The organism is Marinobacter bohaiensis (assembly GCF_003258515.1).
Taxonomy (GTDB): domain Bacteria; phylum Pseudomonadota; class Gammaproteobacteria; order Pseudomonadales; family Oleiphilaceae; genus Marinobacter_A; species Marinobacter_A bohaiensis.
Window position 1 is genome coordinate 114,438 of record NZ_QGEH01000002.1, and the last position, 338,239, is coordinate 452,676.

At 64.8% G+C, this 338,239-nt stretch carries 307 protein-coding genes, 1 tRNA gene and 1 riboswitch (1 of these 309 running past the window's edge); of the genes, 132 read left to right on the forward strand and 176 right to left on the reverse strand.

Features of this window, described 5'->3' with window-relative positions; all coding sequences use genetic code 11:
- The 6 genes from DKK67_RS13280 to cysZ form a co-directional block, all read right to left on the reverse strand.
- Positions 1-531, reverse strand: partial view of a D-amino acid dehydrogenase gene (locus tag DKK67_RS13280; RefSeq protein WP_111496984.1) — the beginning only. It extends 741 nt beyond the left edge of the window; only the first 531 of its 1,272 coding nucleotides appear in the window; its start codon is at positions 529-531; the stop codon falls past the left edge of the window.
- A gap of 233 nt (positions 532-764) precedes the next feature.
- On the reverse strand, positions 765-971 hold the full coding sequence (locus tag DKK67_RS13285; protein ID WP_111496985.1) for a cold-shock protein: 207 nt from the start codon (positions 969-971) through the stop codon (positions 765-767).
- A gap of 230 nt (positions 972-1,201) precedes the next feature.
- Positions 1,202-1,576 carry a fluoride efflux transporter CrcB gene (gene crcB / locus DKK67_RS13290; RefSeq protein WP_111496986.1) on the reverse strand — a complete coding sequence of 125 codons (375 nt, stop codon included), beginning with the start codon at positions 1,574-1,576 and terminating at the stop codon, positions 1,202-1,204.
- A gap of 159 nt (positions 1,577-1,735) precedes the next feature.
- Complete coding sequence (locus DKK67_RS13295) at positions 1,736-4,186, reverse strand: acyl-CoA dehydrogenase (RefSeq protein ID WP_111496987.1); 2,451 nt, start codon at positions 4,184-4,186, stop codon at positions 1,736-1,738.
- Positions 4,187-4,353: 167 nt separating this feature from the next.
- Positions 4,354-7,209 (reverse strand): RNA polymerase-associated protein RapA, encoded by a 2,856-nt coding sequence (rapA, locus tag DKK67_RS13300; RefSeq protein ID WP_111496988.1) that lies wholly within the window; start codon positions 7,207-7,209, stop codon positions 4,354-4,356.
- A gap of 61 nt (positions 7,210-7,270) precedes the next feature.
- Positions 7,271-8,017, reverse strand: coding sequence for a sulfate transporter CysZ (gene cysZ / locus DKK67_RS13305; RefSeq protein ID WP_111496989.1), 747 nt, complete (start codon positions 8,015-8,017; stop codon positions 7,271-7,273).
- 192 nt (positions 8,018-8,209) lie between these two features.
- On the opposite strand from cysZ, the gene DKK67_RS13310 reads away from it, so the two are divergent.
- Positions 8,210-8,584 carry a VanZ family protein gene (locus DKK67_RS13310; RefSeq protein WP_111496990.1) on the forward strand — a complete coding sequence of 125 codons (375 nt, stop codon included), beginning with the start codon at positions 8,210-8,212 and terminating at the stop codon, positions 8,582-8,584.
- A 526-nt stretch (positions 8,585-9,110) separates the two neighbouring features.
- Here DKK67_RS13310 and DKK67_RS13315 read toward each other — a convergent pair.
- Positions 9,111-9,773, reverse strand: a complete 663-nt coding sequence (locus tag DKK67_RS13315) for a class I SAM-dependent methyltransferase (protein WP_111496991.1) — start codon at positions 9,771-9,773, stop codon at positions 9,111-9,113.
- A gap of 110 nt (positions 9,774-9,883) precedes the next feature.
- On the opposite strand from DKK67_RS13315, the gene mnmH reads away from it, so the two are divergent.
- From mnmH to DKK67_RS13340, 5 genes are all read left to right on the forward strand, one after another.
- On the forward strand, positions 9,884-10,987 hold the full coding sequence (mnmH, locus tag DKK67_RS13320; protein WP_111496992.1) for a tRNA 2-selenouridine(34) synthase MnmH: 1,104 nt from the start codon (positions 9,884-9,886) through the stop codon (positions 10,985-10,987).
- Positions 10,988-11,194: 207 nt separating this feature from the next.
- Positions 11,195-12,034: a mechanosensitive ion channel family protein gene (locus DKK67_RS13325; protein WP_111496993.1), complete on the forward strand. Its 840-nt coding sequence runs from the start codon at positions 11,195-11,197 to the stop codon at positions 12,032-12,034.
- A 167-nt stretch (positions 12,035-12,201) separates the two neighbouring features.
- Complete coding sequence (locus tag DKK67_RS13330) at positions 12,202-12,708, forward strand: aminoacyl-tRNA deacylase (protein WP_111496994.1); 507 nt, start codon at positions 12,202-12,204, stop codon at positions 12,706-12,708.
- A 93-nt stretch (positions 12,709-12,801) separates the two neighbouring features.
- The gene (locus tag DKK67_RS13335) at positions 12,802-14,088 is read left to right on the forward strand and encodes an FAD-dependent monooxygenase (protein WP_111496995.1); all 1,287 of its coding nucleotides are present in this window, start codon (positions 12,802-12,804) and stop codon (positions 14,086-14,088) included.
- Positions 14,089-14,132: 44 nt separating this feature from the next.
- Positions 14,133-14,498 (forward strand): histidine triad nucleotide-binding protein, encoded by a 366-nt coding sequence (locus tag DKK67_RS13340; RefSeq protein ID WP_111496996.1) that lies wholly within the window; start codon positions 14,133-14,135, stop codon positions 14,496-14,498.
- A 54-nt stretch (positions 14,499-14,552) separates the two neighbouring features.
- On the opposite strand, the gene DKK67_RS13345 is transcribed toward DKK67_RS13340, so the two are convergent.
- The gene (locus DKK67_RS13345; protein ID WP_228160632.1) at positions 14,553-14,978 is read right to left on the reverse strand and encodes a GFA family protein; all 426 of its coding nucleotides are present in this window, start codon (positions 14,976-14,978) and stop codon (positions 14,553-14,555) included.
- Positions 14,979-15,338: 360 nt separating this feature from the next.
- Here DKK67_RS13345 and DKK67_RS13350 point away from each other — a divergent pair, with 360 nt between their 5' ends.
- The gene (locus DKK67_RS13350; RefSeq protein ID WP_111496997.1) at positions 15,339-16,598 is read left to right on the forward strand and encodes a maltoporin; all 1,260 of its coding nucleotides are present in this window, start codon (positions 15,339-15,341) and stop codon (positions 16,596-16,598) included.
- Positions 16,599-16,651: 53 nt separating this feature from the next.
- On the opposite strand, the gene DKK67_RS13355 is transcribed toward DKK67_RS13350, so the two are convergent.
- Positions 16,652-17,275, reverse strand: a complete 624-nt coding sequence (locus DKK67_RS13355; protein WP_111496998.1) for a LysE family translocator — start codon at positions 17,273-17,275, stop codon at positions 16,652-16,654.
- A gap of 35 nt (positions 17,276-17,310) precedes the next feature.
- The gene (locus tag DKK67_RS13360) at positions 17,311-17,934 is read right to left on the reverse strand and encodes a LysE family translocator (RefSeq protein ID WP_111496999.1); all 624 of its coding nucleotides are present in this window, start codon (positions 17,932-17,934) and stop codon (positions 17,311-17,313) included.
- Positions 17,935-18,211: 277 nt separating this feature from the next.
- Here DKK67_RS13360 and DKK67_RS13365 point away from each other — a divergent pair, with 277 nt between their 5' ends.
- The gene (locus DKK67_RS13365; RefSeq protein ID WP_111497000.1) at positions 18,212-20,068 is read left to right on the forward strand and encodes a sensor domain-containing diguanylate cyclase; all 1,857 of its coding nucleotides are present in this window, start codon (positions 18,212-18,214) and stop codon (positions 20,066-20,068) included.
- A 75-nt stretch (positions 20,069-20,143) separates the two neighbouring features.
- Here the strand turns inward: DKK67_RS13365 and DKK67_RS21740 are convergent, their stop codons facing one another.
- The 8 genes from DKK67_RS21740 to DKK67_RS13400 form a co-directional block, all read right to left on the reverse strand.
- On the reverse strand, positions 20,144-20,815 hold the full coding sequence (locus DKK67_RS21740) for a hypothetical protein (RefSeq protein WP_204355825.1): 672 nt from the start codon (positions 20,813-20,815) through the stop codon (positions 20,144-20,146).
- 8 nt (positions 20,816-20,823) lie between these two features.
- Positions 20,824-21,819, reverse strand: a complete 996-nt coding sequence (locus tag DKK67_RS13375) for a 5'/3'-nucleotidase SurE (RefSeq protein WP_111497001.1) — start codon at positions 21,817-21,819, stop codon at positions 20,824-20,826.
- A 118-nt stretch (positions 21,820-21,937) separates the two neighbouring features.
- The gene (locus tag DKK67_RS13380) at positions 21,938-23,137 is read right to left on the reverse strand and encodes a hypothetical protein (protein ID WP_111497002.1); all 1,200 of its coding nucleotides are present in this window, start codon (positions 23,135-23,137) and stop codon (positions 21,938-21,940) included.
- A complete protein-coding gene (locus tag DKK67_RS13385) occupies positions 23,134-23,976 on the reverse strand; it encodes a hypothetical protein (RefSeq protein WP_111497003.1) in 843 nt (280 codons plus the stop codon). The genes DKK67_RS13380 and DKK67_RS13385 overlap by 4 nt, the downstream gene beginning before the upstream one ends.
- Positions 23,977-24,067: 91 nt before the next feature.
- The gene (locus DKK67_RS21745) at positions 24,068-24,535 is read right to left on the reverse strand and encodes a DNA-3-methyladenine glycosylase family protein (RefSeq protein WP_204355826.1); all 468 of its coding nucleotides are present in this window, start codon (positions 24,533-24,535) and stop codon (positions 24,068-24,070) included.
- A 12-nt stretch (positions 24,536-24,547) separates the two neighbouring features.
- Complete coding sequence (locus DKK67_RS21750) at positions 24,548-24,979, reverse strand: AlkA N-terminal domain-containing protein (RefSeq protein ID WP_204355827.1); 432 nt, start codon at positions 24,977-24,979, stop codon at positions 24,548-24,550.
- Positions 24,969-26,081, reverse strand: coding sequence for a bifunctional DNA-binding transcriptional regulator/O6-methylguanine-DNA methyltransferase Ada (gene ada / locus DKK67_RS13395; protein ID WP_111497004.1), 1,113 nt, complete (start codon positions 26,079-26,081; stop codon positions 24,969-24,971). Before ada ends, DKK67_RS21750 begins: the two co-directional genes overlap by 11 nt.
- A gap of 97 nt (positions 26,082-26,178) precedes the next feature.
- Positions 26,179-28,152 (reverse strand): methyl-accepting chemotaxis protein, encoded by a 1,974-nt coding sequence (locus tag DKK67_RS13400; protein ID WP_162628837.1) that lies wholly within the window; start codon positions 28,150-28,152, stop codon positions 26,179-26,181.
- A gap of 305 nt (positions 28,153-28,457) precedes the next feature.
- Between DKK67_RS13400 and DKK67_RS13405 the strand changes: the two genes are divergently transcribed.
- Both DKK67_RS13405 and DKK67_RS13410 read left to right on the forward strand, forming a co-directional pair.
- Entirely contained in the window at positions 28,458-28,859 is a 402-nt protein-coding gene (locus tag DKK67_RS13405; RefSeq protein WP_111497006.1) for a PA2779 family protein, read from the forward strand.
- Between the two features lie 36 nt (positions 28,860-28,895).
- A complete protein-coding gene (locus DKK67_RS13410) occupies positions 28,896-29,840 on the forward strand; it encodes a PA2778 family cysteine peptidase (RefSeq protein WP_228160633.1) in 945 nt (314 codons plus the stop codon).
- A gap of 27 nt (positions 29,841-29,867) precedes the next feature.
- Here the strand turns inward: DKK67_RS13410 and DKK67_RS13415 are convergent, their stop codons facing one another.
- The 6 genes from DKK67_RS13415 to DKK67_RS13440 form a co-directional block, all read right to left on the reverse strand.
- A complete protein-coding gene (locus DKK67_RS13415; protein WP_111497007.1) occupies positions 29,868-30,737 on the reverse strand; it encodes a DUF2059 domain-containing protein in 870 nt (289 codons plus the stop codon).
- A gap of 151 nt (positions 30,738-30,888) precedes the next feature.
- On the reverse strand, positions 30,889-31,611 hold the full coding sequence (phoU, locus tag DKK67_RS13420) for a phosphate signaling complex protein PhoU (protein WP_111497008.1): 723 nt from the start codon (positions 31,609-31,611) through the stop codon (positions 30,889-30,891).
- Positions 31,612-31,634: 23 nt separating this feature from the next.
- Positions 31,635-32,519, reverse strand: coding sequence for a phosphate ABC transporter ATP-binding protein PstB (pstB, locus tag DKK67_RS13425; RefSeq protein WP_111497009.1), 885 nt, complete (start codon positions 32,517-32,519; stop codon positions 31,635-31,637).
- 15 nt (positions 32,520-32,534) lie between these two features.
- Positions 32,535-33,809 (reverse strand): phosphate ABC transporter permease PstA, encoded by a 1,275-nt coding sequence (gene pstA, locus DKK67_RS13430; protein ID WP_111497010.1) that lies wholly within the window; start codon positions 33,807-33,809, stop codon positions 32,535-32,537.
- Complete coding sequence (pstC, locus tag DKK67_RS13435; RefSeq protein WP_111497011.1) at positions 33,802-35,190, reverse strand: phosphate ABC transporter permease subunit PstC; 1,389 nt, start codon at positions 35,188-35,190, stop codon at positions 33,802-33,804. Before pstC ends, pstA begins: the two co-directional genes overlap by 8 nt.
- 210 nt (positions 35,191-35,400) lie before the next feature.
- Positions 35,401-36,447 (reverse strand): substrate-binding domain-containing protein, encoded by a 1,047-nt coding sequence (locus DKK67_RS13440; RefSeq protein ID WP_111497012.1) that lies wholly within the window; start codon positions 36,445-36,447, stop codon positions 35,401-35,403.
- Positions 36,448-36,776: 329 nt separating this feature from the next.
- Here DKK67_RS13440 and DKK67_RS13445 point away from each other — a divergent pair, with 329 nt between their 5' ends.
- The 4 genes from DKK67_RS13445 to DKK67_RS13460 all read left to right on the forward strand — a co-directional run bounded on the left by DKK67_RS13445 (position 36,777) and on the right by DKK67_RS13460 (position 40,735).
- Positions 36,777-37,328: a TRAP transporter small permease subunit gene (locus tag DKK67_RS13445; protein ID WP_111497013.1), complete on the forward strand. Its 552-nt coding sequence runs from the start codon at positions 36,777-36,779 to the stop codon at positions 37,326-37,328.
- A gap of 29 nt (positions 37,329-37,357) precedes the next feature.
- Positions 37,358-38,710: a TRAP transporter large permease gene (locus DKK67_RS13450; RefSeq protein ID WP_111497261.1), complete on the forward strand. Its 1,353-nt coding sequence runs from the start codon at positions 37,358-37,360 to the stop codon at positions 38,708-38,710.
- An 81-nt stretch (positions 38,711-38,791) separates the two neighbouring features.
- Complete coding sequence (locus tag DKK67_RS13455; protein WP_111497014.1) at positions 38,792-39,193, forward strand: acyl-CoA thioesterase; 402 nt, start codon at positions 38,792-38,794, stop codon at positions 39,191-39,193.
- 144 nt (positions 39,194-39,337) lie between these two features.
- The gene (locus DKK67_RS13460; protein ID WP_111497015.1) at positions 39,338-40,735 is read left to right on the forward strand and encodes an aldehyde dehydrogenase; all 1,398 of its coding nucleotides are present in this window, start codon (positions 39,338-39,340) and stop codon (positions 40,733-40,735) included.
- 111 nt (positions 40,736-40,846) lie between these two features.
- Here DKK67_RS13460 and DKK67_RS13465 read toward each other — a convergent pair whose 3' ends face one another.
- The 3 genes from DKK67_RS13465 to DKK67_RS13475 form a co-directional block, all read right to left on the reverse strand.
- The gene (locus DKK67_RS13465) at positions 40,847-41,998 is read right to left on the reverse strand and encodes a TRAP transporter substrate-binding protein (RefSeq protein WP_111497016.1); all 1,152 of its coding nucleotides are present in this window, start codon (positions 41,996-41,998) and stop codon (positions 40,847-40,849) included.
- 192 nt (positions 41,999-42,190) lie between these two features.
- A complete protein-coding gene (gene uvrD, locus DKK67_RS13470) occupies positions 42,191-44,356 on the reverse strand; it encodes a DNA helicase II (RefSeq protein WP_111497017.1) in 2,166 nt (721 codons plus the stop codon).
- 155 nt (positions 44,357-44,511) lie between these two features.
- The gene (locus DKK67_RS13475; protein ID WP_111497018.1) at positions 44,512-45,966 is read right to left on the reverse strand and encodes an NAD-dependent succinate-semialdehyde dehydrogenase; all 1,455 of its coding nucleotides are present in this window, start codon (positions 45,964-45,966) and stop codon (positions 44,512-44,514) included.
- A 233-nt stretch (positions 45,967-46,199) separates the two neighbouring features.
- On the opposite strand from DKK67_RS13475, the gene DKK67_RS13480 reads away from it, so the two are divergent.
- Positions 46,200-47,225, forward strand: coding sequence for a histone deacetylase family protein (locus tag DKK67_RS13480; protein WP_111497019.1), 1,026 nt, complete (start codon positions 46,200-46,202; stop codon positions 47,223-47,225).
- A 244-nt stretch (positions 47,226-47,469) separates the two neighbouring features.
- Entirely contained in the window at positions 47,470-47,685 is a 216-nt protein-coding gene (locus tag DKK67_RS13485) for a PA3496 family putative envelope integrity protein (RefSeq protein WP_111497020.1), read from the forward strand.
- 46 nt (positions 47,686-47,731) lie between these two features.
- Here DKK67_RS13485 and thiI read toward each other — a convergent pair whose 3' ends face one another.
- Complete coding sequence (gene thiI, locus DKK67_RS13490) at positions 47,732-49,180, reverse strand: tRNA uracil 4-sulfurtransferase ThiI (RefSeq protein WP_111497021.1); 1,449 nt, start codon at positions 49,178-49,180, stop codon at positions 47,732-47,734.
- Positions 49,181-49,381: 201 nt separating this feature from the next.
- On the opposite strand from thiI, the gene ppnN reads away from it, so the two are divergent.
- Positions 49,382-50,755: a nucleotide 5'-monophosphate nucleosidase PpnN gene (gene ppnN / locus DKK67_RS13495; RefSeq protein WP_111497022.1), complete on the forward strand. Its 1,374-nt coding sequence runs from the start codon at positions 49,382-49,384 to the stop codon at positions 50,753-50,755.
- Positions 50,756-50,912: 157 nt separating this feature from the next.
- Here the strand turns inward: ppnN and DKK67_RS13500 are convergent, their stop codons facing one another.
- On the reverse strand, positions 50,913-51,239 hold the full coding sequence (locus tag DKK67_RS13500; protein ID WP_111497023.1) for a c-type cytochrome: 327 nt from the start codon (positions 51,237-51,239) through the stop codon (positions 50,913-50,915).
- 347 nt (positions 51,240-51,586) lie between these two features.
- Here DKK67_RS13500 and DKK67_RS13505 point away from each other — a divergent pair, with 347 nt between their 5' ends.
- Positions 51,587-52,693 (forward strand): enoyl-CoA hydratase/isomerase family protein, encoded by a 1,107-nt coding sequence (locus DKK67_RS13505; protein ID WP_111497024.1) that lies wholly within the window; start codon positions 51,587-51,589, stop codon positions 52,691-52,693.
- Between the two features lie 7 nt (positions 52,694-52,700).
- On the opposite strand, the gene DKK67_RS13510 is transcribed toward DKK67_RS13505, so the two are convergent.
- Both DKK67_RS13510 and DKK67_RS13515 read right to left on the reverse strand, forming a co-directional pair.
- A complete protein-coding gene (locus DKK67_RS13510) occupies positions 52,701-54,851 on the reverse strand; it encodes a tRNA(Met) cytidine acetyltransferase TmcA (protein ID WP_228160634.1) in 2,151 nt (716 codons plus the stop codon).
- 4 nt (positions 54,852-54,855) lie between these two features.
- Positions 54,856-55,239, reverse strand: coding sequence for a DUF2237 family protein (locus DKK67_RS13515; protein ID WP_111497025.1), 384 nt, complete (start codon positions 55,237-55,239; stop codon positions 54,856-54,858).
- Between the two features lie 54 nt (positions 55,240-55,293).
- Between DKK67_RS13515 and DKK67_RS13520 the strand changes: the two genes are divergently transcribed.
- From DKK67_RS13520 to DKK67_RS13530, 3 genes are all read left to right on the forward strand, one after another.
- On the forward strand, positions 55,294-57,603 hold the full coding sequence (locus tag DKK67_RS13520; protein ID WP_407657839.1) for an ATP-dependent helicase: 2,310 nt from the start codon (positions 55,294-55,296) through the stop codon (positions 57,601-57,603).
- Between the two features lie 205 nt (positions 57,604-57,808).
- A complete protein-coding gene (locus tag DKK67_RS13525; RefSeq protein ID WP_111497027.1) occupies positions 57,809-58,996 on the forward strand; it encodes an OmpA family protein in 1,188 nt (395 codons plus the stop codon).
- A 64-nt stretch (positions 58,997-59,060) separates the two neighbouring features.
- On the forward strand, positions 59,061-59,546 hold the full coding sequence (locus DKK67_RS13530; protein ID WP_111497028.1) for a DUF4124 domain-containing protein: 486 nt from the start codon (positions 59,061-59,063) through the stop codon (positions 59,544-59,546).
- Here the strand turns inward: DKK67_RS13530 and DKK67_RS13535 are convergent.
- The 4 genes from DKK67_RS13535 to DKK67_RS13550 are packed head-to-tail and all read right to left on the reverse strand — an operon-like array spanning position 59,531 to position 63,567.
- Complete coding sequence (locus DKK67_RS13535; RefSeq protein WP_228160635.1) at positions 59,531-60,775, reverse strand: methyltransferase; 1,245 nt, start codon at positions 60,773-60,775, stop codon at positions 59,531-59,533. The genes DKK67_RS13530 and DKK67_RS13535 overlap by 16 nt on opposite strands.
- Positions 60,772-61,059, reverse strand: a complete 288-nt coding sequence (locus tag DKK67_RS13540) for a SelT/SelW/SelH family protein (protein ID WP_111497263.1) — start codon at positions 61,057-61,059, stop codon at positions 60,772-60,774. The genes DKK67_RS13535 and DKK67_RS13540 overlap by 4 nt, the downstream gene beginning before the upstream one ends.
- Before the next feature lie 35 nt (positions 61,060-61,094).
- Complete coding sequence (locus DKK67_RS13545; RefSeq protein ID WP_162628838.1) at positions 61,095-63,011, reverse strand: putative bifunctional diguanylate cyclase/phosphodiesterase; 1,917 nt, start codon at positions 63,009-63,011, stop codon at positions 61,095-61,097.
- Positions 63,004-63,567, reverse strand: a complete 564-nt coding sequence (locus DKK67_RS13550; RefSeq protein ID WP_162628839.1) for a heme NO-binding domain-containing protein — start codon at positions 63,565-63,567, stop codon at positions 63,004-63,006. The genes DKK67_RS13545 and DKK67_RS13550 overlap by 8 nt, the downstream gene beginning before the upstream one ends.
- A 185-nt stretch (positions 63,568-63,752) precedes the next feature.
- A riboswitch (cobalamin riboswitch) is annotated at positions 63,753-63,966 on the forward strand.
- 152 nt (positions 63,967-64,118) lie between these two features.
- On the opposite strand from DKK67_RS13550, the gene DKK67_RS13555 reads away from it, so the two are divergent.
- From DKK67_RS13555 to DKK67_RS13570, 4 genes are read left to right on the forward strand one after another with little or no spacing between them, the layout of a single operon-like run.
- Complete coding sequence (locus DKK67_RS13555) at positions 64,119-65,189, forward strand: ABC transporter substrate-binding protein (protein ID WP_111497032.1); 1,071 nt, start codon at positions 64,119-64,121, stop codon at positions 65,187-65,189.
- Positions 65,186-66,253 (forward strand): FecCD family ABC transporter permease, encoded by a 1,068-nt coding sequence (locus DKK67_RS13560; RefSeq protein ID WP_111497033.1) that lies wholly within the window; start codon positions 65,186-65,188, stop codon positions 66,251-66,253. The genes DKK67_RS13555 and DKK67_RS13560 overlap by 4 nt, the downstream gene beginning before the upstream one ends.
- Positions 66,250-67,014, forward strand: coding sequence for an ABC transporter ATP-binding protein (locus DKK67_RS13565; RefSeq protein WP_111497034.1), 765 nt, complete (start codon positions 66,250-66,252; stop codon positions 67,012-67,014). The genes DKK67_RS13560 and DKK67_RS13565 overlap by 4 nt, the downstream gene beginning before the upstream one ends.
- Before the next feature lie 13 nt (positions 67,015-67,027).
- Complete coding sequence (locus tag DKK67_RS13570; RefSeq protein WP_111497035.1) at positions 67,028-67,444, forward strand: pseudoazurin; 417 nt, start codon at positions 67,028-67,030, stop codon at positions 67,442-67,444.
- 61 nt (positions 67,445-67,505) lie between these two features.
- Here DKK67_RS13570 and DKK67_RS13575 read toward each other — a convergent pair whose 3' ends face one another.
- Positions 67,506-69,995 carry an ExeM/NucH family extracellular endonuclease gene (locus DKK67_RS13575; RefSeq protein WP_111497036.1) on the reverse strand — a complete coding sequence of 830 codons (2,490 nt, stop codon included), beginning with the start codon at positions 69,993-69,995 and terminating at the stop codon, positions 67,506-67,508.
- A gap of 138 nt (positions 69,996-70,133) precedes the next feature.
- Positions 70,134-70,949 (reverse strand): polyphosphate kinase 2 family protein, encoded by an 816-nt coding sequence (locus DKK67_RS13580; RefSeq protein WP_111497037.1) that lies wholly within the window; start codon positions 70,947-70,949, stop codon positions 70,134-70,136.
- A gap of 125 nt (positions 70,950-71,074) precedes the next feature.
- On the opposite strand from DKK67_RS13580, the gene DKK67_RS13585 reads away from it, so the two are divergent.
- Positions 71,075-71,887 (forward strand): TatD family hydrolase, encoded by an 813-nt coding sequence (locus DKK67_RS13585; RefSeq protein WP_111497038.1) that lies wholly within the window; start codon positions 71,075-71,077, stop codon positions 71,885-71,887.
- A 148-nt stretch (positions 71,888-72,035) separates the two neighbouring features.
- Positions 72,036-73,244, forward strand: coding sequence for an HD-GYP domain-containing protein (locus DKK67_RS13590; RefSeq protein ID WP_111497039.1), 1,209 nt, complete (start codon positions 72,036-72,038; stop codon positions 73,242-73,244).
- 3 nt (positions 73,245-73,247) lie between these two features.
- Here DKK67_RS13590 and choV read toward each other — a convergent pair whose 3' ends face one another.
- The 18 genes from choV to DKK67_RS13680 all read right to left on the reverse strand — a co-directional run bounded on the left by choV (position 73,248) and on the right by DKK67_RS13680 (position 97,493).
- A complete protein-coding gene (gene choV / locus DKK67_RS13595) occupies positions 73,248-74,429 on the reverse strand; it encodes a choline ABC transporter ATP-binding protein (protein WP_111497040.1) in 1,182 nt (393 codons plus the stop codon).
- A complete protein-coding gene (choW, locus tag DKK67_RS13600; RefSeq protein WP_111497041.1) occupies positions 74,426-75,274 on the reverse strand; it encodes a choline ABC transporter permease subunit in 849 nt (282 codons plus the stop codon). The genes choV and choW overlap by 4 nt, the downstream gene beginning before the upstream one ends.
- Before the next feature lie 73 nt (positions 75,275-75,347).
- Positions 75,348-76,277 carry a choline ABC transporter substrate-binding protein gene (locus DKK67_RS13605; protein WP_111497042.1) on the reverse strand — a complete coding sequence of 310 codons (930 nt, stop codon included), beginning with the start codon at positions 76,275-76,277 and terminating at the stop codon, positions 75,348-75,350.
- Positions 76,278-76,393: 116 nt separating this feature from the next.
- Entirely contained in the window at positions 76,394-78,061 is a 1,668-nt protein-coding gene (gene betA, locus DKK67_RS13610) for a choline dehydrogenase (RefSeq protein ID WP_228160636.1), read from the reverse strand.
- Positions 78,062-78,285: 224 nt separating this feature from the next.
- A complete protein-coding gene (betB, locus tag DKK67_RS13615) occupies positions 78,286-79,749 on the reverse strand; it encodes a betaine-aldehyde dehydrogenase (protein ID WP_111497044.1) in 1,464 nt (487 codons plus the stop codon).
- Positions 79,746-80,345 carry a transcriptional regulator BetI gene (gene betI, locus DKK67_RS13620; RefSeq protein WP_111497045.1) on the reverse strand — a complete coding sequence of 200 codons (600 nt, stop codon included), beginning with the start codon at positions 80,343-80,345 and terminating at the stop codon, positions 79,746-79,748. The genes betB and betI overlap by 4 nt, the downstream gene beginning before the upstream one ends.
- Positions 80,346-80,708: 363 nt before the next feature.
- The gene (locus tag DKK67_RS13625; RefSeq protein WP_111497046.1) at positions 80,709-81,617 is read right to left on the reverse strand and encodes a lysine exporter LysO family protein; all 909 of its coding nucleotides are present in this window, start codon (positions 81,615-81,617) and stop codon (positions 80,709-80,711) included.
- Positions 81,618-81,757: 140 nt separating this feature from the next.
- Positions 81,758-82,072, reverse strand: coding sequence for a DUF2288 domain-containing protein (locus DKK67_RS13630; protein ID WP_111497047.1), 315 nt, complete (start codon positions 82,070-82,072; stop codon positions 81,758-81,760).
- Between the two features lie 26 nt (positions 82,073-82,098).
- Positions 82,099-82,656 (reverse strand): hypothetical protein, encoded by a 558-nt coding sequence (locus DKK67_RS13635; RefSeq protein WP_111497048.1) that lies wholly within the window; start codon positions 82,654-82,656, stop codon positions 82,099-82,101.
- 161 nt (positions 82,657-82,817) lie between these two features.
- On the reverse strand, positions 82,818-83,198 hold the full coding sequence (locus tag DKK67_RS13640; protein ID WP_111497049.1) for a response regulator: 381 nt from the start codon (positions 83,196-83,198) through the stop codon (positions 82,818-82,820).
- A complete protein-coding gene (locus DKK67_RS13645; RefSeq protein WP_111497050.1) occupies positions 83,191-85,800 on the reverse strand; it encodes a GAF domain-containing protein in 2,610 nt (869 codons plus the stop codon). Before DKK67_RS13645 ends, DKK67_RS13640 begins: the two co-directional genes overlap by 8 nt.
- On the reverse strand, positions 85,787-86,974 hold the full coding sequence (locus tag DKK67_RS13650; protein ID WP_111497051.1) for an HDOD domain-containing protein: 1,188 nt from the start codon (positions 86,972-86,974) through the stop codon (positions 85,787-85,789). Before DKK67_RS13650 ends, DKK67_RS13645 begins: the two co-directional genes overlap by 14 nt.
- Entirely contained in the window at positions 86,974-88,698 is a 1,725-nt protein-coding gene (locus DKK67_RS13655) for a diguanylate cyclase (RefSeq protein ID WP_162628840.1), read from the reverse strand. Before DKK67_RS13655 ends, DKK67_RS13650 begins: the two co-directional genes overlap by 1 nt.
- A gap of 210 nt (positions 88,699-88,908) precedes the next feature.
- Positions 88,909-91,677, reverse strand: a complete 2,769-nt coding sequence (gene acnA, locus DKK67_RS13660) for an aconitate hydratase AcnA (protein WP_111497053.1) — start codon at positions 91,675-91,677, stop codon at positions 88,909-88,911.
- Between the two features lie 207 nt (positions 91,678-91,884).
- The gene (locus tag DKK67_RS13665) at positions 91,885-93,801 is read right to left on the reverse strand and encodes a methyl-accepting chemotaxis protein (RefSeq protein ID WP_111497054.1); all 1,917 of its coding nucleotides are present in this window, start codon (positions 93,799-93,801) and stop codon (positions 91,885-91,887) included.
- A 185-nt stretch (positions 93,802-93,986) separates the two neighbouring features.
- Positions 93,987-94,751, reverse strand: coding sequence for a c-type cytochrome (locus DKK67_RS13670; RefSeq protein ID WP_111497055.1), 765 nt, complete (start codon positions 94,749-94,751; stop codon positions 93,987-93,989).
- 70 nt (positions 94,752-94,821) lie between these two features.
- Entirely contained in the window at positions 94,822-95,502 is a 681-nt protein-coding gene (locus DKK67_RS13675) for a copper resistance protein B (protein ID WP_228160658.1), read from the reverse strand.
- 50 nt (positions 95,503-95,552) lie between these two features.
- On the reverse strand, positions 95,553-97,493 hold the full coding sequence (locus tag DKK67_RS13680; protein WP_111497057.1) for a copper resistance system multicopper oxidase: 1,941 nt from the start codon (positions 97,491-97,493) through the stop codon (positions 95,553-95,555).
- Positions 97,494-97,666: 173 nt separating this feature from the next.
- Here DKK67_RS13680 and DKK67_RS13685 point away from each other — a divergent pair, with 173 nt between their 5' ends.
- Positions 97,667-98,332: a response regulator transcription factor gene (locus DKK67_RS13685; protein ID WP_111497058.1), complete on the forward strand. Its 666-nt coding sequence runs from the start codon at positions 97,667-97,669 to the stop codon at positions 98,330-98,332.
- On the forward strand, positions 98,319-99,665 hold the full coding sequence (locus DKK67_RS13690; RefSeq protein ID WP_111497059.1) for an ATP-binding protein: 1,347 nt from the start codon (positions 98,319-98,321) through the stop codon (positions 99,663-99,665). Before DKK67_RS13685 ends, DKK67_RS13690 begins: the two co-directional genes overlap by 14 nt.
- Positions 99,666-99,677: 12 nt before the next feature.
- On the opposite strand, the gene DKK67_RS13695 is transcribed toward DKK67_RS13690, so the two are convergent.
- Positions 99,678-101,483: an ABC transporter ATP-binding protein gene (locus DKK67_RS13695; protein WP_111497264.1), complete on the reverse strand. Its 1,806-nt coding sequence runs from the start codon at positions 101,481-101,483 to the stop codon at positions 99,678-99,680.
- 218 nt (positions 101,484-101,701) lie between these two features.
- On the opposite strand from DKK67_RS13695, the gene DKK67_RS13700 reads away from it, so the two are divergent.
- Positions 101,702-103,144: a DUF4013 domain-containing protein gene (locus DKK67_RS13700; RefSeq protein ID WP_228160637.1), complete on the forward strand. Its 1,443-nt coding sequence runs from the start codon at positions 101,702-101,704 to the stop codon at positions 103,142-103,144.
- Between the two features lie 14 nt (positions 103,145-103,158).
- Here DKK67_RS13700 and DKK67_RS13705 read toward each other — a convergent pair whose 3' ends face one another.
- Positions 103,159-104,616, reverse strand: a complete 1,458-nt coding sequence (locus DKK67_RS13705) for a rhomboid family intramembrane serine protease (RefSeq protein ID WP_111497060.1) — start codon at positions 104,614-104,616, stop codon at positions 103,159-103,161.
- 216 nt (positions 104,617-104,832) lie between these two features.
- On the opposite strand from DKK67_RS13705, the gene DKK67_RS21835 reads away from it, so the two are divergent.
- Both DKK67_RS21835 and DKK67_RS13715 read left to right on the forward strand, forming a co-directional pair.
- Complete coding sequence (locus tag DKK67_RS21835; RefSeq protein WP_228160638.1) at positions 104,833-105,576, forward strand: OmpA family protein; 744 nt, start codon at positions 104,833-104,835, stop codon at positions 105,574-105,576.
- A 105-nt stretch (positions 105,577-105,681) separates the two neighbouring features.
- On the forward strand, positions 105,682-106,131 hold the full coding sequence (locus DKK67_RS13715) for a copper resistance protein NlpE (protein WP_111497061.1): 450 nt from the start codon (positions 105,682-105,684) through the stop codon (positions 106,129-106,131).
- Here DKK67_RS13715 and DKK67_RS13720 read toward each other — a convergent pair.
- From DKK67_RS13720 to DKK67_RS13745, 6 genes are all read right to left on the reverse strand, one after another.
- Positions 106,093-106,494, reverse strand: coding sequence for an MAPEG family protein (locus tag DKK67_RS13720; RefSeq protein WP_111497062.1), 402 nt, complete (start codon positions 106,492-106,494; stop codon positions 106,093-106,095). The genes DKK67_RS13715 and DKK67_RS13720 overlap by 39 nt on opposite strands.
- A gap of 16 nt (positions 106,495-106,510) precedes the next feature.
- The gene (locus tag DKK67_RS13725) at positions 106,511-106,753 is read right to left on the reverse strand and encodes a GlsB/YeaQ/YmgE family stress response membrane protein (protein WP_111497063.1); all 243 of its coding nucleotides are present in this window, start codon (positions 106,751-106,753) and stop codon (positions 106,511-106,513) included.
- 198 nt (positions 106,754-106,951) lie between these two features.
- Positions 106,952-107,674 (reverse strand): lysophospholipid acyltransferase family protein, encoded by a 723-nt coding sequence (locus tag DKK67_RS13730; protein ID WP_111497064.1) that lies wholly within the window; start codon positions 107,672-107,674, stop codon positions 106,952-106,954.
- A gap of 119 nt (positions 107,675-107,793) precedes the next feature.
- On the reverse strand, positions 107,794-108,084 hold the full coding sequence (locus DKK67_RS13735) for a DUF6316 family protein (protein WP_111497065.1): 291 nt from the start codon (positions 108,082-108,084) through the stop codon (positions 107,794-107,796).
- 106 nt (positions 108,085-108,190) lie between these two features.
- Positions 108,191-108,796: a class GN sortase gene (locus DKK67_RS13740; protein WP_204355837.1), complete on the reverse strand. Its 606-nt coding sequence runs from the start codon at positions 108,794-108,796 to the stop codon at positions 108,191-108,193.
- The gene (locus DKK67_RS13745) at positions 108,796-110,904 is read right to left on the reverse strand and encodes a marine proteobacterial sortase target protein (protein ID WP_228160639.1); all 2,109 of its coding nucleotides are present in this window, start codon (positions 110,902-110,904) and stop codon (positions 108,796-108,798) included. Before DKK67_RS13745 ends, DKK67_RS13740 begins: the two co-directional genes overlap by 1 nt.
- 228 nt (positions 110,905-111,132) lie before the next feature.
- Between DKK67_RS13745 and pdsR the strand changes: the two genes are divergently transcribed.
- Together pdsR and DKK67_RS13755 are read left to right on the forward strand one after the other, a co-directional pair.
- On the forward strand, positions 111,133-111,834 hold the full coding sequence (pdsR, locus tag DKK67_RS13750) for a proteobacterial dedicated sortase system response regulator (RefSeq protein WP_111497067.1): 702 nt from the start codon (positions 111,133-111,135) through the stop codon (positions 111,832-111,834).
- 21 nt (positions 111,835-111,855) lie between these two features.
- Positions 111,856-113,889 carry an ATP-binding protein gene (locus tag DKK67_RS13755; RefSeq protein WP_228160640.1) on the forward strand — a complete coding sequence of 678 codons (2,034 nt, stop codon included), beginning with the start codon at positions 111,856-111,858 and terminating at the stop codon, positions 113,887-113,889.
- 1 nt (position 113,890) lies between these two features.
- Here the strand turns inward: DKK67_RS13755 and rhtB are convergent, their stop codons facing one another.
- Positions 113,891-114,517 (reverse strand): homoserine/homoserine lactone efflux protein, encoded by a 627-nt coding sequence (gene rhtB / locus DKK67_RS13760; RefSeq protein ID WP_111497068.1) that lies wholly within the window; start codon positions 114,515-114,517, stop codon positions 113,891-113,893.
- Positions 114,518-114,658: 141 nt separating this feature from the next.
- On the opposite strand from rhtB, the gene DKK67_RS13765 reads away from it, so the two are divergent.
- Positions 114,659-115,102 (forward strand): DUF4124 domain-containing protein, encoded by a 444-nt coding sequence (locus DKK67_RS13765; protein ID WP_111497069.1) that lies wholly within the window; start codon positions 114,659-114,661, stop codon positions 115,100-115,102.
- 28 nt (positions 115,103-115,130) lie between these two features.
- Here DKK67_RS13765 and DKK67_RS13770 read toward each other — a convergent pair whose 3' ends face one another.
- Positions 115,131-115,721: a DVUA0089 family protein gene (locus DKK67_RS13770; RefSeq protein ID WP_111497070.1), complete on the reverse strand. Its 591-nt coding sequence runs from the start codon at positions 115,719-115,721 to the stop codon at positions 115,131-115,133.
- A gap of 354 nt (positions 115,722-116,075) precedes the next feature.
- Between DKK67_RS13770 and DKK67_RS13775 the strand changes: the two genes are divergently transcribed.
- Positions 116,076-117,383: a DUF3422 family protein gene (locus DKK67_RS13775; protein ID WP_111497071.1), complete on the forward strand. Its 1,308-nt coding sequence runs from the start codon at positions 116,076-116,078 to the stop codon at positions 117,381-117,383.
- A 24-nt stretch (positions 117,384-117,407) separates the two neighbouring features.
- On the opposite strand, the gene DKK67_RS13780 is transcribed toward DKK67_RS13775, so the two are convergent.
- Complete coding sequence (locus DKK67_RS13780; protein WP_111497072.1) at positions 117,408-118,712, reverse strand: MFS transporter; 1,305 nt, start codon at positions 118,710-118,712, stop codon at positions 117,408-117,410.
- Between the two features lie 229 nt (positions 118,713-118,941).
- On the opposite strand from DKK67_RS13780, the gene DKK67_RS13785 reads away from it, so the two are divergent.
- A complete protein-coding gene (locus DKK67_RS13785; protein WP_111497073.1) occupies positions 118,942-119,346 on the forward strand; it encodes a DUF4332 domain-containing protein in 405 nt (134 codons plus the stop codon).
- On the opposite strand, the gene DKK67_RS13790 is transcribed toward DKK67_RS13785, so the two are convergent.
- A complete protein-coding gene (locus tag DKK67_RS13790) occupies positions 119,340-120,452 on the reverse strand; it encodes a right-handed parallel beta-helix repeat-containing protein (RefSeq protein ID WP_204355828.1) in 1,113 nt (370 codons plus the stop codon). The genes DKK67_RS13785 and DKK67_RS13790 overlap by 7 nt on opposite strands.
- Before the next feature lie 223 nt (positions 120,453-120,675).
- Between DKK67_RS13790 and nfi the strand changes: the two genes are divergently transcribed.
- The 7 genes from nfi to nirD all read left to right on the forward strand — a co-directional run bounded on the left by nfi (position 120,676) and on the right by nirD (position 129,478).
- Positions 120,676-121,392 carry a deoxyribonuclease V gene (gene nfi, locus DKK67_RS13795; protein WP_407657858.1) on the forward strand — a complete coding sequence of 239 codons (717 nt, stop codon included), beginning with the start codon at positions 120,676-120,678 and terminating at the stop codon, positions 121,390-121,392.
- A 285-nt stretch (positions 121,393-121,677) separates the two neighbouring features.
- On the forward strand, positions 121,678-123,045 hold the full coding sequence (locus tag DKK67_RS13800; protein ID WP_111497076.1) for a CmpA/NrtA family ABC transporter substrate-binding protein: 1,368 nt from the start codon (positions 121,678-121,680) through the stop codon (positions 123,043-123,045).
- Between the two features lie 21 nt (positions 123,046-123,066).
- Positions 123,067-124,044 (forward strand): ABC transporter permease, encoded by a 978-nt coding sequence (locus tag DKK67_RS13805; protein ID WP_111497077.1) that lies wholly within the window; start codon positions 123,067-123,069, stop codon positions 124,042-124,044.
- Between the two features lie 66 nt (positions 124,045-124,110).
- On the forward strand, positions 124,111-125,028 hold the full coding sequence (locus DKK67_RS13810) for an ABC transporter ATP-binding protein (protein WP_407657842.1): 918 nt from the start codon (positions 124,111-124,113) through the stop codon (positions 125,026-125,028).
- 275 nt (positions 125,029-125,303) lie between these two features.
- Positions 125,304-126,518, forward strand: a complete 1,215-nt coding sequence (locus tag DKK67_RS13815) for an NAD(P)/FAD-dependent oxidoreductase (RefSeq protein WP_111497078.1) — start codon at positions 125,304-125,306, stop codon at positions 126,516-126,518.
- 29 nt (positions 126,519-126,547) lie between these two features.
- Positions 126,548-129,067, forward strand: a complete 2,520-nt coding sequence (gene nirB / locus DKK67_RS13820) for a nitrite reductase large subunit NirB (protein ID WP_111497079.1) — start codon at positions 126,548-126,550, stop codon at positions 129,065-129,067.
- 45 nt (positions 129,068-129,112) lie between these two features.
- The gene (gene nirD, locus DKK67_RS13825) at positions 129,113-129,478 is read left to right on the forward strand and encodes a nitrite reductase small subunit NirD (RefSeq protein WP_111497080.1); all 366 of its coding nucleotides are present in this window, start codon (positions 129,113-129,115) and stop codon (positions 129,476-129,478) included.
- 61 nt (positions 129,479-129,539) lie between these two features.
- Here nirD and DKK67_RS13830 read toward each other — a convergent pair whose 3' ends face one another.
- The 4 genes from DKK67_RS13830 to DKK67_RS13845 all read right to left on the reverse strand — a co-directional run bounded on the left by DKK67_RS13830 (position 129,540) and on the right by DKK67_RS13845 (position 135,558).
- Complete coding sequence (locus DKK67_RS13830; protein WP_111497081.1) at positions 129,540-132,689, reverse strand: efflux RND transporter permease subunit; 3,150 nt, start codon at positions 132,687-132,689, stop codon at positions 129,540-129,542.
- Positions 132,689-133,759, reverse strand: coding sequence for an efflux RND transporter periplasmic adaptor subunit (locus tag DKK67_RS13835; RefSeq protein ID WP_111497082.1), 1,071 nt, complete (start codon positions 133,757-133,759; stop codon positions 132,689-132,691). The genes DKK67_RS13830 and DKK67_RS13835 overlap by 1 nt, the downstream gene beginning before the upstream one ends.
- Positions 133,760-133,954: 195 nt before the next feature.
- A complete protein-coding gene (locus DKK67_RS13840) occupies positions 133,955-134,356 on the reverse strand; it encodes an NINE protein (RefSeq protein WP_111497083.1) in 402 nt (133 codons plus the stop codon).
- 95 nt (positions 134,357-134,451) lie between these two features.
- A complete protein-coding gene (locus DKK67_RS13845; RefSeq protein ID WP_111497084.1) occupies positions 134,452-135,558 on the reverse strand; it encodes a helix-turn-helix transcriptional regulator in 1,107 nt (368 codons plus the stop codon).
- Positions 135,559-135,864: 306 nt separating this feature from the next.
- Between DKK67_RS13845 and DKK67_RS13850 the strand changes: the two genes are divergently transcribed.
- Both DKK67_RS13850 and DKK67_RS13855 read left to right on the forward strand, forming a co-directional pair.
- Positions 135,865-136,755 carry a metal-dependent hydrolase gene (locus DKK67_RS13850; protein WP_111497085.1) on the forward strand — a complete coding sequence of 297 codons (891 nt, stop codon included), beginning with the start codon at positions 135,865-135,867 and terminating at the stop codon, positions 136,753-136,755.
- Between the two features lie 385 nt (positions 136,756-137,140).
- A complete protein-coding gene (locus tag DKK67_RS13855; protein ID WP_111497086.1) occupies positions 137,141-137,716 on the forward strand; it encodes a DJ-1/PfpI family protein in 576 nt (191 codons plus the stop codon).
- Positions 137,717-137,752: 36 nt separating this feature from the next.
- On the opposite strand, the gene DKK67_RS13860 is transcribed toward DKK67_RS13855, so the two are convergent.
- Complete coding sequence (locus DKK67_RS13860; protein WP_111497087.1) at positions 137,753-138,568, reverse strand: SDR family NAD(P)-dependent oxidoreductase; 816 nt, start codon at positions 138,566-138,568, stop codon at positions 137,753-137,755.
- Between the two features lie 204 nt (positions 138,569-138,772).
- Here DKK67_RS13860 and DKK67_RS13865 point away from each other — a divergent pair, with 204 nt between their 5' ends.
- The gene (locus DKK67_RS13865; RefSeq protein WP_111497088.1) at positions 138,773-139,204 is read left to right on the forward strand and encodes an NUDIX hydrolase; all 432 of its coding nucleotides are present in this window, start codon (positions 138,773-138,775) and stop codon (positions 139,202-139,204) included.
- 52 nt (positions 139,205-139,256) lie between these two features.
- Positions 139,257-140,636 carry an MATE family efflux transporter gene (locus DKK67_RS13870; protein WP_111497089.1) on the forward strand — a complete coding sequence of 460 codons (1,380 nt, stop codon included), beginning with the start codon at positions 139,257-139,259 and terminating at the stop codon, positions 140,634-140,636.
- Here DKK67_RS13870 and DKK67_RS13875 read toward each other — a convergent pair.
- From DKK67_RS13875 to DKK67_RS13920, 10 genes are all read right to left on the reverse strand, one after another.
- Positions 140,615-141,394, reverse strand: a complete 780-nt coding sequence (locus DKK67_RS13875) for an ABC transporter ATP-binding protein (RefSeq protein WP_111497090.1) — start codon at positions 141,392-141,394, stop codon at positions 140,615-140,617. The two genes, DKK67_RS13870 and DKK67_RS13875, sit on opposite strands and share 22 nt — an antisense overlap.
- Positions 141,391-142,473, reverse strand: coding sequence for a FecCD family ABC transporter permease (locus DKK67_RS13880; protein ID WP_111497091.1), 1,083 nt, complete (start codon positions 142,471-142,473; stop codon positions 141,391-141,393). The genes DKK67_RS13875 and DKK67_RS13880 overlap by 4 nt, the downstream gene beginning before the upstream one ends.
- A complete protein-coding gene (locus tag DKK67_RS13885; RefSeq protein WP_111497092.1) occupies positions 142,470-143,627 on the reverse strand; it encodes an ABC transporter substrate-binding protein in 1,158 nt (385 codons plus the stop codon). The genes DKK67_RS13880 and DKK67_RS13885 overlap by 4 nt, the downstream gene beginning before the upstream one ends.
- Positions 143,627-145,600 (reverse strand): TonB-dependent receptor domain-containing protein, encoded by a 1,974-nt coding sequence (locus tag DKK67_RS13890; RefSeq protein WP_111497093.1) that lies wholly within the window; start codon positions 145,598-145,600, stop codon positions 143,627-143,629. Before DKK67_RS13890 ends, DKK67_RS13885 begins: the two co-directional genes overlap by 1 nt.
- An 86-nt stretch (positions 145,601-145,686) precedes the next feature.
- Positions 145,687-147,045, reverse strand: a complete 1,359-nt coding sequence (locus DKK67_RS13895; RefSeq protein ID WP_111497094.1) for a sensor histidine kinase — start codon at positions 147,043-147,045, stop codon at positions 145,687-145,689.
- A complete protein-coding gene (locus DKK67_RS13900) occupies positions 147,042-147,746 on the reverse strand; it encodes a response regulator transcription factor (RefSeq protein WP_111497095.1) in 705 nt (234 codons plus the stop codon). Before DKK67_RS13900 ends, DKK67_RS13895 begins: the two co-directional genes overlap by 4 nt.
- A gap of 199 nt (positions 147,747-147,945) precedes the next feature.
- Complete coding sequence (locus tag DKK67_RS13905) at positions 147,946-148,518, reverse strand: ATP-dependent zinc protease family protein (RefSeq protein WP_111497096.1); 573 nt, start codon at positions 148,516-148,518, stop codon at positions 147,946-147,948.
- Positions 148,519-148,656: 138 nt separating this feature from the next.
- A complete protein-coding gene (locus DKK67_RS13910; protein ID WP_111497097.1) occupies positions 148,657-149,709 on the reverse strand; it encodes an AraC family transcriptional regulator in 1,053 nt (350 codons plus the stop codon).
- A 130-nt stretch (positions 149,710-149,839) separates the two neighbouring features.
- Positions 149,840-150,754, reverse strand: a complete 915-nt coding sequence (locus DKK67_RS13915) for an alpha/beta fold hydrolase (RefSeq protein WP_111497098.1) — start codon at positions 150,752-150,754, stop codon at positions 149,840-149,842.
- Positions 150,755-150,859: 105 nt separating this feature from the next.
- Positions 150,860-152,569: an ExeM/NucH family extracellular endonuclease gene (locus DKK67_RS13920; RefSeq protein ID WP_111497099.1), complete on the reverse strand. Its 1,710-nt coding sequence runs from the start codon at positions 152,567-152,569 to the stop codon at positions 150,860-150,862.
- 179 nt (positions 152,570-152,748) lie between these two features.
- On the opposite strand from DKK67_RS13920, the gene DKK67_RS13925 reads away from it, so the two are divergent.
- Positions 152,749-153,156: a hypothetical protein gene (locus DKK67_RS13925; RefSeq protein ID WP_111497100.1), complete on the forward strand. Its 408-nt coding sequence runs from the start codon at positions 152,749-152,751 to the stop codon at positions 153,154-153,156.
- 30 nt (positions 153,157-153,186) lie between these two features.
- Here the strand turns inward: DKK67_RS13925 and DKK67_RS13930 are convergent, their stop codons facing one another.
- On the reverse strand, positions 153,187-154,050 hold the full coding sequence (locus DKK67_RS13930) for a helix-turn-helix transcriptional regulator (protein ID WP_111497269.1): 864 nt from the start codon (positions 154,048-154,050) through the stop codon (positions 153,187-153,189).
- A gap of 342 nt (positions 154,051-154,392) precedes the next feature.
- On the opposite strand from DKK67_RS13930, the gene DKK67_RS13935 reads away from it, so the two are divergent.
- Positions 154,393-155,715, forward strand: a complete 1,323-nt coding sequence (locus tag DKK67_RS13935; RefSeq protein ID WP_111497101.1) for an MFS transporter — start codon at positions 154,393-154,395, stop codon at positions 155,713-155,715.
- Between the two features lie 12 nt (positions 155,716-155,727).
- Here DKK67_RS13935 and DKK67_RS13940 read toward each other — a convergent pair whose 3' ends face one another.
- Positions 155,728-155,931, reverse strand: a complete 204-nt coding sequence (locus DKK67_RS13940; protein WP_111497102.1) for a DUF3565 domain-containing protein — start codon at positions 155,929-155,931, stop codon at positions 155,728-155,730.
- 213 nt (positions 155,932-156,144) lie between these two features.
- Between DKK67_RS13940 and slyA the strand changes: the two genes are divergently transcribed.
- From slyA to DKK67_RS13970, 6 genes are all read left to right on the forward strand, one after another.
- Positions 156,145-156,576: a transcriptional regulator SlyA gene (slyA, locus tag DKK67_RS13945; RefSeq protein ID WP_111497103.1), complete on the forward strand. Its 432-nt coding sequence runs from the start codon at positions 156,145-156,147 to the stop codon at positions 156,574-156,576.
- A gap of 46 nt (positions 156,577-156,622) precedes the next feature.
- The gene (locus tag DKK67_RS13950; protein WP_111497270.1) at positions 156,623-158,014 is read left to right on the forward strand and encodes a DHA2 family efflux MFS transporter permease subunit; all 1,392 of its coding nucleotides are present in this window, start codon (positions 156,623-156,625) and stop codon (positions 158,012-158,014) included.
- Between the two features lie 180 nt (positions 158,015-158,194).
- Positions 158,195-159,784: a pyridoxal phosphate-dependent decarboxylase family protein gene (locus DKK67_RS13955; protein WP_111497104.1), complete on the forward strand. Its 1,590-nt coding sequence runs from the start codon at positions 158,195-158,197 to the stop codon at positions 159,782-159,784.
- A complete protein-coding gene (locus DKK67_RS13960) occupies positions 159,777-161,105 on the forward strand; it encodes a lysine N(6)-hydroxylase/L-ornithine N(5)-oxygenase family protein (RefSeq protein WP_111497105.1) in 1,329 nt (442 codons plus the stop codon). The genes DKK67_RS13955 and DKK67_RS13960 overlap by 8 nt, the downstream gene beginning before the upstream one ends.
- A 1-nt stretch (position 161,106) precedes the next feature.
- Entirely contained in the window at positions 161,107-162,315 is a 1,209-nt protein-coding gene (locus DKK67_RS13965) for an MFS transporter (protein WP_111497106.1), read from the forward strand.
- Positions 162,312-164,729 (forward strand): GNAT family N-acetyltransferase, encoded by a 2,418-nt coding sequence (locus tag DKK67_RS13970; protein WP_111497107.1) that lies wholly within the window; start codon positions 162,312-162,314, stop codon positions 164,727-164,729. Before DKK67_RS13965 ends, DKK67_RS13970 begins: the two co-directional genes overlap by 4 nt.
- 214 nt (positions 164,730-164,943) lie before the next feature.
- Here DKK67_RS13970 and fhuB read toward each other — a convergent pair whose 3' ends face one another.
- The 4 genes from fhuB to DKK67_RS13990 are packed head-to-tail and all read right to left on the reverse strand — an operon-like array spanning position 164,944 to position 169,441.
- On the reverse strand, positions 164,944-166,971 hold the full coding sequence (gene fhuB / locus DKK67_RS13975) for a Fe(3+)-hydroxamate ABC transporter permease FhuB (RefSeq protein ID WP_204355829.1): 2,028 nt from the start codon (positions 166,969-166,971) through the stop codon (positions 164,944-164,946).
- On the reverse strand, positions 166,971-167,900 hold the full coding sequence (locus tag DKK67_RS13980; protein ID WP_111497108.1) for an ABC transporter substrate-binding protein: 930 nt from the start codon (positions 167,898-167,900) through the stop codon (positions 166,971-166,973). The genes fhuB and DKK67_RS13980 overlap by 1 nt, the downstream gene beginning before the upstream one ends.
- Before the next feature lie 16 nt (positions 167,901-167,916).
- The gene (locus tag DKK67_RS13985; RefSeq protein WP_111497109.1) at positions 167,917-168,684 is read right to left on the reverse strand and encodes an ABC transporter ATP-binding protein; all 768 of its coding nucleotides are present in this window, start codon (positions 168,682-168,684) and stop codon (positions 167,917-167,919) included.
- Positions 168,677-169,441: a siderophore ferric iron reductase gene (locus tag DKK67_RS13990; RefSeq protein WP_111497110.1), complete on the reverse strand. Its 765-nt coding sequence runs from the start codon at positions 169,439-169,441 to the stop codon at positions 168,677-168,679. The genes DKK67_RS13985 and DKK67_RS13990 overlap by 8 nt, the downstream gene beginning before the upstream one ends.
- Before the next feature lie 368 nt (positions 169,442-169,809).
- Between DKK67_RS13990 and DKK67_RS13995 the strand changes: the two genes are divergently transcribed.
- From DKK67_RS13995 to DKK67_RS14010, 4 genes are all read left to right on the forward strand, one after another.
- Positions 169,810-170,400 (forward strand): TMEM165/GDT1 family protein, encoded by a 591-nt coding sequence (locus DKK67_RS13995; RefSeq protein ID WP_111497111.1) that lies wholly within the window; start codon positions 169,810-169,812, stop codon positions 170,398-170,400.
- Positions 170,401-170,678: 278 nt separating this feature from the next.
- Positions 170,679-171,593: a L,D-transpeptidase family protein gene (locus DKK67_RS14000; protein WP_228160662.1), complete on the forward strand. Its 915-nt coding sequence runs from the start codon at positions 170,679-170,681 to the stop codon at positions 171,591-171,593.
- A 286-nt stretch (positions 171,594-171,879) separates the two neighbouring features.
- Positions 171,880-173,325: an NfeD family protein gene (locus tag DKK67_RS14005; protein ID WP_111497113.1), complete on the forward strand. Its 1,446-nt coding sequence runs from the start codon at positions 171,880-171,882 to the stop codon at positions 173,323-173,325.
- Between the two features lie 39 nt (positions 173,326-173,364).
- Positions 173,365-174,144 (forward strand): slipin family protein, encoded by a 780-nt coding sequence (locus DKK67_RS14010; RefSeq protein ID WP_111497114.1) that lies wholly within the window; start codon positions 173,365-173,367, stop codon positions 174,142-174,144.
- Positions 174,145-174,212: 68 nt separating this feature from the next.
- Here the strand turns inward: DKK67_RS14010 and DKK67_RS14015 are convergent, their stop codons facing one another.
- From DKK67_RS14015 to DKK67_RS14035, 5 genes are all read right to left on the reverse strand, one after another.
- On the reverse strand, positions 174,213-174,491 hold the full coding sequence (locus tag DKK67_RS14015; RefSeq protein ID WP_111497115.1) for an Lpp/OprI family alanine-zipper lipoprotein: 279 nt from the start codon (positions 174,489-174,491) through the stop codon (positions 174,213-174,215).
- Positions 174,492-174,697: 206 nt separating this feature from the next.
- Positions 174,698-175,255, reverse strand: coding sequence for a L,D-transpeptidase family protein (locus tag DKK67_RS14020; RefSeq protein WP_111497116.1), 558 nt, complete (start codon positions 175,253-175,255; stop codon positions 174,698-174,700).
- Positions 175,256-175,405: 150 nt separating this feature from the next.
- A complete protein-coding gene (locus tag DKK67_RS14025; protein ID WP_111497117.1) occupies positions 175,406-176,401 on the reverse strand; it encodes a CobW family GTP-binding protein in 996 nt (331 codons plus the stop codon).
- A 79-nt stretch (positions 176,402-176,480) separates the two neighbouring features.
- Positions 176,481-178,214, reverse strand: a complete 1,734-nt coding sequence (locus DKK67_RS14030) for a potassium/proton antiporter (protein ID WP_111497118.1) — start codon at positions 178,212-178,214, stop codon at positions 176,481-176,483.
- A 72-nt stretch (positions 178,215-178,286) separates the two neighbouring features.
- Entirely contained in the window at positions 178,287-180,965 is a 2,679-nt protein-coding gene (locus tag DKK67_RS14035) for a diguanylate cyclase (protein WP_162628841.1), read from the reverse strand.
- Positions 180,966-181,165: 200 nt separating this feature from the next.
- On the opposite strand from DKK67_RS14035, the gene DKK67_RS14040 reads away from it, so the two are divergent.
- The 7 genes from DKK67_RS14040 (at position 181,166) to DKK67_RS14070 (ending at position 187,568) form a co-directional block, all read left to right on the forward strand.
- Positions 181,166-181,236, forward strand: a tRNA-Gly gene (locus tag DKK67_RS14040).
- 426 nt (positions 181,237-181,662) lie between these two features.
- Positions 181,663-182,709, forward strand: coding sequence for an oxamate carbamoyltransferase subunit AllG family protein (locus DKK67_RS14045; RefSeq protein ID WP_162628842.1), 1,047 nt, complete (start codon positions 181,663-181,665; stop codon positions 182,707-182,709).
- A 198-nt stretch (positions 182,710-182,907) separates the two neighbouring features.
- Positions 182,908-184,059 (forward strand): ABC transporter substrate-binding protein, encoded by a 1,152-nt coding sequence (locus DKK67_RS14050; RefSeq protein ID WP_111497121.1) that lies wholly within the window; start codon positions 182,908-182,910, stop codon positions 184,057-184,059.
- Positions 184,060-184,135: 76 nt separating this feature from the next.
- Entirely contained in the window at positions 184,136-185,008 is an 873-nt protein-coding gene (locus DKK67_RS14055) for a branched-chain amino acid ABC transporter permease (protein ID WP_111497122.1), read from the forward strand.
- Between the two features lies 1 nt (position 185,009).
- A complete protein-coding gene (locus tag DKK67_RS14060) occupies positions 185,010-186,056 on the forward strand; it encodes a branched-chain amino acid ABC transporter permease (protein WP_111497123.1) in 1,047 nt (348 codons plus the stop codon).
- Positions 186,053-186,862, forward strand: a complete 810-nt coding sequence (locus DKK67_RS14065) for an ABC transporter ATP-binding protein (RefSeq protein ID WP_111497124.1) — start codon at positions 186,053-186,055, stop codon at positions 186,860-186,862. The genes DKK67_RS14060 and DKK67_RS14065 overlap by 4 nt, the downstream gene beginning before the upstream one ends.
- A complete protein-coding gene (locus DKK67_RS14070; protein WP_111497125.1) occupies positions 186,849-187,568 on the forward strand; it encodes an ABC transporter ATP-binding protein in 720 nt (239 codons plus the stop codon). The genes DKK67_RS14065 and DKK67_RS14070 overlap by 14 nt, the downstream gene beginning before the upstream one ends.
- A gap of 39 nt (positions 187,569-187,607) precedes the next feature.
- On the opposite strand, the gene DKK67_RS14075 is transcribed toward DKK67_RS14070, so the two are convergent.
- The 4 genes from DKK67_RS14075 to DKK67_RS14090 all read right to left on the reverse strand — a co-directional run bounded on the left by DKK67_RS14075 (position 187,608) and on the right by DKK67_RS14090 (position 192,489).
- Positions 187,608-188,108 (reverse strand): MarR family winged helix-turn-helix transcriptional regulator, encoded by a 501-nt coding sequence (locus tag DKK67_RS14075; RefSeq protein ID WP_111497126.1) that lies wholly within the window; start codon positions 188,106-188,108, stop codon positions 187,608-187,610.
- A gap of 97 nt (positions 188,109-188,205) precedes the next feature.
- Entirely contained in the window at positions 188,206-189,342 is a 1,137-nt protein-coding gene (locus tag DKK67_RS14080; protein ID WP_111497127.1) for a xanthine dehydrogenase family Fe-S subunit, read from the reverse strand.
- The gene (locus DKK67_RS14085; protein WP_111497128.1) at positions 189,332-190,147 is read right to left on the reverse strand and encodes an FAD binding domain-containing protein; all 816 of its coding nucleotides are present in this window, start codon (positions 190,145-190,147) and stop codon (positions 189,332-189,334) included. Before DKK67_RS14085 ends, DKK67_RS14080 begins: the two co-directional genes overlap by 11 nt.
- The gene (locus DKK67_RS14090; RefSeq protein WP_228160641.1) at positions 190,144-192,489 is read right to left on the reverse strand and encodes a xanthine dehydrogenase family protein molybdopterin-binding subunit; all 2,346 of its coding nucleotides are present in this window, start codon (positions 192,487-192,489) and stop codon (positions 190,144-190,146) included. The genes DKK67_RS14085 and DKK67_RS14090 overlap by 4 nt, the downstream gene beginning before the upstream one ends.
- A gap of 289 nt (positions 192,490-192,778) precedes the next feature.
- Here DKK67_RS14090 and DKK67_RS14095 point away from each other — a divergent pair, with 289 nt between their 5' ends.
- Both DKK67_RS14095 and DKK67_RS14100 read left to right on the forward strand, forming a co-directional pair.
- Positions 192,779-194,041, forward strand: a complete 1,263-nt coding sequence (locus tag DKK67_RS14095; RefSeq protein WP_111497130.1) for an amidohydrolase/deacetylase family metallohydrolase — start codon at positions 192,779-192,781, stop codon at positions 194,039-194,041.
- 3 nt (positions 194,042-194,044) lie between these two features.
- Positions 194,045-195,031 carry an XdhC family protein gene (locus DKK67_RS14100; RefSeq protein ID WP_111497131.1) on the forward strand — a complete coding sequence of 329 codons (987 nt, stop codon included), beginning with the start codon at positions 194,045-194,047 and terminating at the stop codon, positions 195,029-195,031.
- Here the strand turns inward: DKK67_RS14100 and DKK67_RS14105 are convergent.
- Positions 195,018-195,959, reverse strand: coding sequence for a sterol desaturase family protein (locus tag DKK67_RS14105; RefSeq protein ID WP_111497132.1), 942 nt, complete (start codon positions 195,957-195,959; stop codon positions 195,018-195,020). The genes DKK67_RS14100 and DKK67_RS14105 overlap by 14 nt on opposite strands.
- Positions 195,960-196,053: 94 nt before the next feature.
- Positions 196,054-197,361, reverse strand: a complete 1,308-nt coding sequence (locus DKK67_RS14110; protein ID WP_111497133.1) for an NAD(P)/FAD-dependent oxidoreductase — start codon at positions 197,359-197,361, stop codon at positions 196,054-196,056.
- Positions 197,362-197,672: 311 nt separating this feature from the next.
- Between DKK67_RS14110 and DKK67_RS14115 the strand changes: the two genes are divergently transcribed.
- A complete protein-coding gene (locus DKK67_RS14115) occupies positions 197,673-198,296 on the forward strand; it encodes a YbhB/YbcL family Raf kinase inhibitor-like protein (RefSeq protein WP_111497134.1) in 624 nt (207 codons plus the stop codon).
- A gap of 49 nt (positions 198,297-198,345) precedes the next feature.
- On the opposite strand, the gene DKK67_RS14120 is transcribed toward DKK67_RS14115, so the two are convergent.
- The 5 genes from DKK67_RS14120 to DKK67_RS14140 form a co-directional block, all read right to left on the reverse strand.
- The gene (locus DKK67_RS14120) at positions 198,346-201,180 is read right to left on the reverse strand and encodes a BACON domain-containing protein (RefSeq protein ID WP_162628843.1); all 2,835 of its coding nucleotides are present in this window, start codon (positions 201,178-201,180) and stop codon (positions 198,346-198,348) included.
- 311 nt (positions 201,181-201,491) lie between these two features.
- On the reverse strand, positions 201,492-202,202 hold the full coding sequence (locus DKK67_RS14125) for an amino acid ABC transporter ATP-binding protein (RefSeq protein WP_111497272.1): 711 nt from the start codon (positions 202,200-202,202) through the stop codon (positions 201,492-201,494).
- A gap of 95 nt (positions 202,203-202,297) precedes the next feature.
- On the reverse strand, positions 202,298-203,383 hold the full coding sequence (locus DKK67_RS14130) for an amino acid ABC transporter permease (RefSeq protein ID WP_111497136.1): 1,086 nt from the start codon (positions 203,381-203,383) through the stop codon (positions 202,298-202,300).
- Positions 203,383-204,570 carry an amino acid ABC transporter permease gene (locus DKK67_RS14135; protein WP_111497137.1) on the reverse strand — a complete coding sequence of 396 codons (1,188 nt, stop codon included), beginning with the start codon at positions 204,568-204,570 and terminating at the stop codon, positions 203,383-203,385. The genes DKK67_RS14130 and DKK67_RS14135 overlap by 1 nt, the downstream gene beginning before the upstream one ends.
- Before the next feature lie 235 nt (positions 204,571-204,805).
- Positions 204,806-205,831, reverse strand: a complete 1,026-nt coding sequence (locus DKK67_RS14140; RefSeq protein WP_111497138.1) for an amino acid ABC transporter substrate-binding protein — start codon at positions 205,829-205,831, stop codon at positions 204,806-204,808.
- Between the two features lie 591 nt (positions 205,832-206,422).
- On the opposite strand from DKK67_RS14140, the gene DKK67_RS14145 reads away from it, so the two are divergent.
- From DKK67_RS14145 to DKK67_RS14175, 7 genes are all read left to right on the forward strand, one after another.
- Entirely contained in the window at positions 206,423-207,385 is a 963-nt protein-coding gene (locus tag DKK67_RS14145) for a radical SAM protein (RefSeq protein ID WP_111497139.1), read from the forward strand.
- A 62-nt stretch (positions 207,386-207,447) separates the two neighbouring features.
- Complete coding sequence (locus DKK67_RS14150) at positions 207,448-208,851, forward strand: sodium:solute symporter family transporter (RefSeq protein WP_111497140.1); 1,404 nt, start codon at positions 207,448-207,450, stop codon at positions 208,849-208,851.
- 3 nt (positions 208,852-208,854) lie between these two features.
- Positions 208,855-209,811: a hypothetical protein gene (locus DKK67_RS14155; protein ID WP_111497141.1), complete on the forward strand. Its 957-nt coding sequence runs from the start codon at positions 208,855-208,857 to the stop codon at positions 209,809-209,811.
- A 245-nt stretch (positions 209,812-210,056) separates the two neighbouring features.
- Positions 210,057-210,578, forward strand: a complete 522-nt coding sequence (gene ectA, locus DKK67_RS14160; protein ID WP_111497142.1) for a diaminobutyrate acetyltransferase — start codon at positions 210,057-210,059, stop codon at positions 210,576-210,578.
- A gap of 128 nt (positions 210,579-210,706) precedes the next feature.
- Positions 210,707-211,975 carry a diaminobutyrate--2-oxoglutarate transaminase gene (gene ectB / locus DKK67_RS14165; RefSeq protein ID WP_111497143.1) on the forward strand — a complete coding sequence of 423 codons (1,269 nt, stop codon included), beginning with the start codon at positions 210,707-210,709 and terminating at the stop codon, positions 211,973-211,975.
- Between the two features lie 116 nt (positions 211,976-212,091).
- The gene (locus DKK67_RS14170; RefSeq protein WP_111497144.1) at positions 212,092-213,534 is read left to right on the forward strand and encodes an aspartate kinase; all 1,443 of its coding nucleotides are present in this window, start codon (positions 212,092-212,094) and stop codon (positions 213,532-213,534) included.
- Between the two features lie 271 nt (positions 213,535-213,805).
- On the forward strand, positions 213,806-214,882 hold the full coding sequence (locus tag DKK67_RS14175; RefSeq protein WP_228160642.1) for a sigma-70 family RNA polymerase sigma factor: 1,077 nt from the start codon (positions 213,806-213,808) through the stop codon (positions 214,880-214,882).
- Positions 214,883-214,916: 34 nt separating this feature from the next.
- Here DKK67_RS14175 and DKK67_RS14180 read toward each other — a convergent pair whose 3' ends face one another.
- The 4 genes from DKK67_RS14180 to pdxH form a co-directional block, all read right to left on the reverse strand.
- Positions 214,917-215,369, reverse strand: a complete 453-nt coding sequence (locus DKK67_RS14180; protein ID WP_111497145.1) for a DUF3429 domain-containing protein — start codon at positions 215,367-215,369, stop codon at positions 214,917-214,919.
- Positions 215,366-215,671 (reverse strand): DUF6482 family protein, encoded by a 306-nt coding sequence (locus DKK67_RS14185; protein ID WP_111497146.1) that lies wholly within the window; start codon positions 215,669-215,671, stop codon positions 215,366-215,368. The genes DKK67_RS14180 and DKK67_RS14185 overlap by 4 nt, the downstream gene beginning before the upstream one ends.
- Before the next feature lie 87 nt (positions 215,672-215,758).
- Positions 215,759-216,376, reverse strand: a complete 618-nt coding sequence (locus DKK67_RS14190) for a DNA-3-methyladenine glycosylase I (RefSeq protein ID WP_111497147.1) — start codon at positions 216,374-216,376, stop codon at positions 215,759-215,761.
- 52 nt (positions 216,377-216,428) lie between these two features.
- Positions 216,429-217,064 (reverse strand): pyridoxamine 5'-phosphate oxidase, encoded by a 636-nt coding sequence (pdxH, locus tag DKK67_RS14195; RefSeq protein WP_111497148.1) that lies wholly within the window; start codon positions 217,062-217,064, stop codon positions 216,429-216,431.
- Between the two features lie 514 nt (positions 217,065-217,578).
- Between pdxH and proV the strand changes: the two genes are divergently transcribed.
- The 5 genes from proV (at position 217,579) to yfbR (ending at position 224,673) form a co-directional block, all read left to right on the forward strand.
- Positions 217,579-218,769, forward strand: coding sequence for a glycine betaine/L-proline ABC transporter ATP-binding protein ProV (gene proV / locus DKK67_RS14200; RefSeq protein WP_111497149.1), 1,191 nt, complete (start codon positions 217,579-217,581; stop codon positions 218,767-218,769).
- A gap of 2 nt (positions 218,770-218,771) precedes the next feature.
- Entirely contained in the window at positions 218,772-219,902 is a 1,131-nt protein-coding gene (gene proW, locus DKK67_RS14205) for a glycine betaine/L-proline ABC transporter permease ProW (RefSeq protein WP_111497150.1), read from the forward strand.
- A gap of 48 nt (positions 219,903-219,950) precedes the next feature.
- Entirely contained in the window at positions 219,951-220,940 is a 990-nt protein-coding gene (gene proX, locus DKK67_RS14210; protein WP_111497151.1) for a glycine betaine/L-proline ABC transporter substrate-binding protein ProX, read from the forward strand.
- A gap of 183 nt (positions 220,941-221,123) precedes the next feature.
- Complete coding sequence (locus DKK67_RS14215; RefSeq protein ID WP_111497152.1) at positions 221,124-224,060, forward strand: DUF748 domain-containing protein; 2,937 nt, start codon at positions 221,124-221,126, stop codon at positions 224,058-224,060.
- A 16-nt stretch (positions 224,061-224,076) separates the two neighbouring features.
- The gene (gene yfbR, locus DKK67_RS14220) at positions 224,077-224,673 is read left to right on the forward strand and encodes a 5'-deoxynucleotidase (RefSeq protein WP_111497153.1); all 597 of its coding nucleotides are present in this window, start codon (positions 224,077-224,079) and stop codon (positions 224,671-224,673) included.
- Positions 224,674-224,818: 145 nt separating this feature from the next.
- Here the strand turns inward: yfbR and queE are convergent, their stop codons facing one another.
- Both queE and queC read right to left on the reverse strand, forming a co-directional pair.
- Positions 224,819-225,475, reverse strand: coding sequence for a 7-carboxy-7-deazaguanine synthase (gene queE / locus DKK67_RS14225; protein ID WP_111497154.1), 657 nt, complete (start codon positions 225,473-225,475; stop codon positions 224,819-224,821).
- Complete coding sequence (queC, locus tag DKK67_RS14230; RefSeq protein WP_111497155.1) at positions 225,475-226,140, reverse strand: 7-cyano-7-deazaguanine synthase QueC; 666 nt, start codon at positions 226,138-226,140, stop codon at positions 225,475-225,477. Before queC ends, queE begins: the two co-directional genes overlap by 1 nt.
- Before the next feature lie 178 nt (positions 226,141-226,318).
- On the opposite strand from queC, the gene DKK67_RS14235 reads away from it, so the two are divergent.
- Positions 226,319-226,852, forward strand: coding sequence for a 3'-5' exonuclease (locus tag DKK67_RS14235; protein ID WP_111497156.1), 534 nt, complete (start codon positions 226,319-226,321; stop codon positions 226,850-226,852).
- A gap of 10 nt (positions 226,853-226,862) precedes the next feature.
- On the opposite strand, the gene DKK67_RS14240 is transcribed toward DKK67_RS14235, so the two are convergent.
- Positions 226,863-227,099 carry a hypothetical protein gene (locus tag DKK67_RS14240; RefSeq protein ID WP_162628844.1) on the reverse strand — a complete coding sequence of 79 codons (237 nt, stop codon included), beginning with the start codon at positions 227,097-227,099 and terminating at the stop codon, positions 226,863-226,865.
- Positions 227,100-228,100: 1,001 nt separating this feature from the next.
- On the opposite strand from DKK67_RS14240, the gene DKK67_RS14245 reads away from it, so the two are divergent.
- A complete protein-coding gene (locus DKK67_RS14245; RefSeq protein WP_111497158.1) occupies positions 228,101-228,370 on the forward strand; it encodes a hypothetical protein in 270 nt (89 codons plus the stop codon).
- Between the two features lie 27 nt (positions 228,371-228,397).
- Here DKK67_RS14245 and DKK67_RS14250 read toward each other — a convergent pair whose 3' ends face one another.
- The 3 genes from DKK67_RS14250 to DKK67_RS14260 form a co-directional block, all read right to left on the reverse strand.
- The gene (locus DKK67_RS14250; RefSeq protein WP_111497159.1) at positions 228,398-228,811 is read right to left on the reverse strand and encodes a response regulator; all 414 of its coding nucleotides are present in this window, start codon (positions 228,809-228,811) and stop codon (positions 228,398-228,400) included.
- A gap of 34 nt (positions 228,812-228,845) precedes the next feature.
- The gene (locus DKK67_RS14255) at positions 228,846-229,274 is read right to left on the reverse strand and encodes a hypothetical protein (protein WP_228276920.1); all 429 of its coding nucleotides are present in this window, start codon (positions 229,272-229,274) and stop codon (positions 228,846-228,848) included.
- A 208-nt stretch (positions 229,275-229,482) separates the two neighbouring features.
- Positions 229,483-232,875: a 7TM diverse intracellular signaling domain-containing protein gene (locus DKK67_RS14260; RefSeq protein ID WP_407657845.1), complete on the reverse strand. Its 3,393-nt coding sequence runs from the start codon at positions 232,873-232,875 to the stop codon at positions 229,483-229,485.
- 318 nt (positions 232,876-233,193) lie between these two features.
- Here DKK67_RS14260 and DKK67_RS14265 point away from each other — a divergent pair, with 318 nt between their 5' ends.
- Entirely contained in the window at positions 233,194-234,183 is a 990-nt protein-coding gene (locus tag DKK67_RS14265; protein ID WP_111497162.1) for a hypothetical protein, read from the forward strand.
- 12 nt (positions 234,184-234,195) lie between these two features.
- Here DKK67_RS14265 and DKK67_RS14270 read toward each other — a convergent pair whose 3' ends face one another.
- A complete protein-coding gene (locus DKK67_RS14270; RefSeq protein ID WP_228160643.1) occupies positions 234,196-234,477 on the reverse strand; it encodes a hypothetical protein in 282 nt (93 codons plus the stop codon).
- 278 nt (positions 234,478-234,755) lie between these two features.
- Between DKK67_RS14270 and DKK67_RS14275 the strand changes: the two genes are divergently transcribed.
- Positions 234,756-235,100 carry a hypothetical protein gene (locus tag DKK67_RS14275; protein WP_111497163.1) on the forward strand — a complete coding sequence of 115 codons (345 nt, stop codon included), beginning with the start codon at positions 234,756-234,758 and terminating at the stop codon, positions 235,098-235,100.
- Between the two features lie 8 nt (positions 235,101-235,108).
- Here the strand turns inward: DKK67_RS14275 and DKK67_RS14280 are convergent, their stop codons facing one another.
- Positions 235,109-236,395, reverse strand: a complete 1,287-nt coding sequence (locus DKK67_RS14280; RefSeq protein ID WP_111497164.1) for a serine hydrolase domain-containing protein — start codon at positions 236,393-236,395, stop codon at positions 235,109-235,111.
- 221 nt (positions 236,396-236,616) lie between these two features.
- Here DKK67_RS14280 and DKK67_RS14285 point away from each other — a divergent pair, with 221 nt between their 5' ends.
- Positions 236,617-237,435: a M90 family metallopeptidase gene (locus DKK67_RS14285; RefSeq protein WP_162628845.1), complete on the forward strand. Its 819-nt coding sequence runs from the start codon at positions 236,617-236,619 to the stop codon at positions 237,433-237,435.
- Here the strand turns inward: DKK67_RS14285 and DKK67_RS14290 are convergent.
- The 3 genes from DKK67_RS14290 to DKK67_RS14300 form a co-directional block, all read right to left on the reverse strand.
- Positions 237,399-238,964: a sensor domain-containing diguanylate cyclase gene (locus DKK67_RS14290; protein WP_111497166.1), complete on the reverse strand. Its 1,566-nt coding sequence runs from the start codon at positions 238,962-238,964 to the stop codon at positions 237,399-237,401. The two genes, DKK67_RS14285 and DKK67_RS14290, sit on opposite strands and share 37 nt — an antisense overlap.
- A gap of 221 nt (positions 238,965-239,185) precedes the next feature.
- Positions 239,186-240,214 (reverse strand): CNNM domain-containing protein, encoded by a 1,029-nt coding sequence (locus DKK67_RS14295; protein WP_111497167.1) that lies wholly within the window; start codon positions 240,212-240,214, stop codon positions 239,186-239,188.
- A gap of 78 nt (positions 240,215-240,292) precedes the next feature.
- Complete coding sequence (locus tag DKK67_RS14300) at positions 240,293-240,652, reverse strand: DUF6164 family protein (protein WP_111497168.1); 360 nt, start codon at positions 240,650-240,652, stop codon at positions 240,293-240,295.
- Between the two features lie 106 nt (positions 240,653-240,758).
- On the opposite strand from DKK67_RS14300, the gene DKK67_RS14305 reads away from it, so the two are divergent.
- The 6 genes from DKK67_RS14305 (at position 240,759) to DKK67_RS14330 (ending at position 248,400) form a co-directional block, all read left to right on the forward strand.
- Positions 240,759-241,307: a DUF1415 domain-containing protein gene (locus tag DKK67_RS14305; RefSeq protein ID WP_111497169.1), complete on the forward strand. Its 549-nt coding sequence runs from the start codon at positions 240,759-240,761 to the stop codon at positions 241,305-241,307.
- A 167-nt stretch (positions 241,308-241,474) separates the two neighbouring features.
- Positions 241,475-242,854 (forward strand): DUF2868 domain-containing protein, encoded by a 1,380-nt coding sequence (locus DKK67_RS14310; RefSeq protein ID WP_111497170.1) that lies wholly within the window; start codon positions 241,475-241,477, stop codon positions 242,852-242,854.
- Entirely contained in the window at positions 242,847-244,262 is a 1,416-nt protein-coding gene (locus tag DKK67_RS14315) for a GTPase/DUF3482 domain-containing protein (RefSeq protein WP_111497171.1), read from the forward strand. The genes DKK67_RS14310 and DKK67_RS14315 overlap by 8 nt, the downstream gene beginning before the upstream one ends.
- A gap of 107 nt (positions 244,263-244,369) precedes the next feature.
- Positions 244,370-244,771 carry an ectoine synthase gene (locus DKK67_RS14320; protein ID WP_111497172.1) on the forward strand — a complete coding sequence of 134 codons (402 nt, stop codon included), beginning with the start codon at positions 244,370-244,372 and terminating at the stop codon, positions 244,769-244,771.
- 249 nt (positions 244,772-245,020) lie between these two features.
- On the forward strand, positions 245,021-247,102 hold the full coding sequence (locus DKK67_RS14325) for a TonB-dependent siderophore receptor (protein WP_111497173.1): 2,082 nt from the start codon (positions 245,021-245,023) through the stop codon (positions 247,100-247,102).
- A gap of 107 nt (positions 247,103-247,209) precedes the next feature.
- Positions 247,210-248,400, forward strand: coding sequence for an MFS transporter (locus tag DKK67_RS14330; protein WP_111497174.1), 1,191 nt, complete (start codon positions 247,210-247,212; stop codon positions 248,398-248,400).
- A gap of 164 nt (positions 248,401-248,564) precedes the next feature.
- Here the strand turns inward: DKK67_RS14330 and DKK67_RS14335 are convergent, their stop codons facing one another.
- Both DKK67_RS14335 and DKK67_RS14340 read right to left on the reverse strand, forming a co-directional pair.
- On the reverse strand, positions 248,565-249,350 hold the full coding sequence (locus DKK67_RS14335) for a TerC family protein (protein WP_111497175.1): 786 nt from the start codon (positions 249,348-249,350) through the stop codon (positions 248,565-248,567).
- 22 nt (positions 249,351-249,372) lie between these two features.
- On the reverse strand, positions 249,373-250,296 hold the full coding sequence (locus DKK67_RS14340; RefSeq protein WP_228160644.1) for a DUF4124 domain-containing protein: 924 nt from the start codon (positions 250,294-250,296) through the stop codon (positions 249,373-249,375).
- 157 nt (positions 250,297-250,453) lie between these two features.
- Here DKK67_RS14340 and DKK67_RS14345 point away from each other — a divergent pair, with 157 nt between their 5' ends.
- Both DKK67_RS14345 and DKK67_RS14350 read left to right on the forward strand, forming a co-directional pair.
- On the forward strand, positions 250,454-250,846 hold the full coding sequence (locus tag DKK67_RS14345) for a nucleoside-diphosphate sugar epimerase/dehydratase (protein WP_111497177.1): 393 nt from the start codon (positions 250,454-250,456) through the stop codon (positions 250,844-250,846).
- Positions 250,847-250,869: 23 nt separating this feature from the next.
- Positions 250,870-251,403, forward strand: coding sequence for an MOSC domain-containing protein (locus DKK67_RS14350; protein ID WP_111497178.1), 534 nt, complete (start codon positions 250,870-250,872; stop codon positions 251,401-251,403).
- On the opposite strand, the gene cra is transcribed toward DKK67_RS14350, so the two are convergent.
- Positions 251,353-252,339, reverse strand: coding sequence for a catabolite repressor/activator (cra, locus tag DKK67_RS14355; RefSeq protein WP_111497179.1), 987 nt, complete (start codon positions 252,337-252,339; stop codon positions 251,353-251,355). The genes DKK67_RS14350 and cra overlap by 51 nt on opposite strands.
- Positions 252,340-252,529: 190 nt before the next feature.
- Between cra and ptsP the strand changes: the two genes are divergently transcribed.
- Genes ptsP through DKK67_RS14370 form a run of 3 tightly spaced genes read left to right on the forward strand, consistent with a single transcriptional unit; the run spans position 252,530 to position 258,071 of the window.
- Positions 252,530-255,379: a phosphoenolpyruvate--protein phosphotransferase gene (gene ptsP / locus DKK67_RS14360; RefSeq protein WP_111497180.1), complete on the forward strand. Its 2,850-nt coding sequence runs from the start codon at positions 252,530-252,532 to the stop codon at positions 255,377-255,379.
- Positions 255,364-256,329: a 1-phosphofructokinase gene (gene pfkB, locus DKK67_RS14365; protein ID WP_111497181.1), complete on the forward strand. Its 966-nt coding sequence runs from the start codon at positions 255,364-255,366 to the stop codon at positions 256,327-256,329. Before ptsP ends, pfkB begins: the two co-directional genes overlap by 16 nt.
- Positions 256,326-258,071, forward strand: coding sequence for a PTS fructose-like transporter subunit IIB (locus tag DKK67_RS14370; RefSeq protein ID WP_111497182.1), 1,746 nt, complete (start codon positions 256,326-256,328; stop codon positions 258,069-258,071). The genes pfkB and DKK67_RS14370 overlap by 4 nt, the downstream gene beginning before the upstream one ends.
- Positions 258,072-258,130: 59 nt before the next feature.
- On the opposite strand, the gene DKK67_RS14375 is transcribed toward DKK67_RS14370, so the two are convergent.
- Positions 258,131-258,334: a DUF3185 family protein gene (locus DKK67_RS14375; RefSeq protein WP_111497183.1), complete on the reverse strand. Its 204-nt coding sequence runs from the start codon at positions 258,332-258,334 to the stop codon at positions 258,131-258,133.
- A 101-nt stretch (positions 258,335-258,435) separates the two neighbouring features.
- Positions 258,436-259,398, reverse strand: a complete 963-nt coding sequence (locus DKK67_RS14380; RefSeq protein WP_111497184.1) for a LysR family transcriptional regulator — start codon at positions 259,396-259,398, stop codon at positions 258,436-258,438.
- A gap of 133 nt (positions 259,399-259,531) precedes the next feature.
- On the opposite strand from DKK67_RS14380, the gene DKK67_RS14385 reads away from it, so the two are divergent.
- The gene (locus DKK67_RS14385) at positions 259,532-260,434 is read left to right on the forward strand and encodes a DMT family transporter (protein ID WP_111497185.1); all 903 of its coding nucleotides are present in this window, start codon (positions 259,532-259,534) and stop codon (positions 260,432-260,434) included.
- A gap of 283 nt (positions 260,435-260,717) precedes the next feature.
- On the forward strand, positions 260,718-261,767 hold the full coding sequence (locus DKK67_RS14390) for an acyltransferase family protein (protein WP_111497186.1): 1,050 nt from the start codon (positions 260,718-260,720) through the stop codon (positions 261,765-261,767).
- Between the two features lie 12 nt (positions 261,768-261,779).
- Here DKK67_RS14390 and DKK67_RS14395 read toward each other — a convergent pair whose 3' ends face one another.
- A complete protein-coding gene (locus DKK67_RS14395; protein WP_111497187.1) occupies positions 261,780-262,373 on the reverse strand; it encodes an exopolysaccharide biosynthesis protein in 594 nt (197 codons plus the stop codon).
- A gap of 16 nt (positions 262,374-262,389) precedes the next feature.
- The gene (trxC, locus tag DKK67_RS14400; protein ID WP_111497188.1) at positions 262,390-262,836 is read right to left on the reverse strand and encodes a thioredoxin TrxC; all 447 of its coding nucleotides are present in this window, start codon (positions 262,834-262,836) and stop codon (positions 262,390-262,392) included.
- 238 nt (positions 262,837-263,074) lie between these two features.
- On the opposite strand from trxC, the gene DKK67_RS14405 reads away from it, so the two are divergent.
- Positions 263,075-264,562, forward strand: coding sequence for a flavin-containing monooxygenase (locus tag DKK67_RS14405; RefSeq protein ID WP_111497189.1), 1,488 nt, complete (start codon positions 263,075-263,077; stop codon positions 264,560-264,562).
- 63 nt (positions 264,563-264,625) lie between these two features.
- Complete coding sequence (locus DKK67_RS14410) at positions 264,626-265,879, forward strand: methyl-accepting chemotaxis protein (protein WP_228160645.1); 1,254 nt, start codon at positions 264,626-264,628, stop codon at positions 265,877-265,879.
- Between the two features lie 6 nt (positions 265,880-265,885).
- Here DKK67_RS14410 and DKK67_RS14415 read toward each other — a convergent pair whose 3' ends face one another.
- Both DKK67_RS14415 and DKK67_RS14420 read right to left on the reverse strand, forming a co-directional pair.
- Positions 265,886-266,314, reverse strand: coding sequence for a potassium channel family protein (locus DKK67_RS14415; protein ID WP_111497275.1), 429 nt, complete (start codon positions 266,312-266,314; stop codon positions 265,886-265,888).
- 89 nt (positions 266,315-266,403) lie between these two features.
- On the reverse strand, positions 266,404-267,372 hold the full coding sequence (locus DKK67_RS14420) for an MBL fold metallo-hydrolase (protein ID WP_111497191.1): 969 nt from the start codon (positions 267,370-267,372) through the stop codon (positions 266,404-266,406).
- Between the two features lie 246 nt (positions 267,373-267,618).
- Between DKK67_RS14420 and DKK67_RS14425 the strand changes: the two genes are divergently transcribed.
- The 3 genes from DKK67_RS14425 (at position 267,619) to DKK67_RS14435 (ending at position 273,185) form a co-directional block, all read left to right on the forward strand.
- Positions 267,619-268,989, forward strand: a complete 1,371-nt coding sequence (locus DKK67_RS14425) for a sodium:solute symporter family transporter (RefSeq protein WP_111497192.1) — start codon at positions 267,619-267,621, stop codon at positions 268,987-268,989.
- Between the two features lie 302 nt (positions 268,990-269,291).
- Complete coding sequence (locus DKK67_RS14430) at positions 269,292-270,977, forward strand: extracellular catalytic domain type 1 short-chain-length polyhydroxyalkanoate depolymerase (RefSeq protein ID WP_111497193.1); 1,686 nt, start codon at positions 269,292-269,294, stop codon at positions 270,975-270,977.
- An 81-nt stretch (positions 270,978-271,058) separates the two neighbouring features.
- A complete protein-coding gene (locus DKK67_RS14435) occupies positions 271,059-273,185 on the forward strand; it encodes a 3-hydroxybutyrate oligomer hydrolase family protein (protein WP_111497276.1) in 2,127 nt (708 codons plus the stop codon).
- A 12-nt stretch (positions 273,186-273,197) separates the two neighbouring features.
- Here DKK67_RS14435 and DKK67_RS14440 read toward each other — a convergent pair whose 3' ends face one another.
- Positions 273,198-273,527: a hypothetical protein gene (locus DKK67_RS14440; RefSeq protein ID WP_111497194.1), complete on the reverse strand. Its 330-nt coding sequence runs from the start codon at positions 273,525-273,527 to the stop codon at positions 273,198-273,200.
- Entirely contained in the window at positions 273,521-274,063 is a 543-nt protein-coding gene (locus tag DKK67_RS14445) for a shikimate kinase (protein ID WP_111497195.1), read from the reverse strand. The genes DKK67_RS14440 and DKK67_RS14445 overlap by 7 nt, the downstream gene beginning before the upstream one ends.
- Before the next feature lie 400 nt (positions 274,064-274,463).
- Between DKK67_RS14445 and DKK67_RS14450 the strand changes: the two genes are divergently transcribed.
- Genes DKK67_RS14450 through DKK67_RS14470 form a run of 5 tightly spaced genes read left to right on the forward strand, consistent with a single transcriptional unit; the run spans position 274,464 to position 277,773 of the window.
- The gene (locus DKK67_RS14450; RefSeq protein WP_162628846.1) at positions 274,464-275,624 is read left to right on the forward strand and encodes an amine dehydrogenase large subunit; all 1,161 of its coding nucleotides are present in this window, start codon (positions 274,464-274,466) and stop codon (positions 275,622-275,624) included.
- Positions 275,621-276,151: a MauE/DoxX family redox-associated membrane protein gene (locus DKK67_RS14455; protein ID WP_111497197.1), complete on the forward strand. Its 531-nt coding sequence runs from the start codon at positions 275,621-275,623 to the stop codon at positions 276,149-276,151. The genes DKK67_RS14450 and DKK67_RS14455 overlap by 4 nt, the downstream gene beginning before the upstream one ends.
- Before the next feature lie 8 nt (positions 276,152-276,159).
- Positions 276,160-276,765, forward strand: a complete 606-nt coding sequence (gene mauD, locus DKK67_RS14460; protein ID WP_111497198.1) for a methylamine dehydrogenase accessory protein MauD — start codon at positions 276,160-276,162, stop codon at positions 276,763-276,765.
- 5 nt (positions 276,766-276,770) lie between these two features.
- Positions 276,771-277,319: a methylamine dehydrogenase light chain gene (locus DKK67_RS14465; protein ID WP_111497199.1), complete on the forward strand. Its 549-nt coding sequence runs from the start codon at positions 276,771-276,773 to the stop codon at positions 277,317-277,319.
- A complete protein-coding gene (locus DKK67_RS14470; RefSeq protein WP_162628847.1) occupies positions 277,309-277,773 on the forward strand; it encodes a c-type cytochrome in 465 nt (154 codons plus the stop codon). Before DKK67_RS14465 ends, DKK67_RS14470 begins: the two co-directional genes overlap by 11 nt.
- Before the next feature lie 7 nt (positions 277,774-277,780).
- Here the strand turns inward: DKK67_RS14470 and DKK67_RS14475 are convergent, their stop codons facing one another.
- The 8 genes from DKK67_RS14475 to DKK67_RS14510 all read right to left on the reverse strand — a co-directional run bounded on the left by DKK67_RS14475 (position 277,781) and on the right by DKK67_RS14510 (position 284,751).
- Positions 277,781-278,761, reverse strand: a complete 981-nt coding sequence (locus tag DKK67_RS14475) for a hypothetical protein (RefSeq protein ID WP_111497201.1) — start codon at positions 278,759-278,761, stop codon at positions 277,781-277,783.
- A 2-nt stretch (positions 278,762-278,763) separates the two neighbouring features.
- Positions 278,764-279,594 carry a YbaY family lipoprotein gene (locus tag DKK67_RS14480; RefSeq protein ID WP_111497202.1) on the reverse strand — a complete coding sequence of 277 codons (831 nt, stop codon included), beginning with the start codon at positions 279,592-279,594 and terminating at the stop codon, positions 278,764-278,766.
- A 94-nt stretch (positions 279,595-279,688) separates the two neighbouring features.
- Positions 279,689-280,102, reverse strand: coding sequence for an alternative ribosome rescue aminoacyl-tRNA hydrolase ArfB (gene arfB, locus DKK67_RS14485; RefSeq protein WP_111497203.1), 414 nt, complete (start codon positions 280,100-280,102; stop codon positions 279,689-279,691).
- A gap of 84 nt (positions 280,103-280,186) precedes the next feature.
- Entirely contained in the window at positions 280,187-280,894 is a 708-nt protein-coding gene (mtgA, locus tag DKK67_RS14490) for a monofunctional biosynthetic peptidoglycan transglycosylase (protein WP_111497204.1), read from the reverse strand.
- Positions 280,895-281,018: 124 nt separating this feature from the next.
- Positions 281,019-282,050, reverse strand: coding sequence for a DUF2955 domain-containing protein (locus DKK67_RS14495; RefSeq protein WP_228160665.1), 1,032 nt, complete (start codon positions 282,048-282,050; stop codon positions 281,019-281,021).
- A gap of 35 nt (positions 282,051-282,085) precedes the next feature.
- On the reverse strand, positions 282,086-283,150 hold the full coding sequence (locus DKK67_RS14500; protein ID WP_111497206.1) for an HlyD family secretion protein: 1,065 nt from the start codon (positions 283,148-283,150) through the stop codon (positions 282,086-282,088).
- The gene (locus tag DKK67_RS14505; protein ID WP_111497207.1) at positions 283,147-283,671 is read right to left on the reverse strand and encodes a MarR family transcriptional regulator; all 525 of its coding nucleotides are present in this window, start codon (positions 283,669-283,671) and stop codon (positions 283,147-283,149) included. The genes DKK67_RS14500 and DKK67_RS14505 overlap by 4 nt, the downstream gene beginning before the upstream one ends.
- Before the next feature lie 156 nt (positions 283,672-283,827).
- A complete protein-coding gene (locus DKK67_RS14510) occupies positions 283,828-284,751 on the reverse strand; it encodes a LysR family transcriptional regulator (protein WP_111497208.1) in 924 nt (307 codons plus the stop codon).
- Positions 284,752-284,894: 143 nt separating this feature from the next.
- Between DKK67_RS14510 and DKK67_RS14515 the strand changes: the two genes are divergently transcribed.
- The 5 genes from DKK67_RS14515 (at position 284,895) to DKK67_RS14535 (ending at position 290,949) form a co-directional block, all read left to right on the forward strand.
- Positions 284,895-286,883, forward strand: a complete 1,989-nt coding sequence (locus tag DKK67_RS14515) for a ligand-gated channel protein (RefSeq protein ID WP_111497209.1) — start codon at positions 284,895-284,897, stop codon at positions 286,881-286,883.
- A gap of 107 nt (positions 286,884-286,990) precedes the next feature.
- A complete protein-coding gene (locus DKK67_RS14520; protein WP_111497210.1) occupies positions 286,991-287,938 on the forward strand; it encodes an ABC transporter substrate-binding protein in 948 nt (315 codons plus the stop codon).
- A gap of 93 nt (positions 287,939-288,031) precedes the next feature.
- Positions 288,032-288,976: a FecCD family ABC transporter permease gene (locus tag DKK67_RS14525; RefSeq protein ID WP_265735512.1), complete on the forward strand. Its 945-nt coding sequence runs from the start codon at positions 288,032-288,034 to the stop codon at positions 288,974-288,976.
- Between the two features lie 18 nt (positions 288,977-288,994).
- Positions 288,995-290,089 (forward strand): FecCD family ABC transporter permease, encoded by a 1,095-nt coding sequence (locus DKK67_RS14530; protein ID WP_228160646.1) that lies wholly within the window; start codon positions 288,995-288,997, stop codon positions 290,087-290,089.
- The gene (locus tag DKK67_RS14535) at positions 290,086-290,949 is read left to right on the forward strand and encodes an ABC transporter ATP-binding protein (protein WP_111497212.1); all 864 of its coding nucleotides are present in this window, start codon (positions 290,086-290,088) and stop codon (positions 290,947-290,949) included. The genes DKK67_RS14530 and DKK67_RS14535 overlap by 4 nt, the downstream gene beginning before the upstream one ends.
- Positions 290,950-290,986: 37 nt before the next feature.
- Here DKK67_RS14535 and DKK67_RS14540 read toward each other — a convergent pair whose 3' ends face one another.
- The 5 genes from DKK67_RS14540 to DKK67_RS14560 all read right to left on the reverse strand — a co-directional run bounded on the left by DKK67_RS14540 (position 290,987) and on the right by DKK67_RS14560 (position 294,063).
- Positions 290,987-291,844: an ABC transporter substrate-binding protein gene (locus tag DKK67_RS14540; protein ID WP_111497213.1), complete on the reverse strand. Its 858-nt coding sequence runs from the start codon at positions 291,842-291,844 to the stop codon at positions 290,987-290,989.
- Between the two features lie 147 nt (positions 291,845-291,991).
- Positions 291,992-292,531 carry a DUF2058 domain-containing protein gene (locus DKK67_RS14545; RefSeq protein WP_111497214.1) on the reverse strand — a complete coding sequence of 180 codons (540 nt, stop codon included), beginning with the start codon at positions 292,529-292,531 and terminating at the stop codon, positions 291,992-291,994.
- Positions 292,532-292,601: 70 nt separating this feature from the next.
- On the reverse strand, positions 292,602-292,964 hold the full coding sequence (locus DKK67_RS14550) for a thiol-disulfide oxidoreductase DCC family protein (protein ID WP_111497215.1): 363 nt from the start codon (positions 292,962-292,964) through the stop codon (positions 292,602-292,604).
- A 20-nt stretch (positions 292,965-292,984) separates the two neighbouring features.
- On the reverse strand, positions 292,985-293,665 hold the full coding sequence (locus DKK67_RS14555) for a DUF4336 domain-containing protein (RefSeq protein WP_111497216.1): 681 nt from the start codon (positions 293,663-293,665) through the stop codon (positions 292,985-292,987).
- A gap of 20 nt (positions 293,666-293,685) precedes the next feature.
- Positions 293,686-294,063, reverse strand: a complete 378-nt coding sequence (locus tag DKK67_RS14560; RefSeq protein WP_111497217.1) for a SpoIIAA family protein — start codon at positions 294,061-294,063, stop codon at positions 293,686-293,688.
- A 185-nt stretch (positions 294,064-294,248) separates the two neighbouring features.
- Here DKK67_RS14560 and DKK67_RS14565 point away from each other — a divergent pair, with 185 nt between their 5' ends.
- On the forward strand, positions 294,249-295,352 hold the full coding sequence (locus DKK67_RS14565) for a GGDEF domain-containing protein (RefSeq protein ID WP_111497218.1): 1,104 nt from the start codon (positions 294,249-294,251) through the stop codon (positions 295,350-295,352).
- 60 nt (positions 295,353-295,412) lie between these two features.
- The gene (locus DKK67_RS14570) at positions 295,413-296,291 is read left to right on the forward strand and encodes a complex I NDUFA9 subunit family protein (RefSeq protein WP_111497219.1); all 879 of its coding nucleotides are present in this window, start codon (positions 295,413-295,415) and stop codon (positions 296,289-296,291) included.
- 111 nt (positions 296,292-296,402) lie between these two features.
- Here the strand turns inward: DKK67_RS14570 and DKK67_RS14575 are convergent, their stop codons facing one another.
- Positions 296,403-296,729 carry a thioredoxin family protein gene (locus tag DKK67_RS14575; RefSeq protein ID WP_111497220.1) on the reverse strand — a complete coding sequence of 109 codons (327 nt, stop codon included), beginning with the start codon at positions 296,727-296,729 and terminating at the stop codon, positions 296,403-296,405.
- A gap of 164 nt (positions 296,730-296,893) precedes the next feature.
- Between DKK67_RS14575 and DKK67_RS14580 the strand changes: the two genes are divergently transcribed.
- Positions 296,894-297,844, forward strand: coding sequence for a LysR family transcriptional regulator (locus tag DKK67_RS14580; RefSeq protein WP_111497221.1), 951 nt, complete (start codon positions 296,894-296,896; stop codon positions 297,842-297,844).
- Positions 297,845-297,889: 45 nt separating this feature from the next.
- Here the strand turns inward: DKK67_RS14580 and DKK67_RS14585 are convergent, their stop codons facing one another.
- Positions 297,890-298,972, reverse strand: coding sequence for a lipid A deacylase LpxR family protein (locus tag DKK67_RS14585; RefSeq protein ID WP_111497222.1), 1,083 nt, complete (start codon positions 298,970-298,972; stop codon positions 297,890-297,892).
- Between the two features lie 309 nt (positions 298,973-299,281).
- On the opposite strand from DKK67_RS14585, the gene DKK67_RS21620 reads away from it, so the two are divergent.
- On the forward strand, positions 299,282-299,434 hold the full coding sequence (locus DKK67_RS21620) for a hypothetical protein (protein WP_162628848.1): 153 nt from the start codon (positions 299,282-299,284) through the stop codon (positions 299,432-299,434).
- 111 nt (positions 299,435-299,545) lie between these two features.
- Here DKK67_RS21620 and DKK67_RS14590 read toward each other — a convergent pair whose 3' ends face one another.
- Together DKK67_RS14590 and DKK67_RS14595 are read right to left on the reverse strand one after the other, a co-directional pair.
- Positions 299,546-299,749, reverse strand: a complete 204-nt coding sequence (locus tag DKK67_RS14590; RefSeq protein ID WP_228160647.1) for a hypothetical protein — start codon at positions 299,747-299,749, stop codon at positions 299,546-299,548.
- Between the two features lie 25 nt (positions 299,750-299,774).
- On the reverse strand, positions 299,775-300,572 hold the full coding sequence (locus DKK67_RS14595) for an AraC family transcriptional regulator (RefSeq protein ID WP_111497223.1): 798 nt from the start codon (positions 300,570-300,572) through the stop codon (positions 299,775-299,777).
- Positions 300,573-300,644: 72 nt separating this feature from the next.
- Here DKK67_RS14595 and DKK67_RS14600 point away from each other — a divergent pair, with 72 nt between their 5' ends.
- Entirely contained in the window at positions 300,645-302,045 is a 1,401-nt protein-coding gene (locus DKK67_RS14600) for an SLC13 family permease (RefSeq protein ID WP_111497224.1), read from the forward strand.
- Between the two features lie 6 nt (positions 302,046-302,051).
- On the opposite strand, the gene DKK67_RS14605 is transcribed toward DKK67_RS14600, so the two are convergent.
- The 10 genes from DKK67_RS14605 to DKK67_RS14650 all read right to left on the reverse strand — a co-directional run bounded on the left by DKK67_RS14605 (position 302,052) and on the right by DKK67_RS14650 (position 312,792).
- Complete coding sequence (locus DKK67_RS14605) at positions 302,052-302,576, reverse strand: C40 family peptidase (RefSeq protein WP_228160648.1); 525 nt, start codon at positions 302,574-302,576, stop codon at positions 302,052-302,054.
- Positions 302,577-302,700: 124 nt separating this feature from the next.
- Positions 302,701-304,269 (reverse strand): bifunctional GNAT family N-acetyltransferase/carbon-nitrogen hydrolase family protein, encoded by a 1,569-nt coding sequence (locus DKK67_RS14610; RefSeq protein WP_111497226.1) that lies wholly within the window; start codon positions 304,267-304,269, stop codon positions 302,701-302,703.
- Positions 304,270-304,480: 211 nt separating this feature from the next.
- Positions 304,481-305,092, reverse strand: a complete 612-nt coding sequence (locus DKK67_RS14615) for a Yip1 family protein (protein ID WP_111497227.1) — start codon at positions 305,090-305,092, stop codon at positions 304,481-304,483.
- A gap of 221 nt (positions 305,093-305,313) precedes the next feature.
- Positions 305,314-306,204: a heme o synthase gene (cyoE, locus tag DKK67_RS14620; RefSeq protein WP_204355831.1), complete on the reverse strand. Its 891-nt coding sequence runs from the start codon at positions 306,202-306,204 to the stop codon at positions 305,314-305,316.
- Positions 306,204-306,536 carry a cytochrome o ubiquinol oxidase subunit IV gene (gene cyoD / locus DKK67_RS14625; protein WP_111497228.1) on the reverse strand — a complete coding sequence of 111 codons (333 nt, stop codon included), beginning with the start codon at positions 306,534-306,536 and terminating at the stop codon, positions 306,204-306,206. The genes cyoE and cyoD overlap by 1 nt, the downstream gene beginning before the upstream one ends.
- Positions 306,536-307,162 carry a cytochrome o ubiquinol oxidase subunit III gene (locus tag DKK67_RS14630; RefSeq protein ID WP_111497229.1) on the reverse strand — a complete coding sequence of 209 codons (627 nt, stop codon included), beginning with the start codon at positions 307,160-307,162 and terminating at the stop codon, positions 306,536-306,538. The genes cyoD and DKK67_RS14630 overlap by 1 nt, the downstream gene beginning before the upstream one ends.
- Before the next feature lie 2 nt (positions 307,163-307,164).
- Entirely contained in the window at positions 307,165-309,156 is a 1,992-nt protein-coding gene (gene cyoB, locus DKK67_RS14635) for a cytochrome o ubiquinol oxidase subunit I (RefSeq protein ID WP_111497230.1), read from the reverse strand.
- Positions 309,157-309,160: 4 nt separating this feature from the next.
- Positions 309,161-310,114, reverse strand: coding sequence for a ubiquinol oxidase subunit II (gene cyoA, locus DKK67_RS14640; RefSeq protein ID WP_111497231.1), 954 nt, complete (start codon positions 310,112-310,114; stop codon positions 309,161-309,163).
- A gap of 632 nt (positions 310,115-310,746) precedes the next feature.
- Entirely contained in the window at positions 310,747-310,926 is a 180-nt protein-coding gene (locus DKK67_RS14645; RefSeq protein WP_111497232.1) for a hypothetical protein, read from the reverse strand.
- Between the two features lie 192 nt (positions 310,927-311,118).
- Entirely contained in the window at positions 311,119-312,792 is a 1,674-nt protein-coding gene (locus DKK67_RS14650; RefSeq protein ID WP_228160649.1) for a sensor domain-containing diguanylate cyclase, read from the reverse strand.
- A 361-nt stretch (positions 312,793-313,153) separates the two neighbouring features.
- Here DKK67_RS14650 and DKK67_RS14655 point away from each other — a divergent pair, with 361 nt between their 5' ends.
- The 4 genes from DKK67_RS14655 to DKK67_RS14670 all read left to right on the forward strand — a co-directional run bounded on the left by DKK67_RS14655 (position 313,154) and on the right by DKK67_RS14670 (position 317,210).
- Positions 313,154-314,461, forward strand: a complete 1,308-nt coding sequence (locus DKK67_RS14655) for a hypothetical protein (RefSeq protein ID WP_111497233.1) — start codon at positions 313,154-313,156, stop codon at positions 314,459-314,461.
- A gap of 177 nt (positions 314,462-314,638) precedes the next feature.
- A complete protein-coding gene (locus tag DKK67_RS14660; RefSeq protein ID WP_111497234.1) occupies positions 314,639-315,823 on the forward strand; it encodes a PilT/PilU family type 4a pilus ATPase in 1,185 nt (394 codons plus the stop codon).
- A gap of 69 nt (positions 315,824-315,892) precedes the next feature.
- Positions 315,893-316,471: a MarR family winged helix-turn-helix transcriptional regulator gene (locus DKK67_RS14665; RefSeq protein ID WP_228160650.1), complete on the forward strand. Its 579-nt coding sequence runs from the start codon at positions 315,893-315,895 to the stop codon at positions 316,469-316,471.
- Entirely contained in the window at positions 316,464-317,210 is a 747-nt protein-coding gene (locus tag DKK67_RS14670; RefSeq protein ID WP_111497235.1) for a siderophore-interacting protein, read from the forward strand. Before DKK67_RS14665 ends, DKK67_RS14670 begins: the two co-directional genes overlap by 8 nt.
- Before the next feature lie 26 nt (positions 317,211-317,236).
- Here DKK67_RS14670 and DKK67_RS14675 read toward each other — a convergent pair whose 3' ends face one another.
- Positions 317,237-317,809, reverse strand: a complete 573-nt coding sequence (locus DKK67_RS14675) for a phosphoribosyltransferase (RefSeq protein WP_111497236.1) — start codon at positions 317,807-317,809, stop codon at positions 317,237-317,239.
- 89 nt (positions 317,810-317,898) lie between these two features.
- Between DKK67_RS14675 and DKK67_RS14680 the strand changes: the two genes are divergently transcribed.
- Positions 317,899-318,510, forward strand: coding sequence for a phosphoribosyltransferase (locus tag DKK67_RS14680; protein WP_111497237.1), 612 nt, complete (start codon positions 317,899-317,901; stop codon positions 318,508-318,510).
- Between the two features lie 44 nt (positions 318,511-318,554).
- Here the strand turns inward: DKK67_RS14680 and DKK67_RS14685 are convergent, their stop codons facing one another.
- Positions 318,555-318,962: a rhodanese-like domain-containing protein gene (locus DKK67_RS14685; RefSeq protein WP_111497238.1), complete on the reverse strand. Its 408-nt coding sequence runs from the start codon at positions 318,960-318,962 to the stop codon at positions 318,555-318,557.
- A 195-nt stretch (positions 318,963-319,157) separates the two neighbouring features.
- On the opposite strand from DKK67_RS14685, the gene DKK67_RS14690 reads away from it, so the two are divergent.
- On the forward strand, positions 319,158-319,571 hold the full coding sequence (locus DKK67_RS14690) for a MarR family winged helix-turn-helix transcriptional regulator (RefSeq protein ID WP_111497239.1): 414 nt from the start codon (positions 319,158-319,160) through the stop codon (positions 319,569-319,571).
- 46 nt (positions 319,572-319,617) lie between these two features.
- The gene (locus DKK67_RS14695; RefSeq protein WP_111497240.1) at positions 319,618-320,499 is read left to right on the forward strand and encodes an alpha/beta hydrolase family protein; all 882 of its coding nucleotides are present in this window, start codon (positions 319,618-319,620) and stop codon (positions 320,497-320,499) included.
- A gap of 49 nt (positions 320,500-320,548) precedes the next feature.
- Here DKK67_RS14695 and DKK67_RS14700 read toward each other — a convergent pair whose 3' ends face one another.
- Positions 320,549-320,851, reverse strand: coding sequence for an antibiotic biosynthesis monooxygenase (locus DKK67_RS14700; protein ID WP_111497241.1), 303 nt, complete (start codon positions 320,849-320,851; stop codon positions 320,549-320,551).
- Positions 320,852-321,145: 294 nt separating this feature from the next.
- On the opposite strand from DKK67_RS14700, the gene DKK67_RS14705 reads away from it, so the two are divergent.
- Positions 321,146-321,454 carry a hypothetical protein gene (locus tag DKK67_RS14705; protein ID WP_111497242.1) on the forward strand — a complete coding sequence of 103 codons (309 nt, stop codon included), beginning with the start codon at positions 321,146-321,148 and terminating at the stop codon, positions 321,452-321,454.
- 61 nt (positions 321,455-321,515) lie between these two features.
- Here the strand turns inward: DKK67_RS14705 and DKK67_RS14710 are convergent, their stop codons facing one another.
- The 8 genes from DKK67_RS14710 to DKK67_RS14745 form a co-directional block, all read right to left on the reverse strand.
- Positions 321,516-321,947, reverse strand: coding sequence for a GNAT family N-acetyltransferase (locus DKK67_RS14710; protein ID WP_111497243.1), 432 nt, complete (start codon positions 321,945-321,947; stop codon positions 321,516-321,518).
- 25 nt (positions 321,948-321,972) lie between these two features.
- The gene (locus DKK67_RS14715) at positions 321,973-322,338 is read right to left on the reverse strand and encodes a VOC family protein (RefSeq protein ID WP_111497244.1); all 366 of its coding nucleotides are present in this window, start codon (positions 322,336-322,338) and stop codon (positions 321,973-321,975) included.
- Between the two features lie 61 nt (positions 322,339-322,399).
- On the reverse strand, positions 322,400-323,800 hold the full coding sequence (locus tag DKK67_RS14720) for an ABC transporter ATP-binding protein (RefSeq protein ID WP_111497245.1): 1,401 nt from the start codon (positions 323,798-323,800) through the stop codon (positions 322,400-322,402).
- Positions 323,797-324,681, reverse strand: coding sequence for an ABC transporter permease (locus tag DKK67_RS14725; RefSeq protein ID WP_228160651.1), 885 nt, complete (start codon positions 324,679-324,681; stop codon positions 323,797-323,799). The genes DKK67_RS14720 and DKK67_RS14725 overlap by 4 nt, the downstream gene beginning before the upstream one ends.
- A complete protein-coding gene (locus tag DKK67_RS14730) occupies positions 324,678-325,616 on the reverse strand; it encodes an ABC transporter permease (protein WP_111497247.1) in 939 nt (312 codons plus the stop codon). The genes DKK67_RS14725 and DKK67_RS14730 overlap by 4 nt, the downstream gene beginning before the upstream one ends.
- Positions 325,613-327,169 (reverse strand): ABC transporter substrate-binding protein, encoded by a 1,557-nt coding sequence (locus DKK67_RS14735; RefSeq protein WP_204355832.1) that lies wholly within the window; start codon positions 327,167-327,169, stop codon positions 325,613-325,615. The genes DKK67_RS14730 and DKK67_RS14735 overlap by 4 nt, the downstream gene beginning before the upstream one ends.
- 261 nt (positions 327,170-327,430) lie before the next feature.
- Positions 327,431-328,999 carry a phospholipase D family protein gene (locus DKK67_RS14740; RefSeq protein WP_228160652.1) on the reverse strand — a complete coding sequence of 523 codons (1,569 nt, stop codon included), beginning with the start codon at positions 328,997-328,999 and terminating at the stop codon, positions 327,431-327,433.
- A 128-nt stretch (positions 329,000-329,127) separates the two neighbouring features.
- Positions 329,128-329,847, reverse strand: a complete 720-nt coding sequence (locus tag DKK67_RS14745; RefSeq protein ID WP_111497249.1) for an ArsR/SmtB family transcription factor — start codon at positions 329,845-329,847, stop codon at positions 329,128-329,130.
- A gap of 80 nt (positions 329,848-329,927) precedes the next feature.
- Between DKK67_RS14745 and DKK67_RS14750 the strand changes: the two genes are divergently transcribed.
- Complete coding sequence (locus DKK67_RS14750; RefSeq protein ID WP_111497250.1) at positions 329,928-330,275, forward strand: NIPSNAP family protein; 348 nt, start codon at positions 329,928-329,930, stop codon at positions 330,273-330,275.
- Complete coding sequence (locus DKK67_RS14755; RefSeq protein WP_111497251.1) at positions 330,272-330,622, forward strand: antibiotic biosynthesis monooxygenase family protein; 351 nt, start codon at positions 330,272-330,274, stop codon at positions 330,620-330,622. Before DKK67_RS14750 ends, DKK67_RS14755 begins: the two co-directional genes overlap by 4 nt.
- A 49-nt stretch (positions 330,623-330,671) precedes the next feature.
- On the opposite strand, the gene DKK67_RS14760 is transcribed toward DKK67_RS14755, so the two are convergent.
- A complete protein-coding gene (locus tag DKK67_RS14760; protein WP_111497252.1) occupies positions 330,672-331,637 on the reverse strand; it encodes a calcium/sodium antiporter in 966 nt (321 codons plus the stop codon).
- Positions 331,638-331,748: 111 nt separating this feature from the next.
- On the opposite strand from DKK67_RS14760, the gene DKK67_RS14765 reads away from it, so the two are divergent.
- Together DKK67_RS14765 and DKK67_RS14770 are read left to right on the forward strand one after the other, a co-directional pair.
- A complete protein-coding gene (locus tag DKK67_RS14765; RefSeq protein WP_228160653.1) occupies positions 331,749-332,426 on the forward strand; it encodes a nucleotidyltransferase domain-containing protein in 678 nt (225 codons plus the stop codon).
- A complete protein-coding gene (locus DKK67_RS14770) occupies positions 332,404-332,832 on the forward strand; it encodes a hypothetical protein (protein ID WP_165857225.1) in 429 nt (142 codons plus the stop codon). Before DKK67_RS14765 ends, DKK67_RS14770 begins: the two co-directional genes overlap by 23 nt.
- A gap of 65 nt (positions 332,833-332,897) precedes the next feature.
- On the opposite strand, the gene DKK67_RS14775 is transcribed toward DKK67_RS14770, so the two are convergent.
- The 7 genes from DKK67_RS14775 to DKK67_RS14795 all read right to left on the reverse strand — a co-directional run bounded on the left by DKK67_RS14775 (position 332,898) and on the right by DKK67_RS14795 (position 338,097).
- On the reverse strand, positions 332,898-333,638 hold the full coding sequence (locus DKK67_RS14775; protein WP_111497253.1) for an NUDIX hydrolase: 741 nt from the start codon (positions 333,636-333,638) through the stop codon (positions 332,898-332,900).
- Between the two features lie 140 nt (positions 333,639-333,778).
- Positions 333,779-334,567 (reverse strand): DUF2071 domain-containing protein, encoded by a 789-nt coding sequence (locus tag DKK67_RS14780; protein WP_228160654.1) that lies wholly within the window; start codon positions 334,565-334,567, stop codon positions 333,779-333,781.
- Positions 334,568-335,022: 455 nt separating this feature from the next.
- The gene (locus tag DKK67_RS21625) at positions 335,023-335,691 is read right to left on the reverse strand and encodes a hypothetical protein (protein WP_162628849.1); all 669 of its coding nucleotides are present in this window, start codon (positions 335,689-335,691) and stop codon (positions 335,023-335,025) included.
- Positions 335,692-335,735: 44 nt separating this feature from the next.
- Positions 335,736-336,236: a hypothetical protein gene (locus tag DKK67_RS21630; protein WP_162628850.1), complete on the reverse strand. Its 501-nt coding sequence runs from the start codon at positions 336,234-336,236 to the stop codon at positions 335,736-335,738.
- Positions 336,237-336,333: 97 nt separating this feature from the next.
- On the reverse strand, positions 336,334-336,786 hold the full coding sequence (locus DKK67_RS14785) for a DUF7832 domain-containing protein (RefSeq protein ID WP_111497285.1): 453 nt from the start codon (positions 336,784-336,786) through the stop codon (positions 336,334-336,336).
- 96 nt (positions 336,787-336,882) lie between these two features.
- On the reverse strand, positions 336,883-337,164 hold the full coding sequence (locus tag DKK67_RS14790) for a DUF7660 family protein (RefSeq protein WP_111497255.1): 282 nt from the start codon (positions 337,162-337,164) through the stop codon (positions 336,883-336,885).
- A gap of 93 nt (positions 337,165-337,257) precedes the next feature.
- Positions 337,258-338,097 carry a hypothetical protein gene (locus tag DKK67_RS14795; RefSeq protein ID WP_111497256.1) on the reverse strand — a complete coding sequence of 280 codons (840 nt, stop codon included), beginning with the start codon at positions 338,095-338,097 and terminating at the stop codon, positions 337,258-337,260.
- Positions 338,098-338,239: the final 142 nt, after the last annotated feature.

A 338,239-nucleotide genomic window follows, 5' to 3' on the forward strand; every position in this document is an offset into this window, starting at 1 on the left:
CTCGTATTCGCGCACCTGCTCCGGGCTGAGCAGCTGGTTCTCGATGCCCAGCTCGTCCAGCAGGGCGGCGGTATCCAGGTACTCGGTCATGGTATCCGGGCGACTGGCCAGGTGCATCAGGCCGGCGTGGGCACCGTCGAACGCCAGGTCCAGCTCGTTTTCCAGGGCCAGGAAACAGTCCCGGCTGTGGATACCGAGCCGCAACATGGCGCGCTTGTTAAGCCCGAACACGCCGGGGGCATAAGCGTAGCGCAGGGTGGAGACCAGGAAGCGGAAGGTGTCGAGGGACGGCGGCATGCGCATCTTCAGCGGGCCCTGTTTGTCCAGCAGCCAGGGCAGCGCCTTGCGCACCATCGCCGCCGACGCCCACGGATAGACCACCCCGTAGGAGCGCTGGGCCGCGTTGCCCTTACTGGTTTCCTCGCCGGCCTGGTCGAGACGTTCCAGCACGGTCACCTGATGGCCACGCTTGCAGAGGGACCATGCGGTGGTCACGCCGACCACCCCGGCTCCGATAACGACGATGTGCATCACTGCCTCCCTGTTGTGGGCGCCCCGTCCCGAGTGGCAGGACGCCGGTACCAGTCTCTATCTCAGTGGCTGGGAGGAAAAAGGTCAACCCGTGGGGATGGGTATTTGCCGCGACAGATCAGTTGCTTGCAGCGCGACGGGCCGGAAAACAGGCACAAAAAAAGGCAGCCCGAGGGCTACCTTTTCCGGATTCATCCGACGATGAGGTGCATCGCCGGACTGATCGCGGCGGCTTAGAGCGGAGTAACGTTCTCAGCCTGCGGACCTTTCTGGCCCTGAGTCACGGTGAACTCAACCTGCTGGCCTTCAGCCAGGGTCTTGAAGCCGCTGCCGTTGATGGCGCTGTAGTGAACGAAAACGTCCGGGCCGCTTTCGCGAGTAATGAAGCCGAAGCCTTTGGTTTCGTTAAAGAATTTAACGGTACCGGTCTCTGTAGACATGGTTTTCCTGTCCTTCAATTCAAATTCAAAAATTGCCCGTAGGCGGTCATCGGAAAAGCAAACTCGTGTAATCAAAAACAGGACGATGCACTACTTAACTACAGAGGGATACGTCTTATTTATGAAACGCTTTGCTGAAACTTTCCTACGGGACCCACTGTATACCCGATTGGTGACTTTGCCAACAGAATTTTTCATGGTAAGTACAACTACGAAATGGTCCGCGTCAATCACCCTCTCAGCGCGTGAAAACAGTATATTCCCAGCGCCGTCATGGACAGCGATCCGACCACATGCAGGGCGACTCCACCGAAGGCCGCCAGCCACTTCCCGGCCTGGATCGCACCGTACATTTCCACCGAAAACGTTGAGAAAGTGGTCAGCGCCCCGCACAGTCCGGTGACCGCAAACAGCCGCCATTCCGGACCCAGATGCGGCGCCTGGCTGAAATAGCTGATCAGGTAGCCAATCAGCCAGCCCCCGCACAGATTGGCCACCAGCGTCCCCACCGGAATGACATGCCCGCTGGTATTGAGCCAGAGGCTGAGCAGCCAGCGCAGGTTGGCGCCGATAACGGCCCCCAGGCTGACGGCGAGGATGGACATGGCAACAGGCACCGGCTGGACTCCTTCTGGCTCATTCACACGACGGCGCCGGCGGCGAGGCACCGGCCCATAAAAAACCCGCTGGCCCGGGAAGCCGGACGCAACGGGTTCGAGTCTACCAGAGCTCGCCTACGATGAGCGGGCCCGGCTTTGGGCGGATCAAGCGGCGTTGTGCTCGATCACGCTGTCTTTCTGCTGGGCAAAGGCGTCGAAGGCGAAATCGTCCACCGTGAGCATTTCCAGCACGCGCGCCTCGTAGTCGCTCATGAAGTCGGCGTCTTCCTGCGACAAGATGCCGGCCTCTCTGGCGGCCTCGAAACGCTGCTCCGGGTGCAGGGCTTCCATGGGCAGTTCGCCCTTGGCGTAGGCCTTGTTCACCGTGCGGTAGATGCCATCCGCCCGCTCGTAGGACGCCAGCAGGTCGTTGTACTCGGCGACCGGATTGTTGACGCCGCCTTCCACCTGGGTGGTCCAGGCCGGACGCAGCAGTTTCTCACGCAACGGCGTGGCGGTGCTGATCGCCCGCGCCAGGGTACGGGTCACGTCGTCGTGCGGCATCGACCAACGCCGGCCCAGCGGCAGCGTGATCGCCCGCAGCGCCCAGGCCACCGGTCGGTTGGGCAGGTTTTCAAGCACCTCGTGCAGAGCTTTCTCGGTGCGGTGCAACAGCGTATCGAGGCTGTACTGCACCAGCTCCTTCTCGCCCTCCACCGGCTGGGTCTCGTTCCAGTTCTTCAGCACCATGGAGGCCAGGTACAGGTTGGAGAGCATGTCCCCCAGCCGCGCCGAGATCAGCTCGCGCATCTTGAGCTCCGAGCCCAGCGTGGTCATGGCGGCGTCCGCGCACAGACCGAAGGCGGCACTGAAGCGCGCCACCGCCTGGGCGTGACGACGGGTGACCACATCGAACGGCACTTCCGGACGCCCCACACCGAGGGCCTGAGTGAAGGCCCGGGCGGCGTTGCCGAAGATCAGGCCGGCGTGACCGAAGAAGGCGCGGTCGAAGGCATCGAGATCGTCGTTGTCCTTGGCCGCCAGTTCCTCAAGCACATAGGGATGGCAGCGGATCGCACCCTGACCGAAGATCATCAGGCTGCGGGTCATGATGTTGGCGCCTTCCACCGTGATGGAGACCGCCGCCCCGCTGTAGCCGATACCCAGGTAGTTGCGCGGCCCCAGGGTCACCGTCTTGCCGCCGTGCACGTCCATGGCATCGGTCAGGCACTGGCGCTGCATCTCGGTCAGCTGGGACTTGAGGATCGCCGACGGCACCGCCGGTTTCTCGCCCTTGTCCACCATGTTGGCGGTCTGGTAGACCGACGACTGGGTGATGTAGGTCATGGCGGCGATGCGGGCCAGCGGCTCCTGCACGCCCTCCATGTCCGCCACCGGGGTGTTGAACTGGCGACGGATGCGGGTGAAACCGCCGGCTACGCCCAGCGCGCCGGCGGCAGCGCCGGCCGCGCCCGATGGCAGGGTGATGCAGCGGCCCACGGACAGGCACTCGACCAGCATGCGCCAGCCCTCGCCCGCCATTTCCGGGCCGCCGATGATGTAGTCCAGCGGGATGAACACGTCCTTGCCCTTGATCGGGCCGTTCATGAACGGCGAGCCGATCGGGCAGTGGCGACGGCCGATTTCCATGCCCTTGGTGTCGCGTGGGATCAGGGCGCAGGTGATGCCCAGGTCCTTCTCGTCACCCAGCAGGTTATCCGGGTCGAACATGCGGAAGGCCAGGCCCACCACGGTGGCAATCGGCGCCAGGGTAATCCAGCGCTTCTCGAAGTTCAGGCGCAGCCCCAACACTTCCTTGCCCTCGAACTCGCCTTTGCAGACGATGCCGGTATCCGGCAGGGAGGTGGCGTCGGAGCCGGCACGCGGGCCGGTCAGGCCGAAGCAGGGAATGTCACGGCCATCAGCCAGGCGCGGCAGGTAGTGGTTCTTCTGCTCATCGGTACCGTACTTGAGCAGCAGCTCGCCGGGCCCCAGGGAATTGGGCACGCCGACGGACACCATCAGGGATTCGTTGGTGGCCAGGCGCTGCAGCACCGCGGACTGGGCCTTGGCGGAAAATTCCAGGCCGCCGTAGGACTTGGGAATGATCATCCCGAAGAACTTCTTCTTCTTCAGGAAATCCCAGACCTCTTCCGGCAGGTCGGCGCGCTCGACCGCTACATCCCAGGCGTTACACAGGCTGATGGCCTTGACGCACTGGTTGTCGATGAACGCCTGTTCCTCGTCGGTCAGGCCATTGTTGCGATCAACCAGCAGCTTCTGCCAGTCCGGGCGACCGGTGAAGATTTCACCGTCCCAGCCGACGGTGCCGGCTTCCAGGGCCACCTTCTCGGTCTCGGACACCTTCGGCGCCACTTTCTTGAACATCGAGAAGATGCGCGGCGTCAGCCAGGAACTGCGGAACCCGGGCAGACCGCAGGCGGCGGTCGCGATCGCGCCGACGAACAGGACCAGTGCCAGCCAGCCGGAAGCGAAAATCAGCGACACCAACCCGAATCCGGCCATCACCCCGATTGCCGGCTTGGCGCCCGCCTCTTTGCGCAGCACCGCCAGCAGACCGGCGATGGATAACAGGAGCAGGATCAAAGTCGTCATAGGCACTCTCAGTCTTCCATGTCATTGAAGTAGGTGGGTTACATCAGCAACCCGACTTAGCGATACGCTTAACCTACCGCAATGGATGGCTCCCGGCCAGTGACCCGATCACCGTCTGTCAATGCGCCTTTCGGCGAACCGCGCATGAGGCGCGGCCCGCCGCCCCGTCAGGACGACACGATCACCCGCAGACCACTCAGGGCCATGCGCGCCTTGTCGATGGCCGCTTTGCCGGCCGCCATCTGGGACTCAAAGAAACGCACCTCATCTTCACGGATCGCCGGGTTGACCTGGCGCAGGGCTTCCAGACGATCAATCTCCGGCTGCAACAACTCGCGCAAACGGCTGACCGCCGACTGCTGGGCCTCACCCAGACGCTCCGCCGCCATGCCTTCGGCGTGGTCGATCATGGTTTCCACCTCGGCGCGGATCTGCGGTACGACGGCCTGAGCGGTACGCCGGCGAATGTTGGAGCACAGCTCGTTGAGGCGATCGTGCGGTAGTGCGCCGGACAGGTTCTTGCCATTGAGGTCCACCAGCAGGCGCAGCGGTGCCAGCGGCAGGACGCGGTCCAGCTGCAGGCTGTCCGGGGCCGGGCAATGCAGTGTGAACAGGGTTTCCAGCAACAGCGTGCCCGGCGGCAGGCCTTTCACGGACAGACTGGCCAGGGCGGCGTTACCCAGCTCGGACTCGGTCATCAGTTCCATCACGCCGCGCACCATCGGATGCTCCCAGCTCAGGAACGCCAGGTCTTCCCGCTCCAGCGCCTGCTGCCGGTCGAAGGTAACGGTGATGCCGTCCTTGGGCAGCTCCGGGAACTGGCCGGTGAGCATGTGATCCGACGGTTTGAGCACGTCCGAGGTCTCGGTGTGGTCCTCGGTCTCGACGCCGAAGATGTCGAAGGCTTCGGTCATGTACCCGGTCAGGCCGTCGCCCTGCTCTTCCGCCTCGATGGCGTCGATCAGTGCCTGGGCCTGGTCCGGCCGGCACGAGTTCATCTCGATCAGGGCGTCGCGACCGTCCTGCAGACGCTGGCGCAGGGCGCCGGCGGCTTCGCGGGTGCGCTCGATGAGCGCGTCAATCGGCGCGGACGGGTCGTTGAGGGCGGCGTCCAGGTCATCGGCCACTTCCTCTTTCACCGCCACGCCCACGGCGCTGCTCTGCCCCAGCGCGTTGAGCCCTTCGTGGTACCAGCGGAACAGGGTTTCCTGCACGGTGCCGGCGAGATACGGCACGTGGATGTCAATTACGTCGCCCTGGCCGATGCGGTCCAGCCGGCCGATGCGCTGCTCCAGCAGGTCCGGGTTGGCGGGCAGGTCGAACAGCACCAGGTGGTGGGCGAACTGGAAGTTGCGGCCCTCGCTGCCGATTTCCGAACAGATCAGCGCCTGGGCGCCCTGCTCGGTTTCGGTGAAGTAAGCGGCGGCGCGGTCCCGCTCCACCAGGCTCAGCCCCTCATGGAACGCGGTACTGCGGATGCCGGCGCGCAGCTGCAGGTAGTGCTCCAGGGCCGTGGCGGTGGCCGCATGGGCGCAGATCACCACGACTTTCTCTTTCTTCAGCTTGGTCAGTTTCTTCTCGAGCCAGACCACCCGCGGGTCGTCCGCGAGCCAGGCTTCTTCGTCCAGACCCGCTTCCGGGGTCAGGCCGTCAGTGCCGGTTCTGAAGTCGCTGTAGGCCTCGGGACAGGGCAGCGGCTCGCCGTGGACGCGGCGCTCGGGGAAGCCCTGGATCGCCGCACGGGTGTTGCGGAACAGGACACGTCCGGTGCCGTGACGGTCCAGCAGGGTCTCGATCAGGGCCTGGCCGCCGTCGCCTTTCGCCAGCAGGACGTCCAGGTCATCGCCGAGCCACTGCGCCAGCGTCTGGCGTTGCTCGGCGTCGGGCTCGCCACCCTGGTTCTGCAGGGCCTGGACCAGTTGGTTGACCTCGGCGTACCGCGCTTCCTCGGCCTGGAACTCGGCCAGGTCGTGATAGCGGGCGGGATCCAGCAGACGCAGGCGGGCGAAATGGCCGGCCACGCCCATCTGCTCCGGGGTCGCGGTCAGCAACAGCAGACCCCGGGTTTCCTGCGCCAGGGCCTCGATGGCCTGGTACTCGGGGCTGGCCGCCTCCGGGGTCCAGCCCAGATGATGGGCTTCGTCGACCACCATCAGGTCCCAGCCGGCGCGGATGGCGTCGCGACGGGCCTTGTCGCTGCGGGTGAGGAAACCCTGGCTGCACAGGACCAGCTGGGACTGCTCGAACGGGTTCTCGTTCTCTTCCTCGTCGTCCGCTGACTCGCCCAGAATCGCCAGGATCTGGTCGGCAGCGTCGTCCAGCTCATAGTTCGAGTCGTCGACAATGGAAAAGCGCAGGTTGAAGCGCCGCAGCATCTCCACCAGCCACTGGTGCACCAGTGAATCCGGCACCACCACCAGCACGCGCTTGGCCAGACCGTTTTGCAGCTGCGAGTGCAGGATCAGGCCCGCCTCGATGGTTTTGCCCAGGCCCACCTCATCGGCCAGCAGGACCCGTGGCGCGTAGCGGCGGGCCACCTCGCCGGCAATGTAGAGCTGGTGCGGCAAGTGGCTGGTGCGGGCGCCGATCAGGCCCCGCGCCGGCGACTGACGCAGGCGCTCGGCGTGCTCCACCGTCGCCATGCGCAGACGGAAGGCGCCGTTGCGATCAAAGCGACCGGCAAACAGGCGCTGGCGGGGATCGGTGAAGCGCACGTGGCTGCCGAGCTTGACCTCCGAGACTTCCTGCAGGTCGCCGTTGGCGTCTTCAGCGTGGTACATCAGCACGCCGTCGAGGTCTTCCACGGCGCGGACGGTGAGCGATTCGCCGTCGAAGGTCTCGATCTCATCGCCCAGTTGGTAACGCACCCGAGCCAGGGGCGCGCTGTCGGTGGCGTAGGTACGTTCTTCGTCGACCGCCGGGAAACCCAGCGTGACGCGACGGCCGGAGATGTCCGTCACGATACCCAGACCCAGGTTGGCGTCGCTGTGGCTGACCCAGCGCTGACCAATGACAAATTCCATGCTTTGATTCACCTTGAAACACTTGGACTTGAAACGGGGGGAGACCGGGTCCGCGGACCGATCAGGCGTTGGCGGAACGCTCGCGGACCCAGAATGCCGTCGCACCGCACACGGCGGCGGGCACGACGAAGAGATTCAGCACCGGCACCATCGCCGCGAGGGCGACCGGCAGACCGAAACCGAAAGCAGACAGGCGCCGGGCACCAAGCGACCGACGCAGGTCGCCGAAGCTGACCCGGTGATTGTCCGCGGGGTAATCCACGTACTGCAGCGCCATCATCCAGCTGTTGAACAGGAACCAGAGCACGGCGGACACCAGGTTCACCACCGGGATCAGGCCCAGCAACAGCAGGAAGACGGCACGCGGCAGGTAGTAGAGGATTTTCTGGACCTCCCGCCACAGCGCGCGCGGGATATCCTTGATGATCTGCGCCCAGCCGCCCTCGGTGGTCACTTCCTGGCCGGTGAGCTGCTTTTCGGTCAGCTCGGCCAGGTAGCCGTAGAAAGGCGACCCGATCAGGTTGGCGAGAATCACGAAACCATAGGCCAGCATCAGCAGAATGACGACGCCGTAAAGCAGCCAGAACAGCCAGTCCAGGGCCTGCAGCCACTGCCAGTCCGGCAGCCAGCTCATGGCGGCGGCGATCATCACGCCGAAACCTTCAGCGAGGAAATAGAACAGCAGGCCGAACAGCAGGATGTTGAGGATCAGGGGAATGATGACGAACAGGCGCAGCCCCGGCTGGCGGATCAACCGGAAACCTTCCGCAAGGTAGCCCAGGCCGTGAAAGAAATTGCCCTTCAGCATGTCCGCATCCTCCGGTTTCCTGGCGCAACGATCGCCAATCGCGTTTCAACGCGCGTGGTACCGCCTGGGGCACAACGCGGCCCGACGGGACCGCAGCCGGCGTGCCGACTGGCGCAAATCGGGCGCAGAGCATACCATGAGCCGCCTGCTGACGATAATCGCAAATGACGCCTGCCCGACCGGGAACCGACAATGACCGACCTGCTTCGCAAGCTGACTCAACAGACCCGATTGTGGCGCGTTGCCCTGCTGGTTTCCATGACGGCGATCCTGTGGCTGGCGACCTCCGACCTGGACCAGCCGATCCAGGTATCCTCCTGGGACAAGCTCAACCACGTCACTGCTTTCGTCGAGCTCACCCTGCTGCTGCGCCTGGGGTGGCCGCGCCTCGGGGTCGCCACCAGCGTTGCGGTCCTGCTTGGTTACGGCCTGTTCATCGAGCTATGTCAGGCCCCACTGCCCTATCGCAGCTTCTCGCTGCTGGATCTGGTGGCGGATGGGGTCGGCATCGCCGCCGGACTGGCACTCTGGTTCCTGACGGTTCGCCGACTCTCGGATAACACTTAAGAAATCGCCCTCTCTCCGTGTGAGATATTTCTCACAGCGCTGTAGGTAAATTCGATTTCGTGCCGTGCGAAGCCCACGAGAACGCCTCTGAGAATTTTCCAGACCTTTGTTTAAAAAGAAAATTTCAAGATGGCAATGTTCCCGCCATGGGAAAGCAAGAAAGCCGTCACATATCGGCAATGTGCAAATTGCTATAGTGGAGTTGTCAGGATGACAGGGACAGGAAGACACACGGAGTAGTTCCTCACAGGAGCGTGAGGGGAAGCAGGGATTAAACGGATTTCCCGCTTTAGGGACTCGTTTTATCTGGATCGCCGGCTAGGACGCTGGCGCCACGGAGCTGGCAAGGGACTTCAAAACGCGACAGGGTTTGACGCGCGCAGGGACGCGGATACCCGTTCCGACCAAGGGCAACGCAAGTTGCCCTTTTTTTGTGCCCGGTTTTTACTCGCGTGCCCGGCGCTCATCCGGACATACGGTCACGATCACGATCACGATCACGATCACGATCACGGCCGATGATCGATCACTCAGGCCCCGCCCGATAGATACGCACCCGGTTGAACTCCTCGAACTCGTGGAGGTCGGGCCAGGTCCGGCCCTCTCCGACCGTCTGCAGAACGTAGCGGTCGTCCCCCAGATCCTTCACCCGGGAATCCGCCAGCAACACGCTGGGCGCGGCGGCCCGGAATTCGGCCAGTAGCGGCCGGTTTTCCGGGTCGTAGAGCACATCGGCCGCCGTCACCACATCGAATGCACCGACACGGCCGTGCCAGTCGTCGCACAGGGTTACCGCCACGTCGTTCAGGCGGGCGTTGGCCGCCACAGCCGCCAGGGCATCGGCATCGATGTCGCACGCGACCACCTCGCTCGCGCCCGCACGGGCGGCGGCAATCGCCACAACCCCCGAACCGGAACCGAAATCGATCACCCGCCGGCCGGCCACCGTGTCCGGATGATCCAGGAGGTACTGGGCCAGCACCTGACCGCTGGCCCAGCAAAAGGACCAGTAGGCCGGCTCGGCCACCACCGCCTGGGCTTCGTCGTGACTGAGCGGCCCTTCCAGCACCGCCGGATCGAACAGGTATAGAGGCAGCGTCGGGCAGCCGGACGGGGCGGTCCGGGCCACGCGTCCGCGGGCCAGGGTGCGCTGCATGCGCTGGTTGAGCAGGGCGTCGGTTTTGAGCATGCCGCATTCTAGCCCGCCGCGAGCGGCCCGGCCACAACGGGGACTGAAGCCGGCGCGGCCTTTCGTTATACTCCAGACACACTTCGCAATCGCCGCAGACCGACAACCCTATGGCCCGCCCCGACACCCAGGATTACCTCGACATCTTCCTCAACGACATCCCGCTGATGGACGTCCGCGCCCCCGTGGAATTCCACAAGGGCTCGTTCCCCCAGGCCATCAACGCGCCGCTGATGAACGACGACGAGCGCCATCGGGTCGGCATCCGCTACAAGGAACAGGGCCAGCAGGCGGCCATCGAGCTGGGCCACCAGTTGGTGCGCGACGACATCAAGCAGCAACGCGTGGAAGACTGGGTCCGCTTCACCCGACAGCATCCGCAAGGCTACCTGTTCTGCTTCCGCGGCGGCCTGCGCTCGCAGCTCACCCAGCGCTGGATTCACGAGGCGGGCATCGACTTCCCGTTGGTCAAGGGCGGCTACAAGGCACTGCGCCGTTTCCTGATCGACACCCAGGAGCAGCTCCTGGAAGGCGGTCTGCCGCTGCACATCATCAGCGGCCGCACCGGCACCGGCAAGACACGCGTGCTTCTGGAAACCCCCAACCCGGTGGACCTGGAAGGCATGGCCGAACACCGGGGGTCCAGCTTCGGCCGCACCCTGACGCCACAGCCCGGCCAGATCGATTTCGAGAACCGCGTGGCCATCGCGCTGCTCAAAGCCCACCACAAGGTGGGCGGGCCGATCTACCTGGAAGACGAAAGCCGCCTGATCGGCCGCTGCGCCCTGCCCCACAACCTGCGCGAGCGCATGTCCGAGGCGCCGTTGCTGGTACTGGAGCGCCCGTTGGACGAGCGCACGGAGATCATCCGCCAGGACTATGTCACCGACATGCTGGCCGGCTTCGTCGCCCGGGACGGCGAAGACGCCGGCTGGTTCAACTTCCGCGACTTCCTGCTCAGCGCCCTGGACCGCATCCGCAAGCGCCTGGGGGGCGAACGCCACCAGCGCCTGCGCCAGATCATGATCGACGCCCTGGACCAACAGCAGGCCCACGGTGATCCGGGCGGTCACGACGAATGGATCCAGGTGCTGCTGCGGGACTACTACGACCCCATGTACGATTACCAGCTGAGTCACAAGTCCGGCCGTATCGCTGTGCGTGGGTGCGTGGACACCCTCCTGGAGTGGACCTATCGCCAGACGGCAGCCTGATAGACTGACTATATTCATCCAATCCCGCTAACGAACGTACCTCTGGTCGGCTGTCGTCGGCAGGACGATTTTTGCCAGCCGTCTTAGCGGTTTGCCATATTTCTGCTATAAAAACCCGGGTAATCCCAGTCGTTGCGGCGATCAGTGCGCCGCCCCGCACCGGCCCCGGTCGACATCCTGGATTCAAGAACGCAACAAGGAGTTCACATGGAAAACCTCTTCTCCGGCGACGGACAGCTCGCTGAACTGGCCCAGATGGCCTATGGCATGGTGATGGCCTATGCGCCCAAGGTGCTGCTGGCGATTGTGACGCTGATTATCGGCCTCTGGCTGATCAACCGCTTTGTCGGCGTCCTCGACAAGAAGCTGGGCGCCAAGGACCCGACCCTCAACAAGTTCCTGTGCGGCCTGATCAGTGCCATCCTCAAGATCATGCTGATCATCTCCGCCGCGTCGATGATCGGCATCGCCACCACCTCGTTCATCGCCGTGGTCGGTGCCGCCGGCCTGGCCATCGGTCTGGCCCTGCAGGGGAGCCTGGCCAACTTCGCCGGCGGTGTACTGATCCTGATTTTCAAGCCGTTCAAAGTGGGCGACGTGATCGAGGCCCAGGGCTTCTTCGGCAGCGTGGTGGAAATCCAGATCCTCTACACCATCATCAACACCTTCGATAACCGCCGCATCATCATTCCCAACGGCGACCTGTCCAACTCCAGCCTGATCAACGTCAACGCCTACGAGCGCCGTCGTGCCGACATGGTGTTCGGCATTGGCTACGGCGACGACATCGACAAGGCCAAGGCCATCCTCAAACGCCTGGTGGAAGCCGACGAGCGCGCCTACATGGACCCGGCTCCGGCCATCTTCGTGGGTGGCCTGGGCGACAGTTCGGTGGACATCAATGTCCGCGTCTGGACCGACACGCCCAACGTCTGGCCGCTGATCTGGGATATGCAGGAAAAGGTCAAGAAAGCGTTCGACGCCGAAGGCGTCACCATTCCGTTCCCGCAGCGCGACGTGCACCTTCACGAGGTGAAAGCCGGCTGATACCTGTCGATCCGGTCGCCCCGGCCGGATCGCTTTTCCTCCCGTCTCCTCTCTCGCCGGTTCAACTTCTTCGCACCCTGAACTATGCTTGCCAGTGACAACAGGTGGCGCCTGGCCGGTCAACGGTGAGGGCGTTCGTGCTGACGTTGCTGGTTGGAGGTCGTCCCATGCCGGTTCAGCAATTGAAGGAATTTCTCGAAGCGAAGGCGGTGCCGTATGACTGCCTCACCCACCCCGCCGCTTTCTCGGCCCAGGAACTGGCACACCACGCGCATGTGTCCGGTGACGACGTGGTCAAGACAGTCATTATCGAACTCGACGGCAAGATGGCCATGCTGGTCATGCCCGCCACCTGGCGGGTGCGTTGGGACCGCCTGTCCCACGTGCTGGACACAGACTTCGTTCAGCTCGCCGACGAGGACGAGTTCAAGGATCGCTTTGCCCACTGCGAGGTGGGCGCCATGCCGCCCTTCGGCAACCTGTACGGGATGTCGGTCTATTGCAGCGAGGCGCTGACCGGCCAGGCCAACCTGGTGTTCGCCGCCGGCAGTCACTCCGAATCGATCCGTCTGGCCACCGAGGATTTCCTGCGGCTGGTCAGTCCCATGGTCATCAACGAGGGTTTCCGGCGCCCGGACTCGCCGCGTCCAGCCTGGTTGCGCAAGGTTTCCTGAGGCGACACCCGCGCCGGTCGGGCGATCGCAACAGCGGTTTGCGGTGCCTGCGAACGGCCTCTAATATGGGGCCATTCGATTCAGGAAGCGGATATGACGCAGACTTTCGACGTGATCATCGTCGGCGCCGGCATGGTGGGCGCCGCCCTGGCCAATGGTCTGGGCCGGGCCGGTTTGACGGTGGCCCTGCTGGACCGCCAGACACCTCCGGCCTTCCATGCCGACGAGACACCGGACCTGCGGGTCTCGGCCCTCAGCGCCGGCAGTGAAGCCTACCTGGAACGGCTCGGCGCCTGGTCGCGGATCCATGCCATGCGCCTGACGCCCTACGCGCGCCTCTCGGTATGGGACGCCACCGAACACCCGTTGAGCCGCCTGCTGCCGCCCGGCCGTTTGCGCACCACCTTCGACGCCGCGCCGCTGGGCCGGAATCACCTGGGCCATATCGTCGAGAACCGCGTAACCCAGGCAGCCCTCTGGGATCAGGCTGGCAGCACGAATACCATCACCCGGCTGACCCCGGTCGATATCGACTCCGTCAGCGAAAGCGGGGAAGGCGTTCACCTGCACCTGGCCGACGGGACCCAACTGCAGGGCCAGCTTCTGGTGGGCGCCGACGGCGCCCAGTCTGCCATCCGCCAGATGGCCGGCATCGGCGTCACCCGCGACCAGTACGGCCAACAGGCCCTGGTGGCCAGTGTGCGCTACGCCGGCGCCCCACAGGACATCACCTGGCAGGCGTTCCATCCCAGCGGGCCGCGTGCGTTCCTGCCGCTGCACGCCGACGGCGATCACAGCTGGGCGTCGCTGGTCTGGTACGACAGTCCAGCGCGCATTGCCGAACTGAGACAACTTCCCGATGACGCGTTCCTGGCCGAAGTCACCCGCGCCTTCCCCGCCGACCTGCCGCCGCTGCAGGCGCTGGCCGGTCGCGGCAGCTTTCCGCTGGCCCGGCAACACGCCAAGACCTACGCCAGCGGCCGCACGGTACTGGTGGGCGATGCGGCCCACACGATCAACCCGCTGGCCGGCCAGGGCGTGAATCTCGGCTTCCAGGACGCCGAAGCCCTGCAACAGCTGCTCGTGGAAGCACGGCGGGCCGGCCTGCCACTCTCCGATACGGCGCTGCTGCAACGCTACGAAGCCCGGCGCCGGCCGGCCAACCAGCGCATGATGCTGGCCATGGACCTGTTCTATCACGCCTTCAGCAACCGGCTGCCGCCGCTGCACCTGGCCCGCAACCTGGGCCTGGCGCTGGCCAATAGCCTGCCGTTCGCCCGGCACCAGGTGGCCCGCTACGCCATGGGCATCGACGACCGGCTGCCCGCGGCCCTGCAACCGCTTATCGACCGGGTCCCGCGCCCGGCCCTGTTACGCTAACCCGGATTCCGAATCAACGGACGAGCCAATCCAGAGGAGCCATCATGGCGGAAACCATTTTCGACAAGATCATCAACCGGGAGATTCCCGCCGACATCGTCTATGAGGACGACATCAGCCTCGCGTTCAGGGACATCAACCCTCAGGCGCCGGTGCACCTGCTGATCATCCCCAAGACGCCCATCGCCACCATCAACGATCTGCAGGACGACCAGAAAGAGCTGGTCGGGCATCTGTTCACCGTGGCCCGGGACCTGGCCAAAGAGATGGGCTTCGACGAGAGCGGCTACCGGGTGGTCATGAACTGCGGGGAGCAGGCGGGACAATCGGTGTTCCACATCCACCTGCACCTGCTGGCAGGCAAGCCGCTGGGCTGGCCGCCGTATACGGACAAGATGAAACAGGTCTGAGCCAGCGCGTCCAGCCTGCGCGAGAGCCGGCGACCCGGACCGGCTCCGTTCCCTTCATTCCGGTAGGCCGTAGCGTTCCAGCACCTCGGCCTCAGTCATCATCGGCGTCTGGTTGGCGAAGTCGTAGTAGCCCGGCTTGGCGTCGATGAAGATCTGACCGCACATCACGAAATTATCCGCGCCGGACTGGAAGAATCCCGCCGGCACCGCATACTCGTTATTGCCCTTGAACTTGTAGAACAGGTGGGTCCCGCAGTGGCGGCAGAAGCCCCGCTCGGCCCAGTCCGACGAGTCGTACACCGTAATCGAGTCCTGCCCGGTCAGCAGGATGTCCTGGCCACAGTGCACCGCCAATAGAGGACTGCCGCCCCAGCGCCGGCACATGCCGCAATGGCAGACCTCCAGCTTGTCGCGGCGCTCGGCGCGAATCGAGACCGCGCCACACAGGCATTGTCCTTCCATCATTTCTGTCGCTTCCATGACCGGCTCCTCCCGTTACTCAACTGACACCGCCAGATCCAACTATAGCCGCTTCTCCATGGGAGAGCCCCAGGATCGGACCCGGTTGCCTCGCCTGGCTGGGCAAATGCGCGTTAAGCGATGAGAATGATCAACATTATTTAGAAATAAATCCTATTTAGTTGGCAATAGCGCTTTAAAACCAACCGATTTATATGTAGTTTTACTAACACCCTGCCATTACGCCGGAGGCATACGCCCCGCGCAACCGGTCAAGGGATGAGGAGCCGGCCGGGACAGGCTCAAGGAGAAACAAGCCCGTTTCCAGGGTATCCCGACGCGCTCCGGGTGAATTCCAAAAACAAAACCAGGACGACAATCATGCGCAACAACAAGAATCCTCTGTTCCGCCGTCAGTCGCTTTCGGCAGCCGTCGCCGCGCTGCTGGTGTCCAGCACCGCTTCCGCCGTCGACTTCCATGGCTATTTCCGTTCCGGTATCGGTTCCACCGTGGGTGGTGGCGACCAGGCCTGCTTCCAGGCTCAGGGCGCCGGCGCCAAGTACCGTCTCGGTAACGAGTGCGAAACCTACGCCGAAGTCCAACTGGGCGACGAAGTCTGGAGCGAGGGTGATACCAGCTTCTACGTCGACTCGATGATCGCCTACGTCACCGACCAGGAAAACGACGGCGAATTCAGCTCCGATGACGACGCCAATATCGGCGTGCGCCAGTTCAACGTGCGCGGCACCAACGTCATCAAGTCGCTGCCCGGCTCCACCCTGTGGATCGGTAAGCGTTACTACAAGCGCCACGACATCCACATCAACGACTTCTACTACTGGGACGTATCCGGCCCTGGCGCCGGCCTGGAAGACATCGATGTGGGCACCGGTAAGCTGCACGTGGCCTGGACCCGCTCCACCAACGACGAGACCGGCACCAATGTGGACGACGATGACGAGGTCACCAACGACATCATCGACGTGCGCTGGACCGACATTCCGGTCAACCCCAACGGCAACCTGGAAGTCGGCTTCGACTACGGCAGCGCCAACCTGACTGACGAACAGGAAGACGCCGGCGTCGAGGACGACCAGAACGGCTACCTGGTCACCGCCGAACACCACCAGACCGAATTCCTGGGTGGTTTCAACAAGTTCACCGTGCAGTACGCCACCGACTCCATGATCGGCGGCCCGGGCAAGGCCAACAGCAGCGCCGTCAATGAGGGCGACATGCTGCGGGTTATTGATCACGGTGTGATCCCGCTGGGCAGCAAGATGGACATGTTCTACGCCGCCATCTATCAGGATGTCAGCCTGGACGACGACACCGGCGCGCGCTGGCTGTCAGCCGGTGTCCGCCCGACCTATTACTGGAGCCAGTTGATGAGCACCGCCGTGGAGGTGGGGCTGGACCAGGTGTCGCCGGAAGCCTCGGGAGAGGACGACTACGACCTGCAGAAGATCACCCTGTCCCAGCAGTGGGAACCGGACGCGACCTTCTTCGCCCGGCCGCAGCTGCGTCTGTTCGCGACCTACGCCCACTGGAGCGACAACTACAACGCCGCCAGCGAGTCCATCGAGGACAGCGAAACCGACGGCCTGACCTTCGGCGCCCAGGCCGAAGTCTGGTGGTAACGCCAGCCTAGGCAACGATGCGGGCGGGCTGCCCCTTCCTCGGTCCGCCCGCATCACACTGGACGCGACGCCGTTTTGCTCCCCAACAACAGCGCTGCCCCAATCAGACACAGACCAGCGATCCGATCCAGCCGGCGTCGGGCCACCCCAGTCAACCGCTGCGCCAGCAAAGCCGCACTGCTGCCATAGAGAGCAAGAAAGGCGGCATCCATGGCCAGGTAAGTCACGCTGAGCAGCAGGAATTGCGGCCAGAACGCCAGCTCCGAGTCGATGAACTGCGGGAACAGCGCGGCGAAGAACAGGATCGCCTTGGGATTGGCGGCCGACGTTACAAACCCCTGCCACCACAGCTGGCGCCCGCTCGCGAAAGCCCCCCGCGTTATGCCGCCGGTTCCGGCCCGGCGAAAGGTACGCACACCCAACCACAACAGATAGGCCACCCCGGCCCATTGCAGGGCCGCAAAAACAGAGCCTGACGCCAGCACCAGCGCACCAACACCCAGCCCGGCCGCCAGCATCTGCAACAGATTGGCGGACAGATCACCCGCCGCGGTCAGCAGCGATCGTCGGAAGCCGTTACCGATGCTGTTCGACAACATCAGCAGCTGGCTCGGCCCAGGCGTACACATCAGCACCAGGACCGTGGCCACATAGACACTCCATGTCTCCAGCGTCATCTTCGAATCCTCCCTGATTCTCGAATGTTATGGCGCTACCGATTCTGCGACGCCAGTAATCCCGCCCCCGCACAGGCCAGTGCTCCGGCGCAGCCGCGGTTGAAAAGACGCTGCCGGAGTGGTTGGGTGAACCAGCTCTGCAGCAGTTTTCCACAGACGCCGTATCCGGCGATGACCAGCCACTCCATCAACAGGAATACCGCACCAAGTACCGCGAACTGAGCCGGCACCGGGGCTGAGGTATCGACAAACTGGGGAAAGAAAGCGGTAAAAATCAGGATGGCCTTGGGGTTGCCGGCAGCGATCAGAAATTCCCGTCGTGCACCGTCCAGCTGCCCCACAGGGCGAGCCGGTTCGGCATCCGGCATTGCGGCCACCTCCGAAGTCCACATCTGGTAGGCCAGCCAGAACAGGTAGAGCGCGCCGGCTACCTTCAGCGCCAGGAAAAACAGTTCCGAGGTATACAGGATCACCGCCAGTCCGTAGGCGGCCAGCGCGATCATCAAGACGAACGCCACCAAGCGCCCCAGCCCGGCCAGCACAGCGTACCGCAGACCGTACCTTTGACCGTGGGTCATCGCCATCAGATTATTGGGGCCGGGAAACGCATTCAGGGCGAAGCACGCGGGGATGAAGAGCCAAAGCGTTGAAAATTCCATGTTCCACTCCCTGGTCGATGGATAAAGGTTGGTTGTGGTCTCTCAGTGGCGCTCGCTCAGCGCCAGGCGGACCAGTGCAGCAAGCTGTATTCAAACATCGCGTCCCTTCCTGTCGGTGATCTCGCGCCGGCACCGCAATGAATAACATTACAAATTATTCACCACTTCATCCAGAATCGTGTAATCTGCTTGGGCGTCCCTGCGCCCATCGTGATCCGGCACCGGACGACGCAACCATGGATCCAGCTTATCAGTTAGCGGATGTCGGTGCCGTTCCATGTCGATCAGCAATCCTTCTCGATCCAGCCTTTTTACTGGCCCGGTATGGTTCGCCAATGCCGCCCTTTATCTGCTGGTTTGCCTGCTGGCCCTGTTGCCGCGATGGAGTACGGCCCAGCCTGTAATCGATGTCACCGACCATGAGAACGGCCGTCAACGCACCGGCCAGGCCGCCATCTGGCACGACCCCGGCGCCCGGGCCACCCTCGACGACGCGCTGACCGCCCTGCGCCAGCAGCGCTTCACGGCCTTGGACAGTGCCGGCTCCACCGGCATGAAACCCGGCGCTTTCTGGTCCCACTTCCGCCTGCGCAACACCACCGATCGTCCCCTGACGCTGAACCTGGAATACGTGGATCACCAGCTCATCGAGCTGACCGCCTTCGCCCGCAGCGACGGCACGCCCTACGTCCCGATCGCCGACCTGTCGATGCACCGGCCATTCAACCAGCGGCCGGTGGTCCACAACCGGTTCGTGGTGCCGGTCGACCTGGCGCCGGGCGAGACCCGCGACCTGCTGCTGCGCCTGAGCTCCGACGAGCTGGGCTTCGTCTTCCCCAGCCTGCGCATCTGGTCGCGGGACAACCTCGTGGCCGCCCATACCACCGAATCCAGCGCCATCGCCTTCCTGTTCGGGGGATTCTTCCTGATGGGCCTGTTCGCCTTCTGCGGCGGCGTGGCCACCGGCGAGCGTACTTTCTTCGCCTACGCGGTCTATTCCCTGTCCAAGATCACCTGCTGGGCGACGATCCTGGGCTACACCCACCAGTACCTGATTCGCGATGATTTCCAGTGGCACTACATGTCCATCAGCGGGGCCGTCACCATTCTATGCGGTCTCACGTTCGCCCGGATTTTCCTCGCCACCCGCGAACACACCCCGCGCCTGGACCGCCTGCTCCAGCTGATGATGGCCAACGCGGGCCTGCTGCTGATCGCCGCGCTGTTCCAGATCAAGGTCCTCGCGCTGGCCACCATCACCCTGGCCCTGTTGCTGTACCCGGTGATGATCCTGGTGGGTCTGGTTCGCTGGCGCCAGGGTTCCCTGGAGGCCGCCATCTTCGCCGTCGCCTGGTCGCTGCTGGTCGTCGGCCTGGTGGTGCAGGCCTGCCGCGACCTGGGGCTGGTGGAACACAACCTGTTCAACTATTACTGGCCGCCGGTGGCGTCCTTCACCGAGATGCTGACCATCATGGCCGCCATGGGCTTCCGGGTGCGGCGACTGCGCCAGGAGAGGCGCCAGTACCGGCGCCAGCTCGAACAGTCCAAGGCCGACCTGGAGGCCCAGGTGCAGGCGCGGACCCGGGAACTGGAAGACGCCATCCAGACCGCTGAGCGTGAGGCTCGCACCGATGCCCTGACCGGCACCCGCAACCGTCGCAGCTTCCTTGGCGACTGCCGACAGGCGATTGAGCTGGCCCGGCGCCAGGGACGCCCGATCAGCCTGCTGATGTTCGACATCGATCACTTCAAAACCATCAACGATACCCACGGTCACTCGCTGGGCGACGAATCCCTGCGCGCGTTTACCCGCGCCATCGTCGAGCAGATCCGGGAGTCCGACGTATTCGGCCGGTTGGGGGGCGAGGAGTTCGGTCTGCTGATCAGCGAACATCCCGACGACGCCCTGGTCACCGCAGAGCGCCTGCGCACGCGCATCGGCCGGATCCGGGTGCTCAACGGCAAGCGCACGATCCGCTTCACCTCCAGCATCGGCGTCGCGCACATGACGCCGGACAGCGACATCGACAGCCTGCTAAAACAGGCCGACCAGGCCCTCTACCAGGCCAAGCGTGACGGGCGTGACAACGTGGTGGGTCTGGACTGGGGCGGCGAGCCGCAGGCGGTCTCCTGACGACCACGGCCACCCCGGCAACGGGAAGATCAACGCAGTGACCCGCCGCGGCTGAAGCCGCCGCGGGTCGTGGGATCAGCGGATCCAGTAACCGGACAGGTCGGACGCCGGCAGGTACACCGCCAGGGCGTCGTCGTCCGTATACAGCGGCTCGGCCTCCAGGTAGCCCCGTGCCAGGCTGCCACCACAGTCATCGCCGGTGATCGCCACCGCCAGCACCTGGCCGTCCAGGGCCGGGCTCACGGTGCCCACGGTTTCGCAGCCGTTCGCCGCCAGGCTGAACTGGCCGTCGCTGGCCAGGGTCAGCGGATACAGGGCGCCGTCGATGCGCAGCTGGTAGTCGCCCGCCAGGTCGGATACCGCCGGGGCGGTGGCGTCGTTGACCGCGTCCAGCCGCACCGACACGCCGTCGATGTCGCAGGTCAGGTGGTCACCGCCGGTGTCGCATTCCGCGCCGGCAAAGCTCACCGCACCGCTGCCGGTGTCGAACGTGCCGCTGTACTCGGTGCGCCGGTCCTGCTCATCCAGCCCGACAAACGTCAGGTTGTCGTTGCCGATCAAAGTCACCGTGGCCAGGTTGGGCTGGCCGTCCGCATCCTGATAGACGCCGCTGTACTGGCCGACGACGCTGTCCAGCGCCACGCTGTCGTCGTCACTGTCGGATCCGCCGCAGGCCGCCAGGGCCAGTGTCGCGCCGAGCATCGTCAGGCCCCGCAGATACGGGAATCGCTTGGTGTCCGTCATCATGGCCCCCATCACTCGCTCAGTGCGTTGAGTTTCTGGGCGGTCAGCGCCACCTTGGCGCGACTGGCCTGCACGTGGGCATCGATGGTGCTGATGGTGACGTAGCCTTCCTGCACCCGTTTGCCTTCGGCATTGGCGCTGTCGTCATCAACCAGTCCGCCCGTGAACGAAATCCCGGACGCGCCCGCATAGGCGGCCCGCGCCTGGGCCAGGGCCTCGGCTTCGGTCAGGGAGCTGTCGGCCGCCATGATGCTGGCTGCCACATAGCTCATCATCAGGTCGTTCTCGGACATATCCTCGACGAACATGGCGTCGTAGCCGCCGGCGTTCCAGGCCACGTCGGTGAAGCGGTAGCCCAGGTGGTTGGCCACGTCGTCCGGCGTATTGACGTTGAGGCCGGTGAACGGCGGCAGCAGCGCCTCGCCGGCGGCGCGGCCGGCGTCCAGTTGGTCGACGATGTCGATGACGATCTGGGCCACGGTCGTCGCCTTGGTGGCGTCCCCGTCGGCCGCGCTCACCGCGATCGCCGGGATGCCCCGCGCGATGCTGATCATGGCGGCGCCGAGGGTGCCGGAGTTGTTGTTCATGTAGCCCAGGTTATTGCCCTCGTTGGGACCGGAAATCACCAGATCCGGCGCTGCGCCCCAGACCGCGGGCGCCACCACGTCCAGCCCGTGCAACACCGCCATCACCGGGGTGCCTTCGGTGAAATCCTCAAAGGCGACGGTTTCATCGGTGTCGCCGACGCAGTATTCCTGCTGGCCGGCCTTGCTGTCGTCCACGGAGACCGGTTTGAGGAAATTCAGGGCACCGCCCTTTCCGCTCTGGCCGGTACACGGCGCCGACATGATCACGTTGTGACCGGCCGCCTGCAGGGCGCTGAACATCGTCTGGATGTTATCGGTCTCCCAACCGTCGTCGTTGGTCAGCAGAATGTTGAGGGCGGACGCCTGCCCGCTGAAAATCAGGGTGCCGGCCAGGGCCAGCGGGGCGAGGGATGTTTTCATGGGTTTACTCCTGTCATTGGGTGAAAAGCAGGAGCAGCTTCGGCCCGGCGCATGTCCGAACCGTGAAAAAGACATCCCAGAACGCTTTTGGATATCTCCGGAACGTGCCGTGAGAGGATCAGGTGACGATTTCTTCCAGGTGCCGCAGCGCCGGCTCGATGGCTGAGGCCGGCAGGGCCAGCCGGTAGCGGGACTGGGCACGGGTGGACACACGCTCACTCTCGAACAGGTAGGGCGCCGCCAGCGACTCGCCGAATCGCTGGATCAGCTCGTCCTTGATGCGATTGCGGTTCTGGTCGAGGGTCTTGGAGCGCAGGCCGTTCTCGCGCAGGTCGTTGATCGCCTTGGCGTGGCCGTCATGGGCGGCCATGAAGTCCGCCAGCCAGCGCCCGGCCGCCCGGTCGGGCCGGTTCGACGGCGGGTTGGCGTACCATCCGTCGCCATCAGAGCCACCCTCGCAGCGCTGACGCGCGTACCAGAGGTAATAGAACAAAGGCGTTCGCGGCAGCGCCACGGCACTGCCGCGCACCCGCACTTCGGCCCGTTCCAGATCAAACGCAAGATGGTCGTCCCGGCGGGCCACGGCCAAGGCCGCTTCGGCATCCCCGGCGTGATGGGTCAACGCCCACAGGAACCAGGCCTGGCGACGTTCGTCCAAGCCCTCCCGGTGCAGCATCAAGGCCAGTGCCAACTGCTCGGGGAAGGGCCACTCAATGCGCTCGCGCAGCCGTTCCAGCAACGCCGACGGATCAGTCTCGCAGCTCGCAAGCGGCGCCACCCAGCGTCGCGCCCGGGAGGCCGACACGCCCTCGCCGCGCAGCGTTTGATACCAGGCCTGCTGAGACCCGGTCAGCGGTGTCGGCAATAGCCGTATCAGGGCAAGCGCCAGCACCGCAAGCACGCCGCCCTGCCCCAGGGCCGCCCACCACGCGGGCTGACAGTTCACTGTAAAGGCCGCATGCAGCGTCGTGTCCTCATGCCGCCAGCGAATGTCGATATCCGCACCCACCGTAGTCTCCCGCGTAGCGGGGCCCAGGGCACTCACCGTCGTCCGGCAGCTCTGGATAGCCGGCCGCAGCCCGCCCTGGACATCCAGCCTGTCCAGGTCCGCCTGCAACTGGCCGGCGATGGTGCCGTAGAGGCTGTCACGGTCATCGCCGTTGACCAGAGCCTGATCCACCGCGCCTGGCAGCGACGCCTGCAGTTGCCCCTCCAGGCTGGCCAGCGCCGACTGCCGCGCCACGACCACCATCAGCAGCGCCAGCCCCCCGGCCAACACCAGCGCGGCGAGACCGGTCCACCACGGACGCGCACTCACAGAACGCACTCCGGGTCCTGGACGCGGAAACCGGGATGGATACGGCGATAGATCGGGGCCATCACCGCCAGCGCCGCCAGCAGATCACAGCGCGCGCCCGGCTCGAGGACGCGGCGGCTGGCGAACCAGGCGCCGGTGGACAGGCCCTCGGCAATCACCAGGCGGCGTTCCGGCGGCACGGCCTGCTCACCGACCCATTTCAGGCCGCTGATGATATCCACGTCGCCGGTGTTGAAGGCCTGATAAAGACTGCGCCGGTCGGCGAAGAAATGCAGCTGCTCCGGCGCCAGTTCGATACCCGCCTGGCGCAACTGTCCCATGGGCTGCTGGAAAGACGACTGACTCTGGCTGTCCTGAATCAGACCCACCCGCTTGTCCGCGAAGTAGTCCGCCGTGAGCCGCGGCTTGTCCGTCCGGCTCAGCCAGTAAACGGAATAGGTGGGCGTCTGCAACAGGCGCTCGTAGTACTGGTCGACGTTGGCCAGCAGCCCCCGCAGCACCCGGTGCCGATTCCACAGCAGGTCGTAACGCTGGTCCGCCAGGTCGCGGGTGTCCAGTAAGGCGCGGGGTTGCCAGGAAATGTCCACACCGCCGAAGCGGTCGGCCAGCCAGCCCGACTGGCACAGGTGATCCGCCAGCGCCGGCGCCAGGTAGTTGGTGGTGGTCAGGATGCGGAAATCCCGCCCGCCCTGTGCGGCGCCGGTGTCACAGCGGTAGTGGTCGTAGGGGCCCAGCGTCGCATTCGCCACGCGCACCTGCCCCAACAGCAGAGCCAGGCCGGTGGCGGCGAGCACGACCAGCGCCACCAGCACACGGTAGACAAGCGGCGATAGAGGCATGAACGGAACCAGATCATTCGGGAAAACGGAATGTTACGGAGGTTAGGTCAATCCTGTGACAGTTCTGTGACACAGCGCGAACACCGGCCAGTCAGTAGCCGGCCGCCGACTGCATGGCCCAGAGGTGGGCCGCCACCAGCGCGCGCCAGGGGGAAAAGTCCGCCAGCCAGTCGCGGGTTTCCTGCTGCGTGGGTTTGTCCTCCCGGCCCAGCAGGGTCTGGAGGTTGCGCCGTACGGCCACGTCGCCGTCGAGGGAGCCGTCCAGCCAGCCGTAGCCGCGCAGCAGAGCGTAGCTGACGGTCCAGGGCCCGATGCCACGCACCGCGTTGAGCCGTTCCTGGATGGTGTCCGCCGGCGTGTCGGACAGCCATTGGTCCAGGGGCAGCTCGCCGCCCAGGATCTGTTCGCTGACCGTCTGCAGGGTGCGGGCCTTGGTGCGCGACAGCCCGGCGCCCCGCAGGGCTTCCGGCGCCGCGCCCGCCACCTGCTCCGGGCCCGGCGGGCACCACAGGCCGCTGCTGTGGCGTAGGCCGAGCGCGCGGATAAAGCGCCGGCGCACGGACACCGCCGCCTAGACGCTGATCTGCTGGCCGGTCACCGCCCAGGCCAGAGCCTCGAACGGGGTGGCGGTCTGGGGCACGCGCAGTCCGGGCTGGCGCGCAATCAGGGGCCCCAGCGCCGGGTGATCGGCCAGCGCGGCGGCAAACTCGGCCACCGGCTGATCGAGGCCGACCATGCGCCGGACCTGCGCGGTCAACCGGTCGCGGCTATCGGGTCGGGGCGCGCCGTCCACGTGCAATGCCGCCCGCATCCGGCCGTCATCGAACGCCAAAGCCAACAGCGCCGGCTGGCCATCCCATATCTGCCCCTTGGCGATACGCGCCCCGTCCACCCGTTCCGCCACCTCTTCAGCGTCGCGGCGATGAAAGGCCAGGATGTCCTCCGCCCGGAAATCCGCCGGCAGGGGCAGGTCGACACTTAACGCGGGCACGTCAGTCGGCATCGTTGTCTCCAGCCTGGGCCGCGGCCTCCCGCTGCAGCAGCGTGCGTTTGCGCTCCAGCCCCCAGCGATAGCCGGACAGCCCGCCGTCGCTGCGCACCACGCGGTGACAGGGGATGGCGCAGGCGATGGCGTTGGCGGCACAGGCCTGGGCCACCGCCCGGAACGAGCGTGGCGCGCCGATGCGACGGGCCACGTCGGTGTAGCTCAAGGTCTGGCCCGCCGGGATCTGGCGCAGCACCTCCCAGACGCGGCGCTGGAAGGCCGTACCCCGAATGTCCAGCGGCAGGTCGAGGCCAGTCCGCGGCTGCTCCACGAACGCCACCACCTGGTCGATGACGGCCTGAAAGCCGGCCTCGGCGGGTCTCAGATCCGCCGCGTCGAAACGCTGCGCGAGGTCCTGCGCCAGCGCGTCCGGATCGTCGCCCAGCAGGATGGCGCAGACGCCGCGGTCACTCTGGGCCACCAGCACGTGACCCAGCGAACAGGGCGCCACGCCGTAGTGAATCTCGACCCCTTCGCCGCCACGGCGGTAGCGGCCCGGGGTCATGCCCAGCACGGCGTCGGACTCGGCGTAGAAACGGCCGCTGGAACCGTAGCCGGCGGCGTAGACGGCGTCGGTGACGCTGGCGCCCTGGCCCAGCGCGTCCTGCAACCGCCCGGCGCGATGAGCGGCGGCGTAGTTACGCGGCGTGATGCCGGTCGCGGCCTTGAAGGTGCGTTGCAGGTGATACGGGCTCCAGCCGACATGGCGCGCCAGCTCGTCCAGGGTGGGCACACCGTCGGCCCCTTCAATGTAACGGCACAGCGCCGCCACTTTACCGGCCCGTTCCCGGTCGGGGGCGGCCTGCTCGGGGCGACAGCGCTTGCAGGGCCGGAAGCCGGCGGCCTCGGCGGCGGCCGGGTCGCTGTGGAAGCTGACGTTCTCGCGCCGGGCCGGACGCGACGGGCAGGTTGGCCGACAATAGACGCCGGTGGTGCGCACGGCGTACACGAACGCACCATCCGCCTCAGGATCCCGCGCCAGCAGCGCCTGCCAGCGCGGATCATCAACCAGCGGCCGGGCATCGCCGGATGGGGTGGAGCGGATGTTGGGGGCAGTCATGGCGCAGGTCTCCTTCGCTGTCTCAATGCTACGCCAAAACTACCCCCCGAACGAGGCGCAAACACTCCGCTCCTTGCGCCCGAATTCAACGCCGGCGTCAGGCCTGCAGACGGAAACCCTGGGCGAGGGTCTGGAGCTCCTGCGCCAGTTCCGCCTGATCGGCCGTCACCTGGGATATCTCCTGCGAACCGGTCAGGGTCAGCCGCGAGGTTTCCCGCACCGACGCCAGGTTGCCGGAGATGTCCCGGGTCACCGACACCTGCTGCTCGGCCGCAGCGGCGATCTGGGTCGCCATGCCGGAAATCCGGTCCACGTCACCGCGAATGTCGGCGAAGGTCCCCTCCAGCGCCTCGGCCTGGTCGGCGCTGGCGTTGGCCAACTGGTGACTGTCCTGCACGGACGCATCGACGGCGTTGGCCACGTCCCGGAAGCCGGCGATCATGCCTTCGATCTCGACGGTGGAGGTGTGGGTCTGCTGGGCCAGGGTGCGCACTTCTTCGGCCACCACGGCGAAACCGCGCCCATGTTGACCGGCCCGGGCCGCTTCGATGGCGGCGTTCAGCGCCAGCAGGTTGGTCTGGTCAGCCACGCCCTTGATCACGTCCACCACCCGGGTGATGGATTCGCTGTTGGTCTGCAGCTGGCGCATGTGTTCGCTGACCTGTTCGATCGACCCCGCCAGCTCGCGGATCCGCGCCACGCTGTCGCGCACCACCTGCTGGCCGGCTTGGTTCTTGGCACTGGCGTCCCGGGCGGCACCGGCCACGTCCTGGGTATTGCGGGAAATGTCCTCAGCGGTGCTCGACATCTCCTCCGCCGCGGTCGCCACCTGTTCCACCAGGGCCTGCTGACTGTTGACCTGGTCGGTGTTCTGGCCGGCGGTGGTACGGGTCTGCTCGGACGCGGCGGCCAACTGCACACTGGCCCGGTCGATCTGTGTCAGGGCGCCGGCGAAGGTGTCCATCAGGCCGTTGAGCGCCTGACCAATGCGCCCCATTTCATCCCGCGTGCAGATACTCGTGCGCAGGCCCAGGTTGCGCTGCTCCATGATCTGGTGGAAGTCCCCCAGCAGGCGCGACACCTGACCGCTGACGCCACGAATGATCAGGACCGTCAGCAAGGCCACGCCCAGGATTACCAAGCCGCCCACGGCCGCAGCCCGATAGAGTTGCGCCTCGGCCACTTCCATCGACGCCGTGGCCTGCACCATCATGTCGCTGACCAGCGTCTGTTTGAAGGCATAGAGCGGATCCACCGCCTGACTGCCGGTCTCGAACCAGTCGAAATTGGTCATGCCGATAAAGCCGAATTCGGAGCCAATCAGTTGGCCGCGCATGGCGTCGTAGGCCTGCACCGCATCGGTCTGATCGATGGCCAGCAGAGCCTGCCGCTCGGCATCGGCCAGGAAATCGCCGGCCAGGGCCATCAGCGTACGCTGACGGGCGTGATCGGCGGCGACCGTCGACACCGCCGCCAGTCCGGCGTTGCCTTGCTGGATGATCGACGCGCCGGCGAGTACACCGCGTCCGGCCCATTCCGAGGCCCGGGTCAGGGCCAGGTAGGCGCCCATCTGCCGGGCCAGCACAGCGTCGTTCGCATCCCGCAGGATCACCGGCAGGCGGTCGATCAGCCGGCTCAGGGTTTCGGTGTAAGCCTGGAAGACCGAATCCACCGTCATCTCCCCGCCACGCACCTGCTGGCGCAGGGTGGCCAGCTGGTCCAACGACCCTGAGAGCTTGGCAAGGCCATCGTCGCCGATTCCGTCGCGGAACGTCACCAGGTGCTCATCGGTGCGGGCCTGCTGACTGTCGAGCCGGTCCACCACCCGGCCATCGCTGCCCTGGGTGGCGATAAACAAGGCGCTGAGTCCGCGTTCTTTCTGCAGCGACTCCACCAGCGGATCCGCCAACCGGACCTGCTGGAAGCGGTCCAGCAAGTGCCGGGTGCCCGCCAGGTTGTCGTAACGGTCACCAATCGTGGTCACGGCGAAATACAGAACCCCCAGCAGGGCGGGCAGGATCAGCAGCAACAGCTTGCTGCGCATGGACAGATTACGAAGCAGATACAACATGGACTCGGGCCTTCGAAAGAACAAACCCGGGGCCTTCAGCAAGAACGGGGCCATGACCGGAGCGAGCGAGCAGACCGCGCCAGAGCCGCTTCCGGGCACCTGCTGTGCGCCGTATCGGTGCGGCGCGCCAGATCATGGTGCCAGGAGCGACACACGGCAACAGAATGCCTTCGCTATGGCGATACATCGACGCACCTTACAGACCTTTAACCGGATCCCCTCGCACCCGCACACAGAATCATTACACTTTTGAACACTGCGTCACGCAACAAACAAACCCAACAAGTGCAATCAGGAGTTTGCAGATGGACACAATCCGGCAATGCAGTCGCCCCATCGCGGGGTTCATGTCGTTGATGATGTTGTGTTTCACACTGTTCGCCGCCCCGGCGTCAGCCAGCGTGGTGGGTACCGGCGAGCTGCTCAACCAGCAGCAGGCGGACATCGACCGTCAGGCCCTCATGCAGATGCTGGAACGGGATGACGTCAAACAGACGCTGGTGGACATGGGTGTGAGCCAGGATGAAGTCCGCGACCGCATCCAGAGCCTGACACCGTCCGAGCTGGCCTCTTTCAAGCAGCAACTGGCCGATGCACCGACCGGCGAAGGCGTGGTGGGCATTATCGTGCTGTTCCTGGTGATCTTCATTGTCACCGACATGCTGTGCGCGACGGACATCTTCCCGTTCGTGAACTGCATCCGCTGATCCATGGGCGATCGTCGTCCATACGGAGCCGGCCGCTTGCGGTCGGCCCTGACCCTCATGCTGGCGCTGGCCCTCGGCGGCTGCGCCAGCACGCCACCCTGGCCAGACACCCCGACGAACACCGACCGGACGCTGCTGACCCACGTTCCCTTCTATCCCCAGGAACAGTACCAGTGTGGCCCGGCTGCCCTGGCCATGATGCTCGGCAGTCAGGGCGTGAGCGAGACACCGGATGCGCTGGTGGACAAGGTCTACCTGCCGGAACGCCACGGCTCACTGCAGGTGGAAATGGTGGCCGCCGCCCGCCAGTACGGCCTGCTGGTGTATCCGCTGGCGCCAACGCTGGACGCTGTTATCCAGGAAGTGAACCACGGCAATCCCGTGCTGGTGATGCAGAACCTGCGCTTCGGCTGGTGGCCACAATGGCACTTCGCGGTGGTGATCGGTTACGACGAGGCCGCCCAGGAACTGATTCTGCACAGCGGCACCGAGCGCAACTACCACCAGCCCCTGGCGGCGTTCATGGCCACCTGGGATCGCACCGACAACTGGGCCCGGGTGATGCTGCCGCCGTCACAGCTGCCGGCCACCGCCGAGCCCCTGCCCTTCCTGCGCGCCGCCAACGATCTGGAAACCACGCACCAGACTGACGCGGCCCGAACCGCCTACGCCACGGCGCTGGCCACCTGGCCGGACCAGCCGGCGGCGCAGTTGGGACTGGGCAACATCGCGTTTGCGGAAGGAGACTGGCCGCAGGCCGCCGGGCGCTATGCATCGCTGACCCGGGATTTCCCGCGCCTCAGTGCCGGCTGGAACAATTACGGCGAGGCTCTGGAGCAACTGGATTGCCCGCAGGCGGCGCAGCAGGCACGCCACTGCGCAGCGACACTGAACCCCGAACGTTTCGAGGCGGCCGCTGCGGAGGTCGGGGACGACGAGACCGGCAGGGATTGCCCGGTGATTGATTGCCCGGCCCCTTGATAGCGGGCCGGACCGGGATGGACGGGATCAGGAGCCGGAGCGGCCCGGATTGAGCAGCCGCACCAGTTGGCCGCCGACGTTTTCCACCGGCTCAAGGATCGCCTTCTGGATGCTGTCGGTGACCACCCGGTTGAAGGCGCTGCCGGCATCCGAGCCCATGAAATCCAGATAGGTGTCGATCTCGTCGGCACTGAAATCCTGGTAGGTGTACAGATAGGCCGCGTAGACCTGCTGTTCCACCGCGCCTTTGAGCATGAAACGCTGATCCTCGATCTGCTGCTTCATCTGGTCATAGGTCGGCCCCTGCCCACCACTGAAGGCGCTCATGGCCGAGGCCAGCCCCAGCTGCACCGCCACGGCCGTGTCCACCGTGCTTTCGGTGGCACGGGTGACCCGGTCAAAGCGGGAGAACATGTCCGCGCGCTGGCTGCCTTTGTAGCGATCGACCAGGGATGAGCCCTGCGCCTGGATCGTTTTCCAGGCCGACGGGCTGGACGCGGACACTTCCGCCTGCGCCATACGCTGGCCCAACGGCGTCTCGTACCAGTCCTGCACCGCCTGCAGCTGACCGTCGCCGAGGCCAGCGTCGAGATCCTCCACCACCTGGCGGCGAATGGCCGCACTGCTGAAGGCGTTGCTGACGATACCGCCCACTGTGTTGGCGACCATCGGGTCCACCTGGCCGGTCTGCTTGAGACCCTCGCGGATGCCTTCGCTCATCATCGCCGGATACTGTTCGATGATTTCGCCCAGCGGCGACACCCGCACCACGGATTCCGCACGGGTTTCCGCCTCGGCCAGGCCGCCGGCCATCACCAGCGCCAGCAGGGTCAGTGACCGCAGCGCCGTCAGCCGATACAGCGGAGCGAACAGGTCAATTCGGGGGGATACACGCATACTTGATTCTCTCCTGTTTCGATGGGCCCCGTTATGCCATGGCACCGCCCGCCCGGCAAGGGAATGGCGGGCCCACCAGATGACGGTTTGGAGAGAAAGGGGCAGGAAACGGCGCGAAGCGGGCCTCCACCCGCCTCGCCGGACGTCGGCGTCAGTTGCCGACCACCTTTTCCGCTTCTTCCATCGGGGTGTGGCGCACGTCCTCGCCCTTGGCCATGAAGATCACGTGCTCGGCCACGTTGCAGGCGTGGTCGCCGATGCGCTCCAGCGCCCGGAACACCCACATGACCGACATGCAGCGGGAAATATTGCGCGGGTCTTCCATCATGAAGGTGATCAGCGATCGGGTCGCGGCCTGGTATTCCTCGTCCACCCGCTTGTCTTCCTTCATGATGCGCAGGGCCTGCTCGGAGTCCAGCCGGGCAAACGCGTCCAGCGCGTCCCGCAGCATCTGGCCGACGTGGTTGCCGATGTGGCGCACTTCCACGTAGCCGCGCGGGGCCTGGCCTTCTTCCGACAGGCGCAGGGCCAGCTTGGCGATTTTCTTGGCCTCGTCGCCGATGCGCTCCAGGTCCGCCACCATCTTGATCACCGACAGCACCAGGCGCAGGTCCCGCGCCGCCGGCTGACGCCGGGCGATGATGCGGGTGGCTTCCTCGTCGATCTCCAGCTCCAGCTTGTCCACCTGCTTGTCGCGGGTACGGATCTCATCCGCACGGTGGCCGTCGCCGTCGATCAGCGATTCGATGGCGTCCACCACCTGCTGCTCGACCATGCCGCCCATGCGCAGGAAATCTTCCTTGAGACCGGACAGGTCTTCATTGAACTGGTGGGAAATGTGATCGCCGTATACGTCTTCCTGTTTGTTACTCATCTCGTTCTCCGCAGTCCGTCGGATTAACCGAAGCGACCAGTGATGTAGGACTCGGTCAGTTCATGCTCGGGCGCCGTGAACACCTTGTTGGTTTCGTTCACTTCCACCAGGTGCCCCAGGTGGAAGTAGGCCGTCCGGTCGGACACCCGCGCCGCCTGTTGCATGGAGTGGGTGACGATGACAATGGTGTAGCTCTCGGACAGCTCGGAAATCAGTTCCTCGATGCGCGCGGTGGCGATCGGGTCCAGCGCCGAACAGGGCTCGTCCATCAGCACCACCTCCGGGCTCACGGCGATGGCGCGGGCGATGCACAGACGCTGCTGCTGACCGCCGGACAGGCCGGTGCCCGGGGTGTCCAGGCGATCCTTGACCTCGTTCCACAGGCCGGCTCCGCGCAGGCTGTTCTCGACGATCTCGTCCAGCTCCGACTTGCGGTTGGCCAGGCCGTGGATGCGCGGGCCGTAGGCGACGTTGTCGTAGATCGACTTGGGGAACGGGTTGGGCTTCTGGAACACCATCCCGACCCGGGCGCGCAGTTCCACCACGTCCCGCTTGGGATCGTAGATGTCGTTGCCGTCCAGCGACAGCTGCCCCTTCACGCTGCAGATGTCGATGCTGTCGTTCATCCGGTTCAGGCAGCGCAGGAACGTGGATTTACCGCAGCCGGACGGCCCAATGAAGGAAATCACCTCGTTCTTGGCGATGTCCAGGCTGATGTCCTTGATGGCGCGGTTGCTGCCATAGAACACTTCCACGTTGCGCAGGGAGAACTTGGGTTCATCGGCGAAGGGCTTGCCTACCGTCTTGCCTTCCAGCTCGCTGTCGGTGACGGTGGTTTCTTTCTTCTCCACCGCTTCCTCTACCGGGACGTCCTGGTCCTGGGCGATTGTCGAATTCATCGTATTCATACTTTCAATCTCCTGTTACCACCGGCGCTCGAGGCGACGGCGCAGCCAGATGGCCAGGGCGTTCATGCCAATGAGGAAGGTCAGCAGGACCATAATGGCAGCGGACGCCCGTTCAATAAATGCCAGTTCGGGGCTGCCCGCCCAGAGGAAGATCTGGACCGGCAGGACGGTGGCGGAATCGGTAAAGCCGCCGGGTACGTCGACGATAAAGGCGACCATGCCGATCAGCAGCAGCGGGGCGGTTTCACCCAGCGCCTGGGCCATGCCGATGATGGAACCGGTCAGCATGCCGGGCATGGCCAGCGGCAGCACATGGTGCAGCACCACCTGCATTTTGGACGCGCCAATACCCTCGGCCGCCTCGCGGATCGACGGCGGTACGCTCTTGATGGCGGCGCGACTGGAAATGATGATCGTCGGCAGCGTCATCAGGGTCAGCACCAGGCCGCCCACCAGCGGCACCGAGCGCGGCAGGCCGAACAGGTTGATGAACACCGCCAGGCCCAGCAGACCGAAGATGATGGACGGTACCGCCGCCAGGTTGTTGATGTTGACCTCAATGAAATCGGTCAGCTTGTTCTGGGGCGCGAACTCCTCCAGGTAGATGGCCGCCGCCACCCCGATCGGGAACGACAGGGCCAGGGTCACCACCATGGTGAGCAGCGAGCCGACCATGGCCCCCAACACACCGGCGTTGGCCGGCTCGCGGCTATCACCGCTGGAGAAGAAGACGTCGTTGAAGCCGTTCTCGATGATGCCGCGCTGTTCCAGCTCGTCGACCCAGCCCTGCTGCTCCTCGCTGAGCTTGATGGAATAGCGGTCGTCGTCGGCGTGCTTGACGTAGACGCTGACGTCGTCGTTCACCAGGAACGTCATGGTCTGGGTGGTACCCAGCAGGTCCGGATCGGCCTTGATCGCGTCGCGCAGCTTGTTGGAGGCGTAGCTGTTGAGCAGCCCCTTGAGCGCGCGGTTGTCGTCTTCCCCGGTCTGCGGCAACGCGTCATGCAGCGCTTCGATCAGCGGTGCGGTGAAGTCCGCCATGGCCAGGGCGTCGGTATCGGTGGCGTCTTCCAGATACATCGACTGGGGATCGTAGGTAACCTCCAGGGTGATGGTGGTCTTGATGAACCCGGTGTAGCCCTTGCCGATAATGTCGGCAAACAGGATCACCAGGGCGGCGATCGCAATGGCAATCGCGGTGATGCCGTACATCCGGAAACGGCGTTCCTTGCGATAGCGACGCTTGAGCGACTGACGGACGAGTTCCGCCTGATTCTCTGGCTTATTCATACTGTTCCCGATATTTGCGAACCACTTTCAGGGCGACGACGTTCAGCAGCAGCGTAACGATGAACAGCATCATGCCCAGGGCAAAGGCGGACAGCGTCTTGGCACTGTCGAATTCCTGGTCACCGGTCAGCAGGGTGACGATCTGCACGGTCACGGTGGTCACGGCGTCCAGCGGGTTGACGGTCAGGTTCGCCGCCAGGCCCGCGGCCATGACCACGATCATGGTCTCGCCGATGGCGCGGGACACCGCCAGCAGGATGCCGCCCATGATGCCCGGCAGGGCCGCCGGGAAGATCACCTTGGTCATGGTCTCGGCCTGGGTGGCCCCCAGGGCAAGCGAGCCGTCACGCAGGGTCTGGGGCACGGCGTTGATCACGTCGTCGGACAGGGAGGAGACGAACGGGATGATCATGATGCCCATGACCAGCCCGGCCGCCAGCGCGCTCTCGGTCGAGGCTTCCAGCCCCAGCCAGGCCGCCGCGTCGGCAATGAAGGGCGCCACGGTCAGAGCGGCGAAGAAGCCGTAGACCACCGTCGGCACACCGGCGAGCATTTCCAGCATCGGTTTGACGATGCCGCGCACCCGCTTGGTGGCGTACTCGGACAGATAGATCGCCGACATTAAACCCACCGGCACGGCCACAACCATGGCGATGAGGGAAATCAGCAGCGTACCCACGAACAGCGGGATCATCCCGAAGGCACCTTCCGCCGCCACCTGATCGGCGCGGATGGCCGTTTGCGGGCTCCAGGTAGTCCCGAAGAAGAACTCGACGAAGGAGATCCGCTGGAAGAAGTGGATCGTCTCGATGATGACCGAGAAGATGATGCCCACCGTGGTCAGGATCGCCAGACCCGCGCAGCAGAAGAAGATCTTGCGCAGGATGGACTCGACCTTTTCCCGGGCGTTGATGTGCGGCGCGATCCGCAGCCAGGCGACGAAGGCGCCCAGCACCGCCACACACACCACCAGCAGGGTCATCATCAGTTTGCTGTCTTCGCGCAGCGTGGTCAGCCGGCCCGCCGCCTCAGCAATGGGGCCCGGCACGAAATCCGCCGGCAGCGCGCCGGACGCGACGTTACTGATCTGCGACAGGATCAGGCTGGCGCGCCCCGGGGAATCCGGTTGCAGGTCCGCCGGCAGCGAACCGACCACCAGAAACTGGATCACCTTGTGTTCAAAGCCGAGCCACAGGGCAAAGATCAACAGCGCCGGAATGCCACACCAGAAGGCGGCGCGGGCGGCGTAGTAAAAAGGCAGGGATTTGAGGTGACGGATACCACCCAATGGCATCGCGACCGCTCGCGAGCGGGCATAGCCCAGCCCGAAGGCAATCGCAACCATCACCACAATCAGCGGAAACAGGTTGCCCGGTTGCATTGATGTCTCTCTTTCAGCGTTGCAAGAAGTCCCTGGAACAGCCCGCCCACGGCAGTACCGTTTCAGCGGCTCCCTTCTGGCGCGACAGTGTATCGCTTCGCCAGAACAACGTCACAAGTGCATTTAATGGCTTTCTTCGTCCTTGAATACGCGAAAAGTGCGGAGCCCTGCGGCCCCGCACTTTGCAGTTTCACACGCCTGGCGTGCTGCTTACAGCTCGTCGCCCGTCATCGGCGTCAGGCTCTGGGCGTTCTTGGCCGCAGCCATGCGAGCGTCACGCGCCAGCGGGATCAGGCCAACGTCAGCCAGGTAGCCGTTCGGGCCCCAGGTGCCTTCGCTGGTGAATTCCTTGACGTATTCGCTCATGCCCGGAATGACACCCACGTGGGCTTTCTTCACGTAGAACCACAGTGAACGGGCCAGCGGGTATTCATCGCTGGAGATGGCTTCCTGAGTCGGCTCTTCACCGTTGATGGTGGCGGCCTGCAGGGTGCCGGAGTTCTCTTCCAGGAAGCTGTAGCCGAAGATACCGAAAGAGCTCTTGTCGGCGGTCAGCTTCTGGACGATCAGGTTATCGTTCTCGCCCGCTTCGATGAAGGCGCCGTCTTCACGGAAGGTCATGCAGACTTCTTCGCGCTTGCTTTCTTCCATGTCGGCGATCATGTCGATCTCTTCACAACCGGCTTCCATGGCCAGTTCGTTGAAGGCGTCGCGAGTACCGGAAGTCGGCGGCGGCCCCATCACGCGGATCGCTTCGTTCGGCAGGCTGGAGTCAACGTCGCTCCAGTTTTTGTACGGGTTGGCCACCAGGCCGTCGCCGTTCGGGTTGGGAACCTGCTTGGCCAGGGCCAGGTACAGCTGCTCCAGGCTGATGTCCAGGTTCGGGGCGCCCTTGGCGCTGGCCAGAACGATGCCGTCGCTGCCGATCTTCACTTCGGTGATTTCTTTAACGCCGTTGCTCTGACAACGCTCGAATTCGCTCGACTTCATGCGGCGGGACGCGTTGGTGATATCAGGATGCTGGGTACCCACGCCGGCGCAGAACAGCTTCAGACCACCACCGGAACCGGTTGACTCCAGCTTCGGTGTCGGGAAATCCGTGTTACGACCGAAACGCTCGGCGACCACGGTAGCGAACGGGTAAACGGTCGAGGAACCGACGATGTTGATGGTGTCACGGGCCAGAGTCGGGGTTGAGATGGTGGCCATGGCGCCGGCTACTGCAACGCTGGCGACAGCTGTTTTCAGTTTATTCACGTTGAGCCTCCATAATGCGATTTATTCACGGGTTCCGCTGATCTCCGGAAGTCGGACACGGCATTCGGACCCGTCTTCGAAACCGGCAGTGGTCAGCCGATGTGTGAAGCCTAAGGGGTCTTTATGACACTTAGATGACACACGTAGCCGATGTAATGTTTTTTGCAACATCCCGTGAAATCCGGCCCCTTTCCCCTGTTTTCAGAGGCCGAAAAGAAATTGATCTCCTCAATTATTAGCCTTTCGTCGGTTATGCCCCCTGTTTTTGTTGCACCCGCCGCCGAGGCCCTTAACATGGAGGAATAACTCGACAAACCAATAAAAACATCATGAATCAGAACGCGCTTCTCGTCCGCCTTACCGGCTACCTCGACGGTTTCACCGAGGTGACCGGCCGTACCCTCGCCTGGCTCAACATCGGCATGGTGTTACTGACGTTCACCGTGGTTGTCATGCGTTACCTGTTCAACAGCTCCTCCATCTTCATGCAGGAAAGCGTGATGTATCTGCACGCCATCGTATTCCTGCTGGCCAGCGCTTACACGCTCAAGCACAACGATCACGTGCGGGTGGACATCCTCTACCAGCGCCTGTCCGGCAAGGGCAAGGCGGTAGTCGACCTGCTCGGGACCCTGCTCCTGCTGATGCCGGTGGTGATCTTCATTCTGGTCAGCAGCTGGGACTATGTGGCCCGCTCCTGGGCGATCCTGGAACGCTCGCCGGAGACCAGCGGCATCCCCGCGATATTCCTGCTCAAGAGCCTGATTCCGGCGATGTGCGTGCTGATGATCATCCAGGGCGTCGCCGAATCCCTGCGTAACATTGCGGTCCTCGCCGGGGCCATTTCCAAGGAGAACGGCCCTGCGGAGGACACGCTGTGAGTGTATTCATCGAATTCCTGCCGCTGGTGATGTTTGCGGCGGTCTGTATCGTGCTGATGGCCGGTTTCCCGGTGGCCTTTTCCCTGGCCGGCACCGCACTGGCGTTCGCCCTAGGCGGTGCGGCGTTCGGCGTGTTCGACATGAGCTTCCTGGGCGCCACGCCCAACCGCCTGTTCGGCCTGATGACCAACGAGACCCTGATCGCGGTGCCGCTGTTCGTGTTCATGGGCTGCATGCTGCAGCAGTCCAAGATCGCCGAGAACCTGCTCGAAAGCATGGCCGAACTGTTCAAACGCATGCGCGGCGGCCTGGGCATCTCGGTGGCCATCGTCGGTATGCTGCTGGCCGCCAGCACCGGCATCGTCGGCGCCACGGTGGTGACCATGGGGCTGATCTCACTGCCCACCATGCTCAAGCGCGGCTACAGCCCTTCCCTGGCAACCGGCACCATCTGCGCCACCGGCACCCTGGGCCAGATCATCCCGCCGTCGATTGCCCTGGTCCTGCTGGGGGACGTGATGTCCAGCGCCTACCAGCGGGCCCAGCGCATGCAGGGCATCTTCAGCCCGGACACCGTCTCGGTGGGCGACCTGTTCGTCGGTGCGCTGATCCCGGGCCTGGTGCTGGTGCTGCTCTATATCGTCTATATCGTGCTGGTCGCCTACTTCAAGCCGTCCGCCGCGCCGCCCCATGATGACGATATCAACGGCGAAAACGGCCGGAAGTTGAACCTGTGGCATGACCTCACACCGCCGCTGATCCTGATTGTAGCTGTGCTCGGCTCTATCCTCGCCGGTGTCGCCACCCCCACCGAGGCCGCCGGCGTCGGGGCTCTGGGCGCCACGCTGCTGGCCGGCCTGCGGCGTCAGTTGGGCATCGGCGTGCTGCGCGAAGTCTGCCAGCAGACCACTCGGGTCACCTGCATGGTGTTCCTGATCCTGGTGGGTGCGGCGATCTTCTCGCTGGTGTTCCGCGGCTACGGCGGCGACGAGTTGATCCACGGCATCTTTGCGGACATGCCCGGTGGCGTGGTAGGCGCGATGATCGTGGTCATGCTGGTGATCTTCCTGCTCGGCTTCATCCTCGACTTCATCGAGATCACCTTCGTGGTGGTGCCGATCGTGGCGCCGGTGCTGCTCAACATGGGCCTGGATCCGGTCTGGCTGGGCATCATGATCGCCCTGAACCTGCAGACCTCGTTCCTGACGCCGCCCTTCGGATTCTCGCTGTTCTACCTGCGTGGCGTGGCGCCGCCGGAAATTGCCACCTCGCAGATCTATCGTGGCGTGATTCCTTTCATTATCATTCAGCTGATCATGCTGATCCTGCTGTCGATCTGGCCGGTACTGGCCACGGGCCTGCCCGATTACCTCTACGGCTGATTTTGGCCGTAGGGGCCGGACCCGCGCCTCGCACACGACACGCTGAATAATGAAAACTCTGAAAACCGGGCGAAACGATTCATGAACCTGACGGATGACGACAAACCGAACCCCCGGGGCCAGCTTGCACTGCAAGTGGTGCCCTACCCTTCCGACACCAACGCCAACGGCGACATCTACGCCGGCTGGCTGGTGAGACAGATGGACGTGGCCGCCGCCACGACCGCCGGCCGCATCTCCAAGGGCCGCAACGCCACCGTGGCCATCGAGCGCATGGAATTCCTCTCGCCGCTGCGGGTGGGCTCCCAGGTGGCGGTCTACACCGACCTGGTGGACATCGGCCGCAGCTCCATGAAGATCCACGTGGAAGTCTGGACCCGCGACCGTGACCGGGAACGCATGCGCAAGGTGACCGAGTCGCTGATCGTGTTCGTGGCCATCGACGAACACGGCCGCATCCGGGAAGTGCCGCAGCGGGACTGAACCGATCTGTCCGGCGCTCGTGCACCGGGCGCTTGCCATTGAGCAAGTGGCCCACTGGCGTTGCGGTCGCGGCCTTTGTCATGGTGGGGCTTTACACGCTGATCGACCGATCAGTCACCCGAGAACAGACAAAGCGAGACCGCCATGACTTTCCAACGCGTCAATCCGGTGACCGGTGAGGTGGCCAGTGAAGCCGCCGCCATGAAAGCGGCCGACGCTGTCGCCATCGCCGAGCGGGCCCAGTCCGGCTTCGAAGCCTGGTCACAGGTCGGCCCCAACGCCCGCCGGGCTGTACTGTCGAGTGCCGCCACGGCGCTGGAATCCCGCCGCGACGATTTTGTCCGCGCGATGATGGACGAGACCGGCGCCACCGAGGGCTGGGCGCTGTTCAACCTGAACCTGGCGGCCTCCATGCTGCGCGAGGCGGCGTCCCTGACGACCCGCATCAACGGCGAGGTGATTCCGTCCGACAAGCCCGGCTGCCTATCCATGAGCCAGCGCGACCCGGTTGGCGTCATTCTCGGCATCGCGCCGTGGAACGCGCCCATCATCCTGGGCGTGCGCGCCATCGCCACCGCCCTGGCCTGCGGCAACGGTGTCGTCCTCAAAGCCTCCGAACAGTGTCCCCGTACCCACAGCCTGATCACCGAAGCGCTTGGCGAGGCGGGTTTCCCCGACGGCACGGTCGGGCTGGTGACCAACGCGCCGGAAGACGCCGCCGACGTGGTGGGCGCGCTGATCGACCACCCGGCGGTCAAGCGCATCAACTTCACCGGCTCCACCGAGGTCGGCCGCATCATCGCCAAACGGGCCGCCGAGCATCTCAAACCCTGCCTGCTGGAACTGGGCGGCAAGGCGCCCTTCGTGGTGCTGGCTGACGCTGACCTGGATGAAGCGGTCAACGCCGCCGCCTTCGGTGCCTTCATGAATCAGGGGCAGATCTGCATGTCCACCGAACGCCTGATCGTTGTCGATGAGGTGGCCGATGCCTTCGCCGCCAAATTCACGGACAAGGTGCGCAGGCTGAAAACCGGCGATCCCCGGGAGGGCAACGCACCGCTGGGCGCCGTCATCGATCGCAACACCGTGGACAAGATCAACGCCCTGATCGACGACGCTCAGGCCAAGGGCGCCCAGACCCTGACCGGCGGCAAGGCCGACTCCCTGCTGATGCCCGCCACGGTGCTGGATGGCGTCACCGCCGACATGAACATTTACCGGGACGAAAGCTTCGGCCCCGTGGTGGCCATGATCCGTGCCCGGGATGAAGAAGACGCCGTCGCCATTGCCAACGACAGCCGCTACGGCCTGAGCGCCTCCGTCTTCACCCGGGATCTGTCCCGCGGTCTGAAAGTCGCCAAGCGCATCCGCTCCGGCATCTGTCACGTCAACGGCCCAACGGTGCATGACGAAGCCCAGATGCCCTTCGGCGGCCTCGGCGACTCCGGCTACGGGCGCTTCGGCGGCCAGGCCGGCATCGACCAGTTCACCGAACTGCGCTGGATCACCGTGGACACCGAACCCGGCCAGTTTCCGTTCTGATCCGGGACACGCCGGCGGCCATTGCTGGCCCGGCGTCAACGGGCTGCCCCGTGCCCACAGAACAAAAAACCCCGGCCTGTCTCCAGACCGGGGTTTTTATTGAGACCGGTTTCAGCCCTCGTCGGCGGAGTCCGGTTCGCGGATCTCAACATAGGTCTGTTCGGAGATCTCGGTGTAAGGCACCACCTTGTCGCGGAACGCCTTGTAGGACTCGTAGGCCTTGCCGGCCATTTCGTCCCGCTCGGCGAGATCCCTGACCACGTCGTCGGAAATGCTGCGCAGGCGGTTGAGCACGTCGTCCGGGAAGCGGCGCAGCTTCACGTCCTTCTCTTCCACCAGTTCCCGCAGGGCCTCGTTGTTGCGGGCGGTGAATTCCGCCAGCATGTCGGCGTTCATTTCCCGCGCCGCCACGTCGATGATCGCCTGCAAGTGCTCCGGCAGCTTGTTGTAGGCGTCGGCGTTGACGATGGTTTCCAGCGCGGTACCCGGCTCGTGCCAGCCCGGATAGTAGTAGTACTCGGCGATCTGGTGCAGGCCGAACGCCAGGTCGTTGTAGGGGCCGACCCACTCGGTGGCGTCGATGGTGCCGGTCTGCAGCGCGGTGAAGATCTCGCCGCCCGGCAGGTTCACCGGCGTGCCGCCGGCTTTTTCCAGTACGTCGCCGCCAATGCCCGGAATCCGCATTTTGAGGCCGTTCAGGTCCTCGACGCTGTTGATTTCCTTGTTGAACCAGCCGCCCATCTGCACGCCGGTGTTGCCGCCCGGCCAGGGAATCACGCCGAACGGTTCGTAGGCTTCGCGATAGAGCTCCAGGCCCCCGCCGTGGAACATCCAGCCGTTGTATTCCTGGGCGGTCAGGCCAAAGGGAACGGTGGCGAAGAACTGGCCGGCGGGAATCTTGCCTTTCCAGTAGTAACCGGCGCCGTGACCCAACTCGGCGGTGCCCTGGGAAACCGCGGAGAAGACTTCGAGGGCCGGCACCAGGTCACCCGCGCCGTAGACGGTGATGTCGATCTGACCGTCGGTCATCGCGCGGACCCGGTCGGCAAAGTGTTCGGGACCGGTGCCCAGACCCGGGAAATTCTTGGGCCAGGTGGTGACCATCTTCCACTTGTAGGTCTGCTTCTCGGTGGCCGGGGCCGCCGCCTGGTCGGACGAGCCGTTGGCCGCGGCGGAGTCATTTTCCGCTTCCTGGGAACAGCCCACCAGCCCGATACCCAGCACACCCGCGACCAGAGCAGCCAAAAGATTGCGACGCTTCATGTTTTCTCCTTACTTTCTTTTATCGTTGTTGTTGCGCGCCGCCACGCAGGAATGGCGGCGCTGAACCGATACGGACGACCCAATGTGTCGTTATATCAAGTCTGTAAGGATGTAAGATAACCCCGCAGGCTGCCTTTATTCAAAAGTATGAGTTTTCGAACCAGCTGATCCCGTGTCGCGACACCGGGGCTCCTACAATCGCTCCAGTGGAGCATAGGCCAGAACCAGCCATTTCGCCCCGTCGTCGAAGTTCACCTGGACGCGGGTGTGGTGGCCGGAACCTTCGCAGTTCATCACCACGCCCTCGCCGAACTTGGGATGCCGCACCCGCTGGCCCAGCTGCAGCCCCGCCTGAGACGCGGCGGAATCGTCGAACAGCCCCTCGTTGGGTCGCTGCACCAGCGCCGGACGCGTCACCGTGTTGCGCAGGCGCACTTCCTGGATGAACTCCGGCGGGATCTCCCGCACGAAGCGCGACACCGCGTGGTACTTCTCCTGACCGTAGAGGCGGCGGGATTCGGCGTAGGTCATGACCAGCCGCTGCATGGCCCGGGTGATGCCCACGTAGGCCAGACGCCGCTCTTCCTCCATGCGCCCCGGTTCTTCCAGGGACATGCTGTGGGGGAACAGGCCTTCCTCGACCCCGGCCAGGAACACCAGCGGGAACTCCAGGCCCTTGGCCGAGTGCAGGGTCATCAGTTGCACGCTGTCCTCGTTGGCGTCGGCCTGGGACTCGCCCGCGTCCAGCGCCGCCTGGGCGATGAACTCCGACAGCGGATCGATGCCGTCTTCCACCTCGAAGTCGGCCATGGCGCTGACCAGCTCTTCCAGGTTTTCCACCCGGGCCTGGGCCTTCTCGCCTTTTTCGTTAGCGTGGTGATCGCGCAGGCCGCTGTCCTGGATGGCACGCTGGGTGAGCTGCTTGAGGTCCAGTTCGTCCTGGTCCGCCGCCAGCGCCTCGATCATGGCGATGAACTGCTGCAGGCCGGTGCGGGCGCGGCCCTTCATGGCGTCGGCTTCGAGCAGTCGTTCCGCCGCCTGCCACAGGGAAATGCCCTGGCCGGTGGCCAGTTCGCGCAGCTCCGCCAGGCTCTTGGCGCCGATGCCCCGGGCCGGCGTGTTGACCACCCGCTCGAAGGCGGCGTCGTCGTGGCGGTAGTGGACCAGGCGCAGGTAGCCCAGGGCGTTGCGGATTTCCTGGCGGTCGTAGAAACGCAGGCCACCGTAGACCCGGTAGGGAATGCCCTGGCGCAGCAGCGCTTCCTCCAGCACCCGCGACTGGGCGTTGGAACGGTACAGGATCGCCGCCTCGCTGCGCAGGTTGCCCTCGTCCACCCAGGCGCTGATGGAATCGGCGATGTAGTTGGCCTCGTCCTGCTCGTTGAAGGCGGAGTAGAGACTGATCGGCTCGCCCTCGACGCCGTCGGTCCAGAGCTCCTTGCCCAGCCGACCCTGGTTGTTGGCGATCACCGCGTTGGCGGCCTTGAGGATGTTCTGGGTGGAGCGGTAGTTTTGCTCCAGACGCACCATGCGGGCGTTGGGCCAGTCCTGCTGGAAACGCTGGATGTTCTCGATCCTGGCACCACGCCAGCCGTAGATGGACTGGTCGTCGTCGCCGACGATGGTCAGCGGCACCCGGTTACCCGCCAGCACCTGCAGCCAGGCGTATTGAATGGTGTTGGTGTCCTGGAACTCGTCCACCAGGATGTGCTGGAACCGGCGCTGGTAGTGAGCCAGCACTTCCGGCCGGTGCAGCCACAGCTCGTGGGAGCGCAGCAGCAACTCGCCGAAATCCACCAGGCCGCTGAGCTGGCACTGCTTCTCGTACTGGCGGTAGATCTTGAGCATCACCGAGGTGAAATGGTCGCCCGGATTCTCCTGAATGTGATCGGCACGCAGCCCTTCGTCCTTCTGGCCGTTGACGAACCACTGCACCTGCTTGGGCGGCCAGCGGCTCTCGTCGACCTGCTGCTCACGCATGACGCGCTTGATCAGGCGCAGCTGGTCGTCGCTGTCGAGCACCTGGAAGTTCTCGGGCAGGCCCGCGTCCTGCCAGTGAGCCCGCAGCAGGCGGTGGGCGATGCTGTGGAAGGTCCCGAACCACATGCCGTAGCCCGGCAGGTTCATCATCTCGCCGATCCGGTTGCGCATCTCGCGCGCGGCCTTGTTGGTGAAAGTCACCGCCAACAGCCCCGTCGCCGGAATCCGGTCCACCTGCATCAGCCAGGCCATGCGGTGCACCAGCACCCGGGTCTTGCCCGAGCCGGCGCCCGCCAGGACCAGCAGATGGTCGTTCTGGGCGGTGACCGCCTCGCGCTGGGCATCGTTGAGGGGATCGATAATCGGGGAGACGTCCATTGGGAACCACTGATTCAGGAAAATGAGAGCGCCGATTATAACAAGCCGGCACACAGGATCACGCCGGGACAGTGCCCGGCGAGGGGAGGGAGGCGCCTGACCCAGACGGGTCAGGCACTTACGGTGTCAAAAAACGGGTAGGCGGGCCGCCGGGATCAGTTTCCGCGCGGCACCGTCTGCGGCTCGACAAACTCGAACAGGCCTTCGATACCGCCCTCGCGGCCGACGCCGGAGGCTTTCATGCCGCCGAACGGCGCTTCCGGGGTGGGGCCGGTGCCGGTGTTCCAGCCGACGTGGCCGAAACGCAGGCCGCCGATCACGCGCGCGGCACGGGCCTCGTCTTTGGTGAAGACGTAGGCGGCCAGGCCGAACTCGGTGTCGTTACCGGCCTCAATCACCTCGTCCTCGCCCTTGAACAGCGCCATGGGCACGAGGGGACCGAAGGTCTCTTCCTGGGAGCAGGCCATATCCCGCGTGATGCCGCTGACCACCGTGGGCGGGTAGAACAGGTCGTTGCCGCTGAGGCTGTCCGGCTGGGGTCCGGCCACCAGTTGGCCGCCCTTTTCGAGCGCGTCGGACACGTGACGGCGCACCTTGTCGAAGCCGGCCTTGTTGATCAGCGGGCCGATGTCCACACCGTCCTTCATGCCGTCGCCGACAGTCATACGGTTGACCCGCTCCGCCAGTTTTTCACCAAAGGCGTCGGCCACCTTCTCGTGCACGAAGATGCGGTTGGCGCAGACGCAGGTCTGGCCGCCGCCGCGGAATTTGTTGGCGATCAAATTGTCCGCCGCCGCGTCCAGGTCGGCGTCGTCGAACACGATAAACGGCGCGTTACCGCCCAGCTCCAGGGCCAGTTTCTTGACCCAGCCGGTGCTGTCGGCCATCAGCGTACGGCCCACTTCGGTGGAACCGGTGAAGCTGATCATGGGCACGTCCGGCGACTCGCAGAACAGCTTGCCGATCATGCTGGATTTGCCCATCACCAGGCCCAGCATGCCCTTGGGCAGGTCCAGTTCCTGATGGATCAGGCTGAACATCGCGATCATGGTCAGCGGCGTCTCGCTGGCCGGCTTGATGATCGACGGACAGCCGGCCGCCAGCGACGCGGACAGCTTCTTGGCGATCATGCCGATGGGAAAGTTCCAGGGGGTGATCAGCGCCGCCACACCGATGGGCCGGTAGTGGATGGTCCAGGTGCAGTTCTTGGGCTGCTCGTCGATGGTGTGCGCATCGAGGGTGTCGATGTTCCGGGCGCAGTAATCGAAGAAACCGGCCGCGTACTCCACTTCCCCCTGGGCTTCCTTCAGGGGTTTGCCGTGTTCCATGCAGAGGATGCGACCGACTTCCTCCTTGTGCTTGAGCAGGGCATCGCGGATGCCTTCGAGCCAGCCCCGGCGGGTATCCAGGTCGTAGGGCTCGGTCAGCCGCAGCGCCTGTTTGGCTTCGTCGATGGCGCGCTGCACGTCCGCTTCGGCCATGGAGGCCACCTGGGCGATGACCTCGCCGGTGGCGGGGTTGTAGACGTCGATGGTCTGGCCCGTCGACGTGCTGATCCACTGTCCTCCGATGTACCCGTCTAGGTTCGTCAAAAGCGGTGACTGAATCATGTCGGCTCCTTGCGATTGGGCGTATTGGCGTAGTGAGTTATCCAGCGCTAACCGGTGACATTGGACTGATCGCTTCATAGTGGCTGAAGCGGGCACGTTGGACAAGTGCGCGCCCGGCCCCGGTCAAAAATGAGTCAAATCATGGGTTGAGCCGGACTTTAAACGATGCTTATACTCGACCCACGTGTTCAGAATTCGCCCGGCCCAACCGGCCGTTCCAGGGAGGCAGTGCCATGCGTGCATACTTTCATCCCGCGCAGGATTTGCATGTTCCGAAGACGTATTTCACGCGCGGCCAGATGCGCGAGCCACAGGAGGTTCCGGCGCGCACGGCGGAGATGATCGCCGGCCTGCACAGCCTCGAATTCGAGGTGCTCGAGCCCTGCGACCAGGGTGCCGGCCCCATCTCCAAAGTCCACGACCTGGGTTACCTCCGTTTCCTCGAATCCGCCCACCGGCGCTGGAAGGCGATTCCGGACGACTGGGGCGATGAGGTGATGTCCAACATCTTCGTTCGCTCCCCCAACGCCATGCGCGGCATCCTCGCCGAAGCCGCCCGCTACCTGGCGGACGGCAGCTGCCCCATCGGCCCGGACACCTGGAAAGCGGCCTACTGGTCCGCCCAGACCGCGCTGGGCGCCGCCGACGCCCTCAAGGCCGGCGACCGCAGCGCCTACGCCGTGTGCCGCCCGCCCGGACACCACGCCCGCCGCGACGCCGCCGGCGGCTTCTGTTACCTCAACAACGCGGCCATCGCCGCCGAAGCCCTCAAGAAACGCTTCCCCCGGGTGGCCATCCTCGACACCGACATGCACCACGGTCAGGGGATCCAAGAAATCTTCTACGACCGGGACGACGTGCTCTACATTTCGATCCACGGGGACCCCACCAATTTCTACCCCGTGGTCTCCGGTTACGAGGACGAACGCGGCGAAGGCAAGGGTTACGGCTACAACATCAATATGCCCATGCCCCATGGGTCCTCCGAGGACGACTTCTTCGAGAAACTGGAAGAAGCCATGATCGCCATCCGCCTGTTCCAGCCGGACGCGCTGATCCTCACCCTGGGCTTCGACATCTACAAGGACGACCCGCAGGCCAAGGTTTCTGTCAGCTCCGAAGGCTTTGCCCGGCTTGGCAAACGGATCGCGGCGCCGGCCCTGCCGACCCTGGTGATCCAGGAAGGCGGCTACGACATCAGCACCCTCGCGGAGAACGTGCGCCAGTTCCTGCACGGGCTGGAGGGACGCTCACCCTGACGCCCCGGGCGACGGATTCAGGCACGGTGTTTGCTGACTTTTCTCTACCTGAAGTGTGACCTGACGACAAAGGGCTTCAGATCCGGCAACAGGCTGGCTGAAGCGCGCTAAAAAGCACAATCAGGGGGCGGATGGTGGCCAGATCCGGTCACTGTCCTGTCACAGAGTGGGAGTACGCTTTTGCTGACCGGATGAGGGATCCGGGACGCAATCGGGTTGGATTTTCCTAGGGAGGATGTGACACGTGCGATCTTCAACAGCAAACACCGCCAACCAGCAACCGGTCGAATCCGTTCAGGCCGAAATTCTCTCCATTTTCGATCACCTGCAGCGCGATGAGCAGCGCGACCGCGAGAAAGCGGCCGCCAAGCGCCGTCTGGCCGCGCGCCGTGCGATCGAGCAGCACTTCGAGCGCAAGGCACTGGAAGATTCCATCCGCGACGGCTGGCTGGACGACTAACTGGGCCTGACGGCGGACGCCTCCGGGGCGCCCCGCCGTCCCCGGATCAGGCCGGGGCGTAGACGAGGATGTTGTCGCGACCGGTGGCCTTGAGATGGCCCGCGTGCATGCGGCTCATGGTCCCCTTGTCGCAGTAGAGGAGGTAACGCTGGTTGTCAGCCAGTTCCTCGACCCGCTGGTTCAGCTCGTAGAACGGAATGTGCAGGATTTCGTTGTTGGTCAGGTGCAGCGGCGAGCGCTCTTCCTCGTTGGGATGACGCACGTCGATCACCACATCACCGACCGCCGGCGTCTGCACCAGCTCCACGTCTTCCGGGGTGCTGACCGTATCCAGGATCTTCTGGATCGGCGTTTCCACCCGATCCTCGATGGCCTGCTCGATCACCGCCATGTCCATCTTGGCTTCTTCCGCCTCAACCCGGTGCAGCTTGGCGCGGGTCACCGGCTTCTGGGAAATCACGCCACAGTACTCCGGCATGTTGCGGGCGTAGCTCTCGGTGCCGATTTCGTCCGCCAGGCGGATGATGTCCACCTTATCCATGGTGATCAGCGGCCGCAGCACCACTTCCTCGCTGGCCCGATCCACCACGTTCAGGTTGGCCAGCGTCTGGCTGGACACCTGTGCCACCGCATCGCCGGTCACGATCGCCTTGCCCAGACCGGTGGCGGAAATCCGCGAGGCCACCTTCAGCATCATGCGTTTTAGGACGACGCCCATGTGACGGTGGTCCACGGAACGCATGATCTCACCGACCACGCCCTCGAACGGCACGGAAATGAACTTCACCGAGTGGGAGGCGCCGTAACGCGACCACAGATAGTGTGCCACCTGCTTCACGCCCACCTCGTGGGCATCCCCACCCAGGTTGAAGAACAGGAAGTGGGTACGCAGACCGCGGCGCATGGTGAGGTAGGTGGCCACCGAGGAATCGTAGCCGCCGGACAGCAGGCTCACGGCCGTCTCCACGCTGCCCAGCGGATAGCCGCCCAGGCCTTCGAAACGACGCTCGACGATGTGGAAGCGGTCGTGGATGACCTCCACGCGCACCTGTTCGTCCGGGTTCTTGAGATCGACCCGCGCCGCGCCGGACTCGGCCAACAGCACGGCGCCTACCTGACGCTCCACGTCGGAAGAGGTAAACGGATGCTCGCCCGTGCGCCGCGCACGCACCGCAAAGGACTTGCCGTCCAGAGCCTGGCCCCAGATCGCCAGCGTGCGTTCGGCCACCTCGTCCAGGGTGGTCAGCGGGTAGTCGCGCACCTCGAGAAAGTTGCTGATGCCGGGCACACAGCGCAGCAGGTCCACCAGGGGGGCGCTGTCGGCATCGTCGGGAACCCGCACATCGAGGCGATCCCAGTTGCCCTCCACCTTGATGCGCTCATCGGCGCGGCGAAGAATCTTGCTGACGTTCTGGCGGAGCTGGCGGATCTGCTGGCGGCGGACGGGCTTGCTCTTGATGGCCACTTCCGCACTGGGTCGAATCAGGAAATTCATGCTGAAAAGTTCGGTCGCTTGGTGAAAAAAGCAGCAGTTTACCGATTTGCCCCGACAAAGAAAAATAGGGAACCGCCGAAGCCGCCGCCTGACTCGTGCAGGGACACTGATCACCCGGCCGCAAAACCGTTACACTCAGGGTAAGACCGGTGGCCCATCGGCCGGACGGTCGCTCCCCAGTCACCAAATGGACGACATTACATGGCGCAGGAAACCATCAATGCCCTGGTCTCACCCGAGGGCAGCCTGGAGATCCTTTCCAGTCACGAAGTGAACCGCCTCAAGGATAAAAGCGAGGGCGGGCTGTATCGCCTGTTTCGCCAGTGTGCGCTGGCCGTCATGAACATCGGCACCGACACCGACGACTGCAAGAACCTGATGGAGCAGCACGCGGATTTCGACATCCGTCTGGTGCCCCAACCCCGTGGCCTTAAACTGGAGCTGATCAACGCCCCGGCCCAGGCGTTTGTCGACGGCGAAATGCTGCGCGGCATCCGCGAGCACCTGTTCTCGGTGTTACGCGATATCATCTACGCCCACTCCATCGTCAGTAACTACCCCGGCCTCAAACGCGACGACCCCGACACGGTCACCAACCTGATCTTCCACGTGCTGCGCAATGCGCGAGTGATGCACGCCGGCCGCCAGCCAGACCTGGTGGTGTGCTGGGGCGGCCACTCCATCGGGCGCGAGGAATACGTCTACAGCAAGGAGGTGGGCCACGAACTGGGCCTGCGCGGGCTGAGCATCTGCACCGGCTGCGGGCCGGGCGCCATGAAGGGCCCGATGAAAGGCGCGACCATTGGCCACGCCAAACAGCGGGTCAAGTCCGGGCGCTACATCGGCATCACCGAACCGGGCATCATCGGCGCGGAACCGCCCAACCCGATCGTCAACGAACTGGTGATCATGCCGGACATCGAGAAGCGCCTGGAAGCCTTCGTCCGCGTCGGACACGGCATCATCGTGTTCCCCGGCGGCGTGGGCACAGCCGAGGAGATCCTCTATCTGCTGGGCATCCTGCTGCACCCGGACAACCGCGACCTGCCCTTCCCGCTGGTGTTCACCGGCCTGCCGGAGAACGCGGAGTACTTCGAGATGATCGACCGCTTCATCCGCAACGCCCTGGGCGAGGAAGCCGCGGCGCGCTACCAGATCATCATCGACGATCCGGAAAAGGTGGCCCAGGCCATGAAACAGGGCATGCACGAAGTGCAGTCGTTCCGGCGCACCAACCAGGACGCGTACTACTTCAACTGGATGCTCAAGATCGACCCGGTGTTCCAGGCGCCGTTCGAGCCCACCCACGAGAGCATGCGATCGCTGGAACTGCACCGCAACCAGCCGGCGCACCTGATCGCCGCCAACCTGCGCAAGGCCTTCAGCGGCATCGTCGCCGGCAACGTCAAGGAACAGGGGGTGCGTCAGGTGGAAGAGCACGGCCCGTTCGAAATCGCCGGCGACCCGGAGCTGCTGCAACCGCTGGAAGAGCTGCTGACGGCGTTCGTGCAGCAAAACCGGATGAAGCTGCCGGGGGCGGCGTACAAGCCGAGCTACCGGATTGTGAATCCGTAATCGGGCAAACCAGTGCTTTACGGCGGCCGCCCGGAGGCCGAATGGAAGCGGATGGAGGCCGTCCATTCGCTTCGCGCCGGAACGGGTCGTCCTGTCAGGCGAAAACACCAACATGTCTGCCCGTCCCGTGACGGGAGACATGCCTGGATACCGGCGCTTACTCCTTGGCCGCCGGCAGGTTGGCGTAGTAAGCCGCCAGGTTGGCGATGTCCTGATCGTTCAGGGCCGCCGCCTGGGCCTGCATCACCGCCGCCTGGCCGCCCTGGCGCTGGCCGGCCTTGTACGCTTTCATGGCCGTGACCAGATACTGCTCGTTCTGGCCCGCCAGGTTGGGATAGGTGGGAATCTGGGCGTGCCCGTCCTGACCGTGACAGGCGGCGCACACCGCCGCTTTCTGTTTACCCGCCTCGGCGTCACCCGCCGCCTGGGCGGCCACCGGAAGCACCGATACGGCAAGCATCGGTAACGTGTACATCCACTTCATAAAAAGCCCTCAATCTGGTCTCTCTGGGTGATCCCTGGTGCCCATGCAATCGATTTGCGGCATCCAGCGACCCCGTGATTCTTCTGTTGGAATCGTCGTTGTTGGCACAAAGCTTATACCACAGGGCAGAAGTCCCGATAAATCCGCCACTTGATGTGGGCTTTTGGTCGTAGAGCGAATTCGACCTTGGTCGCATTCATCGCCACCGGGCCGGAGTGACATCGTGAGGGCAAGCTGGCCCCCTGTACGCCGCCCCGCAACCGGGTATGCTGTAGGGCTGGCCGCACCGGAACGAACCGGCCGGATGACACCGCCCAGGCGCACTGTTTCAGGAGTACCGTCTATTCATGTCCATTCGCACTGAAGTCCGCCCCTGCACCGAAGGCCAGATCGGCCTGATCACCCTGGACGCTCCGCGCAGCCTCAACGCGCTGTCGGAGCCCATGATCCGCCAGATGCAGGCCACCCTGGACCAGTGGGCGCAGGATCCCTCCGTGTGCCTGGTGCTTATCTCCGGTGAAGGCGACAAAGGCTTCTGCGCCGGCGGCGATATCCGCCAACTGCACCAGGCCATCGATGCCGGGCAGGGCGACAGCCACGCGATCCAGTATTTCGCCGCCGAGTACCGGCTGGATTACACCCTGCACCGCTATCCCAAACCGCTGGTGTGCTGGGCCCACGGCCTGACCCTGGGTGGCGGCCTGGGCCTGCTGGCCGGCAGCCGCTACCGACTGGTCTCGCCCTCGGCGCAGCTGGCGATGCCGGAAATCAGCATCGGCCTGTTCCCGGACGTGGGCGCCGGCTATTTCCTCAATCGCCTGCCGGAAGGCATCGGCCTGTTCCTGGGCCTGACCGGCGCGCGCCTGAACCAGAGCGACGCCCTGCGCATCGGCCTGGCCGACCTGGCGGTGGCGGATGAGAAACCCGATGCCCTGATCCAGCGCATCGTCGACACCCGCTGGACCGGCGACCGCGCCGCCGACGACAACCGCCTGTATCGCCTGCTCAACCGGTTCGCCGTGGAGCAGGCCCCCACCCTGCCGGACAGCCACCTGGCCGACCACGAACAGCGCATCGCCCAGCTGTGCCGTGGCGAATCACTGCCGGAAGTGGTGCACAAGCTGACTGGGGAGGACGCCGAAGACGACTGGTGGCAAACGGCCATCGCCAACCTGGAGAAGGGCTGCCCCACCACCGCCTGGCTGGTGTGGGAGCAACTGCGCCGGGCCCGGCAGCTTTCGCTGAAGGAAATCTTCCGCATGGAGCTGGTGATGGCGGTGCGCTGCTGCGCTGAAGGCGACCTGCGCGAAGGCATCCGCGCGCGGGTGATCGACAAGGACCAGAACCCGCAGTGGCAGTTCGGCCGCGTCGATGCGGTGCCGGTCGAGCACGTGGAGCGTCACTTCACCGCGCCCTGGCTGCCGGCGGACGATCCCCTGGGGGATCTCCACTGAACGCCAGCTATCCCGCCGGCGTATCGACCTGATCCAGCAGCTGGCGGGCCAGACGCCGCAGCGTCTGTTCGCCGTCACGCCGCCCCTGACACAACCCGGCGGCCTGCAGATCGGCCCAGCCCCAACCCTGCAGGATCGCGCGGCACCAGAGCGCGCCGTCGTCGTGATCCAGCAGCGTGCGGACCACGCCCGGCTGTCCGGTCAGCCGCTGCAGCGGCAGGCGCGACAGCTCGAACAGCCGATAACCGTCGGCAAACGCCGCCAACTCCACGTGATCCATGGCCCCGAGGGCGTCGGTGTGCAGCCAGGAGCCACTCAATGACAGCGCCAGCGTCGCCTCCAGTTCCGTAAACTCCCGCGCCAGCAGCAGCGGCCAGTGCTCCGAGAACCGCTGTTGCAGCGTCTGTTGCAGCACCGCCCCTTCCTGGGTCAGCGCCAGACTCATCTGCAGGGTGTGTTCGCCACTGCTGGCGGACCGGTGCAGCCCCAGGCGCAACGGGTGCATGCCCGCCCGGCGCCAGAAGCCCAGCAGCGGACCGGTCACGCCGAAGCTGGTGCCCAGCAGATCGGAGCCTTCCCGCTGGGCGTTCTGGGTAGCGGCGCTCAGCAACCGGCGCCCGATGCCCCGGCGGCGCAGTTCCGGCACCACCGCAATCCGCACCACCCGGTCGATCTGCAGGCTGGCCACCGCCGCGATGCCACCGTGGCTGGCCAGGGACTGCGCCAGCAGATGCCCGCGAATCCGGCGCTCGCCGCGCATGACCCGGCGCGCCAGTTCCGGCGGCAACCCACCCTCGCGACTGGCCCAGAGCACGCCGACGACCGGTCCGTCGTCTCCGCCTTCGCGCGCCAGCCAGCTGCGCGCGCCGGTATCGTCCAGCCACTGGCGCAGGTCCGCCGGCGTGGTGCGGTAGTGGGCATCGGTGAGCAACCCGAAGGCCTGGGCCAGGGTGACGGCGTCCGCCTCCGACGGCTGCCAGGGATAGATGCCCACCTCCGCGTCCGCCGGCGTTGCCGCGACGCTGTCGGCATCCAGCAGGAACAGGTCGTTGACCAGGGCTTCGAACGGATCGCCCTCGGCCCAGCGGATCGGCTGGTTCAACCGACACGGGCGCCACTGGGGCGTGTGCCGGTCCAGCGCCGCCCGGAAGCGCACGTCAAACCCGCGCCCGGTGCCTTCATAGCCGTGAACGGTGGTGGCAAACACCACCCGGGGCCAGCCGGTGAGAATGGCTTCCAGCATCGGCGCGGGCAGCCCAGCCGCCTCGTCCACCAGCACCAGGCCCGCTTCGGGCCGTTCCCGCAGCAGCACGTCCGGCGGCACGAAGCGCAGCTCGCGCTCGCCGTCGCTCAGCGCCAGGCCGCTGCGTTCGGCCTCCGGCCAGCTTTCGGCCGCCGCTGTCATCAGCGTCTCCACCGCCTCGGCCTGGGGCGCGGTCACCAGCACCCGTTGCCACTTGTCCTGCAGCAGACGGGCGGCGGCGCGCCCCAGCGCGGTGGATTTGCCCCGGCCCCGATCGGCCCGCACCACCAGCGGGCGGCGTCGGCGGCCGCGGCCGGTCTGGTCGATGGCATCGATGGCGGCGATCTGATCGGCGCTGTCGGCCAGGGCAAACGCCTCACGCCGGGGACGCACCGACAGCGACCCCCACTGACCATCGGCGTCGAGCCGGACCACGGCGGGATGGTTTGCCAGCGTCTGCGCAAGGCGGGCCAGGAACGGGTGATCGCCGGGACGATCCAGACCGGTGCGGGCGTAATCCGGATCGGCGAACTGTGGCCAGTCGGCGCGGGGCGGCATCAGCCAGATGAACAGGGCACCGGCGCCGAGGGTGCCCATCAGGGCCGCCAGGCTGTCCGGCGGGTTGCCGTGCCAGCCGTCCCAGATCACCAGATCCAGCTCCCGGCCCAGCCAACGGCTGGCCTTGAGGGCACCGGTCACGGGCAAGACGTCGTCCGCGGCAGCGGCCGGATCACCCACCCACAGACGGCGGCTGGCCGGCAGGTGACCGCACAGATGACGCGCGTAGGCCCGGGCAGTGTCCGGATCGGATTCGATCAGCAGCAACCGGCGCTCACCGGCGTGACGCAGCAGGCCGCACCAGCGCTGGATATCGTCCGGCTGCGGCCAGCCGGTGGGCAGAGACGGCGTGGCCACTCGCTCAGCTCAGATCGACCGCGTGACGCTTCAGGGCGTCGAGGTCGCAATGCGCCAGGGCGGCCTGGTGTGTGGCACGCAGTCGCACCCGGGGCGCCTGCCCGGCGTTGAACGCCTCCTGCCAGCGACCGGCGCACAGGCACCAGGGATCGCCCGCGCGCAGGCCCGGGAAGCCGAACTCCGGACGCGGTGTGGACAGGTCGTTGCCGCGCGCCCGGGAGAACTCGAGAAAATCGTCGGTGACCACGGCGCACACGGCATGAACCCCGAAATCGTCCGGGCCGACGTTGCAGCAGCCATCGCGATAGAAACCGGTCTTGGGATCGTAGCCGCAAGCCTCCAGGGGTTCGCCCAGTACGTTGCGTGCGTCGTTTTGTGCTTGCTCCATGATCGTGCCTCCTGACCGAGCGTTTTTGCGGAATCCGGGGGGAATCCATTATGGATGAGCGCCCGGGACCATGCCAGAATAGCGCCCATGCCAACAGCCCTCCCCCCGCACCTGACCGACGAACAGCACGCCATCATCACCGCCGGCTACGAGCACGCCCTGATTACGGCGGTGGCCGGCAGTGGCAAGACCACCACCCTGGCCTGGCGCATCCGCTACCTGCTGGAACAGGGCCACGATCCCAATCGCATACTGGTGCTGATGTTCAACCGCAGCGCGCGGGACGACTTCCAGAAGAAGCTGCAGTCAGTGGCTAAGGACACCGGCCTGGGGCTGCCGGAAATCCGCACGTACCACGCCATGGGCTTCCGCCTGTACAAGCGTTTCGTGCGCGAGGGTTACCTGCCGGATTTCGTCGACAACATCCTCAGCGAGCAGGAGATCCAGTTCCAGGTCTGGCTGCTGACCCGCCAGCTGGCGCCGGAATCGCTGCAGGACGAGATCAAGCGCAACAAGAAAGACTACGTGGAAACCGCCGCCGGCTTCATCGACCGGGTCAAGACCACCCTGTCGCCGGTGGAGATCGTCTTCGAGCAGCTCGACTACAGCCCCAAGCACCGTTACCTGATCGACCTGTTCCACGGCTTCGAGCAATGGCGCAAGCGCAATGCCCGAATCAGTTACGCCGACATGCTCTACGAGCCGGTGATGGCGATCCACCAGAACCCGCCGCTGCAACGCCTGGTGGCCAACAAGATGGACCTGGTGATGGTGGACGAGTACCAGGACACCAACGAGATCCAGCACCTGCTGCTGCGCTACATCGCCGGCGACCGCGCCCGGGTGACGGTGGTGGGCGATCCGGACCAGACCATCTACGAGTTCCGCGGCGCCCAGCCGGAGTTCATCCTCAACCGCTTCAGCGAGGAATTCGAGAGCCCCATCGAGCAGACCCTGAGCTACACCTTCCGCTACGGCCATCGGGTCGCGCTGTTGGCCAACCACCTGATCAGCCACAACAGCGGGCGTAAGAACGTGCTCTGCCACGCCCACGAGGCCACGCCGGCCACCACCATCGAGCGGCATGAGAGCAAGGACGACAGCGAGGTGATCCTGCGTCTGGTGGAAGCCCGACGCGACGCCGGAGAACCGCTGGAGGCCATCGCCATCCTGTTCCGGGTTTGGAGCCAGAGCGTGCCGATCGAGCTGCGCCTGCTGTCACGCGGCGTGCCCTACCGCATCGACAGCAACAAAGGCGCCCTGTTCACCCGCGAAGTGGAGGCGGTGACGCACCTGCTGCGGGTCTGCGGCGGCCAGTTGGCGATCCTGCCCGAAGAGAGCCGGCTGGACGTGGCGCGCGCCCTGCTGCGTTTCCCCCACGTGGGGCTCAAGGAAGCGGAGCTGCAGAACCTGGCGCAGATGCTGGCGCGCTTCGAAGGCCAATGGGGCGCCCGCCTGCTGGACCTGGATTTCGACAGCCTCGGCCCCATGCCTGCCCGCAAGCTGCGCAAACTGGGCCAGTGCCTGCAGACGCTGGACGGCTACAGCGGCCGCGCCCACACCCTGGTCAAACGCTACGCCGAGGACACCGAGCTGTTCGACGGCATCCGCAGCCTGGCCATGACCCACGAGGCCGCCGACGAGCGCATCGAAACCGTGCGCGGCTTCCAGGCCTATCTGTACGGGCTGGACTGTGGCGTGGGCGAGGCCCTGGCCCACCTGGACACGCTGCGCGATCAGGCCCGCCAGCCCGGACGCGGCGGGGTGCAACTGTCCACCATGCACCGCACCAAGGGGCTGGAGTGGCCGATGGTGATCATCCCCGGCCTGCAGGAGAAGTACCTGCCCTACACCGCGCGCCAGACCGACGACCTCAAGGGCCTGCTGGAAAGCGAACGGCGCCTGCTGTACGTGGCCCTGACCCGCACCCGCGATGCCCTCCACCTGATCACCCGGCCGGACCAGGGCACACCGCACCTGGACGGCGATCAGGGCCCCAGCCGCTTCATGCACGAACTCTGCTTCCCGATCAGCGATGCCCTGGGCTCAGCGCTGGACGACGGCGTCGGCAACGACGGGGCCATCGAGCTGGACCAGCCGCTCACCGCCATCAGCGAGCGCTACGCCGAGCGCGCCGGCGTCACCCTGGTGGGCGGCGATACAGGCGAGACCGACAGCGGTTCCGGCCCCATCTGGTGCCGCCCGCGTCTGGTTCACGCCCTTCTCGGTGCCGGCCGGGTCACCGACGAATCCGAAGGCGCCTTCGACGTCTGCTTCGACAACGGCGACACCCTGACCTTCAGCAAGAAGAGCGCGCATCTGTATTTTCGCGAACCGGATTTCCGCGAACCGAACCTTTCCTGAACGGCCGCAAAAGATTTCCATTCTGCAATAAAGTCCCGAAAAGACTGACCTTCAGGCATCCCGTTACTAAAATTGTGCGTAAACGCACAGGGACGTGGCGCATTCGCGGCGGCCTGTGTCCGCCGGACAGGGCCGCAGGCGACGTTCGGCCAACAATAATAATTCACCAGAAAAATGACTCGAATGAAACGAACAGGAGGTTCCTATGACATTTCCACAACCACTCAGCTGGCGCCCGCTGGGCATCGCGGTCCTGGCCGCCAGCGTCGCTGCGCCGGCGCTGGCGGACGAGCAGCACATCTACCTCAACCCGTTCATCGGTTACCAATACTTCGATGACAACCGGGATCTGAGCGAGTCCGACACCTACGGCGGCGGTATCGAATATCGCTTCCTGCCGCGCTGGGCGATCGAGGCGGTCTACTCCCGCGGCGACGCCGACCGCAAGTACATCTCCGGCAGCAGCGATTTCGACGACTACCGCCTGGATGGCCTGTACTACTTCGGCGATCCGGACGAAACCTGGAATCCGTATCTGGCGACCGGTGCCGGCCACACCGAATTCGAGAGCGTGGGCAGCGGCATTGCCGGGGAAACCCGCCTCAACCTGGGTGGCGGTATCCGTTACAACATCAGCGAGCTGATCTCCCTGCGCGGCGACGTGCGCGAGTTCTACAGCCTCGACGAGGAATCCTTCGACACCCTGGCCTCGGTGGGCATGAGCTTCGCCTTCGGTGTCGGGTCGTCCGAACCGGAGCCGGTGGACACCGATAACGACGGCGTCACCGACGACCGCGACCAGTGCCCGGGCACCCCCTCCGGCGTCGGTGTCGATGCCAATGGCTGCGAGCCGGACGGCGACAACGATGGCGTGCCCAACCGTCTCGATGAATGCCCGAACACCCCGGCCGGCGCCAGCGTCAACAGCCGTGGCTGCGAACTGGACAGCGACAACGACGGCGTCGTCGACAGTCGCGATCAGTGCCCCAACACCACGGCCGGCGCGGACGTGGACGAAACCGGCTGCCAAGGCGTGATGGAGGAAGTGGAAACCTTCACCCTGGAAGTGATGTTCCCCACCAACAGCGCCACCATCGACGACCGTTACGACGATCAACTTCGCCGGGTGGCGGATTTCCTGGAAGAGCATCCGGACACGGTGGTCGAGGTTGGCGGTCATACCGACAACACCGGTGCGGCCAGCTACAACCAGACCCTGTCCCAGCGCCGCGCGGAAGCGGTCGCCGACCGTCTGGTGGAAACACTGGGCGTCGATGCCGACCGGGTCAGCGCGCGTGGCTATGGCGAAGCCGAGCCCATCGCCGACAACAGCACCGCCCAGGGCCGGCGCGAGAATCGCCGCGTCGAGGCGTCGGTGCAGATGGCGCGCTAGGCGCGATACCGCCGATTCCACCTGGGAGTCGGCGGTATCGCCGCGTTCGAATTGAGAGGTATCGATGCGTACGGTTCTGGTTTTACTGCTCCTCGGTCTGGCGCCAGCCGGCGTCCAGGCGGACATCTACCGGTGCAGCGAGGGCGGGACCGTACGCTATTCCGACACGCCCTGCGGCGGCGACGCCGAAACCGTCACCATCCAGGACAACCGCATTGGCGGCGCCTTCGACAGCAACCTGCCGGAATCCCGGCCACAGCCGCAAACGTCCGAGCCCGACGAGGCCACATCTTCCGCCGAAAGGCACGACGATTCACCCTGCCGGTTCATTCCCTCCACCGACCTGCGCCGTTACATCATTCGCGAACAGGTAGTGCGTGGCATGACCCGCGAGAACGTGATCGACGCGTTCGGGCGCACCCCGGAAACCTACCCCACGCCCCAGGAAACCTGGGTCTACACGACCGACTACTACGGCCGCCTGTACGAGCTGACGTACGTTTACTTCAAGGACGGCTGTGTGGACAAAGTGGTCTACCGCAAACCCTGAGCCGGCACCCGCTCGGCATCCAGTAACAGGTTACGGGGCGTCAGCGCCCGCTCGCAGAAGGTCCCCAGCCGCACCCGGTAGCCCCGTTCTTCCAGGAACACCGCGTAGTCCAGCACCATCCACACCTCCAGCGGTCGCCGGAACAGGTGACGCAGCAGTTCATGGCGTCTGACCTGACGCTGTCGTCGCCCGCCTTCCGCCAGCCAGCGATCCCAGTCGACATCGTGCGGGAGGGGCACACCGCGCCGGTCGGCGGCCCAGCGACAGAAGGCCGCAAACCCCTCGTGGTTCAGCCGGGTCGGATGCGAGGGCACCGGCAGGTACTCCTCGACCCCGCGCAGGTGACGCTGGAGCGCATCGAACCCCAGCCGCCAGACCTGTTGCTGCACGGTCTGGCGCCGCACCCGGGCCGGCGCGGTGACCGTCTCGCGCACCGCCAGGCGCAGCATGGCGCGGGACAGCTCCGGCATCCGGCTGTGATCCGCCGCCAGCCGGGACAGCGGGGTGTAGCGCGCCTCGCCAGTGAGGTGGAAACAGCAGGGGGACACGCTGAGCCGGGGCCAGCACTGGGTGGCGGCGCCGCGGATCAACCGCCGGTGCAGGTCGCCGCAGGCGTGCAGGGCCACACCATGGTGGGCATCGGGCCAGGGCAGATCGTCGGCGAGGACGTCCTGATGTTGCAGGGTGACATGATCATGGTAGCGGCGCGCCAGGTCGTTGCCGTCGCGCACCAGCGCCGCGTCCCATTCGAACCCGCTGACCGGCCCATCCACGTGCGGCGCCAGGGTCCGTGCCAGGTGGCCTTTGCCACAGCACCAGTCAAGCACGGGATGCGCCAGCGGTTTCAGGGCACCGGCCAGGGCACCGGATTGCAGGCGTTTGCGACCAGGCATGTCGACGGCCTGGGTCTCCGGCAACGGGTCCGGCGTACCGCCCAGGAAGGGCAGGTCCAGCAGTGCCCGGCGCTCGGCCAGGGCCGGCAGCAGCGGTGCCAGGGCCTCCGTCAGCGCGGCACCGTCCGTCTCGTAAACGGCCACCGACGCCTCGTCCAGTGCCTCAAGCCACCGCGCCAAGGCCGGCTGCTCGCGCGTCCAACCCGGCTCCGGCGTAGCGAACGGTACCGGCAGCCAGAACGCATGCTGGGCGGCAAGCCAGCGATCCATCGCCAGCCAACGCTCGCGCCAATCCGTTTTCGCCGGCGGGATCTCCGGAGCCGGGGCTGGGGTCACGACGGCTCTTTCTTGCGGTCGGCATGCCCCAGCGAGCGATCCGGGGCGATGGCATCGCGCACGACCTGCTTGAGTTCGGTGATCTCGGGAAAGCGCCCCGCTTCCTTACGCGACCAGATCAGCCGGTCATCGGCGCGCACTTCGAACACACCGCCGGTCCCGGGTTTCAGGGTCAGCTCGGCGATCTCGTCCTCGAAGGTGGTCAGCAACTCCTGGGCCATCCAGGCGGAACGCAACAGCCAGCGGCATTGCGTGCAGTAGTGAATCTCGATACGACTCGACATGGCGGTCTCCAACAATCAGAAACGAAGCGACAGCGCTATTGTCCCGCGCCGTAGGCGGTCTGGCCACCCTCCGCCACCTGCAGCAGCCCCATGGCGGGCACCTGGCGAATCAGCTCGTCCACCGGCAGTGGCCGGCTGAACAGGAATCCCTGGCCCATGGTCGCACCCAGCCCCATCACGCAGCTGAGCATGCGCTCGGTCTCGATGCCTTCCACCACCACCTTCAGGTGCAGCCGCTCGCACAGGGCGATGACCATCTCCAGGATGGCGCGTTTCTCGGCGTCGCGGTCCAGGCCGGACACTAGGGAGCGGTCGATCTTGAGGTAGTCCAGCGGCAGCTGGCGCAGGTAGCCCAGCGAGGAATAGCCGGCACCGAAATCGTCCAGCGCCACCGCGATACCGCCCTCTCGCAATTGATCCATCAACCGCACCGCCAGCCGCGAGTCGGCCATGACGGCGGTTTCGGTGATTTCCACCTTGAGCCGGCTGGGACTGACGCCGGCGTCGGCCAGGCGTCGGAGCAGGTTGTCGGCCAGGTGCGGGTCGTGCAGCTGCACGGCGGACAGATTGATTCCGAGGTTGAAGTGTTCGCCGTAGGCCTGGAGCAGACGCGGGTCGGTGAACAGCGGGATGAGTTTGTCCTGCAGCTGCTCGCTCAGCTCGCGGATCAGGCCGGTTTCTTCCGCCACGCCAATGAACTGCCCTGGCCCGATCAGACCGCGTTCCGGGTGGCGTATCCGGGCCAGGGCCTCGAAGCCGGTGATCCGTCCGTCGTACAGGTTGACCAGCGGCTGCAGAAACGGCTCGACCCAGCCCAGCCGCAGAGCGTTGCGCAGCAGTTGCTCGGTTTCCAGGCGCTCCAGGTTCTCGCGACTCATGTCGTCCTGGTAGCGCAGGCAGTGCCCGGTGCCCTGCTGCCGGGCCTTGCGCATCAGGGTGCGCAAGGCCTGCAGCACGGCCGCGGCGGAGTCCAGATGGGTCTCGCGCACCGCCATGGTGCCGACCACCGCCGACAGCCAGACGCTGCGCTCGCCGATGGAGAAGATGCGGTCGAAACGCGCCAGTATCTGGCGGGCACGCTCTTCCAGGGACTCCCGGCGCGGTCCGCGCAGCAGGATCGCCGTGGAGCTGTCGGACAGCGTGGCGATCAGCTCGCCGTCGCGGACGCATTGCTCCAGGCGCCGGCGCAGCTCGGCCGTCAACAGTTCGTTCTCCCTGCGACTCAGCGTCTCCCGCACCAGCGCATGGTTGGGCAGGGCGATGGCCAGGATATCGATGTCCGCGCCGTCGGCCTGCCGCAGACGGTCGGCCAGTGTGGTTTCCAGGTAATGGACGTTGGCCAGGCCGGTGCCGGGGTTGATGAACTTCTGCCGGGTGATGTCCGCCTGGGTGCCGGAGATCATGCGCGCCGTACCGGTGGCCGGATCGTGGTCGCAGATCCCCCGCGCGACAACCCAGCGGTAACCGCCGCGACCGTTGGCCAGGCGGTACTCGGCCCGAAATCGGGGTATCAGGCCGTTGATGTGGTCGTGCAGTTGCTGGCGCACCCCGGACACGTCCGCCGGATGAATCATGTCGAGCCAGTGGGAGGGCGCGAACGAGGTGCCCAGATCGGTGCGACCGCACATCGCCAGCCAGCGTTGCGACACCTGCAACCGCTCTTCCTCAAGATTCCACTCCCAGACGCCGTCGTTGGCCCCTTCGATCACCAGGTTCAGGCGCCGCGTGCGCTCCGCCACGCGCTGCTCCAGATCCGACTTCACGCGTTCCAGCTCGGCGAGGTTGCGGCGCACCGACTCCAGCACGAAGTTGGACAGTACCGACAGTTTCTGGATATCCAGGTCGTCGGAAGCCGAGTGGACGTGAAAGTCGAAGCGGCCGTCCACCGCCTGGCACAACTGGTCGGCAATGGCGTTGATCTCGTCGCGCAGGCGTTTTTCGGCGTCAGTCACCGGCGGCCTCCACCTGCAGGCAGAAACGGCACGCGGCGTCGCCGCGCTTGCGGCAGCGTTCCACCACGAACTGGCCGGTTTCGCCATACTCCTGCAACAAGCGCCGGAACAGCGCTTCATAGAGCCCGCACAGGCGATTCGGGGAACCGTAGGTGACCAGCAGGCGATCGCCCTGCTCCCGCACCGAAAACTTGTCCCGCACCCGGTCGCGCTCGTCTTCGTCGCGCAGGCCGGCGGCGAGGGTGGCGTGCACGGCCGGCTGGCGCTTGAGGAAATCCCGCGCCGAACCGGACACCTGATAGAACATGGGGAACATGCGCCGGGAAATGTTGATGAAATAGTCGGCGTAGAGCGCCCAGAGGGCCTCTTCGTCCAGCTGGAAATGGCTTTGGGCCGCCCGGATCAGACGCAGGCACTGCCCGTCGTCGTAGTCGGTGTCGATCCGGAAATCCTGGCCCGGGGCCAGTTCCGCCTTGGCCCGGACCTCTGCCAGGGCCTCCGGTCCGCCTTCGCTTTCCACCAGTTCCAGTAAGACTTTCTGGATCAATCCAATCATGCCTATCGATACTCTACCGTGCCGGGGCCGGGCAACGTCGGGTGGTTCCGGCCAGGCCCCCAGTCTAGGCGAACCTCCGGACCGATGCAGGGCCACTTTATAAGGTTTTACACTCACCTTTAGCCGCCATGACGGGCCGAAGCGCGTATTCAAGAGCGTCCCGACTTGCTCCGGCCCGCCAAGCTGTTTATGCTCCATCCGTCGGTTTCCTTCGGGAAGCACGGAGCATCGCAAGACGCTCCCGACCAGGGAATTCGCCGCGGCCCCGCCGCGAAACGAAACTGCCCCCGCAACTGTAGGCGGCGAGCCACGCCCATCCGCGCCACTGGGAATCCCCGGGAAGGCCGGGCGCAGCCACGACCCGTCAGTCAGGAGACCTGCCGACACGACGTTCACCCATCCGGGCGGGGTGCCCCGGGGTTCAGGAAGGACGATTCCCATCTCAGCGATCTGCCAGCCGACCCGACGCGTTTCCATCCCCCCGATTGCAACCTCAGCTAACTGTTATGTTATAACATAACCATATAGCGACAACGGAGATCGGGACTGACATGACTTCCCCTCAATCAGCAGGCCATCAAAACAGCCGTTTTCAACGGGCCGCAGACGCGACTCGACCGCTGCGCGGCTTACTTCTGGCGATAGCGGCCCTCTACACGCCGCTTGCAGCGGCCACCGACTACCCATTGACCCTGACCAACTGCGGCCGTGACATCGAATTCGACGCCGCCCCGCAGAGCACCGTCACCATCGGCCAGTCCGCCACCGAGATGCTCTACTCGCTGGGGCTGGGCAACAAAGTGTCCGCCACGTCGGTGTGGTTCAACCCGGTGCTGCCGGAATACAGGGCCCTCAACGACCAGATAGAGCGCATCGCCGACAACGACCCCAGCTTCGAAGCCGTGGTCAATCACAAGCCGGACCTGGTGGCGGTCCAGTACGAGTGGCACGTTGGCCCCACCGGCATCGTCGCCACTCGCGACCAGTTCCACGACCTGGGCATCAACACCTACATCCTGCCGGCGGACTGCGACACCAAGGACAACTCCACCGGCGGTGACGGCACCCGCGTCGCCGCGTTTTCAACGGATTCCGTCTACAAGGGGATCCACGAACTGGCGACCATCTACGACGTGGAAAACGCCGGCGACGAGCTGGTGGCCGACCTCAAAGCCCGCGAGAGCAAGGCTGTCGCGCGCGCCCGCGACCTGGATCTGCCGGACGACCTGTCCGCCGTGTTCTGGTTCTCCTCCGCCGACCTGGAAATCGATCCCTACGTCGCCGGCCGCCTGGGCGCACCGGGCTACATGATGGACAAACTGGGCATCCGCAACGTGATCGAGTCCGATGAGGAATGGCCCACCGTGGGCTGGGAGTCCATCGCCAAGGCCGACCCGGACATCATCGTCGTCGCCCGCATGGACCGTCGCCGCTTCCCCGCCGACGACGTGGAAAAGAAACTGGAGTTCCTGCGCACCGATCCCGTCGCCAGCCAGATGACCGCCGTCAAGGAAGGCCGCATCGTGCAGATGGATGCCCACGCCATGAGCGCCACCCTGCGCACCATCTTTGGCCTGGAAGCGCTGTCTGAATCCCTGGCGGAGATGACCTTCGACCGATGATCCGCGCCCTCGCGACGATCTGGCCACTGACGGCACCGCGCCTGCACTGGTTCTGGCTGGCGCCGACGGTACTGCTGACTGCGCTGGTCGCCGGTACCGCCATCGGCGAGACCCGGATTCCCATCGAGACCATCCTCAAGGTGCTCGCCAACCACCTGTGGGGAGCGGGCTACGCCGTGGACCGGATCGATGCCGGCATCATCTGGAGCTACCGGCTCAGCCGCGCCATCGTCGCCGCCTGCTGTGGCTCCGGCCTGGCGCTGGCCGGGGTGGTGCTGCAGGCGCTGCTGCGTAACGCCCTCGCCGACCCGTTCCTGATGGGCATCTCCGCCGGCGCTTCCACCGGCGCCGTGGCGGTCACGGTGATCGGCGTTGGCGCCGGAGCTGTCACCCTATCGGCGGGTGCCTTCGCCGGCGCCACCCTGGCGTTCGGGCTGGTGGTGATGCTGGCCCGGGCGGCCAGCGGTGGCAACGGCGGACGCGGCATCCAGACCGCCGGCGCCATCATCCTCGCCGGCATTGCCGGCTCCCAGTTGTTCAACGCCCTGACGGCTTTCATCATCGCCAAATCCGCCAACGCCGAGCAGGCCCGGGGCATCATGTTCTGGCTGCTGGGCAACCTGTCCGGCGTGCGCTGGGAGGACGTCACCCTGGCGGTTCCCACCGCCCTGGCAGGCCTGCTGGTGTGCCTGTGGCACATGCGCGCGCTGGACGCCTTCACCTTCGGCGCCGACAGCGCCGCCTCCCTGGGCATCGCCGTGCGCCGGGTGCGCGGGCTGCTGATCGGCATCACGGCGCTGGTAACGGCGGTCATGGTGTCCATGGTCGGCGCCATTGGCTTCGTGGGGCTGGTGATTCCCCACGCCATGCGCTTCATCGTCGGCAGCCGTCACGCCCGGCTGGTACCCGCCTCGGCCCTGGCCGGCGCGGTGTTCCTGATCGGCTCGGACATCCTGTCGCGCATCCTGGTGCCCGGCCAGGTGCTGCCCATCGGCGTCATCACCTCGCTGATCGGCGCGCCGGCGTTTGCCCTGATCCTGATCCGGGGGAGCGGAACGCGATGAAGCTGTGTGCCGAACACCTCGACTGGACCGTCCACGGCCGCAAGCTGGTGGATAACGTCAACCTGAGCATCGAGCCGGGGGAAACCTTCGGTCTGGTGGGGCCCAACGGGTCGGGCAAGACCACCCTGCTGCGCCTGCTGGCCGGCCTGCGCAAGCCCCGCGCCGGCATGGTCCGGCTGGACGGTCGCCCCATGGCGCGGCTGCGCCAGCGCGACATCGCCCAGTCCGTCGCCCTGGTGGAACAGCAGGCGGACACCGGTGAGCGGCTCAGTGTGCGCCAGGCGGTGGAACTGGGGCGCACGCCGTTCCTGTCGCCGCTGCGGCCCTGGTCGGACGCCGACGAACGCATCGTCAACCGCGCCCTGGACGACGTGGAAATGCGCCACTTCGGCGACCGTCTCTGGCACACCCTGTCCGGCGGCGAGCGCCAGCGGGTGCACATTGCCCGCGCCCTGGCCCAGCAACCGCGCATCCTGCTGCTGGACGAGCCCACCAACCACCTGGACATCCACCACCAGCTGTCGATCCTGGACCTGGTGCGGCGGTTGCCGATCACCGTGGTGATCGCCCTGCACGACCTCAACCAGGCCATGGACTGCGACCGGCTGGGCGTGATGGAACGCGGCCGCCTGGTCGACCTGGGCCCGCCCACCGGTGTACTGAGCGCCGAGCGCCTGCAGCGCACCTTCGGCGTCCAGGCCGACGTCATCGACGATCCGCTGGACGGCCGTCCGATCCTGCGTTTCCGACAAGCCATCTGATTCCGGAAGACCCATGCGACTGACCCTGTTTCTGATCCTGTTGATCCCCACCCTGGCCCAGGCCGAAACCCACACGGTCAACATGCTTACCCGCGCCGGCAGTGAGGCCATGGTGTACCAACCCGACCACCTGACCATCGCGCCGGGAGACAGCGTGCACTTCGTGGCGACCCAGCGCGGCCACAACGCCGCGGCCATCAAGAGCATGTTGCCGGCCGGCGCCGAGCGCTTTATCGGCGGCATCGACGAGGAAATCACCGTGACCCTGGATGAACCCGGCGTCTACGGCGTGAAATGCTCGCCCCACTACGCCATGGGCATGGTGATGCTGATCGAGGTGGGTGACGCCCACGCCAGCGCCGGCGAATTGCCCGATGACCTGCCCAACCGGGCGCGGCAACGGTTTGAATCGATTCTCGCCGCCGACTGATCCGCCATAAAAAACGCCCGCAATCGCGGGCGTTTTCATTTCCGGTGGTGCTTCCTCCGGGTCAGGCGATACGACGCGCCTCACGCCCGGCCTGGATCAACGCGAACAGGTCGCGCACGCTGACCCGGCCGTCGCCGTCAATGTCGTGGCGGTCGACGCTGGCGCGGCCGAACAGCAGCGCCAGGGTCAGCCGTGTCAGATCGCGACCGTCGATGCGGCCATCGCCGTTGAGGTCCGCCGACGCCACCGGCGCCGCTTCGCCCATCGCCAGCGCGATCACCACCGGGTCGTGGTCCGAGGCCCGGTAGGCGTCCGGCGCGTAGAAGCTGGCCTGCTGCTCGGCGGTCTGGTACTCCAGGTTGTAATCCAGCACCTTGGGCTCGTCGGCGTTGATGGGCCAGACGGTGGCGTCCACGACCTTGTCCGCCAGCGCCTCGTTGGCCAGGGCGTGGTCGAGGGTGCCGGCCGCACCGTAGTAGACATAGGAGTACGCCTGGGGCCCGACGAACTGGTCCACCAGGTTGGTGTAGCCGCTGTTGCGCAGGGTCGTGATCGGGTCTTCCAGGGCGTAGGCATTCATGTCGCCGATCACCAGCACGTCGTCCTCACCGCTGCCGGTGGCGTCGTTGGCCAGCCAGCTGGAGAGCGCCCGGGCCGCCTCGGTGCGCGAGGCATTCCAGCAGCCCTGGCCGTCGCCCTGGGCGGCGTTGGCGCCCTCGGCATCGCCACAGCCCTTGGACTTGAGGTGGTTGACCACCACGGTCACGCCATCGTCGCTATCGAGCCCTCGGAACGTCTGGGCCAGGGGCTGACGGTTGAGGTCGACGAACGGGGCACCGGTCAGGGTCGCCGCGTCGCCCACGGTCTCGACCCGGTCACTGCGATACACCAGCGCCACGGCGATGGCGTCGCCGCCCAACTGCGCCAGGCCCGGATCCACATAGGACCAGTGGCTACCCAGCGCATCGGCCAGTTGGGCCACCGCGCTGTTCTCGCCGTAGCCGTCGTTCTCGATCTCCATCAGCCCCACCACGTCGGCGTCCAGGGCGCGGATGGCGCTGACCAGTTTGTCGGTCTGGCGCTGCAGCTCTTCCGCGTCGTTGGCGCCGCGTGCGGTCGGGAAGCCGCCGCCCAGGCCATCGCCGTTGAAGAAGTTGAGTACGTTGAACGACGCCACCACCAGATTGCCGCGGTCCTGCAGGTCCGGAGCGCCCGGGCGCGGGTTGTCGGCCACGAAGGTCGGCGCCTGCACCGGCTGCACGCGCCAGGCGTCGAAGCGATAGTCCAGCACGCCGGTCAGGCCGCTGACCCGATCCCCATCGCGCACGGTATTGGCGGCGCTCAGCTGCGGCGCCGGATAGGGCACGACCTCCGGATTCTGGGTGTTGGAGGCGTCGTCCAGGATCACGCTATCCAGGGCGTTCATCTCCGCCACCAGTTGCGCATCGGTGCCCGGAGCCACCACCTGGGTGGGGATGAAATGACGGCCGCTGCCGAGGGTGAGGCTGCCGTAGCGGCCCAGGTCGTAGGTGTCGTTGACCGTCAGCGGCTGGTCGAAGGTGACCCGCATGCTTTCCCTGGCTTCCGGCGCGTCGGCGTCAGCCCAGGGCAGCTGGATGGACACCGGCTCAATGGCGGCTCCGGCGCCGCACACGGTCAGGTCGCTGACCGAACTCAGCTCGGTCAGGCCACTGTACTCGACCACCTGGCCGGCGATGCGTACCCGGTCGCCCACGCTCACGGCCGCGCCCGGCTCGTACACGAACAGCCCTTCGGAGGTGGCCGGGTTGCCGTCCTGGTCGTCGGCTTCCTCCTGGATGTAGAAACCGCCCAGGCCGTTGTCGCCGGCGGCGTAGGCGGTCACGGTGGCTTCCACCACCACGCCGGTGTCCACCAGCGGGCTGGTGGCGCCGCTGCCCTGGATCTCGGAGATCCGGGTCGCGGACGCGCCGCAGGTCATGTCCACATCCCCCGGATCGGTCGGTTCGCCGCCGTTGCCATCAGCGGCACCGAGATCGTCAAAGCTGTCCTGGCCGTAGGCGTCGTAGCTGACGGCGGGGTCGAAAGCGTTGTAGGGATCGGCATCCGGATCAGTGCCGTCACGGCGGCGCAGGGTCTGGTTCTGGGTCCTGACGTCGTCATTGCCCCAGTAGCTGCCCGGGTCCTCGCCCACCTGGCCGATGCTGTCGACAATCGCGCCGCCGTTGAGCAGCACCACCGCGTCGTCGCCGTTGAACAGGCCGGCGCCGGTGGTCTGGTCGGCGACCGCCAGGATCGCGTCGTCCGAGGCGCTGTGGGCGTAGACGTGGTTGGCGCCGGCGGCCACCTCGCCTTGCAGGTCGAGGGTCACCCCGGCAGAGGTACTGCCGTTGAAGAAGACCTGGATTTCCCAGGCGGTCAGGTCCACCGGGTCGCTGCCGGTGTTTAGCAGCTCGATCGCCTTGTTGTTGCCGGAGCCTTCGATGTACTCGCTGATGACCAGGCCGGCCTGGGCCGGACCCGCCAGCAGCCCCGCCACGGCGGCCGCCAGCGTGAGTTTGCGTGAGCGCATGATGCCTGTCCTTTTGCAGTGATGGCTTTGCAGTGCTTGTTGTTGCGAATTTTTCAGGGCATCAACGACTGTGCCCGCCGCAGATGACGGGCAGATTGGGAAACGATGACCGGCGTGTGGCGGTTTTAAGACAGGACGTCAGGTCAGCAACTTGCGGTAGGCCTTGAGGGTTTTCTCGTCCGCCTCCGGGTAGTCCGGTGCCAGGGCCTGGAGCTGTTCGTCCAGCATGGCCGCGACGACGGCCCGGGCCACCGGCTTGCGGTCGCCGGGAATGATGAACCACGGCGCCTCGGCGGTGTGGGTGGCGGCGATGGCTTCCTCGGCACGGGCCAGGTACTCATCCCGCCGCTGCCAGGCCTCGACGTCGGAGGGGTCGAACTTCCAGCGCTTGCGGGGCTTGTCCAGGCGGGTAACCAGGCGGCGGCGGTGCTCGTCTTCGGTCAGGCGCAGCCAGCACTTGATGACCGTCGTGCCCTCGCGCACCAGGTTGTTTTCGAAACCGCGAATGGCTTCGTAGCGGGCCTGCCAGTTGTAGTGATCGTCCGCGTGGATCGGCCACAGGCGCTCGGCGATCACACCTTCGTGGTGACTGCGGTTGAAGGCGGTCAACTCGCCAAACGCCGGCAGCATGGGCACCACGCGCCACAGGAAATCGTGACGCGCCTCCACACCCTGGGGGCGGCCGAAGGACCAGGCGTGGAAGCCCGCCGGATCCATGTAGGTGGCCAGGGTGCGGATCAGGCTGTCCTTGCCGCTGGCGTCGAGGCCGTGCACGATCAGCAGCACCGCGCGCTTGCGGTTGGCCCAGAGCCGGCGCTGGTACTCGCCGATGTTCTCCAGGCTGGTTTCCAGCGTGGGCAGCGCCGTCTCGTCGGCCACGTCCACGGCGTAGTCGGCCAGGGTCTGCCGCGTGGGGTCGTAGCGCCAGGTTTCGTTGAACGGGGTGGTCATCATCGCCGTGCTTCCTCTTCCCGCTGCGGGCTTTGCGGATTGGGATCGCCTTTGCTGGAAATGGTAGACTGCCCCACATCTGATTCACAGTTCCCATTCACCGCATCAAGACAGGCAAGTGTCTGGCCATGAGCAAGAAGAAACGTCGCGAGATTCCGGTTTTCGAGCAGCCGATCATCGAAACCCACTGCCACCTGGATTACCTCAAGGACCGCCCCCTGGCGGAGACCCTGGCCGAGGCGCGCCGGGTCAACATCGAGCGCGTGATCACCATTGCCGTGGCGCCGGATAACCTGGCCACCGTGCGTGAACTGACCGGCGAGGCGGATTTCGTCTACGGCACCCAGGGCATCCATCCGCACGAGGCGGAGACCTACAGCGACGCCGTGGAAGCGGAAATCCGCCAGCACGTAGGCGGCGACAAGATGGTCGCGGTGGGCGAAATCGGCCTGGACTACTTCTACGACAACGCCGACCGGGACGTGCAGCGCGAGGTGTTCCGGCGCCAGCTGCAGATCGCCTGTGACACCGATCGCCCGGTGGTCATCCACAGCCGCGAGGCGGACGACGACACCATCGAGATCCTGAAAGAGTTCGAGGGCACCCTGAAACGTCGTGGTGTGATCCACAGCTTCACGTCCGGCCCCGGCCTGGCGCAGTACGCCCTGGATCAGGGCTGGTGCCTGGGCTTCAACGGCATCTCCACCTTCAACAAGGCGGAGAACGTGCGCGACATCATCCGCATGACACCCATCGAACAGCTGCTGCTGGAAACGGATTCGCCGTTCCTGACGCCGGTGCCCTACCGCGGCCGCGAGAACGCCCCCTTCTACATCCCGTTCGTGGCGGAAAAAGTGGCCGAGGTGAAAGACCTGCCCCTCGACACGGTGCTGGAAACCACCTACGCCAACAGCCTGCGCACCTTCTTCCCCGCCGGCTGACGCCGGCCCCGCATCCCGGCTGGCCAAACGGCTCGCCGCCGGCACATGAACGGATTTTTAGTCGTCCCCTTCGCCAACTCGACTAGACTCGGGGTACGTAACCGTTCCATCGCCAAAGTCAGATGACGACCATCGGTATGCCAAAGCCATGATCAAGCGGATACCCGTTTCAGCCCTGCGGGTCGGCATGTTCATCTCCGACCTGAACAACGATTGGATACCCCACAACAACAACCGCCGCCGGGGCGTGATTCGCCGTGAGGAACTGATCGCCCGGATTGCCGGTCTGGGTGTGGACTACGTCTATATCGACACCGACAAGGGGCTGGACGCCCCCGACGCGGAACCTGCCCAGAACGTGGATCGCGCCAATGAGCGTCTGTTGCAGGAGGTGGGCGCACTGGCCCCCTACACCCAGGCCCGGACCGCCCTGGAGGAGGAGATGGTAGCGGCCCGCCGCGTCCACAGTGAGGCGGAAGGTCTGGTGGGCAACCTGATGCAGGACGTCAAACTGGGCAAGGCCATCGACCTGGCGCCGGTGCAGGAGCTGGCCGAAGCCCTGCAGGGCTCGGTGTTCCGCAACCCCAACGCCATGGCCTGCCTGGGCCGCATCCGCGAGAAGGACAACTACCTGCTGGAGCATTCGGTCAACCTGAGCGTGTTGATGTCCATTTTTGGCAAGGCCATGCAGCTGTCCCCGCAGGTGATGACCGAAACCGTGGTGGGCGCCCTGCTGCACGACATCGGCAAGATCCTCATTCCCGACAACATCCTGCATAAACCCGGCCGCCTCAATCCCGGCGAGTTCGAGATCATGAAACAGCACGCGGTGCATTCACACACGCTGCTGGCCAGCATCGAAGGCATTGGCGAGTTGACCCTGCTCACCGCGGCGCAGCACCACGAGCGGGTGGACGGTGGCGGTTATCCGGCAGGGCTCAAAGGGGAGGAAATCTCGATCTACGGCCGAATGGTTGCCATTGCCGACGTCTACGACGCCATCACCGCCAACCGCGTCTACCACGAGGGCCTAACGCCGACACAGGGGCTCAAGAAACTCATGGAGTGGAGCGGCAGTCACCTGGATCCGGAGCTGGTGCGGCAGTTCATCCGCTGTATCGGGATCTATCCGGTGGGGTCAACGGTACTGCTGGAAAGCGGTCGCCTGGGCGTGGTGGTGGAAACCAACGCGGACGACCAGCGCCTGCCGGTCGTCCGCCTGTTCTATCACACCAAATTTCGCATGCCGGTCACCCTGGAGACCCTGGATCTGGCCGCCCCCGGCAACCAGGACCGGATCGTGCAGGCGGTGGACCCGGCGGCCTACAAGCTCGACATACGGCGGGTGCTGGCCTGAACCTCAGCTGTCGTCCAGGTGCTTGCCCAGCATGGCGTGATACAGCTCGCGGTCGCCGATGGCGCCGATGATGGCACCGCCGTCTTCAACCAGCAGGCTGTGGCCGGTGAAGTAACGGATTTCCACGGCGTCGCGCAGGGGCGTGCCAGGGGCGATGCAGGTGGGCTTCTGCTCCAGGCTGTCGATGGCCTGGCCCTCCTGCCAACTCTGGGTCTGGAAGGTCTGCCCCTGACTGGTGACCACCGCCTCCATGGCGCTTTCCGGCGAATGCAGCCAGGTGTCGTAGCGCTTGTTGAGGCAGCGGTTGCCCTCGGCGTCCGCCGGCACTTCCTCGATCGGCAGCATCAGCGACTGGGCCGCCAGCACGTTGAGCGGGTTGGTGCTGGCCACGAAGCTCTTGACGTAATCGTTGGCCGGCTCCAGTACGATCTGCTCGGGCTTGCCGTGCTGGACGATCTGGCCGTCCTTCATGATGGCGATGTGGGAGCCCAGCTTGAGCGCCTCGTCCAGGTCGTGACTGACGAAGACGATGGTCTTCTGCAGCTCTTCCTGCAGACTCAGCAGCTCATCCTGCAACTGGTGGCGGATCAGCGGATCCAGCGCCGAGAAGGGTTCGTCCATCAGCAGCACTTCGGATTCGGTCGCCAGGGCGCGGGCCAGGCCGACGCGCTGGCGCATGCCGCCGGACAGCTCGTCCGGGCGCCGGTTGGCCCAGCCGTCCAGCCCCACCAGTTCCAACTGACGCTTCACTTTCTCGCGGCGCTCGGCCTTGCCCAGGCCCTGCATTTCCAGGCCGAAGCCGACGTTCTCTTCCACGGTCAGCCAGGGCATCAGGGCGAAGCTCTGGAACACCATGGACACGCGCCGGGTGCGGATGTCCCGCTGGACCGCCTCGCTGGCCTGGGTGAAGTCCACCGACTGACCGTCGTGCTGGATGCGAATGGCGCCGCTGGTGACGGTGTTGAGACCGTTGATGCAGCGCAGCAGGCTCGATTTGCCGGAGCCGGACAGGCCCATCAGCACGCAGATCTCGCCTTTCTTGATGGACAGGTTGGCGTTCTGCACGCCCACCACCAGATCGGTCCTGGAGCGGATCTCTTCCCGCCCCAGGCCCTGTTCCAAAAGCGGCAGCGCCCGTTGCGGCTGCTTGCCGAAGACCACATTGACGTTTTCCAGTTCAATCATGCGGCAGCCTCCCCGGGATTTTTCTGACGGAAGAAGCGATCCATCCAGATCGCCAGCAGGACGATGGCCAGGCCGGCCTCGAAGCCCTTGCCGATATCGACGGTGTTCAGGGCGCGAACCACCGGTACACCAAGGCCGTCGGCGCCGACCAGTGCGGCGATCACCACCATCGACAGGGACAGCATGATGCACTGGGTGATGCCCGCGCCGATGGAGCTCATGGCCGCCGGCAGCTCGATCTTGAACAACAGCTGGCGGTTGGTGCAGCCGAACGCCTTGCCGGCTTCCACCAGCTCGGTGGGCACCTGGGAGATGCCCAGGTAAGTCAGCCGCACCGGCGCGGCGATGGCGAAGATGACGGTGGAAATCACGCCCGGCACCACACCCAGGCCGAACAGGGTCAGCGTGGGGATCAGGTAGACGAAGGGCGGAATGGTCTGCATCAGGTCGAGGATTGGCTGCAGGCCTTTGTACAGCCATTGGTGATGCGCTGCGTAGATCCCCAGCGGTATCCCGATGACCACACACAGGATGGTGGCGTACAGCACCAGGGACAGGGTGGCCATGGTGTCTTCCCAGTAACCCAGGTTCCAGATCAGCAGGAAACTGATGACGGTGAAGGCGGTCAGCCCCCAGCGGCGATGACGCAGGTGCGCGGCCACGGTGAACAGGGCCACCAGCACGCCCGGCGGAACCCACAGCAGCGCGTCGGTCAGCCCGTGGATCAGGCCGCCCAGGTTCTCGGAAACCGCGTCGAAGAAACCGGCGCCGTTGTCGATCAGGAAGTCGACAACGTCTTCCATGAAGTCGCCGAAGGGCAATTGATGCTCGGTTATCCAGCTCATGGTGTCGTGTCTTTTCAGATTCAAAGGCGTTCCCACAGCCGGCCCTCAGGACCGGCCGTGAGAGGCGAAAGGCTTACTTGAGGCTCGCCTTGACCGCCGGCAGGGCCGGCTGGCCGTCGAGGGTGGTGACGCCGTCGAGCCACTTGTCGAGAACCTCGGGGTTCTGGGACAGCCACTGGTGGGCCGCATCACGCGGGTCTTCGCCGTCGTTCAGGATCAGGCCCATGACCTCGTTCTCCATGGTCAGGGAGAACTCGAGGTTGTTCAGCAGCTTGCCCATGTTCGGGCACTCAGTGGTGTAACCGGCGCGGACGTTGGTGTGCACGGTGGCGCCGCCGTAGTTGGGACCGAAGAAGTCGTCACCGCCGTCCAGGTACTTGAGGTCGTGGTTGGCGTTCATGGGATGCGGTTCCCAGGCCAGGAACACAATCCAGTTGTCGCGACGCACGGCGCGGCCCACCTGGGACAGCATGCCGGCTTCGCTGGATTCGACCACGCGGAAGTCTTCCAGGCCGAAGGCGTTCTGGTCGATCATGTCCTGGATCAGGCGGTTGCCGTCGTTACCCGGCTCGATGCCGTAGATGCGGTTGTCGAACTCATCGGCGTGCTTGGCGATGTCGGCGAAGCTGTGGACGCCGGCGTCATAGACGAACTTGGGCACGGCCAGGGTGTACTTGGCGCCGGTGAGGTTGGCGCGCAGGGTTTCCACATCGCCGCTTTCCAGGTACGGGCGGATGTCCGCTTCCATGGTGGGCATCCAGTTGCCCAGGAAGACGTCGATGTCTTCGTTCTTCATGGAACGGTAAGTGACCGGCACGGACAGGACCTTGGCTTCCGGCGAGTAGCCCATGCCTTCGAGGACTTCGGAGGTCAGCGCCGTGGTGGCGGTGATGTCGGTCCAGCCCACGTCCGCAAAGCGCACGGTCTTGCATTCCTGGTTGGGCGCGGCCACGGCGGCGCTGCCAACCAGCAAACCGGTAAGAGCCAAAAAGAACTTCTTCATCATAATCTCCTTTCTCCAGCGTGGGCCATCCGGCGGGTTGCCGGCAGCCCCTTGGTTTTGAAAGTGCTTTGGATGTTGCGTCACATCGTCGTTGTCGTTATGGCGCTTTCCAGCGCTTATCGCTGCTTGTTCTGCCAGTCCGGATGTTCCCAGACATCCACCGGCATCGGGTTCAGCGGGTCCCGACCGCGGATATGGTCCGCGCATTTTTCCGCCAGCATGATGGTCGGCGCGTTCAGGTTGCCGCTCACCACGCTGGGCATGATCGAGGCATCCACCACCCGCAGGTTCTGGACGCCGTAGACACGCGCCTGCTCGTCGACCACCGCCATGGGGTCGTCGGCGCTGCCCATCTTGCAGGTGCAGGACGGGTGGTAGGCGCTGTCGGAGTACTGGCGCACGAAGGCGTCGATGTCGGCGTCGGAGGTCATGTCCGCGCCGGGACGCAGTTCCTTGCCGCGGAACCGGTCGAACGCCTTCTGCTGGAACAGCTCGCGGGTCAGCTTGACGCTCTCCCGCATTTCCCAGCGGTCCCGCTCGGTACTGAGCAGGTTGGGCTGGATGATCGGGTGATCGCCCGGCTTGTCGGATTTCAGGGTCAGGTAGCCGCGGCTGGTGGGCCGCATCGGGCCGACGTGAACCTGGAAGCCGTGACACTCGGCGTCCTTGCGGCCGTGATCCAGCACCTGGGACGGCAGGAAGTGGAACTGGATGTCCGGATGCTGCACGCCCGCCTCGGTGCGAATGAAACCGCCCGCTTCCAGATGCGCCGTGCGGCACGCGCCCCAGTCGTGGTTGAGGAACCACTTCACGCCGGCGACGGTCTTGCCCGGCTGGGTGGTGTACTTGTACAACGTCACCGGTTCCTTACACTCGTGCTGGACGTACAGTTCCAGGTGGTCCTGCAAATTCTGACCCACCCCGGGGCGATCCGCCTTCACCTTGATGCCGTGCTTCTGCAGCTCCGCTTCCGGGCCGATGCCCGACAGCATCAGCAACTGCGGCGAATTGATGGCCCCACTGCTGACGATCACTTCCTTGCGCGCCGCCACCCGGACGGTCTTGCCGTCCTGCACGTATTCCACGCCCACGGCGGTGTCGCCGTCGAACAGGATACGGTGGGTCATGGCACCGGTCTCAGTGGTCAGGTTGGCGCGCGACAGCACCGGGCGCAGGTACGCCTGGGCGGCGCTCCAGCGTTTGCCCTGCTTGATGGTCATGTCCATCATGCCCACGCCTTCCTGCTGGTAACCGTTCATGTCTTCGGTAAAAGGATAGCCCGCCTGCTGACCGGCCTCGATAAAGGCATCGAACAGCGGGTTGGGCTCGTCGCCGGTGTGGACGTTGAGCGGGCCGTTACCGCCGCGATAGTCGTCGGCGCCCTTCTCGCGGGATTCGGCCTTGCGGAAGTACGGCAGCACGTCCTGGTAACGCCAGCCCGTCGCGCCTTCCTCGTGCCAGCGGTCGTAGTCATAGGCGTGACCGCGGATATAGACCATGGCGTTGAGCGCGGACCCACCGCCCCAGACCTTGCCGCGCGGCCAGTACAGGCGGCGGTTGTCCATGTGTTCCTGGGGTTCGGTGTGGTAGTACCAGTTGTACTTGTCGTCCATCAGGTTGTACATCAGGGCCGCCGGCATGTGGATCTTCCAGGTGTCGTCCCGGCGTCCGGCTTCCAGCACCAGCACCTGATCCCGGCCGTCCTCGGTCAGGCGATTGGCCAGGACACAACCGGCGGAACCGGTGCCCACCACCACGTAGTCGAATTCGCGATCAAACTTCAAAACTTCCCCCTGATTCTGGCCCATCGGGACGCGCTGTACCTGTCCCGACAAGGCTGACCTCCCCCCGGCCACTCTCCCTGACGGAAGAGAGGTCTGGAGCGAGGATGCAGGCCAACGACCTGCCCTGATTTTCCCGAAGCGTTCGGTGATGCCGAACGCTCAACGGCGACGATGCGTGACCGTCGCGGACCGCCCTGGGCGCGCCCTTGCTGGACCCAGGCCGATCAGAACGGCGCTTCCAGCGGCACCATGCCGACGTAGACGGACTTGGTCTGGGTGTAGTGCTCGATGGCCTCGCGCCCGTTTTCGCGGCCCAGACCGGACAGCTTGTAGCCGCCCACCGGCATCTCCGCCGGCGATGCGCCGAAGCTGTTGATCCAGCAGATGCCTGCCTCAATCTGGTGAATCACCCGGTGCGCCCGCACCAGATCGGTGGTCATGACCCCGGCGGCCAGGCCGTACTCGGTGTTGTTGGCGCGGCGGATCACCTCGTCCTCGTCGTCAAACGGCAGCACCGCCATGACCGGGCCGAAGATTTCCTCACGCACGATGGTCATGTCGTCGGTGCAGTCGGCGAACACGGTCGGCGCCACGAAATAGCCGTTCTCGACGCCGGACGGGCTCAGCTCGCGGCCGCCGGTGACCAGGCGCGCGCCTTCCTGCTTGCCACTCTCGATGTAGTGCATGACCTTGTCGCGGTGATCGGCGCTGATCAGGGCGCCCAGATTGGTGTCCGGATCGGTGGGATCGCCGGCCACGATGTTGTTCTCGGTGCGCCGCGTCAGTTCCTTGAGGAACGCGTCGTAGATACCGCGCTGGACGAACACCCGCGTGCCGTTGGTGCACACTTCGCCCTGGGTGTAGAAGTTGCCGATCATGGCGGCGGAGATGGCCTGTTCCAGGTCGGCGTCGTCGAAGATCATCAGCGGCGACTTGCCGCCCAGCTCCATGGTCACGGACTTCAGTGACTTGGCCGCGTCGCCCATGACGGTGCGGCCGGTGGCCGCCTCGCCGGTGAAGGACACCTTGGCGATGCCCGGATGACCGGTCAGCATCTGGCCGACGCGGTAGTCGCCCTGCACCACGTTGAACACGCCGGCCGGCACGCCGGCTTCGATGTAGAGCTCGGCCAGCTTGAGGGCGCCCAGCGGGGTTTCCTCGGACGGCTTGAAGATCATGCTGTTGCCGCAGGCCAGGGCCGGGGCGGATTTCCAGCAGGCGATCTGCAGCGGGTAGTTCCAGGCGCCGATGCCGGCGCACACGCCCAGCGGCTCGCGGCGGGTGTAGAAGAAGTCCCCCGCCACCGGCTGGCTGATGCCTTCGATGCTTGAGGCCTGGCCGGCGAAGTACTCGACCGCGTCGGCGCCGGTGACCACGTCCACCACGCTGGCTTCCTGCCAGGGCTTGCCGGTGTCGGCCACTTCGATTTCCGCCAGGGCGTCGTTGCGCTCACGCAGCAGCATGGCGGCGCGATGCAGGATGCGGCCACGTTCCATGCCGCCCAGGGCGGCCCACTCGCGGAAACCGCGCTCGGCGCTTTCCACCGCCGCCGCCATGACCGACTCGTCGGCCTGTTCCATGCGGTAGATGATTTCGCCGGTGGCCGGGTTGACCACGTCGAAGGTCTCCCCGTTCTGGTTGGCCAGGTACTGGCCGTCGACAAATGACTGGTAAACAGGAAGTGTCATGATTGTGCTCCGTTGTTCGCCTGGATCGCCTGATCGATGTAGGTCTTGCAAAGCGCGACCGCTTCGTCGGTCTCGATGCGGCCTTCACTCATGGCCGCGCGCAGCCAGAAACCGTCGATCAGGGCGGCAATGGTTTGTGCCGTACCCAATGCCCGCCCGGCGGGCATCAGGGATTTCAGGTAATACATCAGGTTGGACAACAGGCGACGTTCGTTGACTCGCTGCAGGCGCATCAGCTCGGCGCTGTGCATGGCCTGGGTCCAGAACGCCAGCCAGGTCTTGGAGGACTGGGGATCGATCTGGACACTGGAGAAGTTGGCATCGACGATCGCCATCAACCGTTCACGCGGCGTATCCGGCCGCTCTGCCATCAGCCGCTGGACGTCGTCTCCCAGGGTCGCCAGCAGATGACGCATGGCCGCTTCCAGCAGGCCCTGCTTGCCACCGAAGTAATGACTCACGATCCCCACGGACATGCCTGACGCCTTGGCAATCTTGCCCACGGTCGTGCCCTGGAAACCGTTTTCTTCGATGACTTTCAGCGTAGCGTCAATCAACTGCTGACGCCGGATTGATTCCACATCCAGCCTTGCCATTGCATCCTCGCTCGTCGGTTTTGAACACCCATTCAATGTGTTGAACAACCATTCAATACGGACAGGTTAATCATTTGACATCTAAATATCAAACCGATGTCTGGAGTACCAAGTCCCCGCCACGCTTGGCCAACGACGCGGATCGCCGATTAAAATCAGCCAGATCAGTGATATAGGGAAACTACTTAGGCCCCTATAAGTCGATTAGAGGTCTAATGAAAAGCGCGATAAGAACGCCGCCAGCGGCCTCAGAGTCAGACGTAGACAGCGACACAGTGGCAAGGACGGCAAGCCCGACCGGACCCGCCGGAATGCCCGGATCGGAACGGCAGAAAAGCAGGGGAAGAACGGGGATGGGCCGGCTCAGCCGGCCAGGAACAATCCCATCAGGATCGGGGATACAAACGACAGGATAAAGCCGGAGGCAATGGCCACCGGCACGCAGGCCAGGCCACCGCTGCGGCGGATGATGGGCAGCGTGAAGTCCATGGCGGTGGCGCCGCCGTAGCCAATGGCCACCGCCGGACGCCGGCCGATCACCAGGGGAATCAGCACCAGGGCAATGATTTCCCGGAACACGTCGTTGAGGAACGCCACCCCGCCCCAGGCCGGCCCGAGGGCGTCGCCCACCACGATGCCGGACAACGAGTACCAACCGAACCCCGAGGTCAGCGCCAGTACATCGAGCAGCGGCAGATCGTAGAACGGCGCTATCGCAAGCCCTGCCAGCAGCGAGGTGATTGCCAGGGTGACGGCTATCCCGACGCCCTGGCGGTTCATCAGCAGGCGCCGCAGGGACAGGCCGGCGTTACGAAGCTGCAGGCCGATCAGCAACAGCAACAGCATCAGCGCGGCGCTGGCCAGATCCTCGATCCAGCCCAGCGCGGGCAGGACCGCGTAGCCCAACAGCATGCCCGCCACGACTGACAGCAGTGGCTTCAGCGCCCCCAGGAACAGGCGACGATAGCTGAGCGGACCTTCCCCGCTCTCTTCAGGCTCCAGCACCATCGGCTGCCAACGCTGCCAGAGCCACAGCCCGGCCAGATTGGCGACGGCCAGGGCCCCGACCAGCAGCGAGACCTGCCCGCCCATGCGGGCCAGATGTCCGGCCAGCCCTTCGAGCTGGCCCAGACTGACGCCCAACAGGCCGAGAATCAGGTAGACCAGTCCCTCGACGCCATGATTGATTCCCGCCAGCAGGCGCGGGTTGTTGATGTGGAAGGCGAAACCGACAAACAGCGGTACGAGAATCAGCAGGGCACCGGCGAGCATGGAAATCCTTGGTCAAACGGGGTGGACGGGACGCGGGGGCATCCAGTGAAGCAGTATCGCGGAAAGCGGATCTTACCAGAGCAGGAATCGGGGCGGGAATCGGGCCCGGCGTAAAATTCGGCGCCGGGGCCCGTCACGGCTCAGTTGCGCGTGTTGCGGTCCTGGACCAGCACCCAGGGGGCGATGACCACGGCCCAGACGGAGGCATCGGCGTCGTACCAGGACTGGGCCCGTTCCATCGGCACCTCGCCCACCAGGCCCTCAGCCATCCAGCCCTCAAAACGGGCCTTGTTGTCCGCCGTCAGGGCTTCGCCCACCGCCAGCAGGTCTAGTTGCTCGCTGACAAACACCACCTGGCCTCGGGCAAAGTAGGTTTGCAGCTCGTGCCAGCGGATCGTTGCGGTCTCCAGGTTGAGCCTGGCACGGGTGTCATCGGTGGACGGGTCGACGGACATCGTGTCTCCTGTGCGGTGGTCGTGCTTCAGTTGGCCGGCGCCGGCTGACGCTGTTGCTGCTGCGCCTGCATAAATTCCATGATCTTCTGCTGGTTGCGCTCGAGGACCTCACGGTCATTCTCAGACACTTTCTCGGCGATGTCGCCGAACTGGGCCTGCATTTTCTGGCGCGCTTCTTCCGGTACGTTGGGGTTGTTCATCATGGCTTCCTGGGTCGAGGCCAGGAAGCCCATCATGACCCGGGCCTGGACTTCCAGCAGCTCTTCAACCGAGTCGAAACCGTGTTGCTTGGCAACCCGTCGCACGTCGGAATCGGCGTCGACCTTCTCCAGGGCGTCAGCCATCTCGCCGGCCATTTTCTCGGGATCGAAATCGGAGGCCTTCGGATCCAGGCGAGGTGGACGCTCTTCCGGCGGCAGCGACGCCAGACGCTGGCCCACCTGCTCCATCACCGGTTGCAGGTCTTCCATCGCGCTGAGCAGGTTGTCCAGCCGTTCGTCGGTCAGGGGCGCGTCCGCGTGTGCCGCCAGTGTGCTCAATGCCAGCAGGGCGCCTGCCAGCCAAAGTCCGATTGTTTGCCTCATCCTGTTCTCCTTTACCGGGGCCGGCTACGGCGGACGCGACCGGCGGGGAATTGTGTTCGTTTCCGCAGGCGCGGGCAACCCGCCCCGGCCGGAAACGTCTGGTCAGCGTGGCACGATTTACCAGGGGCGACAAGCGGATTGACGGCCCCGCCGCCCGGCGATCAGGCGCTTTGCCAGATGGTACGCACCGAGTCGGCCAGGGTCATGGGGTCGAACGGCTTGGGGATGGTGCCCGCGGCGCCCAGCGCCAGGTAGCCGTCCAGCTCCGCCGGTTGCACCTTGGCGGTCATGAAAACCACCGGCACGTCCTCAAGCGCCGGACGCTGGCGCAACGCGCGCAGGGTTTCCGGGCCGTCCATGCCGGGCATCATCACGTCGAGCAGGATCAGTTGCGGCGAGAAGTCTTCAGCTTCCGCCAAGGCCTGTTCGCCGGAGGCGCAGAGTTTTACCGTGAAGCCGCCCACCGCTTCCAGGGCCAGTTCGGCCACCGCCCGGATGTCCGGCTCGTCTTCCACATAGAGCACACGTTGCAAATCAGCCATGGGATCGTTCCCCTTCGCCGGCATCCAGTCCCGGCAGTTCAAAATGGAAAGTCGCGCCCCGACCCGGTTCGGACTCGAAGTCGATCCGGCCCTCCATGCGCTCCACCAGTTCCCGACAGATGGCCAGCCCCAGACCGGTGCCGCCCTTGCTGCGGGTGTCGGACGAGTCCGCCTGGGCGAAGGCGCTGAAAATCCGCGAGCGGAATTCATCGGGTATCCCCGGGCCCTGATCGCTTACGGCGACGCGCAGCCTGTCGCCGAGGGCATCCACCCGGACCTCGACCCGCCCCCGGGCGGGCGAAAACTTGGCGGCATTGGACAGCAGGTTTGCCATCACCTGCCCGAAACGCATCTCGTCGGTCAGCAGGGTAACGCCCGGTGCCCGATTGTCCAGAACGATCTGGACATCGAACCGGTTGGCATAGGCCTGATTTTCCTGCACCACCGCCTGCAACAGCTCGTCCACCGACACGGACGCCATGCGGAACGTCATCTTGCCCGCCACCAGCTTTTCCATGTCCAGCAGGTCGTTGATCAACGCCACCAGACGCTCGCTGTTGCGATACGCCAGCGCTATCATTTCCGCGCCCTTGCGCGGCAGCTCCCCGACCACGCCCTGGTCGATCAGTTTCAGGGACCCCGACAGCGCCGTCAGTGGCGTGCGCAGCTCGTGACTGACGGTGGAGATGAATTCACGTTGCAGCCGCGCCAGCCGTTTGCGCTCGGTGATGTCCTCGACGATGCGCCAGATGACGCGCCCGCCCCCCTGGTCCTCGACCAGCACACTGTGGGTCATCACCGGGTAAGCATGGCCGTCGCGATGCAACAGTTCTTTTTCGTAGGGGCCGAAATGACCTTCCGACAGCAGCGCCCGGTACTCTTCGGCGTCCCGGTCGGTGTAACGGTCCGGGGTGATGTCGCGCATGGCGGTACGCTGCAATTCGCTGCGCGAGTGGCCCGATGACGACAGCACGGCGTCGTTCACGTCGAGGAAGCGGTCGCTGTCGAAATCGATCAGGGCGATGCCCACTGGTGACAGCTCGAACAGCGCCCGCAGCCGGGATTCGCTGTTGCGCAGGGTGTCCTCGGCCTCGCGTTTCGCCGCCTCGCCGCGCTCGGCTTCAATCAACTGACCGATCGTCCGCAGCAGCGGCTTGAGCTGCCCGGCGATTTCCCAGGTGAAGCCGCTGGACTTGTTCGCCAGGCCCACCACACCCATCAGCCGATCCCCATGATGGATCGGCAGCCCCAGATAGCCGTTCGCCCCTCCCTGCCCGGACTGCTGACCGTCATTGGCCGGTTCGCCCGCGAGGACCGCGGCCTCCGTTCTGATCACGTCGTCGATCAGCGCCTCCAGGCCCGGAAACCCGTACGTGTTGGCGTGCAACGCCGGCGCGCGACCCGGCGATGCCCGGCCCGTTTGCGTGCTGGCGTACGTCTTCATGCAAGGCTGGCCGGCTGCGTCGCGCAGGACCTCGCCAATAAAACCCTGAGGGCAGCCGGTGAGATCCAGCAAATCCGCCAGCAGGCCGTCGAACACGCTGGCACGATCCTGGTCGCTGATGTAGGCCCCTTGCGCCCGAGCCATGGCCATTTCCATTCGGCGCAGCCAATCCAGGGACTGATCCGCGTACCAGCGGTCCAGCACACGCTCCACCCAGCCGGTCAGCAGCACCAGGAAATCCCGGTCCCAGCGGCTGAACCCGTTGGGCTTGCGCGGTTCGGGCGAGGAAAAATTGAGGGTGCCGTAGGGCTTGCCCGCCACCGTCAACGGCATGCCGATGTAGCTTTCCAGTTGGAAGTCCCGGTAGCAGGGATGGCTGGCATACTCGGACTCGGCCATATGATCAATGACCATAATGCCATCCGCGGCCAGGGTGATCTCGCAGTACGTGTGGCGGAAGTCGAAGGTCTGGCCGTCTTCCAGCGTTTCCGGTGGCGACACCTGCGTGGCAACCCGGTAGAGGTTCCGCTCGATCTGGCTGATGATCCCGAACGGCAGGCGCAGGTAGTCGGCGCCCAGACGCAGGCCGGCGTTGAGGGTCTGCCAGGGGGTGCCTGCGTTATCCGTCTGCAGACGCGCCAGGGCTTCCAGGGCCTGGTGGTATCGGTCGCGCTCGCTGGCGGCGATCTCCCGTTCCACGCAATCGGCCAGATCGCGCAGCTTGCGCCCGTCCTCCGGCGAAAACGTCCGGGGCCTGGGGTCGATGATGCACAAGGTGCCCAGCCGGTAGCCGTCCGGCGAATGCAGGGGCGCGCCAGCATAAAAGCGAATATTGGGGGGCCCCACGACCAGCGGGTTATCGGCGAAGCGTCGATCCTCAAGCGCGTTCTCGACCACCAACGTGCGGCTTTCGAGGATGGCGTGACCGCAAAACGACACCGAGCGGGGCGTTTCGTCGGCATCCAGTCCCTGGCACGACTTGAACCATTGGCGGTCACGGTCCACCAGCGTTACCAGCGCGATCTCGACGTCGAACAGATCGCGGGCCAGTCTCGTCAGGCGGTCGAAACGCTCTTCCGGGGCACTGCCGACCAGACGCGTCGCGTCCACGGCCTGTTGACGTTCACGTTCGTTGCTCGGTTTTTCAGGTGCTTCCATCGCCAGGTCTTCCCTGTCCGCCACCCGTCTCGTCGGGTTCGTCCTGTTTCTGAACCGGCTCCAGCCCGATACGTCGCATCAGGCTCAGGTATTCCTTTGTCTCGGGCCCCTCGCTGGTCAGCAGGGAGGCGGCCCGCATCAGCAGTCGACTCTGGTGCGAGCTGCCGTGCGGCAGACTGTGGATGGCCCCCACCAGTTCACGCAGTTCCAGCGGCAGACGCCACTGCACCTTGAGCCGGTTACCCAGCGACTGCGCCCACTGCCGGCTTAACGCGTCGATGTCCTCGTCGGCCAGGGTGCCGCCCTGGTCGAGATACTGCTGGAGCACGCTGAAAACGGCCAACTCGCCCACGCGCCCCAGCAGACCGGCGGTGTAGCAGGCCACCCGATCGTAATCCAGCAGGCGCGCCATGCGACTGGCCTCACGGGCCAGGGCATCGCTGAGTGCGTTTATATCGCGCGCCCGAGCCTGCAGCCTCGGATCACGGAGGTCGTGGGCGTGATTGAGCGCCACGCTCAGCCCCAGATTGAGCGCCATTTTCACGCCCAGTATGTGGATGGCGTCCCGAAGCGACGCCACCGGCTCGCCGCTGCGCCGATAGGCACTGCCGTTGGCCACATCCAGCAGGCGCGTGACCAGGGACTTGTCGTCACGCCAACGCTCGGCCAGTTGCGACACGGAGATCGGGTCCTCGCGCTGGATCATGGCGAGTACCTCCCCCGGGTCCAGGCTGGTGGGCAGCAGGACCTGTCCACCCAGCGCTTCCTCGAGCGCCGCTTCTGGGCCTTCCAGGTTGAGGGCTGCCCCCTCCTCGACCGGTAACAGCTTCTTCAGGCGCTCGTGCACCAGATCCGCCTGGAAAGGCTTGGTGATGAATCCGTTGATCTGGTACTTCGCTGCGGTCAGCACCGACTGGCGATCGGCGCGGCCGCTGATCATCACCACCGGCACCTCGGCGTCAGCCTCGCGCACATAGCGCACGAAATCCAGGCCGGAGCCTTCCGGCAGATTCCAGTCACACAGCAACAGGGCAAAGCGATCCGGCGCCCAGGCCTTCTCGGCGGCGTGCAGATCATGGACCAGAGTCGCGCGCGCCTGGGGGTAGAGCCCCAGCACCACCGTTTCCAGCAGTTCCGCCATCAGCGGATCGTCTTCGAGCACAAGGATGTTCATCACATCTCCGGGGAAAACAGGCTGACGCCATCTTTGCCCTGTCGTTTGCGACGATCCAGTGCCCGGTCGGCGGCTGCGATCGCTGCATCGGCGGACTGGAATCCTTCCAGTGCCGCCAACCCGACGCTCAACGAACAACGGAAGGTCTGCGCTCCGGCGTGAAACGCCAGTTCCGCGAATTGGCGACAGACGTCCTGTAACACCAGTTCGGCCTGTTCGCCGGTGCAATCCGGCAGCAGCACCATGAATTCTTCACCACCGTAGCGACCCACCAGATCGGTGCGGCGCAGGCGCTGACGCAACAGGTTGGCCAGGGTGCGCAGTACGGTATCCCCCACCGGGTGACCGAAGTCACGATTGACTTGGCGGAAATCGTCCAGATCAATGATCGCCATCACCGTATGACGCCCGTGACGCCGGGCCTGGGCGTGCTCGCGGTGCACTTCCTGACGGATGCGCGACGCCACCAGCACGCCGCTAAGGCTATCCCGGGTGATCAGACGCGCAAACTGGCGAGCCCGGTGGCAGCGGGAACGCACGCACGCGATCAGGGTACGGTCGGTGAGCGGCCCGGCCAGCACATCCTCGGTGGCCAGTTCGCGGCTTTCCTCGTCGGTCAGGGGCGCCGGCGTTCGGAACAGGATGGACAGGTTCTCCCACTCGGCCTGCAGGCGGATCATCCGCGCCAGGCTGGCGCCGTCAAAGTCCCCCAGTCGGGTTTCCATCAACACCAGGTCGGGGCGAAAAGCAGGCAGCTGTGCCAGCAGCTCACGCGGCTCGACCACCAGACGCACGTCGAAACCGGCGGACGCCAGCACCGTCTGGGTGTGGACCACGCGCTGGCGGTCGTCGTCGACGATCAACACCCGCCCGCGTCGAGAGGCCTGGTACTCGGCAATCTGAGCCTCGATCCGCTCCACCAACTGCGACACGTCCACCGGCCGCAGCAGGAAACCGCCGGCCCGGGCTGAAGCCAGGGCGTAGCGCACCTCGAAGCTGTCTTCGCTCCCCAGGTAGATGGTGTGATGGAACGCCGGTGAGCGGTCCACGCCCTGCGTCTGCAGCGCCTCGCGCATGGCGACGTCAGCCACCACGGCCACCGGTGCCTCCCCATCCAGATTGGCCAGGATGGCGCGGATTTCTTCCGCCGAGGGCAGCCAGTGAACCCGGTAGCCCAACGCCTCCAGTTGCGCCGACAGTTCGCCGGCGCGGGCCACGTCCGGGTCCACCAGCACCACCCGGGTGGGGTTGACCTGGGGGATGACGGACAGTCCGGCATCGTCCTCCAGAGGCGCGACCGAGTCGTTGCCGGCCGGCTCTTCCGAAGGCAGGAAAGGTTCGCGCCGACCGCCTTCCGCGGTGGGCTCCGGCTCGGCCTGATGCAACAGGTGATGCAGCTCGCGCAGGCGGGCGAAGAAATCGTCGTTAAGGATGCGTTCCAGGTGACGGGACAGCTCCGGCCCGAATCCACCGTCGCTGGCCACCGGCTCCAGCGCCAGTTCGAGGCGTCGCGCCTCGGCGCCCAGGCCCTGCAGGCCGAAGCTGCCGGCCCCGCCAGCGATGCGATGCAGTATCTGATAGGCCTCGCGGGCGCGCTGGATGCCAGCGGCGTCCAGTTGGCGTGGTTCCAGCAGGCGCTGGAGCTCATCCAGCTCGCCGCTGACACGATCGGTAAAGCGGGATTTCAGTGCCAGAAGCCGTCCCTGAACATGATGTGCACTCAATCGGTCACCCAAACAGTCAATTCTGACTCCAAATGCCCACAACGTCGGCTGCGGGGTGTCCTGTCACTATAGACGGGTGCGATCCATAAACAAACTGTCCGAAAGCTGTATAGAGACGCCGATGTCGACCCTGTCGACGTCGGGTACGGAGGGGGCCGGGAGGGGAAAACCCGGGCCCGCCGGCGTCGGCAGGCCCGGGGCTGGAACCGCCTAGGCGGCCTTGATCATTTCCCGCAGCACGTAGTGCAGGATGCCGCCGTTGACGAAGTACTTGGCTTCGTTGGCGGTATCGATGCGGGATTTCAGCTCGACCGTTTCCTCCTGGCCGTCCGGATACGTCACGGTCATGGAGACCTTCTGTCCCGGCTCCACGGTGTCGCCGGCCAGCCCGGCCAGGCTGATGGTCTCCTCACCGGTCAGCTTGAGGGACTTGCGGTCCGTGCCTTCCGGGAACTGCAGCGGCATCACGCCCATCCCGATCAGGTTGGAGCGGTGGATGCGCTCGAAGGATTCCGCCACCACGGCTTTCACGCCCAGCAGGCGGGTACCCTTGGCGGCCCAGTCCCGGCTGGAACCGGTGCCGTATTCCTTGCCGGCAATCACCACCAGTGGCGTGTCGTCCTCGGCGTACTTCATGGCCGCGTCGTAGATGGCCATCTGCTCGCCGGAAGGCACGTGGCGGGTGTAGCCGCCTTCCACACCGTCGAGCATCTCGTTGCGGATGCGCACGTTGGCGAAGGTGCCGCGCATCATCACCTCGTGGTTACCCCGACGCGAGCCGTAGGAGTTGAAGTTCTTCGGCTCCACGCCGTGCTCCTGCAGGTAGCGCCCGGCGGGGCTGTCCGCCTTGATGGCGCCGGCCGGGGAGATGTGGTCGGTGGTTACCGAATCCCCCAACAGCGCCAGGATGCTCGCCCCCTTGACGTCTTCCACCGGCTCCGGATCGCGGCCCATGCCTTCGAAGAACGGCGGATGCTGGATGTAGGTGGACTTGTCGGACCACTCGTACACCTTACTTTCCGGCACCTTGATCGCCTGCCAGGTGGCGTCGCCGTCGAACACTTCGGCGTATTCCTTGCGGAACATGTTGGTCTTGACCTTCTCCACCGCCTGGGCGATTTCCTCCTGGGACGGCCAGATGTCCTTCATGTAGACCGGGTTGCCGTCCTTGTCGGTGCCCAGCGGGTCCCTGGTCAGGTCGACGCGGACGTTACCGGCCAGGGCGTAGGCCACCACCAGCGGCGGCGAGGCCAGCCAGTTGGTCTTGACCAGCGGATGCACCCGGCCCTCGAAGTTACGGTTGCCGGAGAGCACCGAGGCCACCGTCAGGTCGCCCTTGTCGATAGCCTCCTCGATGGCTTCGGGCAGCGGCCCGGAGTTACCGATGCAGGTGGTGCAGCCATAGCCCACCAGGTTGAAGCCGAGCTGGTCCAGATCGTCCTGGAATCCACCGGCCTTGAGGTACTCGGTCACCACCTTGGACCCCGGCGCCAGCGACGTCTTGACCCAGGGCTTGGTGGTCAGCCCCTTCTCCAGCGCGTTACGCGCCACCAGGCCGGCAGCCATCATCACGCTGGGGTTGGAGGTGTTGGTGCAGGAGGTGATCGCGGCGATCACCACCGCGCCCGGATCGAGCCGGAACTTGTGGCCGTTGTGCTCGGCATGCTGACTGTCGGCGTGCTCGTAACTGGCCTCCACGCCCACCGCCGACTGGCCGCCCTCGGACTGCAGCTTGCCTTCCTCGGTGTCCGCGCCGTTGGTGGTGTCGGAGGTCTTCATCAGCAGTTCGAAGGTGGACTTCATGTTGGTCAGCGCCACCCGGTCCTGCGGGCGTTTGGGGCCGGCCAGGCTGGCCTCCACATCGCCCATGTCCAGTTCCAGGGTGTCGGTGTAGACCGGCTCATGGCCGGGCTCGCGCCACAGCCCCTGGGCCTTGGCGTAGGCTTCCACCAGTTCGATCTGCTCTTCCTCACGGCCGGTCAGGCGCATGTAGTTCAGGGTCTGCTCGTCCACCGGGAAGAAGCCGCAGGTGGCGCCGTATTCCGGCGACATGTTGGCAATGGTGGCGCGGTCGGCCACCGGCATGTCTTTCAGGCCGTCGCCGTAGAACTCCACAAACTTGCCGACCACGCCGCGCTCGCGCAGCATCTGGGTCACCGTCAGCACCAGGTCGGTGGCGGTGATGCCTTCACGCAGCTTGCCGGTGATCTTGAAGCCGACCACTTCGGGAATCAGCATCGACACCGGCTGCCCCAGCATGGCGGCCTCCGCTTCGATGCCGCCCACACCCCAGCCGAGGATGCCCAGGCCGTTGATCATGGTGGTGTGGGAATCGGTGCCCACCAGCGTATCGGGGAAGGCGTAGGTCTTGCCGTCCTGCTCTTTGGTCCAAACGGTCTTGCCCAGGTACTCCAGGTTGACCTGGTGGCAGATGCCGGTGCCCGGCGGCACCACGCGGAAGTTGTCAAAGGCCTGCTGGCCCCAGCGCAGGAACTCGTAGCGTTCCTGGTTACGCTCCATCTCGATGGCCACGTTGTCCTTGAAGGCGGAGGCGTCGCCGAAATGATCCACCATCACCGAGTGGTCGATGACCAGGTCCACGGCGGACAGCGGCTTGATCCGGGCCGGGTCCTCGCCGGCGTTCTTCATGGCGTCGCGCATGGCGGCCAGGTCGACCACGCCGGGCACACCGGTGAAATCCTGCATCAGCACCCGCGCCGGGCGGTACTGGATCTCGGTATCGGAATGGCGGTTCTTGAGCCATTCGGCCATGGCGTTGAAGTGGTCTTCAGTAACGGTGTCCCCGTCCTCGTTGCGCAGCAGGTTCTCCAACAGGACTTTCAGGGAGAAGGGCAGCCGGGACAGGTCGCCCAGGCTCTCGCCCGCCTTGGGCAGGCTGTAGTAGTGGTAGGTCTGGCCGCCAGCATCGAGGCTGGCGAGGGTATTCAGACTGTCGTTGCTGATGCCTTCATTGGACATGGAACGCCTCCTTTCCTTATCGGTATCGAAGTGTCAAAGGGCGTAAATCAGGAGCTTGTGGCTTTGGTTCTCTCTCGATTGCGCATCATCAGGTTGCGCCATAGCGCTCTGTATGAACAGTGTATACCTACTATTGCGTTGATTTGGGTAACTTCAACGGCCGCCTCATGAATGTCGGGCATAAGCATGGTGAATGGTCAGGATCCCTCACCGATCCAGCCTGAAGGCTTTCATCTGACGCGCCAGATCGTCGGCCATGGCGCGCAGTTCCTCCACTTCGCGGCTGGCCGCGCTCATATCCTCGCTGGAGCGGGCGCTCAGCTCGGAGATGTTCTGGACGTTGCGGCTGATGTCCTCGGTCACCGAACTCTGCTCTTCCGTGGCGGCCGCCACCTGATGACTCATGCCGACGATGCGATCGACGCTCTCGCCGATTTCATCCAGCGATTCGCCCATGCTGCGGGTCGCGGTCACGGTCGCCTCGGTCGCCTGTTCCCCCGCCTGCATCGCCTGCACCGAACGGGCGGATCCCTGTTGCAGGCGCTCGATGATGGCGCGAATTTCCTCGGTCGAGGACTGTGTTTTCTGCGCCAGGCTGCGCACCTCATCCGCCACCACCGAGAAACCGCGACCGTGCTCGCCGGCGCGGGCAGCCTCAATAGCCGCGTTCAGCGCCAGCAGGTTGGTCTGGTCGGAAATGGCGTTGATCACGTCAATCACGCGGCCGATGTCCTCAACCTCTTTCGCCAACTGCTGGATGGCAGCGGCCGACTCGCGGATATCGTCGGCCATGGTACTGACCTGGCGGATCGATTCGGACATGGTGGTGCGGATATTACCGGCGTGATGGCCCACCTGCTCCAGCTGGTTGGCGGTTTCCGTCGCGCTCTGTGCGATCTCCTGTACGGTGGTTTCCATCTGGTACACCGCCGTCGCCACGGATTCGGTCAGCTGGCTCTGCTCACCGGCGCGGGACGTGTTGGCCGCCATGACCTCGGAAATCTGCTCGACGAACCGCTGCAGCCGCTGCGCCGTTTCCAGCAGCCCGCGGATCATCTCCCGCTGGGAACCGACAAAGCCATTGAACCCGGAGGCCAGCTCGCCCAGCTCGTCCCTGCTGTCGACGCTCAACTCCTGGGTCAGGTCGCCGCCGCCCTTGCCGATCTCGGTCAGTGCGCCGGTGATGCGTTTGAGCGGCCGGGTCATGCGCGTGGCCACCAGCGCCACGATCCCCAGGAACAGCGCGGCCACCAACAGCCCCACCACCAGCGACACGGTGTTGGCGCGGTTGGCCGCCGCGTAGATCTCGTCGGTCGGCACCGCGGCCACGACCCGCCAGTCGGTCAGAGTCAGCGGCAGGCTCGCGGCCAGGTAGTCCGTGCCGTCACGGCTGAACTCGCTGACGGTGTATCCCTGTCCGGACTGCAGGGTCTGCGCCGCCTGCGGCGATGTGACGGACGCCAGGGACTGGCCGGTCTTGTCCAGGTCGGGGTGAATGTTGACCTGTCCGTCCGCGGACACCAGGTACACGATGCCGGTCTCGGCAAACCGGAAGTCACGGATACGATCGGCCATCTGATCGAGGCCCAGACCTATCCCGGTCACTGCCACCGCCCGGCCCCGGTCTTCCATGCGCACGTTGATGAACAGCATCGGCCGGCCGGTGGTCTTGTCCACATCCAGCGCCAGGGCCCGGTCCCGGCCGCTGTCCAGGAAACCATAGAACCAGTCGTCCTGGCCGGGCTGGATCACCCGGGCGACGCCATCCTGGGTGTAGTATTTTTCGGTGGCGACCGAGACGAAGTGCGCCGACACCGCATTCTGGCGCTGCCGCACGCTTTCCAGGAAGCGCCTGACCGGCCCCAGCTCACCGGTCGGCTCGCCGTTGGCCATCCAGTCCTTCAGGTAACTGTTGTCGGCGATCATTTCCGACGCCGTCAGCGGCGACTGCAGGTCGCGCTCCACCGAGCGGGCGATCGATTCGACGCTGGCCGGCAGCGCCGTGTCCAGCAGGTAGCGATCAAGCAGCCCGCGCATCTGGACGATGTTGAGAACGATCAGGACGCAGGTGCTCACCAGCAGCGCCGCGCCCATACCGACAATCAGCTTCAGACGAATGCCCATGGATCGGGACTCCCGGAATACCGTTTCGAGCTGGTTTCAGGTCAGGGTGGTGTTCGAGTCAGTCTAGAGGCTGTTGCGCCTTGCCGCGACCCGGACCCTCCGGGGCCACACCCCGGAGCTCAGCGCAGCCGTTCCCCTTGGGCTGGCCTCGCAGGCGATCCGGTCGTCGTGGCGGACGGCCCGCCTCAATGGGTGTGGCCATCCGAATAATGGTCATCCTCCCCGGCGGCCGGGGCGGCGTCGTCGTGATGACCATCGCTGTTGTCGTGAACGTCGCCGCCGGAAGGCGCTTGCTGAGCATCAGTATCGTGGTGGCCTTCGACGTTGTCGTGGTGGGTACCCATATCGGCCCCGGACGCTTCGGCATGATGGTCGTCGCCGGAGCCGCTCATCATGGCGCCCATGTTGCCGTGATCGTGGTCGTGACCGTCATCGGCCGGGGCATCCCCGGACACTTGCAGCAGCGCCGCGTACTGCGGCTCGGACAGGCTCGGCAAGTGCCGGACGAACGCGGTCAGCTCCCACAGGTCGGCGTCGTCGTGGGTCTCGCCCCAGGCCGGCATACCGGTCATGCGGATGCCGTTCTTGATGATCCAGAACTGCTCCTCCGGTGTCCAATCACCCGCCTGCGTCAGGTCCGGCGGGGTCGGATTGAGGCCGGTCCGGATCAGCGAGCTGTCTTGACCCGGTTTCAGGTGGCAGGCGGCACAGAGTTGGTCGTAGGCCCGCGCGCCCTGACGGATCATGGCCTCGTCGGACAGGTCAGCGGGCACCTCAATGTCCACGGCGCGGCTGGCCACTGACTGGCGCATGGTGGTGTGCAGTGCCCACTGCCCGATCGGGCCATGGGCCTCGGTGGCGGTCACGTTGTAGACGCCGCTGTAGACAAACGCGAGGCCGCTCAGGACCATCACGAGCAGCGTGGCGACAACCCCATACAGGAAACGCATGATGCACCTCGATCATTGTTGGTTGTGACGTTGTCCGGGCCTCAAGGCCCCGACGGCGATAGCAGGACCGCTAGAACATCCACCGAACACCCGCAACCGCGTACCACTCTTCCGTGCTTTCCGCATCCTCCCGGGCCAGGTCGCGGGTATCACCGTACGCCTTTTCGTGAACGACACCGACGTAGGGCGACAGCGTCCGGTCGATCAGGTCATAGCTCAGCCGCAACCCCAGCTCGGTGCTGGACAGGCCGCGCCCGATGCCGATGGCCCGGTCCTCACTGAAAGCATAGGTCGCATCCAGCCCCATGTTGACGATCCAGCGATTGGTCAGCAGCCATTCGTACTCGACGTCCAGCTCGGTCATGGCTTGGCCGCCCTCGCCGAAGTAGAGGCTGGCGTCGATCTCGAACCAGTAGGGCGCCAGGCCGGCAATCCCCAGCACGCCGTAGGTCCGGTCGGGCCCTTCCGGCGTGTCGACACGCACCCCGGCCTTGGCGTCGAAGAAGTCCGAGATCGGGGTTTGCAGGACCAACTGGTTCTCCAGGGTCTCGTAGGCTCTTTCGTCGATGCCGTATTCGCCCTTGCCCAGCCAGCGCAGCTTGAGTTCGTCGGTGCCGTAGAAGGCATCACCGTCCCAACTGGCCACTTCTTCATCGCTGTCGCTGTAGCGGTACTCGAACTCCTCGAACTGAATGCCCCAGAAATAGCGCGCGGTGTGTGGATCGGGTTCCGCGGCCACGACCGGCGACATCCCCCCCGTCAGCGACATCCAAACGCTCCCGACGAACACGGCTGACCACTTCATGCATCACCTCCCTGAACCGGGGTTGTGCCAACGGCGGTGTCCGGACCGCCTTCGACAACAACCTTGCGGAACATGCCGGACGCCGCGTGATAAGACAGATGACAATGGAAAGCCCACTGTCCCGGCGCGTCCACTTCGGTTTCCATGTAGACAGTGGTGCCCGGCTGGACGCTGACCACATGCTTGATCGGGTTCCACTGCCCCGCCCCCACGTCGAGGATCGACCACATCCCGTGCAGGTGCATGGGGTGGGTCATCATGGTTTCGTTGACGAACTTGAAGCGGACACGCTCGCCGTATTGCAGGCGAATCGGATCGGCGTCCTCGAACTTCACCCCGTTGATGCTCCAGCTGTAGCGCTCCATATTGCCGGTCAGGCGCAACTCGATCTCACGGGTCGGCGCACGCTCGGGGTAGAGCGGCTGGGCGGCACGCAGATCGGCATAGGACAGGAAGCGTCCGCCGTTGGCGGCCTCGGGCGTCAGACCGCTGCCCCTGGCATAGAAGGGGTTATGCTCACGGCCCTGCGGCGCCGTGCCGGCGTGAGACATGGCCGCGTCGTCTGTCCTGGCCGCCATGGCCCGATGCCGCCCCACGGCGTGCCCCGCCGGAACAGCGTCGTGTTCGCTCATGTCAGCCGTCGCCATCGGGGCCATCTGATCGTGCCCCATGGCCTCGTGGCTCGCGGCACCGTGGTTCATCTCCCCATGCGCCATGGCGCCATGGTCCATCGCCCCGTCATCGGATGCCTGGTCCGCATGATCCATGGCCATGTTGCCGTGACTCATCTCGCCGTGCGCCATCTCACTGTGATCCATAGCCGCAGCGCCATGGCCCATATCATCGTGATTCATATCACCGTGGCCCATGTCGCCATGATCCATTCCCGGCATGCCACTCATATCCGCCATGGTCAGGTAGGACGGCGGGCGTCTGTCGGGGACCGGGGCGGTTTGCCCGGCCCGCGTTGCCAGGGTCCCCCGGGCATAGCCGGAACGGCCCATCGACTCGGCAAAGATGGTATAGGCGCGGTCGTCACGCGGTTCCACAATCACGTCGTAGGTTTCCGCCACACCAATGCGGAACTCGTCCACCGGTACCGGGCGAACCCGGTTGCCGTCGGCCTCGACCACGGTCAGGGTCAGGCCGGGAATGCGGACATCGAAATAGGTCATCGCCGACGAGTTGATGAAGCGCAGCCGCACCCGCTCGCCGGGCCTGAACAGACCGGTCCAGTTCTGTGCTGGCCCGTGACCGTTGATCAGGCCGGTGAAGCCCTGCACGTCCTCGACGTCGGCCTTCATCATGCGCATGTCGCCCCACATCATCCGGTCTTTCATCGTTGCCCAGAAGCCCCTGTCCCGGGCCTCAGAGACGAAATCCCCCACGGTCAGCTGCTGGCGGTTGTAGTAATCCGGCATCATCTTGAGGTTGCGCATGATGCGATCGCCGTCGTGCGGATGCTTGTCGGTCAGCTGCACCACGTACTCCCGGTCAAAGGCCACGGGGTCCGCATCGCGAGGCTCGATCACGATGGCGCCGTAAGCCCCGTTCGGCTCCTGGAAACCGGAATGGCTGTGGAACCAGTAGGTACCGCTCTGGACGATCGGGAACTGGTAGGTGAAGGTTTCTCCCGGGCGGATCCCCGGATAGCTGACGCCCGGCACGCCGTCCTGGGTGAACGGCAGGATCAGACCGTGCCAGTGCACGGAGGTCATCTCGTCCAGGTTGTTGGTCACATTGATGGTGACGTTCTCGCCCTCCTTGAAGCGCAGGACCGGGCCCGGCGAAGCGCCGTTATAGCCGATACCCTCCTTGACGAAATCGCCGGTGTCGATGGTGACCCGGTCGACGGTCAGGTTGTACTCCGCCGCCAGGCCATACGCTGGCAGCACGAGGGTCGACAGGCCGGCCAAGAGGCGTCTGAAAACGGTCATTCGTGTATCCTCGATAGGGGAGCTCCAGCAGAACCTGTGCCCTGGAGCGTTGAGCATGCCCCCACTATGCCGGGGCAACCTGAATTCCTGCTGAATGCCCGCCCGGAAAGACGTTTCAGCGTTGATTCAGGCGAAGCGCCCACACTGGCCGGTTTAAATGGGGAGGAACTCGAATGCGGCTGCTGCTGGTCGAAGACGACGACATGCTGGTGGACAACCTGCAATCGCACCTGGCTCGCGCCGGGTTTGCCGTTGACCGCGTCAGCACCGTGGCCCAGGCGCGAGCCCTCGGAGTTCAGGAGGATTACCGCATCGCCGTGCTGGATATGGGGCTACCGGATGGTGATGGCCTGCAGGCGCTGCGTCACTGGCGCCAGAACGATGGTGGCATGCCGGTGTTGATCCTGACCGCCCGTAGCGACTGGCAGGACAAGGTCAACGGCCTCAAGGCCGGCGCCGACGACTACCTCGCCAAACCGTTTCACACGGAAGAGTTGATTGCCCGTCTGCAGGCCCTGCTGCGGCGTTCGGAGGGGCGGGGCGATCCCACCCTGAAAGTGGGCGGCTACATTCTCGACGAGGACCGGCAACGCGTGCAGACCCCGGACGGGGCCTGGCACCCCCTGACCGGTACCGAATTTCGGCTGCTGCGCTGCCTGATGAGCCGGCCCGGCCGTCTGCTGTCCAAGGATGACCTGCTGGAGCAGCTCTACAGCCTCGACGACGAAGCCGCCCACAACACCATCGAAGCCTACGTGCGACGCCTGCGCCGGATCCTCGGCCGCGAGGCCATCGTCACCCAGCGCGGCCAGGGTTACAGCTTCCATGTCCCTGGCTGACCGGCGCTCGCTGCACACCATTCTGCTGCTGTGGCTGCTGCCATTGATGGCGGCTTTCATGCTCGTGGCCTGGTTCATCCATGGCGTGCTGCTGGACCGCATGACCCGAGATGTGGTGCATGAACGGCTGCACCAGGAGGCGCGATTCCTCGAGAAACAGATCCGCCAGCACTACCCCGACGTGAATCCCGCGCTCAACGCCAGCCCCTACTTCGAAGACGTGTTCCGTCACGCCTACGGTATCCGGACGCCGGCCCATCGCTGGATGGCGCCGGCGGAACTCCAGTCGGTCTTGGGGCCGGCTCTCGACAGCGCCCGACCGGCGCTGCTCAACATCGAGATTCCGGCCACCGATGGCGACGGTGGCAGTCGCTACATCGTGCTGCGCCAGGTGTTCGAGATCGGCGGTGACGCCGTAGTGACCGTGGTGGCCGAAGACCTGGCCCAGCTGAGCCAGAGCCAGCGCGAGCTGCACATCTGGACGGCGTTTGTCGCCCTGGGCCTGCTGGCCGTGCTGATCGGTCTGGTGCTGCTGGCGGTGCACCTGGCGCTCAAGCCCATCCGCCAACTGCGGCTATCCCTGGAGCAGTTGCAGCAGGGGCGGCGCAAGCGGCTGACCCTGGCGACGCCGCCGGAATTCGACCCCCTGCTCTATCAGATCAACCACCTGCTCGACACGCTCGACAACCGCCTGCAACGCTCGCGGGACGCGCTGGGCAACCTGTCCCACAGCATCAAGACGCCGATTGCGGTCATCCAGCAGGCCCTGGAAGACACCGAGCGGCCGCTGGACGCGCGCTACCGGGCCCAATTGGCGGAGCGGTTGTCACAGATCGACCGCCAACTGGAGGCGGAAATGCGCCGCAGCCAGTTCGCCGGTCCCCAGGCCGGGCAGCAGGCCCATCCGATCGCCCAGGCGCGGGAACTGCTGTGGATGATGGGCCGCCTTTACCGGTCCATTGATTTTGAGCTGCATTCCGAGCTGGCGGAGGATTTTCGCTGGCCCATCGACGAACAGGACCTCAGCGAGATCCTTGGCAACCTGCTGGACAACGCCGGCAAGTGGGCTCGGCGTCGGGTCGACCTGACGATTCACACAGACCAGGGCGCGCTGACCCTGCGCGTCAGCGACGACGGTCCCGGCGTGGCGGATACCGAACGGGCCACCCTCGGCACCCGCGGTCTGCGCCTCGACGAACAGGTGCCGGGGCACGGACTCGGGCTGGCGATCCTGCGCGACCTGGTCGACCGCTATCACGGCGCAGTCATCTTCCACCGCAGCCCCCGGGGCGGCCTGCAAGCCGACGTGGTGCTGCCGCCCGCGACCGAGTGACGCAGCGCCGGCTCAGTGCTGGCGATCCCCGTAGAGCTGCGCGTAGAGCCCCTGGCGGGCGATCAGATCGTCGTGATGGCCTTCCTCGATGATGTGGCCGTCTTCGAACACGTAGGCCCGGTCCGCCTGCTTCACGGCGCTCAGACGGTGGGCGATGATCAGGGTGGTGCGCTGTTCCAGGAAGGCTTCGAGGGCCTGGTGCAGCTGGTACTCGGTCTCCGCGTCCAGCGCCGAGGTGGCCTCATCGAGGATGACCACCGACGGGTCGGACAGCACCATGCGCGCGATCGCCAGACGCTGGCGCTGGCCGCCGGACAGGCGGATACCCTGGCGCCCGACCAGCGTCTCCAGGCCGGATTCCATGGCCTGGACGGTGCCGTCGAGCTGGGCGATGCGCAGGGCCTCCCAGAGTTCGGCATCGCTGTGCTCGCGGCCCAGGGTCAGGTTCTCCCGCACCGTGGCGTTGAACAGGGCGGGATGCTGCAACACCGTGGCCACATGCTCGCGCAGGCAGTCCAGGCCGATGCGCTGCACCGGCACGTCGTCGATCAGGATCTCGCCCCGAGTCGGCGTGTACATGCCCAGCAGGACCTGCACCAGGGTGGACTTGCCGCCGCCGCTGGCGCCGACGATGGCCACCTTCTCGCCCGGCGCCACGTGCAGGTTGATGCCCTGCAGTACCGCTTCCTCGCCGTACTGGAAGTGGACGTCGCGCAGGGTCAGGCTGACCGTATGGCGGTCCCGGAACGGATCCTCCAGGGCGGGATACTTCGGCTCCTCCTGCAACTGCAGCAGCCGGTTGATCCGCGCCAGTGCGGCGTTGGCGGCGTAGAAGGCGTACTGCATGTTGAGCATCTCCTGCACCGGCGTGAGCATGAACCAGAGGTAGCCGAACACGGCGAACATCATGCCAATGCTCAGGTCGGTGAACAGCACCGCCACCATGGCGGCGGCGCGGAAGGCGTCGACGCCGAACTGGAACAGGCTGAAGCTGGCGCGGGAGGCGGCGTCGCTGCGCCAGGCGAACTGGGCGGCGTGGTCGCGCACGCCGCGGGCACGATCCACCAGGTGGGCCAGGTAATGCTTCTCGCGGTTGGCGGCGCGCAGTTGGTGGATGGCATCGAGGGTTTCGGTCAGGTCACCCTGGAACGATTCGTAGGCGCGGTTCTCCCGGCGCTTCAGTTCCTTGACCCGCTTGCCGATGAGCATGGTGCAGAAAATCACCAGCGGGTTGAACAGCAGGATCAGCAGGCCCAGCTCCCACTGCACCCAGAGCAGCACGCCGGCGGTGCCCAGGACCGTCAGGCTGGCCACCAGGAAACGGCTGATCGTGGTCCCCAGAAACTGGTCGATGGTGTCCAGGTCAGTAATGAAGTGGCTGGTCACCGCGCCGGCGCCGAGGGTCTCGTACTCGGCCATGGCGATGCGTCCGAGCCGCCCCAGCAACCGTTCGCGGATGCGGAACACCACGTCCTTGGAGATGATCGAGAACTCCCGCGACTGGGCCACGTTGAAGGCCAAAGCCAGGGCGCGCATCAGCAATGCCACCAGCACCATCACGCCGATGTAGACCACCGGCTGGTGCCAGCCCGCCGGCAGGAACGCATCCATCACCGGCAATACCGGCCCCGGTTTGTCGAGCAGTACCTCGTCCACCAGCACCGGCAGCAACAGCGGCAGCGGCACGCTCACCAGGGTGGCCAGCAGGGCGATGAAGTTGGCGCGCACCAGCCGCGAGCGATGCGCCAGGGCGTACGCCGCGATCTGGCGCCAGGTGTACAGCGGCGGCCGGTAGCCCGACGCGTCGACCGGTTTCAGTGCTGGGTTGTCCGGATTCAAACGACCTCCAGGAAGCTGGCTGGAACACACGCGGCGCCCGTTAACGGGAACGCCGCCCCCTATTCTACCCGACAACGGTCTGCCACCCGGATTGGGTATTTACGAAACTCCAACAGGCGGGGCTCACCCGGCACTGGCCGCCCGAAACCGGGTCTGCCATCATAGCCGGCCCGGAAGGCGTTCAATCACAGGGTCCCGTGAAACACTACTGCCATTACCACCCCAACACCGCCGCCAAGTGGCTGTGCACCCATTGCCAGACTGAATACTGCGTGGCCTGCATGCCCGATGCCGACACCCACCGGCGTCACGGTCACTGCCCGCACTGCGGCCAGACCCTGCGCTACTTGGGCGCCGGCACGGAAGTGGAGCCGTTCTGGAACCGGATTCCCCAATTCTTCCGCTACCCGTTCCACAGCGATCCATTGCTGGTGATCGGCATCTGTACCTTCGTGCCGCTGATGCTGCAGGCCAACCTGATCGGGCTGATCGTGTCGCTGGTGTTGCTGCTGGCGCTGTTCAAGTACACCTACGCGGTGATCAACCACACCACTGAAGGCCACATGACGCCGCCGCCCCTGGCCACCGCCTTTACCGGCTCGGGGTTCGGTATCGTCATCCTGCAGTGGCTGGTGTTCATCCTGATGGGCGGACTGGTCTATTCCGCCGGCATGGTCGGCGGGCCGATCCTGGCGCTGGCGGCCATGGCCTTCGTCGTGCTGGTCCTGCCGGCCAGCGTGATGATCCTGGCGATGGAACGGGAGGTGGGCCCGGCGGTCAATCCGATCAATCTGGTGTCGCTGATCTCGCGCATCGGCTGGCCCTATTTCGTGCTCTACCTGCACCTGATCCTGATGATGCTGGCCAGCTCCGCGGTGCAGGAGTTCGCCTTCAGCAACTTCGCGCCAATGCTGGCCCAGCCGCTGTCCGGTTTTATCAGCAGTACCTTCATGCTCATTTTCTTCCACATGATGGGCTATCTGCTGTTCCAGTATCAGGAGGAACTGGGCTTCGCCAGCGACTTCCAGGACGAGACTCCCGCCCCGGCCCAGGACCGCTCCCGGCGTCTGGAAGCGGACATCGACATGCATGTGAAGGACGGGCAGTACGATCGCGCCCTGGCGGTTCTGAAATCGGCGGTGAAGTCCAACCCACCCCACCCGCAGCGGGTGGAGCAGCTGTATCGCCTGCTCACGGCGACGAACAACGCCGAGGAACTGATGCGGCATCACCGCATCCTGTTGCTCTGGCTGGGCGACCGCCACGAGGGCACGGCGATCGCCGGCCTGCTGAAAACCCTGACCGGGCGCGATCCGGCGTTCCGCCTGGACGATCCCGAGCTGATCGTGCATTGCGCCCGGGCCTTACACTCGCAGGGCGAAAACCGCGAGGTACTGAAGCTGATGCAGGATTTCCACAAGCGTTTTCCCGACAGCGAGCACATCGCCACCGGTTATCTCACCGTGGCCCAGTCCCTGGCCCAGTTGGGCCTGTGGGAAAAGGCCACCGCCTTCCTCAACTTCATCAAGCAGCGCTGCGCCCAGCACCCCCTGCATGGGAAAATCGACGCCTACCTGGAACAGGCACGCAACCAGCAGCCGCTGCGCGGACCGGCCGCCTCGTTCGATGTGGGTGAATAAGGCGCGTTAGTCGTTCAGGCGCCGCCGGCCGCCGACATCATCTGCCGGTAATGGCGCGCCTTGGGCGCCATATTGCGCTTGTCGAACTCGTCCGCCAGCAGGCGGCACGCCTCCAGGGTCAGGTCCTGGTCACCGGTGGCCCGCAGCCGCTCGAACACCCGCTCGGCGGTCTTGGTGTCGCCGCTGCGCAGGCCCGCAAACAGCGCCCGGTTGTGATCCCGCGCCGACAGGGGATGGTGCGGCTGCCCCTTGCTCTGGTACTCCTGCCAGATCTCCAGCATCTGTTCCGGCTGATGCCGCGCCTGGGCCGACGCCATCAGTTCCCGCGCGCGCTCCCGATACGTTTCCTGATCCGGCCGCAGCTTGGCCAGGTGATAGAGGTGTTCGAGCAGCACCGGGCGCTCCGGATAGCGGGTGTACAGGGCCTCGAACTGCAATCGCGCCTGCTCGAACTCGAACCGGCCCAGCAACGTCATGGCCTGGGCGTAGGCGCTGCGGAAGCGGGCTTCCTGCTCCTCATCCTCGGGCTCGAAGAAGGTCTCCCTGGGCTGCAGCCAGCTGCGGCCCAGCAGCCACACCAGCCCCGCACCCACCAGCAGGCCGCCGGCGTGCGCCAGGTAGGCGACGCCGGTGGCGCCGGCGAAGAAGTAGTCGTAGATTTCCTTGCCGATACACACCGGCAGCAGCACCAGCGCCGGCGCCCGGAAGTACCCGAAATAGAATCCCAGCGAGTAGAAGAAGCGGATGCGCTGGCGCCCGAACAGCGCCATGTACATGCCCATCAGGCCGGCGATGGACCCGGACGCGCCCACCAGGCTCGTGTGCAGGCCCCACTCGAACCCGGCCCAGATGGCACCGGACACGGCGCCGCAGGCGAGGTAGGTCAGCAGGAACTTGAGGCCTCCGAGCGCCTTCTCGACGGTGATCCCGAGCACGAACAGCACCACCATATTGCCGATCAGGTGGCCCCAGCCGCCGTGCAGGAACTGGTAAGTGATTAAATCCGCCAGCGACAGCTCGGCCGGAACCACTCCCGCCGCGCGGCCCGACAGGCGATCCAGGTATTCGGTCTCGATGGGCGGGCGATGCGTCAGCCAGTAGGCCCGCTGCTCGCTGTTCCAGATCACGTCGCGGTTGTCCTGCAGGTAGGCGTAGAAATCCGGGTCGCCCATGGCCAGCGCGGCCTGTAACGGCCGATTGTCATTGGCCATGGCCTGACGCAGGAGGTCCAGGCGGTCCTGCCGGCCGCTGTTGCCGTCCAGGTTGATCTGGCGCTGCAGGTAGGTCTCGTAGGCCGGGGCTTCCAGGCGATCCAGGTCCGCCGTCAGGTAGGCCTGGGTGGCCTGCGCCCCCAGACGGTCATCGTTGCCCTGGTAGAACAGGAAAACCAGCAGGCAGGCCAGCATGATGGCCAGCGTCATCCAGGGTGGCCGACGCCAGTCGACCGAGCGTTCGAGGGGAAGAATCAGCATTCGACGTCCATGATTGCGGGGCGTTCTCCATTGCGCAGGCCGACCTGATCGGGCCGGCTGCCATTTTTCATCACATTTAATCCCATCTCCGGCGTTTTTTCACCACCGCCCTGCCCGATTCCCGCGCTGAAATAGACCCTGACAGACGAGGCGAGCGTGGCCGGCCAGTGCCAGGCCCCCGTCCCAACGCGACTGAGCAGGAGCAGGAGAAAAAAGATGAAGCACACACTGTCACACAACGGTAACCTAAGGCGCATTCAATCGGGTGCGTCCCGGCCGGTCCTGGCCGGCTTGCTGGCGGCCGGCCTGATCACCGGCTGCGCTAGCAGTGGAACGGCGGAACCGGAAACCGCCGGGGTCACCGCCGACAACGCGACACCCGCAACGGTGGCCCTTGAGCCCGAAGAACAGGCATCCGACATCGACCATTCGCCAAGTGCAAGCGCCCGGGCTGACGGTCATAGTGAGCCCCAGCCGGACACCGACGTCGCGGCGACACCTGAGGAGAACGACATGACAGTTCTAGTCCTGGATAACCCCGAGTTGATGGCCCGTGCGGCCCAGGTTCAAGCCGCCAGCAAACAGGTGTCCCCGATGCAAGACAGCCCGCGCAAACCGCACCAGATGAAGTTCTATTTCGGCTTTGACAAGCATCGCCTGAGCGACGCCGACCAGGCCGTCCTGCGCGAGCACGCCGAATACCTCAAGGCGCATCCGGAAGTGACCCTGCGCATCAACGGCCACACCGACAGCCATGGCCCCGACGAGTACAACGCCTTCCTGTCACGGCTGCGCGCCACCAGCGCCGCCAAGATCCTCAAGCAGGCCGGTATTGACGGCAACCGCATTGAGATCGTCGGCTGGGGCAGCCACAAGCCGCTGACCAACCCGGAAGACAGCGCCGCCAACCGGCGCCTGGAGCTGGAGTACCACAGCGAGCAGATGGCCCGCGTCCAGTAACCCACCGCGCCCCGATCCGGTGTGTCGCCCGGCACGCCGGATTGATCGTCCTCCCGGAAATTGCGATTCTTGGCCTCCACAGCAACCTTTGCCAAGGAGACGGCCATGCGCCCTGCGCTTCTCCCCCTCATCCTGACCGCCACCGCCCTTTTCGCCGGCTGCGCCGCCACCCAGGATCCGGCCCCGCGCCACGCCTATGGCGTGTGGCAGGGCGTGCTGCCCTGCGCCGACTGTCCGGGCATCGACACCCGCCTGACCCTGTACCGGCAACCGGACACCTACCGTCTGGAGGAAACCTATCAGGAGCGCGACGCCGCACCGGTGGTGCATGAGGGACGCTGGGCCTTGCTGCCGCCGCAAGACCCGATGGACCTGGGCCGTGTGCAGCTGGAGGGGGCCAATGAACGGCCGTTACGGAGCTTTCGCCGGCTGCCGGACGGCAACCTGGAAATGCTGGGAAGGGACGGCGAGGCCATCCGCTCCCCGTTGAACTACACCCTGACGCGCAAGCGCCTGTCAGAGGGTGACGCGGACCACGTTGGCGAAGGTGAGTAGCGCCATCACCAGGATCGACAGCCAGGTCAACAGCGTGCCGATCATGCGGCTGATGGCGTAACCGCCCTGGCTGCGGATAAAGCCCCAGGCGTGCAGGAGACGGCCGACAATGAACAGCATGCCGACCGCATAGACGTAGTGCACATAGACCCCGTTCAGCTCACCGAGCCCCATCAGGATCAGGGTAATCGGTGCGTACTCCACCAGGTTGGCGTGGGCGCGGATGGCCACCTGGAACGCTTTCTCGCCGTTATCGCCCAGTCCCACCTGATAGCGACGCCGGAACGTGGTGACACGCCAGGCCAGGAACAGCATCAGGATCGCGGTGAATGCGGCGAAAACGGCGGTAACGGGAACAATCATGCTGGGAGCAGCTCCTCTAGGCTTTCTTGATCAGACTGACAATCCATAACAGGAAGATCGCACCCACCGTCGCCGTCACCAGCGACCCGATGGTGCCGTGGGACGACAGCCCCAGCAGGCTGAACAGGAAACCACCGATCAGCGAACCGACGATGCCGACACCGATGTTGGCCAGCACGCCGAATCCACGTCCTTTCATGATCAGGCCCGCCAGCCAGCCGGCCACACCACCGATGATCAGAAACAGAATCAGGTTCATCGCATTACCCCCTTGGTTGCGAGATCCGGGAAAGAAGGATCCGTATTGCGGCATTGAGCCAGCGGATCAGACCGGCGCGGCAAGCACCGGTTCCATCTCTCATACCGAAGTATTTTTCCAGTAAAGTCAAGCACTCGGCGCGCGCCGATTCACCCACGCTCGCGTCATCGAGTACCCCGGACGGGGCACTGATGCCCCTTAACGAGAGTCGGCCGGGGCAGCCGCCAGTTCGCGGATCGCTTCGCTCATCTGGGCGTGGCAACGCTTCATAAGCTCCGGGACATCGTCGGCGGTCAGGTGGCGCGTCTCCACCGGCGGCAGGATGCGCAGTGGCACCGGCTTGCGACGGCCGAGCACACCGCTCGACTGGGAACGGTAGGCCCCGGCGCAGACCATGGTAATGGGCGCACCGGCGGCCACCGCGGCGTGGAAGGCGCCCTTCTTGAAGGATTGCAGGTCGCTGCCGTGACTGCGGGTGCCTTCGGGAAAGATCCAGATGCTCTTGCGTTCGCGGGTCATGGCCTCGGCGGTGGTGCGGATCACCGCTACCGCGCGGGAGGACCGGGTCCGGTCGATCAGGATGTTGCCGCCCAGCCAGAACACCTGGCCGAAAAAGGGAATCCAGCGCAGCGACGCCTTGCCCACCGCCACGGTGCGTTTGGGCAGCAGGTCGCCCATCAGGAACAGATCGTCGTTGTGCTGATGATTGGCGATGATCACCGTGGGCCGGTTCTGGGGCATGTTCTCGTAGCCGTCCAGGGGACGGGTCAGCCCCAGCACACGCCGCCCGGTACGCGCCACCATGGCGCCCAGGATACGCGTGTTATCGGGGTTGAAGGGGCGGGCCAGGCACAGGAAAAAGCCCAGGAAACAGAGAAACGGCACGGACAGCCAGGCCAGCAGCGCGCGCATAAAACGCATCAGGAGTCGCTCCCATACAGATTAAAAAACGCACAGCCGTGCGCCAAAAGCCGCATAGGATAACGATCCGGCCTGTCGAAGGGAACTCCTGCCGGGCCCGGGACAGGGCCGCAACGAGACTAGGCCAGCATACGGGCCATCTCGCGGCAGCGCTGGCAATGGGCCGCGGTGCAGGTCTCGTAGTCGTGCAGCACCAGACCGTAGGTATAATTCACATCCGCACCCCGGCGCTGGGCGTCCTTGTCCTGGATATAGGAATACGCCGCCACCTGGGCCTGCTCGAAGGACTCGAAAGGCCCCAGGGAGCGCTTCTCACGCGTGGCGAAGTACCAACGTCGCCCCACCGCAAAAAACCGACTCGACCGGGGCGGCAGAGGCCCCCGTTCTCCCTGTCGTTTCTGCAGGAACATGACACACTCTCCCTTTTATGTACCCATCAAATTTGAGCCCGAATCGGACGATTGTCAAACAAGGTTAAAGTACGGTCATACACCGCGTTTGGACCGCCCTCCGCCTCTAGCCGGGAAAGGCTGCCAGCGTCCCGGCCGCGGCGGTTTTCCCGACCTCATCCAGCCCCCGGGCTTCGATCACGTAACGCATGGGCCCGTGGGGATCGAGGGCATCGAACGGGTAGCAGGTCACCAGGATCAGGCGGTCGTCAGCCCCCGGCTCCACGGCCAGGCGCGCGTGGCGGCTGTCCACCACCCGTTCGCTCACCACTTCGTAGCGGCGCCAGGTCCCGTCCAGGCCCTGCACCTCTACCGGGTCGCCGGTGCGTATCTCCTGCAACACGCTGAAATGGGTGTCCCGGTGCCCGGCCAGGATAACCGTACCGCGATCTCCCGGCGGCGCCGAGCGGGTCACGTGGCCGGGCCCGAACGCCAGGCTCTCGCCGTGGGTACCGGACAGGATCACCAGCGGCTCGCCGGCGCCCGGCAAGCGCAGGCGGCCCACCGGCCAGGTATCGGCCCAGGGCCAGGGCCGGGTGACCTGCTGCTCCGCCTGACTCTGGGCCCAGGCCAGGTTGAGCAGCTCCTGTGCCAGTTTGGCCTTGAGCGGGATCCACAGCCCCATCAGCAGGACCACGGCCGAGGCCAGGGTAAAGGTCATCAGCAGGCGCATCACGATCCCACCCTCCGGCGCGCCAGCAGCACGCCAAAGGCCGGCAACAGCCCCGCCAAGCCGATCAGGATCAGCAGGTTCGACGCGGTGGCGGTCTGTGGATAACGCAGCATGCCCGGCGTGCTGCCTGCCGGCAGCAGGGTCGGGACGTCTTCGGCGGCCAGGCGGTCCGCCTGCGTGCGGGCCGGCGTCTGGTCCACGGCGACGAAACTGGTGTAGCGGGTGACCAGACCGTGCTGCAGGGCCAGCGGCGTGACCTGCTCGCGTACCTCATCCTCACGGGCGCCGTGGATGCGGGCGTCCATCAGCTGATCGATTTTCTGCCGCGCCCAATAGCGATGCAGACCCTGCCCCGGCGCGGCGGAGGCCAGCGGCAGGCTACGCTCCCAGGGGGTTCCGTCCGGCAGCTCGCCGCTCAGGGTCAGCTCGCCCTCCGCTTCGGCGTCGCGCGCCACCAGTACCAGCGGCTCCCCCTGGAACAGGTCGCCCGGGCGCTCCGGCAAGGCCTGCGCCTGGCCCGGCCAGTCGGCCTTGATATGGCCGAGCACCGGTGCTGCCATGCGCTGCAGCAGGCGATCGAGCTGGCTGGCCACCTCGCCGGCGTTGCCGATGGACGTGTAGGTGCCGCGACCGAATCGGGCCGCTTCGCGCATGAAATGCATGTTGGGCGCGGTGCCGATGCCCACGGTGAACAGGCGGCTGGCACCCAGCTGGTCGCGGATCTGGCCGAACAGGGCCGACTCGTTGCCCACCGCGCCGTCGGTCATGAACAGCACCTGACGCACTTTCGGCCGTTCGTCCGGGACGTCAGCTCCGCCGATGCGCAGGGCCCGGTCCAGCGCCGGCGCCATTTCGGTACCGCCGTTCGCGGCCAGGTTGGCGGTGTACTGGCGGGCGGCGCGCAGGTTCGACGGCGTTACCGGCCGGGCGTCGCCGAACAGCGCCGAGGTCTGGCTGTTGAACTGGATGATATTGAAACGATCGCCGGACTTGAGCGTGTCCAGCCCCGCCAGCAGCGCGCTGCGCGCCTGGCGGATCGATTCCCCCGCCATGGAGCCGGAGGTGTCCACCACGAACACCAGCTCCCGGGACAGCGACGGGCCGCCACCGAGGCCCGGCACCATCAGTGCCAGCACATAGTCTTCCCCTTCATACTGCTCGCGGAACACCGCCGCCGTCGGCGCCTCTCCCCGCGTGGGCTGCCAGCGAACGACCAGGTCGCGATCCATCAGCACGCGGCCGCCCTGGGGACTGACCTCCACCTGCTCGCCCCGGCGCACCGTGTCCAGGGCGTGGGTCGGGCTGAGCACCTGGTCGATGGGCAGGCCCGCGTTCAGGGTCAGCGTGACCCGGGCATGATGGCTGCCCGCCGGCACGTCGCCGGGATTCACGGTGTAGGGGCTGATGGCGCCGGCGTCCGGCACCTGGCGGGTGGGTACCGCCCAGCCACGGCGCCAGTCCAGATCCTCCGCGTCCGCTTCGGTGGGCTCGCCGGGCATGTAACGGGGCGTCAGGGTGGTGGGCAGGCGCAGCTCGAATTCGCCGTCCCGGTAGGCGACGGCCTGCTGGTAGCGCAGTTCCACCGTCACCGTCTCGCCGGGCGGGATGTTGGCCACCCGGGTGGTGAACAGGTTGGGACGCTGCTGCTCCACCTGGGCCGCCTGCTTGCCTTCGCGGCGGGCCTTCTCGTACGTCTTGCGGGCGGCCTCGCGGGTCTGGATCTCGCCCACGATCACGCGCTCGCCGATGTGCAACTGCATGGCGTACACGGTCGCCTGCTCCGGCAGCGGGAACACATAGGTGCCCTCACGCCAGTCGTCGCTGGTGTTGCGGAACGACTGCTTGAGGCGGGTGTCGGCCAACAGGCCGCTGACCCGCACCCGGTAGTCGGTGTTCAGGTTCAGGGCGGTTTCGATCTGGCCACTGGGTGTCATCAAACGCAGTTCGCCGGTACCGGGCGCTTCGCTGGCGCGGGCGGCGGCGGACTGGAGCACGAAGAAAAGCGCCACCGCCAGCCACAGGCTGATGCCTTCCAGGCAGCGGATGGTACGTCGACCGGCACGACGGCTGGCCGTGATGCGGGTCCGGGTTGGGGACAGGGTTGGCACAGCGGATTCCCTCCTCGATGGTTTTGCGCCATTGAAGCGCCGGGGAAAGGCAATCCGGTGGATGAATCCGTGCAGAATGGGACCCAATCGTGATCAATTGTGGCAATGGCGCCGCAAAACCTTGCGGGGCCGGCGGGGCATGTTTAAATAGCCCCAGACGCGACGCCGGCCGGATACGGCCGCTGCCAGGACAGCGACTGCCAAAATTACGGAACCAAGAGCCAAGCCATGAAGCGCCACATCGTACTCGTCGAGGACGAGCCCGCCATCCGCGAGAATTACCGGGACGCCCTGGAGCGTCGCGGCTATCGGGTGTCCGTGTTCGCGGATCGCCCCAGTGCCCTGGAAGGCCTGCAGGGACCGCTGCCGGACCTGGCCATCATCGACGTCGGCCTGGGCGAGGAAATCGAGGGCGGATTCGACCTGTGTCAGGCCCTGCGCCAGCGCTCGCCGGTGCTGCCGATCATTTTCCTCACGGCGCGTGACAGCGACGCCGACTCGGTGGCCGGCCTGCGCCTTGGCGCCGACGACTACGTCACCAAGGACATGAGCCTGGACCACCTGTTCGCGCGCATCGCCGCCCTGCTGCGCCGCGCCGATGCCTGGGCCCAGACCAGCCGTCACAGCGACGAGATCCTGCAACGGGGACGCCTGAGCCTGAACGTGGACCGCATGACCGCCGCCTGGAACGACGGCGCCGTGGAGCTGACCGTCACCGAATTCTGGATGCTGCACTCGCTGGTCCAGCACCCCGGCCACGTGCGCAACCGCACCCAGTTGATGGAAGCCGCCAACACGGTGTTGGACGACAACACCGTCACCTCCCACATCAAGCGCATCCGCCGCAAGTTCCAGCAGGTGGACCGCGAGTTCGACGCCATCCAGACCGCCTATGGCTTCGGCTACCGCTGGAACGCCCATGAAAGCTGATCCGTTGACGGGAGCCCGCGGATGCCGCGCCTGACCCTCAAGCGCCAGCTGCTGCTCGCCTGTCTGCTGATCCTGCTGATTCCCTGGGCGGGCCTGCAGTTTGTGCTGGAACTGGACGAGGCGCTGCGCGACCAGGCCCACGAGCAGTTGGCGCGCCAGGCCCAGCGCCTGGGTCGTTTGCTGCCCGCCCAACCGGCGCTTAGGGCGCTGCCCGGCCCCGGCCAGCGCGTGCTGTACGCCCAGGCGCTGGACCGCCCGCTTTACCTGGACGGCTACGGCGACGACTGGCCGAGCTGGGACGAGGACACGGATTCCGCCTACGATCATCCCGTCAGCCCGTCCGATCCGGTGCAATGGCGCGCCGGCACCAACGCCCAGTCCCTGTACCTGCTGGTCCGCGTGCGCCAGGCACCCGGGCGCTACTTCGACCCGGGCCGGCCGGACCGGCCCCACGCCCACATCCGCCTGTTCCTGACTCTCGACGGCCAGGCGCTGACCCGGGAGATCCGCACCCCCGCGCCCGGCCCGGTGGTGGCCGCCGCCGGACCCGGCGAGCCGCGCGGGGCACGCGTCAACGGGGTCTGGCAGGCGACGTCCCAGGGCTACCAGGTGGAGTTGCAGATGCCCCGTCCCGACCTGGGAACCGCGGTTGGCTTCGAAATCTGGCACCCGCACCCGGACATGGCCGACGGCTACCGGGTCCTCGGCGACATGGGCCACGACGCCCATCAGCGACTGCCGCGCCTGCTGTATCCGGACACGCCGCTGCAACAGGCCATCCAGCCGCTGCTGGCCACCGGCCAGCGCGCCCTGCTGCTCGACGACCACGGCTGGGTCATGGCGGACACCGCCGCGCCGCTGCCGGAAGACGAGACCGATTTCGACGCCCTCGGCCCCTGGCAGATCGTCGAACAGATCGCCCTCAACGGCCTGCGCGCCCTGCTGCGCCACTTCCAGCCGGACCCGGTACAGCTGCCGGAAGCCGCGCCCCGCTACCGGGCCGCGCAGTGGCCGGACAGCGGTCTGGTGCGCCACGGCGACAGCGAGTCGGCGCTGGTGCAGACGCTGACACTGGAAACGGCGCGGGGTCGACCGGTGACGCTGGTGCTGGAGCAGTCCCTGAAAGACATCCTGGCGCTGTCGGGCGACGCCCTGGGCCGGGTGATTGTGCGCAGCGTGCTGTTCGTCGGACTGCTGGTGCTGATCCTGCTGGGCTACGCCAGCTGGCTGTCCTGGCGCATCACCCGGCTGCAGCGGGCGGTGGCCGCCACGGTGGACGCCGATGGCCGTCTGCTGCGGCGCATGCCGGACAACCACGCCGGCGATGAACTGGGCGAGCTGTCGCGCCAGTTCGGTGTGCTGGTGGACAACCTGCACGGCTACACCGACTACCTGGAAAGCTTCGCAAGGCGCCTGTCCCACGAATTGAAGACGCCGGTGGCAGTGGTGCGCTCGTCGCTGGAGAACCTGCGCCACGACGTGCCGGCCGCCGCCGACTCCCCGTACATCGCCCGCGCCGGCCAGGCCACCGACCGGCTCAGCCAGATCCTGCAGGGCATGAGCGAAGCCGCGCGGCTGGAGAAGAGTTTCGAGCAGGTGGAGCCGGAAGTGTTCGACCTGGCGGATGTCTGCCACCAGGCCACGGCGGCCTACCAGAGCCTGGATCCGGACCACGTCATCCGCTACGAGGGGCCGCAGTCCGGTTGCCGCGTGACCGGGTCACCGGAGCTGATCGTACAGTTGCTGGACAAGCTGGTGGACAACGCCCGGGATTTCACGCCGGACGGGGAACTCATCGAAGTGCGGCTGGAGGAGCACGGCCCGGACTGGCACCTGGAGGTGTTCAACGCCGGCCCGCCGCTGCCGGAGCACCTGACCAGCGAGATCTTCAGCCCCTTCGTGTCCCTGCGCGAGGGCCCCCAGGACGGCCACCTGGGTCAGGGTCTGCAGATCGTGCGGCTGATCACCGAACACCACCGGGGCCGGGTGCGGGCGCGCAACGTCGAAAACCCGGCAGGCGTGGTGTTCGACGTGACCCTGCCGCGCAGCGTCTGAGTTAGGCGGCGCCGCGACGGAAGCTGGCCAGGACTGCGGCGGCCGCGACGAACAGGCCGCCGAAGACACGGTTCATCACCTTCTGCTGGGACGGCCGGCGCATGAAGCGCAGCAGGTGGCTGGCCAGGGTGGCGTAGCCCACCATCACCAGGATATCCACGACGATCAGGGTCGCGCCCATGATCAGGAACTGCAGCGCGTGGGCCTCGCCCGGCACGACAAACTGGGGGAACAGGGCGATCAGGAACACCGTGGCCTTGGGGTTGGTGATATTGACCAGCGTCGCCTGCCAGAAACGCTGCCCGGCCGGCGGCACGTTGTCGTCACCAGCGGTGACCGGAATCGCCGGCTCCCGCCACTTCTGAATGCCCAGCCACACCAGGTAGGCCACGCCTACCCATTTCAGGACCAGGAACGCCCAGGTGGAGGACGCCAGCACGGCGCCCAGCCCCACGCCCACCAGCAGGATCTGGATGCCATAGCCCAGTTGCAGCCCCAGGATAGCCGGCAGCGACTGACGCACGCCGAAGCGCACGCCATTGCTCATGGTGTTCACGGCACCGGCGCCGGGGGACACGCTGATCAGGACGGAGGCGATGAAGAAGGCAAGCCAGAGGTTGGCGCTCATGGGGCAATCCTGCGGAAATGGAACGAACGGTAAACGGCCAGTTTGCCCGGAGCACGCCGCCCCGGCAAGATCTGTCGCTTTTTGCTAGCCTGTGCCTTCCCACTCGCTGTAACGCCCACGGACTGGGCAGGAGAACGCAGGATGCGACGCACACTGATCGCGCTCGTGCTGGGCACGGGCGTCTGTTCACCAGTGGCGGCGGAGATCTACCGCTGCCAGAACGACGCCGGCCAGGTGGTCTTCTCCGACGCCGCCTGTGCCGACAACGCGCAAACCATTGAGGTGCACCCGGTCACCACCGGCGGCCGGCTCGATACCGGCACCGACGTGGAAACCTGGCAGCCGGAACCCGCCAGCCAGCGGTCAGGCCGCGATGACGGCTGCGACCAGGGTTATATCCAGTCCACCCGTTTACGCACCCTGCGCGCGCGCCGCCAGGTTTCGACCGGCATGAGCGCCGAGCAGGTGCGCTATATCCTCGGCGACCCGGACCGTCGCGACGGCCATTGGTGGATCTACACCCACCGCGGCGAGGAAACCGGACGCTACCGGATGAAAGACGGCTGTCTGGCCAGTTGGCGCTGACACCCCGACGGTGCCAGCGCCGACGTCATCAGCCGCGACGGAGGCGGCGCACGCCCAGGCCCAGCAGCCCCAGCCCCAGCAGGGCCACGGAAGCCGGCTCGGGCACTGACGCGGTGGGGTCATCCGGGTTGGAGGCGTCATCCACGCCGTCCAGCCAGACGCTCCAGTAGGAGCCCTTGCCGGTACCGTTGGCGGGCTGGTCCCAGTCCGCCAGGGTGACCGGCACCTGACCGTCGAAGGCAAAACCCTCGTCCAGGGTGTCCCCGACGACGAAGTTGTCGTAGGTGGCCACGGTGAAGATATAGTCGCCGGCGGCCAGACTGCTCAGGGTAAACCCGGAGTCGAAACGGGACTGGGTGCCCGGGTTCACGCCGTCGTTGTCATCGTTCTCGTCGATCAACATGCCATCGCCGGTCCACAGGGCGGTGATGGGGTCGAAGTTGGCGCCGGACAGGAACGAGTCGGTCCAGACCCGTACGTCGGTGGCGTCCTCCTCCAGGGAGAAACCAATCTGCACCACGTCGTTGTGGTACTCGATATCGCCGGTGAAATTGAAAAGCGCGGCCTGGCTGCTGGCCGCCATCAGGCATCCTGCAAGGATCGCAATTCCCTGTTTCATAAAAGCTCCTTGTTGTCGGGGGTTACGACAGTTTGTTATTCACCTCCGTTGTTGGCAGGCTTTCGCCTGTGAGCAAGATGCGCTCCAGTCCCCGGATTAACCGCCTGTTTCAACCATTTCGCACCCAGCCACCGCCCCACCAGCGCGAAAGTGAACGCGGTATGTAAAATTCATCGACGCACTAACCCATTGAATTAAAATAAAAATGTGACGCCAGTCACAGCCCGCCCGAGCCCGCCGAAACCGGGGACCAGACGCCACCCTGGTCGTACGTCGATGGTCCCCTTGGCCGGCGCCAGCGGTTACCGTATCGTTCCGACAGCACCCTGTTTCATCCGACCCAAGGACACCGGCGTGAACCCCTCACTGGCCACACTCGACCTGCACCCGCTGCGCGGGGATCTCTATAACGAACTGCACTCGCGCCCGTTCCAGGTGCTGCCCTGTCCGGCACGGGTCACCCAGATTGCGGTGCTGACCACCCCCAACCAGCGCCGGGACCAGTTCCGCCACCTCCAGCACCTGCATCACCTGATGGGCTTCGAGGCGCCGGTGAAGGAAGTGAGCTGTTACGAGAAAGACTTCGGCACCCTGCGCATTCGTCGCGAGGTGCATATGGAGTTCACCACCTACACCTTCGTCAACCTGGCGAACGACGCCAGCGACCCGTTCGAGGCCACCGGCATCAGCCCGTTGCCGGAAGGCTGGCTGGAGCAGCTGGCCGGGCAGGTGGTGGCGGCCTTCCATGTGGACGTGCAGGCGGTGGATCATGGCCCGGACCAGGACCTGCCGTTCGTGCGGCCCTGGTTCGAGGACCTGCGCCTGGTGGGCAGCAGCCCGCAGGAAGGCGCGGCGCGGATCTGGGGCAGCTTCCGCCTGCACAGCGATGGCTTCGGCCGCTTCATGATCCTCAACCGCAGCCTGTCGGACAGTCAGCTGGGCCGCCTGACCCAGCGGGTCATGGAGATCGAGATCTACCGGCTGATGGCGCAGCTGGCGTTGCCGCTGGCGCGGGACATTGCGCCGCGGCTGGCGCACATGGACGAGGAACTGGTGGACATCACCCGTTCCCTGGCGGACAACCACGCCATCGACGAACCGGCCATCCTGGCGCGGCTGACCACCATGGCGGCGCGCATCGAATCCTTCCGTGCCCAGTCCACCTTCCGCTTCTCGGCCACCCGCGCCTATCACCAGCTGGTGCTGGCCCGACTACAGGCCCTGCGGGAGGACGAGCTGAGTGGCCACCTGACCTTCACCGAGTTCATGACCCGGCGCCTGACGCCGGCGGTGGAAACCTGCGAATCGGTCAGCGAGCGGCTGGAGGACCTGTCCAGACGGGTGGACCGGGCCTCGGACATGATGCGCACCCGGGTGGAGCTGGCGATCCAGAGCCAGAACCAGGAGCTGCTCAGTTCCATGGACCGGCGCTCGAAAATCCAGCTGATGATGCAGCACACGGTGGAAGGCCTGTCGGTGGTGGCGATCAGCTATTACCTGGTGGGCCTGCTCAAGCTGGCCCTGGACTCCGCCCACGACTACGGCCTGCACTTCGACAAGTCACTGGTGCTGGGCGCGGCGATTCCGCTGGTGCTGCTGGCGGTGTTCCTGAGCGTGCGGCGCATCCACGGGCGCTTCCTGAAGATGGCGCGCCGGCAGTAATCGGGGCTCGCCCGGCGACGGCGCTCAGGCCGGATCGACCGCCGCCTCGGCCTGGCCCTTCGTGGAGGGCACCGTCAGCATCAGCAGGAAACCCACCAGCAGGAACACCAGGATGGTGGCCATACCCCAGCGCTGGCTGCCGGTCAGACCGGTCACCAGCCCCACCAGCAACGGGCCGGCGAAGGCGGTCGCCTTGCCGGAGAAGGCGAACAGGCCGAACATCTGGGTCTGCAGGTGCTCCGGCGCGGCGCGGGCCAGGTGGGAGCGGCTGGCCGACTGCAGCGGGCCGACGAAGATGCCCAGGATCATGCCCCAGACCCAGAAGCCGGTGACGCTCTCCACCAGCAGGATCGCCAGGGCACTGGCCCCCAGCCCCACCAGCGACAGCAACACGGTGTTGCGCCCGCCGATGGTGTCGTCCACCCAGGCGAAGCCCACCGCCCCCAGGCCGGCGGTGACGTTCAGGGCAATGGCGAACATCAGCACCTGGGTCTGGTCCATGCCGAAGGTGCCGGCGGCGTACACACCGCCAAACGTGAACACCGTGGCCAGGCCGTCTGTGTAGAGCATGCGCGCGATCAGAAAGCGCAGGATATGACGGTAGCGACGCACGTGGGCGATGGAATCGGCGATCTGCGCCAGCCCGGCCCGCACCGCCTGACGCGCGGGCAGGCCGGTGGGCGGGCGGTCCGGCGTCAGGAAGAAAATCGGCAGGGAAAACACCAGATACCACACCGCCACCAGCAGGAAGCTGGCGCGCACATGCTCCGCCTGGGCCGTGTCCAGGCCCAGCCAGGCACCTTCCGACTGGATAAAGGCAAACAGCACCACCACCAGACTGAGCACGCCGCCCGCGTAGCCCAGGCCCCAACCCCAGCCGGACCAGCGCCCCACGTGATCGGGCTCGGCCAGCTCCGGCAACATGGCGTTATAGAAAATGAAGGCGAATTCCGCACCCAGGATGCCCAGCCCCACCCAGAAGGCCGCCTCCCAGAACTGGTCGGTTTGCGGCGTGATGAACCAGAGCATCCCGGTCGCCGTCACGCACACCAGGGTGAAGGTAATCAGCCAGGGCTTGAGGCGTCCGGACTGGTCGGCAATGGCACCCAGGATCGGCGCCAGGATGGCGATGGCTATCCCGCTGATACCGACGATCTGGCCCCAGGCTTCCGTTCCGGCGACGTCGTCCTGCACCACCGACTGGCTGAAATAACGGGCGAAGACAAAGGTGAGGATGATGGTAAAGAAGGCACTGTTGGCCCAGTCGTAAAAGGCCCAGGCCCACAGGGCCCGGTTTCGGCCGTGACTCGGCTGACTGACGGCTGGCATCGCAACTCCCTGGCGGTGCGGTCTTGGAGAATAGCCTGTCGGAGACTAGCACCACCGCCCGATCGCGACCAGTGACCATCCGGTTAATGCCGGCAGCGGACTGGCCGTTTGCCACCGGTCCGCTAAATTTATTCTTGCGGTGGTAGGCCGGCTCCGCACGGCTTCGCAAACCCGGTTGTTTCCCGTAATCGGCAGCGTAACGTCTGCCAATGGCATCAGGAGACCTGCCATGACCAAACTGGCCGACATCGAAGGCATCGGCGCCCACTACGCCGAGAAACTGACCGCCGTGGGCATCGACTCCCAGCAAGGCCTGCTAAAGCAGTGCGGCGACCGCAAAAGCCGCCAGGACGCGGCGGCCCGCACCGGCATCAGCGAGAAGCTCATCCTCAAGTGGGTCAATCGCGCGGACCTGGCGCGCATCAAGGGGATCAGCACCCAGTACGCCGACCTGCTGGAAGTCGCCGGCGTGGACAGCGTGCCCGAGCTGGGCCAACGTAAGCCGGACAACCTGCTGGCCCGCATGCAGGATGTAAACGACGAGCGCCAGCTGGTGCGCCAGGTGCCCTCATTGTCGCAGGTGGAGGATTGGGTCACCCAGGCCAAGGTGCTGCCCAAGGCGGTGCATCACTGACCCGCCGCCGATCCGCGTGTGTCGCGCCGGCTGATGTGTTCCAGGGTCTCGCTGCCGTCGTAGGCCAGGCAGCGGCCATAGGTGCCCCAGTCGGGCTCCTCGTTGGGGCTGTCGACGAAGGCGTCCCCCCGTGAGACGTTGGGCGGGTTATCGAAATCCTTGCAGTTGGCCGCCGAATCCACCGCCACCTGGTAGCCGAAGTGGTTGTGCTCGAAGCGGTTGTCGACGAACTCGTTGCCGCGACTGAAGCTGTCCTCCCAGCACAGCACCGGGTTGCGGTCGCGCACCGAGCAGGTCAGGAACACCCCGGCCAGGTGGTTGTCGCGGATCAGGTTGCCGGCAAACCGGTTGTTCTCAGCATCCGCCAGATACAGGCCGTGGGAGCCGTTGTTGGCGATCACGTTGTTGCTGATTTCGCTGCCTTCCAGATACTCCACGGTGATACCGGCGGCGACGTTGTCCTCGATCGTGTTGCCGTGAATCCGGGTGGGCCCGGCGCGGTTGAGGGAAATGCCATCCCACTGGGCGCGGCTGACGTGGCTGCCCTCGATGGTGACGTCACGGCTGTGGTACTCGGTGAGCAGGCAGGCACTGCGGCAGTCCTGCACGTTCAGGTTGCGCAGCAGGATGCCTTCGCCCTGGCGCACCACCAGCGCGCTGTTGCTGAGATAGGGCAGGTCCGGCCGGAATTCGTTGGGCGTCTGGCCACCGCCTTCGATGCCCAGTTCTTCCACCGTGACGTTGCGGATCGGTTGTTGCGGCTGCTGGTGATAGGCGTCTCCCAGCACCAGTACCGGACTGGACACCCCCTCGGCCATTTGCAGCACCGAGTCGTTGAGGCCGCGACCACGCAGGGTCACGTTATCCCGGGTCAGGGTCACCATATCGGTGAGCTGGAAGGTGCCGTCCGTCAGGCACACGGTCTGGTGGGAGCCGTCGTCGGGCAGGCCGTCGAAGGCCGCCTGCAGACTGTCGCCGGCGCGTACCAATCGGTCGCAGTCGCCTTCCGCGTGGGCACTGGACGCCAGTACCGCGGTCACCAGCAGGGTCGCCAGCAGCGGCTGGATGGTTCGAAGCCGAAAAGCTCGGACAGGATTTGCACGCACGGGGACTGTTCTCCTCCACCTCATGAATGGCGACAGGACATAAACCGAACACGATCAATTTGATACTGTGTCGGATTTGGTGGCGCTCCGCCATTAAGGAATGCTAAGGGAACGCTAGCCCGAACCTATCGCCGGAATAGGCGTAAACACCGGTCGTCACAACGAGGTTCGGCGTCATGGCCGTACCCGCACCACGATGGACGCTGATTAAGGAATAGACATGCTGCCGGATCTGGATGCCGACTGGGCCGGGCTCACACCGCAACAGGCCATTGCCCTGCAGAAGAAACTGGCGGTGGACGTGGTGACCGAGGATCGCCTGGGCCCGATCAGCACGGTCGCTGGCATCGATGTGGGTTTCGAGGACCAGGGCCGCACCGCCCGGGCCGCCGTGGTGGTGCTGGACCGACGCACCCTGGCGCCGCTCGACTACGCCCTGGCGCGCCTGCCCACCCGCTTTCCCTATGTTCCGGGGCTGCTGTCGTTCCGTGAGTGTCCGGTGATCCTCAAGGCGCTCGAACAACTGTCGCAGTGGCCGGACCTGCTGCTGTGCGATGGCCAGGGCATCGCCCATCCGCGACGCCTGGGCATCGCCAGTCACCTGGGCCTGCTGCTGGACCGCCCCGCCATTGGCGTGGGCAAGAGCCGCCTGCTGGGCACGCACGACCCGGTACCCGACACACGCGGCGCCTGGGTACCGCTGGTGGACAAAGGTGACACCATCGGCGCGGTCCTGCGCACCCGCCAGGGCGTGAAGCCCCTGTTCGTCTCCCCCGGCCACCGCATTTCCCTGGAAACGTCCATCGACATGGTGATGGCCTGCCTGACCCGCTACCGCCTGCCCGAAACCACGCGCTGGGCCGACGGCCTGGCTTCCAACCGCAGCCCGCGCTGGCGTCTCGCCCTGGAGGCCCTGAAACGTCCCGGTGCCCGCACCTGATCCGCCCGGCCATGGTGCAATTTCTGAGCAGTTGACCTAGAAACGCCCGCCGCGCCGCTCACCCCAATCCGCAACAAGCAGCCAACTACCTGATAGATAAGCATTTAAAATAATGGCACGGGCTATGCTTTATCTCTGGTGACGATTACGCGTACTGATTTCGGCTCAGTACCTCACAGTTTTGCTACAGATGACAGACGATCTGCAGGCATTGGCGCCTGTCCCCGACAACCGGGGGCGGGCGCTTTTTTTTGCCCAAAAGAAAAGACGACATAGGAGAGACGCATGGCGAGCCGTATCCTGACTGCAACCTTTGCCGCGGCACTGGGACTGGGCTCCAGCCTGGCCGCCCACGGCCAAGAGCTGCCCCCCCCGGAAAAACCCGACCTGAAGCTGGGCTTCATCAAGCTGACCGACATGGCGCCGCTGGCGGTAGCGTGGGAGAACGGCTACTTCATGGACGAGGGCCTGTTCGTGGAGCTGGAGGCCCAGGCCAACTGGAAAGTCCTGCTGGACCGGGTCATCACCGGTGAGCTGGACGGTGCCCACATGCTGGCCGGCCAGCCACTGGGCGCGACCATCGGCTACGGCACCCAGGCCAACATCGTCACCGCCTTCAGCATGGACCTGAACGGCAACGGCATCACCGTTTCCAACGATGTCTGGGAGAAGATGAAAGCCAACATCCCGGACAACGGCAACGGCCAGCCGCAGCACCCGATCAGCGCCAGCGCCCTGAAACCGGTAGTCGAAGCGCAGCATGAGACCGGTGAGCCGTTCAAGATGGGCATGGTGTTCCCGGTCTCCACCCACAACTACGAGCTGCGCTACTGGCTGGCCGCCGGCGGCCTGAATCCGGGCTACTACGCGCCCCATAAAGGCGACACCAGCGGCACCCTGCAGGCGGACGTGCAGTTGTCTGTCACCCCGCCGCCGCAGATGCCCTCCACCCTGGAAGCGGGCACCATCCAGGGCTACTGCGTGGGCGAACCCTGGAACCAGCAGGCCGTGTTCAAGGGCATCGGCGTGCCGGTGATCACGGACTACGAAATCTGGCCCAACAACCCGGAAAAGGTGTTCGGCGTCACCGAACAGTGGGCCGAAAAGAACCCCAACACCCACCTGCACCTGTTGCGCGCCCTGATCCGCGCCGCCTACTGGCTGGACGAGAACAACAACGCCAACCGCGAGGAAGCGGTGAAGATGCTGGCCCGGCCCAACTACGTGGGCGCCGACGAGGAAGTGATCGCCAATTCCATGACCGGCACCTTCGAGTATGAAAAAGGCGACGTGCGGGACGTGCCCGACTTCAACGTCTTCTTCCGCTACTACGCCACCTACCCGTATCCGTCCGACGCCATCTGGTACCTGTCGCAGATGCGCCGCTGGGGCCAGATCGCCGAGCCCAAGCCGGATGACTGGTACATGGACATCGCCAAAAAGGTCTACCGCGCGGATATCTACGAGAAAGCCGCCCAGTCGCTGATCGCCGACGGCACTCTTCCTGCAAGCGCTTTCCCCGACATGGACGCGGAGAACTTCACCCGCCCCGACCAGGGCGAGCTGATCGACGGCGTGGTCTTCGACCCGAAAAAGCCCAACGCCTACATCGACAGCTTCGAGATCGGCCTGAAAGGTAACGAGACCCTGTAACCGGGTCCCTGGAGAACCGCTATGAGCACGCTCACCACCTCCAACCCACTGCTGCAGCTGATCCGCCGCCGCTACCCGGACGTGACCGGCCGCGCCCTGCTGCAATCCGTGACCCTGCCGGTGCTGGGCATTGCCCTGTTCCTGATCGCCTGGCAGCTGGTCGCCCCGCAGATCAACACCTCGCTGGGTAACTTCCCGACCCCGGCCAACGTCTGGGAACAGGCGGGACAGCTCTGGCAGGAACACCAGAACGAGCAGGACCGGGCGGACAAATTCATCGAGATGCAGGAGAAGCGCAACGCCCGCATCCTGGCCGACAATCCGGACGCGGAAACCAAAATCCGCCCCTATCCCGGCGCGCCCACTTTCTTCGACCAGATCGGCACCAGCCTGGTGACGGTGCTGGCCGGCTTCGCCCTGGCCACGCTGATCGCCGTGCCACTGGGGGTACTGATCGGGCTGAACCGCTACTTCGCGGCGGCGGCCAACCCGATCATTCAGATCTTCAAGCCGGTCTCTCCCCTGGCCTGGCTGCCGCTGGTGACCATGGTGGTCTCGGCCACCTACGTCAGCGACGACCCGATGTTCGAGAAGGCGTTCATTACCTCCATGATCACCGTCACCCTGTGCAGCCTCTGGCCCACGCTGATCAACACCGCCACCGGCGTGGCGCAGGTCAACCCGGACCTGGTCAACGTGTCGCGGGTGCTGCGCCTGCCGTTCTGGACCCACGCCCGCAAGGTGGTGCTGCCGGCGGCGGTGCCGATGATCTTCACCGGCCTGCGGGTGTCCCTGGGCATCGCCTGGATGGTGCTGATCGCCGCCGAGATGCTGGCCCAGAACCCGGGCCTCGGCAAGTTCGTCTGGGACGAGTTCCAGAACGGCAGCAGCGATTCATTGAGCCGCATCATGGTGGCGGTCCTGGCCATCGGCGTGATCGGCTACGGCCTGGACCGGATCATGCTGTTGATCCAGCGCAAAGTGGCCTGGGACGAGTAAGCCGCCGGGGATGAACAGAACCGTCGCCCGGTACGAAAAACGCGCACAGGCGCGAGGAGACAGATCATGAGCAAGGCACATCTTGAACTCACCGGCGTCAGCATGAGCTTCGATACCCCGCAGGGGCCGTTCCAGGCGCTGGACACCGTCAACCTGAAAATCCGCAAGGGCGAGTTCGTCTCGCTGATCGGCCACTCCGGCTGCGGCAAGTCGACGGTACTCAACATCGTCGCCGGCCTGCTGCAGGCCAGCCAGGGCGGCTGCGTGCTGGACGGCCACGAGGTCAACACGCCGGGCCCCGAGCGCGCGGTGGTGTTCCAGCACCACGCCCTGATGCCCTGGCTGACGGTGTACGAGAACGTGGAACTGGCGGTGCGTCAGGTGTTCCGCAAGACCATGAACAAGGCCGAACGCCACGACTGGATCGTCCACAACCTGCAACTGGTCAATATGGCCCACGCGGCGGACAAACGCCCCGGCGAGATCTCCGGGGGCATGGCCCAGCGGGTGGGCATCGCCCGGGCGCTGTCCATGCGCCCCAGCGTGCTGCTGATGGACGAACCCTTCGGCGCCCTCGACGCCCTCACCCGGGCGCACCTGCAGGACGCGCTGATGGAGATCCAGCAGGACCTCAACAGCACGGTGATCATGATCACCCACGACGTGGACGAAGCGGTACTGCTTTCGGACCGCATCGTCATGATGACCAACGGCCCGGCGGCCACCATCGGCGAAGAGCTGGCCATCGACCTGCCGCGCCCGCGCAACCGGGTCACCCTGGCGGACGACCCGGAGTACGTGCACTACCGCCAGGCGGTGCTGCGCTTCCTCTACGAGAAGCAGCGCTTCCCGGGCAAGGGTGGGGCGACGGAAACACCGACTGCAGACGCTGTAGAGCCCGCCGAAGAGAAGACGGCGGAGACGAAGGGTGGGGAAACCGCCCGCGCACCGGAAAAAGCCGCCGTCGTCACCGAGCCGAACTGATCGCTTTTAGTGCAGTTTTGACCCCTCACGAACCAGCGCTGGGCAAAACCATCGGAGCGGATATTTTCCGATAACCTCTAATTATTTGTTTTTGTTAGAAATACCAGCCTGGCACGCTTATCGCTTTATAGAAAACAGGACGACTTGCCCGATCAGGGATTGATCGGACCATCAAACATCGTTGTTGGCACTGACGCCGGACCATCGCGCCTCGCAAGGGGACGATGCTCCGGCTTTTTTTGTTGGGCCGCTGGCCGGCCCGGGGACAGGAACGCATGACCGATCGCAGACTCGTCATCATCGGACACGGCATGGTCGCCCAGCGGCTGCTGGAGCGACTGATGGCCCGCGACGCGCATCCGTACACGCAGATCGACGTGCTCAGCGCCGAAGCGGTGCCGGCCTACAACCGGGTGCTGCTGTCCTCGGTCCTGGCCGGCGACGCCAATCTGGACGGCATTACCCTGCAGCCGCTGGACTGGTTCGCCCGCCACAGCATCCACCTGCACGCGGACACCCCGGTCAGCGCCATCGACACCGACCGCCAGACCGTCACCAGCCGCGACGGCGACACCTTCGCCTACGACGATCTGGTGCTGGCCACCGGCGCGCGTCCGGCCTCCCTGAAACTGCCGGGCGAGGAGCTAGACGGCGTGGTCACCTTCCGCGACATCCGCGATACCGAAAAACTGCTGGCCGCCAGTCGCCGGCATCGTCGCGCCGTAGTCATCGGCGGTGGTTTCCTGGGACTGGAAGCCGCCGACGGCCTGAGCCAGCAGGGCATGGCGGTGACCGTCCTGCATCGCAGCCCGTACCTGCTCAACCGCCAGCTCGATCCCACCGCCGGCCAGCTGCTGCAGGACGCCCTGGAACGCCGCGGTATCCACAGCGTCACCGGACAGAATCCCCGCGCGCTGATCGGCGAGCGCCGGGTGCGCGCCGTGCAACTGGCGGACGAGACCCTGATCAGCACCGACCTGGTGGTGCTGGCCGCCGGCATTCGTCCCAACGCCGAAATCGCCCGGGACGCCGGCATCGACTGCGAGCGCGGCATCGTGGTGGATCACTACCTGCGTACCGGCACCGATAACGTCTACGCCCTGGGCGAATGCTGCCAACTGGGCGAGCACACCTTCGGCCTGGTGGAACCCGGCTACCAGCAGGCGGATGTCCTGGCCGGCGTACTCTGCGGCAGCGACGCCGAACGCTTCGAGCCCGGCGCCGTAGCCACGCGCCTGAAAATCAGCGGCATCCCCATTTTCTCATGCGGCCAGGCCCAGCCCGGCCCGGACACCGAATCCGTCATCTGGCAGGACCACGACACCGAGCAGTACTGCCACCTCATGCTCAGGGACAACCGCCTCGCCGGCGCCGTGCTGTTCGGCGATACCCGCGACGGCCCCTGGTTCTTCGACCAACTCCAGCAACAGCGGGACCTGTCGGCGCACCGGCAGCAACTCGCCTTCGGCGCCGCCTACTGCGACGCCTGAGCGGACAGAACGATAGAGAGAGACAGACCATGGCTAAACAGACATTGATCGTGATCGGGAATGGCATGGTGGGCCATCACTTTCTCGAGCAGTTCGCGGACACCCCCGCGGCGGCGGACTACGACGTCCACGTGTTCGGCGAGGAACCGCTGATTGCCTACGACCGGGTCCACCTGTCGGAATACTTCGGCGGCTCCAGCCACGCCGACCTGGCCCTGGGCACCGCCGAGGACTACGCCGCCAAGGGCCTGACGCTGCACCTGGACGAACAGGTCACCGAACTCGACCGGGACAACCGCAAGGTGATCACGCCCAAGGGGGAATACGAATACGACGCCGTGGTGCTGGCCACCGGCTCCTACCCGTTCGTGCCGCCCATCGACGGCCATGATCAGGCGCACTGTCTGGTCTACCGCACCCTGGCCGACCTGGACGCCATCCGCGCCAGCGCCGAGGGCAGGAAGACCGGCGTGGTGGTCGGCGGCGGCCTGCTGGGCCTGGAAGCGGCCAACGCCCTCAAGAGCCTGGGCCTGGAAGCCCACGTGGTGGAATTCGCGCCGCGCCTGATGCCGGTGCAGCTGGACGCCGACGGCGGCGCCCTGCTCAAGCGCAAGATCGAGGAACTGGGCGTGCAGGTGCACACCGAGAAGGCCACCACCGCCATCGTGCCGGGCGAGGAGGCGCGCCTGCGCATGAACTTCTCCGACGAATCGCACCTGGAGACGGACCTGATCGTGTTCTCCGCCGGCATCCGCCCGCAGGACACCCTGGCCCGTTCCAGCGGCCTGGAGATCGGCGAGCGCGGCGGCATCGTCATCGACGACCAGTGCACCACCTCCGACCCGCAGGTGTTCGCCATCGGCGAGTGCGCGCTGTGGGACAACCGCATCTTCGGCCTGGTAGCGCCGGGTTACACCATGGCCCGCACCCTGGCCGCGCGCCTCAACCAGGACGCGGAAGCCGGTTTCAGCGGCGCCGACATGAGCACCAAGCTCAAGCTGCTGGGCGTGGACGTCGGCTCCATCGGCGACGCCCACGGCGCCACCCCGGGCGCCCGCAACATCCGCTTCAACGACGAGCAGGCCGGCACCTACGGCCGACTGGTGATCAGCGAGGACGGCAAGAAACTGCTGGGCGCGATCCTGGTGGGCGATAACGGCCCCTACGACACCCTGCTGCAATACGCCCTGAACGGCATTGACCTGCCGGCCAACCCGGAAAGCCTGATCCTACCGGTTTCCGAGGGCGGCGCGCCGGCCCTGGGTCCCGACGCCCTGCCGGAAACCGCGTCCATCTGCTCCTGCCACAACGTCAGCAAGGGCGATATCTGCGGCGCTATCGACGCCGGCTGCACCGACCTGGGCGCGGTCAAGGGCGAGACCAAGGCCAGCACCGGCTGCGGTGGCTGCGCGGCGCTGCTCAAGTCGGTGGTGGACAGCGAGCTGGAAAAACGCGGCGTGGAGGTCAGCAAGGACATCTGCGAGCACTTCCCCTACAGCCGCCAGGAGCTGTTCCATCTGGTCAAGGTCAACGGCATCCGCACCTTCCGCACGCTGATCGAGCAGCATGGCAAAGGCCACGGCTGCGACATCTGCAAGCCGGCGGTGGCGTCGATCCTGGCCACCTGCTGGAACGAGCACATCATGGCGTCGGAGCACGTGCCGCTGCAGGACACCAACGACACCTTCATGGCCAACATGCAGAAGAACGGCACCTACTCCATCGTGCCGCGCATCCCCGGCGGCGAGATCACCCCGGAGAAGCTGATCGTGCTGGGGGAAGTGGCCAAGGAGTATGACCTCTACACCAAGATCACCGGCGGCCAGCGGGTCGACCTGTTCGGTGCCACGTTGAGCGAGCTGCCGGAGATCTGGGAAAAGCTGATCGCCGCCGGCTTCGAGACCGGCCACGCCTACGGCAAGTCGGTGCGCACGGTGAAATCCTGCGTCGGCAGCACTTGGTGCCGCTACGGCGTGCAGGACAGCGTGGGCATGGCGATCCAACTGGAGGAGCGCTACAAGGGCCTGCGCTCGCCGCACAAGCTCAAGTTCGCCGTGTCCGGCTGCACCCGGGAGTGCGCCGAGGCCCAGAGCAAGGACATCGGCGTGATCGCCACCGAGAACGGCTGGAACCTCTACGTCTGCGGCAACGGCGGCATGCGCCCGCGCCACGCCGACCTGTTCGCCACCGACCTGTCCGACGAGGCGCTGATCAGCACCATCGACCGGGTCCTGATGTTTTACGTGCGCACAGCGGATCGCCTGCAGCGCACCAGCGTCTGGCTGGAAAACCTGGAAGGCGGCCTGGACTACCTCAAAGAGGTCATCCTGGAAGACAGCCTGGGGCTGGGCGAAGAACTCGAAGCCCACATGCAGGACATCATCGGCACCTACCAGTGCGAGTGGAAGAGCGCGGTGGAGGATCCCGAGAAGCGCAAGCGCTTCCGCGAGTTCGTCAACGCCCCGGACAAGAAAGACCCGGTGCAGCACTGGACCACCGAGCGCGACCAGCGCCGTCCGGCCAACGAAATCAAGGTGGAGATGGTCTGATGCCTATCGGCCCCCTACCCCATCAAGCATGCGAGGAAAACCATCATGTCTGAGACACAATGGATGCACGTCGGCGAACGCGGTGACCTGATCCCCGAATCCGGCATCGCCGTGTGGACCCCGGACGGCCCGGTGGCCGTGTTCTACCTGCCGGGTGCAGAACCGGAACTCTACGCCATCGGCCACTACTGCCCGCTGGGCCAGGCCAACGTGCTGGCCCGAGGCATCGTCGGCGATCTCAAGGGTGAGCTGGTGGTGGCGTCGCCGCTGTACAAGCAGCATTACAGCCTGACCAGCGGCCGGTGCCAGGAGGATGAATCGGTGTCCGTGCCCACCTACGGCGTACGGCTGAACGGCGACGCCCTGGAACTGGCCGTACCGGTCACCGCCAAGGAAGGCTGCGCCGCCTGAGGCGGTTGGCCCTTTCCAGCCTGCCCACCGGCAACCGTGTTCCCCTTCCCCGGAACGGGCATCAGGCCCGCTCCGGTTTTTTTCGTTGCCAGCCCAGCACAAACACCAGCAATGCCGGCAGGAAGGTCAGCGTGACCACCGCCGCGCCCATCAGACCGAACAGCACGATGGCGCCCACGCCCCGGTAGAGCTCGGTGCCCTCACCCGGGATGAACACCAGCGGCGACAGGCCGCACAGCGTGGTGAGGGTGGTCATGGCGATCGGCCGCAGCCGCACGGCCACCGCCTGTCGCACCGCCTCGACCACGTCGACGCCTTTCTGACGCAGGTTCTGGCGCGCCTGGTCCACCACCAGGATGGGGTTGTTCACCACCGTACCCATCAGGATCAGGAAGCCCAGCATGGTGATCATGTCGAACGACTGGCTCAGCGGCCGCAACCCGATCAGTGGCAGCAGACCGCCCACCAGGTTCATCAGCGCCAGGCCGACGATGCCGCCGGCGATGCCCAGCGGAATGGTGGTCATGATCAGCAGCGGGTAGCCCCAGTGGGCGAAAATGGCCACCAGCAGCAGGTAGACGATGGCCACGGCAATGATGAAGTTGCCGGTCAGCGCCTCTCGGGTGGCGTTGAGCTGGTCGCTGGCGCCGGAAATCCCGACGCTCACGGAAGCCGGCAACTGGCCGGTGTCGCGCAGGTGGCCCAGCAGTTCCGTACGCACCCGTTCCACTCCGCGTTCCAGCGGCACATTCTCGGGCGGGATCACGTTGAGAGTCACCGTGCGACGCCCGTCCACCCGCCGCACGATGCTGGTGTCCACCGTTTCCTCAATCCGCGCCAGGCTGCTCAGCGGCAGGGTGGCGCCTTCCGGCGTGTGCACCAGGGTGGTGGGCAGGGCAGCCAGGGACGGCTCGGCGCTGCCACTGCCGTAGAGGTAGATGTCGATCTTGTCGTCGTCGAGGAAGAAATCGTCCACGTAAGCGCCCTCGGTGAGCGAGGCCACGGTGAAGCCCACCGCCTGGGTGTCCAGCCCCAGCTCGGCGATGCGGTCCCAGTCCGGGCGCACCTGGATCAGCGGCTGGGCCAGGCTCAGGGTGGACGGCTGGCTCTGGATGCGCGGGTTGTCGAAAATCGCCCGGGCGCGATCGTAGGCGCGGTTGGCGGCCTGGTAGACCGGCACCAGCTCGGGGCCGGAAATGTCCAGGTTGATGCTGCGGGTGCCGCCGTCGTTGCTGGAAATGATTGAGCCTTTGGCGGCGAAGGCGCGCATGCCCGGGAAACGCTCGTAGTAATCGGTGATGGCGGTCATCAGCGCGTCGATCTGGTTGGGATCGATGGACTCGGTGATGATGCGGAGGCGGGTGGGCGTGACCTGCATGTTGAGATACGCCATGGGCGGCACCGGCGTCTCGCCCTTCGCGTAGGCCTCGCCGTCGGCGTTCACGTGGGGCAGGAAGTAGGCTTCCACCTGCTCGGCGATGCGGGTCATTTCCGACAGGTTGTAGCCCGGCGGCGCGTTCATGGCGGCGAAGGTCTTGGGTTCCTCGCCTTCCGGCAGATACTCCGCCGGTGGCGTCAGCATCAGGATGATCAGCACGCTGGCGACGACCGTGAGCCCGATCGTCGCCAGCCGCCGCGCCGGGCCACCGATCAGTCCGCCCACCAGCGCCAGCACACCGCGCATCCAGCGCGCCCGGGGCGTGCCGTCGTCGTCCCCCTGGCGGGAGGCGAAATCCAGCCGCGCGCACAGGGTGGGAATCAGGGTCACCGCCACCAGCATGGAGGCGATGATGGCCGAGGCGATGGCGATCGCCACGTCCGAGTACAGCTGCCCGGCCTCCTCCTCGATGAACACGATGGGCAGGAACACCAGGATGGTGGTCATGGTGGACGCCAGCACCGCCGGCCAGACTTCCATGACGCCCTTGAGCGCCGACTCGAAGCGGTCCAGCCCGCGGCGCCGGTGGCGTTCGATGTTCTCCAGCACCACGATGCTGTTGTCCACCGTCATGCCGATGGCGAAGGCGATGCCGGCCAGGGAGATCACGTTGATGGTGCGCCCGGCCAGCAGCAGGCCGATGAAGGCGGCGATGGCGCACAGCGGCACGCCGATCACCCCCACCAGCGTGGCCCGGCCGGAACGCAGGAACAGGTACATCACCAGGGTGGCGAACACCGCGCCGATGCCCAGGTTGGTCCAGACGTTGGCCACAGAAGCCTCGACGTAGCGGGCGTCATCGGCGGTCAATTCCAGCACCATGCCCGCCGGGCGCAGCACCTCGTCGTTGATCGAGGCCACCTGCGTCGTCATGGCGTGCTTGATGTCGATGACGTTGGAACCGCTTTCGCGCCGCACCTGCAGGCCGATCACCTTACGCCCGTCGACGAACGAGCGCTCGCGGATGCGGGAGTGGTCCTGCACCACCTGCGCCACTTCCCCCAGGCGCACCACGCTGTCGCCCTGACGCGACACCACCAACTGGCGCAGGCCATCGATGTCCTCGAAGCGCCCCACCGTGCGCAGCAGGTAGCGGCGCTTGCCGGCTTCCAGCTCGCCGCCGGAGATGTCCCGGTTGCGGGCGGTGATGGCGTCGCGCAGGTCCACCAGACTCAGGCCACGCTGGTTGAGGCGCTGTTCGTCGACGATCACCTGCATCTGGCGGTCGGCGCCACCGCCGACGGTCACTTCCGACACCCCGGCCACGCTTTCCATGCGCGGGCGCACCCGGTCCTCGATGAAATCCCGCATCAGGTCCATGTCCAGCTGACGCGGGTTGTCCGGCAGGGTGGAGACGCGGAAGTACATGAAGGCGTTGGACGAGAATGAGGTGGCGACGATGCGCGGTTCGTCCACATTCTGGGGGTAGTCCGGCACCTGACTCAGGGCGTTGTTCACCTGGATCAGGGTCTCGGTGATGTTGATGCCGAAGGGGAATTCCAGCTCGATTTCCGCCGACCCGCTGGCGGCGGTGGACTCCATGCGGCTCAGGTTGGGCACGTTGCGCAGGTAGCGCTCCTGCTCGATCAGGATTTCCTTTTCCACGTCCTGGGGCGTGGCACCGGGCCAGCGCGTTTCCACGGTGACGGTGCGCACCTCCAGGTCCGGGATCATCTGTACCGGGATCTGGATGGCAGCGGCAATGCCGAGGATGGCGACGATCAGCGCCACCACCGCCACCAGGGTACCGTGGCGAATCACCCCGGCGAACATCAGTCGGCCTCCGCCGGGGTGACGCGCATGCCGTCGCTGAGGCCTTCGTTACCCCGCGCCACGACGCGCTCGTCGCCGGCCAGTCCGTCGCGGATCACCACCCGGTCGGCAAAGCCGGTGCCGATGGCGACCCGCTGCTCGCGTACGCGGAAGGCACCGTCGCCGTCGGGCTCGGCGATCCAGACCGTGGTACGGCCTTCCGGGTAGCGGTTGATGGCGTCCCGCGGCACGGTGAGTCCCTGTTCGCCGGCGTCCACCCGCAGCAGCGCGCTGACCGACATGCCCGGCAACAGCGACAGGTCATCCGGCACGCGCGCCCGCAGCAGGAAGGTGCGCACCTGGGGATCGCTGACCGGCACCACCGTGGCAATCGGAGCGACGACCGGAGCGCCGGGCACGCCGTTGACAAGCAGCTCGGCGCGGTCGTCGAGTTTGGGGTAGTACTCCTGGGGCACCTGGAAATCCAGACGCAGGTGATCGATGTCCACCAGCGTCAGCAGGTCATCGCCGGGACTGACCCACTCGCCCAGGTCGCTGCTCCGGGCGCTGATCACCCCGGCGTAGGGAGCGGTCAGCCGATGGCGATCCACCAGCGCCGCCTGGCGCGCCTGCCCGGCGGTGAGCCGCGCCAGCTCCGCCTCGGCCGTGGCCACTTCGCTCTCCCGGGCGCTCACCTCGGTCTGGGCAATGTTGCGCCCGGCCCCCACCGAGCGGGCTTCGCTGAAGCGGCGCCGGGCTTCCTGCAGCCGGGCCCGGGCCGCCTGGGTTTCGGCCCGGGCGCTTTCCAGGGTATGGCGCTCCAGCTCGTCGTCGAGCTGGATCAGCCGGTCACCCTGCGCCACCCGGTCGCCCACGTCCACGTGCACCGTCTGCACCAGGCCCGCCACCGAGGTGGACAGGCTGGAGCGGCTCAGGGCACTGACGGTGCCGTTCAGACGCACTTCGTCGATGATGGGCGCATTTTCCACGGCCGCCAGCCCCACGCCGGGCGGTTCCTGGGCGCGCGCGGCCGAGCTGGCGAGCAGCAGCAGTGTCGCCAGCGCGAGGGTCATCCTGCTCTTGAGTTGCACGGTCTCTCCCTGGCAATCGATGGCCGGTGGGATTCGGTCCAGCCTCTCAGGCCCATACGCCAGGCAGCGCGGGCCGGACTACCGGCGCTTCCGACAAGCGTGGCAGCAAGCCGCGCGGGCCTACAGAAAAGTTAGACTATGCAAGCAACAGACAGCAACGATGGGAACGGCGGACGCCGTTCCCGGAAGAATGAATCAGTCGAAGATGGAGGCGTTCTTGACCGACACCTGGTCGTTCAGCGTCCAGAAATCGTAGAGCACGCCGATCAGGAACAGACCGCCGGTCAGGAGGTAGATGACGCCGGTGATCCACTTGCCCATGTACATGCGGTGCACTCCGAACACACCCAGGAAGGTGAGCAGGATCCAGGCGATGTTGTAGCTGGTGTCGCCGCCGCGGAAACGGAAATCCGCTTCCCGATCCATCGCGGGAATCAGGAACAGGTCGATGATCCAGCCGATGAAGAACAGCCCCAGGGTGAAGAACCAGATGGTCCCGGTGACCGGCTTGCCGTAGTAGAAACGGTGGGAGCCCAGAAAGCCGAACAACCAGAGCAGGTATCCGATGGTTTTGCTGTGCGTATCCGTTTGCGCCATGCAATCGTCTCCAGACCGGGTTAAGTGGCCGCGCTATCCAAACACGATTCCGGACAGGGGGCCAGCCATGTTATCCAACCCTCCGAGACCGTCGTTCAGGGCCCGAGTTCCGGGGCCGGGTCGGGACCGTCCTCGCGGAATTCACTGGCGGACTTGCCCGTCCACTTACGAAAGGCGCGGCTGAAGTTGGAGAGATCAGCATAACCCAGTTCATAGGCGATTTCGCTAATCGACTGATTCGTGTAGCGCAGTAGCTGGATGGCGCGGTCCTTGAGCACGGCTTCGACGATTTCCCGGTAGGTGGTGTCACGATCCGCCAGTCGCCGCTTGAGGGTCCGTGACGACACGCAGAAACGCTCGGCCATGGCCTCCAGCGACGGCAGCGGGCCGGGCATCACGTGCAGCATGTTGCGGATGGCGATGACGATGTCGCCCTGCTCCCGCAGGGCCTTCTGCAGCTCGAACTCGCACTGGCTGCGGGCCATATCCGAGGCGTCGGCGTCGGCCAGGCGCATGCGGATATCGAGGAAATCCTTGGGGAAGATCAGCATCTCCGCGTCCGCGCTGTAGTCGAAGCGGATCGGCAGCTGCGGGGCAAATGCGCGGTAATAGGCCGGCTCGGCACAGGACAGGCGGGCGGACACGCCGGGCAGCTTGCCGTTGCGCAGCTCGAACCCCAGCTCTTCGCCACTGGCGTGATCCACCAGTTGCTCCGCCAGCAGCACCAGCGTCGCCATCACCGTTTCCGCCAGGAAGTGGTACAGGGACGGCACCTCGAACTCGGCCTTGAGCTGGACCAGGACGTGCTCGCCGGTGTCCCGCATCACCAGGCTGAGGAACGGCGCCCGCAACTGCAGGTAGCGGCGCACCGAGTCCAGCGCGCCGCCCACCGTGGGACTGGTCAGCGCGGCGAAACCCAGGGTGCCGTGGATGGTGACCCGCAGCTCCCGCGCCAGGGCGAAGCTCAGCCCCTTGTCGCCGGCCAGCGCCACCGCCCGGTCCGCCATGATGACGGCGTCGGTGACGAACACCCGGCTGTCCGCGGCCTGCAGATCGGCGCGGGCGAAGCTCAGACCCTCGTACAGCGGGCGGTCGTCGAAGCCGAGCCGCCGGACGGTATCGCCCAGCACCCGCAGGTAAACGCCGGGCAGCAGGAACAGGCCCAGCATCTGGCGTTCTTTATCCGCACTTCCCTTGACCATCCGCTTTACCTTCGCGATTCACCGGCCACCTCAGTATGAAGCGTCCTGTCCAAGGGCATGCTACCAGAAGCCCACGGCCCCCATTATTTGGCGTAGCGCCCGCCAATCCTGTCGTTGCGGTCAATCGAGGGCCGCAAAACGACGGCCCTGTCCCATCATCCACGACCGGCGTCCCGTTTACGCATGGCCTGGAACGCTTGCCCCACCCACACTGGATCCATCACAACGAGGCGTGCGCCAACCATCATCAACAACGGCACGCGCCCCCGCGAAAAGCGCCCCGAGGTACGGCGCACAGGAGGATCCATGTTGAGAACAGCCAACGCGAAAAAAGACATTACCCGCAAACCCGAGCACGTGGACATCAAGCCCCAGCGCATGGGCTTTGAGTTCAACGACAAGGTGCCCCGCTACTGGCTCGACAACAGCCCGTTCCTGAGCCACATGATGAACGCACTGTCGGTGCTGTTCCCCCAGGGTGAGCAGTATTTCGTGGATGCCGTCCGCTATTACCGGGATCAGATCAACGATCCGACCCTGAAGAAGGAAGTGCAGGGCTTCATCGGCCAGGAAGCGATGCACTCGCTGGAACACATCGCCATGAACCAGCACGTGCGCGACCAGGATATGCCGGTCGAGGACATGGAGCGCCACCTGAAAGTGCTGCTGACCGGCTTCGGCAAACGTCTGCCCAAGCGTCACCAGCTGGCCATCACCTGCGCCCTGGAGCACATGACCGCGATGATGGCGGACATGCTGCTGGAGCGGGACGACGTGCGCGAGGACATGCACGAGACCATGCGCCCACTGTGGGTCTGGCACGCCATCGAGGAAACCGAGCACAAGGCGGTGACCTACGACGTTTTCCAGCAGGTGGGCGGCACCTATCTGGAGCGCGCTTTCTACCAGATCCTCAGCACCGCGTTGCTGGGCGTGATGACCACCTACTTCACCGCCCGCATGATGTGGAACGACAAGCGCAACATCTCGCTGACCGATGTGGGCAAGGGCCTGTGGCGCATGTGGGGCGTCGGGGGCGTGTTCTCCAGCCTGGCGCCGACCTGGCTGGAGTACTTCAAGCCCGGCTTCCACCCCTGGCAGCACGACAACAGCGAGCTGATCGCCGAGTTCAAGAGCGAGATCGCCGAACACGTTGCCCCGCAGTACCGCAACGGCAACCGCCGTACCCTGCAGTAATCCCTTCACGTCTGGCCCCGAGCCCGCTCCGGCGGGCTTTTTTTGTTGATTCACTCATGTCGGCGAAACCAGGGCCGGATCGAGTCGAAGAGGTACCAGCGCTTCCGTCATCCCAGATGGTCGTCCCTGACCAACTGGGATGAACCGGAACGTCACTGTCCCTGCTCCAGCGCTGATACCCCTTCGACTCACGCCACCACTCAAAGACGCGTCTTCAGACCGGGATGACATCGCCCTGGTTCGCCCCCGATTTGTCGTCAGTCGACGCCCGGGATTTGTGGACGTCCTCTTTCTCCAATCCTTCATTTGACAGAACCCCGCTTTGGGTGAAGGTTTAGAGGGGCATCCGGAACCATTCCGAATCCGGCAAAGGAGGGAATCGAACATGAAACGACTGCTCATGCTGGTCGGCGATTACGTCGAGGATTACGAAGTGATGGTGCCCTTCCAGGCGCTGATGGCCGTGGGCTATGAAGTGCACGCCGTGTGCCCGGACAAGAAATCCGGCGAGTCGGTGCGCACCGCCATCCACGACTTCGAGGGCGACCAGACCTACTCGGAAAAACCGGGCCACAACTTCGCCCTCAACGCCACCTTCGCCGCCATCAACCTGGACGACTACGACGGCCTGGTGGTGCCCGGCGGCCGGGCGCCGGAATACCTGCGCCTGAACGACGCCGTGCTCAAGGCGGTGAAGCACTTTGCCGACGCCGACAAACCCATTGCCGCCATCTGCCACGGCGCCCAGTTGCTGGCCGCCGCCGGGGTGCTCGACGGCAAGCGGTGCTCGGCCTACCCGGCCTGCGCGCCGGAAGTCACGGCCGCCGGCGGGCAATTCCAGTCCATCGAAGTGAACGAAGCCCACGTGGACGGCAAGCTGGTGACGGCACCGGCCTGGCCGGCGCATCCCGCCTGGATTGCGAAATTCATGGAGGTGATGGGCGCGAAAATCACGCTGTAGCGCTATTCGGGGCCGGCAGGGCCGGCCCCGACGCGGTCACACGTACAGGTTCTTGCGGGAGAAGCGCGACACCAGCGGCTGATAGGCCGCGCCCAGCAGCCGGTTGAGGGCTTCGATGCCCCACGCGTCCGGGCCGACGAGAATGCGCGACTCGTCCTTCTCGATGCCGCGCACGATGATGTCCGCCGCTTTTTCCGGCGTGGTCATCGCCAGCTTGTCGAAGCCCTTGCGCTGGGCGTCGGCGTTCTCCGACTTGCCCATCCGCGCGGCACGGGCGATGTTGGTCTTGATGCCACCAGGATGCACACAGCTCACCTGCACCGGCTGCTCCTCCAGCGCCATCTCCTGGCGTAGCGCCTCGGTAAAGCCGCGCACCGCGAACTTGGCGGCGTTGTAGGCGCTCTGCTTGGGCACGCCGATCAGGCCGAACACGCTGGAGACGTTGACCACATGGCCGTCACCGGAGGCAATCAGGTGCGGCAGGAAGGCGCGGGTGCCGTGGGCCACACCCCAGAAATCGATGTCCATCACCCATTTGAAATCGTCGTCGGTCATCTCCCGTACCGACGCCGACAGCGCCACGCCGGCGTTGTTGATCACCAGGTTAACCTGGCCGAAATCCCGGGCCACCGCCTCGGCATGGGCGTAGACCGCGTCCCGGTCCGACACGTCCAGCCGGTAGGTCTTCACCTCCACCGAGTCGCAGGCTTCGGCGGTCTCCCGCAAGCCGCTCTCGTTCACGTCCGACAGCGCCAACCGGCACCCCTTGGCGGCAAGCTTGGTGGCCAGGGCCCGGCCGATGCCGGATCCGGCGCCGGTGACCACGGCGACTTTATTGCGCAGTTCTTTCATGGCTGATCCTCACAGGTGGGAACCGGTTTACCGAACGATTTCGGACCGCGGCTCTTGAAGTAAAGCACCTTCTTTAACCCGCACTGTATCAGCGGGAAAACCAGCGCCAATGGCAGGAAAGGACACCATGCCCGGGCACCCCGGCCACCCTGTTCCGACGCACCCGGAGTGCTAGACTGGCGGTCGCCAACCGGAGGAGCCGCCATGCATCATCCCATCCCTGCCGTGATCGCCATCCTGCAACACGACGACCGTTTCCTGCTGGTACGCCGGCGCAACGAACCGGACGCCGGGCTGTGGGGCCACGCCGGCGGCAAGGTGGAATGGGGCGAGGATCTGGACGCGGCGGCGCTGCGGGAACTGCGCGAGGAAACCGGCATCAGGGCCGAAGTGGCCGGACGGCTGGCGCCGCTGGACTGCCTGAGCGGCACGGCGCCGGAGCACCATTTCATCCTCTGCCCGGTAGTGTGTCGCTATCAGGCCGGAGACCCGGTGGCGGGGGACGACGCCGACGCGGTGGGGTGGTTCTCACTGGCGGCGATGCGCCGGGACCCGGCACGCTTCAGCCGGGATGTGATCGGGATCTGTGGGCAGGCGCAGGCGCTGACCGCTTCGTCGCCGTTGGGGGCCATGTGAATTTCACCCGCACGGCCCGCCCCACGCCACGCCTTCACCAACGGAAAAACTGATGCCGACATCGCCCACCAACCCTGTTCTGTCCGGCCCCATCTGGCCAGTATTCTGGCGCTACACCATTCCGTCGATGGCGGGCCTGCTGGCGCTGACCACCGCCAATATCGTGGACGGCCTGTTCATCGGCAACTTCGCCGGCGACCGGGCCCTGGCGGCCCTGAACCTGTTGATCCCGTATTTCACCCTGCTGTTCGGTCTGGCACTGATGCTTGCGATCGGCGGCAGCGTACGGGCAGGCCGCGAGCTGGGGCGAGGCCATACGCAACAGGCCTCGGCCCTGTTCAGCCAGTGCCTGACGGCCATCCTCGTCATCAGCCTGGGCGCGGCGGTGCTGTGCCTCGCCTTCCACCCAGTGATCTTCCGCGCGCTGGGTGCGGAACCCGCGCTGTTCGGGCTGATGGCGGACTACTTCCTGGTGATCATCTGGGTGCTCGTGTTGCAGTTGGTGACTCTGGTGCTCTATTACTTCGTGCGTCTGGATGGCTTTCCCGAGCTGGCCACCGCAGCACTGGTGGTCGGGGCCGGCGCCAATATCCTGCTGGATGCCTGGTTCGTCGGTCTGCTCGACCTCGGGCTCACCGGCGCCGCCTGGGCCACGGGGCTGGCCCAGTTACTGCAAACCCTGGTTCTGGCGCGCTATTTCCTCGACCGCCGTCGGAAACTGCGGCTGCGCTGGGTCACCCGCGGCTGGATCGAACTGCTGCGGGCGGCGGGCAACGGCCTGTCGGAATGGATCAACGAGGTGTCGGTGGGCGTGGTGCTCCTGCTTCTGAACTGGTTGCTGATGCTTGAACATGGCGCCACCGGCGTGGCGGCGTTCACCGTAGTGAACTACCTGATCTTCCTCAGCCTGATGCTGGCCTACGGCATCGCCGACGCCATGCACGTGCTGGTCAGCCAGAATTTCGGCGCCGGCAACCACCAGCGTATCCGCCGCTTCATGAGTTGCGGCGCGACCGCGCTTATGGGGCTGGCGGCGATCCTGCTCTACGGCCTCGGGTTTCATGGCGAACGCCTGGTGGACAGTTTCCTCAACGAGGCCGACCAGACCCGTCGCCTGGCGGGCGTGTTCCTGTCGGTGCTGTGGCCGTTGTTCATCGTCAACGGTCTGAACGTGCTGATCTCGGTCTACCTGACCGCCATGCATCGCCCGGTCACCTCGGCGTTGGTCGCGCTGTCGCGCAGCCTGGTGTTTCCAGCGCTGTTGTTGCTGCTGATCAATCGCCTCGCGCCGGACTGGCCCCTCGTCGTGGCACTGCCCCTATCGGAGTGGTTGACGTTCCTGCTCGCCGGCAGCCTGTTCCTGGCCCTCAGCCCGCGGCGGGCGATACTCAGGGCCGGCGAGCGACGCGTTCAGCCGGTAGACAGCGCCTGATCCGCCAGCACGATGGGGTGGCCGCGGGAGCAGCGCTCGATCCGCGCCTCAATGCCGTAAGCGCTGGCCAGCAACTCCGGTGTGAGGATCACTTCCGGCGCCCCCATGGCGATGCGCCCGGACGGCGTCAGCACCAGCAACTGATCGCAGAACCGCAGCGCCAGGTTGAGATCGTGACTGGCCACCAGGGCAATCGCTCCCTGTGCGTCTGCAGCCTCCCGTACCGCGCTCAGCACGTTCAGCTGCCAGCGCAGATCCAGGGCGCTGGTCGGCTCGTCGAGCAGCAGCAACGGAGTGCGTCGCACAAGAACCTGGGCCAGTCCCACCATCTGTCTCTGGCCGCCGGACATTTCCGACAGCCGCCGCAGCGCCAGGTGACGAATACCCAGTCGGTCGAACACAGCTTCAATAGCCGCCTCCGTGTCGGCATTCGTCCAGCTCCCCAGGGCCGAGCGGCAGGCGCTAAACACGGTTTCGTAGGCCACCAGCGGCACCGCCTGGGGCAGTGTCTGGGGCAGGTAGCCCAGGCGCCGCACGCGCTCGGGCCGGGGCATCGCCGTCAGCGACTCGCCGGTCAACTCGACGCGCCCCGCAACCGGCAGCAGGCCGGCGATCGAACGCAGCAACGTGGACTTACCCACGGCGTTGGGCCCTACCACGGACACCAGCGACCCGGCCGGCACCGGCGGCAGCGTCAGCCCCTCAAACACCGGTCGACCGCGGTAGCCCACCGTCACCCCATCCAGCAGCAGGCTCACAGGGCACGCTCCCGGCTGCGCCCCAGGATCAAGCCGATAAACAGCGGAATCCCCACCAGCGCGGTGACGATCCCCGCCGGCAGGATCACGCCCGGCACCAGCGTCTTGCTGGCGATGGACGCCAACGACAGCAACAGCGCACCGGCCAGGGCGCTGCCCGGCAGCAGGAAGCGATGATCCTCCCCCAGCAGCAGTCGCGCGATGTGCGGCGCCACCAGTCCCACGAACCCGATCTCACCGACGAAGGCCAGAGCCGCCGCGGTGAGCAGGCTCACTCTCATGAGCACCACCAGCCGCATGCGCTCCACCGGCACACCGAGGCTACGGGCCTGGTCCTCGCCGCTGCGCAGCAGCGTCATGGCCCAGGCACCTCGGAGCGAGAACGGCAGGCACAGAGCGAACACCACGGCCACCACCGCCACTTTTTCCAGGGACGCCCGCGCCAGACTGCCCATGGTCCAGAACACGATCTGCTGCACCGATTCCGCGTCCGCCACGAACTGGATCAGCCCCACCAGGGCATTGATGCCGAACAGCAGAGCGATGCCGAACAGCACCACCGTGTGCACCGACGCGCCCAGCGTGCGCGACAGCACCAGGATCAGCAGGGAGGCGGCGGCCGCAAACACGAACGCCGCCAGCGGCAACAGCAGGTTGGCACCCAGCCCCAGCAGCGACAGGTTGAACACGATCACCAGCGAGGCCCCCAGCGTCGCGGCGGCGCCGACCCCGAGAGTGAACGGACTCGCCAGGGGGTTGTTGAGCACGGTCTGCATTTCCGCGCCGGCCAGCCCCAAGCTTGCGCCCACGATCACCGCCATCAGCGCGTAGGGCACCCGCAGATCCCAGATGATTACCCGGGTGCCGGGGTCCAGCGCGTCGGGCTGCCAGAGACCGGCGATCACGTCACCCAGGCCCAGCCCGGCGGGGCCGGCGGTGAGATCCAGCAGGAAGGTCAGCCCGGTGCCCAGCGTCAGTAGCAGCAGACACAGCACCCGAAGTCGCACAAACCGCCGGTAGCGACCGGCCAGCGTGCCGGGGGCGTCCACCGGCGGCGAAGCGGTATGGCCCCGTGTCATGGTGTCCCGTCCAGTGCGATCCAGAAAGTGCCATCCAGTGCCACCGGCTGGAAACGCTCATAAAGTCGCGCCAGGGTGGCGTGAGGATCCAGGCCGGCGAAGCGGCGCGGATGAAACCAGCGCGCCATCGCCTGCACCGCCACCACGTTCAGCGGCGTGTTGTAGAAATGGTGCCAGACGGCGTAGGCCCGACCCTCTCGCACCGCCGTCAGCTCGGCGATGGCAGGTTGACGCGTGGCCGCCCCCAGCGACTGCCGCGCCACCGCTTCGGACACGCCGGTCCCCAAGGTCACGTAGGGAAACGCCGCACCGCTGCGGGTGCGCCGATCGGGCGTACCGATAGCGGTGGCCAGGTAGACGTCCGGCTGATGGGTCAGCAGGTACTCGGGGTTAAGGATGCCGGCAACGCCGGGCACCACCCCGGCCGCGACGTTGCGCCCGCCGGCGGCTTCCAGCAGGTGGCCAATCATGCCGTCGGCCATGGTCTCGCAGCAGTTGTCCAGCAGACCCACGCGGCTGTGCAGAAACACCCGCGGACGCGCGGACGCTGGTACCTCGGCCAGGGGTCCGGTCACCGCCGCCAGGGCCTCGCGCCAGAAGCGGTTGTATTCGGCGGCCCGCGCCTCACGGCCCAGGAGCTCTCCCAGCAGCGTCATGCTGCGCGGCGTATTGCGCAGTGGCTGTTGACGGAAATCCACGAACACCACCGCCACGCCGGCCGCCTCCAGTCGTTCGATCAGTTGGCGGTTATGGGCGCCAGGGCCGTGACCTTCCAGGCTGAAAATGGCCACATCCGCTTGCAGGCCGATGACGCTTTCCAGACTGAAGCTGTCCGCCGAGGCATGGCCGATCACCGGAATCTCCGCCAACGCCGGAAAACGGCGCCGATACTGCTGGTAGGCGGCGGGATCGGTCAGCTCGAAGTCGGGCAACATGCCGACGATGCGAGACATCACCCGCTCCCCTTCCAGGATGGCCAGGGCCGGAATGTAGCGGCTCTCCCCCAGAACGATGCGTTCGATCCGGTCGGGCACCGTGACCTGGCGCCCGGCCAGGTCGGTGACGTCCAGTGCCGCCGCCAGGCTGGTCCAGCAACCCAGTGCCAGAGCCAGCGCCCAGCGGACGAGATCAATGCGGTCAGGCACCCGGGGCATCAGAAGCGCATTGCAATGGACAGTCTGACGTCACGCCCGGGTTCGGGCAGGCCAACAATGCCGTCGTAGCCCGGCACGGACTGGTAGTCGGCGTTGCTGGCGTGATCGAGGTACTGCTTGTCGAACAGGTTCTTGACGGTCAGGTTCAGGCGCAGGTCTTCATTGCCGGTGGGCAGCCATTCCACGAACACATCGTTGACCCCGTAGCCAGGCTTGTCGATGGTACCCACGGACGTATCGACGCTGCTGATCCCCTCCACGAAGCGGCCCTGCCAGCCGAACAGCCATTGTGGGTTCAGCTGGTACTCCAGTTCCGCCACCCAGGTATCGCCGATGGTGTTGCCCAGGCCGTTGTGCTCATACACGGTCAACGGATCACCGTCGATCTCGGCGTCGTTGTGGTGGAAACTCAGGCCCACGAAAAGCGATTCCCAACGATAGCCGGTGCTGACCAGGTAGCCTTCGGATTCCAGGTCACCCACGTTCTGGTAGATGATCGGCCCGAACAGCGGGTCGGCGATGGCGTTGTCGATGCGCTGGCGATAGACCTCACCGGACAGGGTGAATCCGCCGAGTACGTAGTCAAAGCCCACCTCGGTGTTCGTCGCTTCCTCAGCTTCAAGATCCGGGTCGTTGCTGCTAGATTCCAGCTTGAAGGCGCCATGGGGCGTGGGCCCGCGGAACGCTTCGGCGTAGCCCGCCTTGAGGGTCAGGCCGTCGGTGACGCCCCAGGCCACGTTGACATTGGGGCTGACGCCTTCGTCGTCGAACGACTGGTCGTTGTTATCGTCCAGGGTGTAACGGTCGTAGCGCACGCCGGCGCTGAGCAGCACACTGTCGGTGACGGCGTAGTCGTCCTGCAGGTAGAAGCCCAGCACGGTGCCGGTCTCTTCCTCGGCTGTGCGATCGTCGGCGCCGCCGGCGTTGACCCTGTCGTCCCGATAATCGACGCCGTAGGTGACACTGTGGGCGCCGAGGCGAGACACATTGTGCACATCGCCGCCAATGCTGCGGCTGGAACCGAAGTAGCGCCCCCAACGGTCGGCCACGTTCTGCTCCACGTCGGATTCGGTGTGGTAGACCGTAGCATCCAGCTCCACCCAGGGATTGGCTTCCGGCGCGTAGGTGTAGTTGAGTGTGGCGGTGTCCCGTTCACCGTCCATGTCGTACAGGGAATTGAAACCACTGACGACCCACTGCGGGCGCTGCGGGCGTTCGCCTTCGTCGGTGCGCACTTCATAGCTCAGGCGCAGGGTCTGGTCCGCCGGCAACTCCCCGACGATTTTGGCGAAGCCAAGCTGCTGACGCTGTTCGGTGCCTTCAACCTCGTTGCCGTCGCCGTCCTCGTAGTTCTCGTGATCGCTCTGGGTTACCGAGACCATCGCGCTCCAGCGGTCGCTCAGGCGGCCGAACAGGTGGCCGCTGGCCTTGTAGCCGTCCGTGTTGGAGAATCCGCCGAACTTGAGCAGCGCCCCGGCCTGCTCCCCCGGGCGCAGCATGTCGGTGGGATCCTTGGTGACGAAACGGATGGAACCACCTAGGGCACCCGGCCCTTCGGTAGCGCGACCGGCGCCGGCATGAACGTCCACTTCCTTGAGTAATTCCGGCTCGATCGCCAGCCGGCCGTTGTGGTGGAACAGGCTGCCAGCCTGGGTTGCGCCATCAATGGACACGTTCAACTGGGAGTCCTCGAAGCCCCGCACGTAAACCTTCTGGGCGATCCCCAGGGCGCCGCCCACCGCCACGTCGGGCTGGCTGGCGAAAACATCCTCCAGATCGTCGGCCTGATAGCGCTCCAGGGTCTCGGCGGTGATCACCGCATCGGCCAGGGACTGTTGTTCCCCGATGACCTGAATCGGGTCAAGCTGGCGCGATTCGTCCTCTGTCGATTCGCTTTCCTGCGCCAGGGCCGGCGCAGCGAGAATGGCGGCAATGGCAACGGCAAGGCTATGACGAGCGGGCAAATGACTCACAATGACTCCCCTTCAAATGACAATGAATCATAAATGCGTCCGATTCTTGTTTAGAAAGGGCTCAATGTGAATAACTTTTACAACTGTTACGAATTCGATAGGTTCCGGTGACGCTCACGGGGCAGCCAAAGGGTGATGCGCAGCCCCCCGGAAGGACTGCACGATGCCCGGATAGAGCCGCCCGCCGCCTCCACCTGCCGGCAGGCCAATGCCAGACCCAGCCCGAAGCCCCGCCCCGGGACCGCGTTGGAGGCGCGGAAGAAGGGCGTGAAGATGCGCTCCCACTGGTCCTCCGGGAGGCCCGGCCCCTCGTCGTCCACATCGATGCGGTAGCCCCCGGACTCGGCCTGCAGGGTCACGCGGATGCCCGCCGCCTCCGGAGTATGGGTCAGAGCGTTGCGGATGACGTTCTCCAGGGCCTGGTCCAGCGCACGGGCACTGGTGCCCGAAACCGGCGCCTCGTCCGGCAGCCCGGCATCGACGCGGTGTCCGGGAAACTCGTAGCGGGCGTTGTCCAGCACGGCATCGAGCAGGTCGGTCAAGTCCAGGTCATCCTGGTCCAGGGTGGGTTTCTCATTCTCGAGCCAGGCCAGAGTCAGGGCGTCTTCCACCAGATTGCGCATCAGCAGGCACTCCTGGCGAATGCGAGGCAGGAAAAGACCGCTGTCCATCCCTTCCTCGGCGCAACTGACCGCCATTTCCACCCGGGTCAGGGGTGTGCGCAGCTCATGGGAGAGGTCGGCAATCAGCCGCCGCTGGCTCAGGATCAGTTCGCCGGTGCGTTCGGCCATGCGGTCGAAGGTCGCCGCCAGCGACGCCAGTTCGTCGTTGCGCGACCCCAGCAGAGCGCGCACGCGTACCCCGAGATTGCCTTCGGAAAACTGCCGGGTGGCGGCCTCCAACTGCTTCAACGGACCCACCAGGTGACGGTAGAGAACAACGCTGATGATCAGCAGGACGATCAGCGGCAGCCCCACCTTGATGGCCAGAATGATCTCCGGCAGATAGGTGCCCGGTCGCATGCGCTGGGGCAACGTGACGAGGAAATGGGTTTTGCCGTCGGCGAAGGTGACGTCCATGATCGGGTTGTCGGCAAAATACAGGTGGATCTTCCATTCCACGTGCCGCCCCAGACGGAAGCCTTCCAGGAACTGCTCGGACAGGTAGCTCCCCGCCACCGGCCGGATGTCGGAACGTACGACCGCCGCCCAGACGTCCTCGCGTCGTTGCAGGTCGTCCAGCCACCGGGCCAGCGCCGGCTCATCGCCGGCGACGTAGAGGGCTTCGGCGCGACGGCCCCAGCTCTGCAGGGTGACCTGGTGTTCCTCATCGATGAAGCTCATCGAGTGCTCGGTTTCCGAGCCTACGAGGGAGATGGTCCAGAACAGGGCCAGGGTGCCCAGGGTGATGATGCCACAGAGCTTCCACAACAGACGGCGATTCACTGAAAGCAATACCCCTTACCGTGCACGGTCTGCAGACGATCCGCTTCCATACCCGCCGCCACCAACTTGCGCCGCACCCGGCTCAGGTGCATGTCCAGGCTGCGATCGTAGCGGCTGAACTCCCGTTCCAGCACCAGCTGGTACAGGTAGGGTTTGCTCAGGGCCTCGCCCTGGTGTGCCGTCAGCACCCACAGCAGCCGGAACTGGATCGGCGTCAGCGCCACCGGTTTACCGGCAAACCGGACCGCCAGGGTCGAGCGGCACAATTCCAGGGGCCCAACGCTCAGCTGGCGCGGGTCCTCGCGCTGTTGCTGGACCCCGCTGACCCGCCGCAGCAGAGCCTGGATACGCAGCAGTAGCTCGGTGAAGTTGAACGGCTTGGACACGTAATCGTCGGCACCGCAACTGAAGCCACGGATGCGTTCTTCCTCGGCACCGCGCGCGGTCAGCATCATGACCGGCGTCTGGTGGGTCCGGCGTAGTCGATCCAGCAGATCATAGCCGTTCAGGCCCGGCAGCAGGACGTCCAGGAGGATCAGGTCGAATTTCTGGCCAACAGCGCAGGCTAGCCCCTGTTCCCCTTCGTGGCACTGTTCCGTTCGGTATCCCTTGCTCTGCAGCAAATGGGCGATCTGCCCGTTGAGCACGGAGTCGTCCTCAACCACCAGAATGCGGGCGTCGCCTGGTCTTGTTGTCAGCATTCAGTTTTCCGCCGACCGTGATCGGCTGAATCACGGCCTCTTAAAATTAATGAGAATTGTTATCATATGCGGAAATGAATCATCTTGGAACCGCCGTCGCCGGGGAGGCCTGGGCAGGTGCTTTCCGAAGAAGACGTGGCGGGGCCGGGGGGAAGACAACCGGGGCGCCAGAAGCTCGGCGCGCCGGTCATCGTACGGGTCAGTCGCCGGTACGCTCGGCGGCCAGCTCTTCCAGCGTCTGGTAGTCGCATTCCTCACCGGCCTCGAAGCTGTCGGAGGAACTCACCAGCACGTTGTCGGGCGCCATGAATCGGCGGCCAAGCAGTACGCCGTAATGGAAACGCCCGCGATCGGTCAGCGAAAACTGCGTTTCGTGGGTCTTGCCGGCGATGCAGAAATCCATGTTGACCACGTAGCGGCGCTGGGATTCGGCACCCTTGCGCTTGATCAGCACGGTGCGTTCCACCGGGCGCTCGAACTGCAACACCACGTGGGTGTCTTCGGCATCCTCGCTGTCCTTGTGGTCGTCCAGGGGCAGTTCGAAGCTGACCCAGTCCTCGCCGTCGCGCTCGAACGGCTCGACGTTCACCGCGTGCAGGGACGACGTCTTGGCCCCGGTATCCAGCCGCGCCTTGAGGCGGACGCCGCTGTCCTGCAGCACCACCCACTCGACAAAGCCGAGGGTTTCATAATCCGTGTCGTCGTCCGCTGAGGCCAGCGGAGTGAAGGCCGACAACAGGGCCGCCAGAATCAGACTCAATCCAGTTTTCATGCAGGCTCCTTGGTTACGACGTTCCATGGGGCCGGCGTCGACGCCGGTCCGTGATCAATGGCTCTGGATAATGCCAGAGCCACCGGCGCCGGACCACGGTCCTGACGGAAAGGTAATCGGCCGGCAAGGCGTGACCGCTCACCCGGGCGCGGAAACCACCTTGAGCGCCGCACGGCCGCTGCGGTAGGCGCTGGGGCTCATGCCGGTCCAGCGTTTGAAGGCGCGGGTGAAGTTGGCGGCGTCGGCGTAGCCCAGGGCATCGGCAATCTGGCTCAGGCTCATGCGGGTGTTCTGCAACAGCTCGCGGGCGCGCTCCAGGCGCACCTGGTCCACCAACTGCTGGAAGCTCACCGACTCTTCCTGCAAACGACGCTTGAGGGTGCGTTCGGACACGAACAGCGTGCCGGCCACGCGGCCCAGTTTGGGGGGAAACGGCTGGCTGGTCTCGATCACCCGCCTGACCCGGGCGTCGAAACCGACGTCCTCCCGGAGCTGTTCCAGCGCCCGTTCGCACTGGCGGCGGGAGGCCTCGGCCACCTGCTCGTCGCTGAAGCGGATCGGCGTGTCCAGGGCCGCGGACGGGATCAGGATGGCGTCGTCGTCGCAGTCGTAATGCACCGGCAACGGGATCTGGCGCCGGAAGCGCTGCATGTAGCCCGGCTCGCGGCCGCGCCGGTGCACGCAGGCACCGCGTATCGGATCGCCCAACAGCTGCAGCCCCATCATCACGCAGCCGAACACCATGGCGTCCATGATGAAGTTCTGCAGCGGCCCCAGATCGATGCCGCCCACCACCCGCAACGTGGTGGTGCCGCCATCGCTGCGACAGAAGATGCGCAGATGCGGCGCACGCAGGGACAGGAAACGCACCATCAGGTCCATGGCCTCCCCCAGGGTGCGGCTGTTCATCGCCGCCACACCCAGCGGGCCGTGCAGTGGCAGCCGCAGTTCCGCCGCCAGCATCACCCCCAGCCCCGGCTCGCCGCTCTCCACGATCGCCCGGGTCACGAATTCACTGGCCTGGGACAGGGACACGCGCACGTCGTCGCTGGCCAGGCATGCCGGGTCCAGCCCCACCTGGGCCAGCAGGGCCCGATCGTCGACACCCCGCCGGCGCAACAGCTCGGCGATGGTGTGCAGGTAGATGGCGGGCAGTCCTGGATCCTGAACCTGGGAAGCGACGGCGGGCATGAAGCGATTCCTCGACAAGTTGCATTATTGTAATAGTGCAATCGAGTATGACGCCTGTTTGGCCGCCAACCCATGACTTCAATGACGCGTCAACGGGATGAAGAGGCCAATCGCTGTGAAACGCGACGCCTCAATCGGCTTGCCGGGCCAGGAAATCCGCCAGGATGCGGTAGGATCGGCGCGGCCGTTCCAGCATCGGCAGGTGGCCGACGCCCGGCAGCACGTGCACTTCGGCGTGGGGCACACGATCGCGATACCAGTCGACGCAGCCCGGCAGGGTGATGCGGTCGCGGTCACCCCAGATCACCAGCAGCGGCGGCGTCTGCGGCCCCAGGCCGGTGACCGGTGCAAAGGGATCGTCCACCATGTCGGCGAACACGTGACGGTTCTGGCCGCTGCGGCGCAGCAGGTCCACACCAAGCAGGCCGAGCATGGCCACCCCAGCCACGCTGGGCGCGCCGTGGCTGACGCCGTTGAACATCCGGTAGAGGCCGGACCAGTCCTCCGGCAGCAGCAGGGTTGAATCGAACGTGGGCGGGCGCGTCAGGTCCACGTCGGCGCGGTGGGGAATCCCGGCGCTGTTCATGACGGTCAGGCTGGCGACGCGCTCACCAGCCTGCTCCGCCATCACGGTGGCGATGGCCGCCCCCATGGAGCTGCCCACCAGGTGAACCTGCCCCAGGCCGGCAGCGCCCAGCCATTGCCGCAGGCGGCGAGCCTGTTCCCGATAGCCGTACGCGGCGCCCACTTTGTACTCACTCTCACCGAAACCCGGAATGTCCAGCGCCAGCACGTGGCTGTCGCCCGGGAACATCGGCAACCAGGCGCTCCAGTTCTCCTTCATCGCCGCCAGGCCGTGCAACAGCACGATGGACGGCCGGTCCGGACGGCGTCGGCCGCGTTCCAGCCAGACCACGCGGTGCCCGTCCACCGTCGTCGAGCGGCGCCGGGCACGCTGCAGCCAGCGGTGGCCGGTGCGCGCCAGCGGCCAGGGGTTGGGCAGGCGGTAGGGCAATGCGGACAATCCGGAAACGTCGGCGGGCATGGCAGGCATCCTGTCGGTGACTTCGTGACTCAGAGTCTAACCGCAAAACGTGACGACCCAATGGCTGCCCGGTCATGCATCGACGGGCAACCGGGCAAGTGGTCGTCACAGCGTCAGGTCGAGGTACACGGGGTCGTGGTCGGACGCCCGCCAGGGGCCCTCGCTGTAGAGCCGTTCGGCGCGACCGGGCGGATGGTATTCCAGGTTGTAGTCGAGCGCCGGTGGCTCGTCGGCGTTAATGTGCCAGATGCCGCCACCGCTGACCCGATCCCGGGCCGACGCGTCCGCCAGGATGTAATCCAGCAGGCCCCGGGCTCCGAAATAGCGATAGCTGTAGCGTTGATCGCCGGCCAGGGGCGCGGGGCGCTGCAAACCGCCTGAGGCCAGCCGTTGCAAGGGCCTTTCACCGGCGTAGGTGTTCAAGTCCCCCAACACCAGCGTGCCCGCCAGGGACGACGGCTGAGGCCGCCGCGCCAGCCAGTCGAGCAGGGTCGTGGCCGAGGCCTCGCGAACCGGCGCGTAACAGCCTTCGCTTCCCTGCGCCTGGTTCGCTCCGCTGGCGTTGCGGCAGGAGCGTGACTTGAAATGGTTCACGACCACCCGGATGCGGCCCTGCCCGATTCGCCGAAAGTCCTGGAGCAACGGCGCGCGGCTGTAGCGCCCGAACACCCCGTCGGTCAGGCTGGCGGGCGATCCTGCCGGCTCGACCCGGTCGGCGCGAAAGACCAGGGCCACGCGAATGGCGTCGCCACCGGCGTCGGGCGCTCGCACGTAGTCCCAACCGTCGCCCAGGGCGCGAGTCAGGTCCGCCAGGGCGCTGTCGCGTCCGTGGCCGTCGTTCTCGATCTCCATCAGGCCCACGACGTCCGCGTGCAGCCCGAGGATGGCGCTGACCAGTTTGGCCCGCTGGCGCTCCATCTCGTCCAGGGTGTCGGCGCCACGAGCGGTGGGAAAGCCGCCACCGCGGCCGTCGCCGTTGAAGAAATTCAGCACGTTGAAGCTGGCCACCCGGATCGCGCCATCCGCCGGCGCTGGCGGGGCTGGCGGTCGCTCGTAGCCGCCCACCACCGCCGGCCAGCGATCCGGCTGGATCCGCCACTGGTCGTAGCGGAAATCGAGGATGCCCTGCACCGGCGCCAGGCGACTGCCGGCCCGCAGCGAACGCCCGGCACTCAGGCCGGGAACCGGCAACGGCAGGATGGCGGGATTCTGGGCCAGGCGCCGATCATCCAGCAGCAGTGTGTTGCGTTCGGAGCGGGCGCCGGGGTCCGGGAAGAACGCGTCCTGCGGCGCCAGGGAGACGATGCCGTAGCGCGCCAGGTCGTGGTTGTCGATCACCACCAGCGGATTGTCGAAACGCACCCGCATCGACTCGCGGGACTCAAGCGACGCCGGCAGCGGGAACGCCAGGGAAATCGCCGCCGGCAGTTCGCCACGGCCACACACGTCCAGGTCCCCGTTGGCCGCCATTTCGGTGAGACCGTAATACTCCTTGATGCGCCCGCGGACACGGACCCGTTCGCCCACGGCACCGGCCCGGGAGCGGGTGTAGATGTACAGGCCCTCAGAGGTGCGCGCGTCATGATCGCGGTCGGCGGCGGCGGACTCGAGGTAGAAGCCGCCCAGGCCATCCTCGCCACGCCCGTCGAGCGTGATAATGCCCTCGACCGTCACGGTGCGACCGGCCAGGGGCGATTCGTCGTCGCTTCCCTGAATGCTCGAAATCGGGGTAAAGCCGGTGCCGCACTGGGCGCTGGCAATCGCCGGCAGAAGGCCGGCCATGAGGGCAAACAGGCGACAGGCATTCCGGGTCATGGGTCCTCTGTGTCCTTGGTCCGCTGTATAGTGGGAAAAATCCAGCTCGCGAAACCCGCTGGAAACGCGGCGAGTGCGTTATTTTTCATAGGGTTTCACGAGCTGGAGTTTCCCCGACTCGGCCACGTCGTGCAACGCGGAGAGGGGGCAATGGGCCTATTGCCACAACGGAGAGATGGATGAGCATGACCGTCGGATGGATCGTGATCGCTTTCGCCGCCATCGGCACGCTGATGGTCGTCCAGGCGCGGCGCCGCAACCGCTCCATGGCTCAACTCCGGCGCGAGGGTTTTCAGCCGGCGCAAAGCTGGCGTTCGAATCTGGCGGTGGTGACCGAACAGGGGACCGACCGCTTCGCGGTGGTCTGGCCCGGCCATTACCGGGTGTTCCGGGCCCACCAGATCCGGCGCATCGACATCATCAGCCAGGAACGGGATGCCGGCCGGCAACAGCACAAGGTGCAGATCGAGCTGGACGATCCGGATCACCAGGCGATCGGCCTGGCCACACTCAACCGGCGTGACCGGGCGGAAAAGTGGGCGCGTGAGATCCGGGAGTGGCAGGCCTCCCATGCGGGAGAACGGTAGGGCGGCCCGGGACCGGCCGCAGGCGGAGGCTCAGAGCCAGGCGCCCAGGGCGTCGCGGTTGGCCAGCTCAAGCTGCTGGATCAGCGGGTCGCTGTGTGGCGTGTCACCACTCAGGCCGGCGAGGGCCAGCATGTAGCACACCAGCGCCGCGCGGGTGTCGATGCTCAGCTCGCCATCCACCATGGCGTAGTCGTTGGCGATGATCGCCTGCTGCTCGGGCGTAAGCCGCTGGTCCGGGCGCAGCACGATGTTCACGCGGGTGTTCCAGGCCTCGTCGTTGCGCGCCTTGTGGCGGCTGCGCTCGGGCAGCACCTGGGGCGTGCCGCGGAAACGGCTGAGCATGAAATCCCGGTATTCCCCATTGGCATCGCACCAGGCGCGCACATGCCAGCGCTGACCGCTGTAGATCAGGGTGTGAGGCTCGAGGATGCGCTTCTCGCCTTCCGGCTTGGTAAGCGAGAAATACTCCGCCTCCAGACGGCGTCCCTGGCGCGTGGCCAGCACGATCGGCCGCACCACTTCCGGCTCGGCCAGACGACGTGGCACGTGCAGGATCTCGGTGTTGGGCAGCCCCAGGTCGAGCGACTCGAAGGTCTCGCTCAGGGCGTGATCGCGGCCCAGCACTTCCAGGTATTCGTCGGAGCGCCCCTGGGTCACCGTCGGGCGAAACTGGTCCGCGGGCACATAGCCCTTGAGGTGGCGATCGTACTCGAGGTTGCCCGGCGCGACTTCACGCAGGTAGGTGTTGATGTCCTTGGAGGCCTGCTGACGGCCGATGCCAAAGGCATGGCAGATGTGGTTGGTCGTCAGTCGGCCTTCCCACAACGCGATGATTTCAATCAGGCGATAACGTAGGAGGAGATCCCAGCGAATGGGCCAATCCGTTTTCTTCATCATGTGGCGCTCTTTCTCAAACTGATTGAATTCCGATCAATCCGTAACCGGAGTCGATATGCTATCAGCTTCCCGACACGCCGCGTGTTACGGCACATTAATGTAAAATATCGTCAAACAATACCCTTCCAGTGTGTCGCTTTCCTGCGAAATCCACCACTTACAGTCAGGTAACATCCGCGCCATGATGGGCGCGATGCGGCTTGTATTGTTACCAGTACGCAGCCGCTACAGACGCTGCTATTGTGGGACACAGGATCCTGTACCACCGTTACGATCCAGCCTGTACCACTGTCACGAGCAAGAGGGTTGCGCCACCCTCTCAAGGAATGAGGAACCCTCATGACCCGCATGGTTGCATCGCTGTTTACCCTGATCCTGAGTACCCTGCTGCTGGTCGCCGGCAACGCCTTCCTGATGACGCTGCTGGGCATCCGCCTGGGCCTGGAAGCGGTCGACCCGGGCACCATCGGCCGAGTGCTGGCCTGCTATTCGGTGGGGTTTGTACTGGGCACCCTGTCGGTGCACCGGGTGATCGGGCGGGTCGGCCACATCCGTGCTTTCGCGGTGTTCGCCGCCATCACGGCGGTGGCCGCGCTGCTGTATCCGCTGGCCCTGTCGATGGCCCTATGGGCGGGGTTGCGGGTGCTGTCCGGTTTCGCCATGGCGGGCCTGCTGGTGGTGATCGAGAGCTGGTTCAGCAGCCGCGCCACCAGCAGCAACCGCGGCGCCCTGTTCGCGGTGTACCAGATTGTGTTCTTCATCTCCGTGGCCAGCGGCCAGCTGCTGGTGAACCTGGGGGATCCGGCGGATTTCCCGCTCTACACCCTGTCGGCGATCCTGCTGACCCTGGCGCTGATACCGCTGTCGCTGACACGCATGGACGCGCCGGTGGTGGTTGCCGCGGAGCGGATCTCAATCTTCCAACTGCTGCGCGAGTCCACCACCGGGGTCGCCGGCTCACTCACCTGCGGCCTGCTGATCGGCTCTTTCTACGCCCTGGGGCCGGTCTACGCCACGCTGATCGGACTGGATCTGGCGCGAACCTCGGCGTTCATGGCCACGGCCATCATTGCCGCCATGATCCTGGCCTGGCCCATGGGTATGATCTGCGATCGCTTCGACCGGCGCCGGGTGATGTTCACGCTGGCACTCGTTGCCGGCGTGGCGGCCTGTGTGGCCGCCTTCACCGGCATCCATCACCCGATCCTGCTGATCGGCGCCGTGGGCCTGTTCACCGGGCTGTCGGCGGCGCTCTATCCGATTGCCGTGGCCATTACCAACGACCGCATGGACGAACACCGCATTGTGGCCGCCAGCGCCACGCTACTGCTGAGCTACGGTCTGGGGAGTGTCATGGGCCCGCTGCTGATCTCGGAGCTGATCGGCCTGGCCGGACCGGGCGGGCTGTTCCTGGGCTGCGCCGGTTTCCTGGCGTTGCTGGCACTGATCGTGGGCTACTACATCTGGACCACTGAAGACATCCCGGTGGCCGAGCAGGAGACCTTCGTCACCACCATGCCCGAAGCCATGCCGGTACTGGCCGAGATGGACCCGCGCAACGAGGAGTTCCACGCCACCGAAGAGCCCCTGATGCCGGAGCCGGCGGCGCCGGAAAGCCGGCCGGCGGTGCCTATCGAGGAGGAAGCGACCGAGCCGCGCTGAGCCGTCGCCCGGTCACTCAGGCACCGGCTCAGCGCGGTCGCATTTCAGGCAATCCAGCCGGTCGCCCAGGTGTGCGCGGCGGCCCGCTTCGCTGGTCACCCAGGGGCGATTGATAAACGGCGGCCGGTGGCGCATGTGCTGCCCATGGCCGCAGTCAAGTCGCGCCACCCAATCCCCCTCATCATCACGGTAAAATGCCGTCACGTGTCGTTGCATGCACTCGTGTCCCGTTGCTCACCGCCGCCGATGCGGGTCTTGTCCGGAAGCACCGGACATCGCCCAGGCAAACTGGTTTTCGGTTTTCCCGCATACTAATTTTGTTCTCATATCTGTTTTCATTACAATATTTAGCAAACTATATGAGTAACCCGCCATTTCCGTACTGACCGGTGCCGGATGGCTTACTTTTCCAACGGTCGGAGACTTCCTATGAGAGACCAATTTCCCTTCGCTTTTGCCCGTGTCACCCGTCGCTGGCGCAAGCTGATGGACGAACGACTGAAAGACCTGGGCGTCACCCAGGCGCGCTGGACCACCATGGTCTACCTGCAGAAAGGTGGCGAAGGGCTCACCCAGCGCGAGCTGGCCAACCTGATGGCGATCGAGAATCCCACGCTGGTGCGTCTGCTGGACAGCCTGGAAAGCCAGGGCCTGATCGAGCGTCGTCCCTGCCAGAAAGACCGCCGCGCCCGCCGCCTGCATCTGACCCCGGCCGGTGAAGACTTCATGGAAGACCTCAACAACCGCGCCGAGCAGCTGCGCGAGGACATGCTGGAAGGTCTCACCGACGAAGACCTGGAACACACCATCCGCATCTTCGACCGCATTATGGCCAACGCCGAGCGTCTGCAGAAACACTGACGACGCCGACTGTACACCCGCTCCCGGTATCCGATCGGAGGTTCCCCTGAAGGACTTCAGCCTCGAAGCCCTGCTCGACCGTCACGGAACGCGCTGGCGTTGGCTGGCCGTCGCCACCGTGATGCTGGGAACCATGGCGACGGTGCTCAGCGCGACCATCGTCAACGTCGCGCTGCCGGAAATCATGGCGCACTTCCAGGTGGGCCAGGGCGTGGCGCACTGGCTGGTAACCGGCTTCATCGCCGCCATGACCACCACCATGCTCACCACCGGCTGGATCCTGGATCACTTCGGCCTGCGTCGGGCCCTGGGCAGCGCCATGTTGGCGTTCACCCTGCTGGCCTTCGCGGGTGGCTTCGCCACATCGCCGGAATGGCTGATCCTGTCCCGCATCGGCATGGGTGCCGTGGCGGGGCTGATGCAGCCGATGGCCATGTACCTGGTGTTCCGGGCCTTTCCCAAGGAAAAACGCGGCCAGGCCATGGGTATCTACGGCATGGGCGTGATCCTGGCACCCGCCCTGGGGCCGGTGGTGGGCGGGTTCATCGTCGACCAGCTCGACTGGCGCTATGTGATGTTCGCCCCGGCACCGGTCACGCTGCTGGGGGTGTTCATGGTGTACCGCTACCTGCCCTGGCCGGTGTCCCGGCCCGAGCCGTACCGCTTCGATTTTCCGGGGCTGATCTGGCTGGCGCTGTTCATCGTCAGCGGCCTGGACACCCTCAACGCCCTGCAGCACGCCGAGGGCGCCGGAACCCGCATTAGCATCGGCGCCAGCGTGGCGCTGGTCAGCCTGATCCTGTTCATCCTGCGGGAACGGCACACGCCGCACCCGCTGCTGAACCTGACCCTGTTGCGGCGGCCGGCCTTCCGCGACGCCAGCCTGGTGGCCATCGCCCTGGGTCTGGCGCTGTTCGGTTCGACCTACCTGATCCCGCTGTTCGTGCAATCGGCGCTGCAATTTTCCGCCACCGAAGCCGGCCTGCTGATGCTGCCCGCCGGCATTGCCCTGGGCGTCACCTTCCCACTGGCCGGCCGCCTGGCCGACCGCAAACCACCCAGACCGATGATCGTGACAGGTATCGTCACGTTCGCGGCATCAACCGCCCTTTTCGCGCTTTCCGATCTGGCACTCGGTTTTTTCTGGCTGGCCGCCTGGGCCGTCATCGGGCGCATCGGGCTGGGGCTGATCATGCCCGCCCTGTCCACCGGTGCCCTCAATCCGCTGGACCCGACCGAACTGGGCTACGGCTCCAGCATCATCAATTTCTCCCGCCAGCTCGGCGGCGCGTTCGGGGTCAACGCCGTGGCGCTGACCATCGAGTACGGCCAGCAAGGAATGGGACTGACCTCCATCGACGCCTTCCACAACGCCTGGTGGCTGGTTACCGGGTTCGTCCTGCTGGCCCTGTGGCCGGTCCGACGCATCCGCGGCTGAGCCAGACACAAACCTCGCTTCCATCCAGTTAACGAAGAATTAATCAACCTGAAACCGATTCAAGGTTGACGACGGCTTGCCACTTTATCGAGAATGATTCGCATTAAAATATGCGGATGATTCCGGTTAAGGATGCCGGGACCCCGCCGCCCGTTCGTCCAACAACCGATAAGGCCAGCCATGATGGATCATTCAACGCCTCTGCAAGCGGCTCAGTCCGAGACCGCTTTCCACCGCCCCGATCCCCTGCAGTACCTGTTCAACGCCGATCAACCGGAGCATTACCGCACAGCCCTGGAACAGGGCATCCAGTTAATCCAGCGTCGGCTGGCGCTGACCGAACGCCCCTTCACCGGCATCCTGCCGGGGGAACTGGCCGAGCGTTTCCGCGGCCTGGACCTGGATCAGCCGCTGGAGCAGCTAAACGACGTGCTGGGCGAGCTGGAATCACTGTACCTGCAGGACGCCGTCTACTTCCACCACCCGCGCTATGTGGCGCACCTGAACTGTCCGATCGTGGTGCCGGCCATCCTGGCGGAGCTGATCCTCAGCAGCGTCAATACATCGGTGGACACCTGGGACCAGAGCGCCGGAGCCACCCTGATCGAGCAGAGTCTGATCGACTGGACCACCGGCCGGATCGGGCTCGGCGACCAGGCCGACGGCGTGTTCACCAGCGGCGGCACCCAGTCCAACCTGATGGCCATGCTGGTGGCGCGGGACAACGCCTGCGAACGCCTCTGGGGCCACAGCGTGCGCGAACGCGGCCTGCCACCGGAAGCCGCCCGCTTCCGCATCTTCTGCTCCGAAGTCAGCCACTTCAGCATCCAGAAAGCGGCGGCCCTGCTGGGCCTGGGCTACGACGCGGTGGTCCCCGTGGCCTGCGACGATCACTTCCGCATGGACCCGCACGCCCTGCACGCCGCCCTGGATACCTGCGCCCGCGACGGCAAGCTGCCTCTGGCGGTGGTGGCCACCGCCGGCACCACGGATTTCGGCAGCATCGATCCGCTGCCGCGCCTGGCGGAGATCACCCGCAACAGCGGCGCCTGGTTCCACGTGGACGCCGCCTACGGCTGCGGCCTGCTGCTGTCGCGTCACCACCGCCAGCGCCTGGGCGGCATCGAACAGGCCGACTCGGTGACCGTCGACTACCACAAATCCTTCTTCCAGCCGGTCAGCTGCAGCGCCCTGCTGGTGCGTGACCGGGCGCGGATGGGCTGCGTCACCTGGCACGCCGACTACCTCAACCCCCTGAGCCAGCGCCAGGAAGGCACGCCCAACCTGGTGGACAAGAGCCTGCAGACCACCCGCCGCTTCGACGCCCTCAAGCTCTGGCTGACCCTGCGAACCATGGGGCCGGACGCCCTGGGCGACGCCTTCGAGCAGGTCATGGCCCTGGCCCGCAAGACCTATCTGTTGCTGCTGTCGGACGAGCGCATCGAGGTGTTGCACCAGCCGGAGATCAGCACCCTGGTATTCCGCTTTCGCCCCGGGCCGGAGACGCCCGACGCCGAGCTGGACGCCGCCAACGTGGCCATCCGCAAAGCCATCATGCGTTCCGGCGAGGCCATGGTCGCCGCCACCAAAGTGGGCGGGCGCCAGTACCTCAAGTTCACCCTGCTCAACCCGGCCACGCGCATCCAGGACATCCAGGCGGTACTGCGCCTGATCAAACAGCACGGCGAGGACTTTTTCGCCGACCGTAGCGAAGCGGCGGCGGACTCCACCACCGCGTTCATGACCGACCAGGAGGTGGCCCATGGCTGAACGGATTCACGACTTCATCGGCATTGGCCTGGGGCCCTTCAACCTGAGCCTGGCCTGCCTGGCCGAGCCGCTGGACGGACTGGACGGCGTGTTCCTGGACGAGAACCCGGGCTTTGACTGGCACCCCGGCCTGATGATGGAAGGCGTGCACCTGCAGACGCCGTTCATGTCGGACCTGGTCACGCTGGCCGACCCCACCAGCCCCTACAGTTTCCTCAACTACATCAAGCAACAGGGGCGGATCTACAGTTTCTACATCCGCGAGAATTTCTTTCTCCAGCGGCGCGAATACAACCAGTACTGCCAGTGGGCCAGCCAGCGCCTGGGCAATGTGCGTTTCAACACCTTCGTCGAGCAGATCGACTACGACGCCGGGCGCGACTGCTACCGCCTGTTGACCCTGTGCACCCGCACCGGCCAGGCGCGGGACTACTACGCCCACAAGCTGGTGCTGGGCACCGGGCCACGGCCGTTCGTACCGCCCTGCTGCGAAAACCTGGAAGGGCCGGTGCTGCACGCTTCGGACTACCTCAACCGCAAGGACGAGGTTCAGGGCAAACGCGCCATCACCGTGTTGGGCAGCGGCCAGAGCGCGGCGGAAATCTTCCACGACCTGCTGCAGGACATCGACAGCCGCCACTACACCCTCAACTGGCTGACCCGTTCACCGCGTTTCTTCCCGCTGGAATACAGCAAGCTGACCCTGGAGATGACGTCGCCGGAGTACGTGGACTATTTCTACGACCTGCCCCGGGACAAGCGCGAGCACCTGGTGAATCACCAGAAGCACCTGTACAAGGGCATCAACACGGACCTGATCGACGCCATTCACGACCTGCTTTACACCAAGCGGCTGGCCGGCGAGGTGCCCGTGGGCCTGCACACCAACGCCGCCCTGCGCGACGCCCGCTACCTGGAACCGCAACAGCAGTTCGACCTGACCTTCGAACAGGTGGAACAGGAGCGTCGCTTCGCCCACCGCACCGACGCGCTGATCCTGGCCACCGGCTATCAGTACCAGCCGCCGGCCTTCCTCGACGGCATCGCCGGCCACATCCGCTGGGACGACCAGGGCCGCTTCGACGTGCACCGCAACTACAGCATCGACCACAGCGCCAGCCGCATCTTCGTGCAGAACGCGGAGCTGCACACCCACGGCTTCGTCACCCCTGACCTGGGCATGGCCTGCTACCGCAACAGCTGCATCCTGCGGGCGCTGACCGGTGGCGAGCCGTACCCGGTCGAGGAACGCATCGCCTTCCAGCAGTTCGGCGTGCCGGATATGGCAGACACCCCCCTGCCACAGGATGCGACGGTCTGACATGTCGGTTTCCATGAAGTACTGGCTCATCGGCCTGACCGCCATTGCGGTGGTCAGCGATTCGATGCTGATCCCGTTTTACCCGCATTTCTTCGAGAGCGCCTTCGGCGTGACCAGCGCCCACACCGTGGGCCTGTACATCGCCGCCTGCTGCCTGACGGTGATGCTGGCGTTTCCGGTGTGGGCACGGGTCGCGCGGCGCGCCGCCCTGCTGCCACTGCTGATCAACACGCAGCTGGTGGCCGGTGGTCTGAGCGTCCTGTGTTACTGGACCGCCACCGTGACCCAGTTCTGGGTCGTCTCGCTGGCGATGCTGTTGTTCAAGGCCAGCTACCTGCTGATCTACCCGCAGATCATGCGGCTGGAGCAGGCCGACAGCCACGGTCGCACCATCGGCCTGCTGTCGGTGATTGTCCACTTCGGCGGTATCGGCGGCGCCCTGCTGGGCGGAGCCGTGCTGCAATGGTTCGAGCCGCGCCAGGTATTCCTGCTGATGGCGGTGGGCGATTTCCTGCAGACCGGTATCTGCGTGCTGCTGAAAAGGCGCCAGGCCCCAACGCCGGAGACCGGGAACGACGAGCCCCCCACCCCGGACACGCCGGCCCATCTCGGGCTGGTGCTGCGCCTGTGCAGCGTGATGGCGGTGTTCTACTTCAGCGCCTTCCTGATCCGGCCCTTTTTCGTACGCTACTGGGAAGACCTGTCCGGCCTGCACGATGCGTTTCTCTCGGGCGTTGTGTTCGCTATCCCCGGCGCCGTCGCCCTGCTCGCCCTCTGGCTGAGCTACCGCCGTCCCGCCGATTCCCAGGCCCACTGGCGGATCCTGCCGGCCATGCTGTTCGTGGTCGCCGGCCTGTTGCTGCAGGCGGTGCCGTCCACGCTGGCGGTGCTGGCGGGTCGCGTCCTGTTCGGCTGGGGGCTGTTCCGCGCCACCGTGCGGCTGGACCAGTTGCTGTTCGCCCTGAGCCAGCCGGCCCACTACGCCACCGACTTCAGCAAGGTCAGTTTCAGCCAGAACCTGGGCGTGCTGGTGGCCTCCTGGGCCGCCGGCGCCGTGGTGGCCGGCACCTCGCTGGACACGCCCTTCTACCTGGCCGCCGTCGGTCTGGTGGTCAGCGCCGTGCTCTTCTACACCCTGTTATTTCGCCCGCAACGCCCGTCGCGTGTTGCCTCTCCCCAACGTTCCCGCCTATCAAGGAGCGAAGCATGAACGAATCACCGGCAAAGCAGCCGTTTACCCATCTTGACCCGGTTCTGGGTGCCTTCGAGATCCGGCCACTGCACGTCCCCGACGACATCCCCCTGGTGCGCAGCTGGCTCCGGGAAGACCGCGCCCGCTACTGGGGCATGCAGGCCATGGACGAAGCCGCGCTGGCCGAGTTCTATCGGGACCTGCCGGATTCCGGCAAGGGCGATGCCTTCATCGGCTACCATCACGGCCACCCCGCGTTCCTGATGGAGTGCTACGATCCAGCCCGGGACCCGGTGGGCGAACACTACGCCGTGCAGCCGGGCGACCTGGGCATGCACATCCTCGTGGCACCCGGCAGCACACCGCTCAAGGGCTTTACCCGGGCGGTGTTCCGCAGCATCATGACCTTTATGTTCAACCACCTGGGCGCCCGGCGCATCGTGGTGGAACCGGACACCCGCAACGACGCCATCCATCGGCTCAACCGCAGTGCCGGCTTCGTCTACGAGCGCACCATCGAGCTGTCCGAGAAAACCGCCGAGCTGGCCTTCTGCACCCGCGCCCAGTTCGAGGCCGCGAACCCGAACAGCCACCGCGCCCCGGAGCCCCGGCGCCGCACCGATCCGCGCGAGGTGAGCGATCATCTGTCGAAAGATCTGTGGCGTCACGTCAACCGGCTGTTGGTGCGCAAGGCGATCAGCGAACTGTCCCACGAGCGGGTGCTGGCGCCGGACCCCATCGAGGGGGAAACGGACCGCTACCGGCTGTTCGCGGACGACGGCAAGCTGGAGTACCGCTTCAGTGCCCGCTGCATCACCCTCGACCACTGGCTGGTGGACGCCGACAGCATTGAGAAATGGGACGGCGACCAGTCGCAGCCGATCGACGCCAGCCGTTTCATCCTGGAATTCCAGCAGCAGTTGGGCATCGGCGAAGCCATGCTGCCCACCTATCTGGAGGAAATCGCCAGCACCCTGTACGGCAGCGCCTTCAAGCTGCACCGCCGCGGCCCCAGCGCCGAGGAACTGACCCGTGCCGACTTCCAGACCGTGGAAGCGGGCATGACCGAAGGCCACCCCTGCTTCATCGCCAACAACGGCCGCATCGGCTTCGACACCCTGGACTACCCGGCGTACGCACCGGAGGCCGGGCAGCCGGTGCAGCTGCTGTGGCTGGCCGCGCACCGGGACGATACCGTGTTCGCCAGCACCGACACCCTGGACTACCGCAGCCTGCTGGAGGACGAACTGGGCGAGGGCCAGCTGCGCCGCTTCGAGGACCAGTTGCGCAAGGACGGCCACGACCCGGCGGCTTTCCACCTGATCCCGGTGCACCCGTGGCAGTGGTACAACAAACTGGCCTACCTGTTCGCCAAGTCCCTCGCCGAAGGCACCCTGGTATGTCTGGGCTACGGCGAGGACCAGTACCGGGCGCAGCAGTCGATCCGCACCTTCTTCAACCAGGATCAGCCGGAAAAGCGCTACGTGAAAACGGCGCTGTCGATCCTCAACATGGGCTTCATGCGTGGCCTGTCGCCCTACTACATGAGCACCACGCCGGCGATCAACGACTTTATCCACAACCTGATCAGCCAGGACCCGTACCTGTCCGGCACCGGCTTCAGCATCCTGCGGGAAGTGGCGGGTGTGGGCTACATGCACCCGGACTTCGAAACCACCCTCGACAAGCACAGCCCCTACCGCAAGATGCTGTCGGCCCTGTGGCGGGAAAGCCCGATTCCCACCCTCAAGCCGGGCCAGCGCCTGATGACCATGGCCTCGCTGCTGCACCTGGACGCCGACGGCCAGGCGGTGCTGCCCGCGCTGATGCGCGCCTCTGGCCTGGCGCCGGAAGACTGGCTGCGGCGCTACCTGAAAGCCTACCTGAGCCCGCTGCTGCACTGCTTCTACGCCCACGACCTGGTGTTCATGCCCCACGGCGAGAACCTGATCCTGGTACTGGACGACCAGGTGCCGGTGCGCATGATCATGAAAGACATCGCCGAGGAAGTGGCAATCATGAACGAGGAGGTGGTGCTGGCCGACAAGGTCCAGCGTCTGGCGGTGTCGGTGCCCGAGCACCTGAAGATCCTGTCGATCTTCACCGACGTGTTCGACTGCATCTTCCGCTTTATCGGCGGCATCCTGGAGGAACAGGGGGACATCGGCGAAGCCCGCTTCTGGGAGCTGGTGGCCGAGTGCGTGCACGACTATCAGGCGGCGCATCCGCACATGGCGGAGAAATTCGCCCAGCATGACCTGTTCGCGCCGGAGTTCACCCTGTCGTGTCTCAACCGCCTGCAGCTGGCCAACAACCAGCAGATGATCAACCTGACGGACCCGGCCGCCAACCTGCAGTTCGCCGGCACCCTGAAGAACCCGATCGCGGCCTATGCCAAGCGGCCGGAGAAGGCGACGGCGTCCCAGGACTGACGGTCAAGTAAAGCGAGAACGAACGAGGGCGTGCCGGTTTCTCCGGTGCGCCCTTTTTCGTGGATCGCGGGACTGGAAAAGCATCCGTTTCGGGGTGCGATTAGAAAGAGGCTCAGGCCGTCCTGCGGACGGCTCGGAAGCTGACGCGTCCGCTACACCGACTCCCCTGACGACCAGCTTCACCGCCATGTCGCCGGAGTCCTGCCGGAGGCCCTTACCGCAACCGCCGCCGCGCCAGCAGGAAGATGAAGTAGCTACCGCCGAGGATCGCCGCGATGGTGCCGGCCGGCATCTGTTTGGGATACAGCAGCGACCAGCCCAGCCAGTCGGAGAACAGCATCAGCACCATGCCCACCAACGGCGCCAGCCACAGCTGCGGCCAGACCTTGCGCGCGCCCATCAGGGTGGCCACGTGGGGTGCCAGCAGGCCGACGAACGCAATCGGCCCCATGATGGCCGTCACCAGCGCGCAGCAGGCACAGACCAGGACCAGCAACAGCAGGCGCGCGCGGCTGGTGTTCAGGCCGCGGGCCTCGGCGATGGCGTCGCCGGCGGAGATCAGCGTCAGCCAGCGCGAGGTGGCCAGCGCCAGGCCGAACAGGATGACCGTGCCGCCCGCCAGCCAAAGGGCCTTGGCGTCCGACACCCGATAGGTGGAGCCGGACAGCCAACCGATGATGGTGTAAGCGTCTTCGGTGGCTTTGGCCAGGACAAACTGCACCATCGCTTCGATCATCGCCGCCAGGGAAATTCCCACCAGGATCATGATGCCCGGCGAATACTGGGTACGCCGCCCCAACACCAGCAATAGGGCCAGCACACCGGCGCTGCCGGCGAATGCCACGAAGGGGCCGGCCTCATGGATGGAGCCGCCCACGAACACCGTGAACAGCACCAACGCCAGCGTCGCGCCGGCCGACATGCCGAGGATGTCCGGGCTGGCCAGCGGGTTGCGGATCAGCCGCTGCAGGATCAGCCCCGCCAACGCCATGCCCACGCCGGCACAGGCCGCCGTCACGATGCGCGGCCAGCGCAGGGACAGCACCAGGTCCGACGGCCAGCGCAGGCTTTGCAGCGGATGCAGGAAGGAGAAGGCGTCCGGCTTGAAGCACAGACTCAGGAGCACCAGCGCCAGCAACACCACCGGCGCCAGCAACCAGGTGCGCCGACTCACCCGGGGCACACCCTCGGGCAACTCCAGCGCAGTCTGGTCGCGCGCCGACAGCCGCTTGCGGGCGAACCAGATCAGTGCCGGCGCGCCAATCAGGGCCGCCGCCGTGCCGCTGGGCACCATATCCGGGAACCAGCCGCTGGCAGCCACGGCGATGCAGTCGGTCAGCAACAGGAAGACGGCCCCGAGCAGCAGGCTGAAGACCAGTTCATCACCGGCCCGGCGGGCGCCCAGGTTACGGGCGATGTTGGGCGTGATCAGGCCGATGAAGCTGATCACGCCCACCGCGGTGATGGCGCTGGCCACCAGCCACAGGGACAGCAGCAACAGCACCACCAGCACCGGCCCGGTGCTCAGCCCGCGCGCGCCGGCGCCGGCGTCGCCCAGGCGCAGCAGGGTCAGCGGTCGCGGTGCCAGCAGCAGTACGATCACCGCCACGCTCAGCTTGGGCAGCAGCCAGGTCACCCATTGCCAGTCGGTCTGGGTGAGGTCGCCGGCGCCCCAGATGAACAGATTGTTGGTGGCGTACTGGTTGAGCAGAATAATGGCGGTGGCGATGGCCCCCATCAGGATGTGCGTAGCCATGCCGGCCAGGATCACGGGCAGGCCACTGAGACCACCGCGCCCGGCGATCAGCAGCACCAGCACCACCGAGACGATGGAGCCACCCAGGGCAAACCAGGCGCCCCAGTCGCTGGTCAGGGCCGGCGCCCAGACGCTCAGGCACACCAGCGCCAGCCAGGCGCCGGACGCCGCCCCCAGGGTCATCGGCGAGAGCAGCGGGTTCTGCGTCACCTGCTGCAGCAGGCTGCCAACCAGGGCCATCACGGCCCCCACCAGCACCGCCAGGATCACCCGTGGCAGGGCGGCGTAGACGAACTGGAAATCCTCGAAGGATTCGGGGGGGCGCCCCCAAAGCAGGCCCCACTGGTCCGCCAGGGACAAGGGCGAATTCAGGGACAGGTGAAACAGCAACGCCGCCACGAGGGCGGCGAGGGCGAGGGCATAACGCAAGGCCATTGACTGGCCCAGCACCAGCCCGGGACGGGCGAGGGTTCCGGCGCTGGTCATCAGGGTTCGATCGTCAGCAGCGCATCCGTCATCGCCTCGGCCAGATAGCGTATCGACATGGCGCCACCGTAGGACCAGGTGGATTCAACCCCGGCGACGTGCCCGGCCCGCGCCACCGGCATCGCCTGCCACAGGGGCGACTCGAACAGACGCTCAACCCCCGGCGCCGGCTTGAAATAGAGCAGGACCGAATCCTTCGACATCTGGCTCAGGCTGGTCAGCTTCTTCTGGGCGATGCCCCACTGACTGGGCGGGATGTCCATGGCCGGCTCGATGCCCAGGTGGTTCAACGCGTACTGGGACAGCGCGTTGGCGCCGTAGATGAAGACCACCGACTGGTTGTTGAAGCGCACCCCGGTCACCGGCGGCAGTGCCTCGCCGAAATGATCGTGCAGTTGCTGGCGGAGTTCATCAAAGCGGGCGTCCATGGCGTCCAGCTTGCGCTGGGCCCGTTCCTCCTGACCGAACAGTTTGGCGGTTTCCCGGAAGATCCGGCGCGCCGCCCTGGCGTTGTCCTGCTCGGCGCCGAAGGCGTTGAAATAGAGCACCGGCGCCACCTGCTCCAGCTTGTCGATCAGGCCTTCCTGGCCGTTGGAGATAATAATCACGTCGGGCTTGAGCGCCGCCAGCTCCTCGATGCTGGGCTCACCGCGCTTGCCGATGTCGTCCACGCCATCGGGCACCGCCGGTCGCACCACCCATTCGTTGTAGCCCTCGATGTCCGCCACACCGACCGGCGTCACACCCAGCTCGATGACGTTTTCGGTCATCGCCCAGCTGATGGTCACGACGCGCTCGGGAATCTGCTCGAAGGTGTGTTCGCCATGGGCGTCGGTAACGGTCACTTCGGCCCGGGCAGCACCCGAGAGCAGCAGACAGCACAGGGAAAACCAGGGGACCAGGTGGCGATAGGCGCCTCGCAAGATCATTCAATGACTCCGGAAATCAGGCGACAACCGCAACCGGGCGGGACTTGCCCGGCTGCGGGATCAGTTGGATGTCGATGCCGTAAAGATGGCTGAGCCGGTCGCGGGTCAGCATCTCGTCCGGCGTGCCGTCGAACACCAGCTCGCCGCCTTTGAGGGCCAGGATGCGATCGGCGTAGCGGGCGGCCAGGTTGACGTCGTGCAGGATCGCCACCACGCCGCGGCCGGTGTCCTGGTTGAGCTGGCGCAGCAGCCCCATGGATTCGTACTGGTGCGAGAGGTCCAGCGCCGAGGTGGGTTCGTCCAGCAGCAGCAGCGGCGATTGCTGGGCCAGCAGCATGGCGATCCAGGCCCGCTGGCGTTCGCCGCCGGACAGCTGGTCAGTGAGCTGGTCGGCGTAACGGGTGACGTCGGTCTGGGTCATGGCGTCGTCGATAGCGCGGGCATCTTCCGCACGCCAGCGCCCGAACAGGCCACGCCAGGGAAAGCGTCCCAGAGCCACCAGCTCGCGCACGTTCAATCCCGCCACTTCCGGCAGACGCTGGGGCAGGAAGGCAATCTCCCGGGCCAGGGCGCGCTGGGAGAACTGATCCATGGGCTGGCCATTGAGGTGGATATGACCGGCGTCCGGGGTCAGCTGCCGGGCCAGCAGGTTCATCAGCGTGGATTTACCGGAACCGTTGTGGCCGAGGATGACGGTGAATTCGTGACCGGAAACGGACAGCTCCGGCAGGGACAGGATGTCGCGACCATCGCGGTTAACCCGGATCCCGGCTAGTTCAAGCATTGTGGCTCAGCTCTTCTTTCATGCGGGCGAAACGGACGTCGTCCTTCTGCTTGGGGCAGGTGGCGCACAAATCGCCATCGTGCCGGCGGTAATGCATGCAGCAGCCCTTGCGGTCCAGCGCCAGCGGCGTGCGACCGTCCGGTAACGGCAGCGGCATCAGGGCACTCTGGCCTTCCAGACCCATTGCGCGCAGCCAGGTCCAGGCCAGTTTCAGTTGCCGCTGCTGGTCAATATCGGGACGGATCTCATGCAGGCGGCTGATCGCGGCGAGCACGCTGTCGGCCACCAGGCGCATGGCGCTCAGCGGCTTGAGCAGGGTGATCTCGCGCAACTCCGCCAGCAGGGTGTCGCACAGCTCACGCAGGGTGCGGGCGCCAACCTCGACCAGGTGATCCTCGGCGCCGGCGTACCAGGCGTCCTCGGGCAGGTCATAGCCGGCCACGAAACCGTGGCCCAGCTTCTGGCGCATCTGCAGCAGGGGCGGCACCACACCGGCACCGTGCACCCCGAGCACCGTCAGGAACACCGGCTGCCAGACCAGAAGACTCCAGGTCCGGACCGACCAATAGGGCATGCCGGCTTCCGGGTGAGCGTTCTGCAGGGTGTCGTACAGGCGCTGGATGACGGCGCTGTTGTCCTGCTCGGCACAGATGCACTGCTCGTCGGATATCACCGTACCCCCGGCCAGGGCCGGATAGACGCGGGCCGTGAGGGCGTAGAAATGATCCAGTGGTGTCGTGCGGTGCGCCAGTGACATGAACCGTGAACCCCTTGCGGGTGGAGCCGCTACCGGCTTCGGCCGGAGTGCGATCAGGATAATCAGGAGTTTACCCAGCCGCAAAACACAACGCAAATGCAAATTGATATCATTTGGCAGCGCAATCGCCCGTGGCCGCCGCAGTTGCCTTGCTTCAGCGGCTCATCTAGAATGCGCGCATCTCCAGGGGAGTAGTCTCCGCGAAGGCAAGGCCTTCCGGGTGGCGGTCAACAAACTTGAGGCACATCCTCATGGCCGCTGCGTCCCGCCCAAAGGGATTGACGAGACCTGGGATAACGTGACCTCCGTTGGGGCGGAAGGTCGAGTTATCCCTGTGTTCTCGGAAAATCCGCCCCTACGGAGTATTCATGGACGCTTTCCTCGCCTCGACATTGGCCGTGGCCATCGCCGAAATCGGTGACAAGACCCAACTGCTGTCGCTGTTCCTGATCTGCCGCTACAGCAAACGTCTGCCGATTATCATGGGCATCGTCGTGGCCACCCTGTTGAACCATGCCCTGTCGGCGCTGCTCGGTGCCTGGCTGGCGAAGGTCATACCGGCCGACTGGCTTCCCTGGATCCTGGCCGCAAGCTTCATTGCCATCGCCCTGTGGCTGTTGATCCCGGACAAGGACGACAGCGAGGACGCCGGCCTGCTGCGCTTCGGCGCCTTCACCGCCACCACGCTGATGTTCTTTATCGCCGAGATCGGCGACAAGACCCAGATCGCCACCGTGGTGCTGGCCGCCCGCTACGACGCCACCTCGCTGGTTATCCTCGGCACGACCGTCGGTATGCTGCTGGCCAACGTGCCGGTCATCGTCGCCGGCAAGTGGCTGATGGACCGCCTGCCACTGGCCACCGCGCGCCTGGTGGCCTGCGGCCTGTTCATCCTGCTGGGGATCATCACCCTGTGGACCGCCCTCAACGGCAGCGCCGGGGCCCTGCTGAATTACTGAACCGTCATCCGGAAACACACGTTTGCAACACTCGTGACGGAGAAAGCGACGCGTGACTGTGGAATAATGGCCTCTTTGTGGCCGTCGCGGGGCCTTCCGGTCGACTCGACCGATGACCCGCAACCGGTTTATCCGAAGGCAGTGCAGGCCGGCGCCCCGACAGGGACTGTGTTGGCCCCCGGGCCTGCCCGATGGTTTAATAACACGGACGTCCGTCCCAAGGATATTCAGTGATGCATTTTCTCAGACAGGGCCTGATCGCGGCTTCGATCCTGCTGATGAACTCCGTCGCCCTGGCGGATCAGCCGGTCATGCCGATCAAGGGCGACCTCATCGGTCAGCTGCAAACCATGACCACCCGCTATGAGGACACCTTCGCCGACATCGGCACCCGCACCAGCATCGGCTACCTGGAGCTGGTCCATGCCAACCCCGGCGTTGACCCCTGGCTGCCCGGTGACGGCACGCACATCACCCTGCCCGAGCAGCACGTCCTGCCGGATGCGCCACGCGAAGGCATTGTCATCAACCTGGCGGAATTCCGGCTCTATTACTACACCGACGGCGGCGTTCGCAGCTACCCGGTGGGCGTGGGCACCGAACAGAACCCGTCGCCGCTGACCGAGGCGTCCGTCACCATGCGCCTGGAATCGCCCGCCTGGTATCCGCCGGAAAGCGTACGCGCCGAATACGCCGCCGATGGTGAGGAACTGCCGCGCATGATCCCGCCCGGCCCGGAGAATCCGCTGGGCCCTTACGCTCTCAAGTTGAGCGCCAAGGGCTACCTGATCCACGGCACCAACAAGAAGTTCGGCATCGGCATGCAGGTCAGCCACGGCTGCGTGCGCATGTACAACCAGGACATCTCCGACCTGGTGTACCAGGTGCCCAAGGGCACGCCGGTGCGCTTCGTCAAGCAGCCGGTCAAGGTGGGCATGAGCGGCAACGAAGTCTGGCTGGAAATCCATCGGCCCAAGGAAGAGATGGATGACGCCACCCGCGACCAGCTGTGGAAGCAGGTGATGGCCCGGATGGACGCCCTCATGGAACAGCACCCGGGCATTGAGTTCCAGCGCCAGGCGGTGGAGCTGGCCATCGACCAGGCGGACGGCATTCCCCGCCTGGTGGGCGAACAGGTGCACCAGGTGGCCAAGGCCCACGCAGAAGGCGAAGACGCCGCCGAGTCGCTCTGATCCCTGCCGGCGCTCGCCCCTGAGCGCCGATCACGCCAGCGCCCTGCCGCCTTCGGCACGGCGTTCCCCGGGGCACCGGCCGGTGCCCGCCATGCCTCACGCAACCACGCCCCTGGACTGGCCCTGAACGCGATTCGGGTTCATGATGAAAGGGTTAGCGGACGTGCTGTGATTCATCCGGATGTTCCTTCCGGGCGCTTCTTCCGGTGATAGAAACCTGCGCGACGTCCGTATGCATTCGGGACAAGCCGATTGACCACCCGTCTGCGTGACAGGAGTGTGGCCCATGACGTGGATCCGCCAACACAGACCCCGCAAGCTGGTGCCCGGCATCAGCCTGTTGCTGATCATCCTGGGCATGACCATCGCCCTGGCCGACGCCGCGGACGAATCCGCCGACGCCGGCGGCACCGCCGTGGTGCTGACCATCGACGGTGCCATCGGCCCGGCCACCCTTGACTATGTGGAGCGCGGCCTGGATCACGCCCGCGACAGCAACGCTCGCCTGGTGGTTATTACCATGGACACCCCCGGCGGGCTGATGTCGTCCATGCGCAGCCTGATCAAGTCGATTCTGGCCTCGCCGATCCCGGTGGCCACCTACGTCTCGCCACCGGGCGCCCGCGCCGCCAGTGCCGGCACCTACATTCTCTACGGCAGCCACATCGCCGCCATGGCGCCGGCCACTCACCTGGGTTCGGCCACGCCGGTGCAGCTTGGCGGCGTCCCCGGACAATCCGATGAGCAGGACGCGCCATCCAGCCCATCCGGCGAGGACACCGACCAGACCGAGCAGGAATCGGCGCCGTCCGGCGACGGCAGCGCCATGGAGCGCAAGGTGCTGGAGGACGCCGTGGCCTACATCCGCGGCCTCGCCGACCGCCACGGGCGCAACGCCGACTGGGCCGAGCGGGCGGTGCGCGAGGCGGTCAACCTCAACGCCGAGGACGCCCTGGCGCAGAACGTGATCGATATCGTCGCCGAGGACGTGCCCGACCTGCTGAACCAGATGAATGGCCGCAGCGTGGTGATGAGCGGCGGCGAACGCACCCTCAACACCGCCAACCTGACCCTGGAGCGCATCGATCCGGACTGGCGCACGCGGCTGCTGTCGGTGCTCACCGATCCCAACGTGGCCTATTTCCTGATGATCATCGGCTTCTACGGCATCATCTTCGAGCTGGCCAATCCGGGCAGTCTGGTGCCTGGCGTGATCGGCGCCATCTGTCTGCTGCTGGCGCTGTTTGCCTTCCAGGTGCTGTCGGTGAACTACGCGGGGCTGGCGCTGATTCTGCTGGGGCTGGCGTTCATCGTCGCCGAGGCCTTCATGCCCAGCTTCGGCATATTGGGGCTGGGCGGGCTGATCGCCTTTGTGGTGGGGTCGGTGATCCTGATGGACGGCACCAACCAGGCGATCTCGTTACCGGTGATTGGCGGCACCGCCGCGGTGGCCGGTGGTTTCCTGCTGTGGGTGGTGACCCGTTTCGTCGGGCTGCGCCGGCGCCAGGTGGTCAGCGGCGTGGAACAGATGGAAGGTGAACAGGGTGTGGCGCTGGACAGTTTCGCCCGGGACGACGATCTTTACAGAGGCCATGTGCGCCTCAACGGGGAGCGCTGGAACGCCACCAGCCCCTCCGAGATCCACAAGGACGAGCCGGTCCGCGTGACCCGGATCGACGGCCTCACCGCCCGGGTCGAACGCGGCGATGAACCGGACGATTCAACCCACTGACACGCGAGATGAACACCGTTCAAGACGGGGAGGAAGGTTATGCTGGGTAGTCTGATACCGTATATCGCGCCAACCGTTCTGATTCTGCTGATCCTGGGCGCCGCCATCCGCATCATTCCGGAGTACGAACGCGGCGTGGTGTTCTTCCTGGGGCGCTTTCAGGGCGTCAAGGGACCGGGGCTGATCATCGTGATTCCCGGCATCCAGCAACTGATCCGGGTGGATCTGCGGGTGATTACGCTGGACGTGCCCAGCCAGGACGTCATCTCCAAGGACAACGTCACGGTCAAGGTCAACGCGGTGCTGTATTTCCGGGTGGTGGATCCGGAGAAAGCCATCATCCGGGTGGAAAACTACGGCACCGCCACCAGCCAGCTGGCGCAGACCACGCTGCGGTCGGTGATGGGCAAGCACGATCTCGATGAGATGCTGACCGAGCGGGACAAGATCAACGCGGACATCCAGGAGATCATCGATACCCAGACCGAGGAATGGGGCATCAAGGTCGCCAACGTGGAGATCAAGCACGTGGATCTGGACGAGTCGATGATTCGCGCCATTGCGCGTCAGGCGGAAGCCGAGCGGGAACGCCGGGCCAAGGTGATCCACGCCGAGGGCGAGCTGCAGGCCTCGGAGAAACTGGTCGAGGCGGCCAACGTCATGTCACGCAATTCCGCGGCGCTGCAGTTGCGCTATCTGCAGACCCTGTCCGACATGAGCACCAACAACAGCTCCACCATCGTGTTCCCGCTGCCGATGGACATCATGGAAAGCTTTGGCAAGCGCGGCAAACCGTCGAACGACGACACGCCCAACTGAACCTCACCTTTCCGGCAGACACAAAAAAGGCCGGCAGTGCCGGCCCTTTTGTGCATCGTCGGAGCGTCTTACTTCATGCTCGACTTCTGCAGCATACGCTTGGCGCGCTCGTTTGCTTCTTCAGCAGACTCTTGCGCTTCCATGGCGGCGGCCATGGCTTCTTCTGCTTTCTCGTAGGCAGCGTTAGCGCGGCTCTGAGCGGAGTTCGCGGTGCTCAGTGCGTTGCTGGCAGTCTGCTCTGCAGAGTTGGCAGTTGCTGCGGCGTCATCAATTGCTTGCTGGTTGCTGGCACAGCCAGCAGTCAGAGCGGTGGCCAGTGCAAAACCTGCGATCATCAACTTACGCATTCTCATTACCCCTTATTGGTGGTTATTGCTTCCTATGACTGCAGAAGTCTATGGAACGAACTCCCTGTCTGTTCCGCAGTGATGGACAAACCGACGTCCAGTTCGCCATTAGCAGTGTAGAACACCGCCTTACGAATAGAGAACTATAGATCAGGATCTTACGTTAGCCAATTACCGGTTCGTAACACGTACGTTAAAGTGACGCGTCAGGGGAGGATACGGATTGGTGTGCCGTCCGGGACCAGCTTCCAGATCTGGTCCATGGCCTCGTTGCTGACCGCGATGCAGCCGTCGGTCCAGTCGAGGCCGGCGTAGGCAAACGCCATGTCGCCGACATCGTTGGGCAGGCCGTGGATCATGATCTGGCCGCCGGGGTCGAGGCCCCAGGCCGAAGCCAGCTCGCGGTCACGGTCGTTGGGGTAGGAGATGTGGATGGACTTGTAGTACTGGCTGCCGGGGTTGCGCCAGTCCAGGGTGTACTCGCCTTCGGGGGTGCGCTCGTCGCCCTCGAACAACTTGTGCCCTTCCGGATTGTCGCCCAGGGAAATGCGGTAGGAGTGGACGGGCTGGCCGTCGGCCATCAGATCCAGGCGACGCTTGGCCTTGTGCACCACGACCCGATCCACACGCAGGGCCTGCTGCTGACCGGGCATGGTTTCAGGATAGGCCGCCGGCGCCATCGCCAGATTACCGGCGGCGACAGACACCGTCGGCAGGCACAATAAACTCCACAGCGCGGCAAGCGCCAAACGTCGGAAAAGCATAGAAAACCAGTAGATTGCTGAAAGTTAATGCCCCTTATATAGCACAGCCTCCGGGGCCATTCGACTTCCAATCGTTACGCTGCGATGTGTGCAGGTTTCAATCTGCGACCCGTTGTCGCTATCGCCGACACATTCCCGCCGTCGCCCCTTCTAATCCCCGGAAGCAGACACAACGCTATCACGCAGGCGGCGCTCCCAACAGGTCGCGTCCAGCGGCCGGTCCGCAATCAGCTCAATCCGGGCCATGGTCTGCTCGCGGATCGGATAGGTCGCCAGGTCGCCTTCCTGGCCATTGACCGCCTGCCAGCCGGACGGGGTGTGCACCACGGCCTTGACCCGTCGCAGATCGGCGCTCCCCAGCGCGCGATAGAGCCTGTCGGTCTGGAACAACGTGGCAGCCGGCAGCGCCCAGCCCAGACTGGCATAGCCCTGGCCCCGGTTTTCCCGGCACACCCACTGCCCCGAGGCGACCGAGAACGCCAGGTCGTCGAAAGTCGGTAACGCCTCCTTGATCATGGCGTCGTGGGCATGGGGATCGGCAAACGTCGCCGTCCCGCCTGGCCCGTCGAGCCAGCCCAGCGGCAGCTGACCCTGCCTGATCGTCCCGAACCGCTGTTTGGCCGGCTGCTGCGCTTGCGACCAGGCCCAGAAACCGGCCAGCTGGTCGTCGCTGCACAGGTCGGCCTTGCTGGCCACCAGCACGTCGGCGGCCGCCACCTGGTCTCGGAAATTGATGTTGTCACGCACTCGCGCTTCCTCAAGGCGGCGGGGATCCACCAGCGTCACCGAGGCGCGGAGATCCAGCACGTCCCGATAGAACTCGCCACGCAGGGTCGACAGCACCCGCGCCGGATGCCCCAGCCCGGTGGGTTCGATCAACAGGCGGTCGGGGCGCGCTTCCCGGATCAGCATGTTCAGCCCCATCTGCATGGGCAGGCCGGCGGCACAACACATGCAACCGCCCGGTACCTCGCGCACGAACGCCCCGCTGTCGCGCAGCAGGGCGCCGTCGATGCCGACTTCGCCAAATTCGTTGACCAGAACGGCCCAGCGCTCGTCCGCCGGCTTCTGCGTCAGCAGATGGCGGATAGCGGTGGTCTTACCGGCGCCGAGAAAACCGAGGATCAGGTGGGTGGGAATCGCCATGGCACAACCTAAATACGTTATAACGTAACCATATTATCACGATGCCCGTGGGCGGAACGACGCCACACCGGCGCGGGGATCAGAAACCCGGTGTGGTTTTGTGGCCGTCGTCGACCTTCAGGCCCACCTGGGTAACGCGATCGGCCTCGGTGGCCCGCGCCACCAGCGTGACCGGGCCCAGTCTGACCTGGTCGCCCACCACCGGATGGCCCTTGGTGCGACGTGCGAAGCAGTCCGCCAGGGACAGGTCCGGTGGCAGCTCGTCGAACTCGATGCCGTAGACCTGCTCCACATCCCCCAGCAGCGCGTCGCCGTTGAGCACGAAGTCGCCGAAGAAGGCCCGCTCCATCAGGTAACGCGGCGGCTCCCGCCCGCTCAGGGTCTGGCCCAACTGGGTGAGGCTGTCGGACAGGGCGAACACCGCCAGCACGTCACCCTGGCGCACTTCGGTATCGGGCGCCGGCGACAGGCACTGGCGCTCCCGGAAGATGCCGGCCACCGCGGCGCGTTCAGGCAACTGGAGCCGGCGCAGCGGGCGCGGATCGGCCCAGCGGTCGCCGCGCAGGGGGAACAGCATCAGCTCGTGATCACCGGCCGCCGGTACGTCCAGCGGCAGGCGCCGGTAGGGTTCCTCCGGCGCCGGGACCTCCAGCCGCAGCCAGCGCGCCGCACGGGCCAGGGAGCTGCCCTGGACCAACAGGGACACCAGCACCACGAAGAAGGCGATGTTGAAGATCAGGGGCGCCTCGGGCAGGCCCGCCATCATCGGGAACAACGCCAGCACGATGGGCACCGCGCCGCGCAACCCGACCCAGCTGATGAAGGTCAGCTCACGGCGATTGAAGCTGAACGGCCAGAGGGTGGCGAACACCGCCAGCGGCCGCGCCAGCAGGATCAGGACCAGCGACAGCACCAGGGCGCCACCGGCCAGCGGCATGAGCTGGCTGGGATTCACCAGCAGCCCGAGGATCAGGAACAGGCTCATCTGCGCCAGCCAGGCCAGGCCGTCGTGCACCTGCAGGATCATCGGCATCATCCGCACCGAGCGATTGCCCAGCACCACACCGGCCAAGTAGATGGCCAGGAAACCGCTGCCCGAGAGCAGGTTCGTCACCGAGAACAGTACGATCCCTGCGGCCACCACCAGCAGCGGATAGAGCGCCGGCATCAGGCGCACCCAGTTGACCAGCCAAACCATCAGGCGGCCGCCGACCAGCCCCATGACCGCGCCAATACCGAACTGTTCGATCAACAGCCAGAAGCTGCCCATCAGCCCGGACTCCTCCCGGGTCAGTAGCGCCAGCAGGGCCAGGGTGAGGAAGATCGCCATGGGATCGTTGCTACCCGACTCGATTTCCAGGGTCGCGCCCACCCGCTCATTCAGGTGCAGACCGCGCCCCTGCAGCAGCGAAAACACCGCGGCGGCGTCGGTGGAGGAGATAATGGCGCCCATCAGCAGCGCCGCCAGCCAGGGCAAGCCGAACAGCCAGTGCGCCGCCACCGCGGCGATACCGGCGGTCAGCAAGACGCCAACGGAGGCCAGCAGCAGGGCGGGCTTGAGGCCCACGCGGAAGGTTTCGGCCCGGGTGCGCATCCCGCCGTCCAGCAGGATCACCGCCAGGGCCAGGTTGCCAACCACGAAGGTCAGCTCGAAATCGTCGAAGCGGATCCCCCCGGGCCCGTCTTCCCCCATCAACATCCCGACGCCGAGGAAGATGAGAAGAACGGGCATGCCCAGCCGGCTGGACAGGGGGCTCAGAAGGATGCTGATCACCAGCATCAGGGCGCCAATCAGGGTGAGGGTCGGGTCCATGCTATCTCCATCCAATCCCCGGCATCATATCAGGTCCGGCTTCTCAGAATGAACGGAGGATCGTCGCAGTACCTAGAGCGCGGACTCGTAGGGGGATGACATCACCTGGTCGCGACCGTTGGCCTTGGCCAGATAGAGCAGCTCGTCGAGACGCTTGAAGGCCTGCGCCATGGGCTCATCGAGTTCGACCTCCACCACCCCGAAACTGGCGGTCACACGTCCCGGGAAGGGCATGGCACGCTGGCGTAGCTGGTCCCGCAGCAACTCCGCCAGGCGCCGCGCACCGTCCAGCTCGGTGTTTTCGCACAGCACCAGGAACTCCTCGCCGCCCAGCCGGTACACCACATCGGTGGAACGCACCTCGCTGCGCAGCAGGCGCCCCAGGGACACCAGCACCTCGTCGCCGACATCGTGCCCATGGGCATCGTTGACGGTCTTGAAGTGGTCGATATCCAGCAGGATCATCGAGAAGGCCTCCTCCTGGCGCCGATAGCGCGCCATCTCGCGCTTCCAGTAGCTCTCCAGATGGCGCCGGTTGAACGCGCCGGTCAGCGGATCGATGGTCGCCTGTTCGCGCAGCTGGAACTCCAGCTTCTTGATCTCGGAGATGTCGGAGATGTAGCCATGCCAGACGGTGCCGCCGTCCGGCGTTCGCCGGGGCGTGGATTCGCCCCGCAGCCAGCGCTCGCCGTAGGACGGCAGCCTGACACGGAACTCCGAGACCCAGGGCACCAGCTGTTTGGCGGATTTGCGGATCGAGGCGTCGACCTCCTCGATATCCGCCGGGTGGATGCGAGCCAGCGCCTTGCGGGCATCCCGGTTGGCTTCTTCCGGCGAGATCTCGAAAACCCGCCGCACGCCGTCGCTGATGTAGGGGAAGCAGCTGGTGTCGTCCGGCCGCACCAGGAACTGGTAGATCACACCGGGCACGTTGGCGGTCAGGTCCTGCAGCAGGCGATCGTTCTGTTCCAGGGCATCCACCGCCCGCAGGTAGTCGGTCATGTCGGTGGCGATCGCCAGGTAGCCCCGGGCTTCGCCCTCGCCGTCGCGGATCTTGGACAGGGTCAACTGCACCTTGCGGCGCTCGCCGTTCTCGCACACGAACGTCCAGCGCTCCGAGGCGAAATGCCCCTGTTCGATGCCCGCCTTGAGCACCTCGAACCCGTGCACCGTCCGCCCGGCCTGGGCCGACAGCCAGTGCCCCCAGGCCTCCAGTTCGTCGTGATCGTAAAACAGCGTGGGGCAGACCTTGTCCACCACGTCCTCGGCGCGGTAGCCCAGCAGTGCCTCGGCGCCGCGGTTGAACAGGGTGACCGTGCCCTCCTGGCTGGCGGTGATGATGGCCACACTCTCCGCTGACGCCAGCAGGCCCGACAGGAAAGCGTTGGTTTCGCGCAGCTCCAGTTCGGTCTGCTTGACGTGGCTGATGTCCGAGTGGGTGCCGATGATCCGCGCGGGCTGGCCCGGTGCGGCCCATTCGATGACCTTGCCGCGATCCAGAATCCATTTGTAGCTGCCATCCTTGCAGCGCAGCCGGTGCACGTTTTCGTAATAGGGCACCTTACCCTCGATGTGTTCCATCAGGTCGTGTCGGCAGGCGGCCACGTCGTCCGGATGAATCAGTTCCACCCACTCATCGGGCCCCGAGCCAATCTCGTCACGGGTGTACCCCAACATGGATTTCCAGCCGTCGGAGAAGAACACTTCGCGCTTGGCGATGTCATAGTCCCACACCCCGTCCCCCGAGCCTTCCAGCGCGAACTGCCAGCGCGCCTCCAGCTCGGAAAGCGCATCCAGCGCACCGCGCAACTCCACGGTACGACGCTCCACGCTGGCCTCCGCCTGACGTCGGCGATACAACGCGGTGCCCAGCAGGGCAGCGACCAGTACGGTCCCGGTGATCCCGGTCAGCAACACCACGATCGCCGTGGGTCGCGGCTGCCAGGCATCGATGCGCTCCGGCACCGCGGTCACTGCCATGGCGCCGTCCGCCAGCGCCAGAGTGTCGGTGTAGGACAGCCCGGCGATCATCGGTCCGGCGCTTCCAGAGGCCGGATCCGCATCGCCGCGGAAGCTCAGGATCATGCCGGGGCGATCCTGATGCACCGTGGACAGCCACTGAACCAGGTCGCTTAGCCGGAACCCCATGGTGACGAAACCGCGCAGGGTACCGAAATGACGGTCGGTGACGCCGCGCCCGGCGTCCTCATGGAAGACCGGCGCGACAACCAGCACGCCGGAGGCATCGCCCGGGTCGTCCAGGTTGCGAATGCCGCTGATCAGCACCGGCACACCGCCGACCATGGCCCGCTCGTAGGCACGCACCCGGTCCTCGAGGTAAGCGGTGTCCACCCCGACCAGGTTGGCCTCGGGGACGCTGCTCTCCTGGTAGCTGACCGGAAAGTGCCGGGGCGGCTTGGCGACCTGGCTGGCCAGCAGCGCGGCCGGACGGCGCAGGTGGTAGCGGAAGTGATAGTAGTAGTCCATGCGTTCGAGGTAGGCGTCGAGCCGATCGGCAGAAACGCTCTCGATCCAGGCCACGGTCATGGGAATACGGTCGGACAGGCGGGCCAGCGAGCTGAACTCGCTGCGGGTGAGCTCGGACTCCAGGGAAATGAAGCGGCGCAGGGCGTCCAGTTCCAGCATCTGCCCCTGAATCAGCTCCTCGACCAGCAGGATGCGCGAGCGCGCTTCCTGCTCGAAACGGGAATGCACGACCTCACGCTCGGCGTCCGCCGTGCGCTGGGCCACAAATATCGTAAGCGCCGTCCCGATGATGATAACGAACAGGACCGGCCATCCCTGGACCATCGCGCGACGAAAAGCTGGACGCGAACCTGTGGTCAAAGCCTATTCCCGGGTGGTCAGAACATCATTTGCATAGTAGCACAGCGCCGCTGTGCCGAAGCCTTGCCTGACAGGAATTGACAATCTATATTGGCACCGGACGCGCGGGTGTAGCTCAATGGTAGAGCAGAGGCTTCCCAAGCCTACGACGAGGGTTCGATTCCCTTCACCCGCTCAAGCTTATCCCGCATCATGCTTACTGCCACGACACTTGGCCACCCCGGCCTGACAGGATTGCATGCAAATTGCTGCTCCTGACTATTCGGCTCGATGGCTCTCAAATCGTTTGCGCTTCCGCCTCCTGATACCCAAAAAAAGGCCTGTCCGGGCCAGCCTTCATTTGGTGCATTAATCAGTACACTGATCTTATTTGAGACATCGAACAGACACATCTCCCATTCATAGCGTTATAGATAACCTGCGTTTTTAATTATAAAAATCAAAGATATAAATAAAAAAGAATTCAAATTTAAGCGACTGGCACAGCTTGTGTATGCAAAGTGTCTAAACACACAAATGCAAGCGTAAAGACGCCATGACGCATATCCCTGAAAACAGGTACCGTCGGTTTGATACTCTTCGACTCGAAGGGGTGGTCCCGTTGGGCGAGGTAGTTCCCGATGTCCATGCCCGCTCGCTGTTACATGCTGGACCGCCCTATGCGGAAGGCCCTTTACCCGCACCGGTCCACAACGCGGCCATCAACGCCGTTCTTTTCGAGCGTCTTGCAGACAATGCAAAAGACGCCGCGGCCATGCTCGAACGAGGGGATTTCAGGCTGAGTCCCGCCCAGGACTTCGGTGTCACCACACCGCTGGCCCAGGTGGTTTCGGCGTCGATGCCCGTATTCGTTATTGGCGATGGCGACCGTCACGTCTACGCCCCCCTCGTTGAGGGTGCACCTCCAGCCCTACGTTTCGGCTCGCCTGACTCACGGTGCGTGGGTAACCTTCGACTGCATGCGCGTTTCGCTGCCATGGAGCTGAATGATTCGCTGGCCAAACATCCCGTTCCACTCGCAAGCGTCATTGAATACGCCCTGGCCAACGGCAACGACTGCCATACCCTGACTGACCAGGCCAACCATGCGTTGCTGAGCCACCTGAGCGGTCTGTCCCAAAGTTATCGCACGCTGCTGGAAAAGAGCCCGGGCTTCGTTCTACCGGTGCTGATGGGCGCCTGCGGCTGGCTGTTGCGTTACGGCAAGAGCGCTATCGCCGCGGGTGGCGGCAATGGCCGGGAGTTCGGACTGCGCCTGAAAAGCCAACGCCATTGGCTCACGACAGTCGCCGAACCGCCAACGGGCCCAAGGTTCCCCGCTCAGGTTGGCAAGACTGCCCTTGGTGCAATCGGCGACAGCGCTGTCATCGACCTATGCGGCCTCGGTGGCCAGGCCCTCAACTGCGCGCCCTCTCTGGTGAGCGAATGGCGGGGCCTGCTCCCTGATGACTTGGAAAGCCGTCACGCTACCGTGCTTGATGCAGACACCGGAATTGTCAGCCCCGCAGAGGTGGTTCGCCACCGAACACCGCCCATCATCAACCTCGCCCTGGTCGGAGCTGATCAGGAAGGCGGCATACTCGGTAAAGGCTTTTACCAGCCGCCACTGACCCTCTTCCAGCAGTTGACGGAAAGGATGGCCCAATGACGATCCATGCCTTTCAACGTCACCGAAACCCTGGAGCGCCCCCGATTTTTCCCGTTCTGCGAGCTTACTTCCGAGGAAAGTTCCGGGCGGCTTGGTGATCGAATGTTTCCCGGTCTCAGGCTGGCCGGGGAAAACCAACAACAACCACGTTTGAGAAAGCGCCAACCAACGCATCGTAAAACACGAGAGGAACGACCCATGTTAAGTACAAAGCGCTTACTGGCCTCGCTGCTGGTCGGTACCCTGGCATCCACCTCAGCATTTGCGGCCGATCCCATCAAGATAGGGGTCTCACAGCCATTGACCGGTTCTGTGGCTGCATCGGGCAACTACGTAACGAACGGCGCGAAGATTGCGGCGGCCAAAATCAACGAAGACGGCGGTCTGCTGGGTCGCGAGGTGGAACTGATCATCGAGGACAATAAGTCCAACCCGCGAGAGGCGGTCAACGCCGCCGAGAAGCTGATCCTGCGGGATAAAGTGCCCGTCATCATGGGTGCCTGGAGTTCCACGTTCACCCTCGCCACCATGCCCAAACTGGAAGAGTACGGCGTGCCGATGGTGGTCGAGACCTCCTCATCGAGCAAGATCACCAAAGCGGGTAACCCCTGGGTGTTCCGGATCGCTCCCACATCCGAGATGGAGGCCCAGGCTTTCGCCAAGAAGCTGGCGACGTTCGATCCGCCGATCAGGAAGGTGGATTTCCTGTCCGTGAACAACGACTGGGGACTCGGCGCGTCCCAGGAGTTTGAGAAGATGTTCAAGGAACACGGTATCGAGATCGGTCGTAAGGAGACGGTCGCTCCCTCTGCTGTCGACCTGTCTGCTCAACTCTCGGCTTTGAAGGATACCGGCAGTGACACGCTGATCGTGACCTCCGGTGTCGAGCAACTCACCCTCGGTATCCGTCAGGCGGCGGAACAGCAACTGCCGCAGCGTATCGTCACCACGGGCGGGTCATTCCCTGAACCCCTGCTTGAATCGCCGGGTCCGGACGGCTACACCAGCACCCATCTTCTGTTCTTCTCCCCCTGGACAGCGGAAAGCGCGGTCTATCCCGAGGTGGCAGAAGGCTTCGTCAAAGCCTGGAATGACGCCGGCTATTCATTCCCGGGGCTGAGCGAGGGGTTCCGTGGCTATGACGGCATCATGACGATTGCCGCCGCCATCGAGGATGCCGGCACCGCCGAACCGGAGGCGATCCGTGATGCGCTCTGGGGCGTCGATGTGAAGGGCGTCAATGGCGACATCAGCTTCTTCAAGGACGGCCCGGAAGGCAAGGAAAGTGGCCAGAACGAGCCCAACGTCTACGTCGTCCAGCTCAAGGACGGCGAAGTTTCCGCTCAGTAAGCCGTAAAAACCATGCACGCGGGTCCGTTCAGCGGGCCCGTGTGTGACCGCCAGAACCATCTCCGGGAGCGGGCAAGTGGACGAAATCTTTCAACATATCGTCAATGCCATGGTGCTGGGCTCGACCTATGCGCTGCTGGGCATTGGCCTGACGATTATCTTCGGCATCATGCGCGTGGTGAATTTCGCCCATGGTGAGCTGTACACCCTGGGGGCCTATGTCGCGTACGGCATGGTGGCCCTCCTTAAACTGGACTTCTTTTCCTCCATCCTGGTCGCCGCCGCCGTCGGGATGCTGGTAGGCGCACTCATCGAGTTCGTTTTCCTGAGACGCAAGGACCTCAAGAACATCGATGAAGTGATGCTCATCATGATCGGCATCATGATTGTCATGCAGAACCTGGAACTGCTGGCCTGGGGAGGCGTCGCCAAGATCATTCCCACGCCCTTCTCACAGGATCCGATTTCGTTCGGTTCGATCTCGATTGCGCCCACACGCCTTTTCGTCTTCGGGGTGGCTGCAGTCCTCCTGTTTATTTTCTACCTGGGCATCGAACGAACCCGCTTCGGCCTGGCCATCCGTGCGACATTCCAGGACCAGGATGCGGCGCGCATCGTCGGCGTGAACGTCAAGCGGATCTACACCCTGACCTTTGCCCTTGGCTCCGCCATGGCCGCCGTAGCCGGCGCGCTGCTGGCGCCCATGTTCGTCGCCACCCCGATGATGGGCGACCTGGCGAGCCTGAAGGCGTTTGCCATCGTCATCCTCGGTGGACTGGGCAATCTCGGCGGTGCAGCGCTGGGCGGCTTCCTGCTGGCGTTTATCGAGGAGTTCGGGGCCAGCTACATTTCCAGCGCCTACCGTGACGCGTTCGGCTTCCTGGTCATCATTATCGTCATGCTGTTCCGCCCCCAGGGGCTGTTCTCGGTCAAGGAAAGGGTGGGCTGATATGAACTGGACCCTGTTTTTCGTCTTTGTGGTTGTGCTCGGTCTGCTGCCCGTGGTCTGGCCCGACCCTTACGTGCTGTCGGTCATGGGCTCGGCGGGGATCATGATCATCGCGGCCATCAGCCTCAACCTGCTGCTGGGTTACACCGGGCAGCTATCGCTGGGCCACGCGGCCTTCTTCGGTATCGGCGCCTACACCAGCGCATTGATGTCGCTCGGTTTCAGCGTCGACCTGGGCTTCGGCCTGACCTGGCAGGTGGACGCCAAACCTGTCTGGATCGCCTTCCTCACGGCAATTGTCGTCACCGGCTTTTTCGGCTGGCTGGTGGGCAAGCTGGCGTTCAAGGTTCGCGGTGCCTATTTCGTGGTCATCACCATCAGTTTCGCCCAGGTCATGCGGATGATTTCGCTGAACTGGACCGACCTGACCGAAGGTCCCATGGGCCTGATCTCGATTCCGGCACTGACACTCTGGGTGCCTGGGGAAGGCGTCATATCGCTCACCTCCAAGGCGGCCATCTACTGGCTGGTACTGGCCATCGGTATCCTGGCTTACCTGCTGGTCGCGATGCTGGTCAATTCCCGCCAGGGTCGCGCCATGATTGCCCTACGTGAGAACGAGACCCTGGCCACCTCGGTCGGCATTCCCGTGACCTATTTCCTGGCCCTGGCCACCATTATCTCCGCGGCAATTGCCGGTGCCGCTGGTGGCCTCTACTCGCACACGGTCCGTATCATCGATCCCGACGTCTTCCTGTTCATCTACACGGTCACCATGGTGATCATGGTGATTGCCGGCGGTAAAGGCACCCTGGGCGGCCCGGTGATCGGCGGCCTGATCTTTGGCCTGATGCCCGAACTGCTGCGGGGTGTCGTCGGGCCGGAAGTCCAGTGGGTGATCTATGGCGTCACGATGATCGCGATCCTGCTCTTCCTGCCGAGAGGCCTGGTGCCTGCCTTTTATGACTTCATCGCCTGGCTGCGCAAACCGGGCGCGGAACAGCCACGCAAGTCCAAATCATCACTGGTCCAGGGAGCGAACTCATGAACAGCACGACCGAAGCCGTCCAGCCGGGCCGCACCGTGCTGTCACTGGACGGTATTACCATGAAGATCGCCGGTCTGGTGGCACTGGACAACGTCACGTTCAGCATTCCGGCGGGCCAGATCGTCAGCCTGATCGGCCCCAACGGCGCCGGCAAGACCACCGCTTTCAATGTCATTTCCGGGTACATGCCGCCCACGGCCGGCAGCGTGCATCTGTTCGATGCCGATATCACCGGCCACTCGCCCCATAGCATTGCCTCCCGCGGACTGGTGCGCAGCTTCCAGCGAACCAGCGTGTTTGACGATCAAACGGTGTTCGACAACCTGCTGACCGCCTACCACCTGCAGGGCCGGACCTCACTGCTGCAATCGCTGCTCAGGCTAACGGCCTTCCGCAAGGAAGAAGCCGAACTGCGCACCAAGGTGGAGGGCATGCTGGATTTCCTCGACCTGCGCCATCGCGCCGATGAACGGGCAGGGTCACTGTCCTACGGCGAGCAGCGCATCCTCGGGGTTGGCATCGCCCTCGCCGCCAGTCCAAAGATCCTGCTGCTGGACGAGCCGGCGGCGGGACTGAATCCGTCCGAAACCGATGCCTTCAAGGCCATGATCCGACGTATCGGCGATTCCGGCGTGACGGTGCTTCTGGTGGAGCACGACATGCACATGGTGATGTCGATTTCGGACCATATCGTCGTACTCAATCAGGGCAGGGTCATTGCCGAAGGGGATCCGCAGGCGATCCAGACCAACCCGGATGTCATCGAAGCCTATCTGGGCTCGGGGGTGAAACATGCTCAAGCTTGAAAACGTAACGGTCTGCTACGGCGCCACCGTGGCGGTGGACAACGTATCCATGGACGTGAATGAAGGGGAGTTCGTGACCCTGATCGGCGCCAATGGCGCCGGCAAGTCCACCACGCTCCGGGCGATCAGTGGCCTTGAGCCCGTGCGCAGCGGCCGCATCCTGTTCGAGGGGGAACCGATCCAGAACGCCGCCCCGCAGGACATTATCCGCCTGGGCATCGCCCATTGCCCGGAAGGCCGGCGGGTCTTTCCCCAACTGACGGTTCGGGAAAACCTGGAGATGGGCGCCTTCCGGCGCTTCGACCGCCAGGGCATCAAAACCGACATCGACCGCATGCTGGGCATGTTCCCGCGCCTGGCCGAACGCATCCGCCAGTCCGCGGGGACGCTCTCCGGCGGCGAACAGCAAATGCTGGCTATCGCCCGGGCCTTGATGTCGCGGCCCCGCCTGGTGATGTTCGACGAGCCGTCCCTGGGTCTGGCGCCGAACTTCGTCGAGCAGGTCTTCAAACTGGTTTCGGAAATCTGCGAGGGCGGGACCACGGTCCTGATGGTCGAGCAGAATGCCTACGCCGCCCTGGAGCTGTGTGACCGGTCGTACCTGCTCAGTACCGGCGAAGTCATGCTCAGTGGGACCGCTGAAGAGATGCTGGCCAACCCGGATATCCGGCGGATCTACCTCGGAGGGGAAGCGGCCAGCGCCTGACACGAACGGCCCGCCACGCGGGCCCTTATTACCTTGGCCTCAAGGCAACTTCAGTGACGCCCGTCCATGATCGTTATTGGCGCTGACGATCTTGCTCATATAGCGGATAAAACGTTCGCGCTCCGCTTTGGTCAACGGCTCGATCGTGCGTTCGTGGGCGCGGCGGGCGCTATCCCCAACCTCGGCGAGCAGCGACTCTCCGGCAGGCGTCAGGCGGGCCAGTTGACGGCGGGCGTCTTCCGTACATTTGCGCCGCTCGATCCAGCCAGCCTTATCGAGTCTTCGCAGCACTTCCGTCGTCGTGGCGCGGTCGATACCGACCCGCTGACCCAGCCGTTTCTGATCCAGCTCGTCCCCCTGCAAAGCCGTCAGCACACTGTACTGGACCGGCGTTAGCCCATAGGCTTCGCACTCATCGTGGAACAACGCCACGTGAATCTGGTGAAGGCGGCGGATCAGGAAGCCGGGACGCTCCGCGAGAATACCGAGGCGATCCTCCGGCGCCATCTGCGATGCACTGGCCTTGGCTGTCTTTGGCATGGGCGGGACCTCTATTTCCTTGTCGAGCCGGATCTAACGGGCGGTCATTGTTACCTATACCGGCCCGCCAGTGCCAATTAGCAAGTGGATATCGCCGTTATAGCAGGCGTCTCAGCCATCGCCTTAAGGCCATCCAGGCCAGCTGGAAAAGCCCCAGGGATCGGGTCTCCAGAGGCGCCTCACCGGCCATGTGACGGTCAAAATTAGCCTGGAACTGTTCAATCAGCACACTAACGATTTCTTCCACCAGGCCGCCCCGACTGAACTGGGCCAGAGCCCCACTCATCTCGAAACTGATGGCGACCGTCATCTGGCATTGGGCCTCACCCGCCGCCTCCAGCTGAAACGACAGACTGCCCTTCGCTCTGGAGTTGGAACGGCTGTCCGAACCCTGGCCGTCCACCCGGCCTTGCCAGGTGTCATCGTCGAACGTCGCGGTCCCTTCACCCGCAATACGTGCAGCCACGGGGCCCAGCTTGACGTTGAAGAAACCGGCCAACGTACCGTCGTCGTCCAGACGGGTCAGCTCCGCGCCGGGCAAACAGGCGACGACGGAGGGCAGCTCGTCACGCAGGACGGTCCAGACGGATGCCGGCGGATGCGGCAGCTCGAACGTCGACTCAATGCGACGCCCATTACCGTCCACCTGACTACGGGTTGCGGCCCGGCCAGCGGCAGACGCGCCTTCCTCGACCGGTATGGCATCGAGATCACCGAGATCCAGCGTTTCCAGCGCCCCCAATGGGGCGACTTCGGGTTTCTCGTCCTGATAACCGGCAAGCACGCGCTGGATCGCCCGTACGATACCGACGTAGCCGGTGCACCGACATAGATTGCCGCTCAATTCATAGCGGATTCGCTCGTCGTCGATCGTCTGTCCGGCAAACCGGCGGACGATATCCTGGGCCGTAATCAACATGCCCGGGGTGCAAAAACCGCATTGCAACGCATGCTCTGCCGAAAAAGCCTCACGCAGACGAATCATCACCGAATCGTCGTCGTAGGCCTCGATCGTGCGGATGTTGCTGCCCTCGCAACCTACGGCCCACGCCAGGCAAGAGCGTACCGGACGCCCATCCCTGACCACCGTACAGGCCCCACAGATGCCCTGCTCACAGCCCACGTGGGTGCCGGTCAACAACAGATCCTCCCGCACGAAATCGGCGAGGTTACGCCGCGGCTCGACATCCAGGGGCACCGCCCGGTCGTTGATGGTCACGACTTTACTGTTCATGGGTCTGACTCCGCTTCAGCGCCTTGTTCATCACATGCAGGCGAACCGTGATATCCGCCTCCTCCATATCGGGGTACCGTTCGGCCAAGGCGCCGCGCCACGACGCCTGATCGAGCGCATCGCCGCCCGCCAGCAGCAAGGGCGCTCCCGGCAGCGCGCCGAAAACGACGCGTTGCCCATCCCCGGTCGCGGCACAAAACACCGCCGCCATGGCGTGGGCCAGCTCGCCGGTCTTGCGGCATAGCTTGAAGTAACCAAAGCGGCTATCGGCGGCCACATCCGGAACAAACACCGCGATCAGCAACTCGTCGGGTGATAACGCCGTCTGCATGGCGCCGGTCACGAAATCATCGAGGTACATGCGCCGCCGGGCACTTCCCCGCGATGAGGGTCGCTGGAGGATGACCTGTGCGCCCAGGGCCGTCAGCGTGGTGATCCAGTCCGCAGCCGGGTCGGCATGGGCGAGGCTGCCACCAATGGTGCCGCGACTGCGCACGGCTCGATAGGCAATGCCCCGCGCAATCCGCGGCAGGATACCGCCGGTGTTATCCGGCACGAGTCCGTCTTCAATCTCGGCGTGGGTCACTGCCGCGCCGATCAGGACGCCTCCGGTTATTCGTTGGCAGCCACGCAATTCCCGCAGGATGGCGACGTCCAGCAACGCGTCCGGCCGCGCCAGTCGTAGATTGAGCATGGGACCGAGGGACTGACCACCCGCGATGGGTCGCACCTCCCCGGCAGTCATCTTCTGGCAGGCATCGGCAAGATCATCTGCCCGGTGATAGTCAAACGCCTGGGGTTTCATAATGCGGCCTCCACGGGGCTGGCCTCTTCCTGGGGCGTAACAGAGGCCCGGGCAATCGCCCGCAGCAGACGCTGCGGTGTCACCGGCACCTCACAGACTTCCGCGCCGAGCGGACGAAGGGCGTCGTTGACCGCGTTGACGATGGCTGCGGGCGGACCAATCGCACCGCTTTCACCAATGCCCTTCTGACCGAACTCGGTATAGGGCGACGGGGTCTCCATGTGATCGATCTCCACAGCCGGTACTTCGGTCGCCCCCGGCAAGAGGTAATCCGCCAGCGTCGAGGCGAGAGGCTGGCCATTCCGATCAAACGGCATTTCCTCATACAGGGCGGTGCCGATGCCCTGGGCGATGCCGCCGTAGACCTGGCCATCCACGATCATCGGGTTGACCAGAACCCCGCCGTCCTCGACCACCACATAATCAAGAATCTCGGTGCTGCCAAGCTCCGGATCCACGGCGACCACGACCGCATGGCATGCGTAGCTGAAGGTGCCGCTGTCCCGGCCGGTCTTGTACCCCAGGGTGACTTCCAGTCCACCCGAATCGACGTTGTCGGGCAGGTGCTGCGGTTTGAGATACCAGGTACGCGCCACATCATGCAGGCTGACGGTCCCGTGACCCTGGGTGGTCGATACCACGCCGTCAGCGACCGTGACTGAGTCGACCGGCACATCCAGCAGGCGGGCTCCGATGTTGGCCACTCGCTCTGCCAGCGTTCGGCAGGCCCTGGCCACCGCACCGCCCGCCATAACCATGCAACGGGACCCCCAGGTGCCGGTGGAATACGGTGTCAAAGCCGTGTCACCGTGAATGACCCGGACACGGTCCGTGTCGATGCCGAGTATTTCCTCGGCCACCTGGGCCAATGTGGTTTCCAGGCCCTGGCCGTGGGAATGGATACCCACCCGCACCTCAAGGGCGCCATCAGGGGTCAGGCGCACGACAGCCTGCTCATGGCCGGGCACCATGGGAATGCCCCATCCGGCATAGACCGACGTACCGTGGGCGGATTGTTCGCAGAAGATGGCCATGCCGACACCGATCAGCCGACCGTCTTCCTCGGGCGTCTTCTGGCGCTCGCGCACCGCCTTGAGGTCGACGGCCTCCACCGCACGACGCAGGCATTCGGGGTAGTCGCCACTGTCGAAATGCTTACCGGTAATATTGTCGAACGGCATGGATTCCGGCCGGATCAGGCATTCCATACGCACATCTGAAGGCTCACGTCCCGCCGCCCTTGCCAGCGCATCCATGGTCAGTTCCATGGCAAAACAGACCCCGGTTCGGGCCACACCGCGGTATGGCAGGATCGGCGGTTTGTTGGTCGCCGTGGATGTGGTACTGCAACGGTAAGCCTTGAAATCGTAGGGCCCGGGCAGGATGCTGGCGACCTGGGCACCTTCCAGACAGGCAGAAAACGGGTAGGCGGAATACGCACCGGCGTCCACCACGGCTGTCGTGTCCAGGGCCAACAGGCGTCCCTGTTCGTCACCGTAGGCCGTGACGTGATAATGGTGCTCGCGGCAATTGGCGTTGGCCGTCAGCTGTTCGCGGCGATCCTCAAGCCAGCGGATCGGACGGCGCAGATGCATTGCCAGCCAGGCGGCGCAGACTTCCTCCGGCAACAGAATACCTTTGTAGCCGAAACCGCCGCCGACATCCGGGGCCACCACGCGAATCTGCTCGTGACTCAATCCCAGGCAATCGCACAGGCCCGTGCGGACGATATGAGGCATCTGGGTCGAGGTGTAGACCTGCAGCTGCTCCAGACGACTGTCCCAAAACGCCACCACGCCGCGCCCCTCCATCGGCGACATGCATTGACGTGCGGTACGGTACTTCCGCTCGATCTTGATGGCAGCCTCCCGCCGGACCGACTCGATATCCCCCTCCACCAGCGTGTGCTGGAATACATTGTCGCCCCAGTGGTCATGCACCAGCGGCGCCTCCGGCTTGAGGGCGTCGAGCATGTCGGACACCGCGGGCAGGGTTTCGATATCGAGATCGATGGCATCCACCAGGTCTTCGGCGGCGGCCCGGTTCGGGGCGACGCAGGCGGCGATCAATTCACCGACATAACGCACCTTGTCTCCGGCAAGGATCGGTTGCTCCGATGACTTGAAGCCGGGCAGGGCGGAGTCCGCGAGAATACCCTTAACACCCGCCAGGTCGCCCGCCGCGAAGACCCGATCGTCGGCGCCGGGTGGCTTGGACAACGACTTCAGTTTTCCGTGTGCCACCGGGCTACGCAGGAATGCCAGTTCAAGCATGCCGGGCATGGCTATGTCGCCCACATACTCGCCCCGCCCTCTCATATAGCGGTCGTCTTCCTTTCGCACCTTCCTGGCCCCGACACCGCGGGTTACCGGGATTCTGTCAGCTTGCTCGTCTTGCACCTTCCATCCCTCCGGAAAATGGCTTCCGCAATCAAAAAATTTCGTCTTCTAAAACGGCAACTTGCTGTAAATAGTAAAAATCAATCCAGTAAATTAATCAGTACACTGTGTATTTTTATGAAATCACTGTATAACATTAATCAGTGTACTGCATATTTTTTTGAGCCTATCGGCACCTGGGACGGTACAAGGCACGATCCATGCCTGCCGTCGGAGAAAGAGGAGAATGCTTATGCAAGGCAGACCCTACGATCTGCTGTTGAAAGGGGGTCGCGTCGTCGATCCTGCGCAACGCCTCGACCGCACACTGGACGTCGCCATCAAGGACGGGCGGATTGCGGCGCTTGAGACCGGCCTGGCACCGGAGCTGGCCAACGAGGTCATCGACGCTGACGGTAAGCTGGTCACCCCTGGCCTGATCGATACCCATGCCCATATCTTCGAGCACGTCACCGGTCGTTTCGGGCTCAATCCCGACAGCTGTGGCGTCCGTGCCGGCGTTTCCACGCTGGTCGATCAGGGCGGTCCCAGCCTGATGACCCTGCCTGCATTCCGCCACTATGTGGCAGAGCCTTCCGCCAGTCGCGTGCTGTGCTTCCTGTCCGCCTATCTAGTGGGCGGCCTTGAAGGGCACCACTACCCGCAACTCTATAGTCCCGAGGACGTCGACGTTAAGCGCACCATCGAGATCGGTCTCGCCAATCGCGACCTGGTCAAGGGCATCAAGGCGCATGCGGAGGTCGGCGGCAAGTCCCGCTGGGGCATGGAAGTGATCAAGCAGGCCCGGGACATCGCCCGGGGTATTGGCGTGCCGCTATATATCCACCTGGGCCAGCTTTGGCCGGAGGCGGGCAAGGGGATCGACGACCCCGATACGGTGATCGAAGAACTGGTTCCGATCATGCAGGAAGGCGATATTCTTGCCCATCCCTTTACCCGTCATCCGGGAGGGTTCATCTCCTGCAAGACCGGCGAACTGCATCCCATCATCCGCGAGGGGCTTGACCGTGGCTTGCGGGTCGATGTCGGCCATGGCTCCCATTTCAGTTTCGAGATGGCGCAGAAGGTGATCGAAGCCGGCATCCTGCCCAATACGCTGGGCGCCGACATGCACGGCTATAACACCGACGCCGGTCAGGTAAAGGCGACCAACCGGGAGTCCAACCCGTTCTTCGGCAAGACCCGGTTCTGCCTGACCCATGCCATGACGGAGCTGCTGGCCCTGGGCATGCCGCTGAAGGACGTGATCGCCACAGCCACCAGCAATGCCGCCGGAATGCTGGGGATCGACGACGAAGTCGGCAGCCTCACGGTCGGCAAGGTTGCGGATGTTGCGGTGTTGGAGCGGGAAACCGGACGTTTCACACTGTCGGACAACAGCGGCGTGACCGTGGCGGCAACGGAGGCGATTCGCCCGGTGTTCTCGCTGCGCGAAGGCATCCGCTTTGACGTCGATAGCCCCGTGGTCGTCGAGCCGATGGACCTCGCAAGCTGAGCCATGGACGATGCGTCGGTTCTGCAGGCTGCCCTGGCGTTCCACCGGCGGGATGGTGGCGTGGCCCTGGTAACCCTGATCAATCGCCAGGGTTCATCGCCCCGCCCGCTGGGCAGCCAGATGGCAGTATCGGCGGAGGGAGAATGTGTAGGCAGTCTCACCGGCACCGGTTGCGCGGAGCAACTGATCATCCATGAGGCGCAGGCCGCTCTGACTGCCGGAGAAAACCGGATCCTGCGCCTGGGTGAAGGATCTCCCTACATCGACATTCGCCTGCCCTGTGGCGCGGGCATCGACCTGCATATCGACACACAGATCGACGCTGACGTATTGGCTGAGCTAGTCAGGGCTCACGAAGCACGTCATCCCGCTGCGCTGGAAACCGATCGGGACAAGGGAATCCAGCGCTGCACAGCATGCCTTTCAGACAAACCACTCGCGTCACGCTCTTTCCGACGCTGGCTCTATCCCCCATTGCGTCTTGTGGTGATCGGCCAAGGCGACATTGCCATAGCCCTGAGCTGTATTGCTATCGCCAGTGGCTACGCCGTCGACATGATCTCACCGGATCAGGCCACGCTGCTGAGCGCCGGTGAAGCAGGGGCCCAAACGACCCGCTTGCCCACGGCCAATCTCTTCTGCGCGCCGATGCTCGATGCCTGGACTGCCGCCGTCACCCTTTTTCATGACCATGAATGGGAGCTGCCCATCCTCAATACCCTTCTCAACAGTCCCTGTTTTTATCTGGGCGCGCTGGGAAGTCGCAGTACCCATGCCCAGCGGCTGTCAGCCCTTCATGATTTGGGATGGATCAACGCCGGGCGGCGTCTGCATGGCCCCGTTGGCCTGGATATCGGGGCACAAACGCCAAATGAAATCGCCCTGTCTATTCTTGCTGAAATAACGCAGAGCTTCCGGGCAACGGAACGTCCACTGCTGGAAATCGGGCCAGATTTCGTGCTTAACACCCAAACCACTACGTGCTGGTAGGCCGTGCCGTTGGCCGGGTTTCAGGCGGCTGTTCCGTCTCTCTCCGCAGCAAGCGGTCTCCGGCATACTCCGGCGGCCCAAACAGCACCCGCCCGCGTTCCTTCAGCGTCAGCCCCGGCGCCACCAGATCCCGGAACATGTCCCGCCATTCGTGGAAGTTGAGCGTCACCGGGTTGTGGCTGTGGATCTGGCGCGGGATGCCGTAGTCCGGTCGGTCCGCGTCGTCCTCTTCCACGAAGGTGCCGAACAGGCGGTCCCAGATAATCAGGATGCCGCCGTAATTGCGGTCGATGTACTTCGGATTGCGGCCGTGATGGGCGCGGTGGTGGGACGGGGTGTTCAGGATCCATTCCAGCGGGCCCAGTTTGCCCACGGTCTGGGTGTGGATAAAAAACTGGTAGGCGAGGCTGATGGCCACGGCGAAGATCACCGTCTCCGGCGGAAAGCCGATGAAGACGATGGGCAGCCAGAACAGCCACATGCCGGTGATGGGGTAGGTCACGCTCTGGCGGAAGGCGGTGGAGAGGTTCAGTTTTTCCGACGAGTGATGCACCACGTGGGAACACCAGAACCAGCGGACGCGGTGGTGGGCGCGATGGAACCAGTAGTAGACGAAATCCTGCACCAGGAACAGCAGCGCCACCGACCAGGCGGTAAACGGAATCTCGAACAGGCGCACGTCGAACAGGGCGTTGTACACGACGATGGTGGCCAGGGCGGCGATCACGTCGCTGGCCTGGTAGAGACCGGCCAGGGTCATGTTGCTGAGCGTATCCGCCCAGGTGTAGCCCGCGCTGGGGTACTCCGTTCGATGCTGACGCAGATGCCGCCACTCGCCCGCCATGGCCAGGAAGAAGGCCGGCGCCAGGGCCAGGGTCACCAGGTGCGGGTCGAAGCCCAGCAGGTCGGTCAGGGGGGTCGGGGACATACGCGCTCCAGCTTATCGTTGTACTGGACCCAGTATGTCACCGGAGGGCGTCGGGACCGGTGACCGATCCCGACGTTTTCACTGGCCGATCACGTCAATGCAGCTTCAGGCGCGGATGCATGGCCCGGCTGATCTTGTCCATCAGCCAGATCACGCCGGTGCGCAGCGGGCCGTGCAGGGCCATCTGGTGCATGCGGTAGAGGGACACGTAGAACAGGCGCGCCACCTTGCCCTCAATGTACATGCTGCGTCCGGACAGGTTGCCCATCAGGTTGCCGACGGTGGTGTAGCGGCTGAAGTTGATCAGCGAACCATGATCGTTGTAGACGAACGGCACCGCCTCGTCGCCCTTGAGGCGATTCACCAGGGTCTTGAACAGGGTATCGGCCATCTGGTGCGCAGCCTGGGCGCGGGGCGGCACCGGCCGCTCGGAGTTGGGCTGCGGGCAGGCGGCGCAGTCGCCCAGGGCGAAGATGTTCTCGTCCTGCGTCGTCTGCAGGGTCTGCTCGGTAACCAGCTGGTTGCCACGGGTGGTTTCCAGGCCCAGCTCCGCCAGGAACGCCGGCGCCTTGATCCCCGCCGCCCAGATGGTCATGTCCGAAGGCAGTTCGGTGCCGTCCTTCATGACAATGCTCTGGGCACGTACTTCGCTGACCGGCTGGCCGGTGAGCACATCCACCTTCTGGCGCTCAAGCTCCTTGGTGGCCGCCACCGACAGGCGCGGCGGCAGGGCCGGCAGGATGCGATCGGCCGCTTCCACCAGTGAGATGCTGACGTCCTCCGGACGCAGGTGGTTCATGCCGTAGACCGGCAGCTCCCTCGACGCCAGACGCAGCTCGGCGGCCAGCTCCACGCCGGTGGCGCCGGCGCCGATGATGGTGATCGGCAGGGCGTGGTCCCGGCCCAGCTCGCCCTCATGGTTCTTGCGCAGGAAGGCGTTGAGCATCAGGTTATGGAAGCGCCGCGCCTGGTGCAGGCTGTCCAGGAACATGCAGTTCTCCTGGGCGCCAGGGGTGCCGAAATCGTTGGCGGTGCTGCCCACGGCGATCACCAGGGTGTCGTAGGGGATGTGGCGTTCGGGGACGACTTCCTCGCCGTCCTCATCGTGGAACGGGTTGATGACGATCTGCCGCTTGTCGCGATCCAGGCCGCCCATTTCCCCGAGCTGGAATTCGTAATGGTGCTTGCGGGCGTGGGCCCGATAGTTGATCTCGTTGGTGCTGGCGTCGAGGGAGCCGGACGCAACCTCGTGCAGCAGCGGTTTCCAGACGTGGGTCAGCCCGGCGTCCACCAGGGTAATGCGGGCTTTCTGGCGCTTGCCGAGTTTGTCGCCAAGACGGGTGGCCAGTTCGAGGCCGCCGGCGCCACCGCCGACCACCACGATGTGGTGCAGTTTTTCCATGCTGATTTCCCGATAAGAAAAGACAGCCAAAAGCTCCACAAAGCCCTTGGCTGTCTTCACTCCCAGGCGGGTCGTCATCGTAGCGGTGGGAGGGCGTACGGCTCAATGCGACTTCCGGGTGTGATGATACGGCACTGCGACGCATGCACCAAGGCCCGTTGCTGATCTGCATCGGTATTCATGCCGCCGCCAGCGGGACTGGACACAGGGAAAAACAGCCTGTTACAACGTAGAAGACACCCGAGAGGGCACGATGGCTGTCGCTGGACACGGGCGCCACCGTTGCCAACATCCCCCAGAAGGAGCTAACCGTGAAACTTCAAGTGAAAGGTATCAGCGAGGGTCAGCCGGTTCCCGAGACCTTTGCATTCGGTGTCTACAGCGAGGCCGATCATATGAGCTTCGGCCCCAACCGCAACCCCGAAATGGCGTGGTCCGACGCACCGGAAGGTACCAAGAGCTTCGTCATCATGATGTTTGATCCGGACGTGCCCAGCGTCGCCGATGACGTCAATCAGGAAGGCCGGACCGTTTCCAGTGACATCCCCCGCGTCGACTTCTTCCACTGGCTGCTGGTGGATGTGCCGGCCGACACCTCCCTGATCCCGGAAGGCGCCGACAGCGACGGCGTGATCCCCAAGGGCAAGAAAGGCGGCCCCGGCCCCATCGGCGTCCGAGGTGTGAACACCTACACCCACTTCCTGGCCGGCAATCCGGACATGGCCGGCACCTACGCCGGTTACGACGGCCCCTGCCCGCCGTGGAACGACGAGATCGTGCACCGCTACCACTACGAAGTCCACGCGCTGGACGTCGAGTCGCTGGGCCTGGACGGCGAGTTCGAGGGCGACGCCGTGCGCGAAGCCATGAAAGGCCACGTGCTGGCCAGTGCCCGGGTGACCGGCACCTACACCCTGAACCCGGATCTGCGCTGATCCGGCAGGCTACAGGCGATCCGGCCCCGCGGCCGGATCGCCAAATCCGTCAGGGTCCGGCCACGAATCCGGCCGTCACCACGACGATCTCATCCCCTACGTCCACTTCCGCCGTAATCTGGTGACTGCCGCTCAGCTGGCTGAAATCGTAGGGCAAGGCCGGCCGGCTGCCACCGGTGTCCGTTCCCGCGAAATCCCAGGGCGCACGGCCCTCGATCTTGATCGGCGATCCCAGTCGCTCCGGGTCGTCCAGAAAGAAACGCACGCCCTCGATCCCCGACACATCCGGCACGAACACGTAGGCCGTTCCTGACAGGGTCTGGCCCGCCAGGAGCACGGCGTTGTCACGGTTCGACAGCTGGCTGACCTGCAGCTCATAGGGGTTGGCCACGTCAAACGCCAGGTTCACCGCGATCACCACATCCGACTGACCCGCTGCCCTGATCGTGACCTGACCCTGGTAGTTGCCCGGGCCCAGGTCGCTGGCATCGACGCCAAGGGCCAGGACCTGGGGCGTGCTTCCAGCGGCCGGGTCGACGTTCAACCAGGCCGCGTTGCTGGTGGCGGTGTATTCCAGCTGCGAACCATCGGTCATCACCAGGTCCACCAGCGCCTCAGCCGTCACGTCCGGCGAGCGGAGGGTTAAGGCGAAGTCTTCGGGCGTTGCCGACAGTTGCGGCTCAAAGTTGCCCACGCTGAAACCCGCGCTCGTCAGCACGCTGTCCCCGTCCTGAGTGATGACCTGCGCCGTGATCGAATGCGCGCCGTCCGCCACCGTCGCCGTGTCGAATGGCCGCGCCAGGTTATTGGTTTCGGTACCGGCAAAATCGAAGGGAGCCTGATTCTCCGTCTGCCGTGCACTCCCGGAGGCCGTCGGATTATCCAGATAGAAGCGCACCTGCCGGACGTCGGTTGGCGGGGTCAGGAACACGTAACGCCAGCCATTCAGGGCGGCGCCTTCCAGGGATACCGGTGTACTCCGGTCCGGCTGCGCCGATACCAGCAGCGTGTAGCCTGCTGGCCCGACGCGGGCATGCACCGGCACGGGCAGGATCTCGCCGTCTTCATACCGGATTGGGATCTGGGCCAGTTGCGTACCGGACGGAAGCGAATCGCCGGCCACCGACACGGTCAGTGTCGCCGGGGTGGTCCCGCTCCCGGGGCTGACCGTCAACCAGTCCGGCGTGGTTCCGATGACGAACGCCAGCGCCTCACCGGTGGACGACAACTGCAGCGTCTGGCTGGCGCTTTCGCCAGGCTCGAGTTCAAACACGAGCGAATCGGGATCGACCGTGAACTCGGCGCCGCAGCCGTTCGTCGTATAACGGAACTGGTCCTGCAGGATGGCCGGTTCGCCCGTGCCGGTCACTGCCCAGGTTTGCACCACCAGCTCGCCGCTGGCCCGCACCCGCAGGCGGGCGAAATGATGCGCCGTGTTGTCGCGGATGGCCGTCCAGTAGGGCGGCTGGGCGGATCGCCAGGGCGAGAAACCACCGGAAATGTTGCTCAGCTTGCCGCCCGGGCTGACCTTGATCCAGGTCACACCGTCGTCCGGCTCATAGCAGGTCCGCGAGTTGGACGTCGGCGTGTTGCTGGCCGGCACATCCGTCAGGGGCAAGGTTCGTTCGAAGGACTGGTCGTGAGACGTCAGCGCCAGGGTGACGCCGTGCGCCTCGAAAATCGGGCCGAGTTGCGCCCGCAGCGTCGTTGCAGCGGGATGGTTGGCACCGTCGGAAAACGGCGCGGCGTGGAAGAACGGAATCAGCCAGCGCTGGCCGGCCGCCCGGGCCGCCGCCAGATCCGCATCCAGCCACGCCAGGGCCTCCGCCGGCAGGCTGGAAAACTCGTCCACCCCGAACACGGACACAAAGTGCGCCTCCCCCGCATCGAAACTGTACATGCGCCGGCCGTTCCAGCCCTCAGGCGTGGGGAAGTGAGCGGCCCAGGGCGCAAACCCTTCGCCCAGCAGCACCTCATGGTTGCCGTAACTGGGCATCGCCGGTGAAAACTCGAGCAGCGGCTGCATCTGCTCGAACCAGGCGCCAATGCTGCGCTCCAGCGTGCCGTACCGCTTATCGGTGTCGAAATAGGCGTAGTCGCCGCCCAACAGCACCAGATCCGGCATCAACGCCGCCATTTCCAGGATCACTTGCTCGGTGCCGGTCGCCAGGCCATCGTCACGCCCCACCAGGCCGGTGTCCGCCACATAGAGCACATCGAAATCCTGCGGCCCCGCGCCGGGCAGCGTGGCGGAACTGTAGACGGCGCTCATCACGCCGCCCCCCAGACTGACGCGCAGCTCGTAGCGGGTAGCCGGTGACAGGCCGTCGAGTTCCGCCTCCAGCAGGGCGCCGTTGTCTGTATTGGCAACGACATCGGCGGGCACCGACTGCCACTGCGCCGCGCCGGGTACACGGAACTGAGCCTCGGCCTCAGCGGGAGCCACCGGCAGTTGCCAGGCCACGGTCAGGCTGGTCGCCGGATCGCCCCGCCAGCCGGTGTGGAACTGGGGCGCCGGATCCCCTTCCTCAGGCTGGTTGGCGGCATTGTCGACCACAAACTGGGCGCGGACGATTGCTGACGTGCTGCCGCCGATACGGACGTCAGCGGCAATGGTGTGAGAACCGTTGGCGAGCCCCAGCGTATCGAACGGCAGGCTCTGGTCGTCCGGCGTGGTACCGGCAAAATCCCACGGCGGGTTGTTCTCGACCTGGACCTCGACGCCATCCAGCCGGAAACGCACCTGGTCCGGACCGGCGTCCTGATCGAGGAAAATATAGACGGTGCCGTTGAGCGTCAGCCCATCGAGTGGCGTCGCCCCGGATCGATCGGCGGCATCGGCGACCATGACCTGATAACCCCGGGCCGGAATCGCTACCGCCATCAGAAGCAGAAGTATAAGAACCGGATTGAAAATAAACGGAAAACGGAATCGAGATACCCTGACCATAGGAGACCCCCGTGTTGATCGCTGTCCAAACGACTGACACGCCATCCGGAAGCCTCACGGAAAAGCCGGAATACCTCACACACGCTATTCGGGAAGGGGGCCTTGTACGCCCTCTCGACAGAGCTGCCGGGGCCACTAGGACATGGGCAGCGCACCCACTTTCAGTATCGTTCCTACCTTTCAGTATCGTTCCTACATAGGATCCTGTCACCGCCCTCGCGAGCGCGAAGGCGGTGACAGCCGCATTAATGATGCAGGATCTGCTTCAGGAACTGCTGGGTCCGCGCTTCCTGCGGGTTGTTGAAGAACGACTGCGGCGGCGCGGATTCGACGATCTCGCCGCCGTCCATGAAGATCACCCGGTCCGCCACGGTCTTGGCAAAGCCCATCTCGTGGGTGACGCAGAGCATGGTCATGCCGCTACTGGCCAGTTCGATCATGGTGTCGAGCACCTCCTTGATCATCTCCGGATCCAGCGCCGACGTGGGTTCGTCGAACAGCATGATCTTGGGCTTCATGCACAGCGCCCGGGCGATGGCCACCCGCTGCTGCTGACCGCCGGAGAGCTGGCCCGGGTACTTGTGGGCCTGGTCCGGGATCTTGACGCGGCGCAGGTATTCCATGGCCGTTTCCTCGGCTTCCTTGCGCGGCGTCTTGCGCACCCAGATGGGCGCCACGCAGCAGTTCTCCAGCACGGTCATGTGCGGGAACAGGTTGAAGTGCTGGAACACCATGCCCACTTCCCGGCGCACGTTGTCGATCTGGCGGATGTCGTCGGTCAGCTCCACGCCGTCCACCACGATTTTGCCCTGCTGGTGTTCCTCCAGCCGGTTGATGCAGCGGATAAAGGTGGACTTGCCCGACCCGGACGGGCCGCAGATGACGATGCGCTCGCCCTGGGCCACTTCCAGGTTGAGGTCCTTGAGCACGTGGAAGCTGCCGTACCACTTGTGCATGCCTTCCACGCGGATAATGGTCTGTTCGCTCTTGGCGGAACCCACCACCGACTGATCCGGCGCGGTTTCGATCTGTTCACTCATGTTCATATCCATCAGGTCCTGTGACCGGTATCAAGCTTGCGTTCAAGGTTCTGGCTGTAACGGGACATGCCGAAGCAGAAGATCCAGAAACAGAAGGCGACGAAGACATAGCCTTCGATGGCCACGTTCTGCCAGGCCGGGTCGGTGATCGTCGACTGCACCGTGCCCAGCACGTCGAACAGCCCGATGATCAGCACCAGGGTGGTGTCCTTGAACAGCGCGATGAAGGTGTTGACGATGCCGGGAATCACCAGCTTGAGCGCCTGGGGCAGCACGATCAGCCCCATTTTCTTCCAGTAGCCCAGGCCCAGGGCACTGGCCGCCTCGTACTGGCCGCGGGGAATGGCCTGCAGGCCGCCCCGCACCACTTCCGCCATGTAGGCCGACTGCCACAGGGTGATGCCGATCAGCGCCCGCAGCAGCTTTTCGAAGTTCATGCCTTCGGGCAGGAACAGCGGCAGCATCACCGACGCCATGAACAGCACGGTGATCAGCGGCACCGCCCGCCAGACTTCGATGAACACCACGCAGAGCCCGCGGATGATCGGCATCTCCGAGCGTCGGCCCAGGGCCAGCAGGATGCCGATTGGCAGCGACGCCAGGATCCCCACGTAGGCCAGGATCAGGGTCAGCATCAGCCCGCCCCACTTGTTGGTGGGTACTGCCTCCAGCCCGAACAGGCCGCCGGGGATCAGGATGTAACCGGCGATCGGCAAACCGATCAGCCCGAACAACCCGAGCCAGCGCCGCGCCGGAAAGCGCTCGATGAACTGCGGGATGAACACCATCGCCAGCAGGGCGAACATGATGTCCACGCGCCACTGCAGCTCGTCCGGGTAGAACCCGTAGATGAAAAAGTTCAGCCGCTGGTTGATGAACAGCCAGCAGGCCCCGTCGCCGACGCAGTCGCTGGGCGACTCGCCGGTGAACGTGGCGCCGAACAGCACCCAGTTGAGCAACGGGCCGGCGCTGGTGACCACCAGATAGCCGACCACCAGCGTCAACACGGTGTTGTACCAGGTGTTGAAGAGGTTCTGGCGCACCCACTGCACCGGCGCGAACGGGCGCTTGGGAGGCGCGATTGCTGCTTCGCTCATCATCTCTCCTTAAGCGCGACGGCGCGGTTGTAGATGTTCATGAACAGGGAAATCAGCAGACTGATGGTGAGGTAGACGCCCATGGTCATGGCGACCACTTCCACCGCCTGACCGGTCTGGTTGAGGGTCGTGCCCATGAACACGGCGACCAGATCGGGATAGCCGATGGCCGTCGCCAGGGACGAATTCTTCACCAGGTTCAGGTACTGACTGGTCAGCGGCGGGATGATCACGCGCATGGCCTGAGGAATCACCACCAGACGCAGGGTCAGGCCGGAACGAAGGCCCAGGGCCTGGGCGGCTTCGGTCTGGCCCTTGCTGACCGCCATGATCCCGGAGCGCACGATCTCGGCGATGAACGAGGCCGTGTAGAGGGACAGGGCCACCCACAGGGCCGCCAGCTCGGGGATCAGCGTGATTCCGCCACCGAAGTTGAAGCCCTTGAGCTCGGGGATCTCCCACTGCAACGGGCCGCCAGCGGCCAGGTAGGCCAGTACCGGCACCCCGATCAGCACCGCGAGGCCCACCTTCACCGTGGGGAACACCTGGCCAGTGGCCAACTGGCGTTTCTTGGCCCAGCGCTTGATGATCACCACCGCCACGATGGCCACCACAATGGCCGCCGTCACCACGCCGAAGCCCGGCTGGGCGAGGGGCTCGGGCATGTAGAAGCCGCGATTGTTGAGGAAGAACAGGCCGCCGATGTCCACGCTCTGCCGGGGCGATGGCAGGTTGCGCAGGACCGCGAAGTACCAGAAGAAAATCTGCAACAGCAACGGAATGTTGCGCAGGATCTCGACATACGCCAGCGCCAGCTTGGCGATCAGCCAGTTGCTCGACAGTCGCGCCACGCCGATCAGGAAGCCCAGGATCGTGGCGGCCACGATGCCCATACCGGAGACCAGCAATGTGTTGAGCAGCCCCACCCAGAAGGTACGACCGTAGGAATAGGTCGCATCGTAGGGGATCAGGCTCATGATGATGCCGAAGCCGGCGGACTGGTCGAGGAAGCCGAAGCCGGTACTGATACCGCGGCTTTCCATATTGGCCAGCGTGTTGTCGATCAGCGCCCAGCCACCCCAGAACACGGCGGCTATGGCGATCAGTTGGAAAAACAGGGCTCGCACCCGTGGATCGTTCCACGGCTTGGAGCGGGACGGTTTCAGGGGAAGTGTTTGTTCGTTCATGCAAATCCCGGACAGCACCCTTGGGGTAGCGAGGGTGCTGCAAAAGCTACTGCACTCGGTCAGGCCGCGTTGAAAATTGCGTCAAGATGCTCATTTATTGCCAATAAACGGCGCTCTATCCTTAATTTTCGCCTTGCCTGAACTTCGCCCGCGACGCTTTTGCAACACCCCCTTAACGGTGTCTATGACAAACACCGGCGAGGATCACCCGCCGGTGTCCGGTGGTTCTCGGGACTTAGCGCATCGGCGGCGCGTACATGATGCCGCCTTCGGTCCACAGGGCGTTCAGGCCGCGGTCCAGATCCAGCGGCGTGCCCGGGCCGACGTTACGGTTGTACATTTCACCGTAGTTACCCACACCCTTGATGACGTCGTAGCCGAAGTCCGCCGGCAGGCCGAGCTTGTCGCCCATGTCGCCGTCAGTGCCCAGCAGGCGCTGGATGTTCGGGTTGTCGGATTTCTTCATATCCTCGACGTTCTCGGAGGTCACACCCAGCTCTTCGGCGTTGATCTGCGCGAACAGCACCCACTTCACGATGTTGAACCACTGGTCGTCACCCTGGCGCACCACCGGGCCCAGCGGCTCCTTGGAAATGGTGTTGGGCAGGATCACCGCACTGGACGGGTCCGCCAGCTTGGAGCGCAGCGCCGCCAGCTGGGAGCGGTCGGAGGTCAGCACGTCACAGCGGCCGGAGGCGAAACCCTGCACCGTCTGCTCGGAGGTGTCGAATACCAGCGGGTTGAACTCCATGTCGTTGGCGCGGAAGTAGTCCGCCAGGTTCAGCTCGGTGGTGGTACCCGCCTGGATACAGATGGTGGCGCCGTTCAGTTCCATGGCGTCGCTCACACCCAGATCCTTGCTGACCAGGAAGCCCTGGCCGTCATAATAGTTGGTGCCGGTAAAATTCAGACCCAGGGACGCGTCGCGGGTCAGGGTCCAGGTGGTGTTCCGGGACAGCATGTCGATTTCACCGGACTGCAGCGCGGTGAAACGCTCCTTGGCGGTCAGCGGGGTGAACTCCACAGCCTTGGGGTCGCCGAAGATGGCGGCTGCAACCGCACGGCAGGTGTCCACGTCAATGCCGGTCCAGTTGCCCTTGTCGTCCGGCTGGGAGAAGCCCGGCAGGCCAGTGGTGACACCACATTGGAGGTGACCTTTTTCCTTGACGCTCTCCAGGGTCGTGGCCGCCATGGCGTTGGTGGCCATCAGCGAGCCCAGCAGCGTAGCCGTTCCTGCAGCGAGTGTGATCAGTTTTTTCATTATCAGTCGTCTCCGAATATCGGTTGTGTGCATAGCAAACCCGCAACAGCAAGGCCTAAGCCAGAATTTGCAGGTGCTTGATTTTGTTGTCGTTAATGAACGCTATTGCGCATAACCACGGTTTAGGACCGTTCGGGCCACTCCATTTCGCCCTACACTAGTGCACGGCAATTTCCCACCGGCGCGCGAGCGGTCTGCTTACAGGATAGGAGAAAATTCGGAAATGCACCGAGTTGGGGAGCACAAGATTGTAAAACTGTGTTTTTTCCGCCGATACAGGTGCTTGTCCGGGTGCTTCCTTTTGGCGCCCCGGCGATCCCTGCGCCACTTTGGACCGAGCGCCCTGACCCGAACCAACCACACACCATTGATCACCCGCCGCCCGGTCCACGTATAGAATGGCGGAGCCCGTCTGACGAACCGGCGGTTCGATGGAACGGCGTCACGGCCGAGATGTCTATCGCTCGTTTTCCGGATTCGAAACGGAATCGTTATAAAGCTGTGACACCTCCCCGCGAGGTTTCGTCCATATTCAAGGGGTGGGGTGACATACGCTTCGCCAAACAGACTGCAGAATGCACTGGAGTACTCATGCCTTTTTCCGCCAACACGGCACAGCGCATCCCGGCCACCGAGCTGGTCGCACCAAGGCACATCGACAGCTGGACCCACACTCGGGCTGGCGAGCCACGCGGCTACATCGACGCCGACGGGCTGCGGGAGCTCTGGATCCACACCGGCACCGCCTGCAACCTGGCCTGCCCCTTCTGCCTGGAAGGCTCGCATCCCGGTGACGGGCGCATTCCCGGCATGAAGCTGGACGACGTCAAACCGTTCCTGCACGAAGCGCTGGAGCTGGGCGTGGAGCAGTTCTCCTTCACCGGCGGTGAGCCGTTCGTGATCCGCGACTTCATCCACATCCTCGACTACGCCAGCCACCACCGGCCCTGCTTCGTGCTGACCAACGCCACCGACCCGCTGCTCAAACGCACCCACCAGCTGCTGCCCCTGAAGGACAACCCGCATCCCGTCCGCTTCCGCGTGAGCCTGGATTTCCCGGATGCCGCGCGCCATGACGTGGACCGGGGCGAGGGCAGTTTCGCCAAGGCGCTGGAGGGCATCCGCTGGCTGCATGAGCACGGTTTCGCGGTCTCCATCGCCCGCCAGAGCGAGGCCGACGAGGACCCGGAACAGGTGGAGGCGGCCTTCCGGGCCATCTTCCGCGAGCACGGCATTCCCGAGGACCTGGCGTTCACCGCTTTCCCGGATTTCGGCACCCCCGGCTCGGAGGACGGCAGCCCGGAGATCACCGAAACCTGTATGGAAAAGTACCCAACGCGGGAGAGTCAGGCCCACTTCATGTGCAGCAACACCCGCATGCTGGTGAAAAAAGACGATCACGTGCGGGTCTACGCCTGCACCCTGGTGGATGACGACCCCGACTACGACCTGGGCGGCACGCTGAAAGAGAGCCTGGACACGCGCATCATGCTGCGCCACCACCGCTGCTTCGCCTGCTACCGCTTCGGCGCCAGCTGCAGCGCACCGGAATAGGCCTGCGGACGTCCCGGCCCCGCGGCCGTCACAACAACAGAACACCGAAAAGGACATCGCCCATGTCATTTGCTGAAGCCGGTCTCTTCTGGGGCTTTCTCCTGGTCTACGGCGTCATCATGTACGCCCTGTCGCCCCGCAGCCGCAACGCCGCGTCGTTCTACCGGGGGGCGGACGACAGCGGCAACCCGGTGAGTCAGTGGTCACTGACCGCCAGCATCTTCATCAGCTGGATCTTCGCCAAATCCGTCACCAACGCTGCCAACCTGGGCGAAGCCTACGGCGTGGTGGGCGGTCTGGCGTACGCCACCTACTGGCTGTCGATCCCCGTGGCCGGTTACATCATCTACCTGATCCGCACCCAGACCGGTGCCCGCAGCCTGCAGGAGTTCCTGACGTCCCGCTTTGGCCGGCTTGCCGCCGTGAGCTTCGCCGCCGCGATCCTGATCCGTCTGTACAACGAGGTGTGGAGCAATACCGCCGTGGTGGGCGGCTACTTCGGCCTGCCCGGCGACTGGCAGTACTATGGCGCGGCCATGCTGTTCACGGCCTTTACCCTGGCGTACAGCCTGAAGGGCGGGCTGCGCAGCTCGATCTTTACCGATGTGATCCAGGCGGTGGTGTTCGTGTTCTTCGTTGCGGCCGTGCTGTTCCTGATCCTCCCGGCCAACGACACCGGCACCCTGCTGACCACCGGCGAATTCCGTCTGGATGCCGGCGCCGACCTGCTGCTGGTGGCGGCCCTGCAGATCTTCTCCTACCCGTTCCACGACCCGGTGCTCACCGATCGCGGCTTCGTGAACAAGGAAAAAACCATGCTGAAGAGCTTCGTGGTGGCCGGCCTGCTGGGCTTCGTCGCGGTCTTCATCTTCAGCCTGGTGGGTGTGCACGCCCAGCTCAACGGCATCAGCGCCAACGGTAACGCGCCAGCCGCTGTGGGCGCGGCCATGGGCCTGACCGCGCTGTTCTTCATGAGCGTGGTGATGATGACCTCCGCCGGTTCGACGCTGGATTCCACTTTCACCTCCCTGTCCAAGTCCATCGCCGTGGACCTGCCCCAGCTGGTGCGGCGCACCGCTGACCGGATGCCCAGCATGCGCGTGGGTGCGGTGGTGATGGTGGTGTTCGCCATCCTCGGCAACCTGCCCATGTTCGCCGGCACCGATATCCTCAAGGCCACCACCATTTCCGGCACCATGGTGATGGGACTGGCGCCGGTCTTCCTGTTTTACGGCTTCACCCGCTGGTCGCCCTGGAGCTTCCACCTGAGCTTCTGGAGCGGAATCGCGCTGGGCGTTCTGCTGGCGCTGGGTCTGATTCCCGACAGCTGGGCCATTGGCGAGGGCAAGTACGCCGCCCTGCTGGGCGTGAACGCCTGGGGCGTCCTGATCTGCACGGCGGGGTTCTTCCTGCCGCTGGTCGCCCAGCGCCTGTTCGGACGCCGTCCGCTGTCCACGGAGGCCTGAGCGATGTCCGGTAATCCGGGACGCAGCTGCCCACTGCACTACCGTTATGATCCCGCCGACCTGTGCCGACAAACCCAGCCGGCGGAGGCCGATGTGCTCTACGTGATCGGCGGGCTCTACGGTAACCCGCTGGCGCTGGACGCCATCGAGGCCATGGCGGACGAGGAACGGCGGCTGGGGCGCCGGGTGCGGCTGGTGTTCAACGGCGACTTCAACTGGTTCAACACCGACCCCGAGACCTTCCAGGCCCTGAACGAGCGGGTGTGCCGACACGACATCAGCCAGGGCAACGTGGAATACGAACTGGCCCAGCCCAGCGCGGACGCCGGCTGTGGCTGCGCCTACCCCGATGCCGTAGACGACGCCGTGGTGCAGCGCTCCAACCGCATCATGGCGCGCCTGCAATCGACGGCCACGGCGTTTCCCGGGATCCAGGCACGGCTGCGGGACGCGCCACGCTGGCGCTGCTACACGCTGGACGGCAACCGGATCCTGGTGCTGCACGGCGACCCGGAATCCCTGGCCGGCTGGGGTCTGGCGCGGGAAGCGTTGCGACAACCCGGCCATCAACCCCGGGTTGCGGACTGGTTCCAGCGCACCGGCGCCGACCTGATCGCCTGCACCCACACCTGCCTGCCCGCCCTGTGGCAGGGAACGAGCGGCACCGGCCATCCACAGACCGTCGTCAACAACGGTTCGGCCGGCATGGGTAACCTGCGCGGCGATCATCGGGGGCTGGTCACCCGCATTGCCAGGCCGGATGCGAGCGCGCCGATGGCGCCCGTTGCAACCGCCCGACACGGCAACCTCGAGGTGAACCTGGTGCCCGTATCGTTTCCCCTCGAACACTGGCTCACGCTGTTCGATCAATGGTGGCCGGCAGCGTCTGACGCGGCTTTGTCATATCGCACGCGCATCATCAACGGAACGGACATCGAGGCCCCCGGAATCCGGCTGTAAGCCTCTGTCGGGCCGGACATTCCGGGGCTTTTCAGGTTGCAACTGTCGTTCATGGCAACCCGTGGCAATTTGATTTTTCTTTCGTGGTCTATATAATTACAACTCTAAAGATTAGTGGATCTCGCCGGTTAAGACTGTTTTTTCAAAAGGTTACGGCGAATTGAAAGGCCTCGAATCACGGCAAACCGGTTTCAGGCGCCTTTCAAATGAATTCAACTCTAAATGACTGAGTGCCCAACACTGTTATGACCACTGAAGGTTCGAATATCACCGCCATCAGCCTGCGCACCCCGCGCAAGGATGATGGCTTCCGGCTCCACCAGCTCGTCGCGGAGTGTCCGCCGCTGGATCCCAATTCGATTTACTGCAATCTGCTGCAGTGCAGCCACTTCGCCGAAACCGGCGTCGCTGCCGAGAAAGACGGCGACCTGGTGGGCTTCATCTCCGGCTACATCCCCCCTCAGCAACCCGAGACGGTTTTCGTCTGGCAGGTCGCGGTCCACGAGAAGGGACGCGGCCAGGGTCTGGCCAAGCGCATGCTCAAGGCCATCGTCGGCCGCGACGCCTGCGCCAACGTCACGCACCTGGAAACGACGATCACCGCCGACAACGAGGCATCCTGGGCGCTGTTCCGCTCGTTTGCCCGCGATCTCGGCGCTGAGCTCACCTATACCGAGCATTTTGAGAAGGAGGCCCACTTCGGCGGCCACCACGACTCAGAATTCCTGCTCCGTATCGGCCCCTTCACCAAGCCCGTAAACGGTTAAGGCTGGCTGACCGGCGAGCGGTGTCCAAACGCCGCCGCCGAATTTTCCCGCAGCCAGGCGCTGATGCGACCGAACCGTGACAGCGCGGCTGCATTCACCTCGAACCTGACATGCTAAGAGGCAAGACAATGGAAATTTTCAAGACGACCGAATCCGAAGTACGCGTTTATTCCCGTTCATTCCCCGTGATTTTCAACCGGGCCAAGAACGCGCACCTGTACACCGAAGACGGCAAGCCGTACCTGGACTTCCTGGCCGGCGCCGGCTCGCTCAACTACGGTCACAACAACGACATCCTGAAGAAGGCGCTGCTCGAGTACATCGAGAACGATGGCGTCAGCCAGGGTCTGGACATGTTCACCACCGCCAAGCATGACTTCATCGATGCGTACAAGAAGTACATCCTTGAGCCGCGTGGCCTGGACTACAAAATGCAGTTCACCGGCCCGACCGGTACCAACTGTGTGGAAGCGGCGCTCAAGCTGGCGCGCAAGGTGAAAGGACGCGACACCATCATCTCCTTCACCAACGGTTTCCACGGTGTCTCCCTGGGCGCGGTTGCGGCCACCGGTAACAAGCACCATCGCGGCGGCGCCGGCGTACCGCTGGGCGGCGTTAACTTCATGCCGTACGACGGCTACCTGGGCGACGACGTCGACACCATCGCCATGATCGACAAGATGCTCAACGACGGCTCTTCCGGTATCGAACTGCCGGCCGCGGTGATTGTCGAAGCGGTACAGGGCGAAGGTGGCCTGAACGCCGCCCGCGCCGAGTGGCTGCAGAAGCTCGAAAAGCTGTGCCGCAAGCACGACATCCTGCTGATCGTCGACGACATCCAGGCGGGCAACGGCCGCACCGGTGAGTTCTTCAGCTTCGAATTCGCCGGCATCAAGCCGGACATCGTGACCGTGTCCAAGTCCCTGAGCGCCTACGGCCTGCCGATGGCCCTGGTACTGTTCAAGCGCGAACTGGACATCTGGTCCTCCGGCGAGCACAACGGCACCTTCCGCGGTAACAACATGGCCTTCGCCACCGCCACGGCGGCGTTGGAGACCTACTGGAAGGACAACGCCTTCGCCGACGAGGTGAAGAAGAAAGCGGGCATCCTGAACGCCGGCCTGAAAGCCATCGCCGACGAGTTCAAGGGCCAGTTCAAGCTCAAGGGCCGCGGTATGATGCAGGGTATTGCTTGCCGTGACGGTGACATCGCAGGCAAGATTTCAGAGAAAGCCTTCGACAAGGGCCTGATCATCGAAACGGCCGGTCCGGACGATGAAGTGGTCAAGTGCCTCATGCCGCTGACCATCAGCGAGGAAGACCTGCAGAAGGGTCTGGACCTGCTGAAGGAAAGCGTGGAAGAGGTCATGAAGGACGACCTGAGCCAGGCATCCTGATCGCCGTTTGACAGGATGGGGAGGGCCGCCAGCCGGCCGGGACGCCTCCAGGTGAGGGCGGCCCTCCCGCTCAAACGTTCCCGGCGCCCATTCAGAAGCGACCGAAGATCAGAATCATGACTAGCCAACAGCACACAGTAGAAAAAATCGGCGGTACGTCCATGAGCGACTACCAGGCCGTGCGTGACAACATCGTGGTCGGCGAACGCAGCGCCGACGAACTCTACCAACGCATTTTCGTGGTCTCCGCCTACGGCGGCGTCACCGACGAACTGCTGGAACACAAGAAAACCGGCGAGCCCGGCGTCTACGCCCTGTTTGCCGACGCCGAGTCCGACTGGGCCTGGGGTGACGATCTCACCAAACTGACCCAGTTCCTCACCGACTTCAACGGCGAGCTGTTCGACGACCCCATGCTCAAACAGCAGGCGGACCAGTTCATCGTCGACCGCATCGAAGGCGTACGCGGCTGCCTGATCGACCTGCAGCGCCTGTGTTCCTACGGCCAGTTCCAGCTGGAAGAGCACCTGCTGACCGTACGCGAGATGCTGGCCGGCATCGGTGAGGCCCACAGCGCCTTCAACACCGCGCTGAAACTCCAGGCCGAAGGCATCAACGCCCGTTTCGTCGACCTCACCGGCTGGCGCGACAACGAGCTGCTGCCGCTGGACGAAAAGCTGCAGCAGGCGTTCGACAACGTCGACCTGACCCGCGAGCTGCCCATCTGCACCGGCTACGCCCAGTGCACCGAAGGGCTGATGCGCACCTTCGACCGGGGCTACAGCGAGATGACCTTCAGCCGGGTTGCGGTCATCACCCAGGCGCGCGAAGCGGTGATCCACAAGGAATACCACCTCAGCTCCGCCGATCCCAAGATCGTTGGCGAGGACAAGGTGGTGCCCATGGGCCGCACCAACTATGACGTGGCCGACCAACTGGCCAACCTGGGTATGGAAGCCATCCACCCGCGTGCCGGCAAGGGCCTGCGTCAGAACGATATCCCGCTGCGTGTGAAGAACACCTTCGAGCCGGAGCACACCGGTACGCTGATCACCCGTGACTACATCAGCGAGAAGCCGCAGGTGGAAATCATCGCCGGCCGCAAGGGCGTGTTCGCGATCGAAGTGTTCGACCAGGACATGCAGGGCGATCCGGGCTCCGACCGTCGCATCCTCGACGTGCTGAGCCGCTACAAGGTGCGCTGCGTGACCAAGGACACCAACGCCAACACCATCACCCACTACGTGGACAGCACGCTCAAGCACGTCAAGCGCGTGGTGCGCGCCCTGCAGGAGGAGTTCCCCAACGCGGAAATCGCCACCCGCAAGCTGGCGCTGGTTTCCGCCATCGGCAGCGACATGCAGGTGCCGGGCATCCTCGCCAAGACCGTCACCGCCCTGGCGGAAGAGGAAATCAGCATCATCGCGCTGCACCAGTGCATGCGTCAGGTGGACATGCAGTTCATCATCGATGAAGAGCATTACGAGAAGGCCATCGCCAAGCTGCACGCCACCCTGATCGAGCCGCACAACCACGAGTACGCCATCGTCGCGGCGTAATCGCGGCAACGCCCCGGCCACCGGCCGGGGCCGCACGAATTGCCGGCGCCGGGTTCGGTCGCCCTGGTGCCGGTAATGGAGGACGTCTTGCCTCCCGATCGGGCCGCCCGGACTGCGAATGCCGGGCGGTACCCGATCACCTTTCCGCGTCATCCCGCGACCTTCACGACCGTCCACACTCACCCCTTCCGCGCGTCAATCTGACTGTCGTTCGTCGACGTACAATCTCCAAACTTTTTGCAAACTTCGAAAACTGGACCGTACCGGCACTATGCGACACAGATTCTGGCCGGAAGAATCGGCCGACGACATCGAACTGGCCGCCCTCAATCGGGCGAACGGGACGCCTCCGGGCCGCGACGACACCCTGCAGACCATGGCTGACGCCGACAGCGCCGATAGCCTGTCGCTGGTGTCGCACTATTTCCGCGACGCCGCACGCTATTCGATGCTGGGGGAGCGCGCCGAACGGCGGCTCAGCCGGCGCCTGCATCACGCCCTGGCGCGGCTGGCCGAACACCGCGGCCTGCCCGAAGGCACGGCGCTGACCCTGCGCGACGTCACCGAAGAGCTGCTGCCCGGCGACCTGACCTCGGCCCATGCCCGCCGCGCCCTGCGCCTGGCATCGGCCTGCCGCAGCACGCTGATCCAGAGCAACTTGCGGCTGGCGGTGCATCTGGCGCGGCGCCACGCCAATCGCGGCATCCCGCTGATCGACCTGATCCAGGATGGCAACGTGGGGCTGATCAAGGCGGTGGAGCGCTTCGACCCGGGTAAGGGCTTCCGCTTTTCCACCTACGCCTATTGGTGGATCAGCGAGGAAATCAAACGCAGCCTCAAGCGCGGGCGCCGGGTGGTGCGCACCCCAGAGCACGTGGTGGATGAGATCCGCGCATTGCAATCCGCCAGCCAGCAACTGCGCGGCGAAAGCGGCAATGCTCCCGACGCCTCGGCGCTGGCGCGACGACTGGGCACCTCGATCCGGCGCATCAAGGAACTGCAGCGCTACGCGCTGCCGGAAGTGTCCACCGACACACCGCTGAGCGACAGCGAGGACCTCAAGCTGGGGGATGCTCTGGCCGCCGAGCCTCCACGCGACCAGCCGGAAACCAGCCTGGAGCCGCGCGACCAGAAACGTCTGCTGGGGGACATCCTCGCCCGCCTGGATCCCCGGGAGCAGGATATCCTGTCACGCCGCTTTGGCCTGGACCGGGCCGAGCCGGAAACCCTGCAGGTGATCTCCGAAGCCCTGGGTCTGAGCCGTGAGCGGGTGCGTCAGATCGAGAAAGGAGCATTGGCAAAACTGCGCGAGCAGTACGCCGATCTGGCTCACATGGCGGGAAACTGAGACGCCGGGCCGTCGTCGGCCGGCATCTCAGCCGTCACAGAGGATGAGTGAGCAACCAGCCCGCCGCGACCGCCTGACAGGCACAGGCCACCAGCGTCAGCACCGCGCGCAGGCGCCGGTACCAGCCGGGCCAGTACAGCCGCATCCACTTAACATCCACCACGTAGAGCGCCAGATAGGCCAGGGGATAGACCAGTGTCTGGGCCGACAATGGCAGCAGCAGCGCCAGCCCGGCGGTCAGGAAAAACACCTGGCTGACCACCAGCGTGGAGATGGGGGAGAGGGGGAAGCAACGCTGCTCCAGTTGCAACGCGATGGGCCAGTAGACACCCGCCATGAACGCGAGAATGCCGGCGCTGTAGATGTAGAACAGCTTGATGCACAGGGCCTCGGCGCCGGGCCAGAAGATAATCGCCAACACCCCGATCAGGAAGGGGGCCAGCCCGGCCAGGCCGATGGCGGTTGCCAGTCGCGCCACCGAAATCATCGGCGATCTTCCTGCACGCGGATGCGCAGGGGCTCCGACTTGCCGTCGTCGAGGCCGATCATCTCGTCATAGGCGGAGGCGTGGACCACCTCGGTGCGCTGCACATCGAACGACCCCAGCAGATCCTGGGCCTGCCAGGCGCTTTTCAGCAACCGCGACCGGCCCCGGTCGTCGGACAACACGTAGAGACCGTCCGCCAGGTGCAAACGCGCCATGTAGAACTGCCCTTCCAGGGACAGCAATTCCAGCAGGTCGATCCGGAGATCGTCCCGCTGTCGCAGCTCTTCGAGGGTGATTCGCAAGACCCGTCCTCCCGGCCATGGGTGTGGGTATGGTTGTGGGAAGACGTACGCTCAGGATGCGTGAAAGGATCAGGCCGGGTGCTGCGCTCAGCGCGGGAACGGTCGCTCACCCGCCAGCTCAGCGCAGACGGCGTGCTGCGGACAGTGCCAGAGGTGATCGTTGACCAGCCCCACCGCCTGCATGAAGGCATAGACGATGGTGGGCCCGACGAAATTGAACCCCTGCTTCTTGAGCGCGCGGGACATCGCCTCGGCCTCGGGCGTGGTGGTCGGCACCTGATCGAGCGAGCGCCAGGCACCCTGGATCGGACGATGCTCGACGAACGACCAGAGGAACTCGGAGAAGGAGCGGCCCGCCTCCTGGAAAGCCAGGAAAGCACGCGCGTTGCGGATAATCGACTCCACCTTGAGCCGATTGCGGATGATTCCGGGATTCTCCAGCAGCGATGCCACTTTGTCGGCATCGTAGCGGGCGATGCGCTCCGGATCGAAACCGTCGAACGCGGCCTCGTAGTTGGCCTGCTTGCGCAGAATGGTGATCCAGCTCAGTCCCGCCTGCTGACCGTCCAGGCACAGCTTCGCGAACAGCTCGCGGTCGTCGGACACCGGCCGCCCCCAGATCCGGTCGTGATACTCAACGTACTGCGGGTCGCTGCCGCACCAGCCGCAGCGCTCGGCAACGCGGGTGTCCGGGGTGTCACTCATGCCTGTTCTCCCTGCCTGGCCTGTGTGCTTGCGTGATGCCGCGACGGTTCGCTCAGGGCTGCAGGCGATTGACCCGCCACCCATCCGCCTCGCGGCAGTATTCAAACCGGTCGTGCAGGCGACTGGGACGCCCCTGCCAGAATTCGAAGCGCTCCGGCACCAGGCGGTAGCCGCCCCAGAACGACGGCAGCGGCACCTCGCCCTGCTGGAAGCGCTGCTTCATTTCAGCCACCTTCTGCTCAAGCAGACCGCGCGAGGAAATCACCCGGCTCTGTTCCGACACCCAGGCACCGATCTGGCTGCCACGCGGGCGCGAGGCGAAGTAGCGCAGGGATTCCGCCTTGCTCACCTTCTCCACCCGGCCTTCGATACTGACCTGCCGGTTGAGGGCAATCCAGGGAAACAGCATGGCCGCGCGCGGGTTGCGTTCCAGTTCCTGTGCCTTGCGGCTGCCATAGTTGGTGTAGAAGACGAATCCCTCGTCGCCGAAATACTTCAGCAGAACCGTGCGCAGGCTCGGTTGACCACCATCACCCACCGTGCCCAGCGACAGTGCATTGGGCTCAAGCACGCCCGCATCCCGTGCATCCTGGAACCAGCGTTCGAACTGGCGCACCGGCTCCGGGTCCAGGTGGTCCTCATCCAGGCCTTCGGATTCGAAGTCCCGACGCATGTCACTGATATCCATGATCTCGTCCTGTCGCCCCCCTTTCACTGCATTAGAAGTACGGCCACTGCATTGCAAGTACGGTCACTGCGCTGAAGTACGCTGTCGCAGCGCTGGAAGTTCATTCACGACACGCCAATCCCGGGGGCTGGCATACAGGTTGCGTGTGCACTCCAGCAACGACCTGTCTCCGGCAGGCTTTCATCATACGGACTCCAACGGCGCCTTGGTATGCCCGGCCGCGGCTGTCCGATTCATCCAGAGGCATCCGGCACCGTCCGGCATGACCGACTCATTTATTTAGACGCCAAAATATTTTGCGTCTTTGTCATGGCGAGCAACGCCCCGACGTTTCCGCCATCTGTTCCGTCAAGTTTAGAGACGGACCTCGCTAGCCTTCGTATAAAGGCTCTGCTAGCGTGCAATACAGATCCAGCCAGGGAGCGGCGAACAAAATGAGTTTAAATTCAATTTTTTACTATACTTAATAAATAACGCCGTACCGGGCCTCGGGGCCCTACAGGAAAAACCTGGAATGAAGCCAAAAGTCATCGTCAAGAACCTCTTCAAAGTCTTCGGGGACAACCCGGAAGAGGCCATGAACCTGGTTCGCCAGGGCATTGGCAAGGCGGATATCTTCAAACAGACCGGCAAGACCATCGGCGTCATGGACGCTTCCTTCGAGATCCACGAAGGCGAGATTTTCGTCGTCATGGGCCTGTCCGGTTCCGGCAAATCCACCCTCGTGCGGCTGCTCAACCGCCTGATCGAGCCCACTGAGGGCGAGGTCTGGGTCGGCGATCAGAACATCGCCGCCCTGTCGGAGAGCGAACTCAACGAGCTGCGCCGCAAGAAAATGAGCATGGTGTTCCAGTCGTTCGCGCTCATGCCTCACATGAACGTGATCGATAATGCGGCATTCGGCCTGGAATTGTCCGGCGTACCGCGGGAGGAGCGCCATAAAAGGGCACGCGCCGCGCTGGCCCAGGTCGGTCTGGAAGCCAACGCCCGCAGCTACCCGGACGAGCTGTCCGGTGGCATGCAGCAACGGGTCGGCCTGGCCCGCGCCCTGACCAACGATCCGGAAATCATGCTGATGGACGAGGCCTTCTCGGCCCTGGATCCACTGATCCGCACCGAGATGCAGGATGAGCTGGTCAAGCTGCAGCGCGACTCCAAGCGCACCGTCATCTTCATCTCCCATGACCTGGACGAAGCCATGCGCATCGGCGATCGCATCGCCATCATGGAGGGCGGCCGCGTGGTCCAGGTGGGCACCCCGGACGAGATCCTCAAGAACCCGGCGGACGATTACGTTCGTTCCTTCTTCCGTGGAGTGGACGTCTCCACCGTGCTGTCGGCCCGCGACATCGCCACCAAGAAACAGATCACCGTGATCGAACGCGAAGGCGCCGGCCCCCGGGCGGCGCTGGAACGCCTGCGCCAGAACGAGCGCGACTACGGCTACGTGGTCACCCCGGACCAGACCTTCCACGGTGTGGTCTCCATCGACTCCCTGAAAACCGCCGACAGTAACGGCGGCCGCGTCAGCGACGCCCTGCTGTCCGGCGTGGACCCCATTGCCGCCGACGCATCCCTGCACGACATCATCGGCTCCGTAGCGGAAGCGCCCTGCGGGCTGCCGGTGGTCAATGGTGACGGACGCTACCTGGGTGTGATTTCCAGGTCCGTACTGCTGCAGGCTCTGGATCGGGAGGGGGAATAGACATGGCAGAAGAAAACAACACACAGAATGGGGACCAGGTCCCCTACGACGCCTCCGGCGATAACAATCCCTGGGCCGACGCCTCGGAACAACAGGGCGCGGGCGGCGGTGCCGGCAACCCCTGGGGCAGCGCCGGCGGCGAGGGCGAAGGCGCCACCAACGGCGGCGACTGGCTCAGCGGCGCGGACCAGGTGGACGCCGTCCACAACACCTTGAGCGATCCCTTCAAAACCGAGTGGTTCGACATCCAGAGCGGCGTGGAACACGGCATCGACTGGATCGTCGACAACTTCCGGATCTTCTTCCAGTTGGTCAAGCAGCCGGTGGATTTCGCCCTGAGCTTCTTCGACGCCACCCTGCTCAGCGTGCCGCCGGTGATCATGATCATCCTGTTCGGCCTGCTGGCCTGGCAACTGGCGGGCATCCGCCTGGGCATCGCCGCGATTATCGGGATGACCGCCATGGGCGCCATCGGCGCCTGGAACGAGGCGATGACCACCCTGTCGCTGGTAATCACCTCCGTGCTGTTCTGCATGATCATCGGCATTCCCACCGGCATCTGGATGGCCAAGAGCGATCGGATCACCAGCGTCGTGCGCCCGGTGCTGGACGCCATGCAGACCACGCCGGCCTTCGTCTACCTGGTGCCGATCGTCATGCTGTTCGGCATCGGCAACGTGCCGGGCGTCATCGTCACCATCATCTTCGCGGTGGCGCCGGTCATTCGCCTGACCAACCTGGGCATCCGCCAGGTGCCGTCCGATCTGGTGGAAGCCTCGCGCTCGTTCGGCGCCAGCCCGCGCCAGCTGCTGTTCAAGGTCCAACTGCCGCTGGCCATGCCCACCATCATGGCGGGCGTGAACCAGACGCTGATGCTGGCCCTGTCGATGGTCGTTATCGCCTCCATGATCGCCGTGCCCGGCCTGGGCCTGATGGTGCTGCGCGGCATCGGTCGCCTCGACATCGGCCTGGCCACCGTCGGCGGCATCGGCATCGTGATCCTGGCCATCATCCTCGATCGCATGACCCAGGCACTGGGTCGCGACTCCCGGGAAAGGGGGACCCGCCACTGGTACGAATCCGGTCCCGTGGGACTGGTCCATGGACTGGTCAAGAGCAAGAGAGAAGCCTGATTTCATCCATAACACGAGAAGAAAGCAGAGAGCAGGAGGAAGCACGACATGACTATCAAGCAAACGCTGACAGGCGCGCTGCTGGCAGGCGGCGTGGTAATGGCGGCGCAGGCCCAGGAGATGCCCGGGGAGGGCGTCACCGTCCAGGCGCTGCAAAGCCCGATCGCCGAGGAAACCTTCCAGACCATGCTGGTCAACGAAGCCCTGCGTGACCTGGGCTACGACGTCCAGCCGATCCAGGAAGTGGACTACAGCGCCGGTTACACCTCCATCGCCAACGGCGACGCCACCTACATGGCGGTGAACTGGTATCCCCTGCACAACACCATGTACAAGAACGCCGGTGGTGACGATGCGTTCTACCGCGAAGGCCACTACATCAGCGGCGCCGCCCAGGGCTACCTGATCGACAAGAAAACCGCCGAGGAATACGGCATCGACAACCTGGAAGCCTTCAAGGACCCGGAAATCGCCAAGATCTTCGACACCGACGGCGATGGCAAGGCGGACCTGACCGGCTGCCAGGCGGGCTGGGGCTGTGAAGGCGTGATTGAGCACCAGCTGGATGCCTTCGAGCTGCGCGACACCGTGACCCACAAGCAGGGCCAGTACGCGGCGATCATCTCCGACACCATCACCCGTTACGAGAACGGCGACCCGATCTTCTACTACACCTGGACCCCGTACTGGGTTTCCGGCGTGCTGGTGCCGGGCAAGGACGTGGTCTGGCTGGAAGTCCCATACTCCTCCAACCCGAACGGCACCGACACGGAGCTGCCCAACGGCAAGAACTACGGCTTCGAGATCAACAGCGAGCGGATCGTGGCCAACAAGGACTGGGCTGCGGAAAACCCGGCGGCCGCCAAGCTGTTTGAGATCATGAAAGTCTCGGTCAACGACGTCAGCGCGGAGAACATGAAGATCCGTGACGGCGAAGACAGCCAGGACGACATCATGGCCCACACCAAAGCCTGGATCAAAAGCCACCAGGACATTTACAACGGCTGGCTGGAAGAAGCCCGCGCCGCGGCCGAGTAAGGCCCACGCCGGGGCACGCGTCGTGCCCCGGCCGTTTTTCATTGCCCGTTTGACGCCCCGCCAATTGCCCTCCGACAAGCCGCCGGCCATGACAGCCATCAGGCCAAGGCATTATCCTTCTATACTGCCTTTGATTTCACGAATTTCGCTGTTCCTGCTGGTTGATCGACAAGGAGTCTGACTGTGGCCGAATCCCAGGCGCGCAAGCCGGTTTATAAATGGGTGTCCTTCTGGCTGGCCCTCGTGGTGCTGTTGTACCTGCTGGCCGGGTTCATAGGCCTGCCCTGGTGGCTGCAAAAGACCATTCCCGAGCAACTGGCCTCGCAGCTCGGCTGGCAGGGCCAGGTCAGCGACGTGGACTTCAACCCGCTGACCATGACGCTGGACGTGGAGGGCCTGGATGCCGAGGACGGCCAGGGCGAGAAAGTCGTCGCCGCCCAGCACATCCACGTCAACCTGACCGTCTGGCAGCTGGTGACCGGCACCGTGGCGTTCGAGTCCATCCGGCTCGAGTCCCCGTTCGTGCGGGTCGATCTGCTCAAGGACTACGGCGTCAACCTGGCGCGCGACTGGAGCGAGCACCACACCGACACCGCGGCCGAAGAAGCGCCAACCGACGACGCCGGCGAGCCGCCCCGACTCTATTTCGGCGAAATCCAGTTGGTGGACGGCCACATCCGCTTCCGCGACTACAGCCAGGGCCGCGAGGAAACCTTCGACATCACCCCGCTCGACCTGAGCCTGAACGATCTCGCGACCTACAACAGCGAGGGCGATGCCAGCGACTACAACCTGACCGCCGCCATCAACGACCAGCAGATCCAGTGGACCGGCAATATTGGCGTGATGCCGTTTCACTCCAACGGCCGCCTTGAGCTGAACAACATCGCCCATTCCACCCTCTGGCACTTTGCTTCGCCGTACGCCCCGTATCTTGTCAACGAAGGCGAGCTGTCGCTGAGCACGGACTACGCCGTCTCCAGCGCCGGCGAGTTCGCGCTGGTGACCAGCAACGGCGAGCTGCAGATCCGCGACATCAGCACCAGCCTGCCCGACGCCGAAGCACCCTTTGCCACCCTCAAGACCCTCAAGGTCAGCGATATCGGCTTCAACCTGGCCGACCGTTCACTGACGGTCGGCGCCGTGGACCTGGACGGTCTCCAGGGCGACATCCAGCGCGACGCCGACGGCGCCATCAACCTGCTCAAGCCGTTCGCCGGCGCGGACGACGCGACGTCCGAAGCCGAAGCCGCAACAGCCTCCGGCGACACGGACACGACGCCTTTCCGTTGGCGTATCGATCAGGTGCACCTGCAGAACAGCAGCATCCGGTGGCAGGACAACGCCCTGGCCACGCCCGCCAACCTGCAAGCCGGCAACATCGACATCCAGATGGGCCCGCTGACCCAGGCGCTGGAGGAGCCCGTGCCCTATGAGGCCACGATGACCCTCAACGACGGCGGAAGCGTCGAGGCACGAGGCCAGACCACACCGGTGCCGTTCACCCTGGAGACAGTGCTGTCGCTGGACCAGATCGCCCTGGCGCCGTTCCAGCCCTATGTGCAGGAATCCGCCGATGTGGCCTTCGCCGGCGGCACCCTGCGGGCCGAAGGCAACCTCGACCTGGATGCCCAGGACCCGCCGCTGACCGGCACGTTCAGCGGCAACGGCCAGGTTCAGAACCTGGCGCTCACCCGTGCCGGTGACGGCGACCCGCTGCTGAGCTGGTCGTCGCTGCTGCTCAACCCCATCGAATACAATCTGGAGCCGGCGCGGCTGGAGATCGGCACCATCACCCTGACCGGGCCGGACGCCAACATCATTCGCAAGGCGGACGGCAGCACCAACCTCGACGGTCTGATGAAAGGCGATGACGCCCAGGCCGAGCGCAGCGAGCCGGACGCTTCGGGCGACGACGAGCAGGGCTTTATCTTCCGCGTCGGCAGCATCCAGCTGGAAAACGGCCAGTTCGACCTGGCGGACCGCACCGTCGAGCCGGTATTCACCACCCGCATGCGCGAGATGAACGGGCTGATCGAGGGCCTGAGCAACATTTCTCCGCAACAGGGCAGCGTCAAACTCGGCGGCCAGTTGGGGGAACGCGGCCAGGTCGACGTCAGCGGCTCCATCGGCACCCTGGGCCAGGAAGACACCAGCCACCTGGAGCTCAAGCTGGACAACATGGCCATGGCTGAGTTGTCCCCCTACTTCGGCCGTTTTGTGGGCTACGCGGTGGACAGTGGCAAGCTGCGCATGGACCTGAACTACGACATCACCGGTCCGCGCATCAAGGCCGAGAACCGCATCGTTATGGACCAGTTGGCGCTGGGCCAGTCGGTGGACAGCGAGGACGCGGTGCAGGCGCCGGTCAAACTGGGGCTGACCCTGCTCACCGACACCGACGGCATCATCGACATCAACCTGCCCATCGAGGGCAACCTGGAGGATCCGGAATTCCGCGTCGGTCAGGTGGTGATGCGCGCCTTCGTCAACCTGCTGGCCAAGGCCGCGACGTCACCGTTCAGCATGCTGGGTTCGATGGCGGAACTGGCCGGCCTGTCCGGGGACGAGTTGGGGCAGGTGGCGTTCGTTCCGGGTGAAGCCACCCTGGGCGCCGACGAGGACAAGAAGCTGGAAGTGCTGGCCAACGCGCTCAGCGAGCGGCCGGAGCTGCTGCTCAACGTGCGCGGCGCGGTGGACCCGGATCTGGACGGCGTGGCGCTCAAGAGTGAGCGCATGAACCGGCGCCTCAACCTGACCACCGACACCCCGCGCGAGCAGCGGGTCAAGGCGCTGGAGGCGGAGTACGCCAGCGATAACGGCCAGTCGGCGCTCACCGCCCTGCAGCAGGAACACGGCGAGACCGGCGAGGATCGCCACAACAGCCCGGAATGGGTCGCCATCCTCACCCGCGAGCTGACCCAGAGCGTCGAACTGCCGCCGGAAGCCCTGGAGCGACTGGCCAAGGCCCGCGGCACCCTGCTGCAACAGCGCCTGTCCCAGGAATACGGCATTCCCAACGACCAGCTGTTCCTGCAGGCGCCGTCCCAGGACGCCCAAACCGACATGGGCGAGGACGCCATCCGGGTGATCGTGCCCTTCTCCATGGAGGCCCGGTAACGCCGGGGAGTACGCCATGCCGCAACGCCTGAGCCATTTCTTCGCGTACATCGCCCGCTTGCGCTGGATCAAGCGCTGGGGGCTGATGCGCAACGCCATCGAGGAAAACGTGGCCACCCACTCCTGGGAGGTGGCCACCGTGGCCCACGCCCTGGCGCTGATCCGCAACCGCCATTTCGACGGCCATGTCGACGCCGACCTCGTGGCCGCCGCGGCGCTCTATCACGACGCCACCGAGGTGATCACCGGCGACATGCCCACCCCGGTGAAATACCACTCCCCGGTCATGCGCGAAGCCTTCAGCGAGATCGAGCACAAGGCCGAGGACGAACTACTGGACCTGCTGCCGGAGAGCCTGCGGGCCGACTTCGCCACCTACATCAAGGAATCCCGCTGGGACGCGGATGTGAAAACGCTGGTCAAGGCGGCGGACCGTCTGTCCGCCTGGCTCAAGTGCCGGGCCGAGATCAACGCCGGCAACAAGGAATTCGAGCCGGCGGCGGTGCAGATCCTGGAGCGGCTACAGGCGGACAACCTGCCGGAAGTGCAGTATTTCCTGGAGGTGTTCGCGCCCAGCTACAGCCAGCCGCTGGACCATCTGCTGGGAGATTAGCCGCCGCCTGCCGTCCCAGGCGCCCTCGGGACGCCTCGGAAACGACAGTGTCCGCTACATTTCCGGCGCTTCCCGCCCCTGTAGCCGACGCTTCAGCTTCGGTGCAGGCCAGAGGCCTGCCGAGCCCACCCCGGGGCCAACGCCCTCAATCAATCCCCACAATCTTGTGCATCTGCAACGTCAGGCGCCACTTCGGATGGGCCAGGCAGTACTCGGTGGCACGCCGGGTATTGCTCTGCTTGACCGGGTCGGGACCGTCTTCCGGGAGAGTGGGCGAGGCCATCGGCGACAGGAAGAAGTGGTCCGCCTGGATGTGTTCGAAGCGCTCGGGCAGGGCCAAAGGCTGTGGATAAACCAGCTTGAGTTCGTTGCAGCGTTCCAGCACCACCCTGGCGTCGGCCTTGGGACTCATGCACAGCCAGTCGATACCCGCCGGCGCCGGCAGGGTGCCGTTGGTCTCCACGCCCACCTCGAAGCCCCGCGCATGGAACGCGGCGATCAGCGGCTCATCCAGTTGCAGCAGCGGTTCGCCGCCGGTACAGACCACGTAGGGCCGGCCGCTGTCCTGGGGCCAGAGGGCGGCGATGTGGTCGGCCAGCGCGTCGGCGTCGGCAAACTGGCCGCCGTTCTGGCCGTCGGTGCCGACGAAATCGGTATCGCAGAAATTGCAGACGGCCGTGGCCCGGTCCTTCTCGCGGCCGGTCCACAGGTTGCACTTGCTGAACCGGCAGAACACCGCTGCGCGGCCCGCCTGTGCGCCTTCCCCCTGGAGCGTGTAGAAGGCTTCCTTGACCCGGTACATCAGCCCTGCGCCTCGTAGCTCAGTGGATCGGTCAAACCGTGGGCGGCGAAGGCTTCCAGACGCTCAGTGCAGGAGCCGCACTTGCCGCAGGCGGCCTCACGGCCGTTGTAGCAGGTCCAGGTCTGGCCGTAGTCCAGGTCCATCGCCAGGCCCTCAGCCAGGATCTCGCCCTTGTCCAGCGCCATGTAGGGCGCCTCGATACGCACCGGTTCGTAGTTGGCCACGCGGCACACCGCGTCCATCTTCTCCACGAACTCGGGACGGCAGTCGGGGTAGATCGCGTGGTCGCCGCCGTGGGCGCCATACCAGACCGCCTGGGCGCCGACCGACACCGCGTAGCCAGTGGCCAGGGACAGCAGGATCATGTTGCGGTTGGGCACTACGGTGGATTTCATGGAGGCTTCCTCGTAATGCCCTTCGGGCACCGCCACGTCATCGGTCAGGGACGATCCCGACAAAAGTCCGGCCATCGGCGCCATATCGACTATCTTGTGGGGTATACCCAGCTCGCGGCACACCGCGGCGGCGCAGTCGAGTTCCTTCACGTGGCGCTGGCCGTAGTCGAAGGAGAGCGCGTGGACCTCATGGCCCGCCGCCCGGGCACGATGCAGCAGGGTAAAAGAGTCCATGCCTCCGGAATAAATGACCACGACTTTTTCGGACATAGCGGTAAATCCTCATTCAACAAACTGCGGGAATGGACGAATTGTAACAGGGACAATACAGGATGGGTTCGCGTCCTGAGAGCGGGGCGGTTAAACTCATTGAACGAACGGGCCCGGGCCATATCGCTGTGGATGCGCAGCGTTGCCCGGTGACAACAGCAAAACAGATACTGGCAGTATGAACGTTCCCCAGATACCGGCATTCATCGACTTCGAAGCGTCCAGCCTGGACCTGATCGCGAGCTATCCGATCGAGGTGGGCGTGAGTCTGCCGGACGGAACCCTGCACAGCTGGCTGATCGCGCCCCACGTGCTCTGGCAGGACTGGTCGCAAAGCGCCGAGGCCATCCACGGCATCAGCCGCGACACCCTGTGCCAGGAAGGCTACAACGTGCGGGACGTGGCACAGGAGCTCAACGCCCTGCTCGACGACGTTGTCTATTGCGACGCCTGGACGTTCGACAGCTTCTGGCTGCACCGCCTGTTCCGTGCCGCCGGCATCCAGCCCACCTTCCTGCTGGAATCCATCTCTTCGATCCTCGACGCCCAACAGGTACAGCGCTGGTCGGAAGAACGCCAGCAGGTCATCGCGACCCTGGGCCTGCCGGTGCATCGCGCCGCCAACGACGCCCTGATCCTGCAGGAAACCTGGCACCGGGTCGTGGGCGGCAATGTCACCGGCGAACACGTCTACCGCGCAGCCCGCTCCTGAGGCACGACCATCAGGCCCGGCGGGATCCACTCCGCGCGGCCAGCCACTCGATCACATCCCCCGCTGTGTTCAGCGTCCAGAAGGTCACCAGAGCCATCAGCCCGGCACCCACGGCGGTAAAGGCCATATCGGCGCCGACGATGCGGCTTTCCGCCAGGATAAAATAGGCCGCCAGGGCCAGGACCAGGATGGCTTCAACGACGATGTGCGCTTTCAGGTTCAAGCGTGTGGTTGTGTCGTCGGACATGATGATTTCGGTTTCACCTCGCAATTCGGATGTCGTTGGATGAATCAGCCACGGGACGTGACCGATTTTAGTAGGCAACTAATTATCTCGAAGAACGGGCAACGGGGCTGTACGAAAATCCCTGTACGCACTAGCCGAAGCAGGCGGCTGGCGCCGGTAAAAGACGGGCAAAAAAAAAGCACAGCCCGCAGGCTGCGCTTGCAAAAAAGGAGAGATTCATCGTGCCAACCCATCGTAGGTTATGCGGGCAGATGAAATGCACAACGTAAACACGTGACTCAGGAATTATGACGCCTGTACGTTCCTTGATCTGTAGGGGATTGCCGCAAACCACGCCAGAGCCCGGTTCCCGGGTCTTCGGCTGTTCACCGGCAACGCGCCTGTTGCAAAGTTTTCGGCAACGGATAGACTGACAGTGAAAGGCATTCCGGCAGACAGTCCGATGGGTGGATAGCCCGACGGACATTCCGATAAGCAGTTGGATAAACAGCCGGAGTGAATCGGCCCTGACCCGCATCGCAACGGCGACGCATCGGGCCGGCATCGACAGACGAACAAACGCACAGACGAGAGCAACGCTGACGTGATCGCCCACAAACGAGCCCAGTCTGCATAACCGCTGAATTCCCGGTCGGGCGATTCGCGGTGCGAATCTTCCGGCGGCCAGAAAACCCGGAAGCGTCACAGGTTCCGGGTTTTTTTATGGACGGAGCGCAGCAGGCCAGGCTCACAAACGGCGATACACAGCGTTGCCGACGCATTGAAACGAGGATGGGAGTCCGTTTTGACGGCCACCGTACGACAGATTAACCGAAAGACCGCAGGTCCGGTTGCGCACTCGCGCCCGGCGCACCTGCGTTCCCTCGTTATGCGTATCGATTAACGGCTTCCCCCAAACCCGGAAGCCGTTGGGCGACCGGGCAGAGAGTCTCTCTATAAACCCCGGTCACCCTGATCGGGGTTTATTTTTTGCACGCGGACAGAGCAAAAAGGAGAGCACCATGAAAAGACATCACAACCGCCCCGGCCCCCAACACAAGGCGCCCCACAACGGGCCGCTGCGCCGCCCGGACAAGCTGCCGCTGCTCGACGCCATCTGCAAGAAGCTCAACCAACGCGTCAACCTCGACAGCGAGCAGAGTGTGCTGGGCCTGTACGAGCGCGGCTGGATCTTTAACGGCGTCATTGCCACGATGGGCAACGCCGAGGCCCGCTACGTGCGCGCCCTGGCCACCAGACACAATTCCTGGATCGCGCGTCAGGTCGCCTAGCCCGGCGCGCCCACGGGTACTCAGCCGTCAGTGAGGGCGGCTGAGCCCGCGCAGGGCGTCTCCTTCCCCGCCGTGAACCATCACGTAGTTATTGACCACATCCTGGATTTTCTCGACCGAGTAGGGCTTGACCACATAACCGTTGGCGCCGGCACTGATGGCGCGCTGGATGCTGTCGATGGAGTCGTCCGCTGTCACCAGCACGATGTGCTGATCCTCGATGGCCTCCTTGAATTCGCGCATCAGATCGTGGCCGTCTCGGTCGGGCAGTCCCAGGTCGAGCATGACGATGTGGAACGACTCCTCCCGGAACCGGCGCTCGGCGCAGGCGGCGTCTTCGCACTCCACCACCATGGTCGCCCCGGCCTGGTGCAACATGTCCTTGAGTAACGCTCGCATGGTCGGCTCATCCTCGACGACCAGCACTCGCAGGTTTTCCATTCTCACATCCTCTCCAGAAACACGGCGTTCCGTTCTACTCGTTGGAGGTTCGCCGGGGAATCACCAATGGGGTGGGTTGCGCGGCGCGCTCGTCGTCGGGCGGCACCGCATCCGCTCGGTTTGATGGCGCCTCGGCGCCCGCCAGCAGGTTACTGATGGAAATGGCGGTGGTGTAGAGCGAGATGGCCACGATCAGTAACACCGGCTGCAGGAACGCCACGAAACCGGGCACCTTGCCACCGCCGACGATGCTGAGGATCAGGATAATCGCCGGGCCCATCACCAGGAACAGGGTCAGGGCAATGAAGAAGACGATGCGCTCCTTGTGACGCCCCAGGTCCCGGTTCATCACCAGCCCCAGCACAAACTTGCCGATCGCCAGGCCCGCCAGGATGGCGGCGGCGATGCTCAGGTCCGGGCGCAACAGGACCTCGGCGATGGCGCCATCCCACATCCGCTGCATCACAATCACCAGGAAGGGAAACAGGACGAACAGCACGTCGGCGTAAGTCCCGAACAGGGTGTTCAGCGACGGTGTCTCGTTATGCGACTTGTGATCCACGACTCATCTTCCCCTTATGTCTGCTGCGGTGGCCGGTGTTGCCGGCCTCAATGCCGGTTTCAAAGTACCGGGTCTGTTTCTCGGCACCGGGCCGTTCCAGGTACCGGGCCTATTCCGACGTACTGGCCTGGGCCGCGACAGCCTGCCGCATCAGACCACTGAGTGTATCAAACAGCGCCGGCACGCGGTCGGTTTCACCGGAGCGAATGGCCGCCTCCAGGGCGCCGGCCTGATCGGTCATCTGCGGGTAACCCATCGCCCCCGCCGTCCCCTTGATCTGGTGCGCCTGGTGTCGGCAACTCGTCCAGTCGCCGTCGGCGATGGCGCTGGCCATGATGTCCAGGCGCTCCGGCAACCCCTGGAGGAACTGCGACACCAACGCCTGGATACCCTCGGCCTCCGCCGCCGCGGCGTTGTCCCGGGGTGCCAGGTAGCGCACCAGCAAGGCCGCCAGGTGGGCGCTGTCGATGGGTTTGGTCAACACGCCATCACAGCCGGCCTCGACCAGCTCGTCCACTTCCACCTGATCGCCGGCGGTGAAGGCGATGATGGGCCTTCGGAAACCGGTCTGGCGCAGCATGCGCGTCGCCGCAGGACCATCCAGATCGGGCATGTGACGATCCATCAGCACCAGGTGGACGGCCTGGGACAGCGCGCTCTGCACGGCGTCGCGCCCGTTGGTGACGGCCAGGACATCCACCCCGAAGCGACCCAGCAGGCGCTCCACCAGATGACGGTTATCGGCGTTGTCCTCCGCCACCAGCACGGTGCCACTGTAGTGCTGCACTTCCGCCAGCGACGGCCACTCGTCCAGGGTCAGGTAGCGCGCCAGCAGGTCGTAGAACCGCCGCTTGTCGATGGGCTTGGCCAGGTGACCGGTGCAGCCGGCGCGCCGGTAATCCTCGATGTCCTCAGCCATGACGTTGGCGGTCAGGGCGATGATCGGCGTGTTGACCCCCGCCTCGCGCAGGGCGGCGGTGGCGTCGCGGCCGTTCATCACCGGCATCTGGATGTCCATCAGGATCAGGTCGAAACGGTCGTGGGTGGCGGCTTCCAGAGCCTCGGCGCCATTGCCCACATGCACCAGCTCGGCGCCGGTGCGGCGGATCATCAGGTCCACCAGCTTGCGGTTGACCTCGTTATCCTCGGCGTAGAGGATGCGGCCACGCAAGCGCGGCGCGGTGATCATCGGCAGCATGCGCCGGCGCTGGGACAGCTCGGAGGCGTCCCGCAACAGGTGCACGCCATCGAGCGACCCGGTGGCGATGGTCACCTCGAATTCGCTGCCCTCGCCGTAGACGCTGCTGACCCCGATCTCACCGCCCAGCAACTGCGCGAGGCGCCGGGAGATGCTCAGCCCCAGGCCGGTGCCGCCGTACTGGCGGGCGATCGCCGCACTGCCCTGGGCAAACGGATCGAACAGCCGCTCGACCTGTTCCGGCTTCATGCCGATGCCGGTGTCCACCACCCGCACCGTCAGCTGTTCCCGCTCGCGCTCGCAACGCACCGACAGCACGATGTGGCCGCTTTCGGTGAACTTGAGGGCGTTACCGCACAGGTTGATGATGATCTGGCGCAGGCGCGTGGGGTCGGTGCGGATCTGCTCCGGCAACGGGAACGCGCACTGGATCGAGAAGCCGAGGCCTTTCTCCCGGGCCCGGGGCTCGAAGAAGGCGCGCACCTCATCCAGCAGCTCCGGCAGGTTGACCGTGAGGATCTCCACGTTGAGCTTGTTGGCGTCCAGCTTGGAATGGTCGAGGATGTCGTTGACCAGGTCGAGCAGGTGGCGGCCGCTGCGCACCACGGTCTCGGCGCTGTTGCGTTTGTCGTCCGGCCCCAGCTGCGGATCCAGCAGGTTCTCGCCGTAGCCGATAATCGCCGCCAGGGGCGTGCGGATCTCATGGCTCATGTTGGCCAGGAACTGGCTCTTGGCCTCGGCGGCGTTGCGGGCCAGTTCCTTCTCCAGGCGCTCGTTCTCGCGCTCCTTCTCCATCGACTCGCGCTGCTTGCGCTCGGTGATGTCGATGCAGGTGCCTTCCAGGTGCGCCGGCTCGCCGTGGGCGTCATAAACGGTGTTGAGCGATACGTTGAGCCAGCGTTCGTCGCCCTGTCGGGTGAAACAACGGGTCTCGACGCCTTTAGTGCCGCCGCGCTCCTGCAGCTGACTGATCACCTGCTGGCGCTGACCGGGATCGGCAAAGCAGGCGGACAGCACGTCCGGCACCTGGCGGATCATGCGCTCCGGGTCGTCGTAGCCCAGCAGCTCCGCCATGGCGGGGTTGGCCGTCAGGAAACGGCGCTCCAGGGACATCTGGAAAATCCCTTCCACCGCGTTGTTGAACAGGGACTGATAGCGGGTCAGGTTGGACAGCGCCCGCCGGTTCCAGTCCAGGGCGTCGGCCTGGATCAGTTTGATGCGGTCGGCCAGGGCGAAGGAGAACAGGATCACCTGGGCGGTCAGGCCGATCTGGGGGGCGTGGCCGGTCAGGTAGTTGAGCGGGAAAAAGCCCATGACGGTCAGCGCATACAGTCCCACGCCGGCCAGGGTGCAGGTCCAGGCAAAGAAGTAGGTGCGTGCCGCCGGGTTGAAGTGCTTCCAGGCCCAGTAGCTGGTCAGGATCATCACGATCGACAGGGTGATGGAACCTATCACCGTCCATTCCATGGCCACGTGGTAGGGCATGAACAGGCTCAGCACGAAGGTGACCACCACACCGGTCAGGCAGACGCGCATGGTCTTGTCCAGGTCCGGCGAGCGCTGGGGCAATTCCAGCAATCCACGCGCCATCTGAATCCCGAAGAACCAGGTCAGCAGGATCTGGTAGTGCAGGTAGGCCTTGTCCAGGAACCAGGGCCGCTGGTCGAAAAGCTGCAGGCCGTGTACCTGCTCGGTAGCGATGAACAGGGCGGCGAACACCAGGTAGAGCACGTAGTAGACGTTGCTGCGCTCGCGCACCGACACCGCGACGAACAGGTTGTACGCCAGGATCGCCAGGATGCTGCCGAGGAAGATGCCCTGGATGGTTTCGTCCACCGCGACCTTCTCGATGTAGGCGTCCGGCGACCACAGGGCCAGCGGCAGGCGGAAGGTGTTGGCGGTCTTGACCCGCAGGTACAGACGCACGGACTGACCGGGATACAGATCCAGCTTGAACACCGGGTTGGGCAACAACAGCTCCCGGTCGCTCCAGTCGGCGGTGTAGCCCAGCTCGCGCTGTTCGGCCAGCTGGCCGTCGCGATAGACGTGCAGGGCAATATGATCCACCAGCGGCAGGCTGAGTTCGAGAATGCGCGGCAGGGGGCGGGCACCGTCCACCTGCAGGTCCAGCCGCGCCCAGTAGGCGGACTCGGTGTAACCGAAGTTGAGGATACCGCCGTCATGGCTGCGGAACGCCCCGTCCAGATCCGCCTGCCGCGCCAGGGACAGAGTCATCTGCGCCCCGGGGTCCTCCAGGTACCAGAGACAGGAGGCCAGGTCGATGTGCTCGGTGCCCGGCGACACCCGGATGGGCGCCTGGTGACAGGCGCTTTGTGCTGCCTGGGACAGGGCCGGGACCAGCAGGCAGGCGCCGAAAATAACAGCCCGGAGCAGAAGCGCAAGCCTCCATGCCGGACACGAACTCTGATGCCGCAAAATGTGATCTCCGAGCGGGCAGGTGCCGTTCATTTCCGTTAACGTGCCGGAACGACTGGCAGGGCTTTATGGTTATTGGGAGAGCTGCCGGGGCTCCTTGCGGTGTGTGCCCATCGCCTTCCACTTTAGCGCGTAATCCGGCCTTGCGCACCCGTCAACCCACCGTTCGCGACAAGGACAACCACAATGGCGAACCTTCACCGGATTCTGGCCTCTTTGGCCGGTACCCTCCTGCTGGCCGGCTGCGGTGGCAGCAGCGACGGCGACAGTGATCCAGCCAGCTGCGGCAGCCAGTTCAACCCGGCCACCCGGGTCCAGGCCGGCTACGCCAGCTTCGATATCACCGCCCCCGGGCGTCTGCAACGCCACCTGTTCCGGGACGTCCTGGCCGGGGTGCAACCCGCCGGCGCCGACGCTTACGGTGAGTCGGTGGCAGACGACGTACTGGCCCAGACCGCACGCTTCAACGGGGGCTCCCCGGCAAGCGGCGCCAGCGCCTACACGGCGGTGCGCAACCCGATGGACTTCATCGACCTGATCATCGGCGAGGACACCATCGACAACTTCAACACCGGCCGGCGCTACATCAGCAGCTGCATCGACGCCGGCAACGCCGCCCAGTACGACACCAGCGAGAAGGGCGCGCTCGTCACCTTCGACGAAGTGCAGGACAGCACCACCACCGACCAGTACAACTACCCCAACCTGCGCTGGGTCTACGCGCCGGACGCGTCGGGCAAGGTGATCCGGGTGATCCGCTTCCAGGGCCGTTCCGGGGAAGACCTCAACGGCGCCGTGGTGGCCAGCCAGTTCGACGACGCCAGCTTCTCGGCGTCCGGCTTCAACGTGCCTGAACTGGTGCAGGCATCGTTCACCGCCGGCAGCAACCAGGAGCGGCTGAGCCTGGAGCAGACACTGATCGATCTGGATCGGGACCAGTGGCTGCGCAGCAGTGACAACACCTTCGACTTCGCCGATCGGACCGACGTGGATTGCGCGCGGGTACTGGTGGATTACCGGGCCGCCACCGCGGAGGTGTTCACCTCAGCCTATGCCAACGTCAGCGGCAGCTACGCCAGTCGCAGCGCGTATGTGGAGAGTGAAGACTATTGCGGAAATCAGGAGGAAGGTACAGGCACCCGCTACGCGACACAGGCGGTCAGCGGGCGCCAGTAACGACGTGCCGGTTCAGCGTGGACTGTTGTGTGTTCTGCCGACCTGGGCGCCCAGACCCCAGGTCGACATGAAGCCCTTCTTTCGATCGATCATCCTCTCGTAGGTGGCGATGATGATCGCGGTATGCGGTGCGCGATTCCGGCGCAGGGCTTCGATGCGTTCTTCCAGGTCCGCCACTTCGCGCACGAGACGTTCCTGCAGGTGCTGGCGCACGCTATCGTGCTGGTTGAGATTGGGCTGGTCCGGCTGGTCGCCGTATCCCTGGTCGGGCAGGTCGGGTGGTTCTCTGAACATGGTGTCGATCTCTCATCCTTGAGTGTCGCTGACGGGTATCGTTGGATCAACGATACGGCCGGAGGTTCCGCCTCCAACAAACCCGCGTTTCCCTGTACGCGATCGGGCATAAGCATATACCGATTCACGCGCTTTTAATATTGTGCACAAGCCCCGGCAAAACCGCAACAAAGTGTGAACAATGGTTCATTTTAGTGTTGCGGAACCCGTTCCGGGCGCACGCCGTCCGTCGGCGTGCCTGCTATCCTTTTGGCATCACCCACTGCCTGGAGCCGTCCATGACCCAACCGTCCGTCGCCGATACCCTGCGGGAATTCCTGTCGTTACTGGAACTGCTGGACGACGCCTACTGGGAGGCCGGCACGATCCGCCACAAGGACATGCTGTACGACATCATCAGCATCTTCCACCAGGAAGTGGCCGAGCTCAACAAGCTTAGCACCCAGGACCACCATTATCCCTACGAAGTGATCACCGAAGGCGTACGGCGGGTGATTCCCAAGCTGCAGCGACTGGAGGAGCAGCAGGAGGACGTGATCCAGCGTACCCAGACCCTGACCGATTTCAAGGAAGTGCAGTCGTCGGTGCTGGCGATCCTGGAGGCGCAGCTCGACGGCGTCTGAGGCGCCCCTCAGGCAACCCGGTGCTGACCGTCGGCGGGCGTCACCGGAAACGCCCGGCACACGGTGGTGACAAAGCGAATCAGCGCCGGGATGTGATGCGCCAGTATCGGCAGGCCGGTGTTGACCAGGCTCACCGAGATGTCCCGGGCCGCATCCGCCCAGCACAGCTTGTTGATCAGCCCCAGGTGGCCGAAGGCCTCCCGGCTCTGGGGCCCCCAGAAACCGAAGGGATTGCCACCCAGCATGAAACCGGGACTGAAGCGCATGGGCACCATCATGGTGCGATCGAGCTGGATCGGGCCGGACTGCTCGATCGCCCGGCGGATGGTGGATGGTCGGCAAATCGTCTGCTCCTGCCAGAGTCCGCCATCGAGCATCATCTGGAAGAAACGCGACATTTCCTCGGCGGTCCCGCACAGGTTGCCGGCCGGCACCACGGCCTCCTGGAAGCGGGGATCGTTGACCGTCGACTCGATGGTGCCGATGTCACCGCCCAGGGCTCGCCGCAACACCCAGGACACCGGGAAGCGCGGCGCCGGACCGGTGGCGTAGTTGCGGGCCAGGTCGGGCAGATGGTCAGGTGTTACGCCGTAGGTAAACCAGCGCATCCCCAGGGGCTGGCACAGGTGGCTGTCGAGGAACGCTTCGATGGGCGCGCCGGTGACCGTCTCCAGCACCCGCTGCAGCACGAAACCGCCGGTAATGGCGTGATAGGCCAGCTTGGAGCCGTCCACCTCCACCGGCACCGCCTCGCACAGAATGCGCCAGATGGCATCCCGGTCCCACAGGGTATCCAGCGGCGTGTCCTTGGGAATCGCCGGAATGCCGCCCCGATGCGACAGGATCTGGTGGATGGTGATGGTCTGTTTGCCGTTCTGGGCGAACTCCGGGCAATAGAACGCCACCGGATGACGCAGGTTGATCCGTCCCTGCTCCGCCAGCATATGGATCAACAGCGCCGTCACTGCCTTGGAGGCGGAGAAGTAGCACACCGGCGTGTCCGTGGACATCGCCACCCGGGGGGCATCCGGCGCGTCATGCGGGCCGTTGCCGGAGGCATGCCCCAGGGCCCGGTTGAGCAGGATCCGGCCACGGTAGCGCAGACACAGCTGGAGGCCGGGATGCACACCGGTGCGATAGAGATTTTCCGCCGCCCGCCAGACCGAGGCCACCGCCGTCGGGTCCAGACCCAGATCCTCCGGCGCCTCTTCGCGGGACGTATCGATATCGGTCACGCTGGCCAGGTCGGTCGGAACGGCGATGGTGTTGAGGGCACGGCGGGTCAGACGGTTCATGGGCAGATATCCTCTACGACAACAGCGGCATCCGCGGTTTCCGGTTTATTGTAGTGTGGTTGTTGAGTCTGGTGTCCGCCGCCCGGCCGGGGCGGGCGACAGGACCCGACCCAAAGATGATACATTGCCCCATCCACCGGCGGCGATGCCCCGATACGGGCAATGCGGGCCATTCCACGCGGTGCCCGCCGCGGACGATACGACAGGGAGCGACCTTCCATATGCTGTATTTCCTGGGCGTAGTGGCCCTGATTGCGCTGGCCGCCTACCGGCTGTTCTTCTACCGCGGCCATCGTCGGGCGCAGGTCGCCGCCCGGGATTTTCCCGATCAATGGCGCCAGCTGCTACAGGCGGAGATGGCGCTCTACGGGCGCCTGACCGAGCCGGTGCGCCAGCGGGTGGAATCCGGCACCCTGATCCTGCTCGACGAACTGGACTTCTACGGCTGCAACGGCCTTGAGGTGACCGAGCCCATGCGGGTCCTGATCGCCGCCCATGGCGCGCTGCTGGTCAGCGGCCTGTCGCCGGGCTATTACGACAGCCTGCGCGCCGTCCTGCTCTATCCCGACGTCTATCGCGCACCCATCGAACATCATGAGGATATGGTGGTGACCGAAGGTGAGGACAGTCGGCTGGGGGAATCCTGGGGCGAGGGCCGGGTGATCCTGGTCTGGCCCAGCGTGGCCGAGGACGCCGCCGATCCCCACGCCCGCAACAACGTCACCCTGCACGAATTCGCCCACCAGCTGGATCAGCTCGATGGGGCCTCGGACGGCGCCCCACCGCTGCGCTCGCGGCGCCAGTCGCAGGATTGGCAGGCGGTTTTCAGTGACGCCTGGAACCGTCTCAAACGCGACGCCGAGTGGCGCGACACCGTGCTCGATCCCTACGGCGCCACCGATCCGGCGGAGTTTTTCGCGGTCGCCACCGAAGCGTTTTTCTGCACGCCCGAAGCCCTGCGCGAATCGGAGCCGGACCTCTACCGCTGCCTGGCGGATTTCTATCAGCTGTCCCCGGCGGACTGGGCCGCCCGCACCTGATTGCGTCCGGCACGCTTGGCCGCGTACATGGCGGCATCCGCGGCCTCACAGACGGCACCCACCGAATGGCCATGGGTGGGATAGACCGCCACACCGATACTGACCGACAGGCGCACGTCGCCCTGCCCCCCGATGGTGATGGTTTCTTCGCTGACCAGTTTACGCAGCCGCTCAGCGGTCTCCTCGGCCTCGCCCAGTTCGTGCTCGGGCAGCACCAGCACGAACTCCTCACCGCCGTAACGGCCGGCAATGTCCATGGCCCGGATCGACCGCTGCAGTAGCTGGCTCACCCGGCGCAGCACCTCATCGCCCTGGGCATGACCGAACCGGTCGTTGATCGCCTTGAAGTGATCCAGGTCGACCCAGAGCACCGCTACGGGACGGCCATAGCGATGCGCCCGGATCATCTCCTCGTCCAGCCGCCGCTCCAGCTCGCGCCGGTTGAACAGGCCGGTGAGCGCATCGTGGGTGGCCAGGCGCGCCAACTCCTGCTCCAGGGCCTTGCGGTCGCTGATGTCCAGCATGATGCCCTCAAGCATCAGCTGGCCGCCCACTTCGACACTGCGGCCCTTGTCCCAGACCCAGATCCGGGTGCCGTCACGGCGGGTCATCGGGTACTCGGCGGCGTAGGGCTCAGCATTGGCAATGGCCCGCTCCACCGCTCGGATCATGTCCTCGTTGACGCCCGGATCGAGCAGGTCGGTCAACGACACCACGCGGTTCTCCAGCAGTTCGTCCGGGCCGTAGCCGGTCAGGGCACGACAGCCATCGGAGACGAATTTCATGGTCCAGCGCTCATCCAGCAGGCAGCGGTAAGCCATGCCCGGCAGGTTATCCATCAGGGTCTGCAGCTGGCGTTCACTGTCGTGGGCGAGGTGCTCCAGGTGATGCTGCTGGGTCAGGTCCTGACCGATGGTGATGGCTCCGGCGACCCGGCCGTCGGGGGTGAAAAAGCGCCGCGAGTTCCAGCTCATCTCGCGCAGCAGCCCCTGCTTGGTCTGGATGCGGCTCTCGAAACCGCTCAGGTCCAGACCATCGCGGATGATGGACTCCGCCAGTTCCAGCACATGCGCGCGGTAGTCGTCGTCCGGGTACAACAGCGTCCACATGGAATCGGTGTGCAGCACCTCATCCCGCTTGTAGCCGCTGATGCGCTCGGCCGCCTTGTTCCAGACCAGCACCCGCCCGTCGGGGTCGAGCACATTGATCCAGACGCTGGCGTTGTCGATGACGCTCTCGCGGAACTGGCTCAAATCGTGGATGGCCGCCGCCTGGCGCTGGTTGACCGCCAGCATGTCGGCGTAGCGGCGGAACTGGTGCAGGATCATCAGGAACAGCAGGAAAGAGGTCAGCGCCACAAAGCCCCAGCCTTTGAGGGTCTGCAGGCGGGTGAGGACGGCAGGATCGGCCACCAGGTACGCCAGCACCCGGTCGCTGATCGCGATCCAGAGGGCACTGACCAGCCCGTAGGCGACACAGATCAACAATGCCCGCCGCATGGGCGAAGCCACTTTCCCGGATGCTCGCATGGGTCGCTGGATCCTGAACCGATAAGACAGCGGTTACGGCCGCAGAGTCAGCCGCAGACCGGTTTCGGGGCGCCCCGAGCGCACTGCCCAGGCAACGCTTTCGGTTCGCCATAACAGCAAGTTAGCCGCAATCCGACAGCGCGTCGAGCCCGCAGGCCCCACCTGACACGAGGTTTGACCTTTGCGCGGCCGGGGCGGCCGGCCCGTGTAAAGACCGCCCTCTACAGATGCTGTGCGGACAGCTTGCGCAAACGCCGGCTCCAGCGCTCCTTGGCGTAGCGGCGCAGATTGGCCACGTTGTCCGTCTCGTCCATGATCTCCAGGCCCAGGATGGTTTCCAGGATGTCTTCCATCGTCACCACACCCACCCAGGTGTCCATTTCGTCATAGACCACCGCCATGTGCTGGCGCTCGCGCAGCATCAGCGCGAACAGGTGCTCGATGTTGCCGCCGGCCCGCACGATGGTCATTTCCCGCGCCACCGAATCCAGCCGCGCGTCGCCCTCGGCGTTGAGCAGGTCCGGCTTGTGCACGTAGCCGTGGCTGCGGCCGTCCTCGTCGATCAGCGGATAACGGGTGAACGGCAACTCCTGGAATCGTTCGCGAAACTCGTCGACGCTGGCATCGGGCCGTACGGTCTGGCACACGGTGCGCGGGGTCATGATCGAGCCGATGGTGATTTCGTGCAGTTGCAGGATGTTCTGGATCACCCGGCGCTCGTCTTCATCCAGCGCATTCTGGTCGCGACCAATCTCGGTGAGGGCGCTGATCTCCCCGCGCAGGTCGACATCGGGCTCGTTGGCACCGATGCGGCGGGTGATCTGGTTAGACAGCCAGATGAAGGGCGCCAGTGGCACCATGATGCAACGCAGCACCGACGGCAGCCAGGGCGCCAGGCTGCGCCAGAATTTGGCGCCGATGGTCTTGGGAATGATCTCCGACAGGATCAGGATGGCCAGGGTCATTACCCCGGACGCCACCCCCACCCAGGCGTCGCCGAACACCACGGTGACCTGGGCCCCGACGCCGGTGGCACCGACGGTGTGGGCCACCGTATTGAGCGTGAGAATCGCCGCCAGCGGGTCATCGATGTTGTCCTTGAGCTTGCGCAGACGCGCGAACAGCTCGGGCCGGTCCTGTTTCAGCGACGCGATGTAGCTGGGCGTCACCGACAGCAGGGCGGCTTCGAGAATCGAGCACAGAAAGGAGAAACCGATTGAGATGGCGGCAAAAGTGATGAGCAGCAGCATCGAGGGTCACCGGTCGCGAAAGAGCCTCTATTCTACGCACAGGCGTATCCCGGCTTAAACCTCCCGGCGACCGTTCTTTCACCAACGCAGGAAAGGGGCCAGCGTCAGCGCCAGGATCAGCGCGATCGCCAGCAGGCTGGCCAGCACGGTCACCGGTTTCTGCATCAGGCGCTGGCCCAGTGACGGGACCTGACCGGCTTCCAGGCGGCGCTGGAAATCGGCGCGCTGATCACGCGCCCGGTCCGCCTGATAGGTCTCCAGCAGCGCCCGCGCCCGATCCGCCTCGTCGGCATCGCGGGTCCAGAAGCCGCCCATGCTGATGCCCCAGCGGCTGGGAGGGGTTTCGTAGTAATCCACGTCGTGGGCCTGGAACAGCTCGCGGATCTCCTCCGCTTCGTCGTCGGGCACATGGCGCAGGTTCATCAGGAAATGGGGCATGCGGGCTCGTCCGTCGGTGTGGCTTTGCCACCATTGTAACCGGTCCGACGCCGGCAGACTCGGTGCGCGCAACGCAGTATCATGGGGCCAGACTCAGGAGTAACCCATGACCGACACCGCCACCCATGCCCTGGCCGCCACCCGCGAGTGGCTGGAACGCGCCGTTATCGGCCTCAACCTCTGCCCCTTCGCGCGGGCGCCCTATCAGCGCGACCAGGTCCACTTCGCCGTCAGCGACGCCGATACCGACGAGACCATTGCCGAGGCCCTGCTGGCCGAGATCCGCCAGCTCGAAGCCCTCCCGGAAGCGCAGCGCGAAACCACCCTGCTGATCCTGACCCGCGGTCTGGCGGATTTCGACGACTTCAACGATTTCCTGGCCCTGGCCGATGGCCTGCTGGAGACCCTGGCCCTGGACGGCACCTTCCAGATCGCCAGTTTCCACCCCGACTACCGCTTTGCCGACAGCGCCCCCGACGCCATCGACAACTACACCAATCGCGCGCCTTTCCCGGTCCTGCATATACTCAGGGAAAGCAGCGTCGGCGAAGCCGTGGACGCCATGCAGGATCCCGACGCCATCTACCGCGCCAACATCGAACGCCTGCGGCAACTGGGTCATGACGGCTGGGACCGGCTCTGGCGGGATGGCTAACGCCCCGGCTACGAGGGCCGGGTGTCGGTGGCCGGCAGGACCGGCGCCGCGCTAAACTCGCCGATCAGCCTGTTGTCAGGACACGGACTTCGCAGCCAACAGGCTTCTGAGTCACCTGGCTCTTCAGTCACTTGGCTCCTCAGTCACTAGATAAGGACCCGGACCGGATGCGCTATACCCCCGTCACGCTGCTGCTGGCTTTCGATGAGCAGGTCCGGCGTGACCAGGCCCAGTCGGCCGCTTTCCTGCATCGCCGTGACCGCCGCTACGCGCTCGACTGCCAGCAGGCCCACCGGCGCCCATCGCTGACCGGCTGGCTTGAGCATATCCATCCGTACCGCTCAGCCCCGACGCCCGCCGGCGACCGGCTGCGGGCCTGGCGTCGCCTGTCGCACCTGCTGCTACCGGTGGGTGCACTGCTGGGTTGCCTGACCATGCTGGGACTGCTGTTCTACGACGGGCGTCAGCAGATCAACGTCACTGTCATCATCGGCTTCGTCGCCCTGCAGGGGCTGCTGGCGCTGCTCACCACCGCCCAGGCCCTGCTGGGCTGGCGCCCCTGGGGCCGCCTGTTGACACCCCGGGGCGACGGTGGCGATTCCGCCCTCGACGGGCTGAAGCCGCAACTCGCCGCCTGCACCGCCCACCAGACCGCGCTGGTGTTCGCCCTGTTCGGCTGGCTGACCCTGCTGAGCCTGGTGGTGGTGCAGGACCTGGCGTTTGGCTGGAGCACCACCTTGCGCACCTCGGCGGACGCCTACGCGGGCCTCGTCCAGGGCCTGGCGCGCCCCTGGCAGGTACTGTGGCCGGCGGCGGTGCCGTCGCTGGAACTGGTCGAGCAGACCCAGTTCTACCGGCTGGGCGATACAACGGTGGCCGAGCCCGCCCGCTTCGGCGACTGGTGGCCGTTCGTCAGCATGCTGTGGCTGACCTACGCGCTGCTGCCGCGCCTGTTGCTGGCGATCGTGGCGCGCCTGCACCTGCGCCTGCGCGCCCGCCGGCTGCTGCGTCTGCACCCCGGACGCCAGTCGCTGCTGCACCGGTTCGCCACACCCACGGTGGAAAGCGTTGGCGATCGCCGCGACACCCAACCGTCGGACCCGTCGACATCCGCCGACACCTTGCACAGTCTGCCCGACAGTGGCGCGGTCATCGGCTGGGCCGGAGCCGGCGCACAGGTCACCGACCTGCTGAGCAGCCTGGGGCAGGTCGATGCCGATCGCCTGCACGCCGGCGGCACCGCGTCCCTGGAAGACGACCGGCGAGTCATTGAGCGCCTCGCCGCCACGCAGACACCGGTTATCCTGCTGACCCGCGCCTGGGAACCACCCACCGGCGAGCTGGCCGACTTCCTCGAGGAAGCCCGGCGGCACGGGTCCGCCGAGCGCCTGATCGCCCTGCTGCCGGTTGGGGGCGAGGCGCCGCTGCAGCCGGCCAGCGCCCGCCAGTTGGGCCAGTGGCAGCGTTTCGCCGAGCGCCAGGGGGACAGCAACCTGTGGGTCTGCCGTCTGCCGGAAGGGGTCGGGGAGGTGCGCCAGCATGGCTGATGCCCCCACCTTTGCCGTGGTCGGCCACCCCAACCGGGGCAAGTCGAGCGTGGTCGCCACCCTGTCCCAGAACGACAGCATCGCCATCGCCATGGAACCGGGCACCACCCGCGACAGCCACGCCTACCCGCTGAAAGTGGACGATGAGGTGCTCTACACCCTTATCGACACCCCCGGTTTCCAGCGCCCGCGCAAAGTGCTGGCCTGGCTGGAGGCCCACAGCGCCTCCGCCTCGGACCGACCCGACACGGTGCGGGCCTTCTTCCTGCAGCACCGGGACGATCCCCACTTCCACGACGAGTGCGAGCTGCTGCGCCCGATCCTGGAAGACAATGCCGGCATCATCTACGTGGTGGACGGTTCGGTGCCCTACAGCCCCGCCAACGAAGCGGAAATGACCATCCTCCAGTGGACCGGCCGGCCCAGCCTGGCGCTGATCAACGCCATCGGCGCGGACGATCACAGCGCCGCCTGGGAAAACGCCCTGGGGCAGTACTTCCGCATCGTGCGTCGTTTCAATGCGGTGACGGCCCCGTTTGCGCAGCACCTGGGCCTGCTGCGGGGATTCGGCCAGCTGGAGTCCCGCTGGGAGTCCCGCCTCAACAGCGCCGCCGACCACCTGAAGCAACAGCGTGAGCAGCGCCAGCTCCAGAGCGCCGAGCTGGTCAGCCGGGCCCTGAGCGACATGATGCAGCTGCGGGTCAGCGGCAGTCCGGGCACCGACAGCACCGGCGAACAGGCCCGCCAGCGGCTGCAGCAGAAATGGCTGGACGCCCAGCGCCGCCGCGAACGGCAGTTGCGTCAGTCCATCGAACGGCTGTACCTGCATCACCGGGTGCAGCGTCACGAGAACGAACTATATTGGGAGAACGAGGACCTGTTCAGCGAGCACAGCCGTCTGCTCTGGGGCGTCAGCCGCAAGCAACTGGCGACGGCCGGCTTCGGCGCCGGCGCCCTGGGCGGTGTGGGCATCGATGCGCTGACGTTCGGCTCGTCCCTGGGGGCAGGCGCCCTGGTGGGCGGCGTGCTGGGCGCGGCCGGCAGCTACTTCTACGCCGGACGGCTGGCGAAATGGTCATTGGGGCCGCTGCAACAGGGCCAGCGTGAGTTGCGCTACGGTCCGGTGACGGACCTGCAGTTCGGCTACGTCATCCTGGGGCGCGCACTCAACCACTGGTTCCAGGTGAGCCATCGCAACCACGCCGGCCGCGGCCCCCTGCAGCTGGAACAGGCCGGCAGCCACTGGCTGGCGGGATTGTCGAAAGACGACCAGCGCCAGTTGCAGGGGCTGCTACAGCGTCTGAGCAAGGGCACGACGGATGGCCGGCGACAGGCCCACTGGGTCGGCGTCATCAACCGGGCCATGGACGCCTTCAGTGAGTGGCGCCAGACCCGGGACGACGCCTGAAAAGCGCGGCACACCAATCTCTTGCGTCAGGAATGCATTTGAACTGGCGGAATAGAGCGTGTTTATACTAATCAGCTTATCCGAGCCACTAAACGAGGATAGCCTCTATGAAAATCGTAGATCTGCAAAACATCATCGGAAGTGAAGCCGACGTCTTCGGCCCGGGCGAAAAGCCGTGGAACAGCCGCCGCCTGCTGCTGAAGAAAGACGGCATGGGTTTCTCCATGCACGAAACCATCATCCCGGCGAACAGCGAGTTCACCTTCTGGTACAAGAACCACCTGGAAGCGGTCTACTGCGTTTCCGGTAACGGCAGCATCGAAGACCTGGCCACGGGCGAAGTTCACCAGATCCGCGATGGCGTCCTCTACGCCCTGGACAAGCACGACAAGCACATCCTGCGTGGCGGCACCGAAGACATGCGCCTGATCTGCTCGTTCAATCCGCCGGTCAGCGGTCGCGAGACCCACGACGAAGACGGTTCCTACAACCTGCCGGACGACGCGTAAGCCGGTCCAGGTCCGAACCGGACACGGCCCCTGCCGCCCGGCAGGGGCATTTCTCCCTTTCTCCGCTCAGCCCGGCTTCCCCGCCGCTGGCTTTGCCGTCCCACGCTCAGAGCCCCGAATAGACCGCTTGCTACTCCTGCATGTGCTTTCATGTCTTTGCATTTGTAAATATTAATCAATATTATTTGCAAAAAGTTAACGTCAGGCAATTTTTCGCCCAGACCAACACATAAAGATGCGAGGCAATCCATGCTCCCGGCAAAGGCCCCCACATCATCGCGCCTGGCACACGCGATCCGTTGTTTCCTGCCCCTGACCCTGATCCTCACCTCCCCATTGGCGCTGGCCCAATCCAACGACGACAGCGAGAGTCTGTCCCTGGGCGAGCTGGTGGTCACCGACACCGCCCTGAAAGTGGAGGCGCCGCTGGTGGAAACGCCGCGGCCGGCCTCCGTGGTGGAGCGGGAAGAACTGGATGAGCGCAACGTACAGTCGCTGGACGAGACGTTCCGGTATCGGGCGGGGGTCGTTTCCGGCATGTACGGGGCCGACAACGACACCGACTGGTTCAAGGTCCGCGGCTACGACCAGTCCACCTATCAGGATGGCCTGCGCATCTATCGCGAGGGGTTCTACCAGTGGCTGCCGGAAACCTATGGTCTGGAGCGTGTCGAGCTGCTCAAGGGTCCGGCCTCCATTCTCTACGGTGAGGCGCCCCCGGGCGGCGTCATCAACGCCATCAGCAAACGCCCGACCGAGGAAACCCAGGGTGAGGTGATGGTGCAGGGCGGTACCAACAACCACCAGCAATACTCATTCGACACCTCCGGACCGGTCTCCGGCCGCGATGACGTGCGTTACCGACTCGTGGGTCTTTACCGAAACGCCGATGGCGACATCGACTACACCAACAACGAGCGCTTCTACATCGCGCCCAGTGTCGAGTGGGACATCACCGACGACACGCAACTGACGGTCCTGGCCAGCTTCCAGAAGGACAACGCCATTCCCTACAACGGCTTCAAGCTGGCCTACGGCACGCTGGACGACACGCCGTTCGGCAAGGTCGATCCGTCGGTGAACTACGGCGAGCCGGATTACGACACCAACGAGCGCGAGCAGTCCTCCATCGGCTACCAGCTGTCGCATCGTTTCAACGACACCTGGACCTTCGAGCAGGACCTGCGTTACAGCCATCTGGACCTGCTGCTGCGCAGCACCTACATCTTCTTCCAGAGCGGCCCCCGCGAAGGCACCCGTGGCCTGACCTACCGGGACGGCAGCATCGAATCCTGGACCATGGACAACCGCATGGTGGGCAAGTGGTTCACCGATCGCACCGAGAATACCCTGCTGCTGGGTGTGGACTACCAGGACCTCAAGAACAGCGGCCAGGAAGCCGATCCTTTCCCGTTCGGCACCATCGACCTGTTTGATCCCGTCTACGGCAACTTCACGCCGGTGGCCGACGCCGACCTGACCAGCCGCAAGATCACCAAGGAGCAGACCGGCCTTTACATCCAGGACCAACTGCGCCTGGACGATCGCTGGATCTTCCTCGCCGGTCTGCGCTACGACTCGGCCGAGACCGACAACACCAACCGCTCCGCCGGCACCACAGAAAGCGCCGACGACGACCAGGTGTCCTTCTCCGGCGGCGTCATGTACCTCGCCGACAACGGCCTGTCGCCCTACATCAGCTACGCCGAATCCTTCCAGCCGCTGGTGGGCACGGACAGCAACGGCGACCTGTACGACCCGCTCGAAGGCAAGCAACTGGAAGCCGGCGTGAAATACGCCCCGGACTTCCTGGACGGTTACGTCACCGCGTCGGTCTATCGCATTGAAGAGAAGAACTCCCTGGTCACCGCCGGACAGGTGCAGGCCCAGGAAGGCGAGCGCAACACCGACGGTTTCGAGCTGGAAGGCGTGGCCTACCTGACCGACAACCTGCAGCTGACCGCCGCCTACACCTACAGCGACTCCAACACCGAAAACACCGCCACCGATGAAGGCGAGGTTCAGGCCGCCCTGATTCCGCGCCACATGGCCTCCGCCTGGCTGGATTACGCCTTCGCCGATACGGTGCCCGGTCTGAAGGTCGGCGGCGGCGCCCGCTATGTCGGCGAAACCAAGGACAAGACCTACGGTTACGACGTGCCGTCCTACACCGTGTTTGACCTGATGGCCCAGTACGATTTTGCCCAGCACTGGCGCGTGCAGGTCAACGCCAACAACGTGTTTGACCGCGAGTACGTCGCCAGCTGCGACTACTGGTGCTACTACGGCGAGCAGCGCAGCGTGATCGGCAGCGTCAGCTACCGCTGGTAAGCCGTCCCATCGTCAGTCCCGGGGAGCGCTGGTTTCCCCGGCGTTCCGATTGAGGCAGACTGGTCCGCTTCTTCGACACGGACCGGTCTTGCCGAGCCTCGATTACGATGCCCCAACAACAACCCGTCACCCTGCGCCAGACGCTGCCGTTGCTGAGCCTGCTCTGGTTCGCCGGCCTCTACCTGCGCATTCCCATTCTGGTTGCGCCGCCCCTGGCCCCCCATATCGCCGCCGACCTGGCGCTGTCGCAGGCCCTGACCGGTGCCCTGACCACACTGCCCGTGCTGATGCTGGCCGTTGGCGCCATGCCCGGCTCCCTGGGGATTGCCCGCATGGGTCCGCGCGCCACCCTGGCGCTGGCCATCGTGGTCATGGCCATCGGCTCCAGCCTGCGCAGCGTGGCGCCGGAAGTCGGCACCCTGCTGGCCGCCAGCGCGATCATGGGGCTGGGCATCGCCATCATGCAGCCGGCGCTGCCCGCCTTGCTGAACGTCTGGTTCCAGCCGGCGCACCTGGCACTGGGGACCGCGGTCTACATGAACGGCATGCTGATGGGGGAGTTCATCGGCGCGGGCATCACCCTGCCGGTGCTGATGCCCATGCTGGGTGACAGCTGGCGCGTGACGGTGGCCGCCTGGTCGCTGCCAGCGTTCCTGGTGGCCGCAGCGCTGTTCCTGCCCAGGGCCCCGGCCAGCCGACCGGTTGCCCGGCCCGCCTGGGTGCCGGACTGGCACAATCCGCTGACCTGGAAGCTCGGCCTGCTGCTGGGCGCATCCGGCTCGATGTTCTTCGGCACCAACGCCTACCTGGCCAGTCTGCTTGACGCGCGGGGCGAGGCGGGCGCCCTGGACCAGACCCTGTTCTGGTTCAATCTGGCCCAGGTGGCCGCGTCGCTGGTGATGCTGCGGACGTCCCGGCGCTGGGTGGGCCGGCGCTCGCTGATCGTGCTGATGCTGGTGACCGCCATCGTCAGCCTGGCGCTGTTCCTGCTGACCCGCGGGCCGCTGAGCATCGCCTTTGCCTTCGTCATGAGCTTTACCGCCGGCATCCTGCTGATCCTCGTGGTGGCGCTGCCGCCGCTGCTCAGCCACCGCGACGACACCGGGCGCCTGGCGGCGGGCAACTTTACCATCGGCTATACGCTTTCGTTTGCGGTACCCATGCTGGGTGGCGTGGTGGCGGATTTCTCGGGGGCGCCGGTGGTGGCGCTGATCGTGATGGTGGTTTACGCGGCGTTGATGGTGCCGGTGGCGCTGAAGCTGGAGTTGCGGATGCCGGCAAGCAGAAACGACGCCTGACACCGTTGGGCCGGGCCCCTGGCGGATCCTAATGCCCATAGCGTACCGGGTGTCCCCCATGTTCCCGGTTTGCACACATAAACCCCCTCTCCCCCCGCGGGAGCGGGCCGGGGAGAAGGGGAAGCGCCGTCAGGCGCTTGTCTTTACCATTTACTCTCGCGCTGTCAGGCCGAACCGGAATCCGCCCGATCCGCATCGTCTTCCACCAGCGGGTGATGCAACCGAACCTTCGCCGCCCGCTTCTTGCGCATGCGCAGGTTGAGGATTTCCACCCCGAACGAGAACGCCATGGCAAAGTAGATGTAGCCCTTGGGAATGTGCAGGTCGAAGCCTTCGCCCAGCAGCGCCACGCCCACCAGGATCAGGAAACTCAACGCCAGCATCTTGATGGTGGGATGATCGTCCACGAACTCGCCGATCGGTCTGGCGGCGAACATCATCACGCCCACCGCCAGCACCACCGCGATCACCATCACCGCCACATCGTCGGCCATGCCCACGGCGGTGATCACCGAATCCAGGCTGAACACGATGTCGATCACCGCGATCTGCGCCAGGATTGCCGCCAGGCTCGCGGTGGCGGCGGAAGCCGCGCTCTCCTCGGCGCCTTCCAGACTGTTGTGGATCTCGTGCACGCTCTTGCCGAGCAGGAACAGCCCGCCCACGATCAGGATCAGGTCACGCCCGGAGATCGCCTGCTCCAGCACCGTGAACAGCGGCGTGGTCAGCGTCATCACCCAGGCCAGGGACAGCAGCAGCAGGATGCGGGTAATCATCGCCAGGGACAGGCCGATCAGCCGCGCCCGGTTGCGCTGGTGCTCCGGCAAGCGCCCCACCAGGATGGATATGAAGATGATGTTGTCGATACCCAGCACGATCTCCAGCAGGGCCAGGGTGGCCAGGGCGATCCAGGCCTGTGGGTCGTTGATCCAGGTGAACCATTCCACCATGTCATCGGTCCTCGTCAGTGAACTAGAAAGATATAGCGTCGCGGCGGGCGCCCCGCAGCCACAGTGACCAGTTGTCCTGCAGCACCGGCATGCCGCCGACGTAGTTATCGTCCACCAGGTAAGCCGCCAGTGTCCGGTCGCCGCGATGATACTGGTGAATCAGCCGCACCAGGAAGCTGCGGCCGGTGGGGGACGCCAGCAGGAAATAGACGAACTCGCCGGTCTGGGACTGCAGCGAGAACCCCTTGTCTGTGTAGTGGCTGCGCCAGTCCCGGCTTTGCATCGCCAGGAAACGATCCACCTCCGGGAGCTGACCCTGGCGACGTAAATAGTCCACCACGGCGGTGTTTTCCGGGTGGGCCTGAATCACCAGCCGGCCGTCGTCGCGCAGCAGCATCTCCGCCTGTTCCGCCAGCCCCTCATTGAGCCAGGCAGGCACGTAGGGCGTCAGGGTGGCGACGATGGCGTGGGCGGTTTCGTGGCTGATGGTGCGCAGGGTGGCGGCCCGGTCCTCCTGCATGTAGACCGCGATCTGGTTGCGCCAACCCAGGAAGATCCCCAGGGACGGCGGCGAAGGGCCGGGGACGTTGTCAGCCACGTAACGGTCGTAGGTGGCCCGGTCCGGCAGCACCAGGATGTTCACCGGCACCGTGCTGTGGATATCGAAGTAGAGAACGTCATCGAAGAAGGCGTAGACGAGATTGACGTTGGCCTCGATGCGGGCCCGCTCGGCCTCGCTCAGGGTCACGTCGCCACGGGTTTCGATGGCGATCTCGAAACGCTGCCAGTCGGACGCGCTGGGGCGCACCTCCACCGTCTCCTGCCGCTGGTCCGGCAGCTTGCGATCGCCAAAATGCACCACACCGTTCTCATCGGTGTAGCGATAGATCTCCGCCTGTGCCAGCAGCGGCAGCAGGACCATCAGCAACATCAGACGTCGTGTCATGCCCCGGCCATTTTCCCTGCCTCCATGAGTCTGGCAGTGAGTGTATAGTGCAACGACCGCTTCAACCAGCCTGATCCGGGTCAGGATCGGTTGTGGGGTTGGCGACGGAAAACGGTATGCTTCCCCAAAACCGGAAACCCAAGGACAACGTACTCCCATGCGATGGCGCGACCGCCTGCAACACTGGATCGGCCGTTCCGGCCCCCGGCGCAAACTGATCGTGATCGGCATCGGCTACCCCAGCTTCAGCCTGGGCCAGGCGCTGATCGACAGCCGTCGGTTCGACATCGTCGCCTTCATCGACGACGAACCCTGGACCAACCGCACCCAACTGCTGGGCACCACGGTGCGCTACCCCAGCGACCTGGCGGCGCTGATCCGACGCCACGGGGTGGACGGCCTGGTCCACATCGAGGGTGAGCCGCCGGTCATCGCCGACAACATCCGGGACGAGGCGCTGGCCACTGGCGTCAGCCGCATCGACCTGCCGGCGGATCAGCCCGCGGACGCCCAGTTGGAGCGCATTCGCGCCGCGCTGGCCAACGCCTGAAACCATAACCGATAGGAGCCACGATGCCCGCAACGCTCAAAGACCTGATGGCCGTCCTGCCACAACAGGGCCGCCTGGACTGGATAGGCCTGCGCCCCGGTCGGGGCGAGGCGATGACCGAGGCGGACACGGCCATCATCGAGATCGGCAGTGGCCTGGCCGGTGACCGCTTCCGCGGCCGGCCGGACAGCAAGCGCCAGGTAACGCTGATCCAGGCGGAACATCTGCCGGCGGTGGCCTCGCTGCTGCACCGGGCCTCCATCGACCCGGCGCTGCTGCGGCGCAACCTGGTGGTCAGCGGCCTCAACCTGCTGGCCCTCAAGGACAAGCGGTTCCGCGTGGGCGAAGTAGTGCTGGAGATGACCGGCCTGTGCCATCCCTGCTCGAAGATGGAGACGATCTTCGGCGCCGGCGGCTACAACGCCCTGCGCGGCCACGGCGGGATCACCACGCGGGTCATCCAGGGGGGATGCATCCGGGTCGGGGATCCGGTTGAGGTGCTATCGTCACATCGCGCGCCGGTGCAGACGGCGTTCGACGACCTGACAACCGGCTGAGCCTTCGCCGCGAATTGCCGCCAGCGCCGCCCTCAAGGTGGCGTCGGCAATGGCCTCGTGCTGCTGAGGCAGGGCGTTGACCGGCACCGGCAGGAAATCGAGCAGCCGGTCGTCACCGAAGGTGGCCATGCGCAGGTTCCGGGGCAGGCCGTCCGGCCGCTCCAGCAGCACATCGAGCACCCCCTGCAGCAGCGAGAAAGACGCCGTTACCAGCGCATCGGGCAGCTCACCCTGCGCCAGCATCTGCCGGGTCAGGCTCGCGCCGCTGGTCCGGTCAAAGCGCTCGCCGCTGAGCAGCGCGGCGCTCACCCCGGTGCCGGCCACCGCCTGCTCGAAGCCTTCCCGTCGCTCCCGGGTCATGGTCAGCGACGGCAGCGCGTCCATCCACACCACCGAACTCACATCCGGGTCGATCACCGAACGGGTCAGGGCGGCGGCGCCGGCCTGGTTGTCGCTGACCACGCAGGCCAGGTGCGCCGGATCCTGGGCCCGGTCCACGGCAATCACCGGCAGGCCGCTGTCCTGCAGCTCGCGGTAGAACGCACTCTCCGGCGGCAGGCAACTGGCCACGATCAGGGCGTCGCAGCGCCGCGCCTGGAAGGATCGTGCCAGCGACCGTTCCGTCTCGGGATCGTCGTCGGAGCCAGCGATCAGCAGCTGGTAGCCCTGGGCGCGGGAACCGATTTCCAGCAGCTTGGCCAGCCGGGCGTAACTGGCGTTTTCCAGATCCGGCAGGATGAACCCCAGCGTGCGGGACTGGCCGCCGCGCAGGGCCGCGGCCTGGGCGTCGATGCGAAAGCCATGCTGCTCCGCCGCCGCCAGCACCCGGGCCACGGTGTCCGGCTTGATGCGGTTGGCCTCCGCCCGGCCGTTGAGCACGTAGCTCGCCGTGGTGCGGGACACCCCCGCCAGTTTCGCCAGTTCCGCCAGCGTCATGACGCCTTTCTCCTGCAGTCGATCCGTTCAACGGCTGCCATCATAGGGCATCCGGTGACGAATAATGAGTGGCGGCCCGAATTGCTTGAAATTCGATCAAACCTGAGCCACTATCCATTCTATTCGTTGCTGACACGATTCAGCAAATGCTTAAATACGACAACAACAACCGCTTCAAGGGGCACTCCCCATGCTTGCACTCACTGCCAACGATATCCGTCTGGGTTGCCGTGCCGCCGACTGGCGCGACGCCCTGACCCTGGCCAGCCGGGAACTGGAAGCCGCCGGGCGCACCACGCCCGACTACCGCCAGGGCCTGCTGGACCGGGAAGCGCAATCCTCCACCGTGCTGGGCAACGGCATCGCCATTCCCCACGGCACCCCGCAGAGCCGGGAGCACGTCATCAGCACCGGCATCCGCGTGCTGCAGTTCCCCGACGGCGTCACCTGGCACGACGGTGCCCGGGTGCACGTGCTGGTGACCATCGCCGCCCAGTCCGACGAACACCTGGACATCCTGCGCCACCTGACCCGCGTGCTCGACAAGCCGGGCCTGGCGAAACAGCTCGCCACGGCCACGGACGCCGACTCCCTGCTGGCGAGCCTGTCCAAACCGCCGGTTACACCGCGCTGCGACCGCGACACGTTGCTGCTCAAGGTCCCCGCCGGCGACGCCCGTGAGCTGGCGTTGCTGGCCGCTGGCCGCCTGCTGAGCCTGGACTGCGTGGAACCCGGCTTCATCGCCGGCCTGTCCGCGCAGACGCCGCAGCCGCTTGGCCAAGGGCTGTGGCTGGTGCAGGCGGGCAACGACGTCCAGCAGCCGGCCCTGGCCATCGCCACGCCGGCCCAGCCCGGCGACGACCTGAACGGCGTGCTCTGCCTGGCCGCCCAGGGCGCCGACACCCAGCCGCTGCTGGAGCAGATCGACCACCTGCTGTCCCAGCCGGAACCCCTGGCGAACCTGTCCGCCGACGAGCTGCTGGCACGCCTTTCCGGCGAGTCCGCCAACGCCGTCACCCGCCAGGTGGCGTTGCTCAACGCCCACGGCCTGCACGCCCGGCCCGCCAAGCAGCTGGTCCAGGTGGCGCGTCAACAACCGGCGCCGCTCAAGCTGCGGCTGCTGGAGGGCGACGCCCAGAGCGTGTCCGCCACCAGCCTGACCCGGGTCATCAGCCTGGGTGCCCGGCGCGGCCAGACCCTGGTGATTGCCGCCAGCGGTGAGGGCGCGGACGCCAGTGTCGCGGCCCTGGCCGAGGCCATCGAAGGCGGCCTGGGCGAGACGGTCACACCGCTCAACAGCGCCCGACGCGAGATCGTTCAGCCGGTCGAGACAGCCGATCCCGAACCGCTGACGCCGGACGAGCCGATCAAAGCCGTCGCCGCCTCCCCGGGGCTGGCCGTGGCGCCGGCGTTCGTCATGCGCCTGCCCAAGTTCGAGTACGCCGCCACCGCCACCCACACGGACGGCGAGAAACAGCGCCTGAACCAGGCGGTGGATGCCGCTTTCGAACAGCTGCAGGCGCTGATTCGCCGCGCCGAAGGCGGCGAGGCCGGCCCCATCCTGGCGGTGCACGCCGAGATGCTGCGCGACGACGACCTGCACCAGGCCGCGTTCGACCTGATTGGCGAAGGCGCCTCCGCCGAAGCCGGCTGGTGGCAGGCCATCGACACCGCCGCCGCCGCCCAGGAAGCCCTGGCCGACCGGCTGCTGGCCGAGCGCGCCGCCGACCTGCGTGATGTGGGCCGCCGGGTGCTGGCCAACCTGTGCGGCGTGAGCCTGCCAACACCGCCGGACGAACCCTACATCCTCGTTGCCGACGATCTGGGCCCGTCCGACGTGGCGCGCCTGGACACCCAGCGGGTGCGCGGCCTGGTCACCGCGCGCGGCGGCGCCACCGCCCACAGCGCGATCCTGGCCCGGGCCCTGGGCCTGCCGGCGGTGGTCGGCGTGGGTGAGCGCCTGCTGACCCTGGAGACCGGTATCGACGTGGTGGTCGACGGCGAACGCGGCTGCATCGTGCCCGCGCCCGGCACAGAACGCCGGCAGCGGCTGGAGCAGCGTCTGCACCAGCTGCGGCAGTTGCAGGCGCAGGCCCACGACGCCCGCCATGAACCCGCCAGCACCCGCGACGGCCATCGCGTGGCGGTGTGCGCCAACCTGGGCAACACCGCCCACACGCCGGAAGCGGTGGAGCGCGGTGCCGACGGCATCGGCCTGCTGCGCACCGAATTCATCTTCATGGCGCATTCCGAGGCGCCCGATCAGGCCACCCAGGAAAAGGAATACGGCGAGGCCTTCGACGCCCTCGACGGCCTGCCGCTGGTAGCCCGCACCCTGGACGTGGGCGGCGACAAACCGCTCGATTACTGGCCGCTGCCGGCCGAGGACAACCCGTTCCTGGGCCTGCGCGGTATCCGCCTGTCACTGACCCGGCCGGAGATCCTGGAAACGCAGCTGCGAGCGCTTTTGAGCGCCGCCGGCGAGCGACCGCTGCGCATCATGTTCCCGATGGTCAAGGACCGCGCCGAATTCCGCGCCGCCAAAGCCCTGGTGGACAGGCTGCGCGAGGAAATCCACGCCCCGGACGTGCAGGTGGGCGTGATGATCGAGATTCCCTCCAGCGCGCTGCTGGCCCCCACGCTGGCGCCCGAGGTGGACTTTTTCTCCATCGGCACCAACGACCTGACCCAGTACACCCTGGCCATCGATCGCGGCCATCCCGAGCTGTCCGCCGATTCCGACGGCCTGCATCCGGCGGTGCTGCACCTGATCCGGATGACCGTCGAAGCCGCCCACGAGCATGGCCGCTGGGTCGGCGTGTGCGGCGAGCTGGGCTCCGATCCTCAGGCGATCCCGGTGCTGCTGGGCCTGGGCGTGGATGAGCTGTCCGTCACCAGCCGCCGGGTGCCGCTGGTCAAGGCCTGTATCCGCAACCTCAACCAGTCGGACGCCCGCGCCCTGGCGCAACGCGCCTTGCAGCAGGCGACCGCCGCCGACGTCCGTGACGCACTGGAGGGCGCCGTATGGCAAGGATCCTGACCATCACCCTGAATCCGGCGCTGGACCTGTCGGTGGAAACGCCCGACCTGGCGCTGGGCCGGGTCAACAGCACCGGCCGCACGCACATCGAACCGGCGGGCAAGGGCATCAACCTGGGCCGGGTGCTGAAGCGGCTGGGTCACGAGGTGGTACTGTCCGGCCTGCTGGGCGCCGACAACGCCGGGCCGTTCGAGCGCCTGTTCGCCGACGAGGGCCTGGAGGACCGCTTCGTACGGGTGCCCGGCGACAGTCGCACCAACATCAAACTCGCCGAGCAGGGCGGCCGGGTCACCGACCTCAATGGCGTCAGTTTCGACACGCCCGCCGATGCCGCCTCGCGCCTGCAGTTCCGGCTGGCCGGGTTGATTGACGACTGCAACGCCATCGTCATCGCCGGCAGCCTGCCCCGGGGCTGGGCACCGGCGCAGCTGGCCGAGCTGATCCGCTTCTGCCAACGCGGCGGGGCGCCGGTCTGGCTCGACGCCAGCGGCGATGCCCTCACGGCCGGCATCGAAGCGCGCCCGTTCGGGGTGAAGCCGAATCACGAGGAACTGGCGGAATGGGCCGGTCGTCCGCTGCCTAACCTGACTGCCCAGGCCGACGCCGGGCGCCAGTTGCAGCAGTCCGGCATCGCCCACGTGGTGATTTCCCGCGGCGGCGACGGCGTGCTCTGGCTCAATCCGCGCCGCGATCTGCTGGCCCGGGCCCCGCAGGTGCCGGTGACCAGCACCGTGTGCGCCGGCGACACCCTACTGGCCGGGCTGATCCACGGCGAGCTGAGCGGATTGGACGACCACACGTGCCTGCAACAGGCTACCGCCCTGTCCGCCGAATGCGTCCGCCACTTCGGCGTGGGCCATCCCGACGCCGACGACATCGAACAACTCCAACAACAGACCAGGGTCACCCCCTGGCCGGACACCGAACTGTCCGGGGAGGCCTCATCATGAAGCTGATACTCGTTACCGCCTGTCCCCAGGGGCTGGCCACCTCCTTCCTGGCCGCTCGTGCCCTGTCCCGGGCGGCCCGGAGCCGCGGCTGGGACGTCACCCAGGAAGTCCATAGCCAGGCCGCACCGGTCGAGGCGGTCTCCGCCGAAGCCATCGCCGCCGCCGACCTGATCGTCATCGCTGCCAGCGCGCCGCTGGACCTGTCCCGGTTCGAGGGTAAGCCGCTATTCCGGGCGCCGGTGACCGCACCGCTGGCGGACCCGGACGCGTTCCTCGACGACGCGCAGAGCCAGGCGCAACCGTTCCAGGCGGACGCCGAACCGCAGCAGGCCGACGCGCCGGCCGTGGCCGGAGGCATTCGCCTGGTGGCCGTCACCGCCTGTCCCACGGGCGTGGCGCACACGTTCATGGCCGCCGAGGCACTGACGGAAGCCGCCCGCGCGGCCGGTCATGCGATCCGGGTGGAAACCCAGGGCTCGGTGGGTGCCCAGGATGCCCTGACCGACGACGAAATCGCCGCCGCCGATGCGGTGATCCTGGCCTGCGACATCGAGATCGACCCGGCCCGGTTTGCCGGCAAGCGGGTCTGGCGCACCTCCACCGGCACGGCGCTGAAGAAGCCCGCCGACACCGTGCGCGACGCACTCGACAAGGCGGAAGTGGAAAGCGGCAGCGCCAAGGCCTCCGGTTCCGCCGAGAAAGCCGGCGGTGGTGAGCGCAAGGGCCCCTACAAGCACCTGCTGACCGGGGTGTCGTTCATGCTGCCGATGGTGGTGGCGGGCGGCCTGATGATCGCCCTGTCCTTCGTGTTCGGCATCAACGCCGCCGAGGAGGAAGGTTCACTGGCCGCGGCGCTGATGCAGATCGGCGGCGGCACCGCGTTCAAGCTGATGATCCCGCTGCTGGCAGGCTACATCGCCTACTCCATCGCCGACCGGCCGGGCATCGCGCCCGGCATGATCGGCGGTTTCCTGGCCGGGGAACTGGGGGCCGGTTTCCTGGGTGGCATCGTCGCCGGCTTTATCGCCGGCTACGCGGCGAGGTTCATCAGCCGCAAGCTGCCGTTGCCGGAGAGCATCGTGTCGCTCAAGCCGATCCTGCTGATCCCGCTGCTGGCCAGCCTATTCACCGGGCTAACCATGATCTACGTGGTGGGCGAGCCCATCGCCGCCATCATGACGGCCCTCACCGACTTCCTGACCAACATGAACACCGGTAACGCGGTGCTGTTGGGGGCCCTGCTTGGCGGGATGATGTGCTTCGACCTGGGTGGACCGGTGAACAAGGCCGCCTACACCTTCGGGGTGGGGCTGCTGTCGGAAGGTTCCGGCGCCTCGGCACCGATGGCGGCGATCATGGCCGGTGGCATGGTGCCGGCGATCGGCATGGGCATCGCCAGTCTGCTGGCCAGCAGCAAGTTCGGCGACAACGAACGCCAGGCGGGCAAGGCGTCGTTCGTGCTGGGGCTGTGCTTCATTTCCGAGGGGGCGATCCCGTTCATGGCCAAGGATCCGCTGCGGGTGATTCCCATCTGCATGGTGGGCGGGGCCGTCACCGGCGCCCTGTCGATGTACTTCAACGTCGCCATCATGGCGCCCCACGGCGGGCTGTTTGTGCTGCTCATCCCCAACGCGGTGAGCGCCGTGCTGCCCTACCTGTTCGCCATTGCCGCGGGGTCGCTGGTCATCGGCGTCGCCTATGCGTTCGCCAAGGACGGCAAGGCGGAAATGGCCACCGCCTGAACGTAAAACGCCCGGCGGATTCCTCCGCCGGGCGCTTCCCTATCCTGCCACCAGCACGACTAGCGCCTGAAGAACAGCATGAACGCTCCGCCCACGGTCGCGGCGGCGCCAATGACCAGATACCACATGGTCTCGTCACTGAAACGCCCGGTCAGGCTTTCGGAGATCTGTTCCCCCACACTTTGCGTCGACTGCCAACCGAAATACAGCAGCAACACCCCCACCACCAGTGCAATCAATCCAATGATTCGAGTCGTAGCCAAGCAACTTCTCCTTTGACTCTATTTTACATTTGCCCAAAAGCTACACGTCGCCCCGGCAAAATAAAAGTTACGATGCCACTGTTTAACCCGGAGTCTTCAGTCTAGCTCTCATCCGCCGCATGACGAGAACGCAGCCCACTGGCAATGGCCTGCTCGATCAGCCAGCGCCGCACCAGGCGAATCGCCGGTTCGTTGCGCCGGCTGGTCTTGTGGGCGAAATAGAAACGATCGCCGGTCATCAGGGTATGACAGGGCAGACGCACCAGGTTGTCGTCGGCCTCGTCGCTGAGCATGTAGTCGTTGGTCAGGGCGATGCCCTGGTCGTAGCGGGCGGCCTCCAGGGCCATCAGCATATGACTGAAATGCTGGATACGCGCCCCGGCCGGCAGACGCTCGTCCGCCACCCGGAACCAGGCGTCCCAGTCGCCGGATTCCCGGTCGTAGATGCTGAAGGTGGACAGCAGGGGAAAGCGCGCCACCTGTTCCGGCGTGAGCGAGGCGGCACCCTTGGGATCGCTATCCGGGGGCAGGTCCAGCGCGTCGCAGATGCGTCGCCAGTAGGCCCGACTGCAGATCGGGAACAGCCGCTCGCGGTAAAGCAGGTCGTAGGTAAACGCGGGACTGGCGGTGCGGATAGTGATAAAGCAGTCGGCGACCCGATCGGACAGCACCGGCGACTCGCCGGTCATCTCCAGCGCCAGGTCAATCTGGGAGTGGGCCCGCTGCAGGCTGGGCAGGCGCGGGATCAGCCAGCGCACGCAGAACGAGCTGAACACCGCCAGTCGCAGACGCGAGGTGGACGCCCCCAGCAGGTGCTCGCTGGCCCGTTCGATCTGCAGCAGGGCGGAGGTGACGCTGTCCTGGTAGCTGCGGCCCTCCTCGGTCAGCTCCAGGTAACGACCGTTGCGCCGGAACAGGGTCTCGCCCAGGTAGTCTTCCAGCGCCTTGATCTGGTGACTCACGGCGCTCTGGCTGACGCTCAACTCGTCCGCCGCGCGGGAAAAACTGTTGAGCCGCGCCACCGCCTCGAACACCGGCAGCGCGCGCAGTGGCGGCAGCTTCATGGCACCTTCCTCTCCCGACTCTTAATTATCCAAATAACTAATAATACACCAGCAAATATCATTAAACAGGCCATGGAAGCCCGATTAGACTGGCGCTCTCACTGATTCACTGACCGATCGCGGGGAGGGAGCCATGTCCGGACGCACCGTCAACAGCGCCATCCTGTTGCTGGTTATCGGCAATGCCATGGCCCTGGTTTCCGACGTCTTCATCAAGCTGCTGGAACCGGGCTCGCCGGTGTTCCAGTTCGTGTTCCTGCGCTGCCTGATCACCCTGGCGCTGCTGCTGCCGTTCCTGGGTCAACTGGACCGCGGCCGGCTGTTCGCGGGCCTGGGCGTTCACACCCTGCGTGCCCACATCCACCTGGTGGGCATCGTCTGCATGGTGTTCGCCCTGGGCGCCCTGCCACTGGCCACCGCCAACGCCGTGTTCTACGCCGCGCCGGTGCTGGTGATGGTGTTCTCGGTGCTGTTCTTCCGCGAACGCCTGGACAGCCGCAGCGTGTTGGCCGTGGTAAGCGGGTTCATCGGCATTCTGGTGATCCTGCGGCCGGTGGCGATCAACTGGATGGCCCTGAGCGCCCTGGCGGTGGCAGCCAGCCTGGCGGTCAACGCGCTGCTGGTGCGCAAACTGCCGGACGGCCAGTCCACGGTGCACAAGCTGTTCCTCAACTACCTGCTGGTGCTGCCCGCCAGCGCGCTCTTGATGCTGTGGGAGGGGGCGGCCTTCGACCCGTCGCTGCTGCTCACCGCCGCCGGCTCGGCGCTGTTCATCCTGGGCTACAACATGACGGTGCTGCTGGCCTATCGCCACGTGGACGCCAGCCAGGTCACCAGCGCCGAATACACCGGCCTGATCTGGGCCATCCTGCTGGGCTGGACCCTGTTCGGCGAGGCGCCGGACCTGTGGTTTATCCTCGGCGCCAGCATGATCGTCCTGCCGCTGCTGCTGATCAGCCTGCGCCAGCGGCGGCCACAGCGGAGGCGGCGCGGGGTTCTGGTGGGTGAATCAAGCCAGGTCGGAGACTGCCCATAGCCGCTGCGACCACGCCGTCGAATGACGGAAGCGAGTGGGTGCCCTCGCCGAAGCAGGGACACGGGCGTCCTGGTCGCTATTATGGCCAGGGACGGCCACTAACAGCGGCGTAGGCGAGGGCACCCATTCGCTTCCTGCCCGAGCTCACCGTCTGATCTTAACGGCCTACTCGCCCACGTTTACGACAACCCCGTAAGCCTCCGGCAAGCGGACGGTAACCAAAACCGCTCCCTTCCGCGCCGCGCGCCCTCTAAACTGTGATTTTTGCTGAAGGAACGCGACCATGGCCGGAGCCAGCCAGCGATTGCAGGCCCTCGACGCCCTGCGCGGCATCGCCGCCGTCGGGGTCATGCTGTTTCACTACATTCCCTATTACGACGAGCTCTACGGCCACGATTTCGAGCCCTGGAGCCCGCTGGCGTTCGGACGCTACGGCGTCCATCTTTTCTACATCCTCAGTGGCTTCGTCATTTTCATGACCCTGGAACGCACGTCGACAGCGCGCTGGTTCGGGCTGGCCCGCGCCTTTCGCCTGCTGCCGGCACTCTGGGTTGGCATTCTCCTGACCAGTCTGTCGGTGCACTTCCTGGGACCGGCCGACCGCGCCACCACGCTGACAGAAACCCTGTGGAACTTCAGCCTGCTGCACGAATACCTGGGGATGGGTCCAGTGGACGGTGCCTACTGGAGCCTGGTGGTGGAAGCCACGTTCTATGTGTGGATGGCGCTGCTGTTCTACGGGCTGGGCGCCCAGCGCCTGCGGCCGGTGTTCTGGGCCTGGGTGATCGGCAGCTATGTGGCGGTGCGCTACTGGAAGTCGATTCCGGACGGCCTGGATTTCCTGGTCAAGGACCTGCTGTTCATGAAGTACGCCCCGCTGTTCATCAGCGGCATGCTGCTCTACCGCTGGCACCGCCACGGCACGCCGCCGCTGTGGGACCGGGTGCTGCTGGTGCTGTCCATCGGCCACTGCCTGCTGGCCTACAAGGCGCCGTTCAACGTCTTCGTGCTGGGCTGCTACGGCGTGTTTATCCTGGCGATCACCGGCTACCTGAACCTGCTGGCCAACCGCTTCCTGCTGACGCTGGGCAGCCTGTCCTACAGCCTCTACCTGGTACACCAGAACATCGGCTACGGGATCATTGGCCTGAGCTACGACGCCGGATTACCCGGCGGGGTGGGCGTGGCCCTGGCCGTAGCCACCGCGCTGTGCCTCGCCTGGCTGATTCACAAGGGCGTGGAACAGCCGGCCCTGCGCTGGTTCCGCGAGCGCCGCAAGCAGACCGCCGAGTCCACGCCGTCCGGCGGCGAAGCGCTGGACGTCGGTCGCTAGCCCAGGCGGACCTCAGAACAGGTTGTAGCCCACGACGCCCAGGGTCGCCGCCGTGACGATCAGGGCGAACAGCGCCACCGCGCCGTCACGGGAAATCATCGCCAGTCCGAAGGCGGTGAGAGCCGCGCCGCCGCCGTTGGCGCTGAACGGCACGATCTCCATCGCCGGCATGGCCAGGGCGACCGCCACGCAGGCCAGGGTCAGCACCATCAGGCCCGGGCCTTCCACGAACAGGGTCAGGCGGGGTCTGGTCCAGCGGTCGATACGGCGCGCCGGCTTGCGCGACCATGCCAGGCCCTTGCGCAGTTTGTCCCGGGGCAGCCGGCGGCACATGATCCAGCGCGGCAGCCAGATGTGCTCGCGCCGGAACAGCAGCTGGCCGGCGGTCAGGATCACCAGCAGTGCCAGCAGCGTGGGGACGCCGGGAATATCGCCGATCAGCGGCGCCAGGGTGATCAGCCCCGCCACCAGCACCACCGGACCGAAGGAACGATAGCCCACCGCCTCGATCAGGTGGTCCATGGTCACCGTTTCCAGGCCCGCCGCCACTCCGTCGATGCGGTCGATCAGTTGTTCCAGATCATTCAGGTCGCCCCGGACGTTCATTGCGTCTCCCTGTGTTTTATGGCGTTCCCTGCAACTGCTGCGCCAGCCAGGTGCCGATCTGGGCGGTCGGCAGGGCGCCGCTGTGTCGGGCGATTTCACGGCCACCCCGGAACAGGATCAGGGTGGGAATGCTGCGAATGCCGAATTGCGCCGACACCCGGGGCGCCTGCTCGGTGTTGAGTTTGGCGAACAACGCCTTGCCCTGCCATTGCCGCGCGGCCTCCTGATAAGCCGGCGCCATGGCCTTGCAGGGCCCGCACCAACTGGCCCAGAAATCCACCAGCACCGGCAGGTCCGAAGCGCCGGTCACCCGGGCCAGGCTGCTGTCATCCAACTCGGCGACGCGGCCGTCCACCAGCTTCTGGCGGCAGGCGCCGCAGTTGGGGCGGTCACCCAGCCGCTCGGGAGGCAGGCGGTTGGTGCGCAGGCAGTGCGCACAGGGCACGTGCAGGATGTCGCTCATCGGGTGTTTCTCCAGTTGTGTCGTACCCTCTCGTTTGGGGCCGGGCCAGGGGATATCAAGCGGCTTACCCAACGGTAATGGCCGGAAACCGGCTCTGGTTATCCCGGGCCAAGCTGCTGTCCGATAATGCCTTGCCCTTGCGCTGCCCGGATACCGGATCAACAATAAAGCACGTGCTTTACCCGAATAAAAACCGGTCGCACAAGCCGGGAACCGATGCCCAAGCGAGGTTTATAGCATGGCCAGCACGCATTTTGATGTCATCATCGTCGGCGCCGGACTGTCCGGCATTGGCGCGGCCCACCACCTGCAGCAGGGCTGCCCGGACAAGTCCTACACCATCCTGGAAGGCCGCGACGCCATCGGCGGCACCTGGGACCTGTTCCGCTACCCCGGCATCCGCTCCGACTCGGACATGTACACCCTCGGCTACAGCTTTCGCCCCTGGCGCGACGGCAAGGCCATCGCCGACGGGCCGTCGATCCTCGACTACGTCCGCAACACCGCCGCCGAAGGCGGCATCGACCGGCACATCCGCTTCCAGCATTGGGTAACCCGCTACGACTGGTCCAGCGCAGACGCCACCTGGACGGTCACGGCGAAGAACGGCAAGACCGGGAAGACCGAGCGGCTGACCGCCAGCTTCGTGCTCAACTGCTCCGGCTATTACCGCTACGACGCCGGCTACATGCCCGACTTTCCCGGCATCGACCGCTTCGCTGGCCAGGTGATCCATCCCCAGCACTGGCCCGAGAACCTGGACTACGCCGGCAAACGCGTGGTGGTGATCGGCAGCGGCGCCACTGCCGTCACCCTGGTGCCCGCCATGGCCGGGACCGCCGCGGATGTGACCATGCTGCAGCGTTCCCCCACCTACATCGTCTCCCTGCCGGACGTGGACGCCATCGCCCAGTGGCTCAAGCGCCTGCTGCCGGCGAAGGCGGCCTACCAGTTGACCCGCTGGAAGAACGTCTCGCTGCAGACCCTGTTCTACCAGGCGTGCCGGCGTTATCCGAAACTGATGCGCCGTATTCTGCGCCAGCACCTGAAAACCCAGCTGGGCCGGGATTTCGACGTCGATACCCATTTCAATCCCAGCTACAACCCCTGGGACCAGCGCCTGTGCCTGGTGCCTAACGGCGACCTGTTCCGGGCGCTGCGCCGGGGCGATGCCCACGTGGTCACCGATCACATCGAGACGTTCACCGAGACCGGCGTCCGCCTGCAATCGGGACAGACCCTGGAGGCGGACATCGTGGTGTCCGCCACGGGCCTCAACCTGGTAGCGCTGGGCGGCGCCGAGCTGTCCGTGGACGGCCGCACGCTGACGCCCAACGAAACCATGGGCTTCAAGGGCATGATGCTGAGCAACGTACCCAACCTGGCCATGGTGGTGGGCTACACCAACGCCTCCTGGACCCTGAAGGCCGACCTGACCGCCGAATACGTCTGCCGGCTGCTGCAGCACATGGACCGGCACGGCTACGACGCCTGCACGCCGGTAGTGGACAGCGACGTCGCCGAGGAACCCTTCCTCGACCTTGACGCCGGCTACGTCCGGCGCGCCCTGGAACAGCTGCCCAAGCAGGGCGATCGCAAACCCTGGCGGCTCTACCAGAACTACCTGCTGGATCTGCTGCACCTGCGCTTCGGCAAGGTCAACGATCCGGCCCTGCATTTCGACCGGGTCGACGCCGGCGAGCGGGTATCGGCACAGCAGGCCTGAACGGCATTGTCTTGATCTGGCGCAACACAGAGTTGCCGTAGGGTGCTATGTTTGGGAGTTCTCATGCTGTCATTGGAGAACTTTCGCCCTATGCCCGGCCTGCTGAAAAACGCGCGTCTCAAGTACAAGTTCTGGTTGCTCAACATCGTCGTGTTCGCGGTGATGATGCTGCTGGTGGTTTTCGCCCTGGATCGCATCGCCGACGCCAGCGGCCAGACCCTGTCCCAGGCCATCGGCAAACACGCCGCCGCCTTTGCCGGCGTCGTGGCGGTGCTGATGCTGGTGGAAATGGCCTGCTCACAGCTGTTGATCAGCTTCATCGAGCGCCACGTGCACCGGCTCAAGGACACCATGGTCGAGGTCCAGTCCAGCGGCAACCTGAGCCTGCGCGCCAACGTCGATTCCAGTGACGAGATCGGCGCCATGAGCGACGCTTTCAACGCCATGCAGAGCCGCACCGGTCAGGTGGTGCAGAGCATGAAGGCCGCCATCAGCCGACTGGAGCAGGAAGTCCAGGCGCTGACCGAGGCGGCCGAGCGCAGCCGCGACGAACTCCAGCGCCAGCAAGCCGGCACCGATCGCTCCGCGGACGCCATCGAGGCCATGCTCAACGGCTTCCAGGGCATCGCGCAGCAGGCGGATGCCGCCAAGGAACTGTCCCACGAAGCCCGGGCCGCCGCACTCAACGGTAGCGAGCGGGTGTCCCGGACGTCCCGCTCGATCCAGCAACTGGCCGAGAAGATCCAGACCTCCGCCGGCAGCGTCGAGGCCCTGGCGGAGAACAGCCGCGAGATCGGCAGCGCCGTCACCGAGATCCAGGGCATCGCCGAACAGACCAACCTGCTGGCGCTCAACGCCGCCATTGAGGCCGCCCGCGCCGGCGACCAGGGCCGCGGCTTTGCGGTGGTGGCCGACGAGGTACGCCAGTTGGCGCAACGGGTGCAGGACTCCACCGAACAGATCCAGGGCACCATCGACCGGTTACTGGGCACCATGGGCGACGCCGTCCAGCAGATGAACACCAGTTCGGTGGACGCCAGCCGCTGCGTGGACGAGGCCGACGCCGGCGCCGCGGCGCTGCAGGAAATCAGCGCCATGGTGCTGCGCATCGATGACAGCAATCAGGAGATCGCCGACGTCTCCGCCCAACAGACCGCCGGTACCGACGCGGTACAGACGGACATGCAGAGCATCCGTGAAACCACCCAGGCCATGGTCAGCCAACTGGTGGACAGCGCCAACATGAGCCAGCGCCTGCGCGCGTTGATCCGGGAACTGGAAGGTGCCGCGGCCCAGGTGTCGGTGGAGAACGCCTGAGCGGCGTCAGCGGCCCAGCTTCCAGGTGCGCTGCATCTCCAGGAACAGGAAGGACGCGCTCCAGGTGATCATCACCAGCCCGGTCAGGGCCTCGATGCCGGAAACGTAGCGGATGGGGCCGAACGGCTCGATGTCGCCGTAGCCGACGGTGGTGTAGGTGGTCATGGAAAAGTAGACGCAGTCCAGCAGCTCGCCGTTGAAATTGCCCACCAGGCTGCCCCAGTCCGGGCGCTCGTTCATCCAGTAATAGACCAGCCCGAACAGCCAGATCTCCGCCAGGTGCGCCAACAGCGCACCGCCGACGCCCACGACGATGCGGAAATGGTGGGGCAGGCCCAAATGGGGAATAAAGCGGCTCAACAGGTACAGGCTCTGGAAGTGCACCAGCACCACCAGCGCCGTCACGCCGATATTGAGCGCACTGACGACCAGCAGGGAAACCTGATCGATTGCAACAGCATCGGACATCGCGGGCATCCTGTTAACGACTCAGGGAGCAGCATACCCGCGTCCGGCCGTCCTCGCTAACAGCCTTCCGCACAGCGTCCGCCGGCATCGAACGCCATGGTCCGGCCACTGAGCGGCACGTGCGCCGGCACATCCACCGCCTCGATGAACGCCGCCGTGCGGGTCCCCGTCTGAACCTTGCCGTCCTTCGTCGCCGGTTCGTTGGCGTGGGAGGGAATCACGCTGGCCGGCTCCACCAGCTCGTTGACCACGTAGGCCGCCTCGGTGGGGCCGGTGGTGTAGGTGTCGCCGATGTTGATCACCGCCAGCTTGGCACCGTAGTAGTCCTGGACAACCGCTTCCTGATCGGCGGTGATGCCGGTGTCCCCGGACAGGTAGACCACCAGGCCGTTGCTGAAGGTGAGCACATAGCCGGTGGGCGGGCCCACGTAGGCGGTCAGCCCGGCGGCCTGGTAGATCTTGCCCATCTCACCGTCGATGAACTTCGGCGACAGGCCGTTGCTGTGCACCGCCGGCACGGTGGTGATGCCGACGCCGCCTTCATCCACGTGGGCGCCGAAGCGGACCAGCACCGAGTTGTCCGGGTTGCCGCCAGCGGCCTGCAGGCGCCCGGCGAAGAAGCTCGCCATCTCGCTGCCGGTGACGATGCGCGCGTCCTTGGCCACGGCGATCTTCACGCTGTTGGACAGGGGTGCGTCGTCCTCCGAGGCCGCCGGGCTACCGCAACTGCCGGCATTGGGCTCGGGGATGTGACGGTCGCCCAGGTGATCGCCGTGAACGTGGCTGACCAGCACCACGTCGATATCACCCAGGCGCGGGTCGTCGGCCCCGGCCACGGTGCGGCCGGCGTCGTAGAGAATGCGGGTGCCGTTGGGGTCCTCGAACACCAGGGCCCGGTCGAGCACGCAGAACTCGCCGTCCTGGCCGCCCAGTGGGGTCACCCGGACGGTGTCGGCCGCGTGGGCGAGGGGATTGGCCAGAACCAGCAGCGCCAGGGCCGCGAGTCCGGATCGGATAAGGGGCATGCGGAGTCTCCTTCTGGTCGGTGTCCATGCGTCGTCGAAAAGAGGCTACGTCGTTCAAAGTAAAGCCGATTAAACGCCAATCGCCTGAACTTTCGAACTGTGTCAGTATGGACCATTACTTACCGACTACACACATTTTGTCGCCAGGGGAGTCCGCCGCGACGCGGTGGGACTGAGAACACGACGGGCCTTCCCGTCCCAAACCCTGGAACCTGATCCGGTTCGTACCGGCGGAGGAAGCGCGACGTGATTCTGACCTCGGTGGCCATAGCGGCCGCACTGCTTGTATTCACCTGGCTGGGCCTGCGCGCCCGGGCGACGGACGGCGGACTGGACGACTACGTCACCGCCCGCAATTCCCAGGGCTCCCGCGCCCTGGGGCTGTCCTTCCTGGCTTCCGGCATGGGCGGCTGGATCCTGTTCGCACCGCCCGAAGTGGGCGCCCTGGTGGGGCCGGTGGCCCTGGCCGGTTACGCCATCGGCGCGGCGCTGCCGTTCCTGGTGTTCGCCGTCTGCGGCCCGGCCATCCGCCGTCACCTGCCGGAAGGCCGCAGCATCGGCGAGTTTGCCGACGCCTGTTACGGACCCCGCATGCGCCGCTGGGTGGCGCTGATATCGGTGCTTTACATGCTGTGCTTCCTGACCGCCGAGCTGACCGCGGTGGGCGCCATCACCGCGCTGCTGACCGATCTCGACGGCAATATCGCGGTGCTGGGTGTCGCCCTGGCAACCCTGACCTACACCGCCTGGGGCGGGCTGCGCGCCAGCCTTGCCACCGACCGCTGGCAGGCGCTGCTGCTGATCGCCCTGATCGCACTGGTCGCAGCGGTGGCCCTGCCGCAACTGCCGGATCGCCCCGCGACCGCCATGGCCTCGGCACCGATGGGTGATGCCCTCGCCGTGGCCCTGACCCTGGTGATCGCGGTCACCGCCGCCAACCTGTTCCACCAAGGCTACTGGCAACGCCTGTGGGCCGCCAGCAGCGACCGGGCACTGGGCCGGGGCGCGGTGCTCGGTGGCATAACCACGGTGCTGGTCGTCGCCCTGGTGGGCGGTCTGGGCATTGCCGCGGCCGCCAGCGGCGCCGACCTGGGTAACCCGCCCATTCCCTTCTTCGCGATGCTCGGCCAGGCGCCGGGCTGGCTAAGCCTGGCGGCGCTGGTGCTGGCGCTGACCCTGGTCGCCTCGTCGGTGGACACCCTGCAGAACGGGCTGGCGTCGCTGGCGGTGACCGAAAAACGCGGCCTGTCGCTGAGCGGTGCGCGCTGGCTGACGGTGGGCCTGATGGTGCCGGTGGTGATCGTGGCGCTGCAGGGCTACTCAGTGCTGCGCCTGTTCCTGATCGCCGACCTGCTGTGCGCCACCGTGGTGGTGCCCGTGCTGCTGGGCCTGTGGTCGCGCATGACCATCGAGGCGGCGGTGTGGGGCGCCGTGGCCGGCCTCATCGGCGCCATCCTGCCGGGCTGGATCGACACCGGCAGCGCGATGCGGGGCCTGCACGCGGCCAGCTTCCCCGGCGGCGTACCGACCCTGGCGCCGTTCCTCGGGGCACTGCTTGCGTCCGCCGGGATCAGCGTTGCGGTGAGCCTTTTGCGCCCGCGCACCACGACCGCCTGACGGCCTGATCATCGGCCGGCCTCTCACGTCAGGCCGGCCGATCTGTCCAATCCCGCGGACACTGTCCATCGCCGCGGACACCGCCTCCGTCCCGTCCGCTGGGGCTTTGCCGCCCGACGCAGCCCCACACCTGTCCGGGAATCCGGATACTCCCCTCGGCCCCTGCCAGGCGCAGATTACCAACCTGCTGTTTTAAAAGCTTTTCCTGGATTGGCATGGCAACCGCATAACACCCGGTTGCCGGGCTCAGTGGCCCGTCTGAATCCCCTTCATCACAACAACAAGACAGCAAGGAGCGCACCATGCCTACCCGATTGCTCATGGCGGTCGTCATGATCGTGCTGTTGCCGGCGCTCGCCAGTGCCGGCAGCGTCACCTCCAACACCCTTCCCGCCGGCAGCTACGCCGCCTCCCGGGACCGCCAGTACCAGGTCTATGTACCCGACACGCTGATCACCCCGGCGCCCATGGTCATGGCCCTGCACGGTTGCAGCCAGACCCAGTCCAACGCCCTCAACGAGTGGGGGCTGCAGTCGGCCGCCGACCGCTACGGGTTTATCCTGGTCACACCGTTCATCACCAGCTACGACGGCCTGCGCAACCAGAACTGCTGGGGCTTCTGGTTCGACCAGCACCAGCACGAAGGCTCCGGCGAGCCCCAGGATCTGCTGCGCATCGGTCAGGCGGTGGAGGCGACCTACAGCATCGACCCCAACCGCCGCTACATCACCGGCCTGTCGTCGGGCGGTGCCATGGCAGTGGTCGCCGCCGTCACCCACAACGAATACTGGGCCGCCGCGGCTCCGGCCTCGGGGCTGCCCTACGGTGAGGACGCCGCCTCGGTCTCCCTGTCCGGGCAGTGTCCCGGCTACGCCACCTTCCACAGCGTCAGTCAGTTGGTCAGCGACATGAACGCGGAACGGAACGACACCTACCCGATTCCGCTGATGGTCCTGCAGAACAACAACGACTGCACGGTCATCCAGCCGGCGGGACGCAACATCCGCGATGCCCACCTGCAGGTGTTCGGCGACGCCAGCCACAACACACCCGCCACCGCCCAACAGAGCCAGGCCACCTGCGCGCCGTTCCACCAGGACGACTACGACTGCCTGCACACCCGCTACGGCAACGGCGACGGCCGCTCGGTGGTGGAGACGGTGTTCTTCGACGGGCCCACGGCGACAGCCAATACCACGGACACTGACCACGGCCATTACTGGGTCGGCGGCGAAGATGGCAGCGAAGGGGCCTGGGCGGTGCGCGCCGGCCCCAGCTACCCGGACATCATCTGGGACTTCTTTGCCCGCCACAGCCGGGACGGTTCAGGCGGAAGCAATGGCGATCCCTCACTGACCCTGAACGGCGACAACCCCATGACCGTGGATCTGGACAGCACGTTTACCGATCCCGGCGCCACCGCCACGGATCCGGAGGACGGCAGCCTCAGCGTCAACGCCGACTGCAGCGCCGTCGATACCAGCACCGAGGGCGACTACACCTGCACCTACTCTGCCACCGACAACGACGGCAACAGCGTCACCCGCAGCCGCACCGTGTCGGTCATCGATCCCAGCGCACCGGACGTCACCTGCGATACCGCCAACGCTTCACCCAGCGGCCATATCACGGCCGGACGAGCCACCGCCGGCGGCACCTCGGACCTGCGCGCCTTCTCGCTGACCGACCAACAGGACATCGGGGCGTCTTTCGACACCTGGTCGAGCGTCACGCTGTTCCAGGGTGAGCCGGACACCTGGTACGCCGCGCAGCCGGAAGCCTGTCGAACAGGTGGCGGCGATACCAGCGGCGGCGACTGCCAGGACTGGTACGCCACCAACCTGCAGCACGACTCTGCCGGCCGGGCCTACTATCAGATGGGCTATTTCACCATCGGCGGCGACGACGCGCTGGGCGCCGTGTCGGGCACCTACGCCTGGGTCCACAGCACGGCGGCCGGAGTTTTCCAGGCGGGCCAGTGCCCGTGACAGCGTTCTCTCACCCGGCCTGGTGCCGGGTGGGAAGGCCTCATCCCTGACAACAATCGATAAAAACCAGAGGACATGATCATGCAACGTCTGACGCACCTGGCCCTGCTGGGCACCTGCACGCTGGTGCTGGCTGCCTGCAAAACCGACGACCTGCCAATCGCGGGCATCAACCAGAAGCCCGATTTCCTGACCAGCGACATCGTTCAGCAACGCTACGACAACGCCGACAACGACCTGCTGACCGGCGGCCTGGGAGCCAGCGGCCTGGCCAGCGCGACCGCACCGGCACCGGCCGATCCCCTCACCCCCACCGCCGCCGAACTGCGCACCCTGGCCATCTACAACAACTACCGGGCGCTGGTGGACACCACGGCCGGCGGCGGTTACGGCACCCTGTACGGGCCACAGGTGGATGCCGAAGACAGCGAAGGCCGGATCCCGGGCGATGAATACCTGGCCCTGATCACGCTCGATGACCGCGACGTGCCAGCCACGGTCATGCTGCAGATTCCCGACCGCTTCGATCCGGACAACGCCTGCATGGTCACCGCCCCATCGTCCGGCTCGCGCGGCATCTACGGCGCCATCGGCACCGCCGGGGAATGGGGGCTGAAGAAAGGCTGTGCGGTGATCTACACTGACAAGGGCACCGGGACCGGCGCCTTCAACCTGATGACGGGTGCCGGCCAGACACTTCTGGGCCAGACGACAACCGATGCCACGGCCCAACGTCAGTTTCAGCCGGATCTGTCGGCGTCGGACCGGGCCGCGTTCAACGCCGACTGGCCGGATCGCTTCGCGCTCAAGCACGCCCATTCGCAAACCAATCCGGAGGCCAACTGGGGGCAGTACGTGCTCAAATCGATCGAGTTCGGGTTTTACGTGCTGAACGAGGTTTATGGGGACGAGTTGCCCAACGGCAAGATCCGGGTGACCGTGAAACCGGCCAATACCCTGGTGATTGCATCGTCGGTGTCGAACGGTGGCGGCGCCTCGGTACGGGCGGCGGAGGAAGATCGCCGCGGCCTGATCGATGGGGTCGCCGTCTCCGAACCCAACGTAAACCCGACCGTGGAGAACGGCTTCAGCATCCGCCAGGGCAACGCGGCGCCTGTCAGCGACCACAGCCGCAGCCTGCTGGATTACACCACCGCCCTGGCGGTCTATCAGGGTTGCGCCAACCTCGCCCCGGACGTCCGGGACAACGCGCCATTCAACGCCGTGCTCAATGACGCCGCAGTGGATGACAACATCTGCAGTGCCCTGGCCGCCAAGGGTCTGGTCAGCGGGGCGGACACCGATACCCGGGCCATGGACGCGCAACGCATCCTGAATGAGACCTACGGCGTCCAGCCGGAGCAGAATCTGGTCGCCCCCAGCCACTTCGGCGCCGCCGTGGCCCAGAGCATCAGCATGACCTACGCCAACGCCTACGGGCGCTTTGGGGTTGAGGATCGTCTGTGCGGCCTGGGCTATGCCGCCACCAACGCCAGCACCGGCGCGGTCGAGCCGCTTGCAGACACCACTGAGGCGACCCTGTTCGCCACCAGCAACGGGGTTCCACCCTCGGCGGGCATTCACCAGGTGTTCGACGACGCCAGCGGAGGCCCCACCAACCTGGCACTCAGCACATCCCCCTCAAGCGGATTGCCGGACTACGGCCTCGACGCCCTGCTGTGCCTGCGCAGCCTGGCGCTGGGCCGCGATGCGGTTACCGGGGCACCGCTGCTGGGCGACCAGGCGGCCCAGGCCGAGCGCATCGCCGACGGCATTCGGGCGATCCGTGCCAGCGGCAACCTGCGGGGCACACCAGCGGTATTCGTCACCGGACGTTTCGACGCCATCCTGCCGATCAACCACACGTCGCGACCGTATTTCGGGCTTAATCGAACGGTCGAGGGGGCTCGCAGCCAACTGCATTACTACGAAGTGCTCAACGCCCATCACCTGGACGCGTTCAACGCCTTCCCGGGCTTTGACGAGCGCTACGTGCCGCTGCACCGCTATTACGTGGAAGCGCTGGACCGGATGTACGCCCACCTGAGCACCGACGAGGCCCTGCCGCCGAGTCAGGTGGTGCGGACGACTCCGCGGGGCGCGGGTGCTCCAGCCATTACCCACGCCAACGTGCCGCCGATTGCCGACACGCCGGAAGAAGCCGACCGGATCGTGTTTGAGGCCGGCGAAGTGGTTGTTCCTGACTAGTATCCGGCGAGGCTATTCCAGATCAATGCGCCGGATCGCCTGGCGCAGGAAATCCGCCTCGGCCTGGAAGGCGGCCCTGCGCTCAGGGTCGCGGGTCGCATCAAGCTGGCTTTCCACGCCGGCCAGTTCCTGCACCAGCCAGCCGCGGATCATGATGTAGTAGCGGGTGTCCGTGCCGTAACGGGCGATGGTCTCCAGCGCTTCCGGGTCACCGGGCCGGTCCATCGCCGCATCCACCGCCAGCACCATCTCGCCGATCCGCTGCGACTCGCTGGGCGGCGTTGACTGGCACGCCGTCAGCAATAAGGCGATGACCAGCACCGCCGACAGACGCTTCACCATCCCGAGGACTCCACGCCCGAATCCATGGCCAGTGCCGGCACGCGGCGGATGATCGCATCGCAGACGGCATCCTGGTCGAGACCGTCGCAGTTGACGGTGATATCGGCGTAATGGCTGTAAAGGGCGTAACGCTCCTCGAACAGCTCGTCCAGAGTCTGGTCCGGGCGCTTGGAGATGCCACGCAGGCTGTAGTCGCCGATCCGCGCCTGCACCGTCTCCAGGGAGACGTCGAGGAACACCACCCGGCCCGACGTTTTCAGATGCTCCATGGCGCGCTGGCTGTAGACCGCACTGCCGCCGGTGGAGATCACCGCCCCGGATTCATGGACGCCGGCCAGCACCCGCTCTTCGATACGGCGCAGGGCGGCGTAACCCTCGGTGTCGACAATGTCCTGCAGGGTGCGCCCCTCGGCGGACTGAATCAGCAGATCAGTATCGACGAAGCTCAACGCGGCCCGCTTGGCCAGCAGCACGCCGACGGTACTCTTCCCTGAGCCCGGCATGCCAATCAGGATTACATTGGTTCTCTCGGTCATTCCCTGGTCACCTTCTGAACGGTACTGGAAAAAATGGGGTGATCAGCAGAGCATACAACGCCCGCCAGAGCACATCATAGACGCCAACGCCTCCCACTTCGGGACCCATGGGCAAGATCCGATGGTCTATTGGCGGCCTACCCGTCAGGGCCGACACCAGGGCAGCGCCCGTTTTGGGGCATTCGGTCCCGGAAAGGGTGCGCTTTATCAGACACTTACAAAATACGCCTCCCCATTGGCGACACAAAACGCCAAATCCTGACCAACGACTCCCAATATTTCAGCAAGTTACGGACTCACTTCATAGCTTCCTATGCTTTGGCATGCCGCTTGCCACTCTCCTCGTGACCATCGGGCCGGGCCTCGTCCCGGAAATGAGCAACGACAAAGAGCCGCGAACATGAAGAATAGACGTCCTTTATCGCGATTTCTCGGCGTGACCACTGCCCTGATCACCCTGGGTGGTGCCTCCGGCCTCCAGGCCGCCGAGCCCTTCAAACCGGAAGTGATGAGTGTGGAACCGGCCATCAGCGATGGCCCCAATGTGTTCGTCAATCAGGCGAGCTGGGACGGCGCCAGCCGGGTCCACGTTTACGGCCAGGACGGCCTGACCTACAAGGGACTGGTGTCCATGGGTCTGACGTCGCAGCTGCTCCTGTCCGATGACGGTGCCACCGTCTACACCATTTCCGACTACATGAAACGCTACACCTACGGCCCCATCGAGAGCGTGGTGCAGGCGTTCGACGTCAAGACGCTCTCGCCCAAGGGTGAAGCAATCGTTCCCAACAGCGCGGCCCAGGCCATCGGCATGACGCAGCTGCTGGAAGACAGCGCCGACGGCGAACTGGTCTACGTGCAGAACGCCACGCCCGCCACCTCCGTCACGGTGGTGGATACCGAATCCATGAGCGTCGTCGCCGAGGTGCCCACCCCCGGCTGCTACGGCATCATCCCCGCCGCCAGTGGCCACCGGTTCTCCAGCCTGTGCGGCACCGGCCAGTTCAACACTTACACCCTGGACGGCAAGGACTACACGGTCGCCACCTCCGATACGCTGTTCAGCGTTGATGACGATCCGCTTTACCTGCACGCCGAGCGCCGCGCCGACGACGAGCTGATCTTCACCTCGTTCAACGGCAACCTCTACCTGATGGACGACAGCGGTGAGACGGTCACCCTCAAGAAAACCCTGCCGGTCACCGAGGGCGTGGACGGCGACTGGGCCCCCGGCGGCTACGCCATTACCGCCTACAACAAGCCCAACGACATGCTGTTCATGATCGTGCATTCCGACGCCTACGACGGCAGCCACAAGGACGCCTCGGAGGAAGTCTGGGCCTACAGCATGGCGGACGAGAAGCTGGTCAGCCGCTCCGAGGCCCCTTACATGACCGCCATCGACGTCACCCAGGACGACTCACCACGGTTGTTCGGCACCAATGAGGAAGACGAAAGCGTCGACGAGTACGTGTTGGCCGACGACGGCGACTTCCAGTTGGTCAAAGCCGCCTCGGACGACAAGGTGGGCTGGGCCACATCCCTGCAGGTGGCCCCATGAGCGGCGTCGCCGGTCTGTTCAGCCTGACTTTCCTGGTGTTCACGCTGTTGCTGTTCCTGCGCGCGTTCACCCACAAGCTGTTCGACTTCGATGAATTCCAGGGCTTCCTGGCGGATTACGAGCTGCTGCCCGAGTCGCTGGTGCGCCCGGCGGGTATGGCACTGGTGGCGCTCGAGGGTGTCACGGTGCTGGCGCTGGTCTTCGCCGCCAGCCGCCCGATCGGCCTGTTCCTGGCCATCGCCCTGCTGGCGCTCTACGCCACCGCCATCGGCATCAACCTGCGGCGCGGCAACCGGCGCATCGAATGCGGCTGCGGCGGGGCCCCGCAATGGCTGAGCCGTTCGCTGCTGGTACGCAACGGCGTGCTGGGCCTGCTGGCGCTGGTGCCCCTGACGGCGCCGCCGCCCGAGACCAGCACGCCCGGCGTGATCGCCGCCATCGCCGCCGGCCTGTGCCTGTGGGTGCTCTACACCCTGTTCGAACAGGCCAACGCCAATCTGGTGGCGATGAAAGCCCGACAACACTGAGGATTCCCATGACAACCATCTACTTCATCCTGGCTTTCCTGTTCCTCGCCGTGATCGGCCTGGGCGTGGCCTTCTTCGTGCTCGCCCGCCAGATCGGCATTCTCTACGAACGCATCGCGCCCATGGGCGCGCTGGTCAACGAGTCCGGTCCCAAGGTGGGGGAGCAATCGCCCCGCTTCGCCCTGGCCAACCTCACCGGCGAGCCGGTCCACGTCGGCACGCCCACCGACCGCGCCACCCTGGTGTTCTTCCTGTCACCCACCTGCCCGGTGTGCAAGAAGCTGCTGCCCATCCTCCGTTCGGTGCGTGACAGCGAGGGCGACTGGATGCGCATCGTGCTCGCCAGCGACGGCGACGAGGCCAAACACCAGCGCTTCATCAACCAGGCCAAGCTGCACGATTTCCCCTACGTGGTCTCCACCGAACTGGGGCTGGGCTACCGGGTGGCGCGACTGCCCTACGCGGTGCTGATCGACCGCAGCGGCCGCATCCGCGGCAAGGGGCTGGTCAACAGCCGCGAACAGCTGGAAAGCCTGTTCAATGCCCACGACATGGGCATCGGCTCCATCCAGGGTTACCTGGACGCTTCCCAATCCTCATCAGCACAAGGATAACGAGCATGAACAGACTGATTGATGCACTGATGTCACGCATGGACGCGGGTTCGGAGAGAATCGCCCGCCGGGTGGCCCACCGCAGCGGCCGACGCAGCTTTCTGGGCAAGATGGGCATGGCCGTGGCCGGCAGCGCCATGCTGCCGATCCTGCCGTTCGACAAGAACTTCGGCGTGGCCCACGCCGAAGAAGCCGGGAGCGGGGACCACAACGCCCCCACCAACTGCGAGTACTGGCGCTACTGCGCCCTGGACGGCAACCTCTGTAACGACTGTGGCGGCACGATTACCAGCTGCCCACCGGGAGCCGAGGCGTCCAAAGTGTCCTGGGTCGGCACCTGCAGCAACCCCAACGACGGCAAGGACTACCTGGTGTCGTACAACGACTGCTGCGGCAAGGCCGCCTGCACCGGTAACGAGTGTCTGACCAGCGAGCGCGAGCGGCCGGGCTACCGCATGGGCCTGCACAACGACATCAACTGGTGCATGGCCAACAGCTCCCAGGGCTACCACTGCACGGTGGCGGTCGTGGTGGGTATGGCCGGTGGCGCCTAGGCCCGCCCTCCTGGCCCTGCTGATGGCTCTGGCCTCTCCGGCGCTCGCCGGGGAGGCCGGCACAGGCGGCGCCTGGACGCCCAAACAGAACTACACCCTGCGTTGCATCGGCTGCCACGGGCCGCACGGCGCCGGCAGCGAGCGGGGCCGGATTCCGGATTTCCGGGATTCGGTGGCGTCGTTCAGCTATCTGCCGCGCGGCCGGGAATACCTGTTGCACGTGCCGGGTGTGGTGGGCTCCAGCCTGAACGACCAGCAGATTGCCGACGTGCTCAATTACGTGATGAAGGAGTGGGGCGGGGAGTCGCTGGGGCAGGATTTCACACCGTTTACCGATGCCGAAGTCCATTACCTGCGGCAGACGGACGTGCAGGACGTGGTGCAATTGCGCCGCGAAGTCGCCCGCCAGCTCAAGGCGGAAGGGCGGCCCGTCGCCGACTATCCCTGGCCCTGAACCACGATCAACCGGTCGCCGTCGTGACACTGCGGGGGATCAGTAACCCGGCGGCCGGATCCCATTCCCAGAAGCGCTCCGGGCGCAGCTCGACGCCACCGATCCAGCGCCCATCGACGAGCAGCGGATAAGCCGAGGCGCGGCCCGCCATGACCGCCCGACCGTGATCGGTGAGTTCGTAGGTCTGGCGCGGATCGATCACCGGCGGCTGCGGCCCCCCGGTGGCCAGCAAAGCGGCGTCACCCTGTGCCAGGGTGTCCAGCAGCCAGTGAAACCCCAGGTCCCCGAGGAAACGGCGATCCTCGGTTTTCTGGTATTCGGCAAACAGTGGGCTGAAACGGTTCTCGCCCTGGGCGATCAGGCTGAGGGCATGGTAGGCGGTGCGCGACAGCCCGGTACCGGGCTGGGGGTATTCCTCCAGCACCCGCCGTACCGTGCCGTCGAGATACGGCAGGGCGGTGGTGTCTTCATCCAGCAGATGCACCCAGGCCTCGGGGTCAGGCTCACGGAACGCCCGCCAGGCGCGTTGGGCCAACTGGATCTGTGCCCGGCTGACCGGCGCTTCCAACGCCTCGAAACGCGGCCGCATCCCGTCCCGGCCCTCGCCCAGGTATTCGTCCGCGCACAACAGCGTCAGCGCGGTGTTCGCCGGCAGCCGCTCAGCGAGGGCGTCGAGCACCTGCAGCAACTGAAGCTGGTCGTACAGGTCATGCTCGAACCAGAGCCGCACGGCGTCGAATCGTCCACACCCCGCCAACAGGGCATCACGCTCGGCGAAATCCGCCTGCACCTGCTCAGGCGTTGACCAATGCCGCTCCGCGATGAACCGGGCGCGGCAGGCGGACAGTTCGGTCAGACTGAGGCCGGCCGGGACCGGCCCTTCGTGCAGGATGTCGCGCCAGGGCAGCCATTCACCGGTGACCCCGGCGTCCTGCAACGTCTCCAGGGCCCGATCGCCGTTGGTGATGTTGAGGACGGCGGCGGTCATGATCAGAGCTGATCGCCGGAGACAAACTTCAGCAGCACGGCGCCACTGGCATCGAACAGCGTCAATCGTGCGCCCTGTTGCTCGTAACGGGCCGTCTTCTGCAGTGCGTTCTGGAATGCCTGCTCGCGCTCCATGCCCTCGAAGCAGGCCATCATGGTGGAGGCCAGCGGGCCTAACTGGAGCTGGTCACCGGTCAGGGTGTAACCGCCGGAGAACTGGTTGCAGCCGGAGAAGCCGGAAACGCGGTCGTCTTCGCCATCCAGGACGATGTTGAGCTTGCGCTTGTCGCTCTCCCGGTCGATGGCGTCATCGCCGATGTGGGTCAGTTCCCAGAAGGTGCCCACCAGGCCGTGGGCGGGCGTGTCGGCACGCGCCTCGTCGGCGATGGTTCCGCCGGTGCGGGACACCACGATGTCGACCGGTTCGGTCTGGGCCACGGGATCCACCGGGTTGGCCTGGGTGGAGATGAATATCAGCCGGTCCTCAACCGTCACCTTGGCGCGCAGGCTGTAGCGACGGTTGGGCAGCAGGTCGTCCGGATCGTAGGCCAGCTGGAAATTCCAGGGCGGGGCACTGTCGGCCTTGAAGCGGGTTTCGGCGATCACGTGCGCCGGCGCGTCGGCCAGGGACACGTCTTCCAGGGTGACGGTCACATCGGCACCGGGTGGCAGCATCATGCGCTCCCGGTACGTGACCGTGCCGTCGATTAATTTCATGTCGGAGGTCCCCTGCAACCAGGCGCAGCCGCTGGCCAGCACCAAGGCTCCCAGTACCAGGCTGATGCCCGTCCACTGGCTCATCCGTTTGAACATACGCTTAGCGCCGCGATTCATCCTGTTGTCTCCTGCTGGTCCATTTATTCACGGATCGATGACCGCCCCGTGACAGCAGCGGCCAACCTGTGCCTCTCAGATCTGCACCTTACTTTCAGACCTGTACCTTGCCACGCAGGGCCTTGGTGCGGCCGCGCTGGGTCTTGCGGTCCATGCGTTTGCGTTTGGCAGAGCGCGACGGGCGTGTGGCCCGGCGTGCCTTGGGAGTCTCGCCGGCCGCCTGCAACAGTGCCTGCAGCCGGGCCAGCGCATCCTCCCGGTTCTGTTCCCGGGTACGGTACTGTTGTGCCTTGATGACCAGGGTCCCGTCCTTACTGATGCGCTGGTCGGCCATGGCCAACAGGCGTTCCTTGTAGACCTCCGGCAGCGACGAAGCGCGGATATCAAAACGCAGGTGGATCGCGCTGGACGTCTTGTTGACGTTCTGGCCGCCGGCGCCCTGGGCGCGGATGGCGGTCCACTCGATTTCGTCGTCACTGATCACGACATTGCGGGAAATCCGCAGCACACTGTCTCCTGTTCGTTGGCGTTGAGCGATGGACTGGCTCCCTCACACTATAAACCAGCCGTCGGGGTCTCGCCGGGGCGGGCCTCAGCGGGTACCAATCATCGGCCGTACCAGGGCCGGCCCACCCAGCTGACTCATCTGCCCGGTGATCCAGTCCACCCGCTGCCAGACGTAGGCGGAGGGCCGCGCCGCGTTCAACGCCTTGGGGTTGGGCAACACCGCCGCCAGTCGCGCCGCCTGACTGGCACTGAGCTGGCGGGCGTGGATGCCGAAATAGCGCAGACTGGCCGCTTCCACACCATAGACGCCATCGCCGAACTCCGCGACGTTGAGGTAGACCTCCATGATGCGCCGCTTCGACCAGAGCGCTTCCAGGCCCAGGGTGATCCCCGCTTCCAGCCCCTTACGCACCAGTTGACGGCCGTTCCACAGGAACAGGTTCTTGGCGGTCTGCTGGGAGATGGTGCTGGCGCCGCGCAGATTGTCGCCGTCGCGATAATCCGCCACCGCCGTACGGATCGCATCCAGGTCCAGCCCCCAGTGTTGCAGGAAACGCTGATCCTCACTGGCGATAACGGCCAGCGGCATCCAGGGCGAGATCTCCTCCAGCGCCACCCAGTTCTGCACCTGGCGGCGTTCCGGATGCTGGAAGCGGTCCGCCAGCATGAAGGCCGTGGTGGGCGGATCGACGAAGCGCAGCAGCGCGATCAGACCGAGCAGTAGCAGTAACAGCCCCAGCACGAGGAAGAGCAGCCAGCGGAGGGTCCGCTTCCAAACCGATTGTCGCGCCACGCACCAGGCCCCCACTCCCGGATCCGATGAAATTCAGCCTTCCATGTTGCCCGGTATCGGCGACACGTCAAGTGACCGGACTGTCAGGCACCGCCCGATCCCGCCGATCCGACCGGGCGGAACACTACCCCAGCGACTGCAGGCGGGTGGCGGGGAAACGGTCGAGCAGGTGGTGCATCAGGTAGACCAGGCACAGGGTTACCAGCACCGCCACGGCCATGGAACTGAAGCGGTAGAGGTCGCTGTAGATCAGGTCGTGCGCGGGCGTCAGGTACTGGCCGAACAGGATTGCCATGGTGGTCAGGGCGCTGAATCCGGACGCCGACAGGCCGCCTTCCAGGGTGTGCAGGCGGGCGAACAGGAACAGGCTGAGCCAGAGACCGAAGGCGGTCAGCGGCAGGGTGGTGTAATGGTTCATCAGCACCAGCTGGACGATGAGGCCGAAATTACAGCCCACCAGGGTGCCAATGGCCCGGTTCCAGCCGGCCGGTCCGGCGCCTTTCCAGGTCATCGGGAACAGGATCAGGATGGTCGCCACTTGGGCCGACAGGGAACCGCGCAGGTCCATGACCTGGAACACCACGAACGACAGGGTGCACACGGTGGTGGCCAGGATCACCTCGTGACGCTGGTTACTCAGCGGTTTCTGCGCCATCTGCCGGGGCTGGCGCGGTTCCACATCCGGGAACAGCGTGTGCATCAGGAAGGCGATGAAGATGGTCGTCGCCGTGGCCCCGGCGTTGGACAGGGCCAGGTCGATCACGTCCGTCGACGGGTAGCTGGCAAAGTTGAACTGCATCGAGAGACTGACGATGCACTGGGCCCCGAACAGCAGGTTGGATCCCCGCGACATGGCGCGAAAGCACAGGGTGAACAGGCCCAGCACGATCAGGACCATGGGCACCGGCTTGTCGCCGAACAGGCCATGCACCACCAGCACCACCACCGTGACCAGACCGGCCGCGGCGGCGAACTGGCGCACGATGTGGGCGTTGATGATCGGCACCATGCCCAGCAGCAGCATCGGGTAGACGGTATAGAACGCGCCGTAGCTGCTGTTGCTGAGCTTGCAGATCAGAAAGCCGATGATACCGCCGAAGGCAATGCGCAGGCACTGTCGCAGATCGTTGGCGTTCATCGATGCCTTCTGGACCATCAGGACCGGCTTGAAGCGCGACATCGGCAGGGCCCCTAGTAGATGTAGTGCAGCAGGCTGACCAGGTGGATCTGCACGCTACCCAGCCAGCTCGCCGGTCCGTCGACCGGAAACAGCTGCACCGTGGCCCGGGCGCCGGAGGGCATCTGCTCCAGCCGTTGCGGATCGCGGGTCAGTTGCAGATGCAAGCGCTGGCGTTGGGCGTCGCGCACCCAGCGGTCGGTGGACTGGGGCGTGGCCAGGGTGCCGTCGGGCAGGATCTGGCCCTGACCGGTGCCGGCGTCGATGGCCTCGACCCGGGCCGGGTACACGTCACCGGGGCGCCCGTCGAAGACCACCGAGGCGGTGTCGCCGGGCTGCACCTTGGTCAGGGATTTTTCCCGAAAATCCGCCACGATGTCGGCACGATCACCCACCAGAGCGGCCAGCGCCGTACCGGCCTTGGCGTAGGTGCCGGGCTGAACCTGGAGATTGGACACCACGCCCGGCTCTTCCGCCCGAATCTCGGTGTAGCTCAGGTTGAGCTGGGCCTGGGACAGATCGTTGCGAGCCTGGCGCAGCAGCAGATTCTGGTCGTCGGTGACGCCGCGCTGCACTTCCAGCTGCCGGACCTTGGCGCGAGCTGCCGCCACCTGGGCGCGGGCGGCGTCGTAGGCGGAACGGGCCTGGTCGGCCTGTTGCCGGGACACACCGCCCTGTTTGATCAGACGCTGCATGCGCCGGTGATCGCGTTCGGCCTGCTCGGACTCGGCCTGGGCGGCGGCCAGGTCAGCCTCGGCGGCGGCGATGGCGGCGTCGTATTCATCGTTCTGCACGCTGGCAGACTCCAGCGCCAGCCTGGCCTGTTCCACCGCCAGCTCGAACGGTCGCCGGTCGAGTGTGAAGAGCCGATCGCCCACCGCCACATGCTGGTTGTTGCGTACGTGAACGCTGGCCACCTGGCCGCTCACCTGGGGCGCCACCTGGACAACCGGGTGCATGACCCGGGACTGCGGTGTCAGCGGCATCCACAGGTCGGCCATGAGGAAATAGACAAACACAACCGCAAAGGCCACCAGTGACAGGTGGACCCACCGGGCAAACTTCTGATCCGGCGTCATGGTAGGGGATTCTCCTTCTGGTCCTGCTCCAGGTGGCGGCGCACGTTGGCTTCCATCAGGGTGAGCAGGTCGGCAAAGACATCGGCCTGTTGCTGGGTCACGCCCTCGCAGATCGCGGTGCGGACATCCAGGATCCGACGTTCCATCAACGCCACCCGGTCACGGCCGGTCTCGGTCAGCCACAGGCGGTGAGCGCGGCGGTCGTGGGGGTCGGGCCGGCGTTCGAGCAGGTCGAGTTCTTCCAGCTGGTTGAGGGTGCGGGTCAGCGACGGCATTTCGATTTCAAGCTCCCGGGCAAGCTGCTGCTGGCTGCAGCCTTCGCCGATCTTCACCAGGTGCACCATCACCGCCCAACGGCTCTCCGTCATCCCCAGATCGGCGACGGATTCGGTGATCGCACGCCGCCACAGTCGGTGCAGGCGCCCCAGGGCACCGCCCAGCGAGGGTTTCAGGTCGGTATGGATGGACAGGGTCAGATCGTCGTGACCGGGAAGACGGGTGTCCGTGTTGGCTTCGGACATGAGGTGTCCTCCTGGGCTGGCGACGCATCTGGTCGCTTACAAATCATTAGTGTAGCAAGCTAATATAAGCCACCATTCTAACAATTTATAATTTTAGTTAGCCAGCTACCAATAATACGTAGATCTGCCTACCCGATATCGTGGGGATGAGGGCCGTTAATAAACGGGTTCGAGGACGCGCCGGGTATTCCAGGCTTCCGGCACCCCGGCCTTGAGGTGCTCGATCAGGGCGCGGGTACGGCGCGGCAATTGGCCGTGCGAATGCACCAGCCAGACGGGAAGGGCCGGCCCCAGCCATTCCGGCAGGCACAGCTGCATGGCGCCGGGGTGATGCCGGTTGCGCAGGGCTACCAGCCAGTGCGGCATCAGGCCCAACCCGCGACCGCGCACGATGGCATCGCCCTGCAGGGTGAACTGGTCGACGCGGAAGGACGGTTGCGACGGCTTCAGGGGATAGATGCCCTCACGCGGGTGATGCAGGATGACCCCGTCGGAGGCCACGCCCATCATGTCCACCCAGTCATAACGCGCCAGCTCACGGGGATGGCGCGGCTCGCCGTGGCGTTCCAGCAGTTCGGGGCTGGCATAGATGCCCTGGCTCAGGCTGCCCAACTGGATCTGTCGCATCGGACAGTCGTGCAGGGGCCCCAGCCACAGGCAGACATCATCGCCCGGATCGCCCCGGGGCGGTTCGGTCTGGGTGCGCAGGACCACCTTCACCTCCGGATGCCGCTCCATGAAGCTTTCCACCTGGCGCGTAAACCAGCCCCGGGTAAAAGCGCTGTGGGAACGCAGGACCAGCTCACCCCGCACCTCACCGCGCAGCTCTTCCAGGGCATCCTGCCCCCTTCCGGCCAGCTCCAGGATCTCGTGACAGTAGCGGTAGAACACCTGGCCGGCCTCGGTGGGGCTCAGGCGGTTCGATTCCCGTCGCAGCAGGCTTTGGCCGATATTAGCTTCGAGCTGACGGATGCGCCGGCTCAGGGTCGACTTGGGCAGATCCAGATCGCGGGCGCTGGCCGACAGGTTGCCGGAGCCGATGACCGCCACAAACGCTTCCAGCTCCTTCAGATCAAACATTGGTTTTCCACCCCCGTTCCGGAATCTGCAACAAAGCGTTCGACTTTATCACCTGCCCACCATGAACGCGAATTATTATCATTTATGAAAATTTACAGATTCTTTGCAATCCCTGTTTTTGCAATTCCTGTGCTGGAGACGCTATGCCTTTACACCAAAAAAACCTCGCCGCAGCCGTCAGTGCCGCCACGCTGGCCAGTCTGGCCATGATCCCCGGTCAGGCCTGGTCCCAGGAGTCGGACGACGATTCCACCACCCTGGCCCCGCTGGTCGTGACCGCCGCCGGCTTTGAGCAGGACGTCACCGACGCGCCCGCGTCGATCACCGTAATCGACAGCGAGAAGCTGAACAGCGGTTCCTATGAAGACATCACCGACGCCCTGCGCGACGTGCCGGGCGTGATCGTGACCGGCGGCGGTGCCGGCGACAACGGCGCTGACATTTCCATGCGCGGCATGGGCGCCAGCTATACCCTGCTGCTGGTTGACGGCAAACGCCAGGGTAGCCGGGAAAGCCGACCCAACGGCTCCGCCGGCTTCGAGCAGGACTGGCTGCCACCGCTGGCGTCCATCGAGCGGATCGAGGTGGTGCGCGGGCCTATGTCGACGCTGTATGGCTCCGACGCCATCGGCGGTGTCATCAACGTGATCACCCGCAAGGTGCCGCGCGAGTGGACCGGTAACGTGGAGATCAGCACCATCTACCAGGAGGATCAGGACTCCGGGAACGTCCAGCAGGCCAACTTCAACATCGGCGGGGCCCTGGTTGAGGACCTGGTGGGTCTGCAGGTGTACGGTCGCCAGTACAGCCGGGAAGAAGACGAGATCATCAACGGCTATGAAGAAAAGGACCTGCAGAGCGCCACGGCCCGCCTGTCCTTTACTCCGACCCAGGACCAGGACTTCGTGCTGGAAGCCGGCGTCACCGACCAGCGCCGCCGCTCCAACGTGGGCGTGTCCGGCCAGGCCGACGGCTGCCGGGGCGGTTGTACCGACTCCGACAACAAGCACATCCGTCGCTACTATTCCCTGAGCCACACGGGGCGCTGGGCCATCGGCACCAGTGACAGCTACGTGCAACGCGAAGAAACCGAAAACCAGTCGCGCGAAATCACCATCACCAACACCGTCGCCAAGACCAGCCTGGTGGTGCCCATCGCCAACCACACCGCCACCGTCGGTGCCGATTTTGAGAAAGAGGAGCTGGAAGACCAGACATCCAACCAGATTTCCGACCGCACCGAGATCGACAACGAGCGCTGGGCCGTCTTCGCCGAGGATGAATGGCAGATGACCGACAGCTTCGCCCTGACCGGCGGCGTGCGCATGGACGACGACGAGAACTACGGCAGCAACATCAGCCCACGTCTCTACGGCGTCTGGCGCTTCGCCGAAGCCTGGACCCTGAAGGGTGGCGTTTCCACCGGCTACCGCGCACCCAGCCTGCGGGAAATCACGCCGGACTGGGGCCAGACCAGCCGCGGCGGTAACGTCTACGGCAACCCGGATCTGGAACCGGAGACCTCGCTCAACAAGGAAATCGGACTGCACTACAACGATTTCGCGACCGGCCTGAACGGCTCGGTGACCGTGTTCCACAACGACTTCGACGACAAGATCACCCGCGTCGCCTGCCCGCAGACGATCTGCGACGCCGGCCCCAACCAGTTCGGTTCCGATCCCACCTACCGCATCAACGTGGACGAGGCCGTGACCCAGGGCGTGGAAGTCAGCCTCGGCGCGCCGCTGACCGACACCCTGGAGGCGAACGTCAGCTACACCTATACCGATTCCGAACAGAAATCCGGCGAGTACGAAGGCGAGCCGCTGACCCAATTGCCCAAACATCTGGCCACCCTGGGCCTGGACTGGGAGGCCTCCAATCGCGTCAAACCGTGGCTGCGCGTGACTTACCGTGGCGAGGAAAGCAACCCGACCACCGGACCATCACAAAGCTCCACCATCGCGCCGTCCTACACCTTCGTCGACAGCGGCCTGACCTTCGCCGTCACCGAGCAGGCCACCATCAAGGCTGGCGTCTACAACCTGTTCGACGAGGACGTGAACTATGACGAGTACGGCTACACCGAGGACGGCCGCCGCTACTGGCTGGCCCTGAACGTCGGTTTCTAACCGACGTAAGGACTCTGTAAAGATCGGCGCCTGCGGCGCGCTATCCGGCCGCTTCTGGTAGGATAGGCCCGCAGGCTTTCCAAACGCGAATGGGAAACATCAGCACTATGACATCGAATCATCCGGCCCGCCGCGGGCTCAGCCTTGTTTTCAGCCTCGCCATGGCCTTTGGCGCCGGGCATGCCTTTGCGGAAGCCCGCACCCTGGACACCGCCTACGGCCCGGTCACGGTCGACGGCGATGTGGAGCGTGTGGTCACTCTTTACGAAGGCGCCCTGGACAGCGCCTACGCGGTTGGCGTCGAACCGGTGGGCGCGATCATGACCCGCGGCGGCGACAGCGTCGCCACCTATCTGCAGGATCGCGCCGACGGCATCAACATCGTCGGCACCGCCCGCGAAACCAATCTGGAAGCCGTGGTCGCCCTGCAGCCGGACATCATCCTGGCGTCCTCCCGACTGCCCAAAGAGCAATACGACCTGCTGTCGAAAGTCGCCCCGACCCTGGTTCCGACCACCAGCGGTTTCAAACCGGACAACTGGCGCGCGGAAGCCGAGTTCTTCGCCAAGGCGCTGGACAAGGAAGACGAGATGCAGCAGGCCCTGACGGACGTGGACGCCCATATCGCCGAGGTAGCCCGGACCGTCGAGGCGCGCATTCCGGCCGACGAACGCGACGCAGTACTCGCCCGCTGGATGCCCCAGGGCCCGCTGATCATGGCTTCGACCCTGTTCTCCACCGGCCTGCTGGAAGCCACCGGCTTCACCGTCGGCGACGCCGGTGCGGTCAAGGCCAACCGCCCGCACAGCTCGCCGCTGAGCCAGGAGAACCTGAACCTGATGGACGGCGACTGGCTGTTCCTGGCCACCCTCAACACCGAAGGCCGCGACGCCCTCGCCGCCGCCGAGAAATCGCCGGCCTACAACCGCCTGTCGGTGGTCGAGAAAGGCCACGTGATTCCGGTGGACGGACAGATCTGGACCAGCGCCACGGGCCCGCTGGCGGCGCAATCCATCCTCGACACCATTGAGAGCCAGTTGCCCGATGCCCGGTAATTCGTAATGCGGTCCAGGCTATTCGCCGCAAGGCGCAGATACCGTCTGCGCCAACCGTTGATCCCGTTGCTGCTGGCGACGGGATTTTTGCTGTTGGGGGTCTGCCTCGCCAGCCTGCTACTGGGGGCGGGCTCCGTATCGCCCGCCGACGCCATCCAGGTACTGGCCGGGCAGGGCAGCGACGAGGCCCGTTTCATCGTCACCGAATTACGCCTGCCGCGCACCCTGGTGGGGCTGGCGGTGGGTATCGCCCTGGGCATCGCCGGCGCGCTGATGCAATCGGTGGCGCGCAACCCCCTGGCCGAGCCCGGGTTATTGGGCATCAGTGCCGGCAGCGCCTTTGCCGTCGCCGTGGCCCTGGTGCTGGGCGCCAGCGCCGCTACCCTGACCGTCGCCGTGGCCCAGTTCGGCGCCCTGTGCGGCTGCCTGTTCGCCCTGGGCGCGGCGCGCCTGCAGGGCGTCGGCAACGACCCGATCCGCCTGGTGCTGGCCGGTGCCGCGCTGTCGAGCCTGCTGATCGCGCTCACATCCCTGTTGCTGTTGTTCGATGAACGCGCCGCCGACGAGATCCGCTTCTGGGTTACCGGCAGCGTCGCCGGCCGCAACCTTGATTCACTGATGCGGGTCATACCGTCGTTCAGTGTGGCGGCGCTGATCACCCTGTTGATCGCCCGCCCGCTGGCTTCCCTGGCGCTGGGCGAGCGGGTGGCGGTGGGCCTGGGGCACCGCCCGGGGCGTATCCGCCTGCTGGTGGTGATCGCCGTGGCGCTGCTGGTGGGCGGTGCCACCGCCATGGCCGGGCCGATCGTGTTCGTGGGCCTGGTGGTGCCGTTTGCCGCCCGCGCCCTGGCCGGTCCGGATATCCGCCGCACCCTGTGGTTGTGTCTGCCCATCGGTCCGATCGTGGTCATCGGCGCGGACGTGCTGTCGCGCCTGATCGCCGCGCCCACGGAACTGCCGCTGGGCGTGCTGACTGCCCTGATCGGCGCCCCGGTGCTGCTGGCCATTGTCCGCGCCCGTCGTCTCCCTTCGCTCTAACCGGTCACTGAACAGTCTATGGATCTGTCCCACCCCGTCATGCCCCGGCCCACCGACCGGCCGCCCGCCCCCGATGGCTACTGGCGCCTGCGCCTTTCGACCACCGCCCGAGGCTGGAACCTGCTGCTGGACAAGCGCTCGGTCGCCGTCAACGGAGTGTTGCTGATCGTGCTGATCGTTGCGGCGCTGGCCTCCCTGTCGCTGGGCACGGTCAAACTGTCGCCGCTGGAAACCCTGCACGCGCTGATGGGCCAGGGGGCCACCATGAGCCAGTTCGTGGTGCAGGAACTGCGCCTGCAGCGGGTATTGGCCGGCATCGCCACCGGCGCGGCCCTGGCTCTGAGCGGCTGCCTGATGCAGACCCTGGCGCGCAACCGGCTGGCCACCCCCGGCATCATCGGCATCGACAACGCCGCCACGGCCTTTGCTGTCGCTTCGGTGGTCAGCGCCGGCATCGCCATCGCCCCTTCGGCCATGTCTCTGGCCGGGGCCGCCACGGCCACCGCCCTGGCGTTCGGCCTGGCCGGCGGCAGCGGCACCCGGGGGTATCGTTTCATCGTCGCCGGCCTGGGCATTGGTGCCGTCGCCGGGGCGGTGACCCAAGTGATGCTGAGCCGGGTGGCGATCGACACCGCCAACGCGGCCTATCCCTGGACCGTGGGCAGCCTCAACGCCCGCGAGCCGCTGTCCACGGCCATTCTGGGCGCAGGGCTCGCTCTGGGTCTCATGGGTGCGATCTACCTGGGGCGCTACCTGCGCATCCTGCAGTTCTCCGACCAGGTGGCCGTGGGTCTCGGCATCCGCCTGCGCCAGGTCCGCTTCGCCGGGTTGTTCCTGTCGGTGGTGCTGACCGGCCTGGCGGTGGCCGTGGCCGGCCCGGTGGGCATGGTGGCGCTGCTGGGCCCGGAGGCCGCACGCGCGCTGTGTCGCTACCGGGGCGTGCCGCTGCTGGCCTCGGCCCTGGCCGGCGCCATCGTCATGGTGCTGGCGGACCTGACGGGGCGGATCATGCTCGCCCCCATCGAAATTCCGGTCGGTATCGTCACCGCCATCGTCGGCAGTCCTTACCTCTTGTGGATTCTGCTGCGCCGTTCCCCGAGGAGTCATCTATGAGCCATTTCCTGGCCACCCCGTTCCGGCAGATCGATCTGCAGGCCAGCGCACTGGGCCTGGCGCACGGCCCGCACACGATCATCGACGATCTCGACCTGACCCTCAAACCCGGGGCGGTCACGGCCATCGTCGGGCCCAACGGTTGCGGCAAGTCGACCCTGCTCAACGGCCTGGCCCGGGTCCACGCCCCGTCCAACGGCGTGGTTCTGCTGGACGGCAAGGACATCCACCGGCGCCCGTCGCGGGAAGTGGCCCAGGAGATCGCCCTGCTGCCCCAGGACAACGCCGCGCCGGAAGGCCTGACCGTGTCCGACCTGATCCGCTTCGGCCGCCAGCCCCACCAGGGCTGGCTGCGCCAGTGGTCCGGCGACGACCGCGACGCGGTGGAGCGGGCGCTGGTCGCGGCCGACCTGGAGAGCCTGCGTCACCGTTCCCTGGACACCCTGTCCGGCGGCCAGCGCCAGCGCGCCTGGATCGCCATGGCCATCGCCCAGTCGACGCCCCTGCTGCTGCTGGACGAGCCCACCTCCGCCCTGGACCTGGGCCACCAGATCGAAGTGTTCGAGCTGATCCGCGAGCTGTCGGAGCAGGGCAAGACGGTGGTGATGGTGGTGCACGACCTGGTCAGCGCCTGTCGCTACGCCGATGAGCTGGTGGCCATGCGCGAAGGCGCCATCATCGCCCAGGGCGCGCCCTCGGACGTACTGACGGAAGACCTGGTGCGGGAACTCTACGGGGTGAACTGCCAAGTAGTGCCGGACCCGGCCTGCGGCAGCCCGATGCTGGTGAACGTGCGGCGGGTGGGGAAGGAGAATCGAACGAGAGGGGCGGCAAAAACGCCGCACCCGAGCGTCGAATAACGCCGGGCACGGCCAATCAAGAAAGACGCAGTTCGATTTAGAGGGCCTGTACCACTTCTTCAACCTGCAGGCGAACGCTTTCCAGGCCATTGCCGGACAGGTACCACAGGCCCGGGTTGAGCACGGTGACAGCCGGCACCGCGCCACCCAGCTGCTGCTTCAACGCATCGAGATCGACCTGACCGGCCCCGATGGCGGCGCTGCGGTCGACGATCATCAGGTGATCCGGTGCCATCCGCGCGATGACGTCCGGCGTCAGCGGCGTGAAGGTGCGGGTACCGCGGGTAACCGACTCCACGTCGTCCGGGACCACCGGCTCGGCCAGGCCCAGCAGGTCGTAGACCACGGGCTCGTGACGCAGGCCGAAGTGACCGTCGTTGTGAGTAACCACCAGCACGTCCTGCGTTTCGTCGATGCGATCGCGCTGCTTCTCCACAACCGCCCGAAGCTCCGCCAGCGCCGTCTCCGCCTGATCCCGGGCGTGGAAACGCTCGGCCAGCTTCAGCACGTTGGCGGAAACCGCCTCTAGGTATGCGCCGTCTTCCAGACCCACATTGACCGTCTCGGCGATCTCGTCCAGCGTTTCCACGGCGTCGCCCTGACGGCCGGTGACGAGGATCAGGTCCGGCGCCGCTCCGCGCACCGCTTCCACGTCGGGGCTCTTGAGGTTACCGGCGTCCGGGTAGGCATCGCCGCTGTATTGGGACAGGTAATCCGGCAGGCCGCCCTTGGGGACGGCGACCACCTGATCGCCCAGGCCCAGGGCATCCAGGGTGTCGAGGCTGCCGAAGTCGAAACTCACCACGCGTGGCAGGTCGTGGGCGGCGACCGCCGCCGGGCCCAGGCTGGCGCCGAGAGCCAGCGCCGCGGCGGCCAGGGTTTGTCTTACCTTCATGAATGTCTCCTTGGTGTATTTGTTGAGAACCGATCTCATAAACATCGATTCCGCCAAGATACACAAAACCCCGGCCCGTCAGGGACGGCGGGGCGAGACATGATGTTGCGGAAAGTGGAACGACCGGCCGACGCCGGCTCTACGCCGTTACCACATCAGGTCGTCGGGGATCTGGTAGTCCTTGTAGGGATCGTCCTCATCCGGCTGATCCGCCTTGGGATCGTGCAGGATCACCGGCATCTCGGCGTCCCGCTCCAGGATCTTGCGGGCGGTGTCCGCCGGGATCAGGTGAAAATCCTCCCCCAGCACGGCAATGGCCAGACGGCCACGGGCCAGCTTGTCCGCCTGCTCGGCGCTGACGTAGATCTTCTGGATTTTCGTGCCCACCACGAACTGGTAAGCCGTCTCACCCTTGTCCCGGGCGACGCCGTGCTGATCGACCATCTGCCGGATCTGCGCCTGGCGGGCCTGTTGCGCCTGCTGTTCCTGACGCTGACGGTTGATCTCGCGATCCCGCTCGACTTTTTCCGCACGCGCCTTGTCCGCCGCGGCCTTGCGGGCCGCCGCCTCGGCGTCCGTCGGCTGCTTTTGCTTGCGGGCCTTGCGCTTTTCCTGACGCACCTGGCGGGCCTTTTTCTCGTCCGCCAGTCCGGCCTGCATCAACTGTTCCTGCAGGGATTTCGCCATCGTTCACCTCTCTGCCTGTCGTTGCCCGCATTATCGGCAATCGCCGCCCCCGCTGACAACGCCCGTCGACTCAGGCCCGTCCCTGCCGACGCAGGCGGCGTCGCACCCAGTCGCGATACAGCCGGGACAGCAGCGGACGCACCAGCGGCAGCCCCAACAGCCAGGCCAACGGGCGCAGACGCGGAACCCGCGCCATCAGCAGGCGATAGGCGTCCAGCTCGCGATGGATGTGGCCGGCGCTGTCCTGCACGTGGAGTTCGTGCAGGGCCTGGCGCGGGTCGATGCCCAGAGCGCGCAGCTCCGCATCCTGGCCGGTGATGTCGTACCAGGTGACGGACTGGGCGCCGGCCCAGCGCTCGTAGCGACGCCGGTCCGCCCGGCAGCGCGGGCAGGCTCCGTCGTAGTAGACGATCAGGCGTTCATGGCGGTTCATACGGAAACTCCAGAGCCGGATCACTGCAACCAGTCGAACGACTCGTTGAGGAACTGGTTGTCCTTTTCCGCCACCACCTCGCCGTGGGCCATGACGATGCGTGTCGGCGCCCACGCTTTGATATGGGCCAGTGCGGCCTGCGCCTTGTGCTTGTTGAAGCTCAGGCGCCAGTCCAGCGGCGTCTTGCCATGGGGCGCGAGGATGCCGGCCAACCGGGCCACGGGCTGCTGCCACCAGTTGAAGTGGCCTTCCGGGAAATTCTCGATCAGGTCGGCGACGATCAGCGTGCGGCTGGCGCGGTGGAAGAAAACCGCTTCGCTCATCAGCCGCGAACCGTCGAACAGGACCTGGTCAATCTGCCGCGCCCAGGCCTGGGGCGGATGCTCGCCCAGGGTCTCGTCGAAGTGGACGTCCGGGCGCTTGTCGATCACCTGCCGGGTGCCGTATACCCGGGCGTCGGGACAGGCCTCAGCCCAGTCCGCCAGGAAGAGGTGGTGCAGATGATTGGGTGCAACCAGGTGCGCCACCGGTCCCAGGGCATGCAGCTGCGCTTGCAGCGATGTGGTCAGGCGGATCGGGCTATGCAGCCAGAGCTGGCCGTTGTCCAGGCGCACCACGGTCATGCGCGTGCTGTAGGGGAAACCGTGGAAGGTGACGGTATCGCCGTCAACGATCCACAGGTCGTCGGCGAGACGTTGCATCAGGCGGCTCCGTTGTACGTTCAGGCCGCGCGGTCAGCGGCCAGCAGCCAGGCCCGCGCCTGTTCCATTTCATCGTACCCGAAGGTGCGGATTTCGGCGGCCAGGAAATGGCTGCCCAGGGTTTCCGCCGCATTGAGCACCCCGGAGTCGGTGACCAGAGCCACGCGCCGGACCTGACGGTGATGGTCGCGGACGAAACGCAGGTGCGACAGCATCGAGGCCAGCGATGCCCAGCCGGGGAAAGACCGGACATGCACCAGCAACCCCGGCAGGGGGCCGTTCTCTTCGATGTAGGGATCGATGACCTGGGCCGCGTACTGGAAATCCTCCGGGGTCAGTGCCCCCTCCGGTTCCAGCACGGCGATACCCGCTTCCCGCTCCAGTTTTACCTTCAGCATCTGTCACCTCCTGTGGGCGGAACTCCAGGGCTTGGGGGCGTTCTTACCCTGCTTGGGCGGACTGGCGTTCGCAGCATCCCGACGAAGCGTTTACCATGGCCAACGCTTCGGCCGCGGTCTACTGTGAACGCGTTCTGCCAACGCTATACTGACTCCAAAACAAGACCCATGAGCTAACGCTGTCAATGCCTGTATCACAAGCCTATCGCCTGCGCCCGAAGCCCGCCAGCGTCCGTATTGAAAACTACCGCAAGTACGCGGTGCTGCATAACACGGCGCTGGTCGCCACCGTACTGCACGCCGGACTGATCTTCCTGTTCGGCCTGATCGGCAGCACCGTCCTGGCACTGTTCAATGTCGCCAGCGTGGCGGCCTGGCTGCTGGCCTGGTGGCTCAACCGGCGCGGCCGGCATGGCCAGGCAATCTATGTGATGTGCCTGGAAACCGCGGGGCATGCCTTTCTCGCGGTGTCGATCCTGGGCGCGGACAGCGGCTTCCATTTCTATCTCTGGCCGGTAGCCTGCCTGGCCATCATGAACCCACGCCTGCTGCCGCGGCAGGCCGCGGTGATCGGTTACACCTGTATCGCCCTGTTCGCCTACCTGCAGCTGCGTTACGGCGGCGTTCCATACCGCTATGCCTTTGCCGACTATGTCCCGCTGCTGTACTTCATCAACGTGATGACGGCGGCCTTCCCGCTGGTACTGGCGATGGTCATGGTGCGCACCACCAAGGAAGCCCAGGAATACCAGCTCATGGAAATGGCCACGCGGGATCCGCTCACCGGTCTGTACAACCGGCGCTTCGCCAACGAGTTCCTGGGCCAGACCTTCGCCGGACACGACCGCCAGGACCGGGCTTTCTGCATCGCCCTGGGCGATATCGACCGATTCCGCGACGTCAACGACCGCCACGGACACGAGATCGGCGACGAGGTTCTGGAAACCATCGCCATGACCCTGCTGGGCACCTTTCGCCGTTCGGACTGCCTGTGTCGCTGGGGTGGCGATGAGTTCATGATTGCCTTCCCGGAAACATCCGAGGACACCGCCCTTGCCGCGCTGGAGCGCTTTCGCACGGCCCTGCAGCGCCAGCGTGTACGCCGCCAGGAGCAGTCGGTGTCGGTTACCCTGAGTTTCGGGCTCGTTACGGCGGCCCCCGGGGAAAGCGCCGAGGAGTGTATCCACCGGGCGGACGACATGCTCTACCACGCCAAACGTGCCGGCGGCGACCGGACCGTGACCCCGGCGCGCGCCGCCGAGCCGTCACTGCAGGATTCCCCGGGCTAAGCCGAACGGCGCCGTCACAGCCCTGGCCAGACGGCGCTCCCCGGGACTATCTTGAATCCCATGACTGCACCGTTAATCGTCGTATTCGGCGGCACCGGCTATCTGGGAACCCACGTTGTCCTGCGGTGCCTGCGGGCGGGGTTAAGGGTCCGGATCGTGGCCCGCCAGCCGGCAACCTTGCCGGTCGCCTCCGGATCGGCCAGCTATCAGGCGGCGGACCTGAACGATCCGGCATCGCTCCCGCAGGCGCTGGTGGACGCCGACGCCGTGGTCAATGCCGTCAGTCTGTATGTGGAAAAACCGCCCACGCTGACGTTCGAACGTGTCCACGTGACCGGCGCCCGTCATTTGGCCGAGGCCTGTCGGCAGCGCGGCATTCCGACGCTGGTTCACCTGTCCGGCCTCAATCCCGACCCGGCCTCTCCATCTCGCTACGTCAGCGCCCGCGGGCGCGGCGAGCAGGCCGTGCGCGCCGTCTTCCCGGACGCCATCGTGCTGCGCCCCAGCGCCCTCTTCGGCAGTCACCGGGGGTTGATGAGCACCCTGGAACAGCTGACCCGTCTGCCCGTGATTCCCCTGTTTGGCCGCGGCCAGACCCGATTGCAACCGGTGCACGTCGAAGACGTGGCCCAAGCGGTGGTGAACAGCCTTACCGAGCCGACCTGCCGGGGACGGATCTACGAGCTGGGCGGTGCCCGAATCCTGACCTATCGCCAGTTGGTGTGCCTGGCCCTGCGTCACACCGGACGCCGAAGGCCGCTGCTACCGGTGCCGTTTGCCCTCTGGTTCGCGGGCGCCACTCTGCTGTCACTGCTGCCGTCGCCGCCATTGACGCGGGATCAACTGATTCTGATGCGGGACGATAACGTGGTGGCGCCGGACGCTGACGATCTGGCGAGCCTGGGCATCAGGGCAAGGGATATCGAGACAACGGGCTGAGGGAGGAGGACAAAGCCGGCGCAGTCGCACCCGGACCACAGCCTACAGAACAGAAGCGAATGAACAGGGCACAAAAAAAGGAGCAGCGACGGGGCTGCTCCAACAGGGGGATTACAGTGCTTCGGCTAAAAAGGACCTGAGTTCACCCAGGGAGGCAACTCCAGTGCGGCGGGCGACCGCCAGCCCCTCTCGAAAGACGATGAGGGCGGGCAGGTTGCTGACGCCAAGGGCGCTGGCCGTTTCCGGGTTAAGGTCCACATTCACCGACACCACATCCACGGTGTCGGCAAATTCATGGGCCAAGCCGGCCAGGGTGGGCTTGAGCGTGTGGCACGGACCGCACCAGGGGGCCCAGAATTCGACCACCACGGTTTTCTTGCGGTGGCTGATGGCCCCGGCAAATTCGCGATCGGACACCTCGCGGACAAGGTTTTTCACACCCCGGCTCCACTGCTGTGACTTGGCTGATGTAGGGCATGATGCCGCAGGTCACTGGCTCGGACTAATTGCGACGCCGTATAGTGGACATCACGGCTGGTGATGCGGTGATCGCCGTGGCGTATTGGCACTCCGCTCAAGCGCTTGTTCCCAGGAGACCCGGAATGAAGAATCAGGAACTGACCCTGCTGTATGTATTCAACGCCATTATGACGGAAGGGTCGATTACCCGGGCGGCGGAGCGGCTGTCGATGACCCAGCCGGCGGTCTCCAATTCGGTGGCGCGCATGCGTCAGATCTGGAACGACCCGCTGTTCATCAAGAAAGGCCGCAACATCGAGCCGACGTCGTATGCGCTCAGCCTCTGGAACCAGGTGCGCAGCCCCATGTACGAGCTGTCCAACGCCGTGCGCGACAGCCACTTCGATCCCGGCGAATCCAAGCGGGAATTCCGCATCGCCATTCCCGACGCCACGCTGGAGCTGATCTGGCAGTCGCTGGTGTGCGAGCTGGAGGAATGCGCGCCGGGCATCGACCTCCACGCGGTGCCCTACGCCACCGAGACGGCCTTCAACCAGCTGCGCCAGGCCCACGTGGACATGGCCATCGGCATGCTGACCGAGCACGACCACAGCCTGCGCAGCCGTTGGCTGTTCGACAGCCACCAGACCCTGGCCATGCGCAGCGACCATCCTCTGGCGGGCCAGCCGCTGAGCCTGGACGACTTCATCGCGGCCAAGCACCTGATGGTGTCCATGGCCGGCACGGCGCGCAATATCGTGGATTCCGCCCTGAGCCGCCAGGGTCTGAAACGGCGGGTGGCGGTGACGGTCAATCATTTCCCGGCGGTGCCCAAACTGCTGCGCACCTCGGACCTGATCGCGACGATTCCGGACATCGCCACCTACGACGAGGATTTCAAGGACGGCATCTGGATGACATCGCCGCCACTGGACGTGGATCGCACCAGTCTCTACCTGATCTGGCACACCCGACACGACCGGGATCCAAGCATTATCTGGATGCGGGACCTGGTGGAACGGGTGACCAAGGCGCGCTGGGCCGATCTGAACGATGCCATGGCGGAGGCCGGACAAACAGCCAGCTCCGGCTGAGGCGGGCGGGGCAACTCGGTCCCCCGGCACTCGTGTCCCTTGGCACTAGTTAAAGGTCTTGCTGAAAATCAGCCCGCCCCAGGCCAGGGTGCGGTCGGCGTCGCCACCGTCCACTTCCGAACTTTGCACCCGGGCTACGTAACTGAGCTTGTAACCCTGCCCCAGGGAGTGGGTATAGCCCAGCCATGCCTCCGCCAGCAGCGGGCGCACATCACTGCGATCAATGGTGTAGTCGCTGTGGCGGAACTGGCCTTCCAGAAACGCGTTGTAGGCCCGCGCCTTGAGGGCCACACCGCCCCAGAAATAGCTCTCCCGCGCCTGACCGGCGCTGGTTTCGTTGACCCGCTCGCCGTAGGCGGTCAGCTCCGGGTTGAAGCGGTTGTCCGGGGATGAAATCAGCCCGTCCCGGAAGGTCAGCGCCACCCCCGCCTCGGTCAGGTAACCGGCCGACGCGTAGTATGTGGCCTTGAACTTGGACGACGGCGTGCTGATGTCCAGGTAGTCGTGATAGGCCAGGGAATAGCGCAGTGTGGGCTCGCCGCCATCGGACACCTGGTGGTCCCAGCCCCGGGCTTTCTCGCTGGACAGCACCTGGTGCACCGCGTTCTGGCCGCCCTTGAAGACATCCAGCCCCAGCATCCCCAGCGTCAGCGACGAGGTCCAGCCATCACCGGTCTTCGGGTTCACGTAGGAGCGACTGTTGCTCAGGTACACCAGGCTGGCGTATGGGCGATCGCCGTGGACGACATTGGCCTGGTCGATGTCTTCGGGCGTGAAACCGTAGACACCGAACTCGATGGCCGGCGTGTGGACGTCCATGTCCGGCAGGGCGCGATCCAGGCCCAGCGAACGGTCCACCCAGCCCAGGGTATTGTCCAGTGGGCGCCAGTGATCGACGCCCTGCCTGCCGGCGTAGGTCAGCGCGAAACCGGCGGTGTAATCGCGGTCGGTGTGGCGCGGGGCCAACAGGTCGTTGTCGAAAGAGATGGCCCAGGCCTGTGGGCCGCCATGCTCAGAGGGGGGGGCGAACGCCACCGCGGGTGATGATGGGTCCGTCTGCGGGGCCGCCGACAGCACCGGATGGAAGAGTACTGTCGCGAGCAACCCGGCTAGCCGTCTGTTTCTCATTGGGTCCTCCTGCAGCGATCGCACCGCCTGCGGCGCGATTCCGTCGAGGCCCAATAGTTTTACGCTTAATTATTGCCAAAACTAATCAAAATTTGAAATTCAATACATCACCTTTTTTTATGATTTCAGACTACCAACTCTCTTTAACGGGGTAGGTAGTCGCACGTACATCATGCAGGATGATATTTAGAATACATACATAGAATTATTCTATGCCGGTGTGTTCCTCGATAATTATTTCATCGGGACGCGGCAAGGACTCATCCGAACCGCTCCCACAACCAGCGTTACTTATTTGGAGGAAACACCATGCGTACCACTATCCTGAACACACTGCTCGTTGCCGCACTCGCATTCGCCGGCGTTGCTCACGCCAGCCAGGCCGACCGCGCCTCTGACGAAGCGGTCGCCGCGCCGATCACACTGGCCCCCCAAAGCATCGGCGAAGCCAGCGGCTCTTGATCGCCCAGACCATCCGGCCGCAGCGCGCTCAGCGCCTGCCGGCCGGATGCCTGATCTCCCATCGACCGTAGCGCTATCCCCCGAGCCAGGTCGATCCATCCCCCGCACCGGTCACGGCGCGAACCGCGGCAAAGCCAGCAACAGTACGCCCACACCGACCATCGGCCAGGTGCCTGTCACCAGATACGGATACAGCATCAGCGCCAGCCCGCTGTAAAAGTACGGCTTGCGTTGCTGTCGACGTCCGTAAATGACGTAACCCAACCCCACCGAACTGAAAACCAGTCCGACGAACAGCGGCGTGGTATCGATCATGGCCCTGCTTTCCTCATCATTCCGTTTACGACAATTCCCGGATAAAACTCTGCGGCGGCTTGCCAAAATGGCGCCGGAAGGTCGCCACGAACGCGCTGCTGCTGCGGTAGCCCAGGGTGTGGGCCACCGTCGCGCTACGCTCGCCCTGGCTCAACCGATTCACCGCTTCCAGCAGGCGCAGGCGCGTCCGCCATTGCTGAAAACTCATGCCTGTTTCGGCCTTGAACAGCCGCTCCACGGTGCGCGGGCTGGCGCCGCAGTCCCGGGCCAGCTCCGCCAGATGGCGGCGGTCGGCCGGGTCGGCGGACAGCTGCTGCATCACGGCCTGCAGGCGCCGGTCCCGTGCGGCGGGCAGGTACAGCGGCGAGGGTTCCAGGCGGGCGATTTCATCCAGCACCACCTGCACCAGACGCGCATCACCACCATGGGGCGGATGCGTCGGGTCCAGGGCCATCACACGTCCGATCAGCGCCCGCAGCAACCCGGTCATCTCCATCACCTGGCACTGCTCGGGCAGGTCGTGGCAGGCGCTGGCGTCGACGTAGAGGTAGCGGATCGAGGCACGCGTCTGGGTGGTTACCTGGTGACGGATCCAAGGCGCAATCCAGACGGCGTGGGTGGGCGGCACCACCCAGGCGCCGCCGTCGGTGATGATCCGCAACACACCCTGCTCGGCCCAGGCCAGCTGTCCGCGGGGATGGGCATGGCTGCGCACGGTCCGGTCGCGATGGTAGGCGGCCGCATGGCACAGCACCGGCCGCTGCGGATCCTCGATGAAACCTTTGCCCTGGGGCTCGTGTTGTGGCGTGTTGGCGATACCCATTGTCAACCTGTCGGCTTTTAACCTGCCGAGAATACACCCAAGATAAGCGCTCGCAAACTGAGGAGTCTCGCCGTGTTTAACCGACGTCACCTGGCGCCCGCGCTGGTGGTCCTGGTCGCCTTTCTGGCGGTGCTGATCCAGGTCCATCCACCGGCGGTGCTGGATGCCAACCAGACCCGGACCCTGGGCATCGTGCTGGTCACCCTGGTGCTCTGGGCGACCGGGGTGCTGCCGGAATACCTGAGCGCGTTGCTGTTCTTCCTGGCCGCCCTGCTGCTGGAAGTGGCGACGCCGGCACAGATCTTCTCCGGCTTCGCGTCGTCCGCCTGGTGGCTGATCTTCGCCGGCATGATCATCGGCCTGGCGATCCGCAACACCGGCCTGGGCGACCGGCTTGCCGCCGTATTGGGTAAACGCCTGGCCCACAGCTACGCAGGCCTGATCGTGGGGTTGGTGGTGGTCTGCACCCTGTTGGGTTTTGTCATGCCCTCGTCCATGGGGCGTATCCTGATGATGATTCCGGTGGGCATGGCCCTGGCGGAGCGTTGCGGCTTCGAGGCCGGGAGCCCGGGGCGTACCGGCGTGGCACTGGCAGTGACGATGGGCTGTCACGTGACAACGTTCACCATCCTGCCGGCCAATATTCCCAACATGGTGATGGTCGGCGCCGCCGACACCATCTACGGGCTGCAGTTCCGTTATACCGATTACCTGCTGCTGCATTTCCCGATTCTCGGTGCCCTGAAGGCTTTCGTCATCGGTTGGCTGATCCTGCGTTTTTTCCCGGCGACGACCGCGACCACTCCGGCGTCGACGTCCCAAGTGCCATCATCCGGCGCCCTGTCAGGGCAACAGCGTTATCTCTCGGTCATCCTGCTGGTCGCGCTGGGCCTGTGGCTTACCGACAGCTGGCATGGTGTGGGCCCGGCCTGGGTGGGGCTGGGCGTGGCCATCTTCCTGCTGCTGCCGAAAGTGGGCCTGGTGGACAACAGCCGCGTGGGTCCGCAACTGAACATCACCGTGCTGCTGTTCGTCGCCGGCGTGCTGGGCCTGGGCGCGGTGGTGAACGGTTCGGGGCTGGGGCAGATCCTGGCCACGCACATGGAACGCTGGCTGCCGCTGTCGCCGGGGTCCGACGCTGGCAACTTCTTCTCGCTGGTGGGGATGGCCTTCAGTACGGGCCTGCTGACGACACTGCCCGGGGTGCCGGCGGTGCTCACGCCCATGGCCCAGGATCTGTCCCAGTTGACCGGCCTGAGTCTGGAGACGGTGATCATGACACAGGTGGTGGGCTTTTCGACGATCCTGCTGCCGTACCAGTCCGGCCCGCTGCTGGTGGGGATGCAACTGGCCCACGAACCGGTGCGCAGCCTGCTTAAGATCACCTTGCCACTGGCCCTGATCATGTGGCTGGTGCTGATTCCGCTGGATTATCTGTGGTGGCAGCTGCTGGGCATGTTCGGAGGCGCCTGACGGATTTCAGTGCTCGAAGCGGCGCGCCTGGCTGTAGCGGTCGCGCCAGTAGTAACCGTCCAACGCGGATTCGGTGACGCCCACCGAGCTGGAGGCGTGGATGAAGCGGTTGCCGCCCATGTAGATGCCGGCGTGCTGGTCTTTGCCCTCGATGCGGAAGAACACCAGGTCTCCCGGCTTTATCCGGTCGATGGGCACCACATCGCCCATGGCCAGCATCTGGTCTGTCGTACGTGGCAGCAGGCGGCCCAGGCCCTCGCGATAGGCGGTCATGATGAAGCCCGAGCAATCGAAACCATCGCTGTCGGTGCCGCCGTAACGGTAGGGCGTGCCTTCGTAGCGCTCGAACACCGCCTGCAGGCGATGCGTGGTGGTCGATGCCGGTGCGGCATCGACGGTGGAGAATCGCGGCGGCGGATCCGCGGGCGGCGTACCGGCACAACCGACCAACCCGATCAGCAGCAGCGCCATGAGCCCCAACCGGCGAGAACCGGTAAAGAATCTATTTTTCAGAAGGTTGGGGCGAATCATGGGTATTTCCTGTGAACAACGGGCGCTACCCAGTCACTTTCCAATGACTTTTAACGGGTTTCCAGCCACTTTCCGAACACTCTATCGGCAAAATCCGTGGCTGTCAGGTTACCATTCCGACGCCCTAATCCCCCCGCCAGTTGACGCTGTACAGCTCGTGCCGACGGTCGTGCAGGTTCTTGACGGTCCCGCTGTTGCGCGCGGTCAGTAGCACCTTGGGCCGCAGGTCTGCGAAGGCGACGGTTTCCACGTTAGGGGTGGTATCGGCCGCGATGCCGTCGCGGTCGAAGGGGAAATCGCAGGGCGTGAGGATGCAGCTCTGGCCGTACTGCAGCTCCATGTTCGGCACATTGGGCAGGTTCCCCACATTGCCGGACAGCACCACATAGAGCTGATTCTCCACCGCCCGCGCCTGGCCACAATAGCGCACCCGCAGATAGCTCTGGCGCTCGTCGGTACAGAACGGCACGAACAGGATCTGGATGCCCTGGTCCACCAGATGGCGGGCCAGTTCCGGAAACTCGGCGTCGTAACAGACCAGCACGCCGATGGGGCCGCAGTCGGTCTCGATGGCGCTGACCCGCCGACCGCCGGTGATGTTCCACCAGTAGGCCTCATTGGGGGTAGGGTGGATCTTGGGCTGCTCGAACACCTGGCCGTCGCGCAGGAACACGTAGGCCATATTGCGTATCGTGTCGTCGGCGGCTTTCACCGGCGTCGAGCCGCCCACGATGTTGATGTTGTAGCGCAGCGCCAGGTCGCGCATCAGCTCGCGATAGGCCCCGGCGTAGTCGGTCATGGCCTCGATCGCCGCGGCCGCGCTTTCCCGGCGCCGCTCGATGGACAGCAGTTGCAGGGTGAACAGCTCGGGAAACACCACGAAGTCGCCCTTGTAGGTCGCCACGACGTCGACGAAGTACGTCACGATGTCGCTGAACGCCTCGAAAGAGGCCACCGGCCGCTGCTGATACTGCACCGTGCCGACGCGCACCGTGTCCGGCATGCGCTTGCCGTAGAGCTTCTGGCGCCCACGCTCACCGTTGGGCGTGACCGCCGGGTTGCGCCAGATCAGGTGAATACCGTAGCCCATGGAATCGTGGTCAGCGTCCAGGTAATGGGGCAGGATGCCGTGGATTTCGAACTCGTTGTGGAGCTGGAAGGAGAGCACATCGTCGCGCTCCTTCTTCGAACGGATCGCCTCCACGTAGGCCTCGACGGAGTCGTAACGACGGATCTTGCGGCGCAGGGACGGCAGACGCCCGGCGAAGACCACGCCCTGCAGCTCCAGCGCCTGACACAGCGACTTGCGCTCGTTGTACAGGCGCTGGCCGATACGGTAGCCGCGATAGTCCGGGTCCACGCAGACTTCCATGCCGTAGAGCCAGTCCCCCTGGGGATCGTGGCGGGACGCATAACCGTTGCCGGTAACGGAAGTCCAGTCGTGGGGTTTCAGGGCCACCTCGCCGGCAATGCGGAAAGTGGCGCAATACCCCACCACCTGTTCGCCCACCACGGCCACGAACTGGCCTTCCGGGAAATTATTCATCTGACCGGTCAGTGGGCCCTCACTGTAGCCGTACATGCCGGTGCCGGCGTAGACCCGACGGCTGAGGGTAATGATGGCGGGAATATCCGAACGCCGCGCCTGACGGACCTCCAGCCGCTTGTTCGGGTCGGAAAAGGGCGGACACATAGGTTTTCTCCCGGGAAGGCCTTCGTGTTGCCGTCACGGCGTTCCCCACCCGCTCCGACCGTCCGGTCCGAATGATTCGCCCGCCAGACAGCGCAGCCGCGGAATCGACTCGACGCAGACAGGATCACCGGAACAGGACGCCACCGGCCCATGGCCGGCGGCATCAGCAGGATGGCGGGCGGGGCCGACGGCCGGCCCCGTTAAAGGCGCGCTAGAACCGGAACAGCCAGGGCAGCAGCACCTCGCCGTAGCCCCACAGCATCACCGTGATGGCCAGCATGCCCTCAAGGATCAGCACACCGAAGGCCAGGGTGGTGCTGGAGACGATGAAGCCTTCTTCCGAGCTGATGCCCAGGAAGTACGGGATGCCGAGGTAGAGCAGGTAAGCGGACACACACAGACCCACAATCCCGGCCAGCAGGCACAACCAGACCAGCGGATAGACCGCCACGAGCCCGCTGAGGAACATGGGGGTGGCGATGTAGCCGGCGAAGATCACGCAGCGGCGGCGGCTGGGCGGCTTGCGGAAGCGCTTGGCCATCCAGTGGATCACGCTGCCGACCAGGAACACGGCGCCCAGAATGGCGACGTAGAAGGCAACGCCCGCCAGGAACGCGCTGAGCAGATCAAGCTTTATGAAGGCATGGTCGCCCCCAAAGCCCCAACCCACCAGAGTGGTCCCGATAAAGGCACAGATCACGGGGATCGCGGCGAGCAGGAGCACGTGGTGAGCGTACAGGTGCCTCACCGTTTCGTGCTCGTCCTCAATGTGCCCCCACTCGGACTTCGGATGGGTCAATAGGCCCCAGACGTGCGTCAGCATACAAACACCCCCTCTCACGGCGTTGATGACTTTCAACATCCAGAACGTTTGTTATCTCAACATATAGTCGATGTTTGCCCAATGCGCACACCCGGATGCAGTGATTCTTTCGCCAGATCAACACAGGGATCGCGAAATCGGACTCGGCCTGGAGGGGAACAGCGGGAAAGGGAAGGTGATGCAGACCGCCGCCCGTTCAGACGGCAACCTGCATCGGAGGATCAGGCCAGGGCAGCCGGCAGCAGCCCGTTGATGGCCATCATGAAGCTCAGCACCATGACCGTCAGGATCGAGAATCCGAAGTGGCCCTTGGCCCACTTCACATCGTCCTCGGCCCGATAGCCCTTGAGCCCCAGGCGTAGCCAGTAGAGGCCCATCAGCAGGATCACCACGAAGTACGCGATGCCCGTATAGCCCGCCACAGTCAGCGACAGGGCCGCCACCAGGAAGGCGACGGTATACGCCACCATGTGGTGCTTGGCGCTGTCGATGCCGTTGACCACCGGCAGCACCGGAATGCGGGCCGCCTTGTAGTCACTGAAGCGGAAGATGGCAATCGCGTAGGAATGCGGCATCTGCCACAGACAGAAGGTCACCAGCAGGATCAGCGCGGCGCCGTCGAACTGCCCGGTCACCGCGCAGTAGCCCACCACCGGCGGCATGGCACCGGACAGACTGCCGATCAGCGTGCCGTACACCGAATGGCGCTTCGAATACAGACTGTAGGCGCCGACGTAGATCGCGAAGCCGAACAGCGCCAGACCCGCGGTCAGCAGGTTGGTCTGCATCAGCATGGTGAACCCCGCCAGACCCAACAGCGTGGCAAAACCCAGGGTCGTGGCCGGTGTAATCGTACCCTGCACCAGGGGCCGGTCCTGGGTGCGCTCCATCAGCGCATCGATGTCGCGATCGATGACGTTGTTGAAGGCACACCCGGAGGCAATCACCAGCGCCAGACCCAACAGGGTCACAACGAACAGCGCCGGATTGAACCCGCCCTGGGTGGCCAGGAAAAAGCCACCCATGACGGAGATCGAGTTGCCGAAAATAATTCCCGGCTTGGTGAGGGCGATGAATTGCCGGAGCACGTCCTTAACAGACGCGCCCGACATCACATCAGATTGATGTGCAGGTGATACAAAATCCACAGTGAGCCACCAATGACGAGGACCAGGATCACGGCGGTGAAGAACACGAAAGAGCCGGATTCACGGCCTTCCTGTGACTTCAGGTTCATATGCATGAACAGGATCAGCTGAATCATTACCTGCAGGATCGCCATGATGGTGATCGTGACAACAGTAACGGCCTCGCTGAAACCGCCTTTCATCACCATGCCAAACGGAATAGCCGTCAGGACAAGGGAGAGAATCAGCCCGATGACGTAGGACTTAACGCTGCCATGGCTATGGCTTTCGCTGTCATGAGAGGTAGACGTACTCATTACAGGGCTCCCATCAGGTAGACAAAGGTGAACACGCAAATCCACACGATATCCAGGAAGTGCCAGAACAGGCTCAGGCACATGATGCGCGGACGCGTCATATCATTGAGTCCCTTGGTCGACAGCTGAATCAGCATGACCAGCAACCACAGCAGGCCGAAGCTGACGTGCAGACCGTGGGTTCCGACCAGGCCAAAGAAGGCGGACAGGAAGCCACTGCGGTCGGGACCATAACCTTCCACGATCAGGTGATGGAATTCGTAGATTTCCATACCGACGAAGCCGGCGCCCAGCAGGAAGGTCACAGCCAGCCAGCCCTTGAGCTGGCCGATCTTGTCCTTGTTCATGGCCAGTACAGCCATGCCGTAGGTGAAACTACTGAACAGCAGCAGGACCGTCTCGACCAGGACAAAGTCCAGTTCGAAGATATCCTTGGCGGTGGGACCGCCGGCGGTGCCGTCGTGCAGCACGCCGTAGGTCGCGAACAGCGAGCCGAAGATGATGAGATCTGACATCAGATAGATCCAGAACGCATACATCTTCATACCAGCGGTATCGTGGTGCTCGTGGTCATCGTGGCCGCCGTGAGCGGCCACATTGTCGTGAGTCATAGTGTCAGTTGCCATGATTACGCCTGCATCTCCACACGTTTGTAGTGCTCAGTCTCGATCCGCTTCACTTCGTCGGCGGGCACGTAGTAGTCGATGTCATCGTTGAACACCCGCGCCATGAAGGCCGCGAAGATGCCGATGGCACTCAGACCGGCCAGCCACCAGATGTGCCAGATCAGGGCGAAGCCAAGGACGATGCTGATCGCGCCCATAATCGGACCGGCAGCGGTGTTACGCGGCATGTGGATATCCTGGTAGGTGGTTTCCTCCGGGTTCTCCAGATGCTGCTTGCCGCCCGTCTTCTGCTTCTCCTCCCAATAGTTATCGATTGAGTGGATCTCAGGCAGTTTGGCGAAGTTGTAGAAGCGCGGCGGAGACGGAATCTGCCACTCGAGCGTACGGCCGTTCCAGGGATCGCCGGAGACGTCCTGGTTCTGCTTGCGGTCGCGGATACTGACGATCATCTGGATCGCGGTGCACAGAATGCCCAGCAGGATGATGACGGCGCCCACCCAGGCGACGATCATCAGCGGCTGCCATTCGGCGTTCTCGTAAGACTGCATGCGACGTACGGCGCCGAAGAAGGCGAGGATGTACAACGGCATGAAGGCCATGTAGAAGCCAATGAACCAGCACCAGAAGGAGCGCTTGCCCCACTTCTCGTTCAGCTTGAAGCCGAACGCTTTCGGGAAGTAGAAGGTCAGGCCGGCCATCATGCCGAACACCACGCCGCCGATGATGACGTTGTGGAAGTGGGCGATGACGAACAGGCTGTTGTGCAGCACGAAGTTGGCCGCCGGTACGGACAGCATGACGCCGGTCATACCACCAATGGTGAAGGTGATGATGAAGCCCAGGGTCCACAGCACCGGAGAGGTGAACTCCAGACGGCCGCGGTACATGGTGAACAGCCAGTTGAAGATCTTCACGCCCGTGGGTATCGCGATGATCATCGTCATGATGCCGAAGAACGCGTTGACGTTGGCCCCCGCACCCATGGTGAAGAAGTGGTGCAGCCAGACGATGAACGACAGCACACCAATCGCCAGGGTCGCCCAGACCATGGTGTTGTAGCCGAACAGACGCTTCTTGGCGAAGGTCGCGATGACTTCGGAGAACACACCGAACGCCGGCAGGATCAGGATGTACACCTCAGGATGGCCCCAGGCCCAGATGAGGTTCACGTACATCATCATGTTGCCGCCCATGTCGTTCGTGAAGAAGTGGAAGCCGAGGTAACGGTCCAGCGTCAGCAGAGCGATGGTCGCGGTCAGGATCGGGAACGACGCGATGATCAGGACGTTCGCCACCAGCGAGGTCCAGGTGAAGATCGGCATGCGGAACAGGGTCATGCCCTTGGTACGCATCTTCATGATGGTGACGAAGAAGTTGATGCCGGTCAGCGTGGTACCGATACCGGATATCTGCAGCGCCCATATCCAGTAATCCACCCCGACCCCGGGACTGTACGTCGTCTCCGATAGGGGCGCGTAGGCCAGCCAGCCGGTCTGGGCGAATTCGCCCACGAACAGGGAGATGTTCACCAGAACCACACCGGCTGCGAACAGCCAGAAGCTCAGGTTGTTCATGAACGGGAAGGCCACGTCGCGCGCACCGATCTGCAGCGGAACCAGCAGGTTCATCAGGCCGATGATCATCGGCATGGCGACGAAGAAGATCATGATCACGCCGTGGGCGGAGAAGATCTGGTCATAGTGGTGCGGCGGCAGATAGCCTTCGGCACCGCCCGCGGCAATCGCCTGCTGGGTACGCATCATGATCGCGTCGGCAAAGCCGCGGATCAGCATGACCAGGGCCACCAGGAAGTACATGATGCCCAGTTTCTTGTGGTCGATGGAGGTGATCCACTCGTTCCACAGGTACATCCACTTCTTGTTGACAGTAATCCAGCCAACCAGGGCCGCGCCGACGATGGCAATGACTGCCACCGTGGTCACGATGATCGGCTCGTGTAGGGGGATCGAATCCAGGGTTAATTTACCGAACATATGCTTACTCCGCTGCCTCTGCGCTCATGCGCTCGCCATGCTCTTGTTCACTGTGTTCACCGTGACCGTGACCAGCGGGTCCACCGTGGCCATGGTGTTCCATGCCGCCGCGGAAGCTGTCGAGGATCTTGTTGTAGAGATCCGGTGAAACGTTCGAGTAGTGATGGACCGGCTCAGACTCACTTGGCTTGGCCAGTTCCTGATATTCGTCCTCGAAGGACAGGGTTCTGGACGAGTCCTGAACCTCTTTGACCCAGGCATTGAAATCGCCGTCAGACAGGGACAAGGCCTCGAAAGTCATTCCGGAGAAGCCGGCACCACTGTAGTTGGTGGAGCGGCCCATCCAGTTCCCTGTGTCGTCAGCAATCAGGTTCAGACTGCTGTCCATGCCGGCCATGGCATAGATCTGGGTGCCCAGTTCCGGAACCCAGAAAGAGTTCATGACGGAGCCGGAGCTGATGCGGAAGTGAATCGGGGTATCCACCGGGAAGGCCAGTTCGTTAACCGTGGCGATCTTCTGGTCCGGGTAGATGAACAGCCATTTCCAGTCGAGAGAGACCGCCTGGATTTCGATGGCTTCCTTGTTGTTGTCCGCTTCGATGGGCTTCATCGGGTTGAGGCTGTGAGAGGTGATCCAGGTGAGGATCGCCAGCACAACGATGATCACGCAGGGGATCAGCCAGACCACGATCTCAATGGCGTTGGAGTGGGCCCAGTTCGGCTTGTAGGTGGCGTCCTTGTTGCCCTCACGATAGCGATAGGCGAAGAGCAAGGTCATCACGATAACGGGGATAACGACAATCAGCATCAGGGCGAATGCCGTGATGATCAGAACGCGCTGCTCCTCACCAACCTGGCCTTTGGGATCCATCAGCGCCGAGCTACAGCCCGACAGCAGCAATGGCAAAGCGGCTAGTAGTACAGCGCCCAAGACGCGTAACAAGCTCTTCTCTCTCATTTTTCAACCTCATTAGAGCAAGGCAAGGCAAAGCCCACGTAACAAGCTCACATTTAGCTAACTAAATTGGATTGCGGAAGTTTAAGGAATCGTATGGCGGACAGTGCGGGCCGGTCAGGCTCGACTGCTTCAGGTTAAGCCTGACTCCATGCAGAAATCGGCGCCAATAGTGGAGCAGGTCACGACCGGATTCCAGCAACAACTTGACACAGGTCATGCAGACAAATTTGACGCGGGCGATTCTCCCCGCTAGAGGGGGTATCGAGTCAATATCGCCTTTGGCGACAGTTAACGAAAAACCGGCGACTTAACAACCGGTTAGTACGTACAAATTCGTACCTGAATCCTGTCTTCCTGTTAATAAGAGCCGACCGCAGTCTTTTCACGCACGCCACAACACGCCGAAAAACGGCAAAAACGAATCCAATCACAACCTCGGCGCGCGGAATTCTACCACACCCGGCGCAGCGCTCCACTTTCTGTGACGATTCAATTCATGAGTGACGAACAATTTGCCATTGACAATAACTATGAAAGGCAACTTTCAGATCGAGTGCGATGTCCGGACGGCATCCGGAGAGAGACTGAGGGACGGCGGGCTACAACAGGGGCGACACAAGGCCCGACGCCGCTCAGTGCGGGCGCCGGTCCTCTTCGGAGCGGTTTTCGGAGAGGTTCTCGTCCGGCGTCAGGTAATAGTCCTGCTCCTCGACGCGCTTGACCTCGGGATCCTCCACCGCATTACGGCGTCGTCCGCGGTACAGCCAGACGCCGATCACCACGGCGACAATCAGCACGATAAGCCATTTCATGGGGCACCTCCTGCGGGCTGCGAGGCCTATGTCTATGTTCTAGCCAGCCGACGCGGTGCCGTCAACGCCGGCAAGCCATCATGGAGACATCGTCACGAAGACCGGTCATGACGGCAGTGAACCGGGCGACAGACCATGAGGCTCACCGCCGGCACAGACCCGGTTACGGCCGGTGGATTTCGCCCGGTAGAGCTACCGGTCGGCCACCACGATCAAGTCGTTGAGCGACTGATGCCAGGTCAGGCGACTGGCCACGCCGATACTGACCGTGACCCGGATCTCCGCGCCGCGCTCCCGCATCACCCACGTCTCGACGCGGCGCCGGAAGCGCTCGGTCACCCGGTGCGCCTCATCCAGCGTGGTATCCGGCAACGCCACGATGAACTCCTCGCCACCCCAGCGCCCGAGGATATCGCCGTTGCGTTTGGATTCGTTGAGGATGGCGGCGATCCGACGCAATACCGCATCACCGGTATTGTGTCCGTACTGGTCGTTGATCTCCTTGAAGTGATCCAGGTCCAGGATGGCGATGCAGATATCACCCTCCTGGCGCTCGGCCAGGCTCCAGAACGACCGGGCAATGGGCAGGAACCCGCGGCGGTTATTGAGCCCGGTCAACGGATCGACCTGGGCCTGGTGTTCCGCCTTCTGCCGGGCCTCCTGGTACTGGCGGACCAGATCGGCCAGCGCCAGCACCAGCAGGACCGCATCGATCGCCATGCCGATGTCCACCGCCCGGAAGCCAACCCAGGTAAACGGCAACACGCCCCAGACCGAGAAGCCAGTGACCGACGCTCCCACCGTCGACGCCAGTGTCCCCAGCAGGAAATAACGCGCCGCCCGGTTACCGGCACGCCAGCTGGACACTCCCATGTACAGCATCAGCACACTGAACAGCGGCACCAGCGAGAACGCCAGCAGCAGCGCCGCACTCTGCTGGTTGGCGACCAGCATCACCAGGAAAACAATCAGGTACGCCAGACAAAGGGTCCGGATGGCCCGGTACAGACCCGGCCGAAAACGGGCGATGCGCAGGAAATTCGTGGCAAACGCCAGGCCGCTGAACATGAAACAGAACATGAACAGCGGCGGCGCCCACTGCTGCCAGAGCACGGCTCCGGGCCAGAACACCACCATGCCCAGCCCGGTGTAGGACAGATTCATGGCCAGGAACGCCCCCATATAGAGCGTGTAAAAGAGATAGCGGCGCTGGCGTATACCGACGAACAGCAGGAAATTGTAGAGCAGAAGCGCCGTGACGACGCCGTAGATGAAGCTGTAGAAGACCGCGTCGCGCAGCCCTTGCGCGTGAGAGGTCTCGACGCTGGAAAACGACACCGGCACCACCATGGGGTCGGCGGTTTCAACCCGGAGCAGGACGCGCGTCACGCCCGCCTCATACCAGTGATCGAACTGGCCAAAACGGTTCTGTCCGGAACGCTGCTGGACCGGCAACCGATCCCCCGCCGTCGCCACCGCGATCAGCGAGTCACCGCGCAGCAGGTACATATCGACCCGATCCAGCCAACCGATGCCCAGCACAATGCGGCGCAGTACCGGATCGGGATAGGGCTGTTCCACATCGGCCACCAGCCAGACCGGCGGCGAACCAATTCCCTGGACCAGTATCGACCGGTCCGGTCGCAACAGCTTTTCCGGACGCTGATCCACCTGCTTCACAACCTGACCGACGGTAAGCGGGCCTTCAGATTCGATGAGATAGGCAAAACGATGCGTGACCGAGGTCCGGCTGTCCGCCGAGACATCAATACGGGGAACATCCGCCCAGACCGGACGGACCGCCAGCATCAGGGCCAGCAACAGAAAACAGAATAGACAACGGCAACCGAGGGTATCGGGAGGCACGGGGCTAGACCTTACTTGGCCGCTGAAAGCGTATTGTTATGGCGCCATCCGAGGCGGGACTCCGTGCAAGTATGACGCAAATGCAACTTTCACAGCATAGCCGGACGCCGCCCGCCCCACAACCTGTTGTTGACGAAGGCGTCATAAATCATAAACCCGAAGACCGGCGGTCGACAGCCCCCGTCGGGAGCCCATTCAGCCGAAAGTGAATTCCCTTACATTTGCAATATTTAACGTTACATGGATAACCGTTAATGTTTGTCCATACTCGCATCAACGTGCCCGGTTCTCCCCCCGGACGGCGGTTCGCCATCGACGTTGAGTCAGCGTTGTGCCATGGACATAACACCCAGGGACTTTCATGAAACGGATTCTGCTCGCCCTCATTGTCGTCTTAGCCGGCGGCGCCTTTTTCGCCCATCATCAGATCACCAGCCGGGTCGAAGACCAGATGGACAAGGCCGTGCAGATGGCCAGCCTCTACGGTCGTCTGACTTACGAGGGCGTGTCCGTCTCGCCGGACGGCAGCGTGGCCGTCAACCAGATCGATTTCTATCCCCATGCGATTTCCGACCAGGTCCATATCGACCGGGTTGCACTGGAAACCGGCAACCCCTGGGTGCTCTATAACCTGAAACAGAAGCTTCGTGACGGCGAGGTGCCGGACCACCTGGCGCTGCGGTTGGAAGGCATTACGATCGATCTGGATGGCCCCCTGTATCGCCAGATGCTGGCGCAAAAGGGCGAGCAAAGCTTCCCGTCCCGCCTGAGCCTGGCCGGTTGCGGATCCGAACAGACGTTCAGTGCTTCCGAACAGCTGGATATGGGGTATCAGCAGGACGTCATCGACCTGACACTCGCCTATCAGCTCAACGATTCCCGGGACAGCCTGGCCTTCACTCTGGGTGCCGACTTCCGCGACCAGACTAACCTTCAACTGAATCTTGCCATCGACCCGGGGAGTAGCCTTGAGGGCAGTACAGCATTGGGCGCCGCAGCCATGGGGGCGGCGCTCAAGTCCGCCAAGGTCACTGTAGACGATAACGGATTCAACATGCGCAGCCAGGAAGTCTGTGCCGAAAGAACCGATATGGACCTGGCCGCCTTCCGCACGCATCACCTGCAAGCCTGGGAGACGGTGTGGGCCGAGTATGGCATGGCGCCCAGCGATTCCCTCAGGCAGACCTACAAGACCTACTTCGAGAACCCGGGCAGCACACTGACGCTTTCCATTGAGCCTTACCCGCCCCTGACTTCGGCGGACCGGAATCTCAGCCAGGATCCGGACTACCTCAGCGGCCGCCTCAACCCCAAAGTCGGTGTGGACGGCAACCTGAAGCCCTTCCAGATCACCAAGGCGGCGCTACCGGACAAAGACGACAGCGCCACCGCGCAGGCCGCCCCGCAAACGAGCGAGCCGGCCGTCACCGAGGCCACGACGGCGACCCGGCAGCCGGCGGCGGACAACACGCCCAAACCGTTGCCGCTGAACACGCTCGATGACCACAGGAACCAGTCCGTGCGCATCACCCTGACCAGCGGCGAAACGGTCGAAGGCCGGATTCAGGGCGTCGAAGGCCAGCGTCTGAAGCTGCAGCGGCGGATGTACGGCGGCAACATGGTGGTTCCCATCCAGTTCAGCGCCATTCAGGCCGTATACCGCCAATAACCCACCATACGGTCACGTATCCCGGTGCGCCGCCGGGATACGTGACGGCACCGACCGTTACAAAGGGTGTCTTGTACCGCGACAGCCTCCTGCCAATACTCGAAAGTCCTGGAAAACCGATTTCTGCGCCGCCGGCGACAACCGCCCCGGCGCGCGCTCACAGAAAGGACATTCGCCGTGGCCACGCCCATCGACAAGTACCTCAACGTTCTCGCCAAGCATGACGGTTCCGACCTCTACCTGAGCACCGGCGCGCCGCCCAGCGCCAAGTTCCAGGGCAAGCTCAAGCCGCTCTCACAGCAGTCCCTGAGCGCCGGCCAGGTGGAAGCCATCGCCATGGAGCTGATGGACTCCGAGCAGAAAGAAACCTTCTCCAGCGAGCTGGAAATGAACCTGGCCGTCTCCATTCCCGGCGTGGGCCGGTTCCGGGTCAACGTCTTCAAGCAGCGCAACGAAGTCGCCATCGTCGCCCGGAACATCAACACCGAAATCCCGCAGTTCGACAACCTGGGCCTGCCGGAAGTGCTGAAAGACCTGGTAATGGAGAAGCGCGGGCTGATCCTGTTCGTGGGCGGCACCGGCTCGGGCAAGTCCACGTCGCTGGCGTCGCTGATCGACCTGCGCAATTCGTCTGTCGGCGGCCACATCATTACCATCGAAGACCCGGTGGAGTACGTGCACAAGCACAAGAAATCCATCGTCAACCAGCGCGAGGTGGGCGTGGACACCCGCAGCTTCCGCAATGCCCTGAAGAACACCCTGCGCCAGGCGCCGGATGTGATCCTGATCGGCGAGATCCGCGACCGCGAGACCATGGAACACGCCCTGGAATTCGCCGAAACCGGCCACCTGGCCATCTCCACCCTGCACGCCAACAACGCCAACCAGGCGCTGGAGCGGATCATCAACCTGTTCCCGGACGAGAAACGCCCGGCGCTATTGATGAGTCTGGCCCAGAACATCCGTGGCTTTGTCTCGCAGCGCCTGATCCCCACCGTGGACGGCAAGCGCTGCGCGGCCGTGGAAGTCCTGCTGGGCACCAAGACCATCCAGGAGCTGATCCTCAAGAACCGCCTGCCCGAGATCAAGGAGATCATGGAGAAGTCGGAAAACCTGGGCATGCAGACCTTCGACGCCGCGCTGTTCAAGCTCTACATGGACAACCGCATCAGCCTGGACGACGCCATCGCCAACGCCGACTCCCCCAACAACCTGCGCCTGCGCATCAAGCTGGCCAGCGGCGAGAGCGTGGCGGCGCCGGCCGAGACCAAGCCGCAAGCCCGTAGCGCCGGCCCGATGGAACTGAGCATCGAATCCATCGACGAAGACGAGGACGAGGATCCCGGCACCCTGCACGTCTGACGCCACACGCCCCGCCGACCACCGCCTGGCGGGGCTTTTGATCCGGGCAATTCCTTACGGCGTCACTGATTGACACTGTCAACCATCATCATTATCGTTGACAGTATCAACCACATGGAGACGCCGATGTCCCTGACCTCGATCAGCGAGCCCATGCATCGCCTGATGCACGGGTTCAAGTCGGAAATGCGCCGCGCCGTCCAGGACGCGGACCTGCCGTTGCCGATGACTCACATCCGGGTGCTCAAAGTGATCTGGAAAAACCCGGACTGTACCGCCCAGGTCATTGCCCAGCGTATGCTCCGCGACAAGGCCCAGATCACCCGCGTCCTGAAGGAGCTGCTGGCCGAGGAGCTGATCCGCAAGGACGCTCACCCGGAAGACGGCCGCAGCCAGCTGCTGCGCCCGACCACTCGCGGCGAAGCCATTATTGCCCGGCTCCACGCCCTGGAAATCCAGACGACCGAAAAGATGACCCGTGATCTGGACCCGGCCGACATCGACGCCTTCGTTCACCTCGCCAACACCATGGCAGACAACCTGGCCACGATCGGTGCAGGCGCGAGTGACGGTGACCCTAATGATGAGAGAGACGATGACAGCGACACCGGCCCCGAATCCGTAAAAGGAGACCCGATTCATGCCTAAACCGGCACCGCGCGAACTTGAAGTCATCCGCACCACGCCCGTCACCCCGCACATGCTGCGGGTCACGCTGGGCGGCGACAACATGGCCCAGTTCCCCACCGACCAGGCCAGCGCCTACATCAAGCTGGTGTTTCCCCGAGGGGAAGGTCAACGCCCCATGATGCGCACCTACACTATCCGCCATCAGCGCGCTGACGAAATCGACGTGGACTTCATGGTCCACGACACCGAAGGCCCCGCCTCAAGCTGGGCGCAAGCCGCCCAACCCGGCGACCGCATCCTGATCGGCGGCCCGGGCGCCCGCAAGCTGGTCGATCCGGAAGCGGACTGGTTCCTGTTGGCCGGCGACATGACCGCGCTGCCGGCGATGAGCGTCAACCTCGAACTGATGCCCGCCGATGCCCGTGGCTACGCGGTGATCGAAGTGGTGGACGAGGCCGACATCCAGGAACTGGACCATCCCGAAAACGTCGAGCTGCACTGGGTGGTCAATCCCACGCCGGATGCCGATGGCCAGACGCTGCTGAACCGCGTGCGCCAACTGGCGTGGCTGGACGGCGAGCCGTCGGTCTGGGCCGCCTGCGAGTTCACCAGCATGCGCAACCTGCGCAAGCACTTCAAACAGGAAAAAGAGGTGGGGCGCCGGAGCCTGTACGTCTCCAGCTACTGGAAAATTGGCGTCAGCGAAGACGAGCACAAACTCGCCAAGAGCCGGGACGCCGAAACCGCGGGCGCATGACGCTCTGCGCCTGAGAGCGCGCGCGCCTACTCCGCAGCCGGCAGGTGCGGTGCCAGGATTTCGTACAGTTCGGGCCGGTTGCGGGCGATCTCGTCCGCCGACAGGCCTTCCAGGGAGTGCGGGTACTTGAGCCAGGCGTCGGTCTCATGGACAACATACTGCGGCGCCCAGCCCACCTCGTTGCGATCGGGCTTGTAGTAGGGCACCGCGACGCGGATATCGTGGGGCGTGTTGAGGCGCGCCCGCTGGCGCAACTCGGCGATGATCGCCTCCACCGAGCGGCCGGTGTCGAACACGTCGTCGACAATCAGCAACGAGTCTTCGTGGGTGACGTGCTTGACCAGGTAGTTCAGGCCGTGCACGCGCACCGTCTTACTCTGCTGGTCGATGCCGTGGTAGGACGAGGTGCGAATGGCGATGTGGTCGGTTTCCACACCGTGGAAATCGAGGAACTCCTGCACCGCGATGCCAATCGGCGCGCCGCCGCGCCAGACCGCAATCATGAACGTCGGGCGGAAGCCGGAATTGAGGATCTGGGCCCCCAGCCGAAAGGAATCCTCCAGCAAGCCCTGCGCGCTGATGTATTGTTTGTCTGCCATGGCACCGTTACTGTTTAGTGAAGATCGCCATGATCCCATCAAACGGATCGCTCCGGCAAACCCGACACGCCTGTGGATAACCCGATACCATGACTGACAACAACACCGCCTCGAACCGCCCCGAACGCCCCCGCCGCTTCCTGCAGGAGTCGGCGCTGATCGAGGACGCCTTCCGACTCGGGGTCAAGGTGTTCGAGAGCGGCTTCCGGCCCAACTTCATCGTCGGCCTGTGGCGCGGCGGCAGCGCCATCGGCATCTACGTGCAGGAGTGCCTGCAGACACTTGGGGTGGAGACCGATCACATTGCCCTGCGCACGTCCTACCGCGGCATGCACGATTACGACGCCATGGTGTCCGCGCCGGAAGAGAACATCCGCGTCCACGGCACTCACTATCTGCTGGACAACCTCAACCGCGACGACCGCCTGTTGATTGTCGACGACGTCTTCAGCACCGGCTATAGCATCGCCGCCGTGCTACAGCGCCTGGAAGGGCAGCTCAAGCGCAACATGCCCACCGACACCCGCATCGCCACCCTGTACCAGCGCCCCAGCGCCGGACGCATCGGCCGGGAACCGGACTTCTGCCTGCACCAGTCCGAAGACTGGCTGGTATTTCCCTACGAGATGAACGGACTGAGTCGGGACGAGATCGATGCCCACAAGCCGTTCCTGGGGGAGATCCTCGACAGCGTGAAGTGACCTTCGGCGCGCGCCCACCACGCCATTCGTCCGCGACATCGCCGCTACGCCCGGGATGATCGCGAATACGCCGCCACCGGCAACCCGGCGGCCTTCCACGCCGCGAAGCCGCCGTCGATATGACACACCGGCGCCAGCCCCATGTCCTGCAGCGTGGCGGTGGCCAGGCTGGAGCGCCAGCCGGACTGGCAGAACAGCACGAACGTCTTGCCCGAGCCGAACACCGGTTTGAAATAGGGGCTGTCCGGGTCCACCCAGAACTCCAGCATGCCGCGCGGGGCGTGGAGGGCGTCGGGGATGCGGCCTTCCCGCTGCAGCTCGCGCACGTCGCGGATGTCGACGAACACGGTGTCCGCATCCGCCAGCCGCTCGGCGGCCTCCGCAAGCGTCAGGGTGCGGATGCGCGCCTGGGCATCGTCCACCAGTTGCCGGTAACCGCGGGTCAGGGCCATGGTCTCGCTCTCCTGTTTGCGTAACCGTCCTGCCTTCCAGCGTAGTCCCTTTTCCCGGATCGTCGTCATTCCCGGCGCTCTCCATGCCCAGCCCTTTCCATTCGCTGTCCCTCGCCATGCCCGTAGTCATGGGCTTGCCATTTAGTCCACATGTGGATTATTTTATTTCACATACGGAATAAATTGAGATTGCCCATGGATCAACGCCTGTTCTACCTGCTCAACATGGCCCGCCAGCGGGTCTACAACGTCGCCGACCAGCGGACCGAGTCGGCCCTGGGCATTTCCGTCACCCAACTGGGCGCGCTGTTCCTGATCGGGGAAAACGAAGGCTGCCTACTCAAGGAGGTTGCCCACGGCCTGCACCTGAACAACTCGGCCCTGACCGGGCTGACCGGCCGCATGGCGCAGAACGGCCTGATCGAGCGGCGCCCCTGCGAGCAGGACAAACGCGCCACCCGGCTGTACCTGACGGAACTCGGCCGCAGCCGGATCGACGCCGCCCGGCCGCTGGTCCGCCAGTTCAACGACGCCCTGAGCGACGGTTTCAGCGACGCGGAAATGCAGGTCATCCTGCGCTTCCTGAATCGACTGGTGAACGAGTTCTGAGCGGGCTGAAACAACCCACAACCACACGAACAGCGAGGGACACCCGATGAGCGCCCACACCCAGATGCCACAACCGGGCGAACGCCTGGAGATGCGACTCGAGACCGGCGACAACCGGCACATCACGCTGCGCCTGTTCGAGGCGCCGCACCCGCGCGCCGTGGTCATCGTCGCCGGCGCCATGGGCGTGGGCCAACACTGCTACGAGAAGTTCGCCCGCTTCCTGCAGGCCAACGGCGCGACCGCGATCACCTTTGACTATTTCGGCACCGGCGCCTCGCTGGATGGGCACCTGCGGGACTGTCCCACGGACATCATCGACTGGGGCCGATTCGACGCTCACGCCCTGATCGAATTCGCCCGGGCGCGCTATCCGGACGCCGACCTGCGCTGGGTCGGGCACAGTGTCGGCGGCCAGCTGCTGGGCATGACACCCAACATCAACCAGCTGGAACGGGCCGTGACGGTCGCCTGCGGCAGCGGCTACTGGCGTGAGAACTCACCGCCGACGAAGCGGGTGGCCTGGCTGCTCTGGTACGGCCTGGGGCCGGCGCTGGTCGCAACGTTGGGGTATTTCCCGGGTACCCGTCTGAACATGGTGGGGGATCTGCCGCCCAACGTGATGCGCCAGTGGCGCCGCTGGTGCCTGAATCCGGATTACGCGGTGGGGGCCGAAGGGGCGGCCATGGCGGATCAATTCGCGGGCGTCCGTGTGCCCATCACGGGTGTGGCGTTTACCGACGACGAGATGATGTCCCGGCGCAACGTGGAATCCTTACACGGGTTCTTTCGCGGCACCGCCGTCGACCTGCAACACATTGCGCCGCAGGCTGTCGGCGAACAACGCATCGGTCACCTGGGCTGGTTCCGCGAGCGTTACCGCGATGCCCTTTGGCAAGGCGTGCTGCTGCCACCATTGCTGGGCTAGGGCGACTCAGGAACGCACAGCGGCGATCCAGGGCTCGATCAGAGGTTTCTTACAGCACCACGTTGTGGTGTTGCACCCAGTGCTCGAAACGGCACATCAGCGCCTGGACCTCGCCCGGCACCACGGCTTCAAGGAAGTGGTCGCCGGCGAACGTCTTCACGTCGGCCAGCGAGTCGAACCAGAAGATGGTGGTGAATTCCACTTCGCGGCCGGCATCCTGGCGCAGCAGATTGGTGCCTTTCAGGCCGGTCACGCCGTCAGTCACCCGGGGCAGCACCGTATCCCGGAACAGCCTCTCGTAGCGGTCGGCGTTGGCATGGCTCGTCCAGCCTCTCCAGAATCGTGCGATCATCGGATGTCCCTCTCTGCGGCCGGCGGCCATGTCCTGATTGCGTCAGTTTCGAACGCGAAACCATAGCGAAATGTCATGAACAACCGCAATCGTCGACATGAGCCAAGCGATGTACCGAACGGAGCGTCCGTTATTTGATCGCGGCCATCCAGGTGATGCTTTTGTGATCAAATCATGATCAACCTTTAATATCTGCCGCGCAATCCCCGCCGTTGCCCGCTGTCCAATACTCATCGCTCCGGAAGCGCATTCCCGTCGGGAGCGACACCCCTGGCAACGATGGAGGATCCAGTCATGAAGCGATACGCAACCCGGTCACTGCTGGGCTCCGGCCTGCTGATGTTCACGGCGGGCCTGGCCCTGGCGGAGGACAGGGCCGACCCGGGTAACGAAACCCGCACCGAGCCGCACGCCTACACAGCGCCGGCCGAGATCGAAGTCATCCACGACACGATGGGCGACACCGCCGCCGGCCCGGCCAGCCGGGAAACCCGTCTGGAACCCGACGTAACGGTCGTGGTGACATCACAGCACGACTTTCCCGAGGATGTGGACACCGCGTACGCGCGGAAGCGCTACCTGTTCGACTCGAATCAGATCTAGCCGCTGCTCCGGCCCGCGCCGAATCCCGGCGTGGGCCCTTCCTGGCCGCCGCCCACATGGCTCACGAGTTGTCGCTGCCACCGTTGATAAACGAATACAGCGCCACATCATCACGCCGCTGCCAGCCCAGACGGCTCCAGAAAGCCTGGCCGCGCTCGTTGTCCTGCAGGATCATGACATGGGACTTGAGGATGCCCTCGCGTTTCAGTGCGGCCAGGCAATCCGCCACCAGCCGAGTGGCGATGCCCTGACGGCGATACGCTTCCGACACCGCCAGATGCTGGATGTACCCGCGCTTGCCATCGTGGCCGGCCATGACGGTGCCGACGATGCGGTCCCCGTCCAGTGCCACGATGCTGAGCCCGGGATTGCGCCGGAGGTAACGGCCGATGCCGTCACGCGAGTCCGCATCGCGCAGCCGCACGCCGGCCATTTCCTGCCAGAGCCGGAGGGCACCGTCGTAGTCGTCGAGGGTCATGGGTCGATAGTGCATGGCGCGTCCCTGTACAGCCGATGGATCAGAGGTTCTGGGCAACCCGCCAGAGCACGCCGCTGGGGTCGGACACGACGAAATCGAGCATGCCCCAGGGCTGTTCGGTCACGTCGCCCACCGTGACGCCATAGCGGCCGGCGAGATCGCTGTCTCCGACCCCCTGGCGCCAGGCCTGCACGTCTTCCACCAGCAGGTGCATCATCAGGTTTTCCGCCAGCGCCCGATCGTAGAAGTCCTGGAGCAGGAAGCTGCACTCGCCCACATGGAAGTAGGCGACGCCGCCGGTATCCGACGCCATGGTGAACCCGAAATCCGTGTAGAAGCGCTTGGACAGCTCGAAGTCCCGGGCCGGGACGAAAGCCTTGATCTCGACCGCTTTCAGATCGCTCATGACGTTCCCCTGTCGTTGGCCGGGCTGCAGGCCCGGAAACGTCCGATTCTGAACGATCCGGCTAAAAGCGCAACACGCGATGGCAGACCCTGTCCACCACATCGGCATCGTGACTGACCAGCAGCACCGCGCAGTCGTGCTCGCGGGCCAGTTCACACAGCAGCTCGATGATCTCCTTCGAGGTGATCGGGTCGAGGCGGGATACCGGCTCGTCGGCGAACAGGAACACCGGGTCCAGCAGCATGGCGCGGGCGATGGCCAGGCGCTGCAACTCACCGCCGGACACTTCGGACGCGGGGCGCTGCAGCAGTTCCGGTCGCAGGCGCAGGCGTTCCATCAGCGGCGGCAGGCGACTGGCATCGAGCCGGTGCAGGGCGATCAGGTCGTCGAACAGCACGCCCAGGGGCACGCCGGGTGCGAACGCGGCGGGCGGGTCCTGGAACAGCTTCTGGTAGCGGTGGGCGGCGATGCCCGGCACCCGCAGCACCTCACCGGCATCCGGCGGGAGCAGGCCCAGCAGGGTGTCGCCCAGGGTGCTCTTGCCGCAGCCGCTGTCGCCGACAACGCCCACGACGTCACCGGCGCGCACGTCCAGGTCCAGCCCCTCGAACAGCTGCCGGCCGCCACGCTGCCTGGACAGCCCCCGGGCGCGGATAACCGGTTCGCCGGCGGCCCGATCGCCCGCCGGCGGGGCCGACTCCGGCCAGTGTCGAGGCGATGCCGCCATCAGCTCACGGGCGTAGTCCGATTGCGGCGCACGCAACACCGCGTCCGCGTCGCCGGTCTCCACCACCTGCCCCTGACGCATGACGATCATCCGCCCGCCCAGTTGCCGGGCCACGTCGATGTCGTGAGTGATGGTCAGCACCGCACCACCGCTGTCGGCGTGCTCGTTGAGTAGGGCCGCCAGGTTGTCGCGCTGGGTGGCGTCCAATCCCTTGGTGGGCTCGTCCGCCAGCAGCAGCCGGGCCCCGCCGGCGGTGGCGGCGCAGAAGGCGACCCGCTGGGCCATGCCGCCGGACAGTTCGAACGGGTACTTGGCGCCATCGTCGGCCAGGCCCACACCGGCCAGATCCTTGTCCGCCAGCGCTGCGGCGGCTTCCTCGGCCTCGCCGGCGACGCATTCGTGTACCTCTGCCACTTGCTGGCGGCCACGCATCAGCGGGTCCAGCGAATGCCAGGGTTCCTGGGGCAGCATGGTCAGGGTGCGGCCCCAGAGTCGGTGCAGAGCCCTGGCGCTCAGGCCGGACAGGTCCTGGCCGTCCACCGTGACCCGCCCGCTCTGGCGCAAGGCGGACGGCAGCAGCCCCATAATGGCCTGGGCCAGCACGCTCTTGCCGGCGCCGGTCTCGCCAAGAATGGTCAGGCGCTCGCCGGGATGCAGCTGCAGGGACAGGTCGTCCACCAGCACCGCGTCGGCGGCGCGCACGGTCAGGTTCTCTAGCTCGAACAGCGCGGTCATCGACGGGCCCTCCCGGCCAGCAGGTTGAAGGCGAAGATCATCAGGAAGACGGCCAGCACCGGCTGGGCCAATACCCAGGGCGCGTCACTGTAGTAGGGGAACAGCTCCACCATCATCAGGCCCAGTTCCGCCGTCGGTGGTTGCAGGCCGACGTAGACGAAGCCCACCGCCGCCAACGCCAGGATCGAGTTGGCCGCGCCGAACGCCGCCAGGGTCAGCACCGGCGTGACGATGGCCGGCCACACGTGGCGCTTGAAGCAATACAGCGTGCCAAAGCCGAGCATGCGCGACGCCTGCATCTGGGGCGAGGCCACCGCCGTGCGGGTCACCGCCCGCACCACCCGGAAATACTCCACCCAGAGCACCAGCGAGATGGCCACGTAGAGCATGGTCAGCGATCCCGGCGCCAGCGCCGCCATCAGCAGGATCAGCACCAGCCCCGGCAGCGCCAGCAGGATGTTGACGAAGAAGGACACCAGGCGATCCGCCGCGCCCTGGCGCCAACCCGCCAGCACGCCGAGGCCCACGCCCACCAGCGCGGAGGACAGGGTACACAGCAGCCCCAGGAACATGGAGATCCGCACCGCCTCGCCCATGCGCGCCAACATGCTGCGGCCGAACTGGTCGGTGCCCAGCGGTTCGCCCCAACTGGGGGCGGCGAAGGTGTTGTCCAGGTTCTGCAACGCCGGGTCAGCCGGGTGCAGCAGTGCCTCCAGCAAGGCGAACAGGATCAGCGCGCCAATCATGAGGGCGCCGGTTTTCTGGCCGGTGGCCAGGTGGGCCCACACACGGCGCACGGACGTCCGGCTGCCATTCGAGGCCAGGCGGGCCCCGCTCATGGTTGAACCCGTCTCGCTCACGGCGTCTTGCGCTCCATTCATGCCTGTGCCCTCCCGCGCGGATCAATAACGTAGCAGGCGATGTCGATCACCAGGTTCAGCCCCACGAAGATGAGCCCCATGGCCAGCGCGGCGCCCTGGATCATGGGGACATCCCGGGAAAAGATGGCGTGGGCCAGGCCGTGGCCGATGCCGGGCCAGGAGAACAGGGACTCGATCATCACGATGCCCTCGATCAGGCTGACCAGCTGGATGCCCATGAACGCGATCACCGGCACCGCCATATTGCGCAGGCCATGGCGGGCAAAGGTCTGGCCATAGCTCAGGCCCTTGACCCGCGCGAAGCGGAAAAACGCGGAATGGATCACGTCGAAGGCGCTGTGACGCACCACGCGGTTGGACACCGCCGCCAGGGCGAGTGCCAGCGCCACCGCCGGCAATACCACGAAGCGCAGGTCGTAGAAGCCTGCCACCGGCAGCAGCTTCAGCTCCAGGGCGAACACCAGCAGCAGGATCAGGCCGATGACGAACACCGGCTGCGCCCGCAGGATGGTGGAGGCGAACAGCGCCAGCCGGTCGAACCAGCCGTGGGCGCGGACCGCCGAGTAAATGCCCACCGGCAGCGCCAGCAGGGCCGCCAGCACCAGGGCGACGAACGCCAGGAACAGGCTGTGGCCCAGGAAATGGCCCACCTCGTGCGCCACCGGCAGGCCGCTGACCAGGGAGTCCCCCAGATTGAAGTGCAGCAGATCCCGCAGCCACTCCAGGTAGAGCTCCCAGGCCGAGCGGTCCAGCCCCAGTTCCTCGCTGACCGCCCGGGCGGCGGCTGAGTCCACGTTGTCGTAGCCGTAGCGGCCGGCGGCGATGCGGAAGGCCATGTCGCTGGACATCATCCGCATCATCAGAAAGCTGACAGTACCCACGGCCCAGGCCACGAAGGCCGCCTGCCCGAGCCGTTTGAGCAGAATCGCGATCATTGTTCCTGGAACCTCATCTCGGACAGACGGTAATTGCGCTCGTAGGGATCGAAACTGAAGTCGAGCACCCGGTCGGACACCGCGGTTTGCTGGGTGTAGTAGGCCAGGGGAATCACCGGCATCTCGGCGGCGAGAATGGCGGACACCCGCTGGGCGTCCCGGCGATAGACCGCCGGATCGGTGGTGGCCTGCATGGCCTTCAGCAACGCCGGCACGTCATCGTTGTGCCAGCCCATGGCACCCCATTCGCCGCTGCCGCCGTCGCCGTAATCGGCGAGGAATACACCGAGGGGATCGGCTATGTTGCCGTAGTTACGGGCCACCACCGCCGTCTCCAGGCTGCCGTCCAGATGCTTGCGCGGAATCGCACTGGCATTGACCACCTGGACCGACAGATCGATGCCCACGTCCCGCCACTGGGCCTGCACCACCGTGGCAATCACCATCAGCTCCGGCCGGTCGGCGTAGGTGATCATCTCCAGCTCGAAGCGCTCGCCGTCGCGCTGCAGGATGCCGTCGTCGCCGGGCGTCCATCCCAGCCCCGTCAGCAGTTGCCGCGCCTGTTCCGGATCGTGCGCCAGCTCGGGCAGGTCGTCCCGGTGCCAGTCGGCCATCGCCGGGGGCGCCAGCTGGTTGGCCTGGGAGTCCGGCACGCGCATCACCTGGCGCACCAGACTGGCGCGGTCCAGCGCCAGGCTCATCGCCCGCCGGGCGTCGCGCTCGGCCATGAACGGGTGGCTGGCGTTGAGCTTGATCTGGATGGTGCGCGGAATGGTGTCGGAGTGAACAGCCACGTCTTCGTGCCGGGTGAGCAGGTCGAGGCTGGCCGGGTCCAGGGTGTAGATAATGTCGGTCTGACCCGCCATCACCTGCAGCGCCCGGCTCTCGGCGCGGTGGCCGGTGAGGTAGGCGGCGCTCTCGATGTGGGCCGGCTCGCCCCAGTAGTCGTCGAAGCGCTCAACTACCAGGCTGTGGGGCGGCTCGAAGGATCGGATCTGGTAGGGCCCGGTGCCGTACATCCAGTCCACCTGACCCTCACCGTGGAAGGACGCCGGAGACAGGATCGCGGCGGAGAAATGCGCCAGCACGGCCGGAAGCAGCGCGTAGGGGCGGGCGAGCGTGACGGTCACCGTGCTCGGGCCCGCTTCCTCGATTCCTTCGATGGGCGCCTTGGCGATCACGCCGGGCTTGAGACGCGCCATGCGCAGGGCGTTGACCACGGCGGCGGCGTCCATCGGCGTACCGTCATGGAAGCGCACCCCATCGCGCAGCGTGAGGGTCCAGGTCAGGCCGTCGTCACTGGCGTGCCAGTCCGTGGCGAGGCCCGGCAGGAAGTTGCCCTGGTCGTCCACATCGAGCAGGGTTTCCGCCACCTGCATGCGGGTGTAGACGTAGCCATCCCGGGACGGATCCTGGCTGGTGAATTCGAAGGGCCCGCCCAGGGTGAGCTGGTCCGGGTCCTGGTTGGGGGAACAGCCGGCCAGCAGGCAGAGGCCGATCATCCCCAACAGGCAGCGCCAAAACGGCCTATCCGTAGCAAATCGTCCAGACATCGATGTGTGAGGCTCCATCCGACAGAAAACAGGCGACGGATGTTATAACATATCAACATCAAGCAGCAAGATGATAACGATAACCGATTTCATCAAGCGGGCGCATTAGCCGACGGCTTTCAGCATCGCCACGGGCAGTAGGGAGGCAGGAGTCGGATGAAAGAGCGGAGTGTATCGGCGATCGATGGACATCCTGCCTGGATTCGCGAACAAGGCGAGTTCAACGCCGCATGATCGGGAGCAGCGTCTTCGCCTCCCCGCCTACAACAACCCCTCAATCGGCAACAGCGAGAAAAACCCCACGCTGAACCGCTTGAACCAGCCGGTGCCGGGCTCGGTGTCCCAGCGTTCGGTGCCATCGTCGGTTTCGCTGGTCCAGTAGAGGTCGCCGTCGTCGTCCAGGCGGACGCGGTAGGCCAGCTTGGGCACGGTTTCATCGAACGTCGCGACCAGCTGGCGGGCCAGGTTGGGGCTTTCGATCAAAAAGCCCAGCTCGGTATTCAGGTCATTGGAGCGCGGGTCGAAGTTGTAGGAGCCCACAAATACCCAGTTGCCGTCCACTTCGAAGGTCTTGGCATGCAGGCTCGTGGCCGAAGCGCCCACGGAGTCGATGGTCCTGGCCATCTCGGCGTGCTCGGGCAACGGTTTCATCTCGTACAGTTCGATGCCCGCTTCCAGCAGATCCTCCCGGTAGCGCGCATAGCCCGAGTGGACAATGGCGACGTCGGTCGCGCTGAGAGAGTTGGTCAGCACCCGCACCCGGATACCGCGTTCGGTCATGCGGCGCAGCGCGGCAACACCGGTCTCGGTCGGTATGAAATAGGGCGATACCAGGTTGAACTGCCGATTTACGGGCCCGATCGTCTCCGACAACTGGCTCGACAGCAGGCCGTCCTCTTCCACGTAGCCCAACCCTTTGCCCGGCGCATCGCTGAAGACGCGCGTCCGGGCCCACTCCAGTTGAAGATCACTCTCCCGGACCTCTTGCACGAAATCGGAGCGTTCGACGGCGCGCAGATAGTCCCGGGCCCGCTCAGTCTGGCGCACCCCTCGTATGGCGTCATCCAGATGGTCGCGATCCACTTGCGACGCTGCGCCGAGGATCAGTTCGGCCGGGTAAGACGAGGCACTGCCCCAGTAACGGTCGAAATCCGAGGACACTTCCGAAACCACCTCCCCCGCGACCATCACATCCAGGTCGCTGAACAGCACGTCCTCGGTGGCGCCGAAGTACTCGTCGCCCACGTTGCGCCCGCCGACCACCGAGATCAGGTTATCGGCGGTAAAAGACTTGTTGTGCATGCGCCGGTTCAGCCGCGAGAAGTCGGACACGAACCCCATCCAGCGGGCCGAGCGCACCACGAACGGATTGAACAGGCGCAGATCCAGATTGGGGTGGGCATCAGCGGCGCGCAGCAGCGGGTCCATACCCGCCGTATTCATGTCGTCCAGCAGCAGCCGCACGCGCACCCCACGATCCGCCGCCTGGATCAGGGCATCCAGCAGGAGCAGCCCGGTGGTGTCCGCCCGCCAGATGTAGTACTGCACGTCCAGCGTCCGATCCGCCATTTGCGCCATCAACACGCGAGTGGCAAACGCCTCCCGGGCGTTGGGCAGAGGATGGATGCCCGCAAGCCCCGGATGCGCCGCCAGCGGCTCGCTCGCGCTGCGACCGATGCGCGTCTCCCGCGCCTGGTCCTGCGGCAGCGCCCACGACGGCTCGCGGTTTTCCAGCGACGGCAGGGCCGCGCAGCCGATCACCAGCACGAGCGCCAATAACAGGACGGCCAGCAGCCCAACGGGACGGGGCAGTCGCTTGAGCAGGGGCATGATGGCCTCCTTTGCATCACCGCATCGCCCGGACCGCGTACGGGTCCGCGACACGGCGCGGTCTGCACTTCCGGGCACCCAATAACGGTTATAGCTCCGCAGCGGCGATGGCGAAACCGGTATCCGACTCAGCGCACACAGCGGATGGGCGGCTCGGGTTCGCGATCTTCCCCGCCCATCAGGTTCCGCAGGGAACGCTCCCCGGAATCGCTGAAGACAATCACCCGGGAGTTTTCCAGGCGGCGCGCCCAGCCCAGGGCTTCGATCCGGTCGAGGAAGGCCGCGCCCAGCGCACCGGCCAGATGATCCCGACGCGCGCTCCAGTCCAGACAGGCGCGACAGAAGGTGCGTTTTGTGCGGGCCAACGCGTCGGTGTCGATCCCCAGTTGCCGGAACCACAACTGGCCGTGATCGGTCAGACGAAGCCCGCCACGTCCCTCCCGCAGCACACCATTCTCCAGCATGCCGTGGAAGGCATAGACGCCCATCTCGCCGGCCAGGTGGTCGTAACAGATGCGCGCCTTGCGCAGGGCGTGATCCCGGGGGCCGGTCCGCGGACGCTGGTCCTCGGCGATGGCCGTCATGCCCATCAGGGATTCCAGCAACTGCGCCACATCCGCACCCGCCAGCCGATAGTAGCGATGCCGTCCCTGGTGGACGACGTGGAGCAGGCCGGCCCCAAGCAGCTTGGCCAGGTGCGAGCTCATGGTCTGGCGGGTCACGCCGGCGTTGTCGGCCAGTTCGGTGGCGGTCAGCGCACAGCCTGACATCAACGTGGAAAGCGCCGCGGCCCGGGCGTTGTCACCGATCAGTGCCGCGACACGGACGATGTTCGGTCCCTCAGCCATGGTTCGATCCGGGTCGAATCGTCAGGCGGTGGTCGGGTGCTAGCGTCGTCATTGTCCAATACCTCACAGGGAAACGGTCCATGAGTATCACTTGTATCATCCGCTATGAAATCGATCCGTTCCAGAGCGACGCCTTCCGGCAATATGCCGCAAACTGGGGACAGATCATTCCCCGCTGCGGTGGCCACCTGGTGGGCTACTTCCTGCCGCACGAAGGCACCAACAACGTCGCCTGGGGCCTGATCGCCTTTGCCAGTCTGGCCGACTACGAAACCTACCGGCGACGCCTGAAAACGGACGAGGCAGGCCGCGCCAACTTCACCCTCGCCCAGGAACAGCGTTTCATCCTGAAGGAGGAACGTACGTTTGTGGAGACGGTCGACAGCACCCTGGGCGTGGCGGCCCACCCGCAAGGAGACGCCCCATGATTGCCGTAATCTTTGAAGTGGAACCCCACGCCGGGCACCGGCAGGCCTACCTCGACACCGCCGCCGCCCTGCGCGCCCACCTGGAAACCATCGACGGATTCCTGTCGATCGAGCGCTTCGAAAGCCTGACCCAGCCGGGCAAGCTACTGTCGCTCTCCTTCTGGCGGGACGAAGCCGCCATCCGGCAGTGGCGGCAACTCGATGTGCACCGTGGCGCGCAGCACAAGGGTCGCCAAAGCTACTTCGCCGATTATCGGCTGCGGGTGGCCGGGGTGATCCGGGACTACGGCATGCACGACCGCGCCCAGGCGCCGGAAGACTCGCAGCAGGTGCATCCGGCCCGGTAGGCGGACGCCGGCGAGCCGACGAAGCCAGCCACGCTTCAGTGAGTGTCCGCTAGAACGCCGTGGTAATGAGGTAGGCGGTGTAGGCGCCGTACGCGACCATCAGCACCGCCCCTTCGAACCGGTTGATCCGCCCCGGGCCGCGGAACCCGTAGCCGATCACGAACAGCGACAGGGTAAGGGCGGACATCACCATGATGTCGCGCCAGAACACCTCCGGCCCGACGCTCATAGGCTGGATCACGCCGGCCAGCCCCACCACCGCCAGCGTATTGAACAGGTTCGAGCCCAGCACGTTGCCCAGCGCCAGGTCGTGCTCGCCCTTGCGGGTGGCGATCACGGACGAGGCCAGCTCGGGCAGCGACGTGCCCACGGCGACAATCGTCAAACCGATGATCAGGTCACTGACGCCGAAGCCGCTGGCGATCTCCACCGCGCCCCACACCAGGATGCGGGAGCTGACGATCAGCAGCACCAGGCCCACCACCAGCCAGGTCAGCGAGCGGTTGAGCGGCATGGGACGGGCATCCAGTTCCTGCGCCATCTCGCCGCCCAGCGGATCGGCCTTCTGACGCATACCCTGAACGATCGTCCAGCCCATCAGGCCGGCGAACACCACCAGCAGGACGATGGCTTCAAACCGCGTCACGCGGCCGTCCCAGAGCTGCCAGGCGGCGAGGGCGGTGACAAGCGCCAGTAGCGGCAGCTCCTTGCGCAGGATCTGCGAATGCACCGCAATCGGCGCGATGACCGCCGTCAGGCCCAGGATCAGGGCGATGTTGGTGATGTTGGAGCCGTAAGCGTTGCCCAGGGCGATGCCCGGATTGCCCTGACTGGCCGCCAGCACCGACACCACCATCTCCGGCGCCGAGGTGCCAAAGCCCACCACCACCATGCCGATCAGCAAGGGCGGCATCCCGAAATGGCGGGCACTGGCGGCAGCCCCGTCGACAAAGCGGTCGGCACTCCAGACCAGCAGGGCCAATCCGGCGATTACGGCAATGAAAGCGAGCGTCATGGATCGATTCCGGTTATGCGATGTAAAGCAGAGAGCGTTGGGCTGGGGTCATTATAGACACGGCATTGGCTAACTCATGACAGGAATGGCGAAAGAAACGGTGGTGTTTTGATGGATACCCAATATGGGTATAAAATTACCCATATTGGGTATAACAGGTTTATGACGATGCCAACACATGACACCCGGTCTTCGAGAACGAGCCTGGCGGATGCCTTGTTTTCGAAAACCCGCCAAAAAATGCTGCGCCTTTTTTTTGCCAGCCAGGGAAAGGGCTTCTCCATTGCCGAGCTGATCGACCAGGCGAATGCCGGGTCCGGTGCGGTCCAACGGGAATTGGAGCGCCTCGTCGATAGCGGGCTCGTCAGGGCCAGAACGCTGGGGCGTCAGAAACGCTACCAGGCCAACGTGAACTCACCCATCTATTCGGAATTATCGTCACTGGTTGGCAAGATACTGGGGCCAGAACAGCACATTGCAGACGCTCTCCAATCGATTGCCGACCAAATCAGCCTCGCGCTGATCTATGGCTCGGTGGCGCGCAAGACAGACCACGCCGACAGCGACATCGACCTCATGCTCGTCTCGGACTCGCTGACCCTGGAAGACGTTTTCGCAGCTGTGGAGCCGGTTGAATCCGCCCTTGGCCGTCCCATCAATCCCACGCTCTACAAGCACGAAGAGTTTGATAAGCGCAGGACGAGCAACAATCCGTTTCTGACGAAGGTCCTGGATGGACCCTATATACTGTTGAAAGGAAGCATCGATGAATACAGAAGCACTGGATAACCTTGTCAGAACCGGCAAGCTTCACCATGAAGCGGCCGATTCAGGCGAGGTCCAAGGATTGATCCAGTCTGGCAGCACCCGGCTGAAAGACGCCAACCTGTCATCTCTAAGCCTGGAAAGCCGCTTTGACCTGTCATACAACGCGGCCCACGCCTTATCCCTGGCGGCGTTGCGCCATTTGGGTTATCGGTCGGATAATCGATACCTCGTATTTCAATGTCTGCAGCACACACTCAATCTCGCGGCTACCAAGTGGCGCGTCGTCGACCAGGCCCATCGGAAGCGCAACCTTGCGGAGTACGAAGGTATCATCGATGTTGACGAGGCAACCGTGGCCAGCCTGTTGGCCGTTGCCGAAGAGATCCGACTGGCCGTGATTGAGCTAACGCAACACGATCAAACCTGATACCCAAAATGGGCAAAATCTTACCCATTTTGGGTAGACAGGAAGCCTCCCCCCAACACCAACACTCACTCGCCATCGGCAAAGAACGTCTCGTGCTTGCGGAACGGCCCGGTATTGTGGCTCGGCTCGAACGGCTTGAGCCCGTCCGCCTGGCTCAGTTGCGCCACCATCTGGCGGTTGAAGGGGGAATGGGTGGGGTCGGCGATGTAGGTGTGCCAGTCGACCCAGCGGGCCTCGGCGATCTCGTCCGTGTCCTGAATATCGATTGTTTCAGACGTCGGCGCCAGCCGGCACACGAAATAGAGATTCGACTTGCCGAAGCGGAAGGGATGGCGCGTGGTGAAGCCGACGATGGACTGGAAGTCGGCCTCCACACCGGTTTCTTCCCAGACTTCCCGCACCACCGCTTCCTCGATGCGCTCCCCCAGCTCCACGTGGCCGCCCGGCAGCTTGAAGCCGGTCATGCCCTGTTCCCGGATCACCAGGATCTGACCCGCTCCGTTTGTCACGATCGCGCCGGCGCCGATGGTGTGGGTGGGGATGAAGGGCACGAACTCGGTCGTGGGCGCCTTCAGGATCAGGGTCAGCTCGTCTTCCTGGCAGTTGTGGAACACAAAGCCCAGATCCGTAGCCATCGCCACAAGGTGCGACTGGCGAATCGACAGGGTCAGCCAGACGATGTTCTTGGCCTCGCGGCGGGCGAACGTGACGATGTCCTGAAGCGATTGATGAAAAGCGCCGGCGTCCTCCGGGATGACGTCCGTTTGGATGATAACGCCGTTGAACGGGTCCAGTTCGAACTGCAAAGCGGTACCTTTTGTTGGATAAAACGGCTGAAACAAGCGAGCCCACCTGAGCCCGGGGCAATCGCTTCATCACGTGTTTATGGAGAGATTAACAGGGCATCTGCCGAGTTTCGCGCTCAAGACAATGTCTTCGCCCTAACCTACGCAAGAACCTTGGGCGGCAGGTAAATCGTAAACTCGTTGACCGGTTCGATCAGAACGCTGTGCGGCTGCTGTTGTTCGTCATGGGTCACCAGTTCCTCGCGGGACAGGAGCCCGAAATCCGCCGACAACAGTCGGCCCGACTGGACGTTCAAGCGGTCGTGCCAGACCCGGTAGGTCCCCAGTTTGCCGTCCCGGCGATGATAGAAACCGGCCAGCGGGTGAGTGAGATACACCAGCCCGGATTCGGTGTCGGGAAAACCCTCGAGCTGAAAGGCGTCGCCCTTCTCCTGGGTGAGCCGGACGCTCGCCGGTGCCCACTGAGCTTCCGTCGTCATCTCATAGCGCCGGTACAGACCGTCCCTGTCATCGAACTCGCAATCGAAACGGACGCGCCCGTCGTACCACGGCAGGTTCCACGCATGACGCGGCACCATCAGCGTCCAGGAGTCCAGCGTCGTCCCCAGGAACCAGACGCAGCGTTCGCCCGTTTCCGTATCGATGATGTAGATCCGGTAGTTGGTTTGCCCCATGGTGAACTTGGGGAACGGATAAACCGCGGAGGTGAAATCCACGTCGATAAACGGAACGACCGACAGAAGCGCTTTGGGCCGGCCGTCGATGTCGACCGTATCCAACTGGAACCGATCCGGGATCAGACGGGAAAAGCGGGCCGGGTCAACAGCGTAAGTGATGATCGCGAAGTGCTGCAGCTTGCAGAGAACATCCATCCCGGATGGCTGCGGGCGATCGTGGAGAACGTCCGAGAATGTGAGCTTCTGACGCACAAAATATCCCTTCCCTGTGCTGTATGGCATCCGTTATGTCGGACTTGCGTTTATCGACCGTCTTGTCCCAAGACCGGCGTTCTCATGACCACACCGCATCCCGCTGGAGGTCGCTCTCAAGCGTTTATCAGCCACTCTCTAATAGAGGCCAATTGATCACGGCCTTGCGCGATCAAGTAGTCTCGCAGCGCCAACAGGTAATCCGATTCCCGCACTGTCAAATCTCGGCTCTCACTAGACAGTCTCATGCCGCATCAAAATTTCCGACCAACAATCTTTGCGTTGAGAATGCCTCTTTTGAGTTTTCGGAAACGACCGCTGAGCCAATTGATAGCTCTATTTTATTTCTATAGATCTTTAAATTTACTTCCATCTTGGCTCAACTACTCAGTTATAGCGGTGAACTTTGGGGCTGGCGGTGTCCTGCAGCGTCAGCGAATTGTTATCCGTTACACCTACTCCAACCACCCCTTTGACCTGAGTGATTCTGCAAACTCTTTGTCTTCTTTCGCCGACTTCCCGGATGAAGGTAAGACAACAACAGTGTCACCCAGGCCCGATTCTAACAAATCTTCCGCGACGACTGCCCAGACACCATACTCCTGTAGCTTTCCAGTGGAACCAGTCGCAGAATCACGCGAAAGCACGTAATGTAATTCGGGGTTCCTAATTACTTTATCTGACGGCACGCCCAACAGAGCTTGGAATGTAGAAAACCTCGCCTCTGAAATGTCTAGCGCCCAATCAATATCTTCATAAAAGGCCTTTGCATCATTCAAAAAGGCTTCATCAACACACGGATTACCAGGGTCAAGTCGCCAATTGAAGTGTATTCCTGAGATTTTTCCTTTAATCGTCACACGCGAATACAGACAGGACCATAAGTAGGTGGGGACTCCCTTTCCGCCGGTAATACTTTCGAAAGTTGAGTTTCGAATTTCAGCACCATGGACAAAGCAAGCCCAGTGCCTACATTTTCTTAATTCAATATTCGAAACCTTAAACCGTTGGCCAGGACCTTTAGGAACCGGTATCGAAGAATTGTGGATAGTCGCGTCAATCAGCGATTCACCATCAATACCCTTCTGACCTTTTGCGGGGTATAGCGAGAAACTGCTTTCCATAGCTTCCTTATTTTTCCATGTCGCCAATATTCAGCGGCGTCTGGTTAGGCACCGGCTCCTATTTGAACCAATACGCTCTCATCGCCACCAACCTGAACTTGGAGCGACCCATCTGGGTTTTCGTAAACTTCGCCGGCTATCAAAGACAAGAACGAACCTGCCACAACTAGATTGATGCGTTCAATATCGCCCGCGAAATCTCTAAACACTTGCACAGAATCAATTGAGCCACTTGGTAATTCTGTGAGCGATCGTGCTCGAAAAATTCCCTCATGGTGGGCTCGAAAACCTGAGCTACTGGGCAGGCGGGTCAACATCAGGCCCCAGTTATCGTTATTTTGATAAGTGGAGATCTCAAGCTGTTCATCTAACTCCAGCCGTGCATGCAGTACTAAAAATTGCAAAAACGGAACTGAAGGTTCCATGAAGCTTGGGAGGCCATCTGGCCCGCATTCTCGAAGCGCTATTTCAACGCCATGCCAGTCAACAACACGAAGGCCGACGAGCTTCTGAAATTCTGCGACTTGCGTTGCTACAAACGACATGGTGTCCCTGCTGCCTAGCGCTGAAATAAGCGACAGCCCGAAAGGGGCGTCCGGTGGAGGCCGAAGCCCGGAACGAACTTGATTGATTGGTTATGTTTCACCAAAACTTCCACCACGGCTTTGTGTTCTTTACTTGGGCCTCCGTGAGTATGCCGCTCTTGCGCCGCGCCTCAATCATCTTGGAGAAAGCAGCAAAATCATGCGCCTCTTCGTTCGCTACATACATCAAATTCCCAAAGTTTTTGGCGTAGTCATTCAGATAGAGACCATCATCTCCATAGTACTCTGACGCATACTGATTTCCTTCTTCGTTAAAGTCTTCGTCGGTCAGCTTGCCGTCACAATACTTAAAGAAGAATTCTGTAGCCGATAGCTCGCCGGAAACGACTTTTGCGACATTCTCTGGCTCTTCTTCAACATGAAGCTCTCCCACCCACCCTTGAGCAAAGCACCACTTCATAAAGAGAGCGATATGTACTCCGCCGTATTCTTCCGGTGAGTCGGCCGGAAAATCTCCCCCGTAATGCCAACTAGCATCATCGTATTTCATGCCGTGCCCCTTGAAAAATAACGCCGCCAACAGCGGCCGAGCGTAGCAAGGTCCAGCCCCGAAGGAGTGATGCTGCTTCGCCTTGTTAAATGTTGGCTATTCATAGATTTTCCCGCAGTATAAAAACACTGCGAACTGCTTCCATTTGTTGTCGGCTAGCTCTCCACGTTGCCTCAAACCAAAATTAGAGACTTCAGCCCAAGCAACAGCAGACTCTAAAAAATCCGCGATAGTGTTGTTGGCCCAGCCTTCAGTAAAGCACGCTTCATCTGTTGGCTTTCCTTCATGCGGAACTCTGTCTGCAATAAGGACTTTGACGAAAGCAAGAAATGACTCTTCGTCTTTTACTTCCTCAAGAACTTCATGGACTTCCTTCATAGCTCTCTTAGGCATTTAACGCAAAGCGCACCGGTGACCTTTACGCCGCTTCGCTCTGTAAAGGTCATCCGCGTGACGCGTATTGTTATGATATTAAGCGGGAACTAATTTATACGCCCTACCGATATCTCTGATAACTTCCAACCCTTTTGGGAGTAATTTTCCCGACCGATCAGATAATTGGTAGGAGGAAAGCCCCGTTATAGCACCGCCATTGATGATATTCTTTTCTACAAGCTCGCTGAATTTCCGGATCAACAATCCGTCATCGTCACTAACTACACTAGTAGGAGTAATGTGCCGCGTAGCTTCCTTAAGTATTTCGTAGCGTCCAGGAGTGATTCCATATTCGTTGACGATAGAGTCGCAGTGATCTTGTTCATTAGCACCATCAACAGTGACTAAATCAAAATGCTGAACACCAAATAACTCACCATTGCAGCGCGCATAAGTTACGGCATTTACTAGCAGATCTATCCAGCCACAATCCAGCTTCATAGTGTCTCCTGCACTGATCGACACGCTGACATTGCCATTCGAGACGCCTAGATTTTGATCATCCGCAGGAGGGCTAAACTCTATATCTTCAGGTAACTCCCCTTCGTGGATAAGCTCACACCGATAGTATTTGTAGAGAATATAAGCAACATCGAGCTGTCTACCTTTAAAGTTAACGCTGATACCGCTATTGCCAACATCTGGCCCTCCGAAATCGCCAAAGAGAATCTTTCTTATCCGGCCGCCCAGAAACAAGGTGAATGCTTCGCGATCCCCCATCTCTTTTTGGGGATCTTCGTGAGACTTAGTTTTGCCCTTGGGAAAGGTTTTTCTGGACGATGCAGCAACAGCAAGCATTAAATTGGTCAAAGCGCCTAGATGCCTTTCGTTCTCTGCTAAAAACGTCGCGTCGTCGACTTGCTGCTTAATAGTCATCTCACTTCCCCTTCATAGACATTATGACTCCCCACAAAGGGGCTGCCCCCGCGCTCGAGGGTTAGCCGAAGCCAGAGCCATAATTTACGTGTTCACATGCGTAAAATCGGGGGGCAGCACCATGAAAAAACATAGCACACGC

Coding starts and splice junctions, on each gene's coding strand:
- cyoB (WP_111497230.1), bottom strand. CDS start 309,156: ATGTTCGGTAAATTAACCCTGGATTCGATCCCCCTACACGAGCCGATC.
- DKK67_RS14110 (WP_111497133.1), bottom strand. CDS start 197,361: ATGGAAAAACTGCACCACATCGTGGTGGTCGGCGGTGGCGCCGGCGGC.
- DKK67_RS13550 (WP_162628839.1), bottom strand. CDS start 63,567: ATGATTGGATTGATCCAGAAAGTCTTACTGGAACTGGTGGAAAGCGAA.
- DKK67_RS14720 (WP_111497245.1), bottom strand. CDS start 323,800: ATGACCGCGCTGTTCGAGCTAGAGAACCTGACCGTGCGCGCCGCCGAC.
- DKK67_RS13680 (WP_111497057.1), bottom strand. CDS start 97,493: ATGACCGTTTTCAGACGCCTCTTGGCCGGCCTGTCGACCCTCGTGCTG.
- DKK67_RS13355 (WP_111496998.1), bottom strand. CDS start 17,275: ATGACGCTGGAGACATGGAGTGTCTATGTGGCCACGGTCCTGGTGCTG.
- DKK67_RS14180 (WP_111497145.1), bottom strand. CDS start 215,369: ATGATTTCGGTGGCGCGACTGGCAACCGCCATCGGCCTGGCCGGGCTG.
- DKK67_RS13800 (WP_111497076.1), top strand. CDS start 121,678: ATGGCGAGCCGTATCCTGACTGCAACCTTTGCCGCGGCACTGGGACTG.
- DKK67_RS13985 (WP_111497109.1), bottom strand. CDS start 168,684: ATGCTTGAACTAGCCGGGATCCGGGTTAACCGCGATGGTCGCGACATC.
- DKK67_RS13900 (WP_111497095.1), bottom strand. CDS start 147,746: ATGCTGACAACAAGACCAGGCGACGCCCGCATTCTGGTGGTTGAGGAC.
- DKK67_RS13805 (WP_111497077.1), top strand. CDS start 123,067: ATGAGCACGCTCACCACCTCCAACCCACTGCTGCAGCTGATCCGCCGC.
- DKK67_RS14530 (WP_228160646.1), top strand. CDS start 288,995: ATGGATCTGTCCCACCCCGTCATGCCCCGGCCCACCGACCGGCCGCCC.
- DKK67_RS14335 (WP_111497175.1), bottom strand. CDS start 249,350: ATGGTGGAATGGTTCACCTGGATCAACGACCCACAGGCCTGGATCGCC.
- DKK67_RS13810 (WP_407657842.1), top strand. CDS start 124,111: ATGAGCAAGGCACATCTTGAACTCACCGGCGTCAGCATGAGCTTCGAT.
- DKK67_RS14290 (WP_111497166.1), bottom strand. CDS start 238,964: ATGCGAGCATCCGGGAAAGTGGCTTCGCCCATGCGGCGGGCATTGTTG.
- DKK67_RS13725 (WP_111497063.1), bottom strand. CDS start 106,753: ATGAACCTGATTCTGTTTCTGATCATCGGTGGTGTGGCCGGCTGGCTG.
- DKK67_RS14135 (WP_111497137.1), bottom strand. CDS start 204,570: ATGAACGAACAAACACTTCCCCTGAAACCGTCCCGCTCCAAGCCGTGG.
- DKK67_RS13885 (WP_111497092.1), bottom strand. CDS start 143,627: ATGCCCCGGGTGCCTGACCGCATTGATCTCGTCCGCTGGGCGCTGGCT.
- thiI (WP_111497021.1), bottom strand. CDS start 49,180: ATGAATTTCCTGATTCGACCCAGTGCGGAAGTGGCCATCAAGAGCAAG.
- DKK67_RS14315 (WP_111497171.1), top strand. CDS start 242,847: ATGGCTGATGCCCCCACCTTTGCCGTGGTCGGCCACCCCAACCGGGGC.
- DKK67_RS14730 (WP_111497247.1), bottom strand. CDS start 325,616: ATGATCGCGATTCTGCTCAAACGGCTCGGGCAGGCGGCCTTCGTGGCC.
- DKK67_RS13575 (WP_111497036.1), bottom strand. CDS start 69,995: ATGCGCTCACGCAAACTCACGCTGGCGGCCGCCGTGGCGGGGCTGCTG.
- DKK67_RS14015 (WP_111497115.1), bottom strand. CDS start 174,491: ATGCGTAAGTTGATGATCGCAGGTTTTGCACTGGCCACCGCTCTGACT.
- DKK67_RS14075 (WP_111497126.1), bottom strand. CDS start 188,108: ATGCCAAAGACAGCCAAGGCCAGTGCATCGCAGATGGCGCCGGAGGAT.
- DKK67_RS14495 (WP_228160665.1), bottom strand. CDS start 282,050: ATGGTCCAGAAGGCATCGATGAACGCCAACGATCTGCGACAGTGCCTG.
- DKK67_RS14605 (WP_228160648.1), bottom strand. CDS start 302,576: ATGATTCGCCCCAACCTTCTGAAAAATAGATTCTTTACCGGTTCTCGC.
- DKK67_RS14280 (WP_111497164.1), bottom strand. CDS start 236,395: ATGAACCGTCTGACCCGCCGTGCCCTCAACACCATCGCCGTTCCGACC.
- DKK67_RS13540 (WP_111497263.1), bottom strand. CDS start 61,059: ATGTCGAGTCGTATCGAGATTCACTACTGCACGCAATGCCGCTGGCTG.
- DKK67_RS13830 (WP_111497081.1), bottom strand. CDS start 132,689: ATGTTCGCCGGGGTGATTCGCCACGGTACCCTGGTGGCGGTGGTGGCG.
- DKK67_RS13605 (WP_111497042.1), bottom strand. CDS start 76,277: ATGAAGAAGTTCTTTTTGGCTCTTACCGGTTTGCTGGTTGGCAGCGCC.
- DKK67_RS14060 (WP_111497123.1), top strand. CDS start 185,010: ATGAACTGGACCCTGTTTTTCGTCTTTGTGGTTGTGCTCGGTCTGCTG.
- DKK67_RS21630 (WP_162628850.1), bottom strand. CDS start 336,236: ATGTCGTTTGTAGCAACGCAAGTCGCAGAATTTCAGAAGCTCGTCGGC.
- DKK67_RS14175 (WP_228160642.1), top strand. CDS start 213,806: ATGCGACACAGATTCTGGCCGGAAGAATCGGCCGACGACATCGAACTG.
- DKK67_RS14450 (WP_162628846.1), top strand. CDS start 274,464: ATGAAGAATAGACGTCCTTTATCGCGATTTCTCGGCGTGACCACTGCC.
- DKK67_RS13635 (WP_111497048.1), bottom strand. CDS start 82,656: ATGAGGCAAACAATCGGACTTTGGCTGGCAGGCGCCCTGCTGGCATTG.
- DKK67_RS13455 (WP_111497014.1), top strand. CDS start 38,792: ATGAACCTGACGGATGACGACAAACCGAACCCCCGGGGCCAGCTTGCA.
- DKK67_RS14580 (WP_111497221.1), top strand. CDS start 296,894: ATGAAGAATCAGGAACTGACCCTGCTGTATGTATTCAACGCCATTATG.
- DKK67_RS13555 (WP_111497032.1), top strand. CDS start 64,119: ATGACTTCCCCTCAATCAGCAGGCCATCAAAACAGCCGTTTTCAACGG.
- DKK67_RS14270 (WP_228160643.1), bottom strand. CDS start 234,477: ATGTTCAGAGAACCACCCGACCTGCCCGACCAGGGATACGGCGACCAG.
- cyoD (WP_111497228.1), bottom strand. CDS start 306,536: ATGAGTACGTCTACCTCTCATGACAGCGAAAGCCATAGCCATGGCAGC.
- DKK67_RS14475 (WP_111497201.1), bottom strand. CDS start 278,761: ATGACCGCCGCCGTCCTCAACATCACCAACGGCGATCGGGCCCTGGAG.
- DKK67_RS14120 (WP_162628843.1), bottom strand. CDS start 201,180: ATGGCGGTAGCGATTCCGGCCCGGGGTTATCAGGTCATGGTCGCCGAT.
- DKK67_RS14390 (WP_111497186.1), top strand. CDS start 260,718: ATGGCCGGAGCCAGCCAGCGATTGCAGGCCCTCGACGCCCTGCGCGGC.
- DKK67_RS14125 (WP_111497272.1), bottom strand. CDS start 202,202: ATGCACAAGTGGTACGGCAGCTTCCACGTGCTCAAGGACCTCAACCTG.
- proX (WP_111497151.1), top strand. CDS start 219,951: ATGACTATCAAGCAAACGCTGACAGGCGCGCTGCTGGCAGGCGGCGTG.
- ada (WP_111497004.1), bottom strand. CDS start 26,081: ATGACTGCCCCCAACATCCGCTCCACCCCATCCGGCGATGCCCGGCCG.
- DKK67_RS13840 (WP_111497083.1), bottom strand. CDS start 134,356: ATGGCGCAAACGGATACGCACAGCAAAACCATCGGATACCTGCTCTGG.
- DKK67_RS13980 (WP_111497108.1), bottom strand. CDS start 167,900: ATGATCTTGCGAGGCGCCTATCGCCACCTGGTCCCCTGGTTTTCCCTG.
- DKK67_RS13345 (WP_228160632.1), bottom strand. CDS start 14,978: ATGGAAGCGACAGAAATGATGGAAGGACAATGCCTGTGTGGCGCGGTC.
- betB (WP_111497044.1), bottom strand. CDS start 79,749: ATGACACTTCCTGTTTACCAGTCATTTGTCGACGGCCAGTACCTGGCC.
- DKK67_RS14170 (WP_111497144.1), top strand. CDS start 212,092: ATGACTAGCCAACAGCACACAGTAGAAAAAATCGGCGGTACGTCCATG.
- DKK67_RS14785 (WP_111497285.1), bottom strand. CDS start 336,786: ATGAAATACGATGATGCTAGTTGGCATTACGGGGGAGATTTTCCGGCC.
- DKK67_RS13580 (WP_111497037.1), bottom strand. CDS start 70,949: ATGATGACCACCCCGTTCAACGAAACCTGGCGCTACGACCCCACGCGG.
- crcB (WP_111496986.1), bottom strand. CDS start 1,576: ATGTCCATCCTCGCCGTCAGCCTGGGGGCCGTTATCGGCGCCAACCTG.
- DKK67_RS13340 (WP_111496996.1), top strand. CDS start 14,133: ATGGCGGAAACCATTTTCGACAAGATCATCAACCGGGAGATTCCCGCC.
- DKK67_RS14570 (WP_111497219.1), top strand. CDS start 295,413: ATGACTGCACCGTTAATCGTCGTATTCGGCGGCACCGGCTATCTGGGA.
- nirD (WP_111497080.1), top strand. CDS start 129,113: ATGTCTGAGACACAATGGATGCACGTCGGCGAACGCGGTGACCTGATC.
- DKK67_RS13515 (WP_111497025.1), bottom strand. CDS start 55,239: ATGGAGCAAGCACAAAACGACGCACGCAACGTACTGGGCGAACCCCTG.
- mnmH (WP_111496992.1), top strand. CDS start 9,884: ATGGCCCGCCCCGACACCCAGGATTACCTCGACATCTTCCTCAACGAC.
- DKK67_RS13670 (WP_111497055.1), bottom strand. CDS start 94,751: ATGCGTTTCCTGTATGGGGTTGTCGCCACGCTGCTCGTGATGGTCCTG.
- DKK67_RS14190 (WP_111497147.1), bottom strand. CDS start 216,376: ATGAGTGACACCCCGGACACCCGCGTTGCCGAGCGCTGCGGCTGGTGC.
- DKK67_RS14100 (WP_111497131.1), top strand. CDS start 194,045: ATGGACGATGCGTCGGTTCTGCAGGCTGCCCTGGCGTTCCACCGGCGG.
- DKK67_RS14070 (WP_111497125.1), top strand. CDS start 186,849: ATGCTCAAGCTTGAAAACGTAACGGTCTGCTACGGCGCCACCGTGGCG.
- DKK67_RS13960 (WP_111497105.1), top strand. CDS start 159,777: ATGGCTGAACGGATTCACGACTTCATCGGCATTGGCCTGGGGCCCTTC.
- DKK67_RS14540 (WP_111497213.1), bottom strand. CDS start 291,844: ATGAAGGTAAGACAAACCCTGGCCGCCGCGGCGCTGGCTCTCGGCGCC.
- DKK67_RS13525 (WP_111497027.1), top strand. CDS start 57,809: ATGACATTTCCACAACCACTCAGCTGGCGCCCGCTGGGCATCGCGGTC.
- DKK67_RS13330 (WP_111496994.1), top strand. CDS start 12,202: ATGCCGGTTCAGCAATTGAAGGAATTTCTCGAAGCGAAGGCGGTGCCG.
- DKK67_RS14595 (WP_111497223.1), bottom strand. CDS start 300,572: ATGGGTATCGCCAACACGCCACAACACGAGCCCCAGGGCAAAGGTTTC.
- DKK67_RS13560 (WP_111497033.1), top strand. CDS start 65,186: ATGATCCGCGCCCTCGCGACGATCTGGCCACTGACGGCACCGCGCCTG.
- DKK67_RS14555 (WP_111497216.1), bottom strand. CDS start 293,665: ATGCAACGTCTCGCCGACGACCTGTGGATCGTTGACGGCGATACCGTC.
- DKK67_RS14560 (WP_111497217.1), bottom strand. CDS start 294,063: ATGCTGAAGGTAAAACTGGAGCGGGAAGCGGGTATCGCCGTGCTGGAA.
- pstB (WP_111497009.1), bottom strand. CDS start 32,519: ATGAATACGATGAATTCGACAATCGCCCAGGACCAGGACGTCCCGGTA.
- fhuB (WP_204355829.1), bottom strand. CDS start 166,971: ATGACCAGCGCCGGAACCCTCGCCCGTCCCGGGCTGGTGCTGGGCCAG.
- queC (WP_111497155.1), bottom strand. CDS start 226,140: ATGTCCGAAAAAGTCGTGGTCATTTATTCCGGAGGCATGGACTCTTTT.
- DKK67_RS14155 (WP_111497141.1), top strand. CDS start 208,855: ATGTCCGGTAATCCGGGACGCAGCTGCCCACTGCACTACCGTTATGAT.
- DKK67_RS14245 (WP_111497158.1), top strand. CDS start 228,101: ATGAAAAGACATCACAACCGCCCCGGCCCCCAACACAAGGCGCCCCAC.
- DKK67_RS14590 (WP_228160647.1), bottom strand. CDS start 299,749: ATGATCGATACCACGCCGCTGTTCGTCGGACTGGTTTTCAGTTCGGTG.
- DKK67_RS13365 (WP_111497000.1), top strand. CDS start 18,212: ATGTCGATCAGCAATCCTTCTCGATCCAGCCTTTTTACTGGCCCGGTA.
- queE (WP_111497154.1), bottom strand. CDS start 225,475: ATGTACCGGGTCAAGGAAGCCTTCTACACGCTCCAGGGGGAAGGCGCA.
- DKK67_RS13565 (WP_111497034.1), top strand. CDS start 66,250: ATGAAGCTGTGTGCCGAACACCTCGACTGGACCGTCCACGGCCGCAAG.
- DKK67_RS13325 (WP_111496993.1), top strand. CDS start 11,195: ATGGAAAACCTCTTCTCCGGCGACGGACAGCTCGCTGAACTGGCCCAG.
- DKK67_RS14550 (WP_111497215.1), bottom strand. CDS start 292,964: ATGAACCGCCATGAACGCCTGATCGTCTACTACGACGGAGCCTGCCCG.
- DKK67_RS13860 (WP_111497087.1), bottom strand. CDS start 138,568: ATGAAAGAACTGCGCAATAAAGTCGCCGTGGTCACCGGCGCCGGATCC.
- DKK67_RS14675 (WP_111497236.1), bottom strand. CDS start 317,809: ATGGCAGACAAACAATACATCAGCGCGCAGGGCTTGCTGGAGGATTCC.
- DKK67_RS13690 (WP_111497059.1), top strand. CDS start 98,319: ATGTCCCTGGCTGACCGGCGCTCGCTGCACACCATTCTGCTGCTGTGG.
- proW (WP_111497150.1), top strand. CDS start 218,772: ATGGCAGAAGAAAACAACACACAGAATGGGGACCAGGTCCCCTACGAC.
- rapA (WP_111496988.1), bottom strand. CDS start 7,209: ATGGAATTTGTCATTGGTCAGCGCTGGGTCAGCCACAGCGACGCCAAC.
- DKK67_RS14295 (WP_111497167.1), bottom strand. CDS start 240,214: ATGCTGCTGCTCATCACTTTTGCCGCCATCTCAATCGGTTTCTCCTTT.
- DKK67_RS13685 (WP_111497058.1), top strand. CDS start 97,667: ATGCGGCTGCTGCTGGTCGAAGACGACGACATGCTGGTGGACAACCTG.
- pdsR (WP_111497067.1), top strand. CDS start 111,133: ATGAAGCGCCACATCGTACTCGTCGAGGACGAGCCCGCCATCCGCGAG.
- DKK67_RS14340 (WP_228160644.1), bottom strand. CDS start 250,296: ATGACACGACGTCTGATGTTGCTGATGGTCCTGCTGCCGCTGCTGGCA.
- DKK67_RS13855 (WP_111497086.1), top strand. CDS start 137,141: ATGAAACGACTGCTCATGCTGGTCGGCGATTACGTCGAGGATTACGAA.
- DKK67_RS13780 (WP_111497072.1), bottom strand. CDS start 118,712: ATGCCAGCCGTCAGTCAGCCGAGTCACGGCCGAAACCGGGCCCTGTGG.
- DKK67_RS14705 (WP_111497242.1), top strand. CDS start 321,146: ATGAAGCGATACGCAACCCGGTCACTGCTGGGCTCCGGCCTGCTGATG.
- DKK67_RS14410 (WP_228160645.1), top strand. CDS start 264,626: ATGCTGTCATTGGAGAACTTTCGCCCTATGCCCGGCCTGCTGAAAAAC.
- DKK67_RS14645 (WP_111497232.1), bottom strand. CDS start 310,926: ATGAAATGGCTTATCGTGCTGATTGTCGCCGTGGTGATCGGCGTCTGG.
- DKK67_RS14065 (WP_111497124.1), top strand. CDS start 186,053: ATGAACAGCACGACCGAAGCCGTCCAGCCGGGCCGCACCGTGCTGTCA.
- DKK67_RS14025 (WP_111497117.1), bottom strand. CDS start 176,401: ATGGCGATTCCCACCCACCTGATCCTCGGTTTTCTCGGCGCCGGTAAG.
- DKK67_RS14630 (WP_111497229.1), bottom strand. CDS start 307,162: ATGGCAACTGACACTATGACTCACGACAATGTGGCCGCTCACGGCGGC.
- betI (WP_111497045.1), bottom strand. CDS start 80,345: ATGGCAAGGCTGGATGTGGAATCAATCCGGCGTCAGCAGTTGATTGAC.
- cyoE (WP_204355831.1), bottom strand. CDS start 306,204: ATGTCGGGCGCGTCTGTTAAGGACGTGCTCCGGCAATTCATCGCCCTC.
- DKK67_RS14020 (WP_111497116.1), bottom strand. CDS start 175,255: ATGCTTTTCCGACGTTTGGCGCTTGCCGCGCTGTGGAGTTTATTGTGC.
- DKK67_RS13910 (WP_111497097.1), bottom strand. CDS start 149,709: ATGCCCGCCGTCGCTTCCCAGGTTCAGGATCCAGGACTGCCCGCCATC.
- DKK67_RS13935 (WP_111497101.1), top strand. CDS start 154,393: ATGACCCGCATGGTTGCATCGCTGTTTACCCTGATCCTGAGTACCCTG.
- pstC (WP_111497011.1), bottom strand. CDS start 35,190: ATGCAACCGGGCAACCTGTTTCCGCTGATTGTGGTGATGGTTGCGATT.
- DKK67_RS13705 (WP_111497060.1), bottom strand. CDS start 104,616: ATGCTGATTCTTCCCCTCGAACGCTCGGTCGACTGGCGTCGGCCACCC.
- DKK67_RS14755 (WP_111497251.1), top strand. CDS start 330,272: ATGATTGCCGTAATCTTTGAAGTGGAACCCCACGCCGGGCACCGGCAG.
- ectB (WP_111497143.1), top strand. CDS start 210,707: ATGGAAATTTTCAAGACGACCGAATCCGAAGTACGCGTTTATTCCCGT.
- DKK67_RS14735 (WP_204355832.1), bottom strand. CDS start 327,169: ATGTCTGGACGATTTGCTACGGATAGGCCGTTTTGGCGCTGCCTGTTG.
- DKK67_RS13865 (WP_111497088.1), top strand. CDS start 138,773: ATGCATCATCCCATCCCTGCCGTGATCGCCATCCTGCAACACGACGAC.
- DKK67_RS14700 (WP_111497241.1), bottom strand. CDS start 320,851: ATGATCGCACGATTCTGGAGAGGCTGGACGAGCCATGCCAACGCCGAC.
- pfkB (WP_111497181.1), top strand. CDS start 255,364: ATGGCAAGGATCCTGACCATCACCCTGAATCCGGCGCTGGACCTGTCG.
- DKK67_RS13465 (WP_111497016.1), bottom strand. CDS start 41,998: ATGAAGCGTCGCAATCTTTTGGCTGCTCTGGTCGCGGGTGTGCTGGGT.
- DKK67_RS13400 (WP_162628837.1), bottom strand. CDS start 28,152: ATGTTGTATCTGCTTCGTAATCTGTCCATGCGCAGCAAGCTGTTGCTG.
- DKK67_RS14765 (WP_228160653.1), top strand. CDS start 331,749: ATGGATACCCAATATGGGTATAAAATTACCCATATTGGGTATAACAGG.
- DKK67_RS13375 (WP_111497001.1), bottom strand. CDS start 21,819: ATGAAAACATCCCTCGCCCCGCTGGCCCTGGCCGGCACCCTGATTTTC.
- DKK67_RS14380 (WP_111497184.1), bottom strand. CDS start 259,398: ATGAAGCTGCCGCCACTGCGCGCGCTGCCGGTGTTCGAGGCGGTGGCG.
- DKK67_RS14790 (WP_111497255.1), bottom strand. CDS start 337,164: ATGAAGGAAGTCCATGAAGTTCTTGAGGAAGTAAAAGACGAAGAGTCA.
- DKK67_RS21625 (WP_162628849.1), bottom strand. CDS start 335,691: ATGGAAAGCAGTTTCTCGCTATACCCCGCAAAAGGTCAGAAGGGTATT.
- slyA (WP_111497103.1), top strand. CDS start 156,145: ATGAGAGACCAATTTCCCTTCGCTTTTGCCCGTGTCACCCGTCGCTGG.
- DKK67_RS13845 (WP_111497084.1), bottom strand. CDS start 135,558: ATGGTCAAGGGAAGTGCGGATAAAGAACGCCAGATGCTGGGCCTGTTC.
- DKK67_RS13520 (WP_407657839.1), top strand. CDS start 55,294: ATGAGCGCCCGGGACCATGCCAGAATAGCGCCCATGCCAACAGCCCTC.
- DKK67_RS14240 (WP_162628844.1), bottom strand. CDS start 227,099: ATGTCCGACGACACAACCACACGCTTGAACCTGAAAGCGCACATCGTC.
- DKK67_RS13625 (WP_111497046.1), bottom strand. CDS start 81,617: ATGCTCGCCGGTGCCCTGCTGATTCTCGTACCGCTGTTTGTCGGTTTC.
- DKK67_RS13920 (WP_111497099.1), bottom strand. CDS start 152,569: ATGACCCGGAATGCCTGTCGCCTGTTTGCCCTCATGGCCGGCCTTCTG.
- DKK67_RS13570 (WP_111497035.1), top strand. CDS start 67,028: ATGCGACTGACCCTGTTTCTGATCCTGTTGATCCCCACCCTGGCCCAG.
- DKK67_RS14345 (WP_111497177.1), top strand. CDS start 250,454: ATGCGATGGCGCGACCGCCTGCAACACTGGATCGGCCGTTCCGGCCCC.
- DKK67_RS13940 (WP_111497102.1), bottom strand. CDS start 155,931: ATGCAACGACACGTGACGGCATTTTACCGTGATGATGAGGGGGATTGG.
- DKK67_RS14670 (WP_111497235.1), top strand. CDS start 316,464: ATGCCTAAACCGGCACCGCGCGAACTTGAAGTCATCCGCACCACGCCC.
- DKK67_RS14080 (WP_111497127.1), bottom strand. CDS start 189,342: ATGAACAGTAAAGTCGTGACCATCAACGACCGGGCGGTGCCCCTGGAT.
- DKK67_RS13970 (WP_111497107.1), top strand. CDS start 162,312: ATGAACGAATCACCGGCAAAGCAGCCGTTTACCCATCTTGACCCGGTT.
- trxC (WP_111497188.1), bottom strand. CDS start 262,836: ATGAGCGACATCCTGCACGTGCCCTGTGCGCACTGCCTGCGCACCAAC.
- DKK67_RS14370 (WP_111497182.1), top strand. CDS start 256,326: ATGAAGCTGATACTCGTTACCGCCTGTCCCCAGGGGCTGGCCACCTCC.
- choV (WP_111497040.1), bottom strand. CDS start 74,429: ATGATTGAACTGGAAAACGTCAATGTGGTCTTCGGCAAGCAGCCGCAA.
- DKK67_RS14500 (WP_111497206.1), bottom strand. CDS start 283,150: ATGACGCCGGATCAGAAGTTTGCCCGGTGGGTCCACCTGTCACTGGTG.
- DKK67_RS14535 (WP_111497212.1), top strand. CDS start 290,086: ATGAGCCATTTCCTGGCCACCCCGTTCCGGCAGATCGATCTGCAGGCC.
- DKK67_RS14310 (WP_111497170.1), top strand. CDS start 241,475: ATGCGCTATACCCCCGTCACGCTGCTGCTGGCTTTCGATGAGCAGGTC.
- DKK67_RS13770 (WP_111497070.1), bottom strand. CDS start 115,721: ATGAAACAGGGAATTGCGATCCTTGCAGGATGCCTGATGGCGGCCAGC.
- DKK67_RS14435 (WP_111497276.1), top strand. CDS start 271,059: ATGCAACGTCTGACGCACCTGGCCCTGCTGGGCACCTGCACGCTGGTG.
- DKK67_RS14385 (WP_111497185.1), top strand. CDS start 259,532: ATGTCCGGACGCACCGTCAACAGCGCCATCCTGTTGCTGGTTATCGGC.
- DKK67_RS13530 (WP_111497028.1), top strand. CDS start 59,061: ATGCGTACGGTTCTGGTTTTACTGCTCCTCGGTCTGGCGCCAGCCGGC.
- DKK67_RS14285 (WP_162628845.1), top strand. CDS start 236,617: ATGCTGTATTTCCTGGGCGTAGTGGCCCTGATTGCGCTGGCCGCCTAC.
- DKK67_RS13715 (WP_111497061.1), top strand. CDS start 105,682: ATGCGCCCTGCGCTTCTCCCCCTCATCCTGACCGCCACCGCCCTTTTC.
- DKK67_RS14745 (WP_111497249.1), bottom strand. CDS start 329,847: ATGGCTGAGGGACCGAACATCGTCCGTGTCGCGGCACTGATCGGTGAC.
- DKK67_RS14105 (WP_111497132.1), bottom strand. CDS start 195,959: ATGTCCCCGACCCCCCTGACCGACCTGCTGGGCTTCGACCCGCACCTG.
- DKK67_RS13385 (WP_111497003.1), bottom strand. CDS start 23,976: ATGCCTCTATCGCCGCTTGTCTACCGTGTGCTGGTGGCGCTGGTCGTG.
- DKK67_RS13445 (WP_111497013.1), top strand. CDS start 36,777: ATGAATCAGAACGCGCTTCTCGTCCGCCTTACCGGCTACCTCGACGGT.
- DKK67_RS14405 (WP_111497189.1), top strand. CDS start 263,075: ATGGCCAGCACGCATTTTGATGTCATCATCGTCGGCGCCGGACTGTCC.
- ppnN (WP_111497022.1), top strand. CDS start 49,382: ATGGCGCAGGAAACCATCAATGCCCTGGTCTCACCCGAGGGCAGCCTG.
- DKK67_RS13675 (WP_228160658.1), bottom strand. CDS start 95,502: ATGTCGCCGGTCGTGGCCGCGGAACCCGATCCACACACCGCGCGCTAT.
- DKK67_RS13450 (WP_111497261.1), top strand. CDS start 37,358: ATGTTTGCGGCGGTCTGTATCGTGCTGATGGCCGGTTTCCCGGTGGCC.
- DKK67_RS14615 (WP_111497227.1), bottom strand. CDS start 305,092: ATGCTGACGCACGTCTGGGGCCTATTGACCCATCCGAAGTCCGAGTGG.
- DKK67_RS13335 (WP_111496995.1), top strand. CDS start 12,802: ATGACGCAGACTTTCGACGTGATCATCGTCGGCGCCGGCATGGTGGGC.
- choW (WP_111497041.1), bottom strand. CDS start 75,274: ATGAGCTGGATAACCGAGCATCAATTGCCCTTCGGCGACTTCATGGAA.
- DKK67_RS13415 (WP_111497007.1), bottom strand. CDS start 30,737: ATGCGTGTATCCCCCCGAATTGACCTGTTCGCTCCGCTGTATCGGCTG.
- DKK67_RS13930 (WP_111497269.1), bottom strand. CDS start 154,050: ATGAAGAAAACGGATTGGCCCATTCGCTGGGATCTCCTCCTACGTTAT.
- DKK67_RS14520 (WP_111497210.1), top strand. CDS start 286,991: ATGACATCGAATCATCCGGCCCGCCGCGGGCTCAGCCTTGTTTTCAGC.
- DKK67_RS14420 (WP_111497191.1), bottom strand. CDS start 267,372: ATGCCCCTTATCCGATCCGGACTCGCGGCCCTGGCGCTGCTGGTTCTG.
- DKK67_RS14430 (WP_111497193.1), top strand. CDS start 269,292: ATGCCTACCCGATTGCTCATGGCGGTCGTCATGATCGTGCTGTTGCCG.
- pstA (WP_111497010.1), bottom strand. CDS start 33,809: ATGAATAAGCCAGAGAATCAGGCGGAACTCGTCCGTCAGTCGCTCAAG.
- DKK67_RS14235 (WP_111497156.1), top strand. CDS start 226,319: ATGAACGTTCCCCAGATACCGGCATTCATCGACTTCGAAGCGTCCAGC.
- DKK67_RS14760 (WP_111497252.1), bottom strand. CDS start 331,637: ATGACGCTCGCTTTCATTGCCGTAATCGCCGGATTGGCCCTGCTGGTC.
- yfbR (WP_111497153.1), top strand. CDS start 224,077: ATGCCGCAACGCCTGAGCCATTTCTTCGCGTACATCGCCCGCTTGCGC.
- DKK67_RS14695 (WP_111497240.1), top strand. CDS start 319,618: ATGAGCGCCCACACCCAGATGCCACAACCGGGCGAACGCCTGGAGATG.
- DKK67_RS13925 (WP_111497100.1), top strand. CDS start 152,749: ATGAGCATGACCGTCGGATGGATCGTGATCGCTTTCGCCGCCATCGGC.
- DKK67_RS14680 (WP_111497237.1), top strand. CDS start 317,899: ATGACTGACAACAACACCGCCTCGAACCGCCCCGAACGCCCCCGCCGC.
- DKK67_RS14255 (WP_228276920.1), bottom strand. CDS start 229,274: ATGCAGCGGATGTGGGATGGCGCCATCGCCGAGGTCCTGTTGCGCCCG.
- DKK67_RS13915 (WP_111497098.1), bottom strand. CDS start 150,754: ATGCCCGCCGACGTTTCCGGATTGTCCGCATTGCCCTACCGCCTGCCC.
- DKK67_RS14585 (WP_111497222.1), bottom strand. CDS start 298,972: ATGAGAAACAGACGGCTAGCCGGGTTGCTCGCGACAGTACTCTTCCAT.
- DKK67_RS13815 (WP_111497078.1), top strand. CDS start 125,304: ATGACCGATCGCAGACTCGTCATCATCGGACACGGCATGGTCGCCCAG.
- DKK67_RS14325 (WP_111497173.1), top strand. CDS start 245,021: ATGCTCCCGGCAAAGGCCCCCACATCATCGCGCCTGGCACACGCGATC.
- DKK67_RS13720 (WP_111497062.1), bottom strand. CDS start 106,494: ATGATTGTTCCCGTTACCGCCGTTTTCGCCGCATTCACCGCGATCCTG.
- DKK67_RS13765 (WP_111497069.1), top strand. CDS start 114,659: ATGCGACGCACACTGATCGCGCTCGTGCTGGGCACGGGCGTCTGTTCA.
- cyoA (WP_111497231.1), bottom strand. CDS start 310,114: ATGAGAGAGAAGAGCTTGTTACGCGTCTTGGGCGCTGTACTACTAGCC.
- DKK67_RS14130 (WP_111497136.1), bottom strand. CDS start 203,383: ATGAGCGAAGCAGCAATCGCGCCTCCCAAGCGCCCGTTCGCGCCGGTG.
- DKK67_RS13730 (WP_111497064.1), bottom strand. CDS start 107,674: ATGCGTTTTATGCGCGCGCTGCTGGCCTGGCTGTCCGTGCCGTTTCTC.
- DKK67_RS13505 (WP_111497024.1), top strand. CDS start 51,587: ATGTCCATTCGCACTGAAGTCCGCCCCTGCACCGAAGGCCAGATCGGC.
- DKK67_RS14030 (WP_111497118.1), bottom strand. CDS start 178,214: ATGGACCCGACCCTCACCCTGATTGGCGCCCTGATGCTGGTGATCAGC.
- DKK67_RS14085 (WP_111497128.1), bottom strand. CDS start 190,147: ATGAAACCCCAGGCGTTTGACTATCACCGGGCAGATGATCTTGCCGAT.
- DKK67_RS21750 (WP_204355827.1), bottom strand. CDS start 24,979: ATGCCGACTGACGTGCCCGCGTTAAGTGTCGACCTGCCCCTGCCGGCG.
- DKK67_RS13500 (WP_111497023.1), bottom strand. CDS start 51,239: ATGAAGTGGATGTACACGTTACCGATGCTTGCCGTATCGGTGCTTCCG.
- DKK67_RS14515 (WP_111497209.1), top strand. CDS start 284,895: ATGCCTTTACACCAAAAAAACCTCGCCGCAGCCGTCAGTGCCGCCACG.
- DKK67_RS14510 (WP_111497208.1), bottom strand. CDS start 284,751: ATGTTTGATCTGAAGGAGCTGGAAGCGTTTGTGGCGGTCATCGGCTCC.
- DKK67_RS13405 (WP_111497006.1), top strand. CDS start 28,458: ATGGACACAATCCGGCAATGCAGTCGCCCCATCGCGGGGTTCATGTCG.
- DKK67_RS14455 (WP_111497197.1), top strand. CDS start 275,621: ATGAGCGGCGTCGCCGGTCTGTTCAGCCTGACTTTCCTGGTGTTCACG.
- DKK67_RS14300 (WP_111497168.1), bottom strand. CDS start 240,652: ATGCCCCATTTCCTGATGAACCTGCGCCATGTGCCCGACGACGAAGCG.
- DKK67_RS14480 (WP_111497202.1), bottom strand. CDS start 279,594: ATGAATCGCGGCGCTAAGCGTATGTTCAAACGGATGAGCCAGTGGACG.
- DKK67_RS13360 (WP_111496999.1), bottom strand. CDS start 17,934: ATGGAATTTTCAACGCTTTGGCTCTTCATCCCCGCGTGCTTCGCCCTG.
- DKK67_RS13650 (WP_111497051.1), bottom strand. CDS start 86,974: ATGAACATCCTTGTGCTCGAAGACGATCCGCTGATGGCGGAACTGCTG.
- DKK67_RS13350 (WP_111496997.1), top strand. CDS start 15,339: ATGCGCAACAACAAGAATCCTCTGTTCCGCCGTCAGTCGCTTTCGGCA.
- DKK67_RS14320 (WP_111497172.1), top strand. CDS start 244,370: ATGAAAATCGTAGATCTGCAAAACATCATCGGAAGTGAAGCCGACGTC.
- cysZ (WP_111496989.1), bottom strand. CDS start 8,017: ATGCTGAAGGGCAATTTCTTTCACGGCCTGGGCTACCTTGCGGAAGGT.
- DKK67_RS14005 (WP_111497113.1), top strand. CDS start 171,880: ATGACGTGGATCCGCCAACACAGACCCCGCAAGCTGGTGCCCGGCATC.
- DKK67_RS14565 (WP_111497218.1), top strand. CDS start 294,249: ATGCCTGTATCACAAGCCTATCGCCTGCGCCCGAAGCCCGCCAGCGTC.
- DKK67_RS21740 (WP_204355825.1), bottom strand. CDS start 20,815: ATGATGACGGACACCAAGCGATTCCCGTATCTGCGGGGCCTGACGATG.
- DKK67_RS14725 (WP_228160651.1), bottom strand. CDS start 324,681: ATGAATGGAGCGCAAGACGCCGTGAGCGAGACGGGTTCAACCATGAGC.
- DKK67_RS13315 (WP_111496991.1), bottom strand. CDS start 9,773: ATGCTCAAAACCGACGCCCTGCTCAACCAGCGCATGCAGCGCACCCTG.
- DKK67_RS14145 (WP_111497139.1), top strand. CDS start 206,423: ATGCCTTTTTCCGCCAACACGGCACAGCGCATCCCGGCCACCGAGCTG.
- DKK67_RS21835 (WP_228160638.1), top strand. CDS start 104,833: ATGAAGCACACACTGTCACACAACGGTAACCTAAGGCGCATTCAATCG.
- DKK67_RS13740 (WP_204355837.1), bottom strand. CDS start 108,796: ATGCGCCTGCTGATGACCTTTACCCTGGCCTCGGCCGTGGTCCTGCTG.
- pdxH (WP_111497148.1), bottom strand. CDS start 217,064: ATGGATATCAGTGACATGCGTCGGGACTTCGAATCCGAAGGCCTGGAT.
- proV (WP_111497149.1), top strand. CDS start 217,579: ATGAAGCCAAAAGTCATCGTCAAGAACCTCTTCAAAGTCTTCGGGGAC.
- DKK67_RS14140 (WP_111497138.1), bottom strand. CDS start 205,831: ATGAAAAAACTGATCACACTCGCTGCAGGAACGGCTACGCTGCTGGGC.
- DKK67_RS14505 (WP_111497207.1), bottom strand. CDS start 283,671: ATGTCCGAAGCCAACACGGACACCCGTCTTCCCGGTCACGACGATCTG.
- DKK67_RS14445 (WP_111497195.1), bottom strand. CDS start 274,063: ATGACCGAGAGAACCAATGTAATCCTGATTGGCATGCCGGGCTCAGGG.
- DKK67_RS14685 (WP_111497238.1), bottom strand. CDS start 318,962: ATGGCCCTGACCCGCGGTTACCGGCAACTGGTGGACGATGCCCAGGCG.
- DKK67_RS14305 (WP_111497169.1), top strand. CDS start 240,759: ATGACCGACACCGCCACCCATGCCCTGGCCGCCACCCGCGAGTGGCTG.
- rhtB (WP_111497068.1), bottom strand. CDS start 114,517: ATGAGCGCCAACCTCTGGCTTGCCTTCTTCATCGCCTCCGTCCTGATC.
- nirB (WP_111497079.1), top strand. CDS start 126,548: ATGGCTAAACAGACATTGATCGTGATCGGGAATGGCATGGTGGGCCAT.
- DKK67_RS13905 (WP_111497096.1), bottom strand. CDS start 148,518: ATGAAAACTGGATTGAGTCTGATTCTGGCGGCCCTGTTGTCGGCCTTC.
- DKK67_RS14440 (WP_111497194.1), bottom strand. CDS start 273,527: ATGGTGAAGCGTCTGTCGGCGGTGCTGGTCATCGCCTTATTGCTGACG.
- DKK67_RS13285 (WP_111496985.1), bottom strand. CDS start 971: ATGTCTACAGAGACCGGTACCGTTAAATTCTTTAACGAAACCAAAGGC.
- DKK67_RS13480 (WP_111497019.1), top strand. CDS start 46,200: ATGCGTGCATACTTTCATCCCGCGCAGGATTTGCATGTTCCGAAGACG.
- DKK67_RS14750 (WP_111497250.1), top strand. CDS start 329,928: ATGAGTATCACTTGTATCATCCGCTATGAAATCGATCCGTTCCAGAGC.
- DKK67_RS14715 (WP_111497244.1), bottom strand. CDS start 322,338: ATGAGCGATCTGAAAGCGGTCGAGATCAAGGCTTTCGTCCCGGCCCGG.
- uvrD (WP_111497017.1), bottom strand. CDS start 44,356: ATGGACGTCTCCCCGATTATCGATCCCCTCAACGATGCCCAGCGCGAG.
- cra (WP_111497179.1), bottom strand. CDS start 252,339: ATGACGCTGGCGGAACTGGCGAAACTGGCGGGGGTGTCCCGCACCACG.
- DKK67_RS13870 (WP_111497089.1), top strand. CDS start 139,257: ATGCCGACATCGCCCACCAACCCTGTTCTGTCCGGCCCCATCTGGCCA.
- DKK67_RS13460 (WP_111497015.1), top strand. CDS start 39,338: ATGACTTTCCAACGCGTCAATCCGGTGACCGGTGAGGTGGCCAGTGAA.
- DKK67_RS13880 (WP_111497091.1), bottom strand. CDS start 142,473: ATGACACGGGGCCATACCGCTTCGCCGCCGGTGGACGCCCCCGGCACG.
- DKK67_RS13965 (WP_111497106.1), top strand. CDS start 161,107: ATGTCGGTTTCCATGAAGTACTGGCTCATCGGCCTGACCGCCATTGCG.
- DKK67_RS14395 (WP_111497187.1), bottom strand. CDS start 262,373: ATGAACGTCCGGGGCGACCTGAATGATCTGGAACAACTGATCGACCGC.
- DKK67_RS13665 (WP_111497054.1), bottom strand. CDS start 93,801: ATGGGCATTCGTCTGAAGCTGATTGTCGGTATGGGCGCGGCGCTGCTG.
- DKK67_RS13475 (WP_111497018.1), bottom strand. CDS start 45,966: ATGATTCAGTCACCGCTTTTGACGAACCTAGACGGGTACATCGGAGGA.
- DKK67_RS14000 (WP_228160662.1), top strand. CDS start 170,679: ATGAACTCCGTCGCCCTGGCGGATCAGCCGGTCATGCCGATCAAGGGC.
- DKK67_RS14770 (WP_165857225.1), top strand. CDS start 332,404: ATGAATACAGAAGCACTGGATAACCTTGTCAGAACCGGCAAGCTTCAC.
- DKK67_RS14095 (WP_111497130.1), top strand. CDS start 192,779: ATGCAAGGCAGACCCTACGATCTGCTGTTGAAAGGGGGTCGCGTCGTC.
- DKK67_RS14465 (WP_111497199.1), top strand. CDS start 276,771: ATGAACAGACTGATTGATGCACTGATGTCACGCATGGACGCGGGTTCG.
- DKK67_RS14275 (WP_111497163.1), top strand. CDS start 234,756: ATGACCCAACCGTCCGTCGCCGATACCCTGCGGGAATTCCTGTCGTTA.
- DKK67_RS14150 (WP_111497140.1), top strand. CDS start 207,448: ATGTCATTTGCTGAAGCCGGTCTCTTCTGGGGCTTTCTCCTGGTCTAC.
- DKK67_RS13995 (WP_111497111.1), top strand. CDS start 169,810: ATGGACGCTTTCCTCGCCTCGACATTGGCCGTGGCCATCGCCGAAATC.
- mauD (WP_111497198.1), top strand. CDS start 276,160: ATGACAACCATCTACTTCATCCTGGCTTTCCTGTTCCTCGCCGTGATC.
- DKK67_RS14050 (WP_111497121.1), top strand. CDS start 182,908: ATGTTAAGTACAAAGCGCTTACTGGCCTCGCTGCTGGTCGGTACCCTG.
- DKK67_RS13990 (WP_111497110.1), bottom strand. CDS start 169,441: ATGTCACTGGCGCACCGCACGACACCACTGGATCATTTCTACGCCCTC.
- DKK67_RS21620 (WP_162628848.1), top strand. CDS start 299,282: ATGCGTACCACTATCCTGAACACACTGCTCGTTGCCGCACTCGCATTC.
- acnA (WP_111497053.1), bottom strand. CDS start 91,677: ATGTCCAATGAAGGCATCAGCAACGACAGTCTGAATACCCTCGCCAGC.
- DKK67_RS14710 (WP_111497243.1), bottom strand. CDS start 321,947: ATGCACTATCGACCCATGACCCTCGACGACTACGACGGTGCCCTCCGG.
- DKK67_RS14610 (WP_111497226.1), bottom strand. CDS start 304,269: ATGTGTCCGCCCTTTTCCGACCCGAACAAGCGGCTGGAGGTCCGTCAG.
- DKK67_RS13645 (WP_111497050.1), bottom strand. CDS start 85,800: ATGGAAGCACCTGAAAAACCGAGCAACGAACGTGAACGTCAACAGGCC.
- DKK67_RS14010 (WP_111497114.1), top strand. CDS start 173,365: ATGCTGGGTAGTCTGATACCGTATATCGCGCCAACCGTTCTGATTCTG.
- phoU (WP_111497008.1), bottom strand. CDS start 31,611: ATGAGTAACAAACAGGAAGACGTATACGGCGATCACATTTCCCACCAG.
- DKK67_RS14795 (WP_111497256.1), bottom strand. CDS start 338,097: ATGACTATTAAGCAGCAAGTCGACGACGCGACGTTTTTAGCAGAGAAC.
- DKK67_RS13630 (WP_111497047.1), bottom strand. CDS start 82,072: ATGTCCGTCGACCCGTCCACCGATGACACCCGTGCCAGGCTCAACCTG.
- DKK67_RS13585 (WP_111497038.1), top strand. CDS start 71,075: ATGAGCAAGAAGAAACGTCGCGAGATTCCGGTTTTCGAGCAGCCGATC.
- DKK67_RS13640 (WP_111497049.1), bottom strand. CDS start 83,198: ATGGCTGATTTGCAACGTGTGCTCTATGTGGAAGACGAGCCGGACATC.
- DKK67_RS13735 (WP_111497065.1), bottom strand. CDS start 108,084: ATGTTCCTGCAGAAACGACAGGGAGAACGGGGGCCTCTGCCGCCCCGG.
- ptsP (WP_111497180.1), top strand. CDS start 252,530: ATGCTTGCACTCACTGCCAACGATATCCGTCTGGGTTGCCGTGCCGCC.
- DKK67_RS13755 (WP_228160640.1), top strand. CDS start 111,856: ATGCCGCGCCTGACCCTCAAGCGCCAGCTGCTGCTCGCCTGTCTGCTG.
- DKK67_RS14265 (WP_111497162.1), top strand. CDS start 233,194: ATGGCGAACCTTCACCGGATTCTGGCCTCTTTGGCCGGTACCCTCCTG.
- DKK67_RS13785 (WP_111497073.1), top strand. CDS start 118,942: ATGACCAAACTGGCCGACATCGAAGGCATCGGCGCCCACTACGCCGAG.
- DKK67_RS14690 (WP_111497239.1), top strand. CDS start 319,158: ATGGATCAACGCCTGTTCTACCTGCTCAACATGGCCCGCCAGCGGGTC.
- DKK67_RS13310 (WP_111496990.1), top strand. CDS start 8,210: ATGACCGACCTGCTTCGCAAGCTGACTCAACAGACCCGATTGTGGCGC.
- DKK67_RS14655 (WP_111497233.1), top strand. CDS start 313,154: ATGAAACGGATTCTGCTCGCCCTCATTGTCGTCTTAGCCGGCGGCGCC.
- DKK67_RS14350 (WP_111497178.1), top strand. CDS start 250,870: ATGCCCGCAACGCTCAAAGACCTGATGGCCGTCCTGCCACAACAGGGC.
- DKK67_RS13850 (WP_111497085.1), top strand. CDS start 135,865: ATGTTGAGAACAGCCAACGCGAAAAAAGACATTACCCGCAAACCCGAG.
- DKK67_RS14330 (WP_111497174.1), top strand. CDS start 247,210: ATGCCCCAACAACAACCCGTCACCCTGCGCCAGACGCTGCCGTTGCTG.
- DKK67_RS14250 (WP_111497159.1), bottom strand. CDS start 228,811: ATGGAAAACCTGCGAGTGCTGGTCGTCGAGGATGAGCCGACCATGCGA.
- DKK67_RS13955 (WP_111497104.1), top strand. CDS start 158,195: ATGATGGATCATTCAACGCCTCTGCAAGCGGCTCAGTCCGAGACCGCT.
- DKK67_RS14545 (WP_111497214.1), bottom strand. CDS start 292,531: ATGGCGAAATCCCTGCAGGAACAGTTGATGCAGGCCGGACTGGCGGAC.
- DKK67_RS14740 (WP_228160652.1), bottom strand. CDS start 328,999: ATGCCCCTGCTCAAGCGACTGCCCCGTCCCGTTGGGCTGCTGGCCGTC.
- DKK67_RS13590 (WP_111497039.1), top strand. CDS start 72,036: ATGATCAAGCGGATACCCGTTTCAGCCCTGCGGGTCGGCATGTTCATC.
- DKK67_RS13295 (WP_111496987.1), bottom strand. CDS start 4,186: ATGACGACTTTGATCCTGCTCCTGTTATCCATCGCCGGTCTGCTGGCG.
- ectA (WP_111497142.1), top strand. CDS start 210,057: ATGACCACTGAAGGTTCGAATATCACCGCCATCAGCCTGCGCACCCCG.